This window comes from Pseudomonas sp. JZ114, assembly GCF_051027705.1.
GTDB lineage: Bacteria > Pseudomonadota > Gammaproteobacteria > Pseudomonadales > Pseudomonadaceae > Chryseomonas > Chryseomonas luteola.
On record NZ_CP069256.1, the window covers coordinates 977,261 to 1,435,528 of the forward strand.

Consider the following 458,268-nt stretch of genomic DNA (forward strand, 5'->3'; position numbering starts at 1 on the left):
GAAAACAACTGGTGCTACGACTATCTGCCCAAGCTGGACGTACCGGGTGCCGGTTATGACGTGATGAAGATGTTCGACATGATGTCTCGTGGCGAAGTCCGTGGCTATTTCTGCCAAGGCTTCAACCCGATCGCATCGTTGCCGGACAAGAATCGCGTAGTGGCTGCGCTTGCCAAGTTGAAGTGGCTGGTCATCATGGACCCGCTGGCAACCGAAACCTCCGAGTTCTGGCGTAATGCCGGCGAGTACAACAACGTTGATACCGCCAGCATCAAGACCGCAGTGTTCCGTTTGCCCACGACCTGCTTCGCTGAAGAAGATGGCTCTCTGGTCAACAGTAGCCGTTGGCTGCAGTGGCACTGGAAGGGCGCTGAAGCACCCGGTGAGGCGCGTACCGATGTGACCATCATGTCGGAAATGTTCCTCAAGCTGCGCGAGATGTATCGCACGGAGGGCGGTGCCTATCCGGATCCGATCCTGAACCTGTACTGGCCGTACAAGATTCCGCACGAGCCGTCTCCCGAGGAGTTGGCCAAGGAGTTCAACGGTTATGCCGTCAAGGACGTTACCGATGCCACTGGCGCGGTAGTGGCCAAGGCTGGCCAACAGCTGTCGGGCTTCGCTCAGCTCAAGGACGACGGTACAACGGCTTCGGGCTGCTGGATCTTCTGTGGCAGCTGGACCGAGCAAGGCAACCAAATGGCGCGCCGTGACAATAGCGATCCCTATGGTGTCGGTCAGAGTCTGGGCTGGGCATGGGCGTGGCCGATGAACCGCCGGATTCTGTACAACCGTGCCTCGGCCGACCCAAGCGGTAAGCCATGGGGACCGGACAAGAAGCTGGTCTGGTGGAACGGCAAGAACTGGGGCGGCGCTGACGTTCCAGACTTCAAGCCGGACAGCGCACCGGAAGCCGGTATGAATCCGTTCATCATGAACCCGGAAGGTGTGGCGCGTTTCTTCGCCGTCGACAAGATGGCCGAAGGTCCGTTCCCTGAGCACTACGAGCCCTTCGAGACGCCGATCGGGGTTAACCCGATGCATCCGAAGAACAACAAAGTGATCAGCAACCCGGCCGCTCGTGTTCTGCCCTCCGTATGGGAGTCGTTCGGCAAGGCCGACAAGTTCCCGTATGCGGCGACCACGTACCGTCTGACCGAGCACTTCCACTTCTGGACAAAGCATTGCCGTTTGAATGCGATTGTCCAGCCCGAGCAGTTCGTCGAGATCGGCGAAGCGCTGGCGAAGGAGAAGGGCATAGCGGCAGGCGACAAGGTTCGGGTGAGTTCCAAGCGTGGTTACATTGTGGCCGTCGCGGTGGTGACCAAGCGGATCAAGCCATTGGAAGTGAACGGCCAAACCGTGCACCAGATTGGTATTCCGTTGCACTGGGGCTTCTCAGGTCTGACGCGTCACGGTTACCTGACCAACACACTGGTTCCATTCGTCGGCGATGGCAACTCGCAAACGCCCGAATCGAAATCGTTCCTCGTCAACGTGGAGAAGGCATAAATGGCACTTCAAGAAATCGTTGCCCAATCCGCGACGACGACCACGCCTTCCTCCATCCGTCAGGTGGAGGAGGTCGCCAAGCTGATCGACGTCTCTAAGTGCATTGGCTGCAAGGCCTGCCAGGTGGCGTGTTCAGAGTGGAACGAGCTGCGTGATGAGGTGGGGCACAACCATGGTACGTACGACAACCCGGCCGACCTGACCTCTGATACCTGGACGCTCATGCGCTTTACCGAGCATGAGAACCAGGCCGGCGATCTGGAGTGGCTGATCCGTAAGGACGGCTGTATGCATTGCGCCGAGCCGGGCTGCCTCAAGGCGTGCCCGAGCCCGGGAGCGATCATCCAGCATGCCAACGGTATCGTTGACTTCAACCAGGACCATTGCATTGGCTGCGGCTACTGCATTACGGGTTGTCCGTTCAACATTCCGCGGATCTCGCAGAAGGATCACAAGGCGTACAAGTGCACCCTGTGTTCCGACCGTGTGTCCGTAGGGCTTGAGCCTGCGTGCGTGAAGACCTGTCCGACGGGTGCCATTACATTTGGTACCAAGGAAGACATGAAGCACCATGCTGAGGAGCGCATTGTCGATCTGAAGAGCCGTGGTTACGAGAACGCCGGTCTGTACGACCCGGCGGGTGTAGGCGGTACGCACGTCATGTACGTGTTGCACCACGCCGACCAGCCTGCGTTGTACAACAACCTGCCGAACGATCCGGCCATCAGCCCGATGGTAAGCCTGTGGAAAGGCATCACCAAGCCGTTATCGCTGCTTGCCATGGGCGCTGCGGTGCTGGCGGGCTTCTTCCACTACGTACGTATCGGACCGAACCGTGCGGACGAAGAGGATGAGGCGCATCACGATGCCGCCGCCGAGCAGGTGGAGAAAAAGTCCCAGGACACGTCGGTGAAGACGTTCGATCCGACCAAACGCTGAGATAACGTCTCCCTCGCAGGCGGGGGAGACGCTCCAGGAGCCTTCAAATGAAAAAAGAGATCGTTCGTTACGGTGCCAGTGAGCGCACCAATCACTGGGCGGTGGCTATACTGTTCTTCATGGCAGGCCTGTCGGGGCTGGCGCTGTTCCATCCAGCGCTGTTCTGGCTGACCAACCTGTTCGGCGGCGGACCGTGGACACGGATTCTTCACCCCTTCATGGGTGTGGCGATGTTCCTGTTCTTCATGGGACTCGTGATCCGCTTCTGGCATCACAATATCCTGGAAAAGCGGGATATGCAGTGGGTCAAGCAGATCGGTGACGTGCTGAACAACCGGGAAGATAAGTTGCCCGAAATCGGCAAGTACAATCCGGGACAGAAAGTGTTGTTCTGGGTACTGCTGGCTTCCATGCTGGTACTGATGCTCAGCGGGATCGTGATCTGGCGTGAGTACTTCAGCCATTTCTTCCCGATTGGTGGTATCCGTCTGGCGGCACTGGCCCATGCGGCTGCAGCTTTCCTGTTGATCCTGTCGATCATCGTGCATATCTATGCCGGTATCTGGATCAAGGGTTCGATTGGTGCCATGCTGCACGGTAAGGTCAGCCTCCTCTGGGCCAAGAAGCATCACTCGCTCTGGTACAAGGACATCACGCGAGACAAGAAGTAAAAGTCCCTTCATGGCCTGTTTTGGCAGGCCATGAACAGGCGTCAAACGTGTAGCCATGCCTGGCATGGTTGTCGCCGTCACGGACCAGGAGGTCTGTGGCGGCTCCCATCACCGAAGAGGTTTCCTGCGTGTCAGGTCAGATTCTCGAACCGGGGCAGATCGAAGCCTCAGCCGTAACGCCTCCCTTCATCAACCTGCCGCCGAAAAATGCGTTCAGCTACCGTGCCGAGCGTTTGGAAAAGTTGGCGGACGGTAACCCGCTCCGTGATTACTTGCTGCTTGTCAGTGGCATCTGCCGTGCTCAGCAGCAGGTTTTCGACAACCTGGAAAACCTTCCGCTGGAGGCTAAGCGGATTGAGCAGAGCCAGCATCACGGCCTGCCCCCGCTGAGCTGCGATACGCTGGTCCGCGAAGAGGCGTGGCTAGGTGTTCTAGACGCCGTACTGAAGGTGTATCAGGCCCCCGAAGGCAATACGGCCGTACAGGAAGCGCTTGAGCAGATTCGTACAGCGGACGCCGGGCAGCGCAAAGTGTGGGCAATTGCCTTGGTCAGCGGGCAGTACGACCAGGTTCCAGCGGCACTGGTGCCTTTCCTGGGCGCAGCGCTACAGGTTGCCTGGACAAATTGGCTGTTTCAGATCGAGACGGACAAGTTTCGTGAATCCAAAAGCCAGACCCATTGCCCAGCCTGTGGCTCGCTTCCGGTAGCCGGTGTGATTCGCCACCGCGGCAAGCTCAATGGTCTTCGCTACCTGAGTTGCTCACTGTGCTCGTGTGAATGGCATTACGTGCGGGTAAAGTGCACCCAGTGCGAAAACAGCAAGGAGTTGGGTTACTTTTCGCTGGAAAACGATGCGGTTCTGGCCGAAAAGGCACCGCTGCGAGCGGAAGCTTGTCCCAGCTGCGAAACCTACCTCAAGCTGCTGTATCTGGAGCATGATACCGAGGCGGAGGCCGTGTCAGCCGATCTGGCCAGCTTGGCGCTAGACATGCGGCTCGATGAGGAAGGTTATCACCGTCAGGCCCCTAATCTGCTGCTGGCTCCCGGCGGCTGATTCCTGATAAACAGAGTCCGCTTCGCTCATAGCGGCGGGCTCTGCCAGCCTTTCTTTTACAGGGCTGAAGTGTTGGTCTTGCTACGTGCGCATGCGCGATGCTGCATCCGGTTGTAAACTCCAGGCTCATGTTCTTGTTATGAGGCCTGCATGACAGCCGTCCGTTTGCCTTCTGTTGATCGTCTGTTACGTCATCCCGCTGCGACATCGCTCCTGGACCGCTATGGTCGTGAAGCATTGCTCAAGACCTTTCGCGAGCTGCTCGATGAGCTGCGTGAGCCTTTTCGACAGGGACAGATCAGCGAGGCGGATGTTGATGAAGCCGTTCTGACAGGCCGGGCCGGGGAGCGATTGGCTGCCCGAAACCAGCGTCAGGTCCGACGCGTATTCAACCTGACTGGAACTGTTCTCCATACCAATCTTGGGCGTGCGCTGCTGCCTGAAGAGGCCATCGATGCGATGACCCTAGCTGCTCGCTACCCGCTCAATCTTGAGTTTGACCTCAATACCGGCAAGCGCGGTGACCGCGACGACCTGATTGCGGGATTGATCCGTGAGCTGACCGGCGCCGAAGCGGTGACGGTGGTCAACAACAATGCCGCCGCCGTATTGCTTGCCCTTAACAGTCTTGGCGCTCGCAAGGAAGGCATCATTTCGCGTGGCGAGTTGATCGAGATCGGTGGCGCTTTTCGTATTCCGGACATCATGGCGCGCGCCAATGTAAGGCTGATCGAGGTCGGTACGACCAACCGTACCCACGCCAAGGATTACGAGAGCGCCATTACCGAGCGTACCGGGCTGCTCATGCGTGTACATACCAGCAATTATACGGTTCAAGGGTTTACCAGCAGTGTGGCAACTCCCGAACTGTCCTCTGTTGCTCGCGCCCATGAAGTCCCCTTGCTGGAGGACTTGGGGAGCGGCTCTCTGGTAGACCTCACCCGTTGGGGATTGCCCAAGGAGCCAACCGTCCAGGAAGCGCTACGCGATGGCGCTGATATCGTGACCTTTAGCGGCGATAAGCTGCTCGGTGGTCCGCAGTGTGGAATTATCGTCGGGCATAAGGACCTGATCGCCCGCATCAAGAAAAACCCCCTCAAACGTGCTTTGCGAGTCGACAAGATCACCTTGGCTGCACTTGAGGCGGTGTTGGCGCTTTATCGAGACCCGGATCGTTTGGGTGAAAAGCTGACCAGCCTCAGATTACTCTCCCGTGGCCAGGGGGATATTGATAGTCAGGTTCAGCGGGTAATGCGTCCTTTATCTCAGGCACTGGGCGAGCGTTGGCAGGTAACGAGTGAGCTCACGCTCGGCATGATCGGCAGTGGTACCCAGCCGGTGGCTCGTCTGCCCAGCGCAGCGTTGTGCATGCGGCCGAATAGCTCCAAGCGCCTGCGAGGCCGTGCGCTGCGTCTGCTGGAAGAGGCCTTGCGACAGCTGCCTATCCCCGTGATCGGACGTATCGATGACGATGCGCTTTGGCTTGATCTGCGTCAGCTCGATGACGAGGCCGGCTTTCTGGGGCAGCTGGGAGCGCTATCGGTTGGGGAGTGGGACGCATGATCGTTGGAACAGCGGGCCATATCGACCACGGCAAGACGTCCCTCATCCGAGCCCTGACGGGTGTGGAGGGCGATCGTCGCCGTGAGGAAAAGGAGCGAGGCATCACCATTGACCTGGGGTACGTTTACTCGGATCTGGGGAATGGAGAGCTGACCGGGTTTATCGATGTTCCTGGCCACGAGCGGTTTGTTCATAACATGCTGGCCGGGGCCAGTGGAATTGATCTGGTGTTACTGGTCGTGGCTGCCGATGACGGTGTGATGCCACAAACACGCGAACATCTGGCCATTGTTGAATTGCTGGGCATACGCCGTGCGATGGTCGCCATGACCAAAACGGATCGGGTTGAGGCTGCGCGTGTTAACGCGGTACGGGAAGAAATTGATGCACTGTTAGCAGACGGCCCGCTTGCCGGGGCTCCGGTATTTCCGGTCTCCAGCCAGACGGGAGTGGGTATCGAGGCACTGCGTGCAGCGCTTCTGGATCAGGCTGAACAGGCACTGGCCCGCAGCGACCAAGGGTATTTCAGGCTTGCAGTCGACCGTGTCTTCAGCGTCTCGGGTGCCGGGGTGGTGGTCACGGGAACGGCTTTCGACGGTCGTGTTGCCGTCGGCGATGAGTTGTTATTGGGCACGCTGGGGCGTCGCGTGCGTGTGCGTGGCCTGCATGCGCAAAATCGAGAGGCCCAGATTGCCCACGCAGGGCAGCGGGTGGCAGTAAACCTGGCGGGTGAACGGCTCAATGTCGAACAGATCCGGCGAGGCGATTGGCTGCTCGATGAAGCCCTCCACGCGCCGTCTACCCGTGTCGATATTGATTTGCACCTGCTTGGCAGCGAAGGTAAAGCGCTGGCCCACTGGACCCCTGTCCATGTGCATCTGGGCGCCCAGAATCTGACCGGTCGGGTGGCGCTGTTGGAGGATGAGGGTGTATTGACGCCTGGTGGGCGCACACTGGCGCAGCTGGTGCTCAACTCGCCGCTACAGGCTGCTCATGGTGACCATCTGGTGCTGCGGGATCAATCCGCGCAGCGAACCATTGGCGGTGGACGTGTGCTGGATCCTTTCGGGCCTGCCCGCAATCGGCGTACTCCCACACGTCTGGCACAGCTTGAGGCATTGCGTCAGGGCTCCTTTGAAGACGCACTGCCGGAGTTGCTCAAACAGGCGGACAATGGCGTAGCGCCTGCCGTGCTGGAGCGCCAGTTCAATCGACCGAGGGCGCGCTGGCAACTGCCTGAACATGTCATGGAAGTTGCTACCCGACAGGGTATCCGTCTGTTCGATGCGACCCGCTGGCAGCACTTGCAGTCTACGCTGTTAGAGCGGCTCGGAACCTTTCATGTCGAACAGCCCGATGAGCTAGGGCCTGATCGTGATCGATTACGTCGTTTTGCCTTGCCGCAACTGGACCGGCCTGTGTTCATTGCGTTGTTGGAAAGCCTGATGGCGTCCAGCCAGATCGAGGCGAGCGGGCCGTGGCTGCACCTGCCGGGCCATCGGGTTCGTCTGACCGAGGCCGAAGAGGCGCTGAAAGAAAAGCTCTGGCCTCTTCTCGAAGCAGGCCGCTTTGATCCCCCCTGGGTACGTGATCTGGCCCGGGAAATTGGTGAGGACGAAGCAGGGGTTCGTCATCTGCTACGCAAGCTGGCACGCCTGGGACAGCTGCAGCAGATCGTCAAGGATCTCTTCTATCCTGAAAATACGATAAACCATTTGGTACGATTGACGTTGCGTCTTGAGCGCGAAGAGGGGATCATTCGTGCAGCCGCGTTTAGGGATGGTCTGGGGATCGGACGTAAGCGCACAATCCAGATACTCGAATTCTTCGACCGGATCGGTCTGACTCGCCGTATGGGTGATGAGCGCAAGATCCGCCCAGACAGCGCACTGGCTGCTCAGGTCGAACAAGCGAGTTGATTGATGGAAGGCAATCGTGCCCGGTGGCGCGGCCGGGCTTCAAACCCGGTTGGGGACGGCAGCCGTTCCCGGGTGAGTTCGACTCTCACTGCCTTCCGCCATTTCTTTTAGACCGAATGTCCTGGCCTGACTTTGCTTTTCTGAATCTTACCTATACTGGATAGGACAAGGCAGCGCGTGACGCCTCCTGTTCTGCTGGCGCCAGGCTGTCAGCCTATGCAGTGGAGGTGACGTATGAAGACGAGAGCCGGCGCGGCCTTTCTTTTTCTGACCTTGTTAGCGGTGTTGCTGGGTGGGCTTGGCCTTGACCCAGCTTCGACTCCATCGACTGAAGCCTCTACAGCCGCTTCGACAGACTGTATGTATGGATATGAGCCCTACGGTTGCGCAGCGCCTATGCAGGTAGGCGGCGACTTTGCCATGCTGGCCCGCATGTAGCGGGTAACGCATTCAAAGACGTTTTCGCAGGTGTATCAGGGCTGTTCGTTGTCCGGAGGAATCGCGTCGCTCATCAATGGATACCGGCAAATAGCCCAAATGTGTATAGAGCAACAGGCCCGGCGTATTGTTGCTGAAACAGGCAGCATGCAGAAAACGCACGCCATGCTGCTGGCAGGCTTGCTGCTCCATCACTCCGATCAGGTGTTGCGCTATGCCCATGCGTCGTGCCCAGGGTGCCACCATTAAATTGCCCAAGTCGCACCGTTCGCCTGGTTGACAGCGAAAGAAGTTTGCGAATGCAGCCAGACGATTGTTCAGCAATACAACCGTGCTGCCCTGGCGGTTGGCATATGCCTCTGCCAGTTGGTCTCTTGTTAGTGGCCACTGAGCTGTGGGATAGCTGTAAAACAGCTCTTCACGACTTTGCGGAAAGTGACACACGGCCTGCAAATCATCAAGGGTGGCCGCGCGATGTGTCAGTTTGGTATTCATCAGTGAGGTGGGTACTGCGACAGGATCTTGCCAACGGCTGTCTGGATGGTTGCAGTACGCTGCGCAGGGGTATCAGCTGTCTGGTCAGATGACACCTCGGTGCTGCCACGCCATACCAGTTTTCCGTCCCGGCCATCGAGCAGGTCGATCTGCAGCGTAGTTACCTGATAGGTAAAGGTCTGGGTCTGGGTATAACCGCCACCCCAAGGGCCCCAGTATCCCCAGGGACCACCCCAGTAAGGATCGGTGCGCATGGTTTGCCCTTGGCGCTCGTCCGTGAACAGATAGGCCCGAACCCTCAGGTCTGCCTGTCCGTTCGCTGCGGCAGGGCGTAAGCCGCGCTGATCAAGCTGGCTGCTTACGGCATCCTTGATGCGCTGCTCGGTCAAGTCACTTTTCAGCCGCGGGTCTTCAGGCTTGTACGAGACGGCAGGCTGGGCCCAGGTCCAGTTTCGGTAGGCCGCATAGTCACGGGAGGGATCATAGTCCCGGTTGACGGTATTGGTTTCACACGCGGCAAGGGCAAGCGTAAACGCGATAACAAGCAAACGACGGATCATGATCATTCTCCGACCAGGGGCGCTTAAAAGAAACAATAACTACTCATGGGACCAGGCCGTATGCGCTTTATCTTCAATGCGGTGGATACTGCTCCAGCGCGCGACGAGCGGCTTCGCGGATCGCCTGGACCCGGGCGCTCTGATCATTGCCGCCCCGTTCCTCGACACTGCCACTCCATATTCTCTTGCGGCTCTGCGAATCGATCAGCTCGATGCTCAGCACCTGAACCTGATAATACCGAGGGCGAGTCTGGCTGTAGCCTGTTCCGCCATACGTGCCCCAACGATCGTAGCCATACGGATAGCCGCCGCCATAGCCGACACCACCTCCGTAGTAATCGGTATCGTATACGACACGTTGCTCCTGTCTGACCGTTGCGCTCACGTAGAGATCAGGCCGCGTACCGGTTGGCGCAGGTCGGAGCCCGCGCTGATCGAGCTGGGCGCTGATGGCCTCCTGAAGAGTGCTGGTATCCATTGATTGAGAGGAATCACCGCTGGCACGAATGCCCTCGGGTGACCAGGCCCAGCTCCGGTAGCGGCCATAGTCGACTGGGGCTGCTGGATAGCTGCTCGGGTCGATACGTGCCGGAACAGCAGGTGCTGGCGCAGCAAGCTCAGGCAGGGCGCTGGCTATATAGGGATTCTGGCTCTGACAGGCGGTCAGCCCCAGGCTGATAACCACGCAGGCAAACAGGCGACGCATAGATCACTCCTCTAACGCGCCGGGTTGGCAGATCCAGTGCAGATAACGACCAAGCCCGGCAAATGTAGGGTGCCGTCGATGGGCCAATTCCATTTCGATCAGATCGGCTTCGTTGACCTTACCTTGAAATTCGACTGGCATATAGTCATGAAAAACACGAACGCCACTACGGGTCACGATCTGCCAGCGACTGCTCATGGCGCGTTCCAGCTCCCGCGGATCAAGTGGCTGTTGAGGTGTCAGGCCCTTGCCTTCGCCCGCATATTCCTGGCGCTTGAGCTTTTTGAAATGGCCTTTGAGCAGGTTCCGGTAGATCAGCGCGTCCCGGTTGTAGAATGCCAGTGAAAGCAGACCATCCGGAGCCGTGAGGCGCGAGAGGACTGGCAGAATCGTATGTGGCTCGGCCAGCCATTCCAGTACGGCGTGGCAGATGACCAAGTCAAAGCGAGTCGTGAGCTGCTCACTCAGTTCCTGCCAGGGCGCCTCGATAAACGTTGCCTCAAGGCCAGCCTCGGCGAAGCGTTGGCGAGCACCCTCCAGCATCGGGGCTGAAGGTTCTGCCAGTGTGACGGAGTGACCCTGTTCAGCCAGCCAGAGCGCCATATGGCCCAGTCCTGCTCCAATATCCAGAACCCGCAGCGAGCGTTCAGGCAGGGCTTCCTTCAGGTCGGCCTGGAGTACCGCCAGCCGGATGGCGCCTTTGGCATTGCCATAGATCTTTTCGGCGAAACGGATGGCGCGGTCATCGAAAAAGGTATCGGTCATGGCAGGAAGCGCCGCTCATTATCGGCCAGCTTGGCGCGAGTGATTGTCTCCATGTCGAGTCCGAGCTCTGCGCAGAGTTGCAGCAGATAGAGCACGACGTCTGCAATCTCCTGGCCGGCATGCTCAAGGTGATCAGCCGTTAAATGGCGGGATTCCTCTTCGGTCTTCCACTGGAAGATTTCAGCCAACTCGGCCATCTCAACGCCGGCAGCCATAACCAGGTTTTTCGGGCTGTGATAACGCCGCCACTCATTGGCATCGCGAATGGCGTGCAGGCGGGCAGTAAGTTCGGAAAGGTCCATGCAGGGCTCCTGATGGCCGCATGGCTGGTGGATAGCTATGCGGCGCTTGTTAAGCGCCGCATTTTTTCATGGACTGACGCGAAAGCGTAGCGGCTTAGCGCGTCATCAGCAGCCAGGGCGTGCCGATTCCCAGCCATGCAGCCAGGAACAGGAAGCCAAAGATGGCACCCAGGCGCCACCACATCGGTCCAGGCAGATAACCGCTGCCGTAGTAAACCGGGCTAGGGCCGGTACCGTAGGGCGTAATGATGCCCATGATGCCGATGGTGGGCAGAAGCAGCAATACGAAGGTATGCATGTCGATGCCAGGAATACTGGCGGCGGCGGCCACCATAACCGGTAGCAGAGCCGTGGTATGCGCGGTGGCACTGGCGAAGAAGTAGTGCAGCAGGTAGAAGGCAATCGTGAGCAGGACCATCGCCACAGTAGGATCGAAGTGGCCCAGGTAGTTGGCCATCAGCATACCGAACCATTTCACAAAGCCGACCATGTTCAGGCCGTCTGCGAGAGCTACCAAGGTGGCGAACCAGGCAAAGGTGTTCCAGGCGGCTTTATTACTAAGGATATCGTTCCAGGTCACGATGCCGATAATCAACATGAGACTGATCACGAGCATACCAACCAGCGCGGGTGAAATAACGGCAGTACCAAAGATCCACATGGCCAGCGCCAGGACGACCAGAATCAGCAGAATGACTTCGTTGCGCGTCAGGCTGCCCATCTTGGCCAGCTCCTCGGCAGCCCATTTGGGCACTACCTCACCGGACTTCAACTCGGGCGGGCACAGCCAGTAGCTCAACAGTGGCAACAGGGCGAGCAGCAGGATGCCGACCGGCGCGGTGGCCATGAACCATTCACCCCAAGTAATGCGAATGCCGGTGGAGCTTTCCACCAGGGCAACGGCGAGCAGGTTGGGGGCGATACCTGTCAGAAACAGTGTGCTGGTTACACAGGCTGAGGCAATCGCCACCCACATGAGGTAGGTGCCGATGCGACGCATGCTGGGATCGTTGGGGTGCGAGTCATACAGCGGTGGCAGGTTACGCAGAATAGGGTAGAGCGTACCGGCGCTGCGTGCGGTATTAGAGGGCGTAAAGGGGGCCAGAACGGTATCCGCCAGCATGATGGCGTAGCCCAGCGTCAGGGTACGCTTGCCCATGGTTTTAACCAGCCATAAGGCAATACGGCGACCCAGGCCGGTCTTCTCGTAACCCAGGGCAAACATGAACGCGCCAAAGATCAGCCAGACTGTAGAGTTGGTGAAGCCGGAAACGGCCCAGGTAAAGGCCTTGTCGGCCACCTTGAAGCCCGGCTGTGCCAGTTGCTCGGGCGAGAAGAGAGCCCAGGGCGCCAGGACCGCAGCAACCACCACGCCAATCAGGCCGATGACGGCACCTGGTAAGGGTTCAAAGATCAGACCGATCACACAGCCCAGAAATATAGCAAAGAAATGCCATGCGTGCGGTGCCAGCCCCTCGGGAACCGGCAAGGCTGCAATGACGATCGCCACGATCAATGGCGCCATCAACTTGGCCAGCGATTTCATTTTAACTCCCATGCTTTAAAGAGTTTGCGATCTTAGCGCCTGAATGAGACGGCTCAATCGTTTAATTAAACTAAGCGCTAATTGACTTGATTGTTTTTATTGATTAGCAGTTCGGTGAAATTGAGGCAAACGCAGGCCAACCGACAAAAATTCCGGTGGCCATTAGCGTAGGAGAGAGTAGACGCCAGACTGAAAAGTCTGGCGCTGTCCTGGATCAAAGAAAGTTTTCGGCGTAATGGCAGGCAACCTGACGGTTGTCTACATCACGAAGGGCAGGAACTTCTGTCTTGCAGCGCTCAGTTGCGTAGGGGCAACGGCGGTGGAACACGCAGCCAGGTGGCGGATCCAGTGGGTTCGGCAGCTCGCCCTGGATCTTGATGCGTGGCTTGCTGGCGTCCGGTTGCAGGCTTGGCGTGGCTGAAAGCAGCATCTGAGTATAGGGATGCAAGGGCTTTTCAAAGAGTGCATCGCGAGGCCCCTTTTCTGCCGTACAGCCCAGATACATCACCATCACGTCATCGGCGATATGACGCACCACCGACAGGTTGTGTGAGATGAAGACGTATGCAGTATGAAACTCCTGCTGCAGATCCATGAACAGGTTAAGCACTTGCGCCTGGATGGAAACGTCCAGTGCCGACGTCGGCTCGTCCGCTACCAGCACCTTGGGGTTGAGCATCATCGCGCGGGCCACGGCAATCCGCTGGCGCTGGCCGCCAGAGAACATGTGAGGATAGCGCTGATAATGCTCGGGACGCAGGCCTACCTGCTGCATCATGGCCTGTACCTTGTCACGACGCTCGCTACGGGACAGGTTTGTATTGATAACCAGCGGCTCCGCCAGTTGGTCCCCGATCTTCTGCCGTGGATTGAGCGAAGCGTAAGGGTTCTGGAACACCATCTGCACATCGCGGCGCAACTGCTTGCGGACTTCTGCACTGGCACCACTGACCTCATGACCGCCAATGTTGAGCGAGCCGGAGGACGGCTCCTCGATCAGCGTCAAGGCACGGGCGAGGGTGGATTTGCCACAGCCCGACTCACCGACGACCGCCAGTGTCTTGCCGGGTACCAGGTCAAACGAGACACCGTTCAGGGCGCGTACGGTAGCTTGACCTTTGAACAGACCTCGGGAGACATGGTAATGACGTGTCAACGCTCGGGCGGTGAGTACGCTATCCGCTGGTTTGGCAGCGTTGGTATTCAAATCAGGCGCGGCCATGGGTTTCTCCAGGTAGATGACTAGGACGCTGGAACTCCGGCAAGACTTCCGGCCACTGCGCAGGGTTCAGGTTGCGCGGGAAGAAGCAGCGGACTGAGCCGCTGATACCATCGTGGGTATAGGGCTCGAGGGCAGGGCGTTCCAGACAGCGTGGCTGTGCGTAAGGGCAGCGCGGCGACAGCAGACAGCCCTTGGGTCGATCGTAACGGCCGGGAACAATACCAGGCAGCGTAGAGAGCCGTTCGCCAAGGCTATGCTCGGGGATGGCGGCCAGCAGCGCTTCCGTGTAGGGATGTTTGGGTGCCTGAAAGATATCCGGCACAACGCCGGTTTCCACGGACTGGCCGGCGTACATCACGCAGACCCGCTGAGCCGTCTCAGCCACTACGGCAAGGTCATGAGTGATCAGGATCAGGGCCATGCCTTCATCACGCTGAAGGTTGAGCAGCAGGTCCATGATCTGCGCCTGAATGGTAACGTCCAGCGCTGTGGTTGGTTCGTCGGCAATCAGCAGCTTGGGTTCTGCCGCAATCGCCATGGCGATTGCCACGCGCTGGCTCATGCCGCCGGACAGTTGATGTGGGTAGGCGGAAAGGCGGCTCGCTGCGGCTGGAATCTCCACCCGCTCAAGCAGTTGAAGCGCCCGCTGGCGGGCTTCTCGGCCTCGCAGACCCAGGTGCTGGCGAATCACCTCTTCGATCTGATAACCCACCGTGTAACTGGGGTTCAGGGCGGTCATCGGGTCCTGAAAGACCATGGACAGGTCCTTGCCGATCAGCTGACGCCGGGCACGACCCTTGAGCTTGAGCAGATCCTGGTCTGCAAAGCTCAGCCGATTGGCCGTGACCTTACCGGGCGCATCGATCAGGCCCATTACAGACATCATGGTCACGGACTTGCCGGAGCCGGATTCACCTACAATGGCCAACACTTCGCCCTGGTCGATGGTCAGGTCGAGACCTTCGACGACCGGGATGGCATCTTCACCGCCAAAGCGGACATTCAGATTCTGGATTTCCAGGAGGCTCATGGCTGCTCCTTGATCAATAAGCAGGAATCGATCGGCAACGGGCTGCCGCATCGAGACAACGAAAGAATGATTGGCAAGCCGGTCATGACTGCACCTTCAGGCGAGGGTCGAGGGCGTCACGCAGGCCATCACCCATCAGGTTAATAGCCAGTACGCTCAAAAGAATGGTCAGGCCGGGCAGGGTAACCACCCACCAGGCGCGCTCAATGTAATCACGGGCCGATGCCAGCATGGTGCCCCACTCAGGGGTGGGCGGCTGTACGCCGAGGCCAAGGAAGCCCAGGGCCGCCGCATCCAGAATGGCCGAGGAAAAGCTCAAGGTAGCCTGAACGATCAGAGGTGCCATGCAGTTAGGCAGTACGGTGACGAACATCAGGCGCAGGCGTCCGGCACCTGCCAGTCGAGCAGCCGTTACATAGTCGCGATTCACCTCACCCATGACAGCGGCTCGGGTCAGGCGCACGTAGGAGGGCAGCGAGACAATGGCAATGGCAATGACGGTATTGGACAGGCCTGGGCCGAGAATTGCCACGATAGCTACCGCCAGCAGCAACGATGGCAGGGCCAGCATGATATCCATCAGGCGCATGATGAAAGGGCCGGCTCGCGTGGGCGAAAAGCCTGCAATCAGCCCGAGCAGGATGCCGGGAATGAGTGAACAGATCACCGAGGCCAAACCGATCATCAGTGACAGCCGTGCGCCGTGAATCAGGCGGGACAACAGGTCGCGTCCCAGTTCATCGGTGCCCAGCAGGAACTGCGTCGTGCCGCCTTCCAACCAGGAGGGAGGCGTCAGCAGGAATTCACGGAACTGCTCGCTGGGATCGTGGGGTGCAACCCAAGGGGCGAACAGGGCGCAGATCACGATGATAGTCATGAACAACAGGCCGCCCAGGGCGCCTTTGTTGTGGGAAAACGCTTTCCAGAACTCCTTGTACGGAGACGGATACAGGACAACCTGATCTTCGACCTGAGCGCCTTGTGGCAAAGTACGTTCCATAGGGCCTCCTTAGCGCTGATGGCGGATACGGGGGTTGGCAAAGCCGTAGAGAATGTCCACGACAAAGTTCACCAGGATGACAAGGGTGGCGATCAGCAGGATGCCGTTCTGCACGACGGGATAGTCGCGACGGGAAATCGCATCGATCAACCATTTGCCTACACCAGGCCAGGAAAAGATCGTTTCGGTCAGCACGGCGCCAGCGAGCAGGCTGCCCACCTGCAGGCCCAGTACGGTGAGAACCGGGATCAACGCGTTACGCAGTGCGTGGATGAATACGACACGGGCTGGCGACAGGCCTTTGGCACGAGCCGTACGTACGTAATCTTCTCGCAGCACTTCCAGCATGGCGGAGCGCGTCATCCGTGCGATAACTGCCAGGGGAATCGTGCCTAGCACAATAGAGGGCAGAATCAGGTGGTGGAGGGCGTCCATGAACGCGCCTTCTTCATCGGACAACAGGCTGTCGATCAGCATAAAGCCGGTTTTGGGCTCGATGTCGTAAAGCAGATCGATCCGGCCAGACACCGGGGTCCAGCCGAGCTGTACCGAAAAGAACATGATAAGGATGAGGCCCCACCAGAAGATCGGCATGGAAAAGCCCGTCAGGGAAATGCCCATCACACCGTGGTCAAACAATGAACCGCGGCGAAGCGCTGCGATCACTCCGGCCAGAAGGCCCAGCACGGTAGCAAAGATCATAGCGCAGAGAGCCAGTTCCAGGGTGGCCGGAAAGAGGGTGGTGAACTCGTGCCACACATTGTCACGGGTAATCAGCGACTCTCCCAGGTTGCCGTGGGCAAGGTTGCTGAGATAGTCGAAATATTGCTGGTAGAGCGGCTTGTCGAGCCCGAGGCGATGCAGTGCTTCGGCATGCATCTGCGGATCGACGCGGCGCTCGCCCATCATGACCTCTACCGGATCGCCAGGAATCAGGCGAATCAGGGAAAAAGTCAGTAGCGTGACACCGAAAAACGTCGGTATCAGCAAGCCCAGGCGGCGGGCAATAAAACTGAACATGGGGTTGAATACTCCTCATCGGAGGCAGGGAAGCGTGCCCTGCCTGTTTCCGTCTTTTTATTTTGCGTACGTTGTAGCGAAATTGTTGTTGGCCAAGGGACTCAGGTGATAGCCCTCGACGTTGCTGCGCATGACGTTGAACAGCTTGGGATAGGCCAGGGGGATCCAGGGCGCATCGTTGTGGAAGATCACTTGAGCCTGCTTGTAGAGCTCGGCTCGCTCATTTTCATCCTGGCTGGTACGAGCCTTGTCCAACAGGGCGTTAAACTCCTTGTTGCACCAGCGTGCACTGTTTTCGCCTGACTTTGCGGCATCACATGACAAGTTAGGCGTCAGGAAGTTATCCGGATCGCCGTTGTCACCTGCCCAGCCAAAGAAGAGCAGATCGTGCTCGCCTTGCTTGGCTCGGCGAATCAGCTCACCCCACTCCAGATTGCGGATGTCCAGTTGTACGCCGACCTTGGCCAGGTCGGCCTGAAGCATTTGAGCACCCAGCGCAGGGTTGGGGTTGGTCGGGCCGCCGCCTGAACGTGTAAACACGGTCAGCTTGAGGCCTTTCTCCATGCCGGCCTCTTTCAGCAGTGCCCGCGCCTTTTCAGGGTCGTAGGGCCAGTCCTGAATATCACGGTTATACCCCAGAAGGGTAGAGGGATACGGATTGACGGCAGGCACAGCGTTGCCTTCACCAAACAAGGCCTTGATGTAGGCGTTCTTGTCAAAGGCCAGATTCAGGGCCTGACGGATACGCACATCGTTCAGCGGTTTATGCTCGGTGTTCATGGCAACATAGGCAATTAGCAGTGCTTCGCCTTCAGCAAGCTTAAGGTTCGGGTCCTTGCGGATGGCTGGAATATCGTCCGGTTTAGGATAAACGCCTACCTGACATTCACCAGCTCTCACGCGCTGCAGGCGTACATTGCTGTCGAGGGTGATGGCAAGGACCAAGCCATCAGCTGGAGGTTTGCCTTCGAAATACTCGGGGTTAGCCTTGAAACGTACCTGAGCATCCTTGGTATAGCGCGAGAAAATGAACGGACCGGTACCGACCGGCTTGAAGTTGAGCTGATCAAACTGTCCGGCTTTTTCCAGTTGAGCGGCATATTCAGCCGAATAGATCGATGCAAAGCCCATCGCCATGTCCCGCAGGAAAGGTGCTTCCGGACGATTGAGCACGAAGCGGATCGTGTAGTCGTCGACCTTATCGATCGACTTGATCAGATTTTGCAGTCCCATGGCCTCAAAATAGGGGAAGCCATGCTGCGCCTTGTCGTGCCAGGTGTGCTTGGCATCGTATTGGCGCATGAAGCTCCACATCACGTCGTCGGCATTGAATTCACGTGTGGGCTTGAAGTAATCGGTTGTCTGAAACTTCACCCCTTTACGCAGGTGGAAGGTGTAGGTCATGCCGTCTTCGCTGACGTCCCAACGCTCTGCCAAACCAGGCTCGATGTCGGTAGTGCCGGGCTTGAAGTCTACGAGGCGGTCGAATAGCGTCTCAGCTGAGGCGTCAGCCGTCGTGGCTGCGGTGTACTGAGCGATGTCGAAGCCTTCAGGACTGGCTTCCGTACATACCACCAGAGGTTTGGCTTGAGCCAGGGTGGCGGCGCCAAGCAGACTCACGGCAAGCGCGATTCGTGTTAATGCATGCATAGGGATGCTCCTAGGTCTGTAACCGGTCTACGGCATAGAGCGAGCCTCGATCAGCCTGATCGGGCTCGTCTTCTTTTTGGGAAAAGCGCTTAATCCAGGCGCACAGTTGAAAAATCGTTTTTACCCAGAGGGCTCATGACAAAGCCGCTGACGTTGCTACGTGTCACAACGTTCCTCACAGGCTGTGAGGTGGGAATCCAGGGGATTTCGTTGTGAAAGATCTCCTGGGCCTTGCGGTAGAGCTCAGCGCGCTTGTCCAGATTACTGGTACGGCGAGCCTGCTCTACCAGCGAGTCGAACTCGGCATTGCACCAGCGTGCACGGTTCTCGCCGTTTTTGGCTGCCGAGCAGGTGAGGTTGGGTGACAGGAAATTGTCCGGATCGGCATTGTCACTGACCCAGCTCATGCTGAGGATATCGTGTTCACCCTGCTTGCCACGACGAACAAATTCGCCCCATTCGTACTGACGAATATTGACCTTGATACCGATCTTGGCCATGTCTCCCTGAAACAGCTGGGCGACTCGCAAGGTATTTCCCGAGGGGCCTGACCCGGTAGAGCTCATATAGGTCAATTCCAGCCCGTTGGGGTAGCCCGCTTCGGCCAAGAGCTGCCTGGCCTTTTCCAAGTCATACGGCCAGGGTTTGATATCGGTGTTATAGCCCAGCATGGCAGGGGGATAGGGACCCCAGACCGGCTTGGCTGCGCCTTCACCGTACAGGGCCTTGATCGTACCCTCCTGATCGGTTGCCATGGCAATGGCCTGACGGACGCGTACATCGCTGAGTGGCTTGTGCGTTACGTTCAGAGCATTGAAGCCTATGGTCAGCTCCTCGACGCTCAGTACTTTCAGATTGGGGTCTTTTTTTAACGCCGGAACGTCTGACGGCTTGGGGGTCAGTGAAATCTGGCATTCGCCTCGCTTCAGACGTTGCAGGCGCACGCTGGAGTCCAGTGTAATGGCTTGTACCAGATCGACTGCTGGCGCACCGTCCCAATAGTTGGAGTTGGCCTTGTAGCGCACCTGCGAGTCGCGGCTGTAGCGCTCGAAAACAAAAGGTCCCGTACCTACCGGTTTGAACCCCAGATCATCAGTTTTTCCGCTCTTGAGCAGCTGATCAGCATATTCAGCTGAGAGAATTGAGGTAAAACCCATGGCCAGATCAGCCAGGAAGGGCGATTCTTCATGTTGAAGAACAAAGCGCACCGTATGGTCGTCGACCTTTTCAATATGGTCGATGATCTTGCTCATCTCCATCGAGTCGGAGAAGGGGAAGCCTTTGCTGGCTAATTCGTGCCAGGGGTGCTTGGGATCGATCTGACGCTCGAAGCTCCAGATTACATCATCGGCCGTCAGCTCACGGGTAGGCTTGAAGTAGCTGGTACTATGAAATTTAACACCCTTGCGCAGGTAAAACGTGTACTGGAGACCATCCGGGCTGATGTCCCACCGCTCGGCCAGTGACGGCTGAAGCTCCGTCGTGCCGGGTTTGAACTCCACCAGCCGGTTATAAAGAGGCTCATCTGCCGCATCGGCTGTATAACGCGAGGAGTGAACCGCCGGATCGAATGTCTCCGGACTGGCCTCGGTACATGCCACCAACGTTTTGGCTTGTGCCTGTACAGCCGTTGCCAACGCAACCGCCAACAGACAGGTATTCAGCCTGAATGCAGCTTTCATCTTTCGTTAGGCTCCATGGTGAGGCGGTAACAGTCGGGTTGCGACTGTAACCGCTTGCAATCCCGTCGATGGGTATCGGCGGAAGGTGTCCCTGCCGGGGTCCGCTGGCATCGCTCGGGTAAAGCGTCGCACCAGAGGAAATCCGGCAAACCGGCTGCCTGCGTGCTGATCGAGCACGTCGCCGGCGGCAATACAGGACAGCCTGCCTCTCATCGGGCAAGGCTGACGCCATAGAATGCGCTAAGCCCGAAGGGGCTGATCTTGAAGTCCTGGACTTCCTTGCGCATGGGTTGATAAACGATGGAATGGGCGATCGGTGTGATCGGCACGGCGTCCTTCAGCACATGCTGCGCCTGCTTGTACAAGCGAATACGTTCCTCACGATCATTGCTGATCTTGGCCTGTTTGATCAGCTTGTCATAGGCCGGATCGCACCATTTGGAGTAGTTGCTGCCATTGACGGCATCGCAGCTGTATAAAACGCCCAGCCAGTTGTCTGGATCACCATTGTCTCCGGTCCAGCCGTAGATCATTACATCGTGTTCGCCCTGACGGGCACGCTTGATGTACTCGCCCCACTCATACGTGACGATGTTGGCCTTGATGCCGATCCTGGCCCAGTCCGCCTGTACCATCTGCGCAGACAGGCGGGCGTTGGGGTTGGATGCGCGAACGACCGGCATGGCCCATAGGTTGAGCTGTGTGCCTTGCTTGATACCGGCCTTCTTGAGGAGCGCCTTGGCCTTTTCCGGATCGTAGGGGGCATCCTTGATCGTGTCGTCATAGGACCACTGCGCCGGTGGCATGGAGTTGGTGGCGAGCTTTCCATTACCCTGGTAGACGGCATCGATGATGGCCTTCTTGTTGATGGCCATGTCCAATGCCTGACGGACTTCGAGCTTGTCCAGCGGCGGATGCTGAACGTTGTAGGCGAAATAGCCCAGGTTGAAACCGGGTTGTTGGAGCACCTTCAGGCTGGAGTCTTTCCTGACCTCGGCAATATCTGCCGGACGTGGATAACCACTGATCTGGCACTCACCCGCCTTGAGCTTTTGCAGGCGAGTAGCGGCGTCCGTCGTAATGGCAAAGATCAGGTTGTCGAGTTTGACGTCCTCGGGCTTCCAGTAATCCTTGTTGCCCTTGTAACGAATGACCGCATCCTTCTGGTAGCGACTGAATACAAAAGGTCCGGTACCGATCGGGTACTGGTTGATATCGGCTGCTTTGCCCTGCTTGAGCAAATGATCGGCATATTCGGCTGACTGGATGGAGGCAAAGCTCATGGCCAGGTCCGAGGCAAAGGCGGCATCGGTCTGATTCAGCGTAAAGACAACGGTGTAATCGTCTCGCTTTTCGATCTTGGCGATGTTCTTGTCCAGGCCCATGTCGCTGAAGTAGGGGAATTCACTCGGGTAGGCCTTACGGAACGGGTGCTCCTTATCGAGCATACGCTGAAACGTGAACACGACATCGTCGGCATTGAATTCACGTGTCGGCTTGAAGTAGTCGGTCGTATGAAACTTCACGCCCTTGCGCAGATGAAAGGTATAAACCTTGCCGTCTGGAGAAATCTCCCACTTTTCGGCCAGCCCCGGTGTCAGGGTAGTGCCGCCACGCTCGAATTGAACCAGGCGATTGAATACCGTCTCGGCAGACGCATCGAACTCGGTTCCGGAGGTGTACTGAGCAGGGTCGAAACCGGCCGGGCTGGCTTCGGAGCAATACACGAGATTGCTCGCCGCCTGGGCGAGCGGAGCGGCTGCAAGCAGGCTTGCAGTAAGAAAGGAGAGGGCGAAGGACGTACGCATGGATGAATTCCCGTCAGTCAAGTAAAGCGGAGCGTTCGGGGTTTTACCCTACGAACGCTCCGCCGCCAATCACTTGCTGACGCTTACGCCATAGAACTCGTTCAATCCAAAGGGACTGATCTTGAAGTCCTGGACTTCCTTGCGCATCGGCTGGAACACCGTCGAGTGCGCGATCGGCGTAATCGGAACCTGTTGTTTCAGGATCTGCTGAGCCTGCATATACAGCTTGGTCCGCTCGTCCATATCGGTGGTGCGCTTGGCGGCCTTGATCAGCTTGTCGTATTCCGGCTGGCACCAGCGAGAGTAGTTGTTACCGCCGATGGCATCGCAACCGTACAGGGTGCCCAGCCAGTTGTCCGGGTCACCATTGTCGCCGGACCAGCCGATCAGCAGGGTGTCATGTTCACCGGCCTTGGCGCGCTTGTTGTACTCGCCCCATTCATAGCTGACGATCTTGGCCTTGATGCCCACCTTGGCCCAATCCTGCTGGATCATCTCGGCCATCTGACGTGCATTCGGGTTATAGGGACGCTGAACAGGCATGGCCCAGAGGGTGATTTCCGTTCCTTCCTTCACACCAGCCTGCTTGAGGAGCGCCTTGGCTTTTTCCGGGTCGAAGGGTGCATCCTTGAGGCTGTTGTCATAGGACCACTGGGTCGGCGGCATACCGTTGACCGCCATCTGGCCAGCGCCCTGGTAGATCGCGTCGATGATGGCCTTCTTGTTGATAGCCATGTCCAGCGCCTGGCGGACTTCGAGCTTGTCCAGTGGTGGATGCTGAACGTTGTACGCCAGATAACCATCGTTGAAGCCGGGCTGTGAAGGCACCTTCAGGTTGGGATCGTTCTTGAGCCCTTCCAGGTCGGCCGGGCGTGGGTAAACGGTAATCTGGCATTCGCCGGCTTTGAGCTTTTGCATGCGGACCGAGGCGTCGGAACTGATCGAGAAGATCAGGTTGTCCACCTTGGCACCTTCTTCCGGATCCCAATAATCCTTGTTGGCCTTGAAACGAATGACCGCATCTTTCTGGTAGCGGCTGAAGACGAATGGGCCTGTTCCGACAGGCTTCTGGTTGATGTCACTGGGCCGACCGGACTTGAGGAGCTGGTTGGCGTACTCCGAAGACTGGATCACAGCGAATGGCATGGCCAAGTTCTGAATGAACGCCGCGTCGACCTCTTTCAGGGTCATGCGTACCGTGTAGTCGTCCACCTTTTCAAGTTTGGTGATGTTTTCATCGAGGCCCATGTCAGTGAAATAGGGGAACTCGGTAGGGTAGGCCTTACGGAACGCACTGTTCTTGTCCAGCATGCGCTCGAAAGTGAATACCACATCGTCTGCGTTGAATTCGCGGGTCGGCTTGAAGTATTCCGTAGTATGGAATTTCACGCCCTTGCGCAAATGAAAGGTGTAGGTCCTGCCGTCTTCGCTGACATCCCAGCTGCTTGCAAGCCCGGGCTGCACTTTGGTGCCGCCGCGTTCGAACTCGCTCAGGCCATTGAACATGGTTTCAGCAGAGGCATCGAAGTCCGTTCCGGTGGTGTACTGTGCAGGATCGAAGCCTGCCGGGCTGCCCTCAGAGCAAAAAACCAGGTTACTGGCTGCCTGAGCAAATGGGGTTCCGGCCAATAAACCAGCCGCAATGAGAGATGAAAGTAACTTCTTATGCATGCAGACCTCGGTTGGCTGATGTCGACTCAGGCGATGGATACGTCTGGGTCATACAGAAACAGTTGAGACTTTTTGGGTCATTGGGCGGACGCTATGCAGGAGATATGCCTGTAATAGGATGACTGACGAGTCAGCGGCAGGTTGTGGAGTAACGCTGAATGTTTGTGTCGCAAAAATATAAAAATAGGCGAGCTAGAGCGGAAAAATGAAACTGTTCCTACGGTAACAGCACCAAATTGTGTTACCGCAGGTGTGTTTTGCACCAAATTGGAGCGATGCAAGCGGGGTCTTTGCTTTAATTTAGGGCGTCTGCACTTCAATGACACCATCGGCCGTGATAGACACTGCGCTAGTACCTGCTTCGATATCCTGGCTGGGTGCGCTTTCAGCGTAAGCCATAGTCTTCATTCTCATCATGGGCATAGGGCCGGTAGCGTTGTTGGTTATCAGGTTGAGATTCACAAGCTTGTAACCGGAACCGCCCAGGGCATCGGTTGCTAGTTGAGCACGTGCCTTGAAGGCGTTGACGGCCTCCTTGAGCAGGGCATCTTCACTTTTCTTGCGCGTCTCGTCAGCAACAGTAAAGGTCATGCCGCCCATTTTGAGGGTACCCAACAGGTCGGCTGTCAGGCGGGAAAGGCTGGCAAAGTCACTGCTCTGCAAGTGAAGCTCACCACGCTCGCGCCAGGCGGTAATGGTCTGGCGTTTATCGTCATACAGCGGAAAACTGTTGCGCCCTCCCTGACTGATCTCGACGCCATTGACCTTGCGCGCAGCCTCGACCCCTTCGTTGAGCGCCTTGGTGATGTCCGCCGCCAGTTTGGCAGGGTCATTACCTTGCTGTTCGGTATAAAGCGTTACCTGCATGCGGTCTCGCGGAACATCCTGGCTGACTTCGGCGCGCAGGCTGATCTGGTTGTAACGAGGCTCCTCGGCCTGTGCTGCATGGGAAACACTGATCAGTGCACCCGCTGCCATGATCGATGCCATCCCTCTGGACAAATGTTTAGTCAAGGCAGGTGAGGTGGCGAGACGGGAAAAGACAGGCATCATGGACTCCTTTCGTTCATTAACAGTGACTTCCGTTCTATCCTATGGGTTTGTGCGGCGCTATGTCGCGCCTTGCGGACAGAAATGGGCCAGAGCCACCGTTATACTCGCCGCCCCTGGATAAATACATGTTTGAATCTCCTGTGCAGTGGTTATCCGCTAGTCGTCAAAACTTGGGTCGTCTTGTTCTCATTCGCGTACTGGTGCTGGCTGCCCAAGCCGGTTCGGTAGGGGCTGCCTGGCTCTCCGATATCGTCGAGCTACCATGGCTGGCTATCAGCGCCACATTAGGTCTGTCCGCGCTACTCTGTGGCATCACTGCGCTGCGCCTGAGTCGAGACTGGCCTGTAACCGAGCAGGAGTATGCGGCGCATCTTGCCTTCGACCTGCTTATCCACAGCGTGCTGCTCTACTATGCCGGAGGGGCAACCAATCCCTTCGTGTCCTACTACCTGGTGCCGCTGACCATTGCGGCGGCAACCCTGCCTTGGCTCTACACGTTGCTGCTGGCGGGCCTTGCCTTGGTCAGCTTCACGTTCATGCTGATCTGGTTCCGGCCACTGCAACTTCTGATCAACCCAGGTGGCGAGATTCTGAGTTACGGCATGTGGCTGAGCTTTGCGCTATCGGCGGCACTGATCACCTTTTTCGTCGCCAAAATGGCTGAAGCGCTCCGCCACCAAGAGCTGCTGCAGGCCCAGCGCCGTGAGCAGGGGATGCGCGATCAGCAGCTGCTGGCGGTGGCCACGCAGGCCGCTGGCGCTGCCCATGAGCTGGGTACGCCATTGTCGACCATGAGCGTACTGCTCAAGGAGCTCCGCCAGGAGTACACCGATAAGGCTGAGCTGCAGGAAGACCTGTCGCTTCTACAGGATCAGGTTCAGCTCTGTAAGGAAACCCTGCAGCAGCTGGTGCGCGCCGCTGAAGCGGATCGCCGTCAAACTATTCATGAGCAAACGGCACTGGAGTGGCTGGAAGCCGTACTGAGTCGCTGGCATCTGATGCGGCCCGAGGTCAGTTACCGCTTTGAATGTCCAAGCGTAGGCGCAGCGCCTCGTTTGATTCCACCCACGGATCTGACTCAGGCGCTTCTTAACCTGCTGAACAATGCTGCTGATGCCTGTCCGGATAATCTGCTGGTAACCCTGTCGTGGAATGCCGCGGAAATATGCCTGTCCATTAGAGATCGTGGCCCGGGTGTACCGCTGGCCATTGCCGAGCAGATCGGTAAACCGTTCTTTACGACCAAGGGTAAAGGCTTTGGTCTAGGGTTATTCTTGAGTCAGGCGAGTGTGACCCGTGTCGGTGGTACAGTGAAGCTGTATAACCATGAAGAAGGCGGCACGCTGACCGAGCTGCGTCTGCCACGTCAGTATCCATTGGTCTGAACTGCTGTCGCGAGGATTACAATGAGCGAAAACATTCAACATGACGATGAGCAGCCCCATCTGCTGCTGGTCGACGACGATGCCACTTTTACCCGCGTCCTGGCACGGGCCATGGATCGTCGCGGGCTGCGCGTATCGGTCGCGGGCTCGGCAGAAGAGGGCTACGAGCTGGCCAAGCAGGATCTACCGGATTACGCCGTGCTGGATCTCAAAATGGAAGGCGATTCCGGCCTTGTCCTGTTGCCCAAGCTGCTTGAGCTGCATCCCGACATGCGCGTCGTGATTCTTACCGGTTATTCCAGCATTGCCACGGCGGTCGAAGCGATCAAGCGTGGTGCTACGAATTATCTGTGCAAGCCTGCCGACGCAGATGATGTGTTGACCGCGCTACTTTCCCAGCATGCCGATGTGGACAGTCTGGTGCCGGAAAACCCGATGTCGGTTGATCGGTTGCAGTGGGAGCATATTCAGCGAGTCTTGAACGAGCACGACGGCAATATTTCGGCAACGGCACGTGCACTTGGAATGCACCGTCGTACTTTGCAGCGCAAGTTGCAGAAGCGTCCGGTTCGCCGCTGATCAGCTGATCCCCTTCCGGCTGGAAGGGGATTGATAAAAATGAACAGAAATCTTTTGTTACGTTTGGTGTGACAGAAACCATTCAGCTTGGCTGCCCTATGATGGCCTTTGGTTACGTTATTACGTGCTTACCGAGCTGGAGCGATGAGAGAGAAAGATACTCCCGTACCGCCTGTGTATGGTTCGACCAAAGGCCATTTCCTGTCCCGCGTTTGGGCATTGACGATACCCTATTGGCGCAGTGAAGAAAGAAAGAAAGCCTGGCTGTTGCTGGTTGCTGTGATAGTCCTTTCGCTGGCGGGTGTCGGCTTGTCAGTGGTATTCAATACTTGGAACCGGTATTTCTACGATGCCCTGCAAAATCATGATCTGAAGTCCTTTACGCGTCTTATTTTGTATTTTTGCGGCTTGGCGGCCCTGTTCATTCTGCTGGCCGTATACCGGCTTTACCTGACCCAGATGCTTACCATCCGGTGGCGACGCTGGCTGACCGAGCAGCATTTCTCGCTATGGCTTAGGCACCGCAACTATTACCACTTGGAGCAGAAGGGGGGCGCAGACAACCCGGACCAGCGTATTGCCGAAGATCTGAACAGCTTTACGGACATGACGCTCTCCCTGGGGTTGGGATTCATCCGCACCATCGTCAGCCTGATTTCCTTTTCTGTCATCCTGATCACTATGTCAGGCAGTATCGAGCTGTTTGGCATCACCGTTCCTCATTACATGTTCTGGGCTGCAGTACTGTATGCCGCCATCGGCACCGTTCTGACGCATTACATTGGTCGACGGTTGATTGGCCTTAGCAATCAGCAGCAGCGCTATGAAGCGGATCTGCGTTTTGGGTTGATTCGTGTCCGGGAGAATGCCGAGAGCATTGCACTCTATAACGGGGAGCAGAACGAGCAGCAACGGCTCCAGGAACGATTCGGGCACGTCTGGGGCAACTTTTGGATGCTGATGCGCTATCAGAAGCGTCTGACCTTCTTTACCTCCGGCTACTCGCAGATTGCCGTCATCATTGGCGCCGTACTTTCGGCACCGCGCTATTTCAGTGGCAAGATCCAGCTTGGCGACATGATGCAGATCAGCGACTCGTTCAGTAATGTTCAAGGCAGCTTGAGCTGGTTCATTGACGCATACCTGCAATTGGCGAACTGGCGTGCTGTAACTGATCGTATCCTGAGTTTTCGCGATACCATGCACAGGCATGAGGCTCAGGCTTCCGCCATTACGCTGGAGCGCGGCGAGGATGCATTGGTATTCGACAGGCTCCAGGTTTCGCTGGCCAACCAGACGCACTCACTGATCGACCCTATCAGCGGCCGCATTGAGTCAGGCGAGCATGTGCTTATCAGCGGTCCCTCAGGGGGTGGCAAAAGCACCCTGCTACGGGTTATCGCAGGGCTGTGGCCCTATGGTAGCGGGACAGTAAGTCTTCCGATTGGTCGATGCCTATTTCTGCCGCAACGACCTTACCTGCCTATTGGAACATTAAGGGCTGCGTTGAATTATCCTGGGGAAGTTCAGCATGCGCCAGAGTGCCTCGAGAGCGTGCTAAGGCAATGCCGTCTGGCGCATCTGGTTTCTGTCATGGACGAGGCTAACCATTGGGAACGGCGCCTCTCTCCTGGAGAGCAACAGCGCCTGGCCATTGCTCGGGCTATCCTGTACCAACCGCACTGGCTGTTTCTGGATGAAGCGACTTCTGCCCTGGATGAGCGTGATCAAACCGCCATGTACACCTTGTTACGAGAGCACTTACCCGATACGACACTGGTGAGTGTAGGGCATCGAAGCAGTCTGCAACGCTTCCATCAGCGGATCTTGCGCCTGGAGGAGGGCATCCTCAAGGACGTTACTGTCTATGAAAGTGCCCAACTTTAGATTAATAGGGTCATCCTACAACGCGGTTACGCTATTATGGTTCATATTTCCAAGACGCCCTGAATGAACCCTTATGCAAAACAGTAACGTGACTCCTCGCCCACGTAAAAAGTCTCGCAGTCTGGCCGAAAACGTTGTCGAGGTCATGAAGGCTCGTATTCGTGACGGCGACCTGAAACCCGGCGACAAGCTGCCGACCGAGTCGGCCATCATGCAGGAGCAGGGCGTCAGCCGAACGGTGGTCCGTGAGGCGATCTCGCGCCTGCAGGCTGCAGGGCATGTCGAAACGCGCCACGGGATCGGTACGTTTGTGCTGGAGCGGCCTGCCGAGGGGCCACTGTTCATCGATCCGGCTACCATCACAACCTTGCGTGATGTGTTGGCAATGCTTGAGTTGCGAATCAGTCTGGAGGTTGAAGCTGCCGGTCTGGCGGCGCAGCGCCGAAATGACGAGCAGCTTCAGGAGATGCGTCGTCTGCTGGATCAAATGAAAGCTCGCACCGAGCAGCCTGCCGAGGCTGTCAGTTTCGATCTGCAGTTTCATTTGCAAATTGCCATGTCTACGGGCAATCGTTATTTCAGCGACATCATGACCTACCTCAGTAGCGTTCTGATCCCCCGCACCCGTCTCAACTCAGCTTACCTGGCTCACGATGATCAGCAGCGCTATCAGCTGCGCCTGGATGGCGAGCATGAAGACATCTACAACGCTATCGCTCGGCAGGACACTGATGCGGCACGTGCAGCGATGCGCCTGCATCTAACCAACAGTCGCGAGCGACTACGTCGAGCCAATGAAGAGGTAGGAACAGGCCAGAATTCACGCTGATTAAAAAATCTGCGTAAGGGGAGTTGTACCCTGGAATCTATAGTTGTACGATGACTGACAACGGGCGATAGCCTGTCTCATTAACTTCTGTATGCCGTCAGGCCAGGGTGCAACAAAAATGACTCCACAAGAACTCAAGCACACCCTTTCATCCGGATTGCTGTCCTTTCCGGTAACCGATTTCGATGCGCAGGGCGACTTCCGCCGCGATACCTACATCAAGCGTCTGGAATGGCTGGCGCCCTACGGTGCCAGCGCCCTGTTTGCGGCGGGCGGCACCGGTGAGTTCTTCTCGCTGGACCAGAAGGAATACTCCGACATCATCAAAACGGCCGTGGACACCTGCAAGGGCATGGTCCCGATTCTGGCCGGTGCCGGTGGCCCAACCCGCGTGGCGATCCAGCAGGCTCAGGAAGCCGAGCGCCTGGGCGCCCAGGGCATCCTGCTGCTGCCGCACTACCTGACCGAAGCCAGCCCTGAAGGCGTGGCCGCGCATGTCGAGGCGGTGTGCAAGTCCGTCAAGTTTGGCGTGGTGGTGTACAACCGTAACGTCTGCCGTTTGAAGCCTGACCAGCTGGAAATGCTGGCCGAGCGTTGCCCGAATCTGATCGGCTTCAAGGATGGCATGGGTGACATCGAGCTGATGGTCTCCATCCGCCGTCGCCTGGGTGATCGCTTCACCTACCTGGGCGGTCTGCCGACCGCTGAAGTCTATGCCGCGGCCTACAAGGCGCTGGGTGTACCGGTGTACTCCTCGGCGGTGTTCAACTTTGTTCCCAAGACGGCCATGGACTTCTACAAGGCCATCGCTGCGGATGACCACGAGACCGTGGGCAAGCTGATCGATGACTTCTTCCTGCCGTACCTGGACATCCGTAACCGCTGCGCAGGTTATGCGGTAAGCATCGTCAAGGCCGGTGCGAAGATCGCAGGTTACGACGCCGGTCCGGTACGTGCACCGCTGACTGATCTCAAGCCTGACGAGTACGAGCGTCTGGCTGCGCTGATGGACAAACTCGGTCCGCAGTAAGTGTGTAAATGGCTGACTGGTTTTAGTAGACCAGTCAGCCATTTTTGTTTTATTGTGTTCTGAAATGATTGCGCTATCATTTGGTTGTGTAAGCAAAGGCGATGTTCTCGCCTGGCTATAAAAGACTACCCGCGACAAGAATAACGAGTGGGGGCAGAGTGAATATCAACCGAGTCAGTGTGACATCGCTTGCCTTGTCAGGCACTTCATTGCTCGGTGCTCTTGGCATTCGCAGACCCCGCATTCTGCGCGCGATCAGCTTTTCTGAACGCTTATCTTTAGTCATCCCGCTTGCCATGGTCGGCTCCCTTATCGGAACGCTAAGGGTTGCCAGAACCTGTCATTTGTCCAGTGGCGGGTCGATCAGGTGCTCTTTATTGCAACCAGTGGCGAAGCGTGGAGAAGCGTCCGCGTGTGTATCGGTGACTCACAGCGGAGGTATGGGGATGGATGAGTTGACCGTCGGTTTACGTTGAATAACAGAACGCGGGCAGAGCATCGCTCTGTTCGCATGCCTTAGCCTGAGTGAGTATAAGAAGGAGTGAGTCATGCAGTTGATTGAACACCAGGACTCGCCTCGTTACATCCGACTTCATGCTGACGATAACGTCGCAATCGTTGTAAACGAGCAAGGTGTTGCAGCCGGTGGCCAGTTTCCAGACGGTCTCGTGACCATCGAGGCCGTTCCGCAAAGTCACAAGGTAACGCTGGTTGATATCCCCGAAGGCGGCGCTGTTCTGCGCTATGGCACAGTGATCGGATATGCCCTGAAACCCATTCTACGGGGCTCCTGGGTGAAAGAGGAGTTGCTTAGCCTGCCTTCGCCGCCCCCGCTGGACAACCTGCCGCTGGCAACTGATGTACCGCCTACCCAGCCTCCGCTGGAAGGTTTTACCTTTGAGGGTTTCAGAAACCCGGACGGTAGCGTCGGGACGCGCAATATCCTGGGTGTGACCACCACGGTTCAATGTGTGACCGGTGTGCTTGATCATTGCATCGAGCGTGCCCGTAAGGAACTGCTGCCTAAATATCCGTATATGGATGACGTCATCGCATTGACTCACAGCTATGGTTGCGGTGTAGCGATCAACGCCCCCGATGCTGTCGTACCCATTCGTACGCTGCGTAACATCAGTCGTAATCCCAACCTCGGTGGCCAGGCACTTGTCATCAGCCTGGGATGTGAAAAGCTTCAGGCCAGCCAGATCATGCCGGACGATGAATTGCCTTCTGGTATCGATGAAGAGGAATGGCTGTTCCGCCTCCAGGATTCCAATACCGGTTTCAGCGGTATGGTCGAGCAGATTCTTGGCATGATCGAGGATCGCCTGAAGGTGCTGAACGAGCGCCGTCGTGAGCCATGTCCGGCTTCCGATCTGGTGGTCGGTATGCAGTGCGGCGGCAGTGACGCCTTTTCCGGGGTAACAGCCAATCCGGCATTAGGTGTTGCGGCTGACCTGTTAGTGCGCGCAGGGGCTACCGTGATGTTCTCGGAAAACACCGAGGTGCGCGACGGTATCCATCTGCTGACCTCGCGGGCGGCTACACCTGAAGTCGCCAAGGCCTTGGTTCGTGAAATGGATTGGTACGACCGCTATCTGGATCGCGGCATGGCGGATCGCAGTGCAAATACGACGCCCGGTAACAAGAAGGGTGGCCTGAACAACATCGTGGAAAAGGCCATGGGCTCGATTGCCAAGTCGGGTTCCAGTCCTATTGCAGGGGTGGTATCGCCAGGCGAGCGTGTCAAGGGTAAAGGCCTGTATTACTGCGCAACACCTGCCAGTGACTTTATCTGCGGTACGCTTCAACTGGCTGCCGGTATGAACCTGCACATTTTTACTACAGGTCGCGGAACGCCTTATGGTCTGGCCATGGTGCCTGTCATCAAGGTAGCAACACGCACCCAGCTGGCCGAGCGCTGGCCGGATCTGATCGACGTAGACGCCGGTCGGGTGACATCGGGCCGAATGACACTGGAAGAGTTGGGTTGGGAGATTTTCCATCTCTACCTGGATGTTGCCAGTGGCCGCAAAAAGACATGGGCTGAACACCACAAGCTGCATAACGATCTGACACTGTTTAATCCGGCTCCAGTGACCTGATGGCTAAGTGAAGTACAAAACAGCGGAGCTTGGTGCTCCGCTGTTTTTTGCCTATCAGGATAAGCGCCTGGTTCGGGACAGCGAATTGAAAGGGCGTCCCTCATGCCAGGACGCTAGCTAGGTATAAGGCAAGCTGACCTCTCTGCTCCAACGCATTATTAGCCCCGTCTAGTCAAATCAGTCCAAGGCCCTGATCTGGACTTTCGCAACGCCATCAGAAATCAAGCCGATTGAACTGGCCGCATTGCGTGACAGATCAATAATCCGTCCACGTACGTGAGGACCACGGTCATTGATGCGTACGACTGCACGCTTTCCGTTGCTCAGGTTGGTCACCTCGACTCGCGTGCCAAAGGGCAGCGTACGATGAGCGGCTGTCATCTCCGAAGGATTGTAGCGTTCTCCGCTGGCAGTGCGGCGTCCGGCATGGCGTTTGGCGTAGTAAGAAGCGAGGCCGGAGTCCTGGTAACCATGAACAGCAGCAGGTGACATGGGTGAAGAATAAGGCTCTCGGTTGGCACACCCGGCAAACAGTATGGTGAGCGATAGAAGAGCAATGCGTAGGCTCCATGACATATCGAAAGCTTCCTGGCGATTTGATATCAGATTGGCTATATGACTCTCTTGAGTTCAAGCCGTTTCGCTGTAATTACGTGCTGAAACACATTCCAGGACTAGTCCGACATTCAGCCCTGAAGATTGTATAAGCGTGCGTAATCTATAGGCGCAGGCCAAGTCCATCGCTCAGAAAGCTCGACTGCTTCGCATCGGCTGAAAAAGAAAAATGAAGAAAGAAGAAGTAGATTCGTGAGTGGCATAGCCATGACGCAAGGTTGCGTCATGGCTATCGGAGGAGGTTAACCTGCCAGCTTTTTCTTCAGCAATTCGTTGACTTGCTGAGGATTGGCCTTGCCTTTGGAGGCCTTCATCGCCTGGCCTACGAAGAAGCCAAACATCTTTCCGCGCTTGGCCTCATCACTGGCACGGTACTGCTCGACCTGGGCGGCGTTGGCTGCCAGGACTTCATCCAGCATGGACTCAATAGCGCCGGTGTCGGTTACCTGCTTGAGCCCCTTCTTTTCGATGATCTCATCGGCAGAACCTTCGCCAGCGGCCATGGCTTCGAACACCATCTTGGCGATCTTGCCGGAAATGGTGTTGTCCTTGATACGCAGGATCATGCCGCCCAAATGCTCAGCGGAAACTGGCGAGTCGGCGATATCCAGATCCTGCTTGTTGAGCAGGCTGGAAAGCTCGCCCATGACCCAGTTGGCGGCCAATTTGGCATCGCCGCTGACCTGTTGGACCTGCTCGAAATAATCGGCCATTTCACGGCTGGAGGAGAGGACCGTCGCGTCATACGTAGATAGGCCAAAGTCACGCTCGAAGCGCTCACGCTTCTGCTGCGGCAGCTCTGGCAGCAGACTCCGTGTCTCTTCGAGAAAACTGTCTTCGATCACCACGGGCAGAAGGTCAGGGTCAGGAAAGTAGCGATAGTCGTTTGCTTCTTCCTTGCTGCGCATAGCCCTTGTGTCATCGAGGTTAGGGTCGTATAGACGCGTTTCCTGAATGACTTTGCCACCATCCTCAATGAGGTCAATCTGGCGTTGAACCTCACGATTGATCGCCTTCTCGATGAAGCGGAACGAGTTAACGTTCTTGATCTCGGCGCGAGTACCAAACTCGGCCTGACCTTTCGGACGAACCGAGACGTTGCAGTCGCAACGCAGCGAGCCCTCGTTCATGTTGCCATCACAGATGCCCAGGTAACGCACGAGTGCATGAATGGCCTTTACGTAGGCAACGGCTTCCTTGGCGCTGCGGATGTCCGGCTCAGAGACGATCTCCAGGAGTGGCGTGCCGGCGCGGTTCAGGTCGATGCCCGTCATGCCCTGGAAGTCCTCGTGCAGGCTCTTGCCCGCATCTTCTTCCAGATGCGCACGGGTGATACCGATGCGCTTGACGGTACCGTCGTCTAATGTAATGTCCAGGTGGCCCTTGCCTACGATAGGCAATTCCATCTGGCTGATCTGATAGCCCTTGGGCAGGTCAGGGTAGAAGTAGTTCTTGCGCGCAAAAACGTTACGCTGGCCAATGTGTGCGTCGATGGCCAGGCCAAACTTGACGGCCATGCGCACTGCTTCCTGGTTGACTACTGGCAGTACGCCGGGCATGCCCAGGTCGATCAGGCTGGCCTGGGTATTAGGCTCGGCACCAAAGGTGGTGGAGCTGCCAGAAAATATCTTCGATTTCGTGGAGAGCTGTGCGTGAATTTCCAGCCCGATCACGGTTTCCCATTGCATGTGAGTCGTCCTCTGCCTTCTATTCCAGGAACCCAGTCGGGGCTTTCGTATGCCAATCGGTTGCCTTCTGGTACTGATGGGCGATGTTGAGCAGGCGGCCTTCCTGGAAGTAGGGGGCCAGCAGCTGTACGCCAACGGGCAGGCCGTCGACAAAGCCGGCCGGCATCGAAAGACCAGGAACGCCGGCAAGGTTGGCAGTGATGGTATAGATATCCATCAGGTATTCAGCCACGGGATCGTTGTTCTTCTCGCCGAGTTTCCACGCCACGCTGGGCGTCGTCGGGCCAAGAATGACGTCCACATCATTGAAGGCGGTCATGAAGTCGTTCTTAATCAGGCGGCGGATACGTTGTGCCTTCAGGTAGTAGGCATCATAGTAACCGGCAGAAAGTGCATAGGTGCCCACCATGATCCGACGGCGAACCTCATCACCAAAGCCTTCTGCGCGGGAGCGTTTGTACAGATCGGTCAGGTCTGCCGGGTCTTCACAGCGATAACCGAAACGTACACCGTCATAGCGCGACAGGTTGGAAGACGCTTCCGCCGGTGCGATCACGTAATAGGCAGGTATCGCGTGCTGCATGTTTGGCAGACTGATGTCCTTGACGGTTGCGCCCAGCGCCTTCAACGCTTCTACAGCCTTGAGCGTAAGATCTGCGATACGGCTGTCCAAGCCCTCACCGAAATACTCTTTCGGCAGGCCAATGCGCAGGCCGGCGAGCGGCTTGCCCAGGCAGGCCAGATAGTCATCGACCGGTTGGTCTACGCTGGTGGAGTCCTTGGGGTCGAAGCCTGCCATTGCCTGCAAGAGTAGGGCGCAGTCTTCGGCGTTGCGGGCCAGCATGCCGCCCTGATCGAGGCTGGAGGCATATGCAATCATGCCCCAGCGGGAGACGCGCCCATAGGTGGGCTTGAGGCCAGTCAGGTTGGTCAGCGCCGCAGGCTGGCGGATCGAGCCGCCGGTATCGGTACCGGTTGCAGCCGGGACGAGGCGAGCCGCTACTGCCGCCGATGAGCCACCTGAAGAGCCGCCTGGAATACGAGAGGTGTCCCAGGGGTTCTTGACGGGGCCGTAGTGGCTGGATTCGTTGGCCGAGCCCATCGCGAACTCGTCCATATTCAATTTGCCCAAGCTTACAACGCCTGCATCTGCCAGCTTCTGAACCACAGTGGCGTTGTAGGGCGCGATGAAGTTATCAAGCATTTTCGAGCCGCAGCTGGTGCGAATGCCCTGAGTGCAGAAGAGGTCTTTGTGTGCGATCGGTGCCCCTAGGAGCGCGCCGGTTTCGCCCGCTGATCGGCGCTGATCGGCGATTTTGGCCTGCTCAATGGCCTGTGTTTCCGTCACGGTGATAAAGCTGTTGAGCTGTGGATCAACCCGGGCGATGCGGTCCAGCAGGGCGCGAGTCAATTCCTCGGCAGAAAATTCCTTTGCCGATAGCGCACGGCTGATCTCGGCCAGGGTCAACGTATGCATAGGGGTGTCCTTCATTACTCAATCACCTTGGGTACCAGGAACAGGCCGTTTTCGACCGCTGGGGCGATAGTCTGGTAGGCGTCACGCTGATTGGTTTCGGTGACTTCGTCGGGTCGCAGGCGCTGTACGGCCTCCAGCGGGTGCGCCAGAGGTTCGACGTTATCGGTATTGACGGCCTGCATGCGATCAATCAGGCCGAGGATGTCATTCAACGTCCCGGTGGTCCGTTCAATATCGGCATCGTTAAGGCCTAGTCTGGCCAGGTGAGCGATCTTTTCGACGTCGGAGCGTTCGAGCGCCATCGGATTCTCCAGCAATATCGGGGCTTGACCATGGCGAAAGTCATAAATCGAGAGATTTGCACGGTAGGCGGTCAAGCACCGCGTTAAGAAAGGCCTAAGAGGGCCGCAGAAACGAGCAATCTAGCACATCACCGCCTTGCTCAAAATCCCTGCCGTTGTTAGAGTCTGCCGCAATTTTTCCCACGCGTTTCATCTGCGTGCCTGACGCCACCGCCTAGGGTCACTTCATGTTCAAAAAGTTGCGTGGCATGTTTTCCAGCGATCTGTCGATCGACCTGGGTACAGCCAATACCCTCATTTATGTCCGGGATCGCGGTATTGTCCTTGACGAGCCATCCGTTGTTGCCATTCGTACGCATGGCAATCAGAAGAGTGTAGTTGCCGTCGGTACCGACGCCAAACGCATGCTGGGTCGTACGCCTGGCAATATTTCTGCGATCCGACCGATGAAGGATGGTGTGATTGCAGACTTCAGCGTTTGTGAAAAAATGTTGCAGTACTTCATCAACAAAGTTCACGAGAACAGCTTTCTCCAGCCAAGTCCCCGTGTACTTATCTGCGTACCGTGCAAGTCCACCCAGGTCGAGCGCCGTGCCATTCGTGAATCGGCTCTGGGCGCTGGCGCCCGTGAAGTCTTCCTGATCGAAGAGCCGATGGCAGCTGCCATTGGCGCAGGTCTTCCGGTTGAGGAAGCGCGTGGTTCGATGGTAGTGGACATCGGTGGCGGCACCAGCGAGATCGCCTTGATCTCCCTGAACGGTGTTGTCTATGCCGAGTCCGTACGCGTAGGCGGTGACCGCTTCGATGAAGCGATCGTGACCTATGTCCGCCGCAACTACGGCAGCCTGATCGGTGAATCTACTGCCGAGCGCATCAAGCAGGAAATCGGTACGGCCTACCCGGGCGGTGACCTGCGTGAAATCGACGTCCGCGGCCGCAATCTGGCTGAAGGCGTACCGCGCAGCTTTACGTTGAACTCCAACGAAGTGCTGGAAGCCCTGCAGGAATCGCTGGCAACCATCGTCCAGGCGGTCAAGAGCTGTCTGGAGCAGTCCCCGCCGGAGTTGGCTTCGGATATTGCCGAGCGCGGTCTGGTCCTGACCGGTGGTGGTGCTCTGCTACGTGATCTAGACAAGCTCCTGGCGCAGGAAACCGGCCTGCCGGTGATCGTGGCGGAAGATCCTCTGACGTGTGTTGCCCGCGGTGGCGGCAAGGCGTTGGAGATGATGGACCGTCACGCTATGGATCTTCTTTCCACCGAATAAGTCGCATGCATGAATATCAGGGCCTGCATGGCGGGCCTTGATGTTGTCATGATTGACGCTTCGAGGACGAGACCATCAAGCGTATATTTTCCAAGGGTCCTTCGCTTGGCGTCCGTCTGCTGGCTCTGGCTGTTCTGTCTGTCAGCCTGATGGTGGTAGATGCCCGCTTCGATTATCTGAAGCCGGTGCGCAGCGAAATGGGCCTGGTGCTTACACCCTTCTATTGGGCAGCCGATCTCCCGGTTCGTGCCTGGCAAGCCGTGCGCGATCAGTTTTCCAGCCGTACTGAAATCATGGCTGAAAACGAGCGCCTCAAGGCTGAGGCACTGCTTATGCAGCGTCGCCTGCAAAAGCTGGCGGCTTTGACCGAGCAAAACGTACGACTTAGAGAATTGCTCAACTCTGCCGCCCTGGTAGACGACAAAGTGCTGGTCAGCGAGCTGATTGGCGTCGATCCGAATCCATTTACTCACCGTATCCTGATCGACAAAGGCGCGAAGGATGGGGTCTTTATCGGCCAGCCGGTGTTAGACGCCAGTGGGTTGATGGGGCAAGTGGTCGAAGTCATGCCCTATGCCGCCCGTGTCCTGCTGTTGACGGACGTCACCCATAGCATTCCTGTTCAGGTCAACCGCAATGGTTTGCGTGCTATCGCCATGGGAACTGGTAACCCTGAGCGTCTTGAACTGCGCCATGTGGCCGATACCGCCGATATCAAGGAAGGCGATCTACTGGTCAGCTCTGGTTTGGGGCAGCGGTTTCCTGCGGGGTACCCGGTCGCAACCGTGACCGAAGTAGTGCATGACTCAGGGCAACCGTTTGCCATTGTGCGAGCTGTACCCACTGCCAAGCTGAACCGCAGTCGCTATGTGCTATTGGTCTTCAGTGATCCACGTACACCTGAGGAACGGGCCTACGATGCTGCCCGGGCCCAGGAAGAAGCGGATCGCAAAGTGTCCCAGGAGCAGCAGGGAACAACGCCAGCGGCAACCTCGCCCGCCCAGGTTAATAATCCCGCTCAGCCAGCCAGTGGTAATAACAAGACACCGGCGACCAACGCGGCGGCTCCGGCTGCTCAGTCGGCCAAGCCCCAGACTCAACCCGCGAAGCCTGCCGCCAAGCCGCAGTCCAGCCAAGCCCCGGCCGCCTCGACACAACGCGCCCAGGAGGCCCGTTAATGGCCTTTCGGATCGGCCATAACGGCTGGGTTATCTGGCTGACATTGTTGGTGGGGCTGTTGCTTTCGGTTGCGCCAATGCCGGACTTCATGGAAATCGGGCGGCCCTTATGGCTGTCCATGTTCTTGACGTTCTGGACGTTGGCGCTGCCTCACCGGGTAGGCCTGAGTACGGCCTGGGTTTTCGGATTGGCAGAGGATGTGCTGTACGGAAATCTGCTTGGCCAGAATGCCCTGATTCTGAGCCTGGTAGTTTTTCTGGTGCAATCATTACAACAGCGGCTTCGCGTCTTTCCCATTTGGCAGCAGGGCTTTGTGCTGCTGGTCGTCTATGGCATCTCGCAGCTGGTTCAGCTCTGGCTGAATACGTTGACGGGTAATCGTCCACCCACCCTGGTATTTCTTGCACCCTCCCTGGTCAGCGCCTTGCTCTGGCCTTGGGTATATCTGGTGCTACGTGATTTGCGAACGCGTTTCAATGTAAGTTGACGTGGCGTCGGCGGCTGATCTGCTGACGTGAGCGTTTCAAGGAGCCTTCTATGCCACGTCTGTATCTTGCTTCCGGATCTCCACGCCGTCGTGAGTTGCTTGAGCAAATCGGTGTGCCGTTCGAACGTCTTTCGGCCGAAATTAATGAGGCCGTGCTGCCTGGCGAGACAGCAGATGCCTATGTCGAACGTCTTGCCAGAAGCAAGGCACAGGCAGGTCTGGCACTTTTGTCTGGTGACACGGTTGATTGCGTCCTGGGAGCCGACACTAGCGTCGTGTTGGATGGGCACATTCTGGGCAAGCCGGAAAGCCGCGAGCATGGCATGGCTATGTTGGTTCGTCTGAGCGGCAAAACGCATACCGTTCTAACCGCAGTTGCCGTAGCCAGTAAAGACCTGTGCCTGGCGCGTGTCGTGTCGAGCGAAGTAACGTTCAGGCCTATCAGTGAAGCCGAGCGTCAAGCCTATTGGGCAAGCAGTGAGCCGGCCGACAAGGCAGGCGGCTACGGAATCCAGGGGCTGGGCGCTGTCTTTGTTCAACATATAGCGGGAAGCTATAGCAGCATCGTCGGACTCCCCCTTTGTGAAACAGCGGAGCTTTTATCAACGTTTGGCATACCATGCTGGCAGCCCAATGTACCTCGTTGAAAAGGTTAATACCCTAGATAGCGCCGATACCGATAAGCTGCAAGACACCTCGAATAATGGATAAGTCTATGAGCGAAGAAATCTTGATCAACATCACCCCGATGGAGTCTCGGGTGGCGGTTGTTGAAAACGGCGTTCTGCAAGAGGTTCATATCGAACGCACGATGCGCCGGGGCATTGTAGGCAATCTGTATCAAGGCAAGGTTGTCAGAGTCCTGCCTGGGATGCAGGCGGCCTTTGTGGATATTGGGCTGGCCAGGGCCGCCTTTATTCATGCTGCCGAGATTTCTACCCGCGAGGGCAGTGCTGTCGAAAGCATCAGTGCCCTGGTTCATGAGGGGCAAAGTCTGGTCGTTCAGGTCACGAAGGATCCGATCGGAACCAAGGGGGCGCGCCTGACAACGCACCTTTCAATTCCCTCACGCTATCTGGTGTACATGCCCAAGACCAATCATGTGGGCATCTCGCTGAAAATCGAGGATGAAGCCGAGCGTGAACGGCTCAAGAACATCGTTGAAAAGTGCATCGCCAACGAGTGTATCGAGGAAGCCGGTGGCTTTATTCTTCGTACGGCGGCGGAGGGCGCGCGTGAAGATGAAATCAAGGCGGATATCCGCTACTTGCGGCGGCTGTGGGCTCAGATTCATTCTCAGATGAATAAGGTTCCTGCGCCTACGACCATCTATGAAGACCTTGACCTTCCATTGCGTACCTTGCGGGATCTGGTCAGTCCGCGCAGTGAAAAGATTCGTGTGGACTCTCGGGAAAACTTCCAGCGAATTGGCCAGTTCGTGTCCGAGCTGATGCCTGAAGTATCTGATCGCCTAGAGCATTATCCTGGCGAGCGTCCGATTTTCGACTTGTATGGCGTCGAGGATGAAATCCAGAAGGCGCTTGAGCGAAAGGTCATGCTCAAATCGGGCGGGTATCTGATCATCGATCAGACCGAGGCCATGACTACGATAGACGTGAATACAGGTGCATTCGTAGGGCACCGTAACCTGGAAGAGACAATCTTCAAGACCAATCTTGAGGCAGCTACGGCAATTGCCCGGCAGTTACGGCTGCGAAACCTGGGCGGCATCATCATTATCGATTTCATCGACATGGAAGATGAAGAACATCAGCGCCAAGTGCTTCGCAATCTGGAGAAGCAGCTGGAGCGCGATCACGCCAAAACCAACATCATTGGCATTACTGAGCTTGGTCTCGTCCAGATGACGCGCAAGCGCACACGTGAAAGCCTGTCGCAGGTCCTGTGTGAGCCTTGTCCGGCGTGCCAGGGACGTAGCATGCTGCGGACGGCTGAAACTATCTGCTACGAAATCTTCCGTGAAATTCTGCGCGAAGCACGCGCTTACCAGGCAAACTCCTATCTCGTGTTGGCCAATCAGAAGGTGGTAGACCGTCTTCTTGATGAGGAGTCAGGCAATGTAGCGGACCTGGAAGCTTTTATCGGTCGAACGATCAAGTTTCAGGTCGAACCTATGTACTCCCAGGAGCAATATGATGTTGTACTGCTGTAAGCCGCTGAGCTTAGGCTGATGGCAGGGTTGGGCCGCTTCATCGGAACACTCCTGCGCCTTGGTTTCGGTCTGTGTGCTCTGATCCTGATCTTGCTGGCGCTTTATGTCAGCGTAGGGCGCCAACTCATGCCGGGCGTTGCCGAGTATAGAGCCGACGTTGAGGTGCGCTTGAGCAGTGCCTTGAAGCAGCCTGTACGCCTGGGCGCCTTGAAGGGAAGCTGGCAAGGACTCAATCCTGTCATTGACCTGCAGGACCTGGAACTGGGTGAGGGCAGCCAGCCTCTGCATCTGGAGCGAATCAGGGTTGTGCCGAATATGTTCCAGAGCCTCCTGCACTGGCAGCCCATACTGAGTTATGCCAGCCTCGACGGTGTACGACTCGAGTTGCTGGAAGAAGCGGATGGGCGCTGGCGTATCGCAGGACTGCCCCAGCGTGATGATGAGCAAGAGCCTTTTGATCCCGCACCGCTTCTCAAGTGGCTGCCCTCGCTTGGGCGACTATCAGTACTCAATGGGCAGCTCAGCGTTTTATCCCATGAAGGAAAAGTGTTTACGCTGCGCTATGTCGAGGCAACGCTGTCTACGAGACGTAACGGCGATGTCCGTCTCGATGCGCGTTTGAATCTACCTGACGGGCAGCCCTTGGCCTTAGACGTCCAGGGGCAGGTCGATTCGGCGCATTGGCAGGACAGCCGATTCAAGAGCTATTTGAGCCTGCCCCAGACGGACTGGGCACAGTGGGTGCCACGTACTCTGACGCGGCAGTGGCGGCCGCATGAGTTACATGCAGGAGGAGAGGTCTGGCTTGACTGGGCTCATGGAGTGCCTCAAGACGCAGCCTTGCGGCTCAATGCGGCTCGGCTGGTGGCTTCGTATGGTACCCGTGCGCCCGCTGGTCTTGATGACCTCGCCTTGAACCTTTCATTTACCCGCGAGAAAAACGGCTGGCGAGCCATCGGTTCCGATCTTGCGGTAAGCCTTGGGGAGAAACGCTGGAGTGGTGTGACATTAGCGGTTCAGCGCAATGATGCAGCGGATCGCTGGCAGGTACGTGCCGACCGGCTCGATCTGGCACCATTGACGGCCGCCGTCCAGGCACTTGCGCCTTTACCTGAAAATGTGGCGTCAGCGTTATCGGCACTTAGTCCGCATGGTGCGCTACGTAACATCTCGCTGGACTACCAACCCCAGAAAAGTCTTGCTGATCGCCTCGCGTTTGCAGCCAACCTGGAAAAGGTAGGGTTCTCGGCCTATCACGGTGCGCCGGCTGTCGAGAATGCCAGTGGTAGTGCAACTGGCGGACTGCAGCATGGCGAATTGCGGCTGGATACCACCAACTTCTCGCTGCATCTGGCCACCCTGTTTCCTGAACCGTGGCAGTACCGTACAGCCAAAGCGCGCTTGAATTGGTCTTTAAGCGATGACAGCTTTACCTTGTCGAGTCCGTTGATGCGCGTCTCGGGTGAAGAGGGTGATGCCGCCGGTGACATGTTCATCCGGCTGGCGCGCAAGCCAGGCATTGAAAGCTACATGGACCTGCGTGTTGGGCTGCGCAATGGTGATGCGCGCTATACCGCCAAGTATCTGCCTACCCGGACACCTGCGATGAGTGGCCCTCTGGCTGACTGGCTCAAGACTGCGATCAAGGGTGGCCATATCGATGAAGGTATTTACCAGTATCAGGGTTCCCTGATGCACGATGCACCGCCGGGTGCACGTACCATGAGTCTTTTCTTTCGCGTCCACGACGCATTGCTTGCCTACCAGCCGGGTTGGCCAGAGTTGCGTGAGGCCAGCGGCGATATAGTCATTGAAGATGATGCCGTTCGCATTCAGGTACCGGAGGGGCGAATCCTGGATACCCAGGTCAGCAAGGCAAATGTCACCATCCCGCTGCGACATGATGGCAGTACGGTCCATCTGTATCTGAAAAGTGACTTGGACAGTAGTGTAAAGGACGGGCTCACGATCTTGCAGGAGACGCCGTTACCGACAGCCGAGACATTCAAGGGATGGCGGGGGGAGGGGGCTCTAAAGGGTAAGCTTGACCTGGATTTGCCTTTTGATCATGGGCTACCGCCCAAGGTGATTGTGGATTTCGTGGCTAATGGGGCCCGGTTACAGCTGGCAAATCCCATGCTCGATGTCACCAATATCCGCGGTGCGTTTCGCTATGACACGACACGAGGCTTGAGCGCACCGGATATCAAGGCGCAGGTATTGGGCAGTCAGGCCCACGGCAAGGCGTTCGCCGAAGGGAACCAGACCGATCCCAAGACCCGCCTCGTGGCTGAGGGCAAGGTAGCGCTCAGTCAGCTTACCCAATGGCTGGGTGTTGGAGGCCGGCCATTGCCAGTGTCAGGCGATATTCCGTATCGCATGAGCCTGACCCTGGCAAACGAGGCCAGCGAAATCGTAGTAGCCTCGAATCTTCAAGGGGTAGCTATTGATCTGCCAGCACCGTTTGGCAAGGATCCGCAGACCGCTCATGACGGTTTTTTCAGTATGACACTCAATGGGCCCGAGCGTCGTTATGAGGCGACATATCAAGGCTTGGCGGATGCCGTTATCGTCGCACCGCCGGATCGCTTGACCGAGGCCCGTGGCGAGGTTGTTCTGGGAAATGGCACAGCCAATCTCCCGAGCGGTCAGGGAATCCGTGTTCGTGGCGTCCTGGATCGTCTCGTGCTGAGTGAATGGCAGGTCGCTATCGAAAAGTACGTTACGCCTGGTAAGGAACCGGCTACGCGCTCTGGTGGTGGGCCTGCCTCGCCCGACTCCATGCTCTCAATACTTGCGGGCGGGCAGCTCAAGGTAGTGCATTTTGAAGGTTTCGGTCAGACCGTCGAAAACCTCGCTGTTCAGCTGGAACCACAAAGTAATGTCTGGGTGCTTACGCTCGATAGCTCGGTCATTGCCGGCCAGGTACGGTTGCCGGAAGACCGCAAGGTACCCATTACGCTTGCGCTCAAACATTTGGACTTTCCCAGTCATGCTGCTCCGGCAGGGGGCGCCAAGCCCGTCGAAAGTCCTGATCCCCTGGCGAATATCGACCCGCATGGCCTGCCGGCAATGGACGTATCGATTGATACCCTTTCGCTGGGCGGTGAGCCTGTTGGCGCACAGCGACTCAGGATCCGGCCAACGACGGCAGGAGTGCGCTTTTCAGACCTGAACCTCTATCTGAAGGGGCTGAAGGTCGAAGGTACGATGGATTGGGAGGGGTTGCCGGGCACTACGCGTACACGGTATAGCGGTCGTCTCTCGGGTGACAACGTTGCCGATGTATTGCTGGCCTGGAAGTTTGCATCCAGTGTGACCAGTCGCGAGTTTCGTCTTGATGCCAACGTCAGCTGGCCTGGATCGCCAGCCTGGGCGGGGCTGAATCGTCTGTCCGGCACACTGGATGCCAGCCTGCGTAACGGACAGTTGCGTCAGGTTGAAGGCTCTGCATCAGCGCTCCGGGTGTTTGGCCTGCTCAATTTCGAGGCCATACGGCGGCGGCTGCGGTTGGACTTTTCCGATATTTTTGGCCGCGGCCTGAGTTACGACACGATCAGCGGGTTACTGGAGGCGCAAAACGGTGTTTTTCTAACCCGGAAACCCATCATTCTGGATGGTCCTTCTACCGATATGCAGATGCAGGGTACGCTGGACCTGGCCCATGATCAGGTTGACGCCCATTTGCAGGTTGGATTGCCCTTGACCAACTCATTGCCTATCGCAGCGTTGATTGCCGGAGCACCTGCCATAGGTGGAGCCCTGTTCATTGTGGATCGCTTGATTGGTGACAGGGTAACCCGCATGGCCAGTGTGAACTATCACATCCACGGGCCCTGGCAAAATCCACAGATGACACTGGGCAAGAAGTGAACCCTGCGCAAAGAAATGCGACTGTTCTGCCATGACAGAAGAAGTCGGTTGAGCGTAAGCGGATCCTCTGCGTAGCATAGACAAGTCAATACGAGGTGGGCTATGACGTTTGCGGTAATCCAGATGGTAAGCCAAGACGACATAGAGGCCAATCTTGCTACGGCATACCGTCTGCTTGAGCAGGCGGCCAAGGCTGGAGCACAGCTGGCAGTCCTGCCCGAGAATTTCGTTGCGATCGGTCACTCCAATCCTGCCATGATCGGCCAGGCGGAGGCGCTAGGAGCAGGGCCCATCCTGCCTTGGTTAAGCTGTTCTGCTCGTGCATTGGGGCTCTGGATTGTCGCCGGGACATTACCGTTTCCTCCAGATGATCAGCCATATGCCAAGCCAAGGGCGTGCTGCCTGTTGATCAATGATCAAGGGGAGCGAGTAGCTCGTTATGACAAGCTGCATCTCTTCAATGCCCGTGTAGATGATCGGCAGGGTAGCTATAGAGAGGGTGATCACTATGCGGAAGGCCAGGATATCGTCGTGGCGGATACCCCTGTAGGGCGGCTTGGCTTGACGGTTTGCTATGACTTGCGTTTCCCTGAGTTGTACACCTCTCTACGTGAGGCCGGTGCCGAGTTGATTGCTGCGCCTTCGGCATTCACGGCTGTTACGGGAAAGGCTCATTGGGATATCTTGATACGTGCCCGAGCTATCGAAACGCAATGTTATATTCTGGCCGCTGCGCAGGGAGGTCTGCATCCACGAGGTCGGGAAACCTGGGGCCACTCCGCTATTATCGATCCTTGGGGGCGCGTCCTTGAAGAGTCGCCTACAGGGGAAGCTGTCATGATTGGACGGCGTAATATTGTCCAGCAACAAGCATTACGCGAACAGATGCCGATTGCTCAGCATCGTCGCTTTGGTTTTGCAACATCGCCCTTGCCAAGCCACGAATGACCACAATCGACTTGATTGGGCATTTCCATTAAGCACAACGCGCAAGACGCGCTAAGGTCAATAAAGAAGATCTGTGTGTTTCAACGTGTTGTGCACGCCTTGCATAAGACCTTTCGGCTATTGGAGTAAGCATGAGCCAATACCTGACTTCTGTCAGTCAACATCTTCTCAATCCAGGTGGGCTTGAAATCGACAGCCTGCCAGTGGTTCTTCATCAACTGGCGGGACCAGGAATCGACGCCGCCGATCTGTATTTCCAAAGCATGATTTCCGAGTCTTGGCTGCTTGAGGACGGCATCGTCAAGGAAGGCGGCTTTCATATGGACCAAGGCGTTGGTGTCCGTGCTCAATCAGGTGAAAAGACCGGGTTTGCCTATAGTAACGCCATCACACTGGATGCCTTGAGCCAGGCTGCCCAGGCTGCACGTTCCATCTCACGCAGTGGGGATAACGGCAAGGTTCAGGTATTCAGCCACATCGAGCCGGTACGGCTTTACCCCGAAGAAAACCCACTGGATGTCTTGAGCCGTGCAGAGAAAGTCGAGCTGCTCAAAAATATTGACGTAGCCACGCGGGCTCTGGATCCCCGTATCCAACAGGTTACGGTCAGCCTTTCCGGTGTCTGGGAGCAGGTGCTTGTCGCCGCCAACGATGGAACGCTGGCGGCGGATGTACGCCCTCTGGTGCGCTTCAATGTCAACGTGGTCGTCGAGCAGAATGGTCGCCGGGAACGTGGCAACAACGGCGGTGGCGGACGCACGGATTATCGTTACTTTCTGCGTGAAGACCGTGCCATGAGCTACGCGCGCGAAGCGGTGCGGCAGGCCTTGGTAAATCTGGAGGCTGTTGCCGCTCCAGCGGGCACGCTACCGGTTGTGTTGGGCTCGGGATGGTCTGGCGTCCTGTTGCACGAAGCTGTAGGTCATGGCCTGGAAGGTGATTTCAACCGCAAGGGCAGTTCGGCTTATAGCGGACGTATGAACGAGCGTGTAGCTTCATCGCTATGCACCATTGTCGATGATGGCACTCTCCCTGATCGCCGTGGTTCGGTATCGGTCGATGACGAAGGCACGCCAGGCGCCTACAACGTGCTTATCGAGAATGGCATTCTTAAAGGGTACATGCAGGACAAACTCAATGCCCGGCTTATGGGAGTGGCACGTACCGGTAACGGACGCCGTGAATCCTATGCGCACCTGCCCATGCCTCGCATGACCAACACCTATATGTTGGCAGGTGAAAGCGACCCGGCAGAAATCATCGCCTCGGTCGAGCATGGCCTGTATTGCGCCAGCCTGGGGGGCGGTCAGGTCGATATCACCAGCGGTAAATTCGTCTTTACGACCAATGAGGCTTACCTGATCGAGAACGGCAAGGTGACCCGGCCGGTGAAGGGCGCCACGCTGATAGGAAACGGTCCGGAAGTCATGACACAGGTATCGATGGTCGGCAATGACCTGTCGCTGGACAACGGTGTTGGCACGTGCGGGAAGGAAGGCCAGTCAGTTCCGGTTGGCGTAGGCCAGCCAACTCTGAAAATTGATGCCATCACGGTAGGAGGAACGGGTGCCTGACAGGCAGGCAAGGGCCGCGTATTAACGCAGGCCCCGCTTGGTATCATCCAGTTCACGGATGTACTTGAACAGTTTACGTGCCGCTGACGGCGGCTTGTTATGCGCCTGCTCGTGTTGGGCGTGACGGATCAACTGGCGCAGGTGCTGGCGGTCAGCGTCCGGGTTGTCTTCGACAAAAGCCTGCAGGACCTCGTCGCTACCACCCAGCAGGCGATCCCGCCAGCGTTCAAGGGCGTGAAAGCGCTCGTTGTACTGGCGGGTCGAGGAATCGACTTGTTCGATCATGGCCATGATCGCATCAAGATCCTGATCGCGCATCAGTTTGCCCAGGTACTGGGTATGTCGCTTCCGGGCGACGTTGGCTTTGTGCTTGGGAGCCTCGGCCAAAGCGCGGCGCAAAGGCTCGGTCAAGGGGAGGCGGTCAAGCAGGTCAGGGCTCATCCCGGCGAGGCGCGCGCCAAGGTCCTGCAGGGCATGCAATTCGCGCTTGATCTGCGATTTGCTCTTCTCTCCGGAGAAGGAGTCGTCGTCAAGAAAATCAGACATGAGGGTGGTCCATAACTAAAGGTCGCCATCATAACGAGTTGAAGGTCGGTTGTCCGGTCCGCCGGGCTGCCAACGCTGTATAGGAGAGAAGCATGAATCAATCCGTGGAAGTTGTCGGCCCGGCTGCCTTACCTGCCTTGCGTGAACAGGTCGAGCGCATTTTGGCGGAGGCGCGTCAGCAGGGTGCCACTGCTTGTGAGGTCTCGGTATCTGTTGAGCAGGGGTTATCTACAACCGTTCGCAAGGGCGAGGTTGAAACGGTTGAGTTCAATCGTGATGAGGGCTTCGGTATTACCTTGTACGTAGGGCACCGCAAGGGCTCGGCCAGTACGTCCGCAACGGGCGAAAATGCTATCCGTGAGACCGTAGCCGCGGCTCTTGCCATTGCCCAGCACGCTTCCGAAGACGAATATTCAGGCTTGGCCGATCCGGAAAAAATGGCCAAGAGCCTACCTGACCTGGACCTGTTCCATCCCTGGAGCATTACGCCTGACGAGGCGATCGAGAAAGCGCTTATTTGCGAGTCAGCAGCCTTTGCAGCCAATCCCAAAATCACCAATGCTGATGGAACAAGCCTCAACACTCATCAGGGTTGCCGTATCTATGGCAACAGCCATGGCTTTATCGGTGGGTATGCCAGCAGTCGACACAGCCTGAGCTGCGTCATGATTGCGGAAAGTAATGGCCATATGCAGCGCGATTACTTTTACGACGTCAATCGTGTGGCTGAAGAGCTGATGGACCCTGTCTATATTGGTCAGCGCGCAGCAGAACGGGCGGTGAGTCGCTTGGGAGCTCGTCCGGTTCCAACAGCCCAGGTTCCTGTGCTGTTTGCGCCTGAACTGGCCTCGGGATTGTTCAGTAATTTTCTGGCCGCCATTTCTGGCAGCAACCTCTATCGGAAGACGACCTTCCTGGAAGGCGCAATGGGGCAGCAACTCTTCCCCGAGTGGTTATCTGTCGATGAGCGTCCACTAATTCCTAGGGCATTGGGTAGTGCATCGTTCGACAATGAAGGACTGGCGACCTATGCCAAGCCCTTTATCGATAAGGGTGAGTTGGTTTCCTATTTGCTGGGCACCTATTCCGCCCGCAAACTGGGGATGCAAAGTACAGCCAATGCCGGAGGCGTGCATAACCTGTTTGTCAGTCACGGCAGTGATGACCAGGCGGCCTTGATCCGTCGCATGGGCAAAGGACTTCTCGTAACCGAACTCATGGGGCAGGGGGTCAATCTGGTAACAGGCGACTACTCACGGGGCGCTGCCGGTTATTGGGTCGAAAACGGCGAAATACAGTTTCCGGTGCAGGAAGTCACTATTGCAGGGCGTCTTCAGGATATGTTTCGCAACATCGTTGCGATCGGTTCGGATGTAGATCGTCGCGGTGGTATTCGAACCGGATCGGTGCTGATTGAGTCCATGACTCTGGCCGGACGTTGATTCAAACTTTTGCGCCTGCCAATCAAACTACTGTAGGCAGGCGTAAAACGTCGCTTTCGTTTGTCGAATCTGTTAGATATGTTATTGATAAATAATCTCATTTCTTATGAGGTCTGGTTTTATGGGGTGACAGGTCTTTAATTCTGTCCAGTTAACCCATAGCTAATAACTTCCAGCGTCAAGCCTCCTTGGCGCGCTTCACTCAGCAGTAAACACGTGAACGTTCGAGCAACACGGGTCTGCCCTTAGGCAGACGATAGTTATCCTCACATCAGGAGACGACATCATGCCTCATACGCTTCCAGCTTTACCCTATGCCTACGATGCACTGGAGCCTCACATCGATGCGCAGACAATGGAAATTCACCATACCAAGCATCATCAGACCTACATCAATAATCTGAATGCTGCGCTCGAGGGGACTGGCCTTGAGTCCTTGCCGGTAGAAGAACTGCTGACTCAACTGGACAAGCTGCCTCAAGATAAGCGTGGTGTGGTAGTAAACAACGGCGGCGGACATGCCAACCACTCTCTGTTCTGGACCGTTATGACTCCGCAAGGCGGTGGTAACCCGGAAGGTGAATTGGCTCAGGCTATCGATTCCCAGCTGGGCGGTATGGACGCATTCAAAGAAGCCTTTACCAAGGCTGCGGTGTCTCGCTTTGGCAGTGGCTGGGCATGGTTGAGCGTGACGCCTGAAAAGAAACTGGTTGTTGAAAGTACACTTAACCAGGACAGCCCCATCATGAATGGCAATACGCCTATTCTGGGCCTGGACGTATGGGAGCACGCATACTACCTGCGTTATCAGAACCGTCGTCCGGAATACATTGGTGCCTTTTACAATGTAGTCAATTGGTCTGAAGTTGCTCGTCGCTATCAGGCAGCAATGGCCTAACGGGGTACAAGCGTCGTGATCTTCGCGGTGTAAGAGGTTCTTGCACCGCGTCCTCTGATCTTTTTTTCGCCTCAGTAGGCCTATGCGTTCGATACAGACGTTTTTATCAAGTTATCTCGGATTGGCGTTGTGTATCGTCTTGCTGTTTATTGGGGGCACTCTTCTTCAGTTCGAAGCCTTACAGGCGCTATTTCAAAGACCTTCCATGCAAAGCGCAGTGAAAGACGGCATGCTCTGTGCGCTAGGCACTGCGCTCGGTGCGCTCCCCGTACTTGCCGTTTCTCGTATTTCTGAGCGTCTGTCCAATATCATGTTGGGCTTTGGTGCAGGCGTCATGCTTGCGGCTACTGCCTTTTCTCTTTTATTGCCTGCATTGGATGCAGGGGGCTCGCTAGGGTATTCCAAGTGGGGCAGTGGAGCGGTAGTCAGCTGTGGAATCATGCTAGGCGTTCTTGGCATGCTAGGGTTGGAACGTGTCATGCCGGAGCAGGAGTTAGAGCAGCGTGATTCTATTTCCGCCGTAGAGCCGCGAATCCTACTGTTCGTTGCAGCCATTATTCTTCATAACATTCCCGAAGGGATGGCTGTCGGTGTAGCCGCAGGTGGTGCTGTTGACGGGGCAGAGAGCCTGGCGCTTGGGATCGCCCTGCAGGACTTTCCGGAAGGGATGGTGATTGCGCTGGTGTTGGCTGGAGCGGGCGTAAACCGATATAAAGCGGTGGGCATTGGCGCAGCCTCAGGGCTGGTTGAGCCGCTTTTCGCAGTCATTAGCGCCTGGCTGGTCAATTTCAGTCAGATGATGCTGCCCTGGGGGCTGTCGCTGGCAGCAGGTGCCATGCTGTTTGCCGTAACCCACGAAGTCATTCCTGAGGCGCACCTTAAAAAGGGTCACCGCAGTGCTGCCACCGTCGGGCTCGGCATTGGTTTTTGTCTGATGATGGTAATGGATACCGCGTTAGGGTAGGGGAGCGTGGGCGATCATTCGCCTTCGTCGAACCGGTTGTTGATCAATTCAATCAATGCCTGCAAGGCTTCTTCGCTCTGTTCGCCTTCCGTTGCCAAGTGAAGCATCGTGCCTTTGCCGGCAGCCAGCATCATGACAGACATGATGCTTTTCCCATCGATTGTGCTTTCAGGGCTTCTACCGACTCTGACTTCGCAAGGAAAGCGCCCAGCCACACCGACGAACTTGGCCGCTGCGCGTGCATGCAGCCCTAGCTTATTGATGATGGTGATTTCTTGGGCGGGCATTACGTTGAGTGTCCTTAATCGCTATTGTCCAGGTAGGTCGCGGTGGCGAATCTGGACTTTTTTCAGTTTTGATTTGAGAGCTGTTCCCAGTCGCTGGGCAATGTAAACCGAGCGGTGGTGGCCTCCCGTACAGCCAATCGCAATCGTTACATAAGAGCGATTGTTAGCGGCGAAATTGGGCAGCCATTTAGACAGGTAATTATAGATGTCTTGGTAGAGCTCTTCGACCTCGGTTTGCTCCTCCAGATACTCGATCACGGGTTGATCTAGACCTGAAAGCTCCCTGAGCTCTGCTTTCCAATAGGGATTGGGCAGGAAGCGGATATCGAAAACCATATCTGCGTCAACCGGGAGGCCCCGTTTGAAACCGAACGACTCGATTAGAAACGCAGTGCCAGGCTCGGGTGCATTGAGCAAGCGTAGCTTGATCATGTCCTTGAGCTGATAGAGATTCAGATGAGTGGTGTCGATCTTCAGGTCAGCCAGATCGGCAATAGGCATCAGCAGCTGACGCTCATCCTCGATGGCTTCAGCCAGCGAACGATACTCGCTCGTAAGCGGATGACGACGGCGGGTTTCCGAGAACCGTTTGAGCAGTGTCTGATCATCTGCATCCAGATACAGCACATCGCAACGGATATGGCGTGATCTGACTTGCTCAAGCAGCTCGGGAAAGCGTTGTAGCTGGCTAGGCAGGTTGCGGGCGTCGATAGACAGGGCTATCTGAGACTGAGCCCCTTCGGATTCAGTCAGGGCGCGCTCGGACAGGTCCGGTAAAAGACCGGCAGGTAGATTATCGATGCAATAAAAGCCGTTGTCTTCCAGCACATCTAGTGCTGTGCTTTTGCCAGATCCGGAGCGTCCACTGACGATAATCAGATGCATGTTAATGACCGCTTTGGGCGTCGATAACTATTTGATAGAGCCCATTGCTAGTAGTTGCATGGCGCAGTCGGTCGCGGATTTCAGCCTTATCCAGCATGGCTGCAATCTGGCGCAACAACTCCAGATGCTGCTCGGTAGCGGCTTCGGGTACGAGCAGGACGAAAATAAGGTCTACTGGCGCTCCGTCGAGTGAGTCGAAGTCTACCGGTGTTTGCAGGTGGCACAGCACACTAATAGGCTCCTTGGAGCCACTCAGGCGGCAGTGAGGAATAGCTATTCCATTGCCGAAACCGGTCGACCCTAACTTTTCTCGGGCCATGAGGCTTTCGAAAATTGAGTGAGCGTCTTGCCCTGGCAAGTCAGTCGCAGCAATTTCAGAGATCTGCTGAAGCACGCTTTCTTTACTGACCCCTGGCACGCTCACGTGTGAGCGGCCAGGGGTCAGAATGGTTTCTAATCGAATCATAGGGTGATGTTAAGTCTCAACGGACGCCCAACCCTTGCTGCCTCTCGAGCTGTTTCTCTTTGTGTTTGATCAACTGGCGGTCGAGTTTATCGGTGAGAAGGTCGATGGCAGCGTACATGTCTTCATGTTCGGCATTTGCAACGACAGACGCACCTGCAACATGCAAGGTGGCTTCAACTTTCTGTTTCAGTTTATCGACCTGCATGATTACCTGAGCACTGGTAATGCGATCGAAGTGGCGTTCAAGTCGGGCGAGCTTTTCTCCAACGTAGCTGCGAAGGGAGTCGGTAACATCCAGTTGATGCCCACTGATGTTGACTTGCATACCGCGTTCTCCTTATTGCCGTGGTGTAACAGGCAGGCATTAGGCCTGCCGAAGAAACACTGTTGAGCGATAAGCGCCTCTTTTCCCCGCGCTCGCAGTCCGCTCGTGGCGAGCCGCCTAAGTCTAGACCAGCCTTTTCCGTTCACTCGATGGAGCAATGCCCAGCGACTCACGGTATTTGGCTACAGTCCGACGCGCGACCTGTATGCCTTGTGACTCCAGTAAACCAGCGATCTTGCTGTCGCTCAATGGCTTTTTTGCATTTTCGGCGGCAACAAGTTTTTTGATGATGGCGCGAATGGCGGTCGACGAGCATTCACCGCCCTCAGCCGTGCTTACGTGACTGGAGAAGAAGTATTTCAATTCGTATATGCCACGAGGCGTGTGCATATACTTTTGGGTGGTCACACGAGAAATTGTGGACTCGTGCATGCCAACCGCCTCGGCAATATCGTGAAGTACGAGTGGTTTCATGGCTTCTTCGCCATACTCTAGAAAGCCACGCTGATGCTCGACGATTTGCGTCGCAACCTTCATCAGGGTCTCGTTACGGCTCTGCAGACTCTTGATGAACCAGCGAGCTTCCTGCAACTGGTTACGCATGAAAGTGTTATCTGCACTGCTGTCGGCACGTTTCACGAAACCGGCATATTGTGAGTTTACGCGTAGCCGCGGCACCGCCTCCTGGTTCAGCTCAACCAGCCAACGGTCATTGTGTTTGCGCACGATGACATCAGGAACCACGTACTCGGCTTCACCTGATTCGATCTGGGAGCCTGGTCGGGGGTGCAGGCTTTGAATCAGCTCGATTACGTCGCGTAACTCATCTTCCTTGATCTTCATGCGGCGCATGAGCTGGCTGTAATCACGGCTGCCTAGGACGTCCAGATAATCTGTGACCAAGCGCTTGGCTTCCGCCAGCCGTGGTGTTTTGCCTGGAAGCTGATTGAGTTGCAGCAGCAGGCATTCCTTGAGATTACGTGCGCCTACGCCTGCCGGTTCGAACTGTTGAACACGGCGTAAAACTACTTCGACTTCATCAATCTCTACCTCAAGCTCAGGATCTAGCGAGGCGTGTATGTCTTCGAGTGATTCTTCGAGGTAGCCATCATTATTGATGCCGTCGATGATCGACATGGCGACCATGCGATCCACGTCCGACATCGGGGCCAGATTCAGTTGCCAGAGAAGATGGCTCTGCAGACTTTCACCTGTCGATGTTCTGGATGTGAAATCCCATTCATCGTCGTCAGAGCTCGGAAGGCTGCTCGCGCTTGTCTGATAGATATCTTCCCAGGCGGTATCGACGGGAAGCTCATTGGGGATACGGTCACTCCATTCGGACTCGTCCGACTCAGAGGTCTCTATCGAGGGAGCCGTATCCTTGAACGTAACCTCCTGGCTACCAGGATTCGATAGCTCCTCGCCATCGGCAAGCGGGTCGCTGTGATCAAAATCATCGCCTTCTTCTTGCCGCTCGAGCATGGGGTTGGATTCCAGGGCTTCCTGAATTTCCTGCTGGAGATCAAGCGTCGAAAGTTGAAGCAATCGAATGGCCTGTTGCAGCTGAGGAGTCATGGTCAGCTGCTGGCCCATCTTTAAAACTAACGATGGTTTCATGGCTGCGGGCTTAGCACCTTAATCTACAGACGCGAACTGCGCCACGGAGCCCACCAGATAATTTGGTAGGGATGAGCAAATTATATGCCTGGTTTTTACCCTTTTGCCTAGAGGCGGAATTCGTGCCCCAGATAAACTTCCTTAACCAGGTCGTTGGCCAGCACGCTTTCGGCATCGCCTTCAGCAATCAGCTGTCCGTCATTCACAATATAAGCCATCTCACAGATTGTGAGGGTTTCCCGAACATTGTGATCCGTGATCAAAACGCCAATGCCTTTGGCTTTCAAGTGGCGAATGATTTGCTTGATATCACCCACTGAAATAGGGTCGACACCGGCAAAGGGCTCATCCAGCAGAATGAACTTGGGCGCCGTGGCTAGGGCGCGAGCAATCTCGACGCGACGACGTTCCCCACCCGACAGGCTCATGCCTAGGTTGTCACGAATATGGGTGATGTGAAATTCTTGAAGCAGCGACTCGAGCGCCTGGGTGCGTCCGTTTCGGTCCAGGTCCTTGCGTGTTTCAAGGATGGCCATGATGTTGTTGGCCACGGTCAGCTTGCGGAATATCGATGCTTCCTGGGGGAGATAACCGATACCTGCCTGCGCTCTGCCGTGCATAGGCAGGTTGGTGACATCCTGGTTATCGATCAGTACACGGCCATGATCGGCGTTGACCAACCCTACGATCATATAAAAGCATGTCGTCTTGCCCGCACCGTTAGGTCCGAGCAGTCCCACGATCTGGCCGCTTTCGATGGTCAGGCTGACATCCCGGACCACTTGGCGACCCTTATAGCTCTTGGCCAGATGCTGGGCTTTGAGCAGTACTGTCATTGAGCTTGCCCCGGCTGCTGGTCTTTGTTCTTGGGCTGGATGACCATGTCGATACGCGGTCTTGGTGTGGTGATCTTGTTACCGTTTGCACGGCCAGCATTCACGATCTGGCGCTGGGTGTCGTAAACGATCTTTTCGCCTTCGAACGTATTGCCTTGCTGTTCAACGCGTGCCTGGTCGATCAGTACGATTCGGTTTTCATCCGCATAGTACTGGATAGTCAGGCCGTAAGCCTTCACCGTATCTTTGTCCGCAGATGGCTTCTGCTCATAGTGAGCCGGCTTGCCAACGGCAGTTGCAACCTTGATGTTGCCGTTGTTGTCCTGGGTGATGGTCACGGTGTTACCCGTGATCTTCATCGTGCCTTGGGTAATGATGACGTCGCCTCGATAAACCGCTACGTTCTGCTTGTCATCGAGTTCGGCGCTGTCGGCCTGTACCCGGATAGGCTGGTTGCGGTCAGAAGGCAGAGCCCAGGCGTTAACGCTTCCGAACGTAGCGCCCAGGGTTAAAAGAAGGGGTAGAGATTTAACGAACCTCATGCTGGCCTCTTACATTGGACAGCAGGAGCATTCTGCCGTCATTCAGGTACGCTTTCATGCCTTTCGCTGTGGTCACGCTATTAGCGGCCTCAATCTTAACGGCTTGCTCAGTCTGCGCATAATTTTTGTCAGGAAAAACAGTCATTCGCGTCGTCGTCATCACGATAGGGCGGCCCTTTTCGTCTGTACGCTCGACCCTTACATCATCGATCAACTCAGCCTGTGTACCTTTTGGCGCCACCTCGGCCCTTGCGCTGCGAACATGCCAGGGCAGGTCAGTACCGCGGTATGCCAGCATATCGGGTTTCGAAACCAGTGTGACATCGGTGGCCTGAACGTGATCAAGCCGTTCGGCTGTCATCTCGTATTGTACCTTTCCATCGGCACGGTACTGGATCGTTTTGACATTTGTTGCATAGGCATCAATGGCATTATCGGTCTGGGCATTGCCTGCCGGGTCATCGATAAACCGTTGCGGCAAGAGGTTCCAGTAACCGATAGCGACCAGCGCCAGGGCAATCAGGACATAAAGTACAGGTTTACGCAGTGTACGGAACATGACAAAAGGCCTGCAAAAGCATTGTAGTCAAACGGCGGCATAAAGCACGGCAAAGGCTTTGTACCATTTGAGGCGTAAAGCATTTATGAGTGCCATCACTGCCATACAGCAGCAATGATGGGCTGTCTCTCGATATGAGCTGCATTCACATGACGCCTGCGCGAAGCAGGTCGTGCATGTTCAGTGCCCCCAGAGGGTAATCTTTCTCGTCGACCACAACCAAGGCGCTAATCTTGTGATCTTCCATGACTTTCAATGCCTCTGCTGCCAGCATCTGTGGGCGTGCCGTACGACCATGCTCCGTCATGACGTGGTCTATGGTCGTTGAGCGTACGTCAATTCCGCGATCAAGCGCACGCCGAAGGTCCCCATCAGTAAAAATACCTGCCAGTCGGCCATCAGGCTCCGTGACGACGGTCATGCCAAGCCCTTTTTGGGACATCTCAAGTAATGCACCGCTAAGCGAAGTGCCTCGCGGCACTTGAGGTAATTCCTTCCCGCTATGCATGACATGCTCGACCTTGAGAAGTAGGCGTCGGCCCAGAGCGCCGCCGGGGTGAGAAAAGGCAAAATCTTCAGCCGTGAAGCCTCGTGCATCGAGCAAGGCAATGGCAAGCGCATCCCCCAGAACCAGACTGGCAGTGGTGGAGGAGGTCGGTGCAAGATTCAGCGGGCAGGCTTCCTTGGCAACGCCTGCGTCCAGGTTGACAGTAGCTGCCTGGGCCAGAGGTGACTGGGGATTGCCTGTCATACTGATCAACGTGATTCCCAGTCGCTTGATAAGTGGCAGGAGCGTCACTATTTCAGGGGTAGAGCCGGAGTTGGACAGGGCCAGCACAATGTCCGCCTGGGTAATCATCCCCATGTCGCCGTGGCTTGCTTCGGCGGGATGGACGAAAAACGCGGGTGTGCCTGTGCTTGCCAGCGTGGCCGCAATCTTATTGCCGATATGTCCGGACTTTCCCATGCCCAGTACAACGATGCGGCCCTTGCAGTCCAGCATCAGTTCACAGGCTTTGACAAAGCGATCATCTATACGCCCACGCAATGCGTTCACGGCTTCCACTTCATAGCTGATGGTACGATTTGCGGATTCGATGAAATTTGCAGCGTGGGTCATTTGTCTACCAGTTTGCTGGGCAGCAGATTGATTGAAAACGCAGAATTATAACGACAATCAATCCCCCCTCCTATGAAAACGATTGAATTATGTTCATGTTGGGGAGGTAGCGCTGAAATGTTATGCTATGTCCTTGTCGAATAGGCCCTTAAAAGTGCCTTGGATGCCATTCGATGCGTCTGCCAGGAGGGCTGTAAGCTAGGAGTTTAGATGAACACCGATAGCGAGTATGCGGTCGAGCTTAAAGGCGTTACCTTCAAGCGAGGCGAGCGTACCATCTACGAGAATGTTGATATCCGCATCCCGCGTGGCAAGGTGACCGGTATTATGGGGCCTTCAGGGAGCGGCAAGACAACGCTGTTACGCTTGATTGCAGCCCAGTTGCGCCCTGAAAAGGGTGAGGTATGGGTTAACAATCTCAATCTTCCCATACTGTCTCGAAGTGACCTGTTCAATGTGCGTAAGCAGATGGGCGTTCTGTTTCAGAGCGGTGCACTGTTTACAGACCTTGATGTTTTCGAAAACGTGGCCTTTCCTCTCCGGGTTCATACCAAGCTGCCTGAGGAGATGATCCGGGATATCGTCCTGATGAAACTTCAGGCGGTCGGTCTGCGGGGCGCTATCGAGTTGATGCCCGATGAGCTGTCCGGAGGCATGAAACGTCGGGTGGCTCTGGCTCGGGCGATTGCATTGGATCCTCAGATCCTGATGTATGACGAGCCTTTCGTGGGACAGGACCCCATTGCCATGGGCGTACTGGTGCGCCTGATTCGTCTGCTCAATGATGCACTGGGATTGACCAGTATCGTTGTGTCACATGATCTGGCCGAGACGGCAAGTATCGCTGACTATCTTTACATTGTCGGGGATACACAGGTGCTGGGCCAAGGAACCCCCGCAGAGCTCAAGGAGTCGTCTGATCCACGAGTGCTTCAGTTCATAAAAGGTACTCCGGATGGCCCGGTACCGTTCCATTTCGCAGCGCCTGACTATAGCGAAGATCTTTTGGGGAGGCGCTAATGCGTCACATTTCACTGCTTGAGCGCATCCGCTTATTGGGGCGCACAGGCCTGGATGTATTGGCTGCAGCTGGTCGTTCTGTTCTGTTGCTATTGCAATCCTTGTTTGGCCGCTCCGGCGCAGGCAAGGGTGGACAGTTGCTGATCAAACAGCTCTATTCGGTGGGGGTTTTATCGCTACCCATCATCCTGGTTTCCGGTCTTTTCATCGGTATGGTTATAGCACTTCAGGGCTATAACATTCTGGTTACCTATGGTTCGGAACAGGCGGTTGGGCAGATGGTGGCTCTTACCCTGTTGAGAGAGTTGGGCCCTGTAGTTAGTGCGCTTCTGTTCGCAGGTCGTGCAGGTTCTGCATTAACGGCTGAAATTGGCAATATGAAGTCGACAGAGCAGTTGTCCAGCCTCGAAATGATCGGTGTTGATCCGCTCAAATATATAGTGGCTCCGCGCCTGTGGGCGGGCTTTATTTCCTTGCCTCTGCTCTCAGCCATTTTCAGCGTTGTGGGTATCTGGGGCGGTGCAATGGTTGCGGTTGACTGGCTCGGCGTCTACGACGGCTCGTTCTGGAGCAACATGCAGAACAGCGTCCAGATGGCGGATGTCATCAACGGCATGATTAAAAGCCTTGTCTTTGCCTTTGTGGTGACCTGGATCGCCGTGTTCCAGGGATACGACTGCGACGCCACTTCCGAAGGGATCAGCCGCGCGACGACCCGAACAGTTGTCTATGCCTCTCTGGCAGTGCTGGGTCTCGATTTTCTTTTGACTGCTTTGATGTTTGGAGATATCTGATGCAAACCCGCACCCAGGAAATTGGTGTCGGCCTGTTTCTGCTCGCTGGCTTGCTGGCTCTCTTACTGTTGGCTTTGCGAGTGAGTGGCTTGAGCGTTGGCGAGCACAATGACACCTATAAAGCGTATGCCTATTTCGACAATATCGCCGGTCTGACCGTACGTGCAAAAGTCACGATGTCAGGCGTCACGATTGGTCGAGTCACCGCAATCGATCTGGATCGTGATAGCTACCGTGGTCGAGTGACCATGCAGATCGACCAACAGGTCGATAACATTCCGGTCGATTCCACCGCCTCCATCCTGACAGCAGGTCTGTTGGGTGAAAAATATATTGGTATTAGCGTGGGAGGGGATGAGGAGGTTATCAAAGATGGCGGAACTATTCGTGATACCCAGTCGTCGCTGGTATTGGAAGATCTGATCGGCAAATTCCTGCTCAACACCGTCAACAAAGATTCGTCTGGCGATAAGTAAGAAGGACACGACATGCTTAAATTATTGCGAAACAGCGTTCTGGCCTTGCTGGCCGTAGTGCCATTGCTGGCCTTTGCAGCGCCTTCGGCTCATGATGTCATTCAACAGACTACAGATAAGTTGCTGTCTGATCTGCAAACTAACAAGGAAACATACCGGAGCAATCCAGATGCTTTCTATAACTCTTTGAACGAGATCCTTGGTCCGGTCGTTGATGCCGAAGGTATCTCCCGCAGCATCATGACCGTAAGGTACAGTCGTCAGGCATCGCCTGAGCAAATGGCTCGCTTCCAGGAGAACTTTAAGCGAAGCCTGATGCAGTTCTATGGCAACGCACTGTTGGAGTACAACAATCAGGGTATCAAGGTTCTGCCGGCAACTGACAATGATCCCGAGCGTACTAGCGTAGGCATGGAAGTACGTGATAGCCGCGGAACTGTCTATCCGGTCTCTTATACCATGGTAAATATCAATGGTAGTTGGAGAGTGCGTAACGTAATCATCAACGGCATTAATATCGGTAAGCTGTTCCGTGATCAGTTTGCCCAGTCCATGCAGGCCAACGGCAACAACTTGGACAAGGTTATCGATAGCTGGGCCAATACCGTGGCGCGTGCCAAAAACTCTCCTGAAGCTCAAAAGGCCCAGGCTGGCTCATGAGTACGCAGGCGCATCTAGGAGAGAAGGTGCCGGGCGTCATGACGCTGTCTGGTCTTCTCGATCATCAGACGACGGTATCGCTGCGTCAGGAAGGGCAGCGCTATATACAGCAGAGTAGTACCGATGTGATCGTGATCGACTGTGCTGGTGTCGAGCGCTCCAACAGTGCAGGGCTTTCCTTGTTGCTGTCCTTTCAACGTGATGTGTTGCAGGCTGGCAAAAAACTTGAGGTTTGGAATTTGCCTGCAGATATGAAGCAGATCGCAAGTGTGTCCGGTTTGCTGGACATTCTTCCTCTCTCTCATTGAATATCCCATCGCCCTCTATCTGCAACCTTGGGGTTCGCAGTTGGAGGGCTTTTTTGTATTATGTCTGGCTGCGGAATAGGCTGCCAGGAGGTTGAACATGCAGGCTGAAGAAGTTAAACGCTTATTGGAAGCACAACTGCCGGAAACTCAGGTTGAGGTAGAAGGCGAGGGCTGCAACTTCCAATTGAACCTGATTGGCGATGAATTGGCTGCTATGAGCCCAGTAAAGCGCCAGCAGCAAGTCTATTCCCATCTCAATGCATTGATCGCTGATGGCAGCATCCATGCAGTCACTATGAAATTCTATACGCGCGCCGCTTGGGCTGAACGGGCTTGAGTTCGGCGCCGCCGAGATACCTATGGATAAATTGATTATTACCGGTGGCGCCAGCCTAAACGGAGAGATCCGTATTTCAGGCGCAAAAAACTCTGCCTTGCCGATCCTGGCTGCCACCTTGCTTGCGGATACGCCTGTAACTGTTTGCAATCTGCCGCATCTGCATGACATTACTACCATGATCGAATTGTTCGGTCGTATGGGGGTGCAGCCGGTTATCGACGAAAAGCTCAACGTTGAAGTAAATGCTTCGACTATCAAGACGCTTGTAGCGCCCTATGAGCTGGTCAAGACCATGCGCGCCTCTATTCTGGTGCTGGGTCCGATGCTGGCTCGTTTCGGCGAAGCCGAAGTCGCACTGCCCGGCGGATGTGCCATTGGCTCGCGTCCGGTCGATTTGCACCTGCGCGGCCTTGAGGCGATGGGTGCCCAGATTGAAGTCGAGGCAGGCTATATCAAAGCCAAGGCTCCAGCGGGCGGCCTGCGTGGCGCACATTACTTCTTTGATACCGTCAGTGTAACCGGTACTGAAAACGTTCTGATGGCGGCAACGCTGGCCAAAGGACGTAGCGTCATCCAGAACGCTGCACGTGAGCCGGAAGTCGTGGATCTGGCCAATTGCCTGATCGCCATGGGAGCCCATATTGAAGGTGCCGGTACCGATACCATTACGGTAGAAGGTGTCGAGCGTCTGGGTGGCGCCCGTTATTCCGTACTGCCCGACCGTATCGAGACGGGTAGTTATCTGGTTGCGGCGGCAGCTACCCGTGGTCGCGTCAAGCTCAAGGATACTGATCCTTCCATTCTCGAAGCCGTTCTGCTCAAGCTGGAAGAGGCAGGTGCCCACGTTTCTACTGGATCCAATTGGATCGAGCTGGACATGAAAGGGAATCGACCCAAGGCAGTCAATGTGCGTACTGCACCGTACCCTGCATTCCCAACAGATATGCAGGCGCAGTTCATCTCCATGAACGCTGTGGCAGAAGGCACAGGAACGGTAGTTGAAACGATCTTTGAAAACCGCTTCATGCACGTCTATGAAATGACTCGCATGGGCGCTCAGATCGCTGTGGAAGGTAATGCTGCCATCGTAACCGGCATTCCTCACCTGAAGGCTGCCCCCGTAATGGCTACTGACTTGCGTGCATCGGCCAGCCTGGTAATCGCTGCGCTGGTAGCGGAAGGCGATACCCTGATCGACCGCATCTACCATATCGATCGGGGTTATGAGTGCATCGAGGAAAAGCTACAACTTCTGGGTGCTAAAATTCGCCGTGTTCCGGGTTAAGGGCTCATGCTGACTATCGCGCTTTCAAAAGGCCGAATCCTGAACGATACGCTGCCGCTTCTTGCGGCGGCGGGTATCGTCCCAACTGAAGACCCCGATAAAAGCCGCAAGCTGATCATCCTCACAAGTCTGGATGATGTGCGCTTGTTGATCGTACGTGCGACTGACGTGCCGACCTACGTTGAGCAAGGCGCAGCTGACTTGGGTGTTGCGGGAAAGGATGTGCTTATGGAGCACTCTGGCCAAGGACTCTACGAGCCGCTGGATCTGCAGATCGCCAAATGCCGGCTGATGACAGCGGGTGCAGTAAATGCTCCAGAGCCACGTGGCCGCCTCAAGGTAGCGACCAAGTTTGTCAATATCGCCAAACGTTACTATGCCGAGCAGGGACGTCAGGTCGATATCATCAAGCTCTATGGCTCCATGGAGCTTGCACCTCTAGTGGGGCTGGCTGACAAGATCATTGACGTGGTCGATACAGGTAATACTTTGCGCGCCAATGGGCTTGAGCCGCAGGAGCTGATTGCCCATGTCAGCTCTCGATTGATCGTCAACAAGGCTTCGATGAAGATGCAGCACGCGCGTATCCAGGCGCTGATCGATGTGCTGCGTGCTACGGTCGAAGAGCGACACCAGGCCTGACCTTTCGCACGGCTGATGCCGTGCCTGCCTATCCGTGTCATAGCCAATTTTCTCAGGTACCCGCACGGCAGGGCTGATACTCTAGCGGTGCCTGAGACTAGCCATTGATAAGAGGCTTCGCTATGACCGCACCGATTACGCTTCGCCGACTCGACGCTGCCGATCCTGATTTCGCGCGTCATCTGGATCATCTGCTGAGCTGGGAAAGTGTTTCTGACGCTGGCGTCAATCAGCGAGTCCTGGAGATTATCGAGGCTGTTCGCACCCGAGGGGATGAAGCTCTGGTGGAGTTCACACAGCGCTTTGATGGCGTCCAGGCTAGCTCAATGGCTGATCTGATTCTGCCTCGCGAAAGACTTGAGTTGGCTCTTACGCGCATTACCGATGAGCAGCGAAATGCTCTTGAGCATGCAGCAGATCGTGTTCGCAGCTATCACGAAAAGCAAAAGCAGGACTCCTGGCGTTATACGGAAGCGGATGGCACCGTTCTTGGGCAGCAAGTGACGCCGCTTGATCGGGCTGGGTTATATGTACCTGGCGGTAAGGCTTCCTATCCCTCTTCGGTGTTGATGAACGCCATTCCTGCCAAGGTTGCCGGTGTTGCTGAAGTTGTAATGGTCGTGCCAACGCCTCGTGGTGAAATCAACGAGCTGGTGCTCGCTGCCGCGTGCATTGCAGGCGTGGACCGCGTTTTTACTGTGGGTGGTGCGCAAGCAGTAGCGGCACTGGCTTACGGTACGCAAAGCGTCCCTCGTGTGGACAAGATTGTAGGGCCAGGCAATATCTATGTTGCAACGGCCAAGCGTCATGTCTTCGGACAGGTGGGTATCGACATGATTGCCGGGCCCTCCGAGATTCTAGTGGTCTGTGATGGCCAGACTGATCCTGACTGGATCGCCATGGATCTGTTTTCTCAGGCTGAGCATGATGAAGATGCCCAGTCGATACTTGTCAGCCCTGATGCCGAGTTTCTGGACAGGGTTGCTGAAAGTATCGCTCGTCTTCTGCCTACAATGGAGCGTGCTGAAATCATCCGAACGTCCTTGGAAGGACGAGGTGCTCTGATTCATGTTGCCGATCAGGCTCGGGCCTGCGAGGTCGTCAATCGCATTGCGCCTGAGCATTTGGAGCTCTCTGTAGCTGATCCTGAAGCCTGGTTGCCGGGCATTCGCCACGCGGGCGCGATCTTCATGGGGCGTTATACCGCTGAGGCACTGGGGGATTATTGTGCAGGGCCCAACCATGTTCTACCCACGTCCGGCACTGCACGTTTCTCTTCTCCTTTGGGCGTGTATGACTTCCAGAAGCGCTCGTCCTTGATCTTTTGTTCCGCGGATGGCGCTTCAGTGCTGGGGCGTACCGCCTCGGTGCTTGCGCGTGGGGAGTCCCTGACAGCTCATGCGCGCAGCGCTGAATACCGGATCAAGGAGTGATGTCATGAGTCGATTCTGGAGCCCCTTTGTCGAGAAGCTGGTGCCGTATGTACCTGGCGAGCAGCCCAAGATTGCCAATCTGGTAAAACTCAACACCAACGAAAACCCCTACGGCCCTTCGCCCAAGGTTATTGATGCTATACGGGCTGAGCTGGGCGAGGGCTTGCGGCTGTATCCTGATCCCAATGGGGATCGGTTGAAGCAGGCGGTAGCAGAGTATTATTCAATCAATGTCGAGCAAGTGTTTGTAGGCAATGGTTCGGATGAAGTGCTTGCCCATATCTTTCACGGCTTGTTTCAGCACAAGGCGCCCTTGCTGTTCCCGGACATTTCTTACAGCTTCTATCCAGTGTACTGTGGATTGTATGAGATTCCATTCGAAGCGTTGCCATTGGATGAGCACTATCAGATCAATCTGGGCGACTATATCCGGCCTAACGCCGGTATTATTTTTCCCAATCCCAACGCGCCTACAGGGTGTCCGGTAGGGTTGGAGCACATCGAGTCGCTTCTGCAAAAGAACACGGACTCGGTTGTTGTGGTTGATGAAGCCTATGTGGATTTTGGTGGCGAGACTGCTATTTCACTGGTGGGTCGTTATCCAAATCTGCTAGTGACTCAAACGCTCTCCAAGTCTCGCTCTCTGGCAGGCTTGAGGGTTGGGCTGGCAGTAGGTCATCCCGATCTCATCGAGGCATTGGAGCGTATCAAGAACAGTTTCAATTCATACCCGCTTGATCGGTTGGCGCTGGCAGGCGCCGTCGCAGCGTTTGAAGACAGGGATTATTTCAGTCAAACGTGCGGAGCAGTGATTGAAAGCCGAACGGTGCTGGTAGCCGAATTGGAAGCACTGGGTTTCCATGTGCTGCCCTCTGCTGCAAATTTCGTGTTCGCTCAGCATCCTTCGTATGAGGGGGCTGAATTGGCGGCTGCATTGCGTGAAAGACGCGTCATTGTGCGTCACTTCAATAAGCCTCGAATCGATAAGTTCTTGCGTATCACTATTGGTACGCCAGAACAAAATGCTGTTTTGATCGAGGCGTTGAAGGACTACGGACTCGCCTGATGGAAGAAGAAACGGCGCTATGGGGCGCCGTTTTTTTGTGCTGACTCATCAGGGGAGGGCCCGGATGACGTGCTGGTATCAATGGGTGGCCTTAAACCTATGATTCCGGTCAGTTTGAGCGGCTTGCCATTGCGAAGCACTTCTATCGAGATTTTGTCTCCAGGTCTGCTGCGTGCGACCTGATTCATGGACTGGCGACCATCGATCGCAGGTTCGTTGTCTAGCTTAAGCAGAATGTCGCCTGGCTGCAGGCCGGCACGTTGTGCCGGACCGTTGGGGTAAACCCCAGAAACGACAATGCCGTCCTGATTAGGCAGGTTGAACGAGGCGGCAAGCTCTGGGGAAATACGTTCTACCTCAACACCTAGCCAGCCGCGAATTACCTGGCCGTGGGCAATGATTGATTGCATGACGTCCATGGCCAGTTTGATGGGTATGGCGAAGCCGATACCCTGCGAGCCACCGGATAAAATCGCTGTGTTGATCCCAATCAGATTGCCGTTGGCATCTACCAGTGCCCCACCAGAGTTACCCAGGTTGATGGCTGCATCTGTCTGGATGAAATCCTCATAGGTATTTAGCCCCAGCTGGTTACGGCCTGTGGCACTGATAATGCCCATGGTCACCGTCTGACCTACGCCGAACGGGTTGCCAATAGCCAGTGCCACATCCCCGATGCGAATGGCTTCCGAATGGCCGATGGAGATGGCCGGAAGACTATTCAGATCAATCTTGAGAACAGCCAGATCTGTATCGGGATCGCTTCCTATCAGATGCGCCACCGTCTGCCGGCCATCCTGTAACGCCACGACAATGGTATCGGCGTCAGAGGTGACATGGTTGTTGGTCAGCAGATAGCCTTCATGGCTCATGATCACTGCCGAACCCAGGCTCAGCTCTTCGTTACTCTTTGGTGGATTCTTATCAAAGTAGGGTTTGAATAAGGGGTCATCCTGAATTGGCGCGCTGGGCTTCTTGGGATGCTTGGTCGAACGTAGTGAAACTACGGCCGGAGCTGCCTTACTGGCGGCATCAGCATAAGAGACCGGGCCTTGAGTGCGAGGAGAGGTCTCAGTCGTCTGCTCGAAGTGTACCTGCTGCTTGGGCAAGCCTACCCATTCAGGAAATCGAATGACTACCACCGCTGCCAGCAGGATGCCTACCACGATGGGCCAGCCGTAGGAGCGCAAGGCCTTTAACATTATTACCAATCCTTGTTGCGAGGCCTGTGTACGGCCGATAAGGTGCGGCCATTATACGGAGCTGCCTTTGTCTATAAAGACATGCGAACCGATTGGTAGAGCCTGTTTAATGGAGAATATAACCATGACCATAGCCTTGACGACACTGCTGGATGAGGCGAACCGCTATCTTGATGCTGCTGCAATCAAGGATTACTGCCCCAATGGCCTGCAAGTGGAAGGTCGCGCTACGGTGGCTCGTATCGTTAGCGGTGTGACCGCAAGCCAGGCGTTGTTGGATGCCGCGATAGAGGCGGGGGCCGACATGGTGCTTGTGCACCACGGCTACTTCTGGAAAAGCGAGGATCCGCGTGTCATTGGAATGAAGCAGCGTCGACTCAAGATCTTGATCATTAATGACGTGAGCCTGGTGGCTTATCACCTGCCGCTCGATTTGCATCCTGTGGTGGGTAATAACGTTCAGCTGGCCGAGCGCTTGGGTATCACGGTTGAGGGAGGGATCGAGCCAGGTAATCCACGCTCTATCGTTTTGCAAGGGACACTAAGTGAACCGCGTACCGCTGCCGAGTTTGCAGCTCATATCAAGCATGTTCTAGGGCGCGAACCTCTCGTAATCGAGGGTGATCGCCCCATCAAGCGGATCGCCTGGTGTACAGGGGGAGCCCAGGGTTATATCGATCAGGCTATCACCGCTGGTGTTGATGCCTATCTTACAGGTGAAGTATCGGAGCAGACCGTTCACAGTGCGCGTGAAAATGGCATCAGTTTTTTTGCGGCTGGCCATCATGCGACCGAGCGTTACGGCGTTCAGGCTTTGGGAGAGTATCTTGCAGGACGTTTTGGCATAGAGCATGTCTTCATCGACAGTTCAAATCCGGCTTGAATATATATATAGAACACTTGGTTCTAAGCAGGCTCCTGAATAGAAGAGTTATGCTGTGGTATCGTGAATGTTCGTCCACGGCCCGCTGGCCGTCCCTCCGCAATTCCGTGAGTAGCCATGCTCGATAAACTGACTCATTTGAAACAGCTCGAAGCGGAAAGCATCCACATCATTCGTGAGGTGGCCGCCGAATTCGACAACCCTGTGATGTTGTATTCCATCGGTAAAGATTCCGCGGTAATGCTGCATCTGGCGCGTAAAGCCTTTTTTCCCGGCAAGTTGCCGTTTCCTGTTCTGCACGTCGATACAGGCTGGAAATTCAAAGCCATGTACGAGTTTCGTGATCGCATGGTCAAGGAAATGGGACTGGATCTTCTGATTCACCAAAACCCAGAAGGCGTCGCTCAGGGAATCAATCCCTTTACACATGGTAGCGCCAAGCATACCGATGTGATGAAGACTCAAGGCCTCAAACAGGCACTGGATAAATACGGCTTCGACGCTGCCTTTGGCGGCGCACGTCGCGATGAAGAAAAGTCTCGTGCCAAGGAGCGCGTCTATTCGTTCCGTGACACTAAACACCGCTGGGATCCAAAGAACCAGCGCCCGGAGTTGTGGAATATCTACAACGGCAACATCAATAAGGGCGAGTCGATTCGGGTCTTCCCGCTTTCGAACTGGACCGAGCTGGATATCTGGCAATACATCTATCTGGAGAGTATCCCGATCGTTCCGCTGTACTTTGCGGCAGAGCGGGACGTCATCGAGAAGAATGGCACGCTCATCATGATCGACGACGAGCGTATTCTCGATCACCTTTCCGACGAGGAAAAAGCACGTATTCAGAAGCAGCAGGTCCGCTTCCGTACCCTGGGTTGCTATCCACTTACCGGGGCGGTCGAGTCTTCTGCGGCTACGCTACCCGATATCATTCAGGAAATGCTGCTGACTCGGACCTCCGAGCGTCAGGGTCGAGTCATTGACCATGATGCGGCGGGGTCAATGGAAGAGAAGAAACGTCAGGGGTATTTCTAATATGTCGCATCAATCCGAACTGATTAGTCAGGACATCCTGGCATACCTGGCCCAGCACGAGCGCAAGGAGCTACTTCGCTTCCTGACGTGCGGCAACGTAGATGATGGCAAGAGCACCCTTATTGGTCGCCTGCTGCATGATTCCAAGATGATCTATGAAGATCATCTTGAGGCAATTACTCGCGACTCCAAGAAAGTCGGTACCACAGGCGAGGAAGTGGATCTGGCGCTGCTGGTGGATGGCTTGCAGGCCGAGCGTGAGCAGGGCATCACCATTGATGTGGCGTATCGTTATTTTTCTACGGCCAAGCGCAAGTTCATCATTGCCGATACTCCTGGTCATGAGCAGTACACTCGCAATATGGCAACCGGTGCGTCCACTTGTGACCTTGCGATTATCCTGATCGACGCACGTTACGGTGTGCAGACCCAAACACGTCGTCACAGTTTTATTGCATCGCTGCTCGGCATCAAGCACGTTGTGGTTGCGGTGAACAAGATGGATCTGCTGGGCTTTGACGAAGCGGTTTTCAACCGGATCCGCGAGGATTACCTGAGCTTTGCCGAGCGCATCAATCTGGGCGCCAAGGACATTCACTTTGTCCCGATGTCAGCGCTCAAGGGCGATAACGTGGTCAATCGCAGCGAGCAAACGCCCTGGTATACCGGCAAGCCGCTGATGGAAATTCTGGAAACCGTCGAGATCGCAGCTGATCGCAATGTCACCGACATGCGCTTTCCGGTCCAGTACGTAAACCGTCCAAACCTGAACTTCCGCGGATTTGCCGGTACTCTGGCCTCTGGCGTGGTGCATAAGGGTGATGAGGTTGTTGTGCTGCCATCAGGCAAGGGTAGCCGCGTGAAATCCATCGTCACGTTCGAGGGCGAGCTGGAGCAGGCTATTCCTGGTCAGGCCGTTACGCTGACGCTTGAAGATGAAATCGATATCTCCCGTGGAGATCTGCTGGTTCATCCAGATAATCGACCCCACGTGACGGATAGCTTCGAAGCCATGCTGGTTTGGATGGCTGAAGAGCCCATGCTGCCTGGCAAGAAATACGATATCAAGCGTGCAACCAGCTATGTCCCCGGCTCTCTGCCCAGCATCGTGCATACGGTTGATGTAAACACGCTGGAAAAAGGTCAGGCCAGCCAGCTCAAGCTGAACGAGATTGCGCGGGTCAAGGTCAGCCTGGATGCCCCTATCGCTCTAGACAGTTACGAGCGCAACCGTACCACGGGTGCCTTCATCGTTATCGATCGGCTTACCAATGGTACGGTCGGCGCAGGCATGATCATCGCGGATCCCAAGGTGGGCGGTACTGCCGATCAGCATGGCCATCAGCTACATGTCTCCACTGAGGAGCGCGCGGCTCGGTTCGGCCAGCAGCCTGCTACGGTGCTCTTTACAGGTCTTTCCGGCGCAGGCAAGAGCACGCTGGCGTATGCAGTCGAGCGCAAGCTGTTCGATGCCGGACGTGCGGTGTATGTACTGGATGGGCAGAACCTGCGTCATGACCTTAACAAGGGGCTTCCGCAGGATCGTGCAGGGCGTCGTGAGAATTGGCTTCGGGCGGCCCATGTGGCCCGTCAGTTTAATGAGGCCGGCCTGTTGACCCTTGCCGCATTCGTAGCGCCGGACGCCGAAGGGCGTGAGCAGGCCAAGACGCTGATCGGTCCTGAGCGGGTCATTACAGTGTACGTTCAGGCCTCCCCGCAGGCATGTCGTGAACGCGATCCTCAGGGGCTGTATGCGGCTGAGGGTGACAACATCCCGGGTGAGTCCTTCCCCTACGATGTGCCGCTAAACGCCGACCTGACAATCGATACGCAAAGCCTTTCCATTGAGGAAGGAGCCAGGCAGGTAATCGCCTTGCTGCGGGCCAGAGGTCATATCTAGGTGTTAATAAAAAGCCCGGCTATTGCCGGGCTTTTTATTTATCTTTTCAACGATGATTCTTAAGGCCGTAGGCCTCATCCAGCCCGCTGTCAGTATCGCCCTTTGGCGCGTAGTCCTTGGGCGCCTCTGCAGGACCGTCCAGACGGTCGCGTGGTGATGGGTAGTTGTCATGGCTATGCAGGGCCGCTTGTAGGCGCTGGCGTGTCAACTCGTCCAGAGCCAGGCGATCCGCACCTTCGGAAAGGTGACGCTGTACATCCTGGTAATTCTGGGTGAGTTTTTTCACAAGTCCTGCCGTTGTGCTGAAGTGGCTAGTGACCTCATGTTGATAACTGTCAAAGCGCTGCTGAAGCTCGTCAAGCTGGCGTTGTACTCGGTTGGGCGCGGTGCCAGGCATCAGGCGCGCAATCAGAAAGCCGATGCCTATACCAACGAGCAGGGCAATAACAGGCATTAGCCAAATAGTCAGGGACTGGTCCACGAATCTTCCTCTCTGAACGTCTTTTGCATTACGGTAACGGCTTCTTGCTGCGCTTGTACACTGTCCCATGTTAAATAGTGAGCGCAGTCAACGAGCTAGACGAGTCGACCCGATAGAGGGTCACGGAGTTCAGGTGTGTCTACACGAGAAAATCCAGTTTCGATCGAAGGGCCTTCAGGGCCACTCGAAGCCTTGCATCTTGATCAGCCTGACGCCCATGGCGTAGCGATCATCTGCCATCCGCATCCCCTGTTTGACGGGACTATGCACAATAAGGTCATTTCTACGCTGCAACGTACTGTAAGGGATGCAGGCTTTTCCACGCTACGTTTCAACTTTCGAGGCGTAGGACAAAGCGCTGGAAGCTACGGTGAGGGAGCAGGTGAGATTGATGATGCCTATGCGGCTGCACAGTGGTTGATAAGGCAGCACCCAGGGGTACCTTTAACCGTCATGGGGTTTTCATTCGGTGCCTGTGTGGCGGGATGCCTGGCAGGGCGTCTGGAAGGAGGCGGGCAGGCATTGACTCGTCTGTTCATGCTAGCTCCTTCTGTCGAACGCTTCGATATTGAAGGTAAGCTACCGCTGCGCTGTCCTTTGACGGTCATTCAGCCCGAGGCCGATGAAGTCGTCACGCCGGAAAAGGTCTATGCCTGGTCTGAAGCGTTGCAGCAGCGCCATGAGTTAATCAAAGTCCCTGAGTGCAGCCATTTCTTTCATGGCAAACTGACCGACCTCAAAGCGCTGGTCCAGCCTCGACTGGACTGATTAAGCCGTTGCGTCCGAAGACGCCGTAATTGGCGGCCATGCCTGATACTGGCCGCCCTAGATGAGAATGCACCATACGCCATGACCACACGTATTCTGACCGGTATTACCACAACCGGTACTCCTCACCTTGGTAATTATGCAGGCGCTATCCGTCCTGCCATTGTAGCCAGTCGCTCGGCCGATACCGACTCGTTTTATTTCCTGGCGGATTATCACGCCTTGATCAAGTGCGATGATCCGTTGCGTATTCAACGCTCTCGCCTTGAAATTGCTGCTACATGGCTGGCGTGTGGTCTTGACCCTGAAAGGGTCACGTTCTATCGCCAATCCGATATTCCGGAAATACCGGAGTTGACATGGCTGTTAACCTGCGTCACCGCCAAAGGTTTGCTCAACCGCGCTCATGCTTACAAGGCCTCCGTTGACAAGAACGTCGCTGCTGGCGAAGACCCGGATGCTGGCGTCACGATGGGGCTATACAGCTATCCGGTCCTGATGGCAGCAGACATCCTGATGTTTAACGCTCATCAAGTACCGGTAGGTCGGGACCAAATCCAGCACGTTGAAATGGCACGTGACATCGCTCAACGCTTCAATCATCTGTTTGGTGCCGGCAAGGATTTCTTTGAGCTGCCTGAAGCGCTTATCGAGGAGACGGTTGCCACTCTGCCGGGGCTGGATGGTCGCAAGATGTCCAAAAGCTACGATAACACGATCCCACTTTTTGGGACCGCCAAGCAGCTCAAGGAGGCGATTGCCCGTATCGTCACTGATTCGCGAGAGCCGGGCGAACCCAAAGATCCGGACAGCGCTCATTTGTTTACGCTTTATCAGGCATTTGCTACAGCCGAGCAGACGGCCGAGTTCCGTCATGATCTGCAGGGTGGTCTGGCTTGGGGGGAGGCCAAGCAGCGTCTGTTCCAGCTTTTGGAGGCAGAGCTGGGCGAGGCAAGAGAGCATTATAATGCATTGATTGCCAAGCCAGACGACATTGAAGACGTTCTTCTGGCCGGTGCTACCAAGGCGCGTAAGATAGCTACACCGTTCCTGGGTGAGTTGCGCGAGGCTGTGGGGCTTCGCTCCCTGAATGCCCAGGTCAAGACTGAAAAGACCAAGAAAAAGGCCGCGAAGCGGGCGCGTTTCGTTAGCTTCCGTGAGCATGATGGTACTTTCCGCTTCAGACTGCTAGCCGCCGATGGCTCTCAACTGCTGCTTTCTCGCGCCTTTGCGGATCCAAAAACCGCTGGGCAGATGACGCAGCGCCTCCAGAGCGAGGCTGGGCAGCTGGAAATCAAGGCAGAAGAGCTACGCTTCACGGTATGGCTGGCTGGCGAGCCTGTGGCAGAAAGCCCGGACTTCGCTAATGCCGATGAGCGTCAACACGCTGTTGATGCCTTGCGTGAAGCATTGGTGGAAATGACTGCCGAGTAATGGCGCCTATCGCCGAGGCGGGCGGCTTAAGCCGCTTGCCTCGTTAATTGTCAACTTGGAAGCTCGCCGCTAAAGTGAGCTCCCCTTCGAATCTATGCAGCCTGTCATGACACCCTTAGAGCGCTACAAGGCCGATCTGGAACGTCCCGACTTTTTTCATGACCCTGCTCAGGAGCAGGCGGTAAAGCATCTTCAGCGGCTTTATGATGACCTGGTTAGCCAGGCAGACAGCAAGCCTGGGTTGCTAGGCCGTCTTTTGGGAAAAAAGCCCGCTGGCCCTGTAAAGGGGCTTTATTTCTGGGGCGGGGTAGGGCGCGGCAAGACCTATCTGGTTGACACCTTTTATGACTCACTTCCCTTCGACAAGAAGATGCGTACCCACTTTCATCGGTTCATGAAGAGAGTGCATGAGGAGTTAAAGACGCTAAAAGGTGAGAAGAACCCATTGACCATCATTGGTCGGCGCTTTGCGGACGAAGCTCGTGTCATCTGCTTTGACGAGTTTTTCGTATCGGACATTACCGACGCCATGATTCTGGCAACGCTGCTGGATGAGCTGTTCAAAAACGGCGTATCGCTAGTGGCAACTTCCAATATCGTCCCTGATGGGCTTTACAAGGATGGATTGCAGCGCGCCCGCTTCCTGCCTGCGATTGAGTTGCTGAAGCAGCACACCGAAATCGTCAATGTCGACAGCGGTGTGGATTATCGTTTGCGTGCGCTGGAGCAGGCTGAGCTTTATCACTGGCCGTTAACGGAGCAGGCCGAGACGGAAATGGCCAAAAGCTTCAAGGCGCTTACGGTGGAGTGCGGTAGTGCATCAACTGGTGAGCCGTTGGTTATCGAGAACCGGGAGATCAAACCACGCAAGACGTGCGACGATGTAGCCTGGTTCGAGTTTCGAGAGCTCTGTGACGGTCCTCGTAGCCAGAACGACTACATTGAGCTGGGTAAGATCTTTCAGGCGGTACTGGTTTCCAACGTCGAGCAGATGAATGCAACGAAAGACGATATGGCGCGTCGCTTCATCAACCTGGTCGATGAGTTCTACGACCGTAACGTTAAATTGATCCTGTCGGCAGAAGTTGAGCTTAAGGATCTGTATGCAGGTGGACGGCTCGAGTTTGAATTTCAGCGTACGCTGAGCCGTTTGCTGGAAATGCAATCCCACGAATATCTGTCGAGAGCGCATAAGCCATAAAATTCAGGGGTCGCAAGAGCGGCCCTGCTGCTATCTGGAACTGGCTGCATCCAATCCGGTTCGAATACCGTAATGGTAACGACAGGAGTCAATGTGGCTACTTCACCTTTCAATGAGTGGGACGGCACGCCCGCCGCTGCGCGCAAACAGCAGATTGAGCTGGCCAAGCAGGTCAGGCTGGAGGATGACTTTCCTTCGCTGCGTCTGATTGCTGGCGTGGATGTAGGCTTTGAGGAGGAGGGCACCGTGACCCGTGCTGCGGCCATCCTGCTCAATGCTGAAACATTGGATCCCATTGCTCAGGCGGTAACTCGTATCCCCACCAATATGCCCTACATTCCTGGGTTGCTTTCCTTTCGAGAGCTGCCTGCGGTTCTGCAGGCCTTATCGGAGCTGCCTGAAACCCCGGACCTGATCTTTTGCGATGGTCACGGGATTGCTCACCCAAGGCGCTTGGGTATTGCTGCCCACTTGGGGGTCGTTACAGGACTGCCAACGATAGGGGTTGCGAAAAAAATCCTGACGGGAAGCCATGAACCTTTGGCAGAAACACGGGGCTCTCAAGTGGACCTGCTTGCCAAGGGAGAGTTGATTGGCACTGTTTTACGCAGCAAGGACAAGGTAAAGCCTCTGATCGTGTCGCCCGGTAATCGGGTCAGTTTGAAAACAGCACCGGAACTGGTTCTGGCGTGCGTGCATAAACACCGCCTGCCCGAGCCGACCCGATTGGCTGATCGACTGGCTTCTCGGCGAGACAAGTCTTCTCAGACATCAGGTCAGCTTGAGGATCAGGGTGATTTATTCTCGTAGCGTAAGCGCTTTCTTGAGAGAAAGCGCTTTTCCGTTAGGGCGCTGGATTGGGTTGGACTTTATGAATGGCCTCAATGCCTGCGACCACTTCCTCCGATAGCGTCAGGTTTGTGCTGTCGAGATTGCTTTGAAGCTGCTCCAGAGAGGTCGCTCCAATGATATTGCTGGTAACAAATGGACGGCTGGTAACGTAAGCCAGTGCCATTTGTGCAGGATCAAGGCCGTGCTGCTTGGCTAGCTGAACGTATTGTTCGGTAGCTCGCATCGTTTCAGGATTGTTGTAGCGAGTGAAGCGGCTGAACAGTGTCAGGCGTGCGTGTTCCGGCCTTGCACCGTTGGCATACTTTCCGGTTAGCATGCCAAACGCCAGTGGCGAATAGGCCAGGAGCCCGCATTGCTCGCGGATAGCGATTTCCGCCAGACCTACTTCAAAGGATCGGTTCAGGAGGTTGTAGGGGTTCTGAATGGTGACTGCACGTGGCCAGCCGCGCTCTTCCGCCAGTTGAAGAAAGCGCATCGTGCCCCATGGTGTCTCATTGGAAAGTCCGATATGGCGAATCTTTCCCGCCTGGACCTGCTCATTCAAGACTTCAAGCGTTTCCTCAAGCGGCGTAAACGTCTTGTCATTATGGACATAGCCCAGCTTGCCGAAAAAATTGGTTTCTCGATCCGGCCAATGCAATTGATAAAGGTCGATGTAATCCGTTTGCAGACGTTCAAGGCTACCTTCCAGTGCCGCGACAATGTGCTGCCGGTTGTGCTTTAGGTTGCCGTCACGGATGTGGGAAATGTTATTGCCCGGCCCGGCAACCTTGCTGGTCAGGATCCATTGGTCACGGTTGCCTCGTTTCTTGAAGTAATTTCCGATAATGCGTTCTGTCTGGCCATAGGTCTCTGGTCGCGGAGGGACAGGGTACATCTCGGCGGCATCCATGAAATTGATGCCATGTTCTGCTGCCCGGTCTATTTGAGCGAAAGCTTCATCCTGGGTGTTCTGCTCTCCCCAGGTCATGGTGCCCAGGCAGAGTTCGCTGACGCTGATGGTGGTTCGTCCAAGGCTACGATACTTCATTTAATTTCCTTTCTTGATGTGATAACAGTTGATATTTTCACAGTAATCGTCATAATTCCGCAGCTTTATTGACAGGGGATGCCTAGCCTGTCGATTTTCGCCGTAGCGGACGCGCTGACCCGAGCCCCCGATTAGCGTCTGTTTCCGGCTGCCCTTGACTTGTCAAGGATCGTACTGTTCTGTAAGATTTGCCGTCTTTTTTCAGGCGGCCCTGAGGCCATAACGAATGAAAACCTTCACAGCAAAACCGGAAACTGTTAAGCGCGACTGGTATGTCGTCGACGCTGCCGGCCAGACCCTGGGTCGTCTGGCTACTGAAATTGCTAGCCGTCTGCGTGGCAAGCATAAGCCGGAATACACTCCTCATGTTGATACTGGCGACTATATCGTTGTTATCAATGCCGAGCAGGTTCGTGTAACTGGCGCCAAAACTACCGACAAGATGTACTACCACCATTCCGGCTTCCCGGGTGGTATCAAGTCGATCAACTTCGAAAAGCTGATCGCTCGTGCTCCTGAGCGCGTTATCGAAACCGCAGTCAAAGGTATGCTGCCGAAGAACCCACTGGGTCGCGACATGTATCGTAAGCTGAAGGTTTACAAAGGTAGCGTTCATCCGCATACCGCTCAGCAGCCTCAAGAACTGAAGATTTAAACGGGATAGTACATAATGTCGGCGACTCAAAATTACGGTACTGGCCGTCGTAAGACAGCTACCGCTCGCGTTTTCCTGCGTCCGGGCACTGGCCAGATTTCCATCAATAATCGTAACATCGACGTATTTTTCGGTCGTGAAACAGCTCGCATGGTTGTTCGTCAGCCGCTTGAGCTGACTGAAACCCTCGAAAAATTCGACGTGTACGTAACTGTTGCGGGTGGCGGTGTTAGCGGCCAGGCCGGTGCTATTCGTCACGGTATCACTCGTGCTCTGATCGAATACGACGAAACCTACCGCAGCTCTCTGCGCAAAGCGGGTTATGTTACCCGTGACGCGCGTGAAGTTGAGCGTAAGAAAGTCGGTCTGCGTAAAGCGCGTAAGCGTCCGCAGTACTCCAAGCGTTAAGCTCCAGCAGCTTCGCTTGCAAAACCCAGTCTCTTTCGAGACTGGGTTTTTTTTTGCCCTGCGTCTGTTGCCTAGCTATGTTTGGGCAGGTTTGGCTAAAGCAGATGAATAGGTTCTCTCGTTGAATTTAAGTATCCTCTGCCTTCGCGTGACATGGCTTGGGTGGTGGTGGCCGAAGGGGCTTTGAATGAGTGATGGGGGTGTCAATCAGGGGCGTCGCCGACTATTGGTGGCGGCAACCTCGGTAATAGGCGCAGTGGGGGTCGCTGGCGCCGCTATCCCGTTTATTAAATCATGGTCTCCAAGTGCCAAGGCGAAAGCCGCTGGCGCTCCGATAAGGGTCAATATTTCCAAGTTGGAGCCGGGGCGGCAAATTGTTATTGAATGGCGTGGTCAGCCTGTTTTTGTACTCAGGCGTGGCGCAGATGCATTGGAGCGCCTGTCGAGGTTGGAAAATCAGCTGGCTGACCCTGATTCTCATGACTCAATACAGCCCGATTATGTAAACAGTCGCTTGCGTTCAATCAGGCCGGATGTGCTGGTCGTGGTAGGTGTTTGCACTCATTTAGGCTGCTCCCCGATCTTTAGGCCGGAAGTTGCTCCTGCTGACCTAGGAACGGAGTGGTTGGGAGGATATTTCTGCCCATGTCATGGCTCACGCTATGATCTGGCTGGAAGGGTGTACAAGGCGCAGCCTGCGCCGCTCAACCTAGTGGTTCCGCCTTACGCTTACGAGTCTGAACATATTATTGTGATAGGCATGAGTCAAAAGGAGGCGGGATGAGCAGGTTGAAGGCTTGGCTAAATGCTCGTTTTCCTGCTTCGCGTCTATGGAGCGAGCACCTAAGCCACTATTACGCACCCAAGAACTTTAATGTCCTTTATTTTTTTGGATCCCTGGCCTTGCTTGTCCTGTTCAACCAATTGGTAACAGGCATTTGGTTGGCGATGAGCTATACCCCCACGGCAGCAGGTGCCTTTGCTTCAATTGAATACATCATGCGCGATGTCGATTACGGCTGGCTCATTCGTTATCTGCATTCAACAGGCGCCTCAGCTGTTTTTATTGTTGTCTACCTGCATATGTTTCGAAGCCTGCTCTATGGGTCTTACCAAAAGCCGCGCGAGTTAGTCTGGGTCTTTGGCATGTTGCTGTATCTTCTACTCATGGCCGAGGCGTTCATGGGATACCTGCTGCCTTGGGGGCAGATGTCTTATTGGGGGGCTCAGGTAATCATCGCTCTGTTTGGCGCCATTCCTGTGGTGGGCGAAGACCTGGCGCAATGGATACGCGGCGATTACCTAATTTCAGGTATTACGCTCAATCGCTTCTTTGCGCTGCATGTTATCGCGCTGCCACTACTGCTGGTCGGATTGGTGGTGCTGCATATTCTTGCCCTGCACGAAGTGGGTTCCAATAATCCGCTGGGGGTGGATATCAGAAAAAGCCTTGATGAAACGGGTAGGCCGCTTGATGGTATTCCCTTTCATCCGTATTACACCGTCAAAGACCTAATGGGTGTGGCGGTCTTTCTCTTTATCTTCTGTAGCGTGGTTTTCTTCTTTCCTGAAGGTGGTGGTTATTTTCTGGAGAGATCGAATTTTGAAATTGCCGATCCGCTGAAGACGCCTGAGCATATCGCTCCAGTTTGGTATTTCACGCCTTTTTACGCGATGCTTCGAGCTGTGCCTGACAAGCTGGCCGGCATCATGATTATGGGAGCAGCTGTTGCCGTCCTATTCGTAGTGCCCTGGCTAGATCGCAGTCCTGTAAAGTCGATGCGCTTCAAAGGATGGATGAGCCGATTGGCGCTGTTGCTCTTTTGTATGGCCTTTGTAGCGCTTGGCGTACTAGGGGTTCTTCCCCCTACGTCTGAACGGATTTTTCTATCTCGCTTGGCTACTGTGCTGTACTTTGGCTATTTCGTCTTCATGCCGTTTTACACCCGTGTCGAGCGGGTAGGTCTGGTACCTGAGAGGGTAGTAAGGTGATGCTGTTCAGGCTAATGGCATTGCTGGTGCTCACGTGTATGCCATTAGCCCTGAAGGGGGCGGAAAATGTTCCGTTTGAGAAGGTTCGCGTTGACCTTTCTGACAAGGCCGCCCTTCAGGAAGGGGCGCGCACCTTTGTTAATTTTTGTATGGGGTGTCATGGCACCCAGTATCAGCGTTATGAGCATGTAGCTAGGGACCTTTCCATTCCTGAGGATGTTCTACAAAAAACACTGATTTTTACTGAGGCCAAGCCAGGCGATCACATGACTTCAAGTATGCGTGCTGAGGATGCAATGGGCTGGTTTGGCGCCGTACCTCCTGATTTGACGCTGGTGGCTCGCGTTCGAGGGGAAGACTGGCTGTATCACTATCTCAAAGGATTTTATGAAGATCCCTCCAGGCCCTGGGGCGTGAACAACCTCGTATACCCCAATGTAGCCATGCCAAATGTCCTGGGCGCTTTGCAGGGCCGTCAGGCCTGTCTGCCTGTAGAAGAGAATAGCGCAGGCAGTTGCAGGGAGCTTGTTGTCATTTCAGGGACAGGATCGCAAACCGCTGAGCAGTTTGACCAAACGGTTCGCCATCTTGTGGCTTTTCTAGCGTATTCAGCGGACCCGAATAAAGAAAAGGCTGAGCGGATTGGCGTTTATGTTCTGGCGTATCTGGCAATTCTTTTTGTATTTGCCTACCTGCTCAAGCGAGAATATTGGAAAGACGTCCAATGATGTCTGTTTTTAGTGGGATCTGTGCCGTGAGGTGCGATCGTTTGCCCTGTTTGGGGCTGCACAGCGAAGAAGTGTATGGCTAATGTAACGCGTCTCACCTGTTTTTCTGACTCTAGGGATCCGTACTCGCATCGTGTTCGCCTTGTGCTTGCCGAGAAGCAGGTCGATGTGGAGGTTAAAGATATCGATCCTGCCAGGTATCCGGCAGCACTGGCTGATGCGAATCCCTATAGGACACTACCTGTTCTGCAGGATCGTGATCTTGTGTTATATGACTCGACCATCGTGCTGGAGTATTTGGAGGAGCGCTATCCCCATCCTCCGCTATTGCCGGCTTACCCTGTTGCTCGAGCACAGATGCGATTGCTCATGCATCGCATCCAGAAGGATTGGTGCGACAGCGCTGATGTCATCATGAGTCAGCAAAAAGGAGGTGGTGATGTTCAGCAGGTTCGCCGGCAGCTCGCCAGCAGTCTTACTTCGGTTGCTCCTCTTTTTGCAGACAAAAAATTCTTCTTAAATGAAGAAATGAGTCTGGTTGACTGCTATTTATTGCCTTTGCTCTGGCGTTTACCTGGCCTGGGTGTTGAGTTGCCGCGACAAGCCAAGCCGATTTTTGATTATATGGATCGCCATTTCGTCCGCGATACCTTTCAGGCGAGCTTGTCGCCAGTTGAGCGCGAGATGCGCTGATAGGAGGAACATAATGAATTCAAGCCGTCCCTATTTGATTCGGGCGCTGTATGAGTGGATCGTGGATAACGATTGCACACCGCATATCCTGGTCAATGCGGACTATCCGAATGTGCTGGTTCCGCCGGGCTATGCCAGTGACGGTCAGATTGTTCTCAACGTTGCGCCAGGAGCTATTCGCCAATTGCACATGGATAACGAAGCCGTGAGTTTCGATGGGCGGTTTGGTGGTGTAGCCCATAGTCTCTATGTGCCCACCCAAGCTGTTCTGGCTATCTATGCGCGCGAAAATGGGCAGGGGATGGTGTTTGATCTGGAGCCTTCTTCTCCAGATGATGATCCCAAGGGTAAGTCGGAAGGTTCTGCGCCTAAGTCGGCGCCAAGCAAGCCGCAAGGGCGGCCTAGCCTGAAAGTAGTCAAGTAAAACGAAACCGCCCACATCAGTGGGCGGTTTTCATTCAGCGCTTCAGTGAGGCGGGTAGGTGAGGTTGCAGCGTAGTCAAGAGTGCCTTGAAGCACTTGGTGTTGCCTGCTACTACATGGCCTTTTTCAAGGTAGTCATGGCCGCCATTGAAGTCGCTGACCAGACCGCCAGCTTCCTGAATCAGTAGCGCACCTGCTGCCATATCCCACTCGGATAGCCCCATTTCCCAGAAGGCATCGAATCGACCAGCGGCCACATAAGCTAGATCCAATGCAGCAGATCCCGCGCGGCGAATACCTGCGGTTTGGGTGCTCAGGGTGCGGAACATGCCTAGATAATTATCCAGGTAGTCCATATTGCTGGAGCGATACGGGAAGCCAGTGCCGATCAAGGCACCCTCAAGGCTTTTACGAGTGCTGACACGCAAGCGTCGGCCATTGAGGGCGGCGCCACGTCCGCGACTGGCGGTAAATTCTTCCTGACGAACCGGGTCCAATACAACGGCATGCTCGATGCGGCCGCGATACTTGCACGCGATGCTGACAGAGAAGTGCGGGACGCCATGAATGAAGTTGGTGGTTCCATCCAGCGGATCGACGACCCACAGATAATCAGCGCCATCACCCTGACCTTCGATGAGTCCGGACTCCTCGCCTAGAAAGCCGTGGTTGGGGTAAGCCTTGCGTAAAACGTTGAAAATAGCTTGTTCGGCGGCCCGGTCGACCTCGGTCACGAAATCGTTGGCGCCTTTTTCGTCGATAGCGATGAGGTCCAGGCGCTCGATTGAGCGAAAGATCAATTCACCGGCACTACGAGCTGCGCGCAGCGCAATGTTCAGCATGGGCTGCATGAGAAACCACCTGGTTGTAAAAGAAAGCCGGTTATTCTAGCAGAAAAGAATGCAGAGAGCGGTTGCCTTGTCGGCATGAATGGTTTTGCGCACAGGGGTCCGGTAAGATTCGCACCTTTAAAGAGGGGGTGCTACTTGCTCGAGAACATACGCGTTGTCCTAGTTAACACAAGCCATCCTGGCAATATTGGCGGTGCGGCTCGCGCCATAAAGAACATGGGATTGAAGCGGCTGTATCTGGTGCAGCCTGAGCAGTTCCCCCATGGCGATGCCATAGCGCGTGCATCCGGTGCCACGGATGTGCTGGATAATGCTTGTGTTGTTGAAACGCTGGAAGATGCGCTGACAGGGTGCAGCGTTGTTCTGGGAACCAGCGCAAGGGATCGCCGTATCCCCTGGCCGCTGCTCGATCCCCGTGAGTGCGCACAAACGTCGCTGCAGCATGCCGAGGTGGGTGGGGAGGTGGCGCTGGTATTTGGTCGCGAATATGCAGGTCTGACGAATGAAGAGCTTCAGCGCTGCAATTTTCATGTTCATATTCCTTCTGACCCGGAATTTGGCTCTCTGAATCTTGCGGCTGCGGTACAGGTGCTCGTCTACGAGGTACGCATGGCATGGTTGGCCCTTCAAGGGCAGCCCACCAAGATGAGCAAGGTCGAAAGTACGGCCATGCTCAATACCCAGCTGGTCACTGTTGAGGAGTTGGAGCTGTTCTATCGCCATCTCGAGGAAACGCTTATCGATATTCGTTTTCTCGATCCCGAGAAGCCTCGCCATCTCATGTCTCGCCTACGCAGGCTTTATGGGCGCAGTGCAATCACCAAGCTGGAGATGAATATCCTTCGTGGTGTTCTGACCGAGACGCAAAAGGTTGTTCGTGGCGAAAAATGCAAAACTGATGATGTCTGAAGGCCAGTTTTAGCCGAGTGCGCCAACGCCTCTGGTCGGCTTTAATGGTTGACTGAATCGATAGGGCTTATAGTTGACTTAAATAGTCAGGAATTGCATACTTGACCTATCTAAAGTACATCCTGGTTTTGCCATGAGACTGACAACCAAAGGACGATACGCCGTCACCGCCATGCTTGATCTGGCGCTGCATGCGCAGCGTGGACCGGTCTCCCTGGCTGACATCTCTGAGCGCCAAGGTATATCGCTTTCCTATCTTGAGCAGCTGTTTGCCAAGTTGCGCCGTGGCACTTTGGTAACCAGTGTGCGTGGACCGGGCGGTGGTTACCAACTGTCGCGCGATATGCAGGACATTCATGTCGCTCAGGTCATCGATGCCGTAAACGAGTCTGTCGATGCTACCCGCTGTCAGGGGCAGGGCGATTGCCATTCCGGTGACATATGCCTGACGCATCACTTGTGGTGCGATCTGAGCGAGCAGATTCATACGTTTCTCAGCGGTATCACGCTAGCGGATCTAGTCGCGCGTAATGAGATACAAGCTGTAGCGAACCGTCAGGACAAGCGAGTGTGCAATAGCCGAACTCGTGCCTCGGACATTGAAAAGATTGAAGCGTCCGCTATTGAGTGAGCCGGCCGCCAGCCTGATATAGGAGTTACCGATGAAATTACCGATTTATCTTGATTACTCTGCAACTACTCCAGTCGATCCACGTGTCGCTCAGAAAATGAGCGAGTGTCTCTTGGTAGATGGTAACTTTGGTAATCCAGCCTCGCGCTCGCACATGTTTGGCTGGAAGGCTGAAGAAGCGGTCGAGAATGCTCGCCGTCAGGTTGCCGAGTTAGTGAATGCCGATCCACGTGAAATCGTTTGGACATCCGGTGCGACCGAATCGGATAACCTGGCGATCAAAGGTGTGGCTCACTTCTATCAGAGCAAGGGCAAGCACATCATTACGTCGAAGATCGAGCACAAGGCCGTATTGGATACGACTCGCCAGCTCGAGCGCGAAGGTTTTGAGGTGACTTACCTAGAGCCAGGCGAAGATGGCCTGATCACGCCGGATATGGTTGAAGCAGTATTGCGTGAGGACACCATTCTGGTTTCCCTGATGCACGTCAACAACGAGATCGGCACTATCAATGACATCGCTGCGCTGGGTGAGCTTACGCGTGCCCGTGGCATCCTGTTCCATGTGGATGCTGCTCAGTCAACTGGTAAGGTTGAGATCGACCTTGAGACGCTGAAAGTTGACCTCATGTCCTTCTCGGCACACAAGACCTATGGTCCGAAAGGTATTGGTGCGCTTTATGTTCGTCGTAAGCCGCGCGTTCGTCTTGAGGCGCAGACCCATGGCGGCGGTCACGAGCGTGGTATGCGTTCCGGTACGCTGGCGACTCACCAGATCGTCGGGATGGGCGAGGCCTTCCGAATTGCTAAGGAAGAGATGGCGCAGGAAAACGTTCGTATCAAGGCGCTGAGTGATCGTTTCTACAGCAAGCTTCAGGATATGGAAGAGCTGTATGTAAACGGCAGTCTGGTTTCACGCGTACCGCATAACTTGAACTTGAGCTTCAACTATGTAGAGGGTGAATCCCTGATCATGGCGCTCAAGGATCTGGCGGTATCGTCGGGTTCGGCCTGTACTTCGGCCTCGCTTGAGCCTTCCTATGTGCTGCGCGCGTTAGGCCGTAACGATGAACTGGCTCATAGCTCCATTCGTTTCACCTTTGGCCGTTTCACGACCGAAGAAGAAGTTGATTACGCCGCCGAGAAAGTGCGTGATGCAGTAACCAAGCTGCGTGAACTTTCTCCGTTGTGGGATATGTACAAAGAGGGCGTTGACCTGACCACAGTTGAATGGCAGGCACACTAAACCGCTCCTGATGAGTGAGGATTGAGAAATGGCTTACAGCGATAAAGTAATCGATCACTACGAAAACCCGCGTAACGTTGGCAAATTCGATGCCGAAGATCCTGACGTCGGAACAGGCATGGTTGGTGCGCCGGCGTGTGGTGATGTCATGCGTCTGCAGATCAAGGTCAACGATCAGGGCGTCATCGAAGATGCACGCTTCAAGACCTATGGCTGTGGCTCTGCCATCGCTTCCAGCTCGCTCGCTACCGAGTGGATGAAGGGCAAGACCATCGATGAGGCAGAGGCGATCAAGAACTCCATGATTGCTGAAGAGCTAGCTTTGCCTCCGGTCAAGATTCACTGCTCGGTTCTGGCCGAAGACGCCATCAAGGCGGCGGTGCAGGACTATAAGCAGAAGAAAGGTTTGGCTTGAGGAGGCACTGATGGCCATTAGCATGACTGAATCTGCTGCACGTCACGTGCAGCGTTCTCTGGAAGGACGCGGCAAAGGCGAAGGTATCCGTCTGGGCGTACGTACCACCGGATGTTCGGGCTTGGCCTATGTGCTGGAATTCGTTGATACGCTGGCTGAAGAAGATCAGGTGTTCGAAAGCCATGGCGTCAAGGTCATCATTGATCCGAAGAGCCTTGTCTACCTTGACGGTACCGAACTGGACTTCGTCAAGGAAGGACTCAACGAGGGATTCAAATTCAATAACCCTAACGTGCGCGGTGAGTGTGGCTGCGGCGAAAGCTTCAACGTTTGAGGTCGCCCGTGGGAACGCCTTGTCACTTTGCCTTGTTCGATCTCAAGCCGTCTTTTGCGCTTGATCTTGAGCAGCTTTCGAGTCGCTATCGTGAGCTTGCGCGTACAGTGCATCCTGATCGCTTTGCCGATGCCCCCGAGCGGGAGCGGCGACAGGCACTGGAGCGTGCGGCGCAGTTGAACGAGGCGTATCACGTTCTCAAGACTCCCTCGCGGCGAGCCCGTTACCTGCTGTCACTTCAAGGGCATGAAATGCCTGTTGAGGCGACTATCCAGGATCCCGACTTTCTCCTTCAGCAGATGCAGTGGCGTGAAGAGTTGGAAGAATTGCAGGATGAGGGGGACGTTGATGGTATCGCGCCCTTCAAGCAGCGTTTGAAGAACTCCCAGGCTGAACTCGAGCATAAGTTCGATTCGTGTTGGGAGAACGCTTCGAAACAGGAAACTGCAGAACGGCTTGTTCGCCGCATGCAGTTTCTCGACAAGCTGAGCAGCGAAGTGCGTCAGTTGGAAGAGCGCCTCGACGATTAATCTGGCGCCTGCTTAAAGGCGCCCCTAGCACAAGCTGAATAGCAATGGCTTTATTGCAAATTGCCGAACCTGGAATGGCTCCCAAGCCGCATCAACGCAAGTTGGCGGTAGGGATTGATCTGGGCACTACGAATTCTCTTGTCGCTGCCGTGCGCAGCGGCGTCTCTGAGCCGCTTCCTGATGAGCAGGGCGGTGTCATTCTTCCCTCAGCCGTTCGCTATTTGGAAAAGGATATTGAAGTAGGGGATGTAGCCAAGCAAAGTGCTGCACAAGACCCTTTCAATACGATTCTTTCCGTAAAGCGCTTCATGGGTCGCGGTCTGGCTGATATCAAGCAATTGGGCGAGCAGTTACCCTATCGATTCGCTGAAGGCGAGTCCCACATGCCTTTCATTGAGACGATACAGGGACTCAAGAGTCCTGTTGAGGTCTCAGCCGAAATCCTTCGTGTATTGCGTTCGCGTGCAGAAAAGACCCTGGGTGGTGAATTGGTTGGCGCGGTAATAACCGTTCCGGCTTACTTTGATGACGCGCAGCGCCAAGCGACCAAGGATGCTGCCAAGCTGGCCGGTTTGAATGTGTTGCGGCTGCTTAACGAGCCCACCGCAGCGGCAGTGGCCTATGGGTTGGATCGTGGTGCGGAGGGCCTCATTGCGATCTATGACCTGGGTGGCGGCACATTTGATATTTCCATCTTGCGTTTGAGCAAAGGGGTTTTCGAAGTCCTGGCTACCGGAGGTGATAGTGCCTTGGGTGGTGATGATTTTGACCATGCCATTGCGACCTGGGTAATCGATCAGGCGGGGCTGTCTACTAATCTGTCGCCCTCGGAGCAACGTCAGTTACTGCAATTAGGCTGCATGGCCAAAGAGCAATTGTCGGCGCAACCTACTGTTACGCTCAGTTACGGTACCTGGCAGGGCGAGCTTACTCGCGAGCACTTTGAAGCACTGATCGAGCCGTTGATCGCGCGAAGCCTGAAAGCTTGCCGTCGCGCAGTGCGTGACTCTGGTTGCGAGCTTGAGGAAGTCAAGGCGGTAGTCATGGTGGGTGGCTCCACTCGCGTGCCGCAAGTCCGATCCGCAGTGGCCAGACTGTTCGGTCGCGAGCCACTGACGGACATTGATCCGGATAAGGTTGTTGCCATCGGTGCGGCCATTCAGGCTGATACCCTGGCGGGTAACCGTGGTGGCGAAGAGCTCTTGCTGCTGGATGTCATTCCGCTCTCCCTTGGGCTTGAAACCATGGGCGGTTTGATGGAAAAGATTATCCCGCGTAACACGACCATACCTGTGGCACGTGCCCAGGATTTCACAACGTATAAAGATGGCCAGTCAGCCATGATGATTCATGTGCTGCAGGGTGAGCGAGAGCTGGTGAAAGATGCTCGTTCGCTGGCTCGTTTCGAGCTGCGCGGCATTCCGCCTATGGTGGCTGGCGCTGCCAAGATCCGTGTGACTTTTCAGGTAGATGCGGACGGCTTGCTGAGCGTCTCGGCGCGAGAGCTCTCCAGTGGTGTGGAAGCCAGTATCCAGGTCAAGCCATCCTATGGTCTGACGGATGGTGAAATCGCGCGTATGCTGCAGGATTCTTTTCAGAATGCCGGCGATGACATGAACGCTCGCGTGCTACGTGAGCAGCAAGTCGAGGCGCAACGTCTTCTAGAGGCGGTCCAGGCGGCTGTCGCTGAGGACGGCGATCGTTTGCTGAACGCTGAAGAGCGTGAAGTTATAGAGGCCGAGATCGACAAGCTAAAGAGTCTTGTCGACCATTCAGATGCCTCTGCTATTGAAGTACAAACCAAGCGTCTTTCCCAAGTGACCGATGCATTCGCGGCTCGCCGGATGGATGCATCGATCAAGGCGGCCCTGGCGGGTCGTCGTCTTAACGAAATCCAGGAGTAAGTTCACCATGCCGCAGATCGTTTTTCTGCCCCACCCAGAGCATTGCCCCGAGGGCGCGGTGATCCAGGCCGAAGAAGGTGAAACCATTATCGATGCAGCGTTGCGCAACGGTATTGAAGTCGAGCATGCCTGTGAGATGTCTTGTGCCTGTACGACCTGCCATGTCGTCGTTCGTGAAGGCTTCGGCTCCATGGAGCCGTCTGACGAGCTTGAAGATGACATGCTGGATAAGGCATGGGGGCTGGAGCCGGAGTCCCGGCTGTCCTGTCAGGCAAAGGTTGGCACTGCCGACTTGGTCGTTGAAATTCCCCGCTACACCATCAATCAGGTATCGGAACGTCACTAAGGAAGATCATCATGGCGATGAAATGGGTCGATGTGCTGGATATTGCAATCGCTCTTTCCGAAGCTCACCCGGATGTGGATCCCCGCTATGTAAATTTCGTGAATTTGCGTAACTGGGTCACCGCACTGCCCGGGTTTGACGATGACCCCCAGCGGGGTGGCGAGAAGGTACTCGAAGCCATCCAAGCTGCGTGGATTGAAGAAGCGGACTAACCTATTCTTCGTTAGCCTACGCTTTTGACCGAAGCCCGCGTATAATCCGCGGGTTTCGTTTTTGCTAAATGCCCAACTTTGGAGTTGTCATGTCTGTTCAACGCACCCTTTCTATCATCAAGCCGGACGCTGTAGCCAAGAACGTCGTTGGTGAAATCATCACTCGCTTCGAAAAGGCTGGCCTGCGCGTTGTGGCCGCGAAGATGGTTCAGCTCTCCGAGCGCGAAGCCGGTGGCTTCTATGCTGAGCACAAAGAGCGTCCTTTCTTCAAGGATCTGGTGTCCTTCATGACTTCCGGTCCGGTCGTTGTTCAGGTTCTGGAAGGCGAAAACGCCATTGCCAAGAACCGTGAGCTGATGGGCGCTACCGATCCCAAGAAAGCAGACGCCGGTACCATCCGCGCTGATTTCGCTGTTTCCATCGATGAAAACGCTGTTCACGGTTCTGATTCCGAAGCATCGGCTGCCCGTGAAATCGCTTACTTCTTCGCTGCAACTGAAGTTTGCGAGCGCACTCGCTGATCCACAGGTGAATCCATGAGCAATACAGTCGGCAAGACTAACCTGCTGGGGCTTACCCAGCCACAAATGGAGCAGTTCTTCGAGTCCATCGGAGAGAAGCGCTTTCGTGCCGGCCAAGTGATGAAATGGATTCACCACTTTGGCGTTGATGATTTTGACGCCATGAGTAATCTCGGCAAGGCCTTGCGCGAAAAGCTCAAGGCCTGCGCCGAGGTTCGTGGCCCCGAAGTAGTAAGTGAAGATATTTCGGCGGATGGCACCCGCAAGTGGGTCATTCGTGTGGCTTCCGGTAGCTGCGTTGAGACGGTTTACATTCCTCAGGACAAGCGTGGCACGCTGTGTGTTTCGTCACAGGCAGGCTGTGCACTTGACTGCAGTTTCTGTTCGACCGGAAAGCAAGGTTTCAATAGCAATCTCACGGCTGCCGAAGTCATTGGCCAAGTGTGGGTTGCCAACAAGTCATTTGGTACTGTGCCGGCCAAGATCGACCGTGCCATTACGAACGTCGTGATGATGGGCATGGGTGAGCCGCTGCTCAATTTCGACAATGTCGTAGCTGCCATGCAAATCATGATGGATGACTTGGGTTATGGAATATCCAAGCGCAAGGTAACGCTATCCACGTCAGGGGTAGTGCCCATGATTGAGGAGTTGGCCAAGCACGTCGATGTGTCTCTGGCGCTGTCGCTGCATGCGCCCAACGACGCCTTGCGCAACGAGCTGGTACCGATCAATCGCAAGTATCCTCTGGCCATGCTGCTGGATGCCTGTCAGCGGTACATTAGTCAGCTGGGTGAAAAACGTGTTCTGACCATTGAGTACACTCTACTCAAGGACGTCAACGACCAGCCCGAGCATGCTGTGCAGATGATTGAATTGCTGCGCAACGTGCCCTGCAAGATCAATCTGATTCCTTTTAATCCTTTCCCTCATTCCGGTTACGAGCGCCCCAGCAAGAATGCGGTGCGTCGCTTCCAGGAACTCCTGCAGCAGGCCGGTTTCAATGTCACCGTGCGTACTACGCGTGGCGATGATATCGATGCAGCCTGTGGGCAGCTGGTAGGAAAGGTTATGGACCGTACTCGACGAAGCGAGCGGTACATTGCTGTACGCCAGTTGAATAATGAGAACGATGCGGCTTTGGGTGTTCGCCAGAATTAATTAAAAGGAGAGGGTTAGTGATGTTGCGTGCAGTATTGGCTTTGGCAGTTGCAGGACTTTTAACCGGCTGCGTCACTACTGGCTCTACTGACCCTCTGAGTACGGAAAAAGGTCGTGATCATGCCCGGGACGCCTACATTCAGTTGGGTCTGGGCTATCTGCAGGAAGGAAACACCGAGCAGGCCAAGATCCCGCTGAAACAGGCCCTGCAGCTTGACTCCTCGAGCGCCGATGCCCATGCCGCGCTGGCATTGGTGTTCCAGACCGAGATGGAGCCCAAACTGGCTGACGAAGAATACCGCAAGGCCATGTCAGCACGCCGTAACGATTCCCGTATTCTCAATAATTACGGAAGCTTTCTTTTTGAGCAGAAGCGATACAGCGAAGCCTACGATCGTTTCATAGAGGCCTCGCAGGATCCTTTGTACCCTGAACGCTCGCGAGTCTTTGAAAACCTCGGTTTAACTGCGTTAAGGTTGAATAAGCCCGAATTGGCACGCCAGTATTTGGAGAAGTCGCTGAGACTGAACAGCAACCAACCCAAGGCTTTGCTGGAAATGGCGCAGCTCTCTTATGCGGCTCGTGAGTATGTACCTGCACGTGGGTATTACGAAGCATTTAGCCGTATTTCGCCCCAGGATGCGCGTAGCCTTTTACTGGGCATCCGTCTGGCCGAAGTATTCAACGATCGCGATACGGCTGCCAGTTATACCTTGCAATTGAAGCGGCTTTATCCCGCTTCTGAAGAATATAAACAACTTCAGTCGGAGCAACGATGAGTAATGTGCAACCTGAGGCTGTAATGTCAGCTCGTGGTAATCCAGGCGACATACTGCGCCAGGCTCGCATTTCCAATGGGTGGAGCATCGCTCAAGTGGCTGCTCAGATGAATCTGAGTGGGCATGTCATCGAGTTGCTGGAAGCTGGGGACTATCAAAAGCTGCCAGGGCATACGTTTGCCCGCGGTTATGTCCGCTCCTATGGGAAGCTGCTGGGGCTTGATCAGGCTGAGCTTGTAAAGGTCTTCGATCAGTACACAGGGACCGATGCCAAAGGCAGTACGGTTCACACCATAAACCGTGTTGAAGAACCGGTGCGCTTGTCGCGTAATGTCCTGCGTATCGTCAGCTTTATTCTGGTCGTTGTTATCATTGGGCTTGGCCTGTTCTGGTGGCAGGAGCGCTCCGGGCTTGGTATGGGCGGTAATGGCCTTAGCCTTGAGCATGTCGAAGTAGAAAGCGCAGACGGCACTACTGAAATTCATACGCTTGATGAGCCTGAAGATCAGGCGGTGGCGGAAGCTCAAAAGGCTGAGGTGCCCGCTGCATCAGAGCCAGGTGTGCCCGCTACACCGACTGCTCCCGCTGCCAATGCTGTTGCGCAAACGCCTGTGCCTGTAGCGAATACCGCTTCCGGTGCGGCAGCCAATGGCGCTGCGAATGCTGCTCCTGCTGCGGCCGCTACACCGACTACTCCGGTTGTATCGACCGATGCTGCGCTTGCGCCTACCACGCCGCCAGCCGGCGAGACTGCGCCAGCGGCAGGGCAGGGAGGCTTGAGCATTCAGCTGGTAGCGGACTGCTGGATGCAGATCACAGATGCGTCGGGGAAAGTTATTTACAGTGGCCTCAAACGAAAGGGTGATACCCTGCAGTTTGAAACGGTAAAAGCTCCTGTGGAGATTCGTTTAGGCTACGCACGAGGTGCGCAAATTACCTATAACGGCCAGCCGGTAGACATCAAGCCCTATGTACGTGGGGAAACTGCTCGCTTCAAAGTAGGGCAGGCGTCTCAGTAACCAGAATTGCAGTACGATCAAAGCGGCATCATTCTGCCGCTTTGATTTTATTATCGGATCATATTTTATAGTTCTCTGGTTTTAACCAGTCTCCGTAAGGATCTGGTATTTATCAGGAAGAAGAGTCCTGTCATGCATAGCGAATCGCCGATCAAACGTCGCCCTTCTCGAAAGATCTGGGTAGGCTCCGTGCCGGTAGGAGGCGATGCTCCTATCGCGGTACAGAGCATGACGAACACCGAAACCTGTGATGTTGCCGCAACAGTTGCGCAAATCCGTCGTCTGGAAGATGCAGGCGCTGATATCGTTCGGGTTTCAGTTCCCGACATGGATGCTGCAGAAGCATTCGGTCAAATCAAGCAGCAGGTGAATGTTCCTCTGGTTGCAGACATTCATTTTGATTACAGAATTGCCCTTCGGGTAGCTGAACTCGGTGTGGATTGTCTGCGTATCAACCCTGGCAACATCGGGCGTGAAGACCGGGTCAGGGCGGTAGTCGATGCGGCGCGTGACAAGAACATTCCGATTCGTATCGGCGTGAATGCGGGCTCTCTGGAAAAGGATCTGCAGAAAAAATATGGTGAGCCTACCCCTGAAGCGCTACTGGAATCAGCCATGCGTCATGTCGATTACCTCGACAAACTGGATTTCCAGAACTTCAAGGTCAGTGTGAAGGCGAGTGACGTCTTCATGGCCGTATCGGCTTATCGCTTGCTGGCGAAGCAGATCGAGCAGCCGCTACACCTGGGCATCACCGAGGCAGGTGGTTTGCGTTCCGGCACCGTAAAATCTGCGGTTGGCCTGGGCATGCTGCTGGCCGAAGGCATTGGCGATACCATTCGTATCTCCCTGGCGGCGGATCCGGTCGAAGAGATCAAGGTGGGTTTCGATATCCTGAAGTCGTTGCGCTTACGGTCACGCGGCATCAACTTCATCGCCTGTCCAAGCTGCTCTCGCCAGAACTTTGATGTGGTCAAGACCATGAATGATCTGGAAGGGCGCCTGGAAGATCTTCTGGTTCCCTTAGATGTGGCCGTTATCGGCTGTGTGGTCAATGGGCCGGGAGAGGCCAAAGAGGCTCACGTAGGGTTGACTGGCGGCACGCCTAATAACCTAGTGTATATCGATGGCAAGCCTGCACAAAAGCTGACCAATGAGAATCTGGTGGATGAGCTGGAGCAGCTGATTCGCCGCAAAGCGGCTGAAAAAATGGAAGCGGATGCGGCTGTTATTGCCCGTAGCTGAATGCCGTTAGAGAATTGAATTAAGGACTCCTCGTGAGCAAGTCTTTGCAAGCCATTCGTGGCATGAACGACATACTGCCAGAGCAGACGCCAGCCTGGCGCTATCTGGAAACAACTTTCGCTACCTTGCTGGATGGGTACGGCTACAAGGAAATCCGACTGCCTATCCTCGAATTCACCGAGCTGTTCGCTCGGGGTATCGGCGAGGGCACCGATGTGGTCGACAAGGAAATGTATACTTTTCTCGACCGTAACGGTGAGTCGCTGACGCTTCGTCCGGAAGGCACAGCAGGGTGTGTCCGCGCCGTGCTGGAGCACGGCCTTACAGGCGGTGGCCAGGTTCAGAAACTCTGGTATACGGGACCCATGTTCCGCTACGAGAAGCCGCAAAAAGGACGCTATCGCCAGTTCCATCAGATTGGCGTAGAGGTCTTTAACTTGCCTGGGCCGGATATCGATGCTGAGCTGATCATCATGACGGCGCGCCTGTGGAGGCAGCTGGGTATTGATGATGCCGTTACACTGCAGCTGAACAGCTTGGGTTCAAGCGAAGCGCGTGCAGCCTATCGGGATGCCTTGGTTGATTACCTCAAGCAGCATTTCGATCAGCTGGATGAAGACAGTCAGCGTCGTTTGACGACTAATCCCCTGCGTATTCTGGACAGCAAGAATGCCCAGACACAGGCCTTGCTGACCGATGCTCCCACGTTGTCGGATTATCTAGACGAAGAGTCTCGTGCTCATTTTGAAGGCTTGAAGGCACGCCTTGAAGCAGCAGGCATCGAGTACACGATCAATCCGAAGCTTGTGCGGGGTCTGGACTACTACGGTCGTACCGTATTCGAGTGGGTAACCGATAAGCTGGGCGCACAAGGTACGGTGTGCGCTGGTGGACGCTACGATGGTCTGATCACTCAGTTTGGTGGAAAGCCTACGCCAGGCGTTGGTTTTGCCATGGGTGTTGAGCGTCTGGTGCTAATGCTTGAGACGCTGAACAAGATTCCCGCCGAGCTTAGCCGTCCGATGGACATCTACCTATGCACCTTTGGTGAAGCGGCAGAACTAGCCGGTCTGGCCTTGGCCGAGCAGCTGCGTACGGCCTTGCCGTCCTTGCGTCTGGCGGTTAATGCTGGCAGCGGAAGTTTCAAGAGTCAGTTCAAGAAGGCAGACAAGAGCGGTGCATGGTTTGCTCTGATTCTGGGTGAGGATGAGCTGGCGCAGCGCCAGGTTGGCCTCAAGCCCTTACGTAATGATAGTGCCCAGGAGATGGTCGACTGGGATCAGTTGTCCGCACGCCTGCACGATAGCTTGCAGCAGCAGACGTCCGCACACAGCGAAAGCGAATAGGAGTGACCGGTGAGTTCGCAGAATGAAGATCCAAATGTCGCCCACCTTCAGGATTGGTGGCAGCGTAACGGCAAGCCGCTGCTCACCGGTGGCGTTGTGGCCCTGGTGGCCGTGCTGGGCTGGCAATGGTGGGAGCGTAATCAGACCAATCAGTCTCAGGCTGCGTCCATCGTATATCAGGAGCTGGTTCAGGCAGCGCTGGATCCCAGCGGCAAACCGGATACCGCTCGGGTAACGGACCTGTCCAACCAGCTCAAGCAGGAGTATTCAGGTACTACCTATTCCCAATACGGTAGTCTTTTCGTGGCCAAGGTTGCTGTTGAGAGTGGCAAGCTGGATGACGCAGCCAACGAGCTGAAGGCGATTGTCAATAAGCCGGCGGATGATACTGTGGGCGAACTGGCACGCCAGCGTCTGGCGCGTGTGCTGGCTGCGCAGGGCAAGGCTGAAGATGGCCTGAAACTACTGGAAGGCAAGGTTGCAGAGCCTTATGTCGCCAACCGCGAAGAGTTACGTGGTGATCTGTTGGTCAGTCTGGGCCGTGTCGACGATGCCCGTGCCGCTTATGAAAAAGCCAAGTCCGAATTGCCTGCCGATGCCGCCGAAGGCACGCTGCAGATGAAGCTGGATGACCTGGCAAAAGGAGATGCCTGATGCTGCGTTGGAAACATGTTGCGCTACTGGCCTTGGCCCTGACTGCTGTCGGGTGCAGCAGTAACAGCAAAAAAGAGCTGCCGCCTGCTGAATTGCAGGACTTCAAGGCCGATGTTCAGTTGCAGGAGCAATGGAGCCGCTCGGTAGGGGAAGGGCAGGGTGATACCTACAACCTGTTGACGCCTGCCATTGACGGTCAGTCCCTGTACGTGACTGATAACGAAGGCCTGGTCATGGCGTTGAACCGTGAAAACGGTGACATCATTTGGAAGAAAAAGCTGGACCTGCCTGTTTCAGGTGGCGTCGGCGCTGCCTACGGGCTGGTTCTGGTTGGTACGTTGAGAGGGGATGTCGTTGCCCTTGACGCAACCTCGGGCGATGAAAAATGGCGCGCCAGGGTTTCCAGTGAAGTACTGGCTCCGCCGGTCAGCAACGGTGACATCGTGGCTGTCCAGACTCAGGACGACAAGCTTTATGCCCTTGATGCCGAGACGGGTGATCGTCGCTGGCTGTATGAGGAGAGCATGCCTGTTTTGACCCTGCGTGGCACAGGTGCTCCGGTCGTAACCAATCGCTATGTTGTCGCTGGTCTGGCCAGCGGCAAGGTGATTGCGCTGGATGAACAGCGTGGCTTGCCGATCTGGGAGCAGCAGGTTGCCATCCCGCAGGGGCGCTCTGAGCTGGATCGTATGGTTGATATCAACGGCGGACTGCTGCTTTCAGGTACTACGCTGTATGTGGCCACGTACCACGGCCGGGTTGCCGGACTGGATCTGGAGAGCGGTCGTGTGCTCTGGCAACGTGATGCATCCAGCTATACCGGTGTCGCTGAAGGTTTCGGTAACGTATATGTAAGCCTGGAAAATGGCACCGTTGAAGCAGTAGATCAAAATTCGGCTTCAGCGCTGTGGAGTAATGATTCCCTGGCGCGTCGTATGTTGTCCGCCCCGGCTGTGCTGTCGAACTACGTCGCTGTAGGTGATTATGAAGGCTATATTCACCTGCTAAGCCAGACGGATGGTCATATGGCCGGTCGTCAGAAGCTGGGTAACGGCGGCGTTCGGGTTCGCCCGTTAGTGGATGGCGACTGGATGTATGTGTATGGCAACGGCGGTAAGCTGGCTGCCTACACCATTCGCTAAGCTGTCCTGTATGTGTATGGCCGCTATCGCCCTCACGGTAGCGGCCTTTGTGTTTTCTGTATTCCTGTGGAGAGCCGTATGGTTCCCGTTATTGCTCTGGTAGGACGCCCTAATGTAGGCAAGTCCACCTTGTTTAATCGACTTACCAAAACCCGTGATGCCATCGTGGCCGATATCGCGGGCCTGACCCGCGACCGCAAGTATGGCGAGGCGCGTTGGCAGGGGCGGACGTATATCGTTGTCGACACCGGAGGTATCTCCGGCGACGAAGAAGGCATCGATATGAAAATGGCCGAGCAGTCGCTTCAGGCTATTGAAGAAGCCGACGCCGTTCTGTTCATGGTGGATTCCCGTGCCGGGATGACGGCAGGCGATCAGATGATCGCCGAGCATCTGCGTACGCGTAACAAGCGCTGCTTTTTGATTGCTAATAAGGTCGACGCAGTTGATCCAGACATTGCCCGGGCTGAATTCAGCCCAATGGGCCTGGGTGATGCGCTGACCATTGCGGCTGCGCATGGCCGCGGTATCAACGGCATGCTTGAGCAGGTGCTGGGCTCCTTCCCTAAGGATGAGGAAGAAGAGTTCATTGTTGATGCGGAAGACGAAGAGGGCGATCAGGCTTCGGATGAGAGTGTCATCGAGAAGCGTATTCCGGGACCGGATGAAAAGGCCGGGATCAAGATCGCCATCATTGGCCGTCCCAACGTGGGCAAGTCCACGCTGGTCAACCGTATGCTTGGCGAAGAGCGGGTCATCGTATATGACCAGGCTGGCACCACTCGCGACAGTATCTACATTCCCTTCGAGCGCAACGAAGAGAAATACACGCTGATCGACACCGCCGGTGTGCGTCGCCGCGGCAAGATCTTCGAAGCGGTAGAAAAGTTTTCTGTTGTGAAGACGCTTCAGGCCATTCAGGACGCCAACGTCGTTATCTTTGTGATGGACGCCCGTGAAGGGGTAGTCGAGCATGATCTGAACCTGTTGGGCTTTGTCCTGGAAACCGGTCGCGCCCTGGTGATTGCGCTCAACAAGTGGGACGGCATGGAGTCCAGTGAGCGCGATTACGTGAAGACCGAACTCGAACGCCGCCTGATGTTTGCCAATTTCGCAGATATTCATTTCATTTCCGCATTGCATGGCACCGGTGTGGGACATCTGTACAAGTCGGTGCAGCAGGCATTCGCTTCGGCCGTTACCCGCTGGCCTACCAGTCGTCTGACCAAGATCCTTGAGGATGCGGTTCAGGAGCACCAGCCGCCGCTGGTCAATGGTCGTCGAATCAAGCTGCGTTATGCGCACATGGGCGGAGCCAACCCCCCGCTGTTGGTTATCCATGGTAACCAAGTGGATGCGGTCCCGCGCGCCTATGTCCGCTACCTGGAAAACACCTATCGCCGGGTATTGAAGCTGATAGGTACGCCTATTCGCATTGAATTCAAGTCGGGTGAAAACCCGTTTGCGGACAAGAAGAACACGCTGACCGAGCGGCAGGTGAACAAAAAGCGCCGTTTGATGAGCCATCACAAGAAAGCGGAGAAGAAGCGCAAGGATAAGCGTCGCTAGTCGCTTCCCTGTTGTAACGGGCCAGCGCTGTCTGGCCCGTTCGAATACCAGGCTGCTCGGGCATCTTCCGAGTGGCCAGTCTTAAGTCATGATAGCGGTGCATAGTGCTTCGCTGAGCCGTCGACGGCATCGAAGCCGACCGCCTTGTTGTCGGAGCGTTCGATGATCCAGAGCAAGTTGCCTTCCCTCGGTGTGACTATCTTTACCCGCATGTCCCAACTGGCCATGGAAACGGGCGCAATCAACCTGTCTCAGGGTTTCCCGGATTTCGACGGCCCGGATGCCTTGCGCGAGGCGGTAAGTCGGCACGTCATGGCCGGTCATAACCAGTATGCGCCCATGACAGGATTGCCCGCCTTGCGTGAGCAAGTGGCCCGCAAAGTGGCTACGCTCTATGGGCGCACGGTTGATGCCGAACAGGAAGTCACCATTACACCCGGTGCGACGCAGGCCATCTTTTGCGCCATTCAGTCTGTAGTTCGCAGCGGTGATGAAGTGATTGTATTCGATCCTTGCTATGACTCTTACGCACCCTCGGTTGAACTGGCCGGTGGGCGCTGCATCCACCTACCCTTGGCACTGCCGGATTTTGGGATCGACTGGGATCGTTTGCAGGCAGCCCTGACGTCGCGCACACGGGCTATCGTACTGAACACGCCCCATAACCCGAGCGGCTCGCTGGTTGGTCGCGACGCGCTGGACCGTCTCGCCGCATTGATTCGCGATCGGGATATCTACCTGATCAGTGATGAGGTATATGAGCACTTGGTTTTCGACGGAGCAGAGCATGCCAGTGTACTCACCCATGATGAACTCTACGCCCGTGCGTTTGTTATCAGCTCCTTTGGCAAAACATATCATGTGACAGGTTGGAAGACCGGGTATGTGATCGCCCCGCGCGAGCTTTCAAGCGAACTGCGCAAGATTCACCAGTATGTAAGCTTTTGCGGGGTGACGCCTCTGCAATGGGCATTGGCAGATTTCATGGAAGCGCATCCCGAGCATGTAACCGAACTCCCAGCGTTTTATCAGGCCAAACGAGATCTGTTCTGTGATTTGTTGGGTTCGTCTAAATTGGCGTTTACACGTGCAGCAGGGACCTATTTCCAGCTGGCGGACTATTCCGCTATTCGGGATGACGTAAGCGATGTCGAAATGGCCGAGTGGTTGACGCGTGAGCACGGTGTGGCTGCCATTCCGATCTCCGTGTTTTATCAGGAAGCTCCAAAGGACTTGCGTCTGGTACGTTTCTGCTTCGCTAAACGAGAGGAGACGCTGCGGCTAGCAGCGGAAAAACTGTGCGCGATCTAAGCCTGAGACCTGATTTGAAACTGGCACTCATCCAGACTGAACTGTTCTGGCATGATGCTTCGGCCAACCGCGACCGGTTTACTGCCTTGCTGCAACAGGCGAAAGGCGCGGATCTGGTTGTACTGCCTGAGATGTTCACTACCGGCTTTTCGATGGAGTCAGCCCTGCTGGCTGAGGATGAAGGCGGACGTACCCATGCGTGGATACGCGAGCAAGCGGCATCGCTCAATGCTGTGATAACGGGCAGCCTGATCGTTCGTGATGCCCAAGGGCAGTACCGTAATCGACTCCTGTGGGCGCGGCCTGACGGCACGATGTCCCATTATGACAAACGTCACCTGTTTCGCATGGCCGGAGAGCACGAACATTACACCGCAGGTGAAGCGCAAGCGGTATTCGAGCTCAACGGCTGGCGCATTCGTCCCTTGATCTGTTACGACTTGCGGTTTCCGGTGTGGAGCCGTGATCCAGTCAAGACTGATCTGTTGCTCTATACCGCCAACTGGCCAGCCGCACGGCGTAACCACTGGAATCGGCTGCTTCCCGCTCGGGCCATTGAAAACCTCTGTTATGTCGCGGCCGTGAATCGTATTGGCGAAGACGGAAAAGGAATCGCCTATAGCGGCGACAGCCAGGTATTGGACTGCCAGGGCGAGCCGCTCCTGGACGCCAAGGACAGCGCAGGAGTGTTTACGGTGTCGCTGTCTGCCGACACGCTGTCGCGCTACCGCGATGCGTTCCCGGCGTATCGGGATGTGGACGACTTCGAACTGCTCTGATCGCTCGCTACTCTTCCCTAGCGCCCCGTCTGCCATGCTGGCGATGGGGCGTTGTTGTTTCCGGCGCTTGCCCTTTGCCTTGGGACGATTGCAGACTGGCCCTTCGACAGGCTATTCAGGACAACAACAATGCAAACGCCTCGAATCGCAATTATTGGCGCCGGCCTCATGGGTGTCGGGATTGCCACTCATTTTGCTCGCCACGGACATTCGGTTCTGCTGCGAGACGTTTCCGCCGAGCGTTTGAGCGATGTGCCCGCCATTGCCAGAAGTGTTCTGGAAGAGCTATCAGCGGCTGCGCTGTTTGAATCCAGTCAGACCCATGCAGTGCTGACCAGGATCACGACAACCGATGCGCTGGCCGATTTGGCTGATGCCACGCTATTGATCGAGGCTGTACCTGAGCGGCTGGCGCTCAAGCATGCGTTGTATGCGGAGCTTGAGTCAGTCGTTTCGCCAGAGGCCATTATTGCCAGTAACACAAGCGGCTTTCCTCCCGAGCAACTGGCTCAGGGAATGGCATATCCCGAACGGTTGCTCATTGCTCATTTCTGGAACCCGCCTCATCTGATTCCACTGGTCGAACTGGTGCCGGGAGAAAAGACCAACCCAGCCTGTTTGGAGAGGGTGCGGGATGTATTGCAAGTCATGGACCTGGAAGTTGTTTTGCTCATGCGGGCGATTCCGGGCTTCATTGGCAACCGCCTGCAGTTTGCCGTGCTGCGTGAGGCCCTGCATATCGTACAAAGCGGTGCAGCGTCGCCTGAAGATGTGGACCGGGTCATGCGGGCCTCTCTGGGTAGGCGCTACGGCATGGTGGGACCGCTGGAAGCGGCAGACATGGGTGGTCTCGATACCTTTCTGGACATCGCTAGCCACCTGATGCCGACCTTAGCCAAGGATGAAGAGGTGCTAGAGGTTTTGCGTGAACGCGTCGGGCAGGGAAGAACAGGCCTACGCAGCGGCAATGGGTTTTATGAGTGGAGCGAGGAGCGCAAGGCGCGGATAGCCGAACGGCGTGCCCATCAGCTACAGCATGCCTTGCGGCCATGAATCGCTATACAGGTATCGATATGGCGACCGCCAATGACCTGAGCGACTATCAGCAGATCAGTCTGCGGGCAATTCGCTCGCTATTTGAAAGCATCGAGCAGAGCAGCGAAGGTACCGTGATTGTGGACCGTGACCTCCGTATCGTTTGGATGAATGAGCGTTATGCCCGGCGCTTTGGCTTGCCCAGCGCAAAGTCGGCGATCGGGCAGGTGTGTGAGCAGGTGATTCCGGGAAGCTTGTTGCGGGAAGTAGTCAACACGGGCCAGCCCATCCTGCTGGATCTGCTTGATACACCCAAAGGACCAATGGTGGTGATGCGTTTGCCCATCCATGACGATACCGGTCAGGTCATCGGTGCCATTGGCTTTGCCTTGTTCGATGAGTTACGGACGTTGGCCCCCTTGGTGACGCGGTTCTTACGGATTCAGGAGGAATTGGCTTCGACGCGGCGGTCGCTGCAGAACGCCCGGCAGGCCAAATACAGTTTTGCCCACTTCGTAGGCAGCGGCCCGGCCAGTCAGGAGGTCAAGCGACGAGCGAGACGTGCGGCTACGGTAGAGACCTCTGTCTTGCTGTTGGGCGAGACCGGCACAGGAAAGGAGTTGTTGGCCCATGCCATTCATGCGGCATCCCCTCGGGCCAATAAGTCGTTTGTCAGTGTGAATGCGGCTGCCATCCCTGAAAATCTGTTGGAAGCTGAGTTCTTCGGCACGGCGCCTGGTGCCTTTACAGGCGCGGACCGCAAGGCGCGGGCAGGAAAACTGCAGATTGCGCAGGGCGGAACGCTATTTCTGGACGAAATCGGCGATATGCCCCTGAGCTTACAGGCAAAACTTTTGAGGGTACTTCAGGAAAAGGAATTCGAGCCGCTGGGGTCCAACGAGGTGCTGCGCTGCGACGTTCGGCTGATTGCGGCAACCTCACGCAATCTGGATGCGCTGGTAGCTGAAGGCTTATTTCGGGCGGATCTGTACTACCGCTTGAACGTACTGCCCATTGTGGTTCCGCCGCTGCGTGAACGGCGAGAAGACCTGCCGGCGTTATGCGAAGCCATCCTGGACAGTTTGCTGGCGGAAGGACATGCGCCTCGGGAGCTGGATGAGGAAGCACTGGCTTTGCTCGCCTGCTACGATTGGCCTGGCAACGTACGTGAGCTGCGCAATGTTCTAGAGCGCGCATCGCTGTTGAGTGATGAGGCCGTTATTGGCGCGCTCAGCATTGGCTCGGCATTAGGAAAACCCTTGCCACCCAAAGCGATTGAGCAGGTGTCCATTAGCACTACCAGTACGCCTAGTAACAACATGACGTATGAAGAGGCGAAGCGCCAATTCGAGCATGAGCTCATTACCCAGGTCTTGTCATCGTGCTCAGGCAGGGTCGAGGAGGCTGCCAAACGCTTGGGCCTCGGACGCTCCACCCTTTATAAGAAAATGGCTGCCCTAGGGCTCTTGTCTTGAAATAGAGACTATTCTCAAGTTGGAGACAAAATTGATTCGAACTTGTCTCCAATTGGAGAAATCAATGAATTGAAGGAGCAATTAGTTAAGTAATTCAAGGTGTTAGTGTCTGGCATGGATCTCGCTTACAAAGCCTTGCTGTCTCCACAGCTACAACAATAACTAGCCGCTGCGTTCGGTGCTGACCGGCCAGCGAGGAGAAAACATGAGCGTATTGATTGCTCTGGCGGCGCTGGGTCTGCTGATGCTGGCGGCGTACCGTGGTTATAGCGTTATCCTGTTTGCACCGATTGCAGCCCTTGCGGCGGTGCTGCTGACCGATCCTTCCGCTGTGGCTCCGGCATTTACCGGTGTGTTCATGGACAAGATGGTCGGCTTCATCAAGCTGTACTTTCCTGTCTTTCTGCTGGGTGCAGTCTTCGGCAAGCTGATCGAGCTTTCCGGTTTTTCCCGTTCCATTGTGGCTGCTGCGATTCGTCTGCTGGGCACACGGCAGGCCATGCTGGTCATCGTGCTGGTTTGCGCCTTGCTGACCTATGGTGGCGTCTCGCTGTTCGTTGTCGTGTTTGCGGTGTACCCATTCGCAGCCGAGATGTTTCGTCAGAGCAACATTCCCAAACGTTTGATTCCAGCCACCATTGCACTGGGTGCGTTTTCATTCACCATGGATGCCCTGCCGGGTACGCCTCAAATACAGAACATCATTCCTACGACATTCTTCAACACGACGGCCTGGGCCGCCCCGTGGCTGGGGTTGATCGGCTCGTTGTTTGTCATCGCGGTCGGGTTGACCTATCTGGGGCGACAGCGTCGTAAAGCGATGGCGCGTGGAGAAGGGTACGGCACCGAGTTGCGCAACGAGCCGGAAACACCGGACAACATCAACTTGCCGAACCCGCTTCTGGCGCTGTCGCCACTTATCCTGGTCGGCGTCATGAATCTGCTATTTACCCACTGGATTCCTCAGTGGTACGGCAAGACGCACACGCTAGCGCTACCGGGGCTGGCAACGCCTGTTACCAGCGAAGTCAGTAAGCTGACGGCAATCTGGGCCGTCGAGGCTGCCTTGTTAATCGGCATTTTGCTGGTGCTTGTGGCTGCGTTTAAAACCATCCGTACCCGCTTGGCCGAGGGCACTAAAACCGCAGTAGGCGGGGCTTTGCTGGCCGCCATGAATACTGCGTCTGAATATGGGTTTGGTGCAGTAATCGCTTCGCTGCCGGGTTTTCTAGTCTTGGCAGACGCGCTCAAGACCATTCCCAACCCACTCATCAATGAAGCCATTACCGTAACGCTTCTGGCTGGCATCACTGGCTCGGCTTCAGGCGGCATGAGTATTGCGCTGGCGGCCATGTCGGACAGCTTTATCGCCGCAGCCAATGCCGCACAGATCCCCCTTGAGGTGCTGCACCGGGTGGCGGCTATGGCCAGCGGTGGCATGGATACCCTGCCGCACAATGGCGCCGTCATCACCTTGCTGGCAGTAACTGGACTGACGCACCGGGAAGCTTACAAAGACGTATTTGGTATCACGCTGATCAAGACGTTGGCAGTGTTCGTGGTCATCGGCGTGTTCTATGCCACTGGCATCGTGTAGAGGAGAACGTTATGGACTTGAAAGGCAAAACCGCCTTGGTAACCGGTTCGACCAGTGGAATCGGTCTGGGTATCGCCACGCGACTGGCCGAAGCGGGTGCCGATGTGATCCTCAATGGCTTTGGTGACAGCGAGACGGCTAAAGCCGACCTAAGCCGTTTGGGTGGGCGGGTGGGCTATCACGGGGCGGACTTGTCCCGGCCTGAGCAGATTACTGAGCTTTTCGCCTATGCTGAACATGAGTTCGGTGGTGTGGATATTTTGGTCAACAATGCCGGCATCCAGCATGTGGCATCGGTCGAGACGTTTCCGGTCGAGAAGTGGGACGCGATCATTGCAATCAATCTGTCCTCGGTATTTCACGCGACTCGTCTGGCATTGCCGGGTATGAGGCAGCGCGGCTGGGGAAGGATTGTGAACATCGCGTCCGTGCATGGATTGGTAGGGTCGGCACAGAAATCCGCTTATGTGGCTGCCAAGCATGGCGTGGTCGGACTGACCAAGGTGGTTGCACTGGAAACGGCCGATTGTAATGTGACCTGTAATGCGCTCTGCCCGGGCTGGGTGCTGACACCTCTGGTGCAGCAGCAGATCGATGCACGCGCCGCTGCAGATGGCGATGCAGAGCGCGCACGGCGGGAGCTTCTGGAGGAGAAGCAGCCGTCACTTGAATTCGTCACGCCTGCCCAACTGGGCGAGCTAACACTGTTTCTTTGCAGCGATGCGGCCGCCCAGGTACGGGGCGCCGCGTGGAATGTCGATGGGGGCTGGTTGGCCCGTTAACAACAATAACGACACGAGGTAAACCATGAACAAGCTTTATCCCAGTGCCGCCCATGCCCTGGAAGGGGTCGTGGAAGACGGCATGACGCTGGCGGTCGGCGGTTTCGGTCTGTGCGGGATTCCCGAAGCGCTGATTCTGGCGCTGCGCGAGACCGGCAAGCGCGAGCTGACCGTGATCAGTAATAACGCCGGAGTAGACGGGTTTGGCCTGGGCGTACTGCTCGAGTCCCGGCAAATCAAGAAAATGATTTCCTCCTACGTAGGCGAGAACAAGGAGTTCGAGCGGCAGTACCTTTCCGGTGAGCTGGAATTGGAATTCACCCCCCAAGGCACGCTTGCGGAAAAATTGCGTGCCGGTGGTTCAGGCATCCCGGCGTTCTTTACGCGTACCGGCTATGGCACGCTGGTGGCCGAAGGCAAGGAAACCCGTGAGTTCGATGGTGAGCAGTATGTGATGGAGCGGTCGCTGGTGGCGGATGTGGCACTGGTCAAAGCGATCAAGGCTGACAAGGCAGGCAATCTGGTCTTCAACAAGACTGCGCGTAACTTCAACCCTCTGGCAGCAATGGCGGGCAAGCTATGTATTGCCGAGGTGGAACAGCTGGTGGAAACGGGTGAGCTAGACCCTGATGAGGTCCATCTGCCGGGCATCTTTGTGCAGCGCATCGTTGTGAATGCCAACCCCGAGAAGCGCATCGAGAAACGCACCCTGTCGGAGGGCAACTAATATGGCCTGGACTCGTGAACAAATGGCGCAGCGCGCCGCCAAGGAATTGCAGGACGGCTTCTATGTCAACCTGGGCATTGGCCTGCCCACTCTGGTCGCCAACTATATCCCTGAAGGAATGGATGTGTGGCTGCAATCTGAAAACGGACTCCTGGGTATCGGCCCGTTTCCGACAGAAGAGACCATTGACCCGGACCTGATCAACGCCGGCAAGCAAACTGTTACTGCCCTGCCGGGCAGCAGTTACTTCGACAGTGCCTTGAGTTTTGCCATGATCCGGGGCGGTCATATCAACATCGCCATTCTGGGCGCTATGCAGGTGTCGGAAAAGGGAGATCTCGCCAACTGGATGATTCCCGGCAAGATGGTAAAGGGCATGGGCGGGGCAATGGACCTTGTTGCCGGTGTAAAACGCGTGGTAGTGCTGATGGAGCACACCGCCAAAGGCGCTCACAAGATCCTGCCGGTCTGTGACTTGCCACTGACCGGAGTAGGGGTGGTCAACCGGATCATTACCGACCTGGGGGTGCTGGATGTGACCCCAGAAGGATTGAAGCTGGTCGAGCTGGCTGAAGGCGTCACCTTCGAAGCGTTGCAGGAAGCCACCGGCTGTTCAGTAATGGCATAGGCATGGTGCGCCTGTTGATCAGCGCAGGACGTACGCGACGGGATCCAGACGAATGCCGCAGGCGAACCGCCTTGTGCTGATGCCGGGCGCATGGCCATCTTATTTCAGGAGAACAGTAATGCGAGACGTTGTTATCGTGGCCGCTACGCGGACGGCCATTGGCAGCTTTCAAGGTGCGCTGGCCAATGTGTCGGCCGTGGAGCTGGGGGCTGCAGTCATCAAGGCCGTGATCGAAAAAACCGGTATCGCACCGGAACAGGTCGATGAAGTCATCATGGGCCACGTATTGACGGCAGGTCTTGGACAGAACACGGCGCGTCAGGCCTCCATCAAGGCGGGATTGCCGCCTACGGTGCCAGCCATGGCGCTTAACAAGGTGTGCGGCTCGGGCCTCAAGGCGCTGCATCTGGCCACCCAGGCCGTTCGCTGTGGTGATGCCGACATCATCGTGGCCGGTGGCATGGAAAGCATGAGCCTTGCGCCTTACGTTCTGCCCAAGGCGCGTACCGGTCTACGAATGGGAAATGCCGAGCTGGTCGATTCGATGATTCAGGACGGTTTGTGGGACGCGTTTAACGATTACCACATGGGGATTACTGCCGAGAATCTGGTCGAGAAATATGGCATCAGCCGCCAGGCGCAGGACGAGTACGCCGCGGCCTCCCAGCAGAAGGCTCTCGCGGCTATCGAGGCGGGCCGCTTCAAGGACCAGATTACCCCTATCGTGATCCCTCAGCGCAAGGGTGATCCGGTGGTGTTCGATACCGATGAGCAGCCGCGTGCAGGCACGACAGCCGAAGCCTTGGCCAAGCTCAAGCCAGCATTCAAGCCCGACGGTACGGTCACGGCCGGTAATGCTTCCAGCATCAATGATGGGGCCGCTGCGCTCATTCTCATGAGTGCGGAAAAGGCCGACGCGCTGGGCCTGCCGGTGCTGGCCCGCATCAAGGCCTATGCCAATGCAGGGGTTGATCCTTCCATCATGGGAATCGGACCCGTGTCAGCGACGCGCCGTTGTCTGGACAAGGCAGGATGGGGTCTGGGCGAGCTGGACCTGATCGAAGCCAACGAAGCCTTTGCTGCCCAGGCATTGTCGGTAGGGCAGGAGCTGGGATGGGACTGGGACAAGGTCAATGTGAATGGAGGGGCTATCGCGCTGGGTCATCCGATTGGCGCGTCGGGCGGACGGGTCGTGATCAATCTCCTGTACGAGATGATCCGGCGTGACGCGCACAAGGGGCTGGCGACCTTGTGTATTGGTGGTGGCCAGGGTGTCGCGCTGGCTATCGAGCGATAAGCCAAGGGCTACACGCTTTGTAATGCTACAGGTGTGTAGCCACTGAATTTTCGATGCGTATGTGGTCGTTATGCAAAGACCCTTTTCTTGATGGGAGTCATAACGATGTCTATTTTACGCATGCTGAAAGCCGGTACCTTGAGCGGGCTCATGGCGATTGCGGGAGGCGTGATGGCCGCTGACGCGGACAATCCTTTGACCCAGGAGCGTTGGAAGACGCGTCCCCTTGTTGTCCTGGCGGCTTCGGCGGATGATCCGGTGCTCAAACAGTTGACCACCTCCCTTGAAGAGCCACGCAACCGTGAGGCTTTTATCGAGCGGGATATGGTGCTTTATACCGTAGTCGGTGATCGTGGCCAGCGTAACGGTGAGCCGCTGAGCGAACATCAGACCCAGGCGCTGGTCAGTGCGCTTGATGAACAGCCGAGCGGCAAGGCAACGGTCATCCTGGTGGGCAAGGACGGCGGGAAGAAAATCGTGCAACAAGGCCAGATCGATCCTGCTGCGATCTTTGCCACCATCGACAAGATGCCCATGCGCCAGCATTAACCCTGGGCGGCATAGTCATAGGGGCCACCTTTTTCCAGGGCGCGTTGATACGCCGGTCGCGCATGGATACGCTCCAGAAAGGCCTTGAGCTTGGGGCGGCCCTGCGTCAAGCCTGCGCGACAGGCAGCCGCTTCCAGCGGGAAACTCATCTGTATATCGGCTGCTGTAAAGGCGTCACCTGCAAACCATTCGTGCTTGCTCAACTCACTTTCCAGATAATCGAAGTGCAGGTTCAGCTGCGGCTGAATGAAGACTCGGGTGACCTGATCACTGATAGCGCGCGCGATAGGGCGGGCGAAAAAAGGCATCGGACCGGTGCGGACACGGTCGAACACCAGCTTGAGAAGTAGGGGTGGCATGGCTGAGCCTTCGGCATAGTGCAGCCAGTAGGTATAGCGTGCGCGCTCGGGGGCGTCGGCGGAGGGAACGAGTGACTGCCCGTAGCGGTGGGCCAGATAATCGATGATGGCGCCTGACTCCGCCAAGGTCATCGAGTCATCGGTAATAACCGGCGACTTGCCCAATGGGTGAACATCACGCAGCTCCTTTGGCGCCAGCAACGTCTGCGGATCACGCTCATAACGTTTGATCTGATACTCGAGCCCCAACTCCTCAAGCAGCCAGAGGACACGTTGTGAGCGGGAGTTGTTGAGGTGATGAACCGTGATCATGGGCGCTCCATAGGCTGAGTAGATACATAGCCTAGCGTACTGTGCGTCTCGCCAAGCAATAAGCGGAACCAAATAAAAAAGGCGCCGTGTAACGGGCGCCTTTTTGGACAGCGAAAACTCAGCGACGCTTCAGCCAGGCCGCATAGGGCGGTGGCAGCAGATCCTGAGGGTTCTCGCGACCCAATTCGATAGCGGCATGGTAAGGCCAGAAGGGATCACCCAGTACAGCCTTGCCCAGCATGATCAGATCGGTCTGGCCGCTTTCGATGAGTTCATTGGCATCCTTGGGCTCGCGAATGGACCAGCTGATGGAGGTCAGCACATCGACCGCATCGGTGATCTGCTTTGCCTTGTCGCCCATGAAGCCTGGCTTGCCCCATGGAACATTGGACACATCAGGTGTGTTGAAGCCCATGCTGACGTCGATCAGGTCCATACCGCCTTCCTTGAAGCGGCGAACCAGCTCGATGGACTCTTCCATACCCTGATCGCCTTCAACGAAGTCGGTCACGCCCAGGCGTACGATCAGCGGCAGGTTCTGGGGCCATACCTCGCGTACGGCATGGAAGGTTTCCAGCAGGAAGCGTGCACGGCCTTCGAAGTCGCCACCGTATTCATCGGTACGCTTGTTGGCCAGCGGCGAGAAGAAGCTCTGCGCCAGGTAACCATGGGCGAAGTGCAGTTCAAGCAGTTCAAAGCCAGCAGCCAGGGCGCGCTTGGCAGCGGCTACGAAATCAGCTGTAACGCGATGGATATCCTCGACCGTCATCTGCTTGGGGGCACGGGGCAGGTGGGCACCAAAGGCATTATCGGAGGGGCCAATGGTTTCCCAGGCCAGCGGATGGTCTTCCGGCAGATGATCATCGCCTTCCCAGGGACGGTTGGCGCTGGCTTTGCGGCCGGCGTGAGCAATCTGGATACCGGCTACGGCACCGGTGGATTTGATGAAGTTGACGATAGGCTTGTAGGCTTCGGCCTGTTCATCGTTCCAGATCCCCAGGTCAGCAGGGGTGATACGGCCTTCAGGGGAGACGGCGCTTGCCTCTACAACAATAAGACCTGCACCGCCTGCCGCACGCGAGGCATAATTCTGGAAATGCCATTCGTTGGGCATGCCGTCTTTTGCCATGTACTGGCACATGGGAGAGACGGCAATACGGTTACGCAGGGTGACGTCTTTGATTTTCAGTTCGCTAAACAGATCAGCCATTGGGCATGTTCTCCAAGAGTAGGTAGCATCTGGCAGTTAGAGGCTTACCGATATATTGTGTTCAATATAATTGCGTGAAATGTAAACAAGCAAGAGGCTCGGCGTCGCAGGATGTTCGCTTTGGTCTCGACGAGGTCGTCATGTCTGATTCGATAAAAGAGACGCCAAATCGCTCCGTGTGCGAGCTTTCACTCGACGAACAGTTGTGTTTTCCGCTCTACGCAGCGGCAAATGCCACCATTCGTGCCTATCGGCCATTGCTTGAGCCGCTGGGCCTTACGTATCCGCAATACCTGGTCATGCTTGTGCTCTGGGAGCGGGACGGGCTCAAGGTCACTGAGATCGGCAGGCGCCTGCATCTGGATACCGGAACCCTTACCCCGCTGGTCAAACGCCTCGAAGCTGCCGGCCTGGTCCAACGGTCTCGCCTGGTTGAGGACGAGCGTTGTGTGGCGGTAACGCTGACCCAGGATGGGCGAGCCCTGCAGGAGGCCGCACGTGGCATTCCCGGTACGATGAAACAGACGCTTCCTCTGGACGCCGACACGGTGGCGGCTCTGAAGGCAGGTCTTTCACGCTTGATCGAAGTCAGTGAAACATTGAACGGACGCGATTAGGCCTGGATTGAAACTATAAGGCGCCACGCTTTCCTAACCCTCTGAGACAGTACATTCGATAGGGTGCCGCCATGGCAAAGGCGCATGCACTCAAAGCGCCACGATAGAGACAACAGGTTAAGGATTCTTGAATGCGTGTGTTTAGAACGCTGGGACTGCTGGGGCTGTTTTCACTGCTGGCAGCCTGTGCGACACCGTTCGGACCGCCGACCACGCTGGACGGCAAACTCAGGCGACTGGGCTATAGCCAAGGCGAGCCAATCCGTACAATCCTTGGGTTCGACTTGTCTGGATGGAGTTATCTGGATCGCAGCCACATTGCGCTGGGAACTGGCCTGGGACGGGCCTATCTGGTTGAGTTTGCGCAGCCTTGCGGCAACCTGCAGGCAGGTAACCGTATCGGCTACAGCTCAAGAGCGGCCGGTTTGCGACCTGGAGATCTGATCATTTCCAATGCGCCAGCCGGTGATGCGGAGCGGTGCACCATTGGTGAACTGTACAAGCTGATTCCCCTGGACCGCTGATCGCTGCACCGCAGGAGTGGTACTTTGAACAGCAGCTCTGCCCATTTTCTCCCAAGGAGTTTTCGCGTGAGGCGTCTGATTCCGTTTGCCGCTTTTTTCCTGTTTCCGTTGCTGGCCCAGGGCGAGACCATCAACTGCCGTGTGGTAGGTGTGCACGATGGCGATACGCTGACCTGCCTGACGCCACAGAAAAAACAGCTCAAGATTCGACTGGCCGAGATCGATACGCCTGAGTCCAAGCAGCCCTATGGGACTCGTGCGCAGCAGTCCCTCTCCAGCATGGTTTTTGGCAAGGATGTGCGGCTTGAGGTACAGGATACCGACCGCTACGGCCGCAAGGTGGCGCGCGTTTACCAGGACAGGACAGATGTGAATGCCGAGCAGGTCAAGTCCGGCTCGGCCTGGGTGTACCGGCAGTATTTGAAAGACAAGTCGCTGCTGGATCTTGAGGCCGAAGCCAAGGCTGCCAAGCGCGGTCTTTGGGCGCTACCGGAGTCGGAACGCATGCCACCGTGGGAGTGGCGCAAGGCCGATCGTGACAAGCGTCAGGATAAGCGGCAGGGATCAGCCACCTACACGCCGCCGGTCAAGTCGGCAAGCGAGGAAAGCGGCGAGTTCAACTGCTCGACGCTCAAACGCTGTAATGCCATGTCCAGCTGCGCCGAGGCGAAATTTCAACTGCAGCAATGTGGCAACACCCAGATTGATGGAAATCACGACGGGGTGCCCTGCGAGGCGCTTTGCAAGCGGTAGGATTGTTATACCCGTAAGCCTTGCGGGCTTACAGGCTTTCATTGACCCCGTCAGGGTGTATAGGCGTTGATGAAGATGGCGGGATCGACCCGTGCATCGTTCAGGCTGACATTCCAGTGCATATGCGGCCCGGTGGCTCTACCCGTCGACCCCACGAAGCCCACCACGCCACCTCTGGGCACTTCCTGCCCCAGCTTTACGTTCACTTTGGACATATGGCAGAACATGCTGATAAAGCCCTGTCCGTGGTCGACGAATACCGTACGGCCATTAAAGAAATAATCGCCAATCAGAATGACCTTGCCTGCGGCTGGTGCCTTGATTGGTGTACCGGCTGGAACGGCAAAATCGAGGCCTGAATGTGGGTTGCGCTCCTGGCCATTGAAAAAGCGCCGCAAGCCGAACGGGCTGGAAAGGCGTCCATCGACGGGGCGGTCCAGCAGCAGGTTACTGGGCGTACCGGGGGAAAAGATCTGATAGGCCTTGGTCTGCTCAGCCAGCTCACGCTCGATTCGCTTGAGATCCGCCGGATTGGGGTTTACCTGCCGATCATTTTTCAGCGTGATGTGCTGTTCCTTATAGTGGCGACTGCGCACCGCAAAGGTTTCCGTGCGGCTACCATTGACCGTCAATGTCTGCTGACCGGGTTTGATCGTGAGTGGAATACCGACGATAGCGATCCAGCGCTGGCCCTCTTCGTGGACCACCATGACCGGCTTCCCTTGATAGGTCGCTTTGGGAGCCGTCGGGCCGTTGCCCAATGGAACAACCGCTACACCCCCTGGAACAGGTTTATCCAGCAGGCGGGTGATGAAGCCTTCAGCATGGGCGCAAAAGGTAAAACACAAGGTAATCAGTAGCAGAAAAAAGCGAGGCATAGGAAAACAATCAAGGCAATGTGATCCAGTCATCCTCGTTCATGTCTTGGCTTCTGGCAAATCGCTCGTGGCTGAACCCGGGCGAGTTCACACCGGTCACTGCATGAGGACATCAAGGAGAAGCCTCATGAAGCTCTACTACTACGAACACTGTCCCTTCAGTACCAAGGCGCGTATGGCGCTGGGCCTCAAGCAACTCGATGCAACGCTTCAGGTGCTGTTGTATGACGATGCAGCCACCCCTGAGCGTTTGGTAGGCAAGAAGACTGTCCCGATCCTGGTAAAGGACGACGGGACCGCCATGACGGAAAGTCTGGCGATTGTTCACTATCTTGATCATCTCGATGACAGACCAATGATCGAACAGGCCCATTCACAAGCTGTAACCGCCTGGATTGAATCTGCCCTGCCGTCGTTTCAGCAGCTGGGCTATCCGCGCTGGGCACAGATCGGCCTCAAGGAGATGGGCTCGCGTGAGGCTCACGCGCTGTTTGTCGAGAAGAAAAGCCAGATCATCGGAGATTTCAATGCGGCCCTGTCAAACAGCCAGCAGGCCATTGAAGACATCAACCACCGCTTGACGCTATTAGTTGAGATGTACGGCCTTGACCCGGTACGTCCGCAGCTCCTGCTGGATGACTTCAACCTGTTTCCAATTCTGCGAGGCCTGAGCGTCACGGCTGGGCTGGAGTGGCCTGACTCGGTACGCCGCTATGTTGACGAGCTGAGCGCACGTGTTCAGGTAGAAACGTTTTTCAGTCGCGCCTGCTAATGGTCAGTCCAGCAGGGAGAGCGTCGTTGGTTCCCGATGATTGTCTTCCACCCGAACATCCAGCTCGCCTTCAGCCAGGCGGGCTTTGAGGCGCTGGCCATTACGCGTTTGATCGGCGGACCGGATGGCGTGGCCGCGTTCGTCGAGCAGAATGCTGTAACCACGACCCAGAGTGGCAAGCGGGCTGACGATATGCAGCGTTTGAACCTGGGCGGCCAGGCGCTGACGACGCTCCTTGAGCTGACGCTCCATGCAGCGCGGAAGCTGCTGGGCCAGTTGATCCAGCCGCTGACGTAGCAAAGCAAGTTGACGGCCCGGATGCTGGCCGGCCAGTCGCGTCTCGACATGGGCAAGGCGGTCCCGCCGCCGGTTCATGTCGATGACAAAGGCGCGGCGCAGGCGCATGTCCAGATCATCGATACGCTGTGCTTGCTGGCGCAGCCGCTCACCCGGATGCTTAAGCCGACGCGTCATGTTTTCCAAGCGCAACTGCTCACGGCTGAGCCGCTCACCCATGCGGACAACCAGGCGCCGATACAGCGCGTCCAGGCGGTTTTTAAGGTCCCCGCTGTGAGGGGCCAATAGTTCTGCGGCAGCGGAGGGCGTCGGGGCGCGTACGTCGGCCACGAAGTCGGCAATCGACACATCCGTCTCATGCCCGACCGCACTCACGATAGGCGTTTGAACGGCTGCAACAGCGCGGGCAACCTGCTCTTCGTTAAAGCACCATAGATCCTCAAGGGAGCCACCGCCCCGGGCCAGAATGATCGCATCGAAACCCTGCACGTCTGCAGTTTGCAACGCACGAGCGATCTGGGCCGTTGCCTCACGTCCTTGCACGGCCGTAGGTATCAGGACCAGCTCGACCTGTGGCGCACGGCGCTTGAAAACGCTGACGATATCGCGGATGACCGCTCCAGTCGGTGAGGTCACGATTCCGATACGGCACGGATGGCCCGGCAGCGGTTTCTTTCGCTCTTGCGCGAACAAGCCTTCGCCCAGCAGTTTCTGCTTCAGGGCTTCGAATGCCTGTCGCAAGAGCCCGTCACCTGCTGGCTCCAGGGTTTCCAGAATCAGCTGATAATCACCACGGCCTTCGAACAGGGAGACCTTGCCGCGAACCTTCACCGCCATGCCATCCTTGAGCAGGTTCCTGACACGCACGGCGTTCTGCCGGAAGAGGGCGCACCGTACCTGGGCGTCCTTATCCTTCAAGGTAAAGTAGATATGGCCGGAGGCGGGGCGGGCAAGATTGGATATCTCGCCTTCCACCCAGACCTGAGAAAAGACGTCTTCCAGCAGAACACGGGCGCGGCCGTTGAGCTGGCTGACGGTTAGGACCTCACGGTCGAGGCCGAGACGTTGAAAAGGATCGTTAAGCATGGCGGGCATCATAAGCCCGCCGTCGGCTGGATGCTAGCGACCCAGCACGTCTGGGTTCGCGACATTTTCCGGCTCGCCCGCAAAGAAGGCGATCAGATTGGCAAACGCTTCGCCAAAGTAGAGTTCGTAGCTGTGTTTCTCTACGTAACCCAGATGAGGCGTGCACAGGATGTTGGGGTGGGAAAGGAGGGGATGGCCGGCCGGTACGGGCTCCTCTTCATATACGTCTACCGCGGCATAGCCTGGGCGACCTGCCTCGACAGCTTCAAGCAGTGCGCCCGGCTCGATCAGACCTGCACGGGCAGCATTCACCAAAAGGGCTGACTTCTTCATCAACGCCAAGTCCTCACGACGGACGATATGGCGGGTCTTGTCTGAAAACCTTAGGTTCAGGCTTAGCACATCCGACTCGGCGAAGAAGGCCTCCTGGCTGTCGGCGGCGCGATAACCGTCCGCCACCGCGGCCCGTCGCGAAGCCTCGCTGCCCCATACCAGAACAGGCATGCCAAAGGCCTGACCATATCGGGCGAGCAGCTTGCCAATCTTGCCGTAGCCCCAAATACCCAAAATTTGGCCGTTCAGGCGTTCGCCCAGATTGACTTGCCAGCCACCGGCATAAAAGGTATCGATGGCTGGTTTGAGCTTGCGCCGCGCCATGAGAATCAGCGCCCAGGTCAGTTCGGCAGCGGCGATGGGCGAGCCGGTGCCTTCCACCACCGCAATTCCGCGATGAGTACAGGCTGCGACATCCAGATGACCGGTCGCCTTGCCGGTCTGGCTGATCAGCTTGAGGCGGGGTAGATGGGACAGCAGCGCCTCGTCGACATGTGTTCGCTCGCGGGTCAGCACCAGCGCATCGGCTTCTCGAAAGCGCTCGATCAGAACGGCTGGGTCACGCTCGGCATCATGATAGACCGTGACGGTATGCCCGGCACGTTCGAGCAGGGTGAAGCAGTCCAGGGTTTCGACAACGTGTTGATAGTCGTCCGGGATGACGATGTGCATGGCGGCGCTCCGTTGTGTTCTTGTGCCGACAGTTGAGCATAAGAACAGAGAGCCGCCTAGGTGGGATGGGCCGTCTGGGCAGGGTGCCCAGACGGATAATCTGATGCCCTCAGAAGGTCACGCTGGCACTCAGGCGCGCCGTACGAGGCTCGCCCACATTGACCTGCAATGCGCTACCGGTGCTGGAGGGGTAGTAATGCTTGTCAAACAGGTTGTCGACGTTGAGTTGCAGCTTGGCTTTATAGCCATGCACAGGCAAGTCCCAGCGCAGGAAGGCGTCAGCCACGGTATAGCTGCTCATATAAAAGCTATTCTCGTCGTCACCTGCACGTTCCCCTACATAGCGCGCACCTGCACCGGTATGCCAGTCACCCAGGTTGGACGGCACCTGCAAATGATGGGTGAGGTACAGGCTGGCCGTATGTTTAGGTGCCTGATTGAGGCGGTTGCCTTCCCAGGTGGGATTGCTGTTGTTTTCCAGAATACGCGTACGGGTATAGGCATAGGTGCCGATGATGTTCCAACGCTCGGACAGCCGCCCGGTGACGTCCAGTTCCAGTCCGCTGGCGCTTACTTTGCCGGCGCTACCTATCGACTGACCATTGACCGTGCGGGTACTGACCACATTGTCTTTTTCAATGTCGAATACTGCTGCATTCAAGTTCAGACCCGGCGCTAGAGTATACTTGGCGCCCAATTCGTAGCTGCGTCCTTTTTCCGGATCAAATGTCTGATTGAGATCATCCACGGTGGTGTTGGGAACAAAGGAGCGGCTGTAGTTTCCGTAGAGCGACAAGGCGTCGGTTGCCTGAAAAACCAGACCAACAAACGGGATAACTACCTGATCGTCCCTATCCAGAGTGGTTTTTCGGTTTGCTCCCAAACCTTGGGCGGCATATTGCTGGAATTGCTGATAGCGACCGCCTAGGACCAGAGTCCAGCGATCATCCAGATGCCAGTTATCTTTAAAATAAAGCGAGGTGGACTCAAGTTCATTGCGTGCATTGCTTTGCGTAGGGCTGATCTGCCTGGGCTCGGCAAGCTTGCCATAGGTGGGTGAATAGATATTGATGTTACGGCGGGAGCCAGTGCTATTGCGATAGGTCTTGCCCCTGTACTGATCATTCATTTCATGATCGATACCGATCAATAAATCATGGCGCTGGCCCAGGAAATCCTGTTTCCCAATAAAGTCCCAGCTGGTGTAGGTGGTCTCGTAATCATAATGACCGCCATTGGCTGTTCGCAGAAGTTCGCCACTGGGCGTAACCGAGACCGGCTGAGCGATGGCGAGGCTATAGCGGTCGTTATTCCAACCGTAGGTCAGACGCGTCTTCCACTCGTCGCTAAGCTGATACTCGAATCGAGCCGTTGCAGTCTCGCTGATGCCGGTTGTGTTGGCCCATTTCTCATCCAGGCGCTTGTCGTAGCTGATACTGGCCGGATGGCCATCGACAAACACCGTGCCGCGGTCAAACGGGCTCGTATAGTCGTTGTATTCATAGGCCAGCGTCACGCTGGCGCGTTCGCCGGTCCAACTCAGCGAAGGAGCGATGAGGGTGTGCTGATTGACACCATAGTTGCGCCAGTAGTCCTCGCTTTGCCGCTCGGCGATCAGGCGATACGCAAAACCGGTATCGCCCACAGGCCCGGTAGTGTCGATATTCAGACTACCGCCCCCTTCGCTGAAGGCCGAGCCGCCAAAGGTAGTGCTCTGCACATACTGAGGCTGTTTGCTGACTACGTTGATCAATCCACCCGGCTCAAGTGCTCCGTAAAGCAGAGAAGCCGGGCCCTTGAGAACTTCGACCCGCTCACTGGTAGGACCAAAGTTGCGGGACAGGTTTGAGCGCACGCCATCGCGAAAGATCGAACCGTCGGCATTCGTACCAAATCCCCGCTTGACCAATGAATCCTTGGTGTTCCCTAAGGTATTGCCCTGGCTGACGCCGCTGACAAACTTCATCGCATCATCCAGCGACTGAACGTCGTAGTCCTGAATGATTTCAGGCGTTACGACCTCAATAGACTGTGCCTCCTCCTTGACCGGCACGTCACTCTTGCTGGCTGTACCTGCCTGTACGGCTGTATACCCGTCTTCTACCTGAGGCATATCTGCCTGGATTTCCATGGTAGACAGGTCGACGCGGTCTTCCGCCCGGGCGGGTAGGGTGTACGCAGCGATGCAACCGGCAAGCAGGGAAAGAAGAAAAGGTATTTGCCGGACATGGCCGAAGGGGCGAGGCGAGGCTTTCAAGATAGGTGCTCATGATTTAGTAATGATAATTATTCTAATTTGATATTGTTTCCCATGTAAACGGAGCGGCAACTTTCATGCCTACGTTGAGGCTTTCCTCTAGGACAGGTATAATGTCGCGCTTCTTATTTTTCCCGCCCGGGAGCCCCTGCCATGCTGCGCATCAGCCAAGAAGCCCTGACTTTCGACGACGTTCTCCTGATTCCCGGTTATTCCGATGTCCTGCCAAAAGACGTCAGCCTGAAGACCCGCCTCACGCGCGGTATCGAGTTGAACATTCCCCTGGTATCCGCTGCGATGGATACCGTAACCGAGTCCCGTCTCGCCATTGCCATGGCCCAGGAAGGCGGTATCGGAATCATCCACAAGAATATGACGGTCGAGCAACAAGCTGCTGAAGTCCGCAAGGTCAAGCGCTTCGAGGCCGGCGTTGTAAAGGACCCGATCACGATCGATGCCAGCGCAACCGTCCGCGACCTGTTCGACCTGACGCGTCAGCACAACATCTCGGGTGTACCGGTCCTGGCCAACGGTGATCTGGTCGGTATCGTCACCTCCCGTGATGTGCGCTTTGAAAACCGCCTCGATATTCCGGTGCGCGATGTGATGACTCCCAAGGAGCGTCTCGTTACCGTTCGCGAGGGTGCCAACAAGCAGGAAGTGCGCGAGCTCTTGCACAAGCACCGTCTGGAAAAGGTCCTGATCGTCGATGAGGCCTTCAACCTGAAAGGCATGATGACCGTCAAGGACATCGAAAAAGCCAAGGCCTACCCGAACGCCAGTAAGGACGAAGCGGGCAGCCTGCGTGTCGGTGCTGCCGTCGGTACCGGCGCCGAGACACCTGAGCGTGTGGCTGCACTGGTTGCTGCCGGTGTTGACGTTATTGTGGTCGATACCGCTCACGGTCACTCCAAGGGTGTGATCGAGCGTGTACGCTGGGTCAAGGAAACCTATCCGCAGGTTCAGGTCATCGGTGGCAACATCGCGACCGGCGAAGCGGCCAAGGCACTGGCTGATGCAGGCGCCGATGCCGTCAAGGTCGGTATCGGCCCGGGCTCCATCTGCACCACGCGTATCGTGGCCGGTGTGGGGGTTCCGCAGATCTCCGCCATTGCCAACGTTGCCGCTGCGCTGGAAGGTACAGGTGTTCCATTGATCGCTGACGGTGGCATCCGTTTCTCCGGTGACCTGTCCAAGGCCATCGTGGCGGGCGGTTACTGTGTCATGATGGGCTCCATGTTCGCTGGTACCGAAGAAGCACCGGGCGAGGTCGAGCTGTTCCAGGGTCGCTCCTACAAGTCCTACCGTGGCATGGGCTCGCTGGGTGCGATGTCGCAGAGCCAGGGCTCCAGCGACCGTTATTTCCAGGACTCCGCGTCCGGTGCTGAAAAGCTGGTACCGGAAGGCATTGAAGGTCGCGTACCGTACAAAGGTCCGTTAGCCGCTATTATTCATCAATTGATGGGTGGCCTGCGTGCCTCCATGGGTTACACCGGCTGCGCCACGATCGAGGAGATGCGTACCAAGCCTCAATTCGTTCGCATCACCGGCGCCGGCATGGCGGAATCCCATGTACACGATGTGCAAATTACGAAAGAAGCGCCCAACTACCGCGTAGGCTGATTGCCGCGACGATAGGTTCGCTGGGTGTTTTATGTTGAGATTCGGGGCTGTCATGGACGGCCCCGAATCGTCTGTTCTTACCGCTCATGAGAAATGGCCATGTCCCAAGACATCCACGCTCACCGTATTCTGATTCTCGACTTCGGTTCCCAGTACACCCAGTTGATCGCACGCCGTGTGCGTGAGCTCGGTGTTTACTGCGAACTCCATCCCTTCGATATGGATGACGCCGACATCCGTGCCTTTGCCCCTCGCGGTATCATCCTTGCCGGCGGACCGGAATCGGTACATGAAGCCAACAGCCCTCGCGCACCCAAGGCCGTATTCGAGCTGGGCGTTCCGCTGCTAGGCATCTGCTATGGCATGCAAACCATGGCCGAGCAGCTGGGCGGCAGAGTCGAAGGCTCCAACGTTCGCGAATTTGGTTATGCCAAAGTCGATGTAGTCGGCAAGAGCCGCTTGCTTGACGGTATCGAAGACCATATCGACGACGATGGCGTCCTCGGTCTGGATGTTTGGATGAGCCATGGCGACAAGGTGTCCAACCTGCCGGAAGGTTTCCATATCGTTGCCAGCACTCCAAGCTGCGCCATTGCAGCCATGGGTGACGAAAAGCGCGGCTGGTATGGCGTGCAGTTCCATCCGGAAGTGACTCATACCAAGCAGGGCGGCCGTATCCTGTCGCGCTTCCTGTTGGATATCTGCCAGTGCAAAGCACTGTGGACACCCTCCAATATCGTTGAAGACGCCATTGCCCAGGTTCGTGCCCAGGTTGGTAGCGCCAACGTGCTGCTCGGGCTGTCCGGTGGTGTGGACTCTTCCGTGGTCGCTGCGCTGTTGCACAAGGCCATCGGTGATCAGCTGACCTGTGTCTTCGTCGATAACGGTCTGCTGCGTCTGCATGAGGGCGATCAGGTCATGGCCATGTTTGCCGAGAACATGGGCGTGAAGGTCATTCGTGCCGATGCCGAGCACCGCTTCCTGACCAATCTGGAAGGCGAAGCCGACCCAGAGAAGAAGCGCAAGATCATTGGCCGCACCTTTATCGACGTGTTCGATGCAGAAGCTAGCAAGCTGCCAAACATCAAGTTCCTGGCACAGGGCACTATCTATCCGGACGTGATCGAGTCTGCTGGCGCCAAGACGGGCAAGGCGCACGTGATCAAGTCCCACCACAACGTGGGTGGTCTGCCGGAAGAGATGAACCTGAAGCTTGTCGAGCCGCTGCGTGAGCTGTTCAAGGATGAGGTCCGCAAGATTGGTCTGGAGCTGGGTCTGCCCTATGACATGGTGTACCGCCATCCTTTCCCGGGCCCGGGTCTGGGCGTGCGTATCCTAGGTGAAGTGAAAAAGGAATACGCCGACCTGCTGCGTCGCGCGGATGACATTTTCATCACCGAACTGCGCAAGGCTGATTGGTATCACAAAGTCAGCCAGGCTTTCGTAGTATTCCAGCCGGTCAAGTCGGTTGGTGTGGTTGGCGATGGCCGCCGTTACGCCTGGGTCGTGGCCCTGCGTGCTGTGGAAACGATCGACTTCATGACCGCGCGTTGGGCTCACTTGCCTTATGAGCTCTTGGAAAAGGTTTCCAACCGCATCATCAACGAGATTGACGGCATTTCCCGCGTGACCTACGACGTGTCGAGCAAGCCGCCGGCAACGATCGAGTGGGAATGATCTGACGCATTAAGCACAAAGGCCGCCTAGAAAGGTGGCCTTTGTGCTTTTAGCCGATCCGTTTTAGCCCCAGCCACCGTCGACAGGAAACTCGTGCCCTGTCAGTTGGGCACTGTCATCCGCCGCGAGGAACAACACACTAGGGGCAACGTGCTCAGGAAGCAGGCGCAGTTTGAGGCACTGGTGTTCCTGAATACGGGCTTCGTCTTCCGGCGTGATCCATTTCTCCAGTTGACGCTCGGTCATGATGCAGCCTGGCACAACCGTATTGACACGAATAGCATCGACACCTAGATCCCGCGCAAAGGTTCGTGTCAGCCCATGTACCGCTGCTTTGGCACTGACATAGGCTGCCAGCCCGCCAAGCGCAAGCTGGACGCTGATAGAGCCAAAGTTGATGATCGATCCGCCGCCAGCCTGGATCATCTGTGGCGCAGCGGCCTGGATAGCAAAAAACATGGGGCGCAGGTTGATGGCCATGCGGTTGTCCCAGTATTGGATATCCACTTCGCGCCAATCGTGACGATCATCGTTGGCAGCGTTGTTAATTAAAACACGGATAGGCCCCAACGCTTGTCCTGCGTCCCTTATGGCTTCCTGAAGACTATCGATGTCTCGGATATCACAGCGGCGAAACCAGGGGGCTTGGCCGGTTTCGGTCTCCAGCTCAGTTATCAGGCGCTGACTGGCCTGCTCGTCGATATCGATAAAGGCGACGTGTGCGCCTTGTGTGTGAAAGGCGCGAGTCAGGGCACCACCGATGCCGCTGCCGCCACCCGTAATGAAAACGGTGCGGTCCTTGAGGCTAGGGTACTGTGCAGTTGCTTGAGTCATTTAGATTTCTCTGTATGGACAAGAATTAGGCGCGCTCGGCGACCAAGTCGGATGCTGAAGGCGTCCGAGGTGACCAGGCAGCATTCATTTCTTCCAGGGTTTTGTTTTTTGTCTCTGGGACCCAACGCCAGACAAATACAGCGGCCAGCAGGCCCATAGCGCCATATACCCAATAGGCGAAGCCGTGGTTGAAAAGGTCGTTCAACCAGGCATTGCTGTTCATCATGGGGAACGTCCAGGACACCAGTAGATTGGCTAACCATTGAGTAGCGACAGCAATGGAAAGGGCGCCTCGAATGCTGTTAGGAAAGATCTCTGAAAGCAGAACCCACACCACAGGCCCCCAGGAAACTGCAAAGGCGGCTACGTACACCAGCATCATCAACAGGGCAGTAATGCCTAGGCTTTGGAGGTAGAACGCTGTACCTAGCCCCAGCATGCTAACGGCCATTCCAAGCGCGCCGATGATCATCAGGGGTTTACGCCCAACACGATCTACTAAAACGATGGCAACAACCGTGAAGATCAGATTGACTGCACCAACAATGATGGTCTGGATCAACGAGACGTCTGCTTGGCTACCCATGTTCTTGAAGATTTCCGGCGCGTAGTACAGCACCACATTGATGCCCACAAACTGTTGGAAGATGGACAGCAGCATGGCAATCAGGATGAGGGTGCCGCCATAAGAGAGCCAGGGCGCTTCACGGTGGCTCTGCTGGAAGGACAGACGAATCTCATTAAGAATGGTTTGTGCTGCGGCAGAGCCGTTGATTTGTTCAAGTACCTCCATGGCACGGCCCGTTTGGCCTTTCATGACGAGATAACGGGGTGTTTCAGGCGTCTTGAGAAGAAGCGCCATAAAGGCGAAAGCCGGTACGATCTCTGAGCCCAGCATCCATCGCCAGCCGTATTGGCTCAGCCATTCCGTAGTTTGGCCGCGGGCAATGAAGTAATTGACGAAATACACCAATAACATGCCAAAAATGATGCAGAACTGGTTGCACGACACCAGGCGACCACGCATGTGGCTGGGAGCAATTTCAGCGATGTACATAGGCGAAAGCATGGAGGCAATACCAACCCCTATTCCGCCTATGATCCTATATAGGTTAAAGGCGCTGATGTGCTCAATACCAAATACGTTGACGACTTCAGGCAAGGCGGAGCCGATAGCCGATACGATAAAAAGCAAGGCGGCTAGGATCAGCCCGTTGCGACGGCCTAGACGCTGGCTGATATAGCCCGCAAAAAAGCCCCCGATTACGCAGCCTAGCAGGGCTGATGCAATGGTAAATCCAGTAATAGAGTTGGCGAGATTAGGCGTGATTTCATCAGGAAGAATGAAAACTTGCCTGTAGAACAGCCAGCCCGTAATAGCGGAAACAATCGCAGCAAATACTAAGCCACGCATGCGTCCGTAAAGCCGCATGAAGTAATAGATACTTAAGGCAAGCACAAGCAGGGTACTGAGCAAAAGCGTGTTCTTGAACTCAATGACGACCCGACTGGCCTGCATCGGGTCTTGAAACAACGGGTCAATAAAGTGCATCCGTATCGGTTCTACAGCACCGGAAATCACGGCAGTGTCGTAGCCGAACAGCAAGCCGCCGAATGCTGCGGCAATAGTGACGAATACCAAGAATCCAGAGGATTTGGCACGGTTCATGTTGTCTCCTAGGCTGTGGAGGCAGCCGGTTTTTGTATTTGTTAGCGATTCCCTGGAGTACAACGATCCGCCTCCTTGCGAATCAGAAAACTGTGCTGAGTAATGAGGCAGGTTCAGCCTGGAGCAGTCAGGCTGAACAGTTCAGGTAAATACAGGGCGGCTGATGGATCACTGCAGAGGAACAACGCTCAAAGGCAGGCCGCGGCGCTGAAGATTGTCCATTAGTGAGCGAATGCCAAAGGACCACGGGGCAGCTTGGTCGCTGGTGGTGACCCGGTTGCTCAGCGTGCCCAAACGCGATGTGCTGATCATGACCACATCGCCCAGCTTGTGAGTGAAGCCACCGCCGGGTTGATCGCGATCCTGGCGTGGAGCGAATAGGGTACCGAGAAACAGGACAAACCCATCCGGGTACTGGTGGTTGGCATTAAGCGTCTGCGCGACCAGATCGAGTGGGTCTCGGCTGATCTGGCGCATGGAGCTGTGGCCTTCCAGCAGATAGCCGTCTTCGCCGTGAATGCGCAAGTCAACCTCTGCCGAGCGCACATCGTCGATGCCGTAACTTTCATCGAAAAGACGAATGAAAGGGCCGATGGCTGTTGAAGCATTATTGTCCTTGGCTTTGGACAGCAGCAGAGCGCTACGACCTTCAAAATCCCTGAGGTTTACATCGTTACCCAAGGTCGCGCCCTGAACTTTGCCCGTACTGGAGACCACCAGCACAATCTCAGGCTCTGGGTTGTTCCAGGTGGATTTGGGGTGAATACCAATGTCTGAGCCGTAACCTACCGCTGAAAGAGGCTGGGCCTTGGTAAACACTTCGGCGTCCGGCCCTATACCTACTTCCAGATATTGAGACCATAGGCCCTGCTCGATGAGTACCTTTCGTAGCGCTTCTGCCTGATCTGATCCTGGCACGATGTCGGATAGATCAACGCCGATGCGCTCAGTCAATGAGGCGCGGATGTCAGCCGCCTTGCCCGGATCGCCCTTGGCCTGTTCTTCGACGACGCGCTCCAGCAGACTGGCCGCGAAGGTGACACCGGCTGCCTTGATAGCCTGTAGATCGATCGGTGCGAGAAGCCAGGGCTTGCTCTCATCACGCTCGCGGCTGTCGCTATTGGCGAGCAGACCTGGCAGGTCTATCAGGGGAGCTGGCAATGGCAGCTCATGAAGATAGGCAGCAGGGTTGTCCAGTTCCATCAGCGCGGATACGGTCGAAACCGAGGTGCTGATGTCATACACCGCCTGCTCTTTGACGAGCACCACGGCAGGGCCGGCGGTGGAGCCGGGTAGCCAGACACGGCCGACCCAGGTACCTGCGGCCATGTCGTCAGGCGCTTGATAGGCCGCCGTCAGGGGATGTGAAGGCGTGTAGGAAGACATGCGGTTCTCCTTGCTCAATGGGAGTGGCGAGGGGCACCGTTTTCGGTGATCACTCGCATATACAGGGTGGCTGGCTCCAGGCAGCCGCCAGTCGATAACTGCCCGACCAGTTTGCGGTAGAGCTCCTGCCAGGGGGTCTGAGAGGTCGGAATGCTGGGCAAGGCCTCACCGCGCCGACGCTCCAGTTCATCCTCATCGATCAGCAGTTCGACCCGTCGTGCATTAAGGTCGACCCTCAGACGGTCCCCTGTTCTGAGCAGGGCAAGTCCGCCGCCTATAGCTGCTTCGGGTGACATGTTGAGAATAGACGGGCTGGCTGAGGTGCCGCTCTGGCGTCCGTCACCCATGCAGGGCAGTGAGTCGATGCCTCGACGGATCAGCTCTGAAGGTGGCGCCATGTTGACCACCTCGGCGCTGCCGGGGTATCCCACTGTGCCGCAACCGCGAATGACCAGGATGCAGTGCTCATCGATTTCCAGGCTGGGATCGTTGATACGGGCGTGATAATCCTCAGGCCCCTCGAAGACAATCGCACGCGTCTCGAAGGTGTTCTCCTTGCCTGGCTCGGCCAGATAGGTCTGACGGAACGCTTCGCCAATAACCGAGACCTTCATGATGGCGCTGTCGAAAAAATTGCCGCTCAGGACGATAAACCCGGCGCGGTGCTTAAGGGGCGATTCACAGGGGCGAATCACATCGTTATCCAGTGTCTGATGTTGCGTGATGATCTCGCCAATGGTTTTGCCGGAGACGGTGTTGCAGTGCCGATGGATCAAACCGGCCTTATCCAGTTCGTGAAGCACGGCCGGTACACCGCCCGCGCGGTGAAAGCTCTCACCCAGGTATTCACCTGCCGGCATGCAATTGACCAGCAACGGGACGTCCTCGCCCAGGCGCTGCCAATCTTCCAGGCTCAGATCGATACCCATGTGGCGGGCAATCGCGATCAGATGTGGAGGGCAGTTGCTGGAAGCCCCTAGGGCCGAAGCCAGCACGATGGCATTTTCGAATGCCTCTCGCGTCATGATCTGCGAGGGACGAATTTCTTCTTTCACCAGGTCGACAATGCGCTTGCCTGTGACGTAGGCCATCTGGCCACGCTCGCGGTAGGCAGCCGGAATGCTGGCGCACCCAGGTAGCGACATGCCGAGCGCCTCGGCCAGTGAGTTCATGGAGAGGGCCGTGCCCATGGTGTTGCAGTGGCCGATGGACGGGGAGGCCGCCGTGGTCATTTCCATGAAGCCTTCGTAGTCGATCGTCCCGGCAGACAACAGATTGCGTGCATGCCAAAGCACGGTTCCGGAGCCGATACGCTTGCCGTTATGCCAGCCGTCCAGCATGGGACCGCCGGAAAGCACGATGGCAGGAAGATCTGTCGTGGCGGCTGCCATCAAGCAGGCCGGGGTGGTTTTGTCGCAGCCTGTAGTCAACACCACGCCATCGAGCGGATAGCCGTGCAGAATCTCCACAAGCCCGAGATAAGCCAGGTTTCGATCCAGCGCAGCGGTAGGCCGCCGGCTCTGCTCAGCGAGCGGGTGCACCGGAAACTCCATGGGAATTCCGCCTGCGTCGCGAATGCCGGCCTTGACGCGTTGGGCAAGTTCCAAATGGTGGCGGTTGCAGGGGGCCAGGTCGCTACCTGTCTGGGCGATCCCGATAATAGGTCGACCCGATTGCAATTCATCACGGGTCAGTCCGTAGTTCATGTAGCGCTCGACATAAAGCGCGGTCATGTCGGCATGGGCAGGATCATCAAACCATTGCTGGCTGCGTAGTCGGCGTTGTGTGGATTCACTCATGCTTTGTTGTTCTTCAGATCAGAGGTGAAGGGGCGCAGCGAGCGCTCCGGAGCGATGACAGGTATCAGACGCTGTGCTGGAAAAGGACGTGTGAGGGGCAAGGACATGATGCGTTCACCACTATTGTTTTTATCAAGCGAATGTTAGCGCCTACATTTCGATGTTAGCGCCTACATTTTGTTTGTAAAGACCTCTTTTGACGCTAAAATCAGTTGTGCTTATAACGGTATGGATGATGAGAAACCGGAAACCGGCTCGTAGACGAGTCACGATGCAGGACATAGCGGAACACGTCGGCGTGAGTTCGATTACGGTTTCCCGAGCGCTCAAGACGCCGGAAAAGGTCGCCGTGCTGGTGCGTGACAAGATCCTTGAAGCATGCAGCCAGCTGGGCTATGTCCCCAACCAAGCCGCTATGGCCCTGGCGTCGGCACGTTCCCAGAATATTGTCGTGTTGATCCCCTCGCTTACCAATAGCGTGTTCGTCGACATCTTGGTCGGCATCAAAGAGCGGCTCGACCGGCATGGATATAACCTGCTCATCGGCATAACCGGCTATTCGCTCGAACAGGAGGAACACCTGCTGCGTACCTATCTGCAGCATTCCCCGGATGGTGTGATCCTGACGGGTATCGACCATACGCCCGGGCTATGGGCATTGCTGGAACAACAGCAGATTCCAACGGTGCATACCATCGAAACCCTGACGCGGGACGATTGTTGGAGCGTAGGGTTTTCCCAGTTTGCCGCTGGGTATGCCGCGGCCCGTCATCTGATCGAGTGCGGCTATCGACGTATCGGCATCATTGGCGCGCAGGGCGATCCACGCACGCTGCGGCGTCGAGATGGGTGCCGCCAGGCGCTTGAGGAAGCCGGGTTATATGATCCACAGCGGGAGCTGTTTGTGACCAGCAACTCTTCCCTGGCGCTTGGGGCAGAGCTGTTTGAGCGGATGCACCGTACACATCCCGATTGTGAGGCGCTGTTCTTTTGCAATGATGACTTGGCGCAGGGCGCTGTTTTCAAATGCGGCCGCCTGGGTATTGCCGTTCCCGACCGCATGGCCATCATGGGCTTCCATGACCTAAACGGGTCGGCCTGGACGTCTCCGCCGCTCACGACTGTGGCAACACCACGCTATCGCATCGGTTGTGAGGCCGCAGAGCTGCTTGTCGCTCATCTGGCGGGGCAGGACAGGCCGGAGCGTCATGTAGACCTGGGATTTGAAATCGTTCACCGCGAAACGACACGGCTTGATCCCAGGGCCTAGGTCGCTCATCTCCCATCAGTCTGAAAGCGTGCGTCTCCGCTTACTTAATTGAGAGTGCTTCTTATCTTTGAGTGAAATCGGGTGTATTGTGCGCTCCTCCAATTTCCCGAGGGACTGCATTTCATGTCTTTCACGCGGCGCCAGGTGCTCGGCGGTTTGACCGGTCTGGTTGTGGTAGGGGTAGGCGCTGGCGGCGCTCGCTGGTGGCTGGGGCGGCCACAGGTGGCCAAAGCATATGACTACGAGCTGATCGCGGCGCCGCTGGATGTCGAGTTGGTGCCAGGGCATGTCACGCCTGCGCTGGCCTATGGCGGCCAATTTCCAGGCAAGGAGATCCGGGCGCGGCAAGGCGAGTGGCTGCGTGTCCGTTTCACTAATCATCTCGATCAGCCCACCACGATTCACTGGCATGGCATTCGTCTGCCCATCGAGATGGATGGCGTACCGTATATCTCGCAGGCACCGGTGCTACCGGGCGAGAGTTTCGTTTACCAGTTCAAGACACCAGACGCTGGAACCTATTGGTATCACCCGCATGTCGCCAGCAGTGAACAACTAGGGCGAGGCCTGGAAGGACCGCTTATTGTCGAAGAGCGTGAGCCGACCGGCTTTGCGCATGACATGACGTTGTGCCTGAAGAACTGGCATGTGGATGATCAAGGAGCCTTTACAGCGTTCAGCATTCCTCGAGAGGCGGCTCGCGTAGGCACGCTGGGTCGGCTGACCACGGTAAATGGAAAGCACGTTCCCACCATTGATCTGCCCGCGGGCGCAGTGGTGCGTTTGCGCATTCTGAATGTGGATAACACGGCAACCTACCGATTGAACCTGACGGATGTCGAGGCGCGTATTTACGCGCTGGACGGCCATCCTATCGAGCCTCGGGCGTTTGGCGATGAGTACCTGCTAGGCCCTGGTATGCGCATCGATCTGGCATATAGGGTACCGGCAGCCGGGACAACGGTGTCCCTGCGTAACGGCCCGTTGCGACTGGCTACACTGGGGTCTACCGATCAGGGCGCCCAGTCTGGAGAATGGCCGCGGCCCTTGCCGCCCAACCCTGTCAGCGAGCCGGACCTTGAACGCGCGGAAACCGTAAACTTTCGCTTCGAATGGGTAGCGACTCTGGCCAGCGACCCGGCGTACTGCGGCAAGGCGATGTACTGGCAGATCAACGGCCAGGCCGGTGGCGAGCACAAGGAAGGGGACCCGCATCCAGCGTTGGCGAAGCTCAAGCTTGGGCAGAGTTACATCCTTGAGTTTCGTAACATGGCCCAGTATTTCCATCCTGTGCATCTGCATGGGCTGACCTTCAAGGTCTTGAGTTCGGACCGGCATCCCGTGACGCCGTACTATACCGATACCTACCTGCTCGGCAAGAACGAGACAGCTCGGGTAGCGCTGATGGCCGATAATCCGGGACAATGGATGCTTCACTGCCATGTGATCGACCACATGGAAACCGGCCTCATGGGGACCATTGAGGTTAGCTGACGTTTGAGCTTGTCATGAATCGTATGCGCCGTTTCCCTCCCATTATCGACCGTAGTCAGGATGAGCTTTTCATGCGAGAGGCGCTGGCCTTGGCGGCTGAAGGGGCATCCCTGGGTGAGGTGCCTGTCGGTGCGGTATTGGTTCATGAGGGACGGATCATTGGACGCGGCTTCAATCAGCCCATTACCGGCCATGATCCCAGCGCCCATGCAGAAATGCAGGCCATTCGTGCAGCGGCCTTGGCGCTGGAAAACTATCGTCTACCGGACACTACCTTGTATGTAACCCTTGAGCCGTGCAGCATGTGTTCAGGGCTTCTGGTGCACGCCCGGATCCAGCGTCTGGTATATGGTGCACGTGAGCCGCGTGCCGGTGCGGTAGAAAGCCGTGGGCAGTTCTTCAAGCAGGATTTCCTGAACCATCGCGTTATCGTTGAGGGCGGCCTTCTGGCTGAAGAGTGTGGCGCCTTGCTGACCGACTTCTTCCGGGCGCGTCGGAGTAGATCCTAAGGCGCATTGGCCTTTTTCTTTCGCTTCGGCTTGGCCTCCTCGCCAATCAGGCTTAGATCCCATTTGCCCAGGCTTTCCTTCAGGCCTAGCGCCACTGTGAGCCGGTCGGCATCGAACGGCGCGTGGACATTGGCATCATTATCAAAATAGCAATAGATGTCTCGGCTCTCCTGTGTGGGCAACCGATGTGCCTGGTCAATCAGCTGGGCATCGTCCGGCTCTCCACCTTGCGCCCAAGCCTGAATGCGAGACGTCCAATAGTGCAGCGCTTCATCCGAGTAGCGGCTTGAATAGAGCTGCTCGTGACCGTGCAGGCGTATATAAAGAAAGTCTGCCGTGACATCCTCCCGGTACAGCCACTTGCCCGCTGTGTCGGCAATTACCAGCGCCACGTTATAGCGCCGCAGTAGCTCGACAAAAGCGGGGTCGATAAAGCTCTCATGCCGGATCTCGACGGCATGGCGCAAGGGGCGATTGGCATCGATACTCAGGCTGCAGCGGCCCTCCATGCGCGCCTCACAATGCAGGGCGAGCGCCTGGGCGGTCTGGGTGTCCTGAGGCAGGAGCTTTAGAAATGCCTCAAACCGCTCAGGCTCGAACTTCAAATTAGCTGGAAACTGCCAGAGGATAGGTCCCAGTTTCTCCTTGAGCTCAAAGATGCCGGAGGCCAGAAAATTGGCCATCGCTTTTTCGATATCTTTTAGGCGCAGGATATGCGTGATGTAGCGCGGACCTTTGACGCTGAAAAGAAAGTTTTCACCGGTTTCTGCATACCAGCTGGCGTAGCTCTGAGGGCGCTGAAGCGAATAGAAGGAGCCATTGATCTCGATTGTAGACAGCGCCCGTGAGGCAAAGCGCAGCTCCTTGTTTTGAGTCAGCCCTTCAGGATAGAAAACACCCCGCCAAGGCACGTAGCGCCAGCCGGAAATACCAATACGGATCTGCGCAGCCATAGAAAACTCCTCAACTCGTCTCTTCTTCGGACTGCGCGGAGGGGAGTGGGGTTCGGCTAGGCTTCAGCCAGCGTTCGCATGCGTTCGACTACCGCACGTAGGCCATTGCCACGAGAGGCGGAGAGTTGCCGCTCCAGCCCTAGTTGGCCCAGCCAGTCATGAATATCCAGCACGGCCAGTTCTTCTCGGGTCAGTCCATTGGCTCGGACCAAGAGTACAGCCAGCAGGCCACGGAGAATGCGAGAATCGCTGCCCGCTCGAAAGAAGTGCTGCTCTCCATCCTGCTTGTGAGTGACCCAGACCTGACTTTCACAGCCATAGACCCGATCTTCGTCTCGTCGGGTCTCAACATCGGGCAAGCGTGTCGCCCACTGCAGCAAGAGGCGTGAACGAGCTTCCCACCCGTTGGCGGAAGAGAAGGCATCCAGCGCAGCCTGCGCCTCAGTCGTCAAACCTGTCATCGTAGTAGCTCCAAGGCATTATCCAGCGCCATGAAGAAGCGCTCCAGATCCGTTGAGTCACTATACAGACCAAGCGAAATACGCAGCGAGCCTGCCTCGCCCAGGCGCTTGAACAGCGGCATGGCGCAATGATTGCCCGCCCGCACGGCAATGCCTTGCTCGCCCAACATATGGGAAAGATCAGCCACATGTATGCCATCAACCACTACGCTGGCCAGGGCAATCTGCGGCTCGCCCAATACACGAACGCCCTCGCGAGCCGCCAGTCCGGCCTGTAGTTTCACGCACAACGCCTGCTCATGACCAAAAATGGATGACTCGTCTTGTGCGCTGAGCCAATCCAATGCTGCTCCCAAGCCAATGGCTGCACCAACAGGCGGTGTCCCGGCCTCCAGCCCCATGGGAGCAGAATGAAACTCAGCGTGTTGATAATCGGCGTTACGCACCATCTCGCCACCAAACTGCCAAGGCGCAAGAGCTGCCAGGGCCTCGGCATGTCCCCAGAGTACCCCTATGGCCTCTGGTGCGTAGAGCTTATGGCCAGAAAATACATAGAAATCCGCGCCCAGGTCCTTGGGACTGTGGCGGCCATGAGCCACGCCTTGAGCGCCATCCACAACGAACCAGGCGCCTTGATCGTGGGCCAGACGGGAGAGCTCGGCCAGCGGCTGCCAGGTTCCCAATACGTTCGACAGCTGGCTGATGGCAACCAGACGCGTGCGTGGGCCGATCAGTTCACTGGCTCGATTGAGGTCGATATGGCCCGAGTCTGTAAGCGGCAATACGATCAACTCTACCCCCTGGCGCCGAGCCAACTGCTGCCAGGGCAGAAGGTTGGCATGATGCTCCAGGGCACTGACCACAATTTCATCGCCGGGCTTGAAGTGATGCTCAAGCCCGTAGGCTATCAGGTTGAGCCCTTCCGTCGTGCCGCGCGTAAACACGACTTCCCTAGAATTGGAAGCGCCTAGCCAGCGGGCCACCTTGTCGCGTACGGACTCATAGGCCTGGGTGGCGCGCTCGCCAGGGCGGTGCTGAGCGCGATGAATATTGGCGGCGCCGCGGGCATAGTACGCTGTGAGCGCATCCAGTACAGCCTTGGGCTTTTGCGCTGTGGCCGCAGTGTCCAGATAGGTGATGCCGTCTTCTTCAAAGGCAGCAAGGGCCGGAAAGTCGGTGCGCCAGGGGGAGGGCAATGTCATGGCTTCAACTTTTGGAAACGGATGAAAAAAAGCCGCCCGGCCGTGAGCCGGCGGGCGGCCTACTTACAGGTCTGGACCCGGTACCAAGGTACCGGGTTCCATGACTCAGTTATGCGCGTGCAGGGCTTCGTTCAGCTCGATTGCACTCTTGTTGGTTTTGCACTCGACCGCGCCGGTCTGGGAGTTGCGGCGGAACAGAAGATCATTCTGGCCTGCCAGATCGCGCGCCTTGACCACCTGTACCTGCTGGTTCTGATCATCCAGCACAATCACCTTGGTGCCCGCTGTTACATACAGGCCGGACTCCACTGTGCAGCGATCACCCAGCGGAATGCCGATGCCCGCGTTGGCACCGATCAGGCAGCCCTCGCCAACGCTGATCACAATATTGCCACCGCCAGACAAAGTACCCATGGTGGAGCAGCCGCCGCCCAGATCCGAACCCTTGCCGACGAATACACCCGCCGAGACGCGGCCTTCGACCATATTCGGGCCCGCCGTACCGGCATTGAAGTTTACGAAGCCCTCATGCATGACGGTTGTGCCTTCACCGATATAAGCGCCCAGACGAACACGGGCGGTATCGGCGATGCGCACGCCACTGGGAACGACATAGTCGGTCATCTTGGGGAATTTATCGACGGAGAACACTTCCAGCAATTTGCCGCGCAGACGGGCTTCCAGTTGCTCGGAAGGCAGTTCTGCCAGGTCGATGGCACCCTGATTGGTCCAGGCAACATTCGGCAGCAGGGCAAAGATGCCGCTCAGGTTGACGCCGTGCGGCTTGACCAGGCGATGCGACAGCAAATGCAGCTTCAGGTACGCCTCAGGCGTTGAGGAGGGCGCAGCGTCTTCCGCCAGAATCGTGGCAACCAGCGGCTTGGCGCTTTCAGCCAGACGGGTTAGCAGGGCCATCTGAGTCTGAGCGTTCTCTACGCCACGCAAGGCATCGGCCAGAGAGCGCGCCTGAGACGGCGTAAAGGCGATGGTTTGGTTCCCGCCTGCATAATTGAGAACCGGCGTGATGGCCGCAATCAGTTCTGCCGAGGGGTTCAGCAGGGGCTGGGCATAGAAGACTTCGAGCCAGGCGCCGTCGCGATTTTGCGTGCCGACACCAAAGGCCAGGCTGAACACATTCTGAGACATGAAACTTTCCTTCTAAACAAATAAGGTCAGGCCGGACGCCGGCTGAGAAGTAATCCCACACCGGCACTACCCAGAAGGGCGGCACAACCACGGTTGAACAGACGCTTGGCACGCTCACCAGCCAACAGGCGGCCGAGACGTGCTCCGGCGAAGGCGTAAATTGCGATGGCGAAGCATTCCATGATCAGAAACGCTGCGCCCAATTGAGTAAACTGCTGCCCAAGCGGCTCACCCACCACTACAAACTGCGGAAGAAACGCGGTAAACAGCAAAATAGCTTTGGGGTTGCCTGCAGCGATCAGAAAATCCTGACGCATCAACTTCCAGAGGTCTGCCTTGATGACTTCGTCAGGAGATGGAGCGTCCGTCGAGGTGTTGGCAGTCCATAAGCGGATGGCAGTCCAGATGAGGTACATCGCACCTACAAGCTTGATCGCAGTAAAGAGCCAGGCCGACGTCAACAATACGAGCGCCAGGCCTGAGCCCGCCAGCGCGATCATGCCGGCAAAGGCAATCAGTCGGCCCAAGGTGCCGATACAGGCCGCTGCAAAGCCGAAGCGGGCAGCATTATTGACGGACAGCAGATTGTTCGGCCCAGGCGCCATGTTCAATGCGAAACAGGAAGGTATGAATAGTGCCCAGGCAATCGACATGTCAGCGGTCCAGTTCAGCCGAGTAGAGTTCCGGCTTGAAGCCTAGTACGCGACGCTCTCCCAGGTCCAGTACAGGACGCTTGATCATGGAGGGCTGCGCCAACATGAGCTCGATGGCACGGGCCTCGTCAAGATCTGCCTTTTGTTCGTCAGGCAGTTTTCTGAACGTAGTGCCAGCGCGGTTCAGCACCTTTTCCCAACCAAGCTCACGGCACCAGGTTGAAAGAGTTTCCCGGTCGATGCCGCTGACCTTGTAGTCGTGAAAATGATAGGTCACGCCATGTTTGTCGAGCCATGTGCGCGCCTTTTTCATGGTGTCGCAGGCCTTTATGCCATACAAACTCAATGTGCCGTTCGTGTCGGGCATTCCTGGCCTCCCACCCTTGTAAAGTAATCGCCAAATAGGAATGTCAGAGTATGCCATGTAGAGGTGGGCTGTGCGCCTATCGACGCAATCTATAACAAGGCGCCAAGGCATTGCCTAAGCTCTCTATGCACTCTATACGATAGGAATATGAAGAAATGGCGATCGACCTGAACCACAGACCCAGACTGAGCGATATGCGCCGACTCGCACCGCAGGAGGCAGCGCCTGCGGTTGATCTTGAGGCCAGGCAGCAGGGCCCTCGTATCACTGATGCCGAGTCGCTGTCCGGGCGCCCAGGATATGCCGCCGACTTTCTTGGTGAATTCAGCGTACCCTGGCCTACCATGAGCGATGAGCGTGCCGGGGACGTGCTGCCTGTTTCAGGTTCCGCCGAAAATCGACTCGACTATATGCATTTCTCCATCACCATGTCGGCGTCACGCCGGCTGGCGTTCTACGTTGGCGTCAATATCGATGGTGCTCAGTCCGTTTCGGTCGAGCGGGGCAAGGATCGCTGGTCCTATGACGGACGTATCCCGCTGGAAGCCCAGATTGGCGAAGACCTGTACGCCAATAACCTGCTGGATCGCGGACACCTTGTTCGTCGTGAGGACCCTAACTGGGGGAATGAGGCGGAAGTTGCCAACCGTGACACCTTTCATTTCACCAACTGCTCTCCGCAGATGGCCGGCTTCAATCAGAAGAACTGGCTGGATCTGGAAAACTACCTGCTGGAAAACACCCGGCGCTGGAAGGAACGGGCAACGGTATTTACCGGGCCGGTTTTCCGGGACGATGACCGGCGCTATCGAGGTGTGCTGATCCCGTCTGCTTTTTGGAAGGTAGTCGCCTTTTTATCCGATGACGGAAAACCATCTGCAACCGCCTACATGATCGATCAATCCAGCGAGCTGGGACAGCTGGATGCCGCGTTCGGACGCTTCCGAACCTATCAGCGCAGTGTTCGTCGTATCGAACAGCTGACAGGTATCAATTTTGGCCCACTCTCCCGTTACGACGGTTTTTCCAACGAGGAGGCCATGACAGGGACGCGGATCGAGGCTGAGCTTCACACATTGGCCGACATACGGGTTTGATGGCTTAACGCCTTGCAGCTCAAGACGTTGGCCTCTTGAGTTGCAATCGTTTTCTGCCAAGCGGACACAAGGTAAGGAACTCACCCGCCAGGCAGGGGCCAAATTGTACAACCTGTACAATTATTAACTGCCAGATGTGCTGACGTATGCAGACCACTACACGAGCCACGACGAGCCGACAGGCTGTGTTAACGCCGTACGCCCTTGAGCCATCCCGTCATCTTTATTTTTCTCTGCTTGAACAGAAACCCGCGACTGACGCGCTCGAAAGGGCTCGGCACTATCTTGACGAGCAGCTGAGTGCGACTGGACCTATGCCATCCGATTTGCCGGAGGATCCGCAAGGGCTAGAGCGCTGGATGCTACAAAGTACCGAGCAGGTAGGTCAGGAGTACCGAGCCTATCTCAAGTCGCGAAAGGCAGGCGCCCCTCGTCGTTATTTCACGAGTAAATCCCATGCGCTCTACTTTTTGAGAGGGGTTGCCCCGACCAAACTGGTAGACGGCGCCTGGCTGTACGGTATTTTGCAGCGCTGGAATGACACCCGCTTCACTGCACCTATCCAGATCTATCTGGAAGAGTTGGGCGAGGGTTTGCCAGACAAGAATCATGTCGTCCTGTATAAGAAATTGCTGGCCAGTAACGGTTGTGAAGACTGGGATGGCCTGAGCGATGATCATTATGTTCAGGGTGCGATCCAGCTGGCGCTGGCCTATAACGCCGAGCATTTCCTGCCTGAGATCATTGGATTCAACCTCGGCTATGAACAGTTGCCGCTTCATCTGCTCATTACCTCTTACGAGTTGAATGAGCTTGGGATCGATCCTTATTACTTTACGTTGCACGTGACGGTCGATAACGCCGGTACCGGTCATGCAAAGAAGGCCCTGCAGGCCGTTCATGACGCCATGCCGGTAGAAGGTCGCGAAGCATTCTATCGACGTGTAGCTCAGGGCTATCTGCTCAACAACCTGGGCGCAGGCACAACGTCTGTCATTGGCTCGTTCGATCTTGAACAGGAAGTTATTTCGCTACTGGCAGAGAAAAGCACCGTCGGCAAATACGTGCATTCTGATTACTGCCGAATCGGTGGGCGCAATGTAAGTGAGTGGCTGGCCGATCCAGCTCAGATACCGGCCTTTCTTGAAGCCATGGAGGCTCAAGGCTGGATCAAGCGCCATGAAGACCCACAAAACAGCCGTTTCTGGAGGCTCATACAAGGTGAGCGTGCCGAAATGTTTGGTGTGTTTACTGCCTATGAGCAGCAGCTTATTCATGACTGGATTGCGGGTGATCTGGTGCACACCGGTGCCAAGGTAATAGCCAAGGACCAGGCAGGGCAGGACCGAGTTGCTATCTTGCCTAAGCGGGAGCTGAGCTTTCGCGCCAAGCAGCGTCAGCAGGAAGCGCTTTGTCAAAGCGCAGGCGATAATGCGGCCTCAAATGCCTCTATTGCAGAGGTAAATGACTTTGACAGCGAAGCCGCAGCACTGGAGCAACGCCTGGCGTGCCAGCCGACTCGCGAAGCGGGTATGGCGCTTCTGATCGAGATGATGTCGCCAGCCAATCACCATACCGCCTCTGGATTGTTGGCCACACGCCTCTTCAACAAGCTTTTCAACTGACCATCCAAGGACAGGGCCCAACGAGGGCCCTGTCCTGTTTCTAAAGGATCAAACTGCGTGACGGATACACAGATGCGCGAACAGCCTGCAATCTCCAAACACTCGGTCCAACCTTTTCGCCTCCTGATCGAAGCATTACGCGACGCTCATTACCAATTCATCACAATAACGCCGGCCTCACATGCCCGCGTCAATAGTCGCCCCGGCAACGAGTGGGCGAAGGACTTGCAAGGTATTTTTGGCTGGAGTCGGCCCTTCAGGCAGGGGCTCATTTCACCCGAGCTTTTCGAAGCCATGCAGGCCGCCGACATCCTGGAATCCTACCAGGATGGTTGGCGCAGCAAGGTTCGCGTGTCGACTTTGGGCGATCAGCTGTTCATCCACTCCGCTTATCCTACGGACGAGGCGGATGCAGTGTTCTTTGGTCCAGATACGTATCGCTACGCCAACGCTATCGAAGCCCAGCTACGCTTCGAAACTGGGCAGATCCGGCGGGCAGTCGATATCGGCAGTGGTGCAGGTCCGGGTGCGATACTTGTCGCGCTGGCGAGGCCAGGCGCCGAGGTCTTGGCTGTTGATATCAACGATCGCGCGCTCCGCTTTACTGAAATCAATGCGGACATGGCTGAAGCGACCAATGTGGTGGCTCGGCATAGCAACCTGCTGAATGATGTTGAAGGCGAGTTCGATCTTATTATTTCCAATCCGCCTTACCTGGTCGATCCTACCGAACGCGCCTATCGCCACGGGGGCGGGCCGCTGGGAGCCGGACTCTCTCTTTCCATTCTGGACGCCGCGCTGGAGCGCTTGGCACCAGCGGGAACCTTGCTGCTGTATACCGGCGTGGCCATGGTGGACGGCCAGGATCCGTTCCTAGAGACTGTCCAGGAGCGGTTAGCCAAAACAGATTTGGTCTGGCGTTATCGTGAGATGGATCCGGATGTCTTCGGTGAAGAACTGGAATCCGGTGTTTATGCACAGGCCGACCGCATCGCGGCTGTAACCCTGACTGTTACCCGCCCAGCCTGAAACTGTTTTTCAACGTGACGCCCTCTTAGTTGAGGGCGTCCAGTTGGCGCCAGCACGACGTACTGGCGAGCCTTGGGTGAGGTGTATGACCTCATGACACCTCATGCCTACCGTTTGGGCACGGCATTTCCGAACGTGTCTTTGCAGGGCTTGTCGATAGGGATCGTGTCGTACAGATCAGGCGGATCGGCTCGGTAGCCAGCGGAGAGAAGCGGTGACACTCGTTTATACCATCTTGATCATGCTGCTTGTGGTGGGCGCGACCCGCTTGAGCGCTCAGTTTCTTCCCGTGCCGCTTCCACTGATCCAGGTCGTTGTCGGGGCGTTACTGGCGTTGCCATCACTGGGCTTGCATGTCGCGCTTGATCCTGAACTGTTCATGCTCTTATTCATTCCGCCACTTCTGTTCTCCGATGGGTGGCGCATGCCGAAGCGCGAACTCTGGCGGCTTCGGGCGCCTATCCTGACGCTGGCGTTTGGTCTGGTATTCATCACCGTTTTGGCCGCTGGCGCCTTTATTCACTGGCTGGTGCCTGGCTTGTCCTGGCCGGTAGCCTTTGCACTGGCCGCGGTTCTGTCGCCGACCGATGCCGTTGCGGTGTCCGGAATTGCACGTGGGAAACTGCCCAAGCGGCTGATGCATATCCTGCAGGGTGAAGCACTTTTCAATGATGCGTCCGGTCTTGTCACCTTTCGCTTTGCCGTAGCGGCTGCCATGACGGGCGTGTTTTCGCTGGCAGATGCGAGTCTGACGTTTCTCATGGTTGCCATTGGCGGTCTCTTTACAGGGGCGGCGCTCAGCTGGCTGACAGGGCAGGCCCGTAACTGGCTGGTCGAGCATGGGTGGACGGATCCTGCACCCTATGTCGTCTTCTTGCTTCTATTGCCATTTGCCGCTTATGTCATTGCCGAACACCTGGGTTTCTCAGGCATTCTTTCTGCGGTTGCCGCCGGGCTTGTGCAAAGCCGTATCGACATGCTGCCCAGGCAGTCGCGTACTCGATTGCTCAACCACAGTATCTGGTCGATGCTGGAGTTCACCTTCAATGGACTGGTGTTCCTGCTCTTGGGCCTGCAGCTGCCCGACATCATTGCTGCCGTGCTCAAGCCGTCCGAGCATGTCTACAAGACGCTAGGGTGGCTGATGGGGGAGGTAACTCTGATCTTCCTGGCGCTGATCCTGCTGCGTTACCTTGTCATGAACCTGTATTGGCGCATCTCCCGACATCATGAGGCTATGCCGGGCAATGATTTCCAACGTACCGCAATTATTGCGTCAATTGCAGGTGTACGCGGGGCCGTGACGCTGGCAGGTGTACTGTCTCTACCCATTGTTCTCGCGAATGGACAGCCATTCCCCCAGCGCGATGTCCTGATCTTTATTGCTGCGGGCGTAATCCTGCTGTCCCTGCTGGCGGCCAGCATTGGATTACCCCTGCTGCTGCGTGGACTAAGTGTGGGTACCAATGAGGCTGCCGACCGTGAGCGCCGAGAAATTCGGCGCAATACGGCAGAAGCGGCTCTTCGCGCCCTTGAGGCGGAAAGCATTGATGACGAAGATCCTGCGCGTGCGGGATTGAAGGCGGAAATCAAGACGCAGCTCATGGCCGAGTTTCGTGAACAGCTTGATATCTACCAGGACACGGAGGAGGTTCAGGCGCGTGCCCGAACCAGTCTGTTTATTGAAACGCAGCTGCGGTTGCTGGCTATCCGGGCTCAGCGTCGGGAGCTCTATCGTATGCGCTTGTCTGGCGTAATCGACGATGAAATCGTCGCTGAAGTCCTGAGTGATCTGGACTTCAGCGAGGCGACACTGATGCGCAGCCTGCCAGTTTCAACGGCAGGCTGAGCAGGCGTCAGCGGCTGCAGAATGCGCGGATACGCTCGGCGGCTTCGATGCACTCGTTCAGAGGTGCTACCAAGGCCATGCGAACCCGATTGGCACCAGGATTCACACCGTCCACCGTCCGGGAAAGGTAGGAGCCTGGCACAACGGTAACATGTTCCTTTGCGTATAGCTCACGGGCGAAGGACTCGTCATCTAACGGTGTCTTAGCCCAGAGGTAAAAACCGCCGTCCGGGCGCTCGACATCCAATACATCTTTTAGTATTGCCAGCACAGCGTCGAATTTTTCCCGGTAAAGCACGCGGTTCTCGCGTACGTGGATCTCATCGCTCCATGCGGCAATGCTGGCGCGCTGTACCTGGATCGGCATGGCGCAGCCGTGGTAGGTCCGATACAGCAGGAAGCGTTTGAGAATCTCAGCGTCCCCTGCAACGAAGCCTGAGCGCAAACCAGGTAGATTCGAGCGCTTGGACAGGCTGTGAAAGACCACGCAACGGCTGAAGTCCTTACGACCCAGCTCCGCGCAGGCTGTCAAAAGGCCAGCAGGTGGGTTGTTTTCATCGAAATACAACTCGCTATAGCACTCATCTGCTGCAATCACGAAGTCATGCTGGTCGGCCAGCTCGATCAAACGCTTCAAGGTCTCGACAGGCAACAATGCTCCGGTTGGATTGCCAGGAGAGCACAGGAACAGCAACTGGCAGCGATCCCATATTTCGGCTGGAACGGCATCGAAGTCAGGATTAAAACCTTTCTCGGGCAGGCAGGGCAGGTAGTGCGGCAGCGCACCAGCCAGCAGCGTGGCGCCTTCATAGATCTGATAGAAAGGGTTGGGGCTTACTACCAGCGCGCCTTCCTGGCGATTCACCACCGCCTGTGTAAAGGAGAAAAGCGCTTCGCGCGTGCCGGTTACCGGTAAGGCATGCTGAGCCGCATCCATCCAGCCGGTCGGTACACGAAAACGCTGCTCGCACCACGTCACAATCGCTTCACGCAAAGCAGGCAGTCCGGCTGTTGTTGGATAGACCGCCAATTGGTCAAGGTGCTCGGTCAGCGCTTTTGCGACAAACGCTGGGGAGGGGTGTTTAGGTTCGCCGATTGATAACGCGATGGCCTTTTTATCTGCCGGTGGCTGGACACCTGCCAGCAGCGCGCGCAGTTTTTCGAAAGGGTAGGGCTGGAGCAGGTTCAAGGCATCGTTCATATACAGGTCTCGCGAGTGCAGCCTGGCCTTAGGCTGAGTTGTCCATTAGATACTGATGCGTAGCAACGGCGTTTCTGAGCCATTGGCCCCGCTTAGGTTTTTGATCAGCGCTTGTTGAAGTTGCTCGCACAGCTTCGGATCCGATAGGGGCTGCCCTTGAGCATCCGTAACATAAAAGACGTCTTCAACACGCTCGCCCAACGTGGCGATTTTGGCATTCTGAACCGACAGGTCGAAATCCAGGAATATACCGCCCACGCGAGCCAACAGGCCCGGGCGATCAGGGGCGGTCAGCTCAATCAGGCTCACGGCGCGCTGAGCATCCGTATAGATATTCACGTGTGGCGCGAACGCAAAATGCTTGAGCTGACGAGGAACACGTCGGTTGATGATGTTGGGGTACTCTTCAGGTGTCTTCAGGGCCTGGATCAAGCCGCTTCTGATCTGCTGGATACGGGCCGGATTATTGCCGATAGAACCTCCGTCCGCGTCGAGTACAACATAGGTATCCAGGGTAAACTGGCTGGTGGACGTAATAATACGCGCGTCCTGGATGCTCAGGTTCAGCTGGTCCATTGCCGCCACAGTCACAGCAAAGAAGTCGTGCTGGTCCTGCGCATAAATGAAGATCTGGGTGCCGCCTTCAAACTCGCGTTGAGTAGTCTCCTTGATCAGGATCAGCGGATTACCATCATTGGGATGACTCAAAATAGCTTCGGTGTGCCACGCTACATCGCTGGCAGTGTGACGCAGGAAATAGTCGTCACCGAGCTGTCCCCACAGGTGTTCGGCATCATCCTGATCGATGCCATTACGCACCAGGATATCGATGGCTGAACTCTGTGTCTGGCGAATTTGCTCTTCACGTTCTACCGGATTCTCAAGTCCGCGGCGCAAGGCACGCTTGGTCTCGGTATACAGCTGCCGCAGGAGGCTGGCGCGCCAGGAGTTCCAGAGGTTGGGGTTGGTCGCGTTGATATCTGCCACAGTGAGCGCATAGAGGTAATCCAGATGGACCTGGTCGCCTACCGTCTGTGCAAAGTCATGAATCACCAGGGGGTCAGACAAATCCTTGCGCTGCGCTGTTGTCGACATCGCCAAGTGATTGCGTACCAGCCAACAGATTAGGTTGCTGTCCCATTCGGGTAGCTGATGGCGGCGGCAGAACGCTTCGGCATCTACGGCGCCCAGCTCCGAATGATCACCGCCTCGGCCCTTGCCAATGTCATGGTAAAGACCGGCAATATAGATCAACTCCGGTTTAGGCAGCTTGTTCATCACCCGCGTGGCCAGAGGATACTTTTCCGTCATCTCCGGTCGGTTCAGTTTGCGCAGATGCTTGATCAGATTGAGTGTATGCGCATCGACCGTATAGATATGGAACAGGTCATGCTGCATCTGACCGATGATTTGGCCGAACTCCGGCAAGTACAGGCCAAGAATACCGTAGCGGTTCATGCGGCGAAGGTTGCGATGAATGCCTTCGCGGCTCTTGAACAACTCGATAAATAAGCTGGTGTTGCGGATGTCATGTCGGAATTCGTCATTGATTAGATGACGGTGGTCGCGAAGCAACCGGATCGTACCCGCAGAAACACCCTTGATTTCCGGGTGCTGAGCCATCAGCACGAAAATTTCCAGCAGTGCAAAGGGGGTGCGCTTGAATACCTCCGGATGCGTAACCTCAATATAGCCGTCCCGTAACTGGAAGCGGCTGTTAAGAGGCTGCGTTGGCTCGCTTTCGTCATCCCGCAGGATGGCTTCCTCAAAGTGCTGCATGACAACATCGTTGAGCTGGGCAATGTCCATGACCACGCGATAATACTTCTGCATGAAGCGCTCAACGGCCAGCTTCGCATCGCTGTCTTCATAACCCAGGAGGCCGGCGATGCGGCGCTGATGATCAAACAGGAGGCGATCCTCAGGTCGGCCTGCCAGCATATGCAGGGCGTAACGCACCTTCCACAGGAACTCCTGACTGGAAGCCAGCAGCGAACATTCGCTTTCAGTCAGAAAACCCTGGCCAACCAGCGCATGCAGGTTCAGCGTCCCGAAATGGCGGCGTGCAACCCACAAGAGTGCCTGGATATCACGTAATCCACCCGGTGAGCCTTTGACGTTGGGCTCAAGGTTGTATTCCGTGTCGTTGTACTTGGCATGCCGGGCTTTCTGCTCATCCCGCTTTGCCAGAAAGAAATCACGGCTGGGCCACATTCGCTTGGGGCTGGTTACATCCAGCATCCTCAGACGAAGGGCTTCCGGGCCGGCAATGGTACGGCACTCCATCAGATTGGTGATGACGGTCAGGTCGGCCCTGGCCTCATCCGCGCACTCTTGGACTGAGCGCACACTCTGTCCGACAGCAAGGCCGATATCCCACAGCAACGTCAGGAAGCCCTCAATGGCTTCCCGATGCGCTTCCTGATCTTCTGAGCCCAATAAAATGAGTAAATCGATGTCCGATTGCGGATGCAGCTCGCCGCGGCCATACCCCCCTACGGCGAGCAAGGCAATCTGTGCATTACCCCAGTTCAGTCGTTGCCAGGCTTCGCACAGTATCTGGTCAACGAACCAGGCTCGATCCTCAACCAGGCGACGCGTACTGCGCCCGGCTGAAAATCGCTCGTCCAATACCTCATTTGCCTTGCGGATCGCCTTTTTGAACGCGGCGATGGGGCTGGTCTTTAATGCGAGTTCAGCCTGGAACTGTCCGCGGTCGAACAGTTCGGGATCTACCTGGGGCATACCCGTATTACCTCATGCGGGGGTGCGGGAAATGGTTTCGTCTTTGCGCAGTGTCAGAATTTCATAGCCATCGGCGGTAACCAGTACGGTGTGTTCCCACTGAGCAGACAGCTTGCGGTCCTTGGTGATGGCCGTCCAACCGTCACCAAGCAGCTTGGTTTCAGCGCGGCCCTGGTTGATCATCGGCTCAATGGTGAAGATCATGCCTTCCTTGAGTTCAAGGCCTGTTCCAGCACGCCCATAATGAACAACCTGCGGCTCCTCATGAAAGCCCTTGCCGATACCATGACCACAATACTCGCGCACCACGGAAAAACCCTGTTTTTCAGCGTGCTTCTGAATGATTTCGCCAATATCACCCAGCCGGGCGCCGGGACGAACAACCGAAATACCTTTATATAGGCACTCTTGAGTTACCTCACAGAGTCGCTTTGCCCACTCGGCCACTTCGCCGACGCAATACATCTTGCTGGTATCGCCGTGGTAGCCGTCTTTGATAACTGTGATATCCACGTTAAGGATGTCGCCTTTCTTGAGTGGCTTGTCGTTGGGGATGCCATGACAGACGACATGATTAAGCGAAGTACAAATGGACTTGGGGTAGCCCTTGTAATTGAGTGGCGCCGGAATAGCCTGTTGCACATTGACGATATAGTCGTGGCAAAGCTTATTCAGCTCTTCGGTCGTAACGCCCGGCTTAACATGCTCATCCAGCATTTCCAGTACATCAGCCGCCAGTTGGCCGGCGATACGCATTTTCTCGATGTCTTCAGGGGTCTTGATAATAACGGTCATTAGAATCTCTAAGCGCTGCGCAGGCAGCCTGCATATGAACTAAAATAAGAGGGTTGGACAGGATTCTAACAAACCTGTCCTTCGTCACCATCCCAATCGTAGTAGTCTGCCATGGTTTAATTCAGCTGACTTCTGTGGTATAAAGCGCGGCGCTTTTCGGGCAATAGCCCTAAAACGCCCTAAACCCCACACACGTATCGGCACGATGGCCTGGGTGCTCTGCAAGGAGTTGGCCATTGGGATGCGTGGAGGCCCAACCCGACTTATTGAGGAAATATCAATGTCCCAAGTCAACATGCGCGACATGCTGAAGGCCGGTGTGCACTTCGGCCACCAGACCCGTTACTGGAACCCGAAAATGGGTAAGTACATTTTCGGCGCGCGTAACAAGATTCACATCATCAACCTCGAAAAGACTTTGCCGATGTTCAACGAAGCGCTGAGCTTTGTTGAGCGCCTGGCTTCTGGCAAGAACAAAATCCTGTTCGTTGGTACCAAGCGTTCCGCTGGCAAGATCGTTCGCGAAGAAGCTGCTCGTTGTGGTATGCCTTTCGTGGATCACCGCTGGTTGGGCGGTATGCTGACGAACTATAAGACTATTCGTCAGTCCATCAAGCGTCTGCGTGAGCTTGAAGTTCAGGCTGAAGACGGCACCTTCGGCAAGCTGACCAAGAAAGAAGCGCTGATGCGCACTCGCGATCTCGAGAAGCTCGAGCGCAGCTTGGGTGGTATCAAGGAGATGGGCGGCCTGCCGGACGCTCTGTTCGTTATCGACGTTGATCACGAGCGCATCGCGATCACCGAAGCGAACAAGCTTGGTATCCCGGTTATCGGTGTTGTTGATACCAACAGCAGCCCGGAAGGCGTTGATTACATCATCCCGGGTAACGATGACGCCTTCCGCGCTGTCCAGCTGTACCTGAGCGCCACGGCTGATGCCGTACTGCGTGGTAAGCAGAACGCAGGTGCAACACCTGAAGAGTTCGTTCAAGAAGCAGCGAGCGAAGCTGCTGAAGGCTGATTGACCCTGTCGTAAAGACTTGGCATTCAGTGAGCAGGAAGGGGGCTAGGCCCCCTTTTTGCCACTCAGAGAATTACTGCCCTAGGGCATTGGTTTAGACACTGATTCAAGAGGATTCGAGCATGGCAGAGATTACTGCGGCCCTGGTCAAAGAACTGCGTGAGCGTACCGGCCTTGGCATGATGGATTGCAAGAAGGCGTTGACCGCTGCCGGCGGCGACATCGAGAAAGCCATCGATGATATGCGTGCAGCTGGCGCCATCAAGGCGGCCAAGAAGGCTGGTAACATCGCTGCTGAAGGTGCGATTGCTGTCAAGGTTTCCGACGACAACAAGGCTGCTCTGATCATCGAAGTCAACTCCCAGACTGACTTCCTGGCTCTGCAGGATGACTTCAAGGCTTTCGTTGCAGATAGCTTGAATAAGGCGTTCGATCAGAAGCTGACTGATGCTGCTCCGCTGGTAGAGTCCCAGGAAGAGGCGCGTCTGGCGCTGGTTTCCAAGACAGGCGAAAACGTCACTATTCGTCGCCTGACTCGTGTAGAAGGTGATGTGATAGGTGCCTACCTGCACGGCCACCGCATCGGTGTTGTTGTTGCTCTGAACGGTGGTACGCCTGAGCTGGCTCGTGATATCGCGATGCACATTGCTGCAAGCAACCCTCAGTTCCTGAATCCTTCCCAGGTTTCTGAAGAAGCTATTGCCAAGGAAAAAGAAATCTTCCTGGCACTGAACGCAGACAAGATTGCTGGCAAGCCGGAAAATATTGTTGAAAACATGGTCAAAGGCCGTATCAACAAATTCTTGGCTGAGGCAAGCCTGGTTGAGCAGCCTTTTGTAAAGGATCCGGAAGTCAAGGTTGGCGATCTGGCTAAGAAGGCTGGCGCTGAAATCGTTTCCTTCGTCCGTTACGAAGTAGGTGAAGGTATCGAGAAAGCCGAAGTGGACTTCGCAGCTGAGGTGGCCGCTCAGGTCGCAGCCAGCAAGCAGTAAGACGCTATCGATGCTGAAAAAGAGGCTGCCCGCCACCGCGTGCGGCCTCTTTTTTCAAGTAGCGAAGGTATGGGTTTTCTTTTTTATTTGGTAACGATCCCACTATCGATGCGTCAACGCTGACGTTCCGGCTCGGTAATGGGAAAATGATTTGTTTTTTATTATTTCAAATCGTCGCAGGAGAGACTGAATGGCTCAGCAGATGAGTGGTCGCCAACCCCGTTACAAACGTATTCTGCTTAAACTCAGCGGCGAAGCCCTAATGGGATCCGAAGACTTCGGGATTGACCCAAAAGTGCTTGATCGTATGTCCTTGGAAATCGGTCAGCTTGTTGGTATTGGTGTTCAGGTCGGGCTGGTGATTGGTGGTGGTAACCTGTTCCGTGGGGCTGCGTTGTCAGCCGCAGGTATGGACCGTGTTACGGGTGACCATATGGGTATGCTGGCTACCGTTATGAATGCGCTGGCTATGCGTGATTCCCTGGAGCGCTCCAATATCCCGGCAACTGTTATGTCAGCCATCTCTATGGTGGGTGTGACCGATCAGTATGATCGTCGTAAGGCTATGCGTCAGTTGCAGAACGGCGAGGTGGTTATTTTCTCGGCCGGTACGGGTAACCCATTCTTTACCACTGATTCGGCTGCCTGCTTGCGTGCTATCGAAGTTGAGGCTGATCTGGTGCTTAAAGCAACTAAGGTCGATGGCGTGTACACTGCAGATCCTTTCAAGGACCCGAATGCGGAAAGGTTCGATCGCTTGACGTATGACGAAGTGCTCGACCGTAAGCTGGGCGTGATGGACCTGACAGCAATCTGTCTGTGTCGTGATCATAAGATGCCGCTTCGGGTGTTCAATATGAATAAATCCGGCGCCTTGCTGAATATTGTTGTAGGCGGCGGAGAAGGTACTTTGATCGAAGAGGGCACAGTATGATCAATGAAATAAAGCAAGACGCTCAAAGCCGAATGACCAAGACCATTGAAGCGCTTGGTCACGCTTTCGCCAAGATCCGTACTGGACGCGCTCATCCAAGCATTCTTGATAGCGTTATGGTGTCCTATTACGGTAGCGACACGCCGCTGCGCCAGGTGGCCAACGTGACAGTGGAAGATTCCCGCACGTTGGCGCTGACTGTTTTTGATAAAAGCATGATTCAGGCTGTTGAAAAAGCCATCATGACTTCGGATCTGGGACTGAACCCAGCGACAGCCGGGACTACCATTCGCGTCCCGATGCCGGCTCTAACTGAGGAAACTCGAAAGGGTTTCACTAAGCAGGCGCGCCAGGAGGCTGAACAGGCTCGTGTTTCCGTGCGGAATATTCGCCGTGATGCGCTGGCTCAGTTGAAGGATCTCCTCAAGGAAAAGGAAATCAGCGAAGACGAAGAGCGTCGTGCGCAGGATGAGATCCAGAAATTGACTGATAAATATGTCGCTGAGGTCGATAAGGCCTTGGAGGCTAAGGAAACTGATTTGATGGCCGTTTGACGGCAGGGATGCAAGATGGGCAATAGCGACCCTAGTTCTGTAGTACCGCGTCATGTCGCCATTATCATGGATGGTAATAACCGCTGGGCTCGCCGGCGGTTACTGCCTGGAGTGGCAGGACATAGAGCTGGTGTCGACGCTGTTCGTGCGGCTATAGAAGTCTGTGCGGACGCCGGTGTCGAAGTGCTCACGTTGTTTGCGTTTTCCAGTGAAAACTGGCGGCGCCCGACTGATGAAGTCAGTGCATTGATGGAGCTGTTTCTATCAGCGCTTCGACGGGAAGCCAAAAAGCTCGATCAGAACGGCATACGTCTTCGCATCATTGGAGATCGTTCCAGGTTTCATCCTGAACTGCAGCGTGAGATGGAGCAGGCAGAAGCCTTGACTGCTGGTCATACAAGACTGGTACTCCAGGTGGCTGCCAATTATGGTGGTCAGTGGGACATCGCCCAGGCGGCTCAGCGGCTGGCGCAGGCAGTCAAGGAGGGTACGCTTGAGCCTGAGCGGATAACGCCTGAGTTACTTCAGAACTGCTTGACCACCGCAGGCATGCCTTTACCTGATCTATGTATCCGTACGGGTGGAGAGCATCGCATCAGCAATTTCCTGCTCTGGCAATTGGCTTATGCGGAGCTATATTTTTCCGACTTGTTCTGGCCTGACTTCAAACATGAGGCTATGCGTAAGGCGTTGGCGGATTATGCGACGCGGCAAAGACGCTTTGGAAAGACCAGTGAACAGATTGAAGCAGAAGTGAGAGCATCATGCTAAAGCAAAGGGTCCTTACCGCTCTGGTGTTGCTGCCCATAGCGATTGGGGGCTTCTTTTTGCTAGAAGGTGGGATATTCGCTGCCTTTATCGGAGCGGTGGTTTCCCTGGGTGCTTGGGAGTGGGCTCGGCTTTCCGGGCTCGTCTCTCAGGCGGCTCGTGTAGGTTATGCAGCTGTAATTGCTTTCCTTCTTCTGCTCTGCTGGCAGATGCCTCAGCTGGCGTTGGCTATCCTGCCGATGGCAGTGGCTTGGTGGATTTTTGCTGCCGTGCTCGTAATGACCTATCCAGAAAGCGCTCATTACTGGAAGTCAACTTGGCGACGCCTTTTGATTGGTGTGGCTATCTTGGTTCCTGCCTGGCAGGGGTTGATCCTGCTGAAGCAGTGGCCTCTCAATAATTGGCTTATTCTTGGTGTCATGCTGCTGGTATGGGTGGCTGACATTGGTGCTTATTTTTCCGGCAAAGCATTTGGCAAGCGCAAGCTTGCTCCCAAGGTAAGTCCAGGTAAAAGCTGGGAGGGCATGATTGGCGGCCTAATAGCCAGTCTTGTGCTGACATTGGGTGTAGGTCTCTATCGCGGATGGGATGCCAATACTTTGATTAAGGCTCTGATCGGTGCTTCGCTGGTGGTCGTTATTTCGGTTGTAGGTGATCTTACGGAGAGCATGTTCAAGCGACAGGTAGGGCTTAAGGACAGTAGCCAGCTTCTACCTGGGCATGGCGGCATCATGGATCGTATTGATAGTCTGACCGCTGCAGTACCTCTTTACGCAGCACTTCTCTGGTGGTCGGGCTGGGGTGTTATGTGACTAGTCCTCAAAACATTACTGTACTGGGTGCTACCGGATCGATAGGTCTTAGTACTTTAGATGTCATTGCACGTCATCCTGATCGTTACAGAGCATTTGCGTTAACTGGCTATACCAGGCTCGATGAGCTCGGAGCGCTTTGTATCACTCATGAGCCGAGGTTTGCTGTAGTGCCGGGCAGCGCGCAGGCCGAAGCGCTGGAACATAGAATCAAGGCGGCTGGACTCTCGACGCAAGTGCTGGTCGGTGAGGCAGGGCTAAGTGAAGTATCAGCTCATCCTGATGTTGATGCTGTTATGGCTGCTATCGTTGGCGCGGCAGGTCTTAAGCCTACCCTTGCAGCCGTCGAGGCAGGAAAAAAGGTTCTCCTTGCCAATAAAGAGGCGCTTGTCATGAGCGGCTCCCTGTTTATGCAGGCTGTCAAAACGTACAACGCAAAGCTGTTACCAATTGATAGTGAGCACAATGCCATTTTTCAATGCCTGCCAGTAGGCTATGAAGAGGGACTGGTGGCAAAAGGGGTGCGGCGAATTTTGCTGACGGCTTCAGGCGGGCCTTTCCGTGAAACCTCATTGGAGGTATTGCGTGACGTTACGCCTGATCAGGCGTGCGCGCATCCTAACTGGTCGATGGGACGTAAAATTTCAGTAGACTCTGCCACCATGATGAACAAGGGGTTGGAGTTCATTGAGGCCTGCTGGTTGTTCAATGCAAGGCCTGATCAGGTTGAAGTTGTTGTTCATCCTCAAAGTGTTATCCATTCGTTAGTGGACTACATTGACGGTTCGGTTCTTGCGCAGTTGGGCAATCCCGATATGCGTACGCCAATTGCTCATGCATTGGCATGGCCTGAGCGAATAGAATCCGGGGTTAGCCCTCTTGACCTGTTTGCAGTAGCACGCCTTGATTTTCAAAAGCCTGATGAGCAGCGCTTTCCTTGCCTCAGATTGGCGAGAGAAGCTATTAGCGCAGGTGGTACCGCGCCTGCCACATTGAACGCTGCGAACGAAGTGGCAGTAGATGCCTTTCTAAACGGCAGGGCACGCTTTGATGAGATACCGCAGATCATCGAGGCTGTGCTCCAGCAGGAAACAATCTCTGCCGTAACCGATCTTGAATGTGTCATGCAAGCGGATCGCCATGCCAGGGACTCAGCCAATGTCTGGCTTGAGCGCCACAGGCGCTAAGCGCGGAGGAACGCCATGAGTGCACTGTATATGATTCTTGGAACCCTGATTGCATTAGGGGTGTTGGTTACTTTCCATGAGTTTGGGCACTTTTGGGTTGCTCGTCGATGTGGTGTCAAGGTCCTGCGTTTCTCTGTTGGATTTGGTAAGGCGCTATTTCGTTGGCATGACAGGCAGGGAACTGAGTTCGTAGTAGCAGCAATACCGCTTGGCGGTTATGTAAAAATGCTGGACGAGCGAGAAGGGGAGGTTTCTGCTGACCAGATCGACCAGACGTTCAATCGTAAGTCTGTATATCAGCGTATCGCTATCGTAGCGGCGGGTCCGGTGGCCAATTTCTTATTGGCTATCGTGTTCTTTTGGGCTCTGGCCATGCTTGGAACTCAGCAGGTCAAGCCTGTCGTCGGAAAAGTCGATGAAGGTAGTCTTGCTGCGCAAGCAGGCTTGCAGGCAAACGATGAAATCGTCTCGGTTGATGGGAAGGCCGTTTCCGGATGGGGTGAGGTCAACCTCAAGCTGGTTCGCCGTCTCGGTGAAACGGGTACGTTGGTCGTGGAAACTCGCGAGTCTGGTAACAGTCAGCAAGAAGTACATTCCATTCGGCTTGATGGTTGGCTCAAGGACTCTGATAGCCCGGACCCTATTGGATCTCTCGGCATACATCCATGGCGTCCGGCACTGCCACCTGTTGTGGCTGAACTAGATCCTGAGGGGCCTGCCTCCAGAGCAGGTATTCAGTCTGGTGATCGTATTGTTTCGGTTGAGGGTTCATCGGTTAACGACTGGCAAGAGGTGGTCGATTATGTTCGTGCCCACCCGAATCAAACAGTAAACCTAGTGCTTAATCGTTCCGGAATTGAGCGCTCTGTCCCAGTTATGCTTTCTAGCAAAGGTGATGCAAAAAGTGCCTCTGGCTACTTGGGCGCTGGTGTCAAGGGCGTGGAATGGCCCTCTGAAATGCTTCGGGAAGTCAGCTATGGCCCGCTGGAGGCCGTAGGTCAGGGACTTTTGCGCACTTGGACCATGAGTTTGCTGACGCTCGACTCGCTTAAGAAAATGTTGCTTGGGGAACTCTCGGTAAAAAACTTGAGTGGGCCGATAACCATTGCTAAAGTGGCGGGCGCTTCTGCCCAGTCAGGTGTCAGTGACTTCTTAAACTTCCTGGCCTACCTGAGCATAAGCCTTGGGGTTTTAAACCTGCTTCCTGTGCCGGTACTGGACGGTGGACATTTGTTGTTCTACTTCGTCGAGTGGGCAAGAGGGAAACCTGTATCCGAGCGCATTCAGGCGTGGGGTATGCAGATTGGTATAAGCCTAATTGTTGGTGTCATGTTACTGGCTCTGGTCAATGACCTTGGGCGTCTGTAACTCGCCGCTGAACGCTTAGTCTGCCGTATAAGCGGTAGGCTATTTATTTGTCAGTTGGAATAAAAAAGGGACTCATGAAACGCTTGCTGCTACCTGCGGTAATAGCCGCGCTGATGATCGGCGAGGTTCACGCCGAGTCCTTCACCATCTCCGATATTCGTGTAAACGGTTTGCAGAGGGTTTCTGCCGGAAGCGTTTTCGGTGCATTACCTCTTAACGTAGGCGATGCTGTAGATGATCGTCGCCTTTCCGATGCGACTCGCTCCCTGTTCCGTACGGGTTTTTTCCAAGATATTCAATTAGGGCGTGACGGTAACGTCCTGGTTGTGAGCGTAGTTGAGCGCCCCTCGATTTCAAGCATCACTATTGAGGGCAACAAGGCGATCTCAGAAGACGACCTTAAAAAAGGTCTTCAACAATCGGGTTTGGCTGAAGGTGAAATTTTCCAGCAGGCAACGCTGGAAGGTGTGCGCAATGAGCTGCTTCGTCAGTATGTTGCTCAAGGTCGCTATTCTGCCAATATCGAAACCGAGGTCATTCCGCAGCCACGTAACCGCGTTCAGTTGAAAATCAAAATCAACGAAGGTGAAGTGGCAACGATCTCTCAGGTCAATATTGTCGGAAATCATGTGTTTCCAGAGCAGGATCTAATTGATCTGTTCGAATTGAAGAAAAGCCATCTGCTTTCTTTCTTCAAAAACGACGACAAATATTCCCGTGAAAAACTTTCTGGCGATCTTGAGCGCTTGCGCTCCTATTACCTTGATCGTGGTTATATCAATATGGATATCACCTCGACTCAGGTATCGATTACGCCTGATAAGAAACACGTCTATATTACGGTCAACGTCAACGAAGGTGAAAAATACACCGTTCGGGATGTAAAACTTTCAGGTGACCTGAAAGTGCCGGAAGAAGAAATTCGCAGGCTGATGTTGGTACAGCCCGGACAGGTGTTCTCTCGAAAGGTGATGACTGGCACCTCAGATCTGATCACCCGCCGCCTCGGGAATGAAGGCTATACGTTCGCTAATGTGAACGGTGTACCGGAACCACATGATGATGACCATACGGTTTCGTTGACCTTTGTAGTCGATCCCGGCAAGCGTGCCTATGTAAATCGTATCAATTTCCGTGGCAATACCAAGACGGAAGATGAAGTCCTCCGCCGCGAAATGCGCCAGATGGAAGGTGGCTGGGCCTCTACTTACCTGATTGATCAGTCCAAAACCCGTTTGGAACGTCTGGGCTATTTCAAGGAAGTCAATGTCGAGACGCCGCCGGTTCCTGGCACTGACGATCAGGTCGACGTGAATTACTCTGTGGAAGAACAACCGTCTGGTTCTATTACCGCAAGTGTTGGCTTTGCTCAAAGTGCGGGTTTGATCCTGGGTGGATCTATCAGCCAGAGCAACTTCTTGGGTACTGGTAATAGAGTAAGCGTAGGCTTGACGAGAAGTCAGTATCAGACTCGCTACAATTTCAGCTTTACTGATCCTTACTGGACCGATGACGGTGTGAGCCTTGGCTATAACGCCTTCTATCGCTCAACCAATTATGATGATCTGGATGTTGATATTTCCAGTTACTCCATCAATAGCCTCGGCTTTGGGGTAAATTTTGGCTATCCGATCAGTGAAACGTCTCGACTGAACTTTGGGCTTGGCGTTCAGCGTGATGAGCTTGACCCCAATAACTATACTGTCGACGAAGTTTATAAATTCATTGAACAGGAAGGGGATAGTTTCACTAACTTTAAAGCTTCGATCGGCTGGTCAGAGTCAACCCTAAATAAAGGCGTGCTGGCTACTCGAGGGCACTCGCAAAGTCTTTCTCTGGAAACAACAATTCCGGGAAGCGATCTGAGCTATTACAAAGTTGACTATCGTGGTCAGATTTTTGCTGGGTTAACGCAGAATACTGCACTTCGCTTCCATACCGAGCTGGGATATGGCGATGGTTATGGTTCAACCAGCGGCTTGCCATTTTATGAAAATTACTATGCTGGTGGTTTTAATTCAGTTCGTGGTTTTGAAGATAGCAGCCTTGGTCCGAGGAGTACTCCTGCTTCTGGAAGATATAAGGCTCAAGGTCAAGAAACAGATACCGATCAAGATCCTGAACCATTTGGCGGTAATGTGTTGATCACAGGCGGGGCCGAATATCTGTTCCCCTTGCCTTTCGTGAAAGATCAGCGTCAGTTGCGAACAGTGCTGTTCTGGGATGTAGGTAGTGTTTTCGACACCAAGTGCCGCTTGGTCGACAAGGATAGTGCCAGCTGTAACAAGGTCAGCTTTTCCAATATGGCAAGCTCTGTGGGTGTTGGCTTGACTTGGGTAACTGCGTTGGGTCCGTTAAGCTTCAGTCTGGGTATGCCCGTCAAGAAGCCTGATAATGCCGATACGCAGGTATTCCAATTCTCGCTGGGCCAGACGTTCTAATTGATCCAACTCTATATCGCGTTTAAACGCAGGAGTGCATTGTGCGTAAGTTCTTCCGTTTCGCCTTGATCGCCGCCGCTGTTGTTGCCACCCCGGCTTTTGCCGAGATGAAGATTGCGGTGCTCAATTATCAAATGGCACTCCTGGAGTCGGATGCGGCAAAAAAATACGCTGTAGACGCTGAGAAAAAGTTCGGTCCGCAGCTCAATAAGCTGAAGGCGTTGGAAAGTGATGCAAAGAATATTCAAAGTCGCCTTGCTGCCGGGGGCGATAAAATGAAAGATTCTGAGCGTGACCGTCTTGAGTCGGATTTCAAACAAAAAGCACGCGACTTCCAGTTTCAGTCGAAAGAGCTGAACGAAGCCAAGGCCGCAGCTGATCGCGATATGTTGAAGCAGCTCAAACCGAAGCTGGATAAAGCGGTGGAAGAAGTATTGAAGAAGGGCAACTACGACATCGTCATCGAGCGTGGCGCTGTGGTTGATGCCAAGCCTCAATATGATATTACACGTGATGTTATCGAGCGGATGAACCAGAACCGCTAATGATGACCTCTACCACTTACACTCTAAGGCAGCTGGCAGAGCGCCTTGGAGCTGAGCTCCGGGGAAACCCGGAGCTTCTCATTTCTGGTCTTGCGACATTGCAGGATGCCCAGCCCGAGCAATTGAGTTTCCTTGCCAATGCCCAGTACAAGAAATACTTGGCTGACACAAAAGCAGGTGCTGTGATCCTGCACCCGACTGAGGTGGAAGGATTTTCAGGCAATTGCCTGGTAATCGCCAATCCTTACCTTGCCTATGCGCAGCTTTCCCATCTGTTTGATCGAAAACCTCTGCCGAAAGCTGGTATTCATCCTTCCGCCCTGGTCGCTGAGGATGCTTTTGTAGACCCTACGGCAAGTGTCGGTGCGTATGCAGTTATCGAGTCAGGTGTATCGATAGGTGCAGGTGTTGTCATTGGAGCGCATTGCTTCGTCGGTGCTCGTAGTCAGATCGGCGAAAACGGATGGCTTGCACCGCGAGTTACGCTGTATCACGACGTTCGAGTTGGGAAGCGAGTGGTTATCCAGTCTGGCGCCGTTATCGGCGGCGAGGGATTTGGTTTTGCGAACCATCAGGGGCAATGGAAAAAAATTGCTCAGCTGGGTGGTGTCAGTATTGGCGATGATGTCGAGATTGGCGCCAATACTACTATCGATCGAGGCGCGCTGGCCGACACGATCATCAGTAATGGCGTTAAGCTCGACAACCAGATAATGATTGCTCACAACGTACAAATTGGTGAGCACACAGCGATGGCGGCTTGCGTAGGGATCTCGGGCAGTACCAAGATCGGACGCCATTGCACGATTGCCGGCGGTGTCGGCATGGTTGGACATATTGAGGTCTGCGATAACGTTTTCGTTACTGGCATGACCATGGTTACCCGCTCGATTACCGAGCCAGGCGCTTATTCTTCCGGCACGGCAATGCAGCCTGCTGCCGAATGGAGAAAAAGTGCGGCTCGTATCCGTCACCTGGATGATATGGCTCGGCGTCTGCAGCTTCTCGAAAAAACAGTAGCTGCCGTGACCTTACAGGATGACGCTGCTTCTGATGCAGAGTAACGCATCGGGCGTTTCCTTTTTTTTGAACAGGCCTCTCCAGATATGATGGACATTAACGAGATTCGCGAATACTTGCCTCACCGCTACCCGTTCCTGTTGGTGGACCGGGTAGTGGAGCTGGACATTGAAGGCAAGCGTATTCGTGCCTACAAAAATGTCAGCATCAACGAACCCTTTTTTAATGGTCATTTCCCTCAGCATCCCATTATGCCGGGTGTTTTGATTATCGAAGCAATGGCGCAAGCGGCAGGGATTCTTGGTTTCAAGATGATGAATTCTTCTCCGGCAGAGGGAACCCTGTATTACTTTGTCGGCTCGGATAACATGCGCTTTCGTCAGCCTGTTTTGCCGGGCGATCAGTTGCAGCTGGAAGCTCGTTTCATTAGTTGCAAGCGCGGCATTTGGAAGTTCGAATGCCAGGCAACAGTTGACGAGAAAGCGGTATGCTCTGCTGAAATTATCTGTGCGGAACGCAAACTATGAGTTTGATCGACCCTAGGGCGATCATTGAGCCAGGCGCCAAACTGGCTGACGACGTCAAGGTTGGGCCTTGGTCCATCGTAGGCGCCGATGTTGAAGTGGGTGAGGGCACGGTCATAGGCCCGCACGTTATACTGCATGGACCAACGGTCATCGGTAAGCACAACCGCATCTACCAGTTTTCTACGATTGGAGAGGACACCCCAGACCTCAAGTACAAGGGTGAACCTACGCGCCTTGTTATTGGTGACCATAATGTCATTCGCGAGGGTGTCACGATCCATCGGGGGACCGTTCAGGACCGTAGCGAAACCACTATAGGTGACCATAACCTGCTGATGGCATATGTCCACATCGGGCATGACAGTGTGATAGGCAATAACTGCATTCTGGTCAATAACACGGCGTTGGCAGGGCATGTCCATGTGGATGATTGGGCAATTTTGTCCGGTTACACACTGGTACATCAATTCTGCCGTATCGGTGCACACAGCTTTTCAGGTATGGGCACTGCCATCGGTAAGGATGTGCCTGCCTACGTAACGGTCTTTGGCAACCCGGCCGAAGCGCGCAGCATGAATTTTGAAGGCTTGCGCCGCCGTGGTTTTTCCAGTGAAGCGATTCATGCCCTCCGTCGTGCTTACAAGGTTGTCTACCGCCAAGGTTTGACGGTTGACGAAGCATTGAAGGAATTGGAGCAGGTTGCTCTTGAGTTTCCCGAAGTTGCAGTCTTCAGGGACTCTATAGTCAGCTCCACACGCGGCATAACACGTTAATCCTTTCAAGGCCGCAGATGCGGCCTTCAGTTTATATTGGCGCTATTAAAGAGCTGGGTATGTCTGCCTTGAATCGACCCTTGCGAATCGCTCTCGTTGCCGGTGAGGCTTCTGGGGATATTTTGGGCTCAGGCCTTATGAGAGCGCTTAAAGCACGGCATTCGGCTGTCGAGTTCATCGGTGTTGGCGGTCCGCGCATGGAGGCAGAGGGCATGAGCTCGGCCTTTCCCATGGAGCGACTCTCCGTCATGGGGCTGGTAGAGGTGCTAGGCCGGCTTCGAGAGCTTTTGCGGCGTCGAAAAGAGCTTATCCAGACACTCATACAGGCCCGCCCCGATGTCTTTATTGGCATTGATGCGCCAGATTTCGTACTTGAAATGGAGCAGCAGCTTCGTGCCGCAGGGATACCGACTGTTCATTATGTCAGTCCCTCTGTCTGGGCATGGCGGCAAAAGCGTGTTCTTAAGATTCGTGAGGCCTGCGATCTCATGTTGACGTTGTTTCCTTTTGAAGCCCGCTTCTATGAGGAAAAGCAGGTTCCCGTGCGTTTCGTTGGGCACCCGCTGGCCGATACCATTCCGCTTGATCCTGATCGCACGCTTGCCCGCAAAGCTTTGGGCTTGCCGCCAGATGGGCCAGTCGTTGCTTTGCTCCCAGGAAGTCGTGGTGGTGAAGTTTCACGGCTGGGTGCTCTTTTTTTCGATGCCGCAGAACGGTTGAGTGCGTTAAGGCCTGATATTCAATTTGTATTGCCTTGTGCCAATGAGCATCGGCGTAAGCAGATAGAGTCTTTACTTGAAGGCCGCTCTGTTCGTGTGATGTTGACTCAGGGGCAGTCACATGAAGTGCTGGCCAGCTGTAATGCTGTGCTTATTGCTTCAGGAACGGCCACATTGGAAGCAATGCTTTTTAAACGTCCAATGGTGGTCGCCTATAAGGTGGCTCCATTGACGTACTGCATCTTGAAACGGATGGTAAGGAGTCCTTATATCTCTTTACCGAACTTGCTGGCAGGCAAGCCTCTTGTTCCCGAGTTGATTCAGGACGATGCCACGGCAGAAAGATTGGTAAACGCGATATTGCCTCTTTTGGATGATCCCTCTATGCAAACAGAAGGATTTGAAGCTATTCATCACGCATTACGTCAGGACGCGTCACGACAAGCCGCAGATGCAGTACTGACGCTTATTGGGGTTGATTGATGCAATTGGGTTTGGATTTCACATTGGTGCAGGAATTGGTCGCAGGTGTCGATGAAGTAGGACGAGGTCCCTTATGTGGGCCTGTCGTTACCGCTGCTGTGATCCTGGACCCAGCACGTCCTATCCATGGGCTCAACGACTCTAAAAAGCTTACCAAGGCGCGCCGCGAGGCGTTGTTTGAAGAAATTCATGAAAAGGCATTGGCATGCTGTATCGCTCGCGCCGATGTTCATGAAATTGATGAGATCAATATTCTTCATGCAACCATGCTGGCAATGAAGCGAGCGGTTGAAGGACTGGCTGTTTTACCCAAGCTGGCCTTGATCGATGGTAATCGCTGCCCGGTACTGTCGGTTCCAAGTACTGCGGTGATCAAGGGTGACAGTCAGGTGCCTGCTATCGCAGCAGCGTCTATATTGGCTAAGGTCTCTCGAGATCGGGAAATGGCAGAAATGGATCTGCTTTATCCAGGATATGGCTTGGCAGGTCACAAGGGGTATCCCACAGCTGAGCATCTTGATGCACTTAAACGGCTTGGCCCTACGCCTATACATCGACGCTCATTCGCGCCCGTGCGGGATGCTTTTGCTGCGTTGGAAGTCAGCGTGAGGCAAGTTTCAGGGGCTATGGCGCTCTAATCGAAGATTAAGAAAAAACGAACCGACGGACGGCGACGCCTGTATTTTCTAGGCTGAACAGTGTTGGCGCATTCATTTGCCTGAGCATGCATATCTGCTCATTCCTATCAAGCTTCTAGCTTGTCCTCCCGGTTAGTACAATTCCGGTTCGTTTTTGCATGATTGTCGGGGTTTCCATGACCGTATCCTTTGTTCACTTGCGTTTGCATACTGAATATTCGCTGGTTGATGGTCTGGTCAGGGTAAAGCCCTTGGTCAAGTCGGTAGCGGGGGCAGGCATGCCTGCTGTAGCTGTGACAGACCAGAATAATTTGTGCTCGCTGGTAAAGTTTTACAAGGCTGCTATGGGTGCCGGTATCAAGCCCATCTGTGGCTCCGACCTGTGGCTGGCCAATCCTGATGAGGAGGGGCCGCTTACCCGCCTGACCTTGCTGGTCATGAATAAACAAGGCTATAGAAACCTGACTGAGCTGGTTTCGCGCGGTTATCAGGAAGGACAGCACGAAGGCCAGATCATTGTCCAACGTGAGTGGGTCAAGGCGGCTGCCGACGGCTTGATTGCGCTTTCCGGCTCTAAAGAGGGTGAGGTGGGGCTGGCCTTGCTGGCCGGTGATAACGTACGCGCCGAGCGGTTGTTAGGTGAATGGCTGGACGTCTTTAGTGATCGTTTTTACCTGGAGGTGCAGCGTACCCAGCGCGTCAATGATGAAGAACATCTTCACGCCGCGGTTGCCTTGGCGGATCGTTGCAACGTACCGCTTGTAGCAACCAACGATGTTCGTTTTATCAAGCAGGACGATTTCGAGGCCCATGAAACGAGGGTCTGCATTGGCGAGGGGCGGGTACTCGATGATCCGTTGCGTCCTCGTACCTATAGCGATCAACAGTACCTCAAGTCTCCTGAGGAGATGTGGGAGCTTTTTAGTGATCTGCCAGAGGCCTTAGAAAATACGGTCGAAATCGCCAAGCGCTGCAACATTGAAGTGCAGCTTGGCAAATATTTCTTGCCTAATTTCCCCATTCCCGAAGGCATGACCATTGACGATTACCTGCGAAAGGTATCGTTTGACGGATTGGAAGAGCGCCTAGCGGTACTCCTGCCTAAGGAAACGCCGGATTACGAGGCCAAGCGGCAAGTCTATGTGGATCGCTTGAACTTCGAGCTGAATATCATCATTCAGATGGGGTTTCCTGGCTACTTCCTCATCGTAATGGACTTCATTCAGTGGGCGAAGAACAATGGCGTCCCGGTGGGGCCGGGTCGTGGGTCGGGTGCTGGCTCGCTGGTAGCGTATGTGCTGAAAATTACGGATCTGGATCCACTAGCCTATGATCTGCTGTTCGAGCGCTTCCTTAACCCTGAACGTATTTCCATGCCTGACTTCGATGTCGATTTCTGCATGGACGGTCGTGACCGCGTAATTGATTATGTTGCAGGCGCCTATGGGCGTAACGCGGTCAGTCAGATCATCACCTTTGGCACCATGGCCGCAAAGGCGGTGGTTCGTGACGTTGCCCGTGTGCAGGGTAAGTCTTACGGTCTGGCCGACAGATTGTCCAAGATGATCCCCTTCGAAGTAGGCATGACGCTTCAGAAAGCCTATGAGCAGGAGGAGATGCTTCGTGACTTCCTCAAGGTCGACGAAGAGGCCCAGGAAATCTGGGACATGGCGCTCAAACTGGAGGGTATCACTCGGGGAACCGGTAAGCATGCGGGTGGTGTGGTAATCGCACCTACCAAACTGACAGACTTCTCTCCCGTTTCTTGCGATGAGGACGGTAACGGACTGGTTACCCAGTTCGATAAGGACGATGTAGAGCAGGCGGGCCTGGTGAAGTTCGACTTCCTGGGTTTGCGAACATTGACCATCATTAAATGGGCAATGGAAACGATCAATCGAGAGCATGCTGCAAAAGGGCTCGATCCGGTTAACATCGACTTTATCCCGCTGGATGACAAGAAAACCTACGATCTCTTGCAGAAGGCGGAGACGACGGCCGTGTTCCAGCTGGAATCCCGCGGCATGAAAGAGCTGATCAAAAAGCTCAAGCCCGACTGCCTGGAAGACCTGATTGCATTGGTGGCCTTGTTCCGTCCGGGGCCGCTGCAGTCAGGCATGGTAGATGACTTCATCAACCGAAAGCACGGCCGTGCCGAGCTGGCCTATCCCCACCCCGATTATCAGTATGAAGGGCTCAAGCCTGTCCTGGCTCCCACCTATGGCATCATCCTGTATCAAGAGCAGGTTATGCAGATTGCCCAGGTCATGGGGGGCTATACCCTGGGTCAGGCCGACATGCTGCGTCGCGCCATGGGTAAGAAAAAGCCGGAGGAAATGGCCAAGCAGCGGGGCGGCTTTATTGAAGGTTGTGCCAATAATGGCATCGATGCTGAGCTTGCCGGTAACATCTTTGATCTGGTAGAAAAATTTGCGGGTTATGGCTTCAACAAGTCCCACTCGGCTGCCTATGGTCTGGTGTCCTATCAAACTGCCTGGCTGAAGGCGCATTTCCCTGCGCCGTTCATGGCTGCGGTGTTGTCAGCGGATATGCACAACACCGATAAGGTGGTAATCCTCATTGAGGAATGCCGCCATATGAAACTGCGGATCGATGCGCCGGATGTGAACATCTCTGACTTCAAGTTCACTGTAAATGAAGGTGGACGCATCGTTTACGGTCTTGGTGCTATCAAGGGGGTTGGTGAGGGTCCGGTAGAGGCGATTGTAGAAGCGCGCCAGGAGGGGCCTTTCAAGGATCTGTTCGATTTCTGCGACCGTGTCGATCTCAAGCGCATCAACAAACGTACCCTTGAAGCGCTTATTCGCTCGGGAGCGCTGGATCGCCTGGGGCCGCATTATCATGACGAGCTCAAGGCCTACCAGGCGACTATCGATCAGAATCGCTCAGTGCTGTTGGCCGCAATGGAAGAGGCGATTGCGGCAGCCGAGCAAACGGCACGGAGCAATAACAGCGGGCATATGGATTTATTCGGGGGTGTGTTTGCCGAGCCGGAAGCCGATGTCTACGTTAATCATTACAAGGCACGAGCGCTGACGCTCAAGGAGCGTCTACGGGGGGAAAAGGAAACCCTCGGCCTGTACCTGACGGGGCATCCGATCGATGAGTATGAGGGTGAAGTACGGCGACTGGCTCGCCAGCGCATTGTGGACCTCAAGCCCTCTCGTGAAACCCAGACGGTTGCCGGCCTTATCGTTAATCTGCGTGTGATGAAAAACAAGCGCGGCGATAAGATGGGGTTTGTTACACTGGATGATCGCTCGGGCCGGATTGAGGCTTCGCTGTTTGCCGAAGCATTTCATGCTGCTCAGTCCTTGTTGCAGACTGACGCCTTGGTCATTGTTGAGGGCGAAGTCAGCCAGGATGATTTCTCGGGCGGCTTGAGACTGCGCGCCAAGCGCGTGCTGGGCCTGGAAGAGGCTCGCACCGCATTGGCTGAAAGTCTGCGCATCTCGGTTGCAAGCGATGCATTGAAAGGCGACCGTCTTCGGTGGTTGGCCGACCTCTGTACCAAGCATCGGGGCGCTTGCCCGGTTACGCTGGATTATCGAAGCCAGGATGCCAGGGCCCTGCTGCAATTTGGCGAGCAGTGGAGAATCGATCCTGGTGATGGCCTGATACAGGCACTACGTGACCAGTTTGGAAGAGAAAACGTCTTCCTGAACTACCGTTGATCCGAGCGGCGCGAGTGCCGCTCATTCGACCAAACCATGCCAATGGCCTCAAGGGTTGAGGCGGCAGATCTCGATAATTGATCTGCCGGCCTCGACCTGATCCGCCTGATCTTTTAAGGTAGGCGACCCGGCCGCTGGCTCAAGATTGCAAGACGGATACTCATGAACCCGAACTATCTCGATTTCGAACAGCCGATCGCTGACCTCCAGGCCAAGATTGAAGAGCTTCGCTTGGTTGGTAATGACAATTCGCTGAACATCAGTGACGAGATTGCCCGGCTGCAGGAAAAGAGCCAGGCACTGACCAAAAGTATTTTCGGTAGTCTGAGCAGCTGGCAGGTGGCTCGTCTGGCGCGTCACCCCTTGCGGCCCTACACGCTGGACTATATCAGCCATCTTTTCGTTGATTTCGAAGAGCTTCATGGCGACCGTCATTTCGCTGATGATCCAGCCATTGTTGGCGGTATCGCTCGTCTGGATGATCAACCCGTCATGGTCATCGGTCATCAGAAGGGGCGTGAGGTACGTGAAAAGGTACGTCGTAATTTTGGTATGCCTCGCCCGGAAGGTTACCGTAAAGCCTGCCGTCTGATGGAAATGGCCGAGCGTTTCAAGATGCCGATTCTGACGTTTATCGATACTCCCGGTGCTTATCCGGGGATCGATGCCGAAGAGCGTGGACAAAGCGAGGCGATTGCCTGGAATCTGCGTGTCATGTCGCGTTTGAAAACGCCTATCATCGCAACCGTGATCGGCGAGGGTGGTTCTGGTGGCGCCCTGGCAATTGGCGTGTGCGACCAGCTGAACATGCTTCAACATTCGACTTACTCTGTGATTTCGCCTGAAGGCTGCGCCTCGATTCTCTGGAAAACTGCCGAGAAGGCGCCTGATGCGGCTGAAGCCATGGGCATTACTGCGGAGCGTTTAAAGGGGCTGGGTATTGTAGATACCGTTATCGATGAGCCACTGGGCGGTGCCCATCGTGATCCCGCTGTAATGTCTGCTTCCATTCGTGAAGCTCTGGTAGATCAGCTTGACATGCTCAAGAAATTCTCCAGCGAAGAGTTGTTGACGCGTCGTTACGAGCGCCTGATGAGCTACGGCATTTCCTGATCTGTCTCCATGTATGTCCGGTCCATGCCGGACATACGCCTAAGCTGTTTACATGAATAATGTGTATTCATTGATGGGCAGCCATGTCCCTTTCTGATGTCCCGCTTCCCCCTCTGGCTAACAACGTCCTGAAGGTCTTGACGCCCTATCTGCATGCCAAGCGATGGCATATCGCATTTTCAGGTGGCATGGATTCTTCAGTTCTTCTGCATGTTTTATCGCGGCTGTCCTTCTGCAGGCAGGTGCCGTCGCTACATGCGATTCATGTGCACCATGGTCTTCTTAAAGAGGCTGACGAGTGGGTGGAGCATTGTCGGCAGATGTGTGACCTGCTCCAGGTTCCCTTGAGCGTCGAGCATGTACAAGTGGATCAGAATTCAAGCCTGGAGCGAGCGGCCCGGGATGCACGCTATGCCGCCTTTGCGCGGCACGTTAGAGAGCATGAAGTTCTGCTAGTGGCTCAGCATCAGGACGATCAGGCGGAGACTCTGCTGCTAAGACTGCTGCGTGGAGCTGGGGTAAAAGGTTTGTCTGCCATGGCGACCTCGCGTGCAATGGCTGAGGGGCGCCTGGTAAGACCCTTCTTGTCTGTTCCTCGAGCTGAACTGTCACGTTATGCCTTAGCGGAAAAGCTGGAGTGGGTGGAAGATCCTAGTAACATACAGGTTGTTCAGGATCGTAACTTCCTGCGCCATGAGATTCTCACTCGACTGCGCTTACGATGGCCGCAGGCTTCAGCCAGCGTTGCCCGCAGTGCAGGGCATATGGCCGAGGCGCTGGCTATTCTTGAAGAGTGCGCTGCCATGGACTTGTCTGCCGCACAGACAGCTACTGCATTTCCTTGGTTGCCGCTTCCAAGTCTCGAACTTGAGATTATCAGGCAGCTGAGCGAGCACCGTCAGCGCAACGCACTTCGCCACTGGTTAGATCGATATAGCCGTATGCCAGATACTGATCATTGGGTGGGCTGGGCTGCATTGCGGGATGCCAGTCCCTCGGCCAGTCCCGTCTGGGTGCTGGAAAGCGGTGAGATACATCGGGGGGCGGGACGGCTCTGGTGGTTACCGCATCAGTGGTTGGGCGCCGCCTGTGTGCCTTGTCAGTGGCCTGAAAAGGAGTCGGAGGTAGCGTTGGGTGGCAATGGACAAGTGTATATCGTTGGTCAGCGGCCCTCGGGATCACTTGAAGTCCGCTATCGTCAGGGAGGAGAAATCATGGCTGTCCCTGGGCGCGGGCACAGAGATCTCAAACGGCTCCTGAATGAGCATCATGTGCCGACGTTCTTGCGCGGCAGATTGCCGCTGCTGTTTTGTAACGGGCAGTTGATAGCCATTGCGAATCTGTCTGGACTCAGTGGTCCAGCCGATCAGCACTGGCGGTTCGAGTGGGTTCCTGCGACGAGCGGCCAGCGTTTGAGCTGAAAGGCACTTTGTTGTAGACTACGCTCCCGTCTTGTACCGCACTTGTTGTTTACGTAACAACCGGTGTGCGTTGGGCATGAAGTATTACCGTGCTCAACCGAGGCCTCTAGGCCTCCCTCGCTTCCCGGCGGCTTTCCGCCTAACTACAGATTTCTAGGAAAATTCATGACGCGCTACATCTTCGTCACGGGCGGTGTTGTTTCTTCATTGGGGAAAGGCATTGCCTCGGCTTCCTTGGGCGCCATTCTGGAAGCGAGGGGCTTGAAGGTCACCATGCTCAAGCTGGATCCCTATATCAACGTCGATCCAGGTACCATGAGCCCATTCCAGCACGGCGAAGTGTTTGTCACCCATGACGGTGCCGAGACCGATCTCGACCTGGGTCACTACGAGCGTTTTATTCGCACTACAGTGACTCAGGACAACAACTTCACGACCGGCCGCATCTACATGGATGTGCTGCGCAAGGAGCGTCGCGGCGATTACCTGGGCGCAACCGTTCAGGTAATCCCTCACATTACCGATGAAATCAAGCGCCGTATTATCAAGGGCGCAGGTGATGCGGATGTGGCGCTGGTCGAAATCGGCGGTACCGTAGGTGACATCGAGTCCCAACCCTTCCTGGAAGCCATACGCCAGTTGCGCGTGGAAATCGGCGCTCGCCGTGCCATGTTGATGCATCTGACGTTGGTGCCCTATATTGCAACCGCGGGTGAAACCAAGACCAAGCCGACTCAGCACTCGGTAAAGGAATTGCGCTCCATCGGCCTGCAGCCTGATGTTTTGATCTGCCGCTCCGATCATCCGGTAGACAGTTCTTCCCGCCGCAAGATTGCGCTGTTCACTAACGTGGAAGAGCGTGCCGTCATCTCTCTGGAAGACGTGGATACGATTTATCGTATTCCTTCCGTTCTGCATGCGCAGGGTCTGGACGATTTCGTGGTAGAGCGCTTTGGCCTCGAATGCGGTCAGGCTGACCTGAGCGAGTGGGATCGTGTGGTCGATGCCAAGCTCAACCCAGAGCGTGAAGTAACTATCGCCATGGTTGGCAAGTACATGGAGCTTCTGGATGCATACAAGTCGCTTATCGAGGCGATGACGCATGCCGGTATCCAGAGCCGTACAAAGGTCAATCTGCGCTATATCGATTCGGAAGATATCGAGCAGCAGGGTACCCATCTGCTCAAGGGCGTTGATGCGATCCTTGTGCCGGGTGGTTTTGGTCTGCGCGGTGTAGAAGGCAAGATTCGCACGGTTCAGTATGCACGTGAGAACAAGATTCCGTACCTGGGTATCTGCCTGGGCATGCAGGTAGCGGTAATCGAGTTCGCCCGTAACGTATTAGGCTGGAGCGATGCCAACTCCACCGAATTTGACAAGTCTGGTCAGCACCCGGTGGTTGGTTTGATTACCGAGTGGCAGGATGCGTCCGGCGCTACCGAAATCCGTACAGAAGCTTCGGATCTGGGGGGCACCATGCGCCTGGGAGCTCAGGAGTGCCAATTGTCTTCAGGTACTCTGGTACATGATTGCTACCAGCAAGACGTAATCGTTGAGCGTCACCGTCACCGTTACGAAGTGAACAACAACCTGCTGCCCGAAATCATGGCGGCGGGCCTGAAGGTCACTGGCCGTTCCGGCGACGGTGCATTGGTGGAAGTCGTCGAGGCGCCGGATCATCCCTGGTTTGTGGCGTGCCAGTTCCATCCGGAATTCACCTCTACCCCGCGTGATGGTCATCCGCTCTTCAGCGGTTTCGTGAATGCGGCTCTGAAATACGCTAATAAGGCTTGATGACTATGGCTCAGAAAACGATTCGTGTCGGTACTATCGAAGTGGCTAACGATAAGCCGTTCGTGCTGTTTGGCGGAATGAACGTGCTTGAGTCTCGCGATCTGGCGATGCAGATCTGCGAAGAGTACGTGAAGGTAACGCAGAAGCTGGGTATCCCTTATATCTTCAAGGCCAGCTTCGACAAGGCCAACCGTTCTTCGGTCAACTCTTTCCGTGGCCCAGGCCTGGAAGAGGGCATGAAGATCTTTGAAGAGATCAAGAAGACCTTCAATGTACCGGTTATCACGGACGTCCATGAGCCCTATCAGGCGGCACCGGTTGCAGAAGTATGCGACATCATCCAGCTGCCGGCTTTCCTGTCCCGGCAGACGGATCTGGTAGTCGCCATGGCTAAGACCAATGCCGTTATAAATATCAAGAAAGCCCAGTTCCTCGCGCCTCAGGAAATGAAGCATATCCTGAAGAAATGTGAGGAAGGGGGTAATGATCAGTTGATCCTGTGCGAGCGTGGCACGTCCTTTGGTTATAACAATCTGGTAGTCGACATGCTGGGCTTCGGCATCATGAAGCAGTTCGACTACCCGGTCATTTTTGACGTGACCCATGCCCTGCAGATGCCTGGCGGTCGCAGCGATTCCGCAGGTGGTCGCCGTGCACAGGTTACCGATCTGGCCAAGGCCGGTTTGAGTCAGGGACTGGCAGGTCTGTTCCTGGAGGCACACCCTGATCCTGACAGTGCCAAGTGCGATGGCCCTTGCGCACTTCGATTGAACAAGCTGGAGCCCTTCCTGGCTCAGCTAAAGGCACTGGATGAACTGGTGAAGTCGTTCACTCCAATCGAAACCGCCTGATGCTCCGCTGAACTTAGTTCCAAATAAGAAGCCGAAGGTGCAGTTTGCACCTGACCAGAACCATGGAGAGCGTATAACAATGGCAAAGATCGTCGACATAAAAGGCCGGGAAATTCTGGATTCCCGCGGTAACCCTACCGTGGAAGCCGAGGTGATTCTTGATAACGGTATCGTCGGCAGGGCTTGTGCGCCCTCTGGTGCATCCACAGGATCCCGCGAGGCATTGGAACTGCGTGATGGCGACAAGAGCCGTTACCTGGGCAAGGGTGTTCTGACAGCCGTTGGTAATGTAAACGGCCCGATCCGTGATCTTCTTATTGGCAAGGACCCATCGGATCAGAAAGCGCTCGACAAAGCGATGATCGAGCTCGATGGTACCGAGAACAAGTCCAAGCTGGGCGCCAACGCCATTTTGGCGGTATCCCTGGCAGCTGCCAAGGCGGCCGCCGAGGATAAAGATCTGCCCTTGTATGCCCATATCGCAGAGCTGAACGGCACGCCCGGTCAGTACTCCATGCCGGTTCCGATGATGAATATCATCAACGGCGGCGAGCATGCCGATAACAATGTCGACATCCAGGAGTTCATGGTTCAGCCGGTTGGCGCAAAAAGCTTCGCTGATGCCCTGCGCATGGGTGCTGAGATATTCCATCACTTGAAGGCGGTTCTCAAGGCGCGTGGCCTGAATACTGCCGTGGGCGATGAAGGTGGCTTTGCCCCGAACCTGTCCTCCAACGAAGATGCCCTAGGCGCTATTGCCGAAGCGGTTGAAAAGGCCGGATACAAGCTGGGCACGGATGTAACTCTGGCCTTAGACTGCGCCTCCAGCGAGTTCTATGAAAACGGTCAGTACAGCTTGTCTGGCGAAGGCAAGACATTCGATGCTCCTGGTTTTGCCGATTATCTTGCGGGTCTGAGCGAGCGTTTCCCGATCATCTCTATCGAAGATGGTATGGATGAGTCCGACTGGGCTGGCTGGAAGGCGTTGACTGATAAGATCGGCAACAAGGTGCAGCTGGTAGGTGACGATCTGTTCGTGACCAATACCAAGATTCTCAAGGAAGGGATCGAGAAAGGTATCGGTAACTCCATCCTCATCAAGTTCAACCAAATCGGTTCTCTGACCGAAACGCTGGAAGCCATCCAGATGGCCAAGGCTGCTGGTTATACAGCAGTTATTTCTCACCGCTCGGGTGAGACCGAAGACGCAACGATTGCTGATCTTGCCGTGGGTACTGCGGCAGGGCAGATCAAGACCGGCTCACTGTGCCGTTCAGACCGGGTCTCCAAGTACAATCAGCTGCTTCGTATCGAAGAGCAGCTTGGTGCAAAAGCACCGTACCGTGGACGTGCCGAATTTCGTAGCTGAGTTCACAGTGAGCGGCGCAAGCCGCTCCGCTGTTGCGAAATGATGTGTTAAAAGAGCAGGATTGAAGTGTCGCTTATCGATATAGGCATCATTTCCTTCCTGCTCTTGTTTTAAGTATGTTCTCATTAGCTCACTTAACTTGTTGCTTTGAACCGTAAAGCCAATGCGTAGCCCTTACTGGTTGTTTCCTGTCCTGATCATTGCATTAGCCGGCCTGCAGTATCGCCTGTGGGTAGGTGATGGCAGTTTGGCGCAGGTAAAAGAGCTGCGTGAGCAGATTTCTAGTCAGGATGAGGAAAATAAGCAGCTGCTTGAACGCAACCGGATCCTCGAGGCGGAAGTTGCTGAGTTGAAAAAGGGCATGGAGACGGTTGAAGAGCGGGCGCGCCATGAGCTCGGTATGGTTAGAGAGGGTGAGACCCTTTACCTGCAGTCCAAATGATAAATACCTCATTACCTCTTTTCTGGGCCGTTATTCCGGCAGCGGGTATCGGTTCGCGCATGCGAGCGGATCGCCCCAAGCAATATCTGGATCTGGCGGGCCGAACGGTCATTGAGCACACGCTTTCTGCGTTATTGGATCATACTTCCCTGCAGGGCATAGTCGTTAGCCTGGCGGTTGATGACAGATGGTGGCCTGGTCTTGTCTGCGCTACGGATAATCGGATTACCCGGGCTACTGGTGGGAAGGAACGTGCCGACTCTGTACTGAACGGCCTTATGCGGCTGGAAGCCTGCGGCGCATCTGATCTTGACTGGGTATTGGTACATGATGCAGCAAGACCTAATCTGGCTCAGAGCGACATTGATCGGCTATTGCAGGAGCTGGCTGATGATGAGGTTGGGGGATTACTGGCTATTCCAGTCAAGGATACGTTAAAGCGTGTCGACCCTTATGGCCGGGTTGAGGTGACAGTAGATCGTAGTGTCATCTGGCAGGCCTATACACCCCAGATGTTTCGATTGGGCCATCTGAGACAAGCGCTCAGTGATGCATTGGCTGCTGGCGTCATGATCACGGACGAAGCCTCCGCTATGGAGTGGGCGGGCTATAGACCCCGCGTGATAGAAGGGCGAAGTGATAACATCAAGATTACGCGGCCCGAGGATCTGGTCTGGCTGACGCAACTTTGGCATGAGCGCCGGCACGAACCGACGCCCACGACCTGACCCTTTAGAAGCGATACACTGCCGCTGCCCCCGTCTTGGACGGCATACGTTCACGGGGTACGACGACCACATCGCCGCCATGTTCCATGACGTAGGTGATCAGCTCATCCAGCACATCGGCTGTTTCAGCTCCAGCGGGTTTGGAGGGATGCAGCTCGCCACTTTCCCGATCAAGCAGCCCGGGTATCTGGCGATCAGCCTCTACCAGCAGCATGGCTACACGGCTTTCAGCAGTGGCTTTTCCAATTTCTTCCAGTTGATCGGAGGCCAAGCCTTGGCCACGAGATTCGCCGTATTGGTCAAGAATGCCATTCAGGCGCTTCAAGTACATAGGCTCCATGAGCTTCCAGCTTTCCTGGCGCAGCATTTCTGTATCCAAGGCACCCTGGCCGATAGAAATACCTTTTTCCAAAAGCTGCTGGTTGTGACTGACATGACGGAAAACGGTCTGATTTTCCGGGAGCGCAGCCAAAATAAGGGGCAGTCCAGAGGGTTTGGAGTGGTGTTCAGTAATGGCTCGGTCGACAGCTCTAAAAAAGCGCTCACAGTCGATATCGATCTGCTCTTGCTTACCACTTCCACCAGAGCCGTGGATCATGGGGTCGCCACGCTCGCTCGCTCCACCAAAGCCGTTGGTGTTACCAATCTGATCCTTGGGCGTTAGTTCTGAACCTAATGCCTCATCTTGATTGCGGGGTACTTCAGGCGCCAGCTCAACTTCATCCAATACGTCCCGGTTGCCTTCAAAGAGGCGTACCTGATTACGAGACAAGCACAGAATCTGGTAACGATCTGCTGACTGAGCAATACGAAGAATGGGCTTCAAATAATGCTGAGAATTGACGAGGGCCACTTCGGGCACCTTGCGCTGCAGCGGATAAACCATGAAATAGTCTTTTCCACCAAAGACGGCGACACCATCACGGGTGTGATTCCAGAAGTCGCGGTTATCAACCAATTCATCGAATGGCTTGAGTAGCGTATCGCTGGGAGCGTCGGGGAATTGCTGTTCCAGAGAGGCTCTCAGGTCGCGGACCAGATTCTTGAAGCGGATCGGGTCCTGTGTGCGCTCTGGAAAGCTTCGATGGGTAGGCATGTAAATCGATAGGCATGGCGGCTCATGCTTTTCCATTAGTTCAGCCAATGTTGCTTTGGTGATGGGTCCGTACATGGCGGCTTCCTCGCTATGGTTATGGAGGGTTCGTCAACTACGAATGAGCGTGGCACCTGGTATAGACCAGGCAGAGCCGGCTCCTCGCTGAATCCGGCAAGGCAGAACGTTTCCGCTTTCGGTTTCACATCGCTTTGAAAGTATCGATGCAGAATGCTCAAGAATGCGGTGCCGTTCTGACCTCTGGGATTCGACTGTTTGGAGCATGACCCTTTCATGTTCCATATAGGTACGACGAGCCCGGCAACGGCGGGTTCCAACCGTTGGACGTATGGCGTCTCTGCTGGCAACTCTCGCGTCAGCTCTGAAGATAGGTGACCAGATTGCTTTTGAGGTAGTCCACTAGTTGCCTGACCTTCGGGGACAAGTGGCGCCGCTGTGGATACAGCGCCCATACGCCTGTGTTGGGCGGTTGCCGGTTTTCCAGCAGGGAGACCAGCTCTCCTCGTGTCAGGTGAGGAGCCACGTAGTAATCCGGCAGCTGGCACAGACCAAATCCTCTGAGTGCCGCATCCAGAACGGCCTGGCCGCTGTTGCAGCGCCAGTTTCCTGTAACCTTGATGGGGATTTCCCGTCCATCTTCCTGAAAGGTCCAAACATCGCTATTACCGATCAGACAGTTATGCCGTGCCAGTTCTGACAGGGCATGGGGAGCGCCGAAGCGCTCGAGATAGCGTGGCGCAGCGCAAAGGTACATGATGCGAGGCGCAAGCTTGGTTGCTATGAGTTGAGAATCGTTTAGCCGGCCCAGGCGGATTGCCAGATCGAAGCCTTCCTGCACCAGGTCCAGCGTGCGGTTGGAAAGCTCTATTTCCAGACGTAATTGCGGGTGCAGTGCCATGAAGCTGTTTACCAGGGGGATGATAAAACGCTCCCCATAGGTCACTGCACATGTCATGCGCAGCAATCCCTTGGGTTCGCTGGACAGATCACTGACGGCCCGAAGTGCTTCCTCGCGGGCGTCCTGCAGGCGTTGGCAATGCTGAAGAAAGGTCTGTCCGGCCTCGGTCAGCACGACACTGCGCGTGCTCCGATAGAACAGGCGTGTCTGCAGACGTTCTTCCAGTCGGGCGATTTGTCGGCTGACATGGGATGAGGAAACACCAAGCCGTTCGGCGGCCAAGCTGAAATGACCTGCTTCAGCAACCGCAACGAACTCATCCAAGCCTTCCCAGGCGCTCATGATTATCCCTGTATGGCAATAATATTTTGCAGTACGTTGGATTATTAACTGAATCAAAGCTCATACACTAGACGTACCGTATCACCAGATGGATGACGACCTCCATGATTAAATCACGCGCTGCTGTTGCTTTTGAGGCTAACAAGCCCCTTGAAATCGTTGAAGTAGATGTTGCCCCGCCTAAAGACGGCGAGGTGCTGGTTCGTATCGTGGCGACAGGTGTCTGCCATACCGATGCCTACACACTGTCCGGCGCTGATCCGGAAGGTATTTTTCCTGCGATCCTTGGGCATGAGGGCGGCGGTATCGTCGAGGCGGTTGGTCCGGGAGTGACGTCCGTTGCCGTAGGTGATCATGTCATTCCGCTGTATACCCCGGAATGTGGCAAGTGCAAGTTTTGCCTGTCCGGCAAGACCAACCTATGCCAAGCCATTCGCGCTACCCAGGGCAAGGGGCTCATGCCGGATGGCACGTCCCGTTTCTCTTATAAAGGCCAGCCGATCTATCACTATATGGGGACTTCCACGTTCTCTGAGTACACGGTATTGCCGGAAATCTCGCTGGCCAAGATTCCCAAGGAAGCGCCTCTGGAGAAAGTCTGCCTGCTCGGCTGTGGTGTTACTACCGGGATCGGTGCAGTACTGAACACTGCCAAGGTGGAAGAGGGCGCTACGGTAGCCATCTTCGGTTTGGGTGGTATTGGCCTGTCAGCGGTAATCGGTGCGACTATGGCCAAGGCGGGACGTATCATCGCCATCGACATCAACCCTACCAAGGCTGAAATTGCCAAGCAGCTAGGGGCTACGGATTTCGTCAATCCCAACGACTACGACAAGCCTATCCAGGAAGTGATAGTCGAGCTGACGGATGGCGGCGTGGATTACTCGTTCGAGTGTGTGGGTAACGTGAAGCTTATGCGTGCTGCACTGGAATGCTGCCACAAGGGATGGGGTGAGTCGGTCATTATTGGTGTCGCTGGCGCTGGTCAGGAAATCAGTACACGTCCGTTCCAGCTGGTTACGGGGCGTGTATGGCGGGGCAGTGCGTTCGGAGGCGTCAAAGGTCGCACCGAGCTACCGGGCTACGTCGATAAGGCCCAGAAGGGCGAAATTCCGCTGGATACCTTTATTACCCACACCATGGGGCTGGACAAGATCAACGATGCCTTTGATCTGATGCATGAAGGTAAGAGCATTCGTACGGTTATCCACTATTGATCATGCATGGGTCCGGCGTCTTGCAAAGTCGGGCCTGTCTCTGCCCATAAGGAGCTATCCATGAGCAATACGCTGGAATTGGTCTCATGCCAGAAGTCTTTTGGCGGCTGGCACAAGCGCTACAAGCATCGGTCGACGGTTCTGGGCTGTGAGATGACTTTTGCTGTCTATCTGCCTCCTCAAGCCGAGCAGAAAACACAGCTGCCAGCTCTGTACTGGTTGTCAGGATTGACCTGCACCGATGAGAACTTCATGCAGAAGGCTGGCGCGCATCGAGTAGCTGCTGAGTTAGGACTGGTACTCGTAGCACCGGATACCAGCCCTCGTGGTCCGGACGTGCCCGATGATGCTGAAGGTGCCTGGGACTTTGGACTAGGAGCAGGCTTTTATCTAAATGCCACTCGCGAGCCCTGGGCCAAACACTATCGGATGCATGATTACGTTGTGAGGGAGCTGCCTGCTGTCATCGAGGCAAACTTCCCGGTGTCGGAGAAGCGTGGCGTAAGCGGCCACTCGATGGGAGGCCATGGTGCTTTGGTCTGCGCCTTGCGTAATCCCGGTTTCTATCGTTCGGTTTCGGCTTTTTCACCTATCGTAAATCCGATGAATTGTCCTTGGGGGCAAAAGGCGTTTTCCAATTATCTGGGGGAAGACCGTTCCACCTGGGCTGAGTGGGATGCCTGTGCACTGATGGAAAAAGCGCAGGAACGACTACCTGTTCTTGTAGATCAAGGGGAACAGGACAGCTTTCTTTCCGAGCAGCTCAAACCAGAGGCATTGGAGCAGGTAGCTACCCGTGTCGGTCATCCCTTGACCCTGCGTCTGCAGCCAGGTTATGACCATAGTTACTATTTCGTTGCCACCTTTATCGAGGATCATTTGCGTCATCATGCCCGCGCGCTGATCGATTGATCGAACTTGCGTGTTCGGTAACGGCGACGTTTACGGATTACCCCGGTAGAATTGACGCCCTGATCCTTCAGGGCGTTTTTATTTATGCGAATTGGCCACGGCTATGATGTCCATCGTTTCGGTGAAGGTAACTTCATCACGCTGGGCGGTGTACAGATTCCCCACACTTCTGGACTGGTTGCTCACTCGGATGGCGATGTCGTTCTGCATGCCTTGGCAGATGCCCTGCTGGGAGCGGTTGCACTGGGCGATATCGGTAAGCACTTCCCAGATACCGATCCTCAGTTCAAGGGTGCCGATAGCCGAGCATTGCTACGTCATGTGTTGGGTCTGGTCCAGCAAAAGGGCTTCAAGGTTGGTAACGTCGACGCCACGATTATCGCCCAGGCTCCCAGGATGGCCCCTCACATCGATGCCATGCGTCGTGTGATTGCAGAAGATCTGCAGGTTGAGCTTGATCAGGTTAATGTAAAGGCAACCACCACAGAACGCTTGGGATTTGTCGGGCGTGAGGAAGGCATTGCCGTGCATGCAGTAGCGTTGTTGCTTCCGGTATGACTGAAATCGAACTGCTAGGCCCGACGGCTCATGGACCGGTCTGTGGTACCGCTGTATTGAAGGCGACTGCCGAAGACTTTCAAGTGAACGAGGTGCTCGATATTCCCTTGGAAGGCGAGGGTGAACATCTCTGGCTCTGGGTCGAGAAGCGAGGCCTCAACACAGAGGAGGCTGCACGTCGTTTGGCGCGCGCGGCTGGTGTTCCACTGCGGGCCATCAGTTATGCAGGGCTCAAGGATCGACAGGCGCTCACGCGTCAATGGTTCAGCCTGCACCTTCCAGGAAAGACCGACCCTGAGCTCAGCGCTGCTGAAGGCGATGCCCTGTGCATCCTGAAGCGGGCCAGGCACCGCCGTAAGCTTCAGCGCGGCGCTCACGCAGCCAATGGATTCACGCTCAGGCTGACCGAGCTGGCGGCTGACAGGGATAAGCTGGAGGAGCGGCTGAGCAAGATAGCCGCTGAAGGCGTACCGAATTACTTCGGACTGCAACGCTTCGGGTACGAGGGTGGCAACTTGGACGAGGCGCGGCATTTCGCACAGCAAGGCACGTTGCCCGAACAGCGTAATCGCCGTTCCCGCATACTGTCCGCAGCGCGTAGCTACCTGTTCAATCAGGTATTGGCGCAACGTGTTGCCGCCGGAAGCTGGAATCTGGCCAGGGTTGGCGATCTGTTGGCCTTCACTGACAGCCGCAGCTTTTTCCCTGCGGGGGAGGCAGAGTGCTCCGACCCCCGGCTGACGGCCCTTGACCTTCACCCTACCGGCCCGCTCTGGGGAGAAGGTGACTCACCTGCCGGTGGCGCAGTCCAACAGGAAGAACAGGGTGTAGCCGCCGATGCGGCCGGATTGCCCGCCTGGCTTGCTGATGCGGGGCTTCGGCATGAACGGCGCATTCTTCGCCTCCCTATTAACGGTTTGTCATGGCATTATCCCGAGCCTGACATTCTGCAACTTGATTTCGTCTTGCCGGCTGGCTGCTTTGCTACCGTTGTAGTGCGTGAGCTCGTCTCGCTGGCCACGGCAGGACAGACGGATACTCCATGCGACTTTTGATTGCCAACGATGACGGCGTTCTTTCACCCGGCATTGCTGCCTTGCATGCGGCGCTGGACGACTATGCCGAGTGCACCGTGGTAGCGCCATTGACGGATATGAGTGGAATCAGCAGCGCCTTGACGCTGGATCGTCCGTTGCATCCACAGCGGTTGCCTAATGGTTATATCGGTATAAACGGTACGCCTACCGATTGTGTGCATCTGGGCATCAACGGTCTGCTGGAGCATACGCCTGACATGGTCATATCAGGTATTAACCTGGGCGCCAACCTGGGCGATGACGTTCTATACTCGGGAACGGTGGCAGCGGCGCTGGAAGGTCGCTTTCTTGATCGTCCGGCTTTTGCCTTCTCGCTCTTATCACGGCTTCCGGATAATCTTTCGGCGGCCGCGCAAATCGCCCGGCAGCTGGTCGAAGCTCATACGCAGTTCGATCTACCGCCGCGTACGGTGCTGAATGTCAACATACCCAACTTGCCGCTTGAGCACATTAAAGGGGTTCGGCTGACCCGGTTGGGCCATCGTGCACGTGCCAAGCCTCCGGTCAGGGACGTTAATCCCAGGGGTAAGGAAGGGTACTGGATCGCAGTCGCGGGTGATGCTGAAGACAGTGGCCCGGACACGGATTTTCATGCGGTGATGCAAGGTTACGTATCGATTACGCCGCTACAGTTGGATCGGACCTTCCATGAAGGGTTTGCCGGGCTGGCTGTTCTAGAGGAGATGTTTCGATGAATCAGGGGCAAGAGCATATGCAGCGTCATGGGATCGGCATGACTTCGCAGCGGACTCGCGAACGGCTCATTCAAAGGCTTTATGAGGAAGGCCTGTCCAATGCGCAGGTGCTGGAAGTGATTCGCCGCACGCCCCGTCATCTGTTTGTCGACGAAGCCCTGGCGCACCGCGCTTACGAAGATACGGCACTGCCCATTGGTCATAACCAGACCATTTCTCAACCGTACATGGTGGCTCGCATGACCGAGCTGCTGCTGGCAGCCGGTCCGCTGGATAAAGTCATGGAGATCGGTACGGGATCCGGCTACCAGACTGCGGTGCTGGCCCAACTGGTTGAGCGTGTGTTCTCTGTTGAGCGTATTCAGTCGCTGCAGGACCGAGCCAAAGAGCGCCTGGTCGAACTTAATGTGCGCAACGTCGTATTTCGCTGGGGAGATGGGTGGGAGGGCTGGCCAGCCCTGGCTCCCTATAACGGCATCATCGTAACAGCGGCGGCTCGTGAAGTGCCTCAAGCCTTGCTGGATCAGCTGGCACCGGGTGGACGTCTCGTGATTCCGGTAGGTGAGGGCGAAGAGCAGCAATTATTGTTGATCGAACGCCAGGAAGAAGGTTTTTCACGTCAAGTGCTCGATTCTGTGCGCTTTGTTCCACTTCTGAATGGACCGTTGGCCTGACCCCTTCGTCAGGGAACGATAGCATTGGCAATGGTCAATACAGCGGCCAATTCGGCTTGCGTTGACGTACAAGCTTTCTAAGGGGGAAGGAGTGAGGCTTCTTAAGGCCCGGCTGCGAGGGATTCGCAACGGTAGTGGGATCAGCGTGGTAGTGGCTCTGATGCTAAGTCTCGTCTTGTCAGGATGCTCCAGCTCCTCATCCCGAGGTGTACAAGTCGTTGATCGCTCCGGTGGTTCGGCAAATACATACCGTGTTACAAAAGGACAATATACCGTTCGGCGGGGGGATACCCTCTACGCTATAGCCTCCCGTAATGGATGGGATTGGCGAAGCCTTGCTGCTCATAACGGTATTTCTCCACCGTATGTCATCCATGTTGGCCAAAAAATCAACTTTGGCGGCAGCAGCTCCAGTACGGTCGCAACTACCTCTCGAAGACCCGTACAAACCGTGTCGTCTGCGCCTGTTTCCACCGCTCCGGCTAGTACGAACACGCCTGTGGCTACGCCTGCACCCGCCTCTCCACCCGTAGCGCAGAGCGTTCCAGCTGCGCCTCCGCCGGTAACGGCGCCTCCGGCGACTACACCAACTGTCGAGGTTGCCAAGACTTCTGCAGGCTGGGCCTGGCCCACTAAGGGCACACTGATTTCCCGGTACTCCTCGAACGGCAGTTTGAATAAAGGCATTGATATAGCCGGAGATTTGGGACAGCCTGTTCTGGCGGCTTCTGGTGGAACCGTCGTGTATGCAGGCAATGGGTTAAGGGGTTACGGTGAGCTGATTATCATCAAGCACAACGAAACCTACGTCAGTGCGTACGGTCATAATCGCAGGCTTCTGGTTCGGGAGGGGCAACAGGTCAAGGTCGGGCAAACAATCGCCGAGATGGGTTCTACAGGAGCCGACCGGGTGAAGCTGCATTTTGAGATTCGCCGGCAGGGTAAACCCGTAGATCCTCTGCAATATTTGCCAAATCGTTGACTCGTTGTCTGACCCGTTCCAGCGCTAGGGGGACGGGTTCAGGCGTAATCAGGGGGATTGATCACGCCCGGGCTTGTTGTCGAACTCAAGCAAGGGACATTGATCATGGCGCTTAATAAAAAAGAACCCGAGTTTGACATGAGTGACGAAGTGCTCCTGCTGGAAACTTCCGTCTCATTCGAAGAAGGGTCATTTGATGCATCACAGCTACTGGGTGATGCGCCTAAAGCACTTCAATCACGTACGTCCAAGCAAACCAAGCATATCGATTACAACCGGGCGCTCGATGCGACTCAGTTGTATCTCAATGAAATCGGTTTCTCTCCACTGCTTTCTCCTGAGGAAGAGGTTCATTTTGCGCGATTAGCGCAAAAGGGAGATCCCGCTGGCCGCTGCCGTATGATTGAGAGCAACCTTCGTCTTGTGGTGAAGATTGCTCGCCGTTATGTGAATCGGGGGCTGTCCCTGCTCGATCTGATCGAGGAAGGCAACCTGGGGCTGATTCGCGCGGTAGAAAAATTCGATCCTGAGCGTGGCTTCCGCTTCTCAACCTACGCGACCTGGTGGATCCGACAGACCATCGAGCGTGCCATCATGAACCAGACGAGGACGATTCGTCTGCCCATTCATGTGGTCAAGGAGCTTAATCTGTATTTGCGGGCTGCCCGTGAACTGGCGCAAAAGCTTGATCATGAGCCGTCGCCGGAAGAGATCGCCTGTCTGCTGGAAAAGCCAGTGGAAGAGGTGAAGCGGATGATGGGACTTAATGAGCGGATTAGCTCTGTTGATGTGTCTTTGGGGCCTGATTCAGACAAGACGCTTCTCGATACGCTTACCGACGATAGGCCAAGCGATCCGTGCGAACTATTGCAGGATGACGACCTCAGTCAGAGCATTGACCAATGGCTGTCGGAGTTGACGGACAAGCAGCGTGAGGTGGTTGTCCGGCGTTTTGGCTTGCGCGGGCATGAAAGCTGTACGCTTGAAGAAGTCGGGCAGGAGATCAACCTGACCCGCGAGCGGGTACGGCAGATACAGGTCGAGGCCCTAAAGCGGTTGCGCGAGATTTTTGAGCGTAACGGCTTGTCGAGCGACTCGTTGTTTCAATAAGCCTTCTAATTGGCACTAAAGCCCGACGTTGAGTTGGGCTTTTTTATAGGCGCGCGAAAGCCATCGGCAACGTGATAACGAGGTGGCAGAGGTGAGTCACGGGAGGTTCTCTAATGCTCTAGGCAGCGGAGAAAGAGAGCGGGTTGCAGGGTGGTGCGGCAGATGAATAAACAAAGACAAAGGGCGAGTTAACTCGCCCTTTTAGATGCGTGCAACAAATGCAGCGCCTGAACAGCTGGGTTCAAGCCCTGATCAGCGCTCCAGGTACTGCAACTTGTTAGGCTTGCCGTCCCACTCTTCCGCATCGGCCAGCGCTTCTTTCTTCTCGGTGATGTTCGGCCAGACTTCACAGAGATCACGGTTCAACTCTATGAATTCCTGCTGGTTTTCCGGTACCTCATCTTCAGAGAAGATAGCCTGTGCAGGGCATTCCGGCTCGCATAGAGCGCAGTCGATGCACTCATCTGGATGAATGACCAGAAAGTTGGGGCCTTCGTAAAAGCAGTCCACCGGGCATACTTCTACACAGTCGGTATATTTGCATTTGATGCAGTTGTCGGTGACAACAAAAGTCATTATTAGAACTCCTCAGGCGGCTAGGCGCGGGATTTTAGCAGTATTAGGCCAATCCCCGTCATCGGGTTGTCAGATACGCTTTTTCCATTCATAGATAAGCTGCAGCGCTTTAAGTGGCGTCAGCTCGTCGGGATTCAGTTTTTCCATCTCATCCAACAGCGGATGCGTAGCCGCTGCAAACAGATCGGCCTGCATGGGTTGAGGTGCCTGGCTGATCGTTTTCGGGGCTTCGTGGGACAGACTGGTCTTTTCCAAATGCGCCAGATGCTCACGGGCCCGCTGGATGACCTGACTAGGTACACCTGCCAGTTGAGCGACCGCAAGGCCGTAGCTCTGGCTGGCCGGGCCGGGCAGAACATGGTGCAGGAAGACAATCCGATCGTTGTGCTCAGTGGCATTGAGGTGCACGTTGGCTACTACCGGCTCGTTGTCTGGCAGAACCGTAAGCTCGAAGTAGTGTGTTGCAAACAGAGTGTAGGCACGCAGCTTGGCCAGCTGTTCAGCAGCGGCCCAGGCCAATGACAGGCCGTCGAAGGTACTGGTGCCTCGCCCGACTTCATCCATGAGGACCAAGCTATGCTCGCTGGCATTGTGCAGGATGTTGGCGGTTTCACTCATTTCGACCATAAAGGTCGAGCGCCCGCCTGCTAGGTCATCACTTGAGCCAATTCGGGTAAAGATGCGGTCTACCAGGGACAGGCGGCACGCCGCTGCCGGTACGAAGCTACCGATATGTGCCAGGAGAACGATCAGGGCGGTCTGACGCATATAGGTGGATTTACCGCCCATGTTCGGGCCGGTAATGATCAGCATCCGCGTATCGTTATTCAGGTTCAGGTCGTTGGCTACAAACGGGGCATCCAGCACCTGCTCCACAACGGGGTGACGGCCCTGTGATATTTCCAGGCAGGGTTCATCGACAAAATTCGGTCGATTGAGGTCGAGGTTCAGTGCACGTTCGGCCAGGTTGCTCAGTACATCAAGCTCGGCCAAGGCCGCCGCGGTGTCCTGAAGGGGGGCAAGCTGTTCGATGAGGCTATCGATCAAGGCTTCATACAGGACCTTTTCACGGGCCAGTGCACGGCTCTGGGCTGACAAGGCCTTGTCTTCAAACGCCTTCAACTCCGGCGTAATGAAGCGCTCGGCCCCTTTGAGCGTCTGTCGGCGAATATAGTCAGCTGGTGCCTGCTCAGCCTGCATCCGGGGTAGCTCGATGAAGTAACCATGGACGCGGTTGTAGCCAACTTTCAAGCCGGAAAGGCCGGTGCGAGCCTTTTCCCGAGCTTCGAGATCCATCAGAAACTGCCCGGCGTTCTCGCTCAAGGTCTGTAGCTCGTCCAGCTCGGCATCGTAGCCGCGCTTGATGACGCCGCCATCGCGGATGACTGCTGGCGGAGTGTCGACAACAGCGCGAGAAAGCGTATCCGCCAGTTCGGGATAGGTCTGGATGCTTTTGGCCAGGTCGTTGAGATGAGGCGCTACCAGATCCTGCATGCCGTGCTGTAATCCGGGGAGCGCCGAGAGCGCGTCGCGCAGACGAGCCAAATCCCGCGGGCGAGCCGTACGCAGTCCGATTCGGGCCAGGATACGCTCTATGTCGCCGATCTCTTTCAGTTGAGGTTGCAGCTGTTCGAAGCGGTATTGCTCCAACAGGCAGGTAATGGCGTCTTGGCGCGCCTGGATGACGCTGCGGTTGCGCAGGGGGCGGTTGAGCCAGCGAGTCAGAAGGCGGCTACCCATGGCCGTTTGGCAGCGATCGACCACCGATTGCAGTGTATTCTCACGGCCGCCGGAGAGATTGGTATCCAGTTCCAGGTTGCGACGGCTGGCGCCATCCAGAATGACCGTGTCGTCCAGGCGCTCGTGATGCAGGCTGCGCAGGTGATGAAGCGCAGTACGCTGCGTCTCTTTGGCATAGGCCAGCAGGCTACCAGCCGCACCGATGCCCAGTTTGAGCTTGTCACAGCCAAAGCCTTTGAGGTCCTGCGTACCGAATTGCTGGCATAAACTCTTGACAGCCGTGTCGCAGTCGAAGTCCCAGGGTGCTCTACGGCGAAGTCCGCGGCGCTTCTCGATAGGTAGGCCCTGCGGCCAGTCATCAGGAATAAGCAGCTCGGCCGGGTTGAGTCGCTCGATCTCGGCCATGAGCGGCTCCCAGCCGGATAGCTCCTGAACAACAAAGCGTCCACTGGTGATGTCCAGGACCGCAAGACCGAACAGTTTGTGATCGCCTAGAATGGCGGCGAGCAGGTTATCGCGTCGCTCATCCAGCAGGGCTTCATCACTGACTGTGCCAGGCGTAAGAATCCTGACGACCTGACGCTCCACGGGGCCTTTGCTGGTAGCCGGATCGCCGATCTGCTCGCAGATGACTACGGACTCACCCAGTTTGACCAGTTTGGCCAGATACCCTTCGGCTGAGTGAAAGGGGATGCCCGCCATGGGGATAGGCTTGCCTGCCGACGCGCCACGGGCAGTCAGTGTGATGTCGAGCAGCTTGGACGCCTTTTTGGCATCATCATAAAAAAGTTCGTAAAAATCACCCATGCGATAGAAGAGCAGCTGCTCAGGGTGCTGATGCTTGATCTTCAGGTATTGCTGCATCATTGGCGTATGGTTGGAAAGGCTTTCCATACAGGTCATTCACTCGCGGGGTCGTTTTACAGGGTCGACAATTCTACCGGATTTGTCGGTATCGTCGGATAAAAAGCACCGGGTAGGAGGCTGTTGAGGCGTTAAACCCAAGCGGTAGCCGGAAGCGGGTGACTGATGGGTAAAGACGCTATCAGCCTATCGTCCAGGAGGTACTAAATTTTCTCTCAACCCCCCTTCACAACGGCTTTGCCGCGAATAAAATGACGCTTCTCTCGCCGGCATTCGTCCGGTTTTTTCTGGTGTTCTGCCAAACATGTCGACCGATAATCCTTGCCTTAACTGCGGTGCTTGCTGCGCGTTTTTTCGTGTGTCGTTCTACTGGGGTGAATGCCGGTCCGCCGGTGGCCTGGTGCCGGATGAGTTGACGGTGGGGGTTACTCCTCACCACGTTGCGATGGTAGGTACTGATACCAAACCTGCACGCTGCGTCAGCCTATTGGGCGATGTAGGCTGCGGTACGCGTTGCACCATGTATGAGAGCCGACCGAGCCCTTGCCGTGAGTTCGAAGCCTCATGGATCAATGGTGAGCATAATGAGCGGTGCGATGCTGCGCGTGCAGCCTATGGCCTGCCTCCATTAACGCCGCCGTTGCAGCCTCATCAGTCGCCTGAGCGCGTGGCCTGATAGCCGGACGTTTCAACAGAGGCGGAAAAAAGCTTCAAGGGGGCTGCAAATGGAAAGGGCGCGGGTAATGATGGCGATGATCAGGCCCAGCATGCCCAATGTGCCTGCCCATAGCAGGGCCAAGCCGACAGGATGCTGATTTCTGGCGAAGCCTGTGATAAGCATGGCTGAAAACAGAATGATGAAAACAAGGGTGGTGTTGTGATTCATGATGATCGTCCGTCGGTGGCGGTCCGAAGTGTATGCCATTCGCCGCTCTAGAGGCGGCCTATCATCATGTTTGGGAATAAATATCGAGGGGCCGGTATGAGCGGCAATCACTCATACCGGTAATGACCCGGTCAGGCTGCCTGCCAGGAGCGCTCGGCTTCGTCACGCGTCTTGACCAGTTGAATCTTGCCGCCTTCGACAGACTTCACCCAGGACAGCGGAATATAGTGGTGCTGGCCATTGGCATCCTGATCCTGCTTGGTCAGCTTGATACGATCAGTGCCTTCCAGGTGATCGACTGTGCCAACGTGCTGGCCATCGGATCCTACGATTTCGGCGTGTTCTTTAATGCTGTTTACATCAACCATTTCATTCTCCTGTTGGGACGTGAAAGGGTGAGTTGCCCTCAAGCAACTCGCTTAGGCCCATTCAAGGTGCCTACCCAAGGTCCGACAGGGAGAGGCTTCGCTATGTTTCATGGGTGCGACGAGAGGTCGCAGAGGTTGCCGCGCTGTGAAAGTAGGATGACGGTTGCGTGATGAAAGGTGCGTTTCGAATGTAGAAACGCCCGGATGATCCGGGCGTTTGGATGGTCTGGCAGGGTATTCAGATGCCTTCATCTCCTTGAAACTCTTCAACGGCGCGAACCACTTTGTCATGGTGGGACTCGCCTGCAGCCTCTGCCAGCTTTTCAATCGCCTGGGCAAGTGCCTCGAAGGCATCACGGTAATAAGCAGGCTGATCTTGATCGGCCGCTTTGCCAGCCTGCATACGGGCTTGCTGGAGCAGTTCGGCAATTTCTTCTTTATTTGCAGCCATGGTGGTTTCCCTCATGTAATCGACAGACATTGGACAGCCGCTCGCGAGGTGGATTCACCTTTACTGGCTACGTCGTTCCCACGCCTCCCGATTGACCAGATCAGGCGGGCGCTTACCTGACAGGGCAGCCAGCAGATTGTCGACCGCGCAGCGTGCCATGCCTTCGCGCGTGCCATGGGTTGCCGAACCGATATGGGGTGTAGCGACCACATTGGGCAGGTTCAGCAGGGGGGAGTCTGCCGGAAGCGGCTCCTTTTCGAAGACATCCAGACCGGCACCTTTGAACTGCTGCTTTTGAAGCGCGTCGATCAGGGCCTTCTCATCAACCACCTTGCCACGAGAGATGTTGATGAAAAAGCTTTCCGGTTTTAATAACGCGAACTCCCGCGCCCCGATAAGCCGCGTTGTTTCAGGGCTTAGCGGTACGGTGACACAAATAAAGTCCGCCTCGCTCAGTAGTTGGTCCAGGGAGCGGTATTGTGCGGCGAACTCCCGTTCGATATCCGGCTTGGGTGAGTGGCTGTTGTAGAGGATAGTCATGCCAAAGCCGAAGTGACCGCGACGGGCAATCGCCGATCCGATCCGGCCCATTCCCACTATTCCCAGCGTCTTGCCATGAACATCACTGCCGAAGAGGGGCTCCCCCAAGCTGGCCTGCCAGTCTCCCGCCTTGACATAGTTCGCAAGCTCAACCACACGTCTGGCGGTCGACAGGATCAAGGCGAAAGCTGTGTCAGCGACTGTTTCCGTCAGTACATCCGGGGTGTTGCACAAGAGAATGCAGCGGCGGGTAAGGTAATCGAGGTCATAGTTGTCGTAGCCTACCGATACGCTAGCAATGGCTTCCAAGTGAGGTGCCTTGTCCAGCAGTTCAGCGTTGAGTTTGACGCTGGAACCAATCAGGCCGTGCGCGTCTGGCAAGGCGTCTTCCAGCGGTGCCAGACCATGCGTACCGGTTACATCGACATAGATCAGCTCAGCTGCTTCCTGCAGGCGAGCAGTCAGCGCGGGTGAGAATTTCTTGTAGGCAATGACACGCTTTTTCATGAGCAGTCCTGTTCAGTGAGAGGTGGCCGTACGCATCGGCTGTGCGTTCTTGGCTGTTTCCTGGCTGGCAGTAGGAGCGGAACGCAGGAGCATAGTCAGCACGGCAGAGACGAGAAGTGCACTGCCCATGAAGACATAGGACGCAGCAGGAGTACCGGTAACACCGTTTAGATAACCCACGATGTAGGAGCCAACAAAGGAACCCAGTGCTCCCATGCTGTTGATAAGCGCCATAGCTCCACCCGCTACGTTGCTGGGTAGGATCTCCGGCACGATGGCGAAGAACGGACCGTAAGGCGCGTACATGCAGGCACCTGCGATAACCAGCAAGGTGTAGGACCACCAGAAATGTTGAGTGCCCAGCATGAACGACCCTGCAAAAGCGAGGGCGGCGATCAGTAGCGGCGGCCACACAAAGCGTTTGCGGTTGAGGGTTTTGTCGGACATCCAGGAGACCGCCAGCATGGCAAGGACCGCCATCAGATAAGGCAGAGCGGATAGCCAGCCAGCCTCGACAATATCCAGCTGAGCGGCCTGTTTCAGGATGGAAGGAAGCCAGATCACGAAACCATATACGCCAATACTCCAGCAGAAATACTGGGCAGACAGCAGAATGACTTTGGGCGAGCGAAAGGCCTCCCGGTAATTCTTGACGGGTTTCATACCCACCTGTTCAGCCTGAAGCGCGCTCTCGAGGTCCTGCTTTTCCTGAGTGCTCAGCCATTTGGCCTGTGCGGGACGGTCATCGGCCAGGCGCCACCAGATAAAGGCCCAGATAATGGCGGGAAAGCCCTCGATGATGAACATCCAGCGCCAGTTGAGGGTATGCACCAGGTAGCCCGAGACGACCGACATCCAGAGAATGGTTGCGGGATTACCCAGGATCAAAAAGGTATTGGCCCGGGAGCGCTCCGCACGGGTAAACCAGTGACAGAGATAAACCAGCATGGCCGGCATGACCGCTGCCTCAACCACGCCCAGGAGGAAGCGAATCGCAATCAGGGCCTGTACGTTTGGAATCACGCCGGTCAATGTGGCACAGCCGCCCCATAGGATCAGGCTCCAGAAGATCAGCTTTTTTACGCTGCGCTTTTCAGCGTATATCGCGCCAGGCACCTGAAAGAAGAAATAGCCAAGAAAGAACAGAGCACCCAGTAGCGACGACATGGCTGGAGTAATGGCCAGGTCATCAGCCATGCCGGAAGCGGCCGCGAATCCATAGTTGGCCCGGTCCAGATAGGCCAGGCTGTAGGTGATGAACACGATGGGCATGATGTACCACCAGCGGCGGGTGGCAATGGAGGAGGTTGCATTCATGACGATATACCTGTGGGCTTATTGTTGTTGTCCATGGGGTGTCCAGGTGTTATGGCAGCTCGTGGCGGTAGGGCAGACCTTCCATATCTCCGATAACCTGTACGGCCTTTGCACCGATCCAGTTACCCCGGGCCACGGCAGCGGAAACATCCAGGCCCTCGAGGCAGGCACTGACAAAACCGGTTGCGAAGCCATCGCCAGCGCCGACGGTATCGACGACGTTTTCCACCGGATAGCCAGAAACGTGACCCTCGCTTTCATGGGTGCGGTAGTAGGAACCCTCCGGTCCCAACTTGATAGCAACCACCTGGGCGCCCTGGTTCAGATAGAAGGCAGCAATGTCTTCGGGAGTGTCATAGCCGGTAAGTAACCTGCCTTCGGCCAAGCCCGGCAGTACCCAGTGGGCCAGACTGGCGAGGCGGTTAATCTCCTCACGCATGCGGGCTTCGCTAGGCCAAAGGGAGGGACGCAGGTTGGGATCAAAGGACACACTACGGCCCTGCTGGCGTGCACTGTTCATCAAGTGGTAGGTCAGTTCGCGAAGCGAATCTGAAAGGGCGGGTGGAATACCCGTCGCATGTACATGGCGAACATCCAGTAGGGCGTCATCGAAGTCATGCTCTATCGATAGGTGACTGGCGGCTGACCCCTTGCGAAAGTACTCCACGATGGGATCACGGCCATCGATTTCCCTCGATTTGAACTGAAAGCCCGTAGTGTGCTTGGGGTCGATGGCAACCCGGCTGCAGTCGACCCCCTCGCGTTCAAGCGTTGCACGAATGAAACGGCCCAGGGAGTCATCGCCTACCCGTGACAACCATCTTACTTTCAAACCCAGACGGGTCAGGCCAATGGCGACATTGCTGTCAGCCCCGGCGATACGCTTGCCGAAGTGCTCGACGTTGGCCAGGTCACCGGGCTCTTCAGCCACGAACATTGTCATCGTCTCGCCAAAGGCCAGCACGTCGTAATCAGGCATGGTGCATCTCCTGCTGAGTGGTACCAAGACGGCCCAATGCCTCGACATGACGCTGGGTCTCGCGAACCACGTCGCCCTGCAGGGGAAATTCGATGGCGCGTGGCAGTCCTGTCTTGAAATGAGTAAATAGCCGCGCCCAGCGTTTCAGATCCTCGGCTTCAGGGGGCATCGCATGAAGACGGCCGTTGCGCTCGCGAACAGCCTTGCAGTGGATGTACTCCACGTAACATCCCAGTAATTGTGCGGCCGTTTCTGGTTGCTCGTTCTGCCAGTGCCAGTTGCCGACATCGAAGGTCATGCCGATAGGCAGTTTCATTCGCTGCACAACATCAAAAAACGTTTGTAAGGCCTTGAGTCGACCCCCTTGCGGAGTCTGGTCATTTTCAATCAGCAGACGCACTGAGCTGGCGTCCAGCATGTGACCCAATGCTTCCATGTCACAGTAAGGTGTGAAGTGGCCAAGGGAGATCTTGAGCGTATGCGCTCCAAGGCGGGCGGCGCGTACCATCGCAGGCTGTAACTCACGGGTGGGTTGATGCTCGCCTTGTGACCATAGCTCGATGGGGACCGAGTAGACGCATTCCAGTCCCTGTGCAGCTATGCTGTTACCCAGGGCAGATAGCTCAGGTCGCATGTCATCGAACAGTTCGTCACGTATCTCGACGGTACTGGCGCCGGCTCCTGCTATCAGCGGAAGGAAATTTTCCTGACCGCGAGCGCGTACGGCATCAGCACCAAAGGCAGAAGTAGTCACTACGACATCAGGTTTCATAACGCCTCCTGAAACCGGTTTCATTGAAGGTCGAGCACAGTGTGCCGCCCCCACATTGTTGTTTTAACGTCGCGCCGGGGTAGAGCCGCGTACCACCAGTTCGGCCGGTAATGCCAGCGTCCGTGAGCTCGACACATCGCCTCGCAGGCGTTCCAGCAGATACTCCAATGCGGCTACGCCCAGCGCATGGGTTGGTTGAGCAATGGCGGTAATGCCGTCGCCTACCAATGGATACCAGTCAAGATCGTCCAGGGCGATTAGTCCAACCGATTCAAACGTTCTGTAACCTAATTCCCTGAGGCCTTTTGTCACAGCGAGCGCGGCAATGCCGTTCGCCGCCATGATGGCTTTGGGACCATGATTGGTATCGGAGAGAAAATGCGCGAGCTGCTCAAGTAGCGCAGCGCTGAAACCGGCGGAGGAGCTGACGCGCCCTCGCACACCCGCGCGGGGCGACAGGTAGTGAATGAAGGTTCGGGCGCGCTCTTCTCGTGAACTGGTTCCGTCCAGATCTTCGGTCACCATGAGCAGGTCGCGGTAGCCCCGCTCAAGCAAATGCTCAAGACCCAACCGAATGGCCTGTGTGTTATCCAGCCCAACGAGATCAGCATCCAGACCATCCAGCTTGCGATCAAGCAATACCATGGGCAGTTCTCGATGCAGTTGCTGAAGCTCTCGGGGATGGTGACCCAGCGTGTTGACGATCAAGCCTTCCACGTTATAGGACTGAAGCGCATTCAGGTGGCGCTCTTCCTGGAGGTCATCTCGATCAGTGTTACATACGATGAGAGAATAGCCATGCCGACGGCAGGCCGTCTCGACGCCATGCATGACGGCAACGGAATAGGGATTGAGCATGTCGGCTACCAGCATACCGATAAGCCGGCTGCGGCCGCGCTTAAGACCTCGCGCCATTTGATTAGGCTGAAAGCCAAGCTTTTCGATTGCCAGCTCGATGCGCAACGCCAGCGCATCTGATAGGAGTTGCCTGTCTCCGCTGATATAGCGAGAAACGCTCGCCTTGGAAACGCCTGCTTCCTGAGCGACCTGATTGATAGTGGCACGCGGCGGCCGCATGCTTTGAAGAGGCATATCCAATGGGCCTGCTCCCTAATATTGTGGAGTTCTTGTCTATGGAACGACAGGCTTTGAAACCGGTTTCAGAAAACCATTTTGTTCTGTGGCTTGGCAAGAGTACGCCTGGCTTGAACCGACGAGCGGCAGCCCTCATATAGAAAGCTCACAACCTTGTACAATAAAGGTTTCGCCTCGCCATCTTCTCAGGGCCACACAATGACTATCGATGAGTTATCAGCTGAGCTGGGCAAACGGTTATCGGCATTGAAGGCACAGGTCGTAACTGCCGAGTCCTGCACCGGCGGCGGTATTGCCGAAGCCATTACCCGCGTAGCGGGCAGCTCTGCCTGGTTCGAAGCGGGATTTGTGACGTATTCCAACGCCCAGAAAACGGCCCAGCTGGATGTGCCGGATCACTTGTTTATGGAGGTAGGCGCTGTCAGTCAGGCGGTTGTCGAGGCCATGGTACGTGGGGCGCAGGCACGCAGCGGGGCCCGGTTCGCTGTTGCGGTCAGTGGTATCGCAGGCCCGGGTGGCGGCTCTCCAGAAAAGCCTGTCGGGACGGTCTGGCTGGCGTGGGGAAACGGCTCTGACATCTATAGCGAGAAACATTTTTTTCCTGGCGACAGAGCTGCTGTCAGGGCTCAGACCGTTGTGGCTGCATTGGAAGGATTATTGCGAATTTCGACATGAGAAAATCGCATCGAAAGGTAGCCAGCGAGCCCTTCTTATGCTTTAATACTGTTCACATATACAGTGCTTTCCACGGCCGTCTGGCCTACCTTCTTGCGAGAGGATTTTAATGGACGACAACAAAAAGCGCGCCCTGGCCGCGGCCCTGGGTCAAATTGAGCGTCAGTTTGGCAAAGGCGCAGTCATGCGCATGGGTGATCATGAGCGTCAGGCAATTCCGGCTATTTCCACCGGTTCGCTCGGTCTCGATATCGCCCTGGGGATCGGCGGTCTGCCCAAGGGCCGTATCGTAGAAATCTACGGTCCGGAATCGTCGGGTAAAACTACGCTGACCCTGTCCGTCATTGCTGAGGCGCAAAAGCAGGGCGCAACCTGTGCCTTCGTTGACGCAGAGCATGCGCTGGATCCGGATTATGCCAGCAAGCTGGGCGTCAATGTTGACGACCTGCTGGTTTCCCAGCCGGATACCGGTGAACAGGCGCTGGAAATCACCGACATGCTGGTGCGCTCCAATGCCGTAGACGTGATCATCGTCGACTCCGTAGCTGCTCTGGTGCCCAAGGCGGAAATCGAAGGCGAGATGGGTGATATGCACGTAGGTCTGCAGGCGCGTCTGATGTCTCAGGCGCTGCGCAAGATCACCGGCAATATCAAGACCGCCAACTGCCTGGTGATTTTCATCAACCAGATCCGTATGAAGATCGGGGTGATGTTTGGCAACCCGGAAACTACAACTGGCGGTAACGCGTTGAAGTTCTACTCCTCGGTCCGTCTGGATATCCGCCGTACCGGTGCGGTGAAGGAAGGGGACGAGGTGGTAGGTAGCGAGACCCGCGTTAAAGTCGTCAAGAACAAGGTGTCTCCACCATTCCGTCAGGCTGAATTCCAGATCCTGTACGGCAAGGGCATCTACCGTAACGGTGAGATCATTGATCTGGGCGTACAGCTGGGTCTGGTTGAAAAGTCAGGTGCCTGGTATAGCTACCAAGGAACCAAGATTGGCCAGGGTAAGGCTAACGCGGCCAAGTTCCTGGAAGAGAACCTTGAAGTACGTAATGCGCTCGACAAGAGCATTCGCGAAAAGCTTCTAAGCCAGGCCCCCGTTAAAGGGGCGGCCACTGAAGAAGCCGAAGCGGGCGCTGACGCTGACTTCTAAGGTTCTGCCTGATAAAAGCCCTCGCTGTGCGAGGGCTTTTTTATTTCAGCCTGATAATTTTACGGGGCGTTTGAATGTCTATTGAACTCGATACCCCAGCGGCTGTTCGCCTAGCAGCTATGGATCTACTGGCCCGCCGAGAGCATGGCCGACAAGAGCTGGTTCGCAAGTTGCGTAAGCGGGGGGCACCGGATGAACTGATCAACGCAGCCCTGGATCGCCTGGCCGAAGAGGGGCTGCTGAGCGAGACACGTTATCTGGGTAGCTATATCGCAAGTCGTGCCCGGGCGGGTTATGGACCTGTTCGTATCCGTGAGGAATTGGCCCAGCGCGGTCTTGCCCGTGCTGATATCGAACAGGCCCTATCGGAGTGTGAGGAAGACTGGTCAGCTCATTTACGTGATGTCTGGCAACGCAAATTCAAAGGCAAGCGCCCCGCTGACGCTAAGGAACGCGCACAGCAGGGACGTTTCTTGAGCTACCGCGGTTTCTCCATCGACAGCGTCAGTCGATTGCTGCGTGGCGCGCCAGATGACTGATAGGGCGGGCCCGGCTAACGCCTCTCGATCAGCGTAGCCAATGTTGTGGATCGTTCAGTGAATCCACCAACTCGCGCAGGCGCCCATAATCGCGGCCATTGAAGTTGAAGGAAAGCTGGCTCAGGTGAGCAAATTCCGGTTCGTCGATGTTGGTTTTGCCCGAGGCTTGCTGAGTGAAGTGCCCGCTCTTGCACAGGTCCGCAAAGTGCGTATCGATATGCGCCAGCGCTTCGGATGTTAGGGCATGGTTCAGACGCATCACGAATTGACCGTTCAGCCAGCGTGTCGAATGAAAGTTGCTGTAGAACCGGCTGATGATCTCTGCTGCCTCTTCCGCAGTATGCACCAGCGTTGCCAGTTTCAGGTCCTTGGGCAGGATATAGCGCTCATCCGCCAGGTTCTTTTTCAGAAAAGTGACCGCATCCTTCCAGAACGTACCCTCAGGTGTATCCAGTAGCACGACGGGTACGAGAGGGCTTTTACCGGTTTGTATCAGCGTAAGGACTTCAAAGGTTTCGTCCAGGGTGCCAAATCCGCCAGGGCAGAGTACAAGTGCATCGGCTTCCTTGAGAAAAAACAGTTTACGTACGTAGAAGAAGTGAAAGGACAGCAGGTGATCGGTGCCGTCCATGGTTTGGTTGGCCCGTTGTTCAAAAGGCAGGGTAATGTTGAAGCCCAGGCTATTGTCCAAGCCGGCACCTTCGTGAGCTGCCGCCATGATGCCGCCACCTGCTCCAGTGATGACCATCATGTCCCGCTGAGCGAGGGCTGAGCCGAGTGTGCGGGCCAGCACATAGAGTTCATGATCCACGGCCGTACGGGCTGATCCGAAAACCGTTACCTTGCGCCGTCGCTTGTATTGCTCAAGATGACGAAAGGCATTTTCCATCTCTCGCATGGTTTGCATCATGATCTTGGCATCCCAACGGTTGCGGTCTGCCTGGGCCATGCGAACCACGGTCAACAGCATGTCGCGATACAGAGACAGATTGGGACTGTTGGCCGGAACGGTATGAGCCAGCAGCTCATCGATCTTTTGGGAAAGGTCTTCGGCACTGACCTGTACATGACGAGACAGATAGTCGTCTTGTGCGTCTGGGTTCATCTGCATACTCCTGGTAGCCACTGCTGTGTAATCAAGCTGCCATTCCAGGCAGCGATTACCTTGCCTTTAGCATAGTCGTGGCGCGGAGTAAGAAAGGCAAATGCCTGTCTTGAATGGCCATGCCAGACGCGGCATGGCAAAGAAAGCTTACTTGCTCAGACCGCAATCGGCTGCTTCGAAGCGCTCGTTCGCAACCGGGCGATTGCTCTGGTATTCGGTAAAGCTGTACACCAACATGGCGCCACGGGCTAACAACTGGCGGTAGCCGGTGTTGCGGCAGACACTGGCGGCCAGCTGGGTGCGTACCGTCGCCGGGTTGGCTTCCATCTGATGCGCATGGCTGGCACGTACACTCAAATGATTGATGAGCTGGCGCCCTTCAACGGTATAGCCACGGTCAAGAATGTCTTCATTGATAGCGCGCGGAGTCCCCACGCTGCTTTCTTTCGCGACCTTTTGCAGCATCTGCGACAGTTCTTGTTCTTTCAGCGAGGCCGCCTGGGCCGCTGCAGGAAGGATGAAGCAAAGGGCGAGGGCAGTATAACGCAGCATTGAACTCTCCAACGTAGATCAGGCTCGCTTCGACCGCAGGGCAGCCGTGATGTTCGCAAGCAAAGGCTAATTGCGGTACGCAAAGGGTACTCCTGTGGTCGGCGCTTTCAAAATGCCAGATGTGTTCTGGACAGCCTTTGTTAAACTTGCCCATGTAAATCACGCAGTACTTCTCATGCCTTATATCCGCTCTGCCAATTCTTCTTCCCGTCCGCCAAATGCCGTAGCCCGGCTGCGTCATGATCGTCTGGCGCGCAGCAGCAAACCTTTTGTTGCCCGTGGATCCCGCGTTCAACGCTGTGAGGGTTGTCGCCTTGCGTTGCCTCACTGTTTCTGCGAGTGGCGACCTGCGGTCGAATGCGCGGCAGGCATGTGCCTGATCATGCACGATGTAGAGCCGCTCAAGCCAAGCAATACCGGATGGCTGATTGCCGATGTGGTCAGTGACAGTTTTGCCTTTGGCTGGTCGAGAACGGATGTAGATGACGCACTACTGGCCGTGCTGAGCGATCCTCAATGGCAACCCTATCTTGTATTTCCGGCCGAATACTCAGCGCCTGAACGAGTCGTGCAAACGGTAGAGCCAGTCCAGGGCAAGCGACCTTTATTCGTCCTGCTGGATGCTACCTGGACTGAAGCACGAAAGATGTTTCGTAAGAGCCCTTATCTGGATAGCCTGCCGGTGCTAAGTCTGAGCCCTGAAGAGCTTTCCCGCTATCGCCTGCGACGCTCCACACGAGGCGAGCACCTCTGTACGGCAGAAGTGGCTGCGCTTTGTCTGGAGCTGGCGAGAGAGGAAAGAGCGGCGGTGGCGCTTGATGCCTATCTGGACGTGTTCAGTGAACGTTATCTCAACGCCAAACAGAATCGCCAGACAGATCCGTTCAGCGCGGCGCATCAGCGATTGCAGCCCTTCGTTGCCGCATTCCCCTGATTAGTTTGTCACCTTGGGCTCGACCACGGCCTTTCTGGGCCAGAGCTGCGCGACCAACATGCCGATAAACATGAGCGCGCAGCCCAGATAACCGCGGGCGGTAAGCGACTCGTCCAGCAGCCAGGCGCCAAAAAAGGCCGCAAAGACGGCTTCGAGTGAAAAAATGATTGCCGCATGGGAGGCAATGGCGTCGCGCTGTGCAACGACCTGCAACGTATAACCGATGCCGGCGGCAATGATACCGCCATACAGCAGCGCGGGAGCGGCCTGAATAATGTTCTGAGCTTGAATCGGCTCAAACAGCAATGCCAGCGTCAGGCTGACCGCTGCACAGAATGCGAACTGAAGGATGGACAGTAGCATCGGATCATGGCGGCTCGCAAAATGCCCTACCACCAGCACATGCGCTCCCCAGGCAAAGGCGCCGGCCAATTGCAGCCAATCGCCGGAAGCTACCTTAAAATTCTCGCCTATGCTAAGCAGACACATGCCTGCCACCGCCAGGCAGGCACCTAGCCAGGTGCCTCTGCCGGTGCGTTCGCCAAACAGCAAACCCAGAATGGGGACTACAATCACATAGAGTCCGGTGATGAAACCGGAGTTGGTCACGGATGTGAATAGCAGGCCCACTTGCTGGAAGTTGATGCCAATGGAAAGCAGCAGGCCCATCAGGCAGCCGCCGACCACTACGCGACGGTCGAGGCTAATCGGTGTTCTGGCGCGGCGATGCAGCACCAGCAGGACTGGAATCAGTGTCAGTGCACCCAATGCAAAGCGAAGTCCCGTAAAGAGGAACGGACCGATGGAGTCCATGCCGGCGCGCTGTGCAATAAAGGCGCTCCCCCAAATCATGGCTGTGATCAGCATGAGAACATCGGCACGTAGGGCTTGGGTACGCATGACAGGCTCGCTTGGCAAAAGTCGTCACTCTGCCGGATGGCTGTGACTTTGGGAACCCTGTGATTATGGTCGCAAAGTGCCTTGACCCGTCGTCGGACGCTCGGCATTCTGAGCCGCTGAAATTACAGAATCATAATAAGGACCAATTTACCGATGGCCGCCTATCAGATCCTCATCGCGGATGATCATCCGCTGTTCCGTAGCGCCCTGCAGCAAGCCTTGACGCTTGGCTTGGGGCAGCAGGCACAGCTGGTGGAAGCGGCAAGTATCGCCGAACTCGAGGCTCAGCTGGCGCACAAGACTGATTGGGATCTGGTCCTGCTCGACCTCAACATGCCGGGCGCCTATGGTTTTTCCGGACTAGTGCTGCTGCGCGGGCAATACCCACAGATTCCGGTGGTCATGGTCTCTGCTCAGGAAGACGCCGCTGTAGTGCAGCGCGCACGGGAGTTCGGTGCCAGTGGTTTCATACCTAAATCCAGCGATCTGGAAACGATCCAGCAAGCCGTACGCCTTGTGCTGGATGGTGATACCTGGTGGCCGGCCCAAGGAGAGGGTGCTGCGAACCTCAGCGAAGAAGCCAAGGCTGCGAAGGCCGGATTATCCAGCCTGACGCCCCAGCAGTTCAGGGTGCTGACCATGGTATGCGATGGCCTGTTGAACAAGCAGATTGCCTATGAACTCAGCGTGTCGGAAGCCACAGTAAAAGCGCATGTAACGGCGATCTTCCGTAAATTGGGTGTGAGAACCCGAACGCAGGCTGCCCTGTTGCTGCAACAGCTCGAATCAACTCCAGGCTGATGAGTTTTCACGCTTTTTCGACACGCTACAGGCTAGTCTTCTATTGAGTCGCTGCATGGAGCCTGGTGTGATATCTCCCTATAAAGGCAAGACCGGCCTTAAACGTGTCATCAAGGCTACGGGCTATTCCCTGGCCGGTCTGAAGGTGGCTTTCAAAGGAGAGGCTGCCTTCCGCTCGCTGGTGCTGATGAGCTGCATCCTGATCCCGCTGGCCTTTTGGCTGGATGTATCGCGAGGCGAGCGGGCAATCATGGTGGGTGTCTGCCTGCTTTCGCTGATTGTTGAGCTGTTCAATGCCGCTATCGAAGCCGTGGTGGACCGGGTCTCGCTGGAATGGCATGAGTTGTCCAAGAACGCCAAGGACTTGGGCAGTGCGGCTCAATTCGTGGCAATGTGGATGATTGCAGCCGTCTGGTCGATCATTCTGCTGGGGTAGCACGCTCCTTAAAGGGGGCCAGCAAGATCTGGTCGCTACGTGCAATACCCTCGGTAAGCTTGCGACACAGTGCCAGGAATTCGGTCATGGCTGCCGTCTGGTATTTCTGGCGGTGCCAGATAAAACAGAACTGACGACGCAAATCCAGGCTGGGAGTTTCGATTGGGACAAGACTGCCGCGCTCGAAGGCATCGCGCAGGGCAAGCCTCGAGATGCAACCGATGCCCAGACCTGATTCCACTGCCCGAATAATGGCCTCTGTATGCTCCAGCTCCAGGCGAATATTCAGGGGCGCTGCATGATGACGCATGGCCTGATCGAACGTCAGGCGAGTACCGGAGCCTTGCTCCCGAAGAATCCAGGCCTGATCAATCAGCTCTTCCAGACCTACCGTTGGATGGTTGGCTAAAGGATGTTGCGGAGCACAGAAGATTACCAGCTCATCTTCAATCCAAGGGTGGACTTCAATATCCGCGTCCTGGCAATCCCCCTCAATCAGGCCTAGATCAATATCATGGTTAGCCACGCGCTGTACGATATGCGCTGTGTTATGAACATGCAGGCGCACTCGGCAATCGGGATGACGTTGCATGAAATCACCCAGCAGGAGCGTAGCCAGATAGTTGCCAATAGTGAGCGTGGCGCCGACTTCCAGTGAGCCGAATCCGGTCTTGCCCCGTAGCAGGTTCTCGATCTCGTCGCTGCGGTCGAGCAAGGCAACTGCCTTGGGCAATAACTGGCGGCCCAAGGCATTGAGGGTCAGCCGTTTGCCTGCACGGTCAAAGAGTTTGCAGTCGAACTGACGCTCTAGCTCTCCCAAGGCCGTGCTGGTTGCCGATTGTGAGAGCGCAAGCGTCTCTGCCGCGCGGGAAACACTTTCCAGGCGGGCGACGCCGACGAAAACTTCGAGTTGACGCAACGTGAATCTCATATCTGCTCACTGGATAACCGATATCCGAATTATTCATTTTACGGATATTCTTGCGTTATATAAAATGCCGCGCAAATGCGCTTGGTCGCGTCCTTTTTGTCAAACCCGATCCAGAGCGGTCACACGTGCAGGTAGTCCCGCCTCCGCGAGACAGAGCCGGGCATCAGCGTCTTTGGGCAGGTGATTAGGAGTTTTTCATGAGCAATCTGTACACCGAGCGCGTCCTGAGCGTTCACCACTGGAACGATACACTGTTCAGCTTCAAGACGACCCGTAATCCGGGGCTGCGTTTCGAGAACGGCCAGTTCGTCATGATTGGACTGGAAACCGAAGGTGGCCGTCCGCTGATGCGCGCCTACAGTATCGCCAGTCCCAACTATGAAGAGCACCTGGAATTTTTCAGCATCAAGGTTCCGGATGGTCCGCTGACCTCCCGCCTGCAGCACCTGAAGGAAGGCGATAACCTCATGGTTAGCCGCAAGCCTACCGGTACGCTGATTCTGAGCGACCTGAAGCCTGGCAAGCACCTTTATCTGCTATCCACCGGCACCGGCATGGCGCCGTTCCTGAGCACCATTCAGGATCCGGAAACCTATGAACGTTTCGAGAAGGTGATTCTGGTTCACGGTGTACGTTATGTAAATGAACTGGCCTATGCCGACTTCATCACCAACGTACTGCCTGAGCATGAATACTTTGGCGATATGGTTCGCGAAAAGCTGATCTATTATCCGCTGGTGACGCGTGAAGAATTCCGCAACATGGGTCGTCAGACCGATCTGATGCGCAGCGGCAAGTTATTTGAAGATATCGGCCTGCCTCCGATCAATCCTCAGGACGACCGTGCGATGATTTGCGGCAGCCCTAGCATGCTGGACGAAACCAGCGAAGTGCTGAACGAGTTTGGTCTGACCATCTCTCCACGTATGGGTGATCCGGGTGACTACCTGATCGAGCGTGCGTTCGTCGAGAAGTAAGCGCTACCCGCGTTATCGAAACCCGCCCTGGAGGCGGGTTTTTTGTGTCTACGGTAAGGGCTGGTCAGGCGCAGAAAAGCTTTTGACCCAGACTCAGTCATTATCTGCACGCTCGATATCCAGAATACGGATGACATTGGACTCCGGATAATGCCAATGGACGTCTACATCCCATAGGCGAACACCATAACGGCGGTCAGGCGGCGGGACTTGATAGGCCGGACGAGGGTCCTGAGTCAGGCATTGCTCAATCAGAGCGGCCAATGGCTCGTTCAGACGCTTTCCATGCTGCTCCGCCTGCACGCGGGCCTCGTGCGTCCAGAGGACCGGAATCCCATCGGGAGGTGCACTGGCTATGGTATTAAAGGCAGTTGGAATTGCATCGGCGTAGGGCACGTAAGGCTTGATGTCCAGCACCGGGGTACCGTCCAACAGATCGATACCTGAAAGCCTGAGCCGGCCCGGCTCGATAGCGTCCAGTGTTACCACAGATTGCCCAATACCATTGGGACGGTGAGTGGCACGCGTCGCAAAGACACCCAGGGAACGGTTCCCTCCCAGGCGGGGAGGACGTACTTTAAGACGCGGTTTCTCTTCCAATGTCTGGTGAAAGAGGAACAGCAGCCAGACATGACTGACGTGTTCTAGCCCCTGTACAGCATCCGGGTGGTCGAACGGCGGCACAAACTCCAATACACCTCGGGCAGCCGGAGCCAAATGGGGCTGGCGAGGGATGGCGAACTTCTCCTTGAAACAAGAGCGGATATGGCCGATAGGGGAAACGCTATAAGTCATGGGGAGCGTCATAAGGGAGACAGGCTGGCTATTTTAGCCTGTCTGGCTCAAGTATGACTCTCACGCATAGCCTTTGAAGTATTCAGCTGGTTACGGCGAACACCACGGATGTTCATGAATGCCAGCCCCAGTTGCAAAACGATCAAGGCATACGCCTGTGTATGCAGGCCCCAGGTGATCCATAATCCATTGCTGGCAAGAAAGCACCAGAACCCAAGGTTTCGGCGGTTTTCACGTTGGGAAGCAACCAGCCACGCTGCGATCAGGGTCACGGCCATGGCTGGCCATTGCAATAAATCGATGTAATCCATGAAACATTCCTGCTGACAGACCTTATGCAGAGCGCTCTATCGGCAGGTGAGTTCCAACAGCGTGTCGGCGGTCATCCATCAATGATGTCGAATCAGTCGCAGGCCGTTTGCAACCACAATCAGGCTGGTACCCATATCGGCGAAGACAGCCATCCAGAGCGTGGCCTCGCCCATGATTGTCAACGCTAAGAATATCGCCTTGATTCCCAAGGCTAGTGCAATATTCTGCATGAGAATGCGGTGCGTGCTACGGGAGAGGCGAATGAAGTCCGGCAGTTTGCGCAAATCGTCATCCATCAGTGCCACGTCTGCCGTTTCGATAGCCGCATCGGTACCGGCGGCGCCCATTGCAAAACCGATGTTAGCCCGAGCCAGAGCAGGGGCGTCGTTGATGCCATCGCCAACCATACCGATTACAGCACCGCTCCGTTGCTTTTGCTCCAAAATCGCAAGCTTGTCCTCGGGCAGTAACGAGCCATGCGCTTCATCGATGCCTACCTGACCGGCAATACGGTCTACGCTGTGAGGGTTATCGCCACTGAGCACCAGGGTTTTTATGCCTAACGCATGAAGTGCTGCGACAGCGCTCTGGCTGGTTTCCTTGACTTGATCAGCAATGATGAACAGCGCCAGTACCTCCTGTTGGCTGGCAAGCGCCACCACACTTTGACCTGTCTGCTCGAGCGATTCGATACGGTGCCGTAGATTCTCGGAGGCCAGCCCTTCGCGCTCCAACAGGCGGCGATTACCCAGAAAGTAGAGCTGATCCTCTATACGGCCTTGCACGCCTTGTCCTGCCCGGGCTGAGAAATCCCGTACGTCTTTTAAGGCAATACCTTCTTGCAACAGAGCATGGCTCAAAGCCTGTGAAGCGGGATGATCTGAGCGCAAGGACAAACTGGCCGCCCATTCCAACGCCTGACTCTTCTGTCCGGTGAGTACGATGCGGTCGACCAACTGCGGCTTACCCTCAGTAAGCGTGCCGGTCTTGTCGAGGGCAATCCACTTAAGCTGGCGGCCTTGCTCAAGAAATGTCCCACCTTTCACCAAGATGCCACGTCGTGCGGCAGCCGAAAGCCCGCTGACAATTGTGACCGGTGTTGAGATAACCAAGGCGCATGGGCAGGCAATAACAAGCAATACCAGCCCTTTATAGAGCCACTCCAGCCAACCTCCCCAACCCAGCAGGGGAGGCAACAGGGCAACCGCAACGGCAATGAGAACAACCGCTGGCGTATACAAGCGAGAAAAGCGATCTACAAATCGTTGAGTAGGCGCGCGCGCGCTTTGAGCCTGCTCTACGGCGTGGATAATGCGAGCCAGGGTACTTTCGTTGGCTCGATGGGTAACACGATACTCCAAGCTGCCCTCACCATTGATGGTGCCGGCAAACACGGTATCGCCGGGAGCCTTGTCGACCGGCAGGCTTTCGCCTGTAATAGGCGCCTGGTTGACACCTGACTGACCGGATTCCACCTCTCCATCCAATGCAATTCGCTCCCCCGGTCTTACCCGAATGAGCGCGCCGGGTTGGACCTGTTTGGCTGGCAGTGTTGCCCAAGTACCATCCGCCTGTCGTACGGTCGCGTTTTCTGGTGTCAATGCCAGTAATCCCTGGATGGCATTGCGGGCACGGTCCAGTGAGCGTGCCTCGATCACTTCAGCGATGGCAAACAGTACGCTGACCATGGCCGCTTCAGGCCAGTGGCCAATTAACAGGGCGCCGGTGACCGCAATGCTCATCAATGCATTGATGTTAAGAGTGCGCTGCCTAATAGCGATCCAACCTTTGCGATACGCCGGTAGACCAGCCAGGGCAATGGCGGCCAATGCCAGGAATGCTACAGCGAACTCAGGCACAGTACCCAACCACTCACCGACTTCGGCTGTCAGGGCAGTAGCCAAGCCCAGGCCCAGCGGCCACCAGGGTTTTGCCGCTGGTACTGCAGGGGCTTGCTCATCACCTTTCAGTTCAACAGCCTGCATGCCCAGCCGATTGATCTGGGTCTTTAGCGGTTCTGCATCGGGGTAGCGATGGCGAACGCGTAGGCTGCGCTGAATCAGGTTGAATTCCAGTGCTTCGACCGCCTTCAGCTTGGCGAATGCATCACGGATCAGCTTCTCTTCAGTCGGGCAATCCATGGCATCGATACGCAGGCTTGTCCACTTGGAGTGATCAAGCACCTCGGGCTCGGTAACGCCCGGTATAGGATTGGACTCAAGCGAAATCTTTGTGTGACTGTCGCAGCAGGTCTTTACCTGAGGCTCACAGCAGGACGATGGTTTGGGTCCGCAACAGGATGAATCATGCGCCATGACAACCTCCATTGACGTTAGGGTTGTCATTGCACACCCTGTAGCTACTACAGGGTCAAGGAGGCGTTATGAAAATAGGTGAATTGGCCAGCCGAACGGGATGTTCCGTGGAAACCATTCGGTATTACGAGCGTGAGGGACTGCTGCCAGCGCCTGTTCGCAGCGCGGGAAACTACCGTCAATACAGCGAGGCCCATCTGGAGCGATTGACCTTTGTTCGGCATTGCCGCTCCCTGGACATGACGCAAGACGAGATCCGCTCCTTATTACAGTTGCGGGATCAGCCTGAGCCGGACTGCTGTCGGGTCAATGATCTGATCGAGGACCATATTCATCATGTGGAGGTGCGTATCCGTGAACTTACCGAACTACGCAGACAGCTCATGGCGTTGCGTCAGCAATGCTCAGGCAAGGTATCCAGCGATATATGCGGCATCATTCGGGAGCTGCAACAACCCGCTGGACCTTCAGCGATCGAGGAGGCCTGTAGCCATGCGGGGCATGACCATGTGCCAGGAGTGCACAGACGATAGGGTAGGCCGGTCGGCATAGGGCACCCATAAAAAAAGCCCTGCAATCGCAGGGCTTTTCGAGGTTGTGGCTGCGTTACAGTGTCTCGGCCCACAGGTCGTATTCGTCTGCGTCGGTTACGCGTACCCATACCTTGTCGCCTGGCTTCAGGTCGTGTTCGCTATTGACATACACATTGCCGTCGATCTCCGGGGCATCGGCATAGGAGCGGCCAATGGCGCCTTGTTCGTCGACTTCGTCGATCAACACTTCAATATCCTTTCCAACCTTCAATTGCAGGCGAGCCGCAGAAATGGCCTGCTGATGCGCCATGAAGCGCTCCCAGCGATCCTGCTTCACGTCATCCGGTACGGCACCTTCCAACTCATTGGCCGGTGCGCCTTCCACAGGGGAATACTGGAAGCAGCCCACACGATCCAACTGAGCTTCGGTCAGCCAATTCAGCAGGTACTGGAAATCCTCCTCCGTCTCACCAGGGAAGCCCACAATGAATGTGGAGCGAATGGTCAGCTCCGGACAGATCTCACGCCACTTCTTGATACGGGCCAGGGTGCGGTCCTCGAAGGCAGGACGCTTCATGGCCTTGAGAACTTTGGGGCTGGCATGCTGGAAGGGGATATCCAGGTAGGGCAGAATCTTGCCCTCGGCCATCAGCGGAATGATGTCGTCCACGTTCGGGTAGGGGTAGACGTAGTGCATACGTACCCAGACGCCCATGCTGCTCAACGCCTCGCATAGTTCCAGCATGCGAGTCTTGACCGGCTGGCCATTCCAAAAGCCGGTACGGTATTTGAGGTCGACGCCATATGCACTGGTGTCCTGGGAGATGACCAACAGCTCCTTGACTCCGGCCTTGACCAAACGCTGAGCCTCATCGAGCACATCGCCGATCGGGCGGCTGACCAAATCGCCACGCATGGACGGGATGATGCAAAAGCTGCAGCGATGGTTGCAGCCTTCGGAAATCTTGAGATAGGCGTAGTGGCGGGGGGTGAGCTTGATGCCCTGCGGCGGTACCAGGTCGACCAACGGATTATGCTCGCGCTTTGGCGGCACTACCTCATGGACCGCGGTCACCACCTGCTCATACTGCTGCGGACCCGTTACCGCCAGTACGCTCGGATGTACATCACGAATCGCAGATTCTTCCACCCCCATGCAGCCGGTCACGATGACCCGGCCATTTTCAGCCAGGGCTTCGCCGATCACTTCCAGAGACTCGGCCTTGGCGCTGTCAATGAAACCACAGGTATTGACCACCACCACGTCGGCGTCCTCGTACGTGGGAACAACCTCGTAACCTTCCATGCGAAGCTGGGTCAGGATGCGTTCGGAGTCGACCAGAGCTTTAGGGCAGCCGAGGCTGACAAAGCCGACTTTGGGCGTGGCGGGGGTGGACATGGCTAACCTCAGGAGGTGCGCAGAACGCGCTGATGATCAAAAAACGCGCGATTTTAGCGGTGCGCGCCCGGACTGAGAAGAGGCATTTGGCGCTTTTACTCGGATTAACCTGCGCTTCGTCAGTTATCGGGTTTGGCTTGCCCGAGGCTGAACCGCTAGACAGGCATAACTAGTGATAGGGTATTTATTATGTTATAAAGTAACAATAACGAGGTGGTTTATATGTCATCGAATTCTTCCCTTACGTTCAAGGCGTCCTTTCTGACCCAGTCTGCCTGGGCCCGTTTAGGGGTGTCGATCGTGCTGCTTCTACTGCTATGGGCTGCTATCCACTGGGCGGTATCCATCCCATGAGTGCCTGTATTTCATTAAATGACTTAACGGTTGCCTACGAGCGTCATCCCGCCGTACATCATGTGTCGGGTTGCTTTGAAGCGGGCAGCCTCACCGCTATTGTGGGCCCTAACGGCGCAGGCAAGTCAACTCTGATCAAGGCCATGGTCGGCATGCTGCGACCAGTAGGGGGCGGCGTCGACCGAAAGGCCTTGTCTGCCTCGGCCATCGGCTATCTGCCCCAAGCGGCTGAAATTGACCGAACCTTTCCGCTGACGGTTCTCGACACGGTTGCCATGGGCGCCTGGAGACGCATCGGCATATTCGGTGGAATGAGCCGGGGCCAGCTGCAGCAAGCCCATGAGGCGCTGATTGCCGTCGGGCTGGAAGGTTTTGGGCACCGCCTGATCGGTTCCCTGTCGGCAGGCCAGTTCCAGCGCGTATTGTTCGCACGGCTCCTGCTGCAGGATGCGTCAGTCATCCTTCTGGATGAGCCGTTTAATGCCATCGATGCACGCACGACCCGCGATCTGCTTGATCTGGTTCGGCGCTGGCATGGTGAGGGGCGCACCGTCATCGCTGTTCTGCATGATCTTGAGCAGGTAAAGCAGCATTTTCCCAGTACATTACTGTTGGCTCGCGAAACCATTGCCTGGGGGGATACCCGAACGGTGCTGACCCAGGAGAATCTGCGGCGTGCCCGGAATATGGCTGAGGACTGGGATGAACAGGCCGACGTCTGTGATGAGAGGCGCCGCGCATGATGTTGTATCACGCCTTGTTCGAGCCGTTTGTCGAGTTCGGATTCATGCGTCGCGCCTTGGTCGCCTGCATGGCGCTAGGGCTGGGCTCAGGTCCGGTCGGTGTATTGCTCATGCTCAGGCGCATGAGTCTGGTAGGGGACGCCATGAGTCATGCGGTCCTGCCGGGGGCTGCCATCGGTTTTCTGGTCGCTGGGCTTTCCTTGCCAGCCATGGGCCTGGGTGGGTTGGTAGCCGGCTTGACCGTAGCCCTGTTGTCTGGGTTGGTCAGTCGTTTTACTTCGCAGCGTGAAGATGCCAGTTTTGCGAGCTTCTACCTGACCTCTCTCGCCGCGGGTGTCTTGATCGTCTCGCTAAGAGGCTCGAATATCGACCTGCTGCATGTCCTGTTCGGTACGATCCTGGCGATTGATGATGCCGCGCTCTATCTCGTAGGGGGCATCGCCTCTGTGACACTTCTCCTGCTGGCCGTTATCTATCGTCCGCTGGTGCTTGAGTGTTTCGATCCTGGATTCCTGCGGGCCGTAGGTGGCAAGGGCTCGCTTTATCACTTCCTGTTTCTGCTGCTGGTCGTGCTCAACCTGGTCGCAGGCTTTCAGGCGCTTGGAACGCTTATGGCGGTCGGCCTGATGATGTTGCCTGCCACCGTAGCGCGCTTCTGGGCTCGCTCGTTGCCCGGACTGATGCTGGTGGCGAGTCTGGTTGCCATACTGTCCGGCTTTATCGGCTTGGTTGTTTCGTACCACCTGGGCGTGGCCTCGGGTCCGTCCATTGTTCTGACGGCCAGTACGCTTTACATCTTCTCGTTAATTTTCAGCCCTCTGGGCGTCGTTCGCCGTTTCTTCCCTAAACCCCATCTATCCCGTTGAAAGGAGTCATGTCATGCGTCTCACGTTGTGGAGCGGGGCTGCTGCCTTGCTGTTGTCAGCGCTTTCCAGTTTTGCCCAAGCCAAGCCGGTAGAAGCCGTTGCGTCATTCACGATCCTGGCCGATATGGTTCACCAGGTAGGAGGCGAGCGGGTTCATGTCACCTCATTGATCGGGCCCAACGGCGATCCTCATGCGTATGAGCCGACGCCTAACGATGCCAAAGCGCTCAAGGCCGCCGATGTAGTATTTATCAATGGACTTCATCTTGAAGGCTGGATGGATCGTCTGATCCAGGCATCAGGGTATAACGGTACCCCTGTCGAGCTGTCGGACGGTATCAAGACTCGTATGCGACAGAAGAACGGCAAGACCGTAGTGGATCCCCACAGCTGGAACAGCGCTGCCAGTGGTGTTGTTTATGTTCAAAACATCATCAAGGCCCTCAAGCGCATAGACCCCGAAGGCGCTGATCAATACGAAGCCAATGGTCAACGCTATATCGATCAGCTAAAGGCGCTGGATGCGTATACCAAGCAGCAGATCGAAGCCGTGCCGAAGGCGCAGCGTAAGGTGCTTACCTCCCATAACGCGTTTGGCTATTTCGGTGATGAATACGGTGTGACATTCCTGTCTCCCCTGGATCTTTCTACCGAATCTGAAGCGTCTGCCCAAAAAGTGGCCAATCTGATCCGTCAGATCAAGGAGGAGCACATCACGGCTTATTTCATTGAGAACTCGAACGATCCGCGTCTGGTGCAGCAGATTGCCCAGGCAACCGGGGCTCGTGCCGGTGGCGAGTTATATGTCGAGTCGCTGTCCAAGGCGGACGGGCCTGCGCCTACCTACCTGAAAATGTTCCGTTACAACGTCGATAAGATGGTTGCAGCCATGAAAGGAGAGTAACGGGCTTCGTTTCATTCAGCCACGTAACAAGGCGTGGCAGATGGAACTCCTGAATCACAAGAACCGTCCTTTTAGGACGGCTCTTGCTTGAATCCGGAGAAAACAATGACGACTCGCCGCCGCTTCATGCAATATTCCCTGTGCGCCTCGTCGGCGCTGCTCTTGGAAGCCATGTTGCCTCGTCTTGTGCTTGCACAGGCTGGCATGCTGAGGCGGCAGATTCCCTCTACCGGCGAGCAACTCCCTGTCATTGGCCTTGGAACCGCCGATTCCTTCAATGTCGAAAGCACTCCACAAGCCTTAAAGCCGTTGGCTGACGTGCTTGACCGTCTATTTCAGGCGGGAGGCACTGTTATCGATACGGCGCCGAGTTACGAGAAATCCCAGGGCGTCATTGGTACGTTGCTGGCGCAGCAGGGACGTGCTGAAAAGGCGTTTCTGGCTACCAAGGTAGAAGGGCGCGAGAGCAGTATCGAAGAGATCCAGCAGGAAATGGCGGACCTCAAGGGCGCTCCTATTGATCTGCTGCAAGTGCATAGCATGATCAATTACAAGACGCTGCTCCCGTTGCTACGAGAGATGAAGCAGCAGAAAATGATTCGATATGTAGGGATTACCCATCACTCAGAAATGGCTCAGGATCAGATGATGGACCTGGTCGCTTCGGAGCCGATGGACTTCATTCAGATCAATCTCAATCCCCAAGATACCAAAGCCGAAGAAAAGCTGTTGCCTCTGTGTCAGGACAAGGGCGTAGCGGTCATGATCAATCGCCCGTTCCTGGACGGCCGTCTGTTCAACCAAGTAGCAGGCAAGCAGCTTCCGGCATTCGCGTCCGATATCGGCTGTGCTTCCTGGGCGCAGCTGATGATCAAGTACTCAATTTCGCATCCTGCAGTTACCTGCATTATTCCGGCGACCTCAAACCCGGCCCATATGGCAGAAAACGCACTGGCCGGAACCGGTGAGCTGCCCGATGAGTCCATGCGCAAGCGCATCGCGGAATATTTCCAGTAAAGTGTCAGGTAATCGCTGGACACTTTTAAGCAGGATTCAATACGCCGGGTGGGGTAATGACCATGCCTTGGTTGCGTTGTGCACACATAATCTTGGCAATCCGTACTTGATCCTGCCGCCACATCGGAGCAGGATGCGCCCGTTTCGATAAACCCGGAGTCTTGCATGAGTCAAGCTGCTTCCCAGGCCCATGGTGAAAAGGGAGCCTCGGCCATAGGTATGGCCATCGCGGCCGCGGGTATCGTCTATGGCGATATTGGTACCAGCCCGCTGTATACCCTCAAGGAGGTGTTTTCTCCTACGTATGGCCTGGCGCCTACCCACGATAGCGTCCTGGGTATCCTGTCCCTGATCTTCTGGTCGTTGATCTGGGTCGTGACGATCAAGTATGTCTTTTTCGTTCTGAGGGCGGATAACCAGGGCGAGGGCGGCATCATGGCCTTGACTGCATTGGCAAGGCGGGCGTCCGCACCGTTTCCAAAATTGCAAATGGTGCTGGTGCTGCTGGGGTTATTTGGTGCCTCGCTGTTTTACGGCGAAAGCATGATTACACCGGCCATTTCGGTACTGTCTGCTGTAGAAGGCCTGGAAGTAGCCTTTTCTGGACTTGATCATATTGTGGTGCCAGCGGCAATCGTTATCCTGGTCGGACTCTTCATGCTACAGCGGGGCGGTACTGCCAAGATTGGCAAGCTGTTCGGTCCGGTTATGGTCCTCTGGTTCACCGTGCTAGGCGCATTGGGTATTTATGGCATTCTGCAGGCGCCTGAAGTCCTCAAGGCTTTGAACCCATGGTGGGCATTCAACTTTTTCATCGTACACCCCGGACTTGGCATCGCTATTCTGGGCGCTGTTGTGCTGGCGCTGACAGGGGCTGAGGCGCTGTATGCCGACATGGGCCATTTCGGCCGCAAACCTGTCGCGCGCGCCTGGCTCTTCCTGGTGCTGCCCGGATTGGTGCTCAATTACTACGGGCAAGGTGCCTTGGTTCTGATCGACCCAGAGTCTGTACGCAATCCTTTCTACCTGCTCGCACCTGAATGGGCATTGATCCCAATGGTCGTCCTGGCGACTTTTGCCACGGTCATTGCCTCACAGGCAGTCATCTCAGGTGCGTTCTCCATTACCCGTCAGGCAATCCAGCTGGGGTATGTACCGCGTATGCAAATCCTGCATACCTCAAGTCATGAACAGGGCCAGATTTATATTCCTGCCATGAACTGGGCGCTTCTGACAGGCGTTATCCTGTTGATCATTGGATTCGAGTCCTCTGGCAACCTGGCCGAGGCCTACGGCATTGCCGTCACGGGAACGATGCTGATCACAACCTGCCTGGTATCTTCGGTAGCGCTGCTGCTATGGAAATGGCCTCGCTGGTTCGCCATTCCGATGCTCATTGGATTCTTCATTGTCGACTCGCTGTATTTTGCAGCCAACGTTCCAAAAATCGTGGCAGGCGGTGCATTTCCTGTCATTGCGGGCATCATCCTGTTCACGTTGATGACCACATGGAAGCGCGGCCGGCAGATTCTGGCTGAACGGCTGGATGAAGGGGCACTACCGCTACCGATCTTTATCGGCAGCATCCGCTCCAATCCGCCTTTCCGTGCCAAGGGGACAGCCGTCTTTCTGACAGCGCGGCAAGACGCCGTTCCACACGCCCTGCTTCATAACATGCTGCACAATCAGGTATTGCATGAGCAGGTGGTGTTGCTGACCGTTATCTATGAAGATACGCCGCGGGTTCCTGTCAGCCGCCGTTTCGAGGTGGACAGCTATGGGGACGGTTTCTACCGTGTTCTCTTGCATTATGGCTTTATGGACGAGCCCGACGTGCCGGCTGCGCTCGCATTGTGTCACCTGGAAGACCTCGATTTCACGCCCATGCGGACGACGTACTTCCTTAGCCGTGAAACGGTCATTGCGTCGAATAATCGTTTGGGAATGGCTCGCTGGCGAGAGAATTTGTTTGCCTTCCTTATGAAGAATGCCAGCGGCAGCCTGCGTTTCTTCAACCTGCCAGTTAACCGGGTAATCGAGCTGGGTACTCAGATCGAGATCTAGCAGCCAAGTCGCAGATATAAAAAAGCCGCCTTGGGGCGGCTTTTTTATTGGGATCAGTTGAATACAGGTGGAGGCAGGGCATCCGGGTCGGTAATGAACGGCATCTCCCATGGGTCCAGCGATTGACCCAACTGGGAAAGCTCTTGCCGAACATTCTCGATAAAGCCTTTAAGCTGCAGCGGATCGCTGTACTGTGCAGCGGTCACCTCAGGGACCGCCAAGACCTCTTCTCCTTCATGCCCGATTACGCTGAAGCCAAAGCTGTCAGCCTGGGGGTTGGCTGAAATAACACAACCCAGCGGAGTGAAGGCATCTACAACCAGTTTTTCAGCAGCATCCAGCGAAAGGGGAGTGGTCATGGGCGTCCTCGTTCAAAGGTTGAGAGCCGGTAGACCACTGATCGCACGCGTTCTTTCCGACCACTCGTCCCCAGCCGAGGATGTGTTCCATCGGCTGGGCGTCCTGGTTACGGTGTGCGTGTACGAGCCTCGATGGCGTTTATCATGTGGCGTGCAAGCTTGTCGTAGTCATTATCGAAATGGTGACCACCGGGTAACTCAAGCTTTTCGAAATTGGCTCCAGGCTGCGTGCAACCGCTCTCGTCCTTTTCTTCCGCACCGTAAATGCAGTAGATCTTGCTGGCAGGCACCTTGACCATCTCCGGTCCGGTTTGCATCTCGTCACCAGCCTTGCCCAGCCAGCCCTCAACCTGGATTTCAAAATCACCGCTACGGGCAAAGGCCAGCAGCACCATGGCCGATACCTGTTCCTGATCTGTTGCAGGTAAACGGTTATAGACCGCCGGAAGCAGATCCGCGCCAAATGAGTAGCCGGCCAGGACGAAGCGTTTCGCGCCCCAACGCTCACGGTATGTCTGCATCAGATGGGACAAGTCTGTCGCCACCTGTTCCGGGCTTTTGTGTTCCCAGAAATAGCGCAAGGTATCGATACCTACAACTGGCCACCCGTTTTCTGCCATGGTCTGTGCCGAATCACGGTCAAGATCACGCCAGCCACCATCGCCGGAATAAAAAAACGTCACTGTATCCTTGTGCGCGGCCGGCTCTTCAGCCGGGACCTCTACAACAGGGACATCGCCACCCTGACCGAGCAGCTGACGTTGAAGCTGGGTACGCAAAAGCGTAACCAGTGGTGTGCCGTAATCACTGATAGTGGTAGCGGCATTATCCTGGCCGCGGACAAAGCGAGCAGTCTCATCGCCTGGGTTATCGTTCCAGGCGAGATGCCATTTACCGTGTTCGGCTTTCTGTGGCAGCGGATCAGAGCAGTCGGGCTCGTCGAGCTTTGTACCGACCGACAGGGCGCTGACCTTGTCATCCTGTTGCCCGGCCAGCCAGCGCCAGGCCAATGATCCACCCGCATCGATGCCTGCCACCATGGTAGGCGCTCCGCCAAGATGGCTGATGGCGTCTTCCAGGCTGGCGCGTTGCGCGGCACATGCCTTGCTCTCGGGCAGCTCATACTGGACCAGCATGGACTTGGTGTTTTTGGCCAGGGTTAGCAGGTCAGCATCGGATAACTGCTGTTCAGCGGGGTTTGCAACAACGACTCGGGTCAGTGGCTTGCCGGCAGGCCTTGCGACGGTTACGACGCTCTGATCATCCTGTACGTGTACCTCAAGGCTGGCGGTACTGGGCCAGCGATGAAACCACCACCACAGTGCCGCTGCGGTAATGACAATTATCAACAGAAGAAAAAGCAACCCGCGTTTACGTCTAGTCATCAACGTTTTACCAGTCCTGTAATACCGCCTGCAATCAACGCAGCGGTGTCAGCCAAGGCGACCAAGGGATCAAGTCCTGCTGGAACGGCCAGATAGCGAGGCTCCCATTCCGGATCGAACTTATCTTTGAACCGTCTCAACCCCTGAAAGTTATAGAACTGCTCGCCACGTCGGAACACCATGGCCCCTAGACGCTGGGTCAGAGGAGCACCACGGCGTGGATGCAGTCCCGCCAATGGCACCATCCCCAAGCTGAAGCGTTCCAGGCCTCGCTCCTTGAAGTGCAGGATAAGGCCGAGCATGAGGAACTCCATGGTCAGTTTGGGCGCATCAGCTGCCACTCGCATCAGGTCGATACTGGCCAGCTCTGGCCGATCGGTTTCCAGAAGATTAGCAAACGCTACCGCTTTTCCCTGAAACCGAACGACAGCAATGCGGAAGTGCTGCAAATACTCCGGGTCGAAACGACCAAGTGAAAAACCCTTCTCGCGGACATGTTTACTCTCCAGCCAGATATCGGAGATAACTTTTAGCTCTTCGAGAGGTGCCTGACCCGGCTCATGGAACTCGATGAGCAGTCCATCCCGCTGGCCTCGGTTCCAGGTGTAGCGCAGGTCTTTCTTACCCTTGCTGTCCAGATCGAATGTTTTGAGATTGACGCGGGCTTCCTCACCCAACTTCAGTGCGGTGAGACCGATGTCCATGTAGAAAGGCAGATTCTCGGCACGAACCTGATAGAACACAGGTCGTGCATGGTGCATGTCGCATAGATCGCGAAATTTCCAGATCAACTCGGCTCGTGTCTGAGCGGAGCCGATGGGATCAAACAGGGCGATCATGCTACGGCCACGACGGCCATACATCAGAAAAGCATTTTCCGTTTCATGAAACAGCAAGGCCTTGTCGCCTGTCATGGCCAAGCCGCCATCAGGCTGCTCAGATGCTTTGACGGCGTCCAATGCCTTTTGCAGATCTTCTATGGTAGGCAGCGTAATTTCTGGCGGTGCAGCCCGCAAGAGCCAGCCGAGTGACAGGGCCAGTAGTAGCACCACGCTGCCCATGGCTGCTCGTGCACCTCGCGGGGCGCCTTCCTCCAGCGTAAATTGCCACCAGAGCTGGTTGTCGTAGGACGCATCCTGGTAAACAAACAGGAGCAACCAGATAGATGCCGCCACGACGCACAGGCTTGCAACGACGTACAGAGGTGAAAAGGGCAGTTCCAGTAAGCGGCTCCGGCGGTAGAAGGAGCGGCGGAACGTAGCCAGGAGGGCAGCCGTAATCGCCAGGATCGATGCCTCCTCCCAATCAAAGCCCTTTAGCAGCGAAAGCAGGGAGCCTACCAGCAACAGCACCAGGGTGAGTACCCAGGCGGCCGAGAGCCGCCGCCGCAGGCCTTGAGCCAAGAGTAGGCACACAACTCCGATCAGGCTGGCTCCCAGATGCGAGGCTTCAATAAGACGCTGTGGCAGCAGGAATCCGATACCTTTCAGACGCGTATCGATCTCTGGCGTAACGCCTGAAAAGAGCAGTACGACCCCTGAGAAAAATACCAGGACTGACAGAACGGGGGCTGCAAGGCCAGAGGCAACACGGATGGCCGAGCTGCCAGATAGAAAGCGCTTTCCCTCGGTCAGCAGCAGGACAAGGCAAGCGATGACCAGGGGAAGCAATACATAAATGATCCGGTACAGCAGCAGGGCCGCTGCCAGGGGAGCTGTCCCGATCTTGTCCGAAAAAGCGGCTAGCAAAACGGCTTCAAATACCCCAACGCCGCCCGGAACATGGCTAAGCACACCTGCTGCGAGTGCCAGCAGATACACCAGCATGAATGCACCCAGCGGTGGTGCCTCGGGCAGTAATAGATACAGCACTGTGGCGGCAGCCATGACGTCCAGGGCTGTGATCACCAACTGCAGGGCGCTTAGCTTGAAGGTGGGTAAGCGCAGGGTCTTACGGCCCAGGCGGAACAGGCGACTATCAGGCGAAGGCTGCTCGTCCAGGGCTCGCTTGCGAAGGAATACAATGCCTATGGCATAGATCGAGAGAATGGCAATCGCAATGCCAGCTACCAGAGTAGGTGAAAGACGCAGGGCTGTGGAGGCCGAAGGCAAATCACTTAATGCTGCAACCGCAGCCAGAGGGGGCAGTGCCGTTCCCAGTGACAGGCTGGCAAAGAATGTCATCTGGGCCACTTCAATGGCGCTCAGGCCTTGGCGGGCATAGAGACGATAACGAACCGAGCCGCCAGACAGCATGGACAGGCCAACTGCATTACCAATGGCGAAGGCGGTAAGTCCACCCAGCGCCAGGGTCTTGCCTGGTAGATGAACGCCGGCGAAGCGACTGGCAGACCATTCGTAGCCAAGCAGAATGAGAAAGCCCACAGCCGTTGCCGCGACGGCCCCCATAATAGCGTGCGAGGGGATACCCAGCAGTGCAGTGTGGAGAGAGGGTAGATCAATACTGCTGACCAGATGCCAGCACACAAGCAGGGCGACGCCAAACAGGAGCAGTGTCAGGCCCAGCTCAAGAGGTTCTTTATAGGCCGTAATGCGCTCTAGCAGGCGCCAGGGCAATGCTTGCGGAGGAGAAGAGGGTGAAGGTGATGAATCGGATGAAGAAATAGCAGACTTGTTTACAGGATCGTTGGCGCTCATGAAAGCCCCTCAGGGAAACTGCGCGTCAGATTAGTCACATACAGACTTTTGCCAAGCCCCATGTATCAAAAAAATGGAAACTCTTTGAATATTGAAGGCTAAAAGGAATAAAAATTCGACACAAACAAAAAAGCCACTCGATTGAGTGGCTTTTTAAATTTGGTTGCGGGGGCAGGATTTGAACCTACGACCTTCGGGTTATGAGCCCGACGAGCTACCAGACTGCTCCACCCCGCTTCTGATGTGGCCAGTATACGGGTTTAAAAAATGATGTCAACAAAAAATTCAATGCTGACAATGATTTGCTGAAAGCCTTATCACGAGGACTTATGAATGCACCTTTATAGGTAGCGCATTGCCTAAAGAGGGTATCCCTTCATCGGAGTGCCGAAATGAAACCGCAATGGCTGATAAATACCTCCATGACACTGGCTTTACTGTCACCGCTAGCCATGGCCCAAACGGCTGAATCAGGGCGTACCCCTCAGGACACCGCGCATGACCCACAGCATGTCGAAGTTATTTCACCAGAGGCGCAGGAGGCCGAGCAAAACCAGCGGGGCGTTGAGCTGCCGGAAAACAGAGTCAATCAAGGGGCTACTCGAAGCGATCCGCTTGCCCGGGAACGGCAAGAAATCGACAACGATATGGAGCTAGATCGCAAGCAACCGCTAAACAACTGAAATGCGGCCTGTATCCCGTGGCCTGGATTAGGGCGATAAACGGTGACCAAAAAAGGATTTTTTGCATTGCCGAGGTGGTCATTTGAATAGGCTCTGGTTATTCCAGTGTCTCCCTGGCGGTTTCAACGTCGCTGTCGGCCGCCAGGGCTTACCTCTGCTCTAGAGCAGAGGCGTACCTGGTAACCTTTTTACCATTAAAGTTATCACGATAACGGTCGATAAGATCTGGACCTTCATGCCATTTCAACGGCTTGCCGAAATTGTTGTCCAGAGGCTGCGCTATGCTCCAACGTTTGAAATTTAGCCATAAGATATTGGCGACGGCCTCTATTGTGCTGATCGTCGCCTTCTCATTATTCATGAGCTATAACGATTACCTGCAGCGAAAGACGATTACGCAGGACCTGTCGTCCCGCCTGGACGAGCTGGGCACCAGTGCATCAGCAAATATCGTTAACTGGCTCAATGGGCGAATCACTCTACTTGAAGGTGAGGCCCAGGCTATCCAGAACAATGCCTCTCCTGAAGGAGTGTTTTCCATCCTTGAGCAGAAGGCCTATCTCTCCAGCTTCGAGTTCACCTATCTGGGACATGCCGATGGTCAGTTTTCCATCCGTCCTTACGATGAAATGCCTGCCGGTTACGATCCCCGTACCCGTGATTGGTATGTTGCCGCTCAGTCGCAGGGCCGCTCCTTATTGACGGAGCCTTATGTTGATGTGGGTAATGGAAAGCTGGTCATGACGCTGGCTACGCCTGTCATGAAGAACGGCACCTTGGCGGGTGTTCTGGCTGGCGATCTGAGTCTGCAGACGATGGTGGGTATCGTCAATTCGCTCGACCTGGGCGGTATCGGCCATGCGATTCTGGTGAATAGCGAAGGCAAGGTACTGGTCAGTCCCAGGAAAGAGGAGGTGATGAAAAGCCTCGCTGAGCTGTTTCCCGCCGGTGCGCCTGCACTGGATGGCGCGCTCAAGCGGGTCGAGCTGGACGGCAAGCCTCAGCTTATGGTCTTCAAACCAGTCACCGGTCTGCCATCGGTCAACTGGTACCTGGGCCTGATGGTTGATGAAGAGAAAGCCTACGCCCCGCTCAAGGAGTTCAGAACCTCGGCCGTGCTGGCCATGGTGATTGGCGTTGTGCTGATCATGCTGCTCCTGGGTGTGCTGATCCGTGTGCTGATGCGTCCGCTCACGACCATGAGCCAAGCGATGCAGGACATCGCACAAGGAGAGGGCGACCTGACCCGGCGTCTGGCCATCAATAGCCAGGACGAGTTTGGTGTGCTGGCCGCTGCCTTCAACCGCTTTGTCGAGCGTATCCATGGCTCGATCAGCGAAGTATCGGCCAGTACCCGCCAGCTCAACGAGGTCTCCCGTCAGGTGCTGGCGGCCTCCAACTCCTCGCTGCACAACTCGGACAACCAGGCCGGACGTACCGGAAGCGTGGCGGCAGCCATTAACCAGCTGGGCGCCGCCACACAGGAGATCGCCCGCAACGCTGCCGATGCGTCCGTACAGGCTACCAGTGCCCGGCAGCAGGCCGAGGAGGGTCGCCGCGTACTGGGCCAGACCCTGACGGCAATGGAAACCCTGTCCGCCAACATCAGCGCCTCCTGCGGCCGTATCGATGAGCTGAACCAAAAGACCACCCGCATCGGACATATCCTGGAAGTGATCCAGGGCATTTCCGAGCAGACCAACCTGCTGGCGCTAAACGCTGCGATCGAAGCTGCACGGGCAGGCGATGCCGGGCGTGGTTTTGCGGTGGTAGCGGACGAGGTGCGTGGTCTGGCATATCGTACCCAGAGTTCGGCCCGAGAGATCCAGAGCATGATTCAGGAGCTGCAAACCGGGGCGAGCGAAGCGGTTTCCACCATGACCGAAAGTCAGCGCTTCAGCGAGGACAGCATGACCATCGCGCAAAAGGCCAACGAGCGGTTGGGCTCGGTAGCCGAGCGCATTACCGATATCGATGGCATGACCCAGTCGGTGGCGGCCGCTACGGAAGAGCAGAGCGCGGTGGTGGAGTCGCTTAATGTCGACATTACCGAGATCAACTCGCTCAACCAGCAGGGCGTGGAAAACCTGAACGCGACCCTGGGCGCTTGCCATGCCCTGGAACAACAGGCCAATCGCCTCGATCAGCTCGTTTCAAGTTTCAGAATCTAACGATAGAGAGGCGGGCAGGTTTCCTTGCCTGTCTCTCGTTATTGCGACGCCTCGATTATCGGGGCGCTGCTATTTATATGTGCCGATTCAAACCGTTCATGGTCTTAGCTTTCAAGACGCTCTATGCCGCTACATTCATCTATTCGAGAGGCTGACCATGTACCTGATCCAATTGCTGCTGCCCCTTTATGACAACGATGGCCGCGATCTCCCTAAAACGCTATTTAGTGAGGTGCGCAATGAGCTTGTTGAAAAGTTTGGCGGGTTGACGGCATTCAGCCAGGCTCCGGCGAAAGGACTATGGCAGGAAGACGAAAGCCATACGGTACGGGATGAATTGATCATTTATGAGGTGATGGCCGACGCGCTGGAGCAGGTGTGGTGGCAGCAGTACCGGGCCTCGCTCGAGACCCGGTTTCGTCAGGAGACGGTGGTAGTCAGGGCCCACACTATCAGCCTATTGTAAAGTTTATTTATCCAGCTTTTTCTCGACTTCATCCAGCTTACGGTTCAACTCACCGACCTGGCTGTCCAGCTCCTTGTTCGATACCGGAGTGATGACCTTGTCGATGGTATGAGTGCCAGGCTCAGGACTTTCCAGATCGCTTACCGCCTCTTCGGGTAGCTTGCGCTGTGCATGAGCTTCGTCGCGTTTAGCGACCTGATCATGGTCATGGGACTTGTCGAGTTTATCCGTGCGATCAGTCATGGCGGCTCCTGGTTATCGTAATGTTCTAGAATTCCGAGTGTCGCGAGGCCGCTAAAGTTTCGGAGAACCGCTGGGTGGGTAAGGGCGTATAGCGCATAATACAGGCGCAGCGGTGTTAGCGAACCTGTCGAGCATGAGGGTATGACGCAGAGAAAAATCATCCATATCGATTGCGACTGTTTTTATGCCGCCGTCGAGATGCGTGACGACCCTCGCCTGGTAGGCCGGCCAATCGCCGTCGGTGGTACTCCCGATCGGCGTGGCGTGGTCGCAACCTGCAATTATGAGGCGCGTGCATACGGGGTGCGTTCGGCAATGGCCTCCCATCAAGCCCAGCGGCTGTGCCCCGACATTATCTTTGTGCGCCCGCGCTTTGATGTCTACAAGGCGGTATCGCGTCAGATCCATACGATATTTCGTGATTTTACCGATTTGATCGAACCGCTTTCCCTGGATGAGGCCTATCTCGACGTTTCGGACAGTCCGCATTTTTCCGGCAGTGCAACCCGAATTGCGCAGGAGATTCGCCGACGTGTGTGGGAAGAACTTCATATCACTGTTTCAGCTGGTGTGGCGCCAAACAAGTTTCTGGCCAAGATTGCGAGCGACTGGCGCAAGCCGAACGGGCTGTTTGTTATTACCCCACCGGAAGTGGCCGCGTTTGTGGCTACTCTGCCTGTTGCCCGGTTGCATGGCGTAGGCAAGGTGACGGCTGAAAAGCTGACGCGCCTGGGAATCGAGCGGTGCGAGCAGTTGCTCGAGTGGGGACGCCTTGCATTGATCAAGGAGTTTGGTCTGTTTGGCGAGCGGCTGTGGAATCTGGCTCAGGGAATTGACGAACGATCGGTCCAGGTGGATAGCCGACGTCAGTCGGTCAGTGTTGAAAACACCTTCGAGCATGACCTGCCTGATCTGGCCGCCTGTACGGCCCAGCTGCCCGCTTTGCTTGAAGAGCTGGCCGGGCGGCTTGGCCGACTGGATACCCATTACCGGCCGGAAAAACCTTTCGTCAAGGTCAAGTTTCACGACTTTACCCAAACCACCCTTGAGCAGGCCGGGGCTGGGCGGGATATCGATAGTTATCGACGGCTTCTGACCCAGGCCTTCATGCGGGGAGGCAAGCCGGTTCGCCTGTTGGGCGTAGGGGTAAGACTGATCGATTTGCGGGAGGGCGCCCGCCAATTGTCACTCTTTGAAGAGTAACCCGGGCGCCAGATACCGCTCGGTCAACGTGGACGCATCGACCGGACGGGAGAACAGGTAACCCTGGTAGAGATCGCATCCCAGGCTATCCAGGAGCGCCAGTTGTTCATTGGTTTCCACCCCTTCGGCAACGACTTTCAGATCCATCAGGCGCGCCAGGGCGATCAAGGTCTTGATCAGCGTTTCCTGGCGCTCGCTGCCAGGAACGTCGGCCAGGAAGGAGCGGTCAATCTTCAAGCTCGAAATAGGCAAGTGGGTCAGGCGGCTGAGTGACGAATAGCCAGTGCCAAAGTCATCCATGGTGAGTCGATAGCCGCTGGTTTCGAGGGTCTTGAGGTTGGTCAGCGTGGTTTCGTTTTCATGAAGCAGGCTGCTTTCAGTGATTTCGATTTCCAGGTCATGAGGGGTCAGCCCGTATCGTTGCAGGCAGCCGGAAAACTTTTCGGCCAGACCTTCCGTTGCGACTTCCTGAGCGGACAGATTGACTGCCACCAGTGGTGCGGTACCCAGGTCGCGTTTCCAGCGTGCAATCTGGGCACATGCCATATCACGAACATAGGCGTCCAGCGTATGGATCAGTCCACTTTCCTCGGCTATGGCGACAAACTGATCGGGTGGAACGGGACGGCCGTTGGGGTCCGTCCAGCGTACCAGTGCTTCCACACTGTGAAGGTTGCCTTGAGCATCGACCCGAGGTTGATAGTGAAGAAAAAGGGCGCGGGTTTCGATGGCCTTTCTCAGTTCCAGCAACAGCTCGGTTCGCTCGAACGTGCGCTGCGCCAGGGTGGAGTCATAGGTGGGTAGCAGCGTATCGCCATGGGGATTCTTGAGCGCATGACTGCTACGCTCGATCAATTGCAGCGCATTGGTCGCATCCTGAGGATAGAACGCGGTTCCAAGATCAGGCGCCACATCAATAAGATGTCGGTCGATCTGCAAATGCGGAGGTAGGCTGCTCTTGAGTTCATGTAGCCGATCAAGGCCGATTTCGATGCTGTCCAGCTCGGTGAGAACCACCAGAAACGTGGCGCCCTTGAGGCGAGCTACCAGATTCTTTCGTGGCAAGCGACTCAGGTGGTGCGCAAAGGCCTGCAGGTACTGATCGCCGACGTCCAGGCCATACTTGGTATTGATGTAGGTCAGGTGAGGAAGGCGAATGGTCAGCGCGGCCAGTGGCTTCGAGCCCGTCTGGCCAATTGCCTGCTCCAGTCTCTTGATGGCGCCGCTGCGGTTCAGTACGCCTACCAGCGGGTCCAGAATGCTCAGGCGCTCGGAGTTACGCAGTTCGCTTTGCAAAGCATGCAGATGGGTAATGTCACGCAGTTTTACCAGTACATTCTGATTGGATGTCGGCTGGCTGATACGAAGATTGAGCCAGCGAGGTTTAGTTCTACCCTGGACCTGCCATTCCTGCAGGGAGTCGTCCGGAACCAGTTTGACCGGCTCACCTTGTTCATTGCGTACTAGATTGCCCAAATAAACCTGACTCTCGATTACCCGCGCTGGTAGCCCCAGCAAGGCAGCCGCTTCGTCATTGAGTTTGAGGATCAGTCCATCGCTTCGGCAGAGCAGAAAGGCGCCCAGGTGGGAAAACACCTCATTGTAAAGTTGCTGGCTGTATTGCAGCGCCTGATTGAGCTGATGCTGGCGTCGCTGCGCATTGGCCAAGGTGGTTATGAGACGAGCAATGGCAAGCGGAATACACACGTTGAACAGCATGAACAGAAGCAAATGCAGGTAGTTGCGCGTGTAGTTCAACGACAGGTTTATGCCAAACAGATGAGGTATGGGGGTGTCGCTCAACAAAAGGTAAAGAGGCAGCAGATTGGCGACGCACAGCACCAGATAAACGCGCCAGTTGAAAAAGATCAGCGCCAGCAGCGGTGTGGCATAAATAATAAGGATGCCAGCCTTGGCTTGCTTGTAGTCGACGAAGAACAGGCTACACAGACCGAGTGCGTATAGGACGAAGATCAAGACCGTACCGCTAAGCCGATAGGAGCGTGATCTGAAAGCGAAGAGGCTGAAGAAGGCGCCAAGAAAGACGGCTTCCATTATCAGAACGTAAGGGCGACCGGCCTCTAGTGCCTGATAGGTACAGTGGATGAAAATAAGGGCAACCAGCACGATACTGCTGAGTGCCAGTACCCGCAGCGTGCTGGTTTTCCAGATAAAGTCAGGTGTTGGGGTTTGTCTGGATTCATCCAACAATAAAAAACGTCGGAGCCGATGAATCACTATAGATAGCCTGTCTGACAGTTAAGCGGCGGCGAATATCGCATACCGGATTTAAGGTGTCACGATAATGGCGCCATGGAATGAACGCCGTTTATCGAAAAGATAGCTGCCTACTATATAGTGTTTACAAAGGAGTGAAACCTTGAACACTGAGTTGGCCTATTGGCATCACTCCGTTAAATAGGTGTTTTGGACATGGTCGAAAGCTGCACGATAGCGGCATCAAGCTCGTCCAGAATGGGCGATGAAGTAGGGGCGCCTTGTTTGAGCAATGTCTCGCTCTGATAGCACGCGGCTCGTAACTGAGGAACTCCACAGTAGCGGGTTGCGCCATGCAGGCGGTGGATCCGCTCGATTAGGCCGATGCGGTCACCATTCTCTCGGGCCGAGCGGATGGCTTGCCGGTCAGCTGCCAGCGAGGCGAGCAGCATGGTCAACAGGTCACTGGCCAGATCGGCCTTGCCTGCGGCCAGCCGCAGCCCTTCGTCTTCATCCAATATGGCCAGATTGGCAATGTCTGCCCCGGAAGAGGACAGCGGGCTCATCTCCTGAGTATCGTTTTGCTGAAGGCGCAGACCAGTCCATTTGAGCACCACCTGGGCAAGCTGCCGATCACTGATGGGCTTCGTTAAGTAATCATCCATGCCTGCCTGAAGCAGGGCCCGCTTCTCGTTGGACATGGCGTGGGCAGTCAATGCCACGATAGGTACCGGCGGATGTTCGCTTTCCACCTCCCAGGCGCGAATCGCTTCAGTGGCCTGTCGGCCATTCATGCCAGGCATCTGTACGTCCATGAAGATAAGGTCGTAGCGCTCCCTCTGCGCCGCTTCGACAGCGGCATAACCACTGTCGACACCCGTGACCTCAGCGCCAAGGTCGGTAAGAAGCGTTTCGACCAGCAGCAGGTTGGCGGGGTTATCGTCAACACAGAGCAGGCGAGGTGCGCGGTCAATTCGGGTATGGGCAGTATTCTCAGGACGAGTCGGCCGCTGATTGAGCAACTCACCGACGGCTCGTTCCAGTTTACGGCTGCAGGCGGGCTTGGCCTGCAATTGGCAATGCACATCTGGTAAGGCTGCATGGAACACGGACTGATCGGTCGTGGGGCAGAAGATCAGCGAGTTACAGTCCAGCCGCTCCAGCTGCCAGACGCGCTCAGTCAGTAGATCAGGTGGCAGGGTGCTGGAACTTACCCCAAGTACGGCCAGCGTGATGGCGGCCTCGCTTTTCCGCTGCCTGGAAACGGCTTCCGTCAGCTGCTCAAGCGTCTCGAACTCGACCACCTCCAAACCGCAATCTTCCAGCTGATGACGTAGCGATTGGCGTGTCAGCTCGTGTGGTTCCACAAGGCCTACGCGGCGGCCGGCAAAGGCCAGTCGGCGATGGGTTTCCAACGGATTGCGCGATTTGGGCAGGTTGATGGTGATCCAGAACTCGGATCCTTCCTCGGGCTCGCTCTCCAGTCCAATTTCGCCGCCCATTTGCTCGACGAGACGTTTGGAGATGACCAGACCCAGGCCGGTGCCCCCCGCCTGTCGGGAGAGTGAATTATCTGCTTGGGTAAAGGCCTGGAAAAGCATGTCCCGATCTTGCTCGGAGAGACCAATGCCTGAGTCCTGAACACTGATCCGTAGCTGGGCATGGTCATCGTCTTCATCTTCCACCATGGCGCGGACAGCAATAGTGCCTTCGTGAGTGAACTTGATGGCGTTGCTGACCAGGTTGGTCAACACTTGGCGCAGGCGCTGGGGGTCACCTACCAGATGGACCGGAGTGTCACGGTAGATCAGGCTGACCAGTTCCAGCTGCTTTTCATGTGCAGCTGGCGCCAGAATAGTCATGGTGTCCTGAATCATGTCGCGCAGATTGAAAGGAATACTTTCCAGAACCAGCTTGCCGGCTTCGATCTTGGAGAAGTCCAGGATCTCATTGATGATGCCCAGCAGGCTTTCAGCAGAGTTCTGAATAGTGCCGAGATAATCTTGCTGCCGGGGCGTCAGCTCGCTTTTTTGCAGCAGATTGGTAAAGCCGATGATGCCATTGAGGGGCGTTCTGATCTCATGACTCATATTGGCCAGGAATTCGGACTTGATCCGGCTGGCTTCCAGGGCTTCCTTGCGGGCGAGATCCAGCTCGATGTTCTGGATTTCGATGGTTTCCAGGTTTTGCCGCACATCTTCCGTGGCCTGGTCGATGTTGTTCTGCATTTCCTCCTGGGCGTTCTGCATGGCTTCGGCCATACGGTTGATCCCGTCGGCCAAGGTATCCAGCTCGTAACTGCCAAGGTCTTTGGGCAGGCGGGTTTCCAGCTGACCGTCCTTGAGATGACCCACGCCATCGCTGATGATGCGCAGGGGATGATTGATGCTGCGACCGATACGGACAGCTACCACGGCTGTCAGGCAGAGACCGAAGATGATCAAAAGGAGGCTGATCACCAGATTGCGGTAGCCGCGCAGGAGGGTGGCATGGTGAGACAGCTCGATATCGATCCAGCCCAGCAGGTGCGAGCTGGGCATGTTGACCTCACCGGTAATGAGCTTGAGATGCCGGGCCTGAACGGGTAGATGGAAGTGTGTGACATCCAGGCCGCTGCGCAGGCTGGCGGTCTCGCCATCGTCGTTACGAATGGCGATTGTCATACGAGGGCCGGCATGGGCCAGGATTTTCTGGTCGGCACTGATGAACTCGACAGCCCGTACATCGGCCTGATCAAGTACATCCTGGGCAATGCGCTGGAGCAGGACCCGGTCATCCCGAAGCAGGGCAGGCGCGGCCAGTGGTCCAAGCTGTTCGGCGATCAGTTGGCCGCGCTCTTCCAGCACCGTCCGCATGTCGGATAGCTGAACCCAGCTGAAGTAACCGCCCAGCACCATCGCCATGACACACGTCGGTAGCAGGCTCAGCAGCAGGATGCGGCCCTTGATTCCCAACTCGTTCAGCACTTACCCGTCTCCAGAGCAACAATGGGGGAAGTGTAAAACAGTTGTTTCGATTGCCGGGACGATTTTGTGGCGGATGGTCGCTAAACGGTTCTCCGCGGGAGTAAACAGGCCGAAAATGCTGGAGTCGTGGTGTCAGCTCACGGCCAGAGGCTGCGGAAAAGACGACCTGATATCGCCTTTATTCATCCCGCGCATCATGAGATTAGGGAACGCCCCTCATTTGCCGGTATCATAGAGGCCTATTCAAAGGCAGCGGAACCGAGCGAATTCCATGAGCGTGCAGTATCCGACCATTGCCGACTGCGTCGGCAATACACCGCTGGTGCGTTTGCAGCGCCTGCCCGGTGAGACATCCAATACCCTACTGGTCAAGCTGGAAGGCAATAATCCGGCCGGATCGGTAAAAGATCGGCCAGCCTTGTCGATGATCACGCGTGCCGAGTTGCGCGGTGACATCCAGCCGGGCGATACACTGATCGAGGCGACCTCGGGCAATACGGGCATTGCCCTGGCGATGGCTGCAGCCATCAAGGGTTATCGCATGGTTCTGATCATGCCGGATAACTCCAGCGCCGAGCGCAAGGCGGCCATGACGGCTTATGGCGCCGAGTTGATCCTGGTCAGTCGCGAAGAAGGCATGGAGGGTGCGCGTGATCTGGCGACCCGTATGCAGGCCGAGGGCAAGGGCAAGGTGCTGGATCAGTTCGGCAATGGGGACAACCCTTCTGCCCACTACAGCTCGACCGGCCCTGAAATCTGGCAGCAGACCGGCGGTAGCATCACGCACTTCGTCAGTTCCATGGGTACGACCGGTACCATCATGGGCGTGTCGCGCTACCTGAAGGAGCAGAATCCTGAGGTGCAGATCGTCGGACTGCAGCCGAGCGAAGGTGCCGCCATTCCCGGTATCCGCCGGTGGCCGCAGGAGTACCTGCCAAAGATTTTCGATGCCACGCGTGTGGATCGTATTGTCGACATGAGCCAGGAAGAGGCGGAAGACGTGATGCGCCGTCTGGCTCGGGAAGAGGGTATTTTCTGCGGCGTATCGTCGGGTGGTTCCGTAGCGGCTGCGCTGCGTATTTCCAAAGAAGTTGAGAATGCAGTCATCGTGGCGATCATTTGTGATCGTGGTGACCGTTATCTTTCTACTGGTGTTTATGATCCGCGTTAAACGCGGGTTTGATTCAAGAGAACAGTATGCGTGCAAAAGGGCTGCGTTTTCAGCCGAGCGGCGGTAGCCGGGCCTCGTCGGTTCCGGTCGGCAAGAAACAGCGCCTGACCATTGAGAAGATGGCCAATGATGGCCGGGGTATCGCCTATCTCGAAGGTCGGACCTGGTTCGTTTCGGGTGCCTTGTCATCGGAAACGGTTGAGGCACGTGTGTTGTCTGCCAAAAGCCAGGTGGTTGAGGCACGTGTGGAGCGGGTGCTTGAGCCTAGTGGCGAGCGACGCCTGCCTTCGTGTGCCATGGCCGGTCGTTGCGGTGGCTGCACCTTGCAGCATATTCCGCATGAGGCTCAACTGGCCCTCAAGCAGCGTACGCTGGCCGAGCAACTACAGCGATTTGCCGGCGTGACGCCCAATGAATGGGCTGCGCCACTGCATGGCCCAGAGCTGGGCTATCGGCGTCGTGCACGCATCGCGGTGCGCTGGGATGCCAAGGCTCGCCGCCTGGATGTTGGATTTCGGGCGCTTGCCAGCCAGGATATCGTTCCGCTGGAGGCCTGTGGTGTGCTGGTTGAGCCATTGCAGCCTATTGCCAGGGCGCTACCGGTTTTACTTGTCGGGTTGGAGCAGCCGCAAGCCATTGGTCACGTCGAGCTGTTTCAAGGGACGGCCTGCGCCATGCTGGTGCGGGTCACGCGTCTGCTCTCGCCGCGTGACAGTGATCATCTGCGGCATTTCTGCACGGAGCACTCGGTTCAGCTCTGGTGGCAGGCTGAAGGTGAGCCGTATCCCGACGAGCCCGAGGCAGCACTTAGCTACCGACTGGAGCCATGGAACCTGACGATTGCCTACCGTCCGGGTGATTTCGTACAGGTCAATGCATCGGTTAACGAGGCGATGATTGCACAGGCGCTTGACTGGCTTGCGCCGGAGCCGAATGAGCGGGTGCTCGATCTGTTTTGCGGACTTGGCAATTTCGCCCTGCCATTGGCGCAGCATGTGCATGCCGTGGTTGGCGTAGAAGGCGTTTCCGTCATGACGGAGCGTGCGAGTAAAAATGCCCGGGCCAATGGCCTGGATAACGCGCACTTTTTCCAGGCAGACCTGTCGAAGCCGCTTATCGATGCGCCATGGTTTGGCCAGACCTTTTCATCCGTATTGCTGGACCCGCCACGTGATGGCGCGTTGGCCGTAGTGCAGCAGATGAAGCAACTGGGTGCACAGCGTGTGCTCTATGTGTCCTGTAATCCCGCTACATTGGCACGGGATGCAGGCGAACTGGTTCGTCAGGGGTATGTTCCTGTGCGGGCTGGAATCCTGGACATGTTCCCGCAGACGGCGCATGTCGAGGCGATGGTTTTGTTTGTAGCGAGGTAGGGGCAGGTCTAGCGAAAAGTAATGAATGAGGGTGAGTCCGGTGTGACTGTATTCGGGACTGTAATGGCCTTTTACATTCCGATCACTCGCAGATCACCTGAATACGTGTTTTTTCGTTTAGCCTGAACCTCGCGTAATCGGCCAGTTGATGGCTGGACTTAAACGGCGCAATAAATAGCGCCGAGGAACGTAAGATGGTACAGGTCAGAGCGCATCAACCCGTCAATAATGATGGCAGCATCAACATCGAGGCATGGCTCGATCACGTCCAGAGCATGGACCCGAACTTCGAGCGTCAGGCCTTGCTGGAAGCATGCGAATTCGCTCGTGCGGCCGAAGCAGAGGCCGCACCCTCCGAACACTTGTGGGCTCCGGGTACCTCCAGTTTTCAGACGGGGCTGGAGATGGCGGAGATCCTGGCAGATCTCAAACTGGATCAGGACTCCCTTGTCGCCGCGCTGATCTACCGCGCCGTACGCGAGGGCAAGGCGAGCCTGGAAGAAGCTGGCAAGCGTTTCGGCCCGGTTGTGGCCAAGCTGATTGAAGGCGTGCTGCGCATGGCGGCGATCAGTGCCAGTCTCAATCCGCGGCAATCAATGGTGCTGGGCACCCAGGCCCAGGTGGATAACCTGCGCCGCATGCTGGTAGCCATGGTGGACGATGTCCGCGTGGCTTTGATCAAGCTTTCCGAGCGTACCTGTGCGATCCGGGCGGTCAAGAACGCCACGGATGAACGCCGCAACCGCGTCGCGCGTGAAGTGTTCGATATTTATGCACCGTTGGCGCATCGCCTCGGAATCGGCCACATCAAATGGGAGCTGGAGGATTTGTCCTTCCGCTACCTGGAGCCGATTCAGTACAAGCAGATCGCCACGTTGCTGCACGAGCGCCGGCTCGATCGCGAGCAGTACATTGCCGATGTCATGCAGCAGCTCAAGCAGGAGTTGGCTGCAACGGGCGTCAAGGCGGATATCAGCGGTCGTGCGAAGCATATCTACTCGATCTGGCGAAAAATGCAGAAAAAAGGTCTGGATTTCAGCCAGATCTACGACGTTCGTGCGGTTCGTGTGCTTGTTCCTGAAATCCGCGACTGTTATACCGCCTTGGGGATCGTCCACACCTTGTGGCGCCATATTCCCAAGGAATTTGACGACTATATTGCCAACCCCAAGGAAAACGGCTACCGCTCTTTGCATACGGCGGTGATCGGCCCTGAAGGCAAGGTGCTTGAGGTGCAGATCCGTACTCATGCCATGCATGAGGAGGCGGAGCTGGGGGTGTGCGCTCATTGGCGTTACAAGGGGACGGATGTCAAATCGGCCTCCAGCCATTACGAAGAGAAAATCTCCTGGCTCCGGCAGGTGCTGGAATGGCACGAGGAGCTGGGTGATATCGGTGGCCTGGCCGAGCAGCTGCGGGTAGATATCGAACCTGACCGGGTCTATGTGTTTACACCGGATGGGCATGCCATCGATTTGCCCAAGGGCGCTACTCCACTCGATTTCGCCTATCGTGTGCACACTGAAATCGGGCATAACTGTCGGGGCGCCAAGATTAATGGCCGCATCGTGCCGCTCAATTACACGCTGCAGACAGGTGAGCAGGTAGAAATCATTACCGGCAAGCAGGGTTCACCCAGTCGTGACTGGCTCAACCCGAACCTGGGCTATGTAATGACCTCGCGTGCTCGGGCCAAGATCGTTCACTGGTTCAAGTTCCAGGCCCGTGATCAGAATGTGGCTGCCGGGAAGGCCATGATCGATCGAGAGTTGCTTCGTCTGGCGCTACCGCCGGTGGACTACAACACGCTCGCCGAAAAGGTCAATTACAAGAATGCAGAGGATATGCAGGCTGCCCTGGGAGCAGGTGACCTGCGTCTTGCCCATGTCATGCATGCGGCTCAGCAGCTGGTCGAGCCAGAGAAGGAGACCGATCCACTTGATCTCTTGCAGCGCAAGCCGTCTCCGCACAAGTCGGGCAAGCGGGGCGATGTACAGATCAACGGTGTAGGCAACCTGCTGACTCAGATTGCCGGGTGCTGCCAACCGGTGCCGGGTGATCCCATTGTCGGCTACATCACGCTGGGCCGTGGCGTCACCATTCACCGTCAGGATTGCCAGAATGCGCTGCAGCTTTCCAGCCGTGAGCCCGAGCGTATCATTCAGGTCAGCTGGGGGCCGGTGCCTGTCCAAACCTATCCGGTGGATATCCTGGTCAAGGCCTACGACCGCCCGGGGCTGCTGCGTGACGTCTCGCAAGTGCTGCTCAACGAGCGCATCAACGTATTGGCAGTCAACACGCGTTCCAACAAGGAAGAGAACACGGCCAACATGTTGCTTACCATCGAGATTCCAGGGCTGGATGCGTTGGGGAGGCTCCTGGGACGTGTCTCCCAGCTACCTAACATCATAGAAGCCCGTCGTAATCGTGCCACCTGAGCCCCGCCGGAGCCGTGTATGACCATGAAAGGGTGAGCGTAAGCTCGCCCTTTTTATTGACCGTATTTCGATTGTAAGGACGACCTATGTATAGCCTCGACGATCTGCTTCATCTCATGGCCCGACTGCGTGATCCGCAGCATGGGTGCCCTTGGGATCTCAAACAGACCTACGCCAGCATCATCCCGCACACGCTTGAGGAGGCTTACGAGGTAGCCGATGCCATCGAGCAGGGCGACTATGCGCAGCTGCGTGATGAGTTGGGGGATCTGCTGTTTCAGATCGTCTACTACAGTCAGCTAGCCAAGGAAGAACACCGGTTCCTGTTTGCAGACGTCGTAGACAGCATTACCCGCAAGCTCGTGCGGCGCCACCCGCATATATTCCCCGACGGCGATCTCTATGGCCCTCTGGATCAGCCCCGTCTGAGTGAGGAAGCCATCAAGCAGCGCTGGGAAGAAATCAAGGCGCAAGAGCGTGCCGAAAAGGCCGAGACGCCAGAGCAGCTCTCTCTGCTGGATGACGTTCCTGCTGTGCTGCCAGCGCTGTCTCGTGCGGCCAAGCTACAGAAGCGTGCAGCTGGAGTAGGTTTTGACTGGCCGGCCGCAGAGCCCATCATCGACAAGCTGCACGAAGAGCTGAACGAAGTTATCGAGGCCATGGCCGAGCAGGATCATGAGCACATTACTGAGGAGGTTGGTGATCTGCTCTTTGTGGTGACCAACCTGGCCCGCCATCTCAAGGTCGATCCGGAAAATGCCTTGCGCGGTGCCAACAGCAAGTTCGAGCGGCGCTTCCGCTTCATCGAGCAGGCGTTGCGCGAGCAGGGTAAGCGTCCGGAAGCATGTGAGCTGGAAGAGCTGGATGCGTTATGGGATGCTGCCAAGGCGAAGGAGCGAGCGGCCAAAGCGCCCCGTTGAGCGCTTTGGCACAGATGGATCAGCCGAAGATCCACTTCAACAGCAGGGCAAAGACCAGGATGGCCAATACAGGCTTGAGCACCTTGTATGCCTTGGGGTGGCGACGCTTGAAGCTGCGAACCATGCCACCAAATGCATCACCGAAGCGCTTGCTGAAGGCATAGGCCTGGTTGATACCGCCTACACGTTCTCCATCAACGTTCTGAGGCGCAGTGGCGCTGCCCAGGAAATGACTGACGCGACGGTTGATGGCAGTCAGCAGACGCGAGCGGAGCGGACGTTCGATATCGCAGAACAGGATGACCCGTGTCTGCTCCGTTTCGTTCTTGACCCAGTGCACGAAGGTTTCGTCGAACATGACGTCTTCACCGTCCCGCCAGGCATAGGGTTCGCCGTCTACGTAGATCCGGCAGGCATCCGAATTGGGAGTCGACAATCCCAGGTGGTAGCGCAGGGAGCCGGCGAAGGGATCACGGTGCGGGTTCAGATGGCTGCCGCCGGGCAGCAGCGCAAACATGGCACCTTTTACATTAGGGATGCGACTGACCAGTTCGACGGTCTTGGGGCAGAGCGTCTGGGCTGAAGGCAGCGGCTCGCCATACCAGGTCAGGTAAAAACGCTTCCAGCCCTTCTTGAAGAAAGAGCCAAAGCCCGCATCGTTGTTTTTCTCGGCGGCGCGAATATAGCCTTCGTCGAACAGGTGCATGGCCTCTTCACGAATGACCTCCCAGTTGTCCTTGAGCACATCCAGTTCCGGGAAACGCTCACGATCAAGGTAAGGCTTGGAGGGTACGCTGGAGAACAGATACATCAGAGAATTGTAGGGCGCGAAGACCGCAGAATGATTGACCAGCTGACGCAAGAATGGCAGGCGTGAGCGGCCGCGCAGATGTACGAACAGTACGCTGGCAACGAACAGGGCAAGAATAATAAAGGTAATCATGGGGCTCGGCTTTTCAGGTTGAGCTGGTTAGCAGGCTAAGCATTTCAGTGGCGTAGTGTGCCAATATTAACGCGCTGACTATATGGTGGTGATTATTTCACTCTATACCCATGCTTGCACTGCGCAAAATCAATGCACAGGATAGTTGGCGAACATTGACGATTCCGATTGTCGGCTGGCCTAGGGGCCGACCGTCCGGGTACTATGCGTCTTTTAACGTAACATGCCCGCCCGACGGGCTTTAGAACGAGTTGCACCCATGAGTATGTCTTTGCGCGACCAGCTCCTGAAGGCGGGTTTGGTCAACGAGAAACAAGCCAAGCAGGCTACCAAGCAAAAGCAGAAGCAAACCCGTATGGAGCACCGCGGGCAGGCTGAGAAGGATGAGTCCCAGAGACTGGCTGCCCAACAGGCCCAGGCTGAAAAGCTTGCCCGGGATCAGGAGCTTAATCGTCAACAGGAAGAAAAGAAGCGGCGCAAGGCTGAGCAGGCTCAGATCAAGCAGTTGATCGAAGGGAGTCGCCTGCCAAAGCTTGAAAGCGACGATTACTATAATTTCGTTGATGAGAAGAAGGTCAAGCGCGTCCCGGTCAATGCCTTGATGCGTGAGAAGCTGAGCAAGGGTAGCCTGGGGATCGTGCGACACGAAGGCCGTTATGATGTAGTACCCCGCGCAACGGCTGAGCGCATCCAGGAGCGTGACCCACGCCGAGTCGTGCTGCTCAATGTGCAGAATGAAGCGCCAGATGCGGACGATCCATATGCGGCGTATCAGATTCCTGACGATCTGATGTGGTAAGCCAGGATCCGGCCGCTTATGCGGCCGAGTCTCTTTGGGCAGGAAGCCTGGCAAGCACTGTGTAATGTCCGCCTTCGATTTCTTCGAATGCGATCAATTTGTCAATCAGGGGCAAGGTCAGCACTTTACCTTCATTCAATAACAGCATGCCGTTATCAGCATGAAGGTTGCTGGCCAGGATCATGCCGGCCCTGAGCTGGTGTGTGCTCAGCGCATGGATATTAGGATCACCAATTCGTACGTGGGGCAGACAGTGTATGCAGGTCTTGATGAAGGGTTCTACCAGTTCAGGATCGTACAGTTTGCCTGCGTATTTGCGTATGAATAGCAACGCCTCATCGTGACTCAGGCGTCTATCCATAACCAAGCCCAGCTGTAGCTCGACGAAGTCGATGGCAAGCTTGAGTAACCGAGCGCCTAACGGAATTGCTTCACCCTTGAGGTGATCTGGAAAACCGTTACCGTCCCAGCGCTCCTGATGATGACGAATCAGGTGAGCGCTATCCTGCAAAGGCTCAAGCGCCATCAATAGGGATTCGCTCTTGGCCGGATAATGACGGTAGGTTTCTCGCTCGTTGGGATGCAGGTGTTCGTAGGGCGTGGTAATCAGCGCATCGCTCCACGGCAGTTTTCCAATGTTGTATAGCGCAGCCGCCATTGACAAGACACGCGTGGTGCTCTCATCGAACGTATATTGCTCGCAGTAGGCACGTATCAAGGCGATAACTTGCGCATTCGCTTGCTTGTCCTTGGGCAGTCGCTGGTTGATAAGTAGGGAAAAGACTTCCGTACTGGTGACATAACTGCGATGCAGCTCGGCGAAAGAGAGATCGAGCATGTCTGCCGTTTGCTGAAGCTCGGCAGTACGTGCCTCGACCCGTTTTTCCAGGGTCTCGTTAAGTTGGCGAAGCTGAGCGTTCTGGTCTCGAGTAAGCGCTTCGAGCCGATGCCGCTCATGTCGTGCCTGCTGATAGGCAAGTGCTTTCTGCACATTCAGCCGTAATTCCTCAGGGTGCCATGGCTTGCTGAAATAGTGATAGATCTCGCCTGCATTTATGGCATCGATCAATGTGGCAAGGTCTGGCTGGCTGGTCAGTAGAATACGTAAACAGCCGGGGTTGCGCGCTTGTACGGCAGCCATAAAGGAGGCGCCATCCACACCCGCGATAAGCGCGTCGGAAATAACCAAATCAATAGGGTGCTGATCCAGTAGTGCTAGCGCTTCTGGCCCATTATGGACGGCATAAACCGTACAACTCAGGCTGGCTAGTAAAGCTTCAAGGTGAGAGAGGGTGCTGGGGTCTTCATCAACGAGCAGCACGGTAGGCGATGATACAGGGACAGTCAGGAGCTCGCTCATCGCGACATACTCCGCAAGGCTGATCAGGCGTATTTATTGTTATGGCGGGATCCAGCCCCGCCTGTATGGGAGGACCCGCCTTAAGGGTAGCGGCCGCCTGGCTTGAGACTTGATGGCTTCAAGACGAACGGTCAGCCATCATGAACAGGCGAAATATGGCGATCGAAGAGATGAGCTGGAGCAGACCAGACAGGCTCTGCAAAATGATTTGCAGGGCTGGCGTATCGCTAAATTGACTGCTGATCCAGGCATCCAGCAGCCAGGCGGGTAGAAGCGTGATTAGGATCAGCGGCAGTAGGGTCAGGAAATGTCCGCGAGTCTTCTGGAAGCTGGCGCTCATGGCCTCCAGCGGGGCCATGCCACGCAGGACCAGCATGGGCTCGGCAAAGGCAAACTTCACCATGACCAGAAAGCCTGGCACGATCATCAGCGAAAAGCCGAGCACGACCAGCGAGGCAACCAGGCCCGCCATGATGGCGAAGCGGGGCCATAGACGAAGGGCATGACCCCATAGCTCGGTAATTGGAGGCATATGGCCATGGCTACGGGCATTCAAGAACAGGATGAGTGAGCCGGTGTAGATCGGATAGAACATCACACCGACCAGCAGCTCCCAAAGGCCTCCTTCAGTGCCGAAGTGCTGAACCACCTGCCAGCGTGCCACGCTTTCTATGACCAGCCAGGGAAGGCAAAGGATCAGCAGCGAAACCAGGTGGCGGGAGAAAAAATACAGTGCATCGCGCAGGATATTGAAAGGCGTCATGACTCGCTTGTCCGATAAGAACGGAACGGCTTTTATCAGCCGTTTTCTGACAGGGTAAAACCGAGGCCTGACAGCAGCTGGGCTGTCGTCATGACGTCGGCATATTCTTGTTGCAGGTTGGACATGGCCATGGCGTGAACCTCTTCGGCGCTTCGGGGAGTGCCATAAAAGTCCGTCTTGGCAAAGGTGTAGCAGGCGTCCTCTACCACACGTGTGGCAAACCCCAGGTTGCTGGCCGTCCGGGCAGTTGCTTCCACTGAATTCTCGCTGGCTACGCCGGTAATCACAACCTGCTTGATGCCGCGGATATGTAGCCAGCGCTCAAGGCCGCTATGGATAAAGGCATCGGTAACGTTCTTCTCAAAGACCATTTCCTGGGGCAACGGGCACAAGCGTGGCTGAAACGCTGCGCCTGGCTGGCCCGGTGCGAAAACAGATTGCGGATCACGTGAGATATGACGCACATGAACGATCGGCCAGTGTTGTTCACGCCAGACCGTGAGCAGGGCCGCGATTCGCTGCTCAGCTTCAGGGTGGTTACGTGGTCCCAGCACGGGTGACTGGATACCTTGTTGCTGGTCAATGATCAGTAGGGCGGCGGGCTCTGTGGTCATGAAAGCGCTCTAAGGTGGGGAGCTGGAAACTGTACACGCCCTTGGTCGGTTGTCCATGTCTTGTAACAAACGCGAGGAACTTGCGCGTTTCGCAGGCCTTCTGAACACAAAGCCTACTTTCAGGAGAGCCTTATGAGCAATGCGTCAGATGGTCTGGGCGGACGTCGTAAATTTCTCATGTATGCCGGACAGGGTGCGGTAGCAGCCGGTGTGCTTGGCCTGGCCAGCAACAGTGCCTGGGCCCAGAACACGTCGGGCGCTGCCCAGGCGGTGCCGACGGGCGGGGCGGGCCAGCCAGCAGAGCAGTTGCCCAAGCCCATTACACTGCCGCATATGCAGGAAGGCAAAAGCGACAAGACGGACATGCCGGTTCAACTGGGACGTGACCAGCGTGTCGGGGTTGCAGTTGTGGGCCTGGGAAGGCTGTCGCTTGAGGAGATCCTGCCAGCCTTTGCGTCCTCCAAGCGATGCAAGGTGACCGCGCTGGTCAGCGGAGATCGCGAAAAGGCAATGCGTGTCGCCCAGATGTACAACGTGCCCGAAAGTGGTCTCTACAACTACCAGAGCTTTGATCAGATCCGTGATAACCCGGACGTGCATGTCGTCTATATCGTATTGCCCAACAGCATGCACCATGAGTTTACGCTGCGAGCCGCCAAGGCGGGCAAACATGTCCTGTGCGAGAAGCCCATGGCCAATTCCGTAAAGGAATGCCAGGAAATGATCGAGGCCTGCGCTCAAGCCAATCGGTTATTGATGGTGGCTTATCGCATTCAGTATGAGCCGCGTAATCGCCAGGTAATGGAGTGGCTGCGCAACGGAACCGGGCTTGGCACTGTGAAGCTGCTGGAGATGGCGAACTGTCAGAATCAGTCCAAGGAAAATGTGGACCAATGGCGGCACAAGAAAGCCTTGGCCGGTGGTGGGGCCTTGCCGGATATAGGCCTGTATTGCCTGAACACCGCGCGCTTTCTGTTGGGCGAAGAGCCGGTCGAGGTGTTCGCCACGCAGTACAGCACGCCGGATGACCCGCGCTTCAAGGAAGTCGAGGAGGCCATGCTCTGGCAGATGCGATTCCCCAGTGGTGTACACGTGCAGTGCATGACCAGCTACTCCACATTCAATTCCAAACGCTATCGGGTCGTAGGGGACAAGGGATGGGTAGAAATGGACCCTGCGTTTTCCTACCGGAACCTTCAGCTCAAGCGCAGTCAGGAGTCGCAGAACACGACGGAGTTCGTCGCGCCGGTGGTGGAACAGATCAATGCCCCCGACAAGAACCAGTTCGCTATCGAAATGGACCATTTCGCCGAATGCGTTGTAACCGGCAAGAAGCCTTACACCCCCGGTGAGGAGGGGCTACAGGATCAGCGCATCATGGAAGCTTTGTATGAGTCGGCGCGAACCGGTCGGCCTGTAAAGCTGGATGAGGTCAAGCAGAAAGATGCCTTCCGCGGCACGCCGCCTAGCAAGGAGGCGTCGAGCTGAATCGATTCTGAATGGCTGCGGGGACAGAATTGAAATATCCGGGGCTGACCGGCATTTATAAAGGGCCGGTCCGCTGGTAGAAACCGATCTGCCAGCGGACCATGACTCGACATTCACGAACACCTGTGCAGGTATACGGCGCCTGGGTTTTCGTTTCTTGGCCGTCTTCGGGAGGTCACATGCAATCTGAAGAGAAACAACTGATCGAAGGCCTGTTTACGCGCCTCAAGGATGCGGAGGCTCAAACCGCCAGCCGCGACGCTCAGGCTGAAGCTTATATTCAGGAACGCCTGCATCAACAGCCCGCCGCACCGTACTATATGGCTCAGGTCATCCTGATCCAGGAAGCGGCACTCAAACGTCTGGATCAGCGGGTGCGCGATCTGGAAGCGCAGGTGGCGCAGATGCAGCAGAACAAGCCGAGCAGCGGTGGCTTTCTGTCCAACCTGTTTGGTGGCGGCTCCCAGCAGGAGCAGTCGCGATCGCAGAGTCAGGCACAAGCTCAGGCACCTCGTGGTGGCTGGACCGACCCGGGCCCGCGCCAGGCGCCTTCCTATGGCCAGGCGCCTGGGTATGGTCAGCCTAATCCAGGGTATGGCTACAATGCCGCACCGGCTGCGCCCTCCAGAGCGGGCAGCTTTTTAGGGGGAGCAATGCAGACTGCTGTGGGGGTGGCCGGCGGTGTATTGCTGGCGGAAACTATTTCCAGCATGTTTCACGATTCCCAGCCGCAGGAAATCGTCAACATCATCAATGAAGAACCTGCGGCAGACTTGGCCAGCGATACTGGGGGCCAGGACAGTGGTTTGACGCCGGCCAGCGACGCTGGCGGCTATGATGATGGCTACGGTGACGGCGGCTTCCAGCAAGCCGACTACGGAAGCGACGACAGTGGCTTTTTTGACGATGGTGGGGATGACGATCAGTTCATCTAATCGACCGTTCGAAAGCAAAGGCAGCCCAATTGGCTGCCTTTGTCGTTTCAAGTGACCTATTCTGTAAAAACGGCTTCAGGCCGGTGGTAGAGGAGCGTATCGGGGCGGAGTGACCCGGACAGAAATGACCTTGATGTACGCGACGTTAGTCGATGGGAGTGTTGTGAAGAAGATTGCTGTGTTCGTCGATGTTCAGAATATCTATTACACGGTTCGCCATACGCATGGCTGCCACTTCAATTACGCGAACTTCCTAAAGGAAATCTCGCAACGGGGCGAACTGGTGTTTGCGTCAGCCTATGCCATCGAGCGAGGAGACAGCCGGCAACAACAGTTCCAGCAGATCCTGCGTAATCTGGGTTTTACGGTAAAGCTCAAACCCTATATTCAGCGCAGTGACGGTTCCGCCAAAGGCGATTGGGACGTAGGTATCACAATCGATGTGCTCGATGCTGCGCCCAAGGTCGATGAAATCGTCCTGGCTTCAGGAGACGGTGACTTTGACCTCCTGCTGGAGAAGGTCCGTGAGTGTTACGGCGTTCATACCCGTGTCTATGGCGCTCCTGGTCTCACGGCGCATGCCTTGATCCGGGCAGCGGACGAATACGTCGTCATCGAGGACGGTTTGCTGTTGCGCTGAACATCAGGCGCGGCGGATGGATCGAGCGTCCTCGACTGCCGGATATAGTTTGGCTGGAGTCTGTCTTTCGAAAGGCGTCGATAGAATGATCGACGTCTTGCTCATGCCGTAGCGCATCAGCCGATCGATGAGCGCCTCCAGTTCAGCCATGTCTGCCACGGCTGCCCGCAGCACGATACAGGACTCACCCGTTACGCGATGGCAGGCGATAAGCTGCGGAATCGCGGCCAGCTCATCGAACAGTTTGTCGCTGCTGGTCTTGTTCAGTGTTACTGAAATCAGACATTCGATTGGTTGGCCAAGGGCTTTGAGGTTGACCGACGCGTGATAGCCGGTAATGACACCGCTGGCTTCCAGTTTCGCGACACGTTCTGCTACCGCAGGAGCCGACAGATTAACTCGCCGCGCCAGATCGGCAAACGAGGCTCTGCCATTTTCCAGTAAGGCATTGATGATCTGTCGGTCATAGTGATCCATACGTCCTCCTGTGACGGTTTGGAAACCTCGCCTGTTTTATCAAAAGACCTTTGAAACGAAGGCGGGGGGGCAGAAAAAACAAGCTTATCGCATTAACGCGCTCGCTTGCTCTTTCTAAACTAATGGTCTGGTTCGTAAGCCGCTGATCGACTCTGACCGTATTCAGGATTGCACGCTGCGCCTGGCCGAGAGGGCCGCTTCCTATAGCAAGGAGCCTGCTGCTTGAATACGTTTTCCGGTTCTTGATCACCTGTACGACTCAGCTACCAGGATTTCAATCATAAGAGTTGCCACCATGCCTGCCCGGGATAGCCGTTCGCTGTTGCTTTTGTTGTGTGCTTTTTTCGCGCTCTACGTTATTTGGGGCTCGACCTATCTGGTCATTCGCATCGGTGTTGAGTCGTGGCCGCCCTTGTTGATGGCCGGTTTACGTTTTCTGATTGCTGGCAGCCTGTTATTTGTCTGGCAACTTTCCCGAGGAGCCCCCATGCCGACACGGCGTGAGTGGGTAGGTAGCGGCTTGGTCGGGTTTCTGCTGCTCAGTTGCGGAAATGGCGGTGTGACCCTGGCCGAACACTCGGGGGTTGCCTCTGGAGTAGCCGCGCTGGCTGTGGCTACGGTACCGCTCTTCACCTTGTGCTTCGGCCTGTTCTGGGGACAGCACAATACCCGGCTCGAATGGGCTGGGATTGGCTTGGGATTCATTGGCATTCTGCTGCTGAACCTGGGCGAGAACATGCAGACGACCCCCCTGGGGGCGGTGATTACCCTATTTGCAGCTGCCAGCTGGGCTTTCGGTTCAGTGTGGAGCCGTCATCTGCCACTGCCGGCAGGGCCGATGGCCAGTGCCGTCGAGATGATTGTGGGCGGAGGCATTCTATTCATTGGCAGCCGTCTCAGCGGTGAGCCGTTGACCACACCGTCGACCATGGACGGCTGGTTGGCGTTGGGGTATCTCATCGTGTTTGGCTCGATCATCGCGTTCAGCTCCTACATGTATCTGCTAAAACATGTACGACCGGCCGCAGCGACCAGTTACGCCTATGTCAATCCGGTCGTGGCGGTGCTACTGGGGATTGTGTTTGCTGGGGAAAGGATAGGTCAGGCGGAATGGATGGCCATGATAGTAATCGTGGCGGCCGTGATACTGGTCGGGCTTCCACAGTGGCGGGCGAGAGGCAAGGCTCGCAAAGCGAACCTTGCCGAGGCGGAAGTCAAGCCGCAGGCTTGAGCACCACTTTGGTCCAGCCATCGTCCCGGGCATCGAAATGCTTATAGGCGTCCGGGGCCTGGTCCAGCTTGAGGCTATGGGAGATGATCTTCGAGGGAGTGGCGCGTCCAGCATGAATCAGGGCGCTCAGGCGACGGTTGTAGGCCTTTACGTTGGCCTGACCTGTCCGAATCTGCTGACCCTTGAACCAGAACTGACCGAAGTCAAAGGCCATTTTGCCTTCCTTTGCCAGTTCATTCTGTGCGCCTGGGTCCTGCGGTATGAAAACACCCACTACGCCGATGCCTCCAGTCGCCTTGGTCGAGGCAACCAGATTATTCATGGTGAGGTGATTGGCTTCATGACCATGGCGGTCGCAGCATTGATAGCCCACACACTCGCAGCCGCGGTCCGTACCTCGGCCATTGGTTTTGTTGAGAATCTGTTCGACCGCCTCGCCTTCTGCGCCGTTGATGGCAATTGCCCCCAGATGCTCGGCTAATGCGAGCCGGTCAGGGTGCGTGTCGATCACGAAGACCTGCGAAGCCCCTTTGATCATGGCCGAGTGAGCAGCCATCAGCCCTACAGGACCGGCCCCGTAGATGGCGACTGATTCACCCGGTAAAAGGCCCGCCAGTTCGGTTGCATGCCAGCCGGTGGGAAAGATGTCGGAGAGCATGACGTAATCGTCTTCTTTCTCCTGGGCATCTTCGGGCAGTACCAGGCAGTTGAAGTCGGCGTAGGGAACGCGCAGCAGCTCAGCCTGGCCGCCTTCATAAGGGCCCATTTCCGCAAAGCCATATGCAGCACCCGCACTACCGGGGTTGGCGGTCAGACAGAATCCGGTCAGGCCTTTTTCGCAGTTCTCGCAAAAGCCGCAGCCGATGTTGAAGGGCAGGCATACATAATCACCGACCTTGACGCGATCAACACCCGAGCCGATTTCGACTACCTGACCCAGATTTTCGTGGCCCAGGATGCGGCCTTGTTCAAAACTGGTACGGCCTTCATACATGTGAAGGTCAGAGCCGCAGATGTTGGTAGTAGTGATACGCACCAGAGCATCTGTAGGTTTTTCGATCTTGGCATCGGTGACATTCTTGATGCTGACATCACGAGGGCCGTTATAAACGACAGCTTTCATGGAGTCTCCTTGCTGGATTGTTCGATATCTGGCTGTGCCAGTCGAATTCATCAAATCCTTGATCGGTAAGGCCATACATGAGGGTTACCGCCTGAGACGTCCAGGGCATCCTTTAAGAGTTGGTCTGCACGAATAGCTGAGCGTTCAAGAAAAGATCCATTAAAGCGGCGTATCCCTCAAAACGGGGTGCAAAAGCGTTCATTCGGAAGGGCAGGAGTCGGCGTTTGTCTACCGCTCCGATGGCCGCGCTCGACGCTACGTTGCTTGGCGCCTACAATTTCGTCCTTTTCTTCATTGCGGTTAGCGTCATGACTTTTGCCGAACTCGGCCTGATCGAGCCTTTGTTGCGTGTGCTCGACGCGCTGGAACACACCACTCCGACTCCGATCCAGGCTCAGGCCATTCCTGCGGTACTCAAAGGCCGCGATCTGCTTGCCGCGGCCCAGACGGGTACAGGCAAGACAGCTGGCTTTGCTTTGCCGACACTGCAGCGCCTCGTTCAGGAGGGCCCGGCAGTCACGGCGAACCGAGTCTGTGCATTGATTCTTGTGCCAACCCGCGAACTCGCCGAGCAGGTTCACACCAGCGTACGTGATTACGCGCAGCATTTGCCGCTGCGTACGGCGGTGGTATATGGCGGCGTCAGCATCAATCCGCAGATGATGAAGTTGCGTAAAGGGGTGGATGTGCTGGTCGCCACGCCAGGTCGTTTGCTGGATTTGTTCAACCAGAACGCTGTGCGCTTTGATCAGGTACAGACGCTGATCCTCGACGAAGCGGATCGAATGCTGGATCTGGGCTTTTCCCGCGAGCTGGGCGAGATTTTTGTCATGGTGCCCCAGCGTCGGCAGACACTTCTTTTTTCCGCTACGTTCTCCGAGGCCATTCGTGATCTGGCCAAGCCACTGCTGCGCGATCCGTTGACCATCGATATCAGTCCGCGCAACACGACCACCAAGAGCGTCAAGCAGTGGCTGATTCCCGTGGACAAAAAGCGTAAGGCGGAACTGTTCTGCCACCTCTATGCGCAAAAGCGCTGGGGGCAGGTGCTGGTATTTGCCAAGACCCGTAAGGGTGTCGACCAGCTGGTGGAAACGCTGACGCAGGAAGGTATTCGTGCCGAGTCGATTCATGGCGACAAGCCTCAACCGGCTCGTCTGCGTGCGCTGGCTCGGTTCAAGGCGGGTGAAGCGGATGTTCTGGTGGCGACTGACGTGGCCGCACGAGGTCTGGATATTCAGGACTTGCCGCTCGTGGTCAATCTGGATCTACCCATCGTGGCGGAAGATTACGTCCACCGCATTGGACGTACAGGGCGTGCCGGTGCGACCGGGGCGGCCGTTTCTCTGGTAGCTGCCGATGAAGTCGACCACTTGGCAGCCATTGAGACGCTGATTGGACAAACCATTGCGCGACGGGACGAGCCGGATTTCATCCCTGATCACAAGGTGCCGCAAACCGGTCCTGGTGGCGTTGTGATGAAAAAGCCGAAGAAGCCGAAGAAACCCAAGGTAGGCTCAGTGAGCGACGCTAAAAGCGGGAAGCCTCTGGGGCGCTGGATCGAGAACGACAAACCGTCGGTAAAGCCGGTTCGCAAGATGCCTGGGTTCGGCAAGAAGAAGTAGGTGATCGTGCAGTCTCTGTAACACCGTCCGGCGTTACAGAGACGGTCAGGGCTCAAGCCGCTTTGCGTGCGTTGAGCTCTTGCTTGAGCGACTTTTTGCGCTCCTGCATTTGTGTGCCTAGCTCGTCCAGCTGGGACGCCAGCAATTCCTGGGCATCCTTGAACATCTCTTCTTCTTCCTCTTCGATGTGATGCTCAAGCAGTTCCTTGACCACTTTCACACGGCCAGAAAACTCCAGGCTATCAGGCGCTGTAGCCTTGATGTGCGGCAACACCAGCGAGTCGACTGCCCGATGCTCTTCAATCGCTTCGTAATACATCTTTGCTTCTTCTTTCTTGCCCGCCGCCTTGAACGCCGGATAGAAAATTTCTTCCTCGATATGCGTATGAAGTGTCAGCTCGTGTTCAAGCTTTTGCACCAGATCCTGACGCTTTTTAACAGCGCGCTCGGAGGTGCTGCTCAGCTGCTCAAGAATATCGAGAATGGTTTTATGATCGTTTTTCAGGAGGTCGATAGCATTCATGGTCAGGCTCTCTCATCATAAGGATAAGCACGGTAGTAAGCCTCGTCACGGGCTCTATGAGAGCTGACCATGGGCATGACGAGGCGGTTCGGGGCATCCGACAGGAGGGCTGTGATCAAGGCCGCACAATAAACGGTTACCGGTTCAGCCAGGCTGCAGCACCCAGGCCGGCGGTACGGCCAGTAGCAAAGCAGGCCGTCAGCAGATAGCCTCCCGTAGGCGCTTCCCAATCCAGCATTTCACCGGCACAGAACACGCCCGGCAGGGCGTTGAGCATGAGCTGCTCGTTCAGCGCTTCAAACGGCACGCCGCCGGCCGAACTGATGGCTTCCTCGATAGGACGGGGGCGGATTACAGTCAGCGGTAACGATTTGATCGCGGCTGCCAGATGCTGCATGTCATCAAACGCCTTGGCGGGAGCCAGCTCCCGCAGCAGGGCAGAGCGAGCGCCTTCCAGCCCGGCATGGGCACGCAAGTGATTGGCCATGGACTTGCCTTTGCGCGGCTTGCTTAGCGCCGCGGCAAGCGCGCTCTGTTCCTTGGTAGGCGCAAGGTCCAGGTATAGGGTGGCGGAGCCGGTACGAAGCAGTTCGGTGCGAATTTCAGCCGACAGGGCATAGACCAGACTGCCCTCAATGCCTGTCTCAGTCAGCACGAATTCGCCTTGGCGGCGAGTACCGTCTTTAAGCATCATGGCTACAGGCTTGATAGGCGAGCCGGCAAATTTGCTGCGTAAATGATCGCTCCACTGAGCGACCTCAAAACCGCAGTTGGCTGGTTGCAGCGGGGCAAGGGCAATACCCTGCTCCTCAAGATATCCTGTCCACACCCCATCGGAGCCCAATCGCGGCCAGCTGGCTCCACCTAAGGTCAAGACTGTCGCCCCGGCGCGCAGGCAGGTTTCCCCCGCCGGAGTGGAAAAACTCAGGGCGCCGTGCTCGTCCCAGCCCAGCCAGCGGTGCCGCGTATGAATGCGAACGCCTGCTTCCCGCAGGCGATGCAGCCAGGCTCGGAGCAGAGGAGCGGCCTTCATGTCTGTGGGAAAGACGCGGCCTGAGCTGCCGACAAACGTCTCGATGCCCAGCCCATGAATCCAATCTCGCAAGCTATGACTGTCGAATCCGTCGAGGCAGCGGGAAAGGGGGGCTTCACGCCCGCGGTAACGGGAGCGAAAGGCGGGTTGGTCTTCGGCATGGGTAATGTTCATGCCGCCTACCCCGGCCAGAAGAAACTTGCGTCCGACTGAGGGCATACCGTCATATACGTCTACTGTTACACCAGTACCGGCCAGAACTTCGGCAGCCATAAGGCCGGCAGGCCCACCGCCGATAATGGCGGCGGTACGGGAATGAGTAGGCACGTGTGGGGACATGACAGCCATCGCAGGTAGAGAAAGCCCGCCAGTTTACCGCGAAGTACCAGCAGAATCCCGCTGGTGTACGATTGAACAGGGCATGGCTCTTGCGTGACTAACTGATTATCGATGAACGGAGCGTGGTGGATGGGACCCGAGGTTGATCTAGTCAAGGCGGATAAGGCGCTACCAGCCAAGGTTCAGGTCGTTGTGATCGGCGGCGGCATTGCCGGGACCAGCGCGGCATTGGCGCTGGCGCGGGAAGGCATTTCCGTGGTGCTCTGCGAGAAGGGTTATATCTCTGGAGAACAGTCCAGCCGCAACTGGGGGTGGGTGCGCAAGCTGTACCGTGACCCCCGCGAGATTCCGCTGGCAGTTGAAAGCCTGAGGCTCTGGGAGGGTCTCAATGAGGTTGTACAGGGTGAAACCGGTTTTCGCCGCTCCGGCATTCTGTTTTCGTCCGAATCCGAACAGGAGGAGGCCGACTATGAAAAATGGATCAGTGTGGCGCGTCAGCATGATATAGACGTGCGCATGGTGTCTGGCAGCGAGCTCAAGCAGTTGCTGCCAGCCGGCGAAGTCAGCTGGAAAAGCGGTATCTATTGCCCCACCGATGGGCGCGCCGAGCCCCAGAAAGCAGCACCTGCGATCGCAACGGCGGCCCAGCGGTTCGGAGCTGTCATTCTGACCGACTGCGCCGTGCGGGGGCTGGAGCTGTCGGCCGGGCGGGTCAGTGCAGCCATTACCGAACGAGGCCGAATTGCCTGCGAGTCCGTAATCCTGGCAGGTGGGGCCTGGTCGAGCCGTTTTCTGAAGGACCTTGGCGTGCGACTGCCACAACTCAAGGTACGCAACAGCGTACTGCGGACGGCGCCGCTGGAGGAGGGGCCTGACTGTACGCTCTGGACGCGCGACGTGGCATTTCGCAAACGCCTGGACGGTGGCTATACCATTGCCAATGGCAGCGTGAATATCGCTTCGCTGGTACCCGACAGCTTCCGCTTCTTTCTGGACTTTTTACCGACCTTGAAATCGGAATGGTCGAGCCTGCGGATCCGGTTTGACGAGCGCTTCCGCCAGGAATGGCATGAAGGCAAACCTGTCCCGCTGGATCGCCCGTCTCCCTACGAATATATGCGCGTGCTGGATCCTTACCCGGACCCTCAGCAGAACCTGAACGCCATGAATCAACTGGTTCGTCAGTTTCCAGTGTTTGCCAAGGCACAGATCGCCCAGCAGTGGGCGGGGCTGATCGACGTAACCCCGGATGCCGTTCCTGTTATCTCCGAGATTGATGCAGTGCCTGGATTGGTTGTGGCGACAGGGCTTTCCGGTCATGGGTTTGGCGTGGGGCCTGCGGTTGGGCAGCTGGCAGCAGACCTGGTAACAGGCGCCAGGCCGATCGTTGACCCTTATGAGTTCCGGTTTACCCGCTTTTCCGATGGCTCCAAGCCCAGACCCATGAAGCTCTAGCCCGGCGCAAGCCCACTGTCCCAGACCTTGGCGGCGCTGTGATGCAGGATGCCGTGCCGTCTGGCCAGCAGAGCTCGGTCCCGGTCGTAGCCGCCGCCAATTACGCCGACGACCGGGATGTCCCGGCTCAGGCAATGGCGGATGACGTATTCGTCCCGTGCAGCGATGCCTTCGTCCGTCAGCAGGAGATAGCCCAGGGCATCGCTGGCATGCACGTCAACACCAGCGTCATAGAGCACAACGTCAGGCTGGTAGAGAGGTAAAAGGTAATTTAGTGCCTCCTCAACGGTATGCAAATACCCTGCATCACCCATGCCCTTGGGTAATGGAATGTCCCAATCGCTCTGTGCCTTACGCGCCGGGTAGTTGGTCTGGCAATGCAGCGACACCGTGACGGCATCGGGAACATGTTCAAGAATTCGGGCAGTGCCGTCCCCCTGGTGAACATCGCAGTCAAAGATCAGAACGCGTCCCGCCTTGCCGCTTTCCAAGAGATATAGCGCCATGATGGCCAAGTCGTTGAAGATACAAAACCCAGCTGGGTAATCATGATGTGCATGGTGCGTGCCCCCAGCCATATGGCAGGCCAGCCCGTGTTGCAACGCTAGCTCCAGCGTCAATAGCGAGCCGCCCACAGCGCGAATGGTTCGTCGTGCCAGTGCCTCGCTCCAGGGCAGACCCAGCTGGCGCTGCTCGGCATGGGACAGCTCGCCGCCCATGTAGCGCTCGACATAGACCGGATCGTGAGCCAGGGCCAGCACTTCTGGCTTAGGCAATTCCGGGCGGTACAGATTGTCAGCCGTCACCAGTCCGCTTTCGCTCAAGTGCTCATAGAGCAGGCGAAACTTCTCCATCGGAAACCGATGCTCGGGTGGAAAGGGTGGGCTGTAATCGTCGTGGTAAACCAGAGGAAGTGCTGTCATGAAAAGGCTGATGGCTAGAGCAGGAGACTGATGAGCAGCCAGACGATACCGCAACAGAATCCGCTGGCCAGCAGGAATATAAGTCCATCACGGGCGATGAGCGAGACGGCAAACGCCGTCATGGCGGCTCCGGCCGTGGTATTGGCGAAAGGCACCAGATCCAGAACCGGCATGCATACCGCGACCCCAATGCAGAGCAACGCCGTGATGTGCTGGAAGATACCCTTGGTCAGGAAGGTCAGACGTGGTTTCAAAAAGCGATCCACGAAACGTGCGGTAGGGTGCAGCATGCGCAGTGATTTTCGTAGCTTGCCACGCGGAACCTGACGTTTCAGTGCCCAGCGCGGCAGCCAGAAATGCTTGCGGCCGATGAGCAGTTGTACGCTCACCAGAACGACATAGATCGAGATGACGGTGGCAACGCCAGGAATGCCCGTCAGGGGAGACAGGGCAATGATGCCTGCAAGCAGAAGAAGTGGACCGTAGGAGCGACTCCCGATGGCATCGATCAAGTGGCCCACGGAAACCTTTTCCGGGCTGCGCCCGACCTCTTCGAGGCAACTGAGAAAGGCTTCCAGACTGGCTGGTGAGTCACTTTCGGCGCTGCACTCGTAGTGGTCGTCTTCCTCCATCACACCCTCATTGTCATTCATCCTGCTCCGTCCAGTATCTTCCTGACTCGACGCGCGAGTTCCAGGCGGCCGTAGGGCTTGCTCAGCACTTCGAATTCAGAGGTATCCGTCTGTCCACGTTCCAGCGTGGTATCGGCATAGCCGGTCGTGAGCAGGACGCGGATATGAGGCCAGCGTCGGCGGGCTTCCTGGGCGAGCATTACGCCATTCATGCCGCCGGGCATGATCAGGTCGCTAAAGAGCATCTGGATATCGCCATGCTGCTCCAAGGTAGCCAGCGCTTCCTTGCCATTGTAGGCGACCCGAACCGAATAGCCGAACTCCTCAAGAATGGCCTGCGCCAGCGCTGCCACTTCTTCTCGATCATCCACAACCAGGATAGTCTCGTTACCAGGCTCCTCGCTGGTGCCATTGGATTCGGCAGGCTGCTGGATGATTTCACTTTGTGTCGTCGGGAAATACAGGCGGACCGTCGTACCCATACCGGCCTCGGAGTACACACGAACCGCGCCGCCGGACTGCTTCATGAAGCCATACACCATGGATAGACCAAGACCGGTCCCTTTGCCTTCTTCCTTGGTTGTGAAGAACGGATCGAGGACCCGTCCAAGCACTTCTGTTGGAATGCCCTCTCCGGTATCGGTAATGGCGATGCAGGCATAGCGGCCAGGAGTCAGGCCTCCGTAGGCCATATCCTCTGGCGTCACTTCAATGTTGCGGGTTTCTATCGTGACACGACCTTCGCCCCGCGATTCCATGGCGTCACGTGCGTTCGCCAGGATATTGATGAGCGCCATTTCGGCCTGGGTCGGGTCTATCTTGCAATTCCAGAGATCAGGCGCCAGCCGAGTCGTTAGCTGATAGGGCTCTCCCAGCGTTCGATACAGCAGGTCGAGTCGCTCTTCAATCAGCTCGTTGATGTTCAACGTTCGACCGGTCAGGCGCTGCTTGCGGGCAAACGCCAAAAGTTGTTGCGTCAGTGTGGCCGCGCGATTGACCGCTTCTCGGGTGTTGTCGACATGGCGCTTGGCCTTTTCCCTGTCCATTTCTGGGCGATCCAGGTTGATCCGGAGAATGTCCAGATAACCCACCATGACCTGCAACAGATTGTTAAAATCATGGGCAATGCCGCCGGTGAGCTGACCCAACGCCTCCATTTTCTGGGATTGCCGCAAGGCCTCTTCGGCGTCATGGCGGCGGCTGACATCCAGTTGCGAGGCAAAGAAATACACCAGCTCGCCTGCTTGGTTGTAGACCGGAGAAATATACAAGGCATTCCAGAAGGTCGAGCCATCTTTGCGGTAATTCAATAACTCGGTATTGCATTCATGACGGGACTCGACGCTTTCGCGGATCTGTCGGATGGTCTCCCGGTCCGTTTCCGGGCCTTGAAGAAAACGGCAGTTGCGTCCCAATACTTCATGCTCTTCATAGCCCGTCGTTTTCAGGAAGGCGTCGTTGGCAAAAATAATGGGATTATCGTCCTGCCGTGGGTCGGTCACGATCATGGGCATGCGGGTCATTCTAACCGCAGCGAAAAAGATATCGCCGTGCTGGCTACGGACTTCATCTGGCATACCCTTTGCCACTTTATTGTGGTCATTAGTGGTGAAGTTGTCCGAATTCTTGGAAGTCATGTGTGTGCAGCAGCCTGAAAAGAACGCATTAATGATGTAGGACCATTCGCCGGCCATATTGCTCAGTGAAGGTCAATACATTGGTCGAATTTAGAGATGTAGTTGTTAGGATGCGGCTAAATGCCAAGTTTCGGCAGATACAGGCGATGCTGCCGACTGGCGCTCATGATGACGATTCCTGCCGATCTCGCCAAGCGGTAGCCATTATCAAAAAACCGAACCGGCTTTACGGAATACTCTGGCTTCACAACAGTCCCAACATCAAAGGACCTTAAAAGAGTGTGGAGATGAGCCAGGCCTATCCCAAGGTGTTACGTACCGAACGTTTGATTTTGCGCCCTTGGCGCAATGAAGACTATACGCCCTTCGCTGCACAAAGCGCTGATCCACGGGTAATGGAATTTTTCCCTAAATGCCTGAGTGAGGCTGAAACGCAGGCGCTGACCGAGCGTATCCAGGCGCATTTCCACGATCATGGCTATGGCTGGTGGGCCGTGGAGGTCAGGAACGGTCCGCCTTTCATTGGGTATGTAGGGCTTGAGCATTCCAATTTCGACGCACCTTTTACTCCGGCGGTCGAGATCGGCTGGCGGCTGGGTGCCGAATATTGGGACGAAGGCTATGCCCATGAAGCTGCCGAAGCCGCGCTTGCCTTTGGCTTCGAGCAGGTAGGCCTGGAAGAGATCGTGGCGTTTACCGTGCCTGAAAACGAACGCTCCCGCGGCCTGATGGCACGATTGGGTATGCAGTACGATCCGGCCGACGACTTTGAACATCCAAACCTGCCGGAAGGCCACCCCTTGCGCCACCATGTTCTGTATCGACTCAGCCGCCATCAATGGATCAGTAGACTGGAAACTGGCGACAGCATGAATGCCTGTTAATGACAAAGAGGACTGCATGACCCCAGAAGACATCGTCAGAGCCTATCATTCGCTCAGCATGCACCGTCGTGAGGGCTATGCCCGCGGACCCGATGCGCTCGATTGGGCTAACCAACCTGCGCCATTCCGCCGTTATCGGGGATGCGAAGTCATTCCGTTACTGCGCCGCATGCTGGAGGATTCGCCTCTGTACGATGAGGTTTTTGCAGGTCCTGTAGGCGAGCCGGCCCCGTTGGATCCTGCCAATATCTCTCGGCTGTTTTATGACAGTTTGGCCATTTCTGCCTGGAAAGAGTCGGGCAGCAGCCGCTGGGCGCTGCGAGTGAATCCCTCCTCCGGCAATCTGCATCCCACCGAAGCCTATGCCTTGCTGCCACCGGGTGTACTGAACGATCGTGCCTTGATGACACATTACACGGCCGATCTGCATGCCCTGGAAGTACGCGCCGAGCTCCCCGAAGTGCTGGATGAAGACATCATTGGCGCCTTGCCGCCGGGGAGCTTTTTGGTCGCACTGTCCAGTATCTATTGGCGTGAGGCCTGGAAATATGGCGAGCGAGCCTGGCGCTACTGTCAGCATGATATAGGCCACGCCTTGGCCGCCATTGCCATTGCTGCCGCCGCGCAAGGTTGGGAAACACGACTGATTCACGACGTGGCGGATGAAACGCTCGATGCGGCGTTTGGAGTTGATCGAGACGGCTTTGGTGAGCAGGAGCAAATGGAGGCGCTGCTCTGGATCGGTCCGCCGCAATCGGCCGAGCCTTCCTTGCCCGATAGTCTGTTCAAGCTGCTGAGTCAGTTGCAGCTCGCCGGCACGCCTAATCGACTTTCGCGAGAGTACGTAGAGTGGCCCGAGGTTGGGCGGATCGCTGCCGCATGCCGTGCGCCCAAGCGCTTGCCCTATGACATGCCCATTTCCCGGGGCGTAGTTACCCAGGAAAACGACCAGCTACTGCTGCGGCCATTGCTGCATCAACGGCGTAGCGCGCAGTCCATGGATGGTCGGACGGGCATTCTGTCTGATCTTTTCTTTGCCTGGCTAAGGCGTATATTGCCGGAGCAGGCACCGGTGCCTTTCCTGACGTTGGGCAAGCCTGCTCAGGTCGATCTTCTGATCTTTGTAAATCGCGTTGTGGGACTGGAACCGGGGTTGTACTGGCTGGCGCGCAGTGAGGGAGAGCTCAATATCACCGCCCGAGCGGACTTACTCTGGGAGCGGGTAGAGGAGGCGGAGGGGCTCAGGTTGTTCCGGTTGCTCAAAGGGGATGCTAGTGAGCTGGCTGGCTTGCTTTCCTGCGGCCAGGACATTGCGTCTGACGGTTGTATCAGTATCGCAATGATGGCTCGTTTCGATGATGCCCTTGCCCAGGGGGCCTGGTGCTATCCGCAGCTATTCTGGGAGACCGGACAGATTGGACAGGTGCTTTACCTGGAGGCAGAAGCGGCAGGGCTTTCAGGCACCGGTATCGGTTGCTATTTCGACCCGCTGGTGCATGACTTGATAGGGCTTGCGGATACAACCTGGCAAAGCCTTTATCACTTCACCATGGGACGCGCGACCGTGGACATGCGTCTGACCTCGCTGCCAGCTTATCCCGCGCCTGAGAACGACTTTGCCTGATGGTGGCGGAGTCCTGGAGGGACGTCCTGCCGCTGCCGTTTCCTCATCATGGGGCTACGGCTTCACGACTGACTTGCGTATGATTTGGCCATTATCAAAACGACCACGGAAAACGTGATGAGCACAGTGCTGGATGATCTTGTTGCCTTGTTAAGCCTTGAGTCCATCGAGGAAAACCTCTACCGCGGTCGTAGTCAGGACCTGGGCTTTCCACAATTATTCGGTGGGCATGTGCTCGGTCAGGCCCTGTCAGCGGCGAGCCAAACGGTGGATGCGTCGCGTCAGGTGCACTCGCTGCATGGCTACTTCTTGCGGCCTGGCGACGTGACGATTCCGGTGGTGTATGAGGTGGATCGCGTCCGGGATGGCGGCAGCTTTACGACCCGTCGCGTCACGGCCATCCAGAAAGGCAAACCGATTTTCTTTTGCAGTGCCTCGTTCCAGGGTCTGGAACCCGGTTTTGAACACCAGAGCGAAATGCCGGACGTGCCCGATCCAGACTCGCTGGCGTCCGAGCTGGACTACATCCAACAGTTTGCCCAGTTCATCCCGGAGCCTACGCGGGAAAAGCTGCTGGCGCCTAAGCCCATCGAGATTCGTCCGGTCAAGGTGACCCATCCGTTTGATCCAGAGCCAACAGCGCCCGCACGCCATGTCTGGTTCAGGGCCAACGGGCAGCTGCCGGACAACCCTGCGCTGCATCGATACCTGCTGGCCTATGCCTCGGACTTCAACCTGCTCCCGACGTCCTTGTTGCCTCACGGCATCAGCTACTGGAACAAGGAGATGCAGGTTGCCAGCCTTGATCACGCGATCTGGTTCCATCAGCCGCTACGGGTGGACGAGTGGCTGCTGTATTCCATGGATAGCCCATGGGCCGGGGGGGCGCGTGGATTGTGCCGTGGCAGCATATACAACCGCGCGGGTCAGCTTGTGGCCTCGGTTGCCCAGGAAGGTCTGATCCGCAAGCGCGGCTGAAGAAGGGCAACCTCTTGAAAAGGGCGGACAGGGTTCCGTCCTTTTTTATGACACATCAATGAAATTTTCTATACGACCAGTCTTTTGACGTCAGAAAAGGTTGTCATTTTGCGCTCCGCTGACTACTGTATAAATAAACAGTAAATAAGAGGAGGGCGTACCGATGTCTCCAGCAGACGATCTTTCCCAATCCCTGGCTATGGCAGACTCAGGCACACTGATGCAGCGCTACCGAGCGCTGGAGCTTGAGCACCGCTATCACCTGAGTGTCATCAAGGATTTGCGCTACCACATCACAGCGTTACAGAGGGAAAACGATCGGCTGAGGCGTCAGCTGAACCAGGTCGACGTGCGATGACAAGGCTGCCCTTGGCAAATAACGATGCTTCAGCAAGTCCGGTTAAGGCATGTCCGGTCGTACTGCGTCATAAAAGCGAACTGCAGATACTGGCGTTCGAGCACCCCTTGGCAGGGCTTCAGTTGATCAAAGGGTCTATCGAGCCGGGTGAACTACCTGCTGAGGCTGCGTTGCGGGAGCTATGGGAAGAGTCAGGTATCCAAGTGCCCGAATGGCCTGTGGATCTAGGAACATGGGTCTCTGGCTATCAGGAACAGGTATGGTCGATGCACCTGTGCGAAAGCGCGTACGAGTTACCTGAGGGCTGGGTCCATCGCACCACCGACGGAGGCGGATTGGAGTTTCGCTTTTTTTGGTACCCGCTTGGTCGAGCCGCATCGTCCCAGTGGCACTGGGTCTTTCGGGAAGCCCTGAAGGTCATTCACGACCGTGTTAGACGGATGGGTTGAGAAGAGGGTCCACTCCCTGGGTAAGGGAGTGGACAGCAAGGCAGGGTTACAGAATGAAACGGGAGACGCGTTCGTTCAAATCACCGGCGTGGCTTTGCAGTGAACGGGATTGATGCTCCGCCTGCACCGAGCTTTCAGCCAGGGTATCACCCAAGGATTTAATGGTTACCACGTTACGGGTAATTTCTTCCGTCACGGAGGTCTGCTCCTCAGCTGCCGCTGCAATCTGCATCGACATGTCCGAGATCAGTGAGGCCGACTGGGTGATCTGCTCCAGCGCCACGTACGCCTGATCGGCATCCGCCACGCTGCGTTCAGCGAGATGACGGCTGTTGTCCATCCGGCTGACTGCATCCTGTGTTACACGCAACAGATTGCTGATAGTCGTCTGGATTTCCTGGGTAGACGCCTGGGTACGTTGCGACAGGGTCCGCACCTCGTCAGCCACCACCGCAAAGCCGCGACCCTGCTCGCCTGCCCGCGCCGCCTCAATCGCTGCGTTCAAGGCCAGAAGGTTGGTCTGCTCAGCGATACTCTGGATGCTGGTCAAGACGCTGGAAATGGACTGGGAGTGCTGGCTGAGCTCAGTGATGACCTGGGTTGTTTCCGCCACTTCCTGGGCAAGATCGGTAATGGAGGTCTGGGTCTTGCGAACCAGCTCCAGACCTTGCTGACTGCTTTCGGTAGACTGCTGCGCCGATTGCGCCGTACGTTCGGCATTGCCCGCAATTTCCTGGGTAGCCGAAGCCATTTCGGTGACTGCTGTTGCGACCAGCGTCAGCTCCTGCTGGAGACGACCCAAGTCAGCGACCGACAGTGTGCTGTTGTTTAGCACCGTCGTGGACTCCTGGCCGATTTCCACCGCCTGATGGCGAATATGCGTAACCAGTTCATGCAGACTGGCCACGAACTGGTTGAAGTGCAGGGCTAGATGGCCCACCTCGTCCTGGCTCTGTTGAGGGATGCGCTTGGTCAGGTCGCCATTGCCATGGGCGATTACCTGAAGTCCCTGGGAGACCACACCCAGCGGGCGTAGCAGCCAGGCGCACAGCATGTTGATGGCGATCAGCGACAGAACCAGGATAGCGCCGAATGCGCCCAGGCTCACCCACAGTTGCTGATAGAGCGGGGCGGTCAGAACAGCGTCGTCCAGCGTCATGATGAGAATCTCTCCATCATGATCGATCGGGACAGCGTACAAACGCTCACCGTTATGGTCCAGCAAGTGCTGCGTACCCTTGCTGGCAGCCAATGACGCCAGGGTGGCAGGGGTGAGCTCCGTCATCAGGTCGCTGACCTTCTTGTCGAGCAGGGCCGTGTCCGTGTGGCCCAGAATGGTGCCGTCCTTGTCTACAAAGAAGGCCGAGCCATTGCCAGGAAGCTTGATCTGTTTCAGCTGCTCAAGGATCTCGGTCATGCTGACGTCAGCGCCTACCACCCCAAGCGCGTTTCCGCTCTGCTGCAGGGAGCGGCCTAAGGACAGCACGTGGCTGCCAGTAGCCGCCGCAATAGTCGGCGTCGAGATGTAGACCTTGTTTGGCGCGACCAGCGCCTGCTGGTACCACTTCCATTTGCGAGGGTCATTATTGTCTGGCGGCAGGGTTACACCGTTGGCGTTCACCTGGCTGCCATCGGCCCGAGCAAAAAAGACGTTGTCGAAACCGCCGGAAATCTTGGCCTGATTAAGAATCGACAGCATGGCAGACGGGTCGTCAGTGGCCTTCACAGCCTGGAGCACCACCTCCTTGCTTTGTAGCCAGTAACGCACGTTGGCGCTGAACGTCCTGCTGGCATTGCTGACCTGTTCTGCAATGTGGATTTCCAGGCTTTTCTGACTGTTCCAGAAGTTCATACCGGTCAGGCTGGCGCCCACCAGCAGTACCGCAGTGCTGGAGGATAGAGCAATCTTTTTACGCAAAGACCATTTCATAAAGACATCAAACCGACAGAGACAAATACGACACGGCAACCAATTGCCGCGGACTGATAGGAGGCTATCGGCCCGGCTTGATAAATCTGGAGCGCTATGCTCGTCTAGGTATCAATGGCCGATGATCGGTTGTACAGAGAGGCGCGGACATGGCAGGGCACTGCCAGCAGTGCGGGCTGGATATGGCGACTCGCTCGTCTTTTTGGCTCACGAGAATGCTGGATCTGCTTGAGGATTCGACGTTGCCAAATGTCTGTGTCGCAGGCGGAGCCGACAGCTTATCTGCCAAGTTCAGCCTGTTTGAAGCAGCCAGCTATGCTTTAAGTAGTACAGCATTGCCCTGATGGAGTAACAGTATGGCTTTAGAAACCGACAGCGATCCGTTTGATCAACGCCAGCAATTGACTCTGGCGGCCGAAGCCCTAGGTTGGAAGGTAATCGATTGGGCGCAGGACATACCCATCGTCAGGGATGAAAACGGCGAGAGCTTCCAGTGGCTGCCCCATATCGACGATGGTGAGTCACGTCGACTTCAGATACGCCTGGGGATTCACCTGTCCTACAACCCCCACGAGAAAACCATGTGCGTCAGTTGTCCCCTGTGGGACGTAGAGGACCTTACCTTGGATTGCGAGGAGGCGGACGCTTTGGAAATGGCGCGCTACATGGTAGTGCTCTTCGCGGCGCTGTCCACCGGCGTAGAGATAAGCAGTCTGGATGCTGCGCAGGGGCTGTTGGGCTATTGACCTGAACACGTCTGAAAATAGATGTCTCAGTGAGAGAAGGGGGGGCAAAAGAGCATGCGCCGCTTGTATACCCTCCTGTTTCGGTCCTGTCTGCCAGGGCCGGCTCTTTCAAAACCCTCGCTTCATGCAAAAACTTGCAAACATCTCTCGCTCTCTCTGCTCTGAAAAGTTTGATATATCTATGCGCCGTGCAGGGAAATAGGCGTCCTGAACCGTGGCGCTTGCTTGTAGAGCCATCCTTGCATGAACGCTATGGCTCGCCGTTTGGCTTCATCTACCCGTGAAGTCGTTGACGGGCAACTCTATTATTCAGTTTGAGAGACATGAACTCAGAATCTGCATATCCAGCTGTTTCAAAAACAAACCGCGGATATCCTCGTAAAAGACCCAGCTCTACGGCTTGGTTTGCCACACTTTCCACCTTGTTCGGTATCTTGTTGGTTGTCACGATCGCAATGCCCAACTAATGCCAGGCCGTCCTGCCGTTATTGAGTCTGATGCGTTGCATCCATAGCCTATAAAGAGGGATGGAAAACACGTATCAGACCTGTTTATTACGAAACCTCAATAAATAAGCCCGTGCCAGAAGGGTGGTAGAAACCGTCCTTCTGGCACGGCTGCGTCAATTATTGGTAGGTTTATTTTGACGGAATACTAATACCAGCCCTATAAGGATGGCTACCATTCCCATACCACCTTGTGCGTCGACCCGGTGACCAAGAATCAGGTAATCCAACAGCGTTGTCACAAGTGGCACCAGATAAAACAGACTGGTTACGTTTACCAGATTGCCGGCTTGTACGAGTCGATAAAACAGGAGCTGTGCAAGAACGGAGATGACGACGGCCATCCAGAGAACGGATGTCACAAGCTCCGAGGACAACTCAAACCTGATGGGCTGGAAGGGGACGAAAAGCAGGCAGAGTACCAAGCTGATACCGACCTGCAACGGCAAGACGTCCGCTGGGGGCTGACTCAGGCCTTTCTGCAGAATGGCACCAATCGACATGCACAAGAGCGCTGCCAGCGCATACAGAATTCCACTCAAGGATAGATGCGCCATCGCCAGGCTGCGGTAGACGAGCAGAGACAGTCCACCCAGGGCCAACAGCAGGCCCGCCAGCCGACGGGGTGATAATCGTCTTTCAACCAACACCAGGGTAAGAATGGGTTGTACACCCAGAAGGGTAGCCAGGACTCCCGGCGTAACGCCTTTATCCAGAGCCAACAGATAACAAATGCTGTAGCCGCCGATAAGCAGCGCTCCGGTGAGAGCTACCCGGCTGCGAGAGCCCGGCGATGGCAACCAGCGTCGCCGCCAGAGCCCCATTAGCAAGAGCACTGTAAACGCAATGATGAAGCGTAACAGCAGGAACGTGAATGCAGGGGCGTGGGTAACGCCCACGTGAGCGAATAACGCGCCGCTGCTCCAGAGCAGCACGAAAAACGCTGTGGCGCTATTGGCCACAAGCAGGGTTCTTAATGAACCTAACATTGTCATTTCACCTGTCAGTACGAAAAGCAGGCTCCAGCCAACGGCCTGTGGTAGGCAGTTCCGATCAAGACTGGAGAAAGAAAACGGCTGTAATCAGCCGAGCGTCATCAGGCAGCGACTACTGCCACGACAACCGGAGGGGATACGACAGGTGGTGCGAGGGAGAAACGCGCATGCAGGCACGCCACGTCCGGTGCGGACAAGGAGGAGAACTGGCCTGTATGCAGATGATTCATGGTAGCGTCAGCCAACAGCTGGCAAATGATTAAGAAACATTAGCGCCTCCGCTGGCAGTGCGCAAGCCACAATCAGTCTTCCAGAATAATTTCCTTGATCCGGCTGGCCAGCAATTCCATTGGGAATGGTTTGGTCATAACGTGCATGCCTGCCTCAAGGTTGCCATTTCCCACGGCTGCATTTTCCGCATAGCCGGTGATGAACAGTATCTTGAGATCAGGGCGTGCCTGGCGGGCCGCATCGGCCATCTGCCGCCCGTTCATGCCGCCGGGCAGGCCCACGTCCGAAATCAGCAGGTCCAGGTGCGTATTGGAGAGCAGTATCTTCAGCCCCGAAGCACCATCGGCTGCTTCGATGGCGGCATAGCCCAACTCTTCGAGCACTTCGGTGATAAGCAAGCGCACCATTGGCTCATCGTCAACGACCAGAACGGTCTCGCCGGTACTGGCACGTGGGGCTCGCATCAGTTCAGTCTGCTGAGGCTCTGGTTTGCTCTCTTCCAGATGGCGCGGCAGATAGATCCAGACCGTGGTGCCTTTGCCAGCTTCGGAGTAGATGCGTGCTTGCCCGCCGGACTGCTTGGCAAATCCGTAAATCATGGACAGGCCCAAGCCGGTCCCCATGCCGATGGGTTTAGTCGTAAAGAATGGGTCAAATGCCCGCGCTACGATTTCTGGGGTCATGCCAATGCCAGTGTCCATGACTGCTATGGCAACGTATTGCCCAGAGAGCATGTCCTGTTCATGGGCATCACGCTCATCGACCCAGATATTGGCGGTACGGATTGTCAGCTGGCCGCCGTCCGGCATGGCATCCCGTGCATTGATACATAGATTGAGCAGGGCACTTTCCAGTTGGTTCGGATCGCACAGCGTTGACCAGAGATCAGCGGAAAGGCTAGTGGTTACCGTAATCTCCGGGCCTACCGTGCGGTCGATCAGGTCCTGCATGCTTTCGATCAGTGTATTGGCCTGGGTCGGTTTGGGATCGAGCGTCTGGCGACGAGAGAAGGCCAGCAGCCGGTGGGTCAGGGAGGCCGCGCGGTTGGCGGCCGTCTGGGCGGCGGTAATATACCGATCGATATCCGTAGCGCGACCCTGGGCCACACGCATCTGGATCATCTCGAGGCTGCCGGAGATGCCTGTCAGCAAGTTATTGAAGTCATGAGCGATACCGCCAGTAAGCTGACCTACGGCTTCCATTTTCTGGCTGTGTCGCAATAATTCTTCGGCGCGGTTGAGTGCTTCGCTTTGCTCTTTTTCGGATGAAATATCGCGCACGGTGGCATAAATCTGATCCCCTCGGGCCACGGCATTCCAGGACAACCAGTGATAGGTGCCATTCTTGTGTCGGTAGCGATTCTCAAAGCGAAAGACCGTGTCGCCCCGTTGCAGCATGTGCAGTGCCTGGGCGGTGCGCTCTACATCGTCCGGGTGGACAAATTCACTGAAGGGCTTGGAATGCATCTCCTGGTCGGACCAGCCAAGCGTTTTGGTCCAGGCCGGATTAAGGCTTACAAAATAGCCAGCAGCGTTAGTTGTACACACCAGGTCAGGGGTTGTTTGCCAGATCTGGTCGCGCTCACGGGTACGTTCCTCTACGCGACGCTCTAGCGTGTCCATCAGGTCGCTCAGGCGAATCAGATTCTTTCTGAGTGCAGCGCACACTGCCACGATGCCGAAGTTGACGAGGATGAACAGGGCGTTGGCTGCCCACTGGAGCAGATCAAGATCGAATGTGAAGGGTGTCGAGACAAACAGATAGGCTGCTGCAAGGGCGGCAACGACGGTGGCGAAAAGACCGGGCCCCAGACCCAGCGTAAAGCCGATGATCATCAGAAGCGGAATGAACAGCAGGTACGGCAGGCCCAGGACAGGCAGGGCCAGACGAACGCCCGCACTGACAATGACAGCCGCCCCGGCGACAGCATAGCGCAGGGGAGTAGGCCATTCATGGCGTAACACCCACTGTTGCAGGCGATCGAAGAGCGTTTCTTTCTTTTGCTGCAAGGTTCCGGTACCTGATAACGGCTTCAAGCTCAAGTCTATGGCTCGGGCTTGCCACGCTAAGGATATAGAACGGATGTTACGGCGTGTGAGGGCACGCTCGTAAATGATCCGCAGTCACTCGTGTTGGACACACCGATTGCGATAAGGTCCCGACTCGTTCAGGTGCATACCTTAGCTTATTTCTGACAAGTGACAGAACGCCTTATCCAAACTGCAAAACGGTAGGGCATTGGCATATAGCGATTGGTGCCTCATTTTCTTGGGGTCGCGCTCAGGATAGTTCCTTTGGACGCAACCTTTCACCGCTTCTTGAGGATAGTGTCCAGACGGGTTGCCAGCAACTCCATGGAAAAAGGCTTGGTCATGAGATGCATCCCGTCCTCCAGGTTGCCATTGCCTACTACTGCATTTTCCGCATAGCCGGTAATAAACAGAACCTTCAGATCCGGGCGTTGATGGCGGGCGGCATCGGCCATCTGGCGGCCGTTCATGCTCCCTGGCAGTCCTACGTCCGAAATCAGCAGATCGATATGGGTGGAAGAGGAGAGTATGTCAAGCCCTGACGCGCCGTCAGCCGCTTCGATTGCCCTATAGCCCAGCTCCTCGAGTACCTCTTTGATCAGCATGCGTACGGTGGGCTCATCATCAACGATAAGTACGGTTTCACCCTTTTCCGTGCGCGGTGCCTCCCCTGATCTAACCTGCTCCGCACCGGCCTCGACCGAGCCTGCATAGCGGGGCAGGTAGATTTTCATGGTGGTGCCCTTGCCCGGCTCCGAGAGGAAACGTACCTGACCGCCGGACTGCTTGGCAAATCCGTAAATCATGGAAAGACCCAGCCCGGTACCCCTGCCGATAGGCTTGGTTGTAAAGAACGGGTCGAAGATACGCTCTATGATTTCCGGCGACATGCCTGTGCCCGTGTCGGATACTTCCGTCACGATGTACTGACCCGGATTCATGTCGCGCTCATGGGCGCTGGTCTCATCCAGGTAGCGATTTTCGGTTCGAATGAGTAATCGACCACCATCTGGCATGGCATCTCGTGCATTGATACACAGGTTCAGCAGGGCATTTTCGAGCTGATGGGGATCACAGAGCGTGGGCCAGAGTGCTTCGCTGAGATCGGTCGTGATACACACGGCTGGTCCTACGGTACGTGTGATCAGTTCACGCATGCCTTCGATCAGCTGGTTGGCCTGGGTCGGTTTGGGGTCGAGCGTTTGGCGACGGGAAAAGGCCAGCAATCGGTGGGTCAGGGCTGCGGCTCGATTGGCAGAGTCCTGGGCGGCGGTGATGTATTTGTTTACATCGCTCAGGCGCCCCTGGGTCAGGCGCGTCTTGAGCAGGTCCAGGCTACCGGAAATTCCGGTGAGCAGGTTGTTGAAGTCATGGGCTAGACCGCCGGTGAGCTGGCCCACAGCTTCCATTTTCTGGCTATGGCGCAACCGTTCTTCCGTCTGATGCAGGACTTCGGCCTGCGCCTTTATCGTAGTGATATCGCGTGCAATGCTGTGGAACAGTCCATCACGACGCTGGGAGTTCCAGGATAACCAACGATAGCTGCCATCTTTGTGCCGGTAGCGGTTCTCGAAGTTTGACAAGACCTGGCCGTTGGCGAGTAGCCGCTTGGTTTGCACGGTATGTTCCAGGTCGTCTGGGTGGAGAAAATCCTTGTAGGGGCGTGCTTTCAGCTCTTGCTCCGACCAGCCCAGGGTTTCGCTCCAGGCAGGGTTGAGGTTGAGAAAGTAGCCTTCCGGACTGGCGGTGCAGACCAGATCTGGCGTGGTGCGCCAGATTTGATCGCGCTCGCGGGTACGTTCCTCGACACGTTGCTCAAGGGTCTCGTTCAGCTCCCTCAACTGGCTCTTGCTGGCCTTGAGCCGGTCTTCAGCTGCCTTGCGAGCCGAGAAATCAATGGTTACGGCAATAATAGAGCGGGGATTGCCTTCATCATCGTTCAGACAGGTCAGATTGCTATTGGCCCAGACGATAGTGCCATCGGGTCGGAGGTAGCGCTTGTCGAGGCGAGTCGGCTGTCGGGTGGCCAGGACATGTTGAAGCGCCTCGAGCGTCCTGGGCTGGTCTTCAGCCAGGGTAACGGTCTTTGCGGTTGTGCTTAGTATCTCTGTGCGAGAGCGACCCAACAGGCGGCAGAGCTCGTCATTGACCCGTAGAAAGCGGCCGTCGAGGCTGATCTCGGACAGGCCTACCGAGGCTTCGTCGAAAATGGAAGCCAGGCGGGTTTCGCTTTCCTTCAACGCCAGCTCAGCACGGGTGCGTTCGGTGATGTCGCGGCCAATGGAGAGCAGTTTTTCAGGCGTGCCGTCTGCGCCTGGTATGCAGGAAATGGCAATATCCCACCACTTGGGTTTGCCTGTGTGGGTAGGGCAGTAGCCCTGGAAACGTCCTGTCCCTCCGGCACGAGCACTTGCGATGGCGTTGCGTGCCGCCTCCAGATCCGCGCCTTTCCATACCCGGAGCCACGGCTTGCCCAGTACGGAAGAGAGGTCCGTAATCTCCATGGACTCTATACCGCCGGGGCTCACAAACTGAGTATGTCCTTCGAGATCCATGATCACGATGCAATCCTGACTCGAGTTGAGAATCAGGCTGTTCATCTGGCGAGAGATGCGTAGCGCATTCTCGATAGAGTGATTCGCAGTAATGTCCCGCGAAATGGAGAGCAGCTTTTCAGGCCTCCCATGAGAGCCGAGGATAGGCGTGACCTGTACATCCCACCACTTAGGGGTTCCTGCCAGGGTATTGGCCTGCCCGATAAACCGGCCAACCTGACCCGCGCGGGCCAGCGTCATGGCCTCTTTGGCTTCCTGGCTCCCCTTGTCTTGCCAGAAGGTCGGCCAGGGGCAACCCGCAATGGCATTGAAGTCGCTGACTTCCATAGCGTCCTGGCCGTTTGGGCTCATGTAAAGCAGTTTGCCGTCAAGGTCGAGCACCTTGATGCAGTCGTCAGAGGAGGCCAACACGCTGCGCAGGAACTCGGCGTCGGCCTGCTGAGCTTCAATCACTTTTTGCTGCCGGGTCTGATCGCGCAGGATCTTCAGAAAACCCAGGTGGGTTCCATCAGCTGTCCGGAGCGGCATCATCTCGCCATTAGCCCAGAACAGGGCGCCGTCCTTTTTCTGGTGCCAACGCTCATCACTGGCGCGACCTTTTTCCAGGGCGCGTTGCATCTCGCATTCGGCGCGCTGCTGAAGTTGGTCCTCTACGGTGAAGAGGCGATTGATAGAGGTCCCTAGTATACTTTCGGCTGTCCAGCCAAAGACCTGCTCTGCACCAGAGTTCCAGTGAGTAATGCGACCGCACTGGTCGGTTGTGATGATCGCAAAATCGACAGCACTGTTCAGAATATCCCGATGGCGCTGGTTCTGTTGGTGAGTCGTTTCGGCAACGGCCTTGAGCGCCGTATTTTCGGCTTCGAGTTCGGCGATACGCAGACGCAGATGTTCGTTTTCGATGGTAGTCATGCCGGTATAAAAAGAAGGGTGCGGTACGCCAGGTACCTGGCGGTAGGGGCCAATGCCTTGCATGAGTAGCAGCACACAGGCACAGCTTCGCTCACGATCAGGTCACGAATGGATGACGTTGGAAAGGAAGGGGATTGGTGAACGACCCAGTCTATCCAGCACTTGAGAGACTGTCTATCACGCCGGCTGCCCAACCGTCGGCCTGTCTGGGTAACAGGTATGTAGGCGGGATGATATCGATGGGCTATCGGTGTGTCAGGTGCTAAAAGCCGGACTGTCATTTGCAAGGGGCGACCGGTTGGTTCTAGCGTTTGATGACTGTCAGGCTGATCAGGCGAGCCACTACCAATGTGATATACATGACGCCTGCAAACTCTTCGAGCATTACCAGCCCGCGGGCAAGCGGTGAAATAGGCAGAACATCACCCAGCCCTACGCCGGAAAGCGTGGTAAAGCTCAGGAACAGCAGTTCCATCCAGGTCCGTGGTGCCTCAGGGTTCTGCATGGCGGTAAAGCTGCCTGGCAGAAGCAACTGGCAAACGGTAAAGGCATAGGCAAACGCCCAGGCCAGCAGAGTAAAGGTTGCGCCTACGGCAAACAGCTCATCGGTCGATGCGCGCTGATCCTCCATCATGTAGGCAATCAGGCTGGCGGCTGCGTAAAAGTAAAAGGCGCCTTCCAGCAGGGCGGAGGCAACCGTAACGGCCTGGTTGGGCCAGATCTCGCTGACGATAGCCAAGCACAGGATGAGCGCGGCCAGAATGAAGGCAATCGAGTGGAGCATTGGACTGCGGCGAACCATACGCAGGGCAGCAACCAGTACGATGACGCCAAACGCACCAAAGACGGCTCGCCCACCCGGCATGTTCTCCATGAAGGGATAGAGCACGATGCCCAATAGCTGGATAAGTAACAGGCTTGCAGACGGGTAGCGAACCAGATACGTAACGAGGGTGACTTTCATTCAGGGCACGGGCAGGATGGAAACGCCATACAGCGTAACCCGGCAGCGCAAGGCTCACCAGAGCCTTGCGGATAAAGAGCTCGACTAGGCCTATGACTTCTTCTTGAAGGCGTAGAACAGGTTAGGCTCACTTATCACATACAGGTTGCCCTGATCATCCATTGTCATGCCCTCAGCCTGGGGAACATCCTTGGCAAGCCCCTGATTACCACCCCTCAAGCTGAAGGAGCTGACCGGCTTACCGTTGGCATCCATTTCCACGATCATCTTAGATTCATCAGACAAGGCCAGCAGATGGCCTGTACTCGTATCATAGTGAAGGCTGGACAGGTCGGTCACAAACAAATCCCGGTCGCGCTGTGCGTTGACATGCACGTCGATGTCGATCGGCTGGTCGGGCGAGGCGGTCAAAAAGCCGTTGATCTCGAAGATGCGGACCGGGTCCTTTTCCTTGGCAACAAAAAGGCGCTGCTCCTTGGGGTCGTAGGCCAGGCCCTCGAAGCCTTTGTTATTATTATCCGCCGCGCTGAGTGAAAACTGTTTGGCATTGGCTGGGTCGGCAATATCGATGACCTGGGTCTGATCATTGACATGCACTTCGATCAGACGATGGTTACGTTCCTCTGTAATCAGGAGGACGCCGGGACGAACGTATTCGATCGCTTCCGGATCACCGAAACCCCGGAGCGGAATACGACGCAGTACATCACCGGAGAGCGAAAGCTCGATAAGGTGCGAGTCCTTGTTGGTCACCGTAAAAAGCGTTTGGCGGCTGGCGTCGAAGGTCAGCGCTGACATGTTTTCGTCATTACCCAGTGGCTTGGCATCGATTGTGACATGGTAGTCAGGCAACCACAGGGCTTGTCCTTGGGCCTCCTCGGAGCTAAAGCGCTGTTCCAGACGGAACCAGACCTGCTCAAACAGGCGCTGCTGGGCACCTGCGGTTATCGCGGCTGCCACTAGCAAGCAGGCCAAGGCCGTTGCCATCGTTTTGGAGGAGAGAGCGTTCTGCATGTTAGGTCAGGTTCAAAATTCTGAGCGTATAGCCTACGGGGGTTGGGCTTAACTGAAGCTGAATAAGGCAGGTGCGAGTGTTTCCGATTCTTTCACCCATGGTTCGATAGGTACGCTCTACGGACGATAGATCCTGAGCGCTTTGGGTTTGATAGAAAAAAGAGCGGGCGTGTAGGTGGTCAGCTCACCATCAGTATTGATAGGCATGGGTTTGCGGGTGTTCAGTCGGATAGCGGTTGTCTGAAACGCCCTGACCTTATCTGCCTTGCCATGGGTGCCCTTGCGCAGGCTGGGCAGCAATGCGATCAGTTCCCACCAATGCCTGACCTCAAGGCTATAGAAATCCAGGCGTCCATCGTCGGCGGTTGCGGATTCTTCCACCGTCATGCCACCGCCATAGTGACGGCCATTGCCCACGGATGCCTGGACCGTTCGGACCTTTTCCACCTGTCCGTCATGTTCGATATACAGGGTGAAACGGCGAAAGCGGCGCAGTAGCCGAAAGGCGGTCAGGCCATAGCCGAGGCTGCCCCATTTCTTCTTGATATCCGCGGTCAGCTGATTAGCCAGATCGGCACTGAAGCCAATGCTGGCGACGTTGAGAAAGACATGATCGTTGACGACGCCTACATCGATGGCTCGCAGCTGCCCCCGCACAATGATGTCGACGGCCTCGAGCGGATCCTGAGGAATATTCAGTGTCTTGGCCAGGTCGTTGGCAGTGCCGAGCGGCAGGAGGCCGACGGGCAGGCCAGCCTCAATCAGGGCGGGAGCTGCGGCGTTCAACGTGCCGTCGCCGCCGCCGACAATGATCAGGTCGCATCCTTTAGCCTGTCTCATCTTCTCGCTGATGGAAAGGTTTTCCCCTCCGGTAGGTTCGACTACGGTTATTCCGCCCTGGCTGAGCTTTTCAACGATAGGTGTGTAGGATTCACTCCCACGGCGGGCGCGTTTATTGATCAGCAGAAGGGCGCGGCGGGTTTCGGTAGCGGTCATTGCGTCTGAGATCCCCTATGACTTGTTTATCTCTGACACTTCACGTGTAGGTCTGTCCGAGGGATGGAACGCGAGAGTGCCCCGTTCTGACAACTGCCTGCGAGGCGGAGTTGTTTCAAAAGATCAGCAAAGCCTTACGTTGCGTGATTATCCGTTCAGACTGACGTTAAAAGCATAACTAGCAGGTAGGACCCGACGGTTTCAGGCGCGAGGACTGACACGAGCGCTTTTGAGCAACCGATAGTCCTGCCACAGGATCACGGCCGCTGCGGCGGCGTACGCAAGGCAGGGTGCCCAATAGGCAGGATTAGCCAGCGCTTCGTTCAGGCACATGACCGCACTGATAGAAGTGAATAGCCACGACGGCACTCGCAGGACACACGCCATTGCGCTGGCCCAGAAGCGATCCCTCAGAAAGCCCAGGGGAACGCAGGCGGCAATCTGCATGACTACCAATACGAAGGTCGCAACAGCAACGGTCAGCACCACCTGATTGTCGGGCGTTTGTGCGTCACGAATAGGGATGAGCAGCGTGCCCAGGCGGGTATGGCTCAAGGCGGTATAAGCCAGGAGCAGCAGGGCGCTGGAGAAGATGATGCGGGCTGGTATCGAGTTCATTGAGCGTCGCGTTACAGGAAAAGGCGCCTATATTACCTGAGCCCGGCGCCTGTTCATGAATACTGTCCAGACAGGTTCAACCCGACGGTGTCTGTTCGGCCAGGGTATGAATAGCGTCGAGTACTGCCTGCGGTGCCAAGTGATGCAGCATATGCCCGGCGCCCTCGATGACACGGAAATCCATCTCCGGCAACTCGGTATGCAGCCTGCCCGAGTGCACATGGGTATGAACCAGCCGATCCTCGCGTCCCGCCATGATGATGGAAGGTACTGTCAGCGTCTTGTAACGCTCCTTGAGTTGTAGCGTTGCGGGAATGATCAGGGCTATTTCGGCTGCGCTGGCATGAAGCTGCACAGGACGAAAGGCCATCCAGGGCGGAAACCGCTTGAAGTGGGCGGGCACTTTGGCGGGCGCAAACATTCGCTTCATCATGAGTGGCCATATGCTGCGATACAGTAGCGGTGAAACGGAGTGGCACATGAGGTCACCCACACCGGGGATGGCCGGCAAAGCCGCCATGGGAATGTCAGGGCGAACGGTCGGGTAATAATAGCCGGACAGCAGCACAAGGCCTCGGACAGACTGCGGGAAGTTGAGCCCCAGCGCCATGGCCACCAATGCGCCCCAGGAATGGCCGAGAACGATAGGGCAGTCGATACCCATTGCGGCAAAGGCTCGATTGAACAAGTGGGCCTGTTCGAGCGGACCCCAGACAATAGACGACGGGCGCTCGCTGTAGCCATACCCTGGACGGTCAAAGATGATGACCCGATAGGTGCGGGCTGCGTGTTCGACCAGTTCGCTCAACTCGAAGTCAGTACCCATGGTCGTGTTGCCATGCAGAAGCACAAGGGGCTGTCCCTCGCCGTATTCGACGTAATGGAGCCGGATACCATCCACCTTGATAAACGTGCCTGCCGGTGGGTGCTGCTTTTCCGCTTGACGGCTGTAATGGCGGACCAGCATGGCTGATGCCGCGACGGCCAGGGAGCCCCACACAAGCGGGCCGGGGCGGAAGGGTAAAGGCGTGGTTTTGCTAGGCGTAACGTGTGCGCTGTCGGTATGCCGGAGATTTTTCATGCCAGGGCTCCCGCTAAAGACAATTTAGAGTAGTCCACGGGAAAGCCGTTCGCGGTAGGGACGAATGGCACGTTTGGCTTTTACCTGAAATCAGCCATCCGCCTGCAGGGGGCGGATGGCTGTAGGTCAATCAGGCTGCGCCCAAGCGCTTGGTCAGCTCGGCCAGTCCCTGGGACAGGTTTTGCAAGTGCACCGCAGCGTCTTGCGTCTTTTCAACCTGGGCCTGGTTGGCGCTGGCAATGGCCGTAATTTCAGTCAGGTTACGAGCAATGTCTTCACTGACGGATGTCTGTTCCTCCGCTGCTGCCGCAATCTGGATGTTCTTGGCGCGCATCGCGTCGACCGAGACCGAGATGGTGTCCAGAATCGCGCCAGCTTCCTTCACCTGCGTGACGCTGCGCTCACTGATGCTCTGACCATTCTGAATGGCCTTGGCCGCATTGGCAGTGCCGGTCTGAACGTTGGCAATGATCTGGTTGATCTCGTTGGTCGAGTCGGCTGTGCGACGCGCCAGGTTACGGACCTCATCGGCCACAACCGCAAATCCGCGACCGGCCTCACCGGCGCGGGCGGCTTCGATGGCCGCGTTAAGCGCCAGAAGGTTGGTCTGTTCAGCAATGCCGTGGATGACTTCCATTACCTTGCCGATACGCACGCTGTCTTCTTCGAGCTGATTGATGACAGAGGCCGTACCGGCAATCTCGTCGCTCATGTCGACAATGGTCTTGATGGTGCCCTGCATGACGACGCTTCCGCGCTGAACAGCCTGATCGGTCTCGGTAGCAGCAAGGGAGGCTTCGCTTGCGTGACGTGCGACTTCTTGGGCAGTAGCCGACATTTCATGCATGGCCGTTGCCACCTGATCGGTACGGGAGAACTGCTCGTTGCTGCCCTGAGCCATCTGGTTGGCAATGGCGTTCAGGTCACGGTTGGCAGAGTCCAGGTCCTGGGTGCTCTGCTTGAGGCGCGTGAATGTATCGGACAGGAAGTTACGCAGAATACTGGCGGCTCCCGCCAGTCGACCGAGTTCATCCTGGCGGCTGGATTGGATATTTACGCTGAAGTTGCCGTGACTGAGCTGATTGATATGGCCGATGAGCTCACTGATCGGTACGACCAGGCGGCGATTGACCAGCCACAGGCTGATAACGAGGATGGCGATACCGCCCCCAATCAAGGCGATCAGGCCTGTCAGGAAGGTGGTGTCAGCCTGCGCGCTAATTTGGGCGGACAGTTCGTCACTGTGCTTGTGCAGTTTGGTGACAAGATCGGCCATCTGGGCGGTGGCGCTACGGTCGATACCTTCAACAGCCTTGTCGCCTGCCTCTGGGTCAAAACCGGCAGCCCTGAAGCGCTCGAAACCTGTGCGATAGGCTGTACCCAGCGTCTTGTGCTCGGTCTCCAGGCTTTGAATGGCTTGTGCGATAGAGCTGTCTGACCACGGTTGCTTGCTCAGGTCAGACAGCAGTGCCTGAACCTTTTGCTCTTCTGCCTGGAAGGCATTCCAGTGTTTTTCGCGCTTGGCGTCATCCTTGCCGCGCAAGAGGGCGTTTTTCCATTCCTGAACTTGGGTTTTAAAGTTCAGGTTGGCTTCGTCGATCAGTAGAACATTACGGATCTCATTGGCCAGAAGACCTTGATAGCGTTGAACGCTCCCGGAAAGAAATTTGAAGGAAACGATTGAAATAGCCATGAGCAGCAAGAGACTGCCGCAGAGCAGGGCAAGAACTTGAGCACGCAGGGAACGGTTAAGCATCACAGTGTCTCGAGAGAGGGAGGTACTCGTCACTGTGTCGTTGAAATAGCAAAAAACTTAATGCGATAAATATTCTATCGGCTTGATAAATTAATGAATTTTTTGTGACAGGCGTCTGGCTCGAACATTTGCCGTGAACGGCTATCCAACAGAGTAACATTCATTAACAGATAAGAATGCGAGGTGCATTATGAGTGATGAACTGCTGGCGTCCATTCACGCGATGGATCCAAGCCCGATCAACCCAGGCGGTGGCCAGGAGTCGCCCTGGCCCGATGAGCCAGTAGGGCCTGATGGGATCATTGATCACCCGGATGACGTGACCGATAACCCTGACGTGATTGATCCGGATACTCCGCTTGTCCCCAGTTGATCCATGAGAAGGCTGGGCAGAAAACCGCTGTCCAGCCTTTTTTCACCGACTTTCCTATCCGCGACCGTAAACGACCGCTACCATCTTGCGTTGAGCCTGCATGGTCGCCTGGGCCTTGGTGTTCAGGGCCTGGAGACGGGTGTTCAGCTCTTTCTGGATAGCGGGGTCGGATACTTCGATCATGGCACCGTTGACCTTGATCACGTCCTGATGGGCATTGATGTAGTCAAGCGCTTCGAGCGTTGCCGTCAGGGTCTCGCTGGCAACCGGCATCATGTTTTTCATGGCTTCGGCCGGCTGGGTGACAACTCGATCATAGGCCTTGTCATAGACAGCCCTCAGATCTTCCGGCTGCTTGAAGGATTTACGCGCTTCATCCGCCTTCGCCTGTTCTTCGCTGATCAGCGCCGGCAGCTCGTTCAGTGTTTTTTGGGCAGATTGAATATCCTCGCGGCGCTGAATAGCCTGTCCCATCGAGCTGATGTTCATCTGCTTCATCGCCGTGGTCAGCGAGTCTTCGGTTCGCTTGTTGAGGGACTCGTGAAAGTGCTGCATCGCCGCATACTGGGCGCTGTATTCGCCAAAGAGGTTCTTGTCTTCGTCCCGAAGAACCGGAACGTGTACGCCGGGCTTATCGATGATGCGGGTTTGCAGGAATTCAATGAATGCCTTGCGCTGCGCCTCTTCGTTGGAGCAGGCGGACAGTAGGCAGGCGCATATCAGGGTGAAAAACAGGGCAACCGCGGGGTTACGCTTGAGCATGAGATCTCCCTATGAGCTCAAATGGAGTAGAGCCGACCTGCAACCAGAGGTCAGTCGGCGCACCGTATATAGGGGATTGGAAAGCGTGGCGAGCGGGATCAGCCGAATTGGTGAACGGGTTCTGCTTATAAGACGGACTTGACGTGTTAGGCGGTGTTAGCCCATCGGATCGAAATGGCTTTTGGCCGAGCAGTACCGTTCTTCCATCCACTTGCTTTTGTTCTGCTCATCCTTATCGTGGCGGACGCGCCAGTCCTGGCACTTTTGTCTGAAATATTCCTTGGCGCCCTTGCGGCATTCGCTATAGCCGACCGAATCCTTGCGGTAGTTGCCGCATACGCTGGTGTCGTCGATGCGGTTGTTAACAATTTCCCAGGCCGCCAGATAGCTTTCACTGCTGCCCCATGCCTCAACCCAGTGCTGCTCGCTTTCCCGTACCGGGTCGGCCGGATAGACGAGCGCCCGTGGCAGGTGATCATGGTGGGCGCGGTAGGCTCTGGGGACCGCCCCTTGATGAGGGTACGGTGGCTTTCCCAGATGACAGCGAATGATCGAGTCATCGATCTCGCCGTCGCTTCGCATACAGGTCAGGTCAGCAGAAGAAGCAATTTCGGTCTGATCCAGCGAAAGATCGACAAGACCCTGGGCCGAAGGGGGAGTATCGATACCGTCAGCGGGCTCAAGTAGCGTGACAGGGGCTTGCAGCTGCTCAATGTCCTCCAGCGCATTCCAGGCCAGCAGGCTGGCAAACAGCAGCAACGCCAGCCACAGAAGTTGAGCCAAGGTTAATGTACGGCGGCGCTTGAGTGGTCGGGTGACAGGATTTGGTTCATGCACAAGCATGGGCTTGTGCCCATCGTCTTGCTGTTGACCGCGGTCGTGTGTGCCCATGATGCTTCCTTGCAGGACTCGAAACGACGGTACTGACGTTGAAGGTGCGTGATGAATTTCACGTTACATAAGGGTATCCAGACCAGGCGGATAAATCCAGCAGGCGGACCGTGCTTGAGCCGTTCAACCGATTGAGCAGAGATAAAAGGCAGTAAGGAGGCGATGAAGCGGACCAGGCGTACCTGGCCCGCTCGGTGGTCAGGCGCTGCGCTGCTGCGAGGCGCCGTACCAGATCACCAGGGCAAAGCAAAGCATGGGCAGCGAGTACGCATACGCAGTGCTGCTCATATCGGCAATGAGGCCCATGAAGTAGGGCATGATCGCGCCACCCACGATAGCCATGATCATGAAGGAGCTGGCGCGCTTGGTGTGTGGGCCGAGGTTCTTCACACCCAGCGCAAAGATGGTGGGAAACATGATCGACATGAAGAAGAACACGGCGATTAAACCCACCACGGCAATGCCATCGAATCCGGCCACCACCAGACCGCACAGGAAAAAGTTGATCACGCCATAGATCATCATCAGACGAGCCGGCGCGATGAATCCCATCAGCCAGGTGCTGAAGAAACGGCCCAGCATGAAGCACAGCATGGCAATAGACAGCATGAACGACGCGGACTGGCTGGAAGTGTCGGACCAGTGCTCGGTCACGTAGTTGATAAAGAAGGCACCCACACCTACCTGCGCCGCCACGTAGAAAAACTGGGTGATGACGCCGCCAACGAAATGCTTGTGCTGCCAGAGTGTGCGGCTGTCCTGCCGGGCCACGGCTTCCTCCTGATTGCGAAGGTCAGGAAGAGTGGTCTTGGCAAAGAGCACGGCAATCATCAGAACCAGCGCTGCGATACCCACATAAATCATGCTGACCGAGCCCAGGCTGTCGGAGGAGGCGGTACCTGCACTGTTGGTGGCCGAAAAGAACAGGGTGCCGCCCAGGATTGGGCCGGTGAACTGACCGAGGCCGTTGAAAGACTGGGCGAAATTGAGGCGGCGCTCGGCTCCGTTCGGATCGCCCAGAACCGTGGCATAGGGATTGGCTGCCGTTTCCAGGCAGCCCAGACCGCAGGCGATTACGAACAGGGCAAAAAGAAACATGGCAAAGCTGGCTGAAGACGCTGCCGGAACGAACAGCAGGGCACCTAATGCATACAGGCACAACCCGACCAGGATGCCGGCCTTGTAGCCGCGCTTGCCCATGAAGATCCCGGCGGGCAGGGCAACGATAAAATAGGCGCCGAAGTACGCCGCCTGAAGCAGGCCGGACTGCGCCTTGGTGACGTGCAGCGTTTCCTGGAAGTGTTTGTTGAGTACGTCCAGCAGGCCATACGACAGGCCCCACATGAAGAACAGGCTGGTGACAAGGATGAATGCCCATTGATAGCCCGAGCGTTCCTGGCTGGCAACGGGTGTGGCCGTTCTGGTTTGGTTGACTAACATGACAGCTCTCCGTGGTTCTTATCGTTGTGCAGCGTTGAGGTCATTTGGTGGGTACAGCAAAACCGGTGTCCTGGCGTTGAATAGCCGTTCCCCCGAGGGCCAGCAGGCCTGCGCCAAGCAGGGCGACAGTTGCCAGGGTGTACATGCCGGCATGGGGATTGGCGAACGTCTGCTCCATATAGGTTTTAAGGGTGGGCGCAAGAAAGCCGCCCAGGTTGCCCAGCGCACCGATCAGGGCAATTGCGCTGGCTGGCTGCTGCGACACCGCCCAGGTAGCGGGTGGGAAGCGTCCAGAAGAGCGGCTGAACCGTGATAAAGCCGGCAGCCGCGAGGCAGAAGGCAAACAGCACGGGCACGATGCTTTCGATAACCGTCGATCCTGCTATGCCCACTGCGGCGAGCAGCAGCATGGCCACTGCCAGTTGGCGATGCTTGCCGGTGCGGTCTGCATAGCGAGTCACCATGAACAGTGCACCCAGGGTGAATAGCCAGGGAATGGCCGTCAGCATGCCAACCTCAAAGCCGATCTTGGTGCCGAGCAGCTGAGCGATGCGCGCCGGAAGATAAAACAGGACGCCATAAACGCTTACCTGGATAGTGAAATAGATCAGTACGAAGTACATGACCTTTGGGTTGACGAGGGCTGCCTTCCAGGAGGAAGGGCTATGTTCCTTCTTGTCTGTCTCTTCCTGTTCGATAGCCTTGTGCAGTGCCGTTTTCTCGTCCCGGGTCAGCCACCGTGCATCCCGCGGGCGGTTCGGCAGGTAGAAAAACGCAATCACGCCAATGACTGAGGCAAGTAGTCCTTCCACCACGAACATCCATTGCCAGTTGCGCAGGCCGAATACGCCGTGCATTTCCAGCAGCCAACCGGATACGGGGCCGCCCAGTAGCAGCGAGGCCGGCACTCCGAAGTAATAGAGCCCATACGCCGCACCGCGGTGACGGTGGGGAAACCAGTAGGTGAGATACAGGACGACACCTGGCGAGAGGCCTGCCTCGGCTACACCGAGCAGAAAGCGGAGGATATAGAAGGACGTCTCGCTCTGAGCGAACATCATGGCAGCCGAGACGAGGCCCCAAGTGACCATGATTCGGCTCAACCAGATCCGTGCACCGATACGGTGGAGGATAAGGTTGCTGGGAACTTCGAAAAGCGCGTAGCCGATAAAGAAGATTCCCGCGCCGAGAGCAAAGGCTGCATCGCCGATCCCTGTGTCGGCCTGCAATGCGAGCTTGGCATACCCAACGTTAGAACGGTCGATAATGGCCATGGCAAACATCAGGGCCACAAAGGGAATGATCCGGCGGCGGCTTTTGGTCAGGGCAGTGGCGAGCGGAGCAGTAAGCGTAGACATGAATGACTCCAGTTATTGTTGTTTTCCAGAGCGCTCACACATCAAGCAGGACGTGGCTAATCCGGGGCCGGTTGCTCAGCCAGCGCGAAGATTTTTTGCATCGGAATCCATTTGCTGCCCTGCGGCGTCCAGGGTGTCGGTGTCTGGTATCGCCACATCAGCGCTTCCCATTCCTGCACCTTGGGATTGGCCGCGGCGGCGGCTTCGAAGGCATCTACACTGAAGTCAGCACTGACATCCATGATCATGAACAGGCGCGTGCCGAGGCGGTAGATCTGCATGTCCTGCACACCGGCGTTACGCAGATGGGTGGTGATCTCGGGCCAGATACGCGCGTGCAGCTGCTCGTATTCGGCAATGAGCGCAGGGTCATCCTTGAGGTCCAGCGCCATGCAGTAGCGAGTGCTCATGTGAGTGCCCTGTCCAGATGCATATAGCCGCCATCGACCGTGAGCCATTGCCCGGTGGTATGGGCAGCGCGAGGTGATAGAAGGAAGACGACCGTGTCCGCAATCTCCTCGGGAGTGGTCATGCGCTTGCCCAGCGGAATCTTGCTGACGATTTTGTCCAGTTTGTCTTTAGGATCCTCAAAGGTGTTCAGCCAGTTCTCGTACAAAGGCGTCATGACCTCGGCTGGGATGACTGCATTCACCCGGATGCCATCAGCCAGCAGCGAGGCGGCCCATTCTCGAGTAAGGGATAGTTGTGCGCCTTTGGCGGCGGTGTAACCACTGGTGTTGCCCTGGCCGGTGAGCGCGGTCTTGGAGCTGATATTGACGATGCTGCCCTGGCTATCCCGAAGAGCGTCGAGGCAGAGATGGGTCATCACATAGTAATGAATGAGGTTCTTTTCCAACGACTGGATAAACGCCTCGCGTCCAGCCTCAAGACTGACCCCGTCGTTGACCCCGGCGTTGTTGACCAGTCCGTCCAGGCGGCCGAATCGGGTCAAGGTTTGCTCGACGGCTGCGCGGCAAGAGATTTCATCGCACAGTTCGGTCTGGATAAAGAGTGTCTGTGGCTGAAGCGCGTCCAGTTTGGCTGCGAAGTCATCTTCCAACGGTGTGCGGCTGACAATGACTGGGATAGCGCCTTCGTCAGCCAGACCGAGGGAAATGGCGCCGCCGATCCCTGAGCCGCCGCCGGTTACGATAAAAACTTTTCCATCCAGATGCAGGTTCATGCGGCGTGCTCCTGTGCTTTGACCGTAAGGCCATACAGGCGAATTGCATTGCCGCCCATGATGGCGGATTGCTCGGCGGATGAGAGGGGCGCGATGGCCAGCTGAGCCAGGGCATGGACATGGTCGTACTCGCCCGCCAGCCGGCACACCGGCCAGTCCGATCCGAACAGCACGCGCTCCGGGCCGAACAGCTCCAGCGCCTGGTTCATGTAGGCGACCAGATAGTCCGGTCGCCAGGTCTTCCAGCCAGCTTCGGTAATCAGGCCGGACAATTTGCAGTACACATGGGGCAGGGCGGCCAGTGGCGCGAGCTGCTCAGCCCAGGTTTGCAGGTTGCCGTGTGCGATATCGGGTTTGCCCAGATGATCGAGCACCAAAGGCTGCCGGTCATGCCTTCGGGCAAAGGCGTACGCGGCCTTGAGCGAGGGGGACTTGATAAGGATTTCATAGAGGTAGCCGCGGGCCTGAATAATGGCCACACCCTTGTTGAATGCGGTGTCGGCGAGAAAGGCATCCGGGTCCGCTTCGTCCTGGATCTGGTGGCGAAAGCCACGCAGGCGCGGCTGGCCTTGCCAGCGATCGAGCGACTCAAGCAGGTTGGGCGCTTGTAGATCTACCCAACCAATAACGCCGGCAATCCACGGATGTTTCGCAGCCAGCGCCAGCAGTGCGTCAGTCTCCTCCTCGCATTGCCGGGCCTGAACGGCAATGCATCCCGCCATCTGGTGTTCTTTAAGAAGCGGCTCGAGATCCGAGGGCAGATAGTCGCGCTTTAACACTGACATGCTGTTATCGATCCAGCGGTACTGTTCCGGCTCGTAATGCCAGAAGTGTTGATGTGCGTCGATTCGGGGTACTTCAGGGCGTGTCATTGTTATTGTCTCCTGAAAGCAGTGGGCGGCGGGATCGGTGAGGCTGGTCCCTCCGATATGCTCGTTGAGTAAAAGGGTAGGCCCTCTCCTCAACCTGCCGCTAAGTGTTACGGGGAAACCGATACTGCTGGCGCGAGGCCGGTTTCATGGTGATCGAAAATCCTGATGCCTGGGGCGGCAGGTAGGCGGGGCCCTTCATGACGCAGGGGTCTTCGAAATGCTCATGAAGATGATCGACATACTCCACAACGCGCCCTTCATGCGTGCCTGCCACGCACAGGTAATCGATCATCGAGATATGTTGCACGTATTCGCACAGCCCAACGCCGCCGGCATGGGGGCAGACAGGTAGCTCGTACTTGGCAGCCATGAGCAGCACAGCAAGCACTTCGTTCAAACCACCCAGGCGGCAGGCATCGAGCTGTACCACGTCGATGGCGCCACGCATGATGAATTGCTTGAACAGGATGCGGTTCTGGCACATCTCGCCGGTAGCCACCTTGACCGGGGTAATACCCTCTTTGATCGCGCGATGACCTTCTACGTCGTCCGGGCTGGTGGGTTCCTCGATGAACCAGGGCTTGGCAAACGACAGCTTGTTTACCCAATCGATGGCCTCGTTGACTTCCCAAACCTGGTTGGCATCGATCATCAAGTGTCGGTTAGGGCCTATCACTTCACGGGCAATGGTGACGCGGCGGATATCGTCCTCAAGGTCACGGCCGACCTTGAGCTTTACATGAGAGAAGCCTGCATCAATGGCCTCCTGACAGAGGCGGCGGAGTTTGTCATCCGGATAGCCAAGCCAGCCGGCAGAGGTGGTGTAGCAGGGGTAGCCATGGGCCTTGAGCAGGCCGATGCGTTCTTCCTTGCCTTTGGCGCGCTCCGTGAGCAGTTGTATCGCTTCTTGCGGTGTGATGCAGTCGGTGATGTAGCGAAAGTCGACGCACCGTACGAATTCTTCCGGCGACATGTCGGCGACCAGCTGCCAGACCGGCTTGCCAACCTGCTTGGCCCACAGGTCCCAGGCCGCATTCACGACGGCACCGGTCGCCAAGTGGATGGCGCCCTTGTCCGGACCGATCCAGCGCAGTTGGCTGTCGCTGGTCATGTGGCGCCAGAAGCGGCCCATGTCCGCCGTGATCCATTCCAGATCAAGCCCTTTGATCTGACCTTCCAGTGCCTGAATGGCCGCACAGCAGATCTCGTTGCCCCGGCCAATGGTAAAGGTCATGCCGTGGCCTTCGAGCCCAGGCTGGTCGGTTTCAAGAATCACATAGGCGGCAGAGTAATCGGGATCGGGGTTCATGGCGTCCGACCCGTCCAATGCCTGGGACGTAGGAAAACGAATGTCCTCTACGCGAAGACCGGTGATTGTTATTGTCATATCGGCTCTCCGGAAGCCCTTGATGCCGGGCTTGTCAACGCTGTGTTGGAGGCCCGCTCAAAAGCTCTTCATATGAGAGCGCATGTTGAGCGGGCGCTTCTCCGGGCGTGCGACGCGGTTAAACGTCCCAATCACCCGAGAGGCATGGTTTCAGTCAGCCTGAACCGTGCGCTGCTTCTGCTCGCCCAGGCCCGCGATGCCCAGGCGCATTTCCTGGCCGGGCTTCAAGTAGACTGGTTCGGGCTTGATGCCCAGCCCCACTCCAGGCGGGGTGCCGGTGGAAATGACGTCACCCGGTTGCAGGCTCATGCAGCGGCTCAGGTAGGCGATCAGCTCCGGCACCTTGAACACCATGGTGCGGGTATTGCCGTTCTGGTAACGCTTGCCATCCACTTCCAGCCAGAGGTCGAGCGCGTGCGGATCGGCTATTTCATCTTTGGTGACCAGCCAGGGGCCGAGCGGGCCGAAGGTGTCGAATCCCTTGCCCTTATCCCAGGTGCCGCCACGCTCGATCTGCCACTCACGCTCGGATACATCATTGATTACGCAATAGCCCGCTACATAATCCATGGCGTTGGCTTCGTCGATGTAGCGCCCGGCCTTGCCAATCACCACGCCCAGCTCAACTTCCCAATCGGTCTTGGTGGAGCCACGCGGGATCTCTACGTCGTCGTTCGGGCCACAGATGGCACTGGTCCACTTGTTGAACACGACCGGTTCTTTCGGTACATCCAACCCAGACTCGGCCGCATGGTCGGCGTAGTTAAGACCGATACAGATAAACTTGCCGACACGGCCGACGCAGGGGCCGAGGCGAGGGGAACCGTTCACAACGGGCAGGCTACTCGGATCAATGTTCCTGAGCGTGGCGAGTCCTTCAGCCGTGATGGCCTGACCGGCGATGTCATCAATATGGCCAGAGAGGTCACGAATCTGACCCTGAGCATCCAGCAGGCCCGGCTTCTCCTGACCTTTTTCCCCGTAACGCAGCAATTTCATGAGCGGTTTCCTTGTGCGATAAATTGGTGTGCGGTGGTCTTAAGCGACCCAGCCGCCATCGATTACGTTGATGGTGCCCGTTGTGAAGCCTGAGGCATCGGAACCCAGATAGAGCGCCAGTGCAGCGATTTCCTCGGGCTTGCCGATTCGGCCCATGGGTTGGCGGGATACAAACGCAGCATAGACCTCGTCTTCGGCTCGGCCTTCCTGCTGGGCTTGCGCCGCAATACGCTGGCGCAGGGAAGGCGAGTCGACCGTGCCGGGGCAAATGGCGTTGCAGCGAATACCCTTGGCGACGAAATCAGCCGCTACGGATTTAGTCAGGCCGAGAACAGCAGCCTTGCTGGCACAGTAAGCAAAGCGATTCGGGACGCCTTTTACGCTGGACGCCACCGAGGACATGTTGATGATCGAGCCGCCGCCGTTTTCGATCATGGCCGGTAGAAAGGCACGAATCATCCGGTACATGGCGGTAACGTTCAGATCGAAGGAGAACTTCCAGGCCTCTTCATCACAGTCGAGAATGGTGCCGCTGTGCACGTAACCGGCGCAGTTAAAGAGCACATCAATAGCGCCTAACTCACTGGCAAGTGCCTGGATAGCATCGGTCTGAGTGACATCAAGAACATGGGTACGGACATTGGGAAGCTCGGCGAGGGCGGTAGCGTTGATATCGACCGCAATGACGTCAGCGCCCGCTTCGGCAAAGGCCAGGACGCTGGCCCTGCCAATTCCTTGAGCAGCGGCGGTGACGAGGACACGTTTTCCAGCAACGGACATGAGAGCCTCCTGTTTTTATTATTCGTATGGATGACCCGCTTGCGTTAACCGCTGCTATGCTGGGGGCATATCGAGCGGCTAATGGTCAGGCCATTGGTCCTCTGGTTTAGCAGTGAGTCAGCGGCTGCGCAAGTTTTTTCTGTAGCGCAAGCGACGCGATGTATACCAGTGGGATACGTGATGCCAATACAAGCAATTGAAAATCCAAGGCTTTATCGTCAGATCGCCGATCAGCTGCGCAGCCTGATCGACAGTGGCGAATTTCCTCCTGGGAGTCGCCTGCCGGCCGAGCGGGAGCTGGCTAAGCAAATGGGTGTAAGCCGGGCCTCGGTACGTGAGGCACTTATCGCGCTGGAGGTCATCGGCCTTGTAGATGTGCGGGTTGGTAACGGCGTACTGGTTTGTGCTGGCGCCCAGCGCCCGGCGGACGATGCGCCGGTGATGGAGCTGGCGGCGCGCGGCCAGTGGATAGGGCCTGATCCAGAGCTGGATGTGCAGGTGGATTTCAATGCTGAGATCCCGCCGTTCTCGCTGCTTCAGGCGCGGCAGCTGATCGAGCCGGAAGCGGCGGCCCTGGCTGCAATCAATGCCAGCGAGGAAGAGTTGGCCGGTATTCACGCGGCCTATGAGCGCAATGTGCAGGACAACCGCGAGGGCTCGACGACCCATCCCGGCGATCGCCTGTTTCATATCCGTATCGCCCAGGCCAGCGGTAATCCGGCCTATACCCTGATGATCCAGCATCTGCTGGGGCACCGCTATGGCTCGATGTTTCAGCGCTTGCAGGCACACTATACCCCTGAGGACATGCCCCATCGCTCTGAGGACGAGCATCTGCGTGTACTGAAGGCATTGCAGGCCCGCAATGCGCAAGAGGCACGCTCCGCCATGCGGGCGCACCTGGATGAGGTGATTCGGATCTTTTCCCGCGGACAGGAGGCGGAGTAATCGCCTTTATTCCATGGCTGTCGGCCTGAGCAGGATTTCATTGATATCGACTGCTGCCGGTTGACCGATGGCAAAGGCAATGGACTGGGCGACCGACAGGGCAGGGATAGCCATCTCATGAATGTGCCGCACGCTTTTGGCAACGTCTTCGTCCGTCACGCTATTGGGCAGCTCCGTATCGACCGGGCCGGGTGAAATAATCGTGCTGCGGATGTTGTAGGGCGTCATCTCCATGCGCAGCCCTTCGGCAATCGCGCGTACGCCGAATTTGGTTGCCGAATACACGGCACTGGTCGGGCGCACCCGATGGCCGGACAGGGACGAGACATTGATGATGTGTCCGCTCTTCTGCTGCTGCATGATCGGCAGGACCGCCGCAATCCCGTAAAGCGTGCCCTTGAGGTTGATATCGATCATGCGCTCCCAATCTTCGACCTTACGCTGATCGAGTCGCGAGTTGGGCATGATGCCCGCATTATTGATCATCACATCGACCCGCCCAAAGGCCGTAATGGCTGCCTGGATAAGCGCCTCGACGTCATCCCGCTTGGCCACATCCATCTGCACCACCTCAACGCGACCGCCAACGGTTCGCAGCCCCTCGGCAATGGCGTTCAGTTTATCCAGCCGACGGGCACCCAGGACAACCGTCGCGCCCTCTGAACTCAATAGCCGTGCGGTGGCTTCGCCAATGCCACTGCTGGCACCGGTAATGACAATGACCTTGCCTTTTATGTTGCTCATGGCTGTTACCTGAATCGACTGGTTTACGAGGGAGTGCCTGAACGCAGGGAGGTTCCAGGCATTGGTCAGCAGAGCGGCTTTTGCCACTCGGCAGCGCTTGAAATTTATCGGCTGATCCTTACATTTTTCCGCGGCATTTTTGCCAGCGAACATTCGCACCTTTCTGGCCTTGTTCATCCTTTTTTCAAGGAGATTAATTGATGAAGATCGCGCAGATTGCCCCCTTGTACGAGGCCGTTCCGCCAAGTCTCTACGGCGGAACGGAAAGAGTGGTGGCTCACCTGACCGATGCGCTGGTCGAGTTGGGTCATGAAGTCACTCTGTTTGCATCCGCTGACTCCCGCACATCAGCCCAACTTGTGCCCGGTTGCGAGCGGGCGCTACGACTGGACCCTGCACCGCTCAAGTCTGATATTGCCAGTCACTTGAGTATGCTGCACACGTTGCAGGAGCGGGCCGATGAGTTTGATGTCCTGCATTTTCATGTGGATCTACTGCATTTCCCCTTGTTCGAGCCCTTGGCCGAGCGGACTCTGACTACTCTCCACGGGCGGCTCGACCTCAAGGGATTGCCGGAAGCCTACCGGCGTTGGCACCGGTTTCCGCTGGTGTCCATTTCTCACCACCAACGCACGCCGCTGGCTTTTGCCAACTGGCATGGCACCGTGCACCACGGTCTGAATGCGTCCACGTACCGGTTCCATGAGCAGATGGGCGAAGGGTACTTGGCATTTCTGGGCCGTATGTCTCCAGAGAAACGGCCTGATCGGGCGATTGCCATTGCACGGCAGGCAGGTGTTCCCATCAAGTTGGCGGCCAAGGTGGACAACGCCGATCGCAAGTACTTCGAACAGGAGATCAAGCCGCTTCTGGATGATCCGCTGGTGGAGTTCATTGGCGAAATTGGTGACAGTGAAAAATCCGAATTTCTGGGTAACGCGCGGGCGCTGCTCTTTCCCATCGACTGGCCTGAGCCGTTCGGGCTGGTGATGATCGAGGCCATGGCCTGCGGGACGCCGGTGATTGCCTGGCACTGTGGCTCGGTGCCGGAAGTCGTGGAACCGGGCGTGACCGGGTATATCGTAACGAGTGAAGAGCAGGCCGTGGAGGCGGCGCGGCAGGTCCTGACCTTGGATCGACGTCGGGTTCGCGAGGTGTTCGAGCAGCGCTTCTCCGCCACGGCCATGGCCAGACACTATCTGGAACTGTACCGGCAGCTGCCGGGCAATCGGAACACTGAAGTCAACTTCAAGCAAACGGCGTAACGACCATGGGTGAAATCCTTATGTCTGATCAGTCAGCACAGCAAGGAAGCGAGGTCGAACAGGCGCGTCATCCCGAACGCCTGTTCGTGCTCATGGAGGGTGATACTTTTGTCGTGGCAGATGCCTATGGTGACATGGGTGGGCGGGACGATGGCTTGTTCCATAACGATACCCGCATCGTGTCCTGTTACCGATTGACCGTGGCGGGGAGGCGACCCTCGCTGCTGTCAGCGTCGGTCAGTCAGGATAATGTCTACTTTACCTCCCATCAGACCAACCAGCCGTTGCCGCGGCTGGGTGAAAGCACGACGCCCGAAGGCGTGATTCACATCGAACGCAAGCGCTTTGTCTGGAAGGGGTATGTGCATGAGCGCATCCTGCTGGCCAACTACAGTGACTTGTCTACTGAGGTGCCGCTGGAGCTTGAGTTTGGCGCGGACTTCCGAGACATGTTTGAAGTGCGTGGACAACAGCGTAGCCATCGGGGCGAGCAGGAGCATACCCAGATGGCCGAGCGCAGTGTCACGCTACGGTATCTTGGGCTCGATGAGCAGCCGCGCCGTGCTGCCATCAGTTTTTCCGAACAGCCTGTTGAGTTAAGCGAGCAAGGCGCGCAGTTCAGGGTGGCTCTGGAAGGACGTGGAAGCTGGGAGCTGTATATCGACATTGGACCAGAACCGGCTCAGCCTTCGCGGGCACGTTATCGGCAGGCCGCTGCACAAGCGCGGCGCAGTATGCGCAGGCGACAGCGGCGGGGTGCTCAGGTCAAGGCATCTGGCCGTCTGTTCCAGGCGTGGCTGGAGAAGTCCCGTGCGGATCTGGCGCTGCTCACAGCGGAGCTGCCTAGCGGGCCGTATCCCTACGCGGGTGTACCCTGGTACTCAACACCGTTCGGCCGTGATGCCATCATCACAGCGCATCAGGTGCTCTGGTTGAATCCTGAGCTGGCCCGTGGGGTGCTGTCTTACCTTGCGCAACATCAGGCTCATGAAACGTCGAGCTTCCGGGATGCCGAGCCTGGCAAGATCATGCATGAGACGCGCAAGGGCGAAATGTCGGCGCTGAATGAGCTGCCGTTCGGTCGCTATTACGGTGGGGTGGATACCACACCGCTGTTCGTCATGCTGGCCGGAGCCTATGCCCGGCGTACGGGCGACCGGGCGTTCATTCAGGAAATCTGGCCCGCACTGCACGAGGCTATTCGCTGGGTTGAGGGTAATGCCGAGCGTAACGCACAGGGGTTCATCAGTTATGCCCGTGCAGAAGAGAGTGGTCTGGCCAACCAGGGATGGAAGGATAGTCATGACTCGATTTTCCATGCCGATGGCCGTACACCGGATGGTCCGATCTCACTGATTGAAGTGCAAGGGTATGCTTATAAGGCTTATCTGAGCATGGCTGAACTGTCGGAATGGCTCGGTGAGCAGGATAAGGCCACGCACTGGCGCACACGGGCCGAGCATCTGCGGGCAGCGGTGGAAAAGCACTTCTGGCTGGAAGGTCGGCAGTTCTATGCCCTGGCTCTGGATGGTCATGGTGAGTCGTGCGCGGTGCGTGCCTCCAATGCAGGCCACCTCTTGTTTACGGGGCTGCCTCAACTGGCGCGTGGTCAGGCCGTGTCGCAACAGCTTTTGTCCCGCGCTTTCAATTCCGGATGGGGCGTACGGACCCTGGTGCCAGACGCTGTACGGTTCAACCCCATGTCCTATCACAATGGCTCGGTCTGGCCGCATGATGTGGCCCTGTGCGCCGCCGGTATGGCGCGCTACGGTGAGCGGGAAGGGGTGGTACGTCTGCTCGGAAACATGTTTGAAGCCGCGGCCCATTTCGGGATGCGTTTGCCAGAGCTCTTCTGCGGTTTCGAACGTGCGCCGGGCGAAGCGCCGATTGCCTATCCGGTGGCCTGTCTACCCCAGGCGTGGGCCGCCGGCTCGGTATTTATGCTGCTACAGGCTTGCCTGGGCGTAGAGATCGATGGGTACACCGCAAGCGTCACGATCACTCAACCCCGCTTGCCGTTTGGCATCGACCGTATTCAGCTGAAACGGCTACGCCTGGGCCAGCAGGAGATAGACCTGACCTTCCAGCGGCTCGGCGAGCGTGTGGTCGCGTTTGTAGACGGCCAATACGGACCTCAGCCGGTCCGGGTTGATATACGTCTTTGAGTCGATGGCAGGGCTGGCCCGGCTGGCCCTGCCTGCTCAACAGACGAGCGGTAAGACGCCCGTCTGCCGTGGTATTGCTGAGGTCAAGAAAGCGCTATTCAGCACGAAAACCTTACCGGTGGCTTTGAACAGGTCTGGCTCTTGATCCGTGATCTCCGTACGCTTTGCCTTTTTTGCAGTTCCAGATCTACCCAGAGGCTTATTCATGCAGGACGCGGCTCATCTGACGCCCGGTTTTATGGTCGTTCACGGCAATCGTCTGGAGGACCTGCGCAATCTGACTGTTGCCTGGATGCGCCATCATCCCCTCGCGCCTTTGGAAAACGAGCAGGTGCTCGTGCAGAGCAACGGCATCGCCCAGTGGCTCAAGCTGGCCCTGGCTGAAGACCCCAGAGAGGATGGCGAAGGCGGCTGCGGCATTGCGGCCGCTATTGATGTGCAGCTGCCATCCGCTTTCCTCTGGCGGGTATACCGGCAGGTCTTGGGCCGTGACACCGTTCCGGCGTCTTCACCGCTGGATCGTACGCCGCTGACGTGGCGTCTGGTGCGGCTGTTGCCCAGTCTGCTTGAGCGGCCAAGCTTTGCCTCGCTGCGGCGCTTTCTCGATGAAGACAGCGACATGCGCAAGCGCTACCAATTGGCAGAGCGTCTAGCCGATCTCTATGATCAGTATCAGGTGTACCGCGCCGACTGGCTGGAAGACTGGGCCAATGGCAAGGATCAACTGAACAAGCTACGTGATGGCGCCGTACCGCTGCCGCCGATATGCCAATGGCAGGCAGAGCTGTGGCGTGCCTTGCTGGCGGATGTGGGCGATGACGGCATGGCGGAAAGCCGGGCGGGGGTGCATCAACGCTTCATCAGCACCATGAAGGCGCTGGAACAAGCCCCTTCGCACCTGCCGCGGCGGGTCGTTGTATTCGGCATCTCATCGGTTCCCGCCCAGCTCCTGGAAGCCCTGGCCGCCTTGGCGCGCTTCAGTCAGGTGTTGCTGTGTGTTCACAACCCGTGCCGCCACCACTGGGGTGACATCGTGGCGGACAAAGATTTGCTGCGCCACGAATACAAGCGGCAGCTGCGCAAGCCCGGCATGCCCACTGCGCTTGATCCGGACGAGCTGCATCAACATGGCCACCCACTACTGGCCAGCTGGGGCAAGCAGGGGCGTGACTACATTAACCTGCTGGATAGTTTTGATGAGCCGGACGGCTACCGTCGCCTGTTCCATGATGTAAACGGCGGACGGATCGACCTGTTTGAAGAGGTCGAGCCCCAGCACATGCTGGCGCAATTGCAGGACGATATTCTCGATCTGCGCCCCTTAAGTGAAACCCGCGAGCGTTGGCCGGCCGTCAATCCCACTAAAGATCAGTCCATTCGTTTCCACATTGCTCATAGCCCACAGCGCGAGGTGGAAATTCTCCACGATCAGCTTCTGGCGCGCTTCTCGGAAGACCCTACGTTGCGTCCGCGGGACGTCATCGTCATGGTGCCGGACATCGACAGCTATGCGCCCCACATTCGCGCCGTGTTCGGGCAGCTGGACAGCCATGATCCGCGCTTCATTCCGTTTACGTTAGCGGATCAGGGGCAGCGTGGTCGTGATCCGCTCCTGATTGCACTGGAACATCTCCTGCGTTTGCCGGAAAGCCGCTTTTCGGTGAGCGAGATCCTTGACCTGCTGGACGTCCCGGCCCTGCGCAAGCGCTTCGGCTTGAATGACACCGACCTGACGACCCTGCATCGCTGGATCGAGGGTGCCGGTATCCGCTGGGGTTTGGATGCCCGGCAGCGGGCACGGCTGGATCTTCCGGATGATCTCACCCAAAACACATGGCGTTTCGGTCTGCGGCGCATGTTGCTGGGGTATGCCGTGGGGCAGGGCGTGGCACGGGATGAAATCGAGCCGTTCGACGAGATTGGTGGCTTGGATGCTGCCCTGGTCGGCCCGCTGGTTACCTTGATGGATGCGCTGGACAAGGCCCATGACGAGCTGGCCGAGCCTGCCACTCCTGCAGTATGGGGCGAGCGTCTGCAAATGGTGCTGCGCACGTTCTTCGTGTCTTCCAGCGAACGTGACGAGTACTTGCTTGGCCAGCTGGAGCAGCTGCGTGAAGACTGGCTGGACACCTGCGAGGCGGTCCAGTTGGACGAAACGTTGCCGCTTACGGTGGTGCGTGAGGCATGGCTCGCCGGGTTGGATGAGGGCAAGCTGTCCCAGCGTTTTCTGGCAGGCGCAGTGAATTTCTGTACCCTTATGCCCATGCGTGCCATTCCATTCCGGGTGGTGTGCCTCCTGGGTATGAACGATGGCGATTATCCACGCGCCCAGCCGCCGTTTGACTTTGACCTGATGGGCAAGGACTATCGCCCCGGCGATCGCTCCCGCCGTGAAGACGACCGCTATCTGCTATTGGAAGCACTGCTGTCTGCCCGTGATCAGCTCTATATCAGCTGGATTGGCCGTAGCATTCGCGACAACAGTGAGCGACCGGCCTCCGTTCTGCTAGGCCAGTTGCGTGATCATTTGGCCGCAGGTTGGACGTTGATAGATGAGGGTCCTGATAAGGAAAAGGGTAAGGAGGGCGAGCGCTTGCTTGAGGCGTTGACTCAGGAGCATCCGCTACAGCCCTTTAGCATCCGCTATTTTCAGGGCGAGCCGGGCTTTTTCAGCTATGCCCGCGAGTGGCTTGCCGTGCACGACAAGCAGCCGTCGCGAGGCCAGGAACCCATACTTCCGCCCCATGAGCAGGACGAGCCGCTGAGCCTGAATCAGCTACAGGATTTTCTGCGCCATCCGGTGCGGCATTTCTTCTCCCAGCGGCTCAAGGTGCATTTCGAAGAAATTGCCATCCCGACCCAGGACAAGGAGCCATTTGTGCTCGACGGCCTGACCCGGTATGCCTTGAGCGAAAGCCTGCTTGATGCCGCCTTGAAGGCACCGGAACGCGCCGAAGAGGCGCTACGTGCCCAAGGGCAACGGTTGCAGCGCAGCGGTCTCTTGCCACTGGCAGGCTTTGGTGAGCTGATGCAGCAAGAGCTAATCCAGCCACTGCCTGACTTGCTTGAACGCCATACCGGCCTGATGGTGGCGTGGCCGGAAGAGGTGGCAGGTGCACAGCCGCTCAGCTTCGAGCACAAGGGTCTACGCCTGGAGGGTTGGCTTGAGCGGTTACGTCGCCGCTCGGATGGCAGCCTGATTGCAATTACACCTGTTCCGAATGAAATCGGTTCGGCCAAGACACGTAAATGGTATCGGCTGATCCGACCATGGATCGTGCACCTGACGGCCTCAGCCTGTGGCGTGCCGCTTACGACGGCCTTGGTGGCCACCGATGAAACTCTGATGCTCGCTCCGCTGGAAACCGCCCAGGCAGCCGCTGCGTTGCGCGATCTTTTGTTGGCATGGCAGAACGGCATGCGCTATCCGCTGCCGGTTGCGGTGAAAACCGCCTTCGCCTGGCTCAATGCAGAGCAGGACCCAGCCAAGGCGCAAGTGGCAGCTCGTAAAGCCTATGAAGGCGACGGCGTGAACAGCCAGGGCGAGCGGGTCGAAAGCCCAGCTCTGATGCGCCAATATCCAGACTTTACCGCCTTGACTGCCAGCGAGGAATTCGAGGGTTGGTGCAATGCCTTGTATCGTCCGATGTTTGAGGCAGGTTGGTGTGAGCAGCCAGCACAAGGAGCCGCCGCATGACTGCACACCAGGACCGGCCGCTTGCGTTGCGCTTTCCCTTGCGCGGTAGCCAGCTGATCGAGGCGAGCGCTGGCACCGGCAAGACCTTTACCATTTCCGCCTTGTACGTACGCCTGATTCTTGGGCATGGCGGCGAAGAAACCGGCTTTGGCCGCGAGCTGCTGCCACCACAAATTCTGGTCGTGACCTTTACCGACGCCGCCACGCGTGAGCTGCGTGACCGAATCCGTGCGCGCCTGTTCGAGGCCGCCCGCTATTTTCGTGGCGAGATCGATGCGCCCGACGCGTTGATTGAAGCGCTACGGGATGATTTCTCTGAGGCTCAGTGGCCTGGCTGCGCACGCAAGCTGGAAATGGCCGCACAATGGATGGACGAATCTGCCGTTTCCACCATTCACAGCTGGTGTCAGCGCATGCTGCGCGAGCATGCGTTCGACAGCGGCAGCCTGTTCAATCAGACCCTGGAGACAGACCACAGCGAGCTATTGGCTGAGGTCGTTCGGGATTACTGGCGGCGGTTCTGCTACACCCTGGACGGTGAATCACTGGCCTGGGTGCGCGAGCATTGGGTCAGCCCTGACCAATTGGCGGAATCTGTACGCGAGCTGATAGTGGGCGAGACGCAAGGTATTGCCGACCAGGAGCCGGGCACGCTGATCGATGAGTGCCTGACGCGCAAGCGAGGACTGCTCAAGGCGCTAAAGGCACCCTGGGCGGCCTGGGCTGAAGAGCTGCGCCTGTTGTGTGATGATGCCTGTGCCCGCAAGGTGGTGGATGGGCGCAAGCTCAAGGCGCAGTGGTATGTCCCCTGGTGCGAAAAGATCACCGCCTGGGCGCAGGATGAATCCGCTGAGCTGCTTGATATCGGCAAGGGCTTCGAGCGTTTCACACCTGAGGGCTTTGCCGAGGTCTGGACCAAGGCTTCTGCGCCCAATCATCCGGCCCTGGAGGAAATGAGCCGGCTCAAGGCCGCATTGGACAGCCTACCCAAACCGGACGTTGAACTCCTGCAACACGCCGCGCACTGGATCAAGCAGCGCTTCATTCTGGAAAAGCGCCGCCGTGCGGAAATGGGCTTCGATGACCTCCTGGCCCGTCTGGACGTTGCCCTCCAAAGCGATGGTGCAGGAGAGCGTCTGGCTGAACTGATCCGCGAACAGTTTCCGGTGGCCCTGATCGACGAATTCCAGGACACCGATCCGGTGCAGTACCGCATTTTCGAGACAATTTATCGTATTGGGGAGAACCGCCAGGATATCGGTCTGTTCCTGATTGGCGATCCAAAACAGGCCATTTATGCGTTCCGTGGTGCGGACATCTACACCTACCTGAAGGCACGCTATTCCACCGAAGGACGCCTGCATACACTGGATACCAACTATCGCTCCAGCGAGGCCATGGTGGCTGCCGTCAACCAAGTATTCGAGCAGGCCGAGCAGCATGAGGAGGGACGCGGCGCCTTTCTGTTCCGTAAAGACGGTGAAAATCCGCTGCCGTTCCAGCCCGTCAGAGCACAGGGTCGTAAGGAACGCCTGGTGGCCGAGGGGCAGGGGATCCCGGCGCTAACCCTCTGGCACTCCAACGAGATCGAGCCGGTTTCCAAAACCGCTTACCTCGGACAGCTGGCACAAGCGGCTGCCAGTGAAATTGTGCGCCTGCTCAATCTGGGGCAACAGGACAAGGCCGGTTTCGAGCACCCGGAAAAAGGCCTGCGTGGACTGCGTCCGGCAGATATCGCCGTGCTGGTGCGTGACGGCATCGAGGCCCAGGCCATTCGCAGTCAGCTGGCGGCCCGTGGGGTACGTAGCGTTTATTTGTCGGACAAAGACTCGGTCTTCAACTCTCAGGAAGCACACTGCCTACTCTCCTGGCTGCGTGCGTGCGCCGAGCCGGATGTCGATCGTGTGCTCCGTGCCGGGCTGGCCAGTATCACGCTGGACCTGCCGCTGGCCGAGCTGGACAGGCTTAACCACGACGAGCGCGCCTGGGAGTCACGGGTCATGCAGTTCCGCCACTACCGGACCCTCTGGCGTACCCAGGGCGTGCTACCCATGTTGCGCCGTTTTCTGCATGACTTTCAGTTGCCGCAAACACTGATGGCACGGGTTGACGGTGAGCGTGTACTGACCAACCTCCTGCATCTGGCGGAGCTTCTGCAACACGTGGCGACCGAGCTGGATGGTGAGCAGGCCCTGATTCGCTATCTGGCGGAGCACCTTACCGAAGGTCATACCGCCGAGGAGCAGATCCTGCGCCTTGAAAGTGATGAGGCATTGGTCAAGGTTGTTACCATTCACAAGTCCAAAGGCTTGGAGTATCCACTGGTCTTCCTGCCCTTTATCTGCTCGTTCCGTCCAGTGGACGGCAGCCGTATTCCGGTGCGTTATCACGACCTCGATGGCACACCCAAGATGACCCTGACGCCGGATGCCGAGGTGATCATAGCCGCAGATGAAGAGCGTCTGGCCGAGGATCTGCGCCTGCTGTACGTTGCCCTGACGCGTGCACAACACGCCTGCTGGATGGGCGTGGCTGACCTTAAGCGCGGGCAGAGCAAGGAGTCGGCTTTCCACCGCTGCGCCCTGGGATATCTCACGACCGGAGGAGAGGTGCTGTCGTCCTCGGGTGTGTTGGCGGGCATGTTGGAAGAGATGACAGGTAAACTGCCGGCCATCTCGGTGGGGCCGCTGCCGGAAATCACCACTGCACGCTTCGCGCCTCGCGAAGAGGTGCGGCCTGAGCTCAAGGCCTGCCAGCCACGGCGCGTAGTCGCGGAGCACTGGTGGATTGCCTCTTATAGTGCGTTGCGCATCGGCGAGCTGACTGACGAGGCAGAGACCGCCGTTCTGCATACCGACCTGTCACCCGAAAGCCCGGAAGCACAAAAACTGTTCGACGATGACCGCCTGGACGATGACGCCCAGCCCGCCACAGCTAGCAGCGGAGTCGACCTGCATCGGTTCCCCCGCGGTCCGGGTCCGGGAACGTTTTTGCACGGTCTGCTGGAGTGGGCGGGTAATGAGGGTTTTGCGAACATAGCCGAACAGTCCGAGCTGATCGAAGACACTGTGGCACGCCGTTGCAACCGGCGCGGCTGGGAAGGCTGGATTGCTACCCTGAGCGATTGGCTGAAAGAGCTGCTGACAAGGCGTCTACCGCTCGGTTCACCGGGCTCGTCTGTGACGCTGGCCCAGCTCACGCACTACCAGATCGAAATGGAGTTCTGGTTCTCTACCCATCGGCTGGAGGCGGAGGCACTCGATCAGCGGGTGCGTCGCTACGTCATGCCAGGCAAGCCACGCCCCTCGGTTGAGCGAAGCCTGCTTAACGGCATGTTTAAAGGGTTCGTTGACCTGACGTTCGAGCATGAGGGTCGCTATTACGTAGCGGACTACAAGTCCAACTGGTTGGGCGCCGATGATGCCGCTTATACCCAGGAGGCCATGGCGGGCGCTGTGCTAGAGCATCGCTATGACCTCCAGTACGTCATTTATCTGTTGGCGCTGCATCGCCAGCTTAAGGCGCGTCTTCCAGACTATGATTACGACCGTCACATGGGCGGTGCTCTTTATCTTTTCCTGCGGGGCAGTCGTGCTGCCAGCAAGGGCGTGTTCTTTACTCGACCACCACGTGAGCTGATCGAAGAACTCGACCTGTGCTTTCAGGGAAGTTCTCAACTGACCGGGGAATACGCATGACTCAAGAACAGCTTTCCTTATTCGATATGGCTTTTGCCGACGAGCCTGCGTCAGCCGATGCTGCAGCCGCTGCGCCGGCCAGGATAGCCACTGCACTGACGGCCCATACACCGGACCTCCGGCCGCTTGAATGCATGGCGGATCTGTTTTTGCTGCTGGACCGCTGGGTTGAGCGAGGGTGGCTTAGGCCGCTGGACCGCGCCTTTGTATCCTTTCTTTATGAGCTCGACGGGCAGAGCCACCCGAGCGTGATGCTGGCAGCGGCATTGACCAGCCATCAGCTGGGCCATGGGCATGTGTGTCTGGATCTCGCCGAAACCTTGGGCAACCCGGACATGGCATTATCGCTGCCACCGGAGGGCGACGAAGACAGGCAACCGGTGCTGCTGCCTTCCGAGGTACTGACAGCTCTCAACGTAGCGCACTGGCTGAGTGCGCTGGAGGCCAGTCCTATCGTGGCCATCGGTCAGGTGGATGACTGTCCGCTGGTGCTCGATGGCCAGCGGTTATATTTGCGCCGTTACTGGAGCTATGAGCGCCGTGTCAGCGAATGCCTGCGGCTGCGTCTCTCCGGCCTGGGGTCTGTGCCGGATGACCTTTGCACACGCTTGGCTGCGCTGTTTCCCGAGCGTCCATTGATCGATGGCAAGAACGTGACCGACTGGCAGAAGCTGGCCTGTGCCCTGGCGGCGCGAGGCGCGTTCAGCATCATCACCGGCGGTCCGGGTACCGGCAAGACCACTACAGTTGTCCGGCTTCTTGCGCTGCTTCAGGCTCCGGCTGTCGAGAAGGGAACGCCCATGCGTATCCGCTTGGCGGCGCCAACAGGCAAGGCTGCCGCCCGGCTGACCGAATCCATTGGGCGACAGGTGCAGTCATTGGGTGTAAGCGAGGCCGTGCGTCCGCATATTCCCGTAGACGTTACTACGGTGCACCGGCTGCTTGGTAGCCGCCCGGATACCCGTCATTTCCGCCATCACGTCAGCAACCCGCTGCCGCTGGATGTGCTGGTCGTGGATGAGGCGTCCATGATCGATCTGGAGATGATGGCCTGCCTGCTCGACGCACTTCCGCAGCACGCGCGGCTGATCTTGCTGGGCGATAAGGATCAGCTGGCCTCAGTCGAGGCAGGCGCCGTTCTGGGTGATCTGTGCCGTGATGCCGAGCTGGGCTATTACACGCCGGAAACTCGCGCGTGGCTGGAGGAAATCTGCGGGGAGTGCCTGAGCGACGAATCGCTGGAAGATGGTCACGAGGAGCAGCATGCCCTGGCACAGCAGGTCGTCATGCTACGTCATTCTCGCCGGTTCAATTCCAGCAGCGGTATCGGCCAGCTGGCGCGCCGGGTAAATCTTCAGGAGGCCAGCGGTGCACGTGAGCTGCTGGTCAAAAAGACCTACGATGACCTGTTCTGCCTGCGGCTGCGCGATGCCGAAGACAGGGCGCTGGAGAAGCTGGTGCTAGAAGGTCATTCACCCAAAGGACCTCATGGCTACCGGCATTATCTGCGCGTGATGCAGGCGCTTCGCCCCAGTTACGACCTGCCTATGGATGATCCTGTCTGGGAAGCCTGGGCCAAGGCTGTGCTGGATGCCTTCGATGAGTTCCAGCTGCTCTGTGCGGTCCGTAAAGGGCCGTGGGGAGTAGAGGGCCTTAACCAGCGGATTGCCAAAGCATTGCTTAATGCAGAGCTTATTAGTCAGGACCAAGGCTGGTACGAGGGCCGCCCGGTACTCGTGACCAAGAATGACTACAGCCTGAACCTCATGAATGGCGATATCGGCATTGCCTTATGTATGCCAGAGCCTGCCAATCGATCAGGCAAGGCAATTCGTGTGGCCTTCCCGCGCAACGACGGTAGCGGCGGCCTGCGCTTCATTCTGCCGAGCCGGTTATCTGCCGTGGAAACAGTGTTTGCCATGACGGTGCACAAATCCCAGGGCTCCGAGTTTGCTCACACGGCGCTGATCCTGCCGGATACGATCAGCCCAGTGCTGACCAAGGAGCTGATCTACACCGGCGTTACCCGGGCCCGGGACTGGTTCAGCTTGATCGAATCCAAAACAGGCGTTTTTGAAGAGGCGGTGTCCCGCCGGGTCAGGCGCTTGAGTGGGTTGATGCTGATGTAAGCCCGTTCACATGTAAAACGTATCGGCCTTGGCCTCGGCGTGGAGCGCCTTACCCAATCTGTATGCGTTGCAGGTTGGGTGGGGCAGGCTTGGGAGTTATCGCTGACGTGGCGGCTGGCGGTACAAATGCTACCAGGCTGCTCTACAAATAATCCTTTCGCGCTAAAACTGGGCCGTAGGCACTGGACGGGCTCATCCGGCTTACATAAGGTGCGAGCTTTGATGTATCCGTTGTGAGGCTGGCTATGAATTCGCTGAACCTGATCTCCCTGGTGTTGCCGCTGGCGGCTCTGCTGGGGTGGGGCGTCACGGCAGCGTTGCTGGTCAGACAGCAGCAAGGTTTGCAGGCGCGCCTTCAGGAAACCCAGGAACTGATCGAGGCAGAGCGCAGTGAGGCCCAGCGGTTGGAAGTGGCCAACAGTCGGCAGGCGGTTGAGCTGAATGCCGAGCGTGACCGCATAAAGCAGCTGAAAGAGCAGATCGAGATGCTCCGGCAAAGCGAGACGGAGCTGCGTGGTCAGACGCGTCAGGCGCAGCTGGAGATGTCAGATTACCGTGCCGCGGCTGAAGCGGCGCGCGCGCAGCTGGACGGCCTGCAGCAACAGCTTGCCGAGCAGCGCACCCAGCAGGCCCGTGAGCAGCAGATGCTCCGGGAGATACAGACACGGCACGCCCAACTGGTGGAAGACCATGCCACCTTGCGGACCACGCTTGAGCAAAAAGAACAGCATTTCCTTGAGCAGACTCAGCTCCTGAAGGAAAGCCGCGAGCAACTCAAGGCGGAGTTCGAGCAACTGGCCAGCCAGATCTTCGAGGCGAAGGGGCAGACCTTTTCCCAGCACAGCCAGCAGTCGCTGGATGCGTTGCTCAAGCCGTTTCGCGAGCAGATTGATGCCTTCCGCACCAAAGTTGAAGATATTCACCACAAGGACACCCAGCAGCAGGCCGCTCTGGCACAGCAGCTGTTCGATCTGAAAGAGCTTAATCGGCAGATCACGCAGGAGGCCCATGAGCTGGCGACCGCTTTGAAAGGCCAGAAGAAAGCCCAAGGCAACTGGGGTGAGCTGATTCTTGAAAACGTGCTGGAGCGCTCCGGTTTGCGTCAGGGCACCGATTTCATGCGTGAGGTCAGCTTTACCACCGAGACAGGTCGTCGTCGGCCGGACGTCCTGGTGTATCTGCCCCAGAACAAGCACCTCATCATTGATGCCAAGGTCTCGCTCAACGCCTATACCCGCTACATCAATTGTGAAGATGAGGCCGAGCGCCGGATCGCTCTGGCAGAACATGTGCGCGCGGTAGGAGAGCGCATCCGCGAGCTATCGGATCGTGAGTATTTCAAGCTGCCGGGACTCAATGCACCCGAGATGGTTTTCATGTTCGTACCCATCGAGTCGGCATTTGTCGAGGCCCTCAAGGCAGACGAGACCTTATTCCAGCGGGCCATCGAACAGAATGTGCTGGTCGCAACCCCGACCACTCTGCTAACCAGCCTCAATATTGTCCGGCAGCTCTGGCGCTTCGAAGACCAGAGCCGGCACACCGCCGAACTGGCTGACCGTGCCAGCAGGGTATACGACAAGCTACGGACCTTTCTGGGAAGCATGGACGGTATTGGCAAGAGCCTGGAAAAAGCCCAGGAGGCTTATCACAAGGCCTGCGGGCAGCTCGTTAGCGGGCAGGGCAACCTGGTCAAGCAGGTCAACGATTTCCGTGCGTTGGGTGTGTCCGTCAAAGCCGAGATCGATGAGCAGTGGGCAGAGCGGGCGGACCTTGAACTGAACCTGATTTCCCTTGAGGGGGAGTCGGTGTTTCAGGAACGAGAGGTATAAAAAAGCGCGGCACAGGCCGCGCTTTTCCATTCAGGAGCAGGCTCAGCTCTTGGCTGGTTCGGCGCCAGTGAGTGTCTGGTTCGCATTAGCCGGCTGCGTGTCGGTCAGGTGAGAGCGGTCGGTTGCCACGTTCCAGACGATCAACGCCGCCACGATGTCGAAAATGGCTAGCACGATAAACAGTGGGCTGTAGCCTACCTTGGTCACCAGCACGCCGAAGACAAACGTGAACGCCGCGGCGCCCAGGTAGCCGAACATGCCGCCCATGCCGGTAGCCGTCGCCACTTCATTCTTGCCGAATGCGTCAGCAGTCACCGAGTACAGCGCTCCTGAAAGCGTCTGATGGGCAAAGCCACCGATGCAGAGCAGGGCAATCGCGGTGTACGGGCTCGCCACAAGGCCAGTACAGGCTGGTGCGATCATGCAGAAGGCACCCAGCATCAGTACGATCTTGCGCGAGGTGAACAGCGAGACCTTGAGGTGCTTGTGGAAGAAGGGGCTCATGTAACCGCCCAGCACGCAACCGATGTCTGCCGCCAGGAAGGGAAGCCAGGCAAACAGAGCCACTTCCTTAATGTTCATGTGACGTTCGGTCATCATGTACAGCGGAATCCAGGCGTTGAAGGTCTGCCAGGCCGGCTCGGACAGAACGCGCGCCGCTCCAATGGCGAAGAAGTTACGGCTGGTCAGAATCTTTTTCCAATTGGCTTTGGCAGGCGTCTCATCCTTGTGCTGGGCTTCCTGGCCCGAAAGAATATAGTCCCGCTCGGTGTCGGACAGCAGTTGCTGCTGACGCGGATGTTTGTAGAACACCAGCCAGAGGGCGCTCCATACAATGCCGAGCACGCCCACGATCAGGAACGCCAGCTCCCAGCCGCTCTGCAGGATGGCCCAGACCACCAGCGGCGGTGCCAGCAGGGCGCCTATCGATGAGCCGATGTTGAACCAGCCAATGGCGACCGAGCGTTCCTTGGCTGGGAACCACTCGGAGGTAGCCTTTACCCCTGCGGGGATACCGGCCGCTTCTGTCAGCCCCAGTAGGCCCCGGAAAAACGCAAGCCCTTGCCAACCGTTGGCCATGGCCGCTGCTGCGCACGCCACTGACCAGGCAATAGCGAAAATCGCAAAGCCTAACTTGGTACCGATGGCATCCAGCAGATAACCTGCAATAGGCTGCATGAAGGCATAGCAGAGCTGCCAGGCGATTACGATGTGAGAATACTCTTCGGCGCCAAAATCGAGCTCTTTCATCATGGTGGGCGCTGCCACCGACAAGGTATTACGGGCCAGGTAGTTGACGATCAGACCGCCCGTGACAAGGGCGACCATCCACCAGCGGATTCCTTTTATTTTCATGACACACCTTTAATTGTTCTTAATGGTTGAGCTGTGCTGCAGGGCAGGGCTAAAGCGTTGAAACGCCGCAATGCGCAGTCAAATGCTGCGTTCGAAACAGGACACACAAGGCGAGCAACGGGCTCGAAGCGTTCGGCGTGATATCGCCATAGAGGGGCCTAAACACGGCCAACGAATAACGAAATGATGTGAATCGGAGGAAACGTGCATGAGGCACGATGGCTTCGAGAGGTGGATGTATGATGACTTTGATTTGACGCCGGACCTGCAGGTGATGCCAAGCAAGCGTGACACATGTAGACCTGTCAACAGGCTTACAACCGCGCTAGCAGGCGGGTTTACCTCTGCGCGATAAGTAGTCGGTGCCACACGGTTTCGAATAGGTGTAATCGCTGCGAGGGCCATAGCGCTACATATCCACTTGTTATGATTGTTGTGTTATACGTCGTCATACAACTGGAAATATTATGTAACGTTCCTTTGTTACTTTGTCAATTCAGACTATCGGCGAAAGGCAGACGGTTTTGCTTTCTACGGTAAGAAATTGCAGATTTTTCCCAATAAAAAAGCCCGCGGTGTTCACCACGGGCTTTGGGGGTCAGCAAGAGCTGCGGCGGAAATTAATCCAGCGTCCAACCGCTCATGGCTGCGTTCTGGGCACGCTCGGGATCGGCCTTGATGGCGCGATTGAGGGCCTTGACTGCCTCGCTACCGCCATGGGCAGCCAGAGCCTGCATGACATCCTCGCCCGGGATCGTCTCGTGCTCGAGCAGGCCTTGGGTAATGCTGTCCAAGGCCGGACGCAGGCGCTGCAACAGGGCCATGCATTGATCGTTCAGGCGATGTAAGAGCTCATCTGCGGCCTCGATGGACGTATTTGCATCGTATTCAATGCCGGCATCACGCAGTGCCTGAATGCTGATCAGCGAACCTTTCGGTCCCATACCCAATGAACCCACCATCGACAGGGCCAGCTTGGAGGCTTCCTGCAGGTCCTGGGCCGCGCCCGAAGATACTTCATGGAAGTAGATCTGTTCGGCACAGCGGCCGGCGAGCAGCATCTGGATACGAGCCTTGAGTTCAGACTCCAGATGCAGACGCTTGTCTTCTACCGGTGTTACCAGTGTCACACCCAAGGCCTGACCACGGGGCAGGATGGTCACCTTCTCGACACGCCCAGTGTTGAGCGCCGCTGCTACCAGGGCATGGCCGGCTTCGTGTACGGCAATACGGGTCCGCTCGGTATCGCTCAGCGGCGTGACAGCAGTAGGCTGCTCACCGATACGGCAGGTCTCGATCGCATCCACAAAGTGGCTCATGCTGACCTGAGTGCAGTTCTCACGTGCTGCCAGCAGCGCCGCATGGTTGGCAATGTAGGCAATGGCTGCAGGTGTCAGGCCAACGGTGTTACGGGAGAGGGCCTCGAAATCCAGGTCACCCTGCACCTGAATTTTCTTGGCGTACAGGCGGAACAGCTCGATACGGTCTTCCAGGGTTGGCAGACCGACCGCAATGGTCCGGTCGAAGCGGCCTTCACGCACCAGTGCCGGATCCAGCGAGTTGGCAAAGTTGGTCGCACCCAGGACAAGCACGCCGCTGGAACCATCGAAGCCATCCATCTCGGTCAGGAACTGGTTGATGATGCGGTTGGCTTCCGCGTCGCTTGAGCGGGACTGCTCGGCACGCTTGCCAATACCGTCGATCTCGTCGATGAAGATGATGCACGGTGCCTTCTTGCGCGCTGTACGGAACAGGGACTTCACTTTCTGAATGCCCACTCCGAAGAACATCGAGGAGAAATCACTGCCCGTCACCTGGATGAAATGCGCGTTGCATTCCGTAGCCAGTGCTTTGGCCAGCTGAGTTTTTCCTGTGCCCGGCTCACCAGTCAGCAAGACACCCTTTGGCGGGCGTGCGCCCAGTGCCGAGAAGGCGGCAGGGTTACGCAGGCAGGTAGTGATGTCCTCCAGTGCACGCTTGGCTTCATGGGCCCCAACGACATCCTCGAAGGAAACATTCGTTCCCTTGCGCTGGATCTTGAACGGGCTCATAGCGCGGAACGCCAGCGGTACGGCCAGCAGAAGCAGCAGCAGATAGGTGGGCAGGTTGGCCAACAGGCTTTCCATGACCGGACTGCGCTCAGCCGATTCGGCAAAAGTCGCAACCGGGAACAAGGTCTCGCCACGGTTCGAGTAGTCACGCAAAACCAGATCGCCGACCCGGCCAGAAGGATCGGCTACCGTGTAGTGAGCATTGGCCGTGGTAGTGATATACACCGCTTTTTCGCCAATCACAGCACCTGCAATGGCGTTGCTGCGCATGTCGTTGACCAGAACGGACAAGTCCTGCGGATGGTCTGTCCACGGTTGTGGTGCCGTGCGGACCGTATCAAGCATCGCTTGAACCGAGCCGGGGGCTGCTGTGCTGACAGTTGCCTGACTAGACGTCAGGCTCCAATAACCGATACTGCCAGCAATTACTGCAGCCAAGGCCAGCGCGGGAATAACAGTGAAACGATGCTTACTAAAAAAGGATTTCTTCATGGCGATTCCGGTGAGGCGAAACGTCAGCAAGAGAAAAATACTCTCGCTCGAAGGGAACTTCCGGATTATCGGCATGTAGCGCAGCGAGTGAACCCGCTCTTGTCGAAATACGATGAGTGGCGGCACCGTCGGTCGAGTTTGAAAACGATAAGGTATCTGTTGGTAAAAGAAAAATGAGAACTTTGAGCAATTGTGTAGCGTATTTACACAAGTGCTCTGGCATGCACTTCCCATTAAAAAGGTAGCGCCTGCCGCAAAAACTGGTTACGTTTCAACTGGCAAATTCATATTAATTGGCTACAACTGGATAAGCATTTCATATTCAGACAAGAACGTTTTATTCACCAATAGGACCTTTGGTGAAAAAAGACCGGAAAGGCCTCTTTATAAAAGCAGGATCGGCCCACTCATGGAAAGATTGGAACAGATGTTATGAGCCAAACCCCATCCTCTACGTCCCTGGCGATAGATGAAGCGCTGAAACACTGTATTCGCGATGCACAGCACGTGGTGTTCTTTACCGGTGCAGGCGTATCGGCCGAAAGCGGCATTCCCACCTTTCGAGATGCACAGACCGGACTCTGGGCAACATTCGATGCCACCGAACTGGCAACCCCCGAAGCCTTTGAGGCGGATCCGGCCCTCGTCTGGGGATGGTACGAATGGCGTCGTATGAAGGTGCTGAAGGCTCAGCCCAATCCGGCCCATCTTGCCATTGCCCGTCTGGCCCAGCACTTTCCACGCGCTACCGTCGTTACCCAGAATGTCGATGATCTGCACGAGCGTGCCGGGAGGGCCGATGTACTGCACCTGCATGGCAGCCTGCATCAGCCGCGCTGTTTTGCCTGCGGCACCGGCTATTCGTTCGAGCGTGAAATACCGGTTGAACCAGATCAAGGTCGTCGTGTCGAACCGCCACGCTGTTCCAGGTGTAATGGTTTTATAAGGCCGGGCGTCGTCTGGTTTGGCGAGTCGTTACCGGTACAGGCCTTGCAGCAGGCATTTGATGCGGCAGCCCAGTGTGATGTCCTATTTTCCGTCGGTACATCCGGTGTGGTCTACCCGGCCGCTCAGATGCCTCATATTGCGCGTGATGCCGATGCCGCGGTCGTTCATATCAATCCACAGCCGGTTTCAGGAGTACATTCCGATGACTGGACGTTGATTGGTGCAGCAGGTGATCTATTACCTAAGTTGGAAAGAGAAGTCTTTTCCTGATGTATCTCGTTACGTGAATACAGTCCTGTTTCATAAAGTGTTCACGTTGGTTCTTGAGAATTCTGTTGTTTCAATCCAGCCTGCTGAATATTCAACCGTCATCAGGGAGTGATGCCAAAAGAATCTCAATATATCGCTGTGTTTAATTTCTCATTTGTTTGAGGCGAAATGGTTTCAGGGGCTTTTTTGTTTGTGATCGCAAGATCGTTGGATAGCCTACCGACATTAAGAATAACCGAGGCTTAAAGTTGAGTTCAGCAGACGCCATTATGGCAACAGGCCGCCCGCCACTTACCGTCAAACTACTGACCAAGAATCAGTTGTTGGGGCAGTTATTCCAGCACTTTCTCAATCAGCAGACGGAATTCGAGTTATGCGTGGGGGACTTCAATGGATTGGAAAAGGCCAAGGCATCTCTCTGGCTGCTTGATGTCGGTAGTGTCGCATTCGAGCAGTGCTCGGCTGTGCTGGATCAGTTGATTGGTCAGGCACCGGTTGCGCTGGTCAATACCTCGGATGAGCAGGCGCAGCAGCTCATCGAAAAGCATCCCGAGATCAAGGGAATCTTCTACACCCATACCTCCCGAGAGCTTTTGTTCAATGGCATACAGGCCCTGCTGATGGGACGGGACTGGTTGCCACGTGATGTCATGGAGCGTCTGATCGAGCGCTATCGGCGGATGCAGACACTGGAAGAGGAGGCGGTGGACCTGACCGGGCGCGAGCGTGAGATCCTGAGCCTGGTTGGCAAGGGTTATTCAAACGCGGAGATTGCTCATCAGCTCTGCCTGAGTACACATACCATCAAGAGTCATATTCATAACCTGCTTCGCAAGATTGGCGCCTCCAATCGTGCAGAGGCCGCGCTGAAGTTCTACGAAAAGAGTAAAGGACATTAACGCAATGAAGCGCTGGGGAGTCGGACTGCTGGGGATGATGATGCTGATGTCGGCACAGGCTGCCGATGATGAGGAGAATATCCAGGGCTTTATCGTCGACAACACGATCTCCCGCTTCGGTCACGACTTTTATCGCTATTTCAGCGATCGGTTGGTCGATACCAGCCAACTGGATTTCAACTTGGTAGTACGCGAGAGGCCTTCTGCGCGTTGGGGAAGTTTGGTCTGGGTGGAGCATGACCAGCGAGTGGTTTACCGACAGTTCATCCAACCCAATGTCGCGGAGCTCAAAGGCACAGCCTACGCAGCGGCGGACATGGTCAAGGACACAGTCGCTAAACAAAAACTGGAAAATCTTTTATATGACACCTTCGACATGGACAGAGACGAGCTATGAAGAATAAGAACGTACATTCAGCAACGATGCTAGGGCTGCTATTGCTAGGTTCCGTCTCGTCGCTTCAGGCCACTGAACTGGTCTATACCCCCAAGAACCCCGCCTTTGGTGGTAGTCCGTTAAACGGTTCGTACCTGCTTGGTAACGCGCAGGCCCAGAATGACTACGACGATCCGGATGCCAAGTCTTCCAGCAGTATGTCGGCCATCGAGCGCTTTACCAGTCAGTTGCAGTCGAGCCTGCTTTCGCAGGTATTGACCAATGCCCGTAACGGCAAGGCAGGCAGCGTTACTACCGACGATTTCATCGTCAATATTCTCAATGACGAAACAGGGCAGCTGGTCATCCATATTACGGATCGGGTGACAGGCGAGGTCTCTGAGATTGCCGTAAACGGATTGGCCGGAACGACTTACTAAGCAGCACGCTAAACCAGGAATAGCCATTATGAAACGACTCATGATGTCGTCAGCGTTGCTGTGCGCGATGCTGATGCAGGGATGTTCTGTGCGTGACCCCATGCCCGCCGAACAAAATGCCCAACCTACACTGACCCCACGGGCTTCCACCTATTACGATCTGCTGAATCTGCCGGCACCGCGAGGCAAGCTTGTTGCGGCCGTCTATGGGTTCCGTGACCAGACCGGCCAGTACAAGCCCAGCCCGGCCAGCTCGTTCTCTACCGCCGTCACCCAGGGTGGCGCCAGCATGTTGGTCGATGCACTCCAGGCCAGCGGCTGGTTCGTGGTGCTGGAGCGTGAGGGGCTGCAGAACATTCTGACCGAGCGCAAGATCATCCGGGCGACCCAGAGCAAGCCCAACACGCCACAAAACATTCAGCAGCCGCTCCCTTCACTGCAGGCAGCCAATATCCTGCTGGAGGGTGGCATCGTTGCCTACGACACCAATATTCGCAGCGGCGGCGAAGGCGCTCGCTACCTGGGAATCGGTGCGTCCCAGGAATACCGGGTCGACCAGGTGACGGTCAATCTGCGCGCCATCGATGTACGTGGCGGACAGGTATTGGCCAACGTGATGACATCCAAGACCATCTTCTCGATTGGTCGCTCGGCGGATGTCTACAAGTTCGTCGAGTTCAAGAAGCTACTAGAGGCAGAGTCTGGCTATACCACCAACGAGCCGGCTCAGCTTTGTGTACTGTCGGCTATCGAAGCGGCTGTCGCGCATCTGATTGCCCAGGGGATCGAGCGTAAATTGTGGGTCGCCTCCGATGTTCATGCGCTGGATGATAATGAAGTCCTGAGCAAGTACGTGACCTCGAAAACGATGCCCAAGTAAGCCAATGGGGCCTCAAGCAGGCCCCATTTCCATAGGTCCGATCAATTCGGGCCTATTTGTATGCACTGACTAGGTGTGCTCAGGTATTTCTTGAGCGTCGGCCATTGCGGGCGTTCCTGTCCATTCACGGGCTCAACCGCCAGGTTGTAGTTACCCCAGCCAGGACCTGCCGCCCAATAGGTTGCCGGGATACAGTTCTGTCTGAGATAGGCCAACATGTTGTCCATCAGTACCAGCCAGCGAGGATCATTGTCCGGGACGCCAAACTCGCCGATATAACCCTTCTTGCCATGCTTTTTCAGCCACTCTACGAAAGGCTTCACACGCGCCACACCATACATGGGGTCCAGTGTGCTGACGTCCACGGTCTCGTAGGTGCCACCGGAGTTGTTATCGAAATAGGTGTGCGCCGAGAAAATCAGATTGTCGGACGGGTCTTTCAGATTGAGCAGCGAATCGTTCCATTGCGCCCAGCGGGTTGCCTCCGCCCAACCATTGCCTTCGACAATAATGGGTTTGACCTTGTCCACCGTACGCACGCCATTGATGCCATGCTGTGCTGCGGTCGGCCAGTAATCGAGCGCACCGTTGGGTTCATTCATGATGTCGTAGGCGTAGAGGGCAGGGTGCTTGGCCCAACGAAAGGCGATGCGGTACATCACGTCGTGGTAGGCCGCATACGGCACGTTCTTTGTACCGATCAGCTCACCGCGATAACGCGCATAGTTATGCAGGTCCAGAATGACGCGCACATTGTATTTCTGTGCATAGTTCATGGTCTGCTGGATCAGCCCTACATAGTCTGGATCGAGCATGTTGTAGAGCTTGGGCTGTAGGCGCTCCCAGATAATAGGGAAGCGAATCAGGCGAACGCCTCTCTCGCTCCAATCCTTGAAATGGGTTTCCGTAGGGAAAATGTAGTTGCGGTTGTTGAGGCCGGGTAGAACATGGGCCGCAAACCCAGCGCCCGACATGTTCAAGCCAACCAGACCGACGCTTAAATCATCCGCTTGGGCTGTAGCGGATAGCGTAGCCACAGAAGCAGAGAGCAGCAGCCCCTGTACTGCACCACGAAAGAGGCGTCTGAGTCGTGCGATGGATTCAAAGCGGTTCATGAAAGTTTCCCCAATATTGAATAAATCAATTACCAGCTGCTGTGTTGCGCTGGATAAGCCGTGACAGTCGTTTAAGCGCCGAGGTGATTTCTGAGGCGCATGCTGTCGTTGTGCTTGGCGTATCGACGGCTTAGCGTTTGGCTTGAGGAACGAAATGGCAGTGAAAGGGCCGTCATAGAGCGGCGATTAGTCGCAATAATGGCTATTTGGAATGATTGATTCAGGGCTGTCAAAAATATGGCGAAAGCGCTTATAAAAATAATTGGCGCGGCTAAGTGACAATGAGTCAACGATTAACCGGAGCTATGAATGATGTTCGGGACAGATATTTTCGTGAACGAAAAACGCACAGGAAGCGCGAGGCGGACCAGCGAAGAGGATTTGAAGCGTTAACAGCTAAAGTTCTAAAGTGTGAGCTTGATCAATATATCGGTGGCCTCTGCCGCTGCTGCAGAAGCCACCGATTCCAAGGGCATTCCAGACGTTAATGTACGGATTGGGCGCCCACCTTGCTGAGCACTGCAAGGGTCTGCTTGAGCGCGGCGAAGGCAGCGTTAGTATTCTCATCCGTACTCAACAGGCCGTCGAACAGGCTGGCAATCAGCACGTTATCCCGCTGCGTAAAGGTTTCGATAATGGCCGTTGCGTTCACCTTGGCAGCCGTACCGGTTGCCTGGATATGCTCAACCAGCAGCGAGGCAAGCAGGGCAACATAGCGGGCTGCCAGAGGGTAGGCCTTGAGAAACACACTGTAGGGCGCGTCAAGCAGGCTTGGAGAGAACCCTTTGGCGAGACCACGTTGAGCCGTAGCGGCTGCCAGGTGAATGGCTGCATCACGGTCCTGAATAACGGCAGGATTATCCTGCAGCGCCTTGCTCATATGGGTAATAAGTGTGTTGAGAAATACCTTGCGGTTGGCCAGGTATTCGTCTTCGATATCCAGCAGGTTCTTGTGGATGTATGCCAATTGCCGGGCTTCTTCTTCGCCTTCGGCGGCAATCGTCGCGTTAAAGGCTCGCGTCAACGGCGCGGCGAGGATGCTGGGTTTGCGTCCTTCCAGCTCGGCCTGAAGAATTGGCCCGCTGGAATCTGAAAAGAAGATGCGATCCTTGTACTGCTTGAACAATCCGTTGCGGGCCGTTACCCATTGCTCGGGTTGAAAGAGCTGTACGGCCGTGCTGTCGGAAATGATGACACGGTTCTTGGGACGCGCGGACAGGTAGGCTTCCAGCTGTGGGCTGGTGAAGGCGCTGCTATCGATGACAAGGTAGCGATGGCTCACAAAGGTTCCTTGATAAAGCCTGCGGGCCAGCGAACCGGCTTGCAGTGAACAACAGGAGGCATATGATCAAAGCGCCAGGCGCATGGAAAGATCCAGTGCCTTGACGTCTTTGGTCAGCGTGCCTATTGAAATATAGTCGACACCGGTTTCGGCGATTGGGCGAATGGTCGTGTCATTGATGCCGCCCGACGCCTCCAGCCTGGTGCGGCCCGCATTGATTCTTACGGCCTCGCGCATATCCTCAAGCGAGAAATTGTCGAGCATGACGATTTCAGCGCCTGTGGCCAGGACCTGCTCCAACTCAGCGAGGTTCTCAACCTCTACTTCAACCGGTTTGCCGGGGGCGATACGACGCGCCGTCTCTACAGCCTGGGCAATACCGCCACAGGCCGCAATATGGTTTTCCTTGATAAGAAAGGCATCGTACAGACCAATGCGGTGATTATGACAGCCACCACAGGTAACGGCATACTTTTGTGCCAGCCGCAGGCCGGGTAGGGTCTTGCGCGTATCCAGCAGGCGGACCTGAGTACCGCTGACCAAGTCTGCGTAGTAACTGCAGCGAGTCGCTGTGCCTGACAGCAGTTGCAGGAAGTTGAGCGCTGTTCGCTCGCCCGTCAGCAGGGAGCGGGCGGGGCCTGACAGGGTAAAAAGAATTTTGTCAGCCATGACCCGTTCCCCGTCCCGAACCTGCCATTCAACCTTTACGGTGGAATCGATCTGGCGGAACACCTCATCGACCCAGGCGGTGCCGCAGAGGGTGGCGTCTTCGCGGGTAATGACAGTGGCCCTGGCGGTGCGGTCGGCAGGGATGAGCTGGGCGGTGATGTCGCCGGTTCCTACATCTTCAGCCAGCGCAGTGCGGACGTTGGCCTGAATTTCTTGAGGTAATTGTTCTAGGTAGGTGCTGGGCATGGACAGTCCTGGCGTGCAGCGTAAAACGCAGCCGAGTGGATGCGCTTTACGGGCGTGGGTCAAGACGGCCAGATTACCAGAGCTTGGCTGCCGTCGCCTTATTCGATGGGTTCATAAGGCAGACCGACATAGTTTTCGGCAATGGTTTTTCTACCGGCCTCAGAACCCAGGAAATAATCCAGCTCGGTCTGCTGGATGCGGTGGCCAAAGTCATCCGTATCAGGAAAGCGATGGAGCAGGGAAGTCATCCACCAGGAAAAACGCTCGGCTTTCCAGACGCGGCGCAAACAGACCTCCGAATAGCGTTGTAGGAGATCCGTACGGGCGTCGTGATAGACCTTGGTCAAAATCCGGTACAGGGTGCAGACATCGCTGGCCGCCAGGTTCAGCCCCTTGGCCCCTGTGGGTGGAACGATATGCGCCGCATCGCCGACAAGGAAGAGATGACCATACTGCATGGGCTCGACCACAAAGCTGCGCAGAGGCGCGATGCTTTTCTCGATAGAGGGGCCGGTAACAAGTCTGGCAGCGGTTTCGGCCGGCAGGCGCTGTTTGAGTTCATCCCAAAAGCGTTCGTCGGACCAGTCCTCGACCTTCTCGTCAGCGGAAACCTGCACGTAATAGCGGGTACGCGTCTTGGAGCGCATGCTGCATAGGGCAAAGCCGCGCTCATGGTTGGCATAGATCAGCTCTTCGTTCACCGGTGGGGTGTCGGCCAGGACGCCCAGCCAGCCGAAGGGATACACCCGTTCGAACGTCTTGAGCGCGTCTGCCGGAATCGACTGGCGCGAGATGCCATGATAGCCATCGCACCCGGCGATATGGTCACAGTCCAGGCGTACGGTTTCGCCATTCTTTTCAAAGGTCACATAGGGCTTTTCGCCTTTCAGCTCGTGAAGCTGTACGTTGCTGGCTTCGTAGACACTAAGCGCACCACTGGCCTTACGTGCTTCCATCAGATCTCGGGTGACTTCGGTCTGGCCGTAGATCATGACCGTCTTGCCACCGGAAAGCGTCTTGAGGTCGATGCGCTCTTGGCGACCCTCGAACGCCAGCTCGAATCCATCGTGGACCAAGCCTTCCCGATCCATACGCTCGCTGACGCCAGCCTCGCGCAAGAGGTCGACCATGCCCTGTTCGAGGACGCCAGCACGAATGCGGCCTAGCACGTAATCAGGACTCTGACGTTCGAGGATAACGGTGTCGATGCCAGCGTTGTGCAGCAGCTGACCCAGGAGAAGGCCGGATGGACCGGCGCCGATGATGGCGACTTGTGTCTTCATTGTTATGGTCTCTCGCTTATTGTGTCGTCACGTCCGGCGAAGGGGTGGCCAGCGTGCGTTCTTATCTGCGTCGCCTGTATTTTTGGTTGATCATTGCCGGGCGAGAAGGCACTTTACGTAGGAAGTTCTGGACTTTTATAAACACCCTTGCATAAGAATGAGGTCCACCATGAAACCGCCCGTGCCGAATATTCCGGTGTTCATGCTCTATGGCGACCCATTGGAATGGCCTACACCGGACCTGCTGCACTGCGAGTCCATTCCCAAGCGCAGCAGCCTGCACGATTGGGAGATTCAGTTGCACCGGCATGCTGATCTGGTGCAACTGCTCTATGTGCGAAAGGGATGGGCCGAGCTTAATGTGGATGGGCAGCAGACCCGGATCGATGATGCCGCCATCCAGGTGGTGCCTGCCTTTTGCATCCACGGATTTCGGTTCTCGGAGGACATCGACGGTTTTATTCTTACCCTGGCGATGCCCCTGGTTTCCCGGCTGCAGGAGCATCTGGGCGGGCAGACCCAGACCTTCAGCCAGCCTGCGCTTTATCAGGTCGGACGAGAGCGGCGTTACATCCACACGCTGTTTGCCGCGATCAATAATGAGTACAGCTCCTCGGCGCCGGCGCGGGACCTGCTCCTGCAATCACTGGTTGGGGTGTTGGCGGTATGGTTGGGGCGGCAGGTGATGGTGCGCGACGCCCAGGAGCGGCCCGAGCGGGGTCAGTCCTACCTGACTGCGTTTTCCCAGCTGGTAGAGGCGAATTACAGCAATCACTGGCCTATCGAGGCCTATGCCAAGGCGTTGGGTATCACACCGGCCTATCTCAATGGGCTTTGCAGGCGGCTGCGCGGACAGACCTCACTGGGCGTCATCCATCAACGGCTGTTGCTTGAGGCCAAGCGAAACCTGATCTACACGGGCCTTACGGTCAACCAGATTGCGGATCTGCTGGGCTTTTCCGAACCGGCGTATTTCACGCGGTTCTTCAAGCGGCTGGCCGGGGTGTCGCCCTCAGTGTTCCGCCAGGAGTCCTCCTCGCGCGAAGCAGAACTGCATACAGCCTGAGTTCATGGCTACACTGACGGCTCGCTTATCGATAATCGGATACCCATGGATCTTGAACTGGCCCGTACCTTTCTTGAAATTGCCCGGACTGGAAGCTTTCTGGCTGCGGCGGAACGGCTGCATGTGACGCAAACCGCGGTCACGGCGCGGGTACAGAATCTGGAAGCACAGCTTCAGTGCCGGCTGTTCGTACGTAACCGGGCGGGTGCCAGGCTGACGGCAGATGGTCAGGTGTTTGCCGGATATGCCAGTCAGCTGGTACAGACATGGGACGCTGCGCGGCGTGACCTGCCGCTGCCGGAGGGGTTTCGCAATCTGCTCACGGTAGGCGGGGAGGTCAGCCTGAGCAATCCATTGATCCTCAATTGGGTAAAGCGTTTGCGGGAGGCATTGCCTGGCTACGCGGTACGGGCTGAGATTGCCGACAGCAGTCGTCTGCAACAGCAGGTAGAGCAAGGCGTGTTGGATGCGGCACTGGTCTATCAGCCGGAATACTGGCCAGGAATGCAGGTCGAGCAGGTACTGGAGGAAAAGTTGATTCAGGTCTGCTCGGTAGCTCAACCTGAGCCCTACATCTACATTGATTGGGGCGAGGCCTTTCGCAAGCAGCACGACGCAGCCATGCCCGAAAAGGCGAAAGCGGCGCTTTCTTTCAGTCTGGGGCCTCTGGCCTTGCAGTACCTTGTACAGAATGGAGGTGCAGGATATTTCAGGACGCGCGTCGTCCAGAGCTATCTAGATAACGGCATTCTGCAGCGGGTAGAACGAGCACCAGAATTCACCTATCCCACGTATCTGGTGTACTCACGGGACAAGGAAACGCCCGTGCTTCAGGATGCGATCCAGTTGCTGCGAGACGTGATCGGTGAGGACGCAGACTGGTCCCAGCGTTGGGAGGGATGATCCCAGGAGGGCGCATGGTTAAGGCCATGCGCCCTCTGAATCAGGCGGCGCTTTCCTCGGAGGTGCGCTGATTGGCCGCCTCACGGTGAGTAAGTACGTTCTTCAACCAGCGTTGGTAGAGCGCAGCGATCAGGTCGGTCTGGCTGATGATGCCGACCAGGTTGCCCGGCTCATCCAGGACAGGCAGGTAATGCAGGCCCTTGTCTGAAAGCAGTGACACCAGCTCCACGATATGGGTGGTATCCCGCACACATTGCACATGGCGTGTCATAAAGCGCTCAAGCGGGATATCGCCTGGATTACCCTGCGCGTTCGGCGAGCCCGGCTCGATGGCCTTGAACAGGTCGGCCAGGGTCACGATGCCCACCAGATGCTTTGCCTCATCAAGAATCGGCAGCGCTTTCAGGTGATGAGATTCCAGCAGGTTCCAGGCATCCTGTAACCGCGTGTCAGGATGGGCGATCTGTAGGTCCCGCGACATGATCTGAGCGGCGGTGATGGCGCCCATGCTACGACTCAAGGCGTGGCGCTCGGTCTGACGGACCAGGGACTCAAGGTCGTCTCGAGTGATGTCGACAACGCCACCAAACTCCTTCATGGCAAGCTCAAGATCTGCCGTCGTAAAGCCCGCACGCTGCGAAGGAAGCGGGTCTCGTGTGTTATGCGGATTGACAGCGGGCGCCGGAGCCTTTGGGTAAGGCAGGCGAGTCAGGTTGTTGTAGATCAGGGCGCCTGCCAGAACGATTAGCGAACAGAGCGCCACCGGCAGCATGATGTACAGACCGATTTGTTGAAAAGCCGGCCCGCCCAGGCTGACTGCCACGACCACTGCGATGCCCGGTGGATGGAGGCAACGCAGGCTGAACATGGTCACGATGGTCAGCGCCATCGCCACCGCGGCGGCCAGCAGGGTATGGTCGATCCACTGGCCAACCAGTGCACCAATTCCAGCAGCCACTACGTTGCCGCCGATAATCGACCAGGGTTGCGCCAGAGGACTGGACGAGACAGCAAACAGCAGCAGGGCTGATGCACCGATAGGGGCTGCAATTCGCAGCGCAATCTCGAGTCCGTAGAAGTGAGTACACGCCAGAACGCTGGCTACCATGCCCAGGCAGGCGCCAAGCGTGGCACGGACCAGTTCACGGGGCGGGGCTTTGACGGCAACAGGTTTGAAACGCTTGAACCAGGGCAGCAAGGAACGCAGTCTTTTTTTCACGATTATTAGAGGCTTTTATAGGCACGCAGGTAATAGCCTCTTTATCCTAGCGAGCCTCCTGGGATCGATCTAATAAATAATAATGAGCCTTTTATTCAATAAAAGTGAATTAAAAGGCGGGCCTTGAGACCCGCCTCTTTACTCAAGCTTCCAACGATGCTGCTGGCCCAAAGAATTCATAATGACTTTGCGCTTCAGGTACACCCAGCGCTTTCAGCTCACGCTTGATCAGGGCCATGAAGGGCTTTGGACCCAGGAAGTAGGCATCCAGGTCACGATTCTCGGGTAGCCACTGCTCCAGTAGTGCATGTGTTAAAAGTCCGTTTGCATCGCCCTGATCCTCGGGACGCGGATGGCTGTAGCAGAAGTAGCAGCGTAGCTGAGGATGCTTTGCCTTCTGCGCTTCGAGCCACGGGCGGAAGGCTTGGACGCCTGCATCGCGGGCGCAGTGGATAAAGGTAATGGGACGACGGGTTTCGAGTGCCGCTTCCAACATGGTGAGTGCCGGAGTGATGCCGACACCAGCGGTAATGAAGACCAGAGGCTTGTCAGATGGCCTGAGCGTAAACTCGCCTGCCGGTGGGAAAAGCTCAAGACGATCCCCTTCGTTTACCTGGTCGTGCAGGTAATTGGAAACACGGCCATCGGCCTCGCGCTTAACGCTGATGCGGTATTCGCGACCGTTGGCGCGTGCCGATAACGAGTAATTACGGCGTACCTCTTCACCCTCCAGATTCAGGCGCATGCCAATGTATTGGCCCGGTTGAAAGTCCAGCAGGGCACCGCCGTCCTCGGGTACCAGGTAAAAGGACGTGATCTCGTCACTCTCAGCCACCTTGCGGGCAACACGAAACCAGCGACCGCCACGCCAGCCGCCGGGGGCTGCCTCATGAGTGGCGTACAGATCTTCCTCGGCGCCAATCAGGATATCGGCCAGCTGACCGTAGGCTGCGGCCCAGGCATCGATCACTTCGTCAGTAGCGATTTCCTGGCCCAATACCTCGCGAATAGCCCGCAGCAGGCAGGTCCCTACGATGGGATAATGTTCCGGCAGAATCTGCAAGGCGACATGCTTGTTGACGATCTGAGCCACCAGCGGGCCGAGTGCCTCCAGTTGGTCGATATGACGGGCATACATGAGTACGCCATTGGCCAGGGCACGAGGCTGGGCGCCACTGGCCTGATGCGCTTGGTTGAACAAGGGGCGGACCTGCGGGTACTCGTTGAGCATCATCTTGTAGAAGTGAGTCGTCAGCACCTCACCTCCGGTTTCCAGCAGCGGAACGGTGGACTTGATGATTGTGCGTTGTTGAGCGGTTAACATGGTTCAGCTCCTGCGTTGGCTTTACCTGAGTAATACACGAGGCATGCCAATAGCAAGGGCTTTTAAAATCAATAGGTTATCTAGATTCGAGTCATTTTGACTGCTTAATGTGTTTGTCAAAATGACTCTATGAGAGGTCATAATGACCACGGCTCCGTTGTTGTCTGCACTGATTCCCCTGGTCGCCGACCTGTCCCGAGAGCTGCCGGAGCAAGAGCGCTATCGCAAATTATTGCTGGCACTTCGGGAGTTGCTGCCCTGCGATGCCGTTGCCTTGCTCAGGCTGGATGGCGATCAACTGATACCACTAGCCGTACAGGGGCTCAGCCCTGATACGTTAGGGCGACGCTTTCGCATCAGTGAGCACCCGCGGCTCAAGGTGCTGATCGAACATCGAGGGCCGACCCGCTTTGCAGCAGACTGCGACTTGCCCGATCCCTATGACGGTCTGGTTGAGGGCCATGAAGCTCTTGAGGTCCATGACTGCCTGGGCTGCCCGCTGTATGTGCAGGATCAGGTCTGGGGATTGCTGACACTCGATGCCCTGGACGAAGCGCGTTTCGGCACTGTGGATCTGGACATGCTGCAAGCCTTTGCCAGTCTGGCTTCGGCCACCGTAACAGCAGCCGAGCGGATCAATGCTTTGACGCGACGCGTGGCCGATGAAAGCCAGTTGGCTGAACTCTACAAGCAGGCAGCAGGGCAGGTGCGAACCCGTGAGCTGATCGGGCAGAGTGCTGCACACAAGCAGCTCCTGCAGCAGATCGCTCTCGTAGGGGATAGCGCCCTGACCGTATTGGTGACGGGAGAGACCGGTGTTGGCAAGGAGCTGGTGGCCGAAGCCATTCACGCGCAGTCTGCCCGTGCACGCCGGCCCTTGATCAGCATCAATTGTGCGGCGCTGCCGGAAACCCTGGTCGAAAGCGAGTTGTTCGGGCATGTGCGTGGCGCCTTTTCCGGAGCGATCAGCGAGCGCAGCGGCAAGTTCGATCTGGCCAATGGCGGGACGCTGTTTCTGGATGAAGTGGGTGAAATGCCTTTGGCGGCTCAAGCCAAATTGCTCCGGGTTCTACAGAGTGGTCAGCTACAGCGGGTAGGCTCGGATCGTGAGCATCATGTTGATGTTCGGGTCATTGCGGCCACCAACCGCGATCTGGCCGAAGAGGTAAAAGCTGGCCGTTTCAGGGCAGATCTCTACCATCGTTTGAGTGTGTACCCGCTGAAGGTGCCCGCCTTGCGCGAGCGTGGACGTGATGTACTGCTGCTGGCCGGCTACTTTCTTGAGGAGAACAGGGCGCGATTAGGATTGCGTAGCCTGCGCCTGAGTCCTGAGGCGCAGAAGTCATTATTGACCTATGACTGGCCTGGGAATGTGCGCGAGCTGGAGCACCTGATCAGTCGCGCCGCACTCAAGGCGCTGTCGAGCCACGGCGAGCGGCCCCGTATCCTGAGTATCGACAGCCGCTCGCTGGATCTGCCCACTGCAGTACCCATTGCAGACATAACGCCTGCTGTTGAAAGGCCCGACCTGCCTGTTAGTCTTCCCTTGCGCGAAGCGGTAGATACCTATCAGAAGCAATTGATTGAAACATCGCTCGAGCGGCATCACCATCGGTGGGCGGATGTAGCCCGAGAACTGGCCGTTGACCGTGCCAACCTGAGCCGCCTGGCCAAGCGATTGGGGATCAAGTGATGTAGCTAACCTGATCCAGATCAGGTTTTGGGTTCAAGCGCCGCTGCACCATGGGTATCCGGAGCGGTCCAATAGTGCATCGAGCAGGAGAAAGGATATGACGCAGCGACTCGAATATCTCAGCCGCGAGCAGATAAAAGCTATCGCGGCATTGGCAACCTGTACCCAACTTACCCATGACGGGTTTGGTACCGGGCTAGGGGGAGGCTTGGGATTGGGAGGCGAATCCGCCACAGGCTCACTGATCGGTGAAACACTGGCCGAACAGCGCTTGCGGGAGGCGATATCCGGTCTTACCCACGAACAACTGGTTGAGCTGCTGGCGCTGGTTTATGCCGGTCAGGACTGGAGTGCCGCGCGGGCACTGGAAGAATATGCAGCATCCAAGCAGTCGCTACAGGACCTGTGCTCGGAGTTTCTTATCGACAAATGCATTGAGCACAGTCCCTATTTGCATGAGCATCTTGAGCGAGCTTTGGACGTGATCGCCTGATGCTACGGAGCCCACCGGCAGGGCTCCTTGAGAGGCAGGGCGGCAATCAGGTGGGGGGTACCGTAGAGGGAAGGTGGACTTCCACCACGACGTGGTCGTCAATATTTTTGAATTCGGCATGGCCGCCAAAGCTTTCACACAGCGCTTTAACGATGGGAAGGCCCAATCCCCAGCCGCGATCATCGCTGCGGGTGGAAATGAAATAAGGCGTTGCCAGGTTGACCAATACCTCGTCAGGCATCCGGCCCTGGTTGCGAACGCACAAGACAATACGCTCGGCAGACATCATCTGGCTGACGTCGATCCGCGTATCAGGCGTGCCATGCTTGGCGGCATTGATGACCAGATTGTCGACGATGCGCAGCAAGGCGTGCTTGTCCCAATAGACGTGCTGTTCAGGTGACTCAAGGGTGAGCGTGATCTCGTTCTGTACTTGAATCCGCAGGTTACTAATCGCCTCGCCAAGCAGCGTACCAAGGCTCAGCTTTTCACCGTGCAGTTTGACCCCACCGCCCAGGCTGGTATGGGAAATATCCAACACGTTGGTGATCATCTGATTCATGCGCTGCAGGTTTTCCTCGAGCAGCTTCAGCATGTCATCGGTGCGTCGGGCAGGTGTGCGACGCATAAGGCTGGCTACCATGGTCGCGGCGGTCAGCGGGGAGCGAAGGTCATGGTTCAGCGAACGCATGAAGCGCTCCAGCATGATCTTTTCGGCCTCCAGGTTTTCACTGCGGGCAATGGCGACGTTGCGCTGGTTTTCGATGCTCGCCAGACGAGTGCTCGATTTGAGCAAGGACGAAATGGTAGCCAGGACTTCGTCCCGGTTGATCGGGTGGGTCAGGTAGGCCTGGGCGCCCTGGTTGAGTCCCATAGCCTTGTCCTTGCCGCTGACGAACGTGGCCGAGATATTGATAATGGCCGGCATCTTGTTCTGATCCAGCTTCTTTTCAATGGCCTGGATCAGTTCGAAGCCGCTCATGTCCGGCAGGTTGATATCAATGATCACCAGGCTGGTCTGATCGTTGATCAGCTCGAGGCCAGCACTACCGCTTCCGGCCTCGAGAATATCGAAGTCAGGCTGGGACAGCAGAATCTTCCGCAGCACATAACGGTTCGCATCCGTATCATCAATGATGACGATGCGCTTACGGTCACTCATTTCTCAAGCTCCTGGACAAACTCTGTACCTGACAGAGCAACTGCTCAAGATACCCAGGTTGGGATTTTTGCAGAATGGCATGGCAATAGGGTCTGAGGCGGGCCAGCTCTTCATCGTTCAGAGCCTTGGCTGTGTTGACCAGGACGCGACGGTGCATGGACCAGTCCATGCTCTCCAGCAGCTCTTCACCGCTGATATCCGGCAGATCGAGGTCAAGGAAGATGATATCTGGTCGCACGGCATTGAGCTTGTCCATGCTGGCCTTGGCGCTATCAGCCTCGATCATGATCGGGGCATAGCTTTCCAGGGCGCGGGTAACGATATAGCGATCGGCTTCGCTGTCGTCGATCAGCAGAATCGTCATGCCGGAGAGGGCGTTCTGCTCGAGTGTGGAGGCGTTTTCCTCCAGCGCTATCGGGATGCGCAGGTAGAACTTGCTGCCCACGCCCTCCTGGCTGGTCAGATCAATTTCGCCTTTGAGCAGGGTGGCCACCTTCTGCGCCAGGGACAAGCCCAGCCCCGTCCCTTCAATGTTCTTCCGGCCCGGTGATTTGATCCGGTAGAACTCGTCGAATACCTTTTTCTGGTTTTCTTCGGAAATGCCGATTCCGGTGTCGGCCACCATGAATTCGATCTGCTGGTCGTCCGGACGGAAACAGCGAATCGTCACGCTACCCTTGGGCGTGTACTTGAAAGCATTGGAAATCAGGTTGCGCAGGATCTGGAACAGACGCTCCCGGTCCGTATTCAGAATGACGTCTTCCGGCAGGCGGTCGAGCCGGTAGCTGACATTCTCGTAGCGGAACGAAAGCGCGGCGGCAAAGGCTTCGATTCGCTCCAGAAGTTCATTCAGGCTGAACGGTTCAGCCATGACTTTCATTCGACCGGACTGCACTTCAGCCAGATCCAGTAGCTCATTGACCAAGGTTGAGAGTTCGGCAGCAGCATCACTGATGAATTTGACCTGACGGTACTGTTCTCCATTCAGTGGTCCGTCCTGACCGGAGATCAGGAGCTTCGAGATGTTCTCGATAATGTTGATCGGCGTCCGGAACTCATGGGTCATGTTGGAGAAGAAGCGACTCTTAGCTTCGCTGGCATCCTGCAGCTCCTGAGCGGTCTTTTCCAGCTCGGAGTACAGGGCCACAACCCCCTTGTTGGTTTCCTCCAGTTCCTTGTTGGTGTCCTCCAGTTCCTGCTGCTTGGCGCGCAGTTCCGAGGTGGTCACCAGCAGGTCTTCGCTCTGGAGCTGCATTTCCTTGTAAGGGTCCAGCGCACTCTTGTCGGTGAGCTGATGCAGCAGCCGACTCAGCTCCGCCTCGCTGGGAAAGGGCTTGGGTACGGACAGGTATTTGGCGGCGCGGATGCGGGTACCGCTCGAAGAGGTGTCAATCTGGAAATCATCCATCAGGCGCTGGGCGCCCCGCAGACCTACACCCATACCGGTCTGAGAGACGTAGCTGCCATTAAGGATATCGTCCAGATTCTGGATGCCTGCACCGTTGTCCTGCGCTTCAAATCGCAGGCCGTTCAGGCGCCCTTCGGCAGTGGTCATCATGTAAAAGCTGAATCGACCCTGTTTGGCGTACTGGTAGATATTGCGTGCCAACTCAGAAACCGTGGTGGCAACGCGAATCTGGTCGAGCCTGGGTAGCCCAATCCAATCGGCAAGCTGCTTGGCACGTTGGCGACACCAGACGATGTCCTGTTCGCTTTCGATGCGCAGGCTAGAAATCAGGCGGTCATTAGACATGACGTACTACCAGCGCCGTGGCGTCATCCGTTGAGCGCTTGAAATCACGATGAATCAGGGCGGCGATAATGGCGGGATGCTTGCCTAGCAGGCCGGTATACCCTGCAAGGTTGACCCGGGAATTGATACCATCTGAATTCATGACCAGCACGGTAGATTCATCCCAGGGATAGGAAAAGGATTGTACGCGGCCTATCTTGTAGCCAACAGTACCGTTGGCCGAGACCATGCTTCGCGGCCGATCTGCCATCAGGGTGCCGGCAATGTTGCCAACACCACAGAAATTGACGGTGCCTTGTTCCGGTAGAATTTCAGCAAAGGCCAGGGCTGCACCACGTGTACTTGTCAGGGCACGGTGCATGCGCTCCATCAGCTCGGTCAGGGGAAGGCCGGTGGGATGGTTGAGAAATATATCCCGAGCCTTGGCACTGGCTTCTCTGGCCTGTGTGCCATGCCCAAGCCCGTCACACACCATAATCCGGTTGTTCAGCACGGCCCAGCTGTCGCCACAAACTTCCTCCCGCGGATGCGGGGTGCACAACACACCCTCTTCAAACCGCTTGCCTGGAGGCGAGGGCACCAGTTGCGTTCGGGAAAATACAATAGTGCCCTTACCCGGCTGCGAGTAGATATCGAAGCGATCAGACATACGCCGGATCGCCCCCAGTCCAGCCCCCATCGTACCCTTGGTGGAATAGTTGTCGCTCAGGCACTGCGCCACGTTGACCATGCCTGGACCGCTATCCACCGCGATCAGGTCCAGCTCATGATTATTATGGCTCAGGTACAACTCGCCTTCGCCGGCATGGTTGACTAGATTGCGTGCCAGCTCCTGGACAACAAGGGTCAGCTTGCCCAGCACTTCTTCGTCATCGGTCAGTTCGCGGGCATGGCGGATGACCGCCCGGCGCGCAGCATCCACGTGGGCAACATCGGAAACCGAGAATGTCTGGCTGCAATACAATGGGGTCAACGCCACTTCCACAACTCCACACGTGTACCCTGCCCGGGTGCACTTTCGATTGCAAATTCATCCACCAGCCGCTTGGCACCGCTCAGGCCCAGGCCCAGACCATTACCTGAAGTATAGCCGTCCACCATGGCCTTGCTGATGTCATCGATTCCCTTACCCTGGTCGGTGATGACCAGGTGAACGGCGCTGCGGCCGTTACGCATCGTATCCTCGATCACGCATTCGCCACCGCCGCCGTAGATCAGAGCATTACGGGCAATCTCGCTTGCGGCCGTAACGATCTTGGTCTGTGAGACAAGCCCCAGCTTGGCTGTTTCGGCAGATTGGCGTACACGCTGCCGGATGAGGACGATGTCAGTCTCCTGCTTCAGCGGAAGTATGTCTTTCTTCGCCACGCTCTAGCTCCAGGAGTTCATCATCCGCGACCATCTGTTCCAGACGGGCCATCCCTTTTTCTACATTCAGTGCAGTGGCAATGCCGTCGAGTGACAGGCCTAATTCGACGAGCGTGATTGCGACGGCAGGTTGCATGCCCACGACGATGACCTTGGCGTCAAGGATGCGAGAGACATTGGCAATGTGGGACAGCATGCGGCCAATGAACGAATCGACGATCTCCAGGGAAGAGATATCGATCAGCACGCCCTTGGCTCGGTGCTTGACGATTTGATTGGTCAAATCTTCCTGCAGGTCCAGGGCCAGTTGGTCGTGCATGTCGACCTGGATGGACAAGAGCAGGTATTTGCCCATTTTGAGAATAGGGATCTTGTCTACCATGGCGGCTCCTTAGCGTGCCGTAGCAGAAACGAGACGAACGTTGAGCTCTTTCAGAGCCATCTGGAATGCATCGGCCAGCGAGGCTTTGGTCACGACGTCACCCAGCTCTACGCCCAGATGGACGATGGTGGCGGCGATTTGCGGACGAATACCGCTGATGATGCACTTGGCGCCCATCAGCTTGGCGGCAGTTACTGTCTTGAGCAGATGCTGGGCGACCATGGTGTCCACAGTAGGCACGCCGGTAATATCGATAATGGCAAGGTCGGACTCGGTCTGGACGATCTTTTCCAGCAGGGCTTCCATCACGATCTGGGTACGGTTGCTGTCGAGCGAGCCGATCAGAGGGATGGCCAGGATGCCTTTCCAGAGTTCAACGACAGGGGTCGACAGCTCCAGCATGCTTTCCTGCTGTTCGCGAATAATCGCCTCCCGGCTTTCCATGTGGCTTTCAACACAGTACAGGCCGAGCTTGTCCAGTAATTTGCTGGCAATCCATACCACTTCTACGGGATTGGCGCACTGCGCTTGAATCCGTGCAAAAAGAGGCTCTTTCAGCGAGAAGACAAAAGTTGCCGTTTCAGACGGTGAGAATCCCTGCCGGCTCTGGCTGCGAGACAGACGATCCAGCATGGCTTTGACCGGGGTCCATTGGTCATGATGAAGATCATCCAGGCCTTCGGCAGCCGCAACGGTCAATAGCTTGAGCATTTCTCTGGAGTTGCTCTTGACCGTTTCTTCATCAATCAGATCGGTACGAATACCTGCTGAGCGTTGCGCAGTGATCCATTCCTCTAACAACTCGCGTTCATGCTGTTGTAAAAGCTCGGCAATAACAGATGCAGGCATTGCTTATCCTCGTAAGAAGAGCGAGGTCGCCAGACGCGTACCTCATGGACATCAGATTCAACCTGAGTGTCCATCATGCAGTATTTTGCGGGCTGGCATGATGGAATCGTGGCGTCGGGTCATTGATGCTGAATAATCAGCCTTTTAATGTGGCCTTCGACCCGCGATTCAAGGGATGGTGCACACACTGAATCAAAGAATTTCAGCGGCAGACAAGCGGAGGGTAGCGCGTGCAGGGCATGAAGCGGTATGGCGTTTCATGCCCTGCCAGGGAGAGTTACTGCGAGCTCAGTGCCTGCTGACCCGCGCCCTGCAGATCCTTGCGGCGGAACAGAACCAACGTAGCCGTCAGGCCAAGTACGGCCGCCAACGTCAGCCAGATGCCCGGTGCGGCACGGTTATCCAGGGTATGGATCAGCCAGGTACAGATGACCGGGGTGAAGCCGCCAAAGGTTGCGGTGGCCAAGCTGTAGGCCAACGAAAAGCCTGTAGTTCGTACGTCCGCCGGCATGACCTCGGCCAGGGCCACGACCATCGCACCGTTATAACTACCATATAGGAAGGACAGCCACAGCTCGACTAGCAGCAGGCGGGTAAACGAGGGCTCGTTCGTTAACCAGATCAGCGCAGGGTAGGCGGTAAAGATAGCCAGAACCGTTGCTGCGATCAGCAAGGGGCGACGTCCGATCCGATCCGATAGCGAACCCATCACAGGTAACCAGATGAAGTTCGAAACTCCTACGCACATGGTGACCAGCAAACTGTCAATGTCGCTCAGGTGCAGTTCGGTCTTGCCAAAGGTCGGGGTATAGGCGGTGATCAGGTAGAAGGATGCTGTGGTCATCGAGACCATGGCCATCCCGGCGATGATCAGACCGAAGTTGCTGCCAATGGAGCGGATTACTTCGCCCAGAGTCGGACGGTGGTGGCGCGCCTGGAACTCGGGCGACTCCTCCAGCGAACGGCGAATGATGAACAGCACGGGTACGATCAGGCAGCCAATCAGGAAGGGAATACGCCAGCCCCAGTCACCCATGTCTTCTGGAGACAGCAAACGATTGAGCATGACGCCCAGCAGGCCGGCAAAGACCACTGCTACCTGTTGGCTGGCTGACTGCCAGCTGACAAAGAAGCCGCGGCGGCCGGGCGTTGCAATCTCGGCCAGATAAACGGATACACCACCCAGTTCGACACCCGCCGAGAAACCCTGCAGAAGACGGCCCAGCAAGACGAGGATGGGCGCAAGCACGCCCAGCGTGGCATAGCCGGGCACCAATGCAATCAGCAAGGTTCCGGTGGCCATCAGGGCCAATGTGATGACCAATCCCTTGCGACGGCCATGACGGTCGATATAAGCCCCTAGAAAGATGGCGCCTAGAGGACGCATTAGAAAGCCCGCTCCGAAAGTTGCCAGGGACAGCATGAGCGAGGCGAGGGGGTTGTCGCCGGGGAAGAAGGTTTTGGCAATGGCGGTGGCATAGAAGCCATACACCATGAAATCGTACATTTCCAGGAAGTTGCCGCTGACAACCCGGAAGATGGCTTTGCCTTTAGAGTTGTTCGCCATGGGTACACACTCGATGTTGGAATAATCGGCCCTGACGTATCTGGTTACAAATATCAGGCTCTTTTGAATCACGTACTTGTAACCATATGTGTAATTGCTACCTTACGGCAAGGCTTGTCAGCATGCGCATTTCCAGTTATGGGTGTCTGGCATCACTATTTTGGAAAAGCAAGAGGGGCAGGCTCTGGCTCGAAACGCCAGACGGACGTGGGTCCGCCTTTCAGCAAGCTTTGGCGCTTACAAAATCGCTTGGTCGACAGCTGGTTTGTGCCCCATCAGTTTCGCTTTTGCAAAATGTGACCGTTTGGGCGTAGTGAGGAGGATTCAACCCGTTCATTCAGCGGGTTCGGCTTTAACTGTCCCGTTTATCTCTGCTAAGACAGCGCATCTCGGCCAGCACCGGTGTGCCTATAAGGTTAGTTTGCTAAGCAATTTAATGGCACACTGAGCGGGCAGCGCGTCGTCTGCACTGGGCTTTTGGCTGAATTGCCGAGCCGTGGAAAGCGATGCGTACCATAAAGACAAACGACAAATGAATTGAATCTCGACTGCCAATGAGATCTTGCACCTCTCGATTTTTACGGTGCACCATTTTTAAGGAGAGCCACCCCTGATGAAGACCTTCAGACTGAGCACGCTAACCCTCTCGTTAATGGCTTGCAGCAGTACAATGGCCTTCGCCGGTCAAGCGGATTCCAATGGATTTATTGAAGACAGCCATCTTCAGCTCCTGAATCGCAGCATGTACTTCAATCGCCAGGTCAAAGGCGATGGCCACCACGAAAACGCGCATAACCAGCGTGATCCTCGCGATTGGTCCTATGGTCTTCTCGCCAATTATGAATCGGGGTTCACCCAGGGAACGGTAGGCTTCGGAGTAGATGCCTTCGGGTATCTTGCGCTTAAACTCGATGGCGGTAATGGCCATGCTGGCAGCGGCAATGTCCAGGTCAACTCGAGCGGCGAAACGCAGGATGAATATTCAAAGGCTGGCGGCGCGGTAAAGCTACGAATCTCCAACACTATTCTGAAGTATGGCGAAATGCAGCCGACGGCCCCGGTGTTTGCGGCAGGTGGCAGCCGACTATTGCCGCAGACTGCACGTGGTCTGAACATCATTAGCAAGGAAATCGATGGTCTGACCCTGGACCTGGGGCATTTCACGGCGGGTACCGAACCAACCTCTACCAGCACCGATGGCGGATTGTGGGCGACCTATGCCGGCGTCGAAACCCGCAAGGTCGACTACCTAGGCGGCGCCTATCAGGTTAATGACAACCTCAGTGTCTCGCTGTATGGCTCGGAATTCCAGGACCTCTGGCGTCAATACTACGGTAACGTCAACTATGCGCTGCCCCTGCAGGATGATCAGTCGCTAACCTTCGACTTCAACATCTACCGTACCAATGATGAGGGGCGCGCCGAGGCGGGCTCCATCAGTAACACGGCCTGGTCTCTGGCAGCGGCCTATAACCTAGGCGCGCATACCTTTACGCTGGCGCACCAGCGCATTCACGGCGATACGCCCTTTGATTACGTAGGCTTCGGCAACAATGGCGCAGGCGGTGGCGGTGATTCGATCTTCCTGGCCAACTCGATCCAGTGGTCTGACTTCAACGCACCGAATGAAAAGTCCTGGCAGGCGCGTTACGACCTGGACATGACGTCCTATGGCGTGCCAGGTCTGAGCTTCATGGCCCGCTACATCTATGGCTATGATATCGACGGTACTCATGCGGATGCTGGCGGTGCCTACGTATCCCGAGACGAGGCGGGTGCGGTAACAGGTTATGCCTACGATCATAATGACAAAGAGCGTGAAACCAACCTGGAGGCCAAGTATGTCGTTCAGGAGGGGCCGGCAAAGGATCTGTCCCTGCGCGTTCGTCAGGCATGGCACCGTGGCGCTGCCTCGACGGGCGGGTCGGTTAACGAGTTCCGCTTGATCGCGGATTACCCACTCGACATCTTCTGAATACGAAAGCCCGGCGCTGTCGGGCTTCTGATTGGCTCACACCAACGGTTTGGGTTCTCGCTCAAGCAGGGCAGGGCTGTCGTTATGAACACTGCCGACAGCCTTGTTCACCGGATACCATTCGAACTGGTCGACAGAAATCGCGCCGTCCTGGGCGATTTCCTCGGCGCGCTCGGGTGAGAGGTCTGGCTCGATCCATTCCCGGGCCGCTTCGGGCGTCAATACCAGCGGACGTCGATCATGAATATCGATCATGCCTTCATCGGCAGCCGCCGTGATGATGACGAAACCATCATCTTCATGTTCGTGTTGGTCGGTCCGATGAAACTGTCCAATGGCGGCAAAGAACATCGGCTCGTCTGACTTCAGCTTGATGAAGTAAGGCTGCTTGCGTTTGGGGTCATCGGCATCCTTTTTCCATTCATACCAGCCGTCCGCTGCTACCAGTGATTTTCCATGCTTCCACAGGCTGCGAAACATTTTACTGGTGGCCGCTGTTTCTACACGGGCATTGATGACAGGAGGCCGCTTTGGCTTGTGTGACTCTGGATCACGTGCCCAAAAGGGTGCGTATCCCCACGGCACTGGATCGAAGCGGATGCCTTCGGTCTCTTCATGCAGCAATTGCACCCGGGTGCCAGGTGCCACGTTGTAACGGCCAATGGGTATGGGGTCGAGTCCGCCTGCAAAGTCGACCGATGTCTTGAGCGCCTCGATATAGTCTATGGCGGTCCGGTATTGTGCAAATCGTCCACACATGAAGAAATGCCTGGCTGCTAGTACTGTCCAGTCGACAACACCGCCTGGCATAAGAGTTCATTTTTTAGGAAAGGCGCAGCAGGGCGGCGGGCGGTGCATCCTGATACAGGAGGCGCTAGAAGGCCCTTGGCTAGTAATAGTCAAACTCCCTAAAGGGGCCTAGAATTTCAAGCATATTCACCTTTGAATAAGGTCGCAGCAGTATGTCGATCCGCGCCAAGCTTATTACGCTGGTAATAGCCATCTTGGCTCCGACACTGTTGGCTTCTACATTCGCCATCTACTACGTCTACCAGGATCAGCGAAGCAAGGTGGAAGAGAGCATGCGGGCCACCACCCGGGCGCTTTCGCTGGCCGTTGACCGTGACCTGCTCAGGCGTGATGCCATTATCTCGACTCTGGCCATTTCGCCTTCCCTTGAGCGCAACGACCTTGAGGCCTTCTACAGGCATGCGCGACGGATTACCCAGACCTGGGAAAACTCCATCATCCTATTCGACCTGGACGGCCAGCAGCTGATAAATACCCGTAGACCTTTTGGTGCAGACCTTCCCCATAGCATTAACGCTGAAATCAATGCTACCGACTTCAACAAGCCGTTACTGGTGAGCGGACTGTATGTCGCGCCTGTGGGGAAAGAGTACAGCTTTGCGGTCCGGCGGCCTGTTTTTCGTGATGGGCAGGTCGCCTACTTTATTGCAATGGGCTCGTTTGCCTCGCAAATGGATACGGTGCTTAAAGAGCAGCAGCTGCCCCAGTCTTGGCTGGGCGTCATCATGGATTCCAGGGCTCAAGTCGTAACCAGAAGTAGCCGTCCGCAGGACTTTGTAGGAAGACAGGCTTCAGGCCCTTTGATGGATCGGCTGATGGTCGATAGTGAAGGGTTTCTCGATTCGGTCTCGCTGGAAGGCATGCCCATGCGCTCCTTCTTCAGCAAGGCACCCTTGTCGGGGTGGTCAGTGGTTATTGGCCTCCCACGCGCGGAAATTCAGCGTACGGCTATTCATGCCTCGATTGCCGTCATCGTAGGATCACTGATTCTGTTGGGGTGCGCCATTCTTCTAGCCTTCTGGATGGGGCGCAGAATCGCGCAGCCGCTTCGTCTGCTGGATCAAACGGCCCAGGCGCTGGGCCGAGGCGAGGCGATCAAGCCCATTGCAACAGGCATGGTTGAAACGGACCGCACTGCTAGCGTACTGGCAAAGGCCAGCGAGGAAATACAGAGCGCCAACGCCAAGATGAACCAGCGGGTGGATGAGGCGGTTGCTCAGGCCGAGCGCTCGCAGAAGGCGTTGCTGCAAGGGCAGAAACTGGAATCTCTGGGGCGCCTCACCGGCGGTATTGCTCACGACTTCAATAACCTGCTGCAAACGCTAACTATGGGGTTGGCACTGGCTGAGAAGTCAGCCACGACGCCCCGCGCCCAAAAAGCGATCGAAGCCTGTAGCCGGTCTGTCGAGCGGGGCACCAAGTTGACTCGCCAGCTCATGGCGTTCAGTCGCAGCCGGGTTGATGAGGCTCGTACAGTGGACCTGCGTACGGTCCTGATGGGTATGGGCGATCTGTTGGATGGCGCCTTGCCCAGCCGTATAAGGCTCACGCTGGAAATACCGGACCAGTCCTGGTCGGTATTCCTCGATCCGCTTCAATGCGAGCTGGCCGTCTTGAACATGGTATTCAACTCCCGCGATGCCATGCCTGATGGCGGCGAAATCACCGTCTCGCTGGTGCGTAAGGTAATCCAGACCGGTGAAGTAGAGGGATTGGCAGGGGGAGAATACGTGGCGTTGTGCGTGAAGGATAATGGCCATGGCATGAGTGAAGATGTGCAGGCCAGGGCCATGGAGCCGTTCTTCACGACCAAGGAGGTGGGGCAAGGCACCGGGCTTGGGCTTGCCCAAGTCTATGGGTTTGCCAGGCAAGCGCGGGGGACGGTGCTGATCGAAAGCGCTGTAGGCGTAGGCACGACCCTTACAATCATGCTGCCCCTGGGGGAGGCCGTATTGATCGAGCACCAGGAGGCCGCTTCCGACAGCGCGTTGCCTGTTGCGTCTGCCCGGGTGTTGCTGGTGGATGATGACGAGCAGGTGAGGGAGGTGGTCGGACCGATGCTGGAGGAGTTGGGGTTTGAGGTAACCACAGCCGCCAATGCCGACGAGGCCTTGCAGCGGTACGAAACGATGCTGTCCGGCTCGCCCAGCGTACGACCCAACATCATCTTTTCCGACATCATTATGCCTGGCCGTCTGGACGGCGTCGGACTGGCGTTGGCGCTACGCGAGCGCGATCCAGGTTTGCCGATTGTATTAGCCACCGGTTATACCGAGCACGCGGTAAAGGATTATGGTTTCAAGGTCCTTTCCAAACCCTACGATTTGAAGACCCTGGCGCAAACCCTGAGAGATGAACTCGACCGCTCTGCCGCCTGAATAGGCATTAAGCATTACCCGTCCAGGACAGCTGTTGGGTATCGCTGGGCTGCACCCAACCTGCTGAGCGGAGTAACGGAGAGGGCAATTAGGATGGGTTGAGCAACACGATACTCAACTGGAGCGCAAGAACCGAATCAGTAAGGTATCCAGCAGAGCGGTTGAAAATTGCATCACGGCATCCAACCGACTCGCTTATGACCACCTGACCACAGGATGCCAGCCTTTAGTCAGGCTGGCATCTCATACGTCAACCCATTCGGGCCTGTATCAGCAGGGCGTAGCCCAGCGCCATCAGCGTCCAGGCTAACAAAGGGCCAAAGGCCCACTTCCAGACTTTCGCCCGAGGGTCGAACCCTACGCCGTGCACAAAGCCGCCCGCCACGCCCCACATCACCAGCATAAGCATGCTATGGCTGTAGTGGCCTTCGGCATTCAGAAACGCAGTGGGATAGATGAGCAGCAACAGGCACAGTGGCGAGGCGAGGAGCAGGGAGAGTACCCTGAACCCTCCTCGCAGCAGCACCGGGCGGGCGTGGGTGATCACGGCTGGATCTCCTCGTCGAGATTTTCAGTCGCTTCGAGCCACAATGCATTCATGATGCCGAAGCCGCACGCCAGAGCGATACCGAGAACCCAGGTGAAATACCACATGATGATGACTCCTGAAGATATTTAGGACCTGTCCGACCGATCCCTGGGACTGTTCTGAGCCTCCTCAGGGTCGGCCGAACGACTAGACGAATGAATCAATAAAGGCCGTGGGGGTTGTCGTTGATATGCGCGGTAGTCACCTTGCCCCACATCTTCACGTAACCCCACAGGGTATAGGTCAGGATGATCGGGACAAAGATGCAGGCTGCTACCAGCATGATCCCCAGAGTCTTGTGACTGGAGACGGCATCCCACATGGTCAGGCTCGCCGCGGGATCAAAGCTCGACGGCATGATGAAGGGGAACAGTGCAAAGCCTGCGGTGCACAACGTACCCACAATGGCCAGGCTGGAGCCGAGGAAGGCTACCCAACTGCGGCCGGAAGTCGAGGAGAGCAGGGCCATCAGCCCACCCACGATACCGATGACCGGGGCCAGCTTGGTCATCGGATATTGAGCGTAATTGGTCATCCAGCCGACGTTGGTCTGGGCGACTTCCTTGGCTAGCGGATTCAGTGCGGCGTTGGCGTCAAAGCTGGACAGCAGGGCGAAACCGTTGATGCCACCCATCCACAGCCAGACACCCGCCCCGATAAAGGTAGCAAGGAACGCCAGCGCCAGAATCTGCGAGGCGCGGCGGGCGCGTTGGCTGATGGCACCTTCGGTACGCATCATCAGCCAGGTACCGCCATGCAGGGCCAGCATAGTAAAGCTGACGATACCGGCCAGCAGGCCGAAGGGGTTCAGCAGTTGCCAGAAGCTACCGTGATAAGAGGCACGCAACGTGTTGTCCAGTTCCAGCGGTACGCCTTGCAGAAGGTTGCCAAAGGCCACGCCAAACACGACCGAGGGCACGACTGCACCGGCGAACAGCCCCCAATCCCAGGCCTGACGCCATTGGGTATTTTCCAGCTTGCTGCGGTAGTCGAATCCCACCGGGCGTACAAAAAGTGCAAACAGCACTACCAGCATGGCCCAGTAGAAGCCTGAAAACGCGGCGGCATAGACCATCGGCCAGGCGGCGAACATCGCACCGCCTGCGGTGATCAGCCACACCTGGTTGCCGTCCCAGTGGGGCGCAATGGTGTTGATTACCACGCGCCGCTCGTTGTCGGTACGGCCAACGATGGGCATCAGAATCGCCGCACCCAGGTCGAAGCCATCGGTCAGGGCAAAGCCAATGAGCAATACCCCCACCAGCACCCACCAGATCAGTTTAAGACTCTCGTAATCAAACATAAGGGTGTTCTCAGGCAATGATGGTTGGAGTCGCAGCCGCTTCCGGCGCCTGCGGCAGTTCGGTCTTTGCGCCTTTCTCAAAGTGGTAGCGACCGGTGTGCAGGCTGGACGGACCGAGGCGAGCGAAGCGGATCATCAGGTACATTTCGATCACCAGCAGGCCGCTGTAGAAGACGATCAAGGCGATCAGCGAGCCCCAGACATCACCTGTAGAGACGCTGGAAGCCGACAGGTGAGTAGGGAGCAGTTCGCCAATGGACCAGGGCTGACGACCGTTCTCGGCGACAAACCAGCCCGTCTGGCCGGCAATCCAGGGCAGCGGCAGGCTGAACAGGGCAAACTTGAGCAGCCAGGTCTTGGTGGCCTCGTTGCGGCGTGCCACAGCGTAGAAGGCGCAGGCGAACAGGACCAGCATCAGGAAACCCGAGGCGACCATGATGCGGAAGCTCCAGAAGATGCCAGATACGTGCGGGATGGTGCTCTTGGCCGCTTCCTTGATCTGGGCATCGGTAGCCGATACCACATCAGGGGTGTATTTCTTCAGCAGCAGGCCGTAACCGAGGTCTTTTTTCACATCGTTGAAGGCAGCGATGTTTTCAGGGGTCTTCTCACCGCCACGCAGTTTTTCCAGCAGACTATAGGCCACCATCCCGTTACGGATGCGGTCTTCATGCTGGTCGATCAGCTCATGAATACCGGTTACCTGCTTGTCCAGCGAGCGGGTGGCGATAATGCCCATGACATAGGGAATCTTCACCGCATAGTCGGTGCGCATGGTTTCCTGATTCGGGAAGCCGAACAGGGTGAAGGAGGCCGGAGCTTCTTCGGTATGCCATTCGGCTTCGATGGCGGCCAGCTTGGCTTTCTGCACGTCACCCACTTCGTAGCCGGACTCGTCCCCCAGCACAATCACAGACAGCACCGAGGCCAGGCCGAAGGCAGAGGCGATTGCAAAGGAGCGGCGGGCAAAGCCTACGTCACGCTTCTTCAGCAGGTAGTAACTGGAGATGGCCAGCACGAATACCGAGCCGGTCACATAGCCTGCCGCCACGGTGTGCACGAACTTGACCTGCGCGACCGGGTTCAGCAGCAGGGCGCCAAAGTCGGTCAGCTCCATGCGCATGGTCTCGAAATTGAACTCGGCGCCCACCGGGTTCTGCATCCAGCCGTTGGCGATCAGAATCCATAAGGCCGAGAGGTTGGAGCCCAGGGCCACCAGCCAGGTTACCGCCAGGTGCTGCTTCCTGGACAGCCGCTCCCAGCCAAAGAAGAACAGGCCGATAAAGGTCGATTCGAGGAAGAATGCCATAAGGCCTTCGATCGCCAGCGGTGCACCGAAAATATCGCCCACATAGTGGGAGTAGTACGCCCAGTTGGTGCCGAACTGAAATTCCATCGTCAGGCCGGTAGTGACCCCCAGGGCGAAATTGATCCCGAAGAGCTTGCCCCAGAACTTGGTCATATCCTTGTAGACCTGCTGGCCGGTCATGACGTAAACCGTTTCCATGATGGCCAGCAGGAAGGCCATGCCCAGCGTCAGGGGAATGAAGATAAAGTGATACATCGCCGTCATGGCAAACTGCAGACGCGACAGGTCGACGACTTGTTCCGAGATCATCTCGGTGTCTCCTCAATTTTAAGCGAAGCGGGAGTGGCACCCAAAAGGCGTTGGCTCATTTCCACGGTGCCGTCCTTGGGAACGGTGGGCGCGTCGAACCAGAGGGCCTTGATGCCCATGAGCAGGGTCAGCTTGATCAGGAGAATCACGGCGATCTCCTTGGCCAAGCGGTGTTTAAGAAAGCTGAAGGGCGAGTTCATAGTCGATACTCCGTGGAGTATCGGCATTAGAGACGATGGCAGGGTGCTATCTATTGATCTGGCGCAATGAAATCAGAGTAGAAGCATCCCTCAAGGGATGGCAGTTTGCCGCAGGGGTCAGGTGTAGCGGATGAAAACCTCGCGAACCTTGGCCAGCGCCTCGGCACTGTCCTGATCGGGATCGCTCATGGCCTCTTCAATCAATGCTGTCAGCATCAGGCGATACGCTTTTTCCAACGCACTGCGTGAGGCAGAAAACTGCTGGGCCACCGACTCGAAGCGCTCTCCGCGTCGGATCATGGCCTGAAGGCCCCGAATCTGGCCTTCGATACGGGCCAGCCGCTTAAGCATCACCTGCTGCGCTGTGGGGTGTTCGAGTAGATCATCATTTGCGGAAAGATCCGATTTCATGAAGCGCTCAGTAAACATAACGAGGCCACGCTCTTTGAAAGGCGTTATGCCATAGGGCGAGGCGGAAAAACGTAATCAAGATCATGGCTACTGCTTAAAGACACGTCTTATCCATTAATAAAGGAGGCGCCAAAGCGGCTGATAAGCAGCAGGGCTTGCGAGTTACCTCCAGATGGAAAGGAGCAGGTTACGAGTCCAGGCCCATCAGAGCTGACGTTACGATGGCTGGAGCCTCGCAAGGGTATGTCCGATGTAGCCTAGCAGGTGATGCCGGTGGCCCTTGTCTAGGCAGCGGACTAATTCGCTCGCGATTGACTTGAATCAATTGAGGTGACGGGCTGTGCTCTTTATGAAGCAGTGAGGTGTGTTTACTGCGGTTTACAGGGTATCCGTACCAAGGCAGCTTGAATGACATCAATCGGGTCGCGGCACATGAGCACAGCGGTTTACTCAAGGCAGAAGAGACTCGCTGCGCTGCACGCTTTGCAACACATGGCCACTAACCTTTCCGTGTTTATCCTTCTGTCGGATCAGGCCGCTGGTAGGCCTCTGAGTGCTGCCGATTTGATATTGAAAGCAACAGTTCATGAACGGTATTGATTGATTTGATTAGTAAGTTTTCATGATAAATCAATCGATTAACGTGTTTTCTTAATGGGGATTCAATTTAACGTTAAGGTTCTCAGCGAGACGGCCGTTACAATAAAGACGATTACAGATTATTGGCGTCAAGGTGTATGCTCCGCACGCATGCTTGATATCGAATGGCCATCGCTCCGCGTGATGAAGCAGCTGTTGGCTGTGCAAGGTGCAGACAGGATCGTGCAGGTCAGGCTGCCAGGGTAGGCCAGTAACCATTCATTATCCGATTTGTTTCATCGCGTGGCGGTGAACGTAGTTATCAGGATTTTCTTGTGCGGAACCGCTTCTCTCAAAGCCCGATTCATTTTGCGCCGCCCTTGTTTCTGGCAATGGTGGCGTGGCTGCTTAGCCTGTATTGGCCGGGCACGGCTTTCATGGCATCGCTGTTCAGCGTACTCCCAACGCTTCTGGTGTTGTTGGGAGGAGCCTTTTGTGTGGTCTATCAGCGGCAGAGCCAACTGTTTTCCCTGGTCACGCTTTACATTGCACATTTTTCATTGTCGCTTCAGGTCAGCCATTATCAGCAGACCCATACGCTCAACCCTGAAACGCCCTTAGTCTTTCACCTTGCCACAGTCATGACTCCACTGCTGATTGGCATCTATTGCGTTTGGCAGGTCAAGGCGCATCTGCTGCAGGACAGCATTGCCCGGCTGACGCTACTGATTGTGGCAACAGTCGTCCCGCTAGCACTGGGCCGTGTCTATCCCGAGGCGATGCTGCACGCGGTCGATACCATCTATTGGCCCATGCTGCACGGCGACTGGATGAAGCTGGCGCAGCTGGCCTACTTCACTTTTATCGTGGGGTTGGGGCTTGTCATCACGCGATATGTTCTCTTGCCAAGGCCGCAGACGGCGGCGCCTATTGTGGCTATTGGCTGTCTGATGTGGATGTGGTCCAAGGTCTTTATCGAGCCCCAGATTCTGGATGTAATGATCAGCTTTGTTCAGCTCATCATTATCGGCTCGGTCATTCATGAAACCTTCTACATGGCCTTCCGAGACGAGTTGACCGGTATTCCGGGGCGCCGTGCGCTCAATGAGCGCTTGAGTCGCCTGGGTAACCAGTACGTCATTGCCATGGCGGACGTGGATCACTTCAAGAAATTCAACGACACCCACGGCCATGACGTCGGCGATCAGGTACTCAAGCTGGTCGCTAGCAAGATGCGCAAGGTCGGCGGTGGCGGCAGTGCGTATCGGTATGGCGGCGAGGAGTTTACGCTGCTTTTTCCAGGCAAGACGCTGGAAGAATGCCTGCCGCATCTGGAAGCTGTGCGGCGTAGCATCGAAGAGTACCCTTTGCGTATCCGGGACAAGCAGAGCCGCCCCCAGGATGACGAGCGGGGCAGGGAGCAACGTGGCTCCGGTGAGGCCAAGACTGTCTTTATCACAGTCAGCATGGGCGTCGCAGAGCGGGGCGTGGCAGCGCGCACCCCTGAAGAGGTCATCAAGTGTGCGGATCAGGCACTGTATAAAGCCAAGGGCGCTGGCCGTAACAATGTCATGCCTTATGGGCAAAACGCCCAACCTGCTTCACGGGTCAGGCGGGCCTGACCTTGGTGCCGTGCAAGAAGAGCTGCACGGCATGGTCGATAAGCCCGTCCAGTTCCTCTGAGGTAGATGAGGGGCTGACCTGGAGCGGCGCGGCGCTGGGCGCCTGGAATTACCATACCGAGCAGCATGATCAACGCCTCCCTGTCGTCCGGTATATGCCAGCGTCTCGCCTGGATACTTGTAGCGGTAACTACCGCGTCAGCGCAGGCGCCAACGCCCTGGAGCGCCCACTCAAGGCACAGGTGCGCCTTACCGAGAAATACCTCGCGCCGTAACCGTGAAAAGCCGCAGCTACCGCTGCGGCTTTTCGCTTCCGCGGTATCTGCTTGTCCTATGTTGGGCACCCTCGGGCCATCCCTGGGTCATACCTGTATCGATAAGCCACAGTAAGTCAGTGCAGCCATGCGACCGATCACGATAAACCTCGAAGCGCTCAGATCAGTCCTCACCAGTGAGGCCCGACACGACCACGTACTCGATCTGGAAACCGGCAAGCTCCTGAATCTGACCGAGGATGACTTTGAAGCCGAAGAACTGCACGCCATCGAAACCCAGAAAGACCGCTACGTGCCCATCGAACCACTGGGCATCGCCGAGCGCGTAGCCATGCGCGAAGCCTTTTTGTTCGATCTTCATGACCCCCATGCACATCCGGTGCTCTCCCGCGCCTTGACCGACCGCAAGCCGCTGCGCACCTTTGACTATGAACTCAAGAATTTCCCCAAGGCCCAGAAAGCCTGGGAAGCCTATGAGGCTACTCAGGTCAGCCAATATGCCCTTATCTGGCTGCACGACCACGATCTGGAGCCCGTTTCAGAAGACTACGCTTCCCAGCCTGATGTTAAAGAAGGCGTGCCCGAAGGCATTCTGCGCCGCATGAACAAGAGCAACGTTCAAGAGTAGAGCGCTACCTGATAGCAGCAGGTGCCTGAATAGATGACTCAGGCACCTGCCTGGATACCTCTGATCCCCTCTACTGGCCCGCCCGTTCTGCACAAATAAATTTGATGAAGCTATCTAGCCAACCGAACTGTCATATGGGATAGATAGGATGGACAAAACATAACAAGAAAGTCATCTGTATAACGGGGGATGGAGACCATGCGTGGTTTAGTAGTAGTAAGTCTGATCACGTTACTGACAACCGGCTGCGTCATGAGCGGGCGCAACATTGACGAGCAACAGGTAGGGCAGATCGTCGAGGGCCAGACGACCCGCTCACAGCTCATCGCCATGTTTGGCGAGCCTCAATCCAAAATCCGCAAGTCGGGCTATGAGATGCTGTACTGGTCCTATTTCAATTCAGGCTTTCTCGCTGCCTCTGAACAATCCAAGGGCCTGCGCGTCCTGATCGATGAAGACGGTACGGTCAAGAAATACCAGGCAATCAACTCGAATACCAAGTCCGCACTGGCACAAAGCGATATCTAAGCGCATTCATACCATTTTCCTGTGCGTTGCTCAGTGGCAGCGCACGGGCAAACTCATGTCTTCTGCCTACAATCCTTACAGCAGGTATGTATTTTTTGAGGGATGACATGCGGAAGGTAACGGCGCTAACGCTGCTGCTTGGGGTGGGATGGCTAGTGCTGGTCGCCATTACGCTTCGCGGTACTGTCGAGATGGGCTTAGTGACGGGCCTGTACACCTTTGTAGGCGACTTTGCTCATCCGTGGCGAGCGCAGTTCCACTCAGACCTGAGCCTGAACGTTTTTCTGATTGCCCTCTGGCTTCTCTATCGAGCCCGCTCCTGGCAGGTTGGTCTGCTATGGGGCTTGCTGGCACTCATGGCGGGCGCCTTGTTTACGCTGCCTTACGTAGTGATAGCAATGATTCGGGCGAAGGGGGATTGGCGAGTGCTGCTACTGGGAAGGCAAGCCAGGATGTCAGCCCCGCTTGAATCATGAGGAAGCGAATTGGAGCGGGCGAAGGGAATCGAACCCTCGTCATGAGCTTGGGAAGCTCAGGTAATGCCATTATACGACGCCCGCTTCGGGAGGCGTCCTTTGTACCAGAAGCCGAGCCTTGGGTGAAGCCTCTTGATAAGGTTTTTGTGCGAGGGAGTCTAGGGCGGGTTTTGCGGTCTAACCCTGTGCCACGTAGAGTGGCGTGAGAGGGGTAGTGTTGTACTGCTCCAACGCTGGCTGCTTAGGGAGGGCGTTCGTATGCCTCGCTTGGGTTCTGTTCAAGGTTTTATCCCCCCGTACATCCTCAGCCGTATCGTTGATCATGGTGATGAACGCCAGCGCTCCTGCGCGTTGGGTACGCTGAGTCATGTACGTACGCTTTTGCATAATCCAGGCCCGCCTGGTGTGCGTCAGGCACCGGTGAGTGAGCTGGAGCGTACCGATGATGAGCGTGCACAGCGCAGCATCTATGATGCAAAAAATGGTAACCAGTTGCCGGGTGTGCTGGTTCGCAAGGAAGGCCAGCCTGCCGTAAGCGACATTGCTGTAGATGAGGCTTATGACCATCTCGGCGCCACCTTCGATTTCTTCTATCAGGTGCTGGGCCGCAACTCCATCGATAACCGGGGCCTGCCGCTCTCGGGCACAGTGCATTACGGTCAGGACTATCAGAACGCCTTCTGGAATGGCGAGCAGATGGTATTCGGCGATGGGGACGGCGAGATCTTCAACCGCTTTACCATTTCGCTGGATGTCGTTGCCCATGAGCTTACCCACGGGGTGACGGAAAGTGAGGCGGGGCTGGTGTATTACAACCAGTCTGGCGCACTTAATGAGTCCGTGTCCGATGTCTTTGGGGTCTTGGTTAAGCAATACAGCCTGAAGCAGCGAGCCGAGGAGGCCAACTGGCTGATCGGGGAAGGGCTGTTGACCGAGAAGATCAATGGTCGTGGTCTGCGCTCGATGGCTGAGCCGGGTACGGCGTATGATGATCCGATGCTGGGCAAGGACCCGCAGCCTGGCCATATGCGTGACTTCATTGAAACGCGGGATGACAATGGCGGTGTGCACCTCAACTCGGGCATTCCAAATCGGGCATTCTATCTGGCGGCAACCGGGATCGGCGGATACGCATGGGAGACAGCGGGCCGCGTCTGGTATGACACCTTATGCGACAGCCGCTTGACCAACGATGCTGATTTTGCGGCCTTCGCTCGACTCACCGTTTCGAATGCCGGTCGCCGCTTCGGCGCAGAAGCGCGCGAGACCCAGGCAATTAACAAGGCCTGGGAAGACGTTGGGGTAGAGCTGACCTGAGGAGGTCATTATGAAAGAGCTACCAAAGTTGGGGCCGGATGCCTTGTTAAGGCTTTCTCGACAGGGCGGCTTTGCAGCGATCCATGCGCTGGCGCGCCCACGGGAGATCGATTTTTCCAGTTGCAATGAGGATGAGCGCGGACGAATCTGTTCCGTGCTCGAGCGTTCGCTGCCAGCCTCGGCGGAAAGCGTAGGGCGTGGCGATCAGCGGTATTACAAGATCGAGTTGCGCTTCAAGGACAAGCCCGACGAGATCACAATTACCGTTCCGGAAGACCGTGCACCCAACGAGCTGGTAAGGCTATGGGATAAGGGCGACGCCAAGGTGCCCTGATCCCACTTCACGCCTAGTGTCTAGCCGTCTCGCCTGGCACCGGCGCATCAGGGGGCAGGACGCCCTGCTCCCGTAGTGTTATCCAGAGTTCCTGCGGGATTGGTACCTGCATCAGTTCAACGTTTTCCCTGACCCGCTTAGGCTTGCTGGTGCCTGGGATCGTGGCGGCTACAGTAGGGTGTGCCACGCAGAATTGCAGGGCTGCAGCGCGCACGTCGACGTCGAACTGTTCGCAGACCCATTTGAGGTGCTTGGCTTTTTCCTTAATGGAGGAGTCAGCCTCGGCATAGTTGTAGTTCTCGCCGCCCGCCAAAATACCCGAGTTGTACGGACCTCCTACAACAATACCTACGCCGCGCTCCAGGCATTGCGGGAACAAGGTGTCCAGCGCCTCGCGATGGTCCAGCAGTGAGTATCGACCCGCCAGCAGAAAGGCATCCGGGTCAGCCTGTTCCAGGGCAAGACGGCAGGGCTCGACCATGTTCACACCTAGCCCCCAGCCTTTGATGAGGCCTTCTTCGCGCATCCGGGTCAGTGCAACCGCTGCGCCTTTCATGCCCTGGTCAAAATATTCTCGCCATGTGGGGCCGAACTGGTCTTCGGATACATCGTGGATCCAGACGATATCAATCCGGTCGGTCTTGAGGCGTTCGAGGCTGTCTTCAATGGAACGACGGGCACCGTCTGCGCTGTAGTCCAGAATGCGGCGGTAGGGGCGCTCGTTGACGAACGGGGCCGCATTCTCAGGCTGGTCGGCCTTTTGCAGCAGACGGCCAACCTTGGTGCAGAGGGTGTATTCATCCCGGGGTTTTTGACTGAGCACCTCGGCAAAGCGAATTTCCGACAGGCCGGCACCGTAATGGGGTGATGTATCGTACAGGCGTATACCGGCCTCCCAGGCCGCCTCAAGCGTGGCGGAGGCTTGTTCTTCGGTGAGCTCATGAAACATGTTGCCCAGCGGGGCACCGCCAAAACCGAGGCGGGGAACGTGAATGCGCATACGGTTCTCCTGGCTGATGAATGATTCTTATGCCGACCGGAGTGCGCGACGAATGTTCCTCAGTGGTCTAGGCAGGGACGCCGCATGCGATTTCTGTAGCGGTAAGAGGACGATATTCACCGGGTGCCAAGGCGGGATCGAGCACAATGGGACCGATCCGCTCCCGGTGCAGGTGTAAGACCTGATTTCTAAAGTGCCCGAACATGCGCTTGACCTGATGATAGCGGCCCTCGATGAGAGTAAGCCGCGCGCTGCGCTCGCTCAGGATATCCAGATGAGCGGGCAAGGTAGTAAGGTCTTCAAACTTGAAGTACAGCCCGGCGGCGAATGTGGAGACGTATTCCGGCAGGATCGGGTTGGCCGTCTCGACGTAATACACCTTGGGCAGCTTGCTGCCGGGCAGGGTCAGACGACGAGACCAGAGACCATCGTTGGTGATGAGCATAAGGCCTGAGGTGTTCAGGTCCAGACGGCCAGTCAGGTGGAGATCATCCTTGTCCTGTTCGTTCAGCAGATCGATTACCGTGGGGTGATCCGGATGCTGCGTTGCGCTCACATACCCAACGGGTTTGTGCAGCATGAAGTAACGAGCAGCCTTGCCAGCTTGAAGCAGCTCGTCCAGCAGCTCGACCCGATCGAAGAAGCGTACCTCGTAGCGGCCATCACGCACAGGCACGCCATTGATCCGTACGTGTCCATGCGCTAAATGCACGCGTGCGTCCAGGCGGTTGAGGGTAGGTCGGTTACTGATGAAACGATCCAGGCGCATCAGCCGTTAGTATCCGTTTCATGTTCTAAGGTAGCACTGGCGCAGCGGGCGCACAGGCAAGCCACGTTGCGAGCGTCTTCCGGCAAGGTCTCGAGTGCTTCGGGAGCGATACGGGTGTGGAAGCACCAGCAGTCAGTCACCGGTTGGCTGCAACCGAGCTGAGCACAGCCATTGGGTTGCCCGCAGCGTGGGCAGAGGTGGGGTGGATAGGCTGTGTTCATGTCTGTCGCCTCGTGCGCCTGTAAGGGCGTACGGAAATCGAATGTAAATAGGGGTAGACCGTAATCGTACCCCGTGTGAGGCAGTACGGCTATGAAGACCAGCCGTATGGGCTACGCTTGCTTACGTTCTTTGACTGATGGCCCGCAAGGGTGGGGATAAGCGGTATCGTCACGTTAACGTCGTGTTCATGCCGCAGCATGGGCGTTGTGTATTCAAAATCCAAAAAGTCACAACAACGGGAGACACCGATGGATAGAGGTTTATGCAAGGGATTATTGGCAGGAGCGCTAATGGCGGCCATGGGGATGATGGGGCAGTCGGCTGGTGCCGCGAGCGAGCCGGCAGGCAAGGCGCTGAGCGAGAAGGCGGGCATTCCGTATCCGGCCGTGATTGCACACCGGGGGGCGTCCTATGATGCACCAGAGTCCACCGCGCCCGCGTATATGCTGGCCCGTGACTTGGGCGCCGACTATCTGGAACTGGACCTGCAGCGTACCCGTGATGGCGTCCTGATCGCCCTGCATGACGACAACCTCAAGCGCACCACTAACGTTGCGCAGCGCTTTCCGGACCGGGCGGATCAACCTGTCAGTAGCTTTACGCTGGAGGAACTTAAAAGCCTGGATGCCGGAACCTGGTTCAATACGGCTCACCCGGACCGTGCGCGGCCCAGCTTTGCTGGCCAGAAAATTCTGACCCTGGACGAGGTGATCGATATCGCCGAGGGTGGCCAGAACAAGCCGGGCCTATATATCGAGACAAAGCAGCCCAAACTGTTCCCAGGTATCGAAAAAGACCTGAAGGACAAGCTCCAGGCACGTGGTTGGCTAGGCAAGCCTGCGGCAAAAACATCGGATACCCCGCAGGTGCATGTGGCCTCGATGCCAGGTCGCGTAGTCCTGCAGACGTTCGAAAAGAGCAGTATGGAACTGTTGCAGCAGGAAATGCCGCAGGTGCCCAAAGTGCTTCTGCTATGGCTGGGCGATGGCAGTATCGAGCCCAAGTCGAATGTGAGCTTTGCCGACTCGGGCGAAAAGGATAAGGCCGCCTATTATGCCAAGCAGGAGGTCAAATCCAAGGCTGAGTACGAACGCTGGCTGAATTGGGCGAAAGCGCATGGCGCACTGGGAATAGGGCCTTCCTCGGCACTGACAAATGGCGGTGATCAGAGTTATGCGGATCTGGTGAAGCCCTGGATGAATCAGATGGCTCACGAAAAAGGGCTGATTGTGCATCCATACACGGTGGATGAGGCTGTGGACTTCAAGAAAATCAGCGATGCGGGCGTAGATGGCTTCTTTACCAACCGCACTGCCGAGCTGTTGAAGTTTTACAACCGCCCTGCAAAGGACGGCATCGACACGATACTGAAGCGCCACGGTTATTGATAAACGCCCTTTAGCGTTATGATGGGTACCGCGTTGCTCCACCCTACTCTAGAAAAGACCGGCTTGGACGTAGGAGGGGGGAGCGCAGCGATACCCGTCATGTCGCCCCTCTTATCCGTACAACCGCCTATGCGCTCACCGCAATTCGATCACAACATGGATAAATTGGTAGGGTGGGTCTGAAAAAGAGTCTGCCAACAGGAGAGCGGTAGTGAATGACTTTTCCGGGGCTAAACTTGCCTTATTGTGTGGTGATCAACTCCTGACCTACAAGCGAGACGAGAAGGACTCGATTCCCTTCCCGGGCTGCTGGGATTTTGCTGGCGGTGGTCGAGAAGGGAATGAAAGTCCAGTCGAGTGCGCGTTGCGAGAGTTGGATGAGGAGTTTTCCCTGCAGCTGACCAAAGATCGGATCATTTGGGAAAGGCGCTACAGGAGTTATACCCGTAAGCCTCTTGACGCCTATTTCTTCGTCGGCGAACTAACCGCTGAAGAGATCGAATCCATACGCTTCGGTGATGAAGGCCAGTATTGGCAGATGATGCCAATAGCGGAGTTCCTGTCCTTGCCGGACGCAGTACCTTATCTGCAAACACGGCTGCGCGACTACCTTGAGCAGATATCGTAAGATGAAATATCTGGTTAAGTTGCTTAATGCCAGCTGAATGCCTGGGTGATTCCAAAGGACAGGGTTTCGCAGAGCGGTAATATGCCATTACGCACCGTTTTTTAGGGCGTGGAGGATACTGTTTTGCGGCGTCTATTCTTGGCGTTAGCGTTTGCTCTACCGTTAAGCGGGTGTGTGGTCTACGACGATAACCCTTACCGTCATACCACCACGACCTACTACCGTTCATATACCCCCGTTTATGTGACACCGGCTGTTCCTGTTGGGCCGCCGCCTTCCGTCATTATCTATGACCGGCCCGTGACACGTTGGCGCTCGAATTTCTATTATGGCCCACCACCGCCTCCGCCGCGGTTTCGCTCTGGTTGGGGCCCCGGTCCCGGCCCAGGCTATTGGCGTCATGGACCGAGACCGTACTGGGGGCCACCACCGAGACGGTGGTAAGCCCCGGCAGGCGATTAGCAAGCCCCTCCTATCGCTGGCTGGCCATATAAGCCCGCCAGCCACCGAAGTGGGTGATGTCCTTGGCGCCTTCCAACCCATAGGGCTCACAGATAAACCCGGTTTCCCAACTGCCATCAGCCAGCTGAACCTTGCCTAGGCCGAGCGGAGCAGGAATAGCTGTCAAAAATGAGCCTAGCTCGCGGCTGGGCAGTTCCCAGATTTCCACGGCAATGGCTCGACCACCTTCGGCTACACGAACCATGCCCGGGCGGAAGGGCGGTCCACCGGCCAATGCGTACAGTTTGTAGTCGGGACTGCTTTCTGTACGTGAAACCAGTTTGCCGCCCCGCTTCACGAGTTGCCAGTTGAGCGGCAATCCCTCCAGATGCGCACCGCAGACGACCACACGAGCATGATCATGGCGCGTGACTGTAGTAGAGGCAGGGGCGTCCATCTGTGCACCGTTTACCAGAGGTAATTGCTGCACACGCTGGAAGGCATCGGCCAGGCTCAAGAGGTACTGATCGGTGAAGGCGCGTCCGAACAGCGTCACGCCCCACGGCAGGCCGTTTTGCATAAAGCCGGCCGGCACCGCCACGGCGGCATAATCCAGCATGTTCATGAAGTTGGTGTAGTAACCCAGATCGGAGTTACGGGCGACAGGCTCGGCCTGCAATTCATCCAGAGTGACGGGGCGGGGGTAGGCAGGCGTCAGTACGCAATCCAGCTCGGCCAGCGCCTGGTCACAGACAGCCTTGAGTGCTTGCAGGCGGTACTGCGCCCGGAAGGCGTCTACGGCCGTCGTGCCGGGCGCCTTGGCCAGTACTGCCTTGATGACGGGCAGTACCGCGTCCGGTTGTTCTTCGATCAGCTCACCCGCCACGCTGTAGCGCTCGGCTACCCACGGACCTTCGTAGAGCAGCTTGGCCGCTTCGAGGAACGGGGCGAAATCCAGTTCGACTGCCTCGCCCCCGAGCGCTTCCAGCTGTCTTACCGTGTGCTCGAACAGCGCGGGACTTTCCGGACAGCCGAGAAATTCGAGCTGCCTGGGTACACCAAAGCGGAACGGGCGCGGAGTACCGAAGGCCGAGGCATCGTTCCAGAGCGGATTGGCGCGACTGTACGCGTCGCGTGGATCGTATACAGCGGTCAGGGCAAGCAGTTCGCTGGCCTCCTTGGCTGTGGCGGTGAAATAGGTGACGCAATCCAATGTACGGCATGCCGGAACGACACCCGCCGTCGAGATCAGCCCTTTGGTGGCCTTGAGACCGACCAGGTTGTTCAGCGCAGCAGGTACTCGACCCGAGCCGGCCGTATCGGTACCCAGTGCAAAGGTAGCCACGCCCAGCGCTACGGCTAGGGATGACCCCGCGCTGGAACCGCCGGAAGGGTAGTCTGGATGAATACTGTTGCGGCAGGCACCATAGGGCGAACGTGTACCGTTGAGGCCGGTGGCAAACTGATCCAGATTGGCCTTGCCCAGGGGAATCGCACCCAGGGCGATCAGCTGCTCAACAACGGTGGCCGAGCGCTCCGGTGTATAGGCAAAGGCTGGGCAGGCGGCTGTGGTAGGAATGCCCGCCAGATCGATGTTGTCCTTGATGGCAAAGGGGACGCCATACAGCGGAAGGTCCGCGGGGGACCTGCTTTCCAGTGCCGCCAGATAGGGTTCCAGCTCCGCCAGGGAGAGCAGATGGATGAACAGGTGAAAGTCGGGATTCAACTGCTCGGCCTTGTTGCGAAGTTCGATAATAAGCGTGCGTGGCGTGGTGCGGCCTTCACGATAGGCGGCGCGGAGGGTATCGAGGCGCAGGTCAGTCATAAAATAGTCCCTGGTAGTCTGGATAAAGCCATTGGCAATACCCAGCAATAGCGTTCTGAGCCGGGTATCGCCTTGCTCGACCCGCCTCTGGTTAAGTTGGATCAGGCGTGCTCGATTACCATCATTCTTTGCCCGGCGCGTACAGGAGAGCCGGGCTGCACGCGAACGTCCTTTACGAGTCCATCGCAAGGCGAGAAGAGCGGAATCTCCATTTTCATGGATTCCAGAATCACCAGCACATCGCCGGCTTTGACCTCTGTGCCCGGTTCCACCTGTACCTGCCAGAGATTGCCGGCAATATGGCTTTCCACAGCGGTCTGCCCGGCAGTCAAGGGGGCATCCTCATCGGGCTCTGGCGTGACGTCTTCGCTTTCGAAGTGCGCCTGACCGGACTCGAGCCAGCGCTGGCGCTCGGCATTGAAGGCTGCCTGCTGGTGGGTGCGGAAGGTTTGAATAGAGTCCGCCTCTTTGGCAAGAAATGCCTGATAGTCCGCCAGGGACAGCTCGGTCTCTTCGATCTGCAAGGGATAACGACCCAGCGGAAAGTCGGCGCGTATCGTGAGCAGTTCTTCTGCTGACACCTCATGAAAGCGAATCTGGTCGAAGAAGCGCAGCAGATAAGGCTGGCCGCAGAAGGCATCGACCTGCTTGTAACGGTTCCACATTTGCAGCGTGCGGCCCACGAACTGGTAGCCCCCCGGGCCTTCCATGCCATACACGCACAGGTAAGCGCCGCCGATGCCGACAGAATTTTCCGCCGTCCAGGTACGGGCCGGGTTGTACTTGGTTGTTACCAGACGATGGCGAGGGTCCAGCGGTGTGGCTACCGGGGCGCCGAGGTAGACGTCTCCCAGACCCATCACAAGGTAGCTGGCGTCAAAGACGATTCGCTTCACCGCTTCAATGGAGTCGAGGTCATTAATGCGGCGGATGAATTCCAGATTGCTCGGGCACCAGGGGGCGTCCTTGCGGACAGTCGTTGCGTATTTTTCGATCGCCAGTTTGCACGCCGGGTCGTCCCAGGAAAGCGGAATATGGACGATACGAGAGGGTACGCGCAGATCGTTGGCGTTGCGTAATTCCCGCCAGGTTCGCTCGACCAGGATCAGCAGGTCATTGAGTGACAACTGCTCGGGGCGATAGTGAATCTGTAGCGAACGGATGCCGGGTGTGAGGTCGATGATACCCGGTAGGTCGAGGGCTTCTAGGGACTGCATCAGCGCATGTCCTCGGAAGCGCAGGACCAGATCCAGCTCAGCCGGCCCGATCTCTAGAAGCAAATGGGTATCACCAGAGAGCCGCGCTACCAGACGCTCGTCGTCGTGGCCGATGTCCAATACGATGGGGCTGATCAGCTTAGAGTCAGTGCCGGTCAACGGCAACACGTCATAATCAACGTTTGGTATCAGCGTTTCAGTCTCGACATGACGCGCCTTGGCCAGTAGACGTGCCGTCTCGATGCCGACCGGCACAAAGCGTACCCTGTCACCGGCCTTGAGCTGACCCATCTGCCACAGGTCTGCCTCGATAATTGTGACCGGGCAAACGAAACCGCCCAGGCTTGGGCCGTCTGGCCCGAGGATGACAGGCATGTCGCCCGTAAAGTCAACGGCACCGATGGCGTATGGATTATCGTGAATATTGGAGGGATGCAGACCGGCCTCGCCGCCATCTTCCCGTGCCCACTCCGGTTTTGGCCCGATCAGCCGTACGCCGGTACGACTGGAGTTGAAATGTACCTCCCACTCGGTATCGAGGAAGCGCTGGATGTAGGCCTCGCTGAAATATTCCGGCGCGCCGTGCGGACCGTAGATCACGCGCAGGGTGCGGGTATCCGTCAGCGAGGTGCACAATTCGGGCGAAAGGTTGGCACCTGCATGATGGTCCTGCGACGGGTACAGGTGCAGCACATCGCCTGCCCGCAAGGCACGACCGCCATGCCCGCCGAACTGACCAAGAGTAAAGGTGCTCTTGCTGCCGAGGTAATCTGGTAGATCCAGGCCGCCTCTCAGGCAGAGATAACTTCGCGCGCCGGCACCGCTGACCGTTCCCAGCGTCAAGGTTGCCCCGGCGGGGATGAACAGCGTGGTATTCATGGGTTGCGACACGCCATCAAGCTGTACAGGCAGTGCTGCCCCTGTCACGGCTACCACCGCAGACGTGTTGAAGCGCAAGGTCGGCCCGGTCATGGTGATCTCGAGCCCTGCAGTGCCCTCAGGGTTGCCCAGCAGGCGATTGCCCAGGCGCAAGGCGCGATCATCCATGGGGCCTGACGGCGGAATACCCACCGCCCAATACCCCTGGCGGCCTGGGTAATCTTGTACGGTCGTCTGAGTGCCCGCGCTGATGACCTCAAAGGTAGTAGCTTGATAAGTCAGGTTCTCCAGGCAGCGGGTCCAGGGGTTGCCTGAGGCGAAGGGGGTATCGGTGAGGATCTGACGCAGGTAGTCGCGGTTACTTTCTACCCCGTAGAGGCGGGTGCGTTGCAAGGCAAGGTTCAGTGCACTGCGCGCGGCGTCTCGGGAGTCGGCCCAGGTAATGACCTTGGCGATCATCGGATCGAAGTAGGGCGGGATTTCACAACCCGCTTCCACCCAGGTATCGATACGCAGGGCGCGACCCTCCGAGGGCGGAAACTCGACAGCGGTCAGCAGGCCAGGGCTGGGCTGGAAGTCGCGGCCTGGATCTTCGGCATACAGCCGCGCCTGGATGGCATGGCCATGTGGCTTTAAATGTCTGGCAAGTTCGGCCAGTGGGGGCAGATCGCCTGCGGCCAGCTCGATCATCCAGCGCACCAGGTCCACACCCCAAACCTGTTCGGTTACTCCGTGCTCGACCTGCAGGCGTGTGTTTACTTCCAAAAAGTAGAAGTGCTGGGCTTCGCTGTCATACACGAACTCGACGGTGCCGGCGCTCCGGTAATTGACCGCCTTGCCCAGCGTGATTGCTGCTGCGCACAGGGCTTCCGCCATGCCGTCAGGCAGGTTAGGCGCTGGGGTCTCTTCCAGCACTTTCTGGTTGCGGCGCTGTACGGAGCAGTCGCGGACACCTAGGGCAATCACGTCGCCCTGGCCGTCGCCAAAAATCTGGACTTCCAGATGGCGGGCGCGCTGGATGTATTTTTCAATGAATACGCCCGCGTCGCTGAAATTGTTCTGACCCAGACGTTTGACGGCGTCGAATGCTTCAGCGAGTTCACTGGCCGAGCGGCACACCCGCATGCCGATACCGCCACCGCCAGCGGTGCTTTTCAACATGACCGGATAACCCACGGTCTCGCCAGCCTTTAACGCAGCCTCCAGATCCTCCAGAAGCTCTGTGCCTTCGAGCATCGGTACGCCTTGAGCCTTGGCCAGCGCGCGGGCCGTATGCTTGAGGCCAAAGACACGCAGCTGCTCAGGAGTGGGGCCAACGAAGGCGATGCCGGCGGCCTCGCAGGCTTCGGCGAATGCGGCATTTTCGGAAAGAAAACCATAGCCTGGATGGATAGCCTGTACGCCGGTTGATGTAGCGATAGCCAGGAGCTTGGGCATATCCAGATAAGTAGCCGCGGCTGCGCCTTCACCCAGGCTTACGGCCTCGTCAGCGTGGCTCACATGCAGGCTGGCGCGATCGGCCTCGCTGTAAACGGCTACGCCTTTTACCTGGAGGTCGCACAAAGTACGCAGAATACGGCAGGCAATGGCACCACGGTTAGCGATCAGGAGTTTGGTGAACATGTCGCACCCTCGAAAGGGAGGCGGGCCGTCCCGCCGTAATTTCACGCTCCAGGGTCGTCCCGGGAGCCAAGTCGTTGTCATGCATAGCTGGAGGGGGTATAGCGGGGCGATACCTGTCGTTTCGGCGTCGCTCAGTCCCTTTTGCACTCAGAGCGTCGTGTATTCAAACACTGCCCGGAGCGGCTCTGGCAAAGAGTATGCAGCCAGGTGCGCAGTCGCTGTTTCAGTCCCATATCAGCACCTCTGCCGGAGTTGGGTTCCAGCCGTTGCATGGGTTGTTGAGCTGCGGGCAGTTCGAAATCATCACAATTACATCCGTCTCGGCGCGCAGTTCTACGTACTTTCCCGCGCCGGAGATGCCATCCTCGAAGGTCAGCCCGCCTTCAGGCGTCACCGGAACATTCATGAAAAAGTTGATGTTGGCAGCGATGTCGCGCTTGCCCAACCTGCCGTCATGGTGGCAGGCGCAGAGAAAGTTATCGCGGCAGCTATGCATGTAGCGCTTCTCCAGCGCATAGCGCACGGTGTTGCTCTCTTGGGCGCAGGCGCCGCCAAGCGTGTCGTGTCGGCCACAGGTGTCGGCAACGATGGTCAGGAGTGGATTGCCCAGGTTGGAATACAACACGGTCCCGGTGGTGAGGTAGACCTTGCCCTGTCGACGCAGCGTACGCTGGGCGTCATAGCGCTCGCGCGGGTTCGTCGCGCTATAGAACAAGGTATCAACAGCCTGATTGCCTTCGAGGTCATGAATGCGAATCGTTTGGCCGGCCTTGATCTCTTTCAGGTAAGGCGCACCCGCCGGGATGACCTCACGGTAGAGAGCGTCCTCAGGACGTTTTTCGCTAGCAGTCATGGTCATGGCAGTCGTCCTCACAGAAAGAAGCGTTCGGTGTTGATAAAGCCGCGAATATTCTCTTCACGGGATGTACGGCAGACGTCGGCCACGCCTGGGTCGGCGCTTTTCAATGTCAGCGTGACGGATTTCGGTGCGTATTTGGGTGTTGGGTCCAGCGGGTGCTGCAAGGCGGTGAGTACAACCAAGGTATTCATGGGTGCATACAGCTCGATGTAGTCGCCGGCTGAAGAGTTGCTTTCGATGAAGTGGAAGACGCCTTCGGCATCCACGTCCACCCGGCTGAACAGGTTCAGTGTCATGAGTAAATCTTCCTGCCCCAGCCCCCACTTGCCCATCTCTACCAGCAGGTTGTCAGTACCGTTGCGGTGAAAGCCGTTGCGCAGCTCCTGATATCGGCCGGGGCCGTACTTTTCAGTGACTTCTTCGGCATTTGCCACGCCACCAAAGCTGTCGTGCCAGCCGCAGGTATCTTCGACAATGGCGGCCAGCACGCGGCCCATGTCTGAATACAGGCAATGCCCTTTGGTGAGCTTGGCAGTGTGCTGGCATTTGAGTGTATCCGGCAGGTTCAGGCGTTCGCTCTTCTCCTGCGCGTTGAACAGCATCAGGCTGACATTGGCGCCGCCCAGTTCGTCGGTGATCCGCAGCAACTGGCCGCGTTTGACGATGAGCGAGGTGTGACCGCCTCCGGGAACGTGTTCTTCGAGCAACAGGGAAGCAACAGGGCGTGTTTCGTTCATAACAGGATCCTCAGTTGACGGCGGGTTGGCCCAGCAGGGTTTCCACCGACGTCAAGGCGCCGGAGGTTTTTCTGCGGTTTACCGGGATGTTGTAAGTAATGCGTGCGCCATAGGCGTTGGGCGCATGGGGATCGATACGCATCTTGTCGAATACCAACACGCGGCTGGCGAGAGTGAAGCCTTCGGAAAGATCATGGGTGACCATGAAGACGGTCAGCTTGTGCTCCTTCCACAGCTCGGTCAGCAACACATGCATGTCCTTGCGGATGCCAGGGTCGAGCGCACCAAAAGGCTCATCCAGCAGCAAAATACGTGGCTTCACAATCAGCGCCTGGGCGATGGCCAGACGCTGCTGCATGCCACCGGAAAGCTGGCTGGGGTATTTGTCGAGCGCATGGCCCAGACCGACCCTGTTCAGCATGGCCGCTGCCGTCTCGCGAAGGCGTCGCTTGTCGGTGCCGAACAGGCGACCCAGAAGACGTGAATGGGGGAGCTCCATGCCGATTACCACGTTATCCAGCACGGAAAGATGCGGAAATACGGAGTAGCGCTGAAAGACTACTCCACGGCTGGGATCGGGCTCGACACAAAGCGGTTGTCCATCCAACAGGATGTGCCCGCGGGTGGGGCTTTCCTGGCCTAAGAGCATCCGTAGAAAGGTTGATTTACCGCAGCCGGAAGCCCCTACCAGGGCACAGAACTCACCCTCTTGAATGCTCAGGTTCAGGTGTTCCAATACGACCTGATCACCGTACTGCTTCCAGACATTCTTAACCTGGATCATGAACGGGCTCCTGTGTCGTACCAGGGGAAAGCCCAGCGCGTCAGCTGTCGTAGGCCAACGTCCATGGCCCAGGCCAGCGCCGTGATCCAGACGACATACGGCACGATCACATCCATCGCCATGTAGCGGCGGACCAGAAAGATGCGGTAGCCGAGTCCGTCAGTGCTGGCAATAGCCTCGGCGGCAATCAGAAATAACCAAGCCGAGCCGAGCGCCAGGCGCAACGCGATCAGAAGACGAGGCAGGACTTGAGGCAGTACCACACGCAGAATCAATGTCCAGCTGTTGGCGCCAAGGGTTTGTGCCTTGATCAAGAGTTCCTGTGGAATCTCGCGGACCCGCTGCTCCATGTCGCGAATAAGCACCGGTGTAATACCGATGACGATCAGCATGACCTTCGACAGCTCACCCAAGCCGAACACGATAAAGAGGATAGGGAGGATCGCCAGCGGCGGCACCATGGAGAGTACGGTTACCAGCGGAGAAAGCGGCGCGCCAAACAGCGGAATGGCACCTGTGGCGATACCGACTACCAGTGCGATCGAAGCACTGATGACCAGTCCGGTAGCCAGGCGGGAGAGGCTGGACATTGTGTCCTGCCAGAACACATAGTCACCGGTGCGCTTGTCTTCCTTGAACGCCAGACGATCTATCGCTGCGGCCATTTGAGTCGCGCTGGGCAGGAGCTTGTCGTTGGGGTTTTCCGCTAGGCGGGTAGCCGAGCCGCTGAAGTAAGCAAACAGCAGCAGGGCGAAAGGCAGCAGGATGAGAAGCAGACGACTTCCGCGATCAGGCTGGCGATTGATCAGGCGCATGGTGGATTACCTGTGTAGCGGATATGGGCCGGCCCAAGAGACGGCCTAGGCCTTAGTCAAAGCGTGCCGTCAGCAGCCATTTGCACGTATGTCGGGTCGAAGCGCAGCTTCATATTGCTGGTGTCGCCCACCGTTACACCGCCGGCGAATGCCATGCCAATGGCATTCGCATCCGGCGCACCTTCGCCCAGCAGCCCATGATCAAAGGAGAACCGGGCAATCTTTTCCATCGTCTTTGGTAGCTCTGGGCTGAGTACGAAGCTCAGGGAGTCCTGAGGGGCATAGAAGAGCCTTGTATTGGCCAGCTGCGCCTTGAAACCCGCAAGGTCGGTACCCGATGCATTCGCCATGGCCGTGAGTGCTGCCTGGCCTTCAGGCGTTCCGGCTGTCATCAGGGCAGTCATTTCATACCAGGCGCCGGTCAGGGCCTTGCCGAGATTGGGGTTTTCCTTCAACGTTTCGGTATTCACCACCATCATGTCCATGATCTCGCCGGGAATCTGGCTGGAGTTGAATACTTCTGTGGTGTCTGGCGAAGTTTTGATTTCAGCGAGCAATGGATTCCAGGTCGCTACGTTCTGTACGTCCTGCGTGTTGAACGCGGCTACCATGTCAGCATCCGAGGTATTGATCGTAGACAGGTCCTTCTCGCTTAGGCCGACTGTTTCCAGCGCCCGGGCGAGCAGGTAATGGGAAACGGAAAACTGTACGAGATTGACGGTCTGGTCCTTGAGGTCCGCAACGGTTTTACTCTTGCCCTTCATGACGATGCCATCGTTGCCGTTGGAAAAGTCACTGACGATCAGAGCGGTCGTATCCACTCCGCCGGCCGCTGGAATGGTCAAGGCGTCCATATTAGTCATGGCGCAGCCATCGAACTGGCCGGCGGTGTATTGATTGATGGATTCGACATAGTCATTGAGCTGTACCACATCGATCGTAATGCCGTACTTCTTGGCCCATTTGTCGATGATTCCCTGGGTCTTGGCTTCACCCCATGGCATCCAGCCGGCATAAATAGTCCAGCAGACCTTGAAGTCGTCGCGAGGTGCTGCCAGAGAAGGTAGGCTGACCCATGCAGTCAGACTGAGAGCGAGGGTGGCAAGCAAGCATTTACGCATGGAACCTCCGGATGAGTGGTGGGCAAGCAGGAGCAGAGCAGCGCAATGCGCGTCTTCTCCCGGGCTTTTGTCCCGCCGTGTAACCTCGTCGGAGGTCGATGACTCTCGGACCAGTCACTTACTTTCGTAAGCCGGAACCCTAGTCATCTATTTCGCCAAGTTGTGGTGCTGCGGTTCCGGCATGCCGGCTGCTCCTGCACATAGGTCGTATAGCTAGCACCATGCCAACTTCTCCAAACCCTGATAGCACATGGGTTGCGTTATGCATTGGGGCATTTGGAACGAGGTATCGTGCGCAACCTTGGGGCATTGCTCTATGCTTCGCACATTCATGGGGCGGAACCTGCTGGCAGGAAATGGGATGAATGGTTGACAGAGCAGATCACCTTTCCTACGGTGCGCTCGATTGACATGAGGACATAACGTGGACGACGACCGCATCAAACTGGAACCGCAGTGGAAAGCCGCACTGCGTGATGAATTCGATGCTCCTTATATGAAGCAATTGGGTGAGTTTCTGCGCAGCGAAAAAGCGGCCGGCAAGGTGATCTATCCGCCAGGCCCCTTGATCTTCAATGCGTTGAACAGTACGCCGCTGGATCAGGTAAAGGTCGTCATCTTGGGGCAGGATCCCTATCACGGCCCAGGGCAGGCCCATGGCTTGTGCTTCTCCGTACAGCCCGGTGTCCCTGCACCGCCATCCTTGCAGAATATTTACAAGGAATTGAAGCGGGACCTGAATCTGCCCATTCCTAATCATGGCTATCTACAGCATTGGGCCGAGCAGGGCGTACTGTTGCTCAACACCTCGCTGACGGTAGAGCAGGCCAAGGCCGGCTCCCATGCCAATGCCGGCTGGCAGCGTTTCACTGATCGTGTGATTCAGGTGGTCAGCGAGCAACGTAACCATCTGGTCTTTCTGCTGTGGGGTGCTCACGCACAGAGCAAGGAAAAGCTGATCGACACACAAAAGCATTTGATCCTGCGCTCACCCCATCCGTCACCCCTCTCTGCCCATCGAGGCTTTATCGGCAACGGCCATTTCAGCCGGACGAACAAGTTTCTGGAGCAGTCAGGCCTTACGCCCATCGACTGGGCGTTGCCGCCTTTGTAAGGCATCGGGCCGGGTTATTCGATTACTCGGCCCGTTATATCCTCAAAGCGTACTGAACACTTTTTTGGCAATGTTGGTAGCGGCGGCGGCCGGGTTTTCCCGGAGTGCGCGTTCCTGGTCAGCGATTACGGTGAATAACCCATTAAGCGCCTGGTCCGTGACGTAGCTTTCAACGTTTGCACTCTTGGCGTCCACCGCGCCGAAGGCAGCAGCTTTGCCAGCCAGGGCGTTGTATTGCTGAGCCAAGCCTACCTTGTCCGTTGCCTGCTTGATGATGGGCATCAATTGAGCGCGAAGCTGGTCTCGGCTGGAGCGATCCAGATACTGCGTGGCCGCATTGTCCCCGCCGGTCAGAATGCCCTTGGCGTCCTGAACCGTCATACGTTTGACCGCATCGATCAGCAGTGCCTGCGCCTTCGGCACAGCGGCTTCGGCAGCCTGGTTCATGCTGGTTTCCAGCTGTTCTACCTGCGCACCCATACCGAACTGCTTGAGCAGGGCGGATGCTTTGCCCAGTTTTCCAGGCAGCTCAATACGGACTTCCGGGTTGTTGGTGAATCCTCCCGGTTTACCCAGTTGTTGAACCGCGATTTGCGCGCCCTGAGTCAGTGCGTCCTTCATGGCGCTGGCGGAATCTTGTTGGGAAAAGTCAGACAGACTCAAGGCAAAGGCGTTGACCGATAAGGTTAAGGCCGCAAGCGTAAGCGCGAAACGTTTCATCTATATCCCTTGTATCAACGGACGGGGGTCAGCTTGATTTCAACCGGCTGGTCGTTGGTGCTATTGAGTTGCACCGGTATTGCCTTTGGTGTCAGGAACAGCGGGCGGCCACCCAGCAATACGCGAGCGCTGATGGCATAGCGCTGACCAGACTTGACCTTCGACGGATCGTAGTCCAGGCGGAAAGGGATAGGTGTTTCCTGTTTCACGAAAACGGTACGTTGTGCGAGGCGCCCTGAGGGCGTATCGCCCGTGGCCGCATTGTGCAGACTGACAGTCAGTTTGGCGGTAGGCGGCAAGGGTTCGGACTGTTCGAAATAGGCATCACCTTCCAGGCTACGTTTGGCCGGTGAAGGCGTACCGGGTTGCGGCATGATGACCGGAGGTTTGCTCGTGCTGGGAGTCGTAGGGGTAGGGCCAGGTTCGAAAACTGGGCGCAGCCCGCCGCTACAGGCCGTAAGCAACAGGCTGGTCAGACTTAACAGAACAATCTTGCGCATGACATAAGGTCTCTTCTGAATGGGTCAATCGGGCATCGGAACTGAGGGCGGAATGCTGGGTTCATCGGGCCGTTCCAATGCCACGTGTCGAATCGACAAGCGTATTTCGGCAGGCAGCATTCGCTTGCCAGCTTCTTCGGCCAGCTCGCCCAGCAGTTCATGGTGGCCAAGCTTGCCTTCGGCGTTCTTGTGCAGCACGCCTTCTTTCAATAACGTTTCGATAAAATGCCGGAACAGGCTTTTGTCAAAGAATTCCGGTGCGTTCAGTCCATGCAGGATGGAAAGTCGCCGTGCCATGACGGTACACAATTCCTCCAGCTCGCTGGCGGTTAGTCTACCCTGGCCCTGGTTGAGCAGTAGGGCAATGGCCATGTAATAACGCTGTAACGTTTGCTGAATGCTGCGGGCCAGCAGTGCCAGACGTACAAACTGCCGTGAGCTGGGAGGCGGGCGTTTGAAGGTCTCGTCCTCTTGCTGAAGCAGGTCATACTCCACCAGCGCTGCCAGCCACTGATCAATCATGGCGGGCAGCTCGTCGCGGTCCCAGCGGATGAACAGTTCGGCTTGTAAATAAGGGTATAGCGCCAGGGTAAACCGGTGAATCTGCTCTCGGCTCATGCGAGGCGTGTTCTGGAAGAAACTGGCCAGTAATGCCGGTAATGCAAAAATGTGCAGGATGTTGTTGCGATAGTAGGTCATCAGGATGGCATTCTGCTCATCGAGATAGAGTATACGGCCCAGCGCATCCTGTTGCTCGGCCAGCAGGTTCAGACTCTTCACGTAGTCCACCTGCGCTTGTCCGTCACCCTCGGGCAGGGTTGCAGAGGGCGAGTAGGGAACCTTTCGCAAAAGCCCCAGGTAAAGGTCTAGTACGCCAACCAAAGCGCGCTCATCCATCGCCTGTCGATGGGTGGATAGCATGATCAATGCCACCAGATTAACGGGGTTGATGGCTGCCGCATCGTTGATCCTGCGAGCCACCACCTCACCCAGGCAGTGAGTCAGCGTGCTGAACCACTCAGGGCGGGCATCATGATCAAAGGAGAGATTACGCCAGCCTTCCTGGCGCTGGTCCAGAAACTGCGGCAGGCTCAGGGGCTCGCCAAAATTGACCCACACCTGACCGAAGCGCTTGCGCAAGGCCCCTACGGCCTTGAACACATCAAAGATAGATTCCTTCTTCTTGGCCGCTCCCCGTAACTCGCCCAGGTAAGTGCGGCCTTCAAAGACCCGCTCGTAGCCAATGTACACTGGCACGAATACCAGCGAACGACGGGAGTCCCGCAAAAAGCTGCGCAAGGTAATGGCCAGCATGCCGGTGCGTGGCTGCAGCATCCGTCCCGTTCGCGAGCGACCGCCTTCTACAAAGTATTCGGTCGAGAAGCCCCGGGAAAACAGGGTGTGCATGTATTCATTGAAGACAGCGGTATAGAGCGCATTGCCCTTGAAGCTACGGCGCATAAAGAAGGCACCGCCACGGCGCAAAATATTTCCCACGACGGGCATGTTCAGGTTGATACCTGCTGCGATGTGTGGAGGCGTCAGTCCATTGTGAAATAACAGGTAGGACAGAAGCAGATAGTCCATGTGGCTGCGGTGGCAGGGCACATAAACGATCTCGTTGCCCTGCGCCACATTCTGGACGCGCTCGATATGATTTACCCGCAGCCCTTCATAGAGCTTGTTCCAGAACCAGGTCAAGATGACTTCAAGGCAGCGTACTACCGGATACGAGAAGTCCGAGGCTATTTCCTGGGCATACTCCAAAGCCTGCTGCTCGGCTTGTGCATGAGATGTGTTCCCATGCCTGGCTTCATGTTCGATTGCCTCACGAACCTGGGGGGCCTGGATCAGGCTTTTGACCAGATTGCGCCGGTGGGAGATATCGGGGCCGATAACCGCTGTTTTCAGGTTGCGAAAGTGCACTCTCAGGATACGCAGCACCATGCGTTGAGTGCGCTCCTGCCCTTTGTTCTGGGCGACAAGCCGGCTCAAATGGATGGGCTCGGAAAACAACACCCGTGTCATACGGCCCAGAACAACGATGCGTGCCAGTTTGCGTAGTCGGCCTGCAATGACCCAGTTATCTGTCCAGAGCAGTTTCCAAAGGCTTGTTTCACGGTCAGGCGACTGCCCCCAGAACACGCTGACAGGTACGATCTGGGCATCTTCGACTGTGCTTTGGCCAACAGCTTCAAGCAGTCGGGTAAGGCAGGGTGGAACGTTACGCCTGGTAGGACGACCCAGCCAGTCAGGTGAGGGCGTTGTATAGATATAGGCATTCGGTTCGACCACATCCCCAATCGTTACGGGTGTTACCGGACGGGGCAGGCCATTTTTGATGCATTCGGCATCCAGGACGGCCAGATCGCTTAGCGAATGCTCCTGCAGAACATAGATCACCGGCTTGCTGCGGTCGAGCTTGAGGGTTACTGCTGACTGATTGATGGTCTGCGAGCGAACCCAGGTGTACAGCAGGCGTTTGAAGGCAGCAAATAGCATGCGGCGAAAAGGGGAGCGATTCATGACATGTACCTGAAATTCAAGCGAGCAGTGTGCCGTAATGGCCCGATGGCGCAAAGCCCACGATCATCAGACTGAAACACTCGTCAGCAAAACTAAAGAGGCTCAGGCACTGCTTGATTGGCGCTCTTTTTTTGACATTTCGATTACGCAATTTGTTGTTATAAAGCACGAATTTTGTGCTTTCAGTTACGATTAATACGTAATTAGCACCAAAAAAGAGCATAAAACATTTTAGTGATAAAACCTGTTGCAATTGCCTGGAAACTTTTGCTTTATACGCCGGTACGGCGGAAACGAGCATCAGTTGTTTGGCCTGGAAGGCCATGAGGATGACTCGGATCGGCTGGGGAGCTGTCCTGCAAGGGCACAGATAATAATTGCGAAGCTTGGAGAGTGGTAATGGCTGAACGTGAGACCGGAACCGTCAAGTGGTTCAATGACGCCAAAGGTTATGGATTCATTCAACGTGAGAGTGGCCCGGATGTGTTTGTTCATTACCGCGCCATCCGTGGCGAGGGGCATCGCTCGCTGATTGAAGGCCAAAAGGTGGAGTTTTCTGTGATTCAGGGCCAGAAAGGTCTACAGGCCGAAGACGTCTCCAAGCTTTGAATCCTGAAAAAAAGCCCGTCAGTTGAGCTGACGGGCTTTTTTATTACTGGCAAATCTTCAGGTTCGCCAGATGATTTCTTCTATGCCGGCTGAGGTGACTTTTATCCAGCGATCGGCATCATCCTCGCCCTGTTCCTCTTCCCAGCTCCCTGGGGCGCACCGTACCTGGATATCCAGTGCGGCAGCGGCTGCCTTGGCGCAGGCCAGATCGTCTTCCCAGGGGGTTGCATCGCTTTCCAGCAAAAGGCTGTTCCATTTGCCGACAGCTTTGGGTAGCCAGGTTACTGGAATCACAGTGCCCTGGTAGTCGACCGTACACTTGTAGGTTTGCCCCTGCTGGCGCCACTCGCTGCAGGTACCCAGCGCCTGGCTCAGCCACTCGGTAATAGCAGGCTGGTCGGCATCCTTGAGGTAGATTTCAATGTCTGGCTGGCGCATGGTTAATCTCGATAGGGCTTTCAGGTCCGGGTAATCCAATCGTAGCGTACGGCAACGGTGACCTCGAAGGGTTCAGCCAGTACGCGTTCGCGACGCTCGGCATTAACACGCCAACCATGGGGTGTCATGGATAGCAGATCGGCTCGAGCTTCGCGAGTTTCCAGGCTGAGGCGAAAATTCAAGGTTTCACTGTCGGCCAATGTCAGCGCCGAAGGTAAGCCCTGCAGGTGCTTGGCCTCGTCATAATCACGCACATCATCGTACAGCCGCTGGCGCAGTTCGATCAGATGATCACGCGCCGGACCAAGGCGCAGCACGCCGCCGCCGGGCGTCACCAAGCGTACGGCTTCAGCCCAGTCAATCGGACTGAATACGCTGGTGAGGAGCTGGCAGCTTGTGTTGGGCAAGGGAATACGGGCCATGCTGGCAACCAGCCAGTTCACCTGCGGCGCCCGGCGACTCGCCCGGCGTACCGCCTCACGGGAGATGTCCAGCGCGTAACCATCGCTCTGTGGCAGTGCTTCTGCCAGACGCATGGTATAAAAACCTTCGCCGCAACCAATATCGACCCAGCGAGCCGGTGCTTTTTCCTGTGCCAGTTCCGCCAGACGCTGCGCCAGCGGAGCATAGTGGCCAGCATCGAGAAAGTGGCGACGCGCCTCAACCATCTCGGCATTGTCGCCAGGGTCACGGCTTTTCTTGTGCTGTACAGGCAGCAGGTTCAAATAGCCCTGGCGTGCACGGTCAAAACGGTGGCCTTGCTCACAGACAACACCTTGTTGTGCCTCGGTCAGCTGGGCTGAGCAGAGGGGGCAGATCAATATCATGCCAGCAGCCTTACCAGAGTCTGGTAGTACACCTCGGTCAACAAATCCAGGTCACTAGCCAATACTCGCTCATTGACCTGATGAATCGTGGCGTTAACAGGCCCGACTTCAACCACCTGTGTGCCAAGCGTGGCAATAAAGCGACCATCCGAGGTCCCGCCGCTGGTAGAGGCTTCTGTTGTAAGACCGGTAACCGCCTGGATGCTCGAGGCGATAGCGTCCAGCAATTCGCCAGGCTCGGTGATGAAGGGCAGGCCCGAAAGAGACCAGTCAATGTGCCAGTCAAGGTTATGCTTGTTCAGGATAGCCTCAACGCGCGCCTTGAGTCCCTCTTCGGTCGACTCGGTCGAAAAGCGGAAGTTGAACAGGGCATTCAGTTCGCCCGGGATTACGTTATTTGCGCCTGTGCCCGAGTTCAGGTTGGAGATCTGGAACGTGGTGGGCGGGAAAAAGTCATTACCGGCATCCCACTGCTCAGCGGCAAGTTCTGCCAGCGCCGCTGCGGCCAGATGAATGGGGTTGCGGGCCAGATGAGGGTAGGCCACGTGGCCTTGCTTGCCACGAATCGTCAACTTGCCGTTGAGCGAACCGCGGCGACCGTTCTTGACGACGTCGCCTAGAAGCGTCGTACTGGAAGGCTCGCCTACAATGCACCAGTCCAGGCGTTCATTGCGTGCACGCAGACGTTCGACAACCGCGCGTGTCCCGTGCAGGGCAGGCCCTTCTTCATCACTGGTAATCAGAAAGGCAATGGCGCCTCGATGGTTGGGGTGATCGGCTACGAAGCGTTCGACCGCGATGATCATGCTGGCCAGGCTGCCTTTCATGTCCGCTGCGCCACGCCCCAGGAGCATGCCGTCTGCATCGACCTGAGCATCGAAGGGGCCTTGTTGCCAGGCCTCGACCGGCCCGGTCGGCACGACGTCGGTATGCCCGGCGAAGCACAACACCGGACCTTCGCCTCCCCGGCGTGCCCAAAAATTATCGACGTTTTCGATACGCATGGGCTCGAGCGCAAAACCTGCTGCTTCAAGCCGCGTCATCATAAGGGCTTGGCAACCCTCGTCGACCGGTGTGACGGAGGGGCGGCGGATGAGCTCGCAGGCAAGCTCGAGCGTCGGGGTAAGGGTCGTCATGGATGAATCCTGAAGGAGCAAGGGCACGAAAAGTTGTCCATGGTAAAGCAAAACGCCATAAGGAGCGTCGCTCTTCGGTGATCAACAATGACGTGGCATGTCTTTATACTGTTAGCTCGCTGAGTGAGAGCCGTTATGAATATTGATCAACAACGCTTTGGTGGCATTGCCCGCTTGTATGGTAACGATGCGCTCGAGCGTCTGGCTGCCAGTCATGTCGCGGTAGTCGGTATTGGTGGCGTAGGGTCTTGGGCGGCCGAGGCCCTGGCGCGTAGTGGCGTTGGCCGTATCAGTCTGTTCGATCTGGACGATGTCTGCATCAGCAATACCAACCGACAAATCCATGCGCTGGAAGGACAGGTGGGACGGGCCAAGGTCGATGTGATGGCTGAGCGCATCCGGGCAATCAACCCGGCGTGCGCCGTCCATGCCGTGGCGGATTTCGTCACGCGGGAGACCATGGCGGATTACATCACGCCGGAGATGGATCTGGTGCTGGACTGTATCGATAGCGTCGCGTCCAAAGCTGCTCTGATCTCATGGTGCAAGCGCCGCAAGATCAACATCATCACAACCGGTGGAGCGGGTGGTCAGATCGACCCGACCCAGATTCAGGTCGTCGATTTGAACCGGACCTATAACGATCCGCTGGCGTCCCGCGTACGTTCACTGCTGCGCCGCGACTATGGGTTTTCACGTAACCCCAGCCGGCACTACAGCGTGCCGTGCGTGTTCTCGACCGAGCAGCTGCGTTATCCCAAGCCGGATGGCAGCGTGTGCCAGCAGAAAAGCTTTGTAGGGGAAGGGGTACGACTGGATTGCTCCGGCGGTTTTGGTGCGGTCATGATGGTGACCGCAACCTTTGGCATGGTGGCCGCAGCCAAGGCGGTAGATAAACTGATCGCCAACCCTTCAAAGCCAAAGACGGTCTAGGCCCGTCGGCTACATTTCCTGCTCGGGTTCCTTTTCAGCGATACCGGGCAGGTGCATGCCGCTCTTGGCCAGCTGTGAGCCTTCCATTTGCGGCTGGGTCACCCAGGTCAGAATGTCGTAGTAGCGGCGAATATTCTGCACGAAGTGCACCGTTTCGCCGCCTCGGGCATAGCCGTAACGGGTCTTGCTATACCATTGCTTCTGACTGAGTCGTGGCAGCATGCGTTTGACGTCCAGCCAGCGATTAGGATCCAACCCTTCGTCCTGCGCCATCTTTCGCGCATCTGCAATATGCGCACTGCCAATGTTGTAGGTTGCCAGGGCGAACCAGGTCCGATCCGGCTCCTTGATCGACTCGGGAAGCTCGCCGCGAATCTGATTGAAATACCGGGCGCCGCCCTCGATGCTCTGGAAGGGGTCGAGCCGGTTGGACACGCCCATGGCCTGGGCTGTGTTGTTGGTCAGCATCATGAGGCCGCGTACCCCGGTTTTTGAGGTCGCATCAGCCTGCCACATCGATTCCTGATACCCGATGGCAGCCAAAAGCCGCCAATCGACCTCCCGTTGCTGTGCGGCCTTGCGGAAGTGCTTTTCATAAACAGGTAGGCGTTGTTGCAGGTGCTGGGCAAAGGTGTAGGCGCCTACATACCCCAGAACATCCACATGACCGTAGTAGCGCTCCTTGAGGTGCTGAAGTGTATTGTCCTGCTTGGCCTTGTCGATAAAAGCGTTGATGGCTTTCATCAAGGTGCCGTCTTCGCGCTCGGCTGTTACCCAGGCGAGGCTTTGCCCATCTCCGAGATCAAAGGCGACGCGCACGTTGGGAAAGTAGACCTGATTCATGGCCAGCTCGTTGGAGTCGACCAGCGTAAGATCGATCTGGCCCTCATCGACCATCTTCAGCAGGTCAGCCACCTCGACCTGATCGGACTCTTCGTAGGTAAGATCCGGCTGCTGGGGTTTGAGCGCGGCCAATTGTTCCGCCTGGCTGCTTCCCTTAAGCACCATGATGCGCTTGCCTACCAGATCGCTTACCTGTGCAGGGCGCCGTGAACCATTGCGGTAGATGACCTGCGGAACAACGTCAAGATAGGGATGTGAGAAGTGGAACTTCTCGTGCCGTGCCGGGCTGGGCGTCAGGCCTGCCGCTGCCAGGACTGGTCCTTCAGCACTGTCGAGACGGTTGAAAAGATCATCCAGGTTATCTGCAGTTTCGATCTGCAGTTTGAGCCCCATACTGTCGGCGAAGCTTTTCACCAGCTCGTATTCGAAGCCGGTATCACCGTTACGGTCCTGGAAATAGGTCGCCGGGCTGTTGCGGGTAATAACGCGTAGAACACCCTCCTTCTGTATCCGTTCCAGGGTAGTGGGTTGTTTGGGAGGAGCTTCGTCAGGCTCTTCGCACCCCTGGAGCAACAGAAAGATCGCAGTCGCCATGATGCAGGCGATTCGTTTCAGGCAAAGCGCATGGTGTGCAAACATCCACTCAGTATACGCAAAGCTATCCAAGTGCCATACCAGGGGAGCGCCACAGAATTTTCTATTGCCTGGATTCCACTCGTAACCAATTTTTGCTAAGCAAGGCCAAAATATCCGAGTGAAATGGGATCAGTCGCGATGATTCCGGGGTTTCCAAGGGACGTCTTCAAGTCATCGAGAGGTCGTTATTTCTGGAGCGAAGCGCTTCTCAGGACGGCTGGATGAGTCGGTTTGACGCAGCATTAGCGAAACCTTTGTCGCCTAAAGGTGTCTCGCCGGGTCCTTTGCGGTAGAATACCGGCCCCTGAAATTCCTCTAGCCCCGAGGCTGTCCTACGATGCTGATCTTGCGCGGCGCTCCCGCTCTTTCTTCGTTTCGTCACGGCAAACTGCTCGACCAACTGACCCGTAAAGTGCCGGGTGTTTCCGGACTTTATGCCGAGTTCGCTCATTTTGCCGAGGTGGTCGGCACGCTTACCGCTGAAGAGGAGCACGTGCTTGAGCGCTTGCTCAAATACGGACCCAGTGTTCCGGTACAAGACCCTGTAGGCCGGCTGTTCCTGGTAGTCCCGCGCTTTGGCACGATTTCGCCGTGGTCCAGCAAGGCCACTGACATCGCCCATAATTGCGGTCTGGCCAAGATCGAGCGCATCGAGCGGGGCGTCGCCTATTATATTGCCGGCGATCTGTCCGATGCCGATGTTCAGGCTGTGGCTGCCACCCTGCATGATCGTATGACCCAGCTCGTACTGGGAGGTCTGGATGAGGCTGAAGCCCTGTTCAGTCATGCGACGCCCAAGCCGCTGACGGTCATCGATATCCTGAATGGCGGCCGTGCCGCGCTGGAAAAGGCCAACAGCGAACTAGGTCTTGCCCTGGCGGATGATGAGATCGATTACCTGGTCAAGAGTTTCCAGGGACTGGGTCGCAACCCCCATGACATCGAGCTTATGATGTTTGCTCAGGCAAACTCCGAGCACTGCCGTCACAAGATCTTTAATGCCAGCTGGGATATCGATGGCGAAGGCCAGGAAAAATCCCTGTTCGGTATGATCAAGAACACCTATGAAATGCACCGTGAAGGCGTCTTGTCTGCCTACAAGGATAACGCTGCGGTGATCGAGGGATTTACTGCCGGTCGTTTCTATCCTGACCCGCAGACTCGTCAGTACAGCGCCAATCAGGAGCCGATTCATATCCTGATGAAGGTGGAAACCCATAACCACCCGACAGCAATTGCACCATTCCCTGGCGCCTCTACGGGTTCGGGTGGCGAAATCCGAGACGAGGGGGCGACCGGTCGTGGTGCAAAACCCAAGGCAGGTCTGACCGGTTTCACGGTTTCCAACCTGAATATCCCAGGTTTCGAGCAACCTTGGGAAAAGCCATACGGCAAGCCCGAACGCATCGTGACACCACTCGATATCATGATCGAAGGGCCATTGGGCGGCGCGGCGTTCAACAACGAATTTGGCCGCCCGGCACTGGCAGGTTACTTCCGTACCTTCGAGCAGGCGGTTGAAACCCCACGTGGCGAAGAGGTCCGGGGCTATCACAAGCCGATCATGCTGGCGGGCGGTATGGGTAACATCCGTGCCGACCATGTCCAGAAAGGTGATATCTCCGTAGGTGGCAAGCTGATTGTCCTGGGTGGCCCGGCCATGTTGATCGGCCTGGGTGGAGGCGCTGCCTCGTCGATGTCCACTGGCTCCAGCTCGGCAGACCTGGACTTCGCTTCCGTGCAGCGTGAAAACCCCGAGATGGAGCGCCGCTGCCAGGAGGTGATCGACCGCTGCTGGCAGATGGGTGACAAAAACCCTATTACCTTCATCCATGACGTAGGCGCAGGCGGTCTATCCAATGCCTTCCCTGAGCTTGTCAACGATGCCGGTCGTGGCGGTCGCTTTGAGCTGCGCAACGTACCTAACGACGAGCCCGGCATGAGCCCGCTCGAGATATGGTGCAACGAGTCCCAGGAACGCTATGTGCTGTCCGTGGACGCTGAGAACTTTGAAACTTTCAAGGCCATTTGTGAGCGTGAACGTTGCCCGTTCGCGGTAGTTGGCGAGGCTACTGAAGAGCGTCGTCTCACGGTAGCGGACAGCCATTTTGAAAATAATGCGGTCGACATGCCGCTAGATGTTCTTCTGGGCAAGCCTCCACGTATGCATCGCTCCGCTACTCGCGAGGAAGCGCTGGGTGATGACTTTGACGGTGCCGGCCTGGAGCTCAAGGAGGCGGTAGAGCGCGTTCTTCGGCATCCAGCCGTTGCCAGCAAGAGCTTTCTGATCACCATCGGTGACCGGACCATCACTGGCCTGGTTGCGCGTGATCAAATGGTTGGTCCCTGGCAGGTTCCAGTGGCTGACTGTGCGGTTACAGCGACCAGCTACACCGCTTATACCGGCGAGGCAATGGCCATGGGCGAGCGTACGCCCTTGGCATTGCTGGATGCGGCAGCGTCTGGCCGGATGGCGGTAGGTGAAACACTGACCAACCTGGCGTCGGCGCGTATCGAGAAAATCAGCGATATCAAGCTTTCCGCCAACTGGATGGCAGCTGCCGGACATCCGGGTGAGGATGCTCGCCTGTACGATACGGTAAAGGCAGTGGGCATGGAGCTGTGCCCGGCTTTGGGTATCACCATCCCCGTGGGCAAGGACTCCATGTCCATGAAGACCCGCTGGGAAGAAAACGGTCAAGACAAGAGCGTGACGTCGCCTCTGTCGCTGGTCGTGACGGGCTTTGCTCCAGTGCAGGATATTCGTCAGACCCTGACGCCTGAGCTGCGCATGGATAAAGGCGAAACGGACCTGATCCTGATCGATCTTGGTCGAGGCCAGAACCGCCTGGGTGGTTCAATTCTGGCGCAGGTTCACAACAAGATCGGCCACAAGGCACCTGATGTGGATGATGCAGAGGACCTCAAGGCCTTCTTTGCCGTCATCCAGGGGCTCAATAAGGACGGGCTCATCCTGTCCTATCATGACCGTTCCGATGGTGGCCTGATCACGACGCTCGTGGAGATGGCATTTGCCGGTCACTGTGGCCTGTCTCTGAAACTGGATGCCTTGGCCGCTACCCGTGATGAACTGACCCGCGCCTTGTTTGCCGAGGAACTGGGTGCTGTGATCCAGGTGCCTCAGGATTTCACATCCGAAGTGCTGGCGCAGTTCACTGCTGCAGGTCTTGAGGATTGCGTGGCGGTCATTGGCCAGCCGGTAAACGGTTACGAGGTCAATATCACCTATAACGAGCAGAACGTCTTCAAGGCCGAGCGCCGCTCGTTGCAGCGTATCTGGAGCGAAACCAGCTATCAGATCCAGCGACTGCGTGACAACGCTGACTGTGCTCAGCAGGAATACGACGCATTGCTCGAAGAGAACAATCCGGGCCTGTCTGCCAAGCTGAGCTTTGATCCGAACGAAAACATCGCTGCACCTTATATCAAGACAGGTATACGGCCTCAGGTCGCGGTTCTGCGTGAGCAGGGCGTTAACGGTCAGGTCGAAATGGCTGCAGCGTTTGACCGTGCCGGCTTTGCCTCGGTAGACGTGCACATGAGCGATATTCTTGCTGGTCGTGTCGATTTGAATGACTTCAAGGGTGTCGTTGCGTGCGGCGGTTTCTCCTACGGTGACGTCTTGGGTGCCGGTGAGGGATGGGCCAAGTCGATTCTGTTCAACGCCCGTGCACGTGATGCGTTCCAGCAATTCTTCGAGCGTACGGATAGCTTTACGCTAGGCGTCTGCAACGGCTGCCAGATGGTCTCGAACCTGCGCGAGCTTGTTCCAGGCAGTGAATTCTGGCCACGCTTCGTGCGTAACCGCTCAGAGCAGTTCGAAGCGCGTATTGCGATGCTACAGGTACAGGAATCGCCATCCCTGTTCTTTGCGGGCATGGCAGGCTCGCGCATGCCGATTGCCATTGCGCACGGTGAAGGCCATGCCGAGTTCAGGGACGCCGCGGCCCTGCAGGCAGCAGATGCCTCTGGCACCGTCTCGCTACGCTTCGTTGACAACCATGGGCGTGTCACCGAGACGTATCCGGCCAACCCCAACGGCTCGCCGCTGGGTATTACGGGCCTGACCAGCCGTGATGGTCGCGTCACCATCATGATGCCGCACCCTGAACGCGTTTTCCGCGCAGTTCAAAATTCCTGGATCCCACGTGATTGGCAGGGCGAGGACGGCGGCTGGATGCGCATGTTCCGTAATGCGCGTGTCTGGGTAGACTGATAAGTCCGAGAAGGCCGGTCATACTGTTTCAGGTATGACCGGCCTTTTTGCATCTGGAGGATTTATGTACAAGTTATGCTTCTATGTGCCAGGCAGCCATCTGGAGTCCGTCAAGGACGCGGTATTTTCTGCAGGAGGTGGTCGCATCGGTAATTACGAGGCGTGCTGCTGGCAGGTCTTGGGGGAGGGGCAGTTTCGCCCATGTGCTGGAAGCAACCCTTTTCTAGGGAAGATTGGCGAGCTGGAGCGCGTGGCAGAATGGAAAGTAGAGCTGGTCGTGACCGATGACTATGTAAAGCAGGCTGTCGAGGCGTTACGCAAAGCCCATCCCTATGAGACGCCAGCCTATGAGGTGTGGCAGCTGGCGTCATTCTAGATCAAGGCCGAACGTTGTGACTCCTGTGCTTCAAGGTGTGTACGGGAGCTTCAGGGGCGTATCTCGATCAACGTACCGTCCTTGACCAGCGTCCAGATTTCACGCATATCTGCATTGGTTAGCGCAATGCATCCATTCGTCCAGTTCAGCGAAGAAAAATACCACTCTGGGTATTCTTCATCGATAGGTGTGCCGTGAATCATAATCATGCTGCCCGGTGGCACGCCTGCTGCTTTTGCGCGTGCCAGGTCCTGTGCATTGGGGTATGAGATGTGCATCGACAGATTGAACTTGTCGCTCGTCTTTCGCCAGTCTATCCAGTAGAAGCCTTCTGGCGTGCGCTGATCCCCTTCGCGAAACTTGGGCCCCTTGGGGAATTTGCCCAGTGATACCCGGTAGGACTTGATGGTTTCGCCCTTGCTGAGCAGCTCAAGCTTGTTCATCGACTTTATGACCAGCACCTTGTCGATTGTCCGGCCATCAAGTGTTGTTGTCGTGCTGGCAAGGCAGAGGGTAGAGAAAAACAGGCAACAGAAAGCAGTAAGCCAATACATCCGGCGCATTTGAAAAATAATCCCTAGCTAAGCGACTGCAGAAAGCAGCCAAGGCGTGCTGCTGTTCACTCTGTATATATCAGCTGGAACTAGCGTTCCAGCATGGGTGCGATGCCTTCATGATGCACTGAATAGTGACCGGTTCGGCGATCAGCAAAAAAGCATTCTAGGGTACGCGCAATGGTCGGAAAAGCGAGTGACGACCAAGGGAGATATCTGCTTCGTCAAACAGGGCTGTTTCCAGGCTTTCTTCACCAATGCCAAACGACCCGCCGACAAGCTCGCCGCGGAACAGCATATAAACCTGATTGATATGGGGCAGGTCGAATAAGGTATAGAGCTTGAGGTTGCCGACGTTAGCGCAGGCTTCCTCCCAAGTCTCACGGGCGGCGGCCTGTTCGATCGTTTCGCCGTTTTCCATGAAGCCGGCCGGGAGTGTCCAGTAGCCGCGGCGAGGTTCAATGGCGCGGCGACATAAAAGTACTTTATCTCCCCAGACGGGCAGGCATCCCGCCACAATGCGAGGGTTCTGGTAGTGCACCGTGTGGCACTGTGTGCAGATGTAGCGAGGGCGCGTATCCCCCTCGGGAATGCGCTGAACCAGCGTGCCGCCGCAATAGTTACAGAATTTCATGATGCCTCCTCGTCGTCCTGCCATCTTGCGAGGAGCTGAGGCTGCAAGCAAGGGGTTGGGCAAGCTGGATATTCCATGCCATGATGCCTCAAGAGTAAGCGTGTGGAGAAAGCATCGTGGATGAGTTGCTCCATCGATTGCGGCATTATCGACCGCGTCACCTGGAGACTGATCGTACACACCCCGAAGCCGCCGTATTGTTGCCTATTATTCGAGGTGATGATCCTGAGCTGGTTCTGACGCTGCGCGCCAGCAATCTGTCGACGCATGGGGGAGAGGTCGCATTACCAGGTGGGCGACGTGATCCGGAAGATCCGGACCTTATTCATACAGCGCTGCGTGAGGCGTATGAGGAGATTGGTCTGCCGCCGGGGCTGGTTGAAGTAGTAGGGCCGTTGAGCCCCTTGATTTCTTATTACGGGATCAAGGTAACGCCTTATGTCGGCATTATTCCCGATTACGTGGAGTACACGCCCAACGACGCTGAAATCGCAGCCGTATTTACGGTTCCGCTCAGCTTTCTGTGCGAAGTGCCTCCAGAAGTCACGCTGAGGATCGATGAGCAAGGGCGACGTTCCTATATCCCAAGTTATCAGTACGGTGAGTATCGGATCTGGGGCCTGACGGCTGCCATTATCGTGGAGCTGGTCAACCTGCTCTATGATGCCGGCATTTCGCTCCATGAGCCGCCTCATTCAGTTGAGAAATGATGCCTTTTGATGCACTTCTGCCATCAGGCCAAGTAGAATTCATGCCAACGATACGTTATCAGGCCGCTGCCTGTACGAGATGACAGCCTTGGACATGAATGAAAACGAAAAGCCTGTTCGCTCTCCCTGCGTGCAAGTCTGTGTGCTGGATGAGGCCGATATGTGCACAGGATGCCAGCGCACCGCTCAGGAAATATCTCAATGGGGACGTATGACCAACACCGAGCGGCGTAGGGTCTTGCAGCTGTGTGAGGAACGTGCCTGCGCCGCTGGCCACTATTTCTAAGGGCACCTCAGATAGCGATCGAGTGCGTTGTCGCTATGGGGCAGCCCGGTTAAATCCATGACTGTATACACCAGAGGATGCTGCATGACCCAGATAGGAACTCCATTGTCACCTACCGCCACTCGCGTTCTGTTATGTGGCTCTGGTGAGCTTGGTAAAGAAGTTGTCATCGAGCTACAGCGTTTGGGTGTGGAGGTCATTGCCGTCGATCGTTATGCCAATGCACCGGCCATGCAGGTAGCCCATCGTAGTCATGTCATCAATATGCTGGATGGCGCCGCGCTTCGCGCGATCATCGAGCAGGAAAAACCTCATTACATCGTGCCCGAGATCGAGGCAATTGCCACGGCAACCCTCGTTGAGCTGGAGGGTGAAGGGTATACCGTCGTGCCTACTGCACGCGCTGCGCAGCTGACCATGAACCGCGAAGGTATTCGCCGTCTGGCTGCGGAGGAGTTGGGTTTGCCCACTTCACCGTATCACTTCGCGGACACCTTTGAAGAGTATGCCGCTGCCGTCGAATCTGTAGGCATGCCCTGTGTCGTGAAGCCGATCATGAGCTCCTCCGGCAAGGGGCAGAGCGTTATCAAGTGCAGCGAAGACATTCAGGCCGCCTGGGATTATGCTCAGGAGGGCGGACGAGCGGGTAAGGGACGCGTCATTATTGAAGGCTTTATCGACTTTGACTATGAAATCACCTTGCTGACAGTCCGTCATGTCAATGGAACATCGTTCTGCGAACCTATTGGTCATCGTCAGGTAAAAGGTGATTACCATGAGTCCTGGCAGCCGCAAGCGATGAGTCCCAAGGCACTTGCTGAGTCCGAGCGTGTCGCCAGGGCGGTTACCGAGGCGCTGGGCGGGCGTGGTCTGTTTGGTGTTGAGCTGTTTGTCAAAGGCGATCAGGTGTGGTTCAGTGAAGTCTCTCCACGTCCCCATGATACAGGCCTGGTAACGCTGATCTCTCAGGATCTCTCTGAGTTTGCCCTTCATGCCCGTGCCATTCTGGGATTACCGATACCGGTCATTCGCCAGTTTGGTCCATCAGCCTCTGCCGTACTGCTGGTTGAAGGACAATCTACCCAGACAAGTTTCGGCAATCTGGGTGCAGCGCTAAGTGATCCGGATACGGCCCTGCGCCTGTTTGGCAAGCCTGAAGTGGCAGGGCAGCGCCGAATGGGCGTGGCACTGGCTCGAGATGAGTCGGTGGAAGCGGCCCGTGAAAAGGCGACCAAGGCGTCGCAAGCCATCAGCGTAACGCTTTAATCCTTCGGGACGACAGCCCTGCCTGCACAGGGCTGTCGCTTGATTACAATTCCCGATCTCGTGTTTCCTTAAGGCACAGTACGGCAATCAAGCTGATCAGCGCCGCTGCGGAAACATAACCTCCTACCCAGCTCAAGCCTCCGGTATCGGCTAGCTTCTGCGCAATATAAGGCGCTACCGAGGCACCCAGGATGCCGCCGAGGTTATACGCGGCCGAGGCGCCGGTATACCTGACGTGGGTGGGGAAAATCTCCGGTAACAGCGCGCCCATCGGTGCGAACGTCATACCCATGAGAAACAGCTCCAGCGCCAGGAAAAGCGCAATGCTACCTGTTGAGCCATGGGTAAGCAGCGGCTCCATGGCAAAGCCTGACAGCAGGGCGGCGGCTGCACTGATTGCCAGAACTGGTTTGCGGCCATAACGGTCGGCAAGCCAGGCCGACAGAGGTGTAGCCAGAGTCATGAACAGAACGGCAAAGCACAGGAGCCCTAGAAAGCCCTCTCGGCTGAACCCTAGTGTTTTAACGCCATAGCTCAGCGAAAACACCGTTGAGATATAGAACAGCGCATAGCACACCACCATGGATAAGGCGCCCAGCAGCATGGGATGCCAGTGCTTGGTAATTGCTTCGGTTAATGGAAGACGTAGCTTTTCGTGTCGCTCCATGGCTTTGGCAAACACTGGTGTTTCACTTAGTTTGAGGCGGACATAAAGGCCAACCATTACCAAGGCGGCGCTCAGGATGAAAGGAATCCGCCAGCCCCAGGCCTTAAATTGCTCGTCCGATAGCAGCACGGCCAGCGCGAGAAACAAGCCGTTAGCCGCAAGAAAGCCGATAGACGGGCCCAGCTGAGGAAACATGCCAAACCAGGCTCGCTTGTTCTTCGGCGCATTTTCCGTTGCCAGCAGCGCGGCGCCACCCCATTCTCCGCCCAGCCCAAGCCCTTGGGCGAATCTGAGAACGCACAACAGCACGGGGGCCCAGCCACCTATGCTGGCATAGCCAGGGAGCAGGCCGATCAGCGTGGTCGAAACACCCATCAAGAGGAGCGAAGCCACTAGAGTGGATTTTCGACCAATCCGATCGCCGAAATGGCCAAACAGTGCAGAGCCGAGAGGACGGGCCAGGAAAGCGATGCCAAAGGTGATGAATGCGCTGAGTGTTTGCGCAATCGCAGATGTTTGTGGAAAGAACACCGGGCCGATGACCAGCGCAGCGGCGGTAGCGTAGACATAAAAATCGTAAAACTCGATAGCCGTGCCGATAAAGCTTGCCGTTGCGATACGGGCTGTAGAGTTTGCAGGCGCGGCAGGCGAAACAGGTTCCGCCTCGTAGGTTGCAGTAGCAGTCATTGGATGTCCCAGGCGCTGTCGTTTTTTATGGCCTGACTCGTACGCTTGCCCGGGTAAGGCGCAGGTGCGTAATCATCCGGTGCGGATGTGAATCGTTAGCCTGTTATGACGCGGCTCTATCGGCGAGGGGGTAACCGCAGAGAGAGACGTTTAGCTGGGTAAGCCTTTGGATTATGGACAAGCCTTGCCGGAAACGGCAAGGCTTGCGAAGGGCAAAGGGCCTATGAGGCGATCTTCAGATGTGCAGGATGAATTCACGTACCAGCTTGCTGCCGAAATACGCGAGCATCAATAGGCAGAAGCCGGCCAGTGTCCAGCGGATGGCCTTGTGTCCACGCCAGCCCATGCGATGACGCCCCCACAGCAGGACGCCAAACAGGACCCACGCCACACAGGACAGAACCGTCTTGTGCACCAGGTGCTGGGCAAGCATGTCTTCGAGAAACAGCCAGCCGGAAATCAGGGACAAGGACAATACAGCCCAACCCGCCCACAGAAAACCAAACAGCAGGCTTTCCATGGTTTGCAGAGGGGGGAAGCTCCGGATCAGCCCCGATGGGTGCTTGTTCTTGAGCTGCCTGTCCTGAATCAATAGCAGCAACGATTGAAAAACAGCCAGTGTTAACAGACCGTAGGCAACAATCGAGAGCAGGACATGGGTTAATATGCCCGGCGTAATATCGATCGGTTGAACAGTGCCCGACGGTAACACGTCAGCCAGGAGCGTCGTGATGGCTCCTAGAGGATAAATCAGTACCAGTAATGTCTGTAGCGGCATGCGGATGCAGCCGAGCAGAATCAAAAGTATGGCTACCGCCGCGATCAGGCTGGACGCATCAAAAAAGTCCAGCGAAAGGCTGCTGGGTAGAATCAGCTGAATGAACAAGGCCGCGCCATGGGCGAGCAACGCTACTACGCCCAACGAGACCAAAAGGGTATTGTTGGGACGCTTGCGCGTGGTCAGACACACACTTTGATAGGCCGTGGCGACACTATAGAGAAGGGCAGCCGTCAGGCTGGGCAACAGGGATGACATAAATCCTTGAATCACTGAGCCGAAAGCAGATGAGTTTGGCACAGATGCCAGTGTTCAAGGAAGACTGTAGACGATGCCAGCCGACGTCCTCTTCGTTATACTTCACAACCTGCCGCCAGTTTTGGACGCATTTGCATGTTTGAAAACCTGACAGATAGACTCTCACAGAGCCTTCGCCATATCACTGGCAAGGCAAAATTGACCGAAGACAACATCAAGGACACGCTGCGTGAAGTGCGCATGGCGCTCCTTGAGGCGGACGTGGCGTTGCCGGTCGTCAAGGATTTCGTCAATAAGGTCAGGGACCGTGCCGTAGGCACTGAAGTCTCCAAGAGCCTCACTCCTGGCCAGGCCTTCGTGAAAATCGTTCGAGCCGAGCTCGAAGAGCTGATGGGGGCTGCAAACGAAGATCTGGCTCTCAATGTCTCTCCACCGGCCGTTATTCTCATGGCCGGTCTGCAGGGTGCAGGTAAGACCACTACAGCAGGCAAGCTGGCGCGCTTCCTGAAAGAGCGCAAGAAGAAAAGCGTTCTTGTTGTCTCTGCTGACGTCTATCGTCCTGCCGCGATCAAGCAGCTGGAAACCTTGGCTCATGAGGTCGGCGTTACGTTCTATCCCTCCGATATCAGCCAAAAGCCTGTTGCGATCGCCGAAGCCGCTGTGCGTGAAGCCAAGCTCAAGTTCATTGATGTCGTAATCGTGGATACCGCTGGTCGTTTGCATGTCGATGCAGAAATGATGGCTGAAATTCAGCAGGTTCATGCCGCGATCAAGCCTGCCGAAACGCTGTTTGTTGTGGATGCCATGACGGGTCAGGACGCGGCTAATACCGCCAAGGCCTTCAATGACGCGCTTCCCTTGACAGGCGTCGTGCTGACCAAGGTCGACGGTGACGCCCGTGGCGGTGCGGCATTGTCCGTGCGAGCCATTACAGGCAAGCCGATTAAATTCCTGGGTATGGGAGAAAAGAGCGAGGCGCTGGATCCTTTCCATCCTGATCGTATTGCTTCCCGTATTCTGGGTATGGGCGATGTGCTCAGCCTTATCGAGCAGGCCGAGCAGAACCTGGATAAAGAAAAAGCCGAAAAGCTGGCCAAGAAGCTCAAGAAGGGCAAAGGGTTCGATCTGGAAGACTTCCGTGACCAGCTTCGCCAGATGAAAAGTATGGGCGGCCTTGGCTCGCTTATGGACAAGCTTCCTACCATGATGGGTGGTGTCAATTTGTCCCAGATGGGAAATGCTCAGGGAGCAGCCGAAAAACAGTTCAAGCAGATGGAGGCTATTATCGACTCCATGACGCCTGCTGAGCGCCGTGATCCAGAGACGATCAGCGGCTCGCGCAAGCGTCGAATCGCCATGGGTTCTGGAACCCAGGTACAGGATGTAGGCCGCCTCATCAAGCAGCATAAGCAGATGCAGAAAATGATGAAAAAGGTGACCTCAAAAGGCGGCTTGTCAAAGCTTATGCGTGGCATGGGCGGCATGTTCCCAGGAGGAATGCCCAAGCTGTAAATCCCCAGGTTGCTGCCGTTGGGCGATCAGCCCTGCATAAGATAGGGAAAAAGAGTTTGCAATCGCTCGGATTATCCTTAGAATATGCGGCCTTTCGGGCCTGAGGCCCAGCGTGCGTAACATTTGTAAAGCACCGACTACAGGAACAAAGTTCACATGTTAACCATCCGTCTTGCCCGTGGTGGCTCCAAGAAGCGCCCCTTCTATCACCTGACCGTGACCAACAGCCGTAACGCCCGTGATGGTCGTTTCGTTGAGCGCATCGGCTTCTTCAATCCGGTTGCTTCCGGTAATGAAATCCGTTTGTCTGTTGACTCCGAGCGCGCTAGCTACTGGCTGAGCCACGGTGCACAGCCGTCTGAGCGCGTTGCTCAGCTGCTCAAGGACTCTGCTAAGGCAACTGCCTGAACTTTATGAGTCAGACGCCTGCGCCTGAAGAGGACCTGGTTGTCCTCGGTAAGATTGTCTCGGTGTATGGCGTGCGTGGCGAAGTGAAGGTCTATTCCTTCACCGACCCCTTGGACAATCTGCTGGAGTATCGTCATTGGACCCTACGTCGTGATGGCGAAATCCGCAAGGTAAGTTTGGTAAAGGGCAGCCTTCACGGCAAAGTCCTGACGGCCAAGCTTAAAGGTCTGGATGATCGCGAAGAGGCACGAGCCCTTTCAGGGTTCGAAATTTGTGTGCCTCGCCATGAGCTTCCAGGCCTGAACGAAGGTGATTACTACTGGTACCAGCTCGAAGGGCTGAAAGTGATCAACCAAGAAGGGCAGATGCTCGGCGTGGTGGATCATTTGCTTGAGACTGGTTCCAACGATGTCATGGTGGTAAAGCCATGTGTCGGCAGTCTGGACGATCGCGAACGCCTGTTGCCCTATGTTTTGGAGCAATTCGTCAAATCGATTGATCTAGTGGCAGGTGAGATGCGGGTTGACTGGGACGCGGATTTTTAAATCATGCGTGTCGACGTCATCAGTATCTTTCCTGAAGTATTCACAGCCGTCCGTGATTTCGGAATTACCGGTCGTGCGGTCAAGCAGGGGTTACTTCAACTCAATTGCCTGAATCCGCGGGACTATACCGAAGACCGGCATCAGACTGTTGATGATCGTCCTTTTGGGGGTGGTCCCGGCATGGTGATGAAAATTCAGCCATTGGAGCGGGCATTGAATAATGCACGCAGCAAGGCTGAGGGCTCGGTAAAAGTAATTTACCTTTCCCCTCAAGGGCGACAGCTGTCGCAGCAAGGGGTGAAGGAGCTGGCGAAAGAAGAACACCTCATTCTGATCGCTGGTCGTTACGAAGGTATCGACGAGCGCTTTATTGAAGCGCACGTTGATGAAGAATGGTCGATTGGTGACTATGTGCTGTCTGGCGGCGAGCTGCCAGCAATGGTCCTGATCGATGCGGTGACGAGGCTACTGCCTGGAGCGTTGGGGCATGTAGATTCCGCCGAGCAGGACTCGTTTACGGACGGTTTGCTCGATTGTCCTCATTACACTCGACCTGAGGTGTATGAGGGACGGCGGGTACCTGATGTGCTGCTCAGTGGTAATCACGAGCATATCCGGCGTTGGCGTTTACAGCAGTCCCTTGGAAGGACCTATAAACGGCGCGCTGATCTTCTGGAAAGACGCTCGCTTTCTGGAGAAGAGCAGAAGCTGTTGGCGGAATTCCTTCGTCAACAGGACGATAGTTAACGTATCGATGGCAGGTCTGACGGCTTGTCTTAGGAGCACACTAGCATGACCAACAAGATTATTGCACAGCTTGAAGCTGAACAAATGAACAAGGAAATCCCGGCTTTCGCGCCCGGTGATACCGTAATCGTTCAAGTAAAAGTAAAGGAAGGCGACCGTCAGCGTCTGCAGGCCTTTGAAGGCGTTGTAATTGGCAAGCGTAACCGCGGCCTGAACAGTGCTTTCACCGTTCGCAAGATTTCCAACGGTGTAGGTGTAGAGCGTACCTTCCAAACTTACAGCCCCATGATCGACAGCGTCAGCGTCAAGCGTCGCGGTGATGTTCGTAAAGCCAAGCTGTACTACCTGCGCGAACTGTCTGGCAAGGCAGCACGTATCAAGGAAAAGCTGGCTTAATTCAGCGATTCCACAAAAAAGCAGCCCTAGGGCTGCTTTTTTGTTGCGTGGATGAAAAGTCAGTATGGTGAGTTAGCTAAGCGAGTTCCCGGATGTCCATGACCCCTAGAGAGCAAGAAATCGCACGCCGAACAGAGCTGGCTGAAACGCGCGTGGCCAAAGCGGTATTTCCTCCTGATACCAATCATCATCACACGTTGTTTGGCGGGCAGGCGATGGCGTGGATGGATGAAGTCTCTTTCATTACGGCGACACGGTTTTGCCGTTTGCCGCTGGTAACGGTATCGACCGACCGTATCGATTTTAATCACGCCATTCCAGGTGGCTCTATCGTTGAGCTGATTGGTCGAGTGATAAAAGTGGGTAATACCAGCATCAAGGTGGGTGTCGAGGTTTACCTCGAGAGTATGTATAACGAAGGACGTGAACTGGCGATCAGTGGTGCGTTTAGCTTTGTTGCAATCGATGAGGATAAGCGTCCCGTCGCTGTTCTGCCGGACTTCCCTCAACACTCCTGAGTTGTAACACTGCCGATGCGAGATCATCCGTACATCAATCGATTTTTGGATGCCCTATGGCTTGAGAAAGGCTTATCCGAACACACGCGTGACGCCTATTCCAATGATTTAGGGCAGTTCAACGCCTGGTTGACGGAGCAGGGCGTTTCGCTTGAAAAAGCTGGTCGAGAGATGATTCTTGATCACTTGGCCTGGCGGCTGGACAAGGGTTACAAGGCACGCTCAACGGCGCGTTTTCTATCGAGCGTTCGTGGTTTTTATCGATATGCGGTTCGTGAAGGACTGATCGATGTTGATCCTACGCTACAGGTCGATATGCCTCGCCTTGGCGCTCCTCTACCCAAAAGCTTGTCCGAGGCAGATGTCGAGGCATTGCTTGCCGCACCGGATACTGATGACCCGCTGGGCTTGCGTGATCGAACCATGCTGGAGGTACTGTATGCAACGGGTCTTCGAGTCAGCGAGCTGGTTGGGTTGACGCTTCAGCAGGTAAATCTGCGACAGGGCTCGATGCGGGTGTTTGGCAAGGGAAACAAGGAGCGTCTGATTCCTCTGGGGGAGGAGGCTATCAATTGGCTGGAGCGGTATGCGAAGGAAGCGCGCGGCCTGTTACAGAACGGGTTGGCATCTGATGTGCTGTTTCCGAGCCTGCGTGGGACTGAAATGACGCGGCAGACCTTTTGGCACCGCATCAAGCTGCACGCCCAGGTGGCCTGTATCGACAAGCCGCTTTCACCCCATACGCTGCGCCATGCCTTTGCAACCCATCTGCTCAACCATGGTGCTGACTTGCGTACCGTACAAATGCTTTTAGGCCATTCAAGCCTTTCGACAACCCAGATTTACACGCATATCGCCCGGGCTCGTTTGCAGGCTCTGCATGCGGAACATCATCCTCGCGGTTAAATTGTAGGGTCGGCCTCTGTGGTAGGCTGGCAGCTATTGTTCACAGGAGTTATTCATGCGCATTACTCGTTTGGTGCTGGCGGTTTGCCTGGGGCTCGCAAGTACTTTTGCAATGGCTGAATCCGAGCAGGCTATCCGTAAGACCTTGAGTGCATTACAGCCTGATCTGGGTATCGAGTCGATTGGAAAAAGTCCTTTTGAAGGCCTTTATGAGGTTCAGCTCAAGGGCGGGCGTATCCTGTATGCCAGTGCTGATGGGCAATACATCGTTCAAGGATACCTGTACCAGTATAAGGACGGTCACGCCGTTAACCTGACGGAACAGGCTGAAAATGCAGCAGTGGCCAAGCAGATCAATGGTTTGGACAAGCAGCAGATGGTCGTCTTTCCGGCAGTGGGCGAGACGAAAGCTCACATTACAGTTTTTACGGATACCACATGCCCTTATTGCCAGAAACTACACGCCGAAGTTCCCAAGTTGAACAAGCAGGGTATCGAGGTGCGTTATCTGGCATTCCCGCGTCAGGGTTTAAATTCGGCGGGGTATAAGCAGCTTGAGGCAGTATGGTGCTCCAAGGATCGGGCCGAGGCGATGGAGCGCATGTTCGAGGGTAAGGAAATCAAGGCTGCCTCCTGTGATGATCCGGTTGCGAAGCAGTTCACTTTGGGACAACAGATTGGCATTCAGGGCACGCCTGCCATTATTCTTGCCAATGGACATATGATCCCTGGTTACCAGCCAGCGTCAGAATTGGTAAATGACGCGCTGGCAGCCGGTAAATAGGTATAGTGCAGTCATGACGGCCGAGCTAAGCTCGGCCGTTTGGTCTTGACGATAAGCCTGAGCGATACGTGGCAGCCAAGCGGCGTGCTTGAGGTAAACTCCGTTTCCAAGTTTTTATCAGCCCGGGTGTTCTACCGAGGCCTACAGCAGGGGAATAAAGCGTGAAACCGGTAAAAGTGGGTATTTGCGGACTGGGTACCGTGGGTGGCGGTACTTTCAATGTGCTCAAACGAAACGCTGAAGAGATTGCACGTCGTGCCGGCCGTGGTATTGAAGTAGCACAGATTGCTCAGCGTCGTCCTAATCCCAAGTGTGATACCGGTATTACCCCGATTACCGACGATGTGTTCGCTGTGGTGGATAACCCGGAAATCGACGTGGTGGTCGAGCTAATTGGTGGTTACACAGTGGCCCGTGAATTGGTCATGCGTGCAATCAACAACGGCAAGCATGTGGTTACCGCAAACAAGGCGTTGATCGCAGTGCATGGCAATGAGATTTTTGCCAGGGCGCGTGAAAAAGGCGTCATCGTAGCCTTCGAAGCGTCGGTTGCTGGAGGCATTCCTGTTATCAAAGCTGTGCGTGAGGGCCTTGCGGCTAACCGCATCAATTGGGTGGCGGGAATCATCAACGGTACTGGCAACTTTATCCTGACCGAAATGCGCGAAAAGGGCCGTACGTTCGAAGACGTACTCAAGGAAGCCCAGGCGCTCGGTTATGCCGAGGCGGATCCAACCTTTGATGTTGAAGGTATCGATGCGGCGCATAAACTTACCATTCTGGCATCCATTGCCTTTGGTATTCCGCTTCAGTTCGATAAGGCCTACACCGAAGGCATTACCACGCTGACCACGGCCGACGTTGGTTATGCCGAGGCGCTGGGTTACCGCATCAAGCACCTGGGCGTTGCGCGCAGCACCGAGAAGGGTATTGAGCTACGTGTTCATCCCACCCTGATTCCAGCCGATCGCCTGATTGCCAACGTAAATGGGGTAATGAACGCCGTCATGGTTAACGGTGATGCGGTGGGTTCGACACTGTTTTATGGCGCGGGCGCTGGTATGGAGCCAACGGCTTCCTCCGTAGTGGCTGATCTTGTCGATGTGGTACGTGCCATGACGTCAGATCCGGAAAATCGCGTTCCGCACCTGGCCTTCCAGCCTGACGCTTTGTCCGATCATCCGGTATTGCCTATCGAAGCCTGTGAGAGCGCCTACTACCTGCGTATCCAGGCCAAGGACCATCCAGGTGTGTTGGCCCAGGTGGCAAGTATCCTGTCGGAGCGTGGCATTAATATAGAGTCGATCATGCAGAAGGAAGCCGAGGAACATGACGGCTTGATTCCCATGATTCTGCTGACCCACCGGGTACATGAACAGCATATGAATGAAGCCATCAAGGCGCTTGAGTCACTTGAGGATGTGGTAGGGGCTGTTGTTCGTATCCGAGTCGAACATCTGAACTGATCCAGGCCGGCCGGATGATGGATCCGGCTATCAGCTGCTCTAATTGAAGGTTAAATCGATGCGTTACATCAGCACCCGCGGCAATGCGCCAGCGTTGAATTTCGAAGACGTTCTGTTGGCTGGCCTGGCCAGTGACGGAGGTCTGTATGTGCCGGAAAATCTGCCGCGGTTTACTCAGGAAGAGATTGCTTCCTGGGCTGGGCTGCCTTACCACGAGTTGGCATTCCGCGTCATGCGCCCGTTCGTTGAGGGCAGTATCAGCGATACCGACTTCAAACAGATTCTTGAGGAAACGTATGGCGCATTCGCTCACAGTGCGATTGCGCCGCTGCGTCAGCTCAATGCCAATGAATGGGTGATGGAGCTTTTCCATGGCCCAACCCTGGCGTTCAAGGATTTCGCACTACAGCTGCTGGGCCGTCTGCTGGATCATATTCTGCTCAAGCGGGATGAGCGCGTCGTGATCATCGGCGCCACTTCGGGCGATACGGGGTCTGCTGCTATTGAGGGCTGCCGTCGTTGCGAGAATGTAGACATTTTCATTCTGCATCCTCACCAGCGTGTATCTGAGGTCCAGCGTCGCCAGATGACGACCATCCTTGGCGAAAACATCCATAACATCGCCATCGAAGGCAATTTTGATGATTGTCAGGAGATGGTGAAGGCGAGTTTTGCCGATCAGAGCTTCCTCAAGGGCACGCGTCTGGTTGCCGTAAACTCGATCAACTGGGCGCGCATCATGGCCCAGATCGTTTACTACTTCCATGCAGCGCTGCAGTTGGGTGCCCCGGCGCGCTCCGTAGCGTTCTCGGTCCCGACCGGTAACTTTGGCGATATATTCGCAGGATACCTGGCGCGTAACATGGGGCTGCCTGTAAGTCAGCTTGTTGTAGCAACCAATCGCAACGATATCCTGCATCGCTTCATGAGCGGCAACCAGTATTTCAAGGAAACGTTGCACGCCTCGCTATCGCCTTCCATGGATATCATGGTGTCGTCCAACTTCGAACGTTTGTTGTTCGACCTGCACGGACGTAACGGTGTGGCGTTGGCCGAGCTGATGAGCACGTTCAAGGCCACGGGCAAACTCTCCGTTGAAGAAGATCGTTGGGTTGAAGCGCGTAAGCTGTTTGATTCATTGGCGGTAAGTGATGAAGACACGTGCGCTACCATCGCTGATGTCTTCAAGCGTACCGGCGAGGTGCTTGATCCGCATACGGCAATTGGCGTCAAGGCGGCGCGAGAGTGTCGTCGTAACCTGTCTACACCGATGGTAGTGCTGGGAACAGCACACCCCGTCAAGTTTCCTGACGCAGTCGAGAAGGCCGGTATTGGTAAGGCGCTGGAGCTTCCGGCTCACCTGAGCGATCTATTCCAGCGCGAGGAGCGCTGCACTGTGCTGCCTAACGCCATTGAGGCGGTACAGGCTTTTGTCGCTCAACATGGTAATCGCGGCAAGCCGCTCTAAATAGCGTTCAGGAGCGGATGCTGTTCTGGCATTCGCTCCTGACCAGCTTCCCCTTGCTCGTTTGATTGACACGCGTACTGCCAGGAGGGCTGCCGTGACTTTGAGCATGCCTACGCTACTTGTGACCAATGTGTATGTACTCGTTCTGCTTGGCGTGCTGATGCTATTTGCATGGGCAAGAGGGAGCCGCGAGGCAACTCTGGGCTTTCTGTGTGTGATGCTATGGTCGGGCGCGCTGGGGCTGGTAATAGGTAGCCTGCGTGGACGAGGAATGGATGCGTTGCCTATCGTGCTGGGAAACGTGCTTGTTCATGTCTGTTATGCCATGGGGTGGACTGCCATGCGGGCTTTTTCCGGACGACGAGTATTCTGGTCCGGAGTGTGGGCTGGAAGTGTCCTATGGTTGCTTGCCTGTCTGATTCCCGCCTTTTATGGCTCGCTGGCTGCGCGAATTCAACTGAGCTCGCTGGTAATTGTCAGCTATACCGTGTTGGCAGGTTATGAACTCTGGCGCTCCCGGAACGAAAATCAGGTATCGCTGGCGGCCTTGTTCAGTCTGTTTGGATTGCACAGTGTTTTTTATGTCGGTCGTTTCTTTCTGGATCGCTCACTGCCGTTCGCCGGGGAAAGTCATGGAATCGACTTTGCGGCGTTTCTGCTGCTCGAGACCTTGTTGTACAGCATTGGTCTGACGTTTGCGGCGACAGCCATGGTGCAGCAACGAACGGAGAGGCGTTACCGGCAAGCCTCGTTGACGGACTCGCTGACAGGTATTGGCAATCGACGGTCCTTCGTCGAAGACAGCGAAAACATGCTGCGTCACTGCCAGGTTCAGCATAGCCCTGTGACATTGCTACTGTGTGATATGGATAATTTCAAACAGCTCAATGACAGGCATGGTCATCAGGCTGGAGACCAAGCATTGGTAGCCTTTTGTGAGGTGGCCAGGATGCGGCTTCGAAAACGTGATGTTTTTGGTCGTTTGGGCGGCGAAGAGTTTGCGTGCCTGCTACCAGACACCACTACTGAAGCGGCGTATCAAATGGCTGAGCGGATACGGAAGGAATTTGCTTCATGCTCACGGGTAGCAGGGGTTTCCTTGAGTATCAGCATTGGTGTAGCCAGTTCGCGGAGGCGGGTTATGTGCTTGATTCGCTGATTGCCCTGGCTGATAAGGGATTATATGAAGCCAAGGGGCTCGGCAAGAATCGAAGTGTCATTAGCCAGCCTGTCTGAGCAAGCCACTTTTCAGGCGTTTTCACGGTACACTGGTCAGCTTTACTTTCGAGCGGACATTCATGGCCCTGCAAGCCACGCCTTATAAAGTTGAACTTAACCTGACGGATCTGGACCGCAGCGTCTACGAGAACCTGCGTTTTACCGTTGCTCGTCATCCCTCCGAAACCGAAGAGCGTCTGGCTGTGCGCATCCTGGGGTACGCCTTGTGGTACGGCGAGCAGCTTGGGTTTGGTCGGGGACTTTCCGATGTAGATGAGCCTGCCCTTTGGGAAAAGAGTCTCGATGATCGTGTACTGCATTGGATTGAAGTAGGGCAGCCTGATGCTGAGCGCCTGGTCTGGTGTTCTCGCCGTGCGGAGCGGGTCAGCTTGCTTGCCTATGGCAATTTGCGGGTCTGGCAGAGCAAGGTAGTCGATTCGGTGAAGATGCTGAAGAACCTGAACATTGCAGCGGTGCCTGTTGAGCCGCTGGCTGCATTGGCTACTGATCTGCCACGCTCGATCAGCTGGAGCGTAATGATCAGTGAGGGGACTGTGTTCGTGACGGACGAGCGTGGTCAACACGAGCTTCATCTCGACTGGTTGATGGGTGAGCGTTGATTCATCGGAAAACGCTTTAAAAGCCATGGAAGCAGACGCATCTTGAATCTATCCATGGCTTGAGCCGTCTGTTCGGCCTGTTCTCTATTTCTGTTGTAATACTTGAGTAATCGATGCGTATCGAACTTCGTTCCCTGCCGGATGAATTGCCCGATCTGGGTGATCTTCCGCCGCTACTGACCCGTCTTTATGCCGCGCGTGGCGTGAAGAGTGCTGATGAGCTTGAAAAAGGGCTGGCGCGGTTACATCCCTATCGGTTGTTCAAGGGGATGGATGACGCCATCGAATTGCTGGTCGATGCGCTGGCCAAGCGTCAACGCATTCTGGTCGTGGGTGATTTTGACGCTGATGGCGCAACCGCTACCAGTGTGGCGGTTCTTGCCTTGCGCAGTCTGGGTGCCGCCTGGGTCGATTACCTTGTTCCTAATCGCTTTGAATACGGTTATGGGCTGACACCTGAAATCGTCGCGGTTGCCCGGGAGCGCCAGCCTGACCTGCTGGTGACCGTGGATAACGGAATTTCCAGCATAGACGGTGTCGAGGCTGCCAAAGCCGCAGGAATGCGCGTGCTGGTGACCGACCACCATTTGCCGGGCCATGAGTTACCTGCTGCTCATGCGATCGTTAACCCCAACCAGCCTGCCTGTGAGTTTCCCAGCAAGTGCATTGCTGGCGTGGGCGTTATCTTCTACGTGATGCTTGCACTGCGGACGCGGCTGCGTGAAGAGGGCTGGTTCGATGCGCTGAACATCAAAGAACCTAATCTGGCTGAGCTGCTGGATCTAGTTGCGCTGGGCAGTGTTGCCGACGTGGTCCCATTGGATGCCAATAATCGGATTCTGGTCCATCAGGGATTAGCGCGTATACGTGCCGGTCGCGCTCGTCCGGGGCTCAGAGCATTGCTGGAGGTGGCTGGGCGGCAACCGGGTAAGATTACTTCTACTGACCTGGGATTTATTCTGGGGCCGCGCCTGAATGCGGCGGGGCGGCTGGATGATATGTCGCTTGGAATCGAGTGCCTGCTGTGCGAGGACGAAGCCCTTGCACGAGACATGGCCGTCCAGCTGGACCAGCTCAATAAGGATCGAAAGCTGATCGAGCAGGGCATGCAGCGTGAGGCCTTGGCGCAGCTCAAGGAGTTACCCAGAGACGATATGCCGTTCGGATTATGTCTGTTTGATCCCGAATGGCATCAGGGCGTCATTGGTATTCTGGCATCTCGTCTCAAGGAACGTTACCACCGGCCCACGCTGGCCTTTGCCGATGCCGGTGACGGCATGCTCAAGGGCTCGGCGCGTTCGGTTCCAGGGTTTCATATCCGTGATGCGCTGGATGCTGTTGCGGCGCGTCATCCTGGGCTGATCACTAAGTTCGGCGGGCACGCCATGGCAGCGGGGCTATCACTGCCTCAAGAGAATTTCGGTGCGTTTGCTGCGGCTTTCGATGCGGAAGTCAGACGGCATCTGGTCGAGGATGACCTGACAGGGCGTTTGCAATCGGACGGTTCGCTGGAAACCTGCGATTTTCAACTGGAGATTGCACGTGCACTCAAGCATGCTGGCCCCTGGGGGCAGCATTTCCCCGAGCCGATGTTTCACGGTGTGTTTGAGGTCGTGCAGCAGCGTATTGTAGGTGAGCGGCATTTGAAGCTGGTTTTGAAGAGTGAGTGCGGAGGCATTCAACTGGACGGCATTGCGTTCAACATTAATTGCGAGGTCTGGCCGAATCCGCAAATTCGCTGGGTCGAAGCCGCCTACCGCCTGGATGTGAACGAATTTCGTGGTCAGGAAAGCGTGCAGCTGATTGTGGTTCACCTGACGCCCAAGTGAAGTAATAGGCCTCATAAAAATAGTTGCATTGCTATCGAATTGATCATTCCGGCAAAGTAAGGCTCTAATAGATTCAAGTCCTTGTGCCGAGAGCGATCATGAGCAAACTTTTTGAGCCTTTTACCCTTCGCCAACTGACGCTTCCGAACCGCGTTGTAGTTTCCCCCATGTGCCAATATTCGAGCGAAGACGGTTTCGCCAATGATTGGCACTTGGTCCACCTGGGCAGCCGTGCCGTTGGTGGCGCGGGTCTGGTCATCAGTGAAGCTGTTGCCGTTACGCCAGAAGGACGTATTACTCCGCAGGATCTGGGCTTATGGAAGGACGAGCAGATTGAGCCGCTGCGCCGCATCACTCAATTCATTCAGTCACAGGGCGCGGTACCGGGTATCCAGATTGCCCATGCCGGGCGTAAAGCCAGTACGTGGCGTCCTTGGGAAGGCAAGCACGGCAGCGTTCCCATCGCTGAAGGTGGCTGGGTTCCCGTAGCTCCGTCAGCGATAGCCTTTGACCCCCAGCACACACGTCCTACCGAGCTGGATGCTGAGGATATTGCCGGTCTCACCAAAGCCTTTGTCGCAACAGCCGAGCGCGCACTGGCTGCCGGGTTCAAGGTTGCTGAAATCCACGCGGCCCACGGTTATCTGCTACATCAGTTTCTTTCACCGATTTCAAACCAGCGTAGCGATCAATACGGTGGCAGTTTCGATAACCGTATCCGTTTCCTGTTGGAGGTTACACAAGCCATTCGAGCAGTCTGGCCTGATGAGCTGCCTGTCTTTGTTCGGTTATCGGCAACCGATTGGGTAGAAGATGGCTGGAATGTAGACGAGACGGTAGAGCTGGCCAAGCGCTTGAAACCCCTGGGTGTCGATCTGATTGATGTCTCCTCGGGAGGTACTGCGGCAAACGCCGAAATCCCGGTAGGCCCAGGTTATCAAACGCAATTTGCAGAGCGGGTTCGCAAGGAGGCTGAGATTGCCAGTGGCGCCGTGGGCATGATTACCGATGCGGCCCAGGCTGAGCACATCATTCGTACCGGTCAGGCCGATGTGGTACTGCTGGCACGCGAACTGCTGCGTGATCCGCACTGGCCGCTGCAGGCCGCTGAAGCATTGCGCGACAAGGTTTCCTGGCCCGCACAGTACGTTCGCGCGGCACACCGGGATACGCCCCTTCGCAAGCCGCTATCGTTCGATTGACCCTGTTAGGGCGAGCTTCCAGTAGGTTCGCCCTGTTTAATCCTCCCTCCAAGCGTCCCTGCAATATCTCGCAGCAGAAGAGCGCTCCGCTGCATGAACCATCTGCCGGTGTGTCTTGCCCTAATAGGTATCTACCATTATCTGGAGAGCAATGATGCAAACACGTGGCCTGCTGGATCAATTACTCAAGACAGGGCAGGACATGCTCGCCAAGCAGGGCGGCCTGTCCGGTGCACTTGGAAAGTTGAATCAAGGTAATGCGAAGTCTCAAACCCCTTCGTCGAAAGACCCTCTGAGCGGCATGCTGTCGAGTGCAGGCGGCGGAGCGCTGGCCGCCAGTGTGTTGGGGATGCTTTTGCGCGGCAAGGGCGCCACCCGTATGGGAGGTGGCCGGATGGCCAAGTATGGTGGGTTGGTCGCGCTGGGTACGCTAGCCTACCAGGCTTATACAAACTGGCAGAAAAGCCAGGCCAATGCGCCTCAGGCCGAGCCTCAGACAGTAGATCGTGCGCCGGAAGGAAAGGTGGAGCAGCACAGTCAGGCCATTCTGAAGGCACTTATTGCAGCAGCCAAGGCAGACGGGCATATCGATGATCAGGAGCGTAAGCTCATTGATGACGAAATGAATCGACATGCAGATGATCCTGAGCTTCAGAACTGGCTGCGTCAGGAAATCAATAAGCCGCTGGACCCTGCCGAAATTGCTGCCAGCGCCAAGACGCCGGAAATGGCTGCCGAGATTTACCTGGCAAGTCTGTTGATGGCCGATGATCAGCAAGTGATGGAAAAGGCCTATCTAGACGAGCTGGCGCGTCATCTGAACCTGGATCCCGCCCTCCGGGCTGAGCTGGATAGCAAGGCCAAGGGCTGATCATGTGTCCGGGCCGTCTTGCTCGGCGGCCTGGCCCATCAAGACATGTTGGTGTTGCTCGCACAGGCCAACCAGAAAATCCCAGACAACGCGCAGCCGCACCGTTCGATGAAGTTCTCGGCGCGATGATATCCAGTAGTGCCGAATGACGCGCTCCTGCGGCAGGACTGGTATCAACAGGGGATCGCGGCTTCCCAGGTAGTAGGGAAGGATGGCAATGCCGATTCCCGCCTGAGCCGCCATTTGCTGAGCCAGCACGCTGGTGCTCCGGAACGCTACTTGCGGGTGCTTGCACATTGTCTGGAGAAAAAGCAGTTCTTTGGTGAATATCAGGTCGTCTACGTAGCTAATCCAGCGATGGCGGGAGAGATCTTCCCGTGAGTGAAGGGGAGGCGCTTTTTCCAGATAAGCTGAACTGGCGTACAGTTGGAGACAATAGCTGCTGAGTTTTCGAGCGATGACCAGATCAGCGCTGGGCCGTTCGAGCGTAACGGCAATATCCGCCTCCCGGTTAGTAATGCTGACAAAGCGGGGAACCGAGACCAGCTCGATTTCAAGGCCCGGATAGCGCTCCAGTAAGGTTGCCAGCCGCCCGGCCAGGAAGCCCGTGCCCAGTCCTTCCGTCACCCCAAGGCGAACCTGGCCTAGGGGATTTACGCTACAGGTCATTTCTTCCTGCGCCAGAAGGGCGGATTCCTCCATGGCCTCGGCATGCTTGAGTAATGCCTGACCGGCTGGTGTGAGCTGATACCCCTGGGTGTGCTGAACGAGAAGCTGCGTGCCCAGGGTGCGTTCGAGCGATTCGATGTGCCGAGCGACGGTCGTGTGGCTGGTTCCCATACGCCTGGCCGCGGATAGCAAGCGCCCGCTGCGCTGTAATTCCAGAAAGAAGCGGAGGTCGTCCCAGTTGAACATTCGCGTGACTCCTCACCTAGGTAACTGCTGTGCATTTTTGAACAACGGCTGCCTGAAAATGATTGTTCTTGTTCTGAAATACTCCGTCTAGCATGAAGAGCAATAACAAGTACAACAAGAGCAGATGTTCTGATGACCACTCTTCCGAATTCATACGACTATGTCATCGTTGGCGCAGGTCCTGCCGGTTGCCTGCTGGCCAATCGGCTATCGGCTGATCCTTCGGTTCGCGTGTTGCTTCTAGAGGCGGGCGGCCGTGATACCTATCCCTGGATTCACATCCCTGTCGGCTATCTCTACTGTATCAATAATCCCCGTACTGACTGGTGTTTCAAGACCGAGCCCGAACCTGGTCTCAACGGGCGGGCGCTGGGTTATCCGCGCGGCAAGGTGATGGGAGGTTGCTCTTCTATCAACGGCATGATTTATATGCGTGGTCAGGCGCGTGACTATGACGAGTGGGCGGCTGCGGGTAATGCCGGTTGGGGTTGGCAGGATGTCTTGCCGCTATTCAGGCGCATGGAGAATCACTACGCAGGAGCGTCTGAGCTGCATGGGGCGGGTGGTGAGTGGCGCGTCGAGAAACAGCGCCTGAGCTGGGATATTCTCGAAACATTCCGTCGCGCAGCGGCAGAGTCGGGCATTTCTTCGGTCGAAGACTTCAATACGGGTGACAATGAAGGCTGTGGTTTCTTTCAGGTCAATCAACGTAGCGGAGTTCGATGGAACGCAGTCAAGGCCTTTCTCAAGCCTGTCCGGCAGCGAGCCAACCTGACGATCGTGACCAATGCCGAGGCGGATCGGGTCATCCTGGAGGACGGACGGGCCCGTGCCGTTCAGGTCGTACGGAAGGGGCAATTGCAGCGCTTTATCGCGCGTCGGGAAATTATCCTGTGCAGCGGTGCCATAGGCTCTCCCGCCATTTTGCAGCGCTCGGGTATTGGCCCGCGACCGCTATTGGAGCGGCTCGGGATTGGTGTTCAACATGAACTGCCCGGCGTTGGTGCAAACCTTCAGGATCACCTGCAGTTACGTCTGATCTACAAGGTCTCGGGTATTCATACGCTCAATCAAATGGCCAGTAGCCTATGGGGTAAGCTGAACATGGGCCTGCAGTACGCATTCGGACGCCGCGGCCCGCTGGCCATGGCGCCGAGCCAGCTGGGTGCTTTCGCTCGCTCCGAGCCGAGCCAACCGTCTGCCAATCTGCAATACCATGTTCAGCCATTGTCGCTGGATCGCTTCGGCGAGCCGCTGCACACCTTTCCAGCATTCACGGCCTCAGTGTGCAACCTGCGGCCAGAGAGCCGGGGGCGAGTGGAAATTTGTTCGGCAGAACTAGATGCTGCGCCGCTGATCCAGCCGAACTATCTCAGCCATGAGGCGGATCTCAAGGTCGCTGCCGATGCTATTCGTCTAACACGACGTATTGTCGGCTCGCCGGCCCTGGCACCTTATGCACCGGAAGAGTACCTGCCGGGTCCGGACTTTCAGACAGAGGAGCAGCTAAGAATGGCTGCCGGCAGTATTGGTACTACCATCTTTCATCCTGTGGGGACCTGCAAGATGGGGGCAGGTCCCGAGGCGGTCGTGGATGCTCAGTTGCGCGTTCATGGGATACCGGGGCTACGTATTGCCGATGCGTCGATCATGCCCACTATCGTGTCGGGTAATACCTGCTCACCTACGTTGATGATCGCGCAGAAGGCGGCCGAACTGATAGTGGCAAGCCAGCGAGACGAGCGGCTGACCCATGCTGCCCAGACGATCCGACGTGAGCCGGAGCGGCTGGCAATCTGAGCAACACAAGGCAATCTCAACGAAGGCAGTACCGCTTGAACAGGCCGTATGAGGTTCTGGCGTCCCGCAGTGAATAACAATGACAACAGACACTGAGACCCCACGAGGGTCGGGAGACAAGCATGGCAGAATATGCCCAGGCCAGCGGCTACAGCCGCACCGTCAGCAGCACCCGTGAAGAGCGCAAGGTTATCTTTGCCTCTTCTTTGGGGACCGTGTTCGAGTGGTATGACTTTTTTCTTTACGGCGCCCTGGCGGCCGTGATCAGCAAGCAGTTCTTCGCAGGTGTCAACGAAACTACCGCCTTCATCTTTGCCCTGCTGGCTTTTTCGGCGGGCTTTCTGGTCAGGCCGTTTGGTGCACTTGTCTTTGGCAGGCTAGGCGACAAGATCGGCCGCAAATATACATTTCTGGCAACCATCCTATTGATGGGTGTTTCTACCTTTGGGGTTGGATTGTTGCCTACCTATGCCTCCATCGGACTTGCCGCCCCCATTTTGTTAGTTACGTTGCGATTGCTTCAGGGGCTGGCGCTGGGTGGCGAATATGGAGGAGCCGCCACTTATGTGGCTGAACACGCACCGGCTGGCAAGCGGGGTAGCTATACCAGTTGGATTCAGTCAACAGCAACCCTTGGGCTTCTGCTTTCGCTACTGGTCATTCTGGTCTGTCGGAAGCTGACCGGTGACGCATTCGAAACCTGGGGCTGGCGCTTGCCGTTCCTGTTTTCGATTGTGCTGTTGGGTATCTCAACCTGGATTCGTCTGTCGATGCACGAGTCCCCGGCGTTTCTCAAAATGAAGTCCGAAGGCAAGACGAGCCATTCTCCTATTAGGGATTCGTTCACCCGCTGGAGCAATTTGCGCGTTGTGTTGATTGCGTTATTCAGCATCAATGCCGGCCAGGCAGTAACTTTTTATACCGCGCAGTTCTACGTCCTGTTCTTTCTGACGCAAATGCTCAAGATGGACGCCGCCCTGGCTAATACGCTGCTTATCATCTCGATTGTCATCGGTGCGCCTTTCTTTGTCTTTTTTGGTTGGCTGTCCGATAAGGTCGGTCGCAAGCCGATTATGATGCTAGGACTGCTGCTGGCAACGGTTTGCTATTTTCCAATCTTCAAGGCTTTGGGGCATTACGCCAATCCGGAGATTGATATGGCCAGCCGGCAGGCACCGATTACCGTCGAGGCGGATCCTGCCACCTGTACCTTCCAGTTCGATCCTGTCGGCAAGGCACGCTTCGACAGTCCGTGCGATCGGGTCAAGGCACTTCTGGTAAAGCGCGGCCTGCCTTATCAGACCGCTGAAGGTGCCGCTGGCAGTGAGATCGTCGTACGGGTAGGGCAACAGGAAGTACGCGGTTATGATGCGGCTACCCTGAGCGCAGCAGTGGACGCAGCCGGTTATCCACAAAAGGCTGATCCGGCGGCCATCAATCAGGGCATGGTCGTGCTGTTGATCGTTGCGCTGATTTTGATCGCTACCATGACGTATGGTCCATTGGCAGCATTGATGGTGGAACTGTTTCCGACCCGTATCCGATATACCTCGCTATCGCTGCCATACCATGTTGGCAACGGCTGGTTCGGCGGTCTGTTGCCTACCGTGTCCTTTGCGCTTGTCGTGTATACCGGCGATATTTTTTATGGCCTGTGGTATCCAGTGCTTATTACTGGGGGCAGTCTGGTGGTAGGCCTGCTGTTCCTGCGTGAGACCCGTCATGTCGATATTCACGCAGATTAAGCGCACTCAAAGGTCTGGGCTGTGTAGGCCGCGCTGTAAACTGTGCCGCCTGTATCGGATGTCGTACCGGTAGGCGCCAAGCGGCATGAGTCGACCGGAGCCTGCAGCAGTGCTTTTCCATGCTGCTGTAGGCCATTCGGAGGGGCTGAATAACGGAGGGACGAACAAACACCCGCAAAGGCTGCCGGATCGGAGCCGGTTGCAGTATACTCGCAGGCTTTTCCACGTTTTCCGCGAGTGATTGCCAGCCATGGAAATCAACCCGATTCTGAACAGTATCAAAGACCTCACCGGACGTACCCAGACCATTCGGGGGTATCTTTGACTACGATCATAAAAAAGATCGTTTGACCGAAGTTGAGCGCGAGCTCGAAGATCCAAGCGTCTGGAACAAGCCTGAGTACGCTCAGAGCCTTGGCAAAGAACGCGCCCAGCTGGCCCAGGTGGTCGAAACCCTTGATGAGCTTTCCGGTGGTCTGGCCGATGCAAACGACCTGCTGGAAATGGCTGCCGAGGAAAATGACGAAGGCGCTGTCAACGATGTAGCCACCGAGGTCGAGCGTTTGCGCGAGATTCTCGAGAAGCTCGAGTTCCGTCGCATGTTCAGTGGCGAGATGGATCCGAACAATGCCTACCTTGATATCCAGGCTGGCTCCGGCGGCACTGAGGCTCAGGATTGGGCCAATATGCTGCTGCGCATGTACCTGCGCTGGGCAGACAAACACGGCTTCGAGACGACCATCATGGAGCTCTCCGAAGGTGAAGTGGCAGGGATCAAGGGCGCAACCGTTCATGTGAAGGGTGAGTATGCGTTCGGCTGGCTCAAGACTGAGATCGGCGTACATCGGCTGGTTCGCAAGAGTCCATTCGATTCGGGCAACCGCCGCCACACGTCGTTTACAGCCGTCTTCGTTTCGCCGGAGATCGATGACAACATCGAAATCGAGATCAACCCAGCCGACCTGCGGATCGATACCTACCGTTCCTCCGGCGCGGGTGGTCAGCACGTTAACACCACGGACTCGGCGGTGCGTATCACCCACGTGCCCACCAACACGGTGGTCAGCTGCCAGAACGAGCGCTCCCAGCACGCCAACAAGGACACCGCCATGAAAATGCTGCGGGCCAAGTTGTATGAGCAGGAAATGCAGAAACGTACGGCCGCTTCCCAGGCGTTGGAAGACTCCAAGTCCGATATCGGCTGGGGCCACCAGATCCGCTCCTATGTACTCGACCAGTCTCGGATCAAGGATCTGCGTACCGGCATCGAGAACAGCAACTGCGATGCGGTACTGGACGGCGACCTGGACGAGTTTATCGAGGCCAGCCTCAAGCAGGGCCTGTAACACTACCTTAAACGCCTTCTTCGACAGGAGAGGGCTGATCCCGTGATGGAAATACCCAGACCATGAGCGAACAACCTTTAGACCAACATGCCCAAGAGCAGGAACACAACAAGCTGATTGCCCAGCGCAAGGAAAAGCTTGCAGCCCTGCGCGCCGAGCAGCGCATCGCGTTCCCGAATGACTTCCGCCGCGACAGCTACTGTGCGGATCTGCAGAAAGCCTATGAAGGCAAAAGCAAGGAAGAGCTGGCCGAAGCGGGCATCAAGGTCAAGATTGCTGGCCGCATCATGCTCAACCGCGGTGCGTTCATGGTTCTTCAGGACATGACCGGCCGGCTTCAGGTTTATGTAGACCGTAAGAAGCTGCCAGCGGAAACGCTGGAAGCCATCAAGACCTGGGATCTGGGCGATATCATCGCGGCCGAGGGCACACTGGCCCGCTCCGGCAAGGGCGACCTGTATGTAGACATGGACAATGTTCGTCTGCTGACCAAGTCTCTGCGTCCTCTGCCTGACAAGCATCACGGCCTGACCGATACCGAGATGCGCTACCGTCAACGCTACGTCGACCTGATCGTCAACGACGACGTCCGCCATACGTTCCGTGTACGCTCGCAGGTGATCGCTCACATTCGCCAGTTCCTGCGGGATCGTGACTTCCTCGAAGTCGAAACGCCCATGCTGCAGACCATCCCAGGCGGTGCGGCGGCCAAGCCCTTCGAGACGCATCACAATGCGCTGGATATCGATATGTTCCTGCGTATCGCTCCAGAGCTTTATCTGAAGCGACTCGTGGTGGGTGGCTTCGAGCGCGTGTTCGAGATCAACCGCAACTTCCGTAACGAAGGCGTATCGACTCGGCATAACCCCGAATTCACCATGCTTGAGTTCTACCAAGCGTATGCCGATTACGAAGACAACATGGACCTGACCGAGGAATTGTTCCGCGAGCTGGCCATGGCGGTTTTGGGTACCACCGATGTGCCGTATCAGGGCAAGGTCTTCCACTTCGGTGAGCCGTTTGCACGCTTGTCCGTGTTCGACTCGATCCTGAAGTACAACCCCGAGATCAGCGCTGATGATCTGCGTGACATCGAGAAAGCACGTGCGATTGCCAAGAAGGCCGGTGCGGACGTCAAGGGCTTCGAAGGGCTTGGCAAGCTACAAACCATGATTTTCGAAGAGCTGGTCGAGCACAAACTGGAGCAGCCTACGTTCATTACTCAGTATCCGTTCGAAGTCTCTCCGCTGGCCCGTCGTAACGACGATGATCCAAGTGTGACTGACCGCTTCGAGCTGTTCATCGGTGGCCGTGAAATCGCCAACGCCTATTCCGAACTTAACGATGCGGAAGACCAGGCTGAGCGCTTCCACGCTCAGGTGGCCGATAAGGACGCCGGTGATGACGAAGCCATGCATTTCGATGCCGACTTCGTGGCGGCGCTGGAATACGGCATGCCGCCAACGGCAGGTGAGGGCATCGGTATTGACCGTCTGGTCATGCTGTTGACCGACTCTCCGTCGATCCGTGACGTAATTCTGTTCCCGCATATGCGCCCGCTGTAAGCAGTTGCTGTAAACAAAGAACCGCCTTTATGGCGGTTCTTTTATTTCTGGCGTACCGAGATCTGTCGAACCGCCGTCTACCCAGGCAGTCGATACGCTATCCTGCATACGTCAGGGTTTGTCTTCCCTGTAATGAGGTGGGCATGAATTCACGCAAGGTGAAAAACCAGTACCAAGAGACGATTCGCACGCTTTCCGATCGTATCGTGGCGGCCCAGGCCCCCATCCGGATTCTCGATGCGGTGAAGTGGGAGGATGAGGTCAAACAGCGCTTTCTCGATGGCAAGGGCAAGATGCTACCCCCGGTGGATCGCGCCTACTATGAACAGCGGCCGTTAGGGTTCGACCCAGATGAGGTCAAGGGCGAGTTTCAAAGCATCGAGCGGGAAGTGACCCGGCACCTGGGGCAATTCAGCCCGGTGGGGCAAATCATGCGGCGTATGTGTCGTGAGTACCGCATGGTCGTGCGGATGCTTCAGGCGCGAGGGACGCGAGATTTTGGCCTGATCTCACAGGAACTCTATGGGGCAGCGTCCGATGCCTTTCATGCCGGTGACCCGACTCTGGCGGATCTAGGCATGATGATGTCGGATTATCTGAACAACATCGATAAGCGCAGCGATCTCAAAGACGAGCCCAAGACACTCACCGCCAAGGAAGCTGCACCGATGCTGCAGCAGCGCCTGAATGCAGTATTTGGAGAAGACGAAGGCACTATCCGTGTGTTCGAATCAGATGGAATCGTTGCCGACGCTGCCGCAGGTGCGGATTACATCAAGATCCGGGCGGACGCCATGTTCAACGAACGTGATATTCGTGCGTTGGAGGTTCATGAGGGGTTGGTCCATGTCGGGACAACACTGAACGGTCAGAATCAGCCGATCTGCACCTTTCTCTCGAAAGGACCGCCATCGTCCACCGTTACGCAGGAAGGCTTGGCTATCCTCATGGAGGTCATCGCCTTTACTTCTTACCCTTCACGCCTGCGCAAGCTGACCAATCGTACCCGTGCTATTCACATGGCAGAGGAGGGTGCTGATTTTCTGGATGTCTTCCGCTTCTATGAGGAGCAGGGTTACAGCCTGGAGGATGGTTACCAGAACGCCAGTCGCGTATTCCGCGGTTCTACACCTTCCGAGTTACCGTTTACCAAAGACCTCTCCTATCTCAAGGGCTTCATTCTCATCTACAACTACATTCAGCTGGCCGTTCGTAAGGGTAAGGTAGAGCAGATTCCCCTGTTGTTTTGTGGCAAGACCACCCTGGAAGACATGCGCATCCTGAGCCAGCTGGTTGAAGAGGGTCTGGTCGCGCCGCCCAAATACCTGCCGCCCCAGTTCCAGGATCTCAATGCCTTATCGGCCTGGATGTGTTTTTCCAACTTCCTGAACCATCTCAGCCTGGATCGAATCGAAGCGGATTACGCCAATATCATTTGACCACGCCGACGCCTTGTGTCGGCTTACAGGAGTAAGCCATGCCCAGTCATGAAATCGATTACCGCATCATTGGTGAGTCCATGCAGGCGGTGGAAATCGGACTTGATCCCGGCGAGACCGTTATCGCCGAGGCAGGTGCCATGACCTATATGGAAGAGGACATCGATTTCACTGCCCGCATGGGGGACGGATCCGGCGGAGTGCTGGGCAAGCTGTGGAGCGCTGGTAAACGCATGATGGGCGGCGAATCGCTATTTATGACGCACTTCACCAATGAGGGGAAGCGCAAGCGTCATGTAGCCTTCGCTGCGCCTTATCCAGGACACGTTGTGCCGGTTGACCTCTCAGCTATTGGCGGTACGCTTTTCTGTCAGCGCGATGCCTTCCTCTGTGCTGCGCTAGGTACGCGTGTAGGCGTAGCGTTTACCCGCCGCCTGGGGGCCGGCTTCTTTGGTGGTGAGGGTTTCATTCTGGAAAAGCTGGAAGGCGATGGTCTGGCCTTCATGCATGCGGGCGGTACGGTCATTCGCAAAGAGCTCAATGGGGAAACGCTCCGTCTTGATACCGGGTGTCTGGTTGGTTTCACCGAAGGTATCGATTACAGCATTGGCTTGGCAGGCGGCCTACGCAGCATGCTGTTTGGCGGTGAGGGCTTGGTATTGGCAACCCTAAAAGGACACGGCTCCGTATGGGTCCAAACGCTCCCTTTTTCACGTCTCGCTGAGCGCGTCTATGAAGCAACGACCAAGGCGCAAGGCGAGAAAGGCAGTGAATAGCCATCCATCGCTCATAGAGGTTTGAATGAAAATTCGGGTATGGCAAGGGGATATTACCGCGTTGGATGTTGATGTCATCGTCAATGCGGCGAATGAGTGTCTGCTAGGCGGGAGTGGCGTTGATGGCGCGATTCACCGGGCAGCGGGTCCTGAGCTCTTGGAGTATTGCCGACGACTGGGCAGATGCCCGGTTGGAGAGGCCAGGCTTACGCCTGGTTTCAATCTTCAGGCCCGCTTCATCATTCATACCGTCGGGCCGGTTTGGAGCGGAGGCAATTCAGGTGAACCCGAGCAGTTAGCGCGGTGTTATCGAACCACGTTGGCGCTGGCTGAAAGTATCGATGCCCGTACCCTGGCCTTTCCTGCGATCAGCTGTGGTGTCTATGGATATCCTGCGGAGCAAGCGGCACGCGTTGCGGTATCCGTTCTCCAAGAGCCCAGACCGGAAGGCAGCTCGGTTCGTGAAGTCATCCTCGTAGCGTTCTCCACTGAAATGGCAGAGGTATTAACTAACGCTACGCTCATTGATTGATCACCCGCCCATAAAAAAGCCCGACATTAGCCGGGCTTTTAGGACGGTCACCTATTACATGCGTGGTGCAACCGGATTCGCGTCGTTGGAAATAGTAACCTCTACGCGACGATTCATGGCGCGATCAGCTGCGGTAGAGTTGCTAGCTACCGGGAATGCCTTGCCATAGCCTCGGGTTACGATGCGATTAGGCGATATGCCCATGCTGACCAGCGCGGTCTTGATAGCATTCGCACGGCGCTCGGACAGCTGCTGGTTGTACGAGTCGGAACCTGTGCTATCAGTGTAGCCTTCAACAATGACCTGGCGTTCTGGGTTCTGCTGCAGGAAGCTGGCTAGCTGCTGAACGTTGGTCATGCCTGCGGGCTTGAGTGTGGCCTGGTTCAGATCGAATAGTACGTTGCCGAAGGTTACGACAGTACCACGATCCGTCTGCTTGGCGTTAAGCTGGCTTTGCAGCTGCTTGAGCTGCGCAGTACGGGCATCCAGACGAGCCTGGGTACGCTGTGCGTCAACGCCTTGCAGCTGCTGCTCGGTCATGCGCAGCTTGACAGTTTGCATGGCCAGTTGAATGCGCTGGTTGGCCAGGTACGCTAGTTGGTCGACCTTCTCCTGCTTGTCGCCTTCACGGTAAGCACGGCTGGCCTTGTCTACCCAGTCACCAGCATCCTTGGTTTCCAGCGCAGCCAGCTGAGAGGACTGAGGCTGGGATTGTAGTGCTGCATAGTCAGCCTGGGCCTTCTCAAGGTTCGGGTTTGGTGGAGTCGAACAGGCAGCCAGGGCGATGCTCAGGGCAGATACGGCAGGGATAAGAAACTGTTTACGCATAACATTTATCCTTTAGGCATAAGACGGGAATAGGGGATGGGTCAGCTTATTGCTGGCGTTGGTTCTGCTTTTGCTGCAGCTCGCCGTTGATCATCCCTTCCTCGCGGATCTGCTGAATGCTCTTCTGAGCGTCCTGGAGGGCTGCATCAGCCTTGGCAGCCTGAGTCTTGCGAGTTGCCAGACGTGCGTCCCACTCGGCCTGCTCGGCCAATTGCTTGGCTTTTTCGTAGTTCTTTTCGTTCAGTGCTGTTTGAGCCTGTGTCCACTTGTCCTGGGCAGACTTGGTTTCCAGCGGAGCGTACTGATTGCCGCCACCACTTACCGCTTCATTGACTGCGGATTGAGTAACGGCCATCTGCTCACTAGGCGGATCACCTGCGCAGCCGGTCAGGATCAGTGCACTGCCTAGCGCCAGTGCAGCGAATTTCAGACTACAGGCCTTTTGTATCGATTTCTTGGCAGTCAATGTATTCATAGGGCTCAGCTCCATTAATAGTCCAAACAGCTAAATTGTTCCCTGGCTGACAGGGTGGCCGAGGCCTTTTATTACCTTCGCTATTTATCGGATCGAAGGTTATTGACAAAAAGCCTCTCATTTACTGGCTAACGTATGGACCGCTTCAAGTCACGAAATGTTCATCCCTTGTCTAAAAATCCATAGCACGCTAAGCGGTAAAACGGCATTTCAATCCAGCTAATGGCTTGTTCTGGCTAGGGTTATTGTGCGTCTGCCGATCATGTGGACGAATCGTTTTTGTTGAGCTCAGCCAAGTGCTTCTTCGACAGTTCCAGAAAGCGTGGCGTGGGGCCAACATCTTCATAAAGTGGATCACCCAGCTCGTCCGTTGCTACGACTCGCTGTCCCTTGACATAGGGAAAACTGGCTTCAAGTTCCTCTAGCGCCGCGCCTACCAGCTCAGCTAAGAGTTCTTCTACGCTACGCTTTGGATACATTTCGTGGAGGGCATGCAACCGGGCCGCGGATTCAAGGTCCAGAACCAAGTTGTAGTGTGCGTGGGCCATACGGCCTGTAGCGTTCTGCTCCCATTCCTGTACGAGCTCGCTGATCTTCATGAGAATCTCCTTCGCCTGACCGTTTCGTTGCAGTTCTACAAAAGCTAGACAGCAGAGTGTCGTACGAGGTCCCTGGCGCAGGTGTGCTAGAACAACAAAGAGAACAACGAAAGAGGGATAAACATGGTCGTCGAGATTGATGTTCGTCTGCGGGAAGATGTTCACCGACTGGGAGAGCTGTTAGGACAGACCATTAGCGATCAGTATGGTCCTGCCTTTCTGGAAAAGATCGAGCGTATCCGAAAGGGCGCGAAAGCTTCGCGTGGCGGGTCGCTCCGTGGCGAAAGACAGCTGTCCGAGACGCTCAATTCGCTGGATGAGTCCGAGCTGCTACCAGTTGCCAGAGCCTTCAATCATTTCCTGAACCTGGCCAATATCGCCGAGGAGTATCACCGTATCCGTCGGCGTAGCGCTGGCGAGCCGGCACCGCTGGAAGACCGGGTGCTCCAGGAAGTTCTGTCCCGGCTCAAACAGGCGGGGCACACTGGGCCAAAGCTTGCCGAGCAGCTGTCTCAGCTGAGTGTCGAGTTGGTTCTCACGGCGCATCCAACGGAGGTTGCTCGCAGAACGCTGATTCAGAAGTACGAGGAGATTACCGAACAGCTGGCCGCCCAGGATCACGATGATTTGACAGCTGCCGAGCGGCACGAGGTGCAGCAGCGACTGCGCCGCCTCATTGCGGAAGCCTGGCATACCGAAGAGATTCGCCGACAGCGGCCCACGCCTGTCGATGAGGCCAAATGGGGATTCGCCGTTATTGAAAACTCCCTTTGGCATGCAGTACCCAGACTGCTGCGGCAAGTAGACGAAACCTTACAGGAGGCTACTGGAGAACGTCTGCCGTTGCTGGCAACGCCTGTTCGATTCGCTTCCTGGATGGGCGGCGATCGTGATGGGAATCCGAATGTAACGGCTACGATAACGCGCGAAGTGCTGCTGTTGGCACGCTGGATGGCGGCCGACTTGTACATGCGTGATGTAGACCGCCTTGCATCGGAGCTTTCCATGCAGCGTGCCTCGGCTGAACTCATGGCAGAGGTAGGTGATACACCTGAGCCGTACCGCGCCCTGCTCAAGCAACTACGCGAGCGACTCAAGGCCACGCGCGACTGGGCTGCCCGAGCCGTTCATGAGCCTCATATCCCCAGCACAGGGGTGCTTGAGCACAATGAAGAGCTCCTGGGACCTCTCAAGCTCTGCTATGAGTCGCTCCATGCTTGCGGAATGGGCGTTATCGCTGACGGGCCGTTGTTGGATGCGTTGCGTCGCGCTACTACCTTCGGGCTTTTCCTGGTGCGGCTGGATATCCGTCAGGATTCGACCCGCCATGCGTCAGCCATGAACGAAATTACAGAATATCTGGGGCTTGGCAGCTATGCCGAATGGGATGAAGCGCGTCGGCTGACGTTTCTGGAGACCGAGCTCTCCAATCGCAGACCCTTGCTGGCACCGGATTACACGCCCTCGGCAGACACTGCCGAAGTGCTTGCAACCTGCCGTGTAATTGCCGAGTCACCTGCAGCAGCGCTGGGGTCCTATGTGATATCGATGGCGGGCTCAGCGTCAGATATCCTGGCCGTGCAACTCTTGCTCAAGGAAGCAGGCGTACGTCGACCCATGCGGGTGGTACCTTTATTCGAGACACTGGATGATCTTGATCATGCAGGCGAGGTCATTGAAAGCCTGCTGGCGCTGCCGGGCTATCGCGAACGGCTTCAGGGGCCCCAAGAGGTCATGATCGGCTATTCCGACTCGGCCAAGGATGCAGGAACCCTGGCTGCGGCCTGGGCGCAGTATCGTGCCCAGGAAGCCTTGGTAGACATCTGCAGCCGGCAGGGTATCGAACTCATCCTGTTCCATGGGCGCGGAGGCACGGTGGGACGCGGTGGCGGTCCTGCCCATGAGGCGATCCTTTCGCAGCCGCCAGGTTCGGTCTGCGGCCGTTTCCGGGTAACGGAGCAGGGTGAGATGATACGCTTCAAGTTTGGTCAGCCCGATATCGCGCGGCAGAATCTCAACCTTTACCTGGCTGCTGTCTTGGAGGCTACATTACAGCCGCCTCCAGTCCCTGAGCCGGAGTGGCGGGCTGACATGGATCGTCTGGCTGCAGACAGCCTGAAGGCTTATCGTGGCGTGGTGCGGGAGCATCCTCAGTTTGTTGACTACTTCCGCAGGGCTACGCCTGAGCAGGAACTGGGCCGTCTGCCCTTGGGCAGCCGCCCGGCGAAGCGTCGTGAGGGCGGGGTGGAAAGCCTGCGTGCCATCCCCTGGATTTTTGCCTGGACACAGACCCGCCTGATGTTGCCTGCCTGGTTGGGCTGGGAAACAGCGTTGGCTAGGGCCTTGGAGCGGGGTGATGAGCAGCGGTTACAGCAGATGCGTGAGCGCTGGCCGTTCTTTCGTACTCGCATCGATATGCTGGAAATGGTTTTAGCCAAGGCTGACGGAGACATTGCCCGGCTCTATGACGAGCAGTTGGTGCCGGAGCAGTGGCGTGCGCTAGGGCAAGAGCTCCGCGACCTGTTGTCACAGGCGGAGCGCTCTGTACTGCGTCTGACCGGCCAGGCCGAGCTGCTGGCTCACAACCCTCAAACGCGGGCGTTCATTGCCGTACGTAATATCTACCTTGATCCGCTACACCTGCTTCAAATCGAGCTGCTGGAACGTTCTCGACAGGCTGGAGAGGGCACGGCAAGCCCCCTGGATCAGGCCCTGCTGGTCAGCGTTGCAGGCATTGCGGCAGGCCTTCGCAATACGGGTTGAGGGCCGGTTCTGTTGTTTGAAAACGTCCTGTCTGCTCCTCATGAGCGAGCAGCAGGACGGTCAGCCAGGCAATCCTTCCATTTCATCTGGAAAGCACGAATAAATCCCTGCGACTTTTAGTGGCTTGTGCCCCCTCGTGATGCTGTGTATTTTGAATCCCCTTGACCGTCAAACGGCCAAATAAAACATCGAGACAGCCTGAGGATCGCAATGGCTCTGTTGAGCGGGCCACTTCAAGGCAAGTCCTGGATACCATCATTTAAGGAGCGACGTGCATGCGCGTGATACTGCTAGGGGCGCCCGGTGCCGGTAAAGGTACTCAGGCTCGGTTCATTACCGAGAAGTTTGGCATTCCGCAAATTTCCACTGGGGACATGCTGCGTGCTGCCGTCAAAGCCGGGACTCCGCTAGGTCAGCAGGTCAAAGGCGTCATGGACAGTGGTGGCCTGGTTTCCGACGAAATCATTATTGCCCTGATTTCCGAGCGTATTCTGGAAGCCGATTGCTCCAACGGCTTCCTCTTTGATGGTTTCCCTCGCACCATTCCACAGGCCGAGGCGCTGAAGAATGCTGGCGTCACCATCGATCACGTGCTTGAAATTGCCGTGGATGATGAAGAGATCGTCAAGCGTATGTCGGGTCGTCGCGTACATCCGGCTTCAGGTCGTGTGTACCACACGCTCTACAATCCGCCGAAAGTCGAAGGTAAAGATGACGAAACCGGAGAAGATCTGGTTCAGCGTGAAGATGACAAAGAAGAAACCGTACGTAAGCGTCTCGATCTGTACCATTCCCAGACCAAGCCGCTGGTAGACTTCTACCAGAAGCTAGCAGACGCTGAAGGCACGCCGAAGTGCAGCCGGGTTGAAGGTGTCGGGTCCGTCGAATCGATTACGGCCAAGGTACTCGAAGCGCTCAAGTAAAGGCGTTTCCATCTGTTGCCAAACGGTCCTTTCAGGGCCGTTTTTAGTATCTGAAGGGAAAATGCAAAAAGCCAAAAAGCAGCCTCTCAAACAGGAATAGTTGAACTCCTCTGCCTTGCGCTTAGTCCTAATAAGGCACACAACGAAATTAGGAGAACGCTATGAGCAGCACAACAGATAAGATCAAAGGCACTGCGAACGAAGTAGCGGGTAAAGCCAAGCAAGGTGTAGGTGAGGCCACCGATAATCAGAGCCTCAAGAATGAAGGCGATACCCAAGAGATCAAGGGTAAAGGCCAGAAAGTGGTTGGCGATGTCAAAGATGGCGTCAAGAAAGCCGGCAACCTGTAAGTATTAGAGATTCGATCAACGGCCATCTTCGGATGGCCGTTGTCGTTTCTGGAACTTATACTGGCAGACTTTGCTGTTTTGTCTGGATACCACCGATGCCTACGCTGTTGGCCATTGATACTGCTACCGAAGCTTGTTCTGTTGCGCTCCTCCATGAAGGAAGCGTCATGTGCCGCTATGAAGTGATTCCCCGTATGCATGCACAGAAAGTGCTGCCCATGGTTCAAGAACTCATGGCTGAATCAGAACTTGCGCTAACGGCCATAGACGCCATCGCATTCGGTCGCGGTCCTGGCGCATTTACCGGCGTGCGTATTGCGATTGGTGTTGTTCAAGGCCTGGCTTTCGGTCTGGACCGGCCAGTGCTGCCGGTATCCAATCTGGCTGCACTGGCGCAGCGGGCTTATCGTGAGCGAGGCGTTAATCAGGTAGCCGCCGCTATCGATGCACGTATGGATGAAGTCTACTGGGGTTGTTATCGCTTGGAGCAGGAGGTGATGCAACTGGTTGGAGTTGAAGCGGTGCTTCCTCCCGAGCAGGTGCAGCTTCCAGCAGGCAGTGCAGGAGAATGGTTTGGGGCTGGTACAGGATGGGGGTATGTTGGCCGCATAGCCGCTTCTGTTGCCGAAACGGATGGTAATCTTCTGCCCCATGCCAAGGATATCCTGACCCTGGCGACGTATGCATGGAGTCAGGGAGGCGGCGTACCAGCAGAAGAAGCGCAGCCTGTCTATTTGCGTGATCAAGTTGCCACGCCTAAGCAGCCACGCTGATCCGGCCTCGACAGCAACAGGCGACAGGCGGTAAAACCCTGTGTGTATTACTGAGGTCAACAGATGAACTGCTGATTTCATCGACCGTATGGTATTTGAGATAGTTTGCTAAGCGCAGGCGATCTCATACAGTGGCGATACTGGCAAAAGGGCATTAATCATGCGTATCGATAGCTACACTTCCTCTTACTCATTAGATCGTCCTGGTCGTAATCGGGCGGACAGCTCGTATCATGAGATACAGAATGAGGAAGAAGTCCGTCGTGAGCAGCCCGCTACGGGTAATGTTTCCTCGCAGGGGTTGGGTACTGCGCCACTGATTCGCAGAGTCGAGTCAACCCAGCCAGATGATGAAGTGACCAGTGATGCTCAGCTGCTGACAGCGCGGGAATATGTTCTCTATGAACAGCCGATCAGCGCCCGTAGCGCACGGGCCATTGCCAGTTACGATAGCATTGCCATGCTGCCACGAGATACCGGGGCCGCTCAGGTAGTAGGCCTGGACTTTTATGTCTGAAGCTTGATGCTGCCTTATTATATTGGTTGCCCATCATGGAGTGATCCTCACTGGCGAGGTTCACTCTATCCAGCATCTACACGATCCTCGGAATTTCTTCCGCGCTATGCTCAGGTGTTTAATGCGGTAGAGGGAAACACCACGTTCTATGCCGAGCCCTCTGGCGAGACGGTATCGAGATGGGCTGAGTTGATGCCGGATCACTTTCGCTTCTGCGCCAAGTTTCCTCGCGAGATCAGCCATGACGGTGATCTAAGAGCCTGCTTATCCCATGCGCATTCCTTCATGCAGCTGCTGGTCCCGTTAGGGAGGCGTGTCAGCCCATACTGGCTTCAGTTTTCTTCAAACTTTGGTCCGAATCGACTGGCCGAGCTGGCTGATTTTCTGGATGCACTGCCTTCCTCAGGGCGAATAGCAGTAGAGGTGCGACATGACGATTTTTTCAGCAAGGGTATGGCTGAGCGTGAGCTCAACAATTTGCTGATGGCCAGAAATGTCGAGCGTATCGGACTGGATTCCCGTGCCTTGTTCAGTAGCGAACCGGTCTCCGATGTCATTCGTGACGCGCAAGCCAAAAAGCCTCGCGTGCCTGTCCGTGTTCCTGCTTTTACCCAATCACCACAGATCCGCTTCATTGGTCGGTTGGAACTTGAGGCCAATGATATCTATCTAGAACCTTGGGTGAATAAATTTGCAGAGTGGATCAAGGAAGGGCGTACCCCTTACATATTTCTGCATACACCTGACAACCGTCATGCTCCTGAACTTGCCATGCGTTTTCATGCGCAACTGCAGGAGCGCTTGCCGGAACTACCGCCATTGCCAGTCATGGCTGAGCCTGTCGAGCAGCTAGGCTTGCTGTAAGCCAGATCATATACGCCAGTCATGACCGCTCACTGTCAGGACAGGTATGCGTTACGTCTTTGCTCTAATGTGCTTGATCATTCTGGTGGCCGGGATCGGTCTGGCCTATGACTGGATCCGTGTTCCGCCTCAATGGAATCCATTTAAGCCGCTTGATGTGCGACAGCCACCCAATTTTCTGACCCGATACAAGCTGATGAGGCTGCAACACGATCCTGAGCTATGCGCACAGGCGTTGCAGACGTCACCGCTGCGCTACGCCCAGATGCCTGCTAATGCCGGGACCAAGCAGTGCCCGCTGGAGAATGTCGTTAGGGTGCAACGCTCCAATGTAGCCTTCAGCGGCAGTTTCCTTGCGACATGTCCTTTAGCAACAGCCTACGCCTTGTTTGAACTGCACACGTTACAACCAGCAGCAGAGGCCGTTTTCGGGCAGCGTGTCGTCAGTGTCGAGCATTTTGGAAGTTTCGCCTGCCGCAATATCTATCATCGTGCCAATGCCCGTCGTAGTGAGCATGCTACCGCCAATGCGTTGGACTTGGCTGGCTTTCGCCTGGAGAACGGACAGCGCATTACCGTAGCGCGTGATTGGAAAGGGGACGATAGCAAGGCACGGTTCTTACATTTGCTTCGAGAAGGAGCCTGTAAATCCTTTAACACGACGCTGTCTCCAAATTACAACGCGGCGCACCATGACCACTTTCATCTCGACATGGGGGGCTTCCATGTGTGCCGTTAAGCGTGCCTATCCGGCAGCGCTCTGGCAAAATGCGGGCTTTGTTTCTTGATTGACCTTGTCATGATTACTGATCCAAGTGCTGTCGCCGTTTCCATCCAACCGCTTGATGCCGCATGGCAGGGACAGGCAGATGCCTTGGGCTTGCAGCTAGGCCTGCCTGTCACTCAAGCGCCTGAGACGGATTTTGTGCTTCAGTTGGGGGGGGCGGGTCTTCAACTGATTCAGCGTGGCCCAGATGCGCCAGGACCGGTGCGGGTTGATCTTTTGGAAGGTGCAGCAGCGCATCGGCGACGGTTTGGAGGCGGCAGTGGGCAGATGATTGCCAAGGCTGTCGGTGTTGGCACAGGCATACGTCCGAGTGTACTCGACGCCACGGCCGGCCTTGGCCGTGATGCCTTCGTTCTGGCAACGCTGGGCTGCGCGGTCACATTAATCGAGCGCCAGCCCTTGATTGCTGCTCTGCTTGAGGACGGTCTAAGGCGTGCAACAGGCGACGAGGAAGTCGGCGCTATCGTGGCGCGCATGACCCTTCTCAAGGGAAATGCCATTGAGCTGATGCGGAAGATGGATGAGGCTCCTCAGGTGATCTACCTCGATCCCATGTTTCCCCATCGTGATAAGTCGGCGCTGGTAAAAAAGGAAATGCGCATTTTTCGTCCCTTGGTAGGTGATGATCCTGACGCACCAGCCTTGCTTGAGGCTGCCCTCGGGTTGGCCAGTCATCGCGTGGTGGTGAAGCGTCCACGCAAGGCGCCTCCTATCGAGGGGGCGAAGCCCAGTTATAGTCTGGATGGCAAATCCAGTCGCTACGATATTTATCCCAAAAAGGCGTTGGGCAAGGGCTAATCGCTAGTCAGTCGCTCGGCGCATCCAGAGCCGGTAGACCGGTTGTGCCAGGAAAAGAACCAGCAGCAGCCGAAGCACCTGCATGGCGGTGACCAGCGGTACCAGCAAATGCAATGCTTCGGCGGTCAGGCTCATCTCGGCGATACCTCCAGGTACCATCCCCAGCAAAAGCGAGCGGGCATCGAGTCCGGTCAACCAGCCCAGTCCCATTGCAATAGGGGTGGCAATGAGGATGGCCAAGCAGGTAGCCAACACCGTGCGTGCCATGAAGGCGGGCGCCTGGCGAAAGAAGGGGCGATCGAAATAGCATCCTAGTGAGCTGCCAATGAGCCACTGGCCGATGTCCCCCGCTCCTGCAGGTAAGCCGATATTCAAATTGAATGTCACGCTGGCTGTAATGCTGGTCAGGAGGGCGCCCAATTGCCAGGCGTTTGGCAGTCGCAGCTTTTGAAAGATGAATGCCAGACCGGCACCGGTCACCATGATGGGCAATAACCAAGAAAAACTGACTTCAATAGTGTGCGCAACAAGAGCATGCTCGCCGGCAAATAAATACTTGTAAGCTGCCGGAACGCTTAACAGCACAAACACCATTCTCAGGCTCTGAGCAGCGGCCACTCGAGCCAGTACGGCGTCGTTGCGTTTGGCCAGATTGACCATTTCATTGGCGCCCCCAGGCATGCTGGCAAAAAAAGCAGTTGCACGGTCCTCGCCGCTGCGTCGTAATAAGACGATGCCTATCACACTGGCGGTGACGGTCAGCACCGTGCCAAGCACAATGATCAGCGCGTGCGCTGCAATCTGCTCAACAATGGTTTGGTTGAAATGCAGGCCAATGCCTGTGGCGATCACCCATTGGCCTCCTTTGCGCGCGTGAGGCATTTCCTGAGTCCGCCAGCCACAGCAGCGGATAGCGATAACTCCAAGCAGTGAGCCGATCATCCAGGGAAGGGGCCAGTGCGCGAGACTGGCCAAGTATCCTCCGGCTGCTCCGGCCAGGGGAGTCATCCACCAGGGCCGGAGCGAGACGATCAACGTGTGATAGAAACGCTTCACTGTTTGGTTTTTGCCTTTATCACGCGTTGGCCAAGTTGGCTTTACGGCGAAGAGAGCGACGACGCCAGATGCGAACTATCGGCAGGATCAACATGACGATGACCAGCAGCCATACGATTTGGCTGATGCCACTGGACCATAGAATGTCCATGCTGCCATTGGAGATCGAAAGCGCCCGGCGCAGGTTCTGCTCCATGAGGCCGCCCAGAATGAAGCCCAGCAGCAGCGGCGACAGTGGGAAGTCCAGCTTGCGCAGGATGTATCCAATGATTCCAATAATCACCATGAGGATCAGGTCAAACGTTGTCGCGTGCACGGCATAAACGCCAATTGACGTGATGATGGCAATGATAGGGACCAATGCCCAGTTCGGTACTGCCAGGATCTTGGTGAAGACCTTGATCATGGGTACGTTCAGGATGAGCAGCATCACGTTGGCAATGAACAGCGAAGCGATCAGACCCCAGACCAGCGTAGGTTCGTTCTGAAACAGAAGCGGGCCAGGAGTGATGTTGTACAGCGTAAGGGCACCAATCATGACTGCTGTCGTTCCCGACCCTGGAACACCCAGCGTCAGCATAGGGATCATGGCGCCACAGCAGGACGCACCGATTGCGGTTTCCGGCGCAGCAAGGCCGCGAAGGTCTCCTTTGCCAAACTCACCCTTTTCACCAGCCATGCGCTTTTCAGTCATGTAGGCCAAGGCGCTGGCCAGTGTCGCACCCGCACCGGGCAATACACCCATGACAAAACCGCCAACAGCGCAGCGAAGGTTGGTCAGGAATACCGACTTGGCTTCCTTGAAGTTGAACAGCATGCGACCTGTTGCCTTGACAGCTTCCTGGCCATGGTGGGTTTTCTCAAGCAGCAATAACACCTCGCTTACTGAAAACAAGCCCAGGACCAGCACAACAAACTGGATGCCGTCTGCCAGATGGATGCTGTCAAAGGTGAAGCGATAAACACCACTGTTGGCATCAATGCCGATGGCTGCCAGGAAAAGCCCTAGCAACGAGGCGACCAGCGTTTTGACGGGTTTGTCACCCGCCATGCCTGCCAGACAGACAATGGCAAAGACCATCAGCACGAAGTATTCAGCTGGGCCAAAGGCAATTGCCCATTTAGCCAGCAGCGGGGCAAACAGTACCATGCCGCATGTCGCCACGAAGGCGCCAATGAAGGAGCTCCAGGCCGACAAGGACAGGGCTACGCCGGCCAATCCTTTACGGGCCAGTGGATAGCCGTCCAGGGTGGTCATGAGCGTTGATGCTTCACCCGGGATGTTCAGTAGAATCGACGAAATACGTCCGCCGTATTCACAGCCAAGGTAAACCGCTGCCAAAAGAATCAAAGCGGATTCAGGCGGCAGACCTAGCGCAAACGCTACCGGGATCAACAGGGCCACCCCATTGATAGGGCCTAAGCCTGGGAGCAGACCAACCACGGTTCCGATCAGCGTACCGATTAGGGCGATAATAAGGTTGGTAGGCGTTAAGGCAACACCAAAGCCTTGGGCAAGAAAATTCAGGGTTTCCATCTTAGATCTCCAGGCCGTCTAGGATGCCCAAGGGCAGTGGAACGTCCAGAATGCGATCGAACAGGATGTATAGGCAGATGGACATGACAATGCTGGTCACGAGGCTGGGCAACCAGCGCCCGCCATAGAGTCGAGCAAACAGAAAGCCTGCAACGATGCTGCTGGGAACAAAGCCGAATGGCTCGAACAGCAGGGCGTAAGCCAGTAGCAGCAGAACGCAGCTGGCTACCTTGCGCGCAGTCGGTGCATCCATGGGTTGTTCGTCATGGGCGTGATCAATTGGCGTAGGCTTGATCAGAAGGTAAGCCAGCCCTGCTGACATCAGTCCCAGCATCAACATGGGATAGGCGCGGGGGCCGACCGGCTCGTAAGAGAACGGTGCCTGATAATCCAGGGCAAGGTACATCATGACCAGGCCGGCAATTAGCCAGACGCCCAGAAAGAGACGTTGAAAAAGCATGGCATTTCCCTCGGACGCTCCGCCTGCGCGGAGCGTCAGGTAGCGTTATTGGATCAGGCCAAACTCTTTGGCCATGCCCCGGTACTTGGCAACTTCCTTCTGTACGTAGGCATCCAGCTCACTGCCAGTCATGGCAAATGGGAAAAGCTCACGCTGGTCGCGTAGTTTGGCAAAGTCATCCGAAGCCAGCAGTTTGTCGAAGGAGGCTTTCCACCAGTTGTAGTCTTCATCACTGACTTTCGGGCCGAGGTAATAGCCGCGCACTACAGGCCATACGATGTCGTACCCCTGCTCGCGAGCGGTGGGGATGTTGGCCATGGCAGGCTCATCCAAACGGTTTTCGGAAAAAACCGCCAGGATTCTCATATCACCGCTCTCGATGTGAGGCATGGAGTCAGAAATATCCGTACTGCCTACTTGAATATGCCCACCCAGCAGAGCCGTTGCGATCTCGCCACCGCCTTCCAGTGAGACATAGCGGAGGTCACGCGGATTGATACCCGCGGCCTTGGCAACGAGGGCGGTCTGCATCCAGTCCTGGCTACCGACGGTTCCGCCAGAGCCAATGACCACTTTGCCTGGATCCTTTTTAAGCGCTTCGACCAGATCGCCAAGGGTCTTGTAGGGGGAATCATTCTTTACGGCAATGGCACCGTAACTGGTTCCTACCGCTGCCAGCCATTTAACGGCCTTTTCATCGAAGCGGCCAAACTTGCCCTGCGCCAGGTTGAGCAGGGAGCCGCTTGAAAACGCAACGATTGTTCCGCCTTCCTTGGGGCGTTGTGCCACAACGGTATTGTAAGCCACTGCGCCTACACCTCCTGGCATGTAGGTAACCCGCATAGGTTTTTCTAGCAGCTTGGCGTTTACCAGCGCGCTCTGGGCAAGTTTGCAGGTCAGGTCGAAACCACCGCCTGGAGAGGCTGGTGCAATACATTCAGGGCGTTTGGGTTCAGCTTGCAGCTGTGTAGAGAGCATTGCTGCAACAGCAGCGATTGCCAGGGGGCGTAGGGATAGGGCCATGGTTATCTCCTTTTGTTTTTATAGTGCGGAACGGCAACGGAGCAGCGTGATTCCATTGCTGAAGCAATCTTGCGTCAGTTGAAAACTGATACGTAAACAGGTAGCGAGCCTGGCGGCTGGCGAAGTGCGTAAGTAGGGTAGGGCGGAAGAGTTTCCGACGAGGCGAGTACGCGACGAGTCTGCATGATGGGATTCCGTATTGTTGTTTTTGTAGGGCCTTTGGTGCGTATAAGGCTTATTAACCTGATCGTAGTGGCACAAGCTTTCACGAAGCTTTCAATCTGAAAGGATCTAGACCATTTATCAGTCGCTCTGGGTACACTGAGACGATCTAACACGATTTCGGAGAATCGAGTGCGTATCTTGCTCGTCGAAGATCATCTGTCACTGGCTGAAAGTGTGGCACAGGCGCTGAAGGGAGAAGGTTGGACTGTCGACGTCATCAATGACGGTGTCGCTGCTGACCTGGCACTGGCAAGTGAGGAATACGCATTGGTCATTCTGGATGTTGGGTTGCCGCGAATGGATGGCTTCGAAATCCTGGCCCGTCTTCGTGAGCGGGGTAACCGTTTGCCGGTATTGATGCTGACGGCGCGCGGGGAAGTGAAGGATCGGGTTCAGGGGCTTAACCTAGGGGCTGACGATTACCTGGCTAAACCCTTCGAACTTACCGAGCTCGAAGCTCGAGTCAAGGCGCTGCTTCGACGCAGTGTGTTGGGCGGCGAGCGCCAACAGCGTTGCGGCCCGCTCGTCTATGACCTCAACACCCGACGCTTCACGCTTGATAATGAACCCTTGACCCTGACCTCGCGTGAGCAGGCAGTGCTTGGCATTCTGATTGCCCGCCCCGGTCGGGTGATGAGTAAGGAGCAACTGGCTTCCCAGGTCTTTGGTCTAGATGAAGAAGCCAGCCCTGAAGCCATCGAAATCTACATACATCGTTTGCGCAAGAAGCTTGAGGCCAGTGCTGTTCGTATCGTGACCTTTAGAGGGCTGGGCTACTTGCTGGAGTTTTCAGGTGCTTGAGCGCAGGGAAGGCGTGCGGGTAAGCCCGGAGATCTCTGAAGCCAATAGCAGCGTTATCATCGAGGGCAGTCTGCGGGGTCGATTGCTTGGTCGTCTGGCTGTCTTGCTGGCCTTGTTATTGATCGTGAGCAGCCTTAGTGCCTATATCAATGGTCGGCAGGTTGCCGACACCGCCTATGACAGGACGCTTTTGGCATCAGCCCGAACCATCGCAGCCGGGCTGTCCGCAGAGGACGGTACCCTGAGGGCCGATGTGCCCTATGTCGCGCTGGATACCTTTGCTTATGACAGTGCCGGCCGAATCTATTATCAGGTGCTCGACATTGAAGGGCATCTGACCTCCGGGTACGAAAATCTTCCGCCACCGCCTCCGGATACGCCGCTGACTCAGGACTATCCTGCCTTGGCGCGTTTCTATGACGGACAGTACCGGGGGCAAGGTGTACGAGTTGTCAGTTTGATGCAGCCGGTCAGTGAAACCAACATGAACGGCATGGCTGAAATACGGGTAGCGGAGACAGAGCAGGCTCGTGAAAACATGGCGCGTAGCCTGCTGGTTGATACCTTGTTGCGGCTCTGCCTTCTTTCCGTGGGAGCTTTGCTGCTGGTTTGGTGGGTTGTAAGCGTAGCGCTTCAGCCGCTTGAGCGATTAAGGGCTGCGGTTGAGGAGCGTCAGGCGGACGATTTGCGTCCACTGCCTAGGGTGGTGATTCAGCGGGAGCTGTTTCCCTTGGTAAGCGCATTGAACCAGTTTACGGTCAGGCTGAGAGGGCTCTTCGAGCGTCAGGCTCAGTTCATTGCCGACGCCGCCCATGAATTACGTACACCACTGGCCGCGCTAAAGGCTCGTCTTGAGCTGGGTGTTCGTGAGCAGAGCCCGCAGCAATGGCATGCAACCCTGCTTGATGCCCAGCGCAATACAGACCGTTTGGCTCATCTCGCCAATCAGCTCCTGTCCCTGGCAAGGATCGAAAGCGGGGCACAGGCCATTGCCGAAGGTGGAGCAGAGCGCATCGAATTGGGGGCCTTGGCCAGAGATCTTGGTCTTGCGCTTGCGCCCTTGGCCTATAAGCGAGGTGTCTCGCTGGAGCTGGAAGCGGAAGCTGAGGTATGGGTAAAGGGCGAGCCGACCTTACTCAATGAGTTGTTATCCAACCTTATTGATAACGCACTGGCTCACACGCCTGAAAATGGTACGGTCATAATCCGGGTGCTCACACCCTGTATTCTTGAGGTCGAGGATGATGGCCCGGGTATTCCTGCCGATGCGCGCGCGCACGTTTTCGAGCGATTCCACCGGCTGGATCCTCAGCGGGGCGGTGCCGGGTTGGGATTGGCTATCGTGGGAGAGATCTGCCGCGCTCATCAGGCTGCTATAACCTTGCATGATGGCGCGGCGGGAGGGCTGCGTGTAAGGGTTGTATTCCCTGACGAGCGCGTGATCCCCAATATCGATTGGACGGCCTATTGAAGGAAGTGCTTGGACTGTTCCAGTGCTTCCCCTAGATCCTCATCGGCCTTGATGTCAGTAGAAGGATCCAGCCCCAGCTTTCTGAAGGAAGCAATAGGCGTCCAGTCCATTTTAGTCAAGGGGTGCTCCGTGCCGCTAAGGCTCTGCAGGTAAGCAACCTGAACAATGTCGGCGTAATCCACCTTAGGCGTATTGCGCTCGAAGTCCAGATAATCCTGAGGCACGTTGACAATGGACTCCTGGAAATCCCAGGCTTTCAGAATCCGCTTTCCTATCTTGGGATGGATTTCCTCGATTACACGATCCAGTGTCAGCGAGTTGGCCAGCAGTGAACTGTGTTCTTCGGCATACGTCAGGATGGGTAGCACACCGATCTGATGCACCAGGCCCGCCAGTGCAGCCTGATCGGGAGAAAGGCGAGTGAAGTGCTTGCACAGAACATAGCTGATGCCCGCGATTTCCGTACTTTTAGCCCATACCTCACGCATCTTATGATCAACCGCGTCGGTAGTAGCTTGGAACATCTGCTCCATTGCAAGTCCGATTGCAAGATTGCAGGTGTAGTTGATACCTAGCCGATTGATAGCGGTGTGAAGATCCGTGATCTCGTTGCTAATTCTGAGCAGCGGACTGTTTACTACCTTAATGATTCGCGCCGTCAATGCCGTATCGTTGCCGATGAGCTTGCCCATGTCAGCGCTTGTGACATCCGGGTCCTCGGCGGCCTCGCGAACACGCAGGGCCACTTCAGGTAACGTTGGCAGAACCAGCTGATCGTTTTCAATGGCCTCGTTGAGCTCTTGAGCTACCTGTTCGGCAAGCATGATCATTCTTTATCCCTCGAAAAGCATTCGTCTGATACGTCAGCGTTGAATTTCGCGATCCGTATCGATTACATAAGGCAGATCCAAGAGCTCGCACACGGGGCCCTCGTTAGATGCGAGATGAATGCGGCCATCCTCTTTCGCATCGATTTGTAAAACAGCCAGAAACTCTGTTCTACCGTCATCCCGCGCAGCCAATACCACTTCTCCCACGCTGCTATTATGCACCGGAGAAAACAGCTCGGTGCCAGGCGCTGGTGTATCAGCGTCTACCTTTAGGCGATAGAGTCGGCGCTTCAGTCGCCCAAGGTATTGCATGCGTGCGACGATTTCCTGACCGGTATAGCAGCCTTTCTTGAAGCTGACGCCATCCACGGCCTGCAGGTTGATCATTTGAGGAATGAACAGCTCGCGGGTGGGGCCGAACACCTGTCCGATTCCCTCGCGTATCTGGCCCAGCAGCCAGTGCTCTAAGGCGACCTCAGGCGCTATGCTGCTTAATTGCTGATGGAAGGACTCAGCAAGCGCGCTAGGAGTCCAGATTTCGATACGCTGTCCACTCAGACGTATCGCCAACATGCCGTCAAAATGAGCAACACCATTAACCTGTTCGGGAAGAGTCAATGACGGCAGTGCTTTCTGCGCTGTCTCAACACTGGCGCCGAATCGCACCCATTCAGCACTTTCGTCTGCCAGCGTCGACTTGGAAAACACTGCGTATTTCTTTAGGTCCGTCAACTGCGGCTCTACTAATTCCTTCGCCATCGCCAGCAGGTATCCTTCCTGGATTTGCACGATGCGAAAGCTCGAAACCATTCTTCCCTTAGGCGTACAGCGAGCACCCAGGCTGGATGTTTCTGCATTGAGATAATTGATGTTGCAAGTCACTTGGCCTTGCAGGAATTTTCCCGCGTCCGCTCCGCGAATCGCCAGGATGCCTTCATGAGACAGTGCGCAAAAATATAAGGAGTCAGCCATAGAGCATCAACGGCAAGAGAATGAACGCTCATCATAGAACGCAGGCGTGTTCTTGTCAGTTGCGATAACAACAAGATGCCTTCCTGCAGGTAGAGCTGAGCAATCTGATGAACTCGCCTATAATGCGCCCAACTTTGAGGAGCTACCATGACAGACGAAACCGAACTCAAGCGACTTTTCTGGCACAGCCGTCGCGGCATGCTTGAACTGGACGTGTTGCTGGTACCTTTCGTTCAGGAAGTTTACCCTTCACTGAGCCAGCAGGATCAAGACCGCTACAAAAAACTCCTCGACTGTGAAGATCAGGACATGTTCGTCTGGTTTATGCAGCGGGGCGAGCCTGAAGATCCAGACCTAAAGTATATCGTTCGGATGATTCTGGATCGTGTCCAACCGGATTGAGCCGTTTGAATGCCACTGGCAGCACTCTCGACAATTATTTTGTGTCTATTGTGCGACCTTGCTGTTGGCCTTCGTCTCGTTATTTATGGCCAACATTCCGACATGGGCGGCCATCATGGGCGCTCTCATGTGTGTCGCCCATGCTGCCTGGGTAATTCCGGGCGCCATATTGTTGCATCGGCCAAATGAGCCGCGCCGCCTGAAACATGATGAGAGCGGATGGCAACTCTGGTCTCCAGGGCAGGGGTGGCACCCTGTTCAGCTATGCCGGGATAGCATGGCGCTGCCGCTTATTATCGTGTTGCGATATCGGCGTGTAGATGAAAAGTGGACCCGGGCAGTTTGTATCCCGTCTGATGCCATGACGCCGGATGCTCACCGGCGTTTGCGGGTCAGGCTCAGGTTTGCGCAGCGACGTTGGGCGGCACCAGAATAGTATCCTGTACCTGATTGCACGGCCTGGGATAATCCAGTGTGTAGTGCAGGCCACGGCTTTCCTTGCGCGCCATGGCGGAGCGGACAATCAACTCTGCTACTTGGGCAAGATTTCTAAGCTCAATCAGATCACGGCTTACTTTGTAATTGCTGTAGAAGTCATCTATTTCTTTCATTAAAAGCTGTATGCGGTTGTAGGCGCGTTGCAATCGCTTGTCGGTTCGGACGATACCTACATAGTTCCACATGAAGCGGCGCAGCTCCTCCCAGTTGTGCGTAATAATGACATCCTCATCCGAGTCGGTTACCTGGCTGGCATCCCAGTTGGGAAGGTGGGGAGGGTGCTCTGTCTTGTCGAGCTGACTCTCGATATGCCTGGCCGCCGATCGCGCATAAACGAAGCATTCGAGTAGTGAGTTGCTGGCCATTCGATTAGCACCATGCAATCCCGTAAAACTGGTTTCTCCGACGGCATAGAGCCCCGGCAGGTCAGTACTTCCGTTTTCATCTACGCACACCCCGCCGCAGGTATAGTGAGCAGCCGGTACGACAGGGATTGGCTCGTGGCGAATGTCGAAGCCCAAGCTCAGGCATCGCTCATAGACCGTAGGAAAGTGTGCAGTAATGAAGTCGGCCGGCTTATGGCTAATATCGAGATGGACATAAGGAATGCCAAGTCGCTTCATCTCATGGTCGATCGCCCGGGCTACGATATCGCGTGGCGCCAGTTCGGCTCTCTCGTCAAAGCGCGGCATGAACCGCTCACCGTTTGGCAGCTTCAGAAGAGCCCCTTCGCCTCGCAATGCTTCCGTAATCAAAAAGTTGCGGGCCTGCGGATGATAAAGGCAGGTAGGGTGGAATTGATTGAATTCCATATTGCCTATACGGCAGCCGGCTCGCCATGCCATGGCAATGCCGTCACCGCAGGCGCTTTCTTGGTTGCTGCTGTAGAGGTACACCTTGCTTGCTCCACCGGTCGCTAAGGCTGTGAAGCGTGCACCGTATGTATCAACTTCACCGGTGTTTCGGTCAAGTACGTATGCACCTAGGCAGCGGTTGTTTTTTAGTCCGATCTTGATGCCTGTAATCAGATCGACCGCAACCTGTTGTGAAAGCAGATGAATATTGGGCCGTTCCTTAGCGGCAGCCAGTAGAGTATCGAATATTGCAGCGCCAGTTGCGTCGGCAGCATGGATGATCCGCCTATGGCTGTGGCCACCTTCACGGGTAAGATGAAGAGGAAACCTTTTCTGTGCGTCTCCTTCGCTTCGAGTAAAAGGAACGCCTAAGTCGATTAGCCATTCCATGGCCTCACGGCTTCTTTCCACCGTGAAACGAACAGCCTGTTCGTTGCATAATCCAGCACCCGCTATCAATGTATCCTTGACGTGGGAGTCTATGGTGTCGTCCTCATCCAGCACAGCGGCTACACCACCCTGTGCCCAGTAGGTTGAACCATTGGAAAGGTTGCCTTTGCTGAGAACTGCGATCCGAAGGTGCGAGGGTAAGGTTAGTGCCAGGGTGAGGCCAGCAGCGCCGCTGCCGATGATCAGAACATCATGATCGATGTGTTGGCCCATATATCGTCTCTTTTTGTTGGTTTAGCTATACGATTAACTAGCGTAATGGCGATGTCATTCTATGGAGGAAGGAACTTTATAGGGCCCGGAGCCGTCCATGTGAGGATAATTTTCCACACGGACAGTAAAAAGTGGCCGAGAGAATGAATAGTGGAATGACTGCTAATAGCTATCAGCGGATGTCGGCGGAAGACCGGCTTACCGATCAGCGAATCGAAGACAAGGTTCGCCCGATATCTGCCGTGGGGAGAACTTTTACGCAGCACCCTGGTCTATCCAAACAACAGGATGAGAAGGGTGAAGCGGGTCTCCTTCGGAATCAACAAGGAGCTCCCATGCAAACCCAGGAACAGGATCAGCAGCTTGTCGAGCGCGTGCAGCGAGGCGACAAGCGTGCATTTGATCTCCTGGTGCTGAAATACCAGCACAAGATTTTAGGGTTGATCGTGCGCTTCGTGCACGACACCCAGGAAGCGCAAGACGTAGCGCAAGAAGCTTTCATCAAAGCCTATCGCGCGCTAGGGAATTTTCGTGGTGATAGTGCGTTCTATACCTGGCTATACCGCATTGCGATAAACACAGCAAAAAATCATCTGGTTGCTCGTGGTCGTCGTCCACCGGACAGCGACGTGAGCGCAGAAGATGCTGAGTTCTATGAAGGCGATCATGCCTTAAAGGATATTGAGTCGCCTGAGCGGTCGTTGTTGCGGGACGAAATTGAAAGTACCGTTCATCGCACTATTCAGCAATTGCCAGAAGATTTAAGAACCGCGCTAACTTTGCGTGAATTTGAAGGTCTTAGTTATGAGGACATTGCAAATGTGATGCAGTGTCCAGTGGGTACAGTACGCTCGCGCATATTCCGTGCGCGGGAAGCCATCGATAAAGCCCTGCAACCCTTGTTGCGGGAAGCATGAGACAGCGGCGACAGCTATGAGAGAGGTTGATATGAATCGTGAAGCTCTGCTGGAATCACTGTCCGCTGTTATGGATAACGAAGCGGACGAACTGGAAGTCAGACGTGTACTCGCGGCGACAAGCGAGGACGCTGAACTCCGTGCTACTTGGTCCCGTTATGCAATGGCTCGTGCAGTCATTCGCAACGAACCTATCATGCCAAAGCTTGATATCGCATCTGCAGTATCGGCTGCGCTGGCTAACGAAGAGGCGCCTGTGGTGACTACACCTGCTGCAGTGGCTAAGCCCAAGGTAAGCCGGTGGAGTGCGATCAGTCGAGTGGCAGTCGCGGCTTCTGTAACAGTGGCTGTGTTGGCAGGTGTGCGGCTGTATAACCAGGAAGGCGTCTCTGAGCAGATGGCCCAACAGGCTCCAGCACCTATCAGCGTACCGCAGGTACAGAGTCCTGCTGTATTGGCTAATTACAGCGAAGAAAGTGCTCAGAGCGCTGAGTCCAAGGCGGCTAATCCGTCTGCAGTGGCCAACCCACAGCTGCCTGGCTACATTCGTCAGCATGCACAGCAGGCTACTTTCAACAGTGTTGAAGGTTCCGCGCTTCCTTATGCACGTGGTGCTAACGCAGAAACTCGTTAATCCCTGATAAGGAAGAGCATGCGGTTTGCTCCAGTTATATATGGAATAGGCGGTTTGTTACTGATAACTCAATCAGTACAAGCCGCCGAGTCAACGGATTGGTTGAACAAGCTATCAACCAGTGACAAGGTTAATTCCCAAGGTTCTTTTATCTACGAGAGCAATGGGAATCTAACTTCACATCATATCGCCAGAAAAGTCGATTCCAATGGGGATGTTAAAGAGCGTCTCTACCGGCTTGATGGCACTCCTTATGAAGTAGTGCGTGATAATAATCGCATTGTCTGCAGTACTTCAGCAGATGATCACGTTGATGTGGCAAAAAGCCTTGCTCCCAAATTGAGGCCTGATCAAATCGATAAAGGCTATACCCTCAAGCATCTCGGAGAGTCGCGCGTTGCAGACAATCCCACGGATGTCATAGCGTTTATTCCCAAAGATTCCTATCGATACGCTTATGAAATGCAACTAAGCAAATCGACTGGACAGGTCCTCAAATCCACCACATTCGATCAAAAGGGTAATGCACTGGAAAGACTTCAGTTCATTACTTACTCGTCGCTTGCGCCAAGTACAGCTGAGCTTGATCCTAAAGGTGACTGTGCTCCTAGCGCAGAAGCGGAAGAGGCGAGCCATGCAGACCAAGCTACATGGGCGGCTTCCTGGCTTCCCTCCGGCTTCGAGCAGGTACGATCATTGAAGAGCTGGCAGGCAGGTGGGGACGGACGACCTGTACAGTACCTTCTATACAGCGATGGTCTGAGTAATTTTTCTGTATTTGTTGACTCTGATAGTCATACAGCGATGACCGATAGTCGAAACCAGTTTGGTCCTACCAGTGTCGTATCCAAGCGCATCAATCCATCTGACAAGGATGTGTTGATTACTGTTGTAGGCGAAATTCCTGCCGGTACGGCCGAGCGCATAGCGTTATCCGTACGGCCCGACTAAGTCTGTGCCGCTAATAAGTACATGTTTCCTGATACTCATAGGGAGTATCAGGAAACATTCAGCTTTTCTATGGTATTTCGTCAGGTGACTCTTTTAAGGCGGTTCGTCTGCTGCCTGAAGTAGTGATGCGGTGGGTACTGCACCATCGCTTGGTAAAAGCTAACTGTTAGCACTGTCTGTCCCCTGCAAGAACGGGAGCTGTATTTCATGCGAATGTTTAAACATTACCTGGCAGCCTTGATGGCAACATGGGCGCTAGGCGTATCGCTATTGGCCCATGCGGATCTTCCAGACTTTACTCCGCTGGTAGAGTCGGCAAGCCCTGCCGTTGTTAATATCAGTACTCGCCAAAACCTGCCGGCTAGCCGTGGCGGTGCCATGTCCATGCCTGATCTCGAAGGGCTGCCGCCAGGTATTCGTGAATTCTTCGAGCGAAGCATTCCTCAAATGCCGCAAGGGCCGGACAGTCGTCGGCGAGAAGCCCAGTCGTTGGGGTCCGGTTTTATTATCTCGGCTGATGGTTATGTCCTGACCAACAACCATGTGGTAGCCGATGCGGACGAAATCATCGTGCGCCTTTCTGACAGAAGCGATCATACTGCCAAATTAATTGGTGCTGATCCGCGTACAGACGTGGCGCTCCTCAAGATTGACGCCAAGAATCTTCCGACCGTTAAGTTAGGTAATTCTGAAAAGCTCAAGGTCGGTGAGTGGGTGCTGGCTATTGGTTCGCCCTTCGGGTTCGACCATTCCGTGACAGCCGGTATCGTAAGCGCCAAGGGGCGTAGCTTGCCAAACGAGAACTATGTTCCATTCATCCAGACGGATGTTGCGATCAATCCTGGCAATTCTGGTGGCCCGCTGTTCAATCTGAGCGGGGAAGTGGTAGGTATCAACTCTCAGATATTTACGCGTTCGGGCGGCTTTATGGGGCTTTCCTTTGCTATCCCGATCGATGTGGCTATGAATGTGGCCAATCAGTTGCGTACCGAGGGTAAGGTGACACGCGGTTGGTTGGGAGTTGTCATTCAAGAAGTAGACAAAGACCTGGCAGAGTCCTTTGGCTTGGAGAAGCCAGCCGGCGCTTTGATCGCTCAGGTTTTGGAAAACGGACCTGCAGCCAAGAGTGGCTTGAAGGTGGGAGATGTCATCCTGTCGGTTAACGGGCAACAGATTGTTGAGTCAGCAGATCTGCCTCATCTGATCGGTAACCTGAAGCCTGATGCCACCGCGGAAATGAATATTGTGCGTGAAGGCGCACGCAAGACCGTATCCGTTAAGGTCGGTGATATGCCCGATGATGATTCCATTGCTGCCTCAGGTCAGCCCGGCGCTGAGCGTAGCAGTAATCGTATGGGGATTGCTGTTGCGGATCTGACTGATGAGCAGAAGAAAAGCCTTCAATTGCAAAGTGGCGTGGTAATCAAGCAGGTAACGGACGGACCGGCTGCCATGATTGGCTTGCGTCCGGGCGATGTAATTACTCATTTGAATAATCAGCCGGTTTCCTCGGCGCGCCAATTCCAGGACATAATGAAGAAGCTTCCTGCCGACAAGTCCATTTCCATGCGAGTCATGCGTGATGGACGAGCCAGCTTTATTACTTTCAGGCTGCCCAAGTAAGGCCAATGAGGCGAGGTGGAAACACCTCGCCTTTTTACCTTATGTAAGTCCGTGCGTGACGGGTTTCCATAGTATCGGGTAAACTCCCAGGCTATTTTTTCCAGCGGGCATTCCGCTGCTGGCCTTTCGAGTGTTGATCCGTGAGTGACCTAAGTCATATCCGTAACTTTTCCATCATTGCCCACATTGACCATGGCAAGTCGACGCTAGCCGACCGCTTTATTCAAATGTGTGGCGGCCTGTCCGACCGCGAAATGGAAGCCCAGGTGCTGGACTCCATGGACCTCGAGCGCGAGCGCGGAATTACCATTAAAGCCCACAGCGTGACGCTGCACTACAAGGCGCAGGATGGTAAAACATACCAGCTCAACTTTATCGATACCCCTGGGCATGTCGACTTCACCTATGAAGTAAGCCGCTCTCTGGCTGCCTGTGAGGGCGCTTTGCTCGTTGTTGATGCTGCTCAGGGCGTTGAGGCTCAGTCCGTAGCCAACTGCTATACAGCGATTGAGCAAGGTCTTGAAGTCATGCCTGTGCTCAACAAGATGGACCTGCCCCAGTCCGAGCCAGAACGCGTTAAGGCAGAGATCGAGCACATCATTGGTATCGATGCCACTGACGCGGTTCCCTGCTCAGCCAAGAGTGGCATGGGTGTTGTCGATGTCCTGGAGCGACTGGTCAAGGTAATCCCTGCTCCTGAAGGCAATATCGAGGCGCCTCTACAAGCATTGATCATTGATTCCTGGTTCGACAATTATCTAGGTGTTGTATCCTTGGTACGCGTCAAGCATGGACGTGTGAAAAAAGGCGACAAGATTCTGGTGAAGTCCACCGGCAAAGTACATCAGGTGGATAGTGTTGGCGTCTTTACGCCTAAGCATACCGAAATGCAGGATCTTAAGGCCGGTGAGGTAGGCTTCATTATCGCTGGTATCAAGGAGATCCTGGGGGCGCCGGTAGGTGATACGCTGACGCTTTCCAGCACGCCAGACGTAGCTATGCTGCCGGGCTTCCAAAAGGTCAAGCCTCAGGTCTATGCAGGCCTCTTTCCGGTCAGCTCGGATGATTTTGAAGACTTCCGCGAAGCGCTGCAGAAGCTGACCTTGAACGATGCGTCTTTGCAGTACGAGCCTGAAAGCTCAGAGGCACTGGGCTTTGGCTTTCGCTGCGGTTTCCTCGGTATGCTCCATATGGAGATTATCCAGGAGCGTTTGGAGCGCGAATACGATCTGGATCTGATCACGACTGCACCGACTGTAGTGTTTGAAGTCGTGCATAAGAATGGCGAAATCGTATACGTAGACAACCCCTCAAAGCTGCCTGATCTTGCGTCGATTGCAGAAATGCGCGAACCGATCGTGCGGGCCAATATTCTTGTGCCTCAAGAGCACTTGGGTAACGTCATAACCCTATGTATTGAGAAGCGTGGTGTGCAGCGGGACATGCAGTTCCTCAGCAGCCAGGTTCAGGTTAGTTATGATCTGCCTATGAATGAAGTTGTTCTGGACTTTTTCGATCGACTCAAGTCCGTTAGTCGTGGGTATGCTTCGCTGGATTACAGTTTTGATCGCTTCGAAGCTTCTAATCTGGTCAAGCTTGATGTCCTTATCAATGGTGAGAAAGTCGATGCGCTGGCATTGATCGTTCACCGAGACAAGGCTCACCACAAAGGTCGAGCTCTGACAGAGAAAATGAAGGAGCTGATTCCACGTCAGATGTTTGATGTGGCGATCCAGGCAGCTATTGGTGGGCAGATCGTAGCGCGGACAACCGTAAAGGCATTACGTAAGAACGTATTGGCCAAGTGTTACGGTGGAGACGTATCCCGTAAGCGCAAGCTGCTGGAGAAGCAGAAAGCGGGTAAGAAGCGGATGAAGCAGGTTGGTAGTGTGGAAATTCCACAAGAAGCCTTCCTGGCTGTACTCAAAGTGGATAGCTGAGAATATGTCATTCAATTTCCCTTTGCTTTTGGTTATCGCTGTCGCAGTGTGTGGCGGTTTGGCACTGTTTGATTTGGTCTTTCTGGCGCCACGCCGGCGTACAAGAATTGCGACATACGAAGGGCAGGTTACCGAGCCCGATCCAGTTGCTTTGGATAATTTGAGGAAGGAGCCACTCTTGGTCGAGTATGGGAAGTCATTCTTTCCTGTACTCGCCATCGTTTTGGTTCTGCGGTCGTTTCTGGTGGAGCCTTTCCAGATTCCTTCGGGCTCAATGAAGCCCACATTGGAAGTGGGCGATTTCATCTTGGTAAACAAGTTCGCCTATGGAATCCGTTTGCCGGTTATCGATACTAAGATCATCCCGGTTGGAGACCCGCAGCGCGGTGATGTCATGGTATTTCGCTATCCCAGCGACCCCTCCGTTAATTACATCAAGCGTGTTGTAGGCTTGCCTGGCGACACCATTCGCTATACTCCAGAGAAGCAGCTTTTTGTGAACGGTCAATTGGTCTCAAAGCAACTGATCGGAGAGGAGCCTGGCTCTTTGGGTAGTGCAAAGCTATACAAAGAGAAATTAGGCGACGTAGAGCATGTCATTCGTGAGGAGATGACTCGTTATAACCTGCCGGCGGATAGTCAGTGGGTTATACCGGCTGGTCATTATTTCATGATGGGGGACAACCGGGATAACTCTAATGACAGTCGTTACTGGAACGACCCTGGCATTCCACACGAACTGCTTGGCATGGTTCCCGATAAAAATATTGTTGGCAAAGCCTTCGCTGTCTGGATGAGCTGGCCTGACCCAAAGGTCAAAAATTTACCTAACTTTTCCCGTGTAGGGATCATTCATTAAATAGGAAATGCGTCATGTCTATGTCGCACAGGCAAAAGGGACTTTCCTTCATAGGCTGGCTGCTAATGCTGTGCATTATTGCTTTCTTGGCAAGCACAGCCTTTAAGCTTATTCCTCACTATCTGGATTATCAGGCGATGACCAAAGTCATCACCTCTATAGAAAGTGACAAAGCGATGAATATTCATAGCGTGCCCGATGTGTATTCGTATGTAAGCAAGGGCATGCAGGTTAATAGCATTAATGATATTGACCTTGATAAAGCCATGCAGGTGAAGACTGAGGACAATAGATTCCTTATCCATCTGGATTATGAAAAGCGTGAACCTCTAATCCGTAATATTGATTTAGTGGTTCATTTTGAACGCGACTTCCGTATAAGTATCCCGTGAACCCACCCTTAGATCGTCTCGAGCGCCGGCTCGGTTACACCTTCAAAGACCAGGGCCAAATGGTCCTGGCTCTCACTCATCGCAGTTTTGCCAGTAAGAATAATGAGCGTCTTGAGTTTCTAGGAGACGCTATTCTTAACTTTGTGATTGGCGAAGCGCTCTATCAACATTTCCCTCAAGCCCGTGAAGGTCAGCTTTCTCGCCTGCGCGCAAGATTGGTAAAGGGAGAGACCTTAGCTGTCCTGGCCCGTAGTTTTGAGATTGGAGACTATCTCCGGCTAGGCTCGGGCGAGTTGAAAAGTGGCGGCTTTCGCCGCGAGTCTATTCTGGCAGATGCGATGGAGGCTCTGATTGGCGCTATCTATCTGGATGCTGGGATGGAAGCGGCCAGAGATCGGATCATGGCTTGGCTAGGGCCGCAACTTCGTGAGCTTACGCCAGTCGATACGAACAAGGATCCCAAAACACGCCTTCAGGAGCATCTGCAGGCGCGGGGATGTGAGTTGCCAAAGTATGAAGTGGTCGCGATCGAAGGCGAGCCACATTGTCGCGTCTTTTTCGTCGAGTGCGACATATCGATGCTAAGCGAAAAAACCAGTGGCCAAGGGCCCAGTCGCCGCATCGCAGAACAAATGGCTGCAACAGCCGCGTTGATTGCTTTAGGAGTAGAGAATGGCCATGACTGACCCGGTATCCCGTTGTGGATACGTAGCTATCGTTGGGCGTCCTAACGTGGGCAAATCTACTCTGCTGAATCATATCTTAGGGCAGAAGCTTGCTATCACCTCTCGAAAGCCCCAAACGACACGTCATACGTTGTTGGGTATTAAGACAGAAGGGGATGTTCAGGCTGTTTATGTCGATACGCCTGGTATCCACAAAGAGAATCAAAAAGCTCTCAATCGCTATATGAATAAGACCGCATCCGCAGCCCTCAAAGATGTAGATGTAGTTATCTTTGTGGTGGATCGCATGCGCTGGACTGAAGAGGATGCGTTCGTTCTAGAACGAGTCCGCCATGTCAAATGTCCGGTGATTGTGGCGGTTAACAAAACGGACCGCATGGAAGATAAAGCAGAGCTTCTACCTCAGTTGAAGTGGCTATCCGAGCAGTTGCCTGAAGCAGAGGTTATCCCTATCTCTGCGCAAAATGGTGTGAATCTGGATTCCCTCGAGAAGCTTGTAGCGGATCGGCTGCCTGAGGGAGACCATTTCTTTCCTGAGGATCAGCTTACTGATCGTAGTAGTCGTTTTCTGGCTGCAGAGCTCGTACGTGAAAAAATTATGCGTCAGCTGGGTGCTGAACTTCCCTATCAGGTCACGGTTGAAATTGAGGAGTTTAAACAGCAAGGGAATGTGTTGCACATCCATGCGCTGATTCTGGTAGAGCGTGATGGACAGAAAAAGATACTCATCGGAAATGCAGGTGAGCGAATCAAGCGGATTGGTCAGGATGCTCGGAAAGATATGGAGGCCCTCTTCGATTCGAAGGTCATGTTGAACCTTTGGGTGAAGGTAAAAAGCGGCTGGTCAGACGATGAGCGCGCACTCCGCTCTTTGGGATACGCAGATCTTTAATGCAAGAACCTGAGAAAGTCTTCGTTCTTCATGCTCGGCCCTTCAGGGAAAGTAGCACGCTCGTAGACTTTTTTTCATTGCGTGGGAGGTTTCGAGCAGTCTATCGAGGCGCTCGTGGAAAATCTGGCAGTGTTGTTCGGCTGTTTCAGCTATTTGAAGGGCAGTTCCGGGGACGTACTGAATTAAAGACAGTTCACCGTATGGAGCCTTTGGCTCCTCCCTTTCTTCTGAGCGGAGATGCTCTGTTTAGTGGCCTTTATCTCAATGAGCTCATCGTACGTCTTCTTTTGCCAGAAGAGCCGCACCCGGCGATCTTCCATCAATATGCAAATACCTTGCGTGCATTGAGTAATCATGCAGACGTGGAACCTCCGCTAAGGAACTTCGAGTGGACGTTTCTCGATGAGTTGGGTTACGGCTTTTCATTAGAAGTGGATAGTCGCGGCAACGCTATAGATCCCAAAAATATCTATCGTTTTGTTCCAGATGAAGGCCTTGAATGTATACCTGTATATCAGCCTGGTGCATTCCAAGGTAGTGAGCTGCTGGCCTTGTCTGGCGCTGACTGGAATGATGCAGGTGTCCTTAAATCAGCTAAACGACTCATGCGCCAGGCTTATGCTCCGCTGCTTAGTGGCAAGCCGCTTATTAGCCGTGAATTGTTTCTTAAGTGAGAGTTGAATGCGATGTTTGCTAGCCGACTTTTATTAGGCGTCAACATTGATCATGTGGCAACTTTGCGCCAGGCGCGCGGTACACGTTATCCCGATCCTCTTAAGGCAGCGCTTGATGCAGAGGAGGCTGGTGCAGATGGAATTACACTGCATTTACGTGAAGACCGTAGGCATATTCAGGAGCGAGACGTTCGCCTCTTCAAGGCAGCCCTTCAGACGCGCATGAACCTTGAGATCGCAATGACTCCGGCGATGCTGGATTTAGCCTGCGATGTCAGGCCGGAGCATGTCTGCCTTGTACCTGAAAAAAGAGAAGAATTGACGACAGAGGGTGGCTTGGATGTTCTAGGGCAAGAACATCGGATAAGGGAAGCTATCGCTAGGCTTGCGTCGGCAGGTTGTCAGGTATCACTTTTTATCGATCCCGATCAGCAGCAAATAGAGGCCGCCGCGAGAGCTGGCGCTCCTGCCATTGAACTTCATACAGGAAAGTACGCGGATGCAGCGAGCGAAAAAAGCCAAACCCTCGAACTTGAGCGTATTAAAGACGGTGTTGAGGCAGGTTTGTCTAGCGGGTTAATAGTGAATGCAGGTCATGGCCTTCATTACCATAACGTAGAGCCAATAGCGTCAATCCCAGGTATTAATGAGTTGAATATAGGTCACGCCATTGTGGCCCATGCTGTGTTCGTTGGCTTTAAGCAAGCAGTAGTAGAAATGAAAGAGTTAATGTATTCGGCTTGGCTCAAAAATAAAGCTTGACCTGTGAGCGGAGGGGCCTATAATGCGCCCCACTTCCGTTGCAACGGAACGGCAAAAAGCCTTGTATATCAATGGCTTAGCTGTTTAGTCAGGGTCAGGCCTCCGGTCTGGCAGAAGCGGAAAGAGGGAAGCGGTAGTTGACAAGCCCCTGGGCTTGTGTAGAATACGCCTCCCGCTGCCAGAACAGGTTTCCTGATCCGGCAGGTCCGGCAAGCGGTTCAGCAGGTTAGACCGGTTGAACAAAATGCTTGACAGGACAAGAGGTTAGCGTAGAATGCGCGCCTCGGTTGAGACAAGGTCTTAACTAACCGCTCTTTAACAAGTTGAATCAAGCAATTCGTGTGGGTGCTTGTGCTGTAAGACTGATGGATCGACAAGATTATCAGCAAGACAAGTAACACTCGTGAATTCGAGAGTTTATTTGCGATTGCTGAGCCAAGTTTAGGGTTTTCTCAAAACCCGGATATGTTTGAACTGAAGAGTTTGATCATGGCTCAGATTGAACGCTGGCGGCAGGCCTAACACATGCAAGTCGAGCGGATGAGGAGAGCTTGCTCTCTGATTCAGCGGCGGACGGGTGAGTAATGCCTAGGAATCTGCCTGGTAGTGGGGGACAACGTTTCGAAAGGAACGCTAATACCGCATACGTCCTACGGGAGAAAGTGGGGGATCTTCGGACCTCACGCTATCAGATGAGCCTAGGTCGGATTAGCTAGTTGGTGGGGTAACGGCTCACCAAGGCGACGATCCGTAACTGGTCTGAGAGGATGATCAGTCACACTGGAACTGAGACACGGTCCAGACTCCTACGGGAGGCAGCAGTGGGGAATATTGGACAATGGGCGAAAGCCTGATCCAGCCATGCCGCGTGTGTGAAGAAGGCCCTCGGGTCGTAAAGCACTTTAAGCTGGGAGGAAGGGTTGTAACCTAATACGTTGCAATTTTGACGTTACCAGCAGAATAAGCACCGGCTAACTCTGTGCCAGCAGCCGCGGTAATACAGAGGGTGCAAGCGTTAATCGGAATTACTGGGCGTAAAGCGCGCGTAGGTGGCTTGGTAAGTTGAATGTGAAATCCCCGGGCTCAACCTGGGAACTGCATCCAAAACTGCCTGGCTAGAGTACGGTAGAGGGTGGTGGAATTTCCTGTGTAGCGGTGAAATGCGTAGATATAGGAAGGAACACCAGTGGCGAAGGCGACCACCTGGACTGATACTGACACTGAGGTGCGAAAGCGTGGGGAGCAAACAGGATTAGATACCCTGGTAGTCCACGCCGTAAACGATGTCAACTAGCCGTTGGGGTCCTTGAGACTTTAGTGGCGCAGCTAACGCAATAAGTTGACCGCCTGGGGAGTACGGCCGCAAGGTTAAAACTCAAATGAATTGACGGGGGCCCGCACAAGCGGTGGAGCATGTGGTTTAATTCGAAGCAACGCGAAGAACCTTACCAGGCCTTGACATGCAGAGAACTTTCCAGAGATGGATTGGTGCCTTCGGGAACTCTGACACAGGTGCTGCATGGCTGTCGTCAGCTCGTGTCGTGAGATGTTGGGTTAAGTCCCGTAACGAGCGCAACCCTTGTCCTTAGTTACCAGCACATCATGGTGGGCACTCTAAGGAGACTGCCGGTGACAAACCGGAGGAAGGTGGGGATGACGTCAAGTCATCATGGCCCTTACGGCCTGGGCTACACACGTGCTACAATGGTCGGTACAAAGGGTTGCCAAACCGCGAGGTGGAGCTAATCCCATAAAACCGATCGTAGTCCGGATCGCAGTCTGCAACTCGACTGCGTGAAGTCGGAATCGCTAGTAATCGTGAATCAGAACGTCACGGTGAATACGTTCCCGGGCCTTGTACACACCGCCCGTCACACCATGGGAGTGGGTTGCACCAGAAGTAGCTAGTCTAACCTTCGGGAGGACGGTTACCACGGTGTGATTCATGACTGGGGTGAAGTCGTAACAAGGTAGCCGTAGGGGAACCTGCGGCTGGATCACCTCCTTAATCGATAGATCCCAGCTTTGGCATAAGCTCCCACACGAATTGCTTGATTCACTGAAATAAAGACGCGAGATGAGTCAAGACTCAAGCGTTAGACGATTGGGTCTGTAGCTCAGTTGGTTAGAGCGCACCCCTGATAAGGGTGAGGTCGGCAGTTCGAATCTGCCCAGACCCACCAATCGATGGGGCCATAGCTCAGCTGGGAGAGCGCCTGCTTTGCACGCAGGAGGTCAGGAGTTCGATCCTCCTTGGCTCCACCATCTAACACCGCGTTAAAGCTCAGAACTGAGTGCTTACCCCCCCCCTAAGGGTTGGGTCGGAGCATTGACTTCTGAACTTTGTTTTCAGACTGTTCTTTAAAAATTTGGGTATGTGATAGAAGTACGAACACATAGGCTGTTTCACTGCAGACTATGTGGTCAAGGTAAATTTGCGAGTTCAAGCGCAAGTTTTCGGCGAATGTCGTGTTCCAAGCCAGACATAACTTCAGATTCTTTGGGGTTATATGGTCAAGTGAATAAGCGCATACGGTGGATGCCTTGGCAGTCAGAGGCGATGAAAGACGTGATAGCCTGCGATAAGCTTCGGGGAGTCGGCAAATAGACTGTGATCCGGAGATCTCTGAATGGGGGAACCCACCTGACATAAGTCAGGTATCTCACACTGAATCCATAGGTGTGAGAGGCGAACCAGGGGAACTGAAACATCTAAGTACCCTGAGGAAAAGAAATCAACCGAGATTCCCTAAGTAGTGGCGAGCGAACGGGGACTAGCCCTTAAGCTCAATTGATTTTAACCGAACGCTCTGGAAAGTGCGGCCATAGTGGGTGATAGCCCCGTAGGTGAAAGGATCTTTTGAGTGAAATCGAGTAGGACGGCGCACGTGAAACGTTGTCTGAATATGGGGGGACCATCCTCCAAGGCTAAATACTACTGACTGACCGATAGTGAACCAGTACCGTGAGGGAAAGGCGAAAAGAACCCCGGAGAGGGGAGTGAAATAGAACCTGAAACCGTATGCGTACAAGCAGTGGGAGCCTACTTTGTTGGGTGACTGCGTACCTTTTGTATAATGGGTCAGCGACTTATATTCAGTGGCAAGCTTAACCGTATAGGGAAGGCGTAGCGAAAGCGAGTCTTAATAGGGCGTTTTAGTCGCTGGGTATAGACCCGAAACCGGGCGATCTATCCATGAGCAGGTTGAAGGTTAGGTAACACTGACTGGAGGACCGAACCCACTTCCGTTGAAAAGGCAGGGGATGACTTGTGGATCGGAGTGAAAGGCTAATCAAGCTCGGAGATAGCTGGTTCTCCTCGAAAGCTATTTAGGTAGCGCCTCATGTATCACTCTGGGGGGTAGAGCACTGTTTCGGCTAGGGGGTCATCCCGACTTACCAAACCGATGCAAACTCCGAATACCCAGAAGTGCAAGCATGGGAGACACACGGCGGGTGCTAACGTCCGTCGTGAAAAGGGAAACAACCCAGACCGTCAGCTAAGGTCCCAAAGTTGTAGTTAAGTGGTAAACGATGTGGGAAGGCTTAGACAGCTAGGAGGTTGGCTTAGAAGCAGCCACCCTTTAAAGAAAGCGTAATAGCTCACTAGTCGAGTCGGCCTGCGCGGAAGATGTAACGGGGCTCAAACTACACACCGAAGCTACGGGTTCATCGCAAGATGAGCGGTAGAGGAGCGTTCTGTAAGCCTGTGAAGGTGAGTTGAGAAGCTTGCTGGAGGTATCAGAAGTGCGAATGCTGACATGAGTAACGACAATGCGAGTGAAAAACTCGCACGCCGAAAGACCAAGGGTTCCTGCGCAACGTTAATCGACGCAGGGTGAGTCGACCCCTAAGGCGAGGCTGAAAGGCGTAGTCGATGGGAAACAGGTTAATATTCCTGTACTTCTAATTACTGCGATGGGGGGACGGAGAAGGCTAGGCCAGCTTGGCGTTGGTTGTCCAAGTTTAAGGCGGTAGGCTGACTGTTTAGGTAAATCCGGACAGTTAAGGCCGAGAGCTGATGACGACTCTTCTTATGAAGAGGAAGTGGTTGATGCCATGCTTCCAGGAAAAGCCTCTAAGCTTCAGGTAATTAGAAATCGTACCCCAAACCGACACAGGTGGTCGGGTAGAGAATACCAAGGCGCTTGAGAGAACTCGGGTGAAGGAACTAGGCAAAATGGCACCGTAACTTCGGGAGAAGGTGCGCCGGTGAGGGTGAAGGACTTGCTCCGTAAGCCCATGCCGGTCGAAGATACCAGGCCGCTGCGACTGTTTATTAAAAACACAGCACTCTGCAAACACGAAAGTGGACGTATAGGGTGTGACGCCTGCCCGGTGCCGGAAGGTTAATTGATGGGGTTAGCGCAAGCGAAGCTCTTGATCGAAGCCCCGGTAAACGGCGGCCGTAACTATAACGGTCCTAAGGTAGCGAAATTCCTTGTCGGGTAAGTTCCGACCTGCACGAATGGCGTAACGATGGCGGCGCTGTCTCCACCCGAGACTCAGTGAAATTGAAATCGCTGTGAAGATGCAGTGTATCCGCGGCTAGACGGAAAGACCCCGTGAACCTTTACTGTAGCTTTGCACTGGACTTTGAGCCTGCTTGTGTAGGATAGGTGGGAGGCTTTGAAGCGAGGACGCCAGTTCTCGTGGAGCCATCCTTGAAATACCACCCTGGCATGCTTGAGGTTCTAACTCTGGTCCGTTATCCGGATCGAGGACAGTGTATGGTGGGCAGTTTGACTGGGGCGGTCTCCTCCTAAAGAGTAACGGAGGAGTACGAAGGTGCGCTCAGACCGGTCGGAAATCGGTCGCAGAGTATAAAGGCAAAAGCGCGCTTGACTGCGAGACAGACACGTCGAGCAGGTACGAAAGTAGGTCTTAGTGATCCGGTGGTTCTGTATGGAAGGGCCATCGCTCAACGGATAAAAGGTACTCCGGGGATAACAGGCTGATACCGCCCAAGAGTTCATATCGACGGCGGTGTTTGGCACCTCGATGTCGGCTCATCACATCCTGGGGCTGAAGCCGGTCCCAAGGGTATGGCTGTTCGCCATTTAAAGTGGTACGCGAGCTGGGTTTAGAACGTCGTGAGACAGTTCGGTCCCTATCTGCCGTGGACGTTTGAGATTTGAGAGGGGCTGCTCCTAGTACGAGAGGACCGGAGTGGACGAACCTCTGGTGTTCCGGTTGTCACGCCAGTGGCATTGCCGGGTAGCTATGTTCGGAAAAGATAACCGCTGAAAGCATCTAAGCGGGAAACTTGCCTCAAGATGAGATCTCACTGGAGCCTCGAGCTTCCTGAAGGGCCGTTGAAGACTACAACGTTGATAGGTCGGGTGTGTAAGCGCTGTGAGGCGTTGAGCTAACCGATACTAATTGCCCGTGAGGCTTGACCATATAACACCCAAACAATCTGTTGTTTGGTAAAGACCAGCCGAAAGCTTGGTTGAACCGCAAAATACCAATCACATACCCATTCGGGGAAACGACTAGACACCGGTTCCCCACCCGAATTGCTTGACGACCATAGAGCGTTGGAACCACCTGATCCCTTTCCGAACTCAGAAGTGAAACGATGCATCGCCGATGGTAGTGTGGGGTTTCCCCATGTGAGAGTAGGTCATCGTCAAGCACCTATACCCAAAACCCCCAGGCCTAACCGCCCGGGGGTTTTGCTTTTGCAGCAGAAATAAAAGAGATAGGCTGCTTTTCCTGCGTGGCCTACTGGCTAATTTGGTAAAGCGATATAGCAGCCGTATAGACAGCTGCTATACAAAAGCTTTCTATGGCTTTTCGGCTATGAATGTGGCACGCAGTGGGGCCGGAAGACCTTCTATAGTGCGGCTCATATCAGTAGTGTCAAGAAAGTCGGGCAAAGATTGAAATTTCATCCATTCAGTAGAGCGCTGCTCCTGAATAGAGGTTCTGCTAATATCCGCCAGTCTTATATTTTTGAATCCCGCCCGACGCAGCCATAGTTCTAATGCTGCAGGCGAGGGCAGGAACCAGACATTTCTCATTTGAGCATAACGATCTTCTGGTACCAGTACAGTCTGCTCGTTTCCTTCCACAACTAATGTCTCGAGTACTAATTCACCTGATGAGCGCAGACATTCTTTAAGTGCTAGAAGATGATCAATAGGTGAGCGTCTATGGTAAAGCACGCCCATCGAGAAGACGGTATCGAACCCGTTGAGAGAAGAGGGAAGCTCTTCCAGCGTTAGTGGAAGACTCCAAACTGGCAGGTCGGGTAAATATTTTTTCATGGCTACAAACTGACATAGAAAGAGCCAGTTAGGATCAATCCCGATTACTGTATGAGCGCCGGCACCTACCATGCGCCATGCGTAATAGCCGTTCCCGCAACCTACATCCAAGACAACCTTATTGTTCAGATCCAAGTGTTTGGACACGCGCTCCCACTTCCAGTCGGAACGCCATTCTGTGTCGATGTGAATACCGAAGACATCGAAAGGGCCTTTGCGCCATGGTGATAATTGAAGTAGCGCGTTTTTTAAGGTTTGTTGAGTCTCAACGTCTAAAGGCTTTTCTAGACAAAACCTATCCTTTAAAACAATCGAATCGGGCTTTAAGTCAGGCAGGGTCTTGAGAGCTGTTTGCCATCTCGCAAGGTCGCCATGACCTTTTTCAAGCTTTGCTGCAATCGCAGGTGGCAGACTGGCTAACCACTTTTCTAAGGGGCCTTCACCCAAGCGATTAGCAAGGCCTTCAATATTTAGTGTGTTGATCATGGAAGAGCTACAAACGAAGCGAAGTTGAAGCATTGAAACCAAGGTATAACTGAGCTAAAGCCAGCCTCTTTCAAGCGCGCACGATGTACTTCAATGGAGTCAATCATCATGACATTCTCCAAAGCGCTACGCTTTTGAGCGATTTCCATTTCGCTGTAGCCGTTAGCTCGCTTAAATGCGATGTGAAGGTCGTTAAGCAGTACTTGCTCTTCCTGAAATTCAAATCTGATCTTTTCCGATAGAAGCAAAGCGCCCTTTGGGTGAAGGGTGCTGTGAATTTTACGCAACAGGCCTAGGCGTTTTTCAGGGGCGATAAACTGCAAAGTGAAATTCAAAGCCACCACTGATGCGGGCTGAAAATCCAGCGAAAGGATATCCGTTTCAACAATATCAATAGGTAGCAGTTGCTCATACATTGAGCTTTGCGCAGACATGTATTCACGGCAACGCTCAATCATGGCCGCTGAATTATCAACCGCAACAACCTTTGTCGATTCACTTTGAACGTGCCGTCTCAACGATTGGGACACCGCACCTAAAGAGCAGCCTAGATCATAGAGAATCGTATTAGGCTGGGTGAACTGTGCAGCAATGACGCCTATATTTTCGACGATAGTAGGATAGCCTGGTACTGAACGCTTGATCATGTCGGGGAAGACCCGAACGACATCTTCGTTAAACGCGAAGTCGGCAACAGTAGCCTGTGGCTTGGCAAATAAACGGTCCTGCTCACTCATTAAGAGGTACCACGAGAGAATGTAAATGGTGTAGCCGAGCGGTAAGTGGTTATTTTACTTCGATACGACAAGTGAAGGCCTTTTCGGGAATACTATTTGCGTCCCATGGCTGCTGATATTGCAGCTTAAGCTCAGTCGCTCCTGATTGAATTGCTTGGAAGCGCCAGGAAGATACTCCTGCCGAGCCTATTCCATCTTCGCTTTCGTCAGAGGATGAAAATACCTCAGGCCCTAAGCCTTTCAACACGGAAGGAACCGTGTTTTCGAGCTTCCATCTATAGCCTGTTGTAGGGTCGCTGGGAAGTGAGAGGTGTAGCTCTTGACCTTGTGTTAGTAAAAGAGGTTTACAGCGCGTGCGCTCGTTGATTGCGACGGTATGCTCGGGGCTGCTTGCACAGCCGGTCATTAGCAGCGTTGTCAATAAAGCGCAAAGCGTAGCTGATTTTAACATTCGTATCTCCAACCAAACTCTTCAACCGGCTGCAAGGATAACGAAGTTAAGGTAGGCAAGGGCAAGCTTGTACACAAACTGCCCTTGCTAATGGATTAAAAAAGGATTTTGGCTACATCTGCAAAACGCTTTGCAAAGTGGACAGTCAGCCCCTCCTTCAAGTACTCAGGAAGCTCTTCGAAGTCTCCTTTGTTGGCGTCTGGCAAAATAAGCTCAAATATTTTCTGCCGACGTGCTGCGATAACTTTTTCCCTGACGCCACCGATGGGCAAAACCTGGCCAGTTAAAGTCAGCTCGCCTGTCATGGCTACGTTTTTCTTGGGTGCCTGATTTCGTGCCAGAGATAACAAGGCGCTGGCCATGGTAATACCGGCACTTGGTCCGTCTTTAGGAGTAGCACCCTCTGGAACATGCAGGTGTACAAAGGCTTGGTCGAAGAACGTAGGATCTCCCTTGAATTCCTTCAGGTGGGAGGTAACGTAGCTGTATGCAATTTCAGCAGACTCTTTCATGACCTCGCCCAATTGACCGGTCAGTTTGAATCCACGGTTTAAGGTATGAATGCGCGTAGCTTCTACAGGTAAGGTAGCGCCTCCCATGCTGGTCCAAGCCAGGCCGGTGATAATGCCTACGCCGTTTAGAACCTGTTCCTTACGGAAAACAGGCTTCCCTAGATAACTTTCGATGTCACTCGCCCCAACCTTTATTCGGAGCTCAGGTTCCTCAATGAGCTGTAGAACAGCCTTACGCACCAACTTACCCAACTGTTTTTCAAGTTGGCGTACGCCAGCCTCTCGAGCATAGCCTTCAACGATACTTTTCAACGCACTGTCGCTGATGATCAGGCGCTCTTTAGGCACACCGGCTTTTTCCAATTGCTTGGGCCACAAGTGGCGTTTGGCAATCGCTTGCTTTTCTTCCGAGATATAACCTGAGAGGCGAATGACTTCCATGCGGTCCAGAAGAGGCCCAGGAATGGAGTCCATGGTGTTTGCGGTGCATACGAACAATACATTAGATAGGTCTAGCCGCAGATCCAGATAGTGATCCAGGAAATCTACATTCTGTTCAGGGTCCAGCGTTTCCAGCAAGGCAGATGCAGGGTCACCTTGATAGCTGGCTCCCATCTTGTCTATTTCATCCAGCATAATGACTGGATTCATTACTTTCACATCACGTAAAGCTTGAACAAGCTTGCCCGGCATGGCTCCGATATAAGTGCGACGATGCCCCTTAATTTCTGCTTCGTCTCGCATACCGCCTACGCTGAAGCGATAGAAGGGGCGGCCCAGTGATTCAGCAATTGACTTGCCGATACTGGTTTTACCTACGCCGGGGGGGCCTACCAGTAGCACGATTGAGCCAGATACTTCTCCTTTGAAAGCGCCAACAGCCAGAAACTCAAGAATGCGACTTTTGATGTCATCAAGACCGGCATGGTGACGGTCCAATACCTTGCGCGCACGTTTTAGATCAAGGTTGTCCTTGCCCTGTATACCCCAGGGTAAATCGGTAGCCCAATCCAGATAATTGCGCGTGACACCATATTCAGGCGAACCGGTTTCAAGAATGGATAACTTATTGAGCTCGTCGTCGATGCGTTTACGTACCGGTTCCGGTAGGACTTTGCCCTCCAGGCGCTGCCTGAAGCTTTCGAGATCGCTGCTGCGGTCATCTTTCGTTATACCCAGCTCCTGCTGGATCAGTTTGAGCTGCTCTCGAAGGAAGAACTCTCGTTGCCGCTCATTGATTTTTCGGTTGACCTCAGCAGACAGTTCTTTCTGCAGGCGTCCGACCTCGACTTCTTTACGCAGCAATGGCAAAACCTTTTCCATGCGCTTAAGGATCGGGACGGTATCCAAAACCTGCTGCAATTCCTGGCCAGGTGCGGTTGTCAGGGCAGCAGCGAAATCTGTTAAAGGCGAAGGGTCGTTGGGGCTGAAGCGGTTGAGATAGTTCTTTAGCTCTTCACTGTAGAGTGGATTGAGCGGAAGCAGCTCCTTGATGGCATTGATCAGCGCCATGCCATATGCCTTGACCTCATCGCTTGGGTCAGTCGGAGTCTTGGCATGCTCAACTTCAACAAGGTAAGGGTGCTTACGTCTCAGCCAACCGCTGATCCTGACGCGTGAAAGCCCCTGCGCTACGAATTGCAGCTTGCCGTTTTCCCGACTGGCATGATGGATACGAACCAGTGTGCCGTGCTCTGGCAGGTTATCAGGGTCGAAGCTGTTTCCATCCTCGGGAGGATTGTCCATATAGAACAATGCCAGACAGTGATGATCGGTTTTGGCCACCAGCTCCAACGTTTCGGCCCAAGGCTCTTCATTCACAATAACAGGCAATACCTGCGCTGGGAAAAAAGGCCGGTTATGGATGGGAATGATGTAAAGCTTGTCGGGAAGATTTTGTCCAGGCAGTGCAAGGCCGGTCTTTGAACCGTCGCCACTGATGATTTCGGGAGTATGTTCCTGATCGCTCATTGACTTACCTTAGAATGACTATTTGCGACCAACATGGGGAGGGCTTTGAAGCTTTTCAATGTGGTCGATGGCTACTCTAGACTTGACCGCAGATAAATAGGCAAGTGCGCTTCATTTGAGTAAGTGCACATAAACAAACTGGCTCCGTCCTATGTTGTTTGCTTGGCTATTATCTTTGTAAGGGCGAGGTAGAGAGCGTGCCGCCTGCAAGCCTGCACTGCTCTTGGGAACGTGTTTATGCTTTTGCAAGGTTAGGCGATAACCAGACGTTGATTGTCTATCTTGATGAAGATGACATGACGGAAAACGTTTCTGATGTCATGGAAAGGTTGCGTGTTTTAGCGCGTTATCCTGCGCCGGACCCAGTTTTCAACACATGTTGTATTACGCCTGTGAAGAACTGTTCTCGTTACGGCAATGACCAGCCTCTTTCCAAAGCTCTGTTGACGGGCCTGCTTCAGGCGCTTTATGCCCTTTAGATCGATAAGTGATCATTTCCATTGCCGGGGCGTTGGATTTTGAGGCGATTGAGTACTATTTAAGTGTTCACCTTGATCGCCGAATCACGATGGCGAATTAACCTGTCAAGTCTCGCTGAGCCTAGTCATTTCCATATCCAGTTTAGGACGTTACAGGCATGACGCCGTATTGATAGCTGTTGAAGGCTCGCCTGGGTTAGACGCTCCATCTTCTGAGCGAGACGGAGATACCCTTCAGGCGAGTAGCGGCCAGATGCGGCGTTTCCTGCCTATTGGGCTTCGCCTTGGCTAGAGAGCGCTAGATTCCGTTACAAACATCATAGCGCCTCAACTATCCCGACACTGTGCCGATAAGGACGAGTAGGTAATTGCCAAGCCGTGTTCGAAGGATAACCTCATGTCTTCATCTATGATGCGTATAGCGCGGTGGCTAACCGGTGGGCTTATGGCGCTCTCTGTTCCGGTATGGGCCACTCAAGTGCATATCGCAGTTATCGAGGGACAGGATAATCCGTTAGCGGATGCGGTTGTTACGTTAAGCGGAGGCACTAATCCTGCTGTGCTCCAGCCTGCGGTCATGGGTCAACGGGAACGTCGTTATGTGCCGCATGTACTGGCGGCTCATACCGGAACGCAGGTCAGTTTCCCTAATAGTGATAATGTTCGTCATCAGGTGTATTCCTTTTCACCTGCCAAGCGATTCGACTTGCCTCTTTATCACGGCATTCCAGCTGATCCAGTAACTTTCGACAGACCAGGCGTTATTGTGTTGGGTTGCAATATTTATGATTGGATGGTGGGTTATATCGTTATTACCGATGACCCATGGTTTGCTGTCAGTAACGAAAAAGGTGAAATAACGTTCGATTTGCCACCCGGCAAGTACCATGTCTCTTTATGGCACCCCTTTGCAAAGGCCAGACAGCTGCCTCATGGAGGGGATCTGATTGTATCGGCCACTGCGGGCACAGCTCGATACGCTATTGAGATAACGCCTGATAATGAACCCTCAGAGCCGGCGCCGAATGCGTTGGAGCAAGCCTTTCGGAGCGCTGCCGATGACGCTGCGAAATAGCTTTCAGGCGCGCATCGCTAGCGCCATGTTCATCCTGGCGTTGCTAACCATCGGAACGGTTTATTTTGCCGTAAAGGCTGCTACCCAATCATCTGTACGGGCTGAGTCGCTTTCACAGCTCAATACCGGCGCTCGGGTATTCGAGCGTCTTGTGGAGATGCGCGGACGGCAACTGCATGACACGGTACAGGTTCTGACATCCGATTTTGCTTTCAAAGGAGCTGTCGCTTCTGGAGATGGGTTAACGATAACTTCAGCGCTAGCTAATTATGGCGCTCGGATCAAGGCGGATGAGGTGTTGCTGCTTGACCTGACGGGAAGGGTAATCAGTAGTACCGTTTCGCTCTATACAGTTGGGTCGATATTTCACGAGGGTAACAAGGTCCAGGTAGACGGTGCGACTGATCAAACGATGCGTATCGTTTCTCTGCAACGTGTTCCGCATCTGATGGTAGAGGCTCCTGTACTTGCTCCTCTACCAGTTGCGCGCGTGGTAATGGGCTTTGCCATGGATCAGAGCCTGGCGGGCGAATTGCGCTCGCTAAGCGGCCTGGATGTGTCTTTTATTGCGCAAGAGGGGGGCGTTCCAAGTGAGCCGATCAGTACCCTTTCGGATCAAGCCGCTGACGAACTGCTAAGCCATCCGGCCAATGAACTCAGGCTAGACAAACCGTTGCCGCTCAGATTGGATGGTCGTAACTATCTGACGGAGCGGCTGACGTTAACTGATGCCGATACCTTCAAGGTATCCGCTTTTCTGCATCGCCCGCTCGACGAAGCTATGAAAGCGTTTTCTCCTCTGATGCATCAGTTGTTCTGGATAGCCGTACTGACGCTTGTCCTGGCGCTGGGTCTGGCTTTACTTATTGCAAGAGGGGTTGCCGAACCTGTTCGACGATTGGCAGCTGCTACCCAGCGGATCGGTAACGGCGATTACACCACGCCAATTGCCCTGGCGCGAAGTGATGAGTTTGGCCGGTTAGCCAGCACACTTGACACCATGCGGATCGGAATCGCCGAACGAGAACGGCAATTGAGTCATAACGCACTCCATGATGCGCTTACAGGGCTTCCCAATCGGGCGTTGGCCATGGAGCGACTGTCTCACGCCATTGCGGGAGAACAGTCTGTTGCGGTCATGTATCTGGGGCTTGAGCGTTTTCGGGAGGTCAATCAGAGCAGTGGTACTGCAGGTGGAGATGTGGTTCTGCAAACCATTGCAGATCGACTTAAACGTCTTGTAGGAAATGGAGATTGTGTTTCTCGTCTGGTTGGCGATGAGTTCCTGCTCCTGCTCAATCCAGGTACTCCTGATACTGCTCTGGCAGCCGCTGAAGAAATTCAGCAGGCAATTGCTTTGCCTATTGCTGTAGGGCTGAACGAATTCAAGATGAGCTGCCGCGTAGGGGTGGCTTGCTACCCTCAGGATGGTCATGAGGCCCATGAGTTGCTCCTGCGGGCCAGTATTGCAATGCGGGACGCAGGCAGCCAGGCCGGGCGTCTGCAGCTTTACGAGAATGGTCGGGATGATGCTTATTATCGTCAGATCAGTCTTATCAGGGATCTTCAGCATGCAGGCTCAAGGGGTGAGCTGCTCTTGCATTATCAGCCCAAGCTGAGTCTGGATGGACGGGGGCCTTTCATGGCTGAGGCGCTTCTACGTTGGCAGCATACTCAGTTCGGTATGGTATCGCCTGGGGAATTTATCCCGTTGGCTGAGCGTACCGGCAGCATCACCCTATTGACGATTTGGGTAGTCGAGGAGGTGTTTCGGCAGTTGGAAGAGTGGAGCGAGCAAGGCCTTACTGCACGAGTGTCTCTCAATATATCCGCTGCCGACTTGGTTGATGGCGATCTCCCCAATCGTTTGGAGCGACTACTTAAAGGTTCGACTGTACGAGCAGACCAGCTTGTTCTGGAGGTAACGGAAAGTGCCATCATGCAGGATCCTGAGCGAGCAGTAAGCATTCTGCAACGTCTCCGGGATCAGGGTATCAGTCTGTCCGTAGATGACTATGGCACCGGCTATGCCTCGTTGGCTCACTTGAAACGTCTGCCGGTAAGCGAGTTAAAGATCGATCAGTCGTTTATTCGCGACCTGAGTGATAACAGCGAGGACGCTGTGATTGTTCGCTCCACTATCGATATGGGACATAACCTTGATATGAAGGTTGTTGCCGAAGGTGTGGAATATGCTCAGGCGCTGGAGTTGTTGACGCTATGGGGCTGCGACATGGTGCAGGGCTACCTGATCAGTCGTCCGCTGCCGGCGCAGGCGTTTGAACATTGGATGAATGACCGCCGTGTTCAGACCCCTGTTGAGGCGCTAGCACTGTGACGCGCTCATAGATCGCCGTGGTCGCGATACTGCTTGTCATGAGCTTCCGACCCGCTTGGACGAATGATGGGTGTCTGCTGGCTACCCTGTTCCGACGTAAAACAGATTACTTGCGCGTCTTTCGCCTATGCGCAAAGACATTATTCATCAATGATAAGCGTGTGAGGCGCAACCAATCGGTTGCACCTGTCTCTTTCGTCGCTCAATCAATCCTGCTGACATAGAAGGTTAAGACCTTGTTTCAGGAAGCGTTTTTGATTGTCAGTGGCTATCCCAACTTGTTTGCCAATTCCGTAGAATGTTCATCCGGCTACGGTTGCACTTCGTCTGATGACGCTTTTGTCGTCTGGTAGCCCAAGGTAATACCTAGTTTGATCCAAACACGCCAGGAAACTGGTAGTTCCAGAAGACAGAATGGAACTCTGTCTGGTGCATACCTGATGGGTTGCCCAACGGTGACGGCATGTGCGTCGCCCTCTGCCAACGTGGGAGCGATGAGTAATTGATCCCACAACAACAAATAATGAGGGAATAATGAGCGTCAATACTCCAACGTTGATCACTTTCCTGATCTATATCGCTGCCATGGTCCTGATCGGCTTTCTGGCATGGCGATCTACAAAAAACTTCGACGATTACATCTTGGGGGGAAGAAGCCTCGGTAGTGTAGTGACAGCGTTGTCCGCCGGTGCTTCGGACATGAGCGGCTGGCTGTTGATGGGCCTGCCAGGCGCTATTTTTCTCGCCGGTATTTCTGAAAGCTGGATTGCCATTGGCCTGATAGCAGGTGCCTGGCTGAATTGGCTTCTGGTTGCAGGTCGGCTACGTGTCCATACCGAGCACAACAATAATGCTCTGACACTGCCAGACTATTTTACGCATCGCTTTGAGGATCACAGTCGTGTCCTGCGTATTTTCTCGGCAATCATCATCCTGGTTTTTTTCACCATCTACTGTGCTTCCGGTATTGTGGCTGGGGCTCGTCTGTTTGAAAGCACCTTTGGCCTCTCGTATGGGACAGCCTTGTGGGCGGGTGCACTGGCGACCATTCTCTATACCTTTGTAGGTGGCTTTCTGGCAGTAAGCTGGACGGATACTGTGCAGGCTACGCTCATGATCTTCGCCTTGATTCTGGCGCCAGTCATGATACTCAATGCCACAGGTGGTCTTGAGCCAGCATTTGCTGCCATCGAAAGCGTAAACCCCGCCCATTTCGACCTTTTCAAAGGGGCTACCTTCGTTGGCGTTATTTCATTACTGGCCTGGGGACTGGGTTATTTTGGCCAGCCTCATATCCTGGCACGCTTCATGGCTGCAGATTCGGTCAAGTCAATGCGCTCAGCACGTCGAATCGGTATGACCTGGATGATTCTGTGTCTGGCGGGTGCGGTGGGTGTAGGCTTCTTTGGAATTGCTTATTTTGCCGCGCATCCTGAGCAGGCTGGCGCAGTGACAGAAAACCCTGAGCGGGTTTTCATCGAACTGGCGAAGCTGCTGTTCAACCCATGGGTGGCCGGTGTTCTGCTGTCAGCCATTCTGGCAGCTGTCATGAGTACCCTAAGCTGCCAGCTGTTGGTCTGCTCAAGTGCGCTGACTGAAGACTTCTATAAGGCTTTCCTTCGCAAGCACGCATCCCAGAAAGAGTTGGTGTGGGTGGGACGTCTCATGGTTCTTCTGATTGCAGTCATTGCGATCGCAATCGCTTCCAATCCTGAAAACCGCGTATTGGGACTGGTCTCCTACGCCTGGGCAGGTTTTGGTGCAGCCTTTGGTCCGGTTGTCCTCTTCTCGCTCCTATGGAAGGGGATGACACGTAACGGTGCATTGGCCGGCATGATCGTTGGTGCTGTGACTGTGGTGGTCTGGAAGCAGCTAGGATGGCTTGGCCTGTATGAAATTGTGCCTGGCTTTATTCTTGCGAGCCTAGCTATTGTTGTATTCAGCCGACTGGGTAGCGCTCCGAGCGCGTCAATGAAGCAGCGCTTCGAGGTCGCGGAGCAGGAATACCGCAATAGCTGAGAGAAATGTCAGCTAAGCGTAAAGAATGGTGAGCAGGGGGTAAAGTCGTTCGAGAAAGAACGATGTGCCGGGTAGTGTTAGCTTTAAAGGCTCCTTTGAGGAGGAGCCTTTAAATAAGCTGATCGACCACGAGGTAAACCATGCGTCATCGTGTTTTGCTAGCGACTACTTTAGCGGTCAGTTTGCTACTGAGCGGCTGCTGTGGATGGTGGGGGCCTCATGGAGGTCACCATGGAGGTCCCGGTGGGCCAGGGCCAGGATTTGAACAAGGGCATGGCCGCCCCTAAAAAAGCCGGAGCAATTGCTCCGGCTTTTTTATCGCTGCTTTGTAGCGTCAAACCTGGTACGTCATTTGCTCAACCGATGGTTATCGGTCAAGTATTTATCCAATAGTGTTCGGAGAATAATCATGCCATGGCTTTTTCGACATAGCCGCTGGACAACAGGCTTGTTGCTGATTGTGAGCCTAAGCGTAGCCGCAGCGCCTGCACCTTTCTTCAAATGGCGTAGCAAGTTCAACGGGCAGGTGGTATGTCAGAGGACATCGCCCGGCGATGGATGGGAACGACTGGCAGGGCCGTTTCGAGATATCGGCTGTCAGCAGTCTGGAGAGAAGCCGTTACAGCGATGGGACAGGGTAACTGCTTCCCCACGGTCCTGAGGAAGCAGTATTTATCAGGTCAAGGCGTCTCGTTGGTGTACAGGGCGGCCTTGATCAAGTCCTGCCCGATCTGTTTCTCGAAGTGCTGCCATACAGGTTGCATGGCTGCTCTCCAGCGCTGACGCTGATCATTGGTTAACGTGATGACTTCATTGTTACCAGCACTCACGATCTTGGCCTTGTCTTTCTGATTGAGTGCGTCTGCCTGTCGATTCACCTCATAGGTCACTTCGCCAAGAATAGTTTCCAGCTTGATGCGAACGTTAAAAGGAATCTGGCGCCAGAAGCTGGCGTTGGTAATGAGCATGTAATCCAGAGAGCCATGGTTGCTCTCAGTGATATAGCGCTGCTGCTCGTAAAGATGCTTGCTATAAAGGTTGGTCCAAGGGTTTTCTGCCGCGTTGATGGTCCCGTCAGCAAGTGCCTGGTTTACCTTGCTGAACGACAGCTTGACGGGCGTAGCACCCAACGACTGGAATTGAGACTCAAGGACGTCCGAATCCTGAATGCGAACCTTTAGGCCTCGCATATCTTCCGGCTCACGCAGCGGCTTCTGAGCGGAAAGCTGCTTCATTCCGTTATGCCAGTAAGCCAGCCCTGCGATGTTCTGCTTTTCCATGGACAGGAGCAGCTGTTGTCCGGTTGGCTTGCTTTGGAACCGATCCAGTGCGGCCTGGCTGTCAAACAGGAAGGGTAGGTCAAACAGCTTCAGTTTAGGTGAATAAGTACCCAGTTTGGCCAATGCCACTGCCAGCATTTCTACCTTGCCATCTTGAAGCGCCTGAATTTCTTCCTTATCGCCATACAAGGATGAGTTGGGGTATACCTCTACCTTGACGGTCCCTCCCAGCTGTTCCTCTACCTTCTTCTGAAACAGTAGCGCACCCTGGCCTTTAGGCGTATCTGGCGCGGCAACATGCGAGAAACGGATAACGATAGGGTCGGCTGCCATGCTTATTACAGGAGAAAGCATGGTGAGCGTGCATACCAGGAGTTTGGAAAGAGAGCGGTACATGTAGAAGTCCTTGAGGCGCATCAAGTAATTGCCAGTTCCAGGTTTGGCGGGGGCGCCACTTTATCAGTGAGATCCGTCTCAATCGAGTGCCGACAGGCAGGCGACGTATGGTCATTCCGACCTTTTGACAGAACGCAAGACAAACACGGCGTCTAAGTTCAATAGACTTCAGGAGGATCGTTCATGACTTCTACCCCTTCGGCGGCACATGGCTTTGCCATTCCCTACCTTCGCTACCACGACGCTCCCGCTGCCATTGACTGGTTGCGCCTGACGTTTGGGTTCGAGGTAAAAAGCCTGATCTCGAATGAAGACGGCAGTATCGAATATGCACAGCTTGTTTATGGACAGGGAATGCTCATCGTAACGTCCGTGCTGCATAACGATGTGGATGCTTATATGGTCCAGCCGGAGCAGGCCAGAGGCGTGACTCAAGGAGTGTATCTGGTAACCGATGAACCTGATGTCTTATGCGAGCGTGCCAAGGCATCGGGTGCCGATGTGATCATTGATATCCGTGAGGCGCCTTATGGAGGCTGTTCCTTTACTTGCCGGGACCGTGAAGGGCATCTCTGGAGCTTTGGCAGTTTTAATCCGTGGAGGGATAAGCCTGCCAAAACATCGGGTAACGGGTATGCCACCGAAGGGTACACGTCATGAAAACGGTTCGTTTACCTGACGGCACAACTGTCCCTGCGCTTGGCCAGGGTACTTGGCATATGGGTGAACAGGCATCAGCGCGCGAAAGAGAGATACGCGCTCTACGCCGTGGGATCGAGCTGGGTATGACCTTGATCGACACGGCTGAAATGTATGCCGAAGGAGGTGCTGAACATGTCGTTGGCGAAGCCATTCAAGGTCAGCGTGACAGTATTTTCCTAGTCAGCAAAGTCTATCCCCACAATGCGAATCGCGAGGGTGTTTTGCAGGCATGCGATCGCAGCCTCAGTCGTCTGCGTACAGATCGTATCGACTTGTATCTTTTGCATTGGCGGGGAAGAACACCGCTGAGCGAAACGGTAGAAGCATTCGAGACGCTGCGAGAACAAGGCAAGATTCTGCATTGGGGCGTGTCGAATTTTGACGTGGACGATATGCTTGACCTCGCGGACGATCGCTGTGCCGCGAATCAGGTCCTGTATAACCTGGAGGAGCGAGGCATTGAATTTGACCTCCTGCCTTGGTGCCAACGGCAGCAAATGCCTCTTATGGCTTATTGTCCGGTAGGGCAGGGTGGCGGCATGCTCCAGCATCCAGCTCTTCTGGCCGTCGCGGAGCGACTTGAGGTTACACCGGCTCAGGTAGCGTTGGCTTGGGTGCTTCGACAGCCTGGGGTGATTGCCATACCCAAGGCCGTCGGGCTTGATCATATCGAGCAAAATGCCAAATCTGCGACGCTTCAACTATCGGAGCACGATCTGGCATTACTTGACGCGGCGTTTCCTCCGCCCCAGCGAAAGCAGCGGTTAGCGATGGTATGAGTATGTCATCAAGCTTGGCCCCTGATAACGGCTCTCAGAGGAAACCGGTTAGGGTGACAGGCCTCTGCTACGGCACGAGGTAATGGCAGTGGCTCATTGTTCAACCAAGCCGCCAACAGCTCGCCGGAAAGTGGCGCGGTGATCAGGCCGCGAGAACCGTGGCCTGCGTTGACAAACAGATTATTCAGCCAAGGTACCGGACTTTCCGGTACTTGCCGAGCATCTTTGCCGAGAATGGAATAAGTATGCGCAAAGGCGGCAGCATCAGCTATCGGGCCCACGACTGGAAGATAGTCAGGGGTCGTACAGCGAAACGCAGCCCGTCCTTCCAGTGTTGCTGGATCCAGTTGTTCGGCGCCAAGTGCCTTGGCCAGCACGGGTGAGAGGGCATTAAGTAATGCAAGATTACCTTTATGTTCTTCAGTGCACAGCTCAAGATCGTCACGCTTGAAGTCGAAGCTGGCTCCCAATGTATGGAGATGATTCCGTGAAGGAGCAATGTACCCTTCACCGCAAACTACGCATTGCAGCGCCTGGCTTGCGCGTGTCGCTGGCAAATGAGTTATCTGTCCACGAATACGTTTGAGTGGTAGTTGGGCGTTTTCTATCAGTGTTGCCGTCTCGGTCGCGCTGGCCACCACAACAACAGACGCTTGAGCTAAAAGTGCTTCGTTGCCGTACACCTTCCATTGGGCGTGGTGACGCTCGAGCCGAATAGCCTCCTGATGGGTCATCAGCGTGATATTGGGATGCTGCAGTAAAAATCGACAGAGCGCAGGTGGATGAACCCAGCCCGACTCCGGAAAGTGAACTCCCCCTTGGGAAAGCTCAACCCCAGAAAGCTTTGAGGCTTCATCAGCACTGACTCGGCGCAGTAAAGCTGATGGCAACCGTTCTGCCAGTTGCTGCTGACGTTTGTCCTCGGCAGGGTCAGTAGCCAGTTGTATCGTACCGCACCCATCCCAGTTCAATGTTTTGTCCAGACCCTCCAGCAGACGACGGGTATAGCCAAAACCGCTTAAGGCTAAGCGGGTAAGGGGTGTGAAGTGAGGGGAGAGTTTAAGGTATAGAACGCCTTGCAGATTGCCAGACGCCTCTGCTGCAGAAGTTGCATGGCGCTCCAGAACCGTTACCTGCCAACCGCGCGTTGCGAGACTGGCCGCTGTCGAAGCGCCTGCCAGCCCTGCACCTATTACTATGGCTGTTCTAGGGCCAATATGGAGCGGCGGCCGCTCAAACCATGGTTTGACAGAGCCAGGTACCGGCGCCACAAGACTGCCTTTGAGCATTTCCCGCTTATGTCCAAAGCCTTGTACTTTCTTCATTGCAAAGCCCGCCTCTAGCAGACCGCGGCGAACAAATCCGGCACATGTAAAGGTAGCGAGTGTTGCATCATCAGCCGACAGCCGGGCTAGTTGCCCAAATAGAGCGCTTGTCCACATATCCGGGTTCTTGGCTGGAGCAAATCCGTCAAGAAACCAGGCATTGCACCGAGCATCCAGCTCCGGCAGACAATTGAGTGCATCACCTACCAAAAGCGTTAGCGTAACTCGGCCATCATCTAGGGAGAAACGCTGAAAGCCAGCATGTACGGCAATGTATTGAGCCAACAGAGCGTCGGCGTAATCCACTAATTCAGGCCAAAGGGCCAGCGCTTTTTTCAGGTCTGAAGCACTCAGCGGGAATTTTTCAACGCTAACGAAGTGCAGCCGTGCCTTAGCGGGTGCTGTCTGTGTAAAGAGCTGCCAGGCACAAAGAAAATTGAGTCCCGTTCCAAACCCTGTCTCACCAATCGTAAAGACCTCACCTGCATGAAGCGCGGCGAAACGACGTGGGAGCTCATTTTGAGCCAGAAAAACGTAACGGGTTTCTTCAAGGCCACTCGCCTTGGAAAAATAGACATCGCCAAAGGAGCGGGAGATCGGTTGACCCTGATCGTCCCAGTCCAACTCAGCGTGAAAGGTATCTGACATCGACTGCACTGCTTATTTGGGCCAAGCAAAGCGCAAGTCTAGCCGATCCGAACGCGAGATTTTAGAGGAATTAGCCAGCTCGCTTTTGAATTTCAGCGGCCTGGGTCATTCTGGAGATATACCGTCCGATCTGGTGCTCGGCCTCTTCACGGGTAAAAAAAGGTCCTTCGAGTGTACCTTCTCGCGTTGTGAAGAAATAATTGCCATTAACCCAGCTAATGCGCTCGCTGCGAAAATGAGTGGCTGAAGTACTATCTTCAGTGCGCTTACCAAACATGACTGATCTCCGAACCGATTTACTTTCTGACCGCGCAAAACAGCGTTGGTTTGCTTTACCGTCAACTATTTTGGCTATGGATATATTGCCAAGCGTTTCCAGAATGGCAGGGTTACAGCGCGAGTCGTATCACTAAAGGTGTAGGTGATAATTCGCTACCTGAAAAGCTTGAGGTATAACCGCTGAACATTAGAGTTCAGTTTTTAGGTATCTGTTGCATCCATTCATCCAGACACGGTTGATTGGTAGTCGCCTCGCTGTTATCTGTATATACATCCACCCTGTGCTCGAAAGACCTCCTTCATTCAACTACGCAAAAGCGGGTTTCTTTTGTTAAGGCCCGTAGCGGTACTGTGACCCTCCATGCACGCTACTCGAATTCTGGAAGATCCGTTTTATTACCTGAATAATTTCCACACGGTACTGGCCTGGACCAGTGAGCGTTACAGTGATCTTCTGAATGAGACGGAGAGGGTGTTTCTCCAGGTTTTTCCTTCGCTTCCTAAAGCCTCGCAGGCCCTGTTGGTTAGAATGGTCATGCGCAAAGGGGCGCTGTTCCGAGGCAGCAAGCTGTGCTACCAGGAGATTGGCTGCCCCCATCAAGCAGTGTTGCCACTGGTTGAGCTGGGCTGGGTATCGGATAGGCCGGTACTTTCTCTAGAGCAACTGTTCGGTTTGCTGAAAAAGGCAGAATTGGCTCAGGTCTTTCCTGAGCAGTTATCTCGCTCATCTTTAAAGAAGTCAGAGCAGCTTGAAGTGCTCAAGGCTGACTTTAATGATCCGAGGCTGCTGACGGAATGGTGCAGCTCGCTGGATGACCGCGTCTATGAAATTACCGTCACAAACATATGTGACCGATTAAGGCTTATGTTTTTCGGTAATTTACATCAGGACTGGAGCGAGTTCGTCTTATCGGATCTCGGAATTTTCCGTTATGAAAAGGTGGAATTTTCTGATTCATCACGAGGCTTCCGTATCCGCAAAGACATCGATGATTACGTAGCACTGTATGACTGTCGTGAGCGCTTTCGTGACGGAACTGCATTGGACGACATTCTAGATGTGCTCCCCAGATTACCGTTAGATAATGATTGGCTGGAGGCACGCAGAGGTAAACTGACTTATGAGGTTGCCTACTGCTGTGAACAGCAGGGTAACTTTACTGCCGCCCTGGATCTCTATCAGAGTTGCCGGCATCCTGGAGCAAGAATTCGCGCTATCCGTGTACTCGAAAAAACCGAGCAGTATAAAGCCGCTTTCGAACTGGCCTGCCAGGCAGAGCGAGCTCCAGAAAGTGATAGTGAAGCCCAGCTATTGGCCCGTATGTTACCCCGGCTGCGGCGTAAGCTGAGTATGCCCAAGTTGCCCAAGCGCATCGAACGCTGCGTTGAGCGTATCGACCTGACGTTACATCGTCTGGATGCTTGTCGTCCCGTTGAGTTATGTGTTCAAGAGCATCTGTCGGAACCTGATGCGCCGGTCTTTTATGTTGAAAATATCCTGATCAATGCGCTACTTGGTCTTTTATGCTGGGACGCAATTTTTGTTCCTTTGCCTGGAGCCTTCTTTCATCCTTTTCATCGCGCTCCTGCCGACATTCATATGCCGCAATTCGCAACCAGGCGTGCACAGCAATTTGAAGCATGCCTGTCTCAGCTCGAAAGTGGCTGTTATAAGGAAACCATCAAACGCAACTTCCTGGAAAAGCAGGGTATCCAGGCCCCTTTTATTGCATGGGGAGCCGTAACGGCAGAAGTGTTGGAGCTAGCATTGCAGTGCTTGCCTCCCCAGCATTTACGCGTGTGGTTCGAGCGAATACTTCAAGATGTAAAGGTCAACCGGACAGGATTTCCAGACTTGATCCAGTTCTGGCCCCACGAGCGACGGTACCGCATGATCGAAGTGAAGGGGCCGGGCGATCGTCTCCAAGATAATCAGGTTCGCTGGTTGGATTACTCTATGGCTCATGAAATGCCGGTATGTGTGTGTTATGTGCAATGGGAGGAGTCTGTTGCGTGCAGTACAGCGTTGCTGTAAGGGCTCTGTGTGAGTTTGTTGCTAAGCAGGGAGACCTTGATCTGCGTTTCACGCCATCACCGACAGCCCTTGAGGGCATTCAAGGACATGGCATCGTTACCGCGCGTCGAAAGCAGTCTTACCAGCGGGAGGTAACGCTGGAGGGGGAGTACAGGCATCTTCGTATCAAAGGGCGGGCCGATGGATACGACCCGGAGCTGAACCGGCTCGAGGAAATTAAAACTTACCGGGGCGACCTGACTCACATGCCGCCCAATCATCGTCACCTGCATTGGGCGCAAGCGAAGATATATGGATGGCTGTTATGCCAAAAATTGTCGCTTCATGAGCTCGAGCTGGCGTTGGTGTATTTTGATGTAGGCAGTCAGAAGGAAACTACTCTGCTTGAGCGGTTTACATCTGGAGTGCTTAAAGAGTACTTCGAACGGCAGTGCAGCCTGTTTCTGGACTGGGCTGAGCAGGAACTGACTCATCGCGAGCATCGCCAGCGTTGCCTGGAGGCGTTACCCTTTCCACATGCCTCCTTTCGTACGGGGCAGCGTGATCTTGCCGAGGCTGTCTATAAAGCGGCCCATGTAGGCTGTAGCCTCATGATCCAGGCGCCCACGGGGATAGGCAAAACCATTGGCACCTTGTTTCCATTGCTCAAGGCTATGCCACGGCAAAATCTGGACAAGGTCTTTTTTCTTACCGCAAAGAATTCTGGTCGGCAGTTGGCTTTCAATGCGATGGGCGCTATCACCCAGGCCGCACCAGAGCTTTCGCTGCGTATTCTGGAGCTGAGGGCACGCGACAAGGCATGTGAACACACGGATAAAGCATGCCATGGTGAATCCTGTCCTCTGGCCAAGGGGTTCTATGACCGTTTGCCCCAAGCCCGGCAAGCCGCCTTGAAGGAAAAGGTACTGGATCATGACTCGCTACGCACCATAGCGCTTGGGTGGCAGGTATGTCCTTATTACCTGAGTCAGGAGATGGCGCGCTGGTGCGATGTCATTGTAGGGGATTACAACTACTACTTTGACAGCAGCGCTATGCTTTTTGCCTTAAAGGAGCAGAGTCAATGGCGGATCGGAATCCTCGTTGATGAAGCGCATAATCTATTGGAGCGTGCGCGGGGGATGTATACCGCCTCTCTGGATCATGCTGTAGTAGCGTCACTTCGCAAAGAAAGACCTCCAGGGCTGAAGCAGCCACTGGATCGGATCAATCGTTGCTGGAATGCCTTAATCAAGGAACAACCTTCAACCTATCAGGCATACGACGAAATTCCCGCGAAGTTGTTATCCGCGCTGCAAAAAGCGATTTCAGCTATAAACGACCTGCTTAACGAGACGCTGGCTCCACTGGATGCTACGCTTCAGCTTTTCTATTTTGATGCAATTCAATTCGTTCGGATGGCTGAAAGTTTTGGTGAGCACTCACTGTTCGAATTACTGAAAAAAAATGAGCTGTCACGTAAACCAGCCGTGCAACAGTCCGTTGTAACCATACGGAATGTAGTCCCGGCACCTTTTATCGGCCCGCGATTCAACGCAACCCATGCCGCTATTCTTTTTTCCGCGACCTTAAGTCCGCCTCACTTCTTGCGGGATACGCTTGGGCTTGCAGCGGGTACACCTTGGGTTAACGTAAAGTCCCCGTTTGCGGCTGAACAGTTATCGGTTCGCCTCGTAGACAACATTTCGACGCGTTATCAACACCGAGAGCAATCCCTGCGGCCCATTGCAGAGTTAATGGCTTGGCAGTACAGACAGGAGCCAGGAAATTATCTGGCTTTCTTTAGTAGCTTCGACTATCTCGAAAAGACTGCATCGTTATTTTCCAATCTTTTCCCGGATATTCCGCTTTGGCTCCAGGCACGGCAGATGAATGAGGCAGACAAGGCCCAGTTTCTGCAACGGTTTACAAACACCAGCAGCGGTGTTGGTTTCGTAGTGCTAGGGGGGAGTTTTGGCGAGGGTGTCGACCTGCCAGGGCAGCGGCTGATAGGAGCTTTTATCGCAACACTTGGCCTTCCTCAGATCAATCCTGCCAATGAACAGATCAGGACGAAGCTCGACCGACAATTTGGTACTGGTTATGACTATGCCTACTTTTATCCAGGTATGCATAAGGTCATTCAGGCAGCAGGTCGGGTCATAAGGACAACCTCTGATCGTGGTGTGCTGTACCTGATTGATGACCGTTTTGCTCAGTCCAAGGTCAGACGGCTATTGCCTGAGTGGTGGAAGGCGCAGACCTTTCGATGGCCTCACAGCGTTAACCGAAAATAAGTCTGAAGGAAAAAGCGTCGGCTGGAGAGGCGGTAGTAGGGGAGGGGACTCAGGACCTGAACGAGTTGTCCAGGCCCTGAGGTGAGGCACTGTTAGCGAGCCATCGCTACCAGTACTTCAGAGGCAGGAACATTGAAGTCTACTGACATCATTACACTCAGCGCAGTGATCGTAACGATGGAGAAGACGAACAATTTTCTTGCCCAGGCATTGTCATCGTTGGTCTTGTAGCCCATTAGAGCCATGCGCAACCAATAAACGCCCATGGCTGCTGCAACCACCAAGTACTTATAACCGGCGTAGCCCCCAATCGTGAGCGCTAGCGTAGCGGCCAGAAAGGCCAGGATATAGACCGTAATATGGCGCTTGGTTACAGGGATACCCTTCATGACTGGCAGTACCGGAATTGAAGCTGCCCGATAGTCGTTCAGTCTGAAGATTGCAATAGCGTAGGAGTGCGGCATTTGCCAGAGGCAGAAAATCAGCAGAAGGATAGCGGCACCCATATCGAACTCATTGCTAACTGCGCAATAGCCGATTACAGGAGGAGCCGCACCCGACAGGCTACCCACTAGGGTGCCATACACAGATTTACGCTTCAGGCACAGGCTGTATAGACCCACATACACAACGAATCCCATGAGCCCAAAGGCTGCGGATAGCGCATTTACTTTGAAGTAAAGAAGCGCGATACCTGCAATGCCCAAGAGCGTGGCGTAGGACAATGTGACACTTGGAGAAATAAGTCCTTGGACGAGGACACGATTTTTCGTCCGTTCCATGACCTTATCAATGTCACGGTCAATATAGTTATTGAAGACGCAGCCGGAAGCGATGACCAGAGACACCCCTACTGCGGTAGCTAAGAAAAGTGCTAAGTCGATGCTTCCTTTCGAAGCAAGGAAGAAACCTCCGGCAACCGAGATCAGGTTGCCGAAGATAATGCCTGGCTTCGTTATAAGTAGGTATTTCTTGATCATCGAAGCGACTCTTAGTGGGCCAGCATGTTGCTATGCATGCCGTGAATGATCCACAGCGAGCCCGCGACCACGATAACAGTAATCAGAATAGTGAAAGCAAAAGCGATCACATTCCAGCGCTGCTCGGACGACGTGTTCATGTGCAGGAAGAACACCAAGTGTACAAAGATCTGCACAAGTGCCATCACCCAGATCACGATCAGAGTAGCCGACTGTGACAACACCGGGTTCATGACAATGCCGAATGGGATCACGGTCAGGATAACGGACAGAACGAAGCCAATGATGTACGACTTCACAGTGCCGTGGCTGGAGCCCGCGTGGACAATATGTCCGTGTTCGTGAGCCATTACATAACCCCCATCAGATATACAACGGTAAACACGCAGATCCAGACGATGTCCAAGAAGTGCCAGAAGAGGCTCAGGCACATCAGGCGGGTCTGGTTGGTCGCAGTCAGACCTTTCTGGCTAACCTGAATCATCAGGATTGCCATCCAGATCAGACCGGATGTGACGTGCAGGCCGTGAGTACCGACCAAGGTAAAGAACGCAGATAGAAACGCGCTACGCTGAGGGCCAAAGCCTTCAGCAATCAGGTGATGGAATTCGTTGATTTCCATCACGATGAAGCCAAGGCCGAGCAGGAAGGTAACAGCCAGCCAGCCCAGCGCCTTGCTCTTTTGCTCCTTGTGTGCAGCGATCATGGCAAAGCCATACGTGATACTACTGAACAGCAGCAGGAAGGTTTCTACCAGAACATAAGGCAGTTCAAAAATTTCTTTACCGGTAGGACCGCCGGCAAAGCTACCGCTCAGGACAGCGTAGGATGCGAAGATAGTCGCAAACAGAATGCAGTCC

Annotated in this window: 420 protein-coding genes, 5 tRNA genes, 3 rRNA genes, 5 pseudogenes and 1 riboswitch (2 of these 434 only partly in view); of the genes and pseudogenes, 253 read left to right on the top strand and 180 right to left on the bottom strand. The window is 55.9% G+C overall.

All coding sequences use genetic code 11. From position 1 onward, the window contains the following. The 8 genes from fdnG to JQR90_RS04580 form a co-directional block, all read left to right on the top strand. Positions 1-1,512: the end of a formate dehydrogenase-N subunit alpha gene (gene fdnG, locus JQR90_RS04545; protein ID WP_434140546.1), read on the top strand. Its footprint begins 1,563 nt before the window's first position; 1,512 of the gene's 3,075 nt are visible here — the last part of the coding sequence; its start codon lies off the left edge, out of view; the stop codon is at positions 1,510-1,512. Then, positions 1,513-2,451: a formate dehydrogenase subunit beta gene (gene fdxH, locus JQR90_RS04550; RefSeq protein WP_010797236.1), complete on the top strand. Its 939-nt coding sequence runs from the start codon at positions 1,513-1,515 to the stop codon at positions 2,449-2,451. A gap of 47 nt (positions 2,452-2,498) precedes the next feature. Continuing rightward, positions 2,499-3,122 (top strand): formate dehydrogenase subunit gamma, encoded by a 624-nt coding sequence (locus JQR90_RS04555; protein WP_010797237.1) that lies wholly within the window; start codon positions 2,499-2,501, stop codon positions 3,120-3,122. 128 nt (positions 3,123-3,250) lie between these two features. Then, positions 3,251-4,177, top strand: a complete 927-nt coding sequence (gene fdhE / locus JQR90_RS04560; RefSeq protein WP_037030776.1) for a formate dehydrogenase accessory protein FdhE — start codon at positions 3,251-3,253, stop codon at positions 4,175-4,177. A 150-nt stretch (positions 4,178-4,327) separates the two neighbouring features. Beyond that, positions 4,328-5,740, top strand: coding sequence for an L-seryl-tRNA(Sec) selenium transferase (gene selA, locus JQR90_RS04565; protein ID WP_434140548.1), 1,413 nt, complete (start codon positions 4,328-4,330; stop codon positions 5,738-5,740). Further along, positions 5,737-7,659, top strand: coding sequence for a selenocysteine-specific translation elongation factor (gene selB, locus JQR90_RS04570; protein WP_073449535.1), 1,923 nt, complete (start codon positions 5,737-5,739; stop codon positions 7,657-7,659). The genes selA and selB overlap by 4 nt, the downstream gene beginning before the upstream one ends. Positions 7,660-7,664: 5 nt before the next feature. After that, a tRNA-Sec gene (locus JQR90_RS04575) sits at positions 7,665-7,760 on the top strand. Positions 7,761-7,893: 133 nt separating this feature from the next. Then, positions 7,894-8,097: a hypothetical protein gene (locus JQR90_RS04580; RefSeq protein ID WP_010797241.1), complete on the top strand. Its 204-nt coding sequence runs from the start codon at positions 7,894-7,896 to the stop codon at positions 8,095-8,097. Positions 8,098-8,109: 12 nt separating this feature from the next. Here JQR90_RS04580 and JQR90_RS04585 read toward each other — a convergent pair whose 3' ends face one another. The 15 genes from JQR90_RS04585 to JQR90_RS04655 form a co-directional block, all read right to left on the bottom strand. Next, positions 8,110-8,592 carry a GNAT family N-acetyltransferase gene (locus JQR90_RS04585; RefSeq protein ID WP_010797242.1) on the bottom strand — a complete coding sequence of 161 codons (483 nt, stop codon included), beginning with the start codon at positions 8,590-8,592 and terminating at the stop codon, positions 8,110-8,112. Beyond that, a complete protein-coding gene (locus tag JQR90_RS04590; protein ID WP_019366872.1) occupies positions 8,592-9,152 on the bottom strand; it encodes a DUF4136 domain-containing protein in 561 nt (186 codons plus the stop codon). Before JQR90_RS04590 ends, JQR90_RS04585 begins: the two co-directional genes overlap by 1 nt. Before the next feature lie 73 nt (positions 9,153-9,225). Next, positions 9,226-9,858 carry a DUF4136 domain-containing protein gene (locus JQR90_RS04595; protein WP_010797244.1) on the bottom strand — a complete coding sequence of 211 codons (633 nt, stop codon included), beginning with the start codon at positions 9,856-9,858 and terminating at the stop codon, positions 9,226-9,228. Between the two features lie 3 nt (positions 9,859-9,861). Next, the gene (locus JQR90_RS04600) at positions 9,862-10,623 is read right to left on the bottom strand and encodes a methyltransferase domain-containing protein (RefSeq protein ID WP_010797245.1); all 762 of its coding nucleotides are present in this window, start codon (positions 10,621-10,623) and stop codon (positions 9,862-9,864) included. After that, a complete protein-coding gene (locus JQR90_RS04605; protein ID WP_010797246.1) occupies positions 10,620-10,925 on the bottom strand; it encodes a nucleotide pyrophosphohydrolase in 306 nt (101 codons plus the stop codon). Before JQR90_RS04605 ends, JQR90_RS04600 begins: the two co-directional genes overlap by 4 nt. 94 nt (positions 10,926-11,019) lie before the next feature. Then, on the bottom strand, positions 11,020-12,471 hold the full coding sequence (locus tag JQR90_RS04610) for an anion permease (protein ID WP_010797247.1): 1,452 nt from the start codon (positions 12,469-12,471) through the stop codon (positions 11,020-11,022). A gap of 214 nt (positions 12,472-12,685) precedes the next feature. Next, a complete protein-coding gene (locus JQR90_RS04615) occupies positions 12,686-13,693 on the bottom strand; it encodes a peptide ABC transporter ATP-binding protein (protein WP_010797248.1) in 1,008 nt (335 codons plus the stop codon). Further along, entirely contained in the window at positions 13,680-14,723 is a 1,044-nt protein-coding gene (locus JQR90_RS04620) for an ABC transporter ATP-binding protein (protein WP_073449530.1), read from the bottom strand. Before JQR90_RS04620 ends, JQR90_RS04615 begins: the two co-directional genes overlap by 14 nt. Positions 14,724-14,805: 82 nt before the next feature. Continuing rightward, on the bottom strand, positions 14,806-15,723 hold the full coding sequence (locus tag JQR90_RS04625) for an ABC transporter permease subunit (RefSeq protein ID WP_010797250.1): 918 nt from the start codon (positions 15,721-15,723) through the stop codon (positions 14,806-14,808). Between the two features lie 9 nt (positions 15,724-15,732). Continuing rightward, complete coding sequence (locus JQR90_RS04630; protein ID WP_010797251.1) at positions 15,733-16,743, bottom strand: ABC transporter permease subunit; 1,011 nt, start codon at positions 16,741-16,743, stop codon at positions 15,733-15,735. A 57-nt stretch (positions 16,744-16,800) separates the two neighbouring features. Beyond that, positions 16,801-18,393, bottom strand: a complete 1,593-nt coding sequence (locus tag JQR90_RS04635) for an ABC transporter substrate-binding protein (protein ID WP_010797252.1) — start codon at positions 18,391-18,393, stop codon at positions 16,801-16,803. An 89-nt stretch (positions 18,394-18,482) separates the two neighbouring features. After that, positions 18,483-20,075 carry an ABC transporter substrate-binding protein gene (locus JQR90_RS04640; RefSeq protein ID WP_010797253.1) on the bottom strand — a complete coding sequence of 531 codons (1,593 nt, stop codon included), beginning with the start codon at positions 20,073-20,075 and terminating at the stop codon, positions 18,483-18,485. 209 nt (positions 20,076-20,284) lie between these two features. Continuing rightward, entirely contained in the window at positions 20,285-21,883 is a 1,599-nt protein-coding gene (locus JQR90_RS04645; RefSeq protein ID WP_010797254.1) for an ABC transporter substrate-binding protein, read from the bottom strand. 69 nt (positions 21,884-21,952) lie between these two features. Then, complete coding sequence (locus JQR90_RS04650) at positions 21,953-23,554, bottom strand: ABC transporter substrate-binding protein (RefSeq protein ID WP_010797255.1); 1,602 nt, start codon at positions 23,552-23,554, stop codon at positions 21,953-21,955. A 300-nt stretch (positions 23,555-23,854) separates the two neighbouring features. Further along, a complete protein-coding gene (locus JQR90_RS04655) occupies positions 23,855-24,604 on the bottom strand; it encodes an SIMPL domain-containing protein (RefSeq protein WP_112297888.1) in 750 nt (249 codons plus the stop codon). Between the two features lie 128 nt (positions 24,605-24,732). Between JQR90_RS04655 and JQR90_RS04660 the strand changes: the two genes are divergently transcribed. From JQR90_RS04660 to garD, 6 genes are all read left to right on the top strand, one after another. Next, a complete protein-coding gene (locus tag JQR90_RS04660; protein WP_074822681.1) occupies positions 24,733-25,992 on the top strand; it encodes an ATP-binding protein in 1,260 nt (419 codons plus the stop codon). A 21-nt stretch (positions 25,993-26,013) separates the two neighbouring features. Next, positions 26,014-26,571 (top strand): response regulator transcription factor, encoded by a 558-nt coding sequence (locus JQR90_RS04665; RefSeq protein WP_010797258.1) that lies wholly within the window; start codon positions 26,014-26,016, stop codon positions 26,569-26,571. A gap of 144 nt (positions 26,572-26,715) precedes the next feature. Next, complete coding sequence (locus tag JQR90_RS04670) at positions 26,716-28,458, top strand: ABC transporter ATP-binding protein/permease (protein WP_434140554.1); 1,743 nt, start codon at positions 26,716-26,718, stop codon at positions 28,456-28,458. Between the two features lie 73 nt (positions 28,459-28,531). Then, the gene (locus JQR90_RS04675) at positions 28,532-29,287 is read left to right on the top strand and encodes a FadR/GntR family transcriptional regulator (protein ID WP_010797260.1); all 756 of its coding nucleotides are present in this window, start codon (positions 28,532-28,534) and stop codon (positions 29,285-29,287) included. A gap of 118 nt (positions 29,288-29,405) precedes the next feature. Further along, entirely contained in the window at positions 29,406-30,317 is a 912-nt protein-coding gene (kdgD, locus tag JQR90_RS04680; protein WP_010797261.1) for a 5-dehydro-4-deoxyglucarate dehydratase, read from the top strand. A 548-nt stretch (positions 30,318-30,865) separates the two neighbouring features. Next, a complete protein-coding gene (gene garD / locus JQR90_RS04685; protein ID WP_434140556.1) occupies positions 30,866-32,422 on the top strand; it encodes a galactarate dehydratase in 1,557 nt (518 codons plus the stop codon). A 177-nt stretch (positions 32,423-32,599) separates the two neighbouring features. On the opposite strand, the gene JQR90_RS04690 is transcribed toward garD, so the two are convergent. The 4 genes from JQR90_RS04690 to gatC form a co-directional block, all read right to left on the bottom strand. Beyond that, the gene (locus JQR90_RS04690; protein ID WP_010797264.1) at positions 32,600-32,998 is read right to left on the bottom strand and encodes a septal ring lytic transglycosylase RlpA family protein; all 399 of its coding nucleotides are present in this window, start codon (positions 32,996-32,998) and stop codon (positions 32,600-32,602) included. A 281-nt stretch (positions 32,999-33,279) separates the two neighbouring features. Then, positions 33,280-34,725, bottom strand: coding sequence for an Asp-tRNA(Asn)/Glu-tRNA(Gln) amidotransferase subunit GatB (gatB, locus tag JQR90_RS04695; protein WP_010797265.1), 1,446 nt, complete (start codon positions 34,723-34,725; stop codon positions 33,280-33,282). Between the two features lie 19 nt (positions 34,726-34,744). After that, a complete protein-coding gene (gene gatA, locus JQR90_RS04700) occupies positions 34,745-36,202 on the bottom strand; it encodes an Asp-tRNA(Asn)/Glu-tRNA(Gln) amidotransferase subunit GatA (RefSeq protein WP_010797266.1) in 1,458 nt (485 codons plus the stop codon). Positions 36,203-36,216: 14 nt separating this feature from the next. Further along, a complete protein-coding gene (gatC, locus tag JQR90_RS04705) occupies positions 36,217-36,504 on the bottom strand; it encodes an Asp-tRNA(Asn)/Glu-tRNA(Gln) amidotransferase subunit GatC (protein WP_010797267.1) in 288 nt (95 codons plus the stop codon). 227 nt (positions 36,505-36,731) lie between these two features. Between gatC and mreB the strand changes: the two genes are divergently transcribed. From mreB to tldD, 8 genes are all read left to right on the top strand, one after another. Further along, a complete protein-coding gene (mreB, locus tag JQR90_RS04710) occupies positions 36,732-37,769 on the top strand; it encodes a rod shape-determining protein MreB (RefSeq protein ID WP_010797268.1) in 1,038 nt (345 codons plus the stop codon). Positions 37,770-37,888: 119 nt separating this feature from the next. Then, a complete protein-coding gene (mreC, locus tag JQR90_RS04715; protein ID WP_230382042.1) occupies positions 37,889-38,947 on the top strand; it encodes a rod shape-determining protein MreC in 1,059 nt (352 codons plus the stop codon). Continuing rightward, positions 38,947-39,435 carry a rod shape-determining protein MreD gene (mreD, locus tag JQR90_RS04720; protein WP_010797270.1) on the top strand — a complete coding sequence of 163 codons (489 nt, stop codon included), beginning with the start codon at positions 38,947-38,949 and terminating at the stop codon, positions 39,433-39,435. Before mreC ends, mreD begins: the two co-directional genes overlap by 1 nt. A 50-nt stretch (positions 39,436-39,485) precedes the next feature. Then, positions 39,486-40,082: a Maf family protein gene (locus JQR90_RS04725; protein WP_010797271.1), complete on the top strand. Its 597-nt coding sequence runs from the start codon at positions 39,486-39,488 to the stop codon at positions 40,080-40,082. A 68-nt stretch (positions 40,083-40,150) separates the two neighbouring features. Next, positions 40,151-41,608 carry a ribonuclease G gene (rng, locus tag JQR90_RS04730; RefSeq protein WP_010797272.1) on the top strand — a complete coding sequence of 486 codons (1,458 nt, stop codon included), beginning with the start codon at positions 40,151-40,153 and terminating at the stop codon, positions 41,606-41,608. A gap of 18 nt (positions 41,609-41,626) precedes the next feature. After that, positions 41,627-45,481: a YhdP family protein gene (locus JQR90_RS04735; RefSeq protein ID WP_434140559.1), complete on the top strand. Its 3,855-nt coding sequence runs from the start codon at positions 41,627-41,629 to the stop codon at positions 45,479-45,481. A 102-nt stretch (positions 45,482-45,583) separates the two neighbouring features. Continuing rightward, entirely contained in the window at positions 45,584-46,429 is an 846-nt protein-coding gene (locus JQR90_RS04740) for a carbon-nitrogen hydrolase family protein (protein ID WP_010797274.1), read from the top strand. Between the two features lie 131 nt (positions 46,430-46,560). After that, positions 46,561-48,003 (top strand): metalloprotease TldD, encoded by a 1,443-nt coding sequence (gene tldD / locus JQR90_RS04745; RefSeq protein WP_010797275.1) that lies wholly within the window; start codon positions 46,561-46,563, stop codon positions 48,001-48,003. Positions 48,004-48,024: 21 nt separating this feature from the next. Here the strand turns inward: tldD and yjgA are convergent, their stop codons facing one another. Continuing rightward, the gene (gene yjgA, locus JQR90_RS04750; protein ID WP_434140561.1) at positions 48,025-48,549 is read right to left on the bottom strand and encodes a ribosome biogenesis factor YjgA; all 525 of its coding nucleotides are present in this window, start codon (positions 48,547-48,549) and stop codon (positions 48,025-48,027) included. A 92-nt stretch (positions 48,550-48,641) separates the two neighbouring features. Here yjgA and pmbA point away from each other — a divergent pair, with 92 nt between their 5' ends. The 3 genes from pmbA (at position 48,642) to JQR90_RS04765 (ending at position 51,853) form a co-directional block, all read left to right on the top strand. Further along, the gene (gene pmbA, locus JQR90_RS04755; RefSeq protein ID WP_010797277.1) at positions 48,642-49,991 is read left to right on the top strand and encodes a metalloprotease PmbA; all 1,350 of its coding nucleotides are present in this window, start codon (positions 48,642-48,644) and stop codon (positions 49,989-49,991) included. Between the two features lie 286 nt (positions 49,992-50,277). Next, complete coding sequence (locus JQR90_RS04760; RefSeq protein ID WP_010797278.1) at positions 50,278-50,889, top strand: superoxide dismutase; 612 nt, start codon at positions 50,278-50,280, stop codon at positions 50,887-50,889. 82 nt (positions 50,890-50,971) lie between these two features. Continuing rightward, a complete protein-coding gene (locus tag JQR90_RS04765; RefSeq protein WP_010797279.1) occupies positions 50,972-51,853 on the top strand; it encodes a ZIP family metal transporter in 882 nt (293 codons plus the stop codon). 14 nt (positions 51,854-51,867) lie between these two features. Here JQR90_RS04765 and JQR90_RS04770 read toward each other — a convergent pair whose 3' ends face one another. The 9 genes from JQR90_RS04770 to JQR90_RS04810 form a co-directional block, all read right to left on the bottom strand. Further along, complete coding sequence (locus JQR90_RS04770; RefSeq protein WP_010797280.1) at positions 51,868-52,140, bottom strand: HPr family phosphocarrier protein; 273 nt, start codon at positions 52,138-52,140, stop codon at positions 51,868-51,870. Between the two features lie 21 nt (positions 52,141-52,161). Further along, positions 52,162-53,025, bottom strand: a complete 864-nt coding sequence (rapZ, locus tag JQR90_RS04775) for an RNase adapter RapZ (protein WP_010797281.1) — start codon at positions 53,023-53,025, stop codon at positions 52,162-52,164. Position 53,026: 1 nt separating this feature from the next. Next, a complete protein-coding gene (gene ptsN / locus JQR90_RS04780) occupies positions 53,027-53,491 on the bottom strand; it encodes a PTS IIA-like nitrogen regulatory protein PtsN (protein ID WP_010797282.1) in 465 nt (154 codons plus the stop codon). Positions 53,492-53,507: 16 nt separating this feature from the next. Then, positions 53,508-53,816, bottom strand: a complete 309-nt coding sequence (hpf, locus tag JQR90_RS04785; protein ID WP_010797283.1) for a ribosome hibernation-promoting factor, HPF/YfiA family — start codon at positions 53,814-53,816, stop codon at positions 53,508-53,510. 123 nt (positions 53,817-53,939) lie between these two features. Beyond that, on the bottom strand, positions 53,940-55,436 hold the full coding sequence (locus JQR90_RS04790; RefSeq protein ID WP_074827893.1) for an RNA polymerase factor sigma-54: 1,497 nt from the start codon (positions 55,434-55,436) through the stop codon (positions 53,940-53,942). Positions 55,437-55,543: 107 nt separating this feature from the next. Beyond that, entirely contained in the window at positions 55,544-56,272 is a 729-nt protein-coding gene (gene lptB, locus JQR90_RS04795) for an LPS export ABC transporter ATP-binding protein (protein ID WP_010797285.1), read from the bottom strand. Continuing rightward, complete coding sequence (gene lptA, locus JQR90_RS04800) at positions 56,269-56,814, bottom strand: lipopolysaccharide transport periplasmic protein LptA (protein ID WP_010797286.1); 546 nt, start codon at positions 56,812-56,814, stop codon at positions 56,269-56,271. Before lptA ends, lptB begins: the two co-directional genes overlap by 4 nt. After that, entirely contained in the window at positions 56,801-57,373 is a 573-nt protein-coding gene (gene lptC, locus JQR90_RS04805; RefSeq protein ID WP_010797287.1) for an LPS export ABC transporter periplasmic protein LptC, read from the bottom strand. Before lptC ends, lptA begins: the two co-directional genes overlap by 14 nt. 145 nt (positions 57,374-57,518) lie before the next feature. Further along, positions 57,519-58,493: a KpsF/GutQ family sugar-phosphate isomerase gene (locus JQR90_RS04810; protein WP_010797288.1), complete on the bottom strand. Its 975-nt coding sequence runs from the start codon at positions 58,491-58,493 to the stop codon at positions 57,519-57,521. A gap of 210 nt (positions 58,494-58,703) precedes the next feature. Between JQR90_RS04810 and JQR90_RS04815 the strand changes: the two genes are divergently transcribed. The 10 genes from JQR90_RS04815 (at position 58,704) to hisC (ending at position 66,517) form a co-directional block, all read left to right on the top strand. Next, positions 58,704-59,513 carry an ATP-binding cassette domain-containing protein gene (locus JQR90_RS04815; protein ID WP_010797289.1) on the top strand — a complete coding sequence of 270 codons (810 nt, stop codon included), beginning with the start codon at positions 58,704-58,706 and terminating at the stop codon, positions 59,511-59,513. Continuing rightward, on the top strand, positions 59,513-60,307 hold the full coding sequence (mlaE, locus tag JQR90_RS04820; RefSeq protein ID WP_010797290.1) for a lipid asymmetry maintenance ABC transporter permease subunit MlaE: 795 nt from the start codon (positions 59,513-59,515) through the stop codon (positions 60,305-60,307). Before JQR90_RS04815 ends, mlaE begins: the two co-directional genes overlap by 1 nt. Beyond that, positions 60,307-60,783: an outer membrane lipid asymmetry maintenance protein MlaD gene (gene mlaD, locus JQR90_RS04825; RefSeq protein WP_010797291.1), complete on the top strand. Its 477-nt coding sequence runs from the start codon at positions 60,307-60,309 to the stop codon at positions 60,781-60,783. Before mlaE ends, mlaD begins: the two co-directional genes overlap by 1 nt. Positions 60,784-60,795: 12 nt before the next feature. Further along, entirely contained in the window at positions 60,796-61,443 is a 648-nt protein-coding gene (locus JQR90_RS04830; protein WP_010797292.1) for an MlaC/ttg2D family ABC transporter substrate-binding protein, read from the top strand. After that, the gene (locus JQR90_RS04835) at positions 61,440-61,751 is read left to right on the top strand and encodes an STAS domain-containing protein (RefSeq protein WP_010797293.1); all 312 of its coding nucleotides are present in this window, start codon (positions 61,440-61,442) and stop codon (positions 61,749-61,751) included. The genes JQR90_RS04830 and JQR90_RS04835 overlap by 4 nt, the downstream gene beginning before the upstream one ends. A gap of 97 nt (positions 61,752-61,848) precedes the next feature. Next, a complete protein-coding gene (locus JQR90_RS04840; protein WP_010797294.1) occupies positions 61,849-62,088 on the top strand; it encodes a BolA family protein in 240 nt (79 codons plus the stop codon). Positions 62,089-62,110: 22 nt separating this feature from the next. After that, a complete protein-coding gene (murA, locus tag JQR90_RS04845) occupies positions 62,111-63,376 on the top strand; it encodes a UDP-N-acetylglucosamine 1-carboxyvinyltransferase (protein WP_010797295.1) in 1,266 nt (421 codons plus the stop codon). 6 nt (positions 63,377-63,382) lie between these two features. Next, positions 63,383-64,018, top strand: coding sequence for an ATP phosphoribosyltransferase (hisG, locus tag JQR90_RS04850; protein WP_286790403.1), 636 nt, complete (start codon positions 63,383-63,385; stop codon positions 64,016-64,018). Between the two features lie 122 nt (positions 64,019-64,140). Then, positions 64,141-65,451 carry a histidinol dehydrogenase gene (gene hisD, locus JQR90_RS04855; protein ID WP_010797297.1) on the top strand — a complete coding sequence of 437 codons (1,311 nt, stop codon included), beginning with the start codon at positions 64,141-64,143 and terminating at the stop codon, positions 65,449-65,451. 4 nt (positions 65,452-65,455) lie between these two features. Further along, entirely contained in the window at positions 65,456-66,517 is a 1,062-nt protein-coding gene (gene hisC / locus JQR90_RS04860; RefSeq protein ID WP_010797298.1) for a histidinol-phosphate transaminase, read from the top strand. Between the two features lie 17 nt (positions 66,518-66,534). On the opposite strand, the gene JQR90_RS04865 is transcribed toward hisC, so the two are convergent. Next, positions 66,535-67,719 (bottom strand): S1C family serine protease, encoded by a 1,185-nt coding sequence (locus JQR90_RS04865; RefSeq protein ID WP_010797299.1) that lies wholly within the window; start codon positions 67,717-67,719, stop codon positions 66,535-66,537. A gap of 124 nt (positions 67,720-67,843) precedes the next feature. Between JQR90_RS04865 and JQR90_RS04870 the strand changes: the two genes are divergently transcribed. The 3 genes from JQR90_RS04870 to cysN all read left to right on the top strand — a co-directional run bounded on the left by JQR90_RS04870 (position 67,844) and on the right by cysN (position 71,537). After that, a complete protein-coding gene (locus tag JQR90_RS04870; protein WP_434140568.1) occupies positions 67,844-68,602 on the top strand; it encodes a Nif3-like dinuclear metal center hexameric protein in 759 nt (252 codons plus the stop codon). Positions 68,603-68,719: 117 nt separating this feature from the next. After that, on the top strand, positions 68,720-69,637 hold the full coding sequence (gene cysD / locus JQR90_RS04875) for a sulfate adenylyltransferase subunit CysD (RefSeq protein ID WP_010797301.1): 918 nt from the start codon (positions 68,720-68,722) through the stop codon (positions 69,635-69,637). A 1-nt stretch (position 69,638) separates the two neighbouring features. Next, on the top strand, positions 69,639-71,537 hold the full coding sequence (cysN, locus tag JQR90_RS04880) for a sulfate adenylyltransferase subunit CysN (protein WP_286790404.1): 1,899 nt from the start codon (positions 69,639-69,641) through the stop codon (positions 71,535-71,537). Between the two features lie 46 nt (positions 71,538-71,583). Here the strand turns inward: cysN and JQR90_RS04885 are convergent, their stop codons facing one another. Beyond that, the gene (locus tag JQR90_RS04885; RefSeq protein ID WP_122043306.1) at positions 71,584-72,018 is read right to left on the bottom strand and encodes a YhcB family protein; all 435 of its coding nucleotides are present in this window, start codon (positions 72,016-72,018) and stop codon (positions 71,584-71,586) included. Positions 72,019-72,153: 135 nt separating this feature from the next. Between JQR90_RS04885 and JQR90_RS04890 the strand changes: the two genes are divergently transcribed. The 4 genes from JQR90_RS04890 to nfi all read left to right on the top strand — a co-directional run bounded on the left by JQR90_RS04890 (position 72,154) and on the right by nfi (position 76,231). Further along, positions 72,154-72,786, top strand: a complete 633-nt coding sequence (locus tag JQR90_RS04890; RefSeq protein WP_286790405.1) for an alpha/beta hydrolase — start codon at positions 72,154-72,156, stop codon at positions 72,784-72,786. Between the two features lie 81 nt (positions 72,787-72,867). Then, positions 72,868-74,220, top strand: coding sequence for a tryptophan--tRNA ligase (locus tag JQR90_RS04895; protein WP_010797305.1), 1,353 nt, complete (start codon positions 72,868-72,870; stop codon positions 74,218-74,220). 106 nt (positions 74,221-74,326) lie between these two features. After that, positions 74,327-75,421, top strand: coding sequence for a cell division protein ZapE (zapE, locus tag JQR90_RS04900; protein ID WP_037030784.1), 1,095 nt, complete (start codon positions 74,327-74,329; stop codon positions 75,419-75,421). A 72-nt stretch (positions 75,422-75,493) separates the two neighbouring features. Next, the gene (gene nfi / locus JQR90_RS04905) at positions 75,494-76,231 is read left to right on the top strand and encodes a deoxyribonuclease V (RefSeq protein WP_037030034.1); all 738 of its coding nucleotides are present in this window, start codon (positions 75,494-75,496) and stop codon (positions 76,229-76,231) included. Positions 76,232-76,265: 34 nt separating this feature from the next. Here nfi and JQR90_RS04910 read toward each other — a convergent pair whose 3' ends face one another. Then, positions 76,266-77,303, bottom strand: coding sequence for an NADP(H)-dependent aldo-keto reductase (locus tag JQR90_RS04910; RefSeq protein ID WP_010797308.1), 1,038 nt, complete (start codon positions 77,301-77,303; stop codon positions 76,266-76,268). A gap of 226 nt (positions 77,304-77,529) precedes the next feature. On the opposite strand from JQR90_RS04910, the gene rplM reads away from it, so the two are divergent. From rplM to JQR90_RS04945, 7 genes are all read left to right on the top strand, one after another. Then, positions 77,530-77,958, top strand: a complete 429-nt coding sequence (rplM, locus tag JQR90_RS04915; protein ID WP_010797309.1) for a 50S ribosomal protein L13 — start codon at positions 77,530-77,532, stop codon at positions 77,956-77,958. A 15-nt stretch (positions 77,959-77,973) separates the two neighbouring features. Then, on the top strand, positions 77,974-78,366 hold the full coding sequence (gene rpsI / locus JQR90_RS04920) for a 30S ribosomal protein S9 (RefSeq protein ID WP_010797310.1): 393 nt from the start codon (positions 77,974-77,976) through the stop codon (positions 78,364-78,366). 187 nt (positions 78,367-78,553) lie between these two features. Further along, positions 78,554-79,150: a ubiquinol-cytochrome c reductase iron-sulfur subunit gene (petA, locus tag JQR90_RS04925; protein WP_010797311.1), complete on the top strand. Its 597-nt coding sequence runs from the start codon at positions 78,554-78,556 to the stop codon at positions 79,148-79,150. After that, positions 79,147-80,358: a cytochrome b gene (locus tag JQR90_RS04930; RefSeq protein ID WP_010797312.1), complete on the top strand. Its 1,212-nt coding sequence runs from the start codon at positions 79,147-79,149 to the stop codon at positions 80,356-80,358. The genes petA and JQR90_RS04930 overlap by 4 nt, the downstream gene beginning before the upstream one ends. Then, positions 80,358-81,086 (top strand): cytochrome c1, encoded by a 729-nt coding sequence (locus JQR90_RS04935; protein ID WP_010797313.1) that lies wholly within the window; start codon positions 80,358-80,360, stop codon positions 81,084-81,086. The genes JQR90_RS04930 and JQR90_RS04935 overlap by 1 nt, the downstream gene beginning before the upstream one ends. Before the next feature lie 75 nt (positions 81,087-81,161). Continuing rightward, the gene (locus JQR90_RS04940) at positions 81,162-81,779 is read left to right on the top strand and encodes a glutathione S-transferase N-terminal domain-containing protein (protein ID WP_010797314.1); all 618 of its coding nucleotides are present in this window, start codon (positions 81,162-81,164) and stop codon (positions 81,777-81,779) included. 13 nt (positions 81,780-81,792) lie between these two features. After that, positions 81,793-82,203, top strand: coding sequence for a ClpXP protease specificity-enhancing factor (locus tag JQR90_RS04945; protein ID WP_010797315.1), 411 nt, complete (start codon positions 81,793-81,795; stop codon positions 82,201-82,203). A 34-nt stretch (positions 82,204-82,237) separates the two neighbouring features. On the opposite strand, the gene suhB is transcribed toward JQR90_RS04945, so the two are convergent. Further along, positions 82,238-83,053 (bottom strand): type III secretion system regulator SuhB, encoded by an 816-nt coding sequence (gene suhB / locus JQR90_RS04950; RefSeq protein ID WP_010797316.1) that lies wholly within the window; start codon positions 83,051-83,053, stop codon positions 82,238-82,240. Between the two features lie 135 nt (positions 83,054-83,188). Here suhB and trmJ point away from each other — a divergent pair, with 135 nt between their 5' ends. The 28 genes from trmJ (at position 83,189) to JQR90_RS05090 (ending at position 109,196) form a co-directional block, all read left to right on the top strand. Then, on the top strand, positions 83,189-83,962 hold the full coding sequence (gene trmJ / locus JQR90_RS04955) for a tRNA (cytosine(32)/uridine(32)-2'-O)-methyltransferase TrmJ (RefSeq protein ID WP_010797317.1): 774 nt from the start codon (positions 83,189-83,191) through the stop codon (positions 83,960-83,962). Between the two features lie 133 nt (positions 83,963-84,095). Continuing rightward, positions 84,096-84,593 (top strand): Fe-S cluster assembly transcriptional regulator IscR, encoded by a 498-nt coding sequence (gene iscR, locus JQR90_RS04960; protein ID WP_010797318.1) that lies wholly within the window; start codon positions 84,096-84,098, stop codon positions 84,591-84,593. 31 nt (positions 84,594-84,624) lie between these two features. Beyond that, complete coding sequence (locus tag JQR90_RS04965; RefSeq protein WP_010797319.1) at positions 84,625-85,839, top strand: IscS subfamily cysteine desulfurase; 1,215 nt, start codon at positions 84,625-84,627, stop codon at positions 85,837-85,839. 28 nt (positions 85,840-85,867) lie between these two features. Next, the gene (gene iscU, locus JQR90_RS04970) at positions 85,868-86,254 is read left to right on the top strand and encodes a Fe-S cluster assembly scaffold IscU (RefSeq protein WP_010797320.1); all 387 of its coding nucleotides are present in this window, start codon (positions 85,868-85,870) and stop codon (positions 86,252-86,254) included. A 10-nt stretch (positions 86,255-86,264) separates the two neighbouring features. Beyond that, positions 86,265-86,588 carry an iron-sulfur cluster assembly protein IscA gene (gene iscA / locus JQR90_RS04975; RefSeq protein ID WP_074827960.1) on the top strand — a complete coding sequence of 108 codons (324 nt, stop codon included), beginning with the start codon at positions 86,265-86,267 and terminating at the stop codon, positions 86,586-86,588. 8 nt (positions 86,589-86,596) lie between these two features. Then, entirely contained in the window at positions 86,597-87,118 is a 522-nt protein-coding gene (gene hscB / locus JQR90_RS04980) for a co-chaperone HscB (RefSeq protein WP_010797322.1), read from the top strand. A 44-nt stretch (positions 87,119-87,162) separates the two neighbouring features. Next, complete coding sequence (hscA, locus tag JQR90_RS04985; protein ID WP_010797323.1) at positions 87,163-89,022, top strand: Fe-S protein assembly chaperone HscA; 1,860 nt, start codon at positions 87,163-87,165, stop codon at positions 89,020-89,022. A 7-nt stretch (positions 89,023-89,029) separates the two neighbouring features. Then, positions 89,030-89,368, top strand: coding sequence for an ISC system 2Fe-2S type ferredoxin (gene fdx / locus JQR90_RS04990; RefSeq protein WP_010797324.1), 339 nt, complete (start codon positions 89,030-89,032; stop codon positions 89,366-89,368). 11 nt (positions 89,369-89,379) lie between these two features. Continuing rightward, a complete protein-coding gene (iscX, locus tag JQR90_RS04995) occupies positions 89,380-89,580 on the top strand; it encodes a Fe-S cluster assembly protein IscX (protein WP_010797325.1) in 201 nt (66 codons plus the stop codon). Positions 89,581-89,669: 89 nt separating this feature from the next. Next, a complete protein-coding gene (gene ndk / locus JQR90_RS05000; protein ID WP_010797326.1) occupies positions 89,670-90,101 on the top strand; it encodes a nucleoside-diphosphate kinase in 432 nt (143 codons plus the stop codon). Positions 90,102-90,116: 15 nt separating this feature from the next. Then, positions 90,117-91,262 (top strand): 23S rRNA (adenine(2503)-C(2))-methyltransferase RlmN, encoded by a 1,146-nt coding sequence (gene rlmN / locus JQR90_RS05005; RefSeq protein WP_010797327.1) that lies wholly within the window; start codon positions 90,117-90,119, stop codon positions 91,260-91,262. A 17-nt stretch (positions 91,263-91,279) separates the two neighbouring features. Further along, a complete protein-coding gene (gene pilW / locus JQR90_RS05010; protein ID WP_037030037.1) occupies positions 91,280-92,041 on the top strand; it encodes a type IV pilus biogenesis/stability protein PilW in 762 nt (253 codons plus the stop codon). Further along, on the top strand, positions 92,038-93,060 hold the full coding sequence (locus JQR90_RS05015; protein WP_010797329.1) for a RodZ domain-containing protein: 1,023 nt from the start codon (positions 92,038-92,040) through the stop codon (positions 93,058-93,060). The genes pilW and JQR90_RS05015 overlap by 4 nt, the downstream gene beginning before the upstream one ends. Before the next feature lie 132 nt (positions 93,061-93,192). Next, entirely contained in the window at positions 93,193-94,305 is a 1,113-nt protein-coding gene (gene ispG, locus JQR90_RS05020; protein ID WP_010797330.1) for a flavodoxin-dependent (E)-4-hydroxy-3-methylbut-2-enyl-diphosphate synthase, read from the top strand. A gap of 32 nt (positions 94,306-94,337) precedes the next feature. Further along, on the top strand, positions 94,338-95,651 hold the full coding sequence (gene hisS / locus JQR90_RS05025) for a histidine--tRNA ligase (RefSeq protein ID WP_010797331.1): 1,314 nt from the start codon (positions 94,338-94,340) through the stop codon (positions 95,649-95,651). A gap of 9 nt (positions 95,652-95,660) precedes the next feature. Then, entirely contained in the window at positions 95,661-96,305 is a 645-nt protein-coding gene (locus JQR90_RS05030) for a tetratricopeptide repeat protein (RefSeq protein WP_010797332.1), read from the top strand. Beyond that, positions 96,305-97,447: an outer membrane protein assembly factor BamB gene (gene bamB, locus JQR90_RS05035; protein ID WP_010797333.1), complete on the top strand. Its 1,143-nt coding sequence runs from the start codon at positions 96,305-96,307 to the stop codon at positions 97,445-97,447. Before JQR90_RS05030 ends, bamB begins: the two co-directional genes overlap by 1 nt. 78 nt (positions 97,448-97,525) lie before the next feature. Next, a complete protein-coding gene (gene der, locus JQR90_RS05040; RefSeq protein WP_010797334.1) occupies positions 97,526-99,016 on the top strand; it encodes a ribosome biogenesis GTPase Der in 1,491 nt (496 codons plus the stop codon). A 162-nt stretch (positions 99,017-99,178) separates the two neighbouring features. Further along, a complete protein-coding gene (locus JQR90_RS05045; protein ID WP_010797335.1) occupies positions 99,179-100,327 on the top strand; it encodes a pyridoxal phosphate-dependent aminotransferase in 1,149 nt (382 codons plus the stop codon). Beyond that, positions 100,315-101,106, top strand: coding sequence for an amidohydrolase (locus JQR90_RS05050; protein ID WP_010797336.1), 792 nt, complete (start codon positions 100,315-100,317; stop codon positions 101,104-101,106). The genes JQR90_RS05045 and JQR90_RS05050 overlap by 13 nt, the downstream gene beginning before the upstream one ends. A gap of 129 nt (positions 101,107-101,235) precedes the next feature. Next, positions 101,236-102,159 carry a 3-hydroxyacyl-CoA dehydrogenase family protein gene (locus JQR90_RS05055; protein WP_010797337.1) on the top strand — a complete coding sequence of 308 codons (924 nt, stop codon included), beginning with the start codon at positions 101,236-101,238 and terminating at the stop codon, positions 102,157-102,159. Between the two features lie 20 nt (positions 102,160-102,179). Further along, a complete protein-coding gene (locus JQR90_RS05060; RefSeq protein ID WP_037030788.1) occupies positions 102,180-103,616 on the top strand; it encodes a sigma-54 interaction domain-containing protein in 1,437 nt (478 codons plus the stop codon). 205 nt (positions 103,617-103,821) lie between these two features. Continuing rightward, positions 103,822-105,213 carry a GntP family permease gene (locus JQR90_RS05065; RefSeq protein ID WP_010797339.1) on the top strand — a complete coding sequence of 464 codons (1,392 nt, stop codon included), beginning with the start codon at positions 103,822-103,824 and terminating at the stop codon, positions 105,211-105,213. An 11-nt stretch (positions 105,214-105,224) separates the two neighbouring features. Then, a complete protein-coding gene (locus tag JQR90_RS05070; RefSeq protein WP_073449519.1) occupies positions 105,225-105,995 on the top strand; it encodes a 3-hydroxybutyrate dehydrogenase in 771 nt (256 codons plus the stop codon). A 25-nt stretch (positions 105,996-106,020) separates the two neighbouring features. Continuing rightward, positions 106,021-106,722, top strand: coding sequence for a CoA transferase subunit A (locus JQR90_RS05075; protein WP_010797341.1), 702 nt, complete (start codon positions 106,021-106,023; stop codon positions 106,720-106,722). Between the two features lies 1 nt (position 106,723). Beyond that, positions 106,724-107,350, top strand: a complete 627-nt coding sequence (locus JQR90_RS05080) for a CoA transferase subunit B (RefSeq protein ID WP_010797342.1) — start codon at positions 106,724-106,726, stop codon at positions 107,348-107,350. 118 nt (positions 107,351-107,468) lie between these two features. Further along, positions 107,469-108,647, top strand: a complete 1,179-nt coding sequence (locus tag JQR90_RS05085) for an acetyl-CoA C-acetyltransferase (protein WP_010797343.1) — start codon at positions 107,469-107,471, stop codon at positions 108,645-108,647. 105 nt (positions 108,648-108,752) lie between these two features. Beyond that, positions 108,753-109,196, top strand: coding sequence for a DUF4174 domain-containing protein (locus JQR90_RS05090; RefSeq protein WP_010797344.1), 444 nt, complete (start codon positions 108,753-108,755; stop codon positions 109,194-109,196). On the opposite strand, the gene JQR90_RS05095 is transcribed toward JQR90_RS05090, so the two are convergent. Both JQR90_RS05095 and JQR90_RS05100 read right to left on the bottom strand, forming a co-directional pair. Then, positions 109,193-109,867 carry a glutathione S-transferase gene (locus tag JQR90_RS05095; RefSeq protein WP_010797345.1) on the bottom strand — a complete coding sequence of 225 codons (675 nt, stop codon included), beginning with the start codon at positions 109,865-109,867 and terminating at the stop codon, positions 109,193-109,195. The genes JQR90_RS05090 and JQR90_RS05095 overlap by 4 nt on opposite strands. A gap of 118 nt (positions 109,868-109,985) precedes the next feature. Then, positions 109,986-111,077, bottom strand: a complete 1,092-nt coding sequence (locus JQR90_RS05100; protein WP_010797346.1) for an NADH:flavin oxidoreductase/NADH oxidase — start codon at positions 111,075-111,077, stop codon at positions 109,986-109,988. A 140-nt stretch (positions 111,078-111,217) separates the two neighbouring features. Between JQR90_RS05100 and JQR90_RS05105 the strand changes: the two genes are divergently transcribed. The 3 genes from JQR90_RS05105 to JQR90_RS05115 all read left to right on the top strand — a co-directional run bounded on the left by JQR90_RS05105 (position 111,218) and on the right by JQR90_RS05115 (position 112,971). Further along, a complete protein-coding gene (locus JQR90_RS05105; RefSeq protein WP_010797347.1) occupies positions 111,218-111,694 on the top strand; it encodes a MarR family winged helix-turn-helix transcriptional regulator in 477 nt (158 codons plus the stop codon). A gap of 131 nt (positions 111,695-111,825) precedes the next feature. Continuing rightward, positions 111,826-112,218, top strand: a complete 393-nt coding sequence (locus JQR90_RS05110) for a DUF6491 family protein (protein ID WP_312508406.1) — start codon at positions 111,826-111,828, stop codon at positions 112,216-112,218. Positions 112,219-112,284: 66 nt separating this feature from the next. Next, positions 112,285-112,971: a thermonuclease family protein gene (locus tag JQR90_RS05115; protein WP_434140580.1), complete on the top strand. Its 687-nt coding sequence runs from the start codon at positions 112,285-112,287 to the stop codon at positions 112,969-112,971. 50 nt (positions 112,972-113,021) lie between these two features. Here the strand turns inward: JQR90_RS05115 and JQR90_RS05120 are convergent, their stop codons facing one another. Continuing rightward, complete coding sequence (locus JQR90_RS05120; RefSeq protein ID WP_010797350.1) at positions 113,022-113,849, bottom strand: peptidoglycan DD-metalloendopeptidase family protein; 828 nt, start codon at positions 113,847-113,849, stop codon at positions 113,022-113,024. 127 nt (positions 113,850-113,976) lie between these two features. Between JQR90_RS05120 and grxB the strand changes: the two genes are divergently transcribed. After that, entirely contained in the window at positions 113,977-114,621 is a 645-nt protein-coding gene (gene grxB, locus JQR90_RS05125) for a glutaredoxin 2 (RefSeq protein ID WP_010797351.1), read from the top strand. A 3-nt stretch (positions 114,622-114,624) separates the two neighbouring features. Here grxB and xseA read toward each other — a convergent pair whose 3' ends face one another. From xseA to JQR90_RS05140, 3 genes are all read right to left on the bottom strand, one after another. Beyond that, on the bottom strand, positions 114,625-116,004 hold the full coding sequence (gene xseA / locus JQR90_RS05130; RefSeq protein ID WP_037030794.1) for an exodeoxyribonuclease VII large subunit: 1,380 nt from the start codon (positions 116,002-116,004) through the stop codon (positions 114,625-114,627). 33 nt (positions 116,005-116,037) lie between these two features. Next, a complete protein-coding gene (locus JQR90_RS05135; protein WP_239381629.1) occupies positions 116,038-117,009 on the bottom strand; it encodes a D-2-hydroxyacid dehydrogenase family protein in 972 nt (323 codons plus the stop codon). A 109-nt stretch (positions 117,010-117,118) separates the two neighbouring features. Continuing rightward, a complete protein-coding gene (locus JQR90_RS05140) occupies positions 117,119-119,140 on the bottom strand; it encodes a TonB-dependent siderophore receptor (protein ID WP_434140769.1) in 2,022 nt (673 codons plus the stop codon). 279 nt (positions 119,141-119,419) lie between these two features. On the opposite strand from JQR90_RS05140, the gene guaB reads away from it, so the two are divergent. Further along, entirely contained in the window at positions 119,420-120,889 is a 1,470-nt protein-coding gene (gene guaB / locus JQR90_RS05145; protein WP_010797355.1) for an IMP dehydrogenase, read from the top strand. 99 nt (positions 120,890-120,988) lie between these two features. Further along, on the top strand, positions 120,989-122,566 hold the full coding sequence (gene guaA, locus JQR90_RS05150) for a glutamine-hydrolyzing GMP synthase (RefSeq protein WP_010797356.1): 1,578 nt from the start codon (positions 120,989-120,991) through the stop codon (positions 122,564-122,566). A 63-nt stretch (positions 122,567-122,629) separates the two neighbouring features. On the opposite strand, the gene JQR90_RS05155 is transcribed toward guaA, so the two are convergent. The 4 genes from JQR90_RS05155 to JQR90_RS05170 all read right to left on the bottom strand — a co-directional run bounded on the left by JQR90_RS05155 (position 122,630) and on the right by JQR90_RS05170 (position 128,254). Beyond that, positions 122,630-123,400 carry an SDR family NAD(P)-dependent oxidoreductase gene (locus JQR90_RS05155; RefSeq protein WP_010797357.1) on the bottom strand — a complete coding sequence of 257 codons (771 nt, stop codon included), beginning with the start codon at positions 123,398-123,400 and terminating at the stop codon, positions 122,630-122,632. A gap of 25 nt (positions 123,401-123,425) precedes the next feature. Then, positions 123,426-125,069, bottom strand: a complete 1,644-nt coding sequence (gene xylE, locus JQR90_RS05160) for a D-xylose transporter XylE (RefSeq protein ID WP_010797358.1) — start codon at positions 125,067-125,069, stop codon at positions 123,426-123,428. 168 nt (positions 125,070-125,237) lie between these two features. Next, positions 125,238-126,398, bottom strand: a complete 1,161-nt coding sequence (locus tag JQR90_RS05165) for a fumarylacetoacetate hydrolase family protein (protein ID WP_112297896.1) — start codon at positions 126,396-126,398, stop codon at positions 125,238-125,240. Between the two features lie 71 nt (positions 126,399-126,469). Next, positions 126,470-128,254, bottom strand: a complete 1,785-nt coding sequence (locus tag JQR90_RS05170) for an IlvD/Edd family dehydratase (RefSeq protein ID WP_239381623.1) — start codon at positions 128,252-128,254, stop codon at positions 126,470-126,472. 271 nt (positions 128,255-128,525) lie between these two features. Here JQR90_RS05170 and JQR90_RS05175 point away from each other — a divergent pair, with 271 nt between their 5' ends. The 3 genes from JQR90_RS05175 (at position 128,526) to tadA (ending at position 131,527) form a co-directional block, all read left to right on the top strand. After that, complete coding sequence (locus tag JQR90_RS05175; RefSeq protein WP_286790412.1) at positions 128,526-129,524, top strand: LacI family DNA-binding transcriptional regulator; 999 nt, start codon at positions 128,526-128,528, stop codon at positions 129,522-129,524. Positions 129,525-129,647: 123 nt separating this feature from the next. Next, positions 129,648-131,018, top strand: coding sequence for a multicopper oxidase family protein (locus JQR90_RS05180; protein ID WP_010797362.1), 1,371 nt, complete (start codon positions 129,648-129,650; stop codon positions 131,016-131,018). A gap of 14 nt (positions 131,019-131,032) precedes the next feature. Beyond that, positions 131,033-131,527, top strand: a complete 495-nt coding sequence (gene tadA, locus JQR90_RS05185; protein ID WP_409440451.1) for a tRNA adenosine(34) deaminase TadA — start codon at positions 131,033-131,035, stop codon at positions 131,525-131,527. Here the strand turns inward: tadA and JQR90_RS05190 are convergent. From JQR90_RS05190 to JQR90_RS05215, 6 genes are all read right to left on the bottom strand, one after another. Beyond that, the gene (locus JQR90_RS05190) at positions 131,524-132,480 is read right to left on the bottom strand and encodes a DUF72 domain-containing protein (protein WP_010797364.1); all 957 of its coding nucleotides are present in this window, start codon (positions 132,478-132,480) and stop codon (positions 131,524-131,526) included. The genes tadA and JQR90_RS05190 overlap by 4 nt on opposite strands. A gap of 56 nt (positions 132,481-132,536) precedes the next feature. Beyond that, complete coding sequence (locus JQR90_RS05195; protein WP_010797365.1) at positions 132,537-132,941, bottom strand: SufE family protein; 405 nt, start codon at positions 132,939-132,941, stop codon at positions 132,537-132,539. Further along, complete coding sequence (locus tag JQR90_RS05200) at positions 132,938-134,143, bottom strand: aminotransferase class V-fold PLP-dependent enzyme (protein WP_010797366.1); 1,206 nt, start codon at positions 134,141-134,143, stop codon at positions 132,938-132,940. The genes JQR90_RS05195 and JQR90_RS05200 overlap by 4 nt, the downstream gene beginning before the upstream one ends. A gap of 105 nt (positions 134,144-134,248) precedes the next feature. Beyond that, positions 134,249-135,289: a 2,3,4,5-tetrahydropyridine-2,6-dicarboxylate N-succinyltransferase gene (gene dapD / locus JQR90_RS05205; protein WP_010797367.1), complete on the bottom strand. Its 1,041-nt coding sequence runs from the start codon at positions 135,287-135,289 to the stop codon at positions 134,249-134,251. A gap of 26 nt (positions 135,290-135,315) precedes the next feature. Then, the gene (locus tag JQR90_RS05210; RefSeq protein ID WP_010797368.1) at positions 135,316-135,942 is read right to left on the bottom strand and encodes a LysE family translocator; all 627 of its coding nucleotides are present in this window, start codon (positions 135,940-135,942) and stop codon (positions 135,316-135,318) included. A 1-nt stretch (position 135,943) separates the two neighbouring features. Next, entirely contained in the window at positions 135,944-136,309 is a 366-nt protein-coding gene (locus JQR90_RS05215; RefSeq protein ID WP_010797369.1) for an ArsC family reductase, read from the bottom strand. 155 nt (positions 136,310-136,464) lie between these two features. On the opposite strand from JQR90_RS05215, the gene JQR90_RS05220 reads away from it, so the two are divergent. From JQR90_RS05220 to JQR90_RS05235, 4 genes are all read left to right on the top strand, one after another. Beyond that, positions 136,465-137,406 (top strand): DNA/RNA non-specific endonuclease, encoded by a 942-nt coding sequence (locus tag JQR90_RS05220; RefSeq protein ID WP_150347888.1) that lies wholly within the window; start codon positions 136,465-136,467, stop codon positions 137,404-137,406. A 146-nt stretch (positions 137,407-137,552) separates the two neighbouring features. Continuing rightward, positions 137,553-139,031 (top strand): iron-containing redox enzyme family protein, encoded by a 1,479-nt coding sequence (locus JQR90_RS05225; protein ID WP_434140590.1) that lies wholly within the window; start codon positions 137,553-137,555, stop codon positions 139,029-139,031. Between the two features lie 72 nt (positions 139,032-139,103). Beyond that, the gene (locus JQR90_RS05230; protein ID WP_434140770.1) at positions 139,104-140,060 is read left to right on the top strand and encodes a methyltransferase; all 957 of its coding nucleotides are present in this window, start codon (positions 139,104-139,106) and stop codon (positions 140,058-140,060) included. 214 nt (positions 140,061-140,274) lie between these two features. After that, on the top strand, positions 140,275-141,909 hold the full coding sequence (locus tag JQR90_RS05235) for a Na+/H+ antiporter (RefSeq protein WP_434140592.1): 1,635 nt from the start codon (positions 140,275-140,277) through the stop codon (positions 141,907-141,909). A 7-nt stretch (positions 141,910-141,916) separates the two neighbouring features. Here the strand turns inward: JQR90_RS05235 and dapC are convergent, their stop codons facing one another. Genes dapC through map form a run of 3 tightly spaced genes read right to left on the bottom strand, consistent with a single transcriptional unit; the run spans position 141,917 to position 146,650 of the window. Beyond that, on the bottom strand, positions 141,917-143,110 hold the full coding sequence (dapC, locus tag JQR90_RS05240; RefSeq protein ID WP_434140594.1) for a succinyldiaminopimelate transaminase: 1,194 nt from the start codon (positions 143,108-143,110) through the stop codon (positions 141,917-141,919). Positions 143,111-143,155: 45 nt separating this feature from the next. After that, a complete protein-coding gene (locus JQR90_RS05245) occupies positions 143,156-145,855 on the bottom strand; it encodes a [protein-PII] uridylyltransferase (protein ID WP_019364434.1) in 2,700 nt (899 codons plus the stop codon). 12 nt (positions 145,856-145,867) lie between these two features. After that, positions 145,868-146,650, bottom strand: a complete 783-nt coding sequence (gene map, locus JQR90_RS05250; protein ID WP_010797376.1) for a type I methionyl aminopeptidase — start codon at positions 146,648-146,650, stop codon at positions 145,868-145,870. 280 nt (positions 146,651-146,930) lie between these two features. On the opposite strand from map, the gene rpsB reads away from it, so the two are divergent. The 23 genes from rpsB to ispD all read left to right on the top strand — a co-directional run bounded on the left by rpsB (position 146,931) and on the right by ispD (position 172,845). Further along, on the top strand, positions 146,931-147,671 hold the full coding sequence (gene rpsB / locus JQR90_RS05255; RefSeq protein WP_010797377.1) for a 30S ribosomal protein S2: 741 nt from the start codon (positions 146,931-146,933) through the stop codon (positions 147,669-147,671). Between the two features lie 122 nt (positions 147,672-147,793). Further along, positions 147,794-148,663: a translation elongation factor Ts gene (gene tsf, locus JQR90_RS05260; protein WP_010797378.1), complete on the top strand. Its 870-nt coding sequence runs from the start codon at positions 147,794-147,796 to the stop codon at positions 148,661-148,663. A 190-nt stretch (positions 148,664-148,853) separates the two neighbouring features. After that, the gene (gene pyrH / locus JQR90_RS05265; RefSeq protein WP_010797379.1) at positions 148,854-149,597 is read left to right on the top strand and encodes a UMP kinase; all 744 of its coding nucleotides are present in this window, start codon (positions 148,854-148,856) and stop codon (positions 149,595-149,597) included. Next, complete coding sequence (gene frr / locus JQR90_RS05270; protein WP_010797380.1) at positions 149,594-150,151, top strand: ribosome recycling factor; 558 nt, start codon at positions 149,594-149,596, stop codon at positions 150,149-150,151. Before pyrH ends, frr begins: the two co-directional genes overlap by 4 nt. Before the next feature lie 15 nt (positions 150,152-150,166). Further along, positions 150,167-150,922: a polyprenyl diphosphate synthase gene (uppS, locus tag JQR90_RS05275; RefSeq protein ID WP_010797381.1), complete on the top strand. Its 756-nt coding sequence runs from the start codon at positions 150,167-150,169 to the stop codon at positions 150,920-150,922. After that, positions 150,916-151,731, top strand: a complete 816-nt coding sequence (locus tag JQR90_RS05280; RefSeq protein ID WP_010797382.1) for a phosphatidate cytidylyltransferase — start codon at positions 150,916-150,918, stop codon at positions 151,729-151,731. The genes uppS and JQR90_RS05280 overlap by 7 nt, the downstream gene beginning before the upstream one ends. After that, positions 151,728-152,918 (top strand): 1-deoxy-D-xylulose-5-phosphate reductoisomerase, encoded by a 1,191-nt coding sequence (ispC, locus tag JQR90_RS05285; protein ID WP_010797383.1) that lies wholly within the window; start codon positions 151,728-151,730, stop codon positions 152,916-152,918. The genes JQR90_RS05280 and ispC overlap by 4 nt, the downstream gene beginning before the upstream one ends. A 15-nt stretch (positions 152,919-152,933) precedes the next feature. Next, positions 152,934-154,286, top strand: coding sequence for a sigma E protease regulator RseP (gene rseP / locus JQR90_RS05290; protein WP_010797384.1), 1,353 nt, complete (start codon positions 152,934-152,936; stop codon positions 154,284-154,286). 74 nt (positions 154,287-154,360) lie between these two features. Then, positions 154,361-156,727, top strand: a complete 2,367-nt coding sequence (gene bamA / locus JQR90_RS05295; RefSeq protein WP_073449506.1) for an outer membrane protein assembly factor BamA — start codon at positions 154,361-154,363, stop codon at positions 156,725-156,727. A gap of 41 nt (positions 156,728-156,768) precedes the next feature. Continuing rightward, a complete protein-coding gene (locus JQR90_RS05300; protein ID WP_010797386.1) occupies positions 156,769-157,272 on the top strand; it encodes an OmpH family outer membrane protein in 504 nt (167 codons plus the stop codon). Further along, positions 157,272-158,336: a UDP-3-O-(3-hydroxymyristoyl)glucosamine N-acyltransferase gene (gene lpxD, locus JQR90_RS05305; protein WP_010797387.1), complete on the top strand. Its 1,065-nt coding sequence runs from the start codon at positions 157,272-157,274 to the stop codon at positions 158,334-158,336. Before JQR90_RS05300 ends, lpxD begins: the two co-directional genes overlap by 1 nt. 42 nt (positions 158,337-158,378) lie before the next feature. After that, the gene (gene fabZ / locus JQR90_RS05310) at positions 158,379-158,819 is read left to right on the top strand and encodes a 3-hydroxyacyl-ACP dehydratase FabZ (protein WP_010797388.1); all 441 of its coding nucleotides are present in this window, start codon (positions 158,379-158,381) and stop codon (positions 158,817-158,819) included. Next, on the top strand, positions 158,816-159,592 hold the full coding sequence (lpxA, locus tag JQR90_RS05315; protein ID WP_010797389.1) for an acyl-ACP--UDP-N-acetylglucosamine O-acyltransferase: 777 nt from the start codon (positions 158,816-158,818) through the stop codon (positions 159,590-159,592). Before fabZ ends, lpxA begins: the two co-directional genes overlap by 4 nt. 59 nt (positions 159,593-159,651) lie before the next feature. Continuing rightward, entirely contained in the window at positions 159,652-160,794 is a 1,143-nt protein-coding gene (gene lpxB / locus JQR90_RS05320) for a lipid-A-disaccharide synthase (protein WP_037030043.1), read from the top strand. After that, on the top strand, positions 160,794-161,432 hold the full coding sequence (gene rnhB / locus JQR90_RS05325) for a ribonuclease HII (RefSeq protein ID WP_010797391.1): 639 nt from the start codon (positions 160,794-160,796) through the stop codon (positions 161,430-161,432). Before lpxB ends, rnhB begins: the two co-directional genes overlap by 1 nt. 176 nt (positions 161,433-161,608) lie before the next feature. Beyond that, entirely contained in the window at positions 161,609-165,127 is a 3,519-nt protein-coding gene (gene dnaE, locus JQR90_RS05330) for a DNA polymerase III subunit alpha (protein WP_037030045.1), read from the top strand. A gap of 162 nt (positions 165,128-165,289) precedes the next feature. Next, complete coding sequence (locus JQR90_RS05335; RefSeq protein WP_019364447.1) at positions 165,290-166,240, top strand: acetyl-CoA carboxylase carboxyltransferase subunit alpha; 951 nt, start codon at positions 165,290-165,292, stop codon at positions 166,238-166,240. A gap of 83 nt (positions 166,241-166,323) precedes the next feature. Then, positions 166,324-167,661, top strand: coding sequence for a tRNA lysidine(34) synthetase TilS (tilS, locus tag JQR90_RS05340; protein ID WP_010797394.1), 1,338 nt, complete (start codon positions 166,324-166,326; stop codon positions 167,659-167,661). Between the two features lie 165 nt (positions 167,662-167,826). Next, positions 167,827-169,455: a CTP synthase gene (locus JQR90_RS05345; protein ID WP_010797395.1), complete on the top strand. Its 1,629-nt coding sequence runs from the start codon at positions 167,827-167,829 to the stop codon at positions 169,453-169,455. A 5-nt stretch (positions 169,456-169,460) separates the two neighbouring features. Next, positions 169,461-170,306 (top strand): 3-deoxy-8-phosphooctulonate synthase, encoded by an 846-nt coding sequence (kdsA, locus tag JQR90_RS05350; protein ID WP_010797396.1) that lies wholly within the window; start codon positions 169,461-169,463, stop codon positions 170,304-170,306. Positions 170,307-170,385: 79 nt separating this feature from the next. Then, positions 170,386-171,675, top strand: coding sequence for a phosphopyruvate hydratase (gene eno, locus JQR90_RS05355; RefSeq protein ID WP_010797397.1), 1,290 nt, complete (start codon positions 170,386-170,388; stop codon positions 171,673-171,675). A gap of 163 nt (positions 171,676-171,838) precedes the next feature. Continuing rightward, a complete protein-coding gene (locus tag JQR90_RS05360; RefSeq protein WP_010797398.1) occupies positions 171,839-172,117 on the top strand; it encodes a septum formation initiator family protein in 279 nt (92 codons plus the stop codon). After that, positions 172,114-172,845, top strand: a complete 732-nt coding sequence (ispD, locus tag JQR90_RS05365; protein ID WP_010797399.1) for a 2-C-methyl-D-erythritol 4-phosphate cytidylyltransferase — start codon at positions 172,114-172,116, stop codon at positions 172,843-172,845. Before JQR90_RS05360 ends, ispD begins: the two co-directional genes overlap by 4 nt. A 4-nt stretch (positions 172,846-172,849) precedes the next feature. Here the strand turns inward: ispD and JQR90_RS05370 are convergent, their stop codons facing one another. After that, positions 172,850-174,016, bottom strand: coding sequence for a hypothetical protein (locus JQR90_RS05370; protein WP_010797400.1), 1,167 nt, complete (start codon positions 174,014-174,016; stop codon positions 172,850-172,852). Between the two features lie 298 nt (positions 174,017-174,314). Then, a complete protein-coding gene (locus JQR90_RS05375) occupies positions 174,315-175,199 on the bottom strand; it encodes a LysR substrate-binding domain-containing protein (protein ID WP_010797401.1) in 885 nt (294 codons plus the stop codon). 104 nt (positions 175,200-175,303) lie between these two features. Here JQR90_RS05375 and JQR90_RS05380 point away from each other — a divergent pair, with 104 nt between their 5' ends. From JQR90_RS05380 to rpoS, 8 genes are all read left to right on the top strand, one after another. After that, entirely contained in the window at positions 175,304-176,416 is a 1,113-nt protein-coding gene (locus tag JQR90_RS05380) for an S-(hydroxymethyl)glutathione dehydrogenase/class III alcohol dehydrogenase (protein ID WP_434140603.1), read from the top strand. 60 nt (positions 176,417-176,476) lie between these two features. Further along, positions 176,477-177,328, top strand: coding sequence for an S-formylglutathione hydrolase (fghA, locus tag JQR90_RS05385; RefSeq protein WP_074828124.1), 852 nt, complete (start codon positions 176,477-176,479; stop codon positions 177,326-177,328). A gap of 84 nt (positions 177,329-177,412) precedes the next feature. Further along, positions 177,413-177,886, top strand: a complete 474-nt coding sequence (gene ispF / locus JQR90_RS05390; protein WP_312508371.1) for a 2-C-methyl-D-erythritol 2,4-cyclodiphosphate synthase — start codon at positions 177,413-177,415, stop codon at positions 177,884-177,886. Further along, positions 177,883-178,941, top strand: a complete 1,059-nt coding sequence (gene truD, locus JQR90_RS05395) for a tRNA pseudouridine(13) synthase TruD (protein WP_434140606.1) — start codon at positions 177,883-177,885, stop codon at positions 178,939-178,941. The genes ispF and truD overlap by 4 nt, the downstream gene beginning before the upstream one ends. Beyond that, entirely contained in the window at positions 178,929-179,678 is a 750-nt protein-coding gene (gene surE, locus JQR90_RS05400) for a 5'/3'-nucleotidase SurE (protein WP_434140608.1), read from the top strand. The genes truD and surE overlap by 13 nt, the downstream gene beginning before the upstream one ends. 38 nt (positions 179,679-179,716) lie before the next feature. Next, the gene (locus JQR90_RS05405; RefSeq protein ID WP_167517287.1) at positions 179,717-180,352 is read left to right on the top strand and encodes a protein-L-isoaspartate(D-aspartate) O-methyltransferase; all 636 of its coding nucleotides are present in this window, start codon (positions 179,717-179,719) and stop codon (positions 180,350-180,352) included. Positions 180,353-180,512: 160 nt separating this feature from the next. Continuing rightward, entirely contained in the window at positions 180,513-181,334 is an 822-nt protein-coding gene (locus JQR90_RS05410) for a peptidoglycan DD-metalloendopeptidase family protein (protein WP_434140771.1), read from the top strand. A 105-nt stretch (positions 181,335-181,439) separates the two neighbouring features. Further along, on the top strand, positions 181,440-182,444 hold the full coding sequence (gene rpoS / locus JQR90_RS05415) for an RNA polymerase sigma factor RpoS (protein WP_010797411.1): 1,005 nt from the start codon (positions 181,440-181,442) through the stop codon (positions 182,442-182,444). Positions 182,445-182,696: 252 nt separating this feature from the next. Here the strand turns inward: rpoS and fdxA are convergent, their stop codons facing one another. Continuing rightward, positions 182,697-183,020: a ferredoxin FdxA gene (gene fdxA / locus JQR90_RS05420; protein ID WP_010797412.1), complete on the bottom strand. Its 324-nt coding sequence runs from the start codon at positions 183,018-183,020 to the stop codon at positions 182,697-182,699. A 69-nt stretch (positions 183,021-183,089) separates the two neighbouring features. After that, on the bottom strand, positions 183,090-185,654 hold the full coding sequence (gene mutS, locus JQR90_RS05425; RefSeq protein WP_010797413.1) for a DNA mismatch repair protein MutS: 2,565 nt from the start codon (positions 185,652-185,654) through the stop codon (positions 183,090-183,092). A 274-nt stretch (positions 185,655-185,928) separates the two neighbouring features. Between mutS and JQR90_RS05430 the strand changes: the two genes are divergently transcribed. Beyond that, complete coding sequence (locus JQR90_RS05430) at positions 185,929-186,300, top strand: YkgJ family cysteine cluster protein (protein ID WP_010797414.1); 372 nt, start codon at positions 185,929-185,931, stop codon at positions 186,298-186,300. Positions 186,301-186,312: 12 nt separating this feature from the next. Here the strand turns inward: JQR90_RS05430 and JQR90_RS05435 are convergent, their stop codons facing one another. The 8 genes from JQR90_RS05435 to JQR90_RS05470 form a co-directional block, all read right to left on the bottom strand. After that, entirely contained in the window at positions 186,313-186,510 is a 198-nt protein-coding gene (locus tag JQR90_RS05435) for a hypothetical protein (RefSeq protein WP_010797415.1), read from the bottom strand. A 131-nt stretch (positions 186,511-186,641) separates the two neighbouring features. Continuing rightward, positions 186,642-186,878 (bottom strand): DUF2171 domain-containing protein, encoded by a 237-nt coding sequence (locus JQR90_RS05440; RefSeq protein WP_010797416.1) that lies wholly within the window; start codon positions 186,876-186,878, stop codon positions 186,642-186,644. A gap of 238 nt (positions 186,879-187,116) precedes the next feature. Beyond that, on the bottom strand, positions 187,117-187,329 hold the full coding sequence (locus JQR90_RS05445; RefSeq protein ID WP_010797417.1) for a hypothetical protein: 213 nt from the start codon (positions 187,327-187,329) through the stop codon (positions 187,117-187,119). A 60-nt stretch (positions 187,330-187,389) separates the two neighbouring features. Then, the gene (locus JQR90_RS05450) at positions 187,390-188,376 is read right to left on the bottom strand and encodes a 2-hydroxyacid dehydrogenase (RefSeq protein WP_010797418.1); all 987 of its coding nucleotides are present in this window, start codon (positions 188,374-188,376) and stop codon (positions 187,390-187,392) included. A gap of 12 nt (positions 188,377-188,388) precedes the next feature. Beyond that, complete coding sequence (locus tag JQR90_RS05455) at positions 188,389-189,693, bottom strand: MFS transporter (protein ID WP_010797419.1); 1,305 nt, start codon at positions 189,691-189,693, stop codon at positions 188,389-188,391. 49 nt (positions 189,694-189,742) lie between these two features. Then, entirely contained in the window at positions 189,743-190,672 is a 930-nt protein-coding gene (locus JQR90_RS05460; protein ID WP_010797420.1) for a sugar kinase, read from the bottom strand. Next, positions 190,665-191,444 (bottom strand): sugar phosphate isomerase/epimerase family protein, encoded by a 780-nt coding sequence (locus JQR90_RS05465; protein WP_010797421.1) that lies wholly within the window; start codon positions 191,442-191,444, stop codon positions 190,665-190,667. Before JQR90_RS05465 ends, JQR90_RS05460 begins: the two co-directional genes overlap by 8 nt. A 63-nt stretch (positions 191,445-191,507) precedes the next feature. Next, on the bottom strand, positions 191,508-192,536 hold the full coding sequence (locus tag JQR90_RS05470) for a LacI family DNA-binding transcriptional regulator (RefSeq protein ID WP_010797422.1): 1,029 nt from the start codon (positions 192,534-192,536) through the stop codon (positions 191,508-191,510). Between the two features lie 201 nt (positions 192,537-192,737). On the opposite strand from JQR90_RS05470, the gene JQR90_RS05475 reads away from it, so the two are divergent. The 3 genes from JQR90_RS05475 to recX all read left to right on the top strand — a co-directional run bounded on the left by JQR90_RS05475 (position 192,738) and on the right by recX (position 194,909). Continuing rightward, on the top strand, positions 192,738-193,214 hold the full coding sequence (locus tag JQR90_RS05475; protein ID WP_010797424.1) for a CinA family protein: 477 nt from the start codon (positions 192,738-192,740) through the stop codon (positions 193,212-193,214). Positions 193,215-193,323: 109 nt separating this feature from the next. After that, the gene (recA, locus tag JQR90_RS05480; RefSeq protein WP_010797425.1) at positions 193,324-194,370 is read left to right on the top strand and encodes a recombinase RecA; all 1,047 of its coding nucleotides are present in this window, start codon (positions 193,324-193,326) and stop codon (positions 194,368-194,370) included. Positions 194,371-194,444: 74 nt separating this feature from the next. Further along, positions 194,445-194,909 carry a recombination regulator RecX gene (gene recX / locus JQR90_RS05485; protein ID WP_434140613.1) on the top strand — a complete coding sequence of 155 codons (465 nt, stop codon included), beginning with the start codon at positions 194,445-194,447 and terminating at the stop codon, positions 194,907-194,909. A 28-nt stretch (positions 194,910-194,937) separates the two neighbouring features. Here the strand turns inward: recX and JQR90_RS05490 are convergent, their stop codons facing one another. Both JQR90_RS05490 and JQR90_RS05495 read right to left on the bottom strand, forming a co-directional pair. Beyond that, positions 194,938-196,014: a TIGR00730 family Rossman fold protein gene (locus JQR90_RS05490; RefSeq protein WP_010797427.1), complete on the bottom strand. Its 1,077-nt coding sequence runs from the start codon at positions 196,012-196,014 to the stop codon at positions 194,938-194,940. 147 nt (positions 196,015-196,161) lie between these two features. Further along, entirely contained in the window at positions 196,162-196,566 is a 405-nt protein-coding gene (locus JQR90_RS05495) for a quorum-sensing-regulated virulence factor family protein (protein ID WP_010797428.1), read from the bottom strand. Positions 196,567-196,741: 175 nt separating this feature from the next. Here JQR90_RS05495 and JQR90_RS05500 point away from each other — a divergent pair, with 175 nt between their 5' ends. Next, positions 196,742-197,500 carry a tRNA-uridine aminocarboxypropyltransferase gene (locus JQR90_RS05500; RefSeq protein ID WP_051370235.1) on the top strand — a complete coding sequence of 253 codons (759 nt, stop codon included), beginning with the start codon at positions 196,742-196,744 and terminating at the stop codon, positions 197,498-197,500. On the opposite strand, the gene JQR90_RS05505 is transcribed toward JQR90_RS05500, so the two are convergent. After that, positions 197,501-198,400, bottom strand: coding sequence for a DMT family transporter (locus JQR90_RS05505; protein ID WP_010797430.1), 900 nt, complete (start codon positions 198,398-198,400; stop codon positions 197,501-197,503). A gap of 153 nt (positions 198,401-198,553) precedes the next feature. On the opposite strand from JQR90_RS05505, the gene erdR reads away from it, so the two are divergent. Continuing rightward, the gene (gene erdR, locus JQR90_RS05510; protein ID WP_010797431.1) at positions 198,554-199,201 is read left to right on the top strand and encodes a response regulator transcription factor ErdR; all 648 of its coding nucleotides are present in this window, start codon (positions 198,554-198,556) and stop codon (positions 199,199-199,201) included. Between the two features lie 55 nt (positions 199,202-199,256). Then, on the top strand, positions 199,257-199,637 hold the full coding sequence (locus JQR90_RS05515; RefSeq protein WP_010797432.1) for a diacylglycerol kinase: 381 nt from the start codon (positions 199,257-199,259) through the stop codon (positions 199,635-199,637). Here JQR90_RS05515 and JQR90_RS05520 read toward each other — a convergent pair. After that, complete coding sequence (locus JQR90_RS05520; RefSeq protein ID WP_010797433.1) at positions 199,621-200,568, bottom strand: LysR family transcriptional regulator; 948 nt, start codon at positions 200,566-200,568, stop codon at positions 199,621-199,623. The two genes, JQR90_RS05515 and JQR90_RS05520, sit on opposite strands and share 17 nt — an antisense overlap. Positions 200,569-200,765: 197 nt before the next feature. Between JQR90_RS05520 and fpr the strand changes: the two genes are divergently transcribed. Further along, positions 200,766-201,545 carry a ferredoxin-NADP reductase gene (gene fpr / locus JQR90_RS05525; RefSeq protein WP_019364473.1) on the top strand — a complete coding sequence of 260 codons (780 nt, stop codon included), beginning with the start codon at positions 200,766-200,768 and terminating at the stop codon, positions 201,543-201,545. 93 nt (positions 201,546-201,638) lie between these two features. Here fpr and tsaA read toward each other — a convergent pair whose 3' ends face one another. The 3 genes from tsaA to JQR90_RS05540 all read right to left on the bottom strand — a co-directional run bounded on the left by tsaA (position 201,639) and on the right by JQR90_RS05540 (position 204,967). Continuing rightward, positions 201,639-202,340 (bottom strand): tRNA (N6-threonylcarbamoyladenosine(37)-N6)-methyltransferase TrmO, encoded by a 702-nt coding sequence (tsaA, locus tag JQR90_RS05530; RefSeq protein WP_037030051.1) that lies wholly within the window; start codon positions 202,338-202,340, stop codon positions 201,639-201,641. Between the two features lie 47 nt (positions 202,341-202,387). Beyond that, complete coding sequence (locus tag JQR90_RS05535) at positions 202,388-202,651, bottom strand: hypothetical protein (protein WP_010797436.1); 264 nt, start codon at positions 202,649-202,651, stop codon at positions 202,388-202,390. Between the two features lie 78 nt (positions 202,652-202,729). Continuing rightward, positions 202,730-204,967 (bottom strand): heavy metal translocating P-type ATPase, encoded by a 2,238-nt coding sequence (locus tag JQR90_RS05540; RefSeq protein WP_010797437.1) that lies wholly within the window; start codon positions 204,965-204,967, stop codon positions 202,730-202,732. 68 nt (positions 204,968-205,035) lie between these two features. Here JQR90_RS05540 and cadR point away from each other — a divergent pair, with 68 nt between their 5' ends. Beyond that, on the top strand, positions 205,036-205,500 hold the full coding sequence (cadR, locus tag JQR90_RS05545; protein ID WP_010797438.1) for a Cd(II)/Pb(II)-responsive transcriptional regulator: 465 nt from the start codon (positions 205,036-205,038) through the stop codon (positions 205,498-205,500). Between the two features lie 73 nt (positions 205,501-205,573). Here cadR and rimO read toward each other — a convergent pair whose 3' ends face one another. After that, on the bottom strand, positions 205,574-206,899 hold the full coding sequence (rimO, locus tag JQR90_RS05550) for a 30S ribosomal protein S12 methylthiotransferase RimO (protein ID WP_010797439.1): 1,326 nt from the start codon (positions 206,897-206,899) through the stop codon (positions 205,574-205,576). 222 nt (positions 206,900-207,121) lie between these two features. On the opposite strand from rimO, the gene JQR90_RS05555 reads away from it, so the two are divergent. The 6 genes from JQR90_RS05555 (at position 207,122) to JQR90_RS05580 (ending at position 212,847) form a co-directional block, all read left to right on the top strand. Continuing rightward, entirely contained in the window at positions 207,122-207,253 is a 132-nt protein-coding gene (locus JQR90_RS05555; RefSeq protein WP_434140617.1) for a hypothetical protein, read from the top strand. After that, positions 207,250-207,996: a metal ABC transporter ATP-binding protein gene (locus JQR90_RS05560; RefSeq protein WP_010797441.1), complete on the top strand. Its 747-nt coding sequence runs from the start codon at positions 207,250-207,252 to the stop codon at positions 207,994-207,996. Before JQR90_RS05555 ends, JQR90_RS05560 begins: the two co-directional genes overlap by 4 nt. Then, positions 207,993-208,862 (top strand): metal ABC transporter permease, encoded by an 870-nt coding sequence (locus JQR90_RS05565; protein WP_010797442.1) that lies wholly within the window; start codon positions 207,993-207,995, stop codon positions 208,860-208,862. Before JQR90_RS05560 ends, JQR90_RS05565 begins: the two co-directional genes overlap by 4 nt. Positions 208,863-208,875: 13 nt before the next feature. After that, the gene (locus tag JQR90_RS05570) at positions 208,876-209,766 is read left to right on the top strand and encodes a metal ABC transporter substrate-binding protein (RefSeq protein WP_073449499.1); all 891 of its coding nucleotides are present in this window, start codon (positions 208,876-208,878) and stop codon (positions 209,764-209,766) included. A gap of 105 nt (positions 209,767-209,871) precedes the next feature. Further along, positions 209,872-210,783, top strand: a complete 912-nt coding sequence (locus tag JQR90_RS05575) for an aldo/keto reductase (protein ID WP_010797444.1) — start codon at positions 209,872-209,874, stop codon at positions 210,781-210,783. Between the two features lie 165 nt (positions 210,784-210,948). After that, positions 210,949-212,847 carry a potassium transporter Kup gene (locus JQR90_RS05580; protein ID WP_010797445.1) on the top strand — a complete coding sequence of 633 codons (1,899 nt, stop codon included), beginning with the start codon at positions 210,949-210,951 and terminating at the stop codon, positions 212,845-212,847. 53 nt (positions 212,848-212,900) lie between these two features. Here the strand turns inward: JQR90_RS05580 and JQR90_RS05585 are convergent, their stop codons facing one another. The 4 genes from JQR90_RS05585 to JQR90_RS05600 all read right to left on the bottom strand — a co-directional run bounded on the left by JQR90_RS05585 (position 212,901) and on the right by JQR90_RS05600 (position 217,485). Continuing rightward, a complete protein-coding gene (locus tag JQR90_RS05585) occupies positions 212,901-213,206 on the bottom strand; it encodes a hypothetical protein (protein ID WP_010797446.1) in 306 nt (101 codons plus the stop codon). Between the two features lie 107 nt (positions 213,207-213,313). Next, the gene (locus JQR90_RS05590; protein WP_434140621.1) at positions 213,314-214,591 is read right to left on the bottom strand and encodes a virulence factor family protein; all 1,278 of its coding nucleotides are present in this window, start codon (positions 214,589-214,591) and stop codon (positions 213,314-213,316) included. After that, on the bottom strand, positions 214,591-217,248 hold the full coding sequence (gene mprF / locus JQR90_RS05595; RefSeq protein WP_010797448.1) for a bifunctional lysylphosphatidylglycerol flippase/synthetase MprF: 2,658 nt from the start codon (positions 217,246-217,248) through the stop codon (positions 214,591-214,593). The genes JQR90_RS05590 and mprF overlap by 1 nt, the downstream gene beginning before the upstream one ends. A gap of 160 nt (positions 217,249-217,408) precedes the next feature. Further along, positions 217,409-217,485, bottom strand: a tRNA-Met gene (locus JQR90_RS05600). A 155-nt stretch (positions 217,486-217,640) separates the two neighbouring features. Between JQR90_RS05600 and JQR90_RS05605 the strand changes: the two genes are divergently transcribed. The 4 genes and pseudogenes from JQR90_RS05605 to JQR90_RS05620 all read left to right on the top strand — a co-directional run bounded on the left by JQR90_RS05605 (position 217,641) and on the right by JQR90_RS05620 (position 220,568). After that, positions 217,641-217,931, top strand: coding sequence for a hypothetical protein (locus JQR90_RS05605; protein WP_010797449.1), 291 nt, complete (start codon positions 217,641-217,643; stop codon positions 217,929-217,931). 359 nt (positions 217,932-218,290) lie between these two features. Next, positions 218,291-219,196: pseudogene (locus JQR90_RS05610) on the top strand (cache domain-containing protein); the annotation flags it as partial. Positions 219,197-219,376: 180 nt separating this feature from the next. Continuing rightward, entirely contained in the window at positions 219,377-220,102 is a 726-nt protein-coding gene (locus JQR90_RS05615) for a methyl-accepting chemotaxis protein (RefSeq protein ID WP_434140772.1), read from the top strand. 157 nt (positions 220,103-220,259) lie between these two features. Continuing rightward, entirely contained in the window at positions 220,260-220,568 is a 309-nt protein-coding gene (locus JQR90_RS05620) for a hypothetical protein (protein WP_010797451.1), read from the top strand. A 3-nt stretch (positions 220,569-220,571) separates the two neighbouring features. Here the strand turns inward: JQR90_RS05620 and JQR90_RS05625 are convergent, their stop codons facing one another. Next, positions 220,572-220,811, bottom strand: coding sequence for a hypothetical protein (locus JQR90_RS05625; protein ID WP_010797452.1), 240 nt, complete (start codon positions 220,809-220,811; stop codon positions 220,572-220,574). A gap of 141 nt (positions 220,812-220,952) precedes the next feature. On the opposite strand from JQR90_RS05625, the gene dinB reads away from it, so the two are divergent. Next, positions 220,953-222,014, top strand: coding sequence for a DNA polymerase IV (gene dinB / locus JQR90_RS05630; RefSeq protein ID WP_010797453.1), 1,062 nt, complete (start codon positions 220,953-220,955; stop codon positions 222,012-222,014). Here the strand turns inward: dinB and JQR90_RS05635 are convergent. Beyond that, positions 221,997-224,252: a putative bifunctional diguanylate cyclase/phosphodiesterase gene (locus tag JQR90_RS05635; RefSeq protein ID WP_010797454.1), complete on the bottom strand. Its 2,256-nt coding sequence runs from the start codon at positions 224,250-224,252 to the stop codon at positions 221,997-221,999. The genes dinB and JQR90_RS05635 overlap by 18 nt on opposite strands. A gap of 176 nt (positions 224,253-224,428) precedes the next feature. Continuing rightward, on the bottom strand, positions 224,429-227,197 hold the full coding sequence (locus JQR90_RS05640; RefSeq protein WP_010797455.1) for an ATP-binding protein: 2,769 nt from the start codon (positions 227,195-227,197) through the stop codon (positions 224,429-224,431). Positions 227,198-227,468: 271 nt separating this feature from the next. Between JQR90_RS05640 and cysM the strand changes: the two genes are divergently transcribed. The 4 genes from cysM to mazG all read left to right on the top strand — a co-directional run bounded on the left by cysM (position 227,469) and on the right by mazG (position 233,099). After that, on the top strand, positions 227,469-228,368 hold the full coding sequence (cysM, locus tag JQR90_RS05645) for a cysteine synthase CysM (protein ID WP_010797456.1): 900 nt from the start codon (positions 227,469-227,471) through the stop codon (positions 228,366-228,368). Positions 228,369-228,394: 26 nt separating this feature from the next. Next, entirely contained in the window at positions 228,395-229,741 is a 1,347-nt protein-coding gene (gene rlmD / locus JQR90_RS05650) for a 23S rRNA (uracil(1939)-C(5))-methyltransferase RlmD (protein ID WP_073450368.1), read from the top strand. Positions 229,742-229,935: 194 nt separating this feature from the next. Beyond that, the gene (relA, locus tag JQR90_RS05655) at positions 229,936-232,179 is read left to right on the top strand and encodes a GTP diphosphokinase (protein WP_010797458.1); all 2,244 of its coding nucleotides are present in this window, start codon (positions 229,936-229,938) and stop codon (positions 232,177-232,179) included. Positions 232,180-232,265: 86 nt separating this feature from the next. Next, positions 232,266-233,099 (top strand): nucleoside triphosphate pyrophosphohydrolase, encoded by an 834-nt coding sequence (gene mazG, locus JQR90_RS05660; protein ID WP_010797459.1) that lies wholly within the window; start codon positions 232,266-232,268, stop codon positions 233,097-233,099. A gap of 19 nt (positions 233,100-233,118) precedes the next feature. On the opposite strand, the gene JQR90_RS05665 is transcribed toward mazG, so the two are convergent. Further along, a complete protein-coding gene (locus JQR90_RS05665) occupies positions 233,119-234,042 on the bottom strand; it encodes an aspartyl/asparaginyl beta-hydroxylase domain-containing protein (RefSeq protein WP_010797460.1) in 924 nt (307 codons plus the stop codon). A gap of 259 nt (positions 234,043-234,301) precedes the next feature. Between JQR90_RS05665 and JQR90_RS05670 the strand changes: the two genes are divergently transcribed. Next, positions 234,302-234,841 (top strand): DUF2058 domain-containing protein, encoded by a 540-nt coding sequence (locus JQR90_RS05670; protein ID WP_010797461.1) that lies wholly within the window; start codon positions 234,302-234,304, stop codon positions 234,839-234,841. Between the two features lie 16 nt (positions 234,842-234,857). Here JQR90_RS05670 and JQR90_RS05675 read toward each other — a convergent pair whose 3' ends face one another. The 3 genes from JQR90_RS05675 to JQR90_RS05685 form a co-directional block, all read right to left on the bottom strand. Next, on the bottom strand, positions 234,858-236,201 hold the full coding sequence (locus tag JQR90_RS05675; RefSeq protein ID WP_010797462.1) for an HD domain-containing phosphohydrolase: 1,344 nt from the start codon (positions 236,199-236,201) through the stop codon (positions 234,858-234,860). A 118-nt stretch (positions 236,202-236,319) separates the two neighbouring features. Continuing rightward, positions 236,320-236,964, bottom strand: a complete 645-nt coding sequence (locus JQR90_RS05680) for a YciC family protein (protein ID WP_010797463.1) — start codon at positions 236,962-236,964, stop codon at positions 236,320-236,322. A gap of 35 nt (positions 236,965-236,999) precedes the next feature. After that, positions 237,000-237,578, bottom strand: coding sequence for a cysteine hydrolase family protein (locus JQR90_RS05685; RefSeq protein ID WP_010797464.1), 579 nt, complete (start codon positions 237,576-237,578; stop codon positions 237,000-237,002). A gap of 132 nt (positions 237,579-237,710) precedes the next feature. Here JQR90_RS05685 and JQR90_RS05690 point away from each other — a divergent pair, with 132 nt between their 5' ends. The 3 genes from JQR90_RS05690 (at position 237,711) to JQR90_RS05700 (ending at position 240,641) form a co-directional block, all read left to right on the top strand. After that, positions 237,711-239,066 (top strand): Gfo/Idh/MocA family protein, encoded by a 1,356-nt coding sequence (locus JQR90_RS05690; RefSeq protein WP_010797465.1) that lies wholly within the window; start codon positions 237,711-237,713, stop codon positions 239,064-239,066. Positions 239,067-239,245: 179 nt separating this feature from the next. Continuing rightward, positions 239,246-240,001, top strand: coding sequence for a DUF2076 domain-containing protein (locus JQR90_RS05695; RefSeq protein ID WP_010797466.1), 756 nt, complete (start codon positions 239,246-239,248; stop codon positions 239,999-240,001). A gap of 133 nt (positions 240,002-240,134) precedes the next feature. Further along, the gene (locus tag JQR90_RS05700) at positions 240,135-240,641 is read left to right on the top strand and encodes an NYN domain-containing protein (protein WP_112297893.1); all 507 of its coding nucleotides are present in this window, start codon (positions 240,135-240,137) and stop codon (positions 240,639-240,641) included. A 3-nt stretch (positions 240,642-240,644) separates the two neighbouring features. Here JQR90_RS05700 and JQR90_RS05705 read toward each other — a convergent pair whose 3' ends face one another. Then, positions 240,645-241,118 (bottom strand): Lrp/AsnC family transcriptional regulator, encoded by a 474-nt coding sequence (locus JQR90_RS05705; RefSeq protein WP_010797468.1) that lies wholly within the window; start codon positions 241,116-241,118, stop codon positions 240,645-240,647. Between the two features lie 295 nt (positions 241,119-241,413). On the opposite strand from JQR90_RS05705, the gene yedA reads away from it, so the two are divergent. Then, positions 241,414-242,349: a drug/metabolite exporter YedA gene (yedA, locus tag JQR90_RS05710; protein WP_434140629.1), complete on the top strand. Its 936-nt coding sequence runs from the start codon at positions 241,414-241,416 to the stop codon at positions 242,347-242,349. Here yedA and JQR90_RS05715 read toward each other — a convergent pair. Beyond that, a complete protein-coding gene (locus JQR90_RS05715) occupies positions 242,333-243,472 on the bottom strand; it encodes a glutathione-independent formaldehyde dehydrogenase (protein ID WP_010797471.1) in 1,140 nt (379 codons plus the stop codon). The genes yedA and JQR90_RS05715 overlap by 17 nt on opposite strands. Positions 243,473-243,780: 308 nt before the next feature. Between JQR90_RS05715 and JQR90_RS05720 the strand changes: the two genes are divergently transcribed. Continuing rightward, positions 243,781-245,097 carry a DEAD/DEAH box helicase gene (locus JQR90_RS05720; RefSeq protein WP_112297892.1) on the top strand — a complete coding sequence of 439 codons (1,317 nt, stop codon included), beginning with the start codon at positions 243,781-243,783 and terminating at the stop codon, positions 245,095-245,097. Between the two features lie 52 nt (positions 245,098-245,149). Here JQR90_RS05720 and JQR90_RS05725 read toward each other — a convergent pair whose 3' ends face one another. Together JQR90_RS05725 and JQR90_RS05730 are read right to left on the bottom strand one after the other, a co-directional pair. Continuing rightward, positions 245,150-245,620, bottom strand: a complete 471-nt coding sequence (locus JQR90_RS05725) for a hemerythrin domain-containing protein (protein ID WP_010797473.1) — start codon at positions 245,618-245,620, stop codon at positions 245,150-245,152. A 136-nt stretch (positions 245,621-245,756) separates the two neighbouring features. Further along, positions 245,757-246,992: a TIGR03862 family flavoprotein gene (locus tag JQR90_RS05730; RefSeq protein WP_010797474.1), complete on the bottom strand. Its 1,236-nt coding sequence runs from the start codon at positions 246,990-246,992 to the stop codon at positions 245,757-245,759. Positions 246,993-247,121: 129 nt separating this feature from the next. On the opposite strand from JQR90_RS05730, the gene JQR90_RS05735 reads away from it, so the two are divergent. Continuing rightward, positions 247,122-248,447 (top strand): NAD(P)/FAD-dependent oxidoreductase, encoded by a 1,326-nt coding sequence (locus JQR90_RS05735; protein WP_112297878.1) that lies wholly within the window; start codon positions 247,122-247,124, stop codon positions 248,445-248,447. Here JQR90_RS05735 and JQR90_RS05740 read toward each other — a convergent pair. The 3 genes from JQR90_RS05740 to JQR90_RS05750 are packed head-to-tail and all read right to left on the bottom strand — an operon-like array spanning position 248,444 to position 251,639. Continuing rightward, positions 248,444-249,370 (bottom strand): histone deacetylase family protein, encoded by a 927-nt coding sequence (locus tag JQR90_RS05740; protein ID WP_010797476.1) that lies wholly within the window; start codon positions 249,368-249,370, stop codon positions 248,444-248,446. The two genes, JQR90_RS05735 and JQR90_RS05740, sit on opposite strands and share 4 nt — an antisense overlap. Positions 249,371-249,384: 14 nt before the next feature. After that, entirely contained in the window at positions 249,385-250,023 is a 639-nt protein-coding gene (locus JQR90_RS05745) for an exopolysaccharide biosynthesis protein (protein ID WP_010797477.1), read from the bottom strand. Continuing rightward, positions 250,020-251,639, bottom strand: coding sequence for a histidine kinase famiy protein (locus JQR90_RS05750; RefSeq protein ID WP_073450378.1), 1,620 nt, complete (start codon positions 251,637-251,639; stop codon positions 250,020-250,022). Before JQR90_RS05750 ends, JQR90_RS05745 begins: the two co-directional genes overlap by 4 nt. A gap of 287 nt (positions 251,640-251,926) precedes the next feature. On the opposite strand from JQR90_RS05750, the gene JQR90_RS05755 reads away from it, so the two are divergent. The 5 genes from JQR90_RS05755 to JQR90_RS05775 all read left to right on the top strand — a co-directional run bounded on the left by JQR90_RS05755 (position 251,927) and on the right by JQR90_RS05775 (position 255,932). Beyond that, positions 251,927-252,523 carry a GNAT family N-acetyltransferase gene (locus tag JQR90_RS05755; RefSeq protein WP_010797479.1) on the top strand — a complete coding sequence of 199 codons (597 nt, stop codon included), beginning with the start codon at positions 251,927-251,929 and terminating at the stop codon, positions 252,521-252,523. A gap of 16 nt (positions 252,524-252,539) precedes the next feature. Beyond that, positions 252,540-254,147, top strand: a complete 1,608-nt coding sequence (locus JQR90_RS05760) for a nitroreductase family protein (protein ID WP_010797480.1) — start codon at positions 252,540-252,542, stop codon at positions 254,145-254,147. A gap of 117 nt (positions 254,148-254,264) precedes the next feature. Next, positions 254,265-255,125, top strand: coding sequence for an acyl-CoA thioesterase II (tesB, locus tag JQR90_RS05765; RefSeq protein ID WP_010797481.1), 861 nt, complete (start codon positions 254,265-254,267; stop codon positions 255,123-255,125). 163 nt (positions 255,126-255,288) lie between these two features. After that, on the top strand, positions 255,289-255,483 hold the full coding sequence (locus tag JQR90_RS05770; protein ID WP_010797482.1) for a hypothetical protein: 195 nt from the start codon (positions 255,289-255,291) through the stop codon (positions 255,481-255,483). Beyond that, entirely contained in the window at positions 255,480-255,932 is a 453-nt protein-coding gene (locus JQR90_RS05775; RefSeq protein ID WP_010797483.1) for an NUDIX hydrolase, read from the top strand. Before JQR90_RS05770 ends, JQR90_RS05775 begins: the two co-directional genes overlap by 4 nt. 46 nt (positions 255,933-255,978) lie before the next feature. Here the strand turns inward: JQR90_RS05775 and JQR90_RS05780 are convergent, their stop codons facing one another. Both JQR90_RS05780 and JQR90_RS05785 read right to left on the bottom strand, forming a co-directional pair. Beyond that, entirely contained in the window at positions 255,979-256,683 is a 705-nt protein-coding gene (locus tag JQR90_RS05780) for a methyl-accepting chemotaxis protein (RefSeq protein ID WP_371106382.1), read from the bottom strand. Between the two features lie 198 nt (positions 256,684-256,881). Continuing rightward, a pseudogene (locus JQR90_RS05785) lies at positions 256,882-257,862 on the bottom strand (cache domain-containing protein); the annotation flags it as partial. A gap of 356 nt (positions 257,863-258,218) precedes the next feature. Here JQR90_RS05785 and JQR90_RS05790 point away from each other — a divergent pair. Beyond that, entirely contained in the window at positions 258,219-258,608 is a 390-nt protein-coding gene (locus tag JQR90_RS05790; RefSeq protein ID WP_074827758.1) for a hypothetical protein, read from the top strand. Positions 258,609-259,230: 622 nt separating this feature from the next. Here JQR90_RS05790 and JQR90_RS05795 read toward each other — a convergent pair. The 11 genes and pseudogenes from JQR90_RS05795 to JQR90_RS05845 all read right to left on the bottom strand — a co-directional run. Further along, complete coding sequence (locus tag JQR90_RS05795; RefSeq protein ID WP_434140635.1) at positions 259,231-260,103, bottom strand: DMT family transporter; 873 nt, start codon at positions 260,101-260,103, stop codon at positions 259,231-259,233. A gap of 107 nt (positions 260,104-260,210) precedes the next feature. Continuing rightward, complete coding sequence (locus tag JQR90_RS05800) at positions 260,211-260,339, bottom strand: hypothetical protein (RefSeq protein WP_258019876.1); 129 nt, start codon at positions 260,337-260,339, stop codon at positions 260,211-260,213. Positions 260,340-260,411: 72 nt separating this feature from the next. Further along, positions 260,412-262,376 carry an ATP-binding protein gene (locus JQR90_RS05805; RefSeq protein WP_434140637.1) on the bottom strand — a complete coding sequence of 655 codons (1,965 nt, stop codon included), beginning with the start codon at positions 262,374-262,376 and terminating at the stop codon, positions 260,412-260,414. Between the two features lie 272 nt (positions 262,377-262,648). Next, entirely contained in the window at positions 262,649-265,912 is a 3,264-nt protein-coding gene (locus JQR90_RS05810; RefSeq protein WP_434140639.1) for a PAS domain S-box protein, read from the bottom strand. 229 nt (positions 265,913-266,141) lie between these two features. Beyond that, on the bottom strand, positions 266,142-266,801 hold the full coding sequence (locus tag JQR90_RS05815; RefSeq protein ID WP_010797490.1) for an ion channel: 660 nt from the start codon (positions 266,799-266,801) through the stop codon (positions 266,142-266,144). Positions 266,802-266,891: 90 nt separating this feature from the next. Then, entirely contained in the window at positions 266,892-267,815 is a 924-nt protein-coding gene (locus tag JQR90_RS05820) for an SdiA-regulated domain-containing protein (protein WP_010797491.1), read from the bottom strand. Positions 267,816-267,932: 117 nt separating this feature from the next. Further along, on the bottom strand, positions 267,933-268,811 hold the full coding sequence (locus tag JQR90_RS05825; protein WP_010797492.1) for a lipid kinase: 879 nt from the start codon (positions 268,809-268,811) through the stop codon (positions 267,933-267,935). 201 nt (positions 268,812-269,012) lie between these two features. Then, complete coding sequence (locus JQR90_RS05830) at positions 269,013-269,429, bottom strand: hypothetical protein (RefSeq protein ID WP_010797493.1); 417 nt, start codon at positions 269,427-269,429, stop codon at positions 269,013-269,015. 76 nt (positions 269,430-269,505) lie between these two features. Continuing rightward, the gene (locus JQR90_RS05835) at positions 269,506-270,510 is read right to left on the bottom strand and encodes an alpha/beta fold hydrolase (protein WP_010797494.1); all 1,005 of its coding nucleotides are present in this window, start codon (positions 270,508-270,510) and stop codon (positions 269,506-269,508) included. A 130-nt stretch (positions 270,511-270,640) separates the two neighbouring features. Beyond that, the gene (locus JQR90_RS05840) at positions 270,641-271,411 is read right to left on the bottom strand and encodes a methyl-accepting chemotaxis protein (protein WP_371106383.1); all 771 of its coding nucleotides are present in this window, start codon (positions 271,409-271,411) and stop codon (positions 270,641-270,643) included. Between the two features lie 165 nt (positions 271,412-271,576). Next, a pseudogene (locus tag JQR90_RS05845) lies at positions 271,577-272,266 on the bottom strand (methyl-accepting chemotaxis protein); the annotation flags it as partial. A gap of 190 nt (positions 272,267-272,456) precedes the next feature. Here JQR90_RS05845 and JQR90_RS05850 point away from each other — a divergent pair. Continuing rightward, on the top strand, positions 272,457-272,639 hold the full coding sequence (locus JQR90_RS05850; protein WP_010797496.1) for a hypothetical protein: 183 nt from the start codon (positions 272,457-272,459) through the stop codon (positions 272,637-272,639). Positions 272,640-272,693: 54 nt separating this feature from the next. Here the strand turns inward: JQR90_RS05850 and JQR90_RS05855 are convergent, their stop codons facing one another. The 10 genes and pseudogenes from JQR90_RS05855 to JQR90_RS05900 all read right to left on the bottom strand — a co-directional run bounded on the left by JQR90_RS05855 (position 272,694) and on the right by JQR90_RS05900 (position 282,311). Next, complete coding sequence (locus JQR90_RS05855; protein WP_010797497.1) at positions 272,694-273,401, bottom strand: DUF3053 family protein; 708 nt, start codon at positions 273,399-273,401, stop codon at positions 272,694-272,696. Between the two features lie 156 nt (positions 273,402-273,557). Next, complete coding sequence (locus JQR90_RS05860; RefSeq protein WP_286790502.1) at positions 273,558-274,292, bottom strand: hypothetical protein; 735 nt, start codon at positions 274,290-274,292, stop codon at positions 273,558-273,560. 198 nt (positions 274,293-274,490) lie between these two features. Continuing rightward, a complete protein-coding gene (gene fucP / locus JQR90_RS05865) occupies positions 274,491-275,732 on the bottom strand; it encodes an L-fucose:H+ symporter permease (protein ID WP_010797499.1) in 1,242 nt (413 codons plus the stop codon). Positions 275,733-275,772: 40 nt separating this feature from the next. Continuing rightward, positions 275,773-277,090: pseudogene (locus tag JQR90_RS05870) on the bottom strand (MFS transporter). A 56-nt stretch (positions 277,091-277,146) separates the two neighbouring features. After that, entirely contained in the window at positions 277,147-277,500 is a 354-nt protein-coding gene (locus JQR90_RS05875; protein ID WP_407363012.1) for an L-rhamnose mutarotase, read from the bottom strand. Beyond that, on the bottom strand, positions 277,497-278,273 hold the full coding sequence (locus JQR90_RS05880; RefSeq protein ID WP_434140640.1) for an SDR family oxidoreductase: 777 nt from the start codon (positions 278,271-278,273) through the stop codon (positions 277,497-277,499). Before JQR90_RS05880 ends, JQR90_RS05875 begins: the two co-directional genes overlap by 4 nt. Continuing rightward, complete coding sequence (locus JQR90_RS05885) at positions 278,270-279,145, bottom strand: amidohydrolase family protein (RefSeq protein ID WP_313551916.1); 876 nt, start codon at positions 279,143-279,145, stop codon at positions 278,270-278,272. The genes JQR90_RS05880 and JQR90_RS05885 overlap by 4 nt, the downstream gene beginning before the upstream one ends. A 100-nt stretch (positions 279,146-279,245) precedes the next feature. Continuing rightward, positions 279,246-280,532, bottom strand: coding sequence for an L-fuconate dehydratase (locus JQR90_RS05890; protein ID WP_312270171.1), 1,287 nt, complete (start codon positions 280,530-280,532; stop codon positions 279,246-279,248). Positions 280,533-280,682: 150 nt separating this feature from the next. After that, positions 280,683-281,531 carry an ureidoglycolate lyase gene (locus JQR90_RS05895; RefSeq protein ID WP_010797505.1) on the bottom strand — a complete coding sequence of 283 codons (849 nt, stop codon included), beginning with the start codon at positions 281,529-281,531 and terminating at the stop codon, positions 280,683-280,685. Between the two features lie 39 nt (positions 281,532-281,570). After that, positions 281,571-282,311 (bottom strand): SDR family oxidoreductase, encoded by a 741-nt coding sequence (locus JQR90_RS05900; RefSeq protein WP_010797506.1) that lies wholly within the window; start codon positions 282,309-282,311, stop codon positions 281,571-281,573. A 180-nt stretch (positions 282,312-282,491) separates the two neighbouring features. On the opposite strand from JQR90_RS05900, the gene JQR90_RS05905 reads away from it, so the two are divergent. Further along, positions 282,492-283,259, top strand: coding sequence for a FadR/GntR family transcriptional regulator (locus tag JQR90_RS05905; protein ID WP_010797507.1), 768 nt, complete (start codon positions 282,492-282,494; stop codon positions 283,257-283,259). Positions 283,260-283,265: 6 nt separating this feature from the next. On the opposite strand, the gene JQR90_RS05910 is transcribed toward JQR90_RS05905, so the two are convergent. Continuing rightward, complete coding sequence (locus JQR90_RS05910; RefSeq protein WP_037030824.1) at positions 283,266-284,003, bottom strand: SDR family oxidoreductase; 738 nt, start codon at positions 284,001-284,003, stop codon at positions 283,266-283,268. 200 nt (positions 284,004-284,203) lie between these two features. Here JQR90_RS05910 and JQR90_RS05915 point away from each other — a divergent pair, with 200 nt between their 5' ends. The 6 genes from JQR90_RS05915 to rmuC all read left to right on the top strand — a co-directional run bounded on the left by JQR90_RS05915 (position 284,204) and on the right by rmuC (position 298,789). Next, positions 284,204-285,268 (top strand): glycosyltransferase family 4 protein, encoded by a 1,065-nt coding sequence (locus JQR90_RS05915; protein ID WP_010797509.1) that lies wholly within the window; start codon positions 284,204-284,206, stop codon positions 285,266-285,268. A 20-nt stretch (positions 285,269-285,288) separates the two neighbouring features. Then, positions 285,289-287,433: an amylo-alpha-1,6-glucosidase gene (locus JQR90_RS05920; protein ID WP_434140641.1), complete on the top strand. Its 2,145-nt coding sequence runs from the start codon at positions 285,289-285,291 to the stop codon at positions 287,431-287,433. Positions 287,434-287,638: 205 nt separating this feature from the next. Continuing rightward, on the top strand, positions 287,639-291,130 hold the full coding sequence (gene recC / locus JQR90_RS05925; protein ID WP_434140642.1) for an exodeoxyribonuclease V subunit gamma: 3,492 nt from the start codon (positions 287,639-287,641) through the stop codon (positions 291,128-291,130). Then, the gene (gene recB / locus JQR90_RS05930; RefSeq protein ID WP_434140643.1) at positions 291,127-294,828 is read left to right on the top strand and encodes an exodeoxyribonuclease V subunit beta; all 3,702 of its coding nucleotides are present in this window, start codon (positions 291,127-291,129) and stop codon (positions 294,826-294,828) included. Before recC ends, recB begins: the two co-directional genes overlap by 4 nt. A 134-nt stretch (positions 294,829-294,962) precedes the next feature. Further along, complete coding sequence (gene recD / locus JQR90_RS05935; RefSeq protein WP_434140773.1) at positions 294,963-296,957, top strand: exodeoxyribonuclease V subunit alpha; 1,995 nt, start codon at positions 294,963-294,965, stop codon at positions 296,955-296,957. 245 nt (positions 296,958-297,202) lie between these two features. Continuing rightward, positions 297,203-298,789: a DNA recombination protein RmuC gene (gene rmuC, locus JQR90_RS05940; protein ID WP_010797514.1), complete on the top strand. Its 1,587-nt coding sequence runs from the start codon at positions 297,203-297,205 to the stop codon at positions 298,787-298,789. Positions 298,790-298,831: 42 nt separating this feature from the next. On the opposite strand, the gene JQR90_RS05945 is transcribed toward rmuC, so the two are convergent. Both JQR90_RS05945 and JQR90_RS05950 read right to left on the bottom strand, forming a co-directional pair. Then, positions 298,832-300,145 carry an MFS transporter gene (locus tag JQR90_RS05945; protein WP_010797515.1) on the bottom strand — a complete coding sequence of 438 codons (1,314 nt, stop codon included), beginning with the start codon at positions 300,143-300,145 and terminating at the stop codon, positions 298,832-298,834. Positions 300,146-300,765: 620 nt separating this feature from the next. Beyond that, positions 300,766-302,688, bottom strand: coding sequence for an AAA family ATPase (locus JQR90_RS05950; RefSeq protein WP_010797517.1), 1,923 nt, complete (start codon positions 302,686-302,688; stop codon positions 300,766-300,768). A 432-nt stretch (positions 302,689-303,120) separates the two neighbouring features. On the opposite strand from JQR90_RS05950, the gene JQR90_RS05955 reads away from it, so the two are divergent. The 5 genes from JQR90_RS05955 to JQR90_RS05975 all read left to right on the top strand — a co-directional run bounded on the left by JQR90_RS05955 (position 303,121) and on the right by JQR90_RS05975 (position 306,501). Beyond that, positions 303,121-303,906 carry an SIR2 family NAD-dependent protein deacylase gene (locus JQR90_RS05955; protein WP_010797519.1) on the top strand — a complete coding sequence of 262 codons (786 nt, stop codon included), beginning with the start codon at positions 303,121-303,123 and terminating at the stop codon, positions 303,904-303,906. Positions 303,907-304,175: 269 nt separating this feature from the next. Further along, the gene (locus JQR90_RS05960) at positions 304,176-304,805 is read left to right on the top strand and encodes a helix-turn-helix transcriptional regulator (RefSeq protein WP_083603160.1); all 630 of its coding nucleotides are present in this window, start codon (positions 304,176-304,178) and stop codon (positions 304,803-304,805) included. A 4-nt stretch (positions 304,806-304,809) separates the two neighbouring features. After that, positions 304,810-305,202, top strand: coding sequence for a curli production assembly/transport protein CsgE (gene csgE, locus JQR90_RS05965; RefSeq protein ID WP_019366624.1), 393 nt, complete (start codon positions 304,810-304,812; stop codon positions 305,200-305,202). Then, positions 305,199-305,621: a curli assembly protein CsgF gene (locus JQR90_RS05970; RefSeq protein ID WP_019366623.1), complete on the top strand. Its 423-nt coding sequence runs from the start codon at positions 305,199-305,201 to the stop codon at positions 305,619-305,621. Before csgE ends, JQR90_RS05970 begins: the two co-directional genes overlap by 4 nt. Before the next feature lie 28 nt (positions 305,622-305,649). Continuing rightward, a complete protein-coding gene (locus tag JQR90_RS05975; RefSeq protein WP_010797523.1) occupies positions 305,650-306,501 on the top strand; it encodes a CsgG/HfaB family protein in 852 nt (283 codons plus the stop codon). A gap of 41 nt (positions 306,502-306,542) precedes the next feature. Here the strand turns inward: JQR90_RS05975 and JQR90_RS05980 are convergent, their stop codons facing one another. The 4 genes from JQR90_RS05980 to pobA all read right to left on the bottom strand — a co-directional run bounded on the left by JQR90_RS05980 (position 306,543) and on the right by pobA (position 311,096). Continuing rightward, a complete protein-coding gene (locus JQR90_RS05980; protein ID WP_010797524.1) occupies positions 306,543-307,616 on the bottom strand; it encodes a glycoside hydrolase family 5 protein in 1,074 nt (357 codons plus the stop codon). Between the two features lie 484 nt (positions 307,617-308,100). Next, positions 308,101-308,898: a hypothetical protein gene (locus tag JQR90_RS05985; protein ID WP_434140644.1), complete on the bottom strand. Its 798-nt coding sequence runs from the start codon at positions 308,896-308,898 to the stop codon at positions 308,101-308,103. A gap of 66 nt (positions 308,899-308,964) precedes the next feature. Continuing rightward, positions 308,965-309,813 carry a carboxylating nicotinate-nucleotide diphosphorylase gene (gene nadC, locus JQR90_RS05990; protein ID WP_010797526.1) on the bottom strand — a complete coding sequence of 283 codons (849 nt, stop codon included), beginning with the start codon at positions 309,811-309,813 and terminating at the stop codon, positions 308,965-308,967. A gap of 98 nt (positions 309,814-309,911) precedes the next feature. Then, positions 309,912-311,096 (bottom strand): 4-hydroxybenzoate 3-monooxygenase, encoded by a 1,185-nt coding sequence (gene pobA / locus JQR90_RS05995; protein WP_010797527.1) that lies wholly within the window; start codon positions 311,094-311,096, stop codon positions 309,912-309,914. A 169-nt stretch (positions 311,097-311,265) separates the two neighbouring features. Here pobA and JQR90_RS06000 point away from each other — a divergent pair, with 169 nt between their 5' ends. Together JQR90_RS06000 and JQR90_RS06005 are read left to right on the top strand one after the other, a co-directional pair. Continuing rightward, positions 311,266-312,162 (top strand): helix-turn-helix domain-containing protein, encoded by an 897-nt coding sequence (locus JQR90_RS06000; protein ID WP_010797528.1) that lies wholly within the window; start codon positions 311,266-311,268, stop codon positions 312,160-312,162. Positions 312,163-312,207: 45 nt separating this feature from the next. Beyond that, positions 312,208-313,065, top strand: a complete 858-nt coding sequence (locus JQR90_RS06005; protein WP_010797529.1) for a LysR family transcriptional regulator — start codon at positions 312,208-312,210, stop codon at positions 313,063-313,065. Positions 313,066-313,105: 40 nt separating this feature from the next. Here JQR90_RS06005 and JQR90_RS06010 read toward each other — a convergent pair whose 3' ends face one another. Together JQR90_RS06010 and hmpA are read right to left on the bottom strand one after the other, a co-directional pair. Continuing rightward, positions 313,106-314,284: an HPP family protein gene (locus JQR90_RS06010; protein ID WP_010797530.1), complete on the bottom strand. Its 1,179-nt coding sequence runs from the start codon at positions 314,282-314,284 to the stop codon at positions 313,106-313,108. Positions 314,285-314,426: 142 nt separating this feature from the next. Beyond that, positions 314,427-315,608, bottom strand: coding sequence for an NO-inducible flavohemoprotein (gene hmpA, locus JQR90_RS06015; RefSeq protein ID WP_010797531.1), 1,182 nt, complete (start codon positions 315,606-315,608; stop codon positions 314,427-314,429). 142 nt (positions 315,609-315,750) lie between these two features. Between hmpA and norR the strand changes: the two genes are divergently transcribed. Together norR and JQR90_RS06025 are read left to right on the top strand one after the other, a co-directional pair. Next, the gene (norR, locus tag JQR90_RS06020; protein WP_010797532.1) at positions 315,751-317,301 is read left to right on the top strand and encodes a nitric oxide reductase transcriptional regulator NorR; all 1,551 of its coding nucleotides are present in this window, start codon (positions 315,751-315,753) and stop codon (positions 317,299-317,301) included. 97 nt (positions 317,302-317,398) lie between these two features. Beyond that, on the top strand, positions 317,399-317,794 hold the full coding sequence (locus JQR90_RS06025; RefSeq protein ID WP_010797533.1) for a hypothetical protein: 396 nt from the start codon (positions 317,399-317,401) through the stop codon (positions 317,792-317,794). Positions 317,795-317,840: 46 nt separating this feature from the next. Here the strand turns inward: JQR90_RS06025 and JQR90_RS06030 are convergent, their stop codons facing one another. The 7 genes from JQR90_RS06030 to JQR90_RS06060 form a co-directional block, all read right to left on the bottom strand. Further along, complete coding sequence (locus JQR90_RS06030; RefSeq protein ID WP_010797534.1) at positions 317,841-318,956, bottom strand: hybrid sensor histidine kinase/response regulator; 1,116 nt, start codon at positions 318,954-318,956, stop codon at positions 317,841-317,843. Beyond that, on the bottom strand, positions 318,949-320,709 hold the full coding sequence (locus JQR90_RS06035; RefSeq protein ID WP_010797535.1) for an ATP-binding response regulator: 1,761 nt from the start codon (positions 320,707-320,709) through the stop codon (positions 318,949-318,951). Before JQR90_RS06035 ends, JQR90_RS06030 begins: the two co-directional genes overlap by 8 nt. After that, a complete protein-coding gene (locus JQR90_RS06040; protein WP_010797536.1) occupies positions 320,702-321,688 on the bottom strand; it encodes an ATP-binding protein in 987 nt (328 codons plus the stop codon). The genes JQR90_RS06035 and JQR90_RS06040 overlap by 8 nt, the downstream gene beginning before the upstream one ends. Then, on the bottom strand, positions 321,679-322,077 hold the full coding sequence (locus tag JQR90_RS06045; RefSeq protein WP_010797537.1) for an anti-sigma regulatory factor: 399 nt from the start codon (positions 322,075-322,077) through the stop codon (positions 321,679-321,681). The genes JQR90_RS06040 and JQR90_RS06045 overlap by 10 nt, the downstream gene beginning before the upstream one ends. Continuing rightward, complete coding sequence (locus JQR90_RS06050; protein WP_010797538.1) at positions 322,037-322,459, bottom strand: STAS domain-containing protein; 423 nt, start codon at positions 322,457-322,459, stop codon at positions 322,037-322,039. Before JQR90_RS06050 ends, JQR90_RS06045 begins: the two co-directional genes overlap by 41 nt. A 9-nt stretch (positions 322,460-322,468) precedes the next feature. Then, positions 322,469-323,308, bottom strand: a complete 840-nt coding sequence (locus JQR90_RS06055; RefSeq protein WP_010797539.1) for an STAS domain-containing protein — start codon at positions 323,306-323,308, stop codon at positions 322,469-322,471. A 277-nt stretch (positions 323,309-323,585) separates the two neighbouring features. Further along, entirely contained in the window at positions 323,586-324,875 is a 1,290-nt protein-coding gene (locus JQR90_RS06060) for an MFS transporter (RefSeq protein WP_010797540.1), read from the bottom strand. A gap of 613 nt (positions 324,876-325,488) precedes the next feature. Between JQR90_RS06060 and JQR90_RS06065 the strand changes: the two genes are divergently transcribed. After that, positions 325,489-326,850, top strand: a complete 1,362-nt coding sequence (locus JQR90_RS06065; RefSeq protein ID WP_010797541.1) for an OprD family porin — start codon at positions 325,489-325,491, stop codon at positions 326,848-326,850. A 36-nt stretch (positions 326,851-326,886) separates the two neighbouring features. Here JQR90_RS06065 and JQR90_RS06070 read toward each other — a convergent pair whose 3' ends face one another. Continuing rightward, the gene (locus tag JQR90_RS06070; RefSeq protein ID WP_010797542.1) at positions 326,887-327,609 is read right to left on the bottom strand and encodes an SOS response-associated peptidase family protein; all 723 of its coding nucleotides are present in this window, start codon (positions 327,607-327,609) and stop codon (positions 326,887-326,889) included. 203 nt (positions 327,610-327,812) lie between these two features. Between JQR90_RS06070 and JQR90_RS06075 the strand changes: the two genes are divergently transcribed. Next, positions 327,813-330,038: a hybrid sensor histidine kinase/response regulator gene (locus tag JQR90_RS06075; RefSeq protein WP_010797543.1), complete on the top strand. Its 2,226-nt coding sequence runs from the start codon at positions 327,813-327,815 to the stop codon at positions 330,036-330,038. Positions 330,039-330,288: 250 nt separating this feature from the next. Here the strand turns inward: JQR90_RS06075 and JQR90_RS06080 are convergent, their stop codons facing one another. From JQR90_RS06080 to JQR90_RS06105, 6 genes are all read right to left on the bottom strand, one after another. Beyond that, positions 330,289-330,585 (bottom strand): cyd operon YbgE family protein, encoded by a 297-nt coding sequence (locus JQR90_RS06080; RefSeq protein ID WP_010797544.1) that lies wholly within the window; start codon positions 330,583-330,585, stop codon positions 330,289-330,291. Beyond that, the gene (cydX, locus tag JQR90_RS06085; RefSeq protein ID WP_010797545.1) at positions 330,582-330,692 is read right to left on the bottom strand and encodes a cytochrome bd-I oxidase subunit CydX; all 111 of its coding nucleotides are present in this window, start codon (positions 330,690-330,692) and stop codon (positions 330,582-330,584) included. Before cydX ends, JQR90_RS06080 begins: the two co-directional genes overlap by 4 nt. A 95-nt stretch (positions 330,693-330,787) precedes the next feature. After that, positions 330,788-331,930, bottom strand: a complete 1,143-nt coding sequence (gene cydB, locus JQR90_RS06090; protein WP_010797546.1) for a cytochrome d ubiquinol oxidase subunit II — start codon at positions 331,928-331,930, stop codon at positions 330,788-330,790. A gap of 10 nt (positions 331,931-331,940) precedes the next feature. Further along, positions 331,941-333,548: a cytochrome ubiquinol oxidase subunit I gene (locus tag JQR90_RS06095; protein WP_010797547.1), complete on the bottom strand. Its 1,608-nt coding sequence runs from the start codon at positions 333,546-333,548 to the stop codon at positions 331,941-331,943. Continuing rightward, positions 333,545-333,748, bottom strand: a complete 204-nt coding sequence (gene cydP / locus JQR90_RS06100) for a cytochrome oxidase putative small subunit CydP (protein ID WP_010797548.1) — start codon at positions 333,746-333,748, stop codon at positions 333,545-333,547. The genes JQR90_RS06095 and cydP overlap by 4 nt, the downstream gene beginning before the upstream one ends. A gap of 117 nt (positions 333,749-333,865) precedes the next feature. Then, the gene (locus JQR90_RS06105; protein ID WP_051370240.1) at positions 333,866-334,159 is read right to left on the bottom strand and encodes a metal-sensing transcriptional repressor; all 294 of its coding nucleotides are present in this window, start codon (positions 334,157-334,159) and stop codon (positions 333,866-333,868) included. A gap of 971 nt (positions 334,160-335,130) precedes the next feature. Between JQR90_RS06105 and JQR90_RS06110 the strand changes: the two genes are divergently transcribed. From JQR90_RS06110 to JQR90_RS06130, 5 genes are all read left to right on the top strand, one after another. Next, complete coding sequence (locus tag JQR90_RS06110; RefSeq protein WP_051370241.1) at positions 335,131-336,360, top strand: GGDEF domain-containing protein; 1,230 nt, start codon at positions 335,131-335,133, stop codon at positions 336,358-336,360. 5 nt (positions 336,361-336,365) lie between these two features. After that, positions 336,366-336,635: a hypothetical protein gene (locus JQR90_RS06115; RefSeq protein ID WP_125912921.1), complete on the top strand. Its 270-nt coding sequence runs from the start codon at positions 336,366-336,368 to the stop codon at positions 336,633-336,635. 127 nt (positions 336,636-336,762) lie between these two features. Beyond that, the gene (locus tag JQR90_RS06120; protein WP_010797551.1) at positions 336,763-337,263 is read left to right on the top strand and encodes a UPF0158 family protein; all 501 of its coding nucleotides are present in this window, start codon (positions 336,763-336,765) and stop codon (positions 337,261-337,263) included. Positions 337,264-337,461: 198 nt separating this feature from the next. After that, a complete protein-coding gene (locus JQR90_RS06125) occupies positions 337,462-337,791 on the top strand; it encodes a hypothetical protein (RefSeq protein WP_010797552.1) in 330 nt (109 codons plus the stop codon). 107 nt (positions 337,792-337,898) lie between these two features. Next, positions 337,899-338,267 carry a DUF1475 family protein gene (locus JQR90_RS06130; RefSeq protein WP_010797553.1) on the top strand — a complete coding sequence of 123 codons (369 nt, stop codon included), beginning with the start codon at positions 337,899-337,901 and terminating at the stop codon, positions 338,265-338,267. Positions 338,268-338,277: 10 nt separating this feature from the next. On the opposite strand, the gene JQR90_RS06135 is transcribed toward JQR90_RS06130, so the two are convergent. Further along, a tRNA-Gly gene (locus JQR90_RS06135) sits at positions 338,278-338,351 on the bottom strand. A gap of 174 nt (positions 338,352-338,525) precedes the next feature. Here JQR90_RS06135 and JQR90_RS06140 point away from each other — a divergent pair. Both JQR90_RS06140 and JQR90_RS06145 read left to right on the top strand, forming a co-directional pair. Next, positions 338,526-339,584 carry a M4 family metallopeptidase gene (locus JQR90_RS06140; protein ID WP_019366594.1) on the top strand — a complete coding sequence of 353 codons (1,059 nt, stop codon included), beginning with the start codon at positions 338,526-338,528 and terminating at the stop codon, positions 339,582-339,584. A gap of 10 nt (positions 339,585-339,594) precedes the next feature. After that, entirely contained in the window at positions 339,595-339,918 is a 324-nt protein-coding gene (locus tag JQR90_RS06145) for a protealysin inhibitor emfourin (protein WP_010797555.1), read from the top strand. Positions 339,919-339,931: 13 nt separating this feature from the next. On the opposite strand, the gene JQR90_RS06150 is transcribed toward JQR90_RS06145, so the two are convergent. From JQR90_RS06150 to JQR90_RS06160, 3 genes are all read right to left on the bottom strand, one after another. Continuing rightward, positions 339,932-340,918 (bottom strand): aldo/keto reductase, encoded by a 987-nt coding sequence (locus tag JQR90_RS06150; protein ID WP_434140645.1) that lies wholly within the window; start codon positions 340,916-340,918, stop codon positions 339,932-339,934. Between the two features lie 67 nt (positions 340,919-340,985). Beyond that, positions 340,986-341,687 carry a 16S rRNA pseudouridine(516) synthase gene (locus JQR90_RS06155; protein ID WP_286787034.1) on the bottom strand — a complete coding sequence of 234 codons (702 nt, stop codon included), beginning with the start codon at positions 341,685-341,687 and terminating at the stop codon, positions 340,986-340,988. Next, positions 341,687-341,908 (bottom strand): cysteine-rich CWC family protein, encoded by a 222-nt coding sequence (locus JQR90_RS06160; RefSeq protein ID WP_074827669.1) that lies wholly within the window; start codon positions 341,906-341,908, stop codon positions 341,687-341,689. The genes JQR90_RS06155 and JQR90_RS06160 overlap by 1 nt, the downstream gene beginning before the upstream one ends. Positions 341,909-342,157: 249 nt before the next feature. Between JQR90_RS06160 and JQR90_RS06165 the strand changes: the two genes are divergently transcribed. After that, the gene (locus JQR90_RS06165; RefSeq protein ID WP_434140646.1) at positions 342,158-343,297 is read left to right on the top strand and encodes a glycerophosphodiester phosphodiesterase; all 1,140 of its coding nucleotides are present in this window, start codon (positions 342,158-342,160) and stop codon (positions 343,295-343,297) included. Positions 343,298-343,508: 211 nt separating this feature from the next. Next, entirely contained in the window at positions 343,509-343,925 is a 417-nt protein-coding gene (locus JQR90_RS06170) for an NUDIX hydrolase (protein WP_010797561.1), read from the top strand. A 472-nt stretch (positions 343,926-344,397) separates the two neighbouring features. On the opposite strand, the gene atzF is transcribed toward JQR90_RS06170, so the two are convergent. The 7 genes from atzF to JQR90_RS06205 all read right to left on the bottom strand — a co-directional run bounded on the left by atzF (position 344,398) and on the right by JQR90_RS06205 (position 354,226). Beyond that, positions 344,398-346,191 carry an allophanate hydrolase gene (atzF, locus tag JQR90_RS06175; RefSeq protein WP_010797563.1) on the bottom strand — a complete coding sequence of 598 codons (1,794 nt, stop codon included), beginning with the start codon at positions 346,189-346,191 and terminating at the stop codon, positions 344,398-344,400. A 101-nt stretch (positions 346,192-346,292) separates the two neighbouring features. Continuing rightward, positions 346,293-349,910 carry an urea carboxylase gene (gene uca, locus JQR90_RS06180; protein ID WP_434140647.1) on the bottom strand — a complete coding sequence of 1,206 codons (3,618 nt, stop codon included), beginning with the start codon at positions 349,908-349,910 and terminating at the stop codon, positions 346,293-346,295. Between the two features lie 223 nt (positions 349,911-350,133). After that, positions 350,134-350,769, bottom strand: coding sequence for an urea amidolyase associated protein UAAP2 (locus JQR90_RS06185; RefSeq protein ID WP_010797565.1), 636 nt, complete (start codon positions 350,767-350,769; stop codon positions 350,134-350,136). A gap of 11 nt (positions 350,770-350,780) precedes the next feature. Further along, a complete protein-coding gene (locus tag JQR90_RS06190; RefSeq protein WP_010797566.1) occupies positions 350,781-351,506 on the bottom strand; it encodes an urea amidolyase associated protein UAAP1 in 726 nt (241 codons plus the stop codon). 10 nt (positions 351,507-351,516) lie between these two features. Further along, the gene (locus tag JQR90_RS06195) at positions 351,517-352,290 is read right to left on the bottom strand and encodes an ABC transporter ATP-binding protein (protein WP_010797567.1); all 774 of its coding nucleotides are present in this window, start codon (positions 352,288-352,290) and stop codon (positions 351,517-351,519) included. Further along, complete coding sequence (locus tag JQR90_RS06200; RefSeq protein ID WP_010797568.1) at positions 352,287-353,105, bottom strand: ABC transporter permease; 819 nt, start codon at positions 353,103-353,105, stop codon at positions 352,287-352,289. Before JQR90_RS06200 ends, JQR90_RS06195 begins: the two co-directional genes overlap by 4 nt. A gap of 56 nt (positions 353,106-353,161) precedes the next feature. Then, positions 353,162-354,226: a putative urea ABC transporter substrate-binding protein gene (locus tag JQR90_RS06205; RefSeq protein ID WP_122043146.1), complete on the bottom strand. Its 1,065-nt coding sequence runs from the start codon at positions 354,224-354,226 to the stop codon at positions 353,162-353,164. Positions 354,227-354,280: 54 nt separating this feature from the next. Continuing rightward, a riboswitch (guanidine-I (ykkC/yxkD leader) is annotated at positions 354,281-354,380 on the bottom strand. Between the two features lie 270 nt (positions 354,381-354,650). Between JQR90_RS06205 and ung the strand changes: the two genes are divergently transcribed. Further along, entirely contained in the window at positions 354,651-355,340 is a 690-nt protein-coding gene (gene ung, locus JQR90_RS06210; protein ID WP_010797570.1) for a uracil-DNA glycosylase, read from the top strand. Between the two features lie 42 nt (positions 355,341-355,382). Here ung and JQR90_RS06215 read toward each other — a convergent pair whose 3' ends face one another. From JQR90_RS06215 to JQR90_RS06230, 4 genes are read right to left on the bottom strand one after another with little or no spacing between them, the layout of a single operon-like run. Then, the gene (locus tag JQR90_RS06215) at positions 355,383-356,060 is read right to left on the bottom strand and encodes a DUF4197 domain-containing protein (protein WP_010797571.1); all 678 of its coding nucleotides are present in this window, start codon (positions 356,058-356,060) and stop codon (positions 355,383-355,385) included. Positions 356,061-356,074: 14 nt separating this feature from the next. After that, on the bottom strand, positions 356,075-356,560 hold the full coding sequence (locus tag JQR90_RS06220) for a YbaY family lipoprotein (protein ID WP_010797572.1): 486 nt from the start codon (positions 356,558-356,560) through the stop codon (positions 356,075-356,077). A 24-nt stretch (positions 356,561-356,584) separates the two neighbouring features. Further along, entirely contained in the window at positions 356,585-359,086 is a 2,502-nt protein-coding gene (gene plsB / locus JQR90_RS06225) for a glycerol-3-phosphate 1-O-acyltransferase PlsB (RefSeq protein ID WP_434140648.1), read from the bottom strand. Positions 359,087-359,102: 16 nt separating this feature from the next. Next, positions 359,103-359,411 (bottom strand): hypothetical protein, encoded by a 309-nt coding sequence (locus JQR90_RS06230; RefSeq protein WP_434140649.1) that lies wholly within the window; start codon positions 359,409-359,411, stop codon positions 359,103-359,105. A 74-nt stretch (positions 359,412-359,485) separates the two neighbouring features. Here JQR90_RS06230 and JQR90_RS06235 point away from each other — a divergent pair, with 74 nt between their 5' ends. Further along, on the top strand, positions 359,486-359,695 hold the full coding sequence (locus JQR90_RS06235; RefSeq protein WP_010797575.1) for a cold-shock protein: 210 nt from the start codon (positions 359,486-359,488) through the stop codon (positions 359,693-359,695). 57 nt (positions 359,696-359,752) lie between these two features. Here JQR90_RS06235 and JQR90_RS06240 read toward each other — a convergent pair whose 3' ends face one another. From JQR90_RS06240 to dapE, 3 genes are read right to left on the bottom strand one after another with little or no spacing between them, the layout of a single operon-like run. Further along, a complete protein-coding gene (locus JQR90_RS06240) occupies positions 359,753-360,133 on the bottom strand; it encodes a hypothetical protein (protein WP_019366583.1) in 381 nt (126 codons plus the stop codon). 20 nt (positions 360,134-360,153) lie between these two features. After that, positions 360,154-360,957 carry a putative RNA methyltransferase gene (locus JQR90_RS06245; protein ID WP_434140774.1) on the bottom strand — a complete coding sequence of 268 codons (804 nt, stop codon included), beginning with the start codon at positions 360,955-360,957 and terminating at the stop codon, positions 360,154-360,156. Next, positions 360,957-362,096, bottom strand: a complete 1,140-nt coding sequence (gene dapE, locus JQR90_RS06250; RefSeq protein ID WP_074827635.1) for a succinyl-diaminopimelate desuccinylase — start codon at positions 362,094-362,096, stop codon at positions 360,957-360,959. Before dapE ends, JQR90_RS06245 begins: the two co-directional genes overlap by 1 nt. A 135-nt stretch (positions 362,097-362,231) precedes the next feature. Here dapE and tcdA point away from each other — a divergent pair, with 135 nt between their 5' ends. Next, positions 362,232-363,029 (top strand): tRNA cyclic N6-threonylcarbamoyladenosine(37) synthase TcdA, encoded by a 798-nt coding sequence (gene tcdA / locus JQR90_RS06255; RefSeq protein ID WP_312270123.1) that lies wholly within the window; start codon positions 362,232-362,234, stop codon positions 363,027-363,029. 9 nt (positions 363,030-363,038) lie between these two features. Here the strand turns inward: tcdA and mltF are convergent, their stop codons facing one another. Further along, positions 363,039-364,511, bottom strand: a complete 1,473-nt coding sequence (gene mltF / locus JQR90_RS06260) for a membrane-bound lytic murein transglycosylase MltF (RefSeq protein WP_197872739.1) — start codon at positions 364,509-364,511, stop codon at positions 363,039-363,041. 334 nt (positions 364,512-364,845) lie between these two features. Here mltF and purL point away from each other — a divergent pair, with 334 nt between their 5' ends. Next, complete coding sequence (gene purL, locus JQR90_RS06265) at positions 364,846-368,745, top strand: phosphoribosylformylglycinamidine synthase (RefSeq protein WP_434140650.1); 3,900 nt, start codon at positions 364,846-364,848, stop codon at positions 368,743-368,745. A gap of 64 nt (positions 368,746-368,809) precedes the next feature. Further along, on the top strand, positions 368,810-369,121 hold the full coding sequence (locus tag JQR90_RS06270; protein ID WP_219652796.1) for a Nif3-like dinuclear metal center hexameric protein: 312 nt from the start codon (positions 368,810-368,812) through the stop codon (positions 369,119-369,121). 50 nt (positions 369,122-369,171) lie between these two features. On the opposite strand, the gene JQR90_RS06275 is transcribed toward JQR90_RS06270, so the two are convergent. Then, positions 369,172-369,675 (bottom strand): L,D-transpeptidase family protein, encoded by a 504-nt coding sequence (locus JQR90_RS06275; RefSeq protein ID WP_037030094.1) that lies wholly within the window; start codon positions 369,673-369,675, stop codon positions 369,172-369,174. 89 nt (positions 369,676-369,764) lie between these two features. Further along, positions 369,765-370,309 (bottom strand): annotated as a pseudogene (locus JQR90_RS06280) (NUDIX hydrolase). A gap of 113 nt (positions 370,310-370,422) precedes the next feature. Between JQR90_RS06280 and JQR90_RS06285 the strand changes: the two are divergent. From JQR90_RS06285 to purT, 3 genes are all read left to right on the top strand, one after another. Further along, a complete protein-coding gene (locus JQR90_RS06285) occupies positions 370,423-371,019 on the top strand; it encodes a CoA pyrophosphatase (protein ID WP_074827631.1) in 597 nt (198 codons plus the stop codon). Between the two features lie 94 nt (positions 371,020-371,113). Beyond that, positions 371,114-371,305: a DUF1289 domain-containing protein gene (locus JQR90_RS06290; protein ID WP_073450372.1), complete on the top strand. Its 192-nt coding sequence runs from the start codon at positions 371,114-371,116 to the stop codon at positions 371,303-371,305. 84 nt (positions 371,306-371,389) lie between these two features. Continuing rightward, entirely contained in the window at positions 371,390-372,571 is a 1,182-nt protein-coding gene (gene purT / locus JQR90_RS06295) for a formate-dependent phosphoribosylglycinamide formyltransferase (protein ID WP_434140651.1), read from the top strand. A 43-nt stretch (positions 372,572-372,614) separates the two neighbouring features. On the opposite strand, the gene JQR90_RS06300 is transcribed toward purT, so the two are convergent. Further along, positions 372,615-373,925 (bottom strand): MFS transporter, encoded by a 1,311-nt coding sequence (locus tag JQR90_RS06300; RefSeq protein WP_010797587.1) that lies wholly within the window; start codon positions 373,923-373,925, stop codon positions 372,615-372,617. Positions 373,926-374,160: 235 nt separating this feature from the next. Then, a complete protein-coding gene (locus JQR90_RS06305; protein ID WP_010797588.1) occupies positions 374,161-374,961 on the bottom strand; it encodes a cytochrome C assembly family protein in 801 nt (266 codons plus the stop codon). A 135-nt stretch (positions 374,962-375,096) separates the two neighbouring features. Here JQR90_RS06305 and ffh point away from each other — a divergent pair, with 135 nt between their 5' ends. From ffh to JQR90_RS06380, 15 genes are all read left to right on the top strand, one after another. Then, positions 375,097-376,473 carry a signal recognition particle protein gene (gene ffh, locus JQR90_RS06310; RefSeq protein WP_010797589.1) on the top strand — a complete coding sequence of 459 codons (1,377 nt, stop codon included), beginning with the start codon at positions 375,097-375,099 and terminating at the stop codon, positions 376,471-376,473. Positions 376,474-376,629: 156 nt separating this feature from the next. Then, positions 376,630-376,881 carry a 30S ribosomal protein S16 gene (gene rpsP, locus JQR90_RS06315; protein WP_010797590.1) on the top strand — a complete coding sequence of 84 codons (252 nt, stop codon included), beginning with the start codon at positions 376,630-376,632 and terminating at the stop codon, positions 376,879-376,881. Positions 376,882-376,886: 5 nt separating this feature from the next. After that, complete coding sequence (gene rimM / locus JQR90_RS06320; protein ID WP_010797591.1) at positions 376,887-377,426, top strand: ribosome maturation factor RimM; 540 nt, start codon at positions 376,887-376,889, stop codon at positions 377,424-377,426. Between the two features lie 3 nt (positions 377,427-377,429). Next, on the top strand, positions 377,430-378,173 hold the full coding sequence (gene trmD / locus JQR90_RS06325) for a tRNA (guanosine(37)-N1)-methyltransferase TrmD (protein ID WP_010797592.1): 744 nt from the start codon (positions 377,430-377,432) through the stop codon (positions 378,171-378,173). Positions 378,174-378,218: 45 nt separating this feature from the next. After that, positions 378,219-378,569, top strand: coding sequence for a 50S ribosomal protein L19 (gene rplS, locus JQR90_RS06330; RefSeq protein WP_010797593.1), 351 nt, complete (start codon positions 378,219-378,221; stop codon positions 378,567-378,569). A 98-nt stretch (positions 378,570-378,667) separates the two neighbouring features. Continuing rightward, positions 378,668-379,087, top strand: a complete 420-nt coding sequence (locus JQR90_RS06335) for an acyl-CoA thioesterase (protein ID WP_010797594.1) — start codon at positions 378,668-378,670, stop codon at positions 379,085-379,087. Between the two features lie 15 nt (positions 379,088-379,102). Beyond that, positions 379,103-379,993 carry a site-specific tyrosine recombinase XerD gene (xerD, locus tag JQR90_RS06340; RefSeq protein WP_010797595.1) on the top strand — a complete coding sequence of 297 codons (891 nt, stop codon included), beginning with the start codon at positions 379,103-379,105 and terminating at the stop codon, positions 379,991-379,993. A gap of 55 nt (positions 379,994-380,048) precedes the next feature. After that, positions 380,049-380,777 (top strand): bifunctional protein-disulfide isomerase/oxidoreductase DsbC, encoded by a 729-nt coding sequence (gene dsbC, locus JQR90_RS06345; RefSeq protein WP_010797596.1) that lies wholly within the window; start codon positions 380,049-380,051, stop codon positions 380,775-380,777. Positions 380,778-380,938: 161 nt separating this feature from the next. Beyond that, positions 380,939-382,243, top strand: a complete 1,305-nt coding sequence (locus JQR90_RS06350) for a homoserine dehydrogenase (protein WP_010797597.1) — start codon at positions 380,939-380,941, stop codon at positions 382,241-382,243. Positions 382,244-382,301: 58 nt separating this feature from the next. Continuing rightward, positions 382,302-383,711: a threonine synthase gene (thrC, locus tag JQR90_RS06355; RefSeq protein ID WP_010797598.1), complete on the top strand. Its 1,410-nt coding sequence runs from the start codon at positions 382,302-382,304 to the stop codon at positions 383,709-383,711. Positions 383,712-383,805: 94 nt separating this feature from the next. After that, entirely contained in the window at positions 383,806-384,870 is a 1,065-nt protein-coding gene (locus JQR90_RS06360) for a diguanylate cyclase (RefSeq protein ID WP_434140652.1), read from the top strand. A gap of 139 nt (positions 384,871-385,009) precedes the next feature. After that, positions 385,010-385,549 carry a YaeQ family protein gene (locus JQR90_RS06365; protein ID WP_010797600.1) on the top strand — a complete coding sequence of 180 codons (540 nt, stop codon included), beginning with the start codon at positions 385,010-385,012 and terminating at the stop codon, positions 385,547-385,549. 113 nt (positions 385,550-385,662) lie between these two features. After that, positions 385,663-387,378, top strand: a complete 1,716-nt coding sequence (gene recJ, locus JQR90_RS06370) for a single-stranded-DNA-specific exonuclease RecJ (RefSeq protein ID WP_010797601.1) — start codon at positions 385,663-385,665, stop codon at positions 387,376-387,378. 98 nt (positions 387,379-387,476) lie between these two features. Next, positions 387,477-388,580 (top strand): NADH:flavin oxidoreductase/NADH oxidase, encoded by a 1,104-nt coding sequence (locus JQR90_RS06375; RefSeq protein ID WP_010797602.1) that lies wholly within the window; start codon positions 387,477-387,479, stop codon positions 388,578-388,580. A 154-nt stretch (positions 388,581-388,734) separates the two neighbouring features. Then, on the top strand, positions 388,735-389,451 hold the full coding sequence (locus JQR90_RS06380) for a tellurite resistance TerB family protein (protein WP_010797603.1): 717 nt from the start codon (positions 388,735-388,737) through the stop codon (positions 389,449-389,451). Here JQR90_RS06380 and JQR90_RS06385 read toward each other — a convergent pair whose 3' ends face one another. Beyond that, positions 389,452-390,366, bottom strand: coding sequence for a LysR family transcriptional regulator (locus JQR90_RS06385; protein ID WP_010797604.1), 915 nt, complete (start codon positions 390,364-390,366; stop codon positions 389,452-389,454). It lies immediately after the preceding gene. A 132-nt stretch (positions 390,367-390,498) separates the two neighbouring features. On the opposite strand from JQR90_RS06385, the gene JQR90_RS06390 reads away from it, so the two are divergent. From JQR90_RS06390 to JQR90_RS06420, 7 genes are all read left to right on the top strand, one after another. Then, positions 390,499-392,166, top strand: a complete 1,668-nt coding sequence (locus tag JQR90_RS06390; RefSeq protein ID WP_010797605.1) for a GMC family oxidoreductase — start codon at positions 390,499-390,501, stop codon at positions 392,164-392,166. A gap of 122 nt (positions 392,167-392,288) precedes the next feature. Continuing rightward, on the top strand, positions 392,289-393,911 hold the full coding sequence (locus JQR90_RS06395; protein WP_010797606.1) for an MFS transporter: 1,623 nt from the start codon (positions 392,289-392,291) through the stop codon (positions 393,909-393,911). A gap of 250 nt (positions 393,912-394,161) precedes the next feature. After that, positions 394,162-395,257 (top strand): peptide chain release factor 2 gene (gene prfB, locus JQR90_RS06400; protein ID WP_100217761.1). Its coding sequence is split into 2 segments (ribosomal slippage): positions 394,162-394,233 and positions 394,235-395,257, totalling 1,095 coding nucleotides; the frame shifts between segments, so codons are not numbered across the junction. A 62-nt stretch (positions 395,258-395,319) separates the two neighbouring features. Then, positions 395,320-396,822, top strand: coding sequence for a lysine--tRNA ligase (gene lysS, locus JQR90_RS06405; RefSeq protein ID WP_010797608.1), 1,503 nt, complete (start codon positions 395,320-395,322; stop codon positions 396,820-396,822). A gap of 143 nt (positions 396,823-396,965) precedes the next feature. Beyond that, positions 396,966-398,261 carry a flavohemoglobin expression-modulating QEGLA motif protein gene (locus tag JQR90_RS06410; RefSeq protein ID WP_010797609.1) on the top strand — a complete coding sequence of 432 codons (1,296 nt, stop codon included), beginning with the start codon at positions 396,966-396,968 and terminating at the stop codon, positions 398,259-398,261. 38 nt (positions 398,262-398,299) lie between these two features. After that, a complete protein-coding gene (locus tag JQR90_RS06415) occupies positions 398,300-399,037 on the top strand; it encodes a TIGR00266 family protein (protein ID WP_010797610.1) in 738 nt (245 codons plus the stop codon). 25 nt (positions 399,038-399,062) lie between these two features. After that, a complete protein-coding gene (locus JQR90_RS06420; protein WP_010797611.1) occupies positions 399,063-399,569 on the top strand; it encodes an O-acetyl-ADP-ribose deacetylase in 507 nt (168 codons plus the stop codon). Positions 399,570-399,623: 54 nt separating this feature from the next. Here the strand turns inward: JQR90_RS06420 and JQR90_RS06425 are convergent, their stop codons facing one another. The 3 genes from JQR90_RS06425 to JQR90_RS06435 form a co-directional block, all read right to left on the bottom strand. Beyond that, positions 399,624-400,397, bottom strand: a complete 774-nt coding sequence (locus tag JQR90_RS06425; protein ID WP_010797612.1) for an OmpA family protein — start codon at positions 400,395-400,397, stop codon at positions 399,624-399,626. 46 nt (positions 400,398-400,443) lie between these two features. Beyond that, positions 400,444-400,887: a DUF4398 domain-containing protein gene (locus JQR90_RS06430; protein WP_073450340.1), complete on the bottom strand. Its 444-nt coding sequence runs from the start codon at positions 400,885-400,887 to the stop codon at positions 400,444-400,446. 245 nt (positions 400,888-401,132) lie between these two features. After that, entirely contained in the window at positions 401,133-401,471 is a 339-nt protein-coding gene (locus JQR90_RS06435; protein ID WP_010797614.1) for a hypothetical protein, read from the bottom strand. A 123-nt stretch (positions 401,472-401,594) separates the two neighbouring features. Between JQR90_RS06435 and ppc the strand changes: the two genes are divergently transcribed. From ppc to JQR90_RS06475, 8 genes are all read left to right on the top strand, one after another. Next, positions 401,595-404,234, top strand: coding sequence for a phosphoenolpyruvate carboxylase (gene ppc, locus JQR90_RS06440; protein ID WP_010797615.1), 2,640 nt, complete (start codon positions 401,595-401,597; stop codon positions 404,232-404,234). A 275-nt stretch (positions 404,235-404,509) separates the two neighbouring features. Then, positions 404,510-405,157 (top strand): adenylate kinase, encoded by a 648-nt coding sequence (adk, locus tag JQR90_RS06445; protein ID WP_010797616.1) that lies wholly within the window; start codon positions 404,510-404,512, stop codon positions 405,155-405,157. Between the two features lie 161 nt (positions 405,158-405,318). Next, the gene (locus JQR90_RS06450; protein ID WP_010797617.1) at positions 405,319-405,507 is read left to right on the top strand and encodes a CsbD family protein; all 189 of its coding nucleotides are present in this window, start codon (positions 405,319-405,321) and stop codon (positions 405,505-405,507) included. A 95-nt stretch (positions 405,508-405,602) separates the two neighbouring features. Next, positions 405,603-406,280, top strand: coding sequence for a tRNA (adenosine(37)-N6)-threonylcarbamoyltransferase complex dimerization subunit type 1 TsaB (tsaB, locus tag JQR90_RS06455; protein WP_037030106.1), 678 nt, complete (start codon positions 405,603-405,605; stop codon positions 406,278-406,280). Between the two features lie 160 nt (positions 406,281-406,440). Then, positions 406,441-406,797: a hypothetical protein gene (locus JQR90_RS06460; RefSeq protein ID WP_010797619.1), complete on the top strand. Its 357-nt coding sequence runs from the start codon at positions 406,441-406,443 to the stop codon at positions 406,795-406,797. A 6-nt stretch (positions 406,798-406,803) separates the two neighbouring features. Then, entirely contained in the window at positions 406,804-407,661 is an 858-nt protein-coding gene (locus JQR90_RS06465; protein ID WP_073450336.1) for a DUF72 domain-containing protein, read from the top strand. A gap of 46 nt (positions 407,662-407,707) precedes the next feature. Further along, positions 407,708-408,400: an extensin-like domain-containing protein gene (locus tag JQR90_RS06470; RefSeq protein ID WP_010797621.1), complete on the top strand. Its 693-nt coding sequence runs from the start codon at positions 407,708-407,710 to the stop codon at positions 408,398-408,400. A 60-nt stretch (positions 408,401-408,460) separates the two neighbouring features. After that, a complete protein-coding gene (locus JQR90_RS06475) occupies positions 408,461-409,246 on the top strand; it encodes a class I SAM-dependent methyltransferase (protein ID WP_434140653.1) in 786 nt (261 codons plus the stop codon). Positions 409,247-409,249: 3 nt separating this feature from the next. Here the strand turns inward: JQR90_RS06475 and JQR90_RS06480 are convergent, their stop codons facing one another. From JQR90_RS06480 to JQR90_RS06495, 4 genes are all read right to left on the bottom strand, one after another. Next, complete coding sequence (locus tag JQR90_RS06480) at positions 409,250-410,254, bottom strand: AbrB family transcriptional regulator (RefSeq protein WP_051370189.1); 1,005 nt, start codon at positions 410,252-410,254, stop codon at positions 409,250-409,252. A gap of 67 nt (positions 410,255-410,321) precedes the next feature. Beyond that, positions 410,322-411,839: a tripartite tricarboxylate transporter permease gene (locus JQR90_RS06485; RefSeq protein ID WP_010797624.1), complete on the bottom strand. Its 1,518-nt coding sequence runs from the start codon at positions 411,837-411,839 to the stop codon at positions 410,322-410,324. A gap of 1 nt (position 411,840) precedes the next feature. Continuing rightward, positions 411,841-412,299 (bottom strand): tripartite tricarboxylate transporter TctB family protein, encoded by a 459-nt coding sequence (locus JQR90_RS06490; protein ID WP_150347766.1) that lies wholly within the window; start codon positions 412,297-412,299, stop codon positions 411,841-411,843. Positions 412,300-412,344: 45 nt separating this feature from the next. Next, entirely contained in the window at positions 412,345-413,328 is a 984-nt protein-coding gene (locus JQR90_RS06495) for a Bug family tripartite tricarboxylate transporter substrate binding protein (RefSeq protein ID WP_173869112.1), read from the bottom strand. Between the two features lie 348 nt (positions 413,329-413,676). Here JQR90_RS06495 and JQR90_RS06500 point away from each other — a divergent pair, with 348 nt between their 5' ends. Both JQR90_RS06500 and JQR90_RS06505 read left to right on the top strand, forming a co-directional pair. Then, on the top strand, positions 413,677-414,348 hold the full coding sequence (locus tag JQR90_RS06500) for a response regulator (protein WP_239382866.1): 672 nt from the start codon (positions 413,677-413,679) through the stop codon (positions 414,346-414,348). Between the two features lie 55 nt (positions 414,349-414,403). Further along, the gene (locus JQR90_RS06505; protein ID WP_409438649.1) at positions 414,404-415,819 is read left to right on the top strand and encodes a sensor histidine kinase; all 1,416 of its coding nucleotides are present in this window, start codon (positions 414,404-414,406) and stop codon (positions 415,817-415,819) included. Here JQR90_RS06505 and JQR90_RS06510 read toward each other — a convergent pair. Together JQR90_RS06510 and JQR90_RS06515 are read right to left on the bottom strand one after the other, a co-directional pair. After that, on the bottom strand, positions 415,813-416,649 hold the full coding sequence (locus tag JQR90_RS06510) for an HDOD domain-containing protein (RefSeq protein WP_010797629.1): 837 nt from the start codon (positions 416,647-416,649) through the stop codon (positions 415,813-415,815). The genes JQR90_RS06505 and JQR90_RS06510 overlap by 7 nt on opposite strands. 33 nt (positions 416,650-416,682) lie before the next feature. Further along, on the bottom strand, positions 416,683-417,621 hold the full coding sequence (locus JQR90_RS06515) for a YgfZ/GcvT domain-containing protein (RefSeq protein WP_219652783.1): 939 nt from the start codon (positions 417,619-417,621) through the stop codon (positions 416,683-416,685). Between the two features lie 147 nt (positions 417,622-417,768). On the opposite strand from JQR90_RS06515, the gene JQR90_RS06520 reads away from it, so the two are divergent. Both JQR90_RS06520 and JQR90_RS06525 read left to right on the top strand, forming a co-directional pair. After that, entirely contained in the window at positions 417,769-418,023 is a 255-nt protein-coding gene (locus JQR90_RS06520) for a succinate dehydrogenase assembly factor 2 (protein WP_010797631.1), read from the top strand. Continuing rightward, on the top strand, positions 418,007-418,459 hold the full coding sequence (locus JQR90_RS06525) for a protein YgfX (RefSeq protein WP_073450332.1): 453 nt from the start codon (positions 418,007-418,009) through the stop codon (positions 418,457-418,459). Before JQR90_RS06520 ends, JQR90_RS06525 begins: the two co-directional genes overlap by 17 nt. Here the strand turns inward: JQR90_RS06525 and nadB are convergent. Further along, entirely contained in the window at positions 418,422-420,038 is a 1,617-nt protein-coding gene (nadB, locus tag JQR90_RS06530; protein ID WP_434140654.1) for an L-aspartate oxidase, read from the bottom strand. The genes JQR90_RS06525 and nadB overlap by 38 nt on opposite strands. Positions 420,039-420,373: 335 nt before the next feature. Here nadB and rpoE point away from each other — a divergent pair, with 335 nt between their 5' ends. From rpoE to rrf, 16 genes are all read left to right on the top strand, one after another. After that, a complete protein-coding gene (rpoE, locus tag JQR90_RS06535; protein ID WP_010797633.1) occupies positions 420,374-420,955 on the top strand; it encodes an RNA polymerase sigma factor RpoE in 582 nt (193 codons plus the stop codon). 31 nt (positions 420,956-420,986) lie between these two features. After that, positions 420,987-421,589, top strand: coding sequence for a sigma-E factor negative regulatory protein (locus JQR90_RS06540; RefSeq protein ID WP_074827575.1), 603 nt, complete (start codon positions 420,987-420,989; stop codon positions 421,587-421,589). An 18-nt stretch (positions 421,590-421,607) separates the two neighbouring features. Next, on the top strand, positions 421,608-422,540 hold the full coding sequence (locus JQR90_RS06545; RefSeq protein ID WP_434140655.1) for a MucB/RseB C-terminal domain-containing protein: 933 nt from the start codon (positions 421,608-421,610) through the stop codon (positions 422,538-422,540). Positions 422,541-422,747: 207 nt separating this feature from the next. After that, on the top strand, positions 422,748-424,163 hold the full coding sequence (locus JQR90_RS06550) for a DegQ family serine endoprotease (RefSeq protein WP_434140657.1): 1,416 nt from the start codon (positions 422,748-422,750) through the stop codon (positions 424,161-424,163). A 140-nt stretch (positions 424,164-424,303) separates the two neighbouring features. Further along, a complete protein-coding gene (gene lepA, locus JQR90_RS06555) occupies positions 424,304-426,103 on the top strand; it encodes a translation elongation factor 4 (protein ID WP_010797637.1) in 1,800 nt (599 codons plus the stop codon). A gap of 4 nt (positions 426,104-426,107) precedes the next feature. Beyond that, a complete protein-coding gene (lepB, locus tag JQR90_RS06560; RefSeq protein ID WP_434140658.1) occupies positions 426,108-426,962 on the top strand; it encodes a signal peptidase I in 855 nt (284 codons plus the stop codon). 14 nt (positions 426,963-426,976) lie between these two features. Then, positions 426,977-427,354, top strand: coding sequence for a DUF4845 domain-containing protein (locus JQR90_RS06565; RefSeq protein ID WP_434140659.1), 378 nt, complete (start codon positions 426,977-426,979; stop codon positions 427,352-427,354). Next, complete coding sequence (rnc, locus tag JQR90_RS06570) at positions 427,351-428,040, top strand: ribonuclease III (RefSeq protein WP_010797640.1); 690 nt, start codon at positions 427,351-427,353, stop codon at positions 428,038-428,040. The genes JQR90_RS06565 and rnc overlap by 4 nt, the downstream gene beginning before the upstream one ends. Then, complete coding sequence (gene era / locus JQR90_RS06575; protein WP_037030114.1) at positions 428,033-428,932, top strand: GTPase Era; 900 nt, start codon at positions 428,033-428,035, stop codon at positions 428,930-428,932. The genes rnc and era overlap by 8 nt, the downstream gene beginning before the upstream one ends. Next, on the top strand, positions 428,932-429,606 hold the full coding sequence (gene recO / locus JQR90_RS06580) for a DNA repair protein RecO (protein ID WP_010797642.1): 675 nt from the start codon (positions 428,932-428,934) through the stop codon (positions 429,604-429,606). Before era ends, recO begins: the two co-directional genes overlap by 1 nt. 12 nt (positions 429,607-429,618) lie before the next feature. Further along, positions 429,619-430,368, top strand: a complete 750-nt coding sequence (gene pdxJ, locus JQR90_RS06585) for a pyridoxine 5'-phosphate synthase (RefSeq protein WP_434140660.1) — start codon at positions 429,619-429,621, stop codon at positions 430,366-430,368. Between the two features lie 471 nt (positions 430,369-430,839). Beyond that, positions 430,840-432,376 (top strand): 16S ribosomal RNA (locus JQR90_RS06590). Between the two features lie 98 nt (positions 432,377-432,474). Then, positions 432,475-432,551: transfer RNA gene (locus tag JQR90_RS06595), tRNA-Ile, on the top strand. 6 nt (positions 432,552-432,557) lie between these two features. Further along, positions 432,558-432,633 (top strand) — tRNA-Ala (locus JQR90_RS06600). A gap of 247 nt (positions 432,634-432,880) precedes the next feature. Then, positions 432,881-435,771 (top strand): 23S ribosomal RNA (locus JQR90_RS06605). 119 nt (positions 435,772-435,890) lie between these two features. After that, positions 435,891-436,006: ribosomal RNA gene (gene rrf, locus JQR90_RS06610) — 5S ribosomal RNA — on the top strand. Together the 16S, 23S and 5S rRNA genes with 2 tRNA genes alongside form the textbook arrangement of a ribosomal RNA operon. Positions 436,007-436,157: 151 nt before the next feature. On the opposite strand, the gene cmoB is transcribed toward rrf, so the two are convergent. The 4 genes from cmoB to lon form a co-directional block, all read right to left on the bottom strand. Continuing rightward, positions 436,158-437,126 carry a tRNA 5-methoxyuridine(34)/uridine 5-oxyacetic acid(34) synthase CmoB gene (gene cmoB / locus JQR90_RS06615; protein WP_010797644.1) on the bottom strand — a complete coding sequence of 323 codons (969 nt, stop codon included), beginning with the start codon at positions 437,124-437,126 and terminating at the stop codon, positions 436,158-436,160. Next, complete coding sequence (cmoA, locus tag JQR90_RS06620; RefSeq protein WP_010797645.1) at positions 437,123-437,863, bottom strand: carboxy-S-adenosyl-L-methionine synthase CmoA; 741 nt, start codon at positions 437,861-437,863, stop codon at positions 437,123-437,125. The genes cmoB and cmoA overlap by 4 nt, the downstream gene beginning before the upstream one ends. Before the next feature lie 49 nt (positions 437,864-437,912). Continuing rightward, the gene (locus JQR90_RS06625; RefSeq protein WP_286790320.1) at positions 437,913-438,314 is read right to left on the bottom strand and encodes a protease inhibitor I42 family protein; all 402 of its coding nucleotides are present in this window, start codon (positions 438,312-438,314) and stop codon (positions 437,913-437,915) included. 95 nt (positions 438,315-438,409) lie between these two features. After that, entirely contained in the window at positions 438,410-440,797 is a 2,388-nt protein-coding gene (lon, locus tag JQR90_RS06630) for an endopeptidase La (RefSeq protein ID WP_010797647.1), read from the bottom strand. A gap of 197 nt (positions 440,798-440,994) precedes the next feature. Here lon and JQR90_RS06635 point away from each other — a divergent pair, with 197 nt between their 5' ends. From JQR90_RS06635 to JQR90_RS06655, 5 genes are all read left to right on the top strand, one after another. Continuing rightward, the gene (locus JQR90_RS06635; RefSeq protein ID WP_010797648.1) at positions 440,995-441,276 is read left to right on the top strand and encodes a hypothetical protein; all 282 of its coding nucleotides are present in this window, start codon (positions 440,995-440,997) and stop codon (positions 441,274-441,276) included. 397 nt (positions 441,277-441,673) lie between these two features. Continuing rightward, the gene (locus tag JQR90_RS06640; protein WP_010797649.1) at positions 441,674-442,351 is read left to right on the top strand and encodes a methylamine utilization protein; all 678 of its coding nucleotides are present in this window, start codon (positions 441,674-441,676) and stop codon (positions 442,349-442,351) included. Continuing rightward, entirely contained in the window at positions 442,335-444,689 is a 2,355-nt protein-coding gene (locus JQR90_RS06645) for a putative bifunctional diguanylate cyclase/phosphodiesterase (RefSeq protein ID WP_010797650.1), read from the top strand. Before JQR90_RS06640 ends, JQR90_RS06645 begins: the two co-directional genes overlap by 17 nt. A gap of 534 nt (positions 444,690-445,223) precedes the next feature. After that, complete coding sequence (putP, locus tag JQR90_RS06650; RefSeq protein ID WP_010797651.1) at positions 445,224-446,708, top strand: sodium/proline symporter PutP; 1,485 nt, start codon at positions 445,224-445,226, stop codon at positions 446,706-446,708. Between the two features lie 231 nt (positions 446,709-446,939). Further along, positions 446,940-447,101 (top strand): hypothetical protein, encoded by a 162-nt coding sequence (locus JQR90_RS06655; protein ID WP_156913092.1) that lies wholly within the window; start codon positions 446,940-446,942, stop codon positions 447,099-447,101. Between the two features lie 287 nt (positions 447,102-447,388). On the opposite strand, the gene JQR90_RS06660 is transcribed toward JQR90_RS06655, so the two are convergent. Next, the gene (locus JQR90_RS06660) at positions 447,389-448,384 is read right to left on the bottom strand and encodes a DctP family TRAP transporter solute-binding subunit (RefSeq protein ID WP_010797653.1); all 996 of its coding nucleotides are present in this window, start codon (positions 448,382-448,384) and stop codon (positions 447,389-447,391) included. A 183-nt stretch (positions 448,385-448,567) separates the two neighbouring features. Between JQR90_RS06660 and JQR90_RS06665 the strand changes: the two genes are divergently transcribed. After that, entirely contained in the window at positions 448,568-449,044 is a 477-nt protein-coding gene (locus JQR90_RS06665; protein WP_010797654.1) for a VOC family protein, read from the top strand. Continuing rightward, complete coding sequence (locus tag JQR90_RS06670; protein ID WP_010797655.1) at positions 449,041-449,865, top strand: aldo/keto reductase; 825 nt, start codon at positions 449,041-449,043, stop codon at positions 449,863-449,865. Before JQR90_RS06665 ends, JQR90_RS06670 begins: the two co-directional genes overlap by 4 nt. A gap of 8 nt (positions 449,866-449,873) precedes the next feature. On the opposite strand, the gene mnmC is transcribed toward JQR90_RS06670, so the two are convergent. Together mnmC and JQR90_RS06680 are read right to left on the bottom strand one after the other, a co-directional pair. Further along, positions 449,874-451,838 carry a bifunctional tRNA (5-methylaminomethyl-2-thiouridine)(34)-methyltransferase MnmD/FAD-dependent 5-carboxymethylaminomethyl-2-thiouridine(34) oxidoreductase MnmC gene (gene mnmC / locus JQR90_RS06675; protein WP_010797656.1) on the bottom strand — a complete coding sequence of 655 codons (1,965 nt, stop codon included), beginning with the start codon at positions 451,836-451,838 and terminating at the stop codon, positions 449,874-449,876. 70 nt (positions 451,839-451,908) lie between these two features. Then, entirely contained in the window at positions 451,909-452,115 is a 207-nt protein-coding gene (locus JQR90_RS06680; protein WP_010797657.1) for a DUF6316 family protein, read from the bottom strand. Positions 452,116-452,478: 363 nt separating this feature from the next. Here JQR90_RS06680 and JQR90_RS06685 point away from each other — a divergent pair, with 363 nt between their 5' ends. Both JQR90_RS06685 and JQR90_RS06690 read left to right on the top strand, forming a co-directional pair. Further along, a complete protein-coding gene (locus JQR90_RS06685; RefSeq protein ID WP_010797658.1) occupies positions 452,479-454,152 on the top strand; it encodes a VRR-NUC domain-containing protein in 1,674 nt (557 codons plus the stop codon). Further along, positions 454,113-456,428 carry an ATP-dependent DNA helicase gene (locus JQR90_RS06690; RefSeq protein WP_051370190.1) on the top strand — a complete coding sequence of 772 codons (2,316 nt, stop codon included), beginning with the start codon at positions 454,113-454,115 and terminating at the stop codon, positions 456,426-456,428. Before JQR90_RS06685 ends, JQR90_RS06690 begins: the two co-directional genes overlap by 40 nt. Positions 456,429-456,520: 92 nt before the next feature. Here JQR90_RS06690 and cyoE read toward each other — a convergent pair whose 3' ends face one another. The 3 genes in view from cyoE to JQR90_RS06705 are tightly spaced (at most 11 nt apart) and all read right to left on the bottom strand, a layout consistent with a single transcriptional unit that may run on beyond the window. After that, positions 456,521-457,408 (bottom strand): heme o synthase, encoded by an 888-nt coding sequence (gene cyoE / locus JQR90_RS06695; protein WP_010797660.1) that lies wholly within the window; start codon positions 457,406-457,408, stop codon positions 456,521-456,523. An 11-nt stretch (positions 457,409-457,419) separates the two neighbouring features. Beyond that, positions 457,420-457,758, bottom strand: coding sequence for a cytochrome o ubiquinol oxidase subunit IV (gene cyoD, locus JQR90_RS06700; RefSeq protein WP_010797661.1), 339 nt, complete (start codon positions 457,756-457,758; stop codon positions 457,420-457,422). Then, positions 457,758-458,268, bottom strand: partial view of a cytochrome o ubiquinol oxidase subunit III gene (locus tag JQR90_RS06705; protein ID WP_010797662.1) — the 3' portion only. 104 nt of this gene lie beyond the right edge of the window; 511 of the gene's 615 nt are visible here — the last part of the coding sequence; the start codon falls outside the window, past its right edge — the gene reads right to left on this strand; its stop codon occupies positions 457,758-457,760. Before JQR90_RS06705 ends, cyoD begins: the two co-directional genes overlap by 1 nt.

Excerpts from the sequence above, each read along its gene's own strand:
- JQR90_RS05725 (WP_010797473.1), bottom strand. The coding sequence starts at position 245,620 with ATGAATGCTATCGACCTCCTGAAAAACGATCATAAAACCATTCTCGAT.
- JQR90_RS04675 (WP_010797260.1), top strand. The coding sequence starts at position 28,532 with ATGCAAAACAGTAACGTGACTCCTCGCCCACGTAAAAAGTCTCGCAGT.
- JQR90_RS05335 (WP_019364447.1), top strand. The coding sequence starts at position 165,290 with ATGAACCCGAACTATCTCGATTTCGAACAGCCGATCGCTGACCTCCAG.
- JQR90_RS06430 (WP_073450340.1), bottom strand. The coding sequence starts at position 400,887 with ATGGAGCTGAGCCCTATGAATACATTGACTGCCAAGAAATCGATACAA.
- JQR90_RS06195 (WP_010797567.1), bottom strand. The coding sequence starts at position 352,290 with ATGATCCAGGTTAAGAATGTCTGGAAGCAGTACGGTGATCAGGTCGTA.
- JQR90_RS05850 (WP_010797496.1), top strand. The coding sequence starts at position 272,457 with ATGAGTGATGAACTGCTGGCGTCCATTCACGCGATGGATCCAAGCCCG.
- tsaA (WP_037030051.1), bottom strand. The coding sequence starts at position 202,340 with ATGACTTATAGCGTTTCCCCTATCGGCCATATCCGCTCTTGTTTCAAG.
- thrC (WP_010797598.1), top strand. The coding sequence starts at position 382,302 with ATGCGTTACATCAGCACCCGCGGCAATGCGCCAGCGTTGAATTTCGAA.
- JQR90_RS05715 (WP_010797471.1), bottom strand. The coding sequence starts at position 243,472 with ATGAAAGCTGTCGTTTATAACGGCCCTCGTGATGTCAGCATCAAGAAT.
- JQR90_RS06545 (WP_434140655.1), top strand. The coding sequence starts at position 421,608 with ATGCGGTTTGCTCCAGTTATATATGGAATAGGCGGTTTGTTACTGATA.
- JQR90_RS06065 (WP_010797541.1), top strand. The coding sequence starts at position 325,489 with ATGAAGACCTTCAGACTGAGCACGCTAACCCTCTCGTTAATGGCTTGC.
- suhB (WP_010797316.1), bottom strand. The coding sequence starts at position 83,053 with ATGCAGCCCATGCTGAACATTGCGCTGCGCGCAGCTCGTAGTGCCGGT.
- plsB (WP_434140648.1), bottom strand. The coding sequence starts at position 359,086 with ATGAATCGCTCCCCTTTTCGCCGCATGCTATTTGCTGCCTTCAAACGC.
- JQR90_RS04585 (WP_010797242.1), bottom strand. The coding sequence starts at position 8,592 with ATGAATACCAAACTGACACATCGCGCGGCCACCCTTGATGATTTGCAG.
- JQR90_RS06205 (WP_122043146.1), bottom strand. The coding sequence starts at position 354,226 with ATGCGTAAATGCTTGCTTGCCACCCTCGCTCTCAGTCTGACTGCATGG.
- JQR90_RS05830 (WP_010797493.1), bottom strand. The coding sequence starts at position 269,429 with ATGAACTCGATACCAGCCCGCATCATCTTCTCCAGCGCCCTGCTGCTC.
- JQR90_RS06305 (WP_010797588.1), bottom strand. The coding sequence starts at position 374,961 with ATGTCATCCCTGTTGCCCAGCCTGACGGCTGCCCTTCTCTATAGTGTC.
- mnmC (WP_010797656.1), bottom strand. The coding sequence starts at position 451,838 with ATGTCAGATACCTTTCACGCTGAGTTGGACTGGGACGATCAGGGTCAA.
- JQR90_RS05885 (WP_313551916.1), bottom strand. The coding sequence starts at position 279,145 with ATGACACGCCCTGAAGTACCCCGAATCGACGCACATCAACACTTCTGG.
- JQR90_RS04740 (WP_010797274.1), top strand. The coding sequence starts at position 45,584 with ATGACGTTTGCGGTAATCCAGATGGTAAGCCAAGACGACATAGAGGCC.
- JQR90_RS04815 (WP_010797289.1), top strand. The coding sequence starts at position 58,704 with ATGAACACCGATAGCGAGTATGCGGTCGAGCTTAAAGGCGTTACCTTC.
- JQR90_RS05070 (WP_073449519.1), top strand. The coding sequence starts at position 105,225 with ATGGACTTGAAAGGCAAAACCGCCTTGGTAACCGGTTCGACCAGTGGA.
- relA (WP_010797458.1), top strand. The coding sequence starts at position 229,936 with ATGGTACAGGTCAGAGCGCATCAACCCGTCAATAATGATGGCAGCATC.
- fdxH (WP_010797236.1), top strand. The coding sequence starts at position 1,513 with ATGGCACTTCAAGAAATCGTTGCCCAATCCGCGACGACGACCACGCCT.
- JQR90_RS05795 (WP_434140635.1), bottom strand. The coding sequence starts at position 260,103 with ATGTTAGGTTCATTAAGAACCCTGCTTGTGGCCAATAGCGCCACAGCG.
- JQR90_RS06185 (WP_010797565.1), bottom strand. The coding sequence starts at position 350,769 with ATGACCATGACTGCTAGCGAAAAACGTCCTGAGGACGCTCTCTACCGT.
- JQR90_RS06395 (WP_010797606.1), top strand. The coding sequence starts at position 392,289 with ATGGCAGAATATGCCCAGGCCAGCGGCTACAGCCGCACCGTCAGCAGC.
- gatB (WP_010797265.1), bottom strand. The coding sequence starts at position 34,725 with ATGCAATGGGAAACCGTGATCGGGCTGGAAATTCACGCACAGCTCTCC.
- JQR90_RS05065 (WP_010797339.1), top strand. The coding sequence starts at position 103,822 with ATGAGCGTATTGATTGCTCTGGCGGCGCTGGGTCTGCTGATGCTGGCG.
- JQR90_RS05860 (WP_286790502.1), bottom strand. The coding sequence starts at position 274,292 with ATGGGCACACACGACCGCGGTCAACAGCAAGACGATGGGCACAAGCCC.
- JQR90_RS05760 (WP_010797480.1), top strand. The coding sequence starts at position 252,540 with ATGACCCCAGAAGACATCGTCAGAGCCTATCATTCGCTCAGCATGCAC.
- JQR90_RS05165 (WP_112297896.1), bottom strand. The coding sequence starts at position 126,398 with ATGGCCGCAGGTACCTGGGTCGGCCGTGTCTGGCTACCCGGCTCCACC.
- JQR90_RS05180 (WP_010797362.1), top strand. The coding sequence starts at position 129,648 with ATGTCTTTCACGCGGCGCCAGGTGCTCGGCGGTTTGACCGGTCTGGTT.
- pobA (WP_010797527.1), bottom strand. The coding sequence starts at position 311,096 with ATGAAGACACAAGTCGCCATCATCGGCGCCGGTCCATCCGGCCTTCTC.
- dinB (WP_010797453.1), top strand. The coding sequence starts at position 220,953 with ATGACGCAGAGAAAAATCATCCATATCGATTGCGACTGTTTTTATGCC.
- yedA (WP_434140629.1), top strand. The coding sequence starts at position 241,414 with ATGCCTGCCCGGGATAGCCGTTCGCTGTTGCTTTTGTTGTGTGCTTTT.
- lptA (WP_010797286.1), bottom strand. The coding sequence starts at position 56,814 with ATGAGGTTCGTTAAATCTCTACCCCTTCTTTTAACCCTGGGCGCTACG.
- JQR90_RS05495 (WP_010797428.1), bottom strand. The coding sequence starts at position 196,566 with ATGCTGCGTTATACTGCCCTCGCCCTTTGCTTCATCCTTCCTGCAGCG.
- JQR90_RS05625 (WP_010797452.1), bottom strand. The coding sequence starts at position 220,811 with ATGACTGATCGCACGGATAAACTCGACAAGTCCCATGACCATGATCAG.
- JQR90_RS05920 (WP_434140641.1), top strand. The coding sequence starts at position 285,289 with ATGTCTGATCAGTCAGCACAGCAAGGAAGCGAGGTCGAACAGGCGCGT.
- JQR90_RS05670 (WP_010797461.1), top strand. The coding sequence starts at position 234,302 with ATGAGTATGTCTTTGCGCGACCAGCTCCTGAAGGCGGGTTTGGTCAAC.
- JQR90_RS05215 (WP_010797369.1), bottom strand. The coding sequence starts at position 136,309 with ATGCCCGACACGAACGGCACATTGAGTTTGTATGGCATAAAGGCCTGC.
- JQR90_RS06050 (WP_010797538.1), bottom strand. The coding sequence starts at position 322,459 with ATGGTAGACAAGATCCCTATTCTCAAAATGGGCAAATACCTGCTCTTG.
- JQR90_RS05110 (WP_312508406.1), top strand. The coding sequence starts at position 111,826 with ATGCGTGTGTTTAGAACGCTGGGACTGCTGGGGCTGTTTTCACTGCTG.
- JQR90_RS06215 (WP_010797571.1), bottom strand. The coding sequence starts at position 356,060 with ATGAAACGTTTCGCGCTTACGCTTGCGGCCTTAACCTTATCGGTCAAC.
- fucP (WP_010797499.1), bottom strand. The coding sequence starts at position 275,732 with ATGTTAGTCAACCAAACCAGAACGGCCACACCCGTTGCCAGCCAGGAA.
- JQR90_RS05620 (WP_010797451.1), top strand. The coding sequence starts at position 220,260 with ATGTACCTGATCCAATTGCTGCTGCCCCTTTATGACAACGATGGCCGC.
- JQR90_RS04930 (WP_010797312.1), top strand. The coding sequence starts at position 79,147 with ATGAGCAGGTTGAAGGCTTGGCTAAATGCTCGTTTTCCTGCTTCGCGT.
- recA (WP_010797425.1), top strand. The coding sequence starts at position 193,324 with ATGGACGACAACAAAAAGCGCGCCCTGGCCGCGGCCCTGGGTCAAATT.
- JQR90_RS05570 (WP_073449499.1), top strand. The coding sequence starts at position 208,876 with ATGCGTCTCACGTTGTGGAGCGGGGCTGCTGCCTTGCTGTTGTCAGCG.
- ispD (WP_010797399.1), top strand. The coding sequence starts at position 172,114 with ATGATAAATACCTCATTACCTCTTTTCTGGGCCGTTATTCCGGCAGCG.
- JQR90_RS06480 (WP_051370189.1), bottom strand. The coding sequence starts at position 410,254 with ATGACTCCCCTGGCCGGAGCAGCCGGAGGATACTTGGCCAGTCTCGCG.
- JQR90_RS05680 (WP_010797463.1), bottom strand. The coding sequence starts at position 236,964 with ATGACGCCTTTCAATATCCTGCGCGATGCACTGTATTTTTTCTCCCGC.
- mutS (WP_010797413.1), bottom strand. The coding sequence starts at position 185,654 with ATGGAAAGCCTTTCCAACCATACGCCAATGATGCAGCAATACCTGAAG.
- cysM (WP_010797456.1), top strand. The coding sequence starts at position 227,469 with ATGAGCGTGCAGTATCCGACCATTGCCGACTGCGTCGGCAATACACCG.
- mltF (WP_197872739.1), bottom strand. The coding sequence starts at position 364,511 with ATGTTTGCACACCATGCGCTTTGCCTGAAACGAATCGCCTGCATCATG.
- JQR90_RS05470 (WP_010797422.1), bottom strand. The coding sequence starts at position 192,536 with ATGCCTCTTCAAAGCATGCGGCCGCCGCGTGCCACTATCAATCAGGTC.
- recO (WP_010797642.1), top strand. The coding sequence starts at position 428,932 with ATGCAAGAACCTGAGAAAGTCTTCGTTCTTCATGCTCGGCCCTTCAGG.
- JQR90_RS04660 (WP_074822681.1), top strand. The coding sequence starts at position 24,733 with ATGTTTGAATCTCCTGTGCAGTGGTTATCCGCTAGTCGTCAAAACTTG.
- kdsA (WP_010797396.1), top strand. The coding sequence starts at position 169,461 with ATGGCTCAGAAAACGATTCGTGTCGGTACTATCGAAGTGGCTAACGAT.
- JQR90_RS06680 (WP_010797657.1), bottom strand. The coding sequence starts at position 452,115 with ATGTTTGGTAAGCGCACTGAAGATAGTACTTCAGCCACTCATTTTCGC.
- JQR90_RS06645 (WP_010797650.1), top strand. The coding sequence starts at position 442,335 with ATGACGCTGCGAAATAGCTTTCAGGCGCGCATCGCTAGCGCCATGTTC.
- JQR90_RS05735 (WP_112297878.1), top strand. The coding sequence starts at position 247,122 with ATGGGACCCGAGGTTGATCTAGTCAAGGCGGATAAGGCGCTACCAGCC.
- JQR90_RS06485 (WP_010797624.1), bottom strand. The coding sequence starts at position 411,839 with ATGGAAACCCTGAATTTTCTTGCCCAAGGCTTTGGTGTTGCCTTAACG.
- JQR90_RS05410 (WP_434140771.1), top strand. The coding sequence starts at position 180,513 with ATGCTAAGTCTCGTCTTGTCAGGATGCTCCAGCTCCTCATCCCGAGGT.
- mreD (WP_010797270.1), top strand. The coding sequence starts at position 38,947 with ATGGCCTTTCGGATCGGCCATAACGGCTGGGTTATCTGGCTGACATTG.
- JQR90_RS05200 (WP_010797366.1), bottom strand. The coding sequence starts at position 134,143 with ATGACATTGCCCTCCCCCTGGCGCACCGACTTTCCGGCCCTTGCTGCC.
- JQR90_RS05195 (WP_010797365.1), bottom strand. The coding sequence starts at position 132,941 with ATGACAGGTTTGACGACTGAGGCGCAGGCTGCGCTGGATGCCTTCTCT.
- JQR90_RS05945 (WP_010797515.1), bottom strand. The coding sequence starts at position 300,145 with ATGAAAATAAAAGGAATCCGCTGGTGGATGGTCGCCCTTGTCACGGGC.
- JQR90_RS05245 (WP_019364434.1), bottom strand. The coding sequence starts at position 145,855 with ATGCCCCAGGTAGATCCCGAACTGTTCGACCGCGGACAGTTCCAGGCT.
- JQR90_RS04690 (WP_010797264.1), bottom strand. The coding sequence starts at position 32,998 with ATGTCATGGAGCCTACGCATTGCTCTTCTATCGCTCACCATACTGTTT.
- JQR90_RS06220 (WP_010797572.1), bottom strand. The coding sequence starts at position 356,560 with ATGCGCAAGATTGTTCTGTTAAGTCTGACCAGCCTGTTGCTTACGGCC.
- JQR90_RS04640 (WP_010797253.1), bottom strand. The coding sequence starts at position 20,075 with ATGAAAGCTGCATTCAGGCTGAATACCTGTCTGTTGGCGGTTGCGTTG.
- JQR90_RS06685 (WP_010797658.1), top strand. The coding sequence starts at position 452,479 with ATGCACGCTACTCGAATTCTGGAAGATCCGTTTTATTACCTGAATAAT.
- JQR90_RS04940 (WP_010797314.1), top strand. The coding sequence starts at position 81,162 with ATGGCTAATGTAACGCGTCTCACCTGTTTTTCTGACTCTAGGGATCCG.
- iscA (WP_074827960.1), top strand. The coding sequence starts at position 86,265 with ATGGCCATTAGCATGACTGAATCTGCTGCACGTCACGTGCAGCGTTCT.
- JQR90_RS06110 (WP_051370241.1), top strand. The coding sequence starts at position 335,131 with ATGGTGGCGTGGCTGCTTAGCCTGTATTGGCCGGGCACGGCTTTCATG.
- JQR90_RS05745 (WP_010797477.1), bottom strand. The coding sequence starts at position 250,023 with ATGAATGACAATGAGGGTGTGATGGAGGAAGACGACCACTACGAGTGC.
- pmbA (WP_010797277.1), top strand. The coding sequence starts at position 48,642 with ATGAATCAATCCGTGGAAGTTGTCGGCCCGGCTGCCTTACCTGCCTTG.
- rnhB (WP_010797391.1), top strand. The coding sequence starts at position 160,794 with ATGCAATTGGGTTTGGATTTCACATTGGTGCAGGAATTGGTCGCAGGT.
- JQR90_RS04610 (WP_010797247.1), bottom strand. The coding sequence starts at position 12,471 with ATGAAATCGCTGGCCAAGTTGATGGCGCCATTGATCGTGGCGATCGTC.
- JQR90_RS06660 (WP_010797653.1), bottom strand. The coding sequence starts at position 448,384 with ATGTACCGCTCTCTTTCCAAACTCCTGGTATGCACGCTCACCATGCTT.
- JQR90_RS06200 (WP_010797568.1), bottom strand. The coding sequence starts at position 353,105 with ATGCGCCTGATCAATCGCCAGCCTGATCGCGGAAGTCGTCTGCTTCTC.
- JQR90_RS04760 (WP_010797278.1), top strand. The coding sequence starts at position 50,278 with ATGCCTCATACGCTTCCAGCTTTACCCTATGCCTACGATGCACTGGAG.
- JQR90_RS06490 (WP_150347766.1), bottom strand. The coding sequence starts at position 412,299 with ATGCTTTTTCAACGTCTCTTTCTGGGCGTCTGGCTAATTGCCGGCCTG.
- mprF (WP_010797448.1), bottom strand. The coding sequence starts at position 217,248 with ATGAGCGCCAACGATCCTGTAAACAAGTCTGCTATTTCTTCATCCGAT.
- JQR90_RS06520 (WP_010797631.1), top strand. The coding sequence starts at position 417,769 with ATGACAGACGAAACCGAACTCAAGCGACTTTTCTGGCACAGCCGTCGC.
- JQR90_RS05975 (WP_010797523.1), top strand. The coding sequence starts at position 305,650 with ATGAAACGACTCATGATGTCGTCAGCGTTGCTGTGCGCGATGCTGATG.
- JQR90_RS05140 (WP_434140769.1), bottom strand. The coding sequence starts at position 119,140 with ATGGAAATCCAGGCAGATATGCCTCAGGTAGAAGACGGGTATACAGCC.
- nadB (WP_434140654.1), bottom strand. The coding sequence starts at position 420,038 with ATGGGCCAACACATCGATCATGATGTTCTGATCATCGGCAGCGGCGCT.
- JQR90_RS06390 (WP_010797605.1), top strand. The coding sequence starts at position 390,499 with ATGACCACTCTTCCGAATTCATACGACTATGTCATCGTTGGCGCAGGT.
- JQR90_RS05460 (WP_010797420.1), bottom strand. The coding sequence starts at position 190,672 with ATGCCTGATTACGACGTGCTGGCCTTTGGCGAGACGATGACAATGTTC.
- recD (WP_434140773.1), top strand. The coding sequence starts at position 294,963 with ATGGCGGATCTGTTTTTGCTGCTGGACCGCTGGGTTGAGCGAGGGTGG.
- purT (WP_434140651.1), top strand. The coding sequence starts at position 371,390 with ATGACCCAGATAGGAACTCCATTGTCACCTACCGCCACTCGCGTTCTG.
- surE (WP_434140608.1), top strand. The coding sequence starts at position 178,929 with ATGCGACTTTTGATTGCCAACGATGACGGCGTTCTTTCACCCGGCATT.
- eno (WP_010797397.1), top strand. The coding sequence starts at position 170,386 with ATGGCAAAGATCGTCGACATAAAAGGCCGGGAAATTCTGGATTCCCGC.
- mlaD (WP_010797291.1), top strand. The coding sequence starts at position 60,307 with ATGCAAACCCGCACCCAGGAAATTGGTGTCGGCCTGTTTCTGCTCGCT.
- JQR90_RS05380 (WP_434140603.1), top strand. The coding sequence starts at position 175,304 with ATGATTAAATCACGCGCTGCTGTTGCTTTTGAGGCTAACAAGCCCCTT.
- JQR90_RS04665 (WP_010797258.1), top strand. The coding sequence starts at position 26,014 with ATGAGCGAAAACATTCAACATGACGATGAGCAGCCCCATCTGCTGCTG.
- JQR90_RS05375 (WP_010797401.1), bottom strand. The coding sequence starts at position 175,199 with ATGAGCGCCTGGGAAGGCTTGGATGAGTTCGTTGCGGTTGCTGAAGCA.
- JQR90_RS05835 (WP_010797494.1), bottom strand. The coding sequence starts at position 270,510 with ATGAAAAATCTCCGGCATACCGACAGCGCACACGTTACGCCTAGCAAA.
- JQR90_RS05800 (WP_258019876.1), bottom strand. The coding sequence starts at position 260,339 with ATGAATCATCTGCATACAGGCCAGTTCTCCTCCTTGTCCGCACCGGAC.
- selA (WP_434140548.1), top strand. The coding sequence starts at position 4,328 with ATGACAGCCGTCCGTTTGCCTTCTGTTGATCGTCTGTTACGTCATCCC.
- JQR90_RS06465 (WP_073450336.1), top strand. The coding sequence starts at position 406,804 with ATGCTGCCTTATTATATTGGTTGCCCATCATGGAGTGATCCTCACTGG.
- JQR90_RS05575 (WP_010797444.1), top strand. The coding sequence starts at position 209,872 with ATGACGACTCGCCGCCGCTTCATGCAATATTCCCTGTGCGCCTCGTCG.
- ndk (WP_010797326.1), top strand. The coding sequence starts at position 89,670 with ATGTCTGTTCAACGCACCCTTTCTATCATCAAGCCGGACGCTGTAGCC.
- JQR90_RS05230 (WP_434140770.1), top strand. The coding sequence starts at position 139,104 with ATGCGCGAACAGCCTGCAATCTCCAAACACTCGGTCCAACCTTTTCGC.
- JQR90_RS06125 (WP_010797552.1), top strand. The coding sequence starts at position 337,462 with ATGCGTGGTTTAGTAGTAGTAAGTCTGATCACGTTACTGACAACCGGC.
- JQR90_RS06165 (WP_434140646.1), top strand. The coding sequence starts at position 342,158 with ATGGATAGAGGTTTATGCAAGGGATTATTGGCAGGAGCGCTAATGGCG.
- JQR90_RS06410 (WP_010797609.1), top strand. The coding sequence starts at position 396,966 with ATGAATTCACGCAAGGTGAAAAACCAGTACCAAGAGACGATTCGCACG.
- JQR90_RS05905 (WP_010797507.1), top strand. The coding sequence starts at position 282,492 with ATGCCAATACAAGCAATTGAAAATCCAAGGCTTTATCGTCAGATCGCC.
- dapE (WP_074827635.1), bottom strand. The coding sequence starts at position 362,096 with ATGACGACCCTTACCCCGACGCTCGAGCTTGCCTGCGAGCTCATCCGC.
- putP (WP_010797651.1), top strand. The coding sequence starts at position 445,224 with ATGAGCGTCAATACTCCAACGTTGATCACTTTCCTGATCTATATCGCT.
- JQR90_RS05540 (WP_010797437.1), bottom strand. The coding sequence starts at position 204,967 with ATGGCGCATGATTCATCCTGTTGCGGACCCAAACCATCGTCCTGCTGT.
- JQR90_RS06565 (WP_434140659.1), top strand. The coding sequence starts at position 426,977 with ATGTCTATGTCGCACAGGCAAAAGGGACTTTCCTTCATAGGCTGGCTG.
- uca (WP_434140647.1), bottom strand. The coding sequence starts at position 349,910 with ATGTTCACCAAACTCCTGATCGCTAACCGTGGTGCCATTGCCTGCCGT.
- JQR90_RS05450 (WP_010797418.1), bottom strand. The coding sequence starts at position 188,376 with ATGAAAAAGCGTGTCATTGCCTACAAGAAATTCTCACCCGCGCTGACT.
- rlmD (WP_073450368.1), top strand. The coding sequence starts at position 228,395 with ATGCGTGCAAAAGGGCTGCGTTTTCAGCCGAGCGGCGGTAGCCGGGCC.
- JQR90_RS06640 (WP_010797649.1), top strand. The coding sequence starts at position 441,674 with ATGTCTTCATCTATGATGCGTATAGCGCGGTGGCTAACCGGTGGGCTT.
- tesB (WP_010797481.1), top strand. The coding sequence starts at position 254,265 with ATGAGCACAGTGCTGGATGATCTTGTTGCCTTGTTAAGCCTTGAGTCC.
- selB (WP_073449535.1), top strand. The coding sequence starts at position 5,737 with ATGATCGTTGGAACAGCGGGCCATATCGACCACGGCAAGACGTCCCTC.
- JQR90_RS06380 (WP_010797603.1), top strand. The coding sequence starts at position 388,735 with ATGCAAACACGTGGCCTGCTGGATCAATTACTCAAGACAGGGCAGGAC.
- JQR90_RS04935 (WP_010797313.1), top strand. The coding sequence starts at position 80,358 with ATGCTGTTCAGGCTAATGGCATTGCTGGTGCTCACGTGTATGCCATTA.
- fdxA (WP_010797412.1), bottom strand. The coding sequence starts at position 183,020 with ATGACTTTTGTTGTCACCGACAACTGCATCAAATGCAAATATACCGAC.
- trmD (WP_010797592.1), top strand. The coding sequence starts at position 377,430 with ATGCGTGTCGACGTCATCAGTATCTTTCCTGAAGTATTCACAGCCGTC.
- JQR90_RS05085 (WP_010797343.1), top strand. The coding sequence starts at position 107,469 with ATGCGAGACGTTGTTATCGTGGCCGCTACGCGGACGGCCATTGGCAGC.
- cmoA (WP_010797645.1), bottom strand. The coding sequence starts at position 437,863 with ATGAGTGAGCAGGACCGTTTATTTGCCAAGCCACAGGCTACTGTTGCC.
- JQR90_RS06665 (WP_010797654.1), top strand. The coding sequence starts at position 448,568 with ATGACTTCTACCCCTTCGGCGGCACATGGCTTTGCCATTCCCTACCTT.
- nadC (WP_010797526.1), bottom strand. The coding sequence starts at position 309,813 with ATGCCCAGCACCTACCTAGAACAATTACCTCAAGAAATTCAGGCCAAC.
- gatA (WP_010797266.1), bottom strand. The coding sequence starts at position 36,202 with ATGCATACGTTGACCCTGGCCGAGATCAGCCGTGCGCTATCGGCAAAG.
- tcdA (WP_312270123.1), top strand. The coding sequence starts at position 362,232 with ATGAATATTGATCAACAACGCTTTGGTGGCATTGCCCGCTTGTATGGT.
- tldD (WP_010797275.1), top strand. The coding sequence starts at position 46,561 with ATGAGCCAATACCTGACTTCTGTCAGTCAACATCTTCTCAATCCAGGT.
- JQR90_RS05740 (WP_010797476.1), bottom strand. The coding sequence starts at position 249,370 with ATGACAGCACTTCCTCTGGTTTACCACGACGATTACAGCCCACCCTTT.
- JQR90_RS06510 (WP_010797629.1), bottom strand. The coding sequence starts at position 416,649 with ATGATCATGCTTGCCGAACAGGTAGCTCAAGAGCTCAACGAGGCCATT.
- JQR90_RS05815 (WP_010797490.1), bottom strand. The coding sequence starts at position 266,801 with ATGAAAGTCACCCTCGTTACGTATCTGGTTCGCTACCCGTCTGCAAGC.
- JQR90_RS04865 (WP_010797299.1), bottom strand. The coding sequence starts at position 67,719 with ATGTTAAAGGCCTTGCGCTCCTACGGCTGGCCCATCGTGGTAGGCATC.
- dnaE (WP_037030045.1), top strand. The coding sequence starts at position 161,609 with ATGACCGTATCCTTTGTTCACTTGCGTTTGCATACTGAATATTCGCTG.
- tilS (WP_010797394.1), top strand. The coding sequence starts at position 166,324 with ATGTCCCTTTCTGATGTCCCGCTTCCCCCTCTGGCTAACAACGTCCTG.
- csgE (WP_019366624.1), top strand. The coding sequence starts at position 304,810 with ATGAAGCGCTGGGGAGTCGGACTGCTGGGGATGATGATGCTGATGTCG.
- JQR90_RS05210 (WP_010797368.1), bottom strand. The coding sequence starts at position 135,942 with ATGTCGATTGCCTGGGCACTATTCATACCTTCCTGTTTCGCATTGAAC.
- JQR90_RS06075 (WP_010797543.1), top strand. The coding sequence starts at position 327,813 with ATGTCGATCCGCGCCAAGCTTATTACGCTGGTAATAGCCATCTTGGCT.
- JQR90_RS06120 (WP_010797551.1), top strand. The coding sequence starts at position 336,763 with ATGCGACCGATCACGATAAACCTCGAAGCGCTCAGATCAGTCCTCACC.
- truD (WP_434140606.1), top strand. The coding sequence starts at position 177,883 with ATGACTGAAATCGAACTGCTAGGCCCGACGGCTCATGGACCGGTCTGT.
- cmoB (WP_010797644.1), bottom strand. The coding sequence starts at position 437,126 with ATGATCAACACACTAAATATTGAAGGCCTTGCTAATCGCTTGGGTGAA.
- JQR90_RS05190 (WP_010797364.1), bottom strand. The coding sequence starts at position 132,480 with ATGGCTGCGCAGATCCGTATTGGTATTTCCGGCTGGCGCTACGTGCCT.
- ffh (WP_010797589.1), top strand. The coding sequence starts at position 375,097 with ATGTTTGAAAACCTGACAGATAGACTCTCACAGAGCCTTCGCCATATC.
- JQR90_RS05045 (WP_010797335.1), top strand. The coding sequence starts at position 99,179 with ATGATCCAGAGCAAGTTGCCTTCCCTCGGTGTGACTATCTTTACCCGC.
- bamA (WP_073449506.1), top strand. The coding sequence starts at position 154,361 with ATGAAACGCTTGCTGCTACCTGCGGTAATAGCCGCGCTGATGATCGGC.
- cydB (WP_010797546.1), bottom strand. The coding sequence starts at position 331,930 with ATGTTTGATTACGAGAGTCTTAAACTGATCTGGTGGGTGCTGGTGGGG.
- JQR90_RS05360 (WP_010797398.1), top strand. The coding sequence starts at position 171,839 with ATGCGTAGCCCTTACTGGTTGTTTCCTGTCCTGATCATTGCATTAGCC.
- guaB (WP_010797355.1), top strand. The coding sequence starts at position 119,420 with ATGCTGCGCATCAGCCAAGAAGCCCTGACTTTCGACGACGTTCTCCTG.
- ppc (WP_010797615.1), top strand. The coding sequence starts at position 401,595 with ATGGTCGTCGAGATTGATGTTCGTCTGCGGGAAGATGTTCACCGACTG.
- iscR (WP_010797318.1), top strand. The coding sequence starts at position 84,096 with ATGAGACTGACAACCAAAGGACGATACGCCGTCACCGCCATGCTTGAT.
- JQR90_RS04965 (WP_010797319.1), top strand. The coding sequence starts at position 84,625 with ATGAAATTACCGATTTATCTTGATTACTCTGCAACTACTCCAGTCGAT.
- JQR90_RS05060 (WP_037030788.1), top strand. The coding sequence starts at position 102,180 with ATGGCGACCGCCAATGACCTGAGCGACTATCAGCAGATCAGTCTGCGG.
- JQR90_RS05840 (WP_371106383.1), bottom strand. The coding sequence starts at position 271,411 with ATGGCTCAGGGCAGCAACGAGCAGTTCTCCCGTACCGATCAGGTGGCA.
- lptC (WP_010797287.1), bottom strand. The coding sequence starts at position 57,373 with ATGTTCCGTACACTGCGTAAACCTGTACTTTATGTCCTGATTGCCCTG.
- JQR90_RS05895 (WP_010797505.1), bottom strand. The coding sequence starts at position 281,531 with ATGAAATTGCTGCGTTACGGGGAAAAAGGTCAGGAGAAGCCGGGCCTG.
- yjgA (WP_434140561.1), bottom strand. The coding sequence starts at position 48,549 with ATGTCTGATTTTCTTGACGACGACTCCTTCTCCGGAGAGAAGAGCAAA.
- hmpA (WP_010797531.1), bottom strand. The coding sequence starts at position 315,608 with ATGTTAACCGCTCAACAACGCACAATCATCAAGTCCACCGTTCCGCTG.
- cadR (WP_010797438.1), top strand. The coding sequence starts at position 205,036 with ATGAAAATAGGTGAATTGGCCAGCCGAACGGGATGTTCCGTGGAAACC.
- JQR90_RS06425 (WP_010797612.1), bottom strand. The coding sequence starts at position 400,397 with ATGCGTAAACAGTTTCTTATCCCTGCCGTATCTGCCCTGAGCATCGCC.
- JQR90_RS05090 (WP_010797344.1), top strand. The coding sequence starts at position 108,753 with ATGTCTATTTTACGCATGCTGAAAGCCGGTACCTTGAGCGGGCTCATG.
- JQR90_RS05435 (WP_010797415.1), bottom strand. The coding sequence starts at position 186,510 with ATGAATCACAACACCACCCTTGTTTTCATCATTCTGTTTTCAGCCATG.
- JQR90_RS05855 (WP_010797497.1), bottom strand. The coding sequence starts at position 273,401 with ATGCTCAAGCGTAACCCCGCGGTTGCCCTGTTTTTCACCCTGATATGC.
- rapZ (WP_010797281.1), bottom strand. The coding sequence starts at position 53,025 with ATGCATCTGATTATCGTCAGTGGACGCTCCGGATCTGGCAAAAGCACA.
- JQR90_RS06000 (WP_010797528.1), top strand. The coding sequence starts at position 311,266 with ATGAAACCGCCCGTGCCGAATATTCCGGTGTTCATGCTCTATGGCGAC.
- rpsP (WP_010797590.1), top strand. The coding sequence starts at position 376,630 with ATGTTAACCATCCGTCTTGCCCGTGGTGGCTCCAAGAAGCGCCCCTTC.
- JQR90_RS05755 (WP_010797479.1), top strand. The coding sequence starts at position 251,927 with ATGAGCCAGGCCTATCCCAAGGTGTTACGTACCGAACGTTTGATTTTG.
- JQR90_RS05770 (WP_010797482.1), top strand. The coding sequence starts at position 255,289 with ATGTCTCCAGCAGACGATCTTTCCCAATCCCTGGCTATGGCAGACTCA.
- kdgD (WP_010797261.1), top strand. The coding sequence starts at position 29,406 with ATGACTCCACAAGAACTCAAGCACACCCTTTCATCCGGATTGCTGTCC.
- JQR90_RS06025 (WP_010797533.1), top strand. The coding sequence starts at position 317,399 with ATGACGCAGCGACTCGAATATCTCAGCCGCGAGCAGATAAAAGCTATC.
- JQR90_RS05220 (WP_150347888.1), top strand. The coding sequence starts at position 136,465 with ATGGCGATCGACCTGAACCACAGACCCAGACTGAGCGATATGCGCCGA.
- JQR90_RS04635 (WP_010797252.1), bottom strand. The coding sequence starts at position 18,393 with ATGCATGCATTAACACGAATCGCGCTTGCCGTGAGTCTGCTTGGCGCC.
- JQR90_RS05405 (WP_167517287.1), top strand. The coding sequence starts at position 179,717 with ATGACTTCGCAGCGGACTCGCGAACGGCTCATTCAAAGGCTTTATGAG.
- JQR90_RS05775 (WP_010797483.1), top strand. The coding sequence starts at position 255,480 with ATGACAAGGCTGCCCTTGGCAAATAACGATGCTTCAGCAAGTCCGGTT.
- map (WP_010797376.1), bottom strand. The coding sequence starts at position 146,650 with ATGACCGTTATTATCAAGACCCCTGAAGACATCGAGAAAATGCGTATC.
- JQR90_RS04590 (WP_019366872.1), bottom strand. The coding sequence starts at position 9,152 with ATGATCCGTCGTTTGCTTGTTATCGCGTTTACGCTTGCCCTTGCCGCG.
- fpr (WP_019364473.1), top strand. The coding sequence starts at position 200,766 with ATGAGCAATCTGTACACCGAGCGCGTCCTGAGCGTTCACCACTGGAAC.
- garD (WP_434140556.1), top strand. The coding sequence starts at position 30,866 with ATGCAGTTGATTGAACACCAGGACTCGCCTCGTTACATCCGACTTCAT.
- JQR90_RS06290 (WP_073450372.1), top strand. The coding sequence starts at position 371,114 with ATGAATGAAAACGAAAAGCCTGTTCGCTCTCCCTGCGTGCAAGTCTGT.
- JQR90_RS06625 (WP_286790320.1), bottom strand. The coding sequence starts at position 438,314 with ATGTTAAAATCAGCTACGCTTTGCGCTTTATTGACAACGCTGCTAATG.
- cysD (WP_010797301.1), top strand. The coding sequence starts at position 68,720 with ATGCTCGATAAACTGACTCATTTGAAACAGCTCGAAGCGGAAAGCATC.
- atzF (WP_010797563.1), bottom strand. The coding sequence starts at position 346,191 with ATGACTGACCTGCGCCTCGATACCCTCCGCGCCGCCTATCGTGAAGGC.
- JQR90_RS05825 (WP_010797492.1), bottom strand. The coding sequence starts at position 268,811 with ATGACCGCTACCGAAACCCGCCGCGCCCTTCTGCTGATCAATAAACGC.
- JQR90_RS04765 (WP_010797279.1), top strand. The coding sequence starts at position 50,972 with ATGCGTTCGATACAGACGTTTTTATCAAGTTATCTCGGATTGGCGTTG.
- JQR90_RS05585 (WP_010797446.1), bottom strand. The coding sequence starts at position 213,206 with ATGACCACTCCCCTTTCGCTGGATGCTGCTGAAAAACTGGTTGTAGAT.
- JQR90_RS04810 (WP_010797288.1), bottom strand. The coding sequence starts at position 58,493 with ATGACCCACGCTGCAAATTTCATCGAATCCGCAAATCGTACCATCAGC.
- JQR90_RS05970 (WP_019366623.1), top strand. The coding sequence starts at position 305,199 with ATGAAGAATAAGAACGTACATTCAGCAACGATGCTAGGGCTGCTATTG.
- gatC (WP_010797267.1), bottom strand. The coding sequence starts at position 36,504 with ATGGCGCTCGAACGCTCCGACGTCGAAAAGATCGCTCACCTGGCCAGA.
- recC (WP_434140642.1), top strand. The coding sequence starts at position 287,639 with ATGCAGGACGCGGCTCATCTGACGCCCGGTTTTATGGTCGTTCACGGC.
- JQR90_RS04895 (WP_010797305.1), top strand. The coding sequence starts at position 72,868 with ATGACCACACGTATTCTGACCGGTATTACCACAACCGGTACTCCTCAC.
- JQR90_RS05890 (WP_312270171.1), bottom strand. The coding sequence starts at position 280,532 with ATGACAATAACAATCACCGGTCTTCGCGTAGAGGACATTCGTTTTCCT.
- iscU (WP_010797320.1), top strand. The coding sequence starts at position 85,868 with ATGGCTTACAGCGATAAAGTAATCGATCACTACGAAAACCCGCGTAAC.
- JQR90_RS05690 (WP_010797465.1), top strand. The coding sequence starts at position 237,711 with ATGAGCAATGCGTCAGATGGTCTGGGCGGACGTCGTAAATTTCTCATG.
- dsbC (WP_010797596.1), top strand. The coding sequence starts at position 380,049 with ATGCGCATTACTCGTTTGGTGCTGGCGGTTTGCCTGGGGCTCGCAAGT.
- rplM (WP_010797309.1), top strand. The coding sequence starts at position 77,530 with ATGAAAACCTTCACAGCAAAACCGGAAACTGTTAAGCGCGACTGGTAT.
- JQR90_RS04615 (WP_010797248.1), bottom strand. The coding sequence starts at position 13,693 with ATGGCCGCGCCTGATTTGAATACCAACGCTGCCAAACCAGCGGATAGC.
- JQR90_RS06420 (WP_010797611.1), top strand. The coding sequence starts at position 399,063 with ATGAAAATTCGGGTATGGCAAGGGGATATTACCGCGTTGGATGTTGAT.
- JQR90_RS05685 (WP_010797464.1), bottom strand. The coding sequence starts at position 237,578 with ATGACCACAGAGCCCGCCGCCCTACTGATCATTGACCAGCAACAAGGT.
- rpoS (WP_010797411.1), top strand. The coding sequence starts at position 181,440 with ATGGCGCTTAATAAAAAAGAACCCGAGTTTGACATGAGTGACGAAGTG.
- JQR90_RS05055 (WP_010797337.1), top strand. The coding sequence starts at position 101,236 with ATGCAAACGCCTCGAATCGCAATTATTGGCGCCGGCCTCATGGGTGTC.
- JQR90_RS04645 (WP_010797254.1), bottom strand. The coding sequence starts at position 21,883 with ATGCGTACGTCCTTCGCCCTCTCCTTTCTTACTGCAAGCCTGCTTGCA.
- petA (WP_010797311.1), top strand. The coding sequence starts at position 78,554 with ATGAGTGATGGGGGTGTCAATCAGGGGCGTCGCCGACTATTGGTGGCG.
- xylE (WP_010797358.1), bottom strand. The coding sequence starts at position 125,069 with ATGAACCGTGCCAAATCCTCTGGATTCTTGGTATTCGTCACTATTGCC.
- JQR90_RS05780 (WP_371106382.1), bottom strand. The coding sequence starts at position 256,683 with ATGGCTTCGGCTACCCAGGAAATTGCGGGCAATGCCGAACGTACGGCG.
- lepB (WP_434140658.1), top strand. The coding sequence starts at position 426,108 with ATGTCATTCAATTTCCCTTTGCTTTTGGTTATCGCTGTCGCAGTGTGT.
- JQR90_RS04670 (WP_434140554.1), top strand. The coding sequence starts at position 26,716 with ATGAGAGAGAAAGATACTCCCGTACCGCCTGTGTATGGTTCGACCAAA.
- JQR90_RS05095 (WP_010797345.1), bottom strand. The coding sequence starts at position 109,867 with ATGATCACGGTTCATCACCTCAACAACTCCCGCTCACAACGTGTCCTC.
- JQR90_RS06235 (WP_010797575.1), top strand. The coding sequence starts at position 359,486 with ATGGCTGAACGTGAGACCGGAACCGTCAAGTGGTTCAATGACGCCAAA.
- rpsI (WP_010797310.1), top strand. The coding sequence starts at position 77,974 with ATGTCGGCGACTCAAAATTACGGTACTGGCCGTCGTAAGACAGCTACC.
- rpoE (WP_010797633.1), top strand. The coding sequence starts at position 420,374 with ATGCAAACCCAGGAACAGGATCAGCAGCTTGTCGAGCGCGTGCAGCGA.
- ispG (WP_010797330.1), top strand. The coding sequence starts at position 93,193 with ATGCATAGCGAATCGCCGATCAAACGTCGCCCTTCTCGAAAGATCTGG.
- JQR90_RS05225 (WP_434140590.1), top strand. The coding sequence starts at position 137,553 with ATGCAGACCACTACACGAGCCACGACGAGCCGACAGGCTGTGTTAACG.
- tadA (WP_409440451.1), top strand. The coding sequence starts at position 131,033 with ATGAATCGTATGCGCCGTTTCCCTCCCATTATCGACCGTAGTCAGGAT.
- JQR90_RS05705 (WP_010797468.1), bottom strand. The coding sequence starts at position 241,118 with ATGGATCACTATGACCGACAGATCATCAATGCCTTACTGGAAAATGGC.
- JQR90_RS05875 (WP_407363012.1), bottom strand. The coding sequence starts at position 277,500 with ATGAGCACTCGCTACTGCATGGCGCTGGACCTCAAGGATGACCCTGCG.
- xseA (WP_037030794.1), bottom strand. The coding sequence starts at position 116,004 with ATGCTTAACGATCCTTTTCAACGTCTCGGCCTCGACCGTGAGGTCCTA.
- lpxB (WP_037030043.1), top strand. The coding sequence starts at position 159,652 with ATGTCTGCCTTGAATCGACCCTTGCGAATCGCTCTCGTTGCCGGTGAG.
- mreB (WP_010797268.1), top strand. The coding sequence starts at position 36,732 with ATGTTCAAAAAGTTGCGTGGCATGTTTTCCAGCGATCTGTCGATCGAC.
- JQR90_RS05175 (WP_286790412.1), top strand. The coding sequence starts at position 128,526 with ATGCAGGACATAGCGGAACACGTCGGCGTGAGTTCGATTACGGTTTCC.
- rlmN (WP_010797327.1), top strand. The coding sequence starts at position 90,117 with ATGAGCAATACAGTCGGCAAGACTAACCTGCTGGGGCTTACCCAGCCA.
- cyoE (WP_010797660.1), bottom strand. The coding sequence starts at position 457,408 with ATGATCAAGAAATACCTACTTATAACGAAGCCAGGCATTATCTTCGGC.
- hpf (WP_010797283.1), bottom strand. The coding sequence starts at position 53,816 with ATGCAAGTCAACATCAGTGGGCATCAACTGGATGTTACCGACTCCCTT.
- der (WP_010797334.1), top strand. The coding sequence starts at position 97,526 with ATGGTTCCCGTTATTGCTCTGGTAGGACGCCCTAATGTAGGCAAGTCC.
- JQR90_RS06375 (WP_010797602.1), top strand. The coding sequence starts at position 387,477 with ATGAGCAAACTTTTTGAGCCTTTTACCCTTCGCCAACTGACGCTTCCG.
- zapE (WP_037030784.1), top strand. The coding sequence starts at position 74,327 with ATGACACCCTTAGAGCGCTACAAGGCCGATCTGGAACGTCCCGACTTT.
- JQR90_RS05120 (WP_010797350.1), bottom strand. The coding sequence starts at position 113,849 with ATGCCTCGCTTTTTTCTGCTACTGATTACCTTGTGTTTTACCTTTTGC.
- JQR90_RS06450 (WP_010797617.1), top strand. The coding sequence starts at position 405,319 with ATGAGCAGCACAACAGATAAGATCAAAGGCACTGCGAACGAAGTAGCG.
- adk (WP_010797616.1), top strand. The coding sequence starts at position 404,510 with ATGCGCGTGATACTGCTAGGGGCGCCCGGTGCCGGTAAAGGTACTCAG.
- xerD (WP_010797595.1), top strand. The coding sequence starts at position 379,103 with ATGCGAGATCATCCGTACATCAATCGATTTTTGGATGCCCTATGGCTT.
- tsaB (WP_037030106.1), top strand. The coding sequence starts at position 405,603 with ATGCCTACGCTGTTGGCCATTGATACTGCTACCGAAGCTTGTTCTGTT.
- rimM (WP_010797591.1), top strand. The coding sequence starts at position 376,887 with ATGAGTCAGACGCCTGCGCCTGAAGAGGACCTGGTTGTCCTCGGTAAG.
- bamB (WP_010797333.1), top strand. The coding sequence starts at position 96,305 with ATGCTGCGTTGGAAACATGTTGCGCTACTGGCCTTGGCCCTGACTGCT.
- mlaE (WP_010797290.1), top strand. The coding sequence starts at position 59,513 with ATGCGTCACATTTCACTGCTTGAGCGCATCCGCTTATTGGGGCGCACA.
- JQR90_RS05370 (WP_010797400.1), bottom strand. The coding sequence starts at position 174,016 with ATGTACGGACCCATCACCAAAGCAACATTGGCTGAACTAATGGAAAAG.
- lptB (WP_010797285.1), bottom strand. The coding sequence starts at position 56,272 with ATGACAGTACTGCTCAAAGCCCAGCATCTGGCCAAGAGCTATAAGGGT.
- JQR90_RS05665 (WP_010797460.1), bottom strand. The coding sequence starts at position 234,042 with ATGATTACCTTTATTATTCTTGCCCTGTTCGTTGCCAGCGTACTGTTC.
- JQR90_RS04735 (WP_434140559.1), top strand. The coding sequence starts at position 41,627 with ATGGCAGGGTTGGGCCGCTTCATCGGAACACTCCTGCGCCTTGGTTTC.
- rpsB (WP_010797377.1), top strand. The coding sequence starts at position 146,931 with ATGTCCCAAGTCAACATGCGCGACATGCTGAAGGCCGGTGTGCACTTC.
- norR (WP_010797532.1), top strand. The coding sequence starts at position 315,751 with ATGACCACGGCTCCGTTGTTGTCTGCACTGATTCCCCTGGTCGCCGAC.
- cydX (WP_010797545.1), bottom strand. The coding sequence starts at position 330,692 with ATGTGGTATTTCACCTGGGTTCTCGGTATCGCTCTGGCGTGCGGCTTC.
- JQR90_RS06270 (WP_219652796.1), top strand. The coding sequence starts at position 368,810 with ATGTACAAGTTATGCTTCTATGTGCCAGGCAGCCATCTGGAGTCCGTC.
- JQR90_RS06060 (WP_010797540.1), bottom strand. The coding sequence starts at position 324,875 with ATGGCGAACAACTCTAAAGGCAAAGCCATCTTCCGGGTTGTCAGCGGC.
- JQR90_RS04910 (WP_010797308.1), bottom strand. The coding sequence starts at position 77,303 with ATGAAGTATCGTAGCCTTGGACGAACCACCATCAGCGTCAGCGAACTC.
- JQR90_RS05720 (WP_112297892.1), top strand. The coding sequence starts at position 243,781 with ATGACTTTTGCCGAACTCGGCCTGATCGAGCCTTTGTTGCGTGTGCTC.
- JQR90_RS05695 (WP_010797466.1), top strand. The coding sequence starts at position 239,246 with ATGCAATCTGAAGAGAAACAACTGATCGAAGGCCTGTTTACGCGCCTC.
- lpxA (WP_010797389.1), top strand. The coding sequence starts at position 158,816 with ATGAGTTTGATCGACCCTAGGGCGATCATTGAGCCAGGCGCCAAACTG.
- JQR90_RS05700 (WP_112297893.1), top strand. The coding sequence starts at position 240,135 with ATGTACGCGACGTTAGTCGATGGGAGTGTTGTGAAGAAGATTGCTGTG.
- rseP (WP_010797384.1), top strand. The coding sequence starts at position 152,934 with ATGAGTGCACTGTATATGATTCTTGGAACCCTGATTGCATTAGGGGTG.
- JQR90_RS05155 (WP_010797357.1), bottom strand. The coding sequence starts at position 123,400 with ATGACTCAAGCAACTGCACAGTACCCTAGCCTCAAGGACCGCACCGTT.
- JQR90_RS05455 (WP_010797419.1), bottom strand. The coding sequence starts at position 189,693 with ATGAATGCAACCTCCTCCATTGCCACCCGCCGCTGGTGGTACATCATG.
- JQR90_RS06415 (WP_010797610.1), top strand. The coding sequence starts at position 398,300 with ATGCCCAGTCATGAAATCGATTACCGCATCATTGGTGAGTCCATGCAG.
- rimO (WP_010797439.1), bottom strand. The coding sequence starts at position 206,899 with ATGTCCACCCCCGCCACGCCCAAAGTCGGCTTTGTCAGCCTCGGCTGC.
- JQR90_RS05605 (WP_010797449.1), top strand. The coding sequence starts at position 217,641 with ATGAAACCGCAATGGCTGATAAATACCTCCATGACACTGGCTTTACTG.
- JQR90_RS06190 (WP_010797566.1), bottom strand. The coding sequence starts at position 351,506 with ATGAACGAAACACGCCCTGTTGCTTCCCTGTTGCTCGAAGAACACGTT.
- JQR90_RS04625 (WP_010797250.1), bottom strand. The coding sequence starts at position 15,723 with ATGGAACGTACTTTGCCACAAGGCGCTCAGGTCGAAGATCAGGTTGTC.
- JQR90_RS06335 (WP_010797594.1), top strand. The coding sequence starts at position 378,668 with ATGACCCCTAGAGAGCAAGAAATCGCACGCCGAACAGAGCTGGCTGAA.
- hscA (WP_010797323.1), top strand. The coding sequence starts at position 87,163 with ATGGCTTTATTGCAAATTGCCGAACCTGGAATGGCTCCCAAGCCGCAT.
- tsf (WP_010797378.1), top strand. The coding sequence starts at position 147,794 with ATGGCAGAGATTACTGCGGCCCTGGTCAAAGAACTGCGTGAGCGTACC.
- JQR90_RS05515 (WP_010797432.1), top strand. The coding sequence starts at position 199,257 with ATGGAGCCTGGTGTGATATCTCCCTATAAAGGCAAGACCGGCCTTAAA.
- JQR90_RS04840 (WP_010797294.1), top strand. The coding sequence starts at position 61,849 with ATGCAGGCTGAAGAAGTTAAACGCTTATTGGAAGCACAACTGCCGGAA.
- JQR90_RS06460 (WP_010797619.1), top strand. The coding sequence starts at position 406,441 with ATGCGTATCGATAGCTACACTTCCTCTTACTCATTAGATCGTCCTGGT.
- JQR90_RS05105 (WP_010797347.1), top strand. The coding sequence starts at position 111,218 with ATGTCTGATTCGATAAAAGAGACGCCAAATCGCTCCGTGTGCGAGCTT.
- cysN (WP_286790404.1), top strand. The coding sequence starts at position 69,639 with ATGTCGCATCAATCCGAACTGATTAGTCAGGACATCCTGGCATACCTG.
- JQR90_RS04605 (WP_010797246.1), bottom strand. The coding sequence starts at position 10,925 with ATGGACCTTTCCGAACTTACTGCCCGCCTGCACGCCATTCGCGATGCC.
- JQR90_RS05075 (WP_010797341.1), top strand. The coding sequence starts at position 106,021 with ATGAACAAGCTTTATCCCAGTGCCGCCCATGCCCTGGAAGGGGTCGTG.
- lon (WP_010797647.1), bottom strand. The coding sequence starts at position 440,797 with ATGAGCGATCAGGAACATACTCCCGAAATCATCAGTGGCGACGGTTCA.
- JQR90_RS05955 (WP_010797519.1), top strand. The coding sequence starts at position 303,121 with ATGAGCCAAACCCCATCCTCTACGTCCCTGGCGATAGATGAAGCGCTG.
- JQR90_RS06240 (WP_019366583.1), bottom strand. The coding sequence starts at position 360,133 with ATGCGCCAGCCAGACATTGAAATCTACCTCAAGGATGCCGACCAGCCT.
- hisD (WP_010797297.1), top strand. The coding sequence starts at position 64,141 with ATGACCGCACCGATTACGCTTCGCCGACTCGACGCTGCCGATCCTGAT.
- JQR90_RS04600 (WP_010797245.1), bottom strand. The coding sequence starts at position 10,623 with ATGACCGATACCTTTTTCGATGACCGCGCCATCCGTTTCGCCGAAAAG.
- JQR90_RS04770 (WP_010797280.1), bottom strand. The coding sequence starts at position 52,140 with ATGCCCGCCCAAGAAATCACCATCATCAATAAGCTAGGGCTGCATGCA.
- JQR90_RS05280 (WP_010797382.1), top strand. The coding sequence starts at position 150,916 with ATGCTAAAGCAAAGGGTCCTTACCGCTCTGGTGTTGCTGCCCATAGCG.
- hisG (WP_286790403.1), top strand. The coding sequence starts at position 63,383 with ATGCTGACTATCGCGCTTTCAAAAGGCCGAATCCTGAACGATACGCTG.
- JQR90_RS05915 (WP_010797509.1), top strand. The coding sequence starts at position 284,204 with ATGAAGATCGCGCAGATTGCCCCCTTGTACGAGGCCGTTCCGCCAAGT.
- JQR90_RS06550 (WP_434140657.1), top strand. The coding sequence starts at position 422,748 with ATGCGAATGTTTAAACATTACCTGGCAGCCTTGATGGCAACATGGGCG.
- JQR90_RS06030 (WP_010797534.1), bottom strand. The coding sequence starts at position 318,956 with ATGAGTGACCGTAAGCGCATCGTCATCATTGATGATACGGATGCGAAC.
- dapD (WP_010797367.1), bottom strand. The coding sequence starts at position 135,289 with ATGTCTCAGAATGTGTTCAGCCTGGCCTTTGGTGTCGGCACGCAAAAT.
- JQR90_RS05015 (WP_010797329.1), top strand. The coding sequence starts at position 92,038 with ATGAGTAATGTGCAACCTGAGGCTGTAATGTCAGCTCGTGGTAATCCA.
- JQR90_RS05910 (WP_037030824.1), bottom strand. The coding sequence starts at position 284,003 with ATGAGCAACATAAAAGGCAAGGTCATTGTCATTACCGGTGCCAGCAGT.
- JQR90_RS05520 (WP_010797433.1), bottom strand. The coding sequence starts at position 200,568 with ATGAGATTCACGTTGCGTCAACTCGAAGTTTTCGTCGGCGTCGCCCGC.
- JQR90_RS06105 (WP_051370240.1), bottom strand. The coding sequence starts at position 334,159 with ATGAAATCGGATCTTTCCGCAAATGATGATCTACTCGAACACCCCACA.
- uppS (WP_010797381.1), top strand. The coding sequence starts at position 150,167 with ATGGGCAATAGCGACCCTAGTTCTGTAGTACCGCGTCATGTCGCCATT.
- JQR90_RS06365 (WP_010797600.1), top strand. The coding sequence starts at position 385,010 with ATGGCCCTGCAAGCCACGCCTTATAAAGTTGAACTTAACCTGACGGAT.
- JQR90_RS06540 (WP_074827575.1), top strand. The coding sequence starts at position 420,987 with ATGAATCGTGAAGCTCTGCTGGAATCACTGTCCGCTGTTATGGATAAC.
- JQR90_RS05100 (WP_010797346.1), bottom strand. The coding sequence starts at position 111,077 with ATGGCTGATCTGTTTAGCGAACTGAAAATCAAAGACGTCACCCTGCGT.
- JQR90_RS06470 (WP_010797621.1), top strand. The coding sequence starts at position 407,708 with ATGCGTTACGTCTTTGCTCTAATGTGCTTGATCATTCTGGTGGCCGGG.
- dapC (WP_434140594.1), bottom strand. The coding sequence starts at position 143,110 with ATGAACGATGCCTTGAACCTGCTCCAGCCCTACCCTTTCGAAAAACTG.
- JQR90_RS04630 (WP_010797251.1), bottom strand. The coding sequence starts at position 16,743 with ATGTTCAGTTTTATTGCCCGCCGCCTGGGCTTGCTGATACCGACGTTT.
- JQR90_RS05505 (WP_010797430.1), bottom strand. The coding sequence starts at position 198,400 with ATGCGTACCCAAGCCCTACGTGCCGATGTTCTCATGCTGATCACAGCC.
- pyrH (WP_010797379.1), top strand. The coding sequence starts at position 148,854 with ATGGCTCAGCAGATGAGTGGTCGCCAACCCCGTTACAAACGTATTCTG.
- JQR90_RS04725 (WP_010797271.1), top strand. The coding sequence starts at position 39,486 with ATGCCACGTCTGTATCTTGCTTCCGGATCTCCACGCCGTCGTGAGTTG.
- JQR90_RS06655 (WP_156913092.1), top strand. The coding sequence starts at position 446,940 with ATGGAGGTCCCGGTGGGCCAGGGCCAGGATTTGAACAAGGGCATGGCC.
- cyoD (WP_010797661.1), bottom strand. The coding sequence starts at position 457,758 with ATGGCTCACGAACACGGACATATTGTCCACGCGGGCTCCAGCCACGGC.
- JQR90_RS05560 (WP_010797441.1), top strand. The coding sequence starts at position 207,250 with ATGAGTGCCTGTATTTCATTAAATGACTTAACGGTTGCCTACGAGCGT.
- JQR90_RS06155 (WP_286787034.1), bottom strand. The coding sequence starts at position 341,687 with ATGCGCCTGGATCGTTTCATCAGTAACCGACCTACCCTCAACCGCCTG.
- JQR90_RS05790 (WP_074827758.1), top strand. The coding sequence starts at position 258,219 with ATGGCTTTAGAAACCGACAGCGATCCGTTTGATCAACGCCAGCAATTG.
- JQR90_RS06130 (WP_010797553.1), top strand. The coding sequence starts at position 337,899 with ATGCGGAAGGTAACGGCGCTAACGCTGCTGCTTGGGGTGGGATGGCTA.
- JQR90_RS06150 (WP_434140645.1), bottom strand. The coding sequence starts at position 340,918 with ATGCGCATTCACGTTCCCCGCCTCGGTTTTGGCGGTGCCCCGCTGGGC.
- grxB (WP_010797351.1), top strand. The coding sequence starts at position 113,977 with ATGAAGCTCTACTACTACGAACACTGTCCCTTCAGTACCAAGGCGCGT.
- JQR90_RS06095 (WP_010797547.1), bottom strand. The coding sequence starts at position 333,548 with ATGATCTCGGAACAAGTCGTCGACCTGTCGCGTCTGCAGTTTGCCATG.
- JQR90_RS05440 (WP_010797416.1), bottom strand. The coding sequence starts at position 186,878 with ATGGTTGATGTAAACAGCATTAAAGAACACGCCGAAATCGTAGGATCC.
- JQR90_RS04655 (WP_112297888.1), bottom strand. The coding sequence starts at position 24,604 with ATGCCTGTCTTTTCCCGTCTCGCCACCTCACCTGCCTTGACTAAACAT.
- JQR90_RS04830 (WP_010797292.1), top strand. The coding sequence starts at position 60,796 with ATGCTTAAATTATTGCGAAACAGCGTTCTGGCCTTGCTGGCCGTAGTG.
- JQR90_RS04790 (WP_074827893.1), bottom strand. The coding sequence starts at position 55,436 with ATGAAACCATCGTTAGTTTTAAAGATGGGCCAGCAGCTGACCATGACT.
- JQR90_RS05345 (WP_010797395.1), top strand. The coding sequence starts at position 167,827 with ATGACGCGCTACATCTTCGTCACGGGCGGTGTTGTTTCTTCATTGGGG.
- JQR90_RS05490 (WP_010797427.1), bottom strand. The coding sequence starts at position 196,014 with ATGAACCCAGACGCACAAGACGACTATCTGTCTCGTCATGTACAGGTC.
- fdx (WP_010797324.1), top strand. The coding sequence starts at position 89,030 with ATGCCGCAGATCGTTTTTCTGCCCCACCCAGAGCATTGCCCCGAGGGC.
- JQR90_RS05750 (WP_073450378.1), bottom strand. The coding sequence starts at position 251,639 with ATGACTTCCAAGAATTCGGACAACTTCACCACTAATGACCACAATAAA.
- JQR90_RS04945 (WP_010797315.1), top strand. The coding sequence starts at position 81,793 with ATGAATTCAAGCCGTCCCTATTTGATTCGGGCGCTGTATGAGTGGATC.
- JQR90_RS05590 (WP_434140621.1), bottom strand. The coding sequence starts at position 214,591 with ATGACTAGACGTAAACGCGGGTTGCTTTTTCTTCTGTTGATAATTGTC.
- nfi (WP_037030034.1), top strand. The coding sequence starts at position 75,494 with ATGGTAACGACAGGAGTCAATGTGGCTACTTCACCTTTCAATGAGTGG.
- pdxJ (WP_434140660.1), top strand. The coding sequence starts at position 429,619 with ATGTTTGCTAGCCGACTTTTATTAGGCGTCAACATTGATCATGTGGCA.
- JQR90_RS04595 (WP_010797244.1), bottom strand. The coding sequence starts at position 9,858 with ATGCGTCGCCTGTTTGCCTGCGTGGTTATCAGCCTGGGGCTGACCGCC.
- rmuC (WP_010797514.1), top strand. The coding sequence starts at position 297,203 with ATGAATTCGCTGAACCTGATCTCCCTGGTGTTGCCGCTGGCGGCTCTG.
- JQR90_RS05565 (WP_010797442.1), top strand. The coding sequence starts at position 207,993 with ATGATGTTGTATCACGCCTTGTTCGAGCCGTTTGTCGAGTTCGGATTC.
- JQR90_RS06160 (WP_074827669.1), bottom strand. The coding sequence starts at position 341,908 with ATGAACACAGCCTATCCACCCCACCTCTGCCCACGCTGCGGGCAACCC.
- fabZ (WP_010797388.1), top strand. The coding sequence starts at position 158,379 with ATGATGGACATTAACGAGATTCGCGAATACTTGCCTCACCGCTACCCG.
- JQR90_RS06275 (WP_037030094.1), bottom strand. The coding sequence starts at position 369,675 with ATGTATTGGCTTACTGCTTTCTGTTGCCTGTTTTTCTCTACCCTCTGC.
- JQR90_RS05555 (WP_434140617.1), top strand. The coding sequence starts at position 207,122 with ATGTCATCGAATTCTTCCCTTACGTTCAAGGCGTCCTTTCTGACCCAG.
- lpxD (WP_010797387.1), top strand. The coding sequence starts at position 157,272 with ATGATGACCTCTACCACTTACACTCTAAGGCAGCTGGCAGAGCGCCTT.
- era (WP_037030114.1), top strand. The coding sequence starts at position 428,033 with ATGACTGACCCGGTATCCCGTTGTGGATACGTAGCTATCGTTGGGCGT.
- JQR90_RS05820 (WP_010797491.1), bottom strand. The coding sequence starts at position 267,815 with ATGCAGAACGCTCTCTCCTCCAAAACGATGGCAACGGCCTTGGCCTGC.
- JQR90_RS05445 (WP_010797417.1), bottom strand. The coding sequence starts at position 187,329 with ATGGCTGCAAATAAAGAAGAAATTGCCGAACTGCTCCAGCAAGCCCGT.
- JQR90_RS06475 (WP_434140653.1), top strand. The coding sequence starts at position 408,461 with ATGATTACTGATCCAAGTGCTGTCGCCGTTTCCATCCAACCGCTTGAT.
- JQR90_RS05500 (WP_051370235.1), top strand. The coding sequence starts at position 196,742 with ATGCCTTATATCCGCTCTGCCAATTCTTCTTCCCGTCCGCCAAATGCC.
- murA (WP_010797295.1), top strand. The coding sequence starts at position 62,111 with ATGGATAAATTGATTATTACCGGTGGCGCCAGCCTAAACGGAGAGATC.
- recX (WP_434140613.1), top strand. The coding sequence starts at position 194,445 with ATGTCTATTGAACTCGATACCCCAGCGGCTGTTCGCCTAGCAGCTATG.
- JQR90_RS06670 (WP_010797655.1), top strand. The coding sequence starts at position 449,041 with ATGAAAACGGTTCGTTTACCTGACGGCACAACTGTCCCTGCGCTTGGC.
- JQR90_RS05730 (WP_010797474.1), bottom strand. The coding sequence starts at position 246,992 with ATGTCCCCACACGTGCCTACTCATTCCCGTACCGCCGCCATTATCGGC.
- JQR90_RS06005 (WP_010797529.1), top strand. The coding sequence starts at position 312,208 with ATGGATCTTGAACTGGCCCGTACCTTTCTTGAAATTGCCCGGACTGGA.
- hisC (WP_010797298.1), top strand. The coding sequence starts at position 65,456 with ATGAGTCGATTCTGGAGCCCCTTTGTCGAGAAGCTGGTGCCGTATGTA.
- JQR90_RS06230 (WP_434140649.1), bottom strand. The coding sequence starts at position 359,411 with ATGGCCTTCCAGGCCAAACAACTGATGCTCGTTTCCGCCGTACCGGCG.
- JQR90_RS04835 (WP_010797293.1), top strand. The coding sequence starts at position 61,440 with ATGAGTACGCAGGCGCATCTAGGAGAGAAGGTGCCGGGCGTCATGACG.
- JQR90_RS05535 (WP_010797436.1), bottom strand. The coding sequence starts at position 202,651 with ATGGATTACATCGATTTATTGCAATGGCCAGCCATGGCCGTGACCCTG.
- JQR90_RS05430 (WP_010797414.1), top strand. The coding sequence starts at position 185,929 with ATGTCGACCGATAATCCTTGCCTTAACTGCGGTGCTTGCTGCGCGTTT.
- JQR90_RS05475 (WP_010797424.1), top strand. The coding sequence starts at position 192,738 with ATGACTATCGATGAGTTATCAGCTGAGCTGGGCAAACGGTTATCGGCA.
- frr (WP_010797380.1), top strand. The coding sequence starts at position 149,594 with ATGATCAATGAAATAAAGCAAGACGCTCAAAGCCGAATGACCAAGACC.
- erdR (WP_010797431.1), top strand. The coding sequence starts at position 198,554 with ATGGCCGCCTATCAGATCCTCATCGCGGATGATCATCCGCTGTTCCGT.
- rplS (WP_010797593.1), top strand. The coding sequence starts at position 378,219 with ATGACCAACAAGATTATTGCACAGCTTGAAGCTGAACAAATGAACAAG.
- JQR90_RS05980 (WP_010797524.1), bottom strand. The coding sequence starts at position 307,616 with ATGAACCGCTTTGAATCCATCGCACGACTCAGACGCCTCTTTCGTGGT.
- lysS (WP_010797608.1), top strand. The coding sequence starts at position 395,320 with ATGAGCGAACAACCTTTAGACCAACATGCCCAAGAGCAGGAACACAAC.
- fghA (WP_074828124.1), top strand. The coding sequence starts at position 176,477 with ATGAGCAATACGCTGGAATTGGTCTCATGCCAGAAGTCTTTTGGCGGC.
- JQR90_RS06055 (WP_010797539.1), bottom strand. The coding sequence starts at position 323,308 with ATGCCTGCATCTGTTATTGCCGAGCTTTTACAACAGCATGAACGCGAG.
- JQR90_RS05950 (WP_010797517.1), bottom strand. The coding sequence starts at position 302,688 with ATGAAGAAATCCTTTTTTAGTAAGCATCGTTTCACTGTTATTCCCGCG.
- JQR90_RS05465 (WP_010797421.1), bottom strand. The coding sequence starts at position 191,444 with ATGAAACCTGATGTCGTAGTGACTACTTCTGCCTTTGGTGCTGATGCC.
- guaA (WP_010797356.1), top strand. The coding sequence starts at position 120,989 with ATGTCCCAAGACATCCACGCTCACCGTATTCTGATTCTCGACTTCGGT.
- cydP (WP_010797548.1), bottom strand. The coding sequence starts at position 333,748 with ATGAACTCGCCCTTCAGCTTTCTTAAACACCGCTTGGCCAAGGAGATC.
- JQR90_RS06435 (WP_010797614.1), bottom strand. The coding sequence starts at position 401,471 with ATGAAGATCAGCGAGCTCGTACAGGAATGGGAGCAGAACGCTACAGGC.
- JQR90_RS06515 (WP_219652783.1), bottom strand. The coding sequence starts at position 417,621 with ATGGCTGACTCCTTATATTTTTGCGCACTGTCTCATGAAGGCATCCTG.
- JQR90_RS06035 (WP_010797535.1), bottom strand. The coding sequence starts at position 320,709 with ATGTCTAATGACCGCCTGATTTCTAGCCTGCGCATCGAAAGCGAACAG.
- JQR90_RS05960 (WP_083603160.1), top strand. The coding sequence starts at position 304,176 with ATGGCAACAGGCCGCCCGCCACTTACCGTCAAACTACTGACCAAGAAT.
- JQR90_RS04650 (WP_010797255.1), bottom strand. The coding sequence starts at position 23,554 with ATGCATAAGAAGTTACTTTCATCTCTCATTGCGGCTGGTTTATTGGCC.
- JQR90_RS04580 (WP_010797241.1), top strand. The coding sequence starts at position 7,894 with ATGAAGACGAGAGCCGGCGCGGCCTTTCTTTTTCTGACCTTGTTAGCG.
- JQR90_RS06385 (WP_010797604.1), bottom strand. The coding sequence starts at position 390,366 with ATGTTCAACTGGGACGACCTCCGCTTCTTTCTGGAATTACAGCGCAGC.
- purL (WP_434140650.1), top strand. The coding sequence starts at position 364,846 with ATGCTGATCTTGCGCGGCGCTCCCGCTCTTTCTTCGTTTCGTCACGGC.
- JQR90_RS05880 (WP_434140640.1), bottom strand. The coding sequence starts at position 278,273 with ATGAACCTGCATCTGGATGGAAAAGTTTTTATCGTAACCGGCGGCGGC.
- rng (WP_010797272.1), top strand. The coding sequence starts at position 40,151 with ATGAGCGAAGAAATCTTGATCAACATCACCCCGATGGAGTCTCGGGTG.
- ptsN (WP_010797282.1), bottom strand. The coding sequence starts at position 53,491 with ATGATTCGATTAGAAACCATTCTGACCCCTGGCCGCTCACACGTGAGC.
- JQR90_RS06140 (WP_019366594.1), top strand. The coding sequence starts at position 338,526 with ATGCCTCGCTTGGGTTCTGTTCAAGGTTTTATCCCCCCGTACATCCTC.
- ispF (WP_312508371.1), top strand. The coding sequence starts at position 177,413 with ATGCGAATTGGCCACGGCTATGATGTCCATCGTTTCGGTGAAGGTAAC.
- JQR90_RS05580 (WP_010797445.1), top strand. The coding sequence starts at position 210,949 with ATGAGTCAAGCTGCTTCCCAGGCCCATGGTGAAAAGGGAGCCTCGGCC.
- JQR90_RS05135 (WP_239381629.1), bottom strand. The coding sequence starts at position 117,009 with ATGCACATCGTCATCCCGGACGACTATCAACACGTTGTCGAAACCCTG.
- JQR90_RS04555 (WP_010797237.1), top strand. The coding sequence starts at position 2,499 with ATGAAAAAAGAGATCGTTCGTTACGGTGCCAGTGAGCGCACCAATCAC.
- JQR90_RS05675 (WP_010797462.1), bottom strand. The coding sequence starts at position 236,201 with ATGAGCGAGCTCCTGACTGTCCCTGTATCATCGCCTACCGTGCTGCTC.
- JQR90_RS06300 (WP_010797587.1), bottom strand. The coding sequence starts at position 373,925 with ATGACTGCTACTGCAACCTACGAGGCGGAACCTGTTTCGCCTGCCGCG.
- iscX (WP_010797325.1), top strand. The coding sequence starts at position 89,380 with ATGGCGATGAAATGGGTCGATGTGCTGGATATTGCAATCGCTCTTTCC.
- mazG (WP_010797459.1), top strand. The coding sequence starts at position 232,266 with ATGTATAGCCTCGACGATCTGCTTCATCTCATGGCCCGACTGCGTGAT.
- JQR90_RS04620 (WP_073449530.1), bottom strand. The coding sequence starts at position 14,723 with ATGAGCCTCCTGGAAATCCAGAATCTGAATGTCCGCTTTGGCGGTGAA.
- JQR90_RS06690 (WP_051370190.1), top strand. The coding sequence starts at position 454,113 with ATGGGAGGAGTCTGTTGCGTGCAGTACAGCGTTGCTGTAAGGGCTCTG.
- JQR90_RS05900 (WP_010797506.1), bottom strand. The coding sequence starts at position 282,311 with ATGTCCGTTGCTGGAAAACGTGTCCTCGTCACCGCCGCTGCTCAAGGA.
- JQR90_RS05170 (WP_239381623.1), bottom strand. The coding sequence starts at position 128,254 with ATGAGTGAATCCACACAACGCCGACTACGCAGCCAGCAATGGTTTGAT.
- recJ (WP_010797601.1), top strand. The coding sequence starts at position 385,663 with ATGCGTATCGAACTTCGTTCCCTGCCGGATGAATTGCCCGATCTGGGT.
- JQR90_RS06070 (WP_010797542.1), bottom strand. The coding sequence starts at position 327,609 with ATGTGTGGACGATTTGCACAATACCGGACCGCCATAGACTATATCGAG.
- recB (WP_434140643.1), top strand. The coding sequence starts at position 291,127 with ATGACTGCACACCAGGACCGGCCGCTTGCGTTGCGCTTTCCCTTGCGC.
- JQR90_RS05080 (WP_010797342.1), top strand. The coding sequence starts at position 106,724 with ATGGCCTGGACTCGTGAACAAATGGCGCAGCGCGCCGCCAAGGAATTG.
- JQR90_RS06145 (WP_010797555.1), top strand. The coding sequence starts at position 339,595 with ATGAAAGAGCTACCAAAGTTGGGGCCGGATGCCTTGTTAAGGCTTTCT.
- JQR90_RS04870 (WP_434140568.1), top strand. The coding sequence starts at position 67,844 with ATGACCATAGCCTTGACGACACTGCTGGATGAGGCGAACCGCTATCTT.